Source organism: Enterobacter cloacae complex sp. HYC080_NIDB, assembly GCF_056673325.1.
In genome coordinates this window covers 916,649-1,378,021 of the sequence record NZ_CP114212.1, presented here as the reverse complement: position 1 = coordinate 1,378,021, position 461,373 = coordinate 916,649, and the positions used below count along the sequence as shown (strand labels likewise).

410 protein-coding genes, 16 tRNA genes, 3 rRNA genes, 2 other RNA genes, 7 pseudogenes and 1 other annotated feature (2 of these 439 only partly in view) are annotated in these 461,373 nt (G+C 55.7%); of the genes and pseudogenes, 169 read left to right on the top strand and 269 right to left on the bottom strand.

Annotated features, from left to right (window positions below):
- Nucleotides 1-349, top strand: the 3' portion of a protein-coding gene (locus O1723_RS06575; protein ID WP_014884659.1) for a GNAT family N-acetyltransferase. 161 nt of this gene lie to the left of the window's left edge; only the last 349 of its 510 coding nucleotides appear in the window; its start codon lies beyond the left edge, outside the window; its stop codon occupies nucleotides 347-349.
- A gap of 504 nt (nucleotides 350-853) precedes the next feature.
- Here the strand turns inward: O1723_RS06575 and hisP are convergent.
- From hisP to pdxB, 15 genes are all read right to left on the bottom strand, one after another.
- The gene (gene hisP / locus O1723_RS06570) at nucleotides 854-1,627 is read right to left on the bottom strand and encodes a histidine ABC transporter ATP-binding protein HisP (protein ID WP_014884660.1); all 774 of its coding nucleotides are present in this window, start codon (nucleotides 1,625-1,627) and stop codon (nucleotides 854-856) included.
- An 8-nt stretch (nucleotides 1,628-1,635) separates the two neighbouring features.
- A complete protein-coding gene (locus O1723_RS06565) occupies nucleotides 1,636-2,352 on the bottom strand; it encodes an ABC transporter permease (protein ID WP_008502590.1) in 717 nt (238 codons plus the stop codon).
- Nucleotides 2,349-3,035, bottom strand: a complete 687-nt coding sequence (locus tag O1723_RS06560; protein WP_014884661.1) for a histidine ABC transporter permease HisQ — start codon at nucleotides 3,033-3,035, stop codon at nucleotides 2,349-2,351. The genes O1723_RS06565 and O1723_RS06560 overlap by 4 nt, the downstream gene beginning before the upstream one ends.
- Before the next feature lie 88 nt (nucleotides 3,036-3,123).
- Complete coding sequence (hisJ, locus tag O1723_RS06555) at nucleotides 3,124-3,906, bottom strand: histidine ABC transporter substrate-binding protein HisJ (RefSeq protein WP_008502592.1); 783 nt, start codon at nucleotides 3,904-3,906, stop codon at nucleotides 3,124-3,126.
- A gap of 226 nt (nucleotides 3,907-4,132) precedes the next feature.
- On the bottom strand, nucleotides 4,133-4,915 hold the full coding sequence (argT, locus tag O1723_RS06550; RefSeq protein WP_014884662.1) for a lysine/arginine/ornithine ABC transporter substrate-binding protein ArgT: 783 nt from the start codon (nucleotides 4,913-4,915) through the stop codon (nucleotides 4,133-4,135).
- Between the two features lie 290 nt (nucleotides 4,916-5,205).
- Nucleotides 5,206-5,775 carry a UbiX family flavin prenyltransferase gene (locus O1723_RS06545; RefSeq protein WP_014884663.1) on the bottom strand — a complete coding sequence of 190 codons (570 nt, stop codon included), beginning with the start codon at nucleotides 5,773-5,775 and terminating at the stop codon, nucleotides 5,206-5,208.
- 89 nt (nucleotides 5,776-5,864) lie between these two features.
- Entirely contained in the window at nucleotides 5,865-7,382 is a 1,518-nt protein-coding gene (gene purF / locus O1723_RS06540) for an amidophosphoribosyltransferase (protein ID WP_014884664.1), read from the bottom strand.
- A gap of 33 nt (nucleotides 7,383-7,415) precedes the next feature.
- Nucleotides 7,416-7,904, bottom strand: a complete 489-nt coding sequence (cvpA, locus tag O1723_RS06535; protein ID WP_000262116.1) for a colicin V production protein — start codon at nucleotides 7,902-7,904, stop codon at nucleotides 7,416-7,418.
- 219 nt (nucleotides 7,905-8,123) lie between these two features.
- Nucleotides 8,124-8,810 carry a cell division protein DedD gene (gene dedD, locus O1723_RS06530; RefSeq protein ID WP_014884665.1) on the bottom strand — a complete coding sequence of 229 codons (687 nt, stop codon included), beginning with the start codon at nucleotides 8,808-8,810 and terminating at the stop codon, nucleotides 8,124-8,126.
- Nucleotides 8,800-10,068, bottom strand: a complete 1,269-nt coding sequence (gene folC / locus O1723_RS06525) for a bifunctional tetrahydrofolate synthase/dihydrofolate synthase (RefSeq protein ID WP_014884666.1) — start codon at nucleotides 10,066-10,068, stop codon at nucleotides 8,800-8,802. The genes dedD and folC overlap by 11 nt, the downstream gene beginning before the upstream one ends.
- Before the next feature lie 70 nt (nucleotides 10,069-10,138).
- Entirely contained in the window at nucleotides 10,139-11,044 is a 906-nt protein-coding gene (gene accD / locus O1723_RS06520) for an acetyl-CoA carboxylase, carboxyltransferase subunit beta (protein WP_014884667.1), read from the bottom strand.
- Nucleotides 11,045-11,198: 154 nt separating this feature from the next.
- A complete protein-coding gene (locus O1723_RS06515) occupies nucleotides 11,199-11,858 on the bottom strand; it encodes a DedA family protein (protein WP_014884668.1) in 660 nt (219 codons plus the stop codon).
- A 28-nt stretch (nucleotides 11,859-11,886) separates the two neighbouring features.
- The gene (gene truA / locus O1723_RS06510; RefSeq protein WP_014884669.1) at nucleotides 11,887-12,699 is read right to left on the bottom strand and encodes a tRNA pseudouridine(38-40) synthase TruA; all 813 of its coding nucleotides are present in this window, start codon (nucleotides 12,697-12,699) and stop codon (nucleotides 11,887-11,889) included.
- Nucleotides 12,699-13,712, bottom strand: coding sequence for an aspartate-semialdehyde dehydrogenase (locus O1723_RS06505; protein ID WP_023330985.1), 1,014 nt, complete (start codon nucleotides 13,710-13,712; stop codon nucleotides 12,699-12,701). The genes truA and O1723_RS06505 overlap by 1 nt, the downstream gene beginning before the upstream one ends.
- A gap of 67 nt (nucleotides 13,713-13,779) precedes the next feature.
- The gene (pdxB, locus tag O1723_RS06500; protein ID WP_014884671.1) at nucleotides 13,780-14,916 is read right to left on the bottom strand and encodes a 4-phosphoerythronate dehydrogenase PdxB; all 1,137 of its coding nucleotides are present in this window, start codon (nucleotides 14,914-14,916) and stop codon (nucleotides 13,780-13,782) included.
- 113 nt (nucleotides 14,917-15,029) lie between these two features.
- On the opposite strand from pdxB, the gene flk reads away from it, so the two are divergent.
- A complete protein-coding gene (flk, locus tag O1723_RS06495) occupies nucleotides 15,030-16,034 on the top strand; it encodes a flagella biosynthesis regulator Flk (protein ID WP_014884672.1) in 1,005 nt (334 codons plus the stop codon).
- Nucleotides 16,035-16,118: 84 nt separating this feature from the next.
- On the opposite strand, the gene O1723_RS06490 is transcribed toward flk, so the two are convergent.
- Both O1723_RS06490 and fabB read right to left on the bottom strand, forming a co-directional pair.
- The gene (locus tag O1723_RS06490; protein WP_014884673.1) at nucleotides 16,119-17,297 is read right to left on the bottom strand and encodes an MFS transporter; all 1,179 of its coding nucleotides are present in this window, start codon (nucleotides 17,295-17,297) and stop codon (nucleotides 16,119-16,121) included.
- A gap of 68 nt (nucleotides 17,298-17,365) precedes the next feature.
- Nucleotides 17,366-18,583, bottom strand: a complete 1,218-nt coding sequence (fabB, locus tag O1723_RS06485; protein ID WP_014884674.1) for a beta-ketoacyl-ACP synthase I — start codon at nucleotides 18,581-18,583, stop codon at nucleotides 17,366-17,368.
- Nucleotides 18,584-18,741: 158 nt separating this feature from the next.
- Between fabB and mnmC the strand changes: the two genes are divergently transcribed.
- Nucleotides 18,742-20,739, top strand: coding sequence for a bifunctional tRNA (5-methylaminomethyl-2-thiouridine)(34)-methyltransferase MnmC2/FAD-dependent 5-carboxymethylaminomethyl-2-thiouridine(34) oxidoreductase MnmC1 (gene mnmC, locus O1723_RS06480; RefSeq protein ID WP_014884675.1), 1,998 nt, complete (start codon nucleotides 18,742-18,744; stop codon nucleotides 20,737-20,739).
- A gap of 85 nt (nucleotides 20,740-20,824) precedes the next feature.
- Here mnmC and O1723_RS06475 read toward each other — a convergent pair whose 3' ends face one another.
- Genes O1723_RS06475 through prmB form a run of 6 tightly spaced genes read right to left on the bottom strand, consistent with a single transcriptional unit; the run spans nucleotide 20,825 to nucleotide 25,373 of the window.
- Nucleotides 20,825-21,100, bottom strand: coding sequence for a YfcL family protein (locus O1723_RS06475; RefSeq protein ID WP_014884676.1), 276 nt, complete (start codon nucleotides 21,098-21,100; stop codon nucleotides 20,825-20,827).
- Between the two features lie 13 nt (nucleotides 21,101-21,113).
- Nucleotides 21,114-21,659 (bottom strand): elongation factor P hydroxylase, encoded by a 546-nt coding sequence (locus O1723_RS06470; RefSeq protein WP_014884677.1) that lies wholly within the window; start codon nucleotides 21,657-21,659, stop codon nucleotides 21,114-21,116.
- A complete protein-coding gene (locus tag O1723_RS06465; RefSeq protein ID WP_014884678.1) occupies nucleotides 21,659-22,468 on the bottom strand; it encodes a sulfite exporter TauE/SafE family protein in 810 nt (269 codons plus the stop codon). The genes O1723_RS06470 and O1723_RS06465 overlap by 1 nt, the downstream gene beginning before the upstream one ends.
- Nucleotides 22,468-23,292, bottom strand: a complete 825-nt coding sequence (gene mepA / locus O1723_RS06460) for a penicillin-insensitive murein endopeptidase (RefSeq protein ID WP_014884679.1) — start codon at nucleotides 23,290-23,292, stop codon at nucleotides 22,468-22,470. The genes O1723_RS06465 and mepA overlap by 1 nt, the downstream gene beginning before the upstream one ends.
- Before the next feature lie 2 nt (nucleotides 23,293-23,294).
- Nucleotides 23,295-24,380 carry a chorismate synthase gene (aroC, locus tag O1723_RS06455; RefSeq protein ID WP_014884680.1) on the bottom strand — a complete coding sequence of 362 codons (1,086 nt, stop codon included), beginning with the start codon at nucleotides 24,378-24,380 and terminating at the stop codon, nucleotides 23,295-23,297.
- A gap of 60 nt (nucleotides 24,381-24,440) precedes the next feature.
- Entirely contained in the window at nucleotides 24,441-25,373 is a 933-nt protein-coding gene (prmB, locus tag O1723_RS06450) for a 50S ribosomal protein L3 N(5)-glutamine methyltransferase (protein WP_014884681.1), read from the bottom strand.
- 145 nt (nucleotides 25,374-25,518) lie between these two features.
- Here prmB and smrB point away from each other — a divergent pair, with 145 nt between their 5' ends.
- On the top strand, nucleotides 25,519-26,070 hold the full coding sequence (gene smrB / locus O1723_RS06445; RefSeq protein ID WP_014884682.1) for an endonuclease SmrB: 552 nt from the start codon (nucleotides 25,519-25,521) through the stop codon (nucleotides 26,068-26,070).
- A gap of 47 nt (nucleotides 26,071-26,117) precedes the next feature.
- Here the strand turns inward: smrB and sixA are convergent, their stop codons facing one another.
- The 4 genes from sixA to O1723_RS06425 all read right to left on the bottom strand — a co-directional run bounded on the left by sixA (nucleotide 26,118) and on the right by O1723_RS06425 (nucleotide 30,792).
- Nucleotides 26,118-26,603, bottom strand: a complete 486-nt coding sequence (gene sixA / locus O1723_RS06440; RefSeq protein ID WP_014884683.1) for a phosphohistidine phosphatase SixA — start codon at nucleotides 26,601-26,603, stop codon at nucleotides 26,118-26,120.
- A gap of 209 nt (nucleotides 26,604-26,812) precedes the next feature.
- On the bottom strand, nucleotides 26,813-28,960 hold the full coding sequence (gene fadJ, locus O1723_RS06435; protein WP_023337570.1) for a fatty acid oxidation complex subunit alpha FadJ: 2,148 nt from the start codon (nucleotides 28,958-28,960) through the stop codon (nucleotides 26,813-26,815).
- Nucleotides 28,960-30,270, bottom strand: coding sequence for an acetyl-CoA C-acyltransferase FadI (gene fadI, locus O1723_RS06430; RefSeq protein WP_023337571.1), 1,311 nt, complete (start codon nucleotides 30,268-30,270; stop codon nucleotides 28,960-28,962). The genes fadJ and fadI overlap by 1 nt, the downstream gene beginning before the upstream one ends.
- Before the next feature lie 237 nt (nucleotides 30,271-30,507).
- On the bottom strand, nucleotides 30,508-30,792 hold the full coding sequence (locus O1723_RS06425) for a YfcZ/YiiS family protein (protein WP_014884686.1): 285 nt from the start codon (nucleotides 30,790-30,792) through the stop codon (nucleotides 30,508-30,510).
- A 372-nt stretch (nucleotides 30,793-31,164) separates the two neighbouring features.
- On the opposite strand from O1723_RS06425, the gene fadL reads away from it, so the two are divergent.
- The gene (fadL, locus tag O1723_RS06420) at nucleotides 31,165-32,448 is read left to right on the top strand and encodes a long-chain fatty acid transporter FadL (protein WP_014884687.1); all 1,284 of its coding nucleotides are present in this window, start codon (nucleotides 31,165-31,167) and stop codon (nucleotides 32,446-32,448) included.
- Nucleotides 32,449-32,492: 44 nt separating this feature from the next.
- Here fadL and mlaA read toward each other — a convergent pair whose 3' ends face one another.
- Entirely contained in the window at nucleotides 32,493-33,245 is a 753-nt protein-coding gene (gene mlaA / locus O1723_RS06415; protein WP_014884688.1) for a phospholipid-binding lipoprotein MlaA, read from the bottom strand.
- A gap of 315 nt (nucleotides 33,246-33,560) precedes the next feature.
- Between mlaA and O1723_RS06410 the strand changes: the two genes are divergently transcribed.
- Entirely contained in the window at nucleotides 33,561-34,490 is a 930-nt protein-coding gene (locus O1723_RS06410) for a formate/nitrite transporter family protein (RefSeq protein WP_014884689.1), read from the top strand.
- Nucleotides 34,491-34,565: 75 nt separating this feature from the next.
- Nucleotides 34,566-34,637: transfer RNA gene (locus O1723_RS06405), tRNA-Arg, on the top strand.
- Nucleotides 34,638-34,682: 45 nt separating this feature from the next.
- Here the strand turns inward: O1723_RS06405 and O1723_RS06400 are convergent.
- The 5 genes and pseudogenes from O1723_RS06400 to tssB all read right to left on the bottom strand — a co-directional run bounded on the left by O1723_RS06400 (nucleotide 34,683) and on the right by tssB (nucleotide 37,705).
- Nucleotides 34,683-36,002, bottom strand: a complete 1,320-nt coding sequence (locus O1723_RS06400) for a VasL domain-containing protein (RefSeq protein ID WP_038421078.1) — start codon at nucleotides 36,000-36,002, stop codon at nucleotides 34,683-34,685.
- Between the two features lie 96 nt (nucleotides 36,003-36,098).
- Entirely contained in the window at nucleotides 36,099-36,569 is a 471-nt protein-coding gene (locus O1723_RS06395; RefSeq protein WP_014884691.1) for a hypothetical protein, read from the bottom strand.
- 14 nt (nucleotides 36,570-36,583) lie between these two features.
- Nucleotides 36,584-37,039, bottom strand: coding sequence for a type VI secretion system baseplate subunit TssE (gene tssE, locus O1723_RS06390; RefSeq protein WP_014884692.1), 456 nt, complete (start codon nucleotides 37,037-37,039; stop codon nucleotides 36,584-36,586).
- 1 nt (nucleotide 37,040) lies between these two features.
- Nucleotides 37,041-37,175, bottom strand: a pseudogene (locus O1723_RS06385) (type VI secretion system contractile sheath large subunit); the annotation flags it as partial.
- A gap of 32 nt (nucleotides 37,176-37,207) precedes the next feature.
- Nucleotides 37,208-37,705: a type VI secretion system contractile sheath small subunit gene (gene tssB / locus O1723_RS06380; protein WP_248190610.1), complete on the bottom strand. Its 498-nt coding sequence runs from the start codon at nucleotides 37,703-37,705 to the stop codon at nucleotides 37,208-37,210.
- A gap of 768 nt (nucleotides 37,706-38,473) precedes the next feature.
- Between tssB and lpxP the strand changes: the two genes are divergently transcribed.
- Nucleotides 38,474-39,394 (top strand): kdo(2)-lipid IV(A) palmitoleoyltransferase, encoded by a 921-nt coding sequence (lpxP, locus tag O1723_RS06375; RefSeq protein WP_086527720.1) that lies wholly within the window; start codon nucleotides 38,474-38,476, stop codon nucleotides 39,392-39,394.
- 358 nt (nucleotides 39,395-39,752) lie between these two features.
- Nucleotides 39,753-39,824 (top strand): membrane protein YpdK, encoded by a 72-nt coding sequence (gene ypdK, locus O1723_RS06370; protein WP_099458937.1) that lies wholly within the window; start codon nucleotides 39,753-39,755, stop codon nucleotides 39,822-39,824.
- A gap of 52 nt (nucleotides 39,825-39,876) precedes the next feature.
- Here ypdK and alaC read toward each other — a convergent pair whose 3' ends face one another.
- A complete protein-coding gene (alaC, locus tag O1723_RS06365; protein WP_014884716.1) occupies nucleotides 39,877-41,115 on the bottom strand; it encodes an alanine transaminase in 1,239 nt (412 codons plus the stop codon).
- Between the two features lie 387 nt (nucleotides 41,116-41,502).
- Between alaC and O1723_RS06360 the strand changes: the two genes are divergently transcribed.
- Entirely contained in the window at nucleotides 41,503-43,209 is a 1,707-nt protein-coding gene (locus tag O1723_RS06360) for a sensor histidine kinase (protein WP_014884717.1), read from the top strand.
- Between the two features lies 1 nt (nucleotide 43,210).
- Nucleotides 43,211-43,942, top strand: a complete 732-nt coding sequence (locus O1723_RS06355; RefSeq protein ID WP_014884718.1) for a LytR/AlgR family response regulator transcription factor — start codon at nucleotides 43,211-43,213, stop codon at nucleotides 43,940-43,942.
- A 31-nt stretch (nucleotides 43,943-43,973) separates the two neighbouring features.
- Here the strand turns inward: O1723_RS06355 and glk are convergent, their stop codons facing one another.
- Nucleotides 43,974-44,939 (bottom strand): glucokinase, encoded by a 966-nt coding sequence (gene glk / locus O1723_RS06350; RefSeq protein WP_014884719.1) that lies wholly within the window; start codon nucleotides 44,937-44,939, stop codon nucleotides 43,974-43,976.
- Nucleotides 44,940-45,144: 205 nt separating this feature from the next.
- Between glk and O1723_RS06345 the strand changes: the two genes are divergently transcribed.
- Nucleotides 45,145-46,380, top strand: a complete 1,236-nt coding sequence (locus O1723_RS06345; protein WP_014884720.1) for an ion channel protein — start codon at nucleotides 45,145-45,147, stop codon at nucleotides 46,378-46,380.
- Here O1723_RS06345 and ipdC read toward each other — a convergent pair whose 3' ends face one another.
- Nucleotides 46,381-48,039 (bottom strand): indolepyruvate decarboxylase, encoded by a 1,659-nt coding sequence (ipdC, locus tag O1723_RS06340; protein ID WP_014884721.1) that lies wholly within the window; start codon nucleotides 48,037-48,039, stop codon nucleotides 46,381-46,383.
- A gap of 184 nt (nucleotides 48,040-48,223) precedes the next feature.
- Here ipdC and mgrA point away from each other — a divergent pair, with 184 nt between their 5' ends.
- Both mgrA and O1723_RS06330 read left to right on the top strand, forming a co-directional pair.
- Nucleotides 48,224-49,222, top strand: coding sequence for an L-glyceraldehyde 3-phosphate reductase (mgrA, locus tag O1723_RS06335; RefSeq protein ID WP_014884722.1), 999 nt, complete (start codon nucleotides 48,224-48,226; stop codon nucleotides 49,220-49,222).
- A 127-nt stretch (nucleotides 49,223-49,349) separates the two neighbouring features.
- Nucleotides 49,350-49,700 (top strand): DUF2502 domain-containing protein, encoded by a 351-nt coding sequence (locus O1723_RS06330; protein WP_014884723.1) that lies wholly within the window; start codon nucleotides 49,350-49,352, stop codon nucleotides 49,698-49,700.
- Between the two features lie 40 nt (nucleotides 49,701-49,740).
- Here O1723_RS06330 and O1723_RS06325 read toward each other — a convergent pair whose 3' ends face one another.
- Nucleotides 49,741-50,979, bottom strand: coding sequence for an Nramp family divalent metal transporter (locus O1723_RS06325; RefSeq protein WP_014884724.1), 1,239 nt, complete (start codon nucleotides 50,977-50,979; stop codon nucleotides 49,741-49,743).
- Between the two features lie 346 nt (nucleotides 50,980-51,325).
- On the opposite strand from O1723_RS06325, the gene O1723_RS06320 reads away from it, so the two are divergent.
- Complete coding sequence (locus O1723_RS06320; RefSeq protein WP_014884725.1) at nucleotides 51,326-52,513, top strand: NupC/NupG family nucleoside CNT transporter; 1,188 nt, start codon at nucleotides 51,326-51,328, stop codon at nucleotides 52,511-52,513.
- 44 nt (nucleotides 52,514-52,557) lie between these two features.
- On the opposite strand, the gene O1723_RS06315 is transcribed toward O1723_RS06320, so the two are convergent.
- The 3 genes from O1723_RS06315 to O1723_RS06305 form a co-directional block, all read right to left on the bottom strand.
- Complete coding sequence (locus O1723_RS06315) at nucleotides 52,558-54,747, bottom strand: sensor domain-containing phosphodiesterase (protein WP_248190643.1); 2,190 nt, start codon at nucleotides 54,745-54,747, stop codon at nucleotides 52,558-52,560.
- 215 nt (nucleotides 54,748-54,962) lie between these two features.
- A tRNA-Ala gene (locus tag O1723_RS06310) sits at nucleotides 54,963-55,038 on the bottom strand.
- A gap of 41 nt (nucleotides 55,039-55,079) precedes the next feature.
- Nucleotides 55,080-55,155 (bottom strand) — tRNA-Ala (locus O1723_RS06305).
- Between the two features lie 217 nt (nucleotides 55,156-55,372).
- On the opposite strand from O1723_RS06305, the gene O1723_RS06300 reads away from it, so the two are divergent.
- Nucleotides 55,373-55,735 (top strand): YfeC-like transcriptional regulator, encoded by a 363-nt coding sequence (locus O1723_RS06300; RefSeq protein ID WP_014884727.1) that lies wholly within the window; start codon nucleotides 55,373-55,375, stop codon nucleotides 55,733-55,735.
- Nucleotide 55,736: 1 nt separating this feature from the next.
- Nucleotides 55,737-56,129: a YfeC-like transcriptional regulator gene (locus O1723_RS06295; protein WP_032629138.1), complete on the top strand. Its 393-nt coding sequence runs from the start codon at nucleotides 55,737-55,739 to the stop codon at nucleotides 56,127-56,129.
- A gap of 44 nt (nucleotides 56,130-56,173) precedes the next feature.
- Here O1723_RS06295 and gltX read toward each other — a convergent pair whose 3' ends face one another.
- Nucleotides 56,174-57,589, bottom strand: a complete 1,416-nt coding sequence (gene gltX / locus O1723_RS06290) for a glutamate--tRNA ligase (protein WP_248190611.1) — start codon at nucleotides 57,587-57,589, stop codon at nucleotides 56,174-56,176.
- 258 nt (nucleotides 57,590-57,847) lie between these two features.
- Here gltX and O1723_RS06285 point away from each other — a divergent pair.
- The 5 genes from O1723_RS06285 (at nucleotide 57,848) to O1723_RS06265 (ending at nucleotide 58,381) form a co-directional block, all read left to right on the top strand.
- A tRNA-Val gene (locus O1723_RS06285) sits at nucleotides 57,848-57,923 on the top strand.
- A gap of 41 nt (nucleotides 57,924-57,964) precedes the next feature.
- Nucleotides 57,965-58,040 (top strand) — tRNA-Val (locus tag O1723_RS06280).
- Nucleotides 58,041-58,069: 29 nt separating this feature from the next.
- Nucleotides 58,070-58,145 (top strand) — tRNA-Val (locus O1723_RS06275).
- A 4-nt stretch (nucleotides 58,146-58,149) separates the two neighbouring features.
- Nucleotides 58,150-58,225, top strand: a tRNA-Lys gene (locus tag O1723_RS06270).
- Between the two features lie 30 nt (nucleotides 58,226-58,255).
- A non-coding RNA gene (locus O1723_RS06265) (RtT sRNA) lies at nucleotides 58,256-58,381 on the top strand.
- 56 nt (nucleotides 58,382-58,437) lie between these two features.
- Here O1723_RS06265 and O1723_RS06260 read toward each other — a convergent pair.
- The 3 genes from O1723_RS06260 to xapA form a co-directional block, all read right to left on the bottom strand.
- Nucleotides 58,438-59,328 (bottom strand): LysR family transcriptional regulator, encoded by an 891-nt coding sequence (locus O1723_RS06260; protein WP_014884729.1) that lies wholly within the window; start codon nucleotides 59,326-59,328, stop codon nucleotides 58,438-58,440.
- A 67-nt stretch (nucleotides 59,329-59,395) separates the two neighbouring features.
- A complete protein-coding gene (locus O1723_RS06255; protein WP_014884730.1) occupies nucleotides 59,396-60,652 on the bottom strand; it encodes a nucleoside permease in 1,257 nt (418 codons plus the stop codon).
- A 51-nt stretch (nucleotides 60,653-60,703) separates the two neighbouring features.
- Nucleotides 60,704-61,528: a xanthosine phosphorylase gene (gene xapA / locus O1723_RS06250; RefSeq protein ID WP_014884731.1), complete on the bottom strand. Its 825-nt coding sequence runs from the start codon at nucleotides 61,526-61,528 to the stop codon at nucleotides 60,704-60,706.
- 207 nt (nucleotides 61,529-61,735) lie between these two features.
- On the opposite strand from xapA, the gene O1723_RS06245 reads away from it, so the two are divergent.
- Nucleotides 61,736-62,077, top strand: coding sequence for a FlxA-like family protein (locus O1723_RS06245; protein WP_014884732.1), 342 nt, complete (start codon nucleotides 61,736-61,738; stop codon nucleotides 62,075-62,077).
- Here the strand turns inward: O1723_RS06245 and O1723_RS06240 are convergent.
- Nucleotides 62,074-63,009 (bottom strand): LysR family transcriptional regulator, encoded by a 936-nt coding sequence (locus O1723_RS06240; protein ID WP_014884733.1) that lies wholly within the window; start codon nucleotides 63,007-63,009, stop codon nucleotides 62,074-62,076. The genes O1723_RS06245 and O1723_RS06240 overlap by 4 nt on opposite strands.
- An 89-nt stretch (nucleotides 63,010-63,098) precedes the next feature.
- Between O1723_RS06240 and O1723_RS06235 the strand changes: the two genes are divergently transcribed.
- On the top strand, nucleotides 63,099-64,094 hold the full coding sequence (locus O1723_RS06235; RefSeq protein ID WP_014884734.1) for a bile acid:sodium symporter family protein: 996 nt from the start codon (nucleotides 63,099-63,101) through the stop codon (nucleotides 64,092-64,094).
- Here the strand turns inward: O1723_RS06235 and O1723_RS06230 are convergent.
- The 3 genes from O1723_RS06230 to zipA form a co-directional block, all read right to left on the bottom strand.
- Complete coding sequence (locus O1723_RS06230) at nucleotides 64,091-64,306, bottom strand: DUF3820 family protein (RefSeq protein WP_014884735.1); 216 nt, start codon at nucleotides 64,304-64,306, stop codon at nucleotides 64,091-64,093. The genes O1723_RS06235 and O1723_RS06230 overlap by 4 nt on opposite strands.
- Nucleotide 64,307: 1 nt before the next feature.
- Nucleotides 64,308-66,323: an NAD-dependent DNA ligase LigA gene (ligA, locus tag O1723_RS06225; RefSeq protein ID WP_014884736.1), complete on the bottom strand. Its 2,016-nt coding sequence runs from the start codon at nucleotides 66,321-66,323 to the stop codon at nucleotides 64,308-64,310.
- 69 nt (nucleotides 66,324-66,392) lie between these two features.
- Nucleotides 66,393-67,376 (bottom strand): cell division protein ZipA, encoded by a 984-nt coding sequence (zipA, locus tag O1723_RS06220; protein ID WP_014884737.1) that lies wholly within the window; start codon nucleotides 67,374-67,376, stop codon nucleotides 66,393-66,395.
- A 229-nt stretch (nucleotides 67,377-67,605) separates the two neighbouring features.
- On the opposite strand from zipA, the gene cysZ reads away from it, so the two are divergent.
- The 5 genes from cysZ (at nucleotide 67,606) to crr (ending at nucleotide 72,399) form a co-directional block, all read left to right on the top strand.
- On the top strand, nucleotides 67,606-68,367 hold the full coding sequence (cysZ, locus tag O1723_RS06215; RefSeq protein ID WP_014884738.1) for a sulfate transporter CysZ: 762 nt from the start codon (nucleotides 67,606-67,608) through the stop codon (nucleotides 68,365-68,367).
- Nucleotides 68,368-68,530: 163 nt separating this feature from the next.
- Nucleotides 68,531-69,502 (top strand): cysteine synthase A, encoded by a 972-nt coding sequence (gene cysK / locus O1723_RS06210; RefSeq protein ID WP_014884739.1) that lies wholly within the window; start codon nucleotides 68,531-68,533, stop codon nucleotides 69,500-69,502.
- A gap of 317 nt (nucleotides 69,503-69,819) precedes the next feature.
- Nucleotides 69,820-70,077, top strand: a complete 258-nt coding sequence (gene ptsH, locus O1723_RS06205; RefSeq protein ID WP_000487600.1) for a phosphocarrier protein Hpr — start codon at nucleotides 69,820-69,822, stop codon at nucleotides 70,075-70,077.
- Nucleotides 70,078-70,121: 44 nt separating this feature from the next.
- Complete coding sequence (gene ptsI / locus O1723_RS06200) at nucleotides 70,122-71,849, top strand: phosphoenolpyruvate-protein phosphotransferase PtsI (protein WP_014884740.1); 1,728 nt, start codon at nucleotides 70,122-70,124, stop codon at nucleotides 71,847-71,849.
- Between the two features lie 40 nt (nucleotides 71,850-71,889).
- Nucleotides 71,890-72,399 (top strand): PTS glucose transporter subunit IIA, encoded by a 510-nt coding sequence (crr, locus tag O1723_RS06195; RefSeq protein WP_003861316.1) that lies wholly within the window; start codon nucleotides 71,890-71,892, stop codon nucleotides 72,397-72,399.
- Between the two features lie 44 nt (nucleotides 72,400-72,443).
- Here crr and pdxK read toward each other — a convergent pair whose 3' ends face one another.
- From pdxK to O1723_RS06145, 10 genes are all read right to left on the bottom strand, one after another.
- On the bottom strand, nucleotides 72,444-73,280 hold the full coding sequence (gene pdxK, locus O1723_RS06190; protein ID WP_014884741.1) for a pyridoxine/pyridoxal/pyridoxamine kinase: 837 nt from the start codon (nucleotides 73,278-73,280) through the stop codon (nucleotides 72,444-72,446).
- A 5-nt stretch (nucleotides 73,281-73,285) separates the two neighbouring features.
- A complete protein-coding gene (gene cysM / locus O1723_RS06185) occupies nucleotides 73,286-74,197 on the bottom strand; it encodes a cysteine synthase CysM (protein WP_014884742.1) in 912 nt (303 codons plus the stop codon).
- 118 nt (nucleotides 74,198-74,315) lie between these two features.
- Nucleotides 74,316-75,410, bottom strand: coding sequence for a sulfate/thiosulfate ABC transporter ATP-binding protein CysA (gene cysA / locus O1723_RS06180; protein ID WP_014884743.1), 1,095 nt, complete (start codon nucleotides 75,408-75,410; stop codon nucleotides 74,316-74,318).
- Nucleotides 75,400-76,275 carry a sulfate/thiosulfate ABC transporter permease CysW gene (gene cysW / locus O1723_RS06175; protein WP_023331041.1) on the bottom strand — a complete coding sequence of 292 codons (876 nt, stop codon included), beginning with the start codon at nucleotides 76,273-76,275 and terminating at the stop codon, nucleotides 75,400-75,402. Before cysW ends, cysA begins: the two co-directional genes overlap by 11 nt.
- Nucleotides 76,275-77,108, bottom strand: a complete 834-nt coding sequence (cysT, locus tag O1723_RS06170) for a sulfate/thiosulfate ABC transporter permease CysT (protein WP_023331042.1) — start codon at nucleotides 77,106-77,108, stop codon at nucleotides 76,275-76,277. The genes cysW and cysT overlap by 1 nt, the downstream gene beginning before the upstream one ends.
- Entirely contained in the window at nucleotides 77,108-78,121 is a 1,014-nt protein-coding gene (locus O1723_RS06165) for a sulfate ABC transporter substrate-binding protein (RefSeq protein WP_023331043.1), read from the bottom strand. The genes cysT and O1723_RS06165 overlap by 1 nt, the downstream gene beginning before the upstream one ends.
- Before the next feature lie 163 nt (nucleotides 78,122-78,284).
- The gene (locus O1723_RS06160) at nucleotides 78,285-79,184 is read right to left on the bottom strand and encodes a Dyp-type peroxidase (protein ID WP_023337580.1); all 900 of its coding nucleotides are present in this window, start codon (nucleotides 79,182-79,184) and stop codon (nucleotides 78,285-78,287) included.
- 92 nt (nucleotides 79,185-79,276) lie between these two features.
- Nucleotides 79,277-79,852 (bottom strand): RpoE-regulated lipoprotein, encoded by a 576-nt coding sequence (locus tag O1723_RS06155; RefSeq protein ID WP_014884748.1) that lies wholly within the window; start codon nucleotides 79,850-79,852, stop codon nucleotides 79,277-79,279.
- 63 nt (nucleotides 79,853-79,915) lie between these two features.
- Nucleotides 79,916-80,365, bottom strand: coding sequence for a DUF2919 domain-containing protein (locus O1723_RS06150; protein ID WP_023337581.1), 450 nt, complete (start codon nucleotides 80,363-80,365; stop codon nucleotides 79,916-79,918).
- Nucleotides 80,352-80,777 carry a GNAT family acetyltransferase gene (locus O1723_RS06145; RefSeq protein ID WP_014884750.1) on the bottom strand — a complete coding sequence of 142 codons (426 nt, stop codon included), beginning with the start codon at nucleotides 80,775-80,777 and terminating at the stop codon, nucleotides 80,352-80,354. Before O1723_RS06145 ends, O1723_RS06150 begins: the two co-directional genes overlap by 14 nt.
- Nucleotides 80,778-80,989: 212 nt before the next feature.
- On the opposite strand from O1723_RS06145, the gene amiA reads away from it, so the two are divergent.
- On the top strand, nucleotides 80,990-81,865 hold the full coding sequence (amiA, locus tag O1723_RS06140) for an N-acetylmuramoyl-L-alanine amidase AmiA (protein ID WP_014884751.1): 876 nt from the start codon (nucleotides 80,990-80,992) through the stop codon (nucleotides 81,863-81,865).
- A complete protein-coding gene (gene hemF, locus O1723_RS06135) occupies nucleotides 81,865-82,764 on the top strand; it encodes an oxygen-dependent coproporphyrinogen oxidase (protein ID WP_479983867.1) in 900 nt (299 codons plus the stop codon). The genes amiA and hemF overlap by 1 nt, the downstream gene beginning before the upstream one ends.
- 79 nt (nucleotides 82,765-82,843) lie before the next feature.
- Here hemF and maeB read toward each other — a convergent pair whose 3' ends face one another.
- Nucleotides 82,844-85,123, bottom strand: coding sequence for an NADP-dependent oxaloacetate-decarboxylating malate dehydrogenase (gene maeB, locus O1723_RS06130; RefSeq protein ID WP_014884753.1), 2,280 nt, complete (start codon nucleotides 85,121-85,123; stop codon nucleotides 82,844-82,846).
- 289 nt (nucleotides 85,124-85,412) lie between these two features.
- On the opposite strand from maeB, the gene tal reads away from it, so the two are divergent.
- Nucleotides 85,413-86,363 carry a transaldolase gene (gene tal / locus O1723_RS06125; protein ID WP_014884754.1) on the top strand — a complete coding sequence of 317 codons (951 nt, stop codon included), beginning with the start codon at nucleotides 85,413-85,415 and terminating at the stop codon, nucleotides 86,361-86,363.
- A gap of 19 nt (nucleotides 86,364-86,382) precedes the next feature.
- Nucleotides 86,383-88,371, top strand: coding sequence for a transketolase (tkt, locus tag O1723_RS06120; protein ID WP_014884755.1), 1,989 nt, complete (start codon nucleotides 86,383-86,385; stop codon nucleotides 88,369-88,371).
- A gap of 69 nt (nucleotides 88,372-88,440) precedes the next feature.
- Here tkt and O1723_RS06115 read toward each other — a convergent pair whose 3' ends face one another.
- Entirely contained in the window at nucleotides 88,441-89,484 is a 1,044-nt protein-coding gene (locus O1723_RS06115; protein ID WP_023337582.1) for a DUF1176 domain-containing protein, read from the bottom strand.
- Nucleotides 89,485-89,593: 109 nt separating this feature from the next.
- Complete coding sequence (gene nudK, locus O1723_RS06110; RefSeq protein ID WP_023337583.1) at nucleotides 89,594-90,184, bottom strand: GDP-mannose pyrophosphatase NudK; 591 nt, start codon at nucleotides 90,182-90,184, stop codon at nucleotides 89,594-89,596.
- Between the two features lie 220 nt (nucleotides 90,185-90,404).
- Between nudK and narQ the strand changes: the two genes are divergently transcribed.
- Nucleotides 90,405-92,099, top strand: a complete 1,695-nt coding sequence (narQ, locus tag O1723_RS06105; protein WP_023337584.1) for a nitrate/nitrite two-component system sensor histidine kinase NarQ — start codon at nucleotides 90,405-90,407, stop codon at nucleotides 92,097-92,099.
- 142 nt (nucleotides 92,100-92,241) lie between these two features.
- Nucleotides 92,242-95,355 (top strand): multidrug efflux RND transporter permease AcrD, encoded by a 3,114-nt coding sequence (acrD, locus tag O1723_RS06100; protein WP_479983866.1) that lies wholly within the window; start codon nucleotides 92,242-92,244, stop codon nucleotides 95,353-95,355.
- 108 nt (nucleotides 95,356-95,463) lie between these two features.
- Here acrD and ypfM read toward each other — a convergent pair whose 3' ends face one another.
- Nucleotides 95,464-95,523 (bottom strand): protein YpfM, encoded by a 60-nt coding sequence (gene ypfM / locus O1723_RS06095; RefSeq protein ID WP_015572204.1) that lies wholly within the window; start codon nucleotides 95,521-95,523, stop codon nucleotides 95,464-95,466.
- Between the two features lie 387 nt (nucleotides 95,524-95,910).
- Here ypfM and O1723_RS06090 point away from each other — a divergent pair, with 387 nt between their 5' ends.
- The 3 genes from O1723_RS06090 to O1723_RS06080 are packed head-to-tail and all read left to right on the top strand — an operon-like array spanning nucleotide 95,911 to nucleotide 97,620.
- A complete protein-coding gene (locus O1723_RS06090) occupies nucleotides 95,911-96,267 on the top strand; it encodes an ArsC family reductase (RefSeq protein ID WP_014884760.1) in 357 nt (118 codons plus the stop codon).
- Between the two features lie 3 nt (nucleotides 96,268-96,270).
- On the top strand, nucleotides 96,271-97,398 hold the full coding sequence (gene dapE, locus O1723_RS06085) for a succinyl-diaminopimelate desuccinylase (protein WP_014884761.1): 1,128 nt from the start codon (nucleotides 96,271-96,273) through the stop codon (nucleotides 97,396-97,398).
- Nucleotides 97,399-97,422: 24 nt separating this feature from the next.
- Nucleotides 97,423-97,620 (top strand): YpfN family protein, encoded by a 198-nt coding sequence (locus O1723_RS06080; protein ID WP_014171111.1) that lies wholly within the window; start codon nucleotides 97,423-97,425, stop codon nucleotides 97,618-97,620.
- A 76-nt stretch (nucleotides 97,621-97,696) separates the two neighbouring features.
- On the opposite strand, the gene ypfH is transcribed toward O1723_RS06080, so the two are convergent.
- The 6 genes from ypfH to dapA all read right to left on the bottom strand — a co-directional run bounded on the left by ypfH (nucleotide 97,697) and on the right by dapA (nucleotide 104,148).
- Entirely contained in the window at nucleotides 97,697-98,392 is a 696-nt protein-coding gene (gene ypfH, locus O1723_RS06075; protein ID WP_014884762.1) for an esterase, read from the bottom strand.
- Nucleotides 98,393-98,465: 73 nt separating this feature from the next.
- On the bottom strand, nucleotides 98,466-100,406 hold the full coding sequence (locus tag O1723_RS06070) for a tRNA(Met) cytidine acetyltransferase TmcA (RefSeq protein WP_023337585.1): 1,941 nt from the start codon (nucleotides 100,404-100,406) through the stop codon (nucleotides 98,466-98,468).
- Complete coding sequence (gene ypfJ / locus O1723_RS06065) at nucleotides 100,406-101,275, bottom strand: KPN_02809 family neutral zinc metallopeptidase (RefSeq protein WP_014884764.1); 870 nt, start codon at nucleotides 101,273-101,275, stop codon at nucleotides 100,406-100,408. The genes O1723_RS06070 and ypfJ overlap by 1 nt, the downstream gene beginning before the upstream one ends.
- 120 nt (nucleotides 101,276-101,395) lie before the next feature.
- Complete coding sequence (purC, locus tag O1723_RS06060) at nucleotides 101,396-102,109, bottom strand: phosphoribosylaminoimidazolesuccinocarboxamide synthase (protein ID WP_008501631.1); 714 nt, start codon at nucleotides 102,107-102,109, stop codon at nucleotides 101,396-101,398.
- Nucleotides 102,110-102,218: 109 nt separating this feature from the next.
- Nucleotides 102,219-103,253 carry an outer membrane protein assembly factor BamC gene (bamC, locus tag O1723_RS06055; protein ID WP_014884765.1) on the bottom strand — a complete coding sequence of 345 codons (1,035 nt, stop codon included), beginning with the start codon at nucleotides 103,251-103,253 and terminating at the stop codon, nucleotides 102,219-102,221.
- A 16-nt stretch (nucleotides 103,254-103,269) separates the two neighbouring features.
- Nucleotides 103,270-104,148, bottom strand: a complete 879-nt coding sequence (gene dapA / locus O1723_RS06050) for a 4-hydroxy-tetrahydrodipicolinate synthase (RefSeq protein ID WP_014884766.1) — start codon at nucleotides 104,146-104,148, stop codon at nucleotides 103,270-103,272.
- Between the two features lie 145 nt (nucleotides 104,149-104,293).
- On the opposite strand from dapA, the gene O1723_RS06045 reads away from it, so the two are divergent.
- Nucleotides 104,294-104,863, top strand: a complete 570-nt coding sequence (locus tag O1723_RS06045) for a glycine cleavage system transcriptional repressor (protein ID WP_014884767.1) — start codon at nucleotides 104,294-104,296, stop codon at nucleotides 104,861-104,863.
- A complete protein-coding gene (gene bcp, locus O1723_RS06040) occupies nucleotides 104,863-105,333 on the top strand; it encodes a thioredoxin-dependent thiol peroxidase (RefSeq protein WP_014884768.1) in 471 nt (156 codons plus the stop codon). The genes O1723_RS06045 and bcp overlap by 1 nt, the downstream gene beginning before the upstream one ends.
- A 95-nt stretch (nucleotides 105,334-105,428) precedes the next feature.
- Here bcp and O1723_RS06035 read toward each other — a convergent pair whose 3' ends face one another.
- Nucleotides 105,429-106,493 carry an AI-2E family transporter gene (locus O1723_RS06035; RefSeq protein ID WP_023337586.1) on the bottom strand — a complete coding sequence of 355 codons (1,065 nt, stop codon included), beginning with the start codon at nucleotides 106,491-106,493 and terminating at the stop codon, nucleotides 105,429-105,431.
- Between the two features lie 221 nt (nucleotides 106,494-106,714).
- On the opposite strand from O1723_RS06035, the gene bepA reads away from it, so the two are divergent.
- Nucleotides 106,715-108,178 carry a beta-barrel assembly-enhancing protease gene (gene bepA / locus O1723_RS06030; RefSeq protein ID WP_248190618.1) on the top strand — a complete coding sequence of 488 codons (1,464 nt, stop codon included), beginning with the start codon at nucleotides 106,715-106,717 and terminating at the stop codon, nucleotides 108,176-108,178.
- Between the two features lie 13 nt (nucleotides 108,179-108,191).
- A complete protein-coding gene (gene arsC, locus O1723_RS06025) occupies nucleotides 108,192-108,548 on the top strand; it encodes an arsenate reductase (glutaredoxin) (protein WP_023337588.1) in 357 nt (118 codons plus the stop codon).
- Here arsC and O1723_RS06020 read toward each other — a convergent pair.
- A complete protein-coding gene (locus O1723_RS06020; protein WP_023337589.1) occupies nucleotides 108,545-109,369 on the bottom strand; it encodes a transcriptional regulator in 825 nt (274 codons plus the stop codon). The genes arsC and O1723_RS06020 overlap by 4 nt on opposite strands.
- Before the next feature lie 146 nt (nucleotides 109,370-109,515).
- Here O1723_RS06020 and celB point away from each other — a divergent pair.
- From celB to O1723_RS06005, 3 genes and pseudogenes are all read left to right on the top strand, one after another.
- Nucleotides 109,516-110,834: pseudogene (gene celB / locus O1723_RS06015) on the top strand (PTS cellobiose transporter subunit IIC).
- A gap of 3 nt (nucleotides 110,835-110,837) precedes the next feature.
- Nucleotides 110,838-111,794 (top strand): glycosylasparaginase, encoded by a 957-nt coding sequence (locus tag O1723_RS06010; RefSeq protein WP_023337591.1) that lies wholly within the window; start codon nucleotides 110,838-110,840, stop codon nucleotides 111,792-111,794.
- Nucleotides 111,794-113,212, top strand: a complete 1,419-nt coding sequence (locus O1723_RS06005; protein ID WP_248190645.1) for a leucyl aminopeptidase family protein — start codon at nucleotides 111,794-111,796, stop codon at nucleotides 113,210-113,212. Before O1723_RS06010 ends, O1723_RS06005 begins: the two co-directional genes overlap by 1 nt.
- An 80-nt stretch (nucleotides 113,213-113,292) precedes the next feature.
- Here the strand turns inward: O1723_RS06005 and O1723_RS06000 are convergent, their stop codons facing one another.
- The 4 genes from O1723_RS06000 to O1723_RS05985 form a co-directional block, all read right to left on the bottom strand.
- Complete coding sequence (locus O1723_RS06000) at nucleotides 113,293-113,994, bottom strand: DnaA inactivator Hda (RefSeq protein ID WP_213014348.1); 702 nt, start codon at nucleotides 113,992-113,994, stop codon at nucleotides 113,293-113,295.
- 95 nt (nucleotides 113,995-114,089) lie between these two features.
- Nucleotides 114,090-115,379, bottom strand: a complete 1,290-nt coding sequence (uraA, locus tag O1723_RS05995; RefSeq protein WP_023337593.1) for a uracil permease — start codon at nucleotides 115,377-115,379, stop codon at nucleotides 114,090-114,092.
- A gap of 83 nt (nucleotides 115,380-115,462) precedes the next feature.
- The gene (upp, locus tag O1723_RS05990) at nucleotides 115,463-116,089 is read right to left on the bottom strand and encodes a uracil phosphoribosyltransferase (protein WP_008501641.1); all 627 of its coding nucleotides are present in this window, start codon (nucleotides 116,087-116,089) and stop codon (nucleotides 115,463-115,465) included.
- A gap of 216 nt (nucleotides 116,090-116,305) precedes the next feature.
- The gene (locus O1723_RS05985) at nucleotides 116,306-117,736 is read right to left on the bottom strand and encodes a 6-phospho-beta-glucosidase (protein WP_014884777.1); all 1,431 of its coding nucleotides are present in this window, start codon (nucleotides 117,734-117,736) and stop codon (nucleotides 116,306-116,308) included.
- 266 nt (nucleotides 117,737-118,002) lie between these two features.
- On the opposite strand from O1723_RS05985, the gene purM reads away from it, so the two are divergent.
- From purM to ppx, 4 genes are all read left to right on the top strand, one after another.
- Nucleotides 118,003-119,040, top strand: coding sequence for a phosphoribosylformylglycinamidine cyclo-ligase (gene purM, locus O1723_RS05980; RefSeq protein ID WP_023331057.1), 1,038 nt, complete (start codon nucleotides 118,003-118,005; stop codon nucleotides 119,038-119,040).
- Complete coding sequence (purN, locus tag O1723_RS05975) at nucleotides 119,037-119,678, top strand: phosphoribosylglycinamide formyltransferase (RefSeq protein ID WP_014884779.1); 642 nt, start codon at nucleotides 119,037-119,039, stop codon at nucleotides 119,676-119,678. The genes purM and purN overlap by 4 nt, the downstream gene beginning before the upstream one ends.
- Before the next feature lie 200 nt (nucleotides 119,679-119,878).
- Nucleotides 119,879-121,939, top strand: coding sequence for a polyphosphate kinase 1 (gene ppk1, locus O1723_RS05970; protein WP_014884780.1), 2,061 nt, complete (start codon nucleotides 119,879-119,881; stop codon nucleotides 121,937-121,939).
- Between the two features lie 3 nt (nucleotides 121,940-121,942).
- Nucleotides 121,943-123,481 (top strand): exopolyphosphatase, encoded by a 1,539-nt coding sequence (gene ppx, locus O1723_RS05965; RefSeq protein WP_014884781.1) that lies wholly within the window; start codon nucleotides 121,943-121,945, stop codon nucleotides 123,479-123,481.
- A 4-nt stretch (nucleotides 123,482-123,485) separates the two neighbouring features.
- Here ppx and O1723_RS05960 read toward each other — a convergent pair whose 3' ends face one another.
- Nucleotides 123,486-125,726: an EAL domain-containing protein gene (locus tag O1723_RS05960; RefSeq protein ID WP_023337594.1), complete on the bottom strand. Its 2,241-nt coding sequence runs from the start codon at nucleotides 125,724-125,726 to the stop codon at nucleotides 123,486-123,488.
- A 353-nt stretch (nucleotides 125,727-126,079) separates the two neighbouring features.
- Between O1723_RS05960 and O1723_RS05955 the strand changes: the two genes are divergently transcribed.
- A complete protein-coding gene (locus O1723_RS05955; protein WP_028014036.1) occupies nucleotides 126,080-126,268 on the top strand; it encodes a YfgG family protein in 189 nt (62 codons plus the stop codon).
- Here O1723_RS05955 and O1723_RS05950 read toward each other — a convergent pair.
- Complete coding sequence (locus O1723_RS05950; RefSeq protein WP_479983865.1) at nucleotides 126,265-127,155, bottom strand: LysR family transcriptional regulator; 891 nt, start codon at nucleotides 127,153-127,155, stop codon at nucleotides 126,265-126,267. The genes O1723_RS05955 and O1723_RS05950 overlap by 4 nt on opposite strands.
- A 95-nt stretch (nucleotides 127,156-127,250) precedes the next feature.
- Here O1723_RS05950 and O1723_RS05945 point away from each other — a divergent pair, with 95 nt between their 5' ends.
- From O1723_RS05945 to O1723_RS05935, 3 genes are read left to right on the top strand one after another with little or no spacing between them, the layout of a single operon-like run.
- The gene (locus O1723_RS05945; RefSeq protein ID WP_023337597.1) at nucleotides 127,251-128,480 is read left to right on the top strand and encodes an MFS transporter; all 1,230 of its coding nucleotides are present in this window, start codon (nucleotides 127,251-127,253) and stop codon (nucleotides 128,478-128,480) included.
- A 49-nt stretch (nucleotides 128,481-128,529) separates the two neighbouring features.
- Nucleotides 128,530-128,997, top strand: a complete 468-nt coding sequence (locus tag O1723_RS05940; RefSeq protein WP_014884786.1) for a DUF6130 family protein — start codon at nucleotides 128,530-128,532, stop codon at nucleotides 128,995-128,997.
- Nucleotides 128,998-129,008: 11 nt separating this feature from the next.
- On the top strand, nucleotides 129,009-129,752 hold the full coding sequence (locus O1723_RS05935) for an alpha/beta fold hydrolase (RefSeq protein ID WP_023337598.1): 744 nt from the start codon (nucleotides 129,009-129,011) through the stop codon (nucleotides 129,750-129,752).
- Nucleotides 129,753-129,801: 49 nt separating this feature from the next.
- Here O1723_RS05935 and iolB read toward each other — a convergent pair whose 3' ends face one another.
- The 10 genes from iolB to O1723_RS05885 all read right to left on the bottom strand — a co-directional run bounded on the left by iolB (nucleotide 129,802) and on the right by O1723_RS05885 (nucleotide 142,931).
- Nucleotides 129,802-130,626: a 5-deoxy-glucuronate isomerase gene (gene iolB, locus O1723_RS05930; RefSeq protein ID WP_023337599.1), complete on the bottom strand. Its 825-nt coding sequence runs from the start codon at nucleotides 130,624-130,626 to the stop codon at nucleotides 129,802-129,804.
- Nucleotides 130,627-130,635: 9 nt separating this feature from the next.
- Nucleotides 130,636-131,526, bottom strand: a complete 891-nt coding sequence (gene iolE / locus O1723_RS05925; RefSeq protein WP_023337600.1) for a myo-inosose-2 dehydratase — start codon at nucleotides 131,524-131,526, stop codon at nucleotides 130,636-130,638.
- Nucleotides 131,527-131,537: 11 nt separating this feature from the next.
- Complete coding sequence (locus O1723_RS05920) at nucleotides 131,538-133,442, bottom strand: bifunctional 5-dehydro-2-deoxygluconokinase/5-dehydro-2-deoxyphosphogluconate aldolase (protein ID WP_023337601.1); 1,905 nt, start codon at nucleotides 133,440-133,442, stop codon at nucleotides 131,538-131,540.
- Nucleotides 133,443-133,454: 12 nt separating this feature from the next.
- A complete protein-coding gene (locus O1723_RS05915; protein WP_248190648.1) occupies nucleotides 133,455-134,588 on the bottom strand; it encodes a Gfo/Idh/MocA family protein in 1,134 nt (377 codons plus the stop codon).
- 8 nt (nucleotides 134,589-134,596) lie between these two features.
- Nucleotides 134,597-135,625 (bottom strand): ABC transporter permease, encoded by a 1,029-nt coding sequence (locus tag O1723_RS05910; RefSeq protein WP_014884792.1) that lies wholly within the window; start codon nucleotides 135,623-135,625, stop codon nucleotides 134,597-134,599.
- A gap of 11 nt (nucleotides 135,626-135,636) precedes the next feature.
- Complete coding sequence (locus O1723_RS05905) at nucleotides 135,637-137,184, bottom strand: sugar ABC transporter ATP-binding protein (RefSeq protein ID WP_023337603.1); 1,548 nt, start codon at nucleotides 137,182-137,184, stop codon at nucleotides 135,637-135,639.
- 54 nt (nucleotides 137,185-137,238) lie between these two features.
- Nucleotides 137,239-138,168 (bottom strand): sugar ABC transporter substrate-binding protein, encoded by a 930-nt coding sequence (locus O1723_RS05900; protein WP_008502118.1) that lies wholly within the window; start codon nucleotides 138,166-138,168, stop codon nucleotides 137,239-137,241.
- 31 nt (nucleotides 138,169-138,199) lie between these two features.
- Nucleotides 138,200-139,186, bottom strand: a complete 987-nt coding sequence (gene iolG / locus O1723_RS05895; RefSeq protein ID WP_023337605.1) for an inositol 2-dehydrogenase — start codon at nucleotides 139,184-139,186, stop codon at nucleotides 138,200-138,202.
- Between the two features lie 302 nt (nucleotides 139,187-139,488).
- Nucleotides 139,489-141,414: a 3D-(3,5/4)-trihydroxycyclohexane-1,2-dione acylhydrolase (decyclizing) gene (iolD, locus tag O1723_RS05890; RefSeq protein ID WP_032665845.1), complete on the bottom strand. Its 1,926-nt coding sequence runs from the start codon at nucleotides 141,412-141,414 to the stop codon at nucleotides 139,489-139,491.
- 11 nt (nucleotides 141,415-141,425) lie between these two features.
- Nucleotides 141,426-142,931, bottom strand: coding sequence for a CoA-acylating methylmalonate-semialdehyde dehydrogenase (locus O1723_RS05885; RefSeq protein ID WP_248190623.1), 1,506 nt, complete (start codon nucleotides 142,929-142,931; stop codon nucleotides 141,426-141,428).
- A gap of 292 nt (nucleotides 142,932-143,223) precedes the next feature.
- Here O1723_RS05885 and O1723_RS05880 point away from each other — a divergent pair, with 292 nt between their 5' ends.
- From O1723_RS05880 to O1723_RS05870, 3 genes are all read left to right on the top strand, one after another.
- Complete coding sequence (locus O1723_RS05880) at nucleotides 143,224-144,054, top strand: MurR/RpiR family transcriptional regulator (RefSeq protein WP_008502123.1); 831 nt, start codon at nucleotides 143,224-143,226, stop codon at nucleotides 144,052-144,054.
- A gap of 110 nt (nucleotides 144,055-144,164) precedes the next feature.
- Nucleotides 144,165-144,377: a hypothetical protein gene (locus tag O1723_RS05875; protein ID WP_248190626.1), complete on the top strand. Its 213-nt coding sequence runs from the start codon at nucleotides 144,165-144,167 to the stop codon at nucleotides 144,375-144,377.
- A complete protein-coding gene (locus tag O1723_RS05870; protein WP_333145007.1) occupies nucleotides 144,358-144,864 on the top strand; it encodes an HNH endonuclease in 507 nt (168 codons plus the stop codon). Before O1723_RS05875 ends, O1723_RS05870 begins: the two co-directional genes overlap by 20 nt.
- Nucleotides 144,865-145,213: 349 nt before the next feature.
- Here the strand turns inward: O1723_RS05870 and guaA are convergent, their stop codons facing one another.
- Together guaA and guaB are read right to left on the bottom strand one after the other, a co-directional pair.
- Nucleotides 145,214-146,791, bottom strand: coding sequence for a glutamine-hydrolyzing GMP synthase (gene guaA, locus O1723_RS05865; RefSeq protein WP_006811514.1), 1,578 nt, complete (start codon nucleotides 146,789-146,791; stop codon nucleotides 145,214-145,216).
- 69 nt (nucleotides 146,792-146,860) lie between these two features.
- Nucleotides 146,861-148,327, bottom strand: a complete 1,467-nt coding sequence (gene guaB / locus O1723_RS05860; protein WP_014884799.1) for an IMP dehydrogenase — start codon at nucleotides 148,325-148,327, stop codon at nucleotides 146,861-146,863.
- A gap of 159 nt (nucleotides 148,328-148,486) precedes the next feature.
- Here guaB and xseA point away from each other — a divergent pair, with 159 nt between their 5' ends.
- From xseA to O1723_RS05845, 3 genes are read left to right on the top strand one after another with little or no spacing between them, the layout of a single operon-like run.
- A complete protein-coding gene (gene xseA, locus O1723_RS05855) occupies nucleotides 148,487-149,860 on the top strand; it encodes an exodeoxyribonuclease VII large subunit (protein ID WP_023331070.1) in 1,374 nt (457 codons plus the stop codon).
- A gap of 58 nt (nucleotides 149,861-149,918) precedes the next feature.
- Nucleotides 149,919-150,938: a M4 family metallopeptidase gene (locus O1723_RS05850; RefSeq protein ID WP_023337609.1), complete on the top strand. Its 1,020-nt coding sequence runs from the start codon at nucleotides 149,919-149,921 to the stop codon at nucleotides 150,936-150,938.
- Entirely contained in the window at nucleotides 150,939-151,289 is a 351-nt protein-coding gene (locus tag O1723_RS05845; RefSeq protein WP_014884802.1) for a protealysin inhibitor emfourin, read from the top strand.
- On the opposite strand, the gene O1723_RS05840 is transcribed toward O1723_RS05845, so the two are convergent.
- The 17 genes and pseudogenes from O1723_RS05840 to O1723_RS05760 all read right to left on the bottom strand — a co-directional run bounded on the left by O1723_RS05840 (nucleotide 151,286) and on the right by O1723_RS05760 (nucleotide 175,622).
- On the bottom strand, nucleotides 151,286-151,507 hold the full coding sequence (locus O1723_RS05840; RefSeq protein ID WP_023337610.1) for a zinc ribbon domain-containing protein: 222 nt from the start codon (nucleotides 151,505-151,507) through the stop codon (nucleotides 151,286-151,288). The two genes, O1723_RS05845 and O1723_RS05840, sit on opposite strands and share 4 nt — an antisense overlap.
- Before the next feature lie 50 nt (nucleotides 151,508-151,557).
- Nucleotides 151,558-152,592, bottom strand: coding sequence for a Gfo/Idh/MocA family oxidoreductase (locus O1723_RS05835; RefSeq protein ID WP_023338664.1), 1,035 nt, complete (start codon nucleotides 152,590-152,592; stop codon nucleotides 151,558-151,560).
- A gap of 58 nt (nucleotides 152,593-152,650) precedes the next feature.
- Entirely contained in the window at nucleotides 152,651-154,195 is a 1,545-nt protein-coding gene (locus O1723_RS05830) for a peptide MFS transporter (RefSeq protein ID WP_023331072.1), read from the bottom strand.
- Between the two features lie 299 nt (nucleotides 154,196-154,494).
- Nucleotides 154,495-155,967: a ribosome biogenesis GTPase Der gene (gene der / locus O1723_RS05825; protein WP_014884806.1), complete on the bottom strand. Its 1,473-nt coding sequence runs from the start codon at nucleotides 155,965-155,967 to the stop codon at nucleotides 154,495-154,497.
- Nucleotides 155,968-156,079: 112 nt separating this feature from the next.
- Nucleotides 156,080-157,258: an outer membrane protein assembly factor BamB gene (gene bamB / locus O1723_RS05820; protein ID WP_014884807.1), complete on the bottom strand. Its 1,179-nt coding sequence runs from the start codon at nucleotides 157,256-157,258 to the stop codon at nucleotides 156,080-156,082.
- A 10-nt stretch (nucleotides 157,259-157,268) separates the two neighbouring features.
- Nucleotides 157,269-157,889 (bottom strand): YfgM family protein, encoded by a 621-nt coding sequence (locus O1723_RS05815; protein ID WP_014884808.1) that lies wholly within the window; start codon nucleotides 157,887-157,889, stop codon nucleotides 157,269-157,271.
- Between the two features lie 13 nt (nucleotides 157,890-157,902).
- Nucleotides 157,903-159,177 carry a histidine--tRNA ligase gene (hisS, locus tag O1723_RS05810; protein WP_023337625.1) on the bottom strand — a complete coding sequence of 425 codons (1,275 nt, stop codon included), beginning with the start codon at nucleotides 159,175-159,177 and terminating at the stop codon, nucleotides 157,903-157,905.
- A gap of 80 nt (nucleotides 159,178-159,257) precedes the next feature.
- Nucleotides 159,258-160,376, bottom strand: coding sequence for a flavodoxin-dependent (E)-4-hydroxy-3-methylbut-2-enyl-diphosphate synthase (ispG, locus tag O1723_RS05805; RefSeq protein ID WP_038421073.1), 1,119 nt, complete (start codon nucleotides 160,374-160,376; stop codon nucleotides 159,258-159,260).
- Nucleotides 160,377-160,402: 26 nt separating this feature from the next.
- The gene (gene rodZ, locus O1723_RS05800; protein ID WP_014884811.1) at nucleotides 160,403-161,410 is read right to left on the bottom strand and encodes a cytoskeleton protein RodZ; all 1,008 of its coding nucleotides are present in this window, start codon (nucleotides 161,408-161,410) and stop codon (nucleotides 160,403-160,405) included.
- Between the two features lie 292 nt (nucleotides 161,411-161,702).
- Nucleotides 161,703-162,869, bottom strand: coding sequence for a dual-specificity RNA methyltransferase RlmN (gene rlmN, locus O1723_RS05795; protein WP_014884812.1), 1,167 nt, complete (start codon nucleotides 162,867-162,869; stop codon nucleotides 161,703-161,705).
- A gap of 169 nt (nucleotides 162,870-163,038) precedes the next feature.
- Nucleotides 163,039-163,470: a nucleoside-diphosphate kinase gene (ndk, locus tag O1723_RS05790; protein WP_003860625.1), complete on the bottom strand. Its 432-nt coding sequence runs from the start codon at nucleotides 163,468-163,470 to the stop codon at nucleotides 163,039-163,041.
- A gap of 121 nt (nucleotides 163,471-163,591) precedes the next feature.
- Nucleotides 163,592-164,467 carry a 4Fe-4S binding protein gene (locus tag O1723_RS05785; RefSeq protein ID WP_014884813.1) on the bottom strand — a complete coding sequence of 292 codons (876 nt, stop codon included), beginning with the start codon at nucleotides 164,465-164,467 and terminating at the stop codon, nucleotides 163,592-163,594.
- Nucleotides 164,467-165,255, bottom strand: a complete 789-nt coding sequence (locus O1723_RS05780; protein WP_014884814.1) for a dimethyl sulfoxide reductase anchor subunit family protein — start codon at nucleotides 165,253-165,255, stop codon at nucleotides 164,467-164,469. Before O1723_RS05780 ends, O1723_RS05785 begins: the two co-directional genes overlap by 1 nt.
- The gene (locus tag O1723_RS05775; protein ID WP_014884815.1) at nucleotides 165,248-165,877 is read right to left on the bottom strand and encodes a DMSO/selenate family reductase complex B subunit; all 630 of its coding nucleotides are present in this window, start codon (nucleotides 165,875-165,877) and stop codon (nucleotides 165,248-165,250) included. The genes O1723_RS05780 and O1723_RS05775 overlap by 8 nt, the downstream gene beginning before the upstream one ends.
- Nucleotides 165,874-168,252: pseudogene (locus O1723_RS05770) on the bottom strand (DMSO/selenate family reductase complex A subunit). The gene O1723_RS05775 and the pseudogene O1723_RS05770 overlap by 4 nt, the downstream one beginning before the upstream one ends.
- Nucleotides 168,253-168,340: 88 nt before the next feature.
- Nucleotides 168,341-170,668, bottom strand: a complete 2,328-nt coding sequence (gene pbpC / locus O1723_RS05765) for a peptidoglycan glycosyltransferase PbpC (RefSeq protein WP_014884817.1) — start codon at nucleotides 170,666-170,668, stop codon at nucleotides 168,341-168,343.
- A 1-nt stretch (nucleotide 170,669) separates the two neighbouring features.
- Complete coding sequence (locus O1723_RS05760; RefSeq protein ID WP_479983864.1) at nucleotides 170,670-175,622, bottom strand: alpha-2-macroglobulin family protein; 4,953 nt, start codon at nucleotides 175,620-175,622, stop codon at nucleotides 170,670-170,672.
- Between the two features lie 287 nt (nucleotides 175,623-175,909).
- On the opposite strand from O1723_RS05760, the gene O1723_RS05755 reads away from it, so the two are divergent.
- The 4 genes from O1723_RS05755 (at nucleotide 175,910) to O1723_RS05740 (ending at nucleotide 180,543) form a co-directional block, all read left to right on the top strand.
- Nucleotides 175,910-177,454: a PTS transporter subunit EIIC gene (locus O1723_RS05755; RefSeq protein ID WP_014884819.1), complete on the top strand. Its 1,545-nt coding sequence runs from the start codon at nucleotides 175,910-175,912 to the stop codon at nucleotides 177,452-177,454.
- 12 nt (nucleotides 177,455-177,466) lie between these two features.
- Nucleotides 177,467-178,834, top strand: coding sequence for a 6-phospho-alpha-glucosidase (locus O1723_RS05750; RefSeq protein WP_014884820.1), 1,368 nt, complete (start codon nucleotides 177,467-177,469; stop codon nucleotides 178,832-178,834).
- A 90-nt stretch (nucleotides 178,835-178,924) separates the two neighbouring features.
- The gene (gene sseA, locus O1723_RS05745; protein WP_014884821.1) at nucleotides 178,925-179,773 is read left to right on the top strand and encodes a 3-mercaptopyruvate sulfurtransferase; all 849 of its coding nucleotides are present in this window, start codon (nucleotides 178,925-178,927) and stop codon (nucleotides 179,771-179,773) included.
- Nucleotides 179,773-180,543: a MurR/RpiR family transcriptional regulator gene (locus tag O1723_RS05740; protein ID WP_014884822.1), complete on the top strand. Its 771-nt coding sequence runs from the start codon at nucleotides 179,773-179,775 to the stop codon at nucleotides 180,541-180,543. The genes sseA and O1723_RS05740 overlap by 1 nt, the downstream gene beginning before the upstream one ends.
- Nucleotides 180,544-180,559: 16 nt before the next feature.
- Here the strand turns inward: O1723_RS05740 and sseB are convergent, their stop codons facing one another.
- From sseB to trmJ, 11 genes are all read right to left on the bottom strand, one after another.
- The gene (gene sseB, locus O1723_RS05735; RefSeq protein WP_248190632.1) at nucleotides 180,560-181,336 is read right to left on the bottom strand and encodes an enhanced serine sensitivity protein SseB; all 777 of its coding nucleotides are present in this window, start codon (nucleotides 181,334-181,336) and stop codon (nucleotides 180,560-180,562) included.
- 96 nt (nucleotides 181,337-181,432) lie between these two features.
- Nucleotides 181,433-182,719, bottom strand: a complete 1,287-nt coding sequence (gene pepB, locus O1723_RS05730; protein ID WP_014884824.1) for an aminopeptidase PepB — start codon at nucleotides 182,717-182,719, stop codon at nucleotides 181,433-181,435.
- A gap of 53 nt (nucleotides 182,720-182,772) precedes the next feature.
- Nucleotides 182,773-182,973, bottom strand: a complete 201-nt coding sequence (gene iscX, locus O1723_RS05725) for a Fe-S cluster assembly protein IscX (RefSeq protein ID WP_014171178.1) — start codon at nucleotides 182,971-182,973, stop codon at nucleotides 182,773-182,775.
- 1 nt (nucleotide 182,974) lies between these two features.
- On the bottom strand, nucleotides 182,975-183,310 hold the full coding sequence (gene fdx / locus O1723_RS05720) for an ISC system 2Fe-2S type ferredoxin (protein ID WP_003860652.1): 336 nt from the start codon (nucleotides 183,308-183,310) through the stop codon (nucleotides 182,975-182,977).
- A 1-nt stretch (nucleotide 183,311) separates the two neighbouring features.
- Nucleotides 183,312-185,162 (bottom strand): Fe-S protein assembly chaperone HscA, encoded by a 1,851-nt coding sequence (gene hscA, locus O1723_RS05715; RefSeq protein ID WP_014884825.1) that lies wholly within the window; start codon nucleotides 185,160-185,162, stop codon nucleotides 183,312-183,314.
- A gap of 14 nt (nucleotides 185,163-185,176) precedes the next feature.
- Nucleotides 185,177-185,692, bottom strand: a complete 516-nt coding sequence (hscB, locus tag O1723_RS05710; protein WP_014884826.1) for a co-chaperone HscB — start codon at nucleotides 185,690-185,692, stop codon at nucleotides 185,177-185,179.
- Between the two features lie 76 nt (nucleotides 185,693-185,768).
- Nucleotides 185,769-186,092 carry an iron-sulfur cluster assembly protein IscA gene (gene iscA / locus O1723_RS05705; protein ID WP_003860659.1) on the bottom strand — a complete coding sequence of 108 codons (324 nt, stop codon included), beginning with the start codon at nucleotides 186,090-186,092 and terminating at the stop codon, nucleotides 185,769-185,771.
- Nucleotides 186,093-186,105: 13 nt separating this feature from the next.
- Nucleotides 186,106-186,492 (bottom strand): Fe-S cluster assembly scaffold IscU, encoded by a 387-nt coding sequence (iscU, locus tag O1723_RS05700; protein ID WP_003860661.1) that lies wholly within the window; start codon nucleotides 186,490-186,492, stop codon nucleotides 186,106-186,108.
- Nucleotides 186,493-186,516: 24 nt separating this feature from the next.
- Entirely contained in the window at nucleotides 186,517-187,731 is a 1,215-nt protein-coding gene (gene iscS / locus O1723_RS05695) for an IscS subfamily cysteine desulfurase (protein WP_248190633.1), read from the bottom strand.
- A 116-nt stretch (nucleotides 187,732-187,847) separates the two neighbouring features.
- On the bottom strand, nucleotides 187,848-188,339 hold the full coding sequence (iscR, locus tag O1723_RS05690) for a Fe-S cluster assembly transcriptional regulator IscR (RefSeq protein ID WP_008502158.1): 492 nt from the start codon (nucleotides 188,337-188,339) through the stop codon (nucleotides 187,848-187,850).
- 236 nt (nucleotides 188,340-188,575) lie between these two features.
- Nucleotides 188,576-189,301, bottom strand: coding sequence for a tRNA (cytosine(32)/uridine(32)-2'-O)-methyltransferase TrmJ (gene trmJ / locus O1723_RS05685; RefSeq protein ID WP_008502159.1), 726 nt, complete (start codon nucleotides 189,299-189,301; stop codon nucleotides 188,576-188,578).
- 131 nt (nucleotides 189,302-189,432) lie between these two features.
- Here trmJ and suhB point away from each other — a divergent pair, with 131 nt between their 5' ends.
- Nucleotides 189,433-190,236: an inositol-1-monophosphatase gene (suhB, locus tag O1723_RS05680; protein ID WP_003860668.1), complete on the top strand. Its 804-nt coding sequence runs from the start codon at nucleotides 189,433-189,435 to the stop codon at nucleotides 190,234-190,236.
- Between the two features lie 60 nt (nucleotides 190,237-190,296).
- Here suhB and O1723_RS05675 read toward each other — a convergent pair whose 3' ends face one another.
- Nucleotides 190,297-191,277 carry a nickel/cobalt transporter gene (locus tag O1723_RS05675; RefSeq protein WP_023337630.1) on the bottom strand — a complete coding sequence of 327 codons (981 nt, stop codon included), beginning with the start codon at nucleotides 191,275-191,277 and terminating at the stop codon, nucleotides 190,297-190,299.
- Entirely contained in the window at nucleotides 191,268-191,906 is a 639-nt protein-coding gene (locus tag O1723_RS05670) for a DUF1007 family protein (RefSeq protein ID WP_248190636.1), read from the bottom strand. Before O1723_RS05670 ends, O1723_RS05675 begins: the two co-directional genes overlap by 10 nt.
- Before the next feature lie 125 nt (nucleotides 191,907-192,031).
- Between O1723_RS05670 and csiE the strand changes: the two genes are divergently transcribed.
- Nucleotides 192,032-193,309: a stationary phase inducible protein CsiE gene (gene csiE, locus O1723_RS05665; protein ID WP_023337632.1), complete on the top strand. Its 1,278-nt coding sequence runs from the start codon at nucleotides 192,032-192,034 to the stop codon at nucleotides 193,307-193,309.
- Here csiE and O1723_RS05660 read toward each other — a convergent pair whose 3' ends face one another.
- Complete coding sequence (locus O1723_RS05660) at nucleotides 193,310-194,449, bottom strand: 3-phenylpropionate MFS transporter (protein ID WP_014884829.1); 1,140 nt, start codon at nucleotides 194,447-194,449, stop codon at nucleotides 193,310-193,312.
- 172 nt (nucleotides 194,450-194,621) lie between these two features.
- Here O1723_RS05660 and O1723_RS05655 point away from each other — a divergent pair, with 172 nt between their 5' ends.
- Nucleotides 194,622-195,044 (top strand): DoxX family protein, encoded by a 423-nt coding sequence (locus O1723_RS05655; RefSeq protein ID WP_038421337.1) that lies wholly within the window; start codon nucleotides 194,622-194,624, stop codon nucleotides 195,042-195,044.
- Between the two features lie 54 nt (nucleotides 195,045-195,098).
- Here O1723_RS05655 and glyA read toward each other — a convergent pair whose 3' ends face one another.
- Entirely contained in the window at nucleotides 195,099-196,352 is a 1,254-nt protein-coding gene (gene glyA, locus O1723_RS05650) for a serine hydroxymethyltransferase (protein ID WP_008502165.1), read from the bottom strand.
- Nucleotides 196,353-196,656: 304 nt separating this feature from the next.
- Here glyA and hmpA point away from each other — a divergent pair, with 304 nt between their 5' ends.
- Entirely contained in the window at nucleotides 196,657-197,847 is a 1,191-nt protein-coding gene (gene hmpA / locus O1723_RS05645; protein WP_014884831.1) for an NO-inducible flavohemoprotein, read from the top strand.
- An 82-nt stretch (nucleotides 197,848-197,929) separates the two neighbouring features.
- Here the strand turns inward: hmpA and glnB are convergent, their stop codons facing one another.
- From glnB to purL, 5 genes are all read right to left on the bottom strand, one after another.
- A complete protein-coding gene (glnB, locus tag O1723_RS05640) occupies nucleotides 197,930-198,268 on the bottom strand; it encodes a nitrogen regulatory protein P-II (protein WP_003860685.1) in 339 nt (112 codons plus the stop codon).
- Nucleotides 198,269-198,333: 65 nt separating this feature from the next.
- Nucleotides 198,334-199,671 carry a two-component system response regulator GlrR gene (glrR, locus tag O1723_RS05635; RefSeq protein WP_014884832.1) on the bottom strand — a complete coding sequence of 446 codons (1,338 nt, stop codon included), beginning with the start codon at nucleotides 199,669-199,671 and terminating at the stop codon, nucleotides 198,334-198,336.
- On the bottom strand, nucleotides 199,658-200,395 hold the full coding sequence (qseG, locus tag O1723_RS05630; RefSeq protein WP_023337635.1) for a two-component system QseEF-associated lipoprotein QseG: 738 nt from the start codon (nucleotides 200,393-200,395) through the stop codon (nucleotides 199,658-199,660). The genes glrR and qseG overlap by 14 nt, the downstream gene beginning before the upstream one ends.
- A gap of 1 nt (nucleotide 200,396) precedes the next feature.
- On the bottom strand, nucleotides 200,397-201,824 hold the full coding sequence (qseE, locus tag O1723_RS05625) for a two component system sensor histidine kinase QseE/GlrK (RefSeq protein WP_014884834.1): 1,428 nt from the start codon (nucleotides 201,822-201,824) through the stop codon (nucleotides 200,397-200,399).
- 531 nt (nucleotides 201,825-202,355) lie between these two features.
- A complete protein-coding gene (gene purL / locus O1723_RS05620; RefSeq protein ID WP_023337637.1) occupies nucleotides 202,356-206,243 on the bottom strand; it encodes a phosphoribosylformylglycinamidine synthase in 3,888 nt (1,295 codons plus the stop codon).
- A 268-nt stretch (nucleotides 206,244-206,511) separates the two neighbouring features.
- Here purL and mltF point away from each other — a divergent pair, with 268 nt between their 5' ends.
- Complete coding sequence (gene mltF, locus O1723_RS05615) at nucleotides 206,512-208,062, top strand: membrane-bound lytic murein transglycosylase MltF (RefSeq protein WP_014884836.1); 1,551 nt, start codon at nucleotides 206,512-206,514, stop codon at nucleotides 208,060-208,062.
- Here the strand turns inward: mltF and tadA are convergent.
- Genes tadA through murQ form a run of 4 tightly spaced genes read right to left on the bottom strand, consistent with a single transcriptional unit; the run spans nucleotide 207,950 to nucleotide 211,419 of the window.
- Nucleotides 207,950-208,489 carry a tRNA adenosine(34) deaminase TadA gene (gene tadA / locus O1723_RS05610; protein WP_014884837.1) on the bottom strand — a complete coding sequence of 180 codons (540 nt, stop codon included), beginning with the start codon at nucleotides 208,487-208,489 and terminating at the stop codon, nucleotides 207,950-207,952. The genes mltF and tadA overlap by 113 nt on opposite strands.
- Before the next feature lie 24 nt (nucleotides 208,490-208,513).
- The gene (yfhb, locus tag O1723_RS05605; RefSeq protein WP_014884838.1) at nucleotides 208,514-209,149 is read right to left on the bottom strand and encodes a phosphatidylglycerophosphatase C; all 636 of its coding nucleotides are present in this window, start codon (nucleotides 209,147-209,149) and stop codon (nucleotides 208,514-208,516) included.
- A 3-nt stretch (nucleotides 209,150-209,152) separates the two neighbouring features.
- The gene (locus O1723_RS05600) at nucleotides 209,153-210,514 is read right to left on the bottom strand and encodes a PTS transporter subunit EIIC (RefSeq protein ID WP_023337638.1); all 1,362 of its coding nucleotides are present in this window, start codon (nucleotides 210,512-210,514) and stop codon (nucleotides 209,153-209,155) included.
- Nucleotides 210,515-210,525: 11 nt separating this feature from the next.
- Nucleotides 210,526-211,419: an N-acetylmuramic acid 6-phosphate etherase gene (gene murQ, locus O1723_RS05595; protein ID WP_023337639.1), complete on the bottom strand. Its 894-nt coding sequence runs from the start codon at nucleotides 211,417-211,419 to the stop codon at nucleotides 210,526-210,528.
- A gap of 118 nt (nucleotides 211,420-211,537) precedes the next feature.
- On the opposite strand from murQ, the gene O1723_RS05590 reads away from it, so the two are divergent.
- Nucleotides 211,538-212,386 (top strand): MurR/RpiR family transcriptional regulator, encoded by an 849-nt coding sequence (locus O1723_RS05590; protein ID WP_248190637.1) that lies wholly within the window; start codon nucleotides 211,538-211,540, stop codon nucleotides 212,384-212,386.
- 56 nt (nucleotides 212,387-212,442) lie between these two features.
- Nucleotides 212,443-212,703 (top strand): YfhL family 4Fe-4S dicluster ferredoxin, encoded by a 261-nt coding sequence (locus tag O1723_RS05585; RefSeq protein WP_014884842.1) that lies wholly within the window; start codon nucleotides 212,443-212,445, stop codon nucleotides 212,701-212,703.
- On the opposite strand, the gene acpS is transcribed toward O1723_RS05585, so the two are convergent.
- From acpS to rseD, 12 genes are all read right to left on the bottom strand, one after another.
- Complete coding sequence (gene acpS, locus O1723_RS05580) at nucleotides 212,700-213,080, bottom strand: holo-ACP synthase (protein WP_014884843.1); 381 nt, start codon at nucleotides 213,078-213,080, stop codon at nucleotides 212,700-212,702. The two genes, O1723_RS05585 and acpS, sit on opposite strands and share 4 nt — an antisense overlap.
- Nucleotides 213,080-213,811, bottom strand: coding sequence for a pyridoxine 5'-phosphate synthase (gene pdxJ, locus O1723_RS05575; protein ID WP_023331095.1), 732 nt, complete (start codon nucleotides 213,809-213,811; stop codon nucleotides 213,080-213,082). Before pdxJ ends, acpS begins: the two co-directional genes overlap by 1 nt.
- 54 nt (nucleotides 213,812-213,865) lie before the next feature.
- Nucleotides 213,866-214,573 carry a DNA repair protein RecO gene (gene recO / locus O1723_RS05570; RefSeq protein ID WP_023331096.1) on the bottom strand — a complete coding sequence of 236 codons (708 nt, stop codon included), beginning with the start codon at nucleotides 214,571-214,573 and terminating at the stop codon, nucleotides 213,866-213,868.
- Between the two features lie 18 nt (nucleotides 214,574-214,591).
- Nucleotides 214,592-215,497, bottom strand: coding sequence for a GTPase Era (gene era, locus O1723_RS05565; protein ID WP_006176722.1), 906 nt, complete (start codon nucleotides 215,495-215,497; stop codon nucleotides 214,592-214,594).
- A complete protein-coding gene (rnc, locus tag O1723_RS05560; RefSeq protein ID WP_010434072.1) occupies nucleotides 215,494-216,174 on the bottom strand; it encodes a ribonuclease III in 681 nt (226 codons plus the stop codon). The genes era and rnc overlap by 4 nt, the downstream gene beginning before the upstream one ends.
- 222 nt (nucleotides 216,175-216,396) lie before the next feature.
- A complete protein-coding gene (gene lepB / locus O1723_RS05555; protein WP_023337640.1) occupies nucleotides 216,397-217,371 on the bottom strand; it encodes a signal peptidase I in 975 nt (324 codons plus the stop codon).
- 16 nt (nucleotides 217,372-217,387) lie between these two features.
- Nucleotides 217,388-219,187 carry a translation elongation factor 4 gene (gene lepA, locus O1723_RS05550; RefSeq protein ID WP_014884847.1) on the bottom strand — a complete coding sequence of 600 codons (1,800 nt, stop codon included), beginning with the start codon at nucleotides 219,185-219,187 and terminating at the stop codon, nucleotides 217,388-217,390.
- Between the two features lie 185 nt (nucleotides 219,188-219,372).
- Complete coding sequence (rseC, locus tag O1723_RS05545) at nucleotides 219,373-219,849, bottom strand: SoxR-reducing system protein RseC (RefSeq protein ID WP_014884848.1); 477 nt, start codon at nucleotides 219,847-219,849, stop codon at nucleotides 219,373-219,375.
- The gene (gene rseB, locus O1723_RS05540) at nucleotides 219,846-220,799 is read right to left on the bottom strand and encodes a sigma-E factor regulatory protein RseB (protein WP_023331097.1); all 954 of its coding nucleotides are present in this window, start codon (nucleotides 220,797-220,799) and stop codon (nucleotides 219,846-219,848) included. Before rseB ends, rseC begins: the two co-directional genes overlap by 4 nt.
- On the bottom strand, nucleotides 220,799-221,449 hold the full coding sequence (gene rseA, locus O1723_RS05535) for an anti-sigma-E factor RseA (RefSeq protein ID WP_014832926.1): 651 nt from the start codon (nucleotides 221,447-221,449) through the stop codon (nucleotides 220,799-220,801). The genes rseB and rseA overlap by 1 nt, the downstream gene beginning before the upstream one ends.
- A 31-nt stretch (nucleotides 221,450-221,480) precedes the next feature.
- On the bottom strand, nucleotides 221,481-222,056 hold the full coding sequence (gene rpoE / locus O1723_RS05530; protein ID WP_006176728.1) for an RNA polymerase sigma factor RpoE: 576 nt from the start codon (nucleotides 222,054-222,056) through the stop codon (nucleotides 221,481-221,483).
- Nucleotides 222,053-222,136: a rpoE leader peptide RseD gene (gene rseD / locus O1723_RS05525; RefSeq protein ID WP_223605340.1), complete on the bottom strand. Its 84-nt coding sequence runs from the start codon at nucleotides 222,134-222,136 to the stop codon at nucleotides 222,053-222,055. Before rseD ends, rpoE begins: the two co-directional genes overlap by 4 nt.
- A gap of 344 nt (nucleotides 222,137-222,480) precedes the next feature.
- On the opposite strand from rseD, the gene nadB reads away from it, so the two are divergent.
- A complete protein-coding gene (nadB, locus tag O1723_RS05520) occupies nucleotides 222,481-224,100 on the top strand; it encodes an L-aspartate oxidase (RefSeq protein ID WP_023337641.1) in 1,620 nt (539 codons plus the stop codon).
- Here nadB and trmN read toward each other — a convergent pair.
- Nucleotides 224,085-224,822, bottom strand: a complete 738-nt coding sequence (trmN, locus tag O1723_RS05515) for a tRNA(1)(Val) (adenine(37)-N(6))-methyltransferase TrmN (RefSeq protein ID WP_248190638.1) — start codon at nucleotides 224,820-224,822, stop codon at nucleotides 224,085-224,087. The genes nadB and trmN overlap by 16 nt on opposite strands.
- 132 nt (nucleotides 224,823-224,954) lie before the next feature.
- On the opposite strand from trmN, the gene srmB reads away from it, so the two are divergent.
- Nucleotides 224,955-226,283, top strand: coding sequence for an ATP-dependent RNA helicase SrmB (srmB, locus tag O1723_RS05510; RefSeq protein ID WP_014884852.1), 1,329 nt, complete (start codon nucleotides 224,955-224,957; stop codon nucleotides 226,281-226,283).
- A 52-nt stretch (nucleotides 226,284-226,335) separates the two neighbouring features.
- On the opposite strand, the gene grcA is transcribed toward srmB, so the two are convergent.
- Nucleotides 226,336-226,719 carry an autonomous glycyl radical cofactor GrcA gene (gene grcA / locus O1723_RS05505; RefSeq protein ID WP_014884853.1) on the bottom strand — a complete coding sequence of 128 codons (384 nt, stop codon included), beginning with the start codon at nucleotides 226,717-226,719 and terminating at the stop codon, nucleotides 226,336-226,338.
- Between the two features lie 314 nt (nucleotides 226,720-227,033).
- Here grcA and ung point away from each other — a divergent pair, with 314 nt between their 5' ends.
- Entirely contained in the window at nucleotides 227,034-227,723 is a 690-nt protein-coding gene (gene ung, locus O1723_RS05500; RefSeq protein WP_014884854.1) for a uracil-DNA glycosylase, read from the top strand.
- A gap of 40 nt (nucleotides 227,724-227,763) precedes the next feature.
- On the opposite strand, the gene O1723_RS05495 is transcribed toward ung, so the two are convergent.
- Entirely contained in the window at nucleotides 227,764-228,894 is a 1,131-nt protein-coding gene (locus tag O1723_RS05495) for a tRNA/rRNA methyltransferase (protein WP_014884855.1), read from the bottom strand.
- 204 nt (nucleotides 228,895-229,098) lie between these two features.
- Between O1723_RS05495 and trxC the strand changes: the two genes are divergently transcribed.
- From trxC to O1723_RS05470, 5 genes are all read left to right on the top strand, one after another.
- The gene (trxC, locus tag O1723_RS05490; RefSeq protein WP_014884856.1) at nucleotides 229,099-229,518 is read left to right on the top strand and encodes a thioredoxin TrxC; all 420 of its coding nucleotides are present in this window, start codon (nucleotides 229,099-229,101) and stop codon (nucleotides 229,516-229,518) included.
- Between the two features lie 69 nt (nucleotides 229,519-229,587).
- Nucleotides 229,588-230,286: a tRNA-uridine aminocarboxypropyltransferase gene (tapT, locus tag O1723_RS05485; protein WP_023337643.1), complete on the top strand. Its 699-nt coding sequence runs from the start codon at nucleotides 229,588-229,590 to the stop codon at nucleotides 230,284-230,286.
- Nucleotides 230,287-230,321: 35 nt separating this feature from the next.
- Complete coding sequence (locus tag O1723_RS05480) at nucleotides 230,322-232,985, top strand: bifunctional acetate--CoA ligase family protein/GNAT family N-acetyltransferase (protein WP_023337644.1); 2,664 nt, start codon at nucleotides 230,322-230,324, stop codon at nucleotides 232,983-232,985.
- Nucleotides 232,986-233,095: 110 nt separating this feature from the next.
- Nucleotides 233,096-234,451 (top strand): CDP-diacylglycerol--serine O-phosphatidyltransferase, encoded by a 1,356-nt coding sequence (gene pssA, locus O1723_RS05475; RefSeq protein WP_023331103.1) that lies wholly within the window; start codon nucleotides 233,096-233,098, stop codon nucleotides 234,449-234,451.
- A 45-nt stretch (nucleotides 234,452-234,496) separates the two neighbouring features.
- Complete coding sequence (locus O1723_RS05470; RefSeq protein WP_014884860.1) at nucleotides 234,497-234,820, top strand: YfiM family lipoprotein; 324 nt, start codon at nucleotides 234,497-234,499, stop codon at nucleotides 234,818-234,820.
- Here O1723_RS05470 and O1723_RS05465 read toward each other — a convergent pair.
- From O1723_RS05465 to rluD, 8 genes are all read right to left on the bottom strand, one after another.
- Complete coding sequence (locus O1723_RS05465; protein ID WP_023331104.1) at nucleotides 234,817-236,112, bottom strand: MFS transporter; 1,296 nt, start codon at nucleotides 236,110-236,112, stop codon at nucleotides 234,817-234,819. The genes O1723_RS05470 and O1723_RS05465 overlap by 4 nt on opposite strands.
- A gap of 210 nt (nucleotides 236,113-236,322) precedes the next feature.
- Nucleotides 236,323-236,438, bottom strand: a 5S ribosomal RNA gene (rrf, locus tag O1723_RS05460).
- A gap of 64 nt (nucleotides 236,439-236,502) precedes the next feature.
- A 23S ribosomal RNA gene (locus O1723_RS05455) occupies nucleotides 236,503-239,408 on the bottom strand.
- Nucleotides 239,409-239,600: 192 nt separating this feature from the next.
- Nucleotides 239,601-239,676: transfer RNA gene (locus O1723_RS05450), tRNA-Glu, on the bottom strand.
- An 85-nt stretch (nucleotides 239,677-239,761) separates the two neighbouring features.
- Nucleotides 239,762-241,301: ribosomal RNA gene (locus tag O1723_RS05445) — 16S ribosomal RNA — on the bottom strand.
- The 16S, 23S and 5S rRNA genes sit together here with 1 tRNA gene alongside, the layout of an rRNA operon.
- Before the next feature lie 429 nt (nucleotides 241,302-241,730).
- Nucleotides 241,731-244,304: an ATP-dependent chaperone ClpB gene (gene clpB, locus O1723_RS05440; protein WP_014884862.1), complete on the bottom strand. Its 2,574-nt coding sequence runs from the start codon at nucleotides 244,302-244,304 to the stop codon at nucleotides 241,731-241,733.
- 130 nt (nucleotides 244,305-244,434) lie between these two features.
- Nucleotides 244,435-245,166, bottom strand: a complete 732-nt coding sequence (yfiH, locus tag O1723_RS05435; protein WP_023337645.1) for a purine nucleoside phosphorylase YfiH — start codon at nucleotides 245,164-245,166, stop codon at nucleotides 244,435-244,437.
- Nucleotides 245,163-246,143 carry a 23S rRNA pseudouridine(1911/1915/1917) synthase RluD gene (gene rluD, locus O1723_RS05430; RefSeq protein ID WP_014884864.1) on the bottom strand — a complete coding sequence of 327 codons (981 nt, stop codon included), beginning with the start codon at nucleotides 246,141-246,143 and terminating at the stop codon, nucleotides 245,163-245,165. Before rluD ends, yfiH begins: the two co-directional genes overlap by 4 nt.
- Nucleotides 246,144-246,274: 131 nt before the next feature.
- Here rluD and bamD point away from each other — a divergent pair, with 131 nt between their 5' ends.
- The 4 genes from bamD to pheA all read left to right on the top strand — a co-directional run bounded on the left by bamD (nucleotide 246,275) and on the right by pheA (nucleotide 249,041).
- Nucleotides 246,275-247,012, top strand: a complete 738-nt coding sequence (bamD, locus tag O1723_RS05425) for an outer membrane protein assembly factor BamD (RefSeq protein ID WP_014884865.1) — start codon at nucleotides 246,275-246,277, stop codon at nucleotides 247,010-247,012.
- A 267-nt stretch (nucleotides 247,013-247,279) separates the two neighbouring features.
- A complete protein-coding gene (gene raiA, locus O1723_RS05420) occupies nucleotides 247,280-247,621 on the top strand; it encodes a ribosome-associated translation inhibitor RaiA (protein WP_014884866.1) in 342 nt (113 codons plus the stop codon).
- Between the two features lie 103 nt (nucleotides 247,622-247,724).
- Nucleotides 247,725-247,850: a sequence feature (Phe leader region), on the top strand.
- Entirely contained in the window at nucleotides 247,726-247,773 is a 48-nt protein-coding gene (gene pheL / locus O1723_RS05415) for a pheA operon leader peptide PheL (protein ID WP_100249759.1), read from the top strand. Its footprint overlaps the feature before it by 48 nt.
- A gap of 30 nt (nucleotides 247,851-247,880) precedes the next feature.
- A complete protein-coding gene (pheA, locus tag O1723_RS05410) occupies nucleotides 247,881-249,041 on the top strand; it encodes a bifunctional chorismate mutase/prephenate dehydratase (RefSeq protein WP_014884867.1) in 1,161 nt (386 codons plus the stop codon).
- Here the strand turns inward: pheA and O1723_RS05405 are convergent.
- Genes O1723_RS05405 through aroF form a run of 3 tightly spaced genes read right to left on the bottom strand, consistent with a single transcriptional unit; the run spans nucleotide 249,038 to nucleotide 252,173 of the window.
- Nucleotides 249,038-249,910 (bottom strand): SMP-30/gluconolactonase/LRE family protein, encoded by an 873-nt coding sequence (locus O1723_RS05405; RefSeq protein ID WP_014884868.1) that lies wholly within the window; start codon nucleotides 249,908-249,910, stop codon nucleotides 249,038-249,040. The genes pheA and O1723_RS05405 overlap by 4 nt on opposite strands.
- Before the next feature lie 60 nt (nucleotides 249,911-249,970).
- Nucleotides 249,971-251,092 (bottom strand): bifunctional chorismate mutase/prephenate dehydrogenase, encoded by a 1,122-nt coding sequence (tyrA, locus tag O1723_RS05400; RefSeq protein WP_023337646.1) that lies wholly within the window; start codon nucleotides 251,090-251,092, stop codon nucleotides 249,971-249,973.
- A 10-nt stretch (nucleotides 251,093-251,102) separates the two neighbouring features.
- A complete protein-coding gene (gene aroF, locus O1723_RS05395; RefSeq protein WP_014884870.1) occupies nucleotides 251,103-252,173 on the bottom strand; it encodes a 3-deoxy-7-phosphoheptulonate synthase AroF in 1,071 nt (356 codons plus the stop codon).
- A gap of 215 nt (nucleotides 252,174-252,388) precedes the next feature.
- Here aroF and O1723_RS05390 point away from each other — a divergent pair, with 215 nt between their 5' ends.
- The 4 genes from O1723_RS05390 (at nucleotide 252,389) to O1723_RS05375 (ending at nucleotide 255,164) form a co-directional block, all read left to right on the top strand.
- Nucleotides 252,389-252,763, top strand: a complete 375-nt coding sequence (locus O1723_RS05390; protein ID WP_014884871.1) for a DUF2799 domain-containing protein — start codon at nucleotides 252,389-252,391, stop codon at nucleotides 252,761-252,763.
- Between the two features lie 201 nt (nucleotides 252,764-252,964).
- A complete protein-coding gene (gene yfiR, locus O1723_RS05385) occupies nucleotides 252,965-253,453 on the top strand; it encodes a regulatory sequestration protein YfiR (RefSeq protein WP_072169712.1) in 489 nt (162 codons plus the stop codon).
- A complete protein-coding gene (dgcN, locus tag O1723_RS05380) occupies nucleotides 253,446-254,666 on the top strand; it encodes a diguanylate cyclase DgcN/YfiN (protein WP_014884873.1) in 1,221 nt (406 codons plus the stop codon). Before yfiR ends, dgcN begins: the two co-directional genes overlap by 8 nt.
- Before the next feature lie 12 nt (nucleotides 254,667-254,678).
- Nucleotides 254,679-255,164 carry an OmpA family protein gene (locus O1723_RS05375; protein ID WP_014884874.1) on the top strand — a complete coding sequence of 162 codons (486 nt, stop codon included), beginning with the start codon at nucleotides 254,679-254,681 and terminating at the stop codon, nucleotides 255,162-255,164.
- Between the two features lie 2 nt (nucleotides 255,165-255,166).
- On the opposite strand, the gene O1723_RS05370 is transcribed toward O1723_RS05375, so the two are convergent.
- The 7 genes from O1723_RS05370 to ffh form a co-directional block, all read right to left on the bottom strand.
- The gene (locus O1723_RS05370) at nucleotides 255,167-256,537 is read right to left on the bottom strand and encodes a PepSY-associated TM helix domain-containing protein (protein WP_023337650.1); all 1,371 of its coding nucleotides are present in this window, start codon (nucleotides 256,535-256,537) and stop codon (nucleotides 255,167-255,169) included.
- A gap of 38 nt (nucleotides 256,538-256,575) precedes the next feature.
- Nucleotides 256,576-256,980 carry a DUF2946 domain-containing protein gene (locus O1723_RS05365; protein WP_248190653.1) on the bottom strand — a complete coding sequence of 135 codons (405 nt, stop codon included), beginning with the start codon at nucleotides 256,978-256,980 and terminating at the stop codon, nucleotides 256,576-256,578.
- Nucleotides 256,981-257,112: 132 nt separating this feature from the next.
- Entirely contained in the window at nucleotides 257,113-257,460 is a 348-nt protein-coding gene (gene rplS, locus O1723_RS05360; RefSeq protein WP_002914145.1) for a 50S ribosomal protein L19, read from the bottom strand.
- Between the two features lie 43 nt (nucleotides 257,461-257,503).
- Complete coding sequence (gene trmD, locus O1723_RS05355) at nucleotides 257,504-258,271, bottom strand: tRNA (guanosine(37)-N1)-methyltransferase TrmD (protein ID WP_014884877.1); 768 nt, start codon at nucleotides 258,269-258,271, stop codon at nucleotides 257,504-257,506.
- Between the two features lie 31 nt (nucleotides 258,272-258,302).
- Nucleotides 258,303-258,842 (bottom strand): ribosome maturation factor RimM, encoded by a 540-nt coding sequence (rimM, locus tag O1723_RS05350; protein WP_003863136.1) that lies wholly within the window; start codon nucleotides 258,840-258,842, stop codon nucleotides 258,303-258,305.
- 15 nt (nucleotides 258,843-258,857) lie between these two features.
- Nucleotides 258,858-259,106, bottom strand: a complete 249-nt coding sequence (rpsP, locus tag O1723_RS05345; RefSeq protein ID WP_003863133.1) for a 30S ribosomal protein S16 — start codon at nucleotides 259,104-259,106, stop codon at nucleotides 258,858-258,860.
- Between the two features lie 116 nt (nucleotides 259,107-259,222).
- On the bottom strand, nucleotides 259,223-260,584 hold the full coding sequence (gene ffh, locus O1723_RS05340) for a signal recognition particle protein (RefSeq protein ID WP_014884878.1): 1,362 nt from the start codon (nucleotides 260,582-260,584) through the stop codon (nucleotides 259,223-259,225).
- Nucleotides 260,585-260,750: 166 nt separating this feature from the next.
- Between ffh and O1723_RS05335 the strand changes: the two genes are divergently transcribed.
- Complete coding sequence (locus O1723_RS05335; protein ID WP_014884879.1) at nucleotides 260,751-261,542, top strand: cytochrome C assembly family protein; 792 nt, start codon at nucleotides 260,751-260,753, stop codon at nucleotides 261,540-261,542.
- 18 nt (nucleotides 261,543-261,560) lie between these two features.
- Entirely contained in the window at nucleotides 261,561-262,847 is a 1,287-nt protein-coding gene (locus tag O1723_RS05330) for an HlyC/CorC family transporter (RefSeq protein ID WP_032629440.1), read from the top strand.
- A gap of 51 nt (nucleotides 262,848-262,898) precedes the next feature.
- On the opposite strand, the gene grpE is transcribed toward O1723_RS05330, so the two are convergent.
- Entirely contained in the window at nucleotides 262,899-263,492 is a 594-nt protein-coding gene (grpE, locus tag O1723_RS05325; protein WP_014884881.1) for a nucleotide exchange factor GrpE, read from the bottom strand.
- A gap of 122 nt (nucleotides 263,493-263,614) precedes the next feature.
- On the opposite strand from grpE, the gene nadK reads away from it, so the two are divergent.
- The 3 genes from nadK (at nucleotide 263,615) to bamE (ending at nucleotide 266,717) form a co-directional block, all read left to right on the top strand.
- Nucleotides 263,615-264,493, top strand: coding sequence for an NAD(+) kinase (gene nadK, locus O1723_RS05320; RefSeq protein WP_008502500.1), 879 nt, complete (start codon nucleotides 263,615-263,617; stop codon nucleotides 264,491-264,493).
- An 85-nt stretch (nucleotides 264,494-264,578) separates the two neighbouring features.
- Complete coding sequence (recN, locus tag O1723_RS05315) at nucleotides 264,579-266,240, top strand: DNA repair protein RecN (RefSeq protein WP_014884882.1); 1,662 nt, start codon at nucleotides 264,579-264,581, stop codon at nucleotides 266,238-266,240.
- A gap of 138 nt (nucleotides 266,241-266,378) precedes the next feature.
- On the top strand, nucleotides 266,379-266,717 hold the full coding sequence (gene bamE / locus O1723_RS05310) for an outer membrane protein assembly factor BamE (RefSeq protein WP_014884883.1): 339 nt from the start codon (nucleotides 266,379-266,381) through the stop codon (nucleotides 266,715-266,717).
- A 104-nt stretch (nucleotides 266,718-266,821) separates the two neighbouring features.
- Here the strand turns inward: bamE and O1723_RS05305 are convergent, their stop codons facing one another.
- Both O1723_RS05305 and O1723_RS05300 read right to left on the bottom strand, forming a co-directional pair.
- Nucleotides 266,822-267,109 (bottom strand): RnfH family protein, encoded by a 288-nt coding sequence (locus tag O1723_RS05305; RefSeq protein WP_014884884.1) that lies wholly within the window; start codon nucleotides 267,107-267,109, stop codon nucleotides 266,822-266,824.
- Nucleotides 267,099-267,536: a type II toxin-antitoxin system RatA family toxin gene (locus tag O1723_RS05300; RefSeq protein WP_014832955.1), complete on the bottom strand. Its 438-nt coding sequence runs from the start codon at nucleotides 267,534-267,536 to the stop codon at nucleotides 267,099-267,101. The genes O1723_RS05305 and O1723_RS05300 overlap by 11 nt, the downstream gene beginning before the upstream one ends.
- A 156-nt stretch (nucleotides 267,537-267,692) precedes the next feature.
- On the opposite strand from O1723_RS05300, the gene smpB reads away from it, so the two are divergent.
- The 5 genes and pseudogenes from smpB to O1723_RS05275 form a co-directional block, all read left to right on the top strand.
- Complete coding sequence (gene smpB, locus O1723_RS05295; protein ID WP_008502505.1) at nucleotides 267,693-268,175, top strand: SsrA-binding protein SmpB; 483 nt, start codon at nucleotides 267,693-267,695, stop codon at nucleotides 268,173-268,175.
- 89 nt (nucleotides 268,176-268,264) lie between these two features.
- Nucleotides 268,265-268,628, top strand: a transfer-messenger RNA (tmRNA) gene (ssrA, locus tag O1723_RS05290).
- Nucleotides 268,629-268,812: 184 nt separating this feature from the next.
- Nucleotides 268,813-270,012: an integrase domain-containing protein gene (locus tag O1723_RS05285; RefSeq protein ID WP_112844576.1), complete on the top strand. Its 1,200-nt coding sequence runs from the start codon at nucleotides 268,813-268,815 to the stop codon at nucleotides 270,010-270,012.
- 10 nt (nucleotides 270,013-270,022) lie between these two features.
- Nucleotides 270,023-271,465, top strand: a complete 1,443-nt coding sequence (locus O1723_RS05280; protein WP_479983863.1) for a hypothetical protein — start codon at nucleotides 270,023-270,025, stop codon at nucleotides 271,463-271,465.
- 160 nt (nucleotides 271,466-271,625) lie between these two features.
- A pseudogene (locus O1723_RS05275) lies at nucleotides 271,626-272,488 on the top strand (phage portal protein); the annotation flags it as partial.
- Between the two features lie 58 nt (nucleotides 272,489-272,546).
- On the opposite strand, the gene O1723_RS05270 reads toward O1723_RS05275, so the two are convergent.
- The 6 genes from O1723_RS05270 to O1723_RS05245 all read right to left on the bottom strand — a co-directional run bounded on the left by O1723_RS05270 (nucleotide 272,547) and on the right by O1723_RS05245 (nucleotide 276,970).
- The gene (locus tag O1723_RS05270) at nucleotides 272,547-273,176 is read right to left on the bottom strand and encodes a DUF3226 domain-containing protein (protein ID WP_112844574.1); all 630 of its coding nucleotides are present in this window, start codon (nucleotides 273,174-273,176) and stop codon (nucleotides 272,547-272,549) included.
- Entirely contained in the window at nucleotides 273,176-274,255 is a 1,080-nt protein-coding gene (locus O1723_RS05265; RefSeq protein WP_112844573.1) for an AAA family ATPase, read from the bottom strand. The genes O1723_RS05270 and O1723_RS05265 overlap by 1 nt, the downstream gene beginning before the upstream one ends.
- A 305-nt stretch (nucleotides 274,256-274,560) precedes the next feature.
- Nucleotides 274,561-275,373 (bottom strand): hypothetical protein, encoded by an 813-nt coding sequence (locus tag O1723_RS05260; protein WP_479983862.1) that lies wholly within the window; start codon nucleotides 275,371-275,373, stop codon nucleotides 274,561-274,563.
- 19 nt (nucleotides 275,374-275,392) lie between these two features.
- Nucleotides 275,393-275,665, bottom strand: coding sequence for an ogr/Delta-like zinc finger family protein (locus O1723_RS05255; RefSeq protein ID WP_249941029.1), 273 nt, complete (start codon nucleotides 275,663-275,665; stop codon nucleotides 275,393-275,395).
- Nucleotide 275,666: 1 nt separating this feature from the next.
- Complete coding sequence (locus O1723_RS05250) at nucleotides 275,667-276,221, bottom strand: phage polarity suppression protein (protein ID WP_112844569.1); 555 nt, start codon at nucleotides 276,219-276,221, stop codon at nucleotides 275,667-275,669.
- A complete protein-coding gene (locus tag O1723_RS05245; RefSeq protein WP_112844568.1) occupies nucleotides 276,218-276,970 on the bottom strand; it encodes a septation initiation protein in 753 nt (250 codons plus the stop codon). Before O1723_RS05245 ends, O1723_RS05250 begins: the two co-directional genes overlap by 4 nt.
- Before the next feature lie 904 nt (nucleotides 276,971-277,874).
- On the opposite strand from O1723_RS05245, the gene O1723_RS05240 reads away from it, so the two are divergent.
- The 7 genes from O1723_RS05240 to O1723_RS05210 all read left to right on the top strand — a co-directional run bounded on the left by O1723_RS05240 (nucleotide 277,875) and on the right by O1723_RS05210 (nucleotide 283,391).
- Nucleotides 277,875-278,135, top strand: coding sequence for a helix-turn-helix transcriptional regulator (locus O1723_RS05240; RefSeq protein ID WP_108463263.1), 261 nt, complete (start codon nucleotides 277,875-277,877; stop codon nucleotides 278,133-278,135).
- A complete protein-coding gene (locus O1723_RS05235; RefSeq protein WP_112844567.1) occupies nucleotides 278,132-278,680 on the top strand; it encodes a host cell division inhibitor Icd-like protein in 549 nt (182 codons plus the stop codon). The genes O1723_RS05240 and O1723_RS05235 overlap by 4 nt, the downstream gene beginning before the upstream one ends.
- A complete protein-coding gene (locus tag O1723_RS05230; RefSeq protein WP_021546758.1) occupies nucleotides 278,680-278,904 on the top strand; it encodes a hypothetical protein in 225 nt (74 codons plus the stop codon). The genes O1723_RS05235 and O1723_RS05230 overlap by 1 nt, the downstream gene beginning before the upstream one ends.
- Nucleotides 278,901-279,224: a DUF5375 family protein gene (locus O1723_RS05225; protein WP_023304676.1), complete on the top strand. Its 324-nt coding sequence runs from the start codon at nucleotides 278,901-278,903 to the stop codon at nucleotides 279,222-279,224. Before O1723_RS05230 ends, O1723_RS05225 begins: the two co-directional genes overlap by 4 nt.
- Nucleotides 279,225-279,238: 14 nt before the next feature.
- Nucleotides 279,239-281,572, top strand: coding sequence for a primase-helicase zinc-binding domain-containing protein (locus O1723_RS05220; RefSeq protein ID WP_221813714.1), 2,334 nt, complete (start codon nucleotides 279,239-279,241; stop codon nucleotides 281,570-281,572).
- A 797-nt stretch (nucleotides 281,573-282,369) separates the two neighbouring features.
- On the top strand, nucleotides 282,370-282,726 hold the full coding sequence (locus O1723_RS05215) for a hypothetical protein (RefSeq protein ID WP_014884928.1): 357 nt from the start codon (nucleotides 282,370-282,372) through the stop codon (nucleotides 282,724-282,726).
- A gap of 104 nt (nucleotides 282,727-282,830) precedes the next feature.
- Complete coding sequence (locus O1723_RS05210) at nucleotides 282,831-283,391, top strand: YceI family protein (protein WP_014884929.1); 561 nt, start codon at nucleotides 282,831-282,833, stop codon at nucleotides 283,389-283,391.
- Here the strand turns inward: O1723_RS05210 and O1723_RS05205 are convergent.
- From O1723_RS05205 to O1723_RS05195, 3 genes are read right to left on the bottom strand one after another with little or no spacing between them, the layout of a single operon-like run.
- Entirely contained in the window at nucleotides 283,383-284,174 is a 792-nt protein-coding gene (locus O1723_RS05205; protein ID WP_014884930.1) for an anti-sigma factor family protein, read from the bottom strand. The genes O1723_RS05210 and O1723_RS05205 overlap by 9 nt on opposite strands.
- Nucleotides 284,171-284,701, bottom strand: coding sequence for a sigma-70 family RNA polymerase sigma factor (locus tag O1723_RS05200; protein WP_014884931.1), 531 nt, complete (start codon nucleotides 284,699-284,701; stop codon nucleotides 284,171-284,173). Before O1723_RS05200 ends, O1723_RS05205 begins: the two co-directional genes overlap by 4 nt.
- Before the next feature lie 7 nt (nucleotides 284,702-284,708).
- Complete coding sequence (locus tag O1723_RS05195; protein ID WP_014884932.1) at nucleotides 284,709-285,236, bottom strand: tetratricopeptide repeat protein; 528 nt, start codon at nucleotides 285,234-285,236, stop codon at nucleotides 284,709-284,711.
- A gap of 764 nt (nucleotides 285,237-286,000) precedes the next feature.
- Between O1723_RS05195 and O1723_RS05190 the strand changes: the two genes are divergently transcribed.
- The 5 genes and pseudogenes from O1723_RS05190 (at nucleotide 286,001) to nudI (ending at nucleotide 301,669) form a co-directional block, all read left to right on the top strand.
- Nucleotides 286,001-296,107, top strand: coding sequence for a BapA/Bap/LapF family large adhesin (locus O1723_RS05190; protein WP_333144955.1), 10,107 nt, complete (start codon nucleotides 286,001-286,003; stop codon nucleotides 296,105-296,107).
- A 77-nt stretch (nucleotides 296,108-296,184) separates the two neighbouring features.
- Nucleotides 296,185-297,588 (top strand): annotated as a pseudogene (locus tag O1723_RS05185) (TolC family outer membrane protein).
- A complete protein-coding gene (locus O1723_RS05180) occupies nucleotides 297,585-299,783 on the top strand; it encodes a type I secretion system permease/ATPase (RefSeq protein ID WP_014884935.1) in 2,199 nt (732 codons plus the stop codon). Before O1723_RS05185 ends, O1723_RS05180 begins: the two are co-directional and overlap by 4 nt.
- Before the next feature lie 10 nt (nucleotides 299,784-299,793).
- Nucleotides 299,794-300,963 carry an HlyD family type I secretion periplasmic adaptor subunit gene (locus tag O1723_RS05175; protein ID WP_086527819.1) on the top strand — a complete coding sequence of 390 codons (1,170 nt, stop codon included), beginning with the start codon at nucleotides 299,794-299,796 and terminating at the stop codon, nucleotides 300,961-300,963.
- Nucleotides 300,964-301,243: 280 nt separating this feature from the next.
- Nucleotides 301,244-301,669: pseudogene (nudI, locus tag O1723_RS05170) on the top strand (nucleoside triphosphatase NudI).
- On the opposite strand, the gene O1723_RS05165 reads toward nudI, so the two are convergent.
- From O1723_RS05165 to O1723_RS05150, 4 genes are all read right to left on the bottom strand, one after another.
- A complete protein-coding gene (locus O1723_RS05165; protein ID WP_230622120.1) occupies nucleotides 301,632-301,793 on the bottom strand; it encodes a helix-turn-helix domain-containing protein in 162 nt (53 codons plus the stop codon). The pseudogene nudI and the gene O1723_RS05165 sit on opposite strands and share 38 nt — an antisense overlap.
- A 41-nt stretch (nucleotides 301,794-301,834) precedes the next feature.
- Nucleotides 301,835-302,353 carry a DUF6622 family protein gene (locus O1723_RS05160; RefSeq protein WP_014884940.1) on the bottom strand — a complete coding sequence of 173 codons (519 nt, stop codon included), beginning with the start codon at nucleotides 302,351-302,353 and terminating at the stop codon, nucleotides 301,835-301,837.
- Between the two features lie 85 nt (nucleotides 302,354-302,438).
- Complete coding sequence (locus O1723_RS05155; RefSeq protein ID WP_014884941.1) at nucleotides 302,439-303,620, bottom strand: aminotransferase-like domain-containing protein; 1,182 nt, start codon at nucleotides 303,618-303,620, stop codon at nucleotides 302,439-302,441.
- Between the two features lie 20 nt (nucleotides 303,621-303,640).
- Nucleotides 303,641-304,528 carry a LysR family transcriptional regulator gene (locus O1723_RS05150; RefSeq protein WP_248190669.1) on the bottom strand — a complete coding sequence of 296 codons (888 nt, stop codon included), beginning with the start codon at nucleotides 304,526-304,528 and terminating at the stop codon, nucleotides 303,641-303,643.
- A gap of 96 nt (nucleotides 304,529-304,624) precedes the next feature.
- On the opposite strand from O1723_RS05150, the gene O1723_RS05145 reads away from it, so the two are divergent.
- Nucleotides 304,625-305,227 carry a short chain dehydrogenase gene (locus tag O1723_RS05145; protein ID WP_014884943.1) on the top strand — a complete coding sequence of 201 codons (603 nt, stop codon included), beginning with the start codon at nucleotides 304,625-304,627 and terminating at the stop codon, nucleotides 305,225-305,227.
- On the opposite strand, the gene O1723_RS05140 is transcribed toward O1723_RS05145, so the two are convergent.
- From O1723_RS05140 to O1723_RS05110, 7 genes and pseudogenes are all read right to left on the bottom strand, one after another.
- Entirely contained in the window at nucleotides 305,221-305,955 is a 735-nt protein-coding gene (locus O1723_RS05140) for a class I SAM-dependent methyltransferase (protein ID WP_014884944.1), read from the bottom strand. The two genes, O1723_RS05145 and O1723_RS05140, sit on opposite strands and share 7 nt — an antisense overlap.
- Before the next feature lie 126 nt (nucleotides 305,956-306,081).
- Nucleotides 306,082-307,460: pseudogene (locus O1723_RS05135) on the bottom strand (amidohydrolase family protein).
- A gap of 1 nt (nucleotide 307,461) precedes the next feature.
- The gene (locus O1723_RS05130; protein WP_023331135.1) at nucleotides 307,462-308,418 is read right to left on the bottom strand and encodes a carbamate kinase family protein; all 957 of its coding nucleotides are present in this window, start codon (nucleotides 308,416-308,418) and stop codon (nucleotides 307,462-307,464) included.
- Nucleotides 308,415-309,968, bottom strand: coding sequence for a xanthine permease (locus O1723_RS05125; protein ID WP_248190671.1), 1,554 nt, complete (start codon nucleotides 309,966-309,968; stop codon nucleotides 308,415-308,417). The genes O1723_RS05130 and O1723_RS05125 overlap by 4 nt, the downstream gene beginning before the upstream one ends.
- Before the next feature lie 11 nt (nucleotides 309,969-309,979).
- Complete coding sequence (locus tag O1723_RS05120) at nucleotides 309,980-311,395, bottom strand: YlbE family protein (protein WP_014884948.1); 1,416 nt, start codon at nucleotides 311,393-311,395, stop codon at nucleotides 309,980-309,982.
- A complete protein-coding gene (gene fdrA / locus O1723_RS05115) occupies nucleotides 311,395-312,936 on the bottom strand; it encodes an acyl-CoA synthetase FdrA (RefSeq protein ID WP_023337679.1) in 1,542 nt (513 codons plus the stop codon). Before fdrA ends, O1723_RS05120 begins: the two co-directional genes overlap by 1 nt.
- Before the next feature lie 107 nt (nucleotides 312,937-313,043).
- Nucleotides 313,044-313,649, bottom strand: a complete 606-nt coding sequence (locus tag O1723_RS05110) for an ankyrin repeat domain-containing protein (RefSeq protein ID WP_023337680.1) — start codon at nucleotides 313,647-313,649, stop codon at nucleotides 313,044-313,046.
- A 320-nt stretch (nucleotides 313,650-313,969) separates the two neighbouring features.
- Here O1723_RS05110 and O1723_RS05105 point away from each other — a divergent pair, with 320 nt between their 5' ends.
- Nucleotides 313,970-314,899 carry a LysR substrate-binding domain-containing protein gene (locus tag O1723_RS05105; protein ID WP_014884951.1) on the top strand — a complete coding sequence of 310 codons (930 nt, stop codon included), beginning with the start codon at nucleotides 313,970-313,972 and terminating at the stop codon, nucleotides 314,897-314,899.
- Here O1723_RS05105 and O1723_RS05100 read toward each other — a convergent pair.
- A complete protein-coding gene (locus tag O1723_RS05100; RefSeq protein WP_014884952.1) occupies nucleotides 314,896-315,054 on the bottom strand; it encodes a YqaE/Pmp3 family membrane protein in 159 nt (52 codons plus the stop codon). The genes O1723_RS05105 and O1723_RS05100 overlap by 4 nt on opposite strands.
- Before the next feature lie 178 nt (nucleotides 315,055-315,232).
- Between O1723_RS05100 and O1723_RS05095 the strand changes: the two genes are divergently transcribed.
- The 3 genes from O1723_RS05095 (at nucleotide 315,233) to O1723_RS05085 (ending at nucleotide 316,322) form a co-directional block, all read left to right on the top strand.
- Nucleotides 315,233-315,532 carry an ArsR/SmtB family transcription factor gene (locus O1723_RS05095; RefSeq protein WP_014884953.1) on the top strand — a complete coding sequence of 100 codons (300 nt, stop codon included), beginning with the start codon at nucleotides 315,233-315,235 and terminating at the stop codon, nucleotides 315,530-315,532.
- 9 nt (nucleotides 315,533-315,541) lie between these two features.
- Nucleotides 315,542-316,063 carry a rhodanese family protein gene (locus tag O1723_RS05090; RefSeq protein WP_023337682.1) on the top strand — a complete coding sequence of 174 codons (522 nt, stop codon included), beginning with the start codon at nucleotides 315,542-315,544 and terminating at the stop codon, nucleotides 316,061-316,063.
- 79 nt (nucleotides 316,064-316,142) lie between these two features.
- Complete coding sequence (locus O1723_RS05085) at nucleotides 316,143-316,322, top strand: hypothetical protein (RefSeq protein WP_014884955.1); 180 nt, start codon at nucleotides 316,143-316,145, stop codon at nucleotides 316,320-316,322.
- Between the two features lie 38 nt (nucleotides 316,323-316,360).
- On the opposite strand, the gene stpA is transcribed toward O1723_RS05085, so the two are convergent.
- Entirely contained in the window at nucleotides 316,361-316,765 is a 405-nt protein-coding gene (stpA, locus tag O1723_RS05080) for a DNA-binding protein StpA (RefSeq protein ID WP_023337683.1), read from the bottom strand.
- Between the two features lie 495 nt (nucleotides 316,766-317,260).
- Between stpA and alaE the strand changes: the two genes are divergently transcribed.
- Entirely contained in the window at nucleotides 317,261-317,710 is a 450-nt protein-coding gene (gene alaE / locus O1723_RS05075; RefSeq protein WP_023331140.1) for an L-alanine exporter AlaE, read from the top strand.
- A 32-nt stretch (nucleotides 317,711-317,742) separates the two neighbouring features.
- Here the strand turns inward: alaE and O1723_RS05070 are convergent, their stop codons facing one another.
- Nucleotides 317,743-318,087, bottom strand: a complete 345-nt coding sequence (locus O1723_RS05070; RefSeq protein WP_006811693.1) for a DUF2002 family protein — start codon at nucleotides 318,085-318,087, stop codon at nucleotides 317,743-317,745.
- A gap of 160 nt (nucleotides 318,088-318,247) precedes the next feature.
- Between O1723_RS05070 and O1723_RS05065 the strand changes: the two genes are divergently transcribed.
- The 13 genes from O1723_RS05065 (at nucleotide 318,248) to leuA (ending at nucleotide 333,059) form a co-directional block, all read left to right on the top strand.
- The gene (locus O1723_RS05065; RefSeq protein ID WP_023308924.1) at nucleotides 318,248-318,574 is read left to right on the top strand and encodes an ElaB/YgaM/YqjD family protein; all 327 of its coding nucleotides are present in this window, start codon (nucleotides 318,248-318,250) and stop codon (nucleotides 318,572-318,574) included.
- 246 nt (nucleotides 318,575-318,820) lie between these two features.
- Nucleotides 318,821-319,060 carry a glutaredoxin-like protein NrdH gene (gene nrdH / locus O1723_RS05060; protein ID WP_014884959.1) on the top strand — a complete coding sequence of 80 codons (240 nt, stop codon included), beginning with the start codon at nucleotides 318,821-318,823 and terminating at the stop codon, nucleotides 319,058-319,060.
- Nucleotides 319,057-319,467, top strand: a complete 411-nt coding sequence (gene nrdI / locus O1723_RS05055) for a class Ib ribonucleoside-diphosphate reductase assembly flavoprotein NrdI (protein WP_023337684.1) — start codon at nucleotides 319,057-319,059, stop codon at nucleotides 319,465-319,467. Before nrdH ends, nrdI begins: the two co-directional genes overlap by 4 nt.
- The gene (nrdE, locus tag O1723_RS05050; protein WP_023337685.1) at nucleotides 319,440-321,584 is read left to right on the top strand and encodes a class 1b ribonucleoside-diphosphate reductase subunit alpha; all 2,145 of its coding nucleotides are present in this window, start codon (nucleotides 319,440-319,442) and stop codon (nucleotides 321,582-321,584) included. The genes nrdI and nrdE overlap by 28 nt, the downstream gene beginning before the upstream one ends.
- A gap of 9 nt (nucleotides 321,585-321,593) precedes the next feature.
- Complete coding sequence (gene nrdF / locus O1723_RS05045) at nucleotides 321,594-322,553, top strand: class 1b ribonucleoside-diphosphate reductase subunit beta (protein WP_014884962.1); 960 nt, start codon at nucleotides 321,594-321,596, stop codon at nucleotides 322,551-322,553.
- Nucleotides 322,554-322,886: 333 nt separating this feature from the next.
- Complete coding sequence (gene proV, locus O1723_RS05040) at nucleotides 322,887-324,098, top strand: glycine betaine/L-proline ABC transporter ATP-binding protein ProV (RefSeq protein ID WP_023337686.1); 1,212 nt, start codon at nucleotides 322,887-322,889, stop codon at nucleotides 324,096-324,098.
- A complete protein-coding gene (gene proW / locus O1723_RS05035; protein WP_014884964.1) occupies nucleotides 324,082-325,152 on the top strand; it encodes a glycine betaine/L-proline ABC transporter permease ProW in 1,071 nt (356 codons plus the stop codon). The genes proV and proW overlap by 17 nt, the downstream gene beginning before the upstream one ends.
- 9 nt (nucleotides 325,153-325,161) lie before the next feature.
- A complete protein-coding gene (gene proX / locus O1723_RS05030; protein WP_023337687.1) occupies nucleotides 325,162-326,157 on the top strand; it encodes a glycine betaine/L-proline ABC transporter substrate-binding protein ProX in 996 nt (331 codons plus the stop codon).
- Nucleotides 326,158-326,344: 187 nt separating this feature from the next.
- Nucleotides 326,345-327,529 carry an MFS transporter gene (locus tag O1723_RS05025; RefSeq protein WP_014884966.1) on the top strand — a complete coding sequence of 395 codons (1,185 nt, stop codon included), beginning with the start codon at nucleotides 326,345-326,347 and terminating at the stop codon, nucleotides 327,527-327,529.
- Between the two features lie 314 nt (nucleotides 327,530-327,843).
- On the top strand, nucleotides 327,844-328,374 hold the full coding sequence (gene mprA, locus O1723_RS05020) for a transcriptional repressor MprA (protein WP_014884967.1): 531 nt from the start codon (nucleotides 327,844-327,846) through the stop codon (nucleotides 328,372-328,374).
- Nucleotides 328,375-328,500: 126 nt separating this feature from the next.
- Nucleotides 328,501-329,673, top strand: a complete 1,173-nt coding sequence (gene emrA, locus O1723_RS05015; protein ID WP_014884968.1) for a multidrug efflux MFS transporter periplasmic adaptor subunit EmrA — start codon at nucleotides 328,501-328,503, stop codon at nucleotides 329,671-329,673.
- Nucleotides 329,674-329,689: 16 nt separating this feature from the next.
- Nucleotides 329,690-331,237, top strand: coding sequence for a multidrug efflux MFS transporter permease subunit EmrB (emrB, locus tag O1723_RS05010; RefSeq protein WP_014884969.1), 1,548 nt, complete (start codon nucleotides 329,690-329,692; stop codon nucleotides 331,235-331,237).
- A 166-nt stretch (nucleotides 331,238-331,403) separates the two neighbouring features.
- Nucleotides 331,404-333,059, top strand: coding sequence for a 2-isopropylmalate synthase (gene leuA, locus O1723_RS05005; RefSeq protein ID WP_248190674.1), 1,656 nt, complete (start codon nucleotides 331,404-331,406; stop codon nucleotides 333,057-333,059).
- Here the strand turns inward: leuA and O1723_RS05000 are convergent.
- The 19 genes from O1723_RS05000 to mltB all read right to left on the bottom strand — a co-directional run bounded on the left by O1723_RS05000 (nucleotide 333,046) and on the right by mltB (nucleotide 347,446).
- Nucleotides 333,046-333,810, bottom strand: coding sequence for an AraC family transcriptional regulator (locus O1723_RS05000; RefSeq protein WP_014884971.1), 765 nt, complete (start codon nucleotides 333,808-333,810; stop codon nucleotides 333,046-333,048). The genes leuA and O1723_RS05000 overlap by 14 nt on opposite strands.
- Before the next feature lie 53 nt (nucleotides 333,811-333,863).
- On the bottom strand, nucleotides 333,864-334,379 hold the full coding sequence (gene luxS / locus O1723_RS04995) for an S-ribosylhomocysteine lyase (RefSeq protein ID WP_014884972.1): 516 nt from the start codon (nucleotides 334,377-334,379) through the stop codon (nucleotides 333,864-333,866).
- Between the two features lie 152 nt (nucleotides 334,380-334,531).
- Nucleotides 334,532-336,076, bottom strand: a complete 1,545-nt coding sequence (gene gshA / locus O1723_RS04990; RefSeq protein ID WP_014884973.1) for a glutamate--cysteine ligase — start codon at nucleotides 336,074-336,076, stop codon at nucleotides 334,532-334,534.
- Between the two features lie 83 nt (nucleotides 336,077-336,159).
- Nucleotides 336,160-336,588, bottom strand: coding sequence for a YqaA family protein (locus O1723_RS04985; RefSeq protein WP_014884974.1), 429 nt, complete (start codon nucleotides 336,586-336,588; stop codon nucleotides 336,160-336,162).
- Nucleotides 336,585-337,151, bottom strand: a complete 567-nt coding sequence (yqaB, locus tag O1723_RS04980) for a fructose-1-phosphate/6-phosphogluconate phosphatase (RefSeq protein WP_014884975.1) — start codon at nucleotides 337,149-337,151, stop codon at nucleotides 336,585-336,587. The genes O1723_RS04985 and yqaB overlap by 4 nt, the downstream gene beginning before the upstream one ends.
- A 126-nt stretch (nucleotides 337,152-337,277) precedes the next feature.
- A tRNA-Arg gene (locus tag O1723_RS04975) sits at nucleotides 337,278-337,354 on the bottom strand.
- Nucleotides 337,355-337,383: 29 nt separating this feature from the next.
- Nucleotides 337,384-337,460 (bottom strand) — tRNA-Arg (locus tag O1723_RS04970).
- A gap of 29 nt (nucleotides 337,461-337,489) precedes the next feature.
- Nucleotides 337,490-337,566 (bottom strand) — tRNA-Arg (locus O1723_RS04965).
- A gap of 64 nt (nucleotides 337,567-337,630) precedes the next feature.
- Nucleotides 337,631-337,707, bottom strand: a tRNA-Arg gene (locus tag O1723_RS04960).
- 4 nt (nucleotides 337,708-337,711) lie between these two features.
- Nucleotides 337,712-337,804 (bottom strand) — tRNA-Ser (locus O1723_RS04955).
- A 342-nt stretch (nucleotides 337,805-338,146) separates the two neighbouring features.
- Complete coding sequence (gene csrA / locus O1723_RS04950) at nucleotides 338,147-338,332, bottom strand: carbon storage regulator CsrA (protein WP_000906486.1); 186 nt, start codon at nucleotides 338,330-338,332, stop codon at nucleotides 338,147-338,149.
- 241 nt (nucleotides 338,333-338,573) lie between these two features.
- Entirely contained in the window at nucleotides 338,574-341,201 is a 2,628-nt protein-coding gene (gene alaS, locus O1723_RS04945) for an alanine--tRNA ligase (RefSeq protein ID WP_014884976.1), read from the bottom strand.
- A 131-nt stretch (nucleotides 341,202-341,332) separates the two neighbouring features.
- Complete coding sequence (gene recX / locus O1723_RS04940) at nucleotides 341,333-341,833, bottom strand: recombination regulator RecX (protein ID WP_014884977.1); 501 nt, start codon at nucleotides 341,831-341,833, stop codon at nucleotides 341,333-341,335.
- A 68-nt stretch (nucleotides 341,834-341,901) separates the two neighbouring features.
- Nucleotides 341,902-342,960: a recombinase RecA gene (gene recA, locus O1723_RS04935; protein WP_014884978.1), complete on the bottom strand. Its 1,059-nt coding sequence runs from the start codon at nucleotides 342,958-342,960 to the stop codon at nucleotides 341,902-341,904.
- A gap of 89 nt (nucleotides 342,961-343,049) precedes the next feature.
- A complete protein-coding gene (gene pncC / locus O1723_RS04930) occupies nucleotides 343,050-343,547 on the bottom strand; it encodes a nicotinamide-nucleotide amidase (RefSeq protein ID WP_014884979.1) in 498 nt (165 codons plus the stop codon).
- Nucleotides 343,548-343,676: 129 nt separating this feature from the next.
- Nucleotides 343,677-344,555, bottom strand: coding sequence for a metal ABC transporter substrate-binding protein (locus tag O1723_RS04925; RefSeq protein WP_014884980.1), 879 nt, complete (start codon nucleotides 344,553-344,555; stop codon nucleotides 343,677-343,679).
- 14 nt (nucleotides 344,556-344,569) lie between these two features.
- Nucleotides 344,570-345,430, bottom strand: coding sequence for a metal ABC transporter permease (locus O1723_RS04920; protein WP_014884981.1), 861 nt, complete (start codon nucleotides 345,428-345,430; stop codon nucleotides 344,570-344,572).
- Complete coding sequence (locus tag O1723_RS04915) at nucleotides 345,427-346,080, bottom strand: metal ABC transporter ATP-binding protein (RefSeq protein WP_014884982.1); 654 nt, start codon at nucleotides 346,078-346,080, stop codon at nucleotides 345,427-345,429. Before O1723_RS04915 ends, O1723_RS04920 begins: the two co-directional genes overlap by 4 nt.
- 265 nt (nucleotides 346,081-346,345) lie before the next feature.
- Complete coding sequence (gene mltB, locus O1723_RS04910) at nucleotides 346,346-347,446, bottom strand: lytic murein transglycosylase B (RefSeq protein WP_014884984.1); 1,101 nt, start codon at nucleotides 347,444-347,446, stop codon at nucleotides 346,346-346,348.
- Between the two features lie 252 nt (nucleotides 347,447-347,698).
- Here mltB and srlA point away from each other — a divergent pair, with 252 nt between their 5' ends.
- The 7 genes from srlA (at nucleotide 347,699) to gutQ (ending at nucleotide 352,648) form a co-directional block, all read left to right on the top strand.
- A complete protein-coding gene (gene srlA / locus O1723_RS04905; RefSeq protein WP_014884985.1) occupies nucleotides 347,699-348,262 on the top strand; it encodes a PTS glucitol/sorbitol transporter subunit IIC in 564 nt (187 codons plus the stop codon).
- Nucleotides 348,259-349,218, top strand: coding sequence for a PTS glucitol/sorbitol transporter subunit IIB (gene srlE, locus O1723_RS04900; RefSeq protein WP_014884986.1), 960 nt, complete (start codon nucleotides 348,259-348,261; stop codon nucleotides 349,216-349,218). The genes srlA and srlE overlap by 4 nt, the downstream gene beginning before the upstream one ends.
- A 12-nt stretch (nucleotides 349,219-349,230) precedes the next feature.
- Complete coding sequence (gene srlB / locus O1723_RS04895) at nucleotides 349,231-349,593, top strand: PTS glucitol/sorbitol transporter subunit IIA (protein ID WP_014884987.1); 363 nt, start codon at nucleotides 349,231-349,233, stop codon at nucleotides 349,591-349,593.
- A 14-nt stretch (nucleotides 349,594-349,607) separates the two neighbouring features.
- On the top strand, nucleotides 349,608-350,387 hold the full coding sequence (gene srlD / locus O1723_RS04890; RefSeq protein ID WP_014884988.1) for a sorbitol-6-phosphate dehydrogenase: 780 nt from the start codon (nucleotides 349,608-349,610) through the stop codon (nucleotides 350,385-350,387).
- Between the two features lie 106 nt (nucleotides 350,388-350,493).
- Nucleotides 350,494-350,853 (top strand): transcriptional regulator GutM, encoded by a 360-nt coding sequence (gene gutM / locus O1723_RS04885; protein ID WP_014884989.1) that lies wholly within the window; start codon nucleotides 350,494-350,496, stop codon nucleotides 350,851-350,853.
- A gap of 63 nt (nucleotides 350,854-350,916) precedes the next feature.
- On the top strand, nucleotides 350,917-351,690 hold the full coding sequence (gene srlR / locus O1723_RS04880; protein WP_248190676.1) for a glucitol operon DNA-binding transcriptional repressor SrlR: 774 nt from the start codon (nucleotides 350,917-350,919) through the stop codon (nucleotides 351,688-351,690).
- A complete protein-coding gene (gutQ, locus tag O1723_RS04875; RefSeq protein ID WP_014884991.1) occupies nucleotides 351,683-352,648 on the top strand; it encodes an arabinose-5-phosphate isomerase GutQ in 966 nt (321 codons plus the stop codon). Before srlR ends, gutQ begins: the two co-directional genes overlap by 8 nt.
- On the opposite strand, the gene norR is transcribed toward gutQ, so the two are convergent.
- A complete protein-coding gene (norR, locus tag O1723_RS04870) occupies nucleotides 352,645-354,159 on the bottom strand; it encodes a nitric oxide reductase transcriptional regulator NorR (protein ID WP_014884992.1) in 1,515 nt (504 codons plus the stop codon). The two genes, gutQ and norR, sit on opposite strands and share 4 nt — an antisense overlap.
- A gap of 186 nt (nucleotides 354,160-354,345) precedes the next feature.
- Here norR and norV point away from each other — a divergent pair, with 186 nt between their 5' ends.
- Both norV and norW read left to right on the top strand, forming a co-directional pair.
- Nucleotides 354,346-355,794 (top strand): anaerobic nitric oxide reductase flavorubredoxin, encoded by a 1,449-nt coding sequence (gene norV / locus O1723_RS04865; RefSeq protein ID WP_014884993.1) that lies wholly within the window; start codon nucleotides 354,346-354,348, stop codon nucleotides 355,792-355,794.
- Nucleotides 355,791-356,924 carry an NADH:flavorubredoxin reductase NorW gene (norW, locus tag O1723_RS04860; RefSeq protein ID WP_014884994.1) on the top strand — a complete coding sequence of 378 codons (1,134 nt, stop codon included), beginning with the start codon at nucleotides 355,791-355,793 and terminating at the stop codon, nucleotides 356,922-356,924. Before norV ends, norW begins: the two co-directional genes overlap by 4 nt.
- A gap of 71 nt (nucleotides 356,925-356,995) precedes the next feature.
- On the opposite strand, the gene O1723_RS04855 is transcribed toward norW, so the two are convergent.
- From O1723_RS04855 to O1723_RS04840, 4 genes are all read right to left on the bottom strand, one after another.
- Nucleotides 356,996-358,018, bottom strand: coding sequence for a HoxN/HupN/NixA family nickel/cobalt transporter (locus O1723_RS04855; protein WP_023337689.1), 1,023 nt, complete (start codon nucleotides 358,016-358,018; stop codon nucleotides 356,996-356,998).
- 1 nt (nucleotide 358,019) lies between these two features.
- The gene (gene hypF / locus O1723_RS04850) at nucleotides 358,020-360,236 is read right to left on the bottom strand and encodes a carbamoyltransferase HypF (RefSeq protein WP_023337690.1); all 2,217 of its coding nucleotides are present in this window, start codon (nucleotides 360,234-360,236) and stop codon (nucleotides 358,020-358,022) included.
- A 6-nt stretch (nucleotides 360,237-360,242) separates the two neighbouring features.
- Nucleotides 360,243-360,788, bottom strand: coding sequence for an electron transport protein HydN (hydN, locus tag O1723_RS04845; protein WP_008499565.1), 546 nt, complete (start codon nucleotides 360,786-360,788; stop codon nucleotides 360,243-360,245).
- A 134-nt stretch (nucleotides 360,789-360,922) separates the two neighbouring features.
- Entirely contained in the window at nucleotides 360,923-361,936 is a 1,014-nt protein-coding gene (locus O1723_RS04840) for a LacI family DNA-binding transcriptional regulator (protein ID WP_023337691.1), read from the bottom strand.
- Nucleotides 361,937-362,150: 214 nt separating this feature from the next.
- Between O1723_RS04840 and ascF the strand changes: the two genes are divergently transcribed.
- Both ascF and O1723_RS04830 read left to right on the top strand, forming a co-directional pair.
- On the top strand, nucleotides 362,151-363,602 hold the full coding sequence (gene ascF / locus O1723_RS04835; RefSeq protein WP_014884997.1) for a PTS cellobiose/arbutin/salicin transporter subunit IIBC: 1,452 nt from the start codon (nucleotides 362,151-362,153) through the stop codon (nucleotides 363,600-363,602).
- A gap of 18 nt (nucleotides 363,603-363,620) precedes the next feature.
- Entirely contained in the window at nucleotides 363,621-365,045 is a 1,425-nt protein-coding gene (locus tag O1723_RS04830) for a 6-phospho-beta-glucosidase (RefSeq protein WP_014884998.1), read from the top strand.
- Nucleotides 365,046-365,132: 87 nt separating this feature from the next.
- Here O1723_RS04830 and hycI read toward each other — a convergent pair whose 3' ends face one another.
- The 9 genes from hycI to hycA all read right to left on the bottom strand — a co-directional run bounded on the left by hycI (nucleotide 365,133) and on the right by hycA (nucleotide 372,914).
- On the bottom strand, nucleotides 365,133-365,588 hold the full coding sequence (hycI, locus tag O1723_RS04825; protein WP_248190678.1) for a hydrogenase maturation peptidase HycI: 456 nt from the start codon (nucleotides 365,586-365,588) through the stop codon (nucleotides 365,133-365,135).
- Complete coding sequence (locus tag O1723_RS04820; protein ID WP_014885000.1) at nucleotides 365,581-365,991, bottom strand: formate hydrogenlyase maturation HycH family protein; 411 nt, start codon at nucleotides 365,989-365,991, stop codon at nucleotides 365,581-365,583. Before O1723_RS04820 ends, hycI begins: the two co-directional genes overlap by 8 nt.
- On the bottom strand, nucleotides 365,988-366,755 hold the full coding sequence (locus O1723_RS04815) for an NADH-quinone oxidoreductase subunit B family protein (protein WP_014885001.1): 768 nt from the start codon (nucleotides 366,753-366,755) through the stop codon (nucleotides 365,988-365,990). The genes O1723_RS04820 and O1723_RS04815 overlap by 4 nt, the downstream gene beginning before the upstream one ends.
- The gene (locus tag O1723_RS04810; RefSeq protein ID WP_014885002.1) at nucleotides 366,755-367,297 is read right to left on the bottom strand and encodes a formate hydrogenlyase complex iron-sulfur subunit; all 543 of its coding nucleotides are present in this window, start codon (nucleotides 367,295-367,297) and stop codon (nucleotides 366,755-366,757) included. Before O1723_RS04810 ends, O1723_RS04815 begins: the two co-directional genes overlap by 1 nt.
- A gap of 9 nt (nucleotides 367,298-367,306) precedes the next feature.
- Nucleotides 367,307-369,016, bottom strand: coding sequence for a hydrogenase large subunit (hycE, locus tag O1723_RS04805; protein ID WP_248190679.1), 1,710 nt, complete (start codon nucleotides 369,014-369,016; stop codon nucleotides 367,307-367,309).
- A 15-nt stretch (nucleotides 369,017-369,031) separates the two neighbouring features.
- Entirely contained in the window at nucleotides 369,032-369,955 is a 924-nt protein-coding gene (locus O1723_RS04800; protein WP_014885004.1) for a respiratory chain complex I subunit 1 family protein, read from the bottom strand.
- A gap of 1 nt (nucleotide 369,956) precedes the next feature.
- Nucleotides 369,957-371,771, bottom strand: a complete 1,815-nt coding sequence (hycC, locus tag O1723_RS04795; protein WP_014885005.1) for a formate hydrogenlyase subunit 3 — start codon at nucleotides 371,769-371,771, stop codon at nucleotides 369,957-369,959.
- The gene (locus O1723_RS04790; RefSeq protein WP_023331169.1) at nucleotides 371,768-372,376 is read right to left on the bottom strand and encodes a 4Fe-4S dicluster domain-containing protein; all 609 of its coding nucleotides are present in this window, start codon (nucleotides 372,374-372,376) and stop codon (nucleotides 371,768-371,770) included. Before O1723_RS04790 ends, hycC begins: the two co-directional genes overlap by 4 nt.
- A 73-nt stretch (nucleotides 372,377-372,449) precedes the next feature.
- On the bottom strand, nucleotides 372,450-372,914 hold the full coding sequence (gene hycA / locus O1723_RS04785) for a formate hydrogenlyase regulator HycA (RefSeq protein WP_014885007.1): 465 nt from the start codon (nucleotides 372,912-372,914) through the stop codon (nucleotides 372,450-372,452).
- A gap of 210 nt (nucleotides 372,915-373,124) precedes the next feature.
- On the opposite strand from hycA, the gene hypA reads away from it, so the two are divergent.
- The 10 genes from hypA to O1723_RS04735 all read left to right on the top strand — a co-directional run bounded on the left by hypA (nucleotide 373,125) and on the right by O1723_RS04735 (nucleotide 383,062).
- Nucleotides 373,125-373,475, top strand: a complete 351-nt coding sequence (hypA, locus tag O1723_RS04780; protein ID WP_014885008.1) for a hydrogenase maturation nickel metallochaperone HypA — start codon at nucleotides 373,125-373,127, stop codon at nucleotides 373,473-373,475.
- Nucleotides 373,476-373,478: 3 nt separating this feature from the next.
- Nucleotides 373,479-374,342, top strand: coding sequence for a hydrogenase nickel incorporation protein HypB (gene hypB / locus O1723_RS04775; protein ID WP_014885009.1), 864 nt, complete (start codon nucleotides 373,479-373,481; stop codon nucleotides 374,340-374,342).
- A complete protein-coding gene (locus O1723_RS04770; RefSeq protein WP_014885010.1) occupies nucleotides 374,333-374,605 on the top strand; it encodes a HypC/HybG/HupF family hydrogenase formation chaperone in 273 nt (90 codons plus the stop codon). The genes hypB and O1723_RS04770 overlap by 10 nt, the downstream gene beginning before the upstream one ends.
- A 3-nt stretch (nucleotides 374,606-374,608) precedes the next feature.
- Nucleotides 374,609-375,730: a hydrogenase formation protein HypD gene (gene hypD / locus O1723_RS04765; protein WP_023331172.1), complete on the top strand. Its 1,122-nt coding sequence runs from the start codon at nucleotides 374,609-374,611 to the stop codon at nucleotides 375,728-375,730.
- Complete coding sequence (gene hypE / locus O1723_RS04760) at nucleotides 375,727-376,737, top strand: hydrogenase expression/formation protein HypE (RefSeq protein ID WP_014885011.1); 1,011 nt, start codon at nucleotides 375,727-375,729, stop codon at nucleotides 376,735-376,737. The genes hypD and hypE overlap by 4 nt, the downstream gene beginning before the upstream one ends.
- Nucleotides 376,738-376,801: 64 nt before the next feature.
- Nucleotides 376,802-378,874 (top strand): formate hydrogenlyase transcriptional activator FlhA, encoded by a 2,073-nt coding sequence (gene flhA / locus O1723_RS04755; RefSeq protein WP_014885012.1) that lies wholly within the window; start codon nucleotides 376,802-376,804, stop codon nucleotides 378,872-378,874.
- 154 nt (nucleotides 378,875-379,028) lie between these two features.
- Nucleotides 379,029-380,027: a siderophore ABC transporter substrate-binding protein EitA gene (gene eitA / locus O1723_RS04750; RefSeq protein ID WP_014885013.1), complete on the top strand. Its 999-nt coding sequence runs from the start codon at nucleotides 379,029-379,031 to the stop codon at nucleotides 380,025-380,027.
- Complete coding sequence (locus tag O1723_RS04745) at nucleotides 380,027-381,064, top strand: FecCD family ABC transporter permease (protein WP_014885014.1); 1,038 nt, start codon at nucleotides 380,027-380,029, stop codon at nucleotides 381,062-381,064. Before eitA ends, O1723_RS04745 begins: the two co-directional genes overlap by 1 nt.
- Complete coding sequence (gene eitC / locus O1723_RS04740) at nucleotides 381,064-381,825, top strand: siderophore ABC transporter ATP-binding protein EitC (RefSeq protein WP_014885015.1); 762 nt, start codon at nucleotides 381,064-381,066, stop codon at nucleotides 381,823-381,825. Before O1723_RS04745 ends, eitC begins: the two co-directional genes overlap by 1 nt.
- 16 nt (nucleotides 381,826-381,841) lie before the next feature.
- On the top strand, nucleotides 381,842-383,062 hold the full coding sequence (locus tag O1723_RS04735) for an MDR family MFS transporter (RefSeq protein ID WP_014885016.1): 1,221 nt from the start codon (nucleotides 381,842-381,844) through the stop codon (nucleotides 383,060-383,062).
- 5 nt (nucleotides 383,063-383,067) lie between these two features.
- Here the strand turns inward: O1723_RS04735 and O1723_RS04730 are convergent, their stop codons facing one another.
- A complete protein-coding gene (locus tag O1723_RS04730) occupies nucleotides 383,068-383,412 on the bottom strand; it encodes a nitrous oxide-stimulated promoter family protein (RefSeq protein WP_014885017.1) in 345 nt (114 codons plus the stop codon).
- 175 nt (nucleotides 383,413-383,587) lie between these two features.
- Between O1723_RS04730 and O1723_RS04725 the strand changes: the two genes are divergently transcribed.
- Nucleotides 383,588-383,818, top strand: coding sequence for a SymE family type I addiction module toxin (locus O1723_RS04725; RefSeq protein ID WP_014885018.1), 231 nt, complete (start codon nucleotides 383,588-383,590; stop codon nucleotides 383,816-383,818).
- Between the two features lie 113 nt (nucleotides 383,819-383,931).
- A complete protein-coding gene (gene mutS, locus O1723_RS04720; RefSeq protein WP_023337695.1) occupies nucleotides 383,932-386,493 on the top strand; it encodes a DNA mismatch repair protein MutS in 2,562 nt (853 codons plus the stop codon).
- A 92-nt stretch (nucleotides 386,494-386,585) separates the two neighbouring features.
- Here the strand turns inward: mutS and O1723_RS04715 are convergent, their stop codons facing one another.
- From O1723_RS04715 to O1723_RS04705, 3 genes are read right to left on the bottom strand one after another with little or no spacing between them, the layout of a single operon-like run.
- The gene (locus O1723_RS04715) at nucleotides 386,586-386,807 is read right to left on the bottom strand and encodes a non-oxidative hydroxyarylic acid decarboxylases subunit D (protein ID WP_003862116.1); all 222 of its coding nucleotides are present in this window, start codon (nucleotides 386,805-386,807) and stop codon (nucleotides 386,586-386,588) included.
- Between the two features lie 10 nt (nucleotides 386,808-386,817).
- Entirely contained in the window at nucleotides 386,818-388,245 is a 1,428-nt protein-coding gene (locus O1723_RS04710; RefSeq protein WP_014885020.1) for a non-oxidative hydroxyarylic acid decarboxylases subunit C, read from the bottom strand.
- A complete protein-coding gene (locus tag O1723_RS04705; RefSeq protein ID WP_014885021.1) occupies nucleotides 388,235-388,837 on the bottom strand; it encodes a non-oxidative hydroxyarylic acid decarboxylases subunit B in 603 nt (200 codons plus the stop codon). Before O1723_RS04705 ends, O1723_RS04710 begins: the two co-directional genes overlap by 11 nt.
- A 172-nt stretch (nucleotides 388,838-389,009) precedes the next feature.
- Here O1723_RS04705 and O1723_RS04700 point away from each other — a divergent pair, with 172 nt between their 5' ends.
- Nucleotides 389,010-389,417 carry a MarR family winged helix-turn-helix transcriptional regulator gene (locus O1723_RS04700; protein ID WP_014885022.1) on the top strand — a complete coding sequence of 136 codons (408 nt, stop codon included), beginning with the start codon at nucleotides 389,010-389,012 and terminating at the stop codon, nucleotides 389,415-389,417.
- Here the strand turns inward: O1723_RS04700 and O1723_RS04695 are convergent.
- The gene (locus O1723_RS04695; RefSeq protein ID WP_023331182.1) at nucleotides 389,414-390,301 is read right to left on the bottom strand and encodes a LysR family transcriptional regulator; all 888 of its coding nucleotides are present in this window, start codon (nucleotides 390,299-390,301) and stop codon (nucleotides 389,414-389,416) included. The genes O1723_RS04700 and O1723_RS04695 overlap by 4 nt on opposite strands.
- Before the next feature lie 108 nt (nucleotides 390,302-390,409).
- Here O1723_RS04695 and O1723_RS04690 point away from each other — a divergent pair, with 108 nt between their 5' ends.
- Nucleotides 390,410-391,618 carry an MFS transporter gene (locus tag O1723_RS04690; protein ID WP_248190682.1) on the top strand — a complete coding sequence of 403 codons (1,209 nt, stop codon included), beginning with the start codon at nucleotides 390,410-390,412 and terminating at the stop codon, nucleotides 391,616-391,618.
- Nucleotides 391,615-391,992: a DUF4440 domain-containing protein gene (locus O1723_RS04685; RefSeq protein ID WP_014885025.1), complete on the top strand. Its 378-nt coding sequence runs from the start codon at nucleotides 391,615-391,617 to the stop codon at nucleotides 391,990-391,992. Before O1723_RS04690 ends, O1723_RS04685 begins: the two co-directional genes overlap by 4 nt.
- Nucleotides 391,993-392,044: 52 nt before the next feature.
- On the opposite strand, the gene rpoS is transcribed toward O1723_RS04685, so the two are convergent.
- The 13 genes from rpoS to cysG all read right to left on the bottom strand — a co-directional run bounded on the left by rpoS (nucleotide 392,045) and on the right by cysG (nucleotide 403,046).
- Entirely contained in the window at nucleotides 392,045-393,037 is a 993-nt protein-coding gene (rpoS, locus tag O1723_RS04680; protein ID WP_008499600.1) for an RNA polymerase sigma factor RpoS, read from the bottom strand.
- 59 nt (nucleotides 393,038-393,096) lie between these two features.
- Nucleotides 393,097-394,221, bottom strand: coding sequence for a murein hydrolase activator NlpD (gene nlpD / locus O1723_RS04675; RefSeq protein ID WP_014885026.1), 1,125 nt, complete (start codon nucleotides 394,219-394,221; stop codon nucleotides 393,097-393,099).
- 116 nt (nucleotides 394,222-394,337) lie between these two features.
- On the bottom strand, nucleotides 394,338-394,964 hold the full coding sequence (locus tag O1723_RS04670; protein ID WP_014885027.1) for a protein-L-isoaspartate(D-aspartate) O-methyltransferase: 627 nt from the start codon (nucleotides 394,962-394,964) through the stop codon (nucleotides 394,338-394,340).
- Entirely contained in the window at nucleotides 394,958-395,719 is a 762-nt protein-coding gene (surE, locus tag O1723_RS04665) for a 5'/3'-nucleotidase SurE (RefSeq protein ID WP_014885028.1), read from the bottom strand. Before surE ends, O1723_RS04670 begins: the two co-directional genes overlap by 7 nt.
- Nucleotides 395,700-396,749, bottom strand: coding sequence for a tRNA pseudouridine(13) synthase TruD (gene truD, locus O1723_RS04660; protein ID WP_014885029.1), 1,050 nt, complete (start codon nucleotides 396,747-396,749; stop codon nucleotides 395,700-395,702). Before truD ends, surE begins: the two co-directional genes overlap by 20 nt.
- Nucleotides 396,746-397,225: a 2-C-methyl-D-erythritol 2,4-cyclodiphosphate synthase gene (gene ispF, locus O1723_RS04655; protein WP_006811766.1), complete on the bottom strand. Its 480-nt coding sequence runs from the start codon at nucleotides 397,223-397,225 to the stop codon at nucleotides 396,746-396,748. The genes truD and ispF overlap by 4 nt, the downstream gene beginning before the upstream one ends.
- Entirely contained in the window at nucleotides 397,225-397,935 is a 711-nt protein-coding gene (gene ispD / locus O1723_RS04650) for a 2-C-methyl-D-erythritol 4-phosphate cytidylyltransferase (protein ID WP_014885030.1), read from the bottom strand. The genes ispF and ispD overlap by 1 nt, the downstream gene beginning before the upstream one ends.
- 19 nt (nucleotides 397,936-397,954) lie before the next feature.
- Nucleotides 397,955-398,266 (bottom strand): cell division protein FtsB, encoded by a 312-nt coding sequence (gene ftsB, locus O1723_RS04645; RefSeq protein ID WP_008499609.1) that lies wholly within the window; start codon nucleotides 398,264-398,266, stop codon nucleotides 397,955-397,957.
- A gap of 79 nt (nucleotides 398,267-398,345) precedes the next feature.
- Nucleotides 398,346-398,672 carry a DUF3561 family protein gene (locus O1723_RS04640; protein WP_014885031.1) on the bottom strand — a complete coding sequence of 109 codons (327 nt, stop codon included), beginning with the start codon at nucleotides 398,670-398,672 and terminating at the stop codon, nucleotides 398,346-398,348.
- A 58-nt stretch (nucleotides 398,673-398,730) separates the two neighbouring features.
- The gene (cysC, locus tag O1723_RS04635; RefSeq protein ID WP_014885032.1) at nucleotides 398,731-399,336 is read right to left on the bottom strand and encodes an adenylyl-sulfate kinase; all 606 of its coding nucleotides are present in this window, start codon (nucleotides 399,334-399,336) and stop codon (nucleotides 398,731-398,733) included.
- Nucleotides 399,336-400,760, bottom strand: coding sequence for a sulfate adenylyltransferase subunit CysN (cysN, locus tag O1723_RS04630; RefSeq protein ID WP_014885033.1), 1,425 nt, complete (start codon nucleotides 400,758-400,760; stop codon nucleotides 399,336-399,338). The genes cysC and cysN overlap by 1 nt, the downstream gene beginning before the upstream one ends.
- A 9-nt stretch (nucleotides 400,761-400,769) precedes the next feature.
- Entirely contained in the window at nucleotides 400,770-401,678 is a 909-nt protein-coding gene (cysD, locus tag O1723_RS04625; RefSeq protein ID WP_008499613.1) for a sulfate adenylyltransferase subunit CysD, read from the bottom strand.
- Nucleotides 401,679-401,687: 9 nt separating this feature from the next.
- The gene (cysG, locus tag O1723_RS04620; RefSeq protein ID WP_023337697.1) at nucleotides 401,688-403,046 is read right to left on the bottom strand and encodes a siroheme synthase CysG; all 1,359 of its coding nucleotides are present in this window, start codon (nucleotides 403,044-403,046) and stop codon (nucleotides 401,688-401,690) included.
- Between the two features lie 237 nt (nucleotides 403,047-403,283).
- On the opposite strand from cysG, the gene O1723_RS04615 reads away from it, so the two are divergent.
- Complete coding sequence (locus tag O1723_RS04615) at nucleotides 403,284-404,327, top strand: aminopeptidase (protein WP_014885035.1); 1,044 nt, start codon at nucleotides 403,284-403,286, stop codon at nucleotides 404,325-404,327.
- Nucleotides 404,328-404,398: 71 nt separating this feature from the next.
- Here the strand turns inward: O1723_RS04615 and cysH are convergent, their stop codons facing one another.
- Genes cysH through cysJ form a run of 3 tightly spaced genes read right to left on the bottom strand, consistent with a single transcriptional unit; the run spans nucleotide 404,399 to nucleotide 408,666 of the window.
- Nucleotides 404,399-405,133: a phosphoadenosine phosphosulfate reductase gene (gene cysH, locus O1723_RS04610; protein WP_023337698.1), complete on the bottom strand. Its 735-nt coding sequence runs from the start codon at nucleotides 405,131-405,133 to the stop codon at nucleotides 404,399-404,401.
- A gap of 15 nt (nucleotides 405,134-405,148) precedes the next feature.
- Complete coding sequence (gene cysI, locus O1723_RS04605; RefSeq protein ID WP_014885037.1) at nucleotides 405,149-406,861, bottom strand: assimilatory sulfite reductase (NADPH) hemoprotein subunit; 1,713 nt, start codon at nucleotides 406,859-406,861, stop codon at nucleotides 405,149-405,151.
- Nucleotides 406,861-408,666, bottom strand: a complete 1,806-nt coding sequence (gene cysJ / locus O1723_RS04600; protein WP_023337699.1) for an NADPH-dependent assimilatory sulfite reductase flavoprotein subunit — start codon at nucleotides 408,664-408,666, stop codon at nucleotides 406,861-406,863. Before cysJ ends, cysI begins: the two co-directional genes overlap by 1 nt.
- Nucleotides 408,667-408,972: 306 nt before the next feature.
- Between cysJ and queD the strand changes: the two genes are divergently transcribed.
- On the top strand, nucleotides 408,973-409,335 hold the full coding sequence (gene queD, locus O1723_RS04595) for a 6-carboxytetrahydropterin synthase QueD (protein WP_248190684.1): 363 nt from the start codon (nucleotides 408,973-408,975) through the stop codon (nucleotides 409,333-409,335).
- A 30-nt stretch (nucleotides 409,336-409,365) separates the two neighbouring features.
- Here the strand turns inward: queD and queE are convergent, their stop codons facing one another.
- From queE to O1723_RS04580, 3 genes are read right to left on the bottom strand one after another with little or no spacing between them, the layout of a single operon-like run.
- Nucleotides 409,366-410,037, bottom strand: coding sequence for a 7-carboxy-7-deazaguanine synthase QueE (gene queE / locus O1723_RS04590; protein WP_014885040.1), 672 nt, complete (start codon nucleotides 410,035-410,037; stop codon nucleotides 409,366-409,368).
- Between the two features lie 54 nt (nucleotides 410,038-410,091).
- A complete protein-coding gene (locus tag O1723_RS04585) occupies nucleotides 410,092-410,799 on the bottom strand; it encodes an N-acetylmannosamine-6-phosphate 2-epimerase (protein WP_023331196.1) in 708 nt (235 codons plus the stop codon).
- The gene (locus O1723_RS04580) at nucleotides 410,799-412,358 is read right to left on the bottom strand and encodes a maltose/glucose-specific PTS transporter subunit IIC (protein ID WP_014885042.1); all 1,560 of its coding nucleotides are present in this window, start codon (nucleotides 412,356-412,358) and stop codon (nucleotides 410,799-410,801) included. The genes O1723_RS04585 and O1723_RS04580 overlap by 1 nt, the downstream gene beginning before the upstream one ends.
- Before the next feature lie 165 nt (nucleotides 412,359-412,523).
- Between O1723_RS04580 and O1723_RS04575 the strand changes: the two genes are divergently transcribed.
- Nucleotides 412,524-413,348 (top strand): MurR/RpiR family transcriptional regulator, encoded by an 825-nt coding sequence (locus O1723_RS04575; RefSeq protein WP_014885043.1) that lies wholly within the window; start codon nucleotides 412,524-412,526, stop codon nucleotides 413,346-413,348.
- A 358-nt stretch (nucleotides 413,349-413,706) separates the two neighbouring features.
- Nucleotides 413,707-414,816 carry an SDR family oxidoreductase gene (locus O1723_RS04570; RefSeq protein ID WP_479983861.1) on the top strand — a complete coding sequence of 370 codons (1,110 nt, stop codon included), beginning with the start codon at nucleotides 413,707-413,709 and terminating at the stop codon, nucleotides 414,814-414,816.
- A 51-nt stretch (nucleotides 414,817-414,867) separates the two neighbouring features.
- Here the strand turns inward: O1723_RS04570 and eno are convergent, their stop codons facing one another.
- The 5 genes from eno to rlmD form a co-directional block, all read right to left on the bottom strand.
- Nucleotides 414,868-416,166, bottom strand: coding sequence for a phosphopyruvate hydratase (eno, locus tag O1723_RS04565; protein WP_014885045.1), 1,299 nt, complete (start codon nucleotides 416,164-416,166; stop codon nucleotides 414,868-414,870).
- A gap of 82 nt (nucleotides 416,167-416,248) precedes the next feature.
- Nucleotides 416,249-417,886: a glutamine hydrolyzing CTP synthase gene (pyrG, locus tag O1723_RS04560; protein WP_014885046.1), complete on the bottom strand. Its 1,638-nt coding sequence runs from the start codon at nucleotides 417,884-417,886 to the stop codon at nucleotides 416,249-416,251.
- A gap of 223 nt (nucleotides 417,887-418,109) precedes the next feature.
- A complete protein-coding gene (gene mazG / locus O1723_RS04555; RefSeq protein ID WP_014885047.1) occupies nucleotides 418,110-418,901 on the bottom strand; it encodes a nucleoside triphosphate pyrophosphohydrolase in 792 nt (263 codons plus the stop codon).
- A gap of 66 nt (nucleotides 418,902-418,967) precedes the next feature.
- Entirely contained in the window at nucleotides 418,968-421,199 is a 2,232-nt protein-coding gene (relA, locus tag O1723_RS04550; RefSeq protein ID WP_014885048.1) for a GTP diphosphokinase, read from the bottom strand.
- Between the two features lie 51 nt (nucleotides 421,200-421,250).
- Entirely contained in the window at nucleotides 421,251-422,549 is a 1,299-nt protein-coding gene (gene rlmD / locus O1723_RS04545) for a 23S rRNA (uracil(1939)-C(5))-methyltransferase RlmD (RefSeq protein WP_014885049.1), read from the bottom strand.
- 57 nt (nucleotides 422,550-422,606) lie between these two features.
- Between rlmD and barA the strand changes: the two genes are divergently transcribed.
- Nucleotides 422,607-425,366, top strand: coding sequence for a two-component sensor histidine kinase BarA (gene barA / locus O1723_RS04540; RefSeq protein WP_014885050.1), 2,760 nt, complete (start codon nucleotides 422,607-422,609; stop codon nucleotides 425,364-425,366).
- Between the two features lie 97 nt (nucleotides 425,367-425,463).
- On the opposite strand, the gene O1723_RS04535 is transcribed toward barA, so the two are convergent.
- The 8 genes from O1723_RS04535 to syd form a co-directional block, all read right to left on the bottom strand.
- Nucleotides 425,464-426,603, bottom strand: coding sequence for a glycerate kinase (locus tag O1723_RS04535; RefSeq protein ID WP_014885051.1), 1,140 nt, complete (start codon nucleotides 426,601-426,603; stop codon nucleotides 425,464-425,466).
- 77 nt (nucleotides 426,604-426,680) lie between these two features.
- Nucleotides 426,681-428,018 carry a glucarate dehydratase gene (gene gudD / locus O1723_RS04530; RefSeq protein ID WP_248190687.1) on the bottom strand — a complete coding sequence of 446 codons (1,338 nt, stop codon included), beginning with the start codon at nucleotides 428,016-428,018 and terminating at the stop codon, nucleotides 426,681-426,683.
- Between the two features lie 15 nt (nucleotides 428,019-428,033).
- Nucleotides 428,034-429,374 (bottom strand): enolase C-terminal domain-like protein, encoded by a 1,341-nt coding sequence (locus O1723_RS04525; RefSeq protein WP_023337701.1) that lies wholly within the window; start codon nucleotides 429,372-429,374, stop codon nucleotides 428,034-428,036.
- Nucleotides 429,374-430,729, bottom strand: a complete 1,356-nt coding sequence (locus O1723_RS04520) for an MFS transporter (protein WP_023331203.1) — start codon at nucleotides 430,727-430,729, stop codon at nucleotides 429,374-429,376. Before O1723_RS04520 ends, O1723_RS04525 begins: the two co-directional genes overlap by 1 nt.
- 294 nt (nucleotides 430,730-431,023) lie before the next feature.
- Entirely contained in the window at nucleotides 431,024-431,473 is a 450-nt protein-coding gene (locus O1723_RS04515) for a flavodoxin (RefSeq protein WP_023337703.1), read from the bottom strand.
- A gap of 23 nt (nucleotides 431,474-431,496) precedes the next feature.
- Nucleotides 431,497-432,273 carry a tRNA pseudouridine(65) synthase TruC gene (truC, locus tag O1723_RS04510; RefSeq protein ID WP_023337704.1) on the bottom strand — a complete coding sequence of 259 codons (777 nt, stop codon included), beginning with the start codon at nucleotides 432,271-432,273 and terminating at the stop codon, nucleotides 431,497-431,499.
- Complete coding sequence (locus tag O1723_RS04505) at nucleotides 432,270-432,599, bottom strand: YqcC family protein (protein ID WP_023337705.1); 330 nt, start codon at nucleotides 432,597-432,599, stop codon at nucleotides 432,270-432,272. The genes truC and O1723_RS04505 overlap by 4 nt, the downstream gene beginning before the upstream one ends.
- A gap of 630 nt (nucleotides 432,600-433,229) precedes the next feature.
- On the bottom strand, nucleotides 433,230-433,775 hold the full coding sequence (gene syd / locus O1723_RS04500) for a SecY-interacting protein (RefSeq protein WP_014885058.1): 546 nt from the start codon (nucleotides 433,773-433,775) through the stop codon (nucleotides 433,230-433,232).
- Between the two features lie 69 nt (nucleotides 433,776-433,844).
- On the opposite strand from syd, the gene queF reads away from it, so the two are divergent.
- The 5 genes from queF to xni all read left to right on the top strand — a co-directional run bounded on the left by queF (nucleotide 433,845) and on the right by xni (nucleotide 440,278).
- Nucleotides 433,845-434,687 carry an NADPH-dependent 7-cyano-7-deazaguanine reductase QueF gene (gene queF / locus O1723_RS04495; RefSeq protein WP_014885059.1) on the top strand — a complete coding sequence of 281 codons (843 nt, stop codon included), beginning with the start codon at nucleotides 433,845-433,847 and terminating at the stop codon, nucleotides 434,685-434,687.
- A 115-nt stretch (nucleotides 434,688-434,802) separates the two neighbouring features.
- A complete protein-coding gene (gene ppnN / locus O1723_RS04490; protein ID WP_014885060.1) occupies nucleotides 434,803-436,167 on the top strand; it encodes a nucleotide 5'-monophosphate nucleosidase PpnN in 1,365 nt (454 codons plus the stop codon).
- Between the two features lie 514 nt (nucleotides 436,168-436,681).
- Entirely contained in the window at nucleotides 436,682-437,977 is a 1,296-nt protein-coding gene (locus tag O1723_RS04485; RefSeq protein WP_014885061.1) for an HAAAP family serine/threonine permease, read from the top strand.
- A 65-nt stretch (nucleotides 437,978-438,042) separates the two neighbouring features.
- Nucleotides 438,043-439,410 (top strand): L-serine ammonia-lyase II, encoded by a 1,368-nt coding sequence (gene sdaB / locus O1723_RS04480; RefSeq protein ID WP_014885062.1) that lies wholly within the window; start codon nucleotides 438,043-438,045, stop codon nucleotides 439,408-439,410.
- A gap of 112 nt (nucleotides 439,411-439,522) precedes the next feature.
- Entirely contained in the window at nucleotides 439,523-440,278 is a 756-nt protein-coding gene (xni, locus tag O1723_RS04475) for a flap endonuclease Xni (RefSeq protein ID WP_023337708.1), read from the top strand.
- Between the two features lie 60 nt (nucleotides 440,279-440,338).
- On the opposite strand, the gene rlmM is transcribed toward xni, so the two are convergent.
- The 4 genes from rlmM to O1723_RS04455 all read right to left on the bottom strand — a co-directional run bounded on the left by rlmM (nucleotide 440,339) and on the right by O1723_RS04455 (nucleotide 443,361).
- A complete protein-coding gene (gene rlmM / locus O1723_RS04470) occupies nucleotides 440,339-441,439 on the bottom strand; it encodes a 23S rRNA (cytidine(2498)-2'-O)-methyltransferase RlmM (RefSeq protein ID WP_014885064.1) in 1,101 nt (366 codons plus the stop codon).
- Nucleotides 441,432-441,827, bottom strand: coding sequence for a DUF423 domain-containing protein (locus O1723_RS04465; RefSeq protein ID WP_014885065.1), 396 nt, complete (start codon nucleotides 441,825-441,827; stop codon nucleotides 441,432-441,434). The genes rlmM and O1723_RS04465 overlap by 8 nt, the downstream gene beginning before the upstream one ends.
- Before the next feature lie 39 nt (nucleotides 441,828-441,866).
- Entirely contained in the window at nucleotides 441,867-442,784 is a 918-nt protein-coding gene (gcvA, locus tag O1723_RS04460; protein ID WP_014885066.1) for a glycine cleavage system transcriptional regulator GcvA, read from the bottom strand.
- 349 nt (nucleotides 442,785-443,133) lie between these two features.
- Nucleotides 443,134-443,361: a YgdI/YgdR family lipoprotein gene (locus tag O1723_RS04455; protein WP_008499648.1), complete on the bottom strand. Its 228-nt coding sequence runs from the start codon at nucleotides 443,359-443,361 to the stop codon at nucleotides 443,134-443,136.
- A gap of 192 nt (nucleotides 443,362-443,553) precedes the next feature.
- On the opposite strand from O1723_RS04455, the gene csdA reads away from it, so the two are divergent.
- Together csdA and csdE are read left to right on the top strand one after the other, a co-directional pair.
- Entirely contained in the window at nucleotides 443,554-444,759 is a 1,206-nt protein-coding gene (gene csdA, locus O1723_RS04450; protein ID WP_014885067.1) for a cysteine desulfurase CsdA, read from the top strand.
- Nucleotides 444,759-445,205 (top strand): cysteine desulfurase sulfur acceptor subunit CsdE, encoded by a 447-nt coding sequence (gene csdE / locus O1723_RS04445; RefSeq protein ID WP_014885068.1) that lies wholly within the window; start codon nucleotides 444,759-444,761, stop codon nucleotides 445,203-445,205. Before csdA ends, csdE begins: the two co-directional genes overlap by 1 nt.
- On the opposite strand, the gene tcdA is transcribed toward csdE, so the two are convergent.
- Together tcdA and mltA are read right to left on the bottom strand one after the other, a co-directional pair.
- Nucleotides 445,196-446,002 (bottom strand): tRNA cyclic N6-threonylcarbamoyladenosine(37) synthase TcdA, encoded by an 807-nt coding sequence (gene tcdA, locus O1723_RS04440; protein ID WP_014885069.1) that lies wholly within the window; start codon nucleotides 446,000-446,002, stop codon nucleotides 445,196-445,198. The genes csdE and tcdA overlap by 10 nt on opposite strands.
- Nucleotides 446,003-446,079: 77 nt before the next feature.
- Entirely contained in the window at nucleotides 446,080-447,177 is a 1,098-nt protein-coding gene (gene mltA, locus O1723_RS04435) for a murein transglycosylase A (RefSeq protein ID WP_014885070.1), read from the bottom strand.
- 208 nt (nucleotides 447,178-447,385) lie between these two features.
- Between mltA and O1723_RS04430 the strand changes: the two genes are divergently transcribed.
- The 3 genes from O1723_RS04430 (at nucleotide 447,386) to O1723_RS04420 (ending at nucleotide 447,704) form a co-directional block, all read left to right on the top strand.
- Nucleotides 447,386-447,462: transfer RNA gene (locus tag O1723_RS04430), tRNA-Met, on the top strand.
- Nucleotides 447,463-447,506: 44 nt separating this feature from the next.
- Nucleotides 447,507-447,583, top strand: a tRNA-Met gene (locus tag O1723_RS04425).
- Between the two features lie 44 nt (nucleotides 447,584-447,627).
- Nucleotides 447,628-447,704: transfer RNA gene (locus tag O1723_RS04420), tRNA-Met, on the top strand.
- An 89-nt stretch (nucleotides 447,705-447,793) separates the two neighbouring features.
- On the opposite strand, the gene amiC is transcribed toward O1723_RS04420, so the two are convergent.
- On the bottom strand, nucleotides 447,794-449,047 hold the full coding sequence (amiC, locus tag O1723_RS04415; RefSeq protein ID WP_014885071.1) for an N-acetylmuramoyl-L-alanine amidase AmiC: 1,254 nt from the start codon (nucleotides 449,045-449,047) through the stop codon (nucleotides 447,794-447,796).
- Nucleotides 449,048-449,273: 226 nt separating this feature from the next.
- On the opposite strand from amiC, the gene argA reads away from it, so the two are divergent.
- On the top strand, nucleotides 449,274-450,605 hold the full coding sequence (argA, locus tag O1723_RS04410; RefSeq protein ID WP_014885072.1) for an amino-acid N-acetyltransferase: 1,332 nt from the start codon (nucleotides 449,274-449,276) through the stop codon (nucleotides 450,603-450,605).
- A 54-nt stretch (nucleotides 450,606-450,659) separates the two neighbouring features.
- Here argA and recD read toward each other — a convergent pair whose 3' ends face one another.
- The 4 genes from recD to recC all read right to left on the bottom strand — a co-directional run.
- Nucleotides 450,660-452,480 carry an exodeoxyribonuclease V subunit alpha gene (recD, locus tag O1723_RS04405; RefSeq protein ID WP_023337709.1) on the bottom strand — a complete coding sequence of 607 codons (1,821 nt, stop codon included), beginning with the start codon at nucleotides 452,478-452,480 and terminating at the stop codon, nucleotides 450,660-450,662.
- The gene (gene recB, locus O1723_RS04400; RefSeq protein ID WP_023337710.1) at nucleotides 452,477-456,019 is read right to left on the bottom strand and encodes an exodeoxyribonuclease V subunit beta; all 3,543 of its coding nucleotides are present in this window, start codon (nucleotides 456,017-456,019) and stop codon (nucleotides 452,477-452,479) included. The genes recD and recB overlap by 4 nt, the downstream gene beginning before the upstream one ends.
- Complete coding sequence (ptrA, locus tag O1723_RS04395) at nucleotides 456,016-458,898, bottom strand: pitrilysin (RefSeq protein ID WP_014885075.1); 2,883 nt, start codon at nucleotides 458,896-458,898, stop codon at nucleotides 456,016-456,018. The genes recB and ptrA overlap by 4 nt, the downstream gene beginning before the upstream one ends.
- A gap of 265 nt (nucleotides 458,899-459,163) precedes the next feature.
- A protein-coding gene (gene recC / locus O1723_RS04390) for an exodeoxyribonuclease V subunit gamma (RefSeq protein ID WP_014885076.1) crosses the window boundary here: on the bottom strand, nucleotides 459,164-461,373 show its 3' portion. 1,165 nt of this gene lie beyond the right edge of the window; 2,210 of the gene's 3,375 nt are visible here — the last part of the coding sequence; its start codon lies off the right edge, out of view — the gene reads right to left on this strand; the stop codon is at nucleotides 459,164-459,166.

Sequence of the window (461,373 nt, the reverse complement as noted above, 5' to 3'; positions counted from 1 at the left end):
CGAGCATGTTTTCGTGATCCGTTTTCGGGATGAGGAGACCCCGCTTGGCGATATTGGCCTGCAAATCAGCCCGGCGAATCATGAAGAGGCAGATATCGGCTATACGGTTGTGCCTGCTGCGCAGGGGAAAGGTATTGCCAGCGAGGCGCTGCGCGCGGTGTGTGATTACGCCTTTAACCAGACCGGCGTGAAGGCCATTAACGCGTTTGTGCTGGCGGATAACGGCGGGTCAGTGCGCGTGCTGGAGAAAGCCGGGTTTGTGCGTACGCAGGTACTGGAAAAGGCATATGAAATTAATGGGGTGCGGTATGACGACTGGCTCTATCGGCTGGAGTGTGGTGCGGTCTGAATGCCGGGCGGCACTGCGGTTTTTGTAGGCCCGGTAAGCGAAGCGCCACCGGGCGATTGGGCTGTACTGCGGTCTGATGCCCTCATCCCCGCTCCTCTCCCACAGGGCTGAGGGATCCCCAGTAATTTTTTTCCTGAAGCGATGAACGTTTCTTATGAGAAATGAATAACTTACAGCGACGCCCTGGTCCGGCTGTAAATCGCTGAGGCGTTTCCTGTAGGCCGGGGCGAGGCGCATGGATGCGCCGAGAGGGCGGGCTTTACAGGGACGTTGCCTCCGCCCGTACCCGATAAGCCGGAAGGAATAAGCCGAGGGCACCGCGAAGCGGCGATTTACCGCCGGGAGCCCGGGTCGCCAGGGTGGTGGCGACTGAGCCACCCTGGCACGTTCACCGGTCATGTCGTTACAGAGTAGCATGGTACATAAAGTGAACGGAATGACCACTACAGCCGTATGTTCCCCCTCATCCCAGCCCTCTCCCTCAAGGGAAAGGGAAAACCCCCGCTATTTCAGGGAGCCTTTCAGGAACTGCTGCAGACGCGGGCTTTGCGGATTCGCTAAGACGTCGTCCGGATGGCCCTGCTCTTCAATTTTGCCCTGATGCAGGAAGATGACGTGGTTAGAAACGTTACGGGCAAAGCCCATCTCGTGCGTCACCACCACCATCGTTTTGCCCTCTTCGGCCAGCTTCTGCATGATGCGCAGCACTTCGCCAACGAGTTCAGGATCCAGCGCTGAAGTCGGTTCATCGAACAGCAGCACTTCGGGTTCCATCGCCAGCGCGCGGGCAATGGAGACACGTTGCTGCTGACCGCCGGAGAGGTGCACCGGGTATTTCATCTGCTGACGCTCGTCGATACCCACTTTCGCCAGGTATTTCACCGCGCGCTCGCGGGCTTCCTGTTTGCTCAGGCCCAGCACCTGAATCGGCGCTTCCATCACGTTCTCCAGCACCGTCATATGGCTCCAGAGGTTGAAGTGCTGGAACACCATGGTCAGACGCGTGCGCAGCAGGCGCAGCTGATTCTTATCCGCCACCTTCAGCTGGCCGTCTTTATCGCGTATCAGATTAATATTCTGCCCGCTCACCACAATCGAGCCTTCACTCGGTTTTTCGAGGAAGTTAATGCAGCGCAGGAAGGTACTTTTACCCGAGCCGGATGAGCCGATGATACTGATTACGTCGCCTGCATTCGCCTGCAGCGACACCCCTTTCAGCACTTCATGTTCGCCGTAGCGTTTGTGCAAATCAATAACGTTTAATTTGTTCTCAGCCATCATCTTTCTCAGTGCGTCGAAGAAGGTTTTATATGCTGCAACCAGCGTTTTTCAGCCTTGCGGAACAGGCTAATCAAGACATAAGAGATAATTAAATAGAGCACCGCAGCAATGCCAAACGCGGTAAACGGCTGATAGGTCGCGGAGTTAATATCGCGCGCGATTTTGAGCAGATCCGGCACCGTCGCGGTAAAGGCAAGCGCAGTGGAGTGCAGCATCAGAATCACTTCGTTGCTGTACGCAGGCAGCGCAATACGCAGCGCCGATGGCAGAATAATGCAGCGGTAAAGTTTTACCGACGAAAAGCCATACGCCCGCGCCGCTTCAATCTCACCATAAGGCACGGAACGAATAGCCCCGGCAAAGATCTCGGTGGTATAGGCACAGGTGTTGAGCGTCAACGCCAGCACCGTACAGTTCAGGCCGCTACGGAAGAACGCATTCAGCATTTCCGTGCCTTTTACGATTTCCAGCGTGTACATGCCTGAATAGAAGACCAGCAGCTGCACGTACAGCGGCGTACCGCGAAAGACGTAGGTAAACAGCCAGATGGGGAACTGAATAAATTTATTGTTCGACACGCGGCCAATGGCGAGAAACACCGCCAGAATGCCGCCCATCACCACGGATGAAATCAGCAGCCACAGCGTGATCGCCACGCCGGTAAAGCGATAGCCATCCGTCCACAGCAGGGATTTCCAGTATTCCTGAATAATCTCAATCACAGGTCAGCCCTCTTCACACCCACGGAGTAGCGACGCTCAAGCAGAAGCAGCACACCATTGGAGACGGTCGTAAAGACCAGATAGATCACGCCACAGACCACCGCAAAGTAGAAGGGCTCCCAGGTGCTTTTACCCGCCAGCTGAGTGGCTTTGACCACATCTTCCAGACCGAGCAAAGAGACCAGCGCCGTCGCTTTGAGGATAACCTGCCAGTTGTTACCAATGCCCGGCAGTGCATAGCGCATCATGGCCGGGAACATGATCCGGCGAAACGTTTGTGAAGAGGTAAAACCAAATGCGGTTGCCGCCTCAATGTGACCTTTCGGCACGGCCATATAAGCACCGCGGAAGGTTTCGGTGAAGTAGGCACCGTAGATAAAACCGAGGGTAATAATACCGGCCACCATCGGGTCGATATCAATTTGTCCCAGTCCCATCGCATCCGTTACGCTGTTTAACGCAATCTGCAGACCATAAAAGATGAGCAGCATCAGCACCAGATCGGGTACGCCGCGAATGAGCGTGGTATAGCCTTCAAAAATGAGCGCCAGCGGTTTGTTAGCCGAAAGCTTCGCCCCTGCGCCCGCCAGACCTATCAGCACCGCCAGCACCACGGAGCTGATAGCCAGCTCAAGGGTGACAAGCGCGCCCTGTAAAATGACGCCAGAAAATCCGTACAGCATACCGCGAGCCCTGTCGTATCGTGAGTGGTGAAACCGTGTCTTTTCCCCTCCCGCATCGGGAGGGGCCGCACGTTATTTGACGGAGCGATTAGCCGCCGTACACATTGAAATCAAAGTACTTTTTCGCCAGCTTGTCATAGGTACCGTCAGCGCGCATTTCCGCAAACGCTTTGTTCAGCGCTTCGCGCAGTTCGTTGTCTTCTTTGCGCAGGCCCATACCGGTACCCACACCAAACAACTTCACATCCTTAATGGACGGACCGCCGAACTTGTAATCTTTGCCCACCGGCGTTTTCAGGAAGCCTTCGCTTGCCGCGACTTCATCCTGGAATGCCGCATCAATACGGCCGGCCGTCAGGTCTGCGTAAATATTTTCCTGGCCCTGATAGGAGACAATTTCGATCCCCTTCGGCGCCCAGTGTTCGTTACCGTAGGTTTCCTGGGTGGTGCCCTGCAGCACGCCCACGCGTTTGCCCTTCAGCGACTCAAGCGTTGGCTGAATATCAGAAGACTTTGCCACCACCAGACGTGAATCGGCCGCGTAGAGTTTGTCGGTGAAGGCAATCTCCTGCTGACGTTTTTCAGTGATGGAGAGCGAGGACATAATTACGTCGATTTTTTTTGCTTTCAGGGATGGGATCAGCGCGTCCAGCGGGTTCTCAACGTAGGTACATTGCGCTTTGATGCGTTTGCACAGCTCATTGGCCAGATCGATGTCAAAACCCACCAGCTCACCCTTTGAATTCTTCGATTCAAACGGCGCATAGGTTGGATCGGTACCAATACGGATTTTCTGCGGAATGGCTGCGAATGCCGCGGTGGCGCTGGAAAAGGCCAGCACCAGAGATAGTGACAACACGAGTTTTTTCATATTTGTCCTCAACAAACTGTCTTCATACGGGATTTTTACGACGACTGGGTGGTGCTAATGTGCCATTAATCCCCACCTTCAGGCAAAGATTAATGCCTTCGGGCCGGGATATGTTGCATTATAAATGCGTAAGTATGCACAAAGCGATCCAATATAGTGCATTTAACGCACCATACTGGATCACCCCTTCGCCTGATGCCTCTTTTCAGTGCATCACCGTCAGGTCTCAGTCACCGTAGACGTTGAAGTCGAAGTATTTCTTCGCCAGTTTGTCGTAAGTACCGTCTTTACGCAGCTCTGTAAACGCTTTGTCAAAGGCGGCTTTCAGCTCGGTATCATCCTTACGCAGGCCAATACCGGTGCCGTCACCAAAGTATTTTTTGTCTTTCACGGACGGGCCTGCAAAAGCATAGTCTTTCCCGGCTGGCTGCTTCAGGAAGCCTTCGCTCGCGGCGACTTCATCCTGGAATGCGGCATCCAGACGGCCCGCCGACAGGTCAGAGTAAATCAGATCCTGATTCTGATAGGCAACCACGTCGACCCCCTTCTCGCGCCAGTTAGCATTGGCATAACCTTCCTGCGTTGACCCCTGGAGCACGCCAACATGCTTGCCTTTCAGGGAGTCGATGGTCGGCTGGATCGGGGAGCCTTTAGCGGCAATCAGACGTGAATCAGCGGCGTAGAGCTTGTCAGAGAAGGCAATCTCCTGCTGACGTTTTTCGGTGATAGAGAGAGAAGAGATAATGGCATCGATTTTCTTGGCTTTCAGCGACGGAATTAATGCGTCAAAGTCGCTGCCCACCCATGTGCATTTTACCTGCATGCGTTTGCACATTTCATTTCCCAGATCGATATCAAACCCCACGAAATCGCCTTTCGCATCCTTGGAAGAGAATGGCGCGTAGGTTGCGTCTGTACCGATACGAACCGTCTGTGGAAGCGCTGCATAGCTACCTGCCGCCGCACTTAACCCCACCAGCAAAGACAGAGCCAGAACCGTCTTCTTCATACATTTACCCTCAAGTACCGTGATTTTATTATGTATTGTGTTGTGTGTTGTGTTGCAGGCTTCTCTTGCAGGTCTTATGCCACATTGCCGTCTGGTCAAAACTTCGACGTTAAATATGTTAATAAAACGTTGCGATATTGCCTTAATGGTGAAAGATAGCAGGTCTGCCGAACGAACCGGAGAGAGAAAAAGGGAAAAAACGAATTAAATGTCGAGGATATGATCGCCGTTGCATAATTGCCCTGAAACAGGGCAACGTCTCTTTTCATGCACAGCATGTGTGCACAGAATCAGGCTCCCTGCCAGCGGGTGAAGAGATCTTCCGGCAGGTCGATATCAAACTGATCCAGCACGCGGTTGACGGTCTGGTTGATCACATCATCCAGCGACTGCGGGCGATGATAAAACGCCGGTACCGGCGGCATGATCACGGCGCCCAGCTCGGCGGCCTGGGTCATCAGGCGCAAATGCCCCAGATGTAGCGGCGTTTCCCGCACGCAAAGCACCAGCGGGCGACGTTCCTTCAGCACGACATCCGCCGCGCGCGTCACCAGCGTGTCGGTATAGCTGTTCACAATGCCGGAGAGCGTTTTAATTGAACAGGGCAGGATCACCATGCCAGCTGTTTTAAACGAGCCTGAGGAGATGCTGGCGGCGATATCGCGCGCGTCGTGCACAACGTCGGCCAGTGCCTGAACATCACGCAGGGAGAGATCGGTTTCAAGGGAGAGGGTTTGTCGCGCCGCCTGGCTCATCACCAGATGGGTTTCGACTTCCGCTACGTCGCGCAAAACCTGCAGCAGACGTACGCCGTAAATGGCGCCACTGGCACCGCTGAGCCCAACAATGAGTCGTTTCATGATTTTCGCCCTTACTGATTTCAGGGCAGACTGTGCAGGATTTCGCGGGGAGTTGCAAGTGAGGGCGAACGCCCTCACCTGCAGAGAGATCAACCTTCGTTGTGCATCTCTAAACTTTCGAGATCGTTTTGCAGCTGAACGGCTTTCGCATCGTCGTTGCGCAGCGAATCAAGATAGTCAAGGTACTGCTGGTCGACGTCTTTCGTCACATAGACGCCGTTAAACACGGAGCATTCGAACTGTTGAATCTCCGGGTTCTCGGCGCGCACCGCGTCGATAAGATCGTTCAGATCCTGGAAAATCAGGCCATCGGCGCCGATAATCTGACGAATTTCGTCCACTTCGCGACCGTGGGCAATCAGCTCATTGGCGGTTGGCATATCGATGCCGTACACGTTCGGGAAGCGAATTTCCGGTGCGGCAGACGCCAGATACACTTTCTTCGCCCCCGCTTCGCGCGCCATCTCGATAATCTGCTCAGAGGTGGTACCACGCACGATGGAGTCATCCACCAGCAGAACGTTCTTATCACGGAATTCGGCGCGGTTGGCGTTCAGTTTACGACGTACAGACTTACGGCGCAGGTGCTGGCCCGGCATGATGAAGGTGCGGCCAACGTAGCGGTTCTTCACGAAGCCCTGACGGTAAGGTTTATCCAAAATACGGGCAATTTCCAGAGCGATATCGCAGGAGGTTTCCGGGATAGGAATAACCACGTCGATGTCGAGATCGTCCCATTCGCGAGCAATCTTCTCGCCGAGCTTCGTGCCCATATTTACGCGCGCGCTGTAGACGGAAATCTTGTCGATGAAGGAGTCCGGGCGGGCGAAATAGACGTATTCAAACAGGCACGGGTTGCTGACCGGGTTGTCGGCACACTGACGGGTAAACAGCTGGCCCTTCTCGGTGATATACACCGCTTCGCCCGGCGCAACGTCACGCAGGAATTCGAAGCCCAGGGTATCCAGCGCCACGCTCTCAGAGGCAACCATATATTCGGTACGGCCATCGCCAAGGTCGCGCTTGCCCAGCACCAGCGGACGAATGCCGTTTGGATCGCGGAAGGCAACCATACCGTGACCGATAATCATCGCCACGCAGGCGTATGCACCGCGGATCTGGCGGTTGGTCGCAGCAATGGCAGCAAAGATATTGTCTGCTTCCAGCGGGTAGTGACGGAAGTTATCCAGCTCGCTGGCGAACACGTTGAGCAGGATTTCAGAATCAGAGGTGGTGTTAATGTGGCGACGTTTCTCTTCGAACAGCTTTTTACGCAGCTCATGGGCGTTGGTCAGGTTGCCGTTATGGGCAAGGGTGATGCCATACGGTGAGTTGACGTAGAAAGGCTGTGCCTCAGAGGCGCTGGAACTGCCAGCAGTAGGATAACGAACGTGACCGATCCCCATATTACCTTGCAGACGCTGCATATGGCGGGCTTCAAACACATCGTTTACCAGGCCATTCGCCTTACGTAAACGGAAGCAGTTGTTTGCATCAATGGTGATGATACCCGCAGCATCCTGCCCACGGTGCTGAAGCACCGTTAACGCGTCATAAATCGACTGGTTTACCGGCATGAAACCGGCGATACCGACAATACCGCACATTCGTCTTTTCCTCGTTAAGCCACATCTCAGGGTTTATGCCCTGGGCAAAAAACTCGACGAGCTTTGCAGATAGTCAAAGAACCATCTGATGATGAAGCTAAACTCAGGAATGAGCTGCGATTTCTGCCAGTCTTCACTTTTGGAGAACCCGGTGAAGGTATCCAGGAAGAACAGGATGGCGGCCACAATCAGCACACCTCGCAACGCCCCGAAACAGATCCCGAGTACCCTGTCCGTTCCTGACAGACCGGTTTTCTCGACCAGCTGACCTATCACGTAATTGACGATAGCACCAACAATCAGCGTCGCGATAAACAGCACCGCGATGGCGATTCCATTTCGGACCAGTTCATCTTCAAAGCCCGTGAACCAGACAGACAGGTAAGTGTAGTAATGACTGGCAACAAAGAAAGCACAACCCCAAGTCACCAGCGATAACGCTTCACGAACAAAGCCACGGATCAGGCTAACCAGACAGGAAAAACCAATCACCGCAATGATGGCGTAATCAATCCAGACCATATGTGTCCCACGATTTAACGCCCTGTCATCCAGTTCGGGGCGAATTCTAACAGAAAAAGAAAACGTTTGCGTAGGGATTTCCTTCCCGCGCGTAAATAAAAAAGGCGCTGAAAAAATAATCAACGCCACGGTCCTTTTGACATCTCTGTGGACGTCTTCTCCCCCTCACCCCGGCCCTCTCCCTTGAGGGGCGAGGGTTAGGGTGAGGGGGAGATCTTATCAGTTCGCGCTATAGTTCATCACCACACCGCTCAGACCGGAGATCTGCTTCAGCTCACCCAGCGAGCCTTTCAGCTTATCTTTAGACGCTTCCGGCCCCACAAGGATACGGGTAATTTTACCCTGCACCGGCGTGGAAGGTGAAGTGTAAACACGATAGCCCGCGCTGCGCAGTTTACCCACGACCTCGTTAACTTTATCGGCGTTTTTCAACGCGCCCAGTTGCACAACATAGGCTTTGCCGGTCGGGGCTGCGTCTTGCTTCGCTGGCGGAGGGGTTTCTGACGCTGCAGCCAGTTGCTCTGCCGCTTTATCACGCGGTGGCTTCGGCTGCGGTTTCTCTACCGGCTTCGGTTTTTCAACAGGCTTAGGCTTCTCTACCGGTACCGGATCAATCTCGATGTTGTTATTCGCCGCCAGACGCGACGGGTCGAGCGACGGCGCAGCGGCATCGCCCGCGCGAACTTCTTCAGCCGCCCCTTCCGGCGGCTGGGCAGGCAGCGCCTGTGTCGCCGCAGGCAGCATATCCGGTTCATCACGGTCGCCCGGTTTCGGCACCAGCGGAATGGCTGCAAACTCGTCCTGATAATGCTTTTTCTGCCCGTCGAGCAGCCCGGGAAGAATAATCACCCCGAGCGCGACCAGCACAATGGTTCCTGTTAAACGGTTCTGAAACTTACTCGCCACCGGTTCTCCCCGCGTCCATCACTTCCATGACATGTGCCACCGTGTGGAAAGAGCCACACACCAGCACGGTATCTTCTGGTTTAGCATCCGCCATCGCGGCATGCCAGGCCTGAGCCACGCTACTATAGATTGCGCCTTTGCCGAGATGTTCCATCAACTGCTCGGCCGTCGCACCACGCGGCCCCTCAAGAGGAGCACAATACCAGCTATCGACCACACTCTCCATGCAGGCCAGCGTGCCACCGATATCTTTATCATGAAGCATACCGATAACCGCCAGCACGCGCCCGGTTTTTGGTAACGATTTGAGACGTCCTGCGAGGTACGCCGCTGCGTGTGGGTTGTGCGCCACGTCTAGGATCAGGCGCGGTGACTCACTCACTATCTGAAAACGTCCCGGCAGCAGCGCATTCTGAATGCCGTCGCGGATAGCCTGATCGCTGACCGCTAATCCGCTGGCGCGCAATGCCGCCAGCGCGGTTGCCGCGTTAGGCTGTGGCACCTGCGGCAGCGGCAGGTTGTCCAGCATTCCCTGCGCATCGCTAAAACGCCAGCCGTTATCCTGAACCTCATATTGCCAGTCAACGCCACGGCGCAGCAACAGAGCGCCCTTCTCCTGGGCCACGTCAGCAATAGTGTGCGGCATATCCGGCTCACCGACCACGGCGGGTTTATTCGCCCGGAAAATTCCGGCCTTCTCGCGACCAATGCTTTCACGATCCGGCCCCAGCCAGTCGATATGGTCCAGCGCGATACTGGTGACCACCGCCACGTCCGCATCCACCATATTGGTGGCATCAAGCCGCCCGCCAAGACCCACTTCCAGAATCACCACATCCAGCTGCGCCTGTTTGAACAGCCACAATGCCGAAAGCGTGCCGTACTCGAAATAGGTTAACGAGATATCGCCTCGCGCGGCTTCGATTTCCGCGAACGACGCCGTATGCGCCGATTCCGGCAGCTCGCTGTTCTGCACGCGAACCCGCTCAGTGTAACGTACCAGGTGTGGTGAGCTGTAAACGCCTACCTTGTAACCCGCCGCCATCAGGACGGATTCCAGCGTACGGCAGGTAGTACCTTTACCGTTGGTGCCTGCGACGGTGAAAACGAAAGGCGCAGGTTTCAGCACGCCCAGACGCGCGGCAACCTGGCTTACGCGCTCAAGCCCCATATCAATGGTTTTACTGTGCAGGTTTTCCAGATAAGAAAGCCACGCGGCCAGGGGCGACGTGGCTTGAGGAATGCTTTTATTTTCCATGATGCCCGGTTGTCATTAGCAGGTTATAAAGCAAAAGGGCAGCGCCATCTGGCCCTGCCCTTTTCAGTTATCAGGCCTCGGGTTCCTGATCCGGTACCACCACGCCTTCGCGCGGCTCATCCGGGTTTGGCGCGGGCAGATTCATCAGCTTCGCCAGAACGCTTGCCAGTTTCAGGCGCATTTCCGGACGGCGGACGATCATATCGATGGCGCCTTTCTCAATGAGGAACTCACTGCGCTGGAAGCCCGGCGGCAGTTTTTCACGAACGGTTTGCTCAATGACGCGAGGACCAGCGAAACCGATCAGTGCTTTTGGCTCAGCAATGTTCAGATCGCCCAGCATCGCGAAGCTTGCAGAGACGCCACCCATGGTTGGGTCGGTCAGCACGGAAATGTAAGGCAGACCGCGTTCCTGCATTTTCGCGAGCGCCGCAGAGGTTTTCGCCATCTGCATCAGAGACATCAGCGCTTCCTGCATACGTGCTCCGCCAGAGGCAGAGAAGCAGATCAGCGGGCAGTTATCTTCCAGCGCTTGCTCAACGGCACGCACAAAACGTGCACCCACGACAGAGCCCATTGAGCCACCCATAAAGGAGAACTCAAACGCCGCGGCGACAACCGGCATTTCATGCAGGGTGCCTTTCATGACGATCAGCGCGTCTTTCTCGCCAGTCTCTTTCTGTGCAGAGGCAAGACGATCTTTGTATTTTTTGGAATCGCGGAACTTCAGCACATCTTTTGGCTCAAGCTCGCTGCCCAGTTCTACCAGTGAACCTTCGTCCAGCAGGCTATGCAGGCGGTTACGCGCCGACATACGCATATGGTGGTCACACTTCGGACACACTTCAAGATTGCGTTCCAGCTCTGCACGGTACAGAACCTGGCCGCAGCTATCACACTTCGTCCATACCCCTTCAGGAATGCTCGCTTTGCGCGTTGGGGTAATGTTGCTTTTAATTCGTTCAATCCAGCTCATTGATAACCTTTCTGCCTGAACCTGGTCGTATGCCAGTTTTGCTATAAGAGGCGAATAATGCCATTTTTGCCTCCAACAGACCATGAATGTTGCACATTAAAACATAACAGCCCGAAACTTTGGATAAAAAAGTGGTCGAACCGCCAGCGTGCATTTACTTCGCTTGCTTTGCCGCCGCGCGTTTGTGACGAATAATCTCAATAACGCCAGGCAGTACGGAAAGCACAATAATCGCTACAATCAGTAACTTAAGGTTTTCCTGAACCACCGGCAAGTCGCCAAACAGGTAGCCTGCATAGGTAAACAACAGCACCCACAGCAGCGCGCCCACGACGTTATACATCGCAAAATGACGATAGGACATATGCCCCATTCCCGCCACAAACGGTGCAAATGTGCGCACAATAGGCACAAAACGCGCAAGGATAATGGTTTTTCCGCCATGACGTTCATAAAACGCATGGGTTTTATCTAAATAGCTGCGACGGAAAATTTTAGAATCAGGATTGCTGAACAAGCGCTCACCGAACACCCGGCCAATGGTATAGTTGACGGCATCCCCGATAATTGCGGCAATCACCATCAACACCACCATCAGATGCACGTTCAAATCATTGGTCGGTAGGGCCGATAACGCACCCGCAACAAACAGCAGGGAGTCCCCCGGCAGGAAGGGGGTAACGACCAGACCGGTTTCACAGAACAGAATGAGGAACAGGATGGCATAAACCCAGACGCCATACTGCGCGACCAGTTCCGCCAGGTGAACATCAATATGCAGAATGAAATCAATCAGAAAACGTATTACGTCCATATTGTCTAAGCCTTAATTGCACCTTTGTTTAGTCCGCTAAAAACAGCGGGCCCATTGGCGGTTTTGGCAGGTCAAACCGATCCGGATAGTCTACCGCAACCAGATACAGTCCTTCTGCTTTCGCCGTGGCTGCCGCAAGCGTTCTGTCCTTCGCTGCCAGCAGGTCTGCAATCCAGCTCTCCGGCTGGTGTCCGGCACCCACTTCCATCAGGCTGCCTACAATATTCCGCACCATATGATGTACAAAGGCATTGGCTTTGATATCCACCACCACATACGCGCCAAAACGGCTGACGTTTATGTGCATAACGTTACGCCACGGCGTACGGGACTGACATTGCACCGCACGAAACGACGTAAAGTCATTTTCACCAATCAGACACTGCGCCGCACGATGCATGCGTTCAGCATCGAGCGGTTCATAAAAATGCGTTACGCCCTGGCTTAGCACCGCCGGACGCAGACGCTGGTTGTAGATGACATAGCGGTAGCGACGCGCCGTCGCGCTGAAGCGCGCGTGAAAATCATCCGGCACAGCTTTCACCCAACGCACCGCAATGTCACCAGGTAAATTCGCATTTACACCCAGCGTCCAGGCGGCATCTTTGCGCACGGCAGTGGTTTCAAAGTGGACCACCTGCCCGGTACCGTGAACACCCGCATCCGTACGGCCTGCGCACAGAACGTTAATCGGCTCGTTTGCCACCTGAGAGAGCGCTTTCTCCAGCTTTTCCTGGACGCTACGCACCTCATTCTGACGCTGCCAGCCATAATATTTACTGCCATCGTACTCGATACCGAGGGCAATTTTATGAACCGGCTTTTGTTCCACTTCTGACATCAGTACAGGTACTCCTGCACCAGTTTCTCAGCAATTTTGACCGCCATCAGCGCGCCGCCAAAACGAACGTTGTCCGCAACGGACCAGAATTGAACCTGCTCCGGCATACCGTAATCGTTCCGCACGCAACCGACTGAAAGATGGGCGCTACCGGTGGCGTCACCGACCTGCGTCGGAAACTCGCTCTCTTCGGAAAGTACGATATCTTCACCGCGGCCAAACGCATCGCGCGCTTCTTCCGCCGCCAGCGGGCGCAGGGCTTCAAAACCTACCATCTGCGCGTGACCGTAGAATACCGGCGACTGCACGACGTTTGCGGAGATCATCAGCCCCTCATCCTGCAGAATTTTGCGCGCTTCGTCGACGATACGGCGCTCTTCGCGCACGGAACCTTCACGATCCGGCAGCAGTGGCAGCATGTTGAACGCCAGTTGGCGACCGAAGAAATCATCCTCATCAATCGGGATACCGTTCAGCAGCTTCGCGCTCTGCCCGGCCAGCGCATCGACGGCCTTTTTGCCATTTGCGGAGGCAGACAGCAGGCTGGTGACGGTGATACGCGACAGGCCACCGTCGTCAATCAGCGGTTTCAGCGCGGTCAGCAGCTGGCTGGTCAGACTGTTCGGTACCGCGATAATATTACGGTTACGGTAGTCAGCCAGGACATACGGGTTGACGTCCGGCACCACCAGCGGCACGTCCGGCTCCATGGCGAACAGACCGCTCAGGTCGATCACCAGGCAACCTGAATTGGTCGCCTCTTCGATGTAAGACGCCGTGGCTTCAGCACCTGCGGCGAAAAATGCCAGCTGCGCCTGGGTCCAGTCAAACGCAGCCGCATCCTGGACCATGACGGATTTACCGTTAAAGCGCAGATGCTCACCCGCGCTATCGGTACGCGCCAGCGCATAGATATCGCCCACCGGGAACTGACGCTCAGCAAGGGTTTCGAGCAGGGCTTCGCCCACGGCACCGGTGGCACCTAAAATGGCAATGTTCCAGCCTTCAGACATGGTGGTTTACTCCAGAAATAAAAAAGCGTCCCTGCCGGAGTATCCGACAGGGAGCATTAAGAAGACATTAATGCGCCGGGTGATGAACGGCGTTAAAACCCAGTTTTTTCAGCAGCGTCGCGGCCGTTGCGTCGTCGCACATCACATACAGGGACGACCACTCGCGGCGCTCAACATAGTTCTTACGCAGCTTGTCAAATTCACCCGGGATCCCCGCCACTTTACGCAGCAGCGCATCATCGCGGCGCACATCATACACCAAATGCACCAGCCTTTTCAGCGTTGCCTGATCGAGCGGGCCATGCAGGGTAATGCGGCCAAATTCAGGTGCGGGAAGTAAGGTATCCAGCGCCACCTGCTGCGGATGGCCAATAAACGCGCTGTAGGCTTCAAACACCTGCGTTGTGCCGCGGGCTTTGCCTTCAAGCGTATAGCCCGCGATATGCGCAGTGGCTACGTCCACCTTGTTAAGCAGTTCAACGTTAAGATCCGGCTCCGGCTCCCAGACGTCCAGCACAACGCGGAGGTCTTGTCCTTCATTCAGACATTTCAGCAGCGCGGCGTTGTCCACCACCGGGCCACGGCAGGCATTTATCAGAATAGTGCCAGCCTTCAGACGACGGATCAGTGCTTCATCGGCAAGATGCAGGGACGTATAGGGACCCTCTTTAAACAGCGGCGTGTGGAACGTCAGGACATCGCACTGTTCAACCAGCTCATCCAGCGAGCGGAAATCCCTTTCCTCACCGTTGTCTTTACGCGGCGGGTCGCACAGCAGCGTGCGAATACCTAACGCCTCCAGGCGCTTTTGCAGGCGTCCACCCACATTACCCACCCCGACGATCCCCACGGTGCGGTCTTTCAGCACAAAACCGTCGCGCTCGGCCAGCATCAGCAAAGAGGAGAAGACATATTCCACGACGGCAATAGCATTACAGCCGGGCGCGGCGGAAAAGCCGATCCCCGCCTGCTTCAGCCATTGGTCATCCACATGATCGGTCCCTGCCGTTGCGGTTCCGACAAACTTAATCGCTTTTCCGGCGAGCAACGACGCATTTACTTTGGTCACCGAGCGCACCATCAGCGCGTCTGCGTCATCCAGTTCGTTGACCGGGATCGGGCGACCAGGGACAGCCTTAACATTACCCAGGCGGCTAAACAGCTCACGGGCATAAGGCATATTTTCATCAACGAGGATTTTCACGTCTGAGTACCTGTTTGAGAGGAAGTAAACCTGCCAAGTGTGCCATAATCTGGCCGCCAGGCATATACGTCTGCCAGGTTTACGCTGAGTTTTGACTTTAAGGATTTTTGACGATGCAGCCCATTTCAGGTACGCCGCCACGCCCTCCGGGTGAAGGCCCTGTCACGCCAAACGTTGCCGGTGAACAACCGCTATCCACGCAACAGCGCACCGTGCTGGAGCGACTGATCACGCGCCTGATTGCGCTGACTTCGCAGCAAAACGCGGAAGTCTGGGCCGGGGTAAAGCATGATTTAGGCGTAAGGAACGACGCACCGCTGCAGTCGCGACATTTCCCTGCTGCCGAGCAAAATCTCAACCAGCGTATTACGACCGCACAGCAGAACCACACCACGCGGCAGATTGTCACGCAACTGACCGAGCTGCTCGGCCAGGGAAATAACCGTCAGGCGGTCAGCGACTTTATTCGCCAGCAGTATGGCCAGACTGCCCTGAGCCAGCTGACGCCAGACCAGCTTAAAACCGTGCTGACGCTGTTGCAGAACAATCAGCTGTCTATCCCACAGCCGCAGCTGCGGCCAGCGACCGAGCGTTCGCTGCTGCCTGCTGAGCACAACACGCTGAATCAAATGGTGACCAAACTGGCCGCCGCCACCGGCGAGTCAACAAAGCTTATCTGGCAATCCATGCTCGAACTGTCCGGCGTAAAGGCGGGCGAGTTGATCCCGGCCAAACAGTTTCCCCATCTGGTGACCTGGCTACAGGCGCGCCAGACGCTCAGCACCCAGAGCGCCCCTACCCTGCATACCGTTCAGGCTGCGCTTAAACAGCCGCTGGAACCGCACGAGTTCGAGGCGATTCGGGATTACGCCCAGCAGAACTGGCAGGCGACACCGCAAACGGTACTGACCACCGCGCAGGTGCAGGATGTGCTCAATCAGATCTTCGTGCGCCGCGCCGAGCGGGAAGGCGGCGTACCGGAGGCAAGAAACATTCAGCCGATCTACAGCCCGCTTTTTGCGCCCGTTGTGGAGACGTTCAGAACGCTTTCTGCCCGTCCGGGATTGTTGTTTATTGCGTTACTGATTGCACTGGCGATTTTCTGGCTGGTTGCTTAACACTGCCGGGTGGCGGCTTCGCCTTACCCGGCCTAAGGCCAGTGCGGTTGTAGGCCCGGTAAGCGAAGCGCCACCGGGCAAAAACTACGACCGGCGAAACGCCACCAGCGTCACCACAATACCCATCACTGCAGAAACAGCACCGGCCAGGAAGACGGACGGATAGCCAAACGAGGTGGCCAGCAGTCCGGCCAGCGGTCCGGTTACTCCGTATGAGATATCCTGAAACGCCGCATAGCCGCCGAGTGCTGTACCACGCACCTGCGGGGCCACACGCTTCACGACTTCCACGCCAAGCGCCGGGAAAATCAACGAGCAACCGCAGCCGGTGAGTGCTGCGCCAATCAGCGCGACAGAGGCGACCGGTGCGTGCCACAGCAGCAGCAGGCCAACGGTCTCTATCATCAGCGATGCCACCGCCACCTTCACGCCACCAAAGCGATCCGGCATCCAGCCGAAGAACACGCGCATCAGCACAAACGCCCCGCCAAACGCGGTGAGCGTAAATCCGGCCATCGCCCAGCCGCGGCTCATAAAGTAGAGCGAGACGAACGTGCCAATCACCGCAAAACCTACGCCCTGCAGCGCCAGGCCCAGACCCGGCTGCCAGATTTGGCCGATCACGCTCCACAGGGAAGGACGCTCCCCTTTGTGAGCGGGTACCTTACGTACCGAGCCGTTAAACGCCCACGCCAGCAGCGGCAACACCATGGTGGTGGCTGCCAGCGCCGCAAAGCCAAACTGGCTATTGATCAGCAGTCCCAGCGGTGCACCAGCGGCCAGCGCGCCATAAATAGCCATGCCGTTCCAGGACATCACTTTGCCCGAACGAGCAGGCCCCACCAGGCCCATTCCCCAGGTCAGGGTACCGGTCAGCAGCTGGCTTTCACCAAAGCCAAGGATTAAACGTCCCAGCACCAGCAGCGCAAATTTATACCCTGCGTCTACCGGCAAAAGCGCGGCTAACAGCCATGCCCCGCCCGCCAGACCACAGGCAAACATCCCCTGTAACGCCGAGCGTTTTGCACCATGCTGATCTGCCAGCCGTCCGGCGTACCCGCGGGTTAGCACCGTGGCTAAAAACTGAATGCCCACGGCAATGCCGACCATGGTGTTGCCATAGCCGAGTTCCTGATGAACGAACAGTGGGATCACCGGCAGCGGCAGGCCAACGGTCATGTAGGTCAGAAATACCGCAAAGGCGATTCGGAAAAGGGAAAGGTTACCGGAAGGGGCGCTCTTCTCTGGGATAACAGCCTTCATGCATAACTCCGTGTTGAGGCATAAAAAAAGGGAACCTTCCGGTTCCCTTCTACTATACATTCAAACGCTTATGCTTTGTACTTACGCATTACCAGCGTCGCGTTCGTGCCGCCGAAACCGAAGCTGTTAGACATGACGGTGGTCAGTGTCGCTTCCGTTGGTTTCGTCACGATGTTCAGGCCAGCAGCCTGCTCGTCCATCTCATCAATGTTGATGCTTGGGGCGATAAAGCCGTTTTCCAGCATCAGCAGAGAGTAGATCGCTTCCTGCACGCCCGCAGCACCCAGAGAGTGACCGGTCATTGCTTTGGTGGCAGAAATTGCCGGGCTGTTGTCGCCGAAGACTTCGCGGATTGCACCCAGCTCTTTCACGTCGCCTACCGGAGTAGAGGTACCGTGAGAGTTCAGGTAGTCGATTGGCGTATCAACGCCGTGCATCGCCATCTTCATGCAGCGCACCGCACCTTCACCGGATGGCGCAACCATGTCGGCGCCATCAGACGTTGCGCCGTAGCCCACGATCTCAGCGTAGATATGCGCACCACGTGCCAGCGCGTGCTCCAGCTCTTCAACCACAACCATACCGCCGCCGCCTGCGATGATGAAGCCATCACGGTGCGCGTCGTAAGTACGGGACGCTTTTTCCGGGGTTTCGTTGTACTTGGTGGACAGAGCGCCCATCGCGTCGAACTCACAGGCCATTTCCCAGCCCAGCTCTTCGCCGCCGCCAGCAAAGACGATGTCCTGTTTACCCAGCTGGATCTGCTCAACCGCGTTACCGATGCAGTGTGCGGACGTCGCACACGCGGAACTGATGGAGTAGTTCACACCGTGGATTTTGAACGGAGTGGCCAGGCATGCGGAAACCGCAGAGCCCATGGCTTTGGTGACCACGTACGGACCTACCGCTTTCAGACCACGCGGGCTACGCATTGCGTCAGCACCGAATACCTGCGCTTTAGATGAGCCGCCGGAACCAGCGATAAGACCTACGCGGGGATTGTTCTGGTAAACTTCCGCGCTCAGACCTGCATCTGCAATCGCTTCCTGCATGGAGAGATAAGCATAAATAGAGGCATCGTTCATGAAACGAACCACTTTGCGGTCAATCAAACCGGTGGTGTCCAGTTTGACGTTACCCCATACGTGGCTACGCATACCTGAATCTTTAAACTCTTCAGAGAAAGTGATCCCGGAGCGTCCTTCACGCAGAGATGCCAGGACTTCCTGCTGGTTATTACCGATGCTGGAAACAATGCCCAGGCCAGTAATCACTGCACGTTTCATTCAATACCTCTGTAAGTCGCACTATAGTAAGTTTCGAGTCGCACAATAGCGTACACTTGTACGCCGAACAAGTCCGATCAGACATTTTCTGCGGAAATTTGCACCGATGGACTCACATCGTTAAGATCGTGCCACTGCCTGTCAGACGAGTAACTTACGTGAAACAAAACGCTATACAACCCGCCAACCTCGAATTCAACGCTGAGGGTACACCTGTTTCCCGAGATTTTGATGACGTCTATTTTTCTAATGATAACGGACTCGAAGAAACTCGCTATGTTTTCCTCGACGGAAACCAGCTCAGCACCCGCTTCCCGGAGCATCCGCGGAGCCTGTTTGTGGTCGCGGAAAGCGGATTCGGCACCGGGCTCAATTTTCTGACCCTCTGGCAGGCGTTTGACCAGTTTCACGCTGCCCACCCTGAGGCTACGCTACAAAGATTACATTTCATCAGTTTCGAAAAATTCCCGCTCACCGCGCACGATCTACGCCTGGCCCATCAACGCTGGCCGGAGCTTGCCACCTGGGCTGAACAGCTTCAGGCGCAGTGGCCGCCTCACATTGGGGGGTGCCACCGTCTGATTCTGGACGGCGGACGCGTGACGCTGGATTTGTGGCTGGGCGACATCAACGACCTTACCGATAAGCTTGATGATGCGATGAATCAGACGGTGGACGCGTGGTTCCTGGACGGTTTTGCGCCTGCCAAAAACCCGGATATGTGGAGCCAGCATCTGTTTAACGCAATGGCGCGACTGGCGCGTCCGGGCGCAACGCTCGCCACCTTCACCTCAGCAGGCTTTGTTCGCCGCGGCTTGCAGGAAGCGGGCTTTACCATGCAGAAAACCAAAGGTTTTGGCCGCAAGCGCGACATGCTGGTCGGCAGGATGGAGCAGACGCTGGACATCCCCGCCAGTGCACCCTGGTTTGCGCGCAGCGCCAGCGCGTCACGGGAAGTGGCGATAGCAGGCGGAGGGATCGCCAGCGCCCTGCTGTCTCTTGCGCTTATCCAACGTGGCTGGCAGGTGACGCTTTATTGTGCTGACGATGCGCCAGCAGGTGGGGCCTCCGGCAACCGCCAGGGGGCGCTCTATCCCCTTTTAAGCGCGCACGATCCGGCACTGTTCCAGTTTTTCCCGGCGGCCTTTACCTTTGCCCGTCGCCTGTATGATGCCCTGCCGGTGACGTTCGATCATGAATGGTGCGGCGTGACGCAGCTCGGCTGGGATGAGAGAAGTCAGCAAAAAATCGCGCAGATGCTGTCCCTGGGACTGCCGGAAGACATTGCGCGGGCGGTAAGCGCGCAAGAGGCCGCCGACACCACCGGCGTTGAAACCGGCTGCGAGGGCATTCAGTATCCGCTCGGCGGCTGGCTGTGCCCGGCTGAACTGACCGCTGCGGCGATTGACCTTGCGCAGTCACGCGGGCTGACGGTCTACTATGCCCACAAGGTTGAATCGCTGTCCCGAACAGAACGCTGGAATTTGCGTTTTGCTGATGGCAAAGAGGCAAGCCATGCCAGCGTTGTGCTGGCGAACGGACATAGCATCAACCAGTTTATCCAGACAGAATCCGTGCCGGTTTATCCGGTCGGCGGCCAGGTGAGTCATATCCCTACTACGTCCGAACTGGGCAAACTGCGTCAGGTGCTGTGCTATGACGGCTATCTGACGCCACAAAATCCGTCTAATGGTCATCACTGCATCGGGGCGAGCTATCATCGTGGCGAAGCGGATATGCGCTACAGCGAGGCGGATCAACAGCAAAACCGCCAGCGCCTGATTGACTGCTTCCCGGATGCAGCGTGGGCGAAAGAGGTTGACGTCAGCGAAGGCGCGGCCCGCTGTGGCGTGCGCTGCGCAACACGCGATCATCTGCCGATGATGGGGAATGTGCCGAACTATGAGGCAACGCTTGAAGCCTATCACGACCTTGCAAACCACCAGGAAACGGCGGTAGCTGCACCGGTTTATCCCGAACTGTTTATGCTGGGTGGGCTGGGTTCGCGTGGATTGTGTTCTGCACCGCTACTGGCTGAAGCCTTAGCCGCACAAATGAGCAACGAGCCGCTACCGCTTGACAGAACAACGCTTGCGGGGCTGAACCCGAATCGATTGTGGGTGCGGAAACTGCTGAAGGGGAAGAGGGTTAAGTAGGGTGCGGACTGATCCCCTCTCCCACAGGGAGAGGGGATATTCGTAGGCCCGGTAAGCGCAGCGCCACCGGGCGAAATACGATGACTTAGCGTTTAGCCTGCTGGAACAAAGTGTCCCACATGCCCAGCACCAGAGACTGGTCGCGCGGGGACAGTTCACCCGCCTGAATCGCCTTTTCCAGGCTGCGGGTGACTTCATCATGCACTGCTTCGGCAGAATGATCGTCTCCTGCCTCCAGCTCGGCAACAGCCAGCGTCAGGTGACCACGCAGATAACCGCTGGCGAACAGCTCATCATCACTGGCGTGTTCCACCATGTCATCAATTAACGCCAGAATGCGTGATTCAAATTCTGCGATCATCTTTTTTCCTCAGTTAAAGATCTTCCGGCCAGGGGAAGCATTCCGCCGTGATCACCGGCGTGTGGTAATAATTCTGTAACGCCTCGATCAGGCGGGCCGGACGTTCCGGGATGCCTTTCTCAAGATATTCCATCACCTGTGCATGCACGCGGCGCTGGAAGACGATACGGTCTGGCTCGAAGTCGCCTTCGAGGTTGTCACAGCTGACGTTGAACGGGAAACCCGCCGCGACACAGAATAGCCATTCCAGCGCCTGCGGTTTCACTTCCACATCTTCAAACTGGCCCTGGGTTGCGGCGTCGCGTCCGTCCGGACAGTACCAGTAGCCGAAGTCCACCAGCTCGCGACGCGCTTTCCCCGCAATGCACCAGTGCGAAATTTCATGCAGCGCACTGGCGTAAAAGCCGTGCGCAAAGACGATCCGGTTGTACGGCACTTCGGCATCAGCAGGAAGATAGATCGGTTCGTCGTCGCCTTTAATCAGACGGGTATTAAAATCATCAGCAAAGCAGCCGTTAAAAATCTCAATCAGCTGTTCGTAGTTATGCGTACTGTTCATTAGTTCATCCCCAACCAGTGGAGGATCTCCTGTCCATGGCTGTCATAAAGAAGCTTTGCGCTCATGACCGCCGAAACGATGACGATCATCGGGCGAATCAGCTTCTGTCCTTTGCTTAATACCAGGCGCGAGCCCACGCGCGCGCCCAGGAACTGCCCTGCCATCATGACAAAACCGGTTGCCCAGATGACCTTGCCGCCAATGATAAACAGCAACAGGCCACCAAGGTTAGAGGTCGCATTAAGCACTTTGGCATGGGCGGTAGATTTAGCGAGGTTAAACCCGGCCAGCGTCACAAACGCCAGCGCGTAAAACGAGCCTGCGCCCGGACCAAAGAAGCCGTCGTAAAAACCGACGCAGCCCCCGGCTATCAGGGCAAACGGCAAGCCATGCAAGCGACGCTGACGGTCTTCTTCACCGAGCTTTGGCATCAGCAGGAAGTAGAGACCGATGCAGATAACCAGAATCGGCAGGATCTGGCGCAAAATATCGGACTGTACGTGCTGCACCAGCAGCGCGCCCGACGTCGAGCCGATAAAGGTCATCAGAATATTGAGCTTCTGATCGGCGAGGCTCACCACCTTGCGGCGGATAAAATAGAGTGATGCTGAAAGCGAGCCGCCGCAGGCCTGAAGTTTGTTGGTGGCCAGTGCCTGAGCGGGGCTCATGCCCGCCGCCAGCAGTGCGGGTACCGTTAACAACCCGCCGCCGCCAGCAAGCGCATCAATAAACCCGGCTAACATGGCAACAAAAAACAGCACCACCAGCAGCAGCGGGGACACCATAAACAGATCGACGAAATTATCCATTAAAGTACATGCTCATCCAGTAGCGCCTGGCAGGAAGGCGGCAACGGAGGCGGTGTCTTCTTCTCAGGCTTAGAGGTTCCAGGTTTTGCCGGTTCAAACCAGCTCTGCAGCTCCGCACCGCAGCCATCGCCTGGCGGAGGTAACGGCTGATCTTCACATTCCAGGCTGTTTGCCGGGCAACGCAAACGAACGTGCATGTGCGCACGATGCTGGAACCACGGGCGCACTTTGCGCAGCCAGTCGCGGTCAGTTCCGGCATCCAGGCAGAGCTGTTGTTTGATGGCCGGATTCACAAAGATCCGCGTGACGTCATTATCTTCTGCTGCCAGCTTGATCATGCTGGACACATCCCGCGTCCACAGGGAGGGCACCACGCGCTTACCGTCACTCGCCACCAGATCCAGCGCCTGCGGTTTCAGAAGTTGCGCGGACGTCCAGCGTGTTTTCGGTAGCTGCAGGAAGATATCGACATCCAGTCCGGTCTGGTGGCTGGCGTGCCCGCCGTTAAAGCGCCCGCCCGCAGGCATGCCCATATCGCCAATCAGCATCGTCCCCAGCCCCAGGTTATGTACCTGGTTTCCCAGTCGCTGAATAAACAGCACCAGGTCAGGGTGACCGAAGTAACGGCGCTGGTCGGTACGCATCACCTGATAAGTATCCGATTGCAGCGGAAGTGCCTGCGCGCCGACGATGCAGCCGTTCGAAAAGGCGCCGATAGACTGCGCGCTGCCCGCCACCGGATGGGTGATCTTTTGCCACGGCGTGGCGGCCAGACTGGCTCCACTGGCGAGCAGCGCCAGCAGAGCAATTGCGGTTTTTTTCATGGTTACCAGCGTGGAATGGTGGTCGTCACATCCGCATTCTGCGCGCGCTGGCGCAGGAAGTGATCCATCAGCACGATCGCCAGCATCGCTTCTGCGATCGGCACCGCACGGATCCCCACGCAAGGATCGTGACGTCCTTTGGTGATCATCTCAACTTCTTCGCCAGAGCGGTTAATCGTGTGGCCCGGCACGGTAATGCTGGAGGTTGGCTTCAGGGCAATATTCGCAACAATCTGCTGCCCGCTGCTGATCCCGCCGAGGATGCCACCCGCATGGTTGCTCTGGAAGCCCGCTTTCGTGATTTCGTCGCGGTTCTGGCTGCCGCGAAGCTGAACCACGTCAAACCCGTCGCCAATCTCTACGCCCTTCACCGCGTTGATGCTCATCAGCGCGTGCGCAATGTCAGCGTCGAGACGGTCAAACACCGGCTCGCCCCAGCCTGGCGGCACGCCGTCGGCCACCACGGTGACCTTCGCCCCAATGGAGTCACCCTCTTTTTTCAGGCCACGCATCAGCTCGTCCAGCGCATCCAGCTTGTCGGCATCGGCGCAGAAGAACGGGTTTTGCTCAACCTGGTCCCAGTCTTTAATGGCCAGCGGAATATCACCCATCTGGGTCAGACAGCCGCGAATGACGATGCCAAATTTCTGCTGCAGGTATTTTTTGGCAATGGCACCCGCCGCCACGCGCATCGCGGTTTCACGCGCGGAAGAGCGTCCGCCGCCGCGATAGTCGCGGAAACCGTACTTTTGCTCGTAGGTATAGTCAGCGTGGCCCGGACGGAATACGTCTTTAATAGCGCCGTAGTCCTGAGAACGCTGGTCGGTGTTTTCGATAAGCAGACCAATGCTGGTCCCGGTGGTGCGGCCTTCAAAGACGCCAGAGAGAATTTTGACCTGATCCGGCTCGCGACGCTGCGTGGTGTAGCGAGAGGTGCCCGGACGACGGCGGTCAAGGTCGTGCTGCAAATCAGCTTCAGTCAGTTCGATGCCGGGCGGTACGCCGTCAACGATACAACCTAAAGCCAGCCCGTGCGACTCACCAAAGGTGGTCACGCGGAATATCTGTCCAATACTATTTCCTGCCATCACGGCTCCGATGTTGTTGTTTGTGTTTGAGCGTTGTGAAACGGGCCGAAGCCCGCTGGATTAATCTTTATAGATACTGAAGTATTCGCGCGCGTCGAGTAGCTGCGCTTTGGTCAGCATAAAGACGCCGTCACCGCCGTTATCGAACTCAAGCCAGGTGAACGGCACATCCGGGTACTGCTCTATCAGATGTACCATGCTGTTGCCCACTTCACAAATCAGAACACCGTCGTCGGTCAGGTAATCCGGCGCGCAGGCCAGAATGCGACGAGTCAGCTTCAGGCCGTCAGTGCCTGACGCCAGACCCAGCTCCGGCTCATGACGGTATTCATTTGGCAGATCGGACATGTCTTCCGCGTCGACGTACGGCGGGTTAGTGACGATCAGGTCGTACTGCAGCGTCGGCAGGTCGCGGAACAGATCCGAGCGGATTGGCGTAACGTGATGGATCAGGCCGTGCTCTTCAATGTTGTGCTCGGTGACGGCCAGCGCGTCGGTAGAGATATCGACGGCGTCCACTTCCGCTTCCGGGAAGGCATAGGCGCAGGCAATCGCGATGCAGCCGCTGCCGGTGCACATATCCAGAATGTGCTGCGGCTGATGGTGGATCAGGCCTTCAAAGTGGTTGTTGATCAGCTCACCAATCGGTGAACGCGGCACCAGCACGCGCTCATCAACATAGAATTCGTGGCCGCAGAACCAGGCTTTGTTGGTCAGGTAGGCGACCGGAATGCGTTCGTTGACGCGGCGGATCACCCGTTCAACAATGCGGTGTTTTTCACTGGAGGTCAGGCGCGCGGTGCGCATGTCTTCCGGAATATCCAGCGGCAGATAAAGAGACGGCAGCACCAGCTGAACGGCCTCATCCCACGGGTTATCGGTACCATGACCGTACCAGATGTTGGCGGCGCTGAAGCGGCTAACCGACCAGCGCAACATGTCCTGTATGGTATGCAGCTCGTTTACTGCTTCATCGACAAATATTTTATCCACTCTTTCCTCCAGGGCATGCTCGCATAATTTTCGGCGGCTAGTTTGCCATGAAGACGGCGATAAATCAGCAATGACGCGTCGCGCTTGAGGTTAAAAAATGCGTTTAGTCGGGTACACTATCGGAAATACGAGATGAGAATGACGAATGAAAAAGAAAACATCGCTCAGCGAGGAGGATCAGGCTCTCTTCCGCCAGCTGATGACCGGGACGCGTAAAATCACGCAGGACACCATTGTCCATCGCCCGCAGCGTAAAAAAATCAGCGACGTTCCGGTCAAACGACTGCTGCAGGAGCAGGCGGATAACAGCCACTATTTTTCAGATGAGTTTCAACCGCTACTGAATACGCAGGGCGCGGTGAAATACGTGCGCGAGGACGTCAGCCACTTTGAACTGAAAAAATTACGTCGCGGAGATTATTCACCGGAGCTGTTTCTCGATCTGCACGGGTTAACGCAGATGCAGGCGAAACAGGAGCTGGGGGCACTGATCGCCGCCTGTCGCCGCGAACACGTGTTTTGCGCCTGCGTGATGCACGGCCATGGGAAACATATACTTAAGCAGCAAACGCCGCTGTGGCTGGCTCAGCATCCACATGTGATGGCGTTTCATCAGGCACCCAAAGAGTACGGCGGAGATGCCGCATTGCTGGTGTTGATAGAAGTTGAGGAGTGGCAACCGCCTGAGTTGCCCTGACAGCATGGCGGGAAGCACATTTGCACCCCGCCCTGTCGCACGTCACGTCAGATAGCTTTTGCCATCTTCAGGTTGCACGGACTCATTTGCCAGTTAAAGACCCCTTTGCCGGTTTCGTCGAGGGTGACGTTGGCAATGGCGGATGTGGTGAACATTGGCGGCGTTTCGCCCGGGCACAACTCAGAAACCAGATAGCCAACCAGTGGCAGGTGGGAAATGACCAGTGCGGAAGCGACACCTTCATTGCACAGTGCCTGAAGGTAGGCGCTGACAAGGCCGACATCACCGCATGGCGTCAGTTCAGGAAGAACATCGACACTGGATGGCAGGTTCATACACTCCCCTACCACGTCCAGCGTCTGTTCTGCACGCAGGAACGGACTCACCAGAACGCGTTCGATATCCACTTTTTGGCCTTTAAGCCAGGTTGCCATCAGACGAGATTCGTCGCAACCACAGACTGTTAAAGGGCGTACTGAGTCACTGGCGGCATCGAGTGCCGCGTCGCCGTGACGCATGATAAAAACTTGCATATTGCACCGCTTTTGTTAACCAGAATCACCGGCGTTGACTACCCGCGATAAATGCTCTGAGGTAGAAAACCCGATGGCCGGGCATTGTGCCTGATCCATTCGGTGAATGAAACGCTGTTTTTTACCTCAATGGCGTAAGTATAGTCAATCTCTGTTTACAAAATCGCCAAAACAGGTTCATTCACGTCGGGATTTACCCTTCTTTGACCTCAGCTTACGAGGACAGTTTCCCTTGCAGGCCAAAATGTCTGGCCCCGTTCCGCCATCTGCAATAATTCGTCACACGGTGTAAACCGCGGGCCATATTGCGTTGCCAGACGTTGCAAAATAGCCACCACTTCACCCGCGCCGAGTGTATCCATGTAACGGAACGGGCCGCCAAGGAACGGCGGGAAACCAATACCAAATACGGCGCCGATGTCGCCATCCCGTGCGCTCTTGATCACCTGCTCACCAAAGCAGCGTGCCGCTTCATTGAGCATCATCATCACACAACGTTCAGCACACTGAACGGCGGAGAGTCTCCCCTGACCTGAGGTCGGGATAAGCCCATAAACAGAAGGGTCGACCTGTTTCTTGCTTTTACGCCCTTTCGCGCCGTAAAGATAGAAACCGCGTTCATTTTTTCTGCCTTTGCGATCGTCCTTCAAAATTGCAGAAACAATATTTGCAGGCGGCGCAAAACGATCGCCATAAGCGGCTTCCAGTACAGGTATAATTTTAGTGCCGGTGTCTATTCCCACCTCATCCAAAAGTTGGATAGGACCAACGGGGAAGCCAAACTTTACCAGTGCCTCATCGACGTGCTCAATCTTCTCCCCTTCCGTCAGCAGCCGCATCGCTTCGTTGATGTACGGCGCCAGAATACGGTTGACGTAGAAGCCGGCTTTGTCCGCAACCACGATGGGGGTTTTGCCCTGTTTTTTCGCCAGCTTCACCACGGTAGCGATGGTTTGCGGGCTGGTTGTGGCGTGAGGGATCACCTCCACCAGCGGCATTTTTTCTACCGGGCTGAAAAAGTGCAGACCTATCACCTGCTCAGGACGTGCGGCTTTCGCTGCGATATCGCCGATGGGTAATGACGACGTATTCGAGGCAAAAATGGTATGCGACGCACAATGCTGTTCAACGTCCGCCACCATCTGCTGCTTGAGCGCCAGATCTTCAAATACGGCTTCAATCACCAGATCGCGGTGCGCAAAACCGCTGTAGTCCGTCGTGCCGGAGATCATCGCCAGGGTTTTATCACGCTCGCTTGCCTTGATATGGCGGCGCTTGACCTTTTGATCAAGGTTCTGCCAGCTGTACTGCAGCGCGTGGTTGATTCCCTTAGGGTTAATGTCTTTGATGCGTACCGGCAGTTTCCCTTTACTTGCGGTAACGAAAGAAATGCCGCCGCCCATCAGCCCACCCCCGAGCACGCCAATTGCACGCAGCGGAGCAGGCTCAGCCTCACTGCCCGGATCTTTTTTCACCTCTGTGCTGGCGAAGAAGATGCTGCGCAGCGCCCGTGACTGCGGCGTCATCGCCAGCTCGCCAAAGGCTTTGGCTTCAGCGGCATAGCCGCTACTGCTTCCCTGTGACAACCCGGTTTCAATCACCTCCAGGATCCGTTTCGCCGCCGGGTAGTTGCCTTTGGTTTTTTGTTCGGTCTTTTTGCCCACCATGTTGAACAGGATCGTCCTTCCCAGAGGACCCGCCAGCACACGCTCTCGCACCGGAAGAGGACGTTTTGGCTGGCGACCTTTCAGCGCCAGTTCTACAGCAGCTTCCAGTAAAATCGCGTGGGGAACGACATCGTCAACCAGACCGGCTTTCAGCGCCTGACGGGCGCGCAGCTGCTTGCCGGTGAGAATCATTTCCAGCGCGGTGCTAACCCCTACCAGGCGCGGCAGACGCTGCGTGCCACCTGAACCAGGCAGGAGACCTAATTGCACTTCCGGCAGGCCCAGAACGGTTTTCGCATCGTCAGTACAAATGCGGCTGTGGCAGGCCAGCGCCAGCTCCAGTCCACCACCCAAACAAGCACCGTGGATCGCGGCAATCACCGGGATCGGCAGCGCGTTGATCTCGGCCATCACCTGCTGCCCCTGACGCGCAAGATCTTCCGCTTCCTGCGCACTTTGCGCCCGGGCGATCATGTTAATGTCGGCCCCGGCAATAAAGTTGTCCGGCTTGGCCGAGATAAACACCAGACCGCGAATGGCCTTGTTTTCGCGGATCTGCCTGAGCATCGCGCGAACCTGAATGCCAAACTCCGCCTTCAGGGTATTCATTTTTTCGTCAGGCACATCAATGGCGATCACGGCGACGTTATCGAGGCGAACCGTCAGGTTAAATGCAGATGTCATTTCCATTATTCAGCCTCCAGAACCATTGCAGCACCCAGGCCCCCCGCCGCACAGGCGGTCACCAGGCCAAACCCGCCACCGCGGCGACGTAGCTCGTGTAATGTCTGAGTAATCATCCTCGCCCCTGTCGCCGCAAACGGATGACCATAGGCAATCGAACCACCCAGCACGTTGAATTTGCTTTGATCCACTTCACCCGTGGCATGGGCGCGCCCCAGCACATCACGTGCAAAACGCTCGCTTGCCAGCAGCTGTACGTTTGCCAGGGTTTGTGCGGCGAAGGCTTCGTGCATATCAATCAGGGTTAAATCAGCCAGCGTCAGCCCTGCGCGATCCAGCGCCAGCGGCGTGGACCAGGCCGGACCTAACAACATGTCCTGCCAGACATCAATGGCGGTGAAGGCATAGCTGCGCAAATAGCCCAGAGGGGTGATGCCCAGCTCTTTCGCGCGGGATTCGCTCATCAGGATCACGGCGGCTGCCCCATCCGTCAACGGTGTACTGTTGGCCGCAGTCACGGTGCCATGTTTACGGTCGAACGCCGGACGCAGTTTGGCGTAATCCGCCAGCGTCGAGGTACCGCGGATATTGTTGTCTTCAACCAGTGGTTCCCGATAAGGAGGCGTATAGGCGGTCATCACCTCGTCGGTGAGCTTGCCCTCTGACCAGGCTTTCGCCGCCAGCTGATGTGAACGATGCGCCAGCGCGTCCTGCTGCTCACGGGTAATGCCGTAGGTTTTCGCCATCTGTTCCGCGGTATCGCCCATGCGCAGGCCGGTAGAATATTCAGCGACAGCAGGGGGTACAGGCATCAGGTCGTGCAGACGTAAACGCGAGAAGAGTTTGAGCTTCTGACCGGTCGTGCGGGCTTTGTTTGCATCCACCAGAATACGGGCCAGCTTTTTACTGACGCCAATAGGCAGTACCGAAGAGGAATCAGCGCCTCCGGCGATCCCGGCGCGAATGGTGCCCGCCATGAGGCTTTCCGCCACGTTAGCCACCGCCTGAAAACTGGTCGCGCAGGCGCGGCTGACGCTATAGGCATCCGTATGAACGCTCATCCAGGTGCCGAGGACAATTTCTCGCGCAATATTGGGAGCTTCAGGCATCTGAACCACCTGGCCGAAAACCAGCTGTTCAATGACCTCAGGCGGAATTTCGCTGCGAGCCAGCATCTCCCCCACCACCATTTTCCCCAGATCGACAGCCGGTATGCCATGAAACGCCGTTGCCTGACGCGCAAACGGCGTACGCAAACCACTGACAATGGCAATGCGATCGCCCTGACGGGTAATAAGCGGTAATGCCTGACTCATAACACTCCCCTGTAAAAAATTGACGCAAACGTTAAGTGGTCTGACCTGATAATAGTCTTAACCATTTTTTTACATTCAGCCAATTGGGGAAACGAAAAAGTGCGAGGTAAGACACAGAGAAGAAAAAGAAAATGCCCCGAGGTAAAAGCAAAACGGTAACCCGTAGGTTACCGTTTTTTAGTGTTTGCACCCTCTCCCGTGGGAGAGGGTCGGGGTGAGGGCACCAGCCCGCAGGAATTAACGCAGGCCCAGCTGGAAAATCAGCGTTTCTGCTTCGCAGGCAAACACGAAGTCAATATCCAGCTTCACGCCGCCGTCCACCTCGGTGAAGGTAGATTTGATTTCGCACGGATCGGATTCAACATCACGCGCACGCTTGCTCAGCGCGGACAGGGTTTCTTCCGCTTCAGCGCGGTTGGTGAACACACGGCTGTAAGACGCTGTGCAATCGGAGTTGTCCATGATGGTGCCAACATCCATACAGCAGCAAACCGGGGTTTCATCAGCACTGCATTTACTCATAGCTCAATTTCCTCTGTATTCGCGCAGCGCGCGAGATAAACACGATGCTGCTATTTTACGCCCCGGCGCAGGCTCTCTCCAGCCGTTAATGGCGCAAAATCGGATAAGTGACCAATATCACACTAAAAAATGATCTAAAACAAAAACCACCCTTTTGACTGAGTCGCGATGGTCACATTTTTGCCAACCAGATCTCGTTTCATGAAACATGTTTGAAAATATTAATAAACAAACTTGCAACATCCCAGCTGGTCAGACCTATACTCTGGCCACTGGTCTGATTTGTCTGTCAAACCTCAGACCCTACACTTCGCGCTCCTGTTACGGTATGTAACAATTATTGAATAAAAATAACTCAATGAGGTTATGGTCATGAGCCAGAAAACCCTGTTCAACAAGACTGCGCTGGCAGTCGCAGTGGCAATCGTCTCCACTTCCGCCTGGTCAGCGGGCTTTCAGTTAAACGAATTTTCTTCCTCTGGCCTTGGCCGCGCGTATTCTGGGGAAGGTGCAATTGCTGATGATGCAGGTAACGCCAGCCGTAACCCTGCACTGATCATGATGTTCGATCGCCCGACCTTCTCTGCGGGTGCGGTATATATCGATCCTGATGTCAACATTTCTGGCAAGTCGCCTTACACAGGTGCGAGCCTGAAAGCGGACAATATTGCCCCGACCGCATGGGTACCCAACCTGCACTTCGTTGCACCTATTAATGAGCAATTTGGCTGGGGGGCGTCCGTCACGTCCAACTACGGCCTTGCAACTGAATTCAATAACAACTATCCGGCAGGTGAATACGGCGGTAAAACCGATCTTACGACGCTGAACCTGAACCTGAGCGGTGCTTATCGTCTGAACGACAGCTGGAGCTTTGGTCTGGGCTTTGATGCCGTCTACGCTGATGCAAAAATTGAGCGTTACTCCGGCGAGCAGACTGCCAGCCTGCCGAAAAACAGCAATAAAATTGCCAGCCTGAAAGGTGATGAGTGGGGCTATGGCTGGAACGCCGGTATCCTGTATGAGCTGGACAAAAACAACCGTTGGGGCCTGACCTATCGTTCCGAAGTGAAAATTGACTTCGACGGCGATTACAAGAGCGGCATCCTGGCGCCAGTCAACAACCTGGTTCCAGGCGCGGGTACCACCATTCCATGGGGCACCTCAAACCAGACAGTTCCAGGTTCACTGTCGCTGCATTTACCAGAAATGTGGGAAGTCTCCGGTTACAACCGCGTGGCACCACAATGGGCTATTCACTATAGCCTGGCCTACACCAGCTGGAGCCAGTTCCAGGAGCTGAAAGCAACCGGCAACAATGGTCAAACGCTGTTCTATAAGGATGAAAGCTTCCACGACGCCTATCGTATTGCGTTGGGTACCACCTACTACTACGATAAAAACTGGACTTTCCGCTCCGGTATCGCATTTGACGACAGCCCGGTTCCGGCAGACAAACGTTCCATTTCCATTCCGGATCAGGACCGCTTCTGGTTAAGTGCTGGTGCGACATATGCGTTCAACGAGAATGCGTCCATCGATGCGGGCGTATCTTATATGCACGGTCAGAAAGTGACGTTCCAGGAAGGTCCGTACGAGTTTACCTCTGAAGGTAAAGCCTGGCTGTTCGGTACGAACTTTAACTACGCGTTCTAAGCGCACTGAAATCGAAAAAGGTGAGCATCGCTCACCTTTTTTATTTATTCCGAATCGATATCTTTGAGTTCGTTTTCGATAGCCTTCGCGTTTGGATTCTCCTCCGGCTTCAGCTTGCCACCGTTGGCAATAAAATCGTGATTCTGGAAGTATGCTTCACGCACCATAATGTAAGGATCGGAAGACTGGCGCAGCAGACCGTCTGAGTCGAGCAGTTGCGCGCGGGTTTCAATCCCTTCCACCGTCCATTTACCCACCGACAGCGGCCAGGTCAGCCACGACAGGACCGGATACAACGTATCGACCATATCGCCACCATCATCACGCACGGTGAAGCTGCCATAGAACGGCAGGTGGACATACGGACCATAACCTACGCCATAATGCCCCAGGGTGCTGCCGAAGCGGTGCGGTTGTTCACGCTGCAGTTTCGGGTTCGCCATGCCTGCGACGTCAATAAAGCCGCCCATCCCCAGAATGGAGTTCAGGAAGAAGCGGGTAAAGTGCACCATCCCCTGATACGGGTTACCCTGCAGGAAGTAGTTCACCATAACCGCGGGCTCTTCGAGGTTGCTGGTAAAATTGCTTAGCCCATTACGCGCAGGCTGTGGAACATAATCGCGCCATGCCACTGCCACCGGCCGAACCACATACGGATCCAGCACGTTGTAGTTGAAGCTATACATGGAGCGGTTAAATCCTTCGAGAGGATCGGAGCGTCCCGTTTGCTCCCCGGAGCTGGCGCAGCCCACAAGCATCGTCATGCCCAGCGCAAGCGCCGACAGCCGAAGTTTCATAAATATCTCCCTGTTCAGTATGGCTATCGTTGATTGCCATCCGTAACGAAGCATCTGGCGCTCCGTCTGTAAACGTGCAAGTGATTGTAACAGCACGTTTACCGATGTCTATGAGCACAAGTACGGGCAATAAACACCGTGGCTCTGATCTCAGCATAGCCTGGCTTTTGGAATTCGTTTCGCTGGCAATTTTATAATGCCTTTGAAAGAGATGTCTCACCTTTGTTGTCATTGCCGCCAATTTAAGAGCATCCCCACAGGCATCCTGATAAAAGCCGCTACGCTTAAAAGAAAGATCAACCTCCGGGAGCCGTTATGAAAGAAGTGGGTGAAGACAAAATTGCAGAGAGCAAAGAGGATATTGAAATTGAGAGCGAGGAGAAAGCGCGCGGCGAGAAGATAGAAGTTGATGAAGATCGCCTCCCCTCCCGCGCGATGGCAATTCACGAACATATACGCCAGGATGGCGAAAAGGAGATGGAGCGCGATGCCATGGCCCTCTTCTGGTCAGCCATCGCTGCGGGACTGTCAATGGGCGCGTCACTGCTCGCAAAAGGGATATTTCATGTTCAACTTGAGGGTGTACCCGGCGGTTTTTTACTGGAGAACCTCGGCTATACCTTCGGCTTTATTATTGTCATCATGGCCCGCCAGCAGCTGTTTACTGAAAACACGGTGACTGCCGTTCTGCCAGTGATGCAAAATCCTACCCTCGGCAATTTCGGTTTATTGTTGCGTTTGTGGGGCGTGGTCCTGCTGGGTAACATTATCGGCACGGGTATCGCCGCCTGGGCGTTTGAGTATATGCCGATCTTTGATGAACCTACCCGGGATGCGTTTGTGAAAATTGGCATGGACGTGATGAAAAACACGCCGGCCGAAATGTTCGCAAACGCCATCATCTCCGGCTGGATTATCGCCACGATGGTGTGGATGTTTCCTTCCGCAGGCAGCGCCAAAATTGTGGTGATCATACTGATGACCTGGCTGATTGCCCTGGCGGACACCACGCATATTGTGGTCGGTACCGTTGAAATACTTTATCTGGTCTTTAATGGTACGCTTCACTGGACTGATTTTTTCTGGCCGTTCGCCCTTCCGACTCTGGCCGGGAATATCTGCGGCGGAACGTTTATCTTCGCGCTGTTAAGCCATGCTCAAATCCGTAACGACATGTCTAACAAACGCAAAGCTGAGCTAAAGGCGCAGGAGAATGAGGGCAATTCGGCAAAAAAAACGGGCTGAATGGTGACTCTTTGAGCAGTCAGGCGGCGATGCGCTTAACGCAAAGTGTAAATAACGCTATACTCGTGCCGCCTCGTCCCCTTAGTTAAATGGATATAACGAGCCCCTCCTAAGGGCTAGTTGCAGGTTCGATTCCTGCAGGGGACACTTTGACCTTTCTCTCTTTTTTTCAGCCAATTTCGCCCCATCAACTCATTGAGCAGAGGCGTCCTGTTTTATTTGAGCATAACGCGTTGCCAGTTGTTTTAAATGCAGCTCAAGTTGAGTCTTCTCCCCTTCAGGAAGCACATTTCCAGCAGGATACTGCGACAGTCGTCGGAGCTGTTCTTCAGCCGGTATCGATTGATTAAATGACTGCATAGCGGAAAAAACCACTGACTTCAGCTCACTGACGGTCATGTATTTCCCCTTCTGCTCATCCAGACCGTTCAGGCGGTGACTCAACTTCTCCAGCGTTGCCATCCCCTGATGCCAGCCGTTCAGTTGTTCTGTTGGTAACGCCGCGGCATTCCGTTGCTGCTGCCACTGCTGAACCAGAGGCTTAGCCTGCTCCGGCCACAACATCTCAGCCTGTTCCGTGAGTTTTCGGCTGTAAGTCATACTCCAGTCAGGAGGCAATTTATCCAGCAGGGCAAGTTGCTGCTGCGTTTGCGCGATCGCCGTTTTCGGTAACGAAGATTGCTGGCGCAGCGTTTTAAGCTGTTCTGGTGACAGAGGTACAGGCAAAGGTGACAATGAGGCTGCAAGCTGAGCCTGTAGCGGGTCAGTACGGTGAAGATACTGCCAACCCCATAGTGCAAGTGCGCTTATCACCAGCATGGTCCCCATCCCGGCGACGAAAGATTTCCACTTTTTCATCGGACCGGGTATTGCCGTCTGAACGTCAACATTCGCCGGGTACTCCGACTGTGCGACATACACCCATTTTACTGCTTCGTTCCGGGCGTTATCTTCTTCAAAAGGACTACTGGCAGAGACGGTTGCTCCTTCGCTGTTTTCCAGCCGGACAGCACTGTTGTGCATCAGGGTACGCAACGTATCCAGCTGGCTATGATGCTTAAGCTCCAGGCGCTGCAGCACCTCCCCCAGCGCGGTGAGCCGTTGCTCAGCCTGGTACAGCTGGCTGAGGTCGCTGTAATTGAGCGGGAGCGAGCGCATCCGTTGCTGCAGACGCTGACTCAGGCTGCTGAGGATTTCCATGCGGGCATGAACCGGCTGTGGCCACATCGCTCCCCACTGATGACTAATCAGCGCCTCCAGTATCGCCAGGCCTTCATTGAGCCCGAATAATCCGGCCAGCTGCGTCCGAGCCAACGTGTACCAGGCCAGCGTCTGAAGCTCCACGCCGTTCTGCTCAAACAGTGAAAGACAAAGTTTTTCGACATGCTGCCAGTTAACGTCTGGACGCGCCGGATGGGTGAGCTTACTCAGTTCATCACGCAGGGCGGTATAGTCCGGTAGCGTGCGCGGGTCGCCGCCGGTTTTGATTTTACGTGGGGTGATGTCATTCATGACCAGTCGTCCATTTGGCGTATCAGGAGTGAGTGAAGGTCGTCGTTTATGCGGCTTCGCGTGCTGCATATTCAGAGGGGGCTGCAGTACCCGCAGCTATGGCAGAAGCGCCAGAATCAGACCAAAAAATGTGCTCTCATCAAAACGCTGTCCAGAACGTGATAATGCACCCGCCGGAGTATAGGTCCAGTCGCTCACCGTACCTGACCGCATAAATAAACGCCCCAGTGACGATATGCTTCCTTTAGTGTGAAAGGCCGCTTCCACACATCCGGTCACGCCCTGACCGTACAAAAATACCGGCGTAAACGTTACAGACCGGTCGTCGTAATGCAGGACGATACCGGGAATGTCAAAAGCCCCGCCCTCCACCAGCAGGTCCGTGACCGATGCAGTGAACGACTCCACATTCAGTCCGGTACCTGTCAGCCACGCGTCCATTTGCTCCTGAAGCTGTGCCATTCGCTGGCGGAACGCTGCAATATCGGCCTGAGTTTTGCTGGTAAACGCAACCGGAACTGGCTGTCTGGCCTGTAGTTTTTTGAGGAACTGTGATTTTACTGACATGGTGTTTTCTGGCCTTACAGACGAGTTTTCGTATCGAGATATTGCTGTTGCTTAAGATGCCGCAGGAGAACCCGCCCTTCCGGCATAAACTCGGTGCCGTAGCGCACCAGGCCGATACCTTTGAGCTCAGCATCAATGGCATAACGCAGCTCGCCAGGTACGTTTTGCTCCAGCAGGACCACATCTATCCTTTTCAGGCGGGGTTCATATTTGAGCAGGACAGCCGACAGGGTGCCCATCAGTTCATGGGCGGTACCTGGCATACCCTGGAGGATTTTGGTCATATCCGGCAGGCCATAGTCGGGCAGATGCGCCAGCGTGCCGGCGCGGCAGTTGAGAACGCGCTGCATGTTATCCAGTACCGACAGAATGACCTGATTTTCCTCGCTGACCTGGCTGAGGTTCAGGCCACCGGTGAAATTCCCGGTTAGCATTTCATACAGCGACGGCGTGTTATGTCCCTGGGGCATTATCCAGGGCGCTCAATTCAGAGACGGGACTTAAGTTGATTTTCTCAAACAGGGAGGCGTAAACCCCACCCGCAGCAGGACGTTCCAGCACCATGCTTTCACCGCCAGCAATATTATTTTGTACAGACATGAGCATTCCTTGATTAATCCGTTAAAACATCGTGATGGTTAAGCTTTTGTGGGTGCCAGTGCGGATAATTCATTGCGCAATTCAGCGCTAAGCGACTGGTCAAGAACGATTTTTTCCAGCTCTTTTCGGAAAGTCTGGTTATCCAACAGGTTGGCCTTAAGATCGCGGAGTAAGTTGCGCATCGCCAGCATCGCCTTCAGCTGTGGTATCTGGGCAGCCACCTGCTCTGGCGTGAAATCTTTCATGCTCTGGAAAGTCAGCTCAATATTGTCCTCACCACCATCATCTGACAGTGTGTTTTTGACGCTCAGATTAACTTTTGGGGAATATTCGGAAAGAACACTGTCGAAATTATTTTTGGTGATATTAACTTTTTCACGCTCAGATATTGGCGCAGCATCCTGACCATTACTGAAATCACCGGCAACAAGCAGTTTTAAGGGTAATTCCATTTTCTTGCTTGCTCCGCCAGTATGCAGGTCAAGCTTCAGGTTAATACGTGCCTTAGGCACTTCATTCTGAAAACTGTCAGACATTTGATCATCCCTCTTTGTTTTGCGATGCAAACTTCACGGTATCGTTCTTGATGCGCAATATTAGAACAATGATCGACCTCAAATCAAATACACAGATCATTTATCCGCAATTAGAAAATTCTTAAGAATTTTCCTCTAAGATATTATTGCAACTTATCAGACCAACCCAGAAAAAGAAGCTACTCTTTTTCTGTAAAACAAATATTTGTATCGTAAAAGGGATTGCAGCCAGTCAGATGCTAAAAAAACAATATTGTTTTGATTTGCATCACAGCACTATATCAAAAACACAGGAGAGAACTACTTTAGACTCGATAAAAAGAAAGGTGAATAAATTATGGACTCAGGCACTTCATTCATTGGATGAATAATAAATAAGAACTTTCACAAAGAAAATTCTTATTTGTTAAACGAAGAGGTACAAAAAAAATTTGAATACGGAATCTGCCACAAAAAAATAGCGCTTTTAATCCTTCCTCTCTTGAAGAGGCTTCCTGCCCGACTCAGGTGGAAGGTGTTCTCATGACTGACTGCCTATAAAAACTGTAAAATCAACCACCTCCTTGACTGCCGCTTTTTTAATCAAAAACGAGTAATAGCACATAACGTATAACGGTGCTACATTACGCCGCCCACCCAAATCAGCAGTGGTCAGGCAACGCCGTAAAGTTCGGTAAAGCCTGAAACCATCACCTTGAAGAACGGTCTTAATGGCACGTCGTATCGCACACGCTGCGCTACCTTTACAGGCTTCACATAGGTTTTACTATCTTGTCTCAATCCAAATTTGAACGTGCGTTTTTACACCCGCGTTACTGGTTTACATGGTTTGGTCTTGGCGTACTCTGGCTGCTGGTGCAACTTCCCTACCCTGTGCTGCGTTTGCTGGGGTCGAAACTGGGCAGCGCCTCTCGCTATTTCCTGAAACGTCGCGAAGCCATCGCGCGCAAAAACATCGAGCTTTGCTTTCCTCAGTACAATGCTGAAGAGCGCGAAAAATTGATCTCTGAAAACTTTAAATCTATCGGTATGGCGCTGCTCGAAACCGGTATGGCCTGGTTCTGGTCGGATGAACGCGTCCGCAAGTGGTTTGATGTCGAAGGGCTGGACAACCTTAAACGCGCGCAGTTGCAAAAGCGCGGTGTGATGGTTGTGGGCGTTCACTTTATGTCGCTGGAGTTGGGTGGCCGGGTGATGGGTCTTTGCCAGCCAATGATGGCGACCTACAGACCACACAATAGTCCAGTAATGGAGTGGGTACAGACGCGCGGCCGCATGCGTTCCAATAAAGCGATGATCAGCCGTAATAATCTGCGTGGAATGGTCGGTGCCCTGAAGAAAGGTGAAGCCGTCTGGTTTGCCCCCGACCAGGATTATGGACGTAAAGGCAGCAGCTTTGCCCCCTTCTTTGCCGTTAAAGACGTGGCGACAACCAACGGTACCTTTGTGATTTCGCGGTTGTCAGGCGCCGCCATGCTGACCGTGACGATGGTGAGAAAAGCGGATAAATCAGGCTATCGTCTGCACATCTCTCCTGAAATGGCTAACTATCCTGAAAACGAATGCGAAGCCGCAGCGTTTATCAACAAGGTCATCGAAACTGAAATCATGCGCGCGCCAGAGCAATATCTCTGGATGCATCGCCGTTTCAAAACGCGCCCACTTGGCGAAGCCTCGCTCTATATTTAAGTCCCGCGTGACGGTTAGTTTCGATAAGAAACTAACCTTTTCAATCACCTGTAATAACCCCGTGTAACGGTTTTTCGTCGCGTCGCTCAAAGTGAATTTATTGCCTTGTGAAATCAAACTGTCGCCGTTCCACGATACCCGTAAGTGTCGGAAATTATTTAAAAAAATCCCTCTTGTCACCCCTCATTTTTAGGCGTACATTAGCGCCGTCTGGCTACAGGAAAGCACAGAATTCTGAGCTGGAGTCGGCGGCATAGCGGGAAAATTCTCATTTCCGTTTTGGCCGGATTTCAGTTCTCTATACTCAGTTGGACTCTGTTTTTAAATGCGTACCACAAGATACGCGGAGCGATGAAACGTGAAATATTTCTTTATGGGCATTTCGGTGATCGTTTTAGTCTGGGCCGGAACCTTTGCCCTGATGATCTAGTGAAGAACATGCAGTCAAAAAGACAGGAGCCATAGGCTCCTGTCTTTTTATGTCATGATGATGCGGGGTGTTCGGAGACGCTCTTTGTTGAGAGCAGGCCATCGGCCCGGAACATACTCTTGATGCCCCTCACCGCCTGACGAATACGGTCGCTATTTTCGATTAAAGCAAAGCGCACGTGGGTGTCACCGTAATCACCAAAGCCAATGCCCGGTGAAACACACACCTTCGCGTCCTGCAGCAGTTTTTTAGCAAACTCAAGCGATCCCATTGCCGCATACGGCTCCGGAATTTTCGCCCAGACGTACATGGACGCTTTCGGCATTTCCACCATCCAGCCCGCTTCATGTAACCCTTTTACCAGCACGTCGCGGCGGCGTTTATACTGGGCTGCAATGTCGTGAACGCATTGCTGATCGCCTTCAAGCGCCGCAATAGCGGCAACCTGTAGCGGCGTAAAGGTGCCGTAATCGTGATAGCTCTTGATTCGCGCCAGCGCACTCACCAGCGTTTTGTTACCTACCATAAAGCCAATACGCCAGCCCGCCATGTTGTAGCTTTTCGACAGAGTAAAGAATTCTACCGCCACGTCACGCGCCCCCGGCACCTGCATGATTGAAGGCGCTTTCCAGCCGTCATAGACGATATCCGCATACGCCAAATCATGTACCACCAGCACGTCATAACGCTTAGCCAGGGCCACAACCTTCTCAAAGAAATCGAGCTCCACGCACTGCGCCGTCGGGTTGGACGGGAAACCAAGGATCATCATCTTGGGTTTCGGATAGCTTTCGCGAATTGCGCGCTCCAGCTCGTTGAAGAAATCGACGCCTTCCACCAGCGGTACAGAACGTACCTGCGCCCCGGCTATCACCGCGCCGTAAATATGGATTGGGTAACTTGGATTGGGAACCAGTACCGTATCACCGTGATCCAGCGTGGCCAGCATCAGGTGCGCCAGCCCCTCTTTCGAGCCGATGGTCACAATGGCTTCACTTTCAGGATCGATATCAACCTGATAACGATCCTGATACCAGCGCGAGATCGCGCGGCGTAATCTGGGAATACCGCGCGAGGTTGAGTAGCCGTGCGTATCCGGACGCTGGGCAACCGTGCAGAGCTTCTCAACGATATGCGGTGGCGTTGGGCCGTCAGGGTTGCCCATGCTGAAATCAATTATGTCTTCGCCGCGCCGACGCGCAGCCATTTTCAGTTCAGCGGTGATATTGAAAACATAAGGGGGGAGACGATCGATACGCGTAAAACGGCGTTCAGGACTGAATTCAGCCATAGATTCCTCAGATTAACGTTAGCGCCCGGACCGTCCGAGCGACGCTGCCACTGATGTGACATGCTTAGAAAATAACCTGAAAAAAATCACGCTGTCGAGAGGGAAATGAAAAAAAAGAGAACCCCATGAAAACCGGAACACGGGTACGCCTTAAAGCGGAAGGAGGGGGACTCATATCGGCTTTCCGTTATCTATTGTTTAACACAATGATATCAAAACAGTTACCGGACGATGCGACAGCAGGAAAGAATCGGGAGGTATCAATCCTCATTCGATAATCCCCTTTCTAAAACAGGGTTTTTCCTCATTTGATAAACCTGACGGATAGCTGGTCAATATGCCCCAGGTTTTTTATCATGGTTCTTTCCCGTTTTCCCAGGTCTGCTCGTGCACGAAATATTCACTATGCTGCTGGCGGTTTTTGATCGCGCAGCATTAATGCTGATTTGCCTGTTCTTCCTTATTCGCATTCGCCTGTTTCGCGAGCTGTTGCATAAATCTGCTCACTCGCCGAAAGAACTGCTGGCCGTCACCGCTATCTTTTCGCTCTTTGCGCTGTTCAGCACCTGGTCCGGCGTGCCGGTAGAGGGCTCGCTGGTTAACGTGCGGATTATCGCCGTCATGTCTGGCGGAATTTTGTTTGGTCCGTGGGTAGGTGTCATCACCGGCGTGATTGCCGGAACCCATCGCTACCTGATTGATATCGGCGGCGTCACGGCGGTGCCGTGCTTTATCACCAGCATTATCGCCGGGGTACTATCCGGCTGGATCAGCCGTAAAATCCCGAAAAAGCAGCGCTGGCGCGCCGGGATCCTCGCAGGCATGGTGTGCGAAACGCTGACCATGATCCTGGTTGTCGTCTGGGCTCCCACGACCGCGCTGGGGCTGGATATCGTCTCGAAAATCGGTATCCCTATGATTCTGGGTAGCGTGTGCATCGGTTTTATCGTGCTGCTGGTGCAGAGTGTGGAAGGGGAAAAAGAGGCCAGTGCCGCTCGCCAGGCCAAGCTGGCGCTGGATATCGCCAACAAAACGCTGCCGCTTTTCCGCCACGTTAACGCGGAGTCGCTGCGTCAAGTCTGCGAGATTATTCGCCACGACATTCACGCGGATGCCGTCGCTATCACCAATATTGACCACGTGCTGGCTTACGTCGGCGTTGGCGAGCACAACTACCGCGACAATGATGACACGATAAGCCCGACCACCAGACAAGCGATTAACTACGGTAAAATCATTATTAAAAACAATGATGAAGCCCACCGAACGCCGGAGATCCACTCTATGCTGGTGATCCCGCTTTGGGAGAAAGGCGTGGTGACGGGCACGCTGAAAATTTATTACTGTCACGCGCATCAGATCACCTCAACGCTGCAGGAGATGGCGATAGGTCTGTCGCAGATCATCTCCACGCAGCTTGAGGTCTCCCGGGCGGAACAGTTACGCGAGATGGCAAATAAGGCAGAGCTGCGCGCGCTGCAGAGCAAAATCAATCCCCATTTCCTGTTTAACGCGTTAAACGCCATCTCCTCTTCGATTCGTTTGAATCCGGACACCGCGCGCCAGCTGATTTTCAACCTGTCGCGTTATCTGCGCTACAACATTGAGTTGAAGGATGACGAGCAGATCGACATCAAAAAAGAGCTGTATCAGATTAAAGACTACATCGCGATCGAGCAGGCGCGCTTTGGCGACAAACTGACGGTCATTTACGATATTGATGAAGAGGTCAACTGCGTGATCCCAAGCCTGCTGATCCAGCCGCTGGTCGAAAACGCCATTGTTCACGGTATTCAGCCCTGTAAAGGCAAAGGTGTGGTCACCATTAGCATCACCGAAAGCGGCAACCGGGTGCGTATCGCCGTGCGCGATACCGGCCACGGGATTGACCCAAAAGTCATCGAGCGTGTGGAGTCTAATGAGATGCCGGGGAATAAAATCGGGCTGCTGAATGTGCATCACAGGGTCAAGCTGCTCTACGGCGATGGGCTGCATATTCACCGTCTTGAACCCGGCACTGAAATCGCTTTTTACGTCCCGAATGAACGCTCCCCTGTTCATGCGACGGCATCACTGTTACCTCAGGGTGAGTAATATGAAAGTCATTATCGTTGAAGATGAAATTCTGGCTCAACAGGAGCTCACCTGGCTCATCAAAACCCACAGTCAGATGGAGATTGTGGGTACCTTTGACGATGGGCTGGACGTGCTGAAATTTCTGCGGCATAACCGGGTCGACGCCATTTTTCTGGATATTAATATTCCTTCGCTGGACGGCGTCTTGCTGGCGCAAAACATCAATCAGTTTGCCCACAAGCCGTTTATTGTGTTCGTTACCGCCTGGAAAGAGCATGCCGTTGAGGCCTTCGAACTGGAGGCGTTTGACTATATTCTGAAACCTTACCAGGAGTCGCGGATTGTCAGCATGCTGCAAAAGCTGGAGGCCGCATGGCAGCAACAGAGCGCTCCGGTCACCGCCAGCCCGACGGTACGGGAAAACGACACCATTAATCTGGTCAAGGATGAACGCATCATCGTGACGCCAGTGAATGATATCTACTACGCCGAAGCGCATGAAAAGATGACGTTTGTCTATACGCGGCGGGAATCGTTTGTCATGGCGATGAACATTACCGAATTCTGCGGCAAGCTGCCGTCGGCCCACTTTTTCCGCTGCCACCGTTCGTTCTGCGTGAATTTAAATAAGATCCGCGAGATCGAGCCGTGGTTTAACAATACCTATATTTTGCGTCTCAAGGATCTGGATTTTCAGGTGCCGGTGAGCCGCAGCAAGGTGAAAGAGTTCCGTCAGTTGATGCACCTGTAAAACGCCCTCTCCCGGCGGAGAGGGCTCTGTGTCAGAGGATTTGCCCGAGAACCTGACGCAGATGGGCACCCGAACCCAGCAGGCCAGGGTTATCATGCACGATAAGATAAACAGGAATATCCTGCACGTAGCTTCTGAAGCGTCCTTTATCTTCAAACCCACCGCGGAAACCTGAAGCTTTAAAGAAGTCGAGGAAGCGCGGTACGATCCCGCCCGCAATATAGACCCCACCAAAGGTGCCAAGCGTCAGCGCCAGGTTGCCGCCGAAACGTCCCATGATCACGCAGAACAGCGACAGAGCACGGCGGCAGTCGATGCAGCTGTCCGCCAGCGCTCGTTCGGTGACGTCTTTCGGCTGCAGGTTTTCCGGCAGACGACCGTCCGATTTCACAATTGCGCGGTACAGGTTCACCAGCCCGGGTCCAGACAGGACGCGCTCGGCAGAGACGTGACCGATCTCAGCACGTAACTCTTCGAGAATAATGCCCTCTTCTTCGCTGTTTGGCGCAAAGTCTACATGACCGCCCTCACCCGGCAGGCTTACCCAGCGCCGATCAACATGCACCAGATGCGAAACGCCCAGGCCGGTACCGGCACCGTAAACCGCAATCGGCTTTCCCTCGACCGGTTCAGCGCCGCCGAACTGGATCAGATGCTCTGGCTTGAGCATCGGGATCGCCATAGACACGGCGGTGAAGTCATTGATGATTTCCAGATGCGCAAAACCGAGGTTCTTTTTCATCTCTGCAATAGAGAATGCCCAGGTATGGTTGGTCATGGCGACCCAGTCGCCAGTTATCGGGCAGGCAATGGCAATGCAGCCATCCTCGACGCTCACCTGATGTTCATCCAGATAGACGCGGACAACGGCCTCAAGGCTGGGATAATCCAGCCCCGAGTAGGTTTTCGCCCGGGAAATTTCACCGCTACTTACATCGCATAATGCGAGGCGCGCGTTCGTGCCGCCCACATCACCTACCAAAGCATACTTTGTCATTCTTCTACTGCTCCGCTAAAGTCAGAATAAATCTTTGGGACACTGTAAATTCAAGGCGTGATAACAACAACGACTGGAAGGTGAATGCCCATGGATTATCGATCTTCGTCACAGAATAACTTTACCGTTTCAGCACCTTTTGCACTATTGCCATAAAGCTGATTGTGCAGAGTAACGTTATACCGTTTTGTACAAGGAAATCATCATGCTCCACCCGCGAGCCAGAACCATGCTGTTGCTGGCAATTCCGGCGCTCATCATTGGCGTGGCGTCAAGCCTGGTACTCATTGTCGTGATGAAAGTCGCGTCGGTACTGCAAGCCCTGCTATGGACGGCGCTTCCGGCGAAACTGGGGATCACCGCTGATTCTTCAGCGTGGATCATTTTGATGCTGACGTTAACCGGTATTGCGGTAGGCCTGGTGATCCGATTCAGTCCCGGCCACGCCGGACCGGACCCGGCGCTGGAGCCGCTGATTGGCGCCCCGGTTCCGCCCTCTGCGCTGCCGGGGTTGATCATCGCGTTAATTGTGGGCCTGGCGGGCGGCGTCAGCCTCGGACCAGAGCATCCCATTATGGCGGTGAATATTGGTCTGGCGGTGTTCCTGGGCTCACGCATTTTACCGCGCGTGGGTGCGCTGGACTGGACGATCCTCGCCTCCGCAGGCACCATCGGGGCGCTTTTCGGCACGCCCGTCGCTGCCGCGCTGATTTTTTCACAGACGCTTACCAGCAACAATGATGTCCCGCTCTGGGACAAACTATTTGCTCCCCTGATGGCCGCGGCGGCGGGCGCGCTAACAACCAGTCTGTTTTTCCATCCCCACTTCTCCCTCTCTCTGCCCCACTACGGAGAGATGCGAATAGCGGATATTTTCAGCGGTGCCATCGTCGTTGCAATTGCCATCGCGCTGGGGATGGTCGCGGTATGGTGTCTGCCGCGCCTGCACCGGCTGGTGCATAAACTCAAGCATCCGGTGTTGATTCTGGGCACAGGGGGATTGATCCTCGGTATTTTAGGCACCATCGGCGGGACGGTGACGCTGTTTAAAGGCCTGGACGAGATGCAGCAGCTGGCATTCAGTCAGGTATTTAGCGTTTCCGACTATCTGCTGTTTGCCGTCATCAAACTGGCGGCGCTGGTCGTCGCGGCTGCGTGCGGTTTCCGCGGTGGACGCATTTTCCCGGCGGTGTTTGTCGGCGTGGCGCTGGGGCTGATGTTGCACGAACATGTGGATGCGGTTCCGGCGGCAATTACCGTCTCCTGCTCGATTCTGGGTCTGGTTCTGGTGGTGACGCGTGACGCATGGCTGAGCCTGTTTATGGCGGCGGTTGTGGTGCCGGATTCGACGCTGTTCCCGCTGCTCTGCATCGTGATGTTGCCCGCCTGGCTCCTGCTGGCGGGCAAACCGATGATGATGGCCTGGCGAAACGATAAGTAATCAGGCGCTGTTGCGCGCTTCCAGCGCTTTGGTGAGCGCGCTCAGCAGCGGCGGTATGTCGGATTTCGGCAGCATGACCTCGATCAGCGAAAGCCGCTCGTGGTGCGCCACTTTTTCCAGCACATCCACCAGCTCGCCCGCCTCACTCACCTGCCAGCACTCGGCCTGAGGCGCGAGACTCAGCGCCTGTGGAAGGTGCGTCCAGTTCCAGAGCGCAATATCATTATACCGTTGCTCTGGTCCATGGATGGCCCTTTCGACCGTGTACCCTTCGTTGTTTAGCACCAGAATGATCGGACGTTGTTTATCACGCAACATCGACCCGAGCTCCTGAATAGTCAGCTGCGCCGCGCCATCCCCCGTCAGCACTATCACACGCCGGTTCGGGCAAGCCGTTTGTGCGCCAAACGCTGCGGCCAGCGTGTAGCCGATCGACCCCCACAGCGGCTGGACGATAAAATTCACGTCAGCCGGAAGGCGCAGGTCAATGGCGCCGAAGGCCGACGTTCCCTGATCGGCAAGGATGATGTCTCCTGGGCGAATAAACGTTTGCAACGTTTTCCAGAAATTCTCCTGGGTCAGCGCGCCCTCCGGCTGAGGGAAGCTCATTGCGCGATGGGAAGCTGGCGCAGGTTTATCATGCACATGCTGTTTACACAGTTCCACCAGCGTTTCGATTGCCTGAAGCATCGGGATGCCGGTAAACCAGACGTCACCGACGCGGGCAGCGTGAGGCTGAACTTCTATCGTTTGGGCCGGGGTTAGCTGATGGGTGAAACCGGCGGTGAGGGTATCGGTAAAACGGGTGCCGATGCACAGTACCGTATCCGCCCCTTCAATCGCCTCTTTTACCGGGCCGGCGCTTGCCGAGCCGCTGTATGTGCCGTAAAAACCGGCATGACGTTCGTCGAATATCCCTTTACCCATTAGCATCGTGGCGTGCGCCATCGGCACGTCCTTCACCCACTTCTGTAGCGCATGCTTGTGTCCATGGCGCAGAACAAGGAAATCAGCTAACAGCGCGGTGCGCTTGCTGGTTGCCAGTTTATTTTCCGCAGCATCCCGAAACGCTTTCAGGCAGGCACTGTCGGCATGGGCATGGTGAAGTGTGAGAGCGTTTACAGGAGGCGTGGCGGCTTTTTTTGCCACGTCGGCAGGTAACATCAAATAGCCGGGGCGACGCTCCCGGAGCATGGTGGTCAGAACCCGGTCGATTTCATAGCAGGCGTTTTGTTCGGTCAGGATCGCCTGAGCGACGGTAATCGGCTCGCTCATATGATAAAAATGGCGGAACTCCCCATCACCCAGCGTATGGTGCAGCAGTTCCCCTCGTTGCTGTGACGCCGTCCCCGGCGCCCCGACAATATGCAATACCGGAACGTGCTCGGCATAGCTTCCCGCGATGCCATTCATGGCACTTAACTCGCCGACACCGAATGTTGTGAGCAGCGCGGCGAAGCCCTTGCAGCGGGCATATCCATCAGCGGCATACGACGCGTTTAATTCGTTGGCACAGCCCACCCAACAGATGTCGGGGCTGTCTATTACATGGTCGAGAAACTGCAGGTTATAGTCGCCCGGCACGCCAAACAGATGATCGGCTCCACAATCAGTAAGACGGTCCAGCAGGTAATCGGCGACGCAGTATGGGGTACGCATGAACAGGTATCCTTCTAATGTTGACCTCACTTTGAGTATTAGAGAAGCGTGATGGCTGTCCAGAATCAGCGGTAAGAAGGGTATGGAAAGAATGCTTTACAAAAAAGGCTGCGCTATGCTGCTTTTTTTCACGTTAATGTAAACGCATACACTGATTTTTCTCATCTGCGCACGAGGTCATAAAATGGGTTATCAGCCGGATAAAAATCGTTACCAGACAATGCAGTATCGTCGCTGCGGTCAAAGCGGGCTCAGGTTGCCCGTCATATCGCTGGGTCTGTGGCATAACTTTGGGGACGCCACGCGTCTCGAAAACAGCCGTCAACTTTTACAGCACGCCTTCGACCTGGGTATTACGCATTTCGACCTTGCCAATAACTATGGTCCTCCACCGGGGTCGGCCGAGCGTAATTTTGGGCGTATTTTGCAGGAGGATTTTCTGCCCTGGCGCGACGAGCTGATTATCTCGACGAAAGCGGGATATACCATGTGGGAGGGCCCCTACGGCGACTGGGGATCGCGCAAATATCTGCTGGCAAGCCTGGATCAAAGCCTGAAACGCATGGGGCTGGAGTATGTCGATATCTTCTATCATCACCGTCCTGACCCGGAAACCCCGCTGACTGAAACCATGAAAGCGCTTGACCATCTGGTGCGCCAGGGAAAAGCGCTGTATGTCGGGTTATCCAACTATCCTGCAGAGCTGGCGCGAAAAGCGATTGATATCCTGAATGACCTTGGCACGCCCTGCCTGATCCACCAGCCGAAATACTCCATGTTTGAACGAGGACCGGAAGGGGGTTTACTGGCCGTGCTGCAGGAAAAAGGCGTCGGCTGTATTCCCTTCTCGCCGCTGGCGGGAGGACAGCTCACCAACCGATATCTGAACGGTATTCCCGCAGACTCCCGTGCGGCAAGTGGCAGTCAGTTCCTCAACCCGGATCAGATCACCGAAGAGAAGCTGGAAAAAGTGCGTAAGCTCAATGTCCTGGCGGAAGGCCGCGGCCAGAAGCTATCGCAGATGGCGCTGGCCTGGGTGTTGCGCCATGACGACGTGACGTCGGTGCTGATTGGGGCAAGTCAAGCGGCTCAAATTGATGACGCCGTTGGCATGCTGGAAAACCGCCATTTCTCCGCGGAAGAGCTGAACCTTATTGAAGAAATCCTGACCAGCTCAAAATAAAACCACTTTTAGCAAAAAGTGCTCTGAACCTGGAATTCGGAGTTGAGGCGATGAAACGAGGCTTTACCAACTCGTAATATTGCGTTAACAGGCCCCACAAAGGCCCCGATCGTGAAGGAGAAAGAGTATGTTCAGGTCACTGATTCTTGCAGCGGTATTACTGGCTTCCGCCCCGCTCATCGCCACTGCTGGCGAAATCACCCTGTTGCCATCAGTAAAATTACAAATTGGCGATCGTGACGACTACGGCAGATACTGGGACGGTGGCTACTGGCGCGACCGTGACTACTGGAACCGTCATTATGAATGGCGCGGTGACCGCTGGCGCAGGCACGATAATGGCCTGCATCGCGGCTGGTACAAAAACAATGCCTATGAACGCGGCTACCGCGAAGGCTGGAACGATCGTGACGACCGCCGCGGTGGCTGGGGTCACGGCCCAAAAGGACACGGTGGTCACGGCCACGGTCGTCATTAATGTAAAATGTAAAAAAGGAGCCTTTCGGCTCCTTTCTCTTTTATAACCCCAGCGCTGTGCCAATCAACAGCCATAAATTTAGCGCCACAACCACTACTACAATTGCCCATCCTGTCCGTTTCACCAGCGTCGAGTTAACCAGATCGCCCATCAGGGCTGGATTGCTGGTAAAAATCAGCAGAGGAACCAGCGCCAGTGCGATACCAAAACTCAGCAGCACCTGACTCATCACCAGAATTCGCGTGGGATCAAGCCCCATCAGAATCACAACAAACGACGGCAGCATGGTGACGGAACGACGAACCCACAGGGGAATATGGAAGCGCACAAATCCCTGCATCACCACTTGCCCTGCCAGCGTGCCCACCACCGTGGAAGAGAGACCGGCAGCCACCAGGCTCAAACCAAAAATCGTGGCAGCAGCATGGCTCAGTAACGGCTCCAGCGTGAGATACGCCTGGTCGAGATCGGCAATACCGGTATGACCGTTAAAGTGAAAAGCGGCAGCTGCGGTGGCCATCATCGCCAGGTTCACAAAACCCGCGATGGTCATGGCAATCGCCACATCCCATTTGGTTGCCGAATAACGTTCTTTACGCGTCCCACCGTGAAGATGCTGGGTCAGCGAAGAGTGCAGATAAATGACGTGTGGCATAATGGTCGCCCCAAGTACCCCGGCAGCCAGGAAGACGGCTTCCGACGTTGGCAGGCTGGGGATCACCATGCCTTTACCAAGCTGTACCAGGTTTGGCTGGGAGAATATCAGCTCGACAATATAGGCCGCCGCGACAAACAGCAGCAGACCACCAATCACCTTTTCAAGCGGCTTTTGCCCCCGACGCTGTAACATCAGGATCAGGAAAGTGGCAATCCCGGTCAGGACCGCCCCTTGCAATAGCGATACGCCCAGAATCAGCTTAAAGCCGATCGCCGCACCGATAAATTCAGCGAGATCGGTTGCCATGGCGATGATTTCAGCCTGCACCCAGTAGAGCCAGACGGCCGGACGTGGGTAGTGGTCGCGGATTTGTTCTGCCAGGTTTTTGCCCGTAGCAATCCCCAGTTTTGCTGAGAGCATTTGAATCAGCATCGCCATCAGGTTCGCCCAGACGACCACCCACAGCAACTTATAGCCGAAGCTGGCCCCGGCCTGAATATTGGTCGCAAAATTACCCGGATCGATATAGCCAATGGCAGCAATGAACGCAGGTCCCATTAATGCGAACCGCAGCTTGCGCGCCGCTCTGCCACTGCTACCCTCTACGCGACTGTTAGTCATTATCTGCCTCTGGAAATATAGCCTTTGCTATGTTTAATGCTATCAAAATGAGAATGATTATCAAGATCATTTAAGTGGTTAAACATGATTTCTCTGATAGCTAAGAACGATAGATGGGCAGGTGGTGCGACATCACAGAATGTGAAAATGCGCAGTCATTTGTGAAGCGTAGCACACAAACTTAACTTTTCACTCATTTACCTAACATAACGAAAATGTATTGTGGATCACTATTTTTGAGACTCGTCACAGGATGTAACTATAGTGTGTCCTTGATCTCGTTTTCTTTTCGCTTGTTGCATAGAATGTGCACGAAAATTAAACCTGCCTCATATTTGGAGCAAATATGGACCGCGTCCTTCATTTTGTCCTGGCACTTGTTGTCGTTACTGCACTCGCATTGCTGGTCAGCACAGACCGCAAAAAAATTCGTATTCGTTATGTTGTCCAACTGCTGGTCATTGAAGTTTTACTTGCGTGGTTCTTCCTGAACTCCAACGTAGGTCTCGGCTTCGTAAAAGGCTTCTCCGAAATGTTCGAAAAACTGCTCGGATTCGCCAACGAAGGGACCAACTTTGTCTTCGGTAAAATGAACGACGAAGGTCTGGCATTCTTCTTCCTGAAGGTGCTGTGCCCAATCGTCTTTATCTCCGCGCTCATCGGTATTCTGCAGCACATCCGTGTTCTGCCGTTCGTGATTCGTGGAATTGGTTTCCTTTTATCCAAAGTCAACGGCATGGGCAAGCTGGAGTCTTTCAACGCCGTCAGTTCCCTGATCCTCGGTCAGTCTGAGAACTTCATCGCGTATAAAGATATTCTCGGCAAAATGTCGCGTAACCGCATGTACACCATGGCGGCAACCGCAATGTCTACCGTTTCCATGTCTATCGTGGGCGCGTATATGACCATGCTGGAGCCAAAATATGTTGTCGCTGCGCTGGTTCTGAACATGTTCAGCACCTTTATCGTGCTGTCGCTGATCAACCCATACCGCGTTGACGCCAGCGAAGAGAATATCCAGATGTCCAACCTGCACGAAGGCCAGAGCTTCTTCGAAATGCTGGGCGAGTATATTCTGGCCGGTTTCAAAGTGGCGGTTATCGTTGCCGCCATGCTGATCGGCTTCATTGCGCTGATCTCTGCGCTGAACGCCCTGTTCGCCGCGGTGCTGGGTATCTCCTTCCAGGGTATTCTGGGCTACATCTTCTATCCTGTTGCCTGGGTGATGGGTGTTCCGGCTCACGAAGCGCTGCAGGTGGGCAGTATCATGGCAACCAAACTGGTTTCTAACGAATTCGTTGCGATGATGGATCTGCAGAAAATTGCCAGCACGCTTTCTCCGCGCGCGGAAGGCATCCTGTCCGTGTTCCTGGTCTCCTTCGCGAACTTCTCGTCCATCGGTATTATCGCCGGGGCGATTAAAGGCCTGAACGAAGAACAGGGTAACGTGGTTTCACGCTTTGGCCTGAAACTGGTGTACGGCTCCACTCTGGTGAGCGTTCTGTCCGCGTCCATCGCAGCGCTGGTCCTGTAACGTTTACTGCAAAACAAAAAACCGGGAGCTTGCTCCCGGTTTTTTTATGCCCGTATTTCTTCCAGCGGTTTGGGTTTACCTATCAGGTAGCCCTGCAGGTAATCCACGCCGAAGCGAAGCAACATCTCCCGCTGTGCGGGTGTTTCGACATACTCCGCCACCACACATAGCGATTTCGTCTTCGCCAGATTACACATCGACTGGACGATCATCGCATCCATGTCATCAGTACAAATGTCTTTAACAAAGCAGCCGTCAATTTTGATGATATCCGCCTGCAGACGTCTGAGACGCTCGTAGTTGGCGTACCCCGTACCAAAATCATCAATAGCAATCCGGAATCCACAATCCCGCAGTTGCTGAATATTATTGATGCTGCAACCTGAATTGGAGAAAGCCTGCTCTTCGGTGATCTCAATGACCACGGTTTGAGGGGCAACGCCGTATCGTTCAAACAGCGCACAAATCTCGGTCGCCACCTCTTTTTGCATCAGCGTGAGCGGCATCAGATTGACGGAGAAACGGGCCCCAGGCTGCGTCGCAGGATGATCTCGCAGCCACAGCAGTAATTTTTCCATAACGCACATATCAAACCGGTGGCTAAGGTTGAACTGGGCAATCAGCGGAATAAAGCGATCAGGGGTGATGATTTCGCCCTCGCTCTCCATACGCGTCAGAATTTCGTAGTAACCGCTACCGTCTGCCTTCTGGATCGGTTGCGCGTATAAATGGAACTGACCCGCCTCCAGGGCATGCTTAATCCGCGCTAACATCAGGACGCGCTCTGTTGTTTGTCCTGATGCAGCCTCCAGGCTATTCGTCAGCGCAAGTACGTTCTGTCCTGCACAAGATTGCTCAGCCAGCCAGCTTAGTTGCCCCAGCGTGTGATGCAATTTTTCACCGTTTTCGACCATCCCCCAGGAGGCACCAAACTCAATATCCAGCCCGGTGTTGTTCCAGAAAATTTTCCGGCTGTTCAACCGATCAACCATATGCTGGAGACGCTCAGCAATTTCCGGCCCCAGCAAGACCACCACCAGCTCGCTTCCGGGCAACTGGAAGAGCATCTCGTCCTTTTGCAGAAGGGGCTGCAGCGACGAGGCGATCGTGCGTTTGCAGTGGACCCGCATCAGGATCCCGTAATGGCGGCTTAAAAATTCCAGGTTATCCATGCGCAGAATGCACACTTTGGCATCCTGGTGAATCTCAAGATACTCCTCCAGCGCACGGATATTGGGCAAACCGGTCAGCGGATCGGTCAGCGCTCTGCCCTGCCATCCCCGCTTCAGCCACTCGCTACGCTGGTAAATCCGCGACATGTAAAGCAAGCAGATGGCAAACGAGATCAGCACGGACAGGATAAAGGAAAGTGAATGGCCCGACTCCACACCATTCAGGAAGTTATAGTTGTAGGTCAACAGCAGAAGCGCTGAAGCAGCCCAAAGCAGAGAGATAAGTGCATAGGTCAGGCGGCTTATCGCTAAGGTAAAGAGAATAAAAATCAGCGGCATTAAATAGCCCGCTATAACAGGGGATTCAAAAGGGCCACATAAAACAGCGAGAATGAAGCCTAGAAGCATGAGCCAGACAAATATAAACAATGAATTCTTATGGAAAAAAATGGGCTTCACGCTTCGTCGCCAGAAGGTAATGGCATAACGAGGATTAATTATCATTCTTAACGGGTAATAGAACATCATGGTAAAAATCAGCGCCGCGCCTATCAGACTTTGAATATCCACGACGTTATAAATTACCGTCCCTTCACCGAAGAAGGTGGAGATAGTTACCGGGAAATCAAACAAATAGCCCGCTAAATACATCGACATTTTAATGCCGAGTGGCACAATAAAACCGAGCCAGAATATCCGTAATCCAATGTGCTTGTTAGGAATGCAGTAGCGCCAGCGCCTGCCCAGCATGATGCGCAACAGGCCGCACGCCGCTAACAACGCAAAGGTCTGACAAAACAGCAATACTGAATATTGTAGCGGTGCTAAATTAATATAGAATAAATTAGTGACAGTAAAACCTAACAGAATGGGAAGAATTGCCCGACGACCAAATAACAGAATTACCGCCAGCATAACGCTCAGGGGTAACCACGCTAAATAAACGTCGTGACCATTCACAATCGCGCGCGGGGAGAGATAACGGGAGAAAGGAACCGCGATCAGGCATATCGCCAGGGCAATTATAAATATCTTTACATTATTGTACGTTTTTCTATTTATTAAGCTGATGCGATTATTATCCGTTCATATCATTGACCGGATGGATAATAGGTTTATTAATTGTGCGAATCAAGTTGAAGTCTATTTATGGACAGGTTTATTGATTTCGATTGAGGTCAGGTACAGGAATACCTTCTTTTTGATAACAAAATGCGGTGGTGAACGTTACAAACAGATAAAAAAAACCCTCGTCTTTTGACGAGGGTTTAAAATTTTGGTGGAGCTAAGCGGGATCGAACCGCTGACCTCTTGCATGCCATGCAAGCGCTCTCCCAGCTGAGCTATAGCCCCACATGTGACTTTACTGACCGCACTCTGTTGGGTTCAGAGTTTGGTGGAGCTAAGCGGGATCGAACCGCTGACCTCTTGCATGCCATGCAAGCGCTCTCCCAGCTGAGCTATAGCCCCATCGTAAAGCTGTCATGTTGACGGGCGGCATAATATGAATTCCGCCGCGGAGTGTCAACGGCAAATTCATTGACCGTGATTCAATCGCCGAAAATTCATGCAAATGAATTACTTTGCGAGCCTGCTCGCAGTCATGAGTTAAGCCTGTCACGTTTTCACGTTAAACGGTGCTATAAAATGAGCCGTTAATTAACCCCACGAATATTCAGGAAATTGTATGATCAAGGAACGAATGACGCCGGAAGAGTTAGCCCTGCTCACCGGCTATAGCCGACAGACCATCAATAAATGGGTACGCAAAGAGGGTTGGATAACGTCACCAAAACCAGGCGTCCAGGGGGGCAAAGCACGCCTGGTACATGTGAATGAAAAGGTGCGTGACTTTATCCGCAGCGCGCGACGGGCAACGGAGACATCCGCAATGCCTGACGGCATCAGCAATGAGCGTTCGCTTCATACCCTCCTCCTGACGCTGGCAAATGAAATGACGCCAGAAGAGCAGAAGCAGATGACATCACTGTTACTGCGGGAAGGGATTACCGGTTTGTTACAACGCCTGGGAATTCGCGACCAGAATTAATATGAAAAGATTACGTAGCAAAATGACCACGGAAGAGCTGGCGGAGAGTTTAGGCGTTGCCAGGCAAACGGTGAATCGCTGGATACGCCAGCAGGGATGGGAGACCGAAGGTCTCAATGGTGTGAAAGGCGGTCGGGCGAGGCTCATACACGTCGATGCGCGCGTGAAGGAACATATCATGCGCCTCCCGGCTATCCGAAACCGTCAGGCAGTTTACCACCTGGCAGAGACAACAGCGCCATACATTGTCCCCTCCTCTACTCTGCGACCGGATATCATTGCGACGCTGGAAAACCTGACGCCGTCTGAACAGGAACGTCTGGATGCATTCCTGAAGCGCGAAGGGTTACGCGGCTTTCTTACCCGTCTGAATCTGGCTGAATATACGGCATAAAAAAACGGCAGGTCACCCTGCCGTTCTGCCAGACTAAAATGTGATTACTGCTGGTTTTCACGTGCCGCAATAAAGTCCAGCGCTTTGTTAATACGCGCCACGCTGCGTGATTTACCAATTGCATGCACGGTCACATCCAGTGCCGGGGACTGGCCCGCACCGGTCACCGCAACACGCAGCGGCATACCGACTTTACCCATACCAACTTCCAGCTCGTCCGCCGTCGCCTGAATAGCGTGATGCACGTTCTCTGCGGTCCAGTCAGCGATCGCAGTCAGCTTGTCTCGCACCAATTCCAGCGGCTGACGCGCAACCGGGCGGAGGTGTTTCTTCGCCGCATCCGCGTCAAACTCATCAAACTCTTCATAGAAGTAGCGGCAGCTTTCAGCCATTTCTTTCAGCGTTTTGCAGCGCTCGCCGAGCAGTTTCACCAGGTCCGCCAGTTCAGGGCCTGTACGGGTATCAATATTTGCCTGCTCAATGTGCCACTGAAGGTAAGTCGCCACGTATTCTGGCGGCATGGTATTGATGTAATGATGGTTCAGCCACTGCAGCTTATCGGTATTAAATGCGCTCGCTGATTTGCTCACTGAGCTCAGAGAAAAGAGTTCGATCATCTCTTCGCGGCTGAAGATCTCCTGGTCGCCGTGGGCCCAGCCCAGACGCACCAGATAGTTCAGCAGCGCTTCCGGCAAATAACCGTCATCGCGATACTGCATAACGCTGACCGCGCCGTGACGTTTAGACAGTTTTTTCCCGTCATCGCCGTTGATCATGGAAACGTGTGCATAGACAGGCACAGGGGCGTTCAGCGCTTTCAGAATGTTGATCTGGCGCGGCGTGTTGTTGATATGGTCTTCACCACGGACAACGTGGGTAATTTCCATATCCCAGTCGTCAACCACAACGCAGAAGTTATAGGTTGGGGAACCATCGGTGCGGCGGATGATCAGATCGTCCAGCTCCTGGTTGCTGAATTCGATCGGGCCACGGATCTGGTCGTCAAAGATCACCGAGCCATCCTGCGGGTTAGCAAAACGCACCACGCACGGTTCATCAGCAGCATGCTCGCTATGGTCATAGCGGCAGCGGCCGTCATAACGCGGCTTTTCACCGTTTGCCATCTGCTCTTCACGCAGCGCATCAAGACGCTCTTTGGAGCAGTAGCATTTATACGCCGTGCCCGCGACCAGCATCTCATCAATAACTGCGTTATAGCGCTCAAAACGTTTGGTCTGGAAATACGGGCCTTCATCCCACTCCAGGTTCAGCCAGTTCATCCCATCCATAATGGCTTCAATTGCTTCCGGCGTGGAGCGCTCAAGATCGGTGTCTTCAATACGCAGCACGAACTCACCTTTGTTGTGGCGTGCAAAAAGCCAGGAATAGAGAGCAGTACGAGCACCACCGACGTGCAGATAGCCTGTCGGGCTCGGCGCGAAGCGAGTTTTGATTTTCATGAAATGGCCTTACGTTATAAAGATGCCGGCAATCGGCAAATCCCGGGGAAAAAACAATGGGCAATATTCTATCACTGTGGGGGGATTCCTCAATGTTCATCCCTTTATCATGAGCGAGTTTGCTGTTTTTGTTTAGAAATCATGCGCCACCGCCCGTTTTGCGATCGTTTTGTTTAATTTTACGACGAACGAATAAAAACTTTAGAAAATGCGTTGACTCATTTTCAACTCTCCCTATAATGCGACTCCACACAGCGGGGGTGATTAGCTCAGTTGGTAGAGCATCTCCTTTACACGGAGGGGGTCGGCGGTTCGAGCCCGTCATCACCCACCATCTACTTCGGTAGACTCGCAGTATAGATAAGTTTTGAGATTGGGCGATTAGCTCAGTTGGTAGAGCATCTCCTTTACACGGAGGGGGTCGGCGGTTCGAGCCCGTCATCGCCCACCATTCTCATCTTATCGCAGTAGTTCCGAAATGGGCGATTAGCTCAGTTGGTAGAGCATCTCCTTTACACGGAGGGGGTCGGCGGTTCGAGCCCGTCATCGCCCACCATTTCGGGTCGTTAGCTCAGTTGGTAGAGCAGTTGACTTTTAATCAATTGGTCGCAGGTTCGAATCCTGCACGACCCACCAATGTAAAAAAGCGCCCTAAAGGCGCTTTTTTGCTATTCTGCGATATGGATGATTCGAACCTGCAGCAGGTTCGGGCCGAACGCAGTGAGGCACCGGAGTCGTTTACGGCGACGGCCCGAAGGGCGAGCGAAGCGAGTCATCCTGCACGACCCACCAATGTAAAAAAAGCGCCCTAAAGGCGCTTTTTTGCTATCTGCGCATCTGCAGTTTGTCTACTTTCCTGCCGTCAACGTCTCAATCAACGTCTTCACCGCCGGCGTCACCTGTTTCTCGTTATACACGACATACAAATCTGCCGGAATACGCTCTTTCAGCGGGCGAAACACCACGCCCGGCCACTGCATTTGCGCGTAACTGTCGGCAGCGAGCGTAATCCCCATCCCCATGCTTATCATCGCCAGTACCGTTTGTGGCTCTACGGCTTCGCGTACAATCATCGGTGAAAAACCGGCCTGCTGGCAGACGCGATGTAAAAATGCCCAGTCAGAATGTGCTGACGGCATCGTGACGAAATACTCGTCCTGTAAATCAGCAAGCGCAACGGAGGGTTCCCTAACCAGCCGGTGATCTTCCGGCATCGCCACAAGATACGCCGCCTCGCGCAACCGCACGCTGGTAAACCCCGCGGTGGGTTCCGTTGCCATTCGCCAGATCCCAATATCCAGCTCCTGACGCTCAAGCAGCGCCATCTGCATGACCGGCGACTTTTCGCGAAAAACGACATCAACATTCGGATGTTCTTTCAAAAAAGTGCGCATAACCGTGCGCACCTCACTCCACATGGCGGTACCGACAATACCCAGCTCAATACGCCCTGCCTCACCCCGGCCAATTTGTTCGACGCGCGCCAGAGCCTGATTTGCGCTGGCAAGCAGCCGACGAGACTCTTCCATCAGCACTTTACCCGCATGCGTCAACGCGACGCTTCGCGAGTGGCGAATAAACAGTAACGTGCCCAGCTGGCTTTCCAGCTCTTTAATGTGCAGGCTTAATGGCGGCTGGGACATATTGAGACGGGCCGCAGCCCGTCCAAAATGCAGTTCCTCCGCCACGGCCAGAAAATAGCGCAGCAGCTTGAGGTCGGTTCGATAGACGCGTTCCATCAAAACATATCCTGGCGATAACACTTAAGCGCCTACCTTAAAGCCTTTCACCGCAGAGAGGGGAAATTTAGTGCGCAACTGTGCGCATCTCGCTGTTTTTACTGGCGTGGTGGTAGTTAAAGCTGAAATAAAACACTACGGCCAGTACCAGGGCATAGGCTGCAAACACCAGCCAGATCGTCTGCCAGTCTTTCACCCCATCCACCGAGAAATAATCAACTGCCATACCGCTCAATACCGATCCGAAATAAGCCCCAATACCGTTAACCGTCGTCATAAACAGCCCCTGTGCGCTGGCGCGAATATCGGTGCTGACCTCCTGTTCGACAAACACCGAGCCGGAAATATTGAAGAAGTCAAATGCACAGCCATAGACAATCATGGAAAGCATGAGCAGCACAAAGCCCGTTGCGGAGGGGTCGCCAAAGGCAAACAGACCAAACCGGAGCATCCAGGCCACCATGCTCATCAGCATCACGGCTTTAATACCAAACCGTCCGAGGAAGTACGGAATGGTCAGAATGAAGAACACCTCTGACATTTGCGAAACGGAGAGCAAAATGGACGGGTACCTGACGATAAAGCTATCTGCATACGCCGGATTACGGGCAAAATCATGCAGGAAGGGGCTACCGAAGGTATTGGTGATCTGCAGCACAGCACCCAGCAGCATCGCGAACAAAAAGAACACCGCCATGCGAGGCTGTTTAAAAAGAACAAAGGCATTAAGGCCCAGCTTGCTGGCCAGAGACTGGGCCGTTTTCTGCTTCGCCACGGGAATGGCCGGCAACGTCAAAGAATAGAGCGCCAGCAGCAGAGACGCGCCAGCTGCAATATAAAGCTGCACGTTGCTTAGCTCCGCCCCCATCAGGCTTATGGCCCACATTGCTGCAATAAAGCCCACGGTGCCATACACCCGTACGCGCGGAAAATGGCTTACCGTCTCCAGACCCGCCTGCTCAAGACAGGAATAGGAGATCGTATTCGACAGCGCAATGGTGGGCATAAAGGCCATCGCATTGACCAGCATGACCCAGAACATCAGGCCGGGCTCATTCACCTGCGCGGCGTAACAGAGTGCGGCGGCACAGACGAGGTGGCAAATGACGTAGGCGCGGTCTGCCCGTAGCCATTTGTCGGCGATGATTCCCACCAGCGAAGGCATCACGATCGCGGCAAGGCCTTTGGAGCTGTAGACCATGCCCACGTCGGAGCCGGTAAAGTGTAGGGTGTTGATCATGTAAGCACCGAGGGTAACCAGCCAACTCCCCCAGATAAAATATTGCATAAAGGACATCATCTTTAAGCGAGTCGTGATGTTCATAGCCCATTCCTTATAGCAGTGTGGCCCTGACGGGCCACTTTATTGTTTTACTCAGGCAATATGGCGGAGAAAGCCGCAGATAAGATTGATGAAATTCTGGCGTGAGAGCTCAGCCGCCGCGAGCGTCTGCTCATGCGACAGTTTTACCTCGCCCAGACCTTCGGCGAGGTTGGTAATTGCAGAAACGGCTACAACCTTCAGGCCACAGTGGCGTGCGGAAATCACTTCCGGCACCACGGACATGCCGACCACATCGCCGCCGATAATTTGCATCATGCGGATCTCTGCCGCCGTCTCGAAGTTCGGGCCCGGATAAGAGACAAATACCCCTTCATGCAGCGGGAAACCCTCTTTCGCCGCCACGGTTTGCAGCATCGCACGGTAATCCGCGTCGTAAGCATTGGCCAGGGAGAAAAAACGGTCGCCAAAGCGCTCATCGTTCAGCCCCACCATCGGCGTGCCAGGCATGGTATTGATATGGTCGCTCAGGGCAACCAGGCTCCCCGGCAGAACTTCCGGGCGCAATGAGCCTGCCGCATTGGTGCTAAACAGCAACTCACATCCCAGCAGTTTGAACGTGCGGATCGCATCGGTCATGATGGTCATCCCGCGCCCCTCATAGAAGTGCCCTCGCCCTTTCATACAGGCAACAGGCACCCCGGCAAGATGCCCCAGCACCAACTCGCCGGCGTGGCCGTGGACGGTGCTCACCGGGAAGCCCGGCAGCTTTTCATAACTCAGAGAAACGGCATCATCAATCTGGTCGGCGAGCGCGCCAAGGCCAGATCCGAGAATAAACGCCACGCGAGGCGTGAAGTCAGGCTTAGCCGCACGGATAATATCGGCGCAATACCACGGGTTATTTGAGAGGGTCATAGAGGCTCCTTGAGAATGAAGATCGCGATAGCATGGATCGCATGACCCTAGTCTTATATCCGGAGCCTGCGGGTGACCTCCAATACACTTTCCCGGCACCATCAATACTGTTTTTGTATCAATGTAATGTCCTGCCAGATATGGCAGTTTTGCTCAAGCTAATCCCGTCAGTGCCGATACCTCTGTTTTATAACGCGAGGAAAAAGTATGACGACTATCCAGGCTTCAGCCCCACCCATTCAAACCAGCGGCGGCGGGAGTGGGGCTTCCGGCGGGAACGATATTGCTGCGCAAATCAGCCGTATTCTCGACAAAATCCAACAGCTGACTCAGCAGTTAAAAGAGCTGGCGGACAGTTCCGGCAGTGCAGATGAAAAGAAAAAGCAGCAGGAGCTCATTCAGACCCAAATCACCGTGCTACAGGCGCAGCTCGCCGCGCTGCAGCACCAGCAGGCTGAAGAGGAGCAAAAGAAACAGGAGCAAGCGCCGGGTAAAGTGGAAGGGGTGAATAGCCCGACAGACGATCATCAGATCGATATCTATATTTAATCGTCGGATGCGTTAAACAGTGGGTCGCGTATGCGGGCCTCGGTTAATCGCTGTGCCTGGATACGCACCACTTCCCATATAGCCTGCGCCGCCCCCGAGAGGGAACGATTTTTGCGCCGTACTAACATCAGTTTTCGCTCGACAACAGGCGTTAAACGCTTCACGGCCAGTCGGCTCCCCTGCGGCAGGGGGAGCGCCAGAGCGGGCAACACGCTGATCCCAATTCCCGCTTCCACCATGGGAAACAGCGTGGCCGGATGCCCAATTTCCTGCACGATGGTGGCCTTTACGCCCTGATTAACCAGCGCGGAATCGATCAGCGGACGGCTGCCGGAGGCATAATCCTGCAAAACCAGGTTCGCGCCCTGCAGGGACTGCCAGTTGACCGCCGGCAAGGTTGCCAGCGGATCGTCATCCCGGCAGAGCAGTAAAAAAGGCTCAGAAAGCACGCTTTCGCACGCCAGGTCGCTCACCTGGCCGGGGTCGATCACAATACCAAAATCCACATCTCCCTGACGGATGCTTTCCAGCACCCACTGCTGCGGCCGGTCGTGCAACACAAAATCAATGTCCGGATAGCGGTGGTTTCCCTCCGCGATACACTGCGGGATAAGGTGTGCCGATATTGTCTGGCTGGCTGCGACCCGCACGGTGCCCGAAAGCTGCTGCCCCAGCCTTCCCACGTCTCTGAGCGTGCTGTTCAGTTCATCCAGCAGACGTTCGAGGCGCTGGGCCAGCTGCTGCCCTGCTTCGGTCAGCACCACTTCGCGTGTGGTACGGTCAAGCAACCGCACGCCGGTCTGATTTTCCAGCTCTTTCACGCTGTGGCTGACGGCTGACTGGCTGAGGCCAATCATCTCTCCTGCCCGGCTGAAGCTACGGGCATGGGCGACGGTGACAAAAATACGAAGCTGGCGTAAGGAGTAATTCATCTGTTTAATTCATGAATGAATGCAATAAATCAATTTTATTTCTCAAATGGAAAAAAGCACAATAGCGACATCTGTTTTCAGGAGTCATTATGAAACTATTTCGTATTGTTGATCCGTTTACGCTTACTCTGGTGGTCACCGTTTTACTGGCCTCGTTTTTCCCGGCCCGCGGTGGTTTCGTCCCGTTTTTTGAGGGGCTGACGACGGCCGCTATCGCGCTGCTGTTCTTTATGCACGGCGCAAAACTCTCCCGCGAAGCGATTATCGCGGGTGGTGGCCACTGGCGACTGCACCTCTGGGTGATGTGTAGCACCTTTATTCTGTTCCCCATCCTCGGGGTGCTGTTTGCGTGGTGGGCGCCGGTTAACGTCGACCCGGCACTCTACACCGGTTTTTTGTATCTCTGTATTCTGCCAGCCACCGTGCAGTCGGCCATTGCGTTTACCTCCCTCGCGGGTGGCAACGTTGCGGCCGCGGTCTGCTCCGCATCGGCATCCAGCCTGTTAGGGATTTTCGTCTCCCCGCTGCTGGTGGGCCTGCTGATGAACATGCATGGCGCGGAAGGTAACCTTGAGCAGGTGGGCAGGATCTGTCTGCAACTGCTGCTGCCGTTTGTCCTGGGCCATCTCTCGCGCCCGTGGACAGGTGCGTTTGTGACGAAGCATAAAAAGTGGATCTCCAAAACCGACCAGACCTCAATTCTGCTGGTGGTTTACTCCGCCTTCAGCGAAGCGGTCGTGAACGGGATCTGGCACAAGGTGGGCGCAGGCTCACTGCTGTTTATCGTAGTCGTCAGCATTGTCCTGCTGGCGATTGTCATTGCCGTAAACGTCTTTGTGGCACGTAAATGCGGCTTCAACAAAGCAGATGAAATTACGATTGTTTTCTGCGGTTCGAAGAAGAGCCTGGCGAACGGTATCCCGATGGCCAACATTCTGTTCCCGACCTCGGTAATTGGGATGATGGTATTGCCGCTGATGATTTTCCATCAGATCCAGCTGATGGTCTGCGCCGTGCTGGCGCGTCGCTATAAACGTCAGACGGAAAAACTGGCGCAGGAAGAGACCCGCGCCGCGAAGGCTTAAGGACGTTTCAGGGGCTGAACCAGCTGGGTCAGCCCCTCAGTTTTGATCAGTAGCGTGATAGCCATCAGCTCGCCCAGTCGCCCGGCCGGGAACTCATCCTTACGGGCAAACCACAGCAGATACTCCTCCGGCAAATCGATCAGCCTGCGGCCCTTATATTTACCGAACGGCATCTCCGTATTGGCGATCGCAACGAGCTGCTCTTTTTCCACGTTACTCTCCTAACAGACGCATCATTTCCGCTTCGTCGATAACCTCAATGCCGAGTTCCTGGGCTTTCGCCAGCTTCGAACCCGCTGCTTCCCCGGCAATCACCAGGTCGGTTTTCTTCGACACGCTGCCCGCCACTTTTGCGCCCAGCGCCACCAGACGCGCTTTCGCATCGTCGCGTGAAAGCTGGCTCAGGCTGCCGGTCAGCACCACCGTTTTACCGGCGAACGGACTGTCGATCTCTTCGGCATTAACCACCACCGGCGCGGGCCATTTGATGCCCTCTGCCAGCAGTTTGCCAATGACTTCGCGGTTGCTCTCTTCCGCAAAGAAGTTAAAAACGTGCGTGGCGACTACAATGCCGACATCCGGCACTTTCTGCAGCTCGTCGATGCTTGCCTTTTCCAGCGCCTCCAGCGTGCCAAAGTACGCCGCCAGACCTGCTGCCGTTGCTTCCCCCACTTCACGGATGCCCAGCGCGTAAAGGAAACGGGCGAAGGTGGTCTCTTTTGCGGCTTCCAGAGCGTTAACCACGTTCTGCGCCGACTTCGGCCCCATGCGATCCAGACCGGTCAGCTTGCCCGCCGTCAGTTTGAAGAGATCCGCTGGCGTATGCACATACTCTTTTTCAACCAGCTGATCGATAATCTTATCGCCCATGCCGTCGACGTCCATGGCGCGACGGGAGACGAAGTGCTTCAGTGACTCTTTACGCTGCGCGCCACAGATCAGGCCGCCCGTACAGCGCGCTACCGCCTCACCTTCAACACGCTCCACGTCAGAGCCACACACCGGGCAATGGGTCGGGAAGACCACTTCACGCGTATCATCAGGGCGTTCAGACTCAACGACGTTTACCACCTGCGGAATAACATCGCCCGCGCGACGAACCACCACTTTGTCACCAATCCGCAGGCCCAGACGTTCAATCTCATCGGCGTTATGCAGCGTGGCGTTACTCACCAGCACGCCCGCGACCTGCACAGGCTCAAGACGGGCGACCGGGGTAATGGCGCCCGTACGGCCGACCTGGAACTCCACGTCGCGAACGAAGGTCATCTGTTCCTGAGCAGGAAACTTAAACGCAACCGCCCAGCGCGGCGCACGCGCCACAAACCCGAGTTGCTCCTGAAGCGCCAGTGAGTTCACCTTAATGACAACGCCATCAATATCAAAACCGAGCGTCGGACGGTCCGCTTCCACCTTTTGGTAGAACGCGAGTACCGCTTCTGGCGAGTCACAGAGCTGTACGCGGTTACTCACCGGCAGGCCCCACGCCTTAAACTGCATCAGGCGCCCGAGGTGCGTATCCGGCAGCTCGCCTCCCTCCAGGATCCCCACGCCGTAGCAGAAGAAAGTGAGCGGTCGCTTCGCGGTGATACGCGGGTCAAGCTGGCGCAAAGAGCCTGCCGCCGCATTACGCGGGTTAGCAAATACTTTCCCGCCGGTGCGGCGCGCTTCTTCGTTGATTTTCTCGAAACCCGCCTGCGGCAGGAACACCTCGCCGCGCACTTCCAGACGCGCAGGAATATTGTCCCCCTGCAGCTTCAGCGGAATTGCGCGGATGGTGCGCACGTTGGTCGTAATGTCTTCACCCGTCGTGCCGTCGCCACGCGTGGCGGCACGCACCAGCACGCCGTTTTCGTAGAGAAGACTGACCGCCAGGCCATCAAGCTTCAGCTCGCAGCACCAGGTGAGAGCGTCGCTGCTTTTCAGACGGTCCTGCACGCGCTTGTTAAACGCGAGGAAGCTCTCTTCATCAAAGACGTTATCCAGCGACAGCATCGGCACTTCATGGCGTATCTGGCTGAACGCTCCCAGCGGCTCGGCACCGACGCGCTGGGTGGGAGAATCCGGCGTAATGAGTTCCGGGTGCTGCGCCTCCAGTTCGCGAAGTTCGCGCATCAGGCGGTCATACTCCGCATCCGGCACCTCCGGCGCGTCCATAACATGATAGAGATATTCATGATGGCGAAGCGTGGTTCGCAGGTCAGTGAGTTGTTGTTCGATTGAGTCCATATCGCACCATCAATGAGAAAAAACCCCCGACATGCGGGGGTTGAGGAGGAGTTGACGTAAACGCGATGATTACGCGTTGGCTTCCTTAACTTCGCGGATGCGGTCCTGATACTCGCGCAGTTTCTGCGGGGTCATCATTCGACGCTGATCGTCGAGCACCACACCGCCTACTTCGTCAGCGATGTGCTGAGCGGATTGCAACATCAGCTTAAAGTTTTGCAGTTCATCACCGTAAGAGGGCACCTGCATAAAGATGGTGACACCTGGGGTCACGAAATCACCGGTCATTTCCGGATCAAAAGTACCCGGGTTGACCATATTGGCCAGGCTGAACAGCGCCGGGCCGCTACCGTCAGGGCTCAGGTGGCGATGGAAAATATTCATGTCGCCAAACTTGAAGCCTGCCTGTTGAATACTGTTAAGCAGCACGTCACCGTTGAGATGGCTACCGTGATGCGCGGCCACGTTCATGATGATCACCGCTTCTTTACGCTGCGGTTTTTCAACAACCGGTTCTGGCTCTGCTACCGGTTCTGGCTCAACATGCTGTGCTGGAGCAGGCTGCGGCGCTGGCTGCACATGAACAGGCTGCTGCGGCTGTTGTACCGGCTGCGCGGGCTGTTGTTGCACAGGCTGCTGCACGGGCTGCGGTTGAACCGGCTGTGGCGCAGCAGGCTGCTGATGGACAGGCTGTTGCGGCGACTGGCGCACAGGCTCTTCTACCGGCTGCGGCGCCTGCTGGCGCGGCTGAGCAGAGGCGTACGGCGGTTGATACTGGTGCTGCGCAGGACGGGGGGCTTCATGCTCCCCATGAGCCGCGCCGGGCGCAGTATTGACCCGATGAACACGAACTTCACCCACGCCGTCATCGTCGCGACCGTCGATGTCATCTTCAATGTCATCGTCATCACGACTGGACTTCATGCGCTTCAGTGGGCGATCGCGGAACATCGAAGAACGCTCTTTACGGCTGGTCCAGAAACCATGTACCAGTAAAGCGATTATGGCGATCGCGCCAACAATGATTAATATCAGACGCAAATCCTGCATCATTATATTCTCTGTTGTTCTAACACCTTGCCACCACGGCAAACATTTACTCACTAAGAGTATTTGCCGTTTACGTCAAGTGCAAGTGTGTGCAGAGCATTCACAGCATAAAGATGAAGGAAATCGTGCTTTTTGCTGGTTTTTCGAACATTTCCGAACTGGTCATTAGTCCACAAGTGGATAATATAGGCGGCAATTCCACTGGTTGTGAAAATAGGAGTACAGCCTGGTTATGGTTTCAACATCGTCTTCTCCCCCACGCAGCGGCGTCTGGTATTTTTCTCAGGGCTGGAAACTGGTTTCACTGCCGGGTATCCGACGCTTCGTCATCCTTCCGCTGTTGATCAACATTCTTCTGATGGGCGGCGCGTTCTGGTGGCTTTTTACAAAGCTCGAGAGCTGGATCCCTGCGTTAATGAGCTATGTGCCCGGCTGGCTACAGTGGCTGAACTATCTGCTCTGGCCGGTGGCGGTTATCTCCGTGCTGCTGGTGTTCGGCTATTTCTTCTCAACCATCGCTAACTGGATAGCCGCACCGTTTAACGGCCTGCTGGCAGAACAGCTGGAGGCGCGGCTTACCGGCGCGACGCCGCCGGACACGGGCGTGCTCGGGATCATGAAAGATATCCCCCGCATCATGAAGCGCGAGTGGCAGAAATTTGCCTGGTACCTCCCCCGGGCGGTAGTGCTGCTTATCCTCTATTTTGTGCCCGGCATTGGCCAGACCGTGGCGCCGGTGCTGTGGTTCCTGTTCAGCGCCTGGATGCTCGCCATCCAGTATTGTGATTATCCGTTCGATAACCACAAAGTACCGTTTAAAGCGATGCGCAACGCCCTGCGTACCCAGAAGGTCGCCAATATGCAGTTCGGCGCGCTAACCAGCCTGTTCACGATGATTCCCTTCCTGAACCTGTTCATCATGCCGGTTGCTGTGTGCGGCGCGACGGCAATGTGGGTGGACTGCTACCGTGCTAAGCACGCGTTATGGAAATAATGCAAAAATGTGTAAAGCAGGGGTGGCTTATGCCGCCCCTTATTCCATACTGATCCCCATTATTTCCTTGCAGTATATAGATATGCGAATTCCTTACTTCCCCCTCCCTGCTTAGCAGGTATGCTGGGGCGGTATCCCAATTTCATACAGTTAAGGACAGGCCATGAGTAAGATTTATGAAGACAACTCGCTGACTATCGGTCATACGCCCCTGGTTCGACTGAACCGTATCGGTAATGGACGCATTCTGGCGAAGGTCGAATCTCGTAACCCGAGCTTCAGCGTAAAATGCCGTATCGGTGCAAACATGATTTGGGATGCTGAAAAACGTGGCGTGCTGAAGCCTGGCGTTGAACTGGTTGAACCGACCAGCGGTAACACCGGTATCGCTCTGGCCTATGTCGCTGCCGCGCGTGGCTATAAACTGACGCTGACCATGCCGGAAACCATGAGTATCGAACGCCGCAAACTGCTCAAAGCACTCGGCGCGAACCTCGTACTGACCGAAGGTGCGAAGGGCATGAAAGGTGCCATTCAGAAAGCGGAAGAGATTGTCGCCAGCGATCCGGCAAAATATCTGCTGCTGCAGCAGTTCAGCAACCCGGCTAACCCGGAAATTCACGAGAAGACCACTGGACCGGAAATCTGGGAAGATACTGACGGTCAGGTTGACGTGTTTATCTCCGGCGTCGGTACCGGCGGCACCCTGACCGGCGTGTCACGCTATATAAAAGGCACAAAAGGTAAAAAAGATCTGATCACCGTTGCGGTTGAACCCACCGACTCACCGGTTATCACCCAGGCACTGGCGGGCGAAGAGCTCAAGCCGGGTCCGCATAAAATCCAGGGTATTGGCGCGGGATTCATTCCGGGCAACCTGGATCTGAAGCTGATCGATAAAGTGGTCACCATCACTAACGAAGAAGCCATCTCTACCGCGCGTCGTCTGATGGATGAAGAAGGCATTCTCGCCGGTATCTCTTCCGGTGCGGCTGTTGCGGCAGCGCTCAAACTTCAGGAAGATGAAGCCTTTACCAATAAGAATATTGTGGTTATCCTTCCTTCCTCGGGTGAGCGTTACTTGAGCACCGCACTGTTTGCCGATCTGTTCACTGAAAAAGAGCTGCAACAGTAATGCCAGCATGTTAATAACGCGTAAAAAAGCACCTTTTCAGGTGCTTTTTTGTGGCCTGCTTCAAACTTTTGCCCCTCCTGGCATTGCTTCACCCCGTTGGGTCTGGTATTTAAACCAGCAATTATTTTGATGCGTGAAATTAATCAGTGAACGAAATAGCCTTGCTGAATCGATTTTATGATTTGGTTCAAGTCTTGCTTTCGCTGCATAATGTTTAATGACGATCGAAACGTCAGCGCTAACAATACAGGCTAAAGTTCAGTCGCCAGGCTAGACTTTAGTTCCACAACACTAAACCTATAAGTTGGGGAAATACAATGTTCCAGCAAGAAGTTACCATTACCGCTCCGAACGGTCTGCACACCCGCCCTGCTGCTCAGTTTGTTAAAGAAGCGAAAGGCTTCACTTCTGAAATCACTGTGACTTCCAACGGCAAAAGCGCCAGCGCAAAAAGCCTGTTCAAACTGCAGACTCTGGGCCTGACTCAGGGCACCGTAGTCACCATTTCTGCGGAAGGTGAAGACGAGCAGAAAGCAGTTGAGCATCTGGTAAAACTGATGGCTGAGCTCGAGTAAGTTTCCGGGTTCTTTTAAATATCAGTCACAAGTAAGGTAGGGTTATGATTTCAGGCATTTTAGCATCCCCGGGTATCGCTTTCGGCAAAGCACTGCTGCTGAAAGAAGACGAGATCGTCATCGACCGGAAAAAAATTTCTGCCGACAAGGTTGATCAGGAAGTTGAACGTTTTCTGAGCGGTCGTGCCAAGGCATCTGCGCAACTGGAAGCAATCAAAACTAAAGCTGGCGAAACTTTCGGTGAAGAAAAAGAAGCCATCTTCGAAGGGCATATCATGCTGCTCGAAGATGAGGAGCTGGAGCAGGAAATCATAGCCCTGATTAAAGATAAAGGCATGACGGCCGACGCGGCTGCGCATGAAGTTATCGAAGGTCAGGCAACTGCCCTGGAAGAACTGGATGATGAATACCTGAAAGAACGTGCGGCTGACGTACGTGACATCGGTAAGCGCCTGCTGCGCAACATCCTGGGTCTGGCCATCATCGACCTGAGCGCGATTCAGGATGAAGTGATCCTGGTTGCCGCTGACCTCACCCCGTCCGAAACCGCACAGCTGAACCTGAAAAAGGTCCTCGGTTTCATTACCGACGCGGGTGGCCGTACTTCCCACACCTCTATTATGGCCCGTTCTCTGGAACTGCCTGCCATCGTGGGTACCGGTAGCGTCACCTCTCAGGTGAAAAACGGCGACTATCTGATTCTGGATGCCGTAAACAATCTGGTTTACGTCAACCCAACAAACGAAGAGATCGAAAAACTGCGCGCGGTTCAGGAGCAAGTTGCGACTGAAAAAGCGGAACTCGCTAAGCTGAAAGATCTGCCAGCCATCACCCTGGACGGCCATCAGGTTGAAGTGTGCGCAAACATCGGTACCGTACGTGACGTTGAAGGCGCTGAGCGCAACGGTGCGGAAGGTGTGGGTCTCTATCGTACAGAATTCCTGTTCATGGATCGTGACGCGCTGCCTACTGAAGAAGAGCAGTTTGCTGCGTATAAAGCCGTAGCGGAAGCGTGTGGCTCTCAGGCGGTTATCGTCCGTACTATGGACATCGGTGGCGACAAAGAGCTGCCATACATGAACTTCCCGAAAGAAGAGAACCCGTTCCTGGGCTGGCGTGCAGTGCGTATCGCCATGGATCGCAAAGAGATCCTGCGTGACCAGGTGCGCGCAATTCTGCGTGCCTCTGCTTTCGGTAAACTGCGCATCATGTTCCCGATGATCATCTCTGTTGAAGAAGTGCGTGCACTGAAGAAAGAGATCGAAATCTACAAACAGGAACTGCGCGACGAAGGTAAAGCGTTTGACGAGTCAATCGAGATCGGCGTGATGGTGGAAACCCCAGCAGCCGCGACCATTGCGCGTCATTTAGCCAAAGAAGTTGATTTCTTTAGTATCGGCACCAATGATTTAACGCAGTACACCCTGGCAGTTGACCGTGGTAATGATATGATTTCACATCTCTACCAGCCAATGTCACCGTCCGTACTGAACTTGATCAAGCAAGTTATTGATGCTTCTCATGCAGAAGGTAAATGGACTGGCATGTGTGGTGAGCTTGCAGGCGACGAACGTGCTACACTTCTGTTGCTGGGTATGGGTCTGGACGAATTCTCTATGAGCGCCATTTCCATCCCGCGCATTAAGAAGATTATCCGTAACACGAACTTCGAAGATGCGAAGGTGTTAGCAGAGCAGGCTCTTGCTCAACCGACAACGGACGAGTTAATGACGCTGGTTAACAAGTTCATTGAAGAAAAAACAATCTGCTAATCCACGAGATGCGGCCCAAATTACTGCTTAGGAGAAGATCATGGGTTTGTTCGATAAACTGAAATCTCTGGTTTCTGATGATAAGAAAGACTCCGGAACTATTGAGATTGTTGCTCCGCTCTCCGGCGAGATCGTCAACATCGAAGACGTGCCGGATGTAGTGTTTGCTGAGAAAATCGTTGGTGATGGCATTGCTATCAAACCAACTGGCAACAAAATGGTTGCTCCAGTTGACGGCACCATCGGTAAAATTTTTGAAACCAACCATGCGTTCTCTATCGAATCTGATAGCGGTATCGAACTGTTCGTTCACTTCGGTATCGACACCGTTGAACTGAAAGGCGAAGGCTTCAAACGTATCGCGGAAGAAGGCCAGCGTGTGAAAGTTGGCGACCCGGTAATTGAATTCGATCTGCCACTGCTGGAAGAAAAAGCCAAGTCTACCCTGACGCCGGTTGTTATCTCCAACATGGACGAAATCAAAGAACTGATCAAACTGTCTGGCAGCGTCACCGTGGGTGAAACCCCGGTTATCCGCATCAAGAAGTAATTCTTGCCGTACAGAAAAATGGCGCCTTCGGGCGCCATTTTTGTTTATGCGGGAAGGATAAGCTCGTCGTACCCTTTCGACTGGGTGTACAACATCACGTCAGTCACCCGATCCCCCGCCATGCGGATAGCATCGGCAACGGTTTTCCCCTCAACGATACCACTGACCAGCTCGGAACAGAACAGATCGCCCGTCCCTTTCAGATCGGTTTCTACGCGCGGATGCGCGCTAACGGTAACGCCCTCTTTCGTCACCAGCACCACGTGGATGTTGTGCGGGTCGTCAGCGACCGGCGCGCTGGTAATCGCCACCCATTTCAGGGAATCGGAAAGCAGCCCCTGCGCTGCCGCGACGGCGCTTTCCGGCGTGCGGCACGGTTTTCCGCTTAATACTTCCAGTTCATAGACGTTTGGCGTAATGCCCTGCGCCAGCGGCAACAGGTTCTCCCGATACGCTTGCGGAATATCCGGCTTCACGTACATTCCACTGTCAATGTCGCCAATAACCGGGTCGACCAGTACCAGCAGATCAGGATGGTGCGCTTTGACCGCCTTCAGCCACTGAGCCAACAGAGCGATCTGGCTGGCGCTGCCCATATAACCGGTGGTAACCGCTTTAAGATCGCGCAGGATCTCGCGTTCTTCCAGCGCCTTCAGGTAGCCGCTGAACCACTCATCGGGGATCACGCCGCCGTAGAAAGTGTCATAGTGCGGCGTATTGCTGAACAATACCGTCGGCACGGCGGTGACGTTCAGCCTGTGGGTACGAATATTCGGAACCGCAATGCTGTTCCCCACGCTGCCATAAACCACCTGCGACTGCACTGCGACAATATCGGTTTGCTGCGCCCGGGTATTATCCCGGAATAAAATCATCTCCATGACGCTTAAATTCCCGCCCCCTGCGAATAACTCTCTTCACCAAAGACGCCGGTAGACAGATAGCGATCGCCGCGGTCGCAGATAATCGCGACCACAACGGCGCCTGGATTCACCTGCGCAACGCGCAACGCCCCCGCTACCGCGCCACCCGAGCTGACCCCGCAGAAGATGCCTTCACGCACGGCCAGCTCACGCATGGTATTCTCCGCCTCGCGCTGGTGAATATCCAGCACCTGATCCACCAGCTGCGCATTAAAAATGCCCGGCATGTATTCTGCTGGCCAGCGGCGAATCCCCGGAATGCTGCTCCCCTCTTCTGGCTGCAGGCCAACGATAGTGACGGCTTTTTCCTGCTCGCGCAGGAAACGCGACACGCCGGTGATGGTGCCGGTGGTACCCATGCTGGAGACAAAATGGGTAATACGTCCGTCGGTTTGCTGCCAGATTTCCGGGCCGGTGGTGGTGTAATGCGCGTAGGGATTATCCGGGTTGTTGAACTGATCGAGCAACTTACCTTCGCCACGCTCCGCCATTTCTAAGGCTAAATCGCGTGCGCCTTCCATCCCCTGCTCTTTAGTGACCAAAATTAGCTCGGCCCCGTAGGCGCGCATTGCGGCGCGGCGCTCCTGGCTCATGTTGTCCGGCATCAGCAGCTTCATGCGGTAGCCTTTCAATGCCGCAATCATTGCCAGTGCAATCCCGGTATTGCCGCTGGTGGCCTCAATCAACACGTCGCCGGGCTTTATCTCACCGCGTTTTTCAGCCTGAACAATCATCGACAGCGCCGCACGGTCTTTCACCGAGCCTGCCGGATTATTGCCCTCAAGTTTGACCCAGATTTCACTGCCGTTGTCTGGCCCCATGCGCTGAAGCTTGACCAGAGGAGTGTTGCCGATGGTGTGTTCGAGTGTAGTCACGATTTTTACTCAATAAAAAAGCCGGGGGGCGCGCAGCGATCCCGGCCTACAAGACTCAGTGATAACTGTAGGCCCGGTAAGCGCAGCGCCACCGGGCGATAAACATCCTAATAACCTATCAGGCTGACTCCGCCAGAGCAATATTCTCGCGCGTCTCGATGCGCTCCTTCCCGTGATAAATACGGGCATGCTGCAGGCCGACAAACAGACGCTCGCCCCGGTGCGGCGGCACATCATCACGCATGACGACGGTCAGCGGCTCGGTATACCAGCCTAGCGGCTGTACCACCAATTGGGTGTAGTGCCCTTTAGGGCTAGCTTCCAGTACCTGCACCGGCAGCGGTGAATCCAGGCTGGTGCGGCGGCTCACGTCCACTTCCCACGGACGCAGGAACAGATCGACCGGCCCCTGATGCGCGGAGGTATAGCCCAGCGGCCAGCGGTGCGCACCGACGTGGAACTGTCCACCGCGAATGGTGCCCTGCAGACGGTTCACTTCACCCATAAATTCCAGCACGAAACGGGTCGCCGGTTCACGCCAGAGCTGCTCCGGCTCGTCAACCTGCTCGATGTTGCCCTGGCTCATGACCACCACGCGGTCCGCCACTTCCATCGCCTCTTCCTGATCGTGGGTCACAAAGACGCTGGTAAACTTCAGCTCTTCATGCAGCTGACGCAGCCAGCGGCGAAGTTCTTTACGCACCTGCGCATCCAGCGCGCCGAACGGTTCGTCCAGCAGCAGAATTTGCGGCTCAACGGCCAGCGCACGTGCCAGCGCGACACGCTGTTTCTGTCCGCCAGACAGCTGCGCCGGGAAACGATCCGCCAGATGTGCCAGCTGCACCATCTCCAGCAGCTTAGTCACTTTCGCTTTGATGGTGGCGGCATCCGGGCGTTCGCGACGCGGCAGCACGGTCAGGCCAAACGCAATGTTGTCAAACACGGTCATGTGGCGGAACAGCGCATAGTGCTGGAACACAAAACCCACTTTACGATCGCGGGCATGCAGGCGGCTCACATCGGTGCCGTGAAAGCGAATGTGCCCGCTGGTCTGATGCTCAAGCCCGGCGATAATACGCAGCAGCGTGGTTTTACCCGAGCCAGACGGCCCCAGCAGCGCCACCATTTGTCCGGAAGGGATATCCAGCGAGATATCATTCAGCACCTGGGTGCGACCAAAAGACTTCTTAATATTGGCAATCTCAATGCTCATGATTTCCCTCCTGATGCTGACGTTTTTCCTGATTCTCTAAACGCCACTGCACCACACTCTTCAAAAACAGGGTCAAAATAGCCATCAGCGTCAGTAACGCTGCGGCAGTAAAGGAACCGACGGTGTTGTAGTCCTGTTCCAGTAATTCAATCTGTAACGGCAGCGACAGGGTTTCACCGCGGATGGAGCCGGAGACGACGGAAACGGCACCAAACTCACCAATCGCTCGGGCGTTGGTCAGCACCACGCCGTAAAGCAGCGCCCAGCGGATATTTGGCAGCGTCACGCGACGGAACATCTGCCAGCCTGACGCGCCCAGCAGCACCGCCGCTTCGTCTTCGTTGCTCCCCTGGCTTAACATCACCGGCACCAGTTCGCGCACCACAAACGGACACGTCACGAAGATGGTCACCAGCACCATACCCGGCCAGGCGAACATGACCTGCAGGTTATGCTCATCCAGCCAGCCGCCCAGCGGGCCGTTAGAGCCGTAAAAGAGCAGGTACACCAGACCCGCCACCACCGGCGACACGGCAAACGGAATATCCAGCAGGGTCAGCAGCAGCTGACGTCCCGGGAAGTTAAAACGCGTCACCAGCCACGCCAGCAGCGTCCCGAACACCAGGTTCACCGGCACGGTGATCAGGGCAATCAGTACGGTCAGCCAGATGGCATGGAGCATGTCCGGATTCGCCAGGTTCTCCAGCGCGGGCATCAGCCCCTTGCTGAACGCCTGAACGAAGATATACACCGTCGGCACGACGAGAATGAGGGCGGACACCAGCACGCCCACGCCAATCAGAAACCATTTACCCCAGTTGATACGGGGAGCATCGTATCGCTTCAATTGCGTAACTTCCGCCATCAGTGACCTACCACACGTCGACCAAAGCGACTTTGCAGAGTGTTAATTGAGTACAGCAGCAGCAGTGAGGCTGCGAGGATCACCGAAGCAATGGCGCTCGCCGCCGGATAATCAAACTCCTGAAGACGGATGAAAATCATCAGCGAGGTGACCTCCGTCTTCCAGGCAATGTTCCCGGCGATAAAAATCACCGCGCCGAACTCACCGAGGCTGCGGGTAAACGACAGCGCAACGCCCGCCATCAGCGCCGGGGAGAGTTCCGGCAACACGACCTTGCGGAAACTCTGCCAGCGCGAGGCCCCCAGCGTTTCCGCCGCTTCTTCATATTCCGGACCCAACTCTTCCAGCACCGGCTGCACGGTACGCACCACAAACGGGATGCTGGTAAAGGCCATCGCCACCGCGATACCAAGCCAGGTATAGGTGACTTTGATATCAAGCTTTGCCAGCCACTCACCGTACAGTCCGTTCACGGAGAAGAGCGACGCAAGGGTTAAGCCCGCAACAGCCGTCGGCAGCGCAAACGGCAGATCCATCAGTGCGTCAAGCAGCGTGCGGCCAGGGAAACGATAGCGGGTTAAGATCCACGCCATCAGCAGGCCGAACACACCGTTAAAAATGGAGGCGACAAACGCCGACAGCAGCGTCACTTTATAGGCGGCCACCACCTGCGGGTTGGTGACCACGTCCCAGTACTGCGCCCAGCTCATCTGCGCAAGTTGCATCACCAGTGCGCTGAGCGGCAACAACAGGATCAGGCAGACGAACAGCAGGCTGGTCCCCAGACTTAAGGTAAAGCCCGGCAGCACGCGTTTGGTCGAGACTGCAAACATTACTTACGCCCCGCCGCCAGCAACTTGTCTAACTCACCGCCGCTGGCAAAGTGCGTTTTCATCACCTCAGGCCAGGAGCCGAAATGATCTTCCACGCGGAACAGTGCGGTCTGCGGGAATTTATCCTTCAGTTTGTTCATCACGTCCGGGTTATTCACGCGGTAGTAGTAATCGGTAATGATGGTCTGCGCCTGCGGGCTGTACAGATAGTTGAGATAGGCTTTTGCCGCTTTCTCAGTACCGTTTGCCTTCACGTTTTTATCCACCCACGCCACCGGGAATTCGGCCAGAATGTTGGTTTTCGGGATAACCACCTCAAAGCCCTGCGCTTCATACTGTTTGCGGATGTTGTTCACTTCCGACTCAAAGCTGATCAGCACATCGCCCAGCCCACGTTCTGCGAAGGTGGTGGTTGCCCCGCGGCCGCCGGTATCAAACACTTCAACGTTTTTCAGGAACTGGGTCATGAACTGCTCGGTTTTGGCTTTATCGTTACCGTCGGCCTTGTCCGCCGCACCCCACGCCGCCAAATAGGTGTAACGCGCGTTACCGGAGGTTTTTGGGTTCGGGAAAATCAGCTTCACGTCAGAACGCACCAGGTCGCTCCAGTCGTGGATATTTTTCGGGTTACCTTTACGCACCAGGAAGCCCATGGTGGAATAGAACGGCGAGCTGTTATTCGGCAGACGGCTCTGCCAGTCAGCAGGGATAAGTTTGCCCTTGTCGTGCAGGATCTGCACGTCAGTGACCTGGTTGTAGGTCACGACATCCGCCTTCAGTCCCTGCAATATCGCCAGCGCCTGTTTGGAAGAACCGGCATGGGACTGTTTGATGGTCAGCTTATCGCCGTTATTGTCTTTCGCCCACTGCTGTTCAAACGGTGGGTTAAGGGCGGCAAACAGCTCGCGGGAGACGTCATACGAACTGTTCAGCAGCTCAGTCGCCTGCGCCTGGGCCACCAGCAATAAACCTGCCAGCGCCAGAGTTCCTTTTTTCAGTACAGTAACGGCCATTGCGCACCCTTATAAATGTGATGACTATCTTATAGTCATAATATTTATAACGAGGTCGAAAGGAGTAACGGTTTTATATACCGTTTGGTGATTTAGAAGCAGAAAAGGGAATAAGGCTGCAATCCCCCTCTCCCCTGCGGGGAGAGGGTTCGGGTGAGGGGCGTTAAAGCGCCAGCAGACGCTCAACGGACGGCGCGAAGTAGTAGCCGCCGGTTACCGGTTTGGTGAAGCGCAGCATCGCGTCGCGCTTGCCGTCAGTGTCGCCGAACATGCTCATCAACTGCTGCTCGATGTTATACAGGCGTGCGCAGTACGCGCAGAAGTAAAGACCATGGGTGCCGCTTGCGGTGCCATACGGCAGGCTCTGGCGGACAATCTTCAGCCCTTTGCCCTCTTCTTTGAGGTCAACGCGGGTCAGGTGAGAGGTCACCGGACGGTCATCGCCGTCGATCTCTTCGTTCGCCTCTTTGGTGCGACCAATCATCATCTCCTGGTCGTGCACGCTCATGCGGTTAAGCTGCTTGAGGTTATGCTCCCAGCGCTGAACGAAAACGTAACTGCCGCCCGCATCCACGCCATCTTTGATGACCGCCACGTCACGACGCGTCTCTTCACCCGCCGGGTTTTCCGTGCCGTCGACGAAGCCGCTCAGATCGCGCTCTTCTACCCAACGGAAACCGTGAACTTCTTCCTGCACCTCAATGCTGTCGCCGAACGCTGCCACCGCGGCCTGGGCAACGGAGAAGTTAACATCGTGACGCAGAGAGAGAATATGAATCAGCAGATCGTACTGGGTGGCCGGAGCCAGACCTTTACCGTAAGGGATAAAGTCTTTCAGCTCTTCCGCCCCTTCGCCGCCGCTCAGGTGACGCCAGACGTTATTGCCAAAAGCAACAACGGCGCCGAGATGGGCATCCGGGAATTTGGCCTGGAAAGTCGCCAGTTTATCAACAAACGCTTTACTGGCCGCACGCAGGGCATCCACGTCCCCTTTGACATTGGCTTCGATCCAAATCGCCGCGCGGCAATGTTCTGGCAAAATGCCACTCTGAACCTGAGACATCGCTCCTCCTGAAATAAAGATGCCACGTCAGCGTGGCATTGATGGCGGCTATTATACCCGGATTTCAGCGAGGCGGTTTGTTCAGGCGCAAATTACTGCTTCCAGACTATTTTGCTCACTTTCCAGCTTTTCAGCGTGTCGTCAGACGGCATTAATCCCTCCGGACCGCTCCAGGTACCGGTGAAGACATAGCTGATGTGCTGGCTGCCTTCCGCCTTACATTCCACCGCGACGCCCTCGTCGGAAGGCGCGCTGGTGCAGTTGCCAAAGGCTTGTTTATACAGATCGCTAAACGGCGTACCCACTTTCACACCGCTGGCGGTCGGGATTTCGTCGTCGAGCACCGCAATGCGGTTCACCGTGCCTTTATCGCCATTAATCACCAGCGCCAGTTTGTCCCCTTTTAGCGCTTCAAAGTACCGCACAATGTTGCCATTCTCGGTTTTCATGCCGCTACGCAGGCGGTAGTCACTGCTCAGGGCGTCCTGAATGGCATCCTGATCGAGCGCGGTTGATGCGGTAATTTTTCCTACGCCCTGCTCAGTCACTTCCGTGGACGCGCCAAACCAGTTCCACGGATAGGCTGCGGACCAGTTGATGGAGGAGAGCGTTGAACAGCCGGTTAATGCCAGCGGGAGAGCGCATAAAAGTAAACGCAGCGATTTCATTGAAACGTCCTTACGTGTTAAATCAACGCTTGTTGGAGTACGACTTCGGTAAAAAGTGCCGTTCTAATCTGACTCTTGCGTAAAACAGGCGCGTAGCCGGGGATTTGTCAGCAGCCACAGCAACGCCACAATATCCGCGATCACCAGCGCAATGCCGATACCCGAAAGGGGTTCACCATACCACCAGAGCACGGGTTGCCAGAACAGCAGCGCTATCTGGGCAAGGATCAGCAGCCAGCGAAGCGCGCGCCACACACGCGGGATCGCATGCCGTCGGCCGCTGCATAAAAATGCCACCACCGCCGGTACGCCCGGCAGTAAGCCAAGCCAGAAGGCATCGTGATCGGGATAGAAGAGATTCAGCAGCGTGTCGCCCTGCCCGCGCGACGCGCCAGCCATCACAAACAGCACCCAGGTTCGCGCCTGCAGCAGCAGAACGCACCAGAATAAAAAAGGCAGCCTGAGGCGGCCCTGCGCGTCATAGTCTCCCGGGTGGATCTCAGTACTCTTCATCTTCGATCAGGCGCTTACCTAAATTCAGCACGTCAGAGTGCTCATAGCCCAGACGTTCATACATGCCCAGCACCACATCGTTATCTTCCCGCACCATGATCTGAATTTTCGGGCAGCCGCGAGCAATCAGCTTCTTCTCAAGCCGGTTCAGTAACGCATTCGCGATGCCACGCCCACGGTATTCCGGATGGACCCCAAGATAATAAGCCGAGCCGCGATGGCCGTCATAGCCGCCCATGACGGTGCCGACAACCTCGCCATTCACTTCCGCGACCAGAAACAGACTGACGTCGTGATTCACCTTCCGTTCGATGTCCATCTCCGGATCGTTCCACGGACGCAGCAAATCGCAGCGCTCCCAAAGGGTGATCACCTCTTCGAAATCTTCCTGGCGAAAAACGCGTATCTCCATGGTATTAACCGCCTTTTCGGGTTCAAAAACAGTGATTATGGCGCGTACGGGACGTTTAGCCAATAACCGGGGAAAATCTCGCCAAAATTTGGCATAATGTCACTTTGTCACGTATTGAAATGAAAAGTAAAACAATTCTCAATAAGGACTGTCGTAACGGGAAACACGATACGATATAACACCAGGACCCCTTTTTTTAGTATTCAGGCCGCATGAGCACATTCAAACCATTAAAAGCACTCACATCGCGTCGTCAGGTTCTCAAAGCGGGGCTGGCGGCCTTAACGTTAACCGGTATTGCAAAGCAGGCTCAGGCGAAAGACGAGAGCACGCTCAAAACCAGTAACGGACACAGTAAACCCAAAACCAAAAAGCCCGGCGCAAAGCGTCTGGTGATGCTGGACCCGGGCCACGGCGGGATTGATACCGGCGCCATCGGTAAAAACGGGTCAAAAGAAAAACACGTCGTGCTGGCGATTGCAAAAAACGTGCGCGCAATTTTACGCAGCAACGGCATTGACGCCCGTCTGACGCGCTCTGGCGACACCTTTATCCCGCTGTATGACCGCGTGGAGATCGCCCATCAACACGGCGCGGATCTGTTTATGTCGATTCACGCTGACGGCTTTACCAACCCGTCAGCCGCGGGCGCGTCGGTGTTTGCCCTGTCCAACCGTGGGGCCAGTAGCGCCATGGCAAAATACCTCTCCGACCGTGAGAACCGGGCGGATGAAGTGGCCGGGAAGAAGGCCACGGACAAAGATCATCTGTTACAGCAGGTGCTCTTCGACCTCGTGCAGACGGACACCATCAAAAATAGCCTGACGCTCGGCTCGCATATCCTGAAACGGATTAAGCCGGTGCACCGCTTGCACAGTAAAAGCACCGAGCAGGCGGCGTTTGTGGTGCTGAAGTCACCTTCAATTCCGTCCGTACTTGTGGAAACATCTTTTATTACCAACCCGGAAGAAGAGCGACTGCTCGGCACCACGGCGTTTCGCCAGAAGATTGCTAACGCCATCGCCTCCGGCATTATCAGTTACTTCAACTGGTTCGATAACCAAAAAGCGCACGCCAGGAAACGTTAATGAAACCCAATGCTCAACTGGTCAAAACGTTCCTGCTGCAACTGCAGGATGAGATTTGCCAGAAACTGGCCGCCGCAGACGGCGGTGAATTTCAGGAGGATAACTGGCAGCGTGAGGCAGGCGGCGGTGGCCGCAGCCGCGTATTGCTAAATGGCGGCATCTTTGAACAGGCGGGGGTGAATTTTTCCCACGTTCATGGTGACGCTATGCCCGCCTCTGCGACAGCGCATCGTCCTGAGCTGGCGGGCCGAAGTTTTGAAGCGATGGGCGTTTCGCTGGTGGTGCATCCGCATAATCCGTTTGTGCCGACCAGTCACGCTAACGTACGCTTTTTCATTGCTGAAAAACCGGGGGCCGATCCGGTCTGGTGGTTCGGCGGCGGTTTCGACTTAACGCCCTACTACGGTTTCGAAGAGGACGCCGTGCATTGGCACACCACCGCGCGCGACCTTTGTCTGCCGTTTGGCGAAGACGTCTACCCGAAATTTAAAAAGTGGTGTGATGACTACTTTTACCTGAAGCACCGCGACGAGCAGCGCGGCATCGGTGGACTGTTCTTTGACGATCTCAACACGCCCGATTTTGATACCGCGTTCAGCTTTATGCGCGCGGTGGGCGAAGGCTTTACTGAGGCCTATTTGCCCATTGTCGAACGACGTAAAGATATCGACTATGGCGTGCGCGAGCGCGAATTCCAGCTTTATCGCCGCGGGCGCTACGTGGAGTTTAACCTGGTGTGGGATCGCGGGACGCTCTTCGGCCTGCAGACCGGCGGGCGCACGGAGTCGATTTTAATGTCGATGCCGCCGCTGGTACGCTGGGAATACTGTTACGAGCCAAAAGAAGGCAGCCCGGAGGCTGCCTTGAGTGAGTTTCTGAAAGTACGCGACTGGGTGTAATTGCCGGATGGCGCTGCGCTTATCCGGCCTGGTTAACCCGTAGGTCGGGTAAGCGAACGCGCCACCCGACGCACCGCCGCTACAGAGGCTGCGTCTGCGCCTCAACCACCGCCAGCGCCACCATGTTCACGATGCGGCGCACAGAGGCAATCGGCGTTAATACATGCACCGGTTTCGCCACGCCCATCAGTACCGGCCCTACGGTCACCCCTTCAGAGCTGGATACGCGCAGCAGGTTGTAGCTGATACGCGCCGCTTCCACGTTCGGCATAATCAGGATGTTTGCCGAGCCTTTCAGCGGGCTGTCCGGCATACGCTCGTTGCGGATGCTTTCCACCAGCGCGGCATCGCCGTGCATTTCTCCGTCAATCATCAGCTCCGGCGCACGCTCGCGCACCAGCTCCAGCGTCTGACGCATTTTGCACGCCGCCGCTGATTTAGACGAACCAAAGTTAGAGTGCGATAGCAGCGCCACTTTCGGCTCAATACCAAAGCGACGCACGGTTTCTGCCGCCATCACGGTGATCTCCGCCAGCTCGTCCGGGGTTGGATCGTCGTTAACGTAGGTATCGGCGATAAACGTGTTCCCGCTTGGCAGCAGCAGCGCGTTCATCGCTCCGGCGGCGTGAACCCCTTCGCGGTAGCCGAAGATCTCCTGCACCACGCTGAAATGCTCGTGGTAATCGCCGATGGTACCGCAGATCAGCGCATCCGCTTCGCCGCGATGGACCATAATCGCGCCGATCACCGTGGTATTGCTGATCACCGCCCGCTGCGCCTGCTCCTGGGTGATCCCACGACGCTTCATGATCGCGTAGTATTCGTTCCAGTACTCTTTAAAGCGCGGATCGGATTCGTTATTGACGATCTCAAAGTCCACACCCGGCTTAATCTGCAGCCCCAGTTTCTGAATGCGCATCTCGATGACGCTCGGACGACCGATCAGGATCGGCTTCGCCAGCCCGAGGCTCACCAGCTCCTGGGTGGCATGCAGCACGCGCGCCTCTTCCCCTTCCGCCAGCACCACGCGTTTTGCGTCCGCGCGGGCCTGAGAGAAAATTGGCTTCATAAACAGGTTGGTTTTGTAGACGAACTCGGTGAGTTTATCGACGTAAGCGTCGAAGTCCTGGATCGGGCGCGTTGCCACGCCGGAGTCCATTGCCGCTTTGGCCACCGCTGGCGCGATCTTCACGATCAGTCGCGGGTCAAACGGTTTAGGGATGATGTAGTCAGGCCCGAAGCTCAGATCCTGATCGCCATAGGCAGAAGCCACCACTTCGCTCTGCTCGGCATGCGCCAGCTCCGCGATGGCGTGAACCGCTGCCAGCTTCATCTCTTCGTTGATCGCCGTTGCGCCAACGTCCAGCGCGCCACGGAAGATGAACGGGAAGCAGAGCACGTTGTTCACCTGGTTCGGGTAGTCCGAACGGCCGGTACAGATAATGGCGTCTTCACGCACCGCTTTCGCCAGCGGCGGCAGAATTTCCGGTTCAGGGTTCGCCAGGGCCAGGATCATTGGCGCACGCGCCATCTTCTTCACCATCTCCTGGGTCAGCACTTTCGGGCCCGAGCAGCCGAGGAAGATGTCCGCACCGTCAATCACGTCCTCAAGCGTGCGTTTGCCGTCATCGTCCACCGCATACGCCGCTTTGGTTTCCGCCATGTTTGGCTCACGGCCTTTGTAGATCACGCCTTTGGAATCGCAAACCACGATGTTGTGTTTCTGCATCCCCAGCGCCACCAGCAGATTCATACAGGCGATGGCCGCCGCGCCCGCGCCGGAGACCACCATACGCACGTCGGAAAGATTTTTCTCGACCACGCGCAGGCCGTTCAGAATGGCGGCGGTGCTGATAATGGCCGTACCGTGCTGGTCGTCATGGAACACGGGGATGTTCATACGCTCGCGCAGCTTCTGCTCGATATAGAAACATTCCGGCGCTTTGATGTCTTCCAGGTTGATACCGCCGAAGGTTGGCTCCAGCGCGGCGACGACGTTAATGAATTTATCCGGGTCCAGCTCGTCCACTTCGATATCGAACACGTCGATACCGGCGAATTTCTTGAACAAAACGCCCTTCCCTTCCATAACCGGCTTACCCGCCAGCGCACCAATGTTGCCAAGGCCGAGTACCGCCGTACCGTTAGAGATCACCGCGACCAGGTTACCGCGCGCGGTGTACTTATAGGCCGCCAGCGGATCTTTTTCGATTTCCAGACACGGTGCCGCCACGCCCGGTGAGTAGGCAAGCGCCAGATCGCGCTGAGTCGCCAGCGGCTTGGTTGGGGAAACCTGGATTTTGCCCGGAACGGGGAACTCGTGAAAATCGAGGGCACTCTGTTTCAACTGCTCATCCATCTTATTTTTCCTTTCACGTATCGGTCAAAAGGGTGACGTTTGCGATCCTGATGCACACCCTGGTGTGCCGCCTAGTATCGCCTCAGGACAGCGCATAAACTTTGAAGGCTGCCAAACTCTCACCATCACACATTAAAAATTGTTATCAATTTATAACAGCCATGTTACCCGTCTCAAAAGCAATGCCTCCCCCGTCTGCTATGCTTTTTTGTTAAGTCCATCATGATTTTCTCAGAAGTGTGAACTAACGCACTCATCTAACTCTTTTATTTCCAAGGAGTAATGATTTATGAACCAGCTAGACGGCATCAAACAATTCACCACCGTGGTTGCGGACAGCGGCGATATCGAGTCGATTCGCCACTATCAGCCGGAGGACGCGACCACCAACCCTTCCCTGCTTCTGAAAGCGGCAGGGCTTGCCCATTTTAGCCATCTGATTGATGACGCGATTGCTTACGGCAAGAAGCGCGGCAAAACGCAGGAGCAACAGGTTGCCGAAGCCAGCGACAAACTGGCGGTTAATTTTGGTGCAGAAATTCTGAAAAGCATTCCAGGACGCGTCTCGACCGAAGTGGACGCCCGCCTCTCGTTCGATAAAGAAAAGAGTATTACGAAAGCGCGTCGTCTGGTTGAACTCTACCAGGAGCAGGGAATTGATACGTCACGCATTCTGATCAAGCTCGCGTCGACGTGGGAAGGTATCCGCGCGGCAGAGGTGCTCGAAAAAGAGGGGATCCACTGCAACCTGACGCTGCTGTTCTCGTTTGCACAGGCACGCGCCTGTGCTGAAGCGGGCGTGTTCCTCGTCTCGCCGTTTGTCGGGCGCATCTACGACTGGTATCAGGCGAAACAGCCCATGGACCCGTACGTAGTCGAGGAAGATCCGGGCGTGAAGTCAGTGCGAAATATCTACGACTACTACAAACAGCACCGCTATGAAACCATCGTGATGGGGGCCAGCTTCCGCCGTACCGAGCAGATCCTCGCCCTGGCAGGCTGCGATCGCCTGACCATCTCCCCTAACCTGCTTAAAGAATTGCAGGACAAAGAAGAGACGGTGATCCGCAAACTGGTGCCAACCTCCACCGTCCTGCCGAAACCGAAGGCCATGACCGAAGCCGAGTTCCGCTGGGAGCACAATCAGGACGCGATGGCCGTGGATAAACTGGCGGAAGGCATCCGCCTGTTCGCCGTCGACCAGCGCAAACTTGAAGACCTACTCGCCGCCAAACTTTAACCTTGCCATGGAGTGAACTATGTCCCGTAAAGAGCTCGCCAATGCCATCCGCGCCCTCAGCATGGATGCCGTGCAGAAAGCCAATTCCGGCCACCCTGGCGCCCCCATGGGCATGGCTGATATTGCCGAAGTGTTGTGGAACGACTTCCTGAAGCACAACCCCAACGATCCTGCCTGGTACGATCGTGACCGCTTTATTCTGTCTAACGGCCACGCCTCGATGCTGCTCTACAGCCTGCTGCACCTGTCCGGCTATGATCTGCCGCTTGAGGAGCTGAAGAATTTCCGCCAGCTGCATTCGAAAACCCCGGGTCACCCGGAAATCGGCTATACGCCGGGTGTCGAAACCACCACCGGACCGCTGGGTCAGGGGCTGGCCAACGCCGTCGGACTCGCGATTGCCGAACGCACGCTGGCGGCACAGTTTAACCAGCCGGACCACGAGATTGTCGATCACTACACGTATGTGTTTATGGGTGACGGTTGCCTGATGGAGGGGATTTCGCATGAAGTCTGCTCGCTGGCGGGCACGCTGGGGCTCGGCAAGCTGATCGGTTTTTACGACCACAACGGCATCTCCATTGACGGGGAAACCGAGGGCTGGTTCACCGACGACACGGCGAAACGCTTCGAAGCCTATCACTGGCACGTCGTGCATGAGATCGACGGCCACGATCCTGAAGCGGTGAAAAAAGCGATTCAGGAAGCGCAGAGCGTGAAGGACAAACCGTCCCTGATTATCTGCCGTACGGTCATCGGCTTTGGCTCACCAAACAAAGCAGGCAAAGAAGAAGCGCACGGCGCGGCGCTCGGCGAAGAAGAGGTGGCACTGACCCGACAGAAACTGGGCTGGAAATACCCGCCGTTTGAGATCCCGAAAGAGATCTACAAGGCATGGGATGCGCGCGAAACGGGTGAAAAAGCCCAGCATGCCTGGAACGAAAAATTTGCAGCCTACAAAAAAGCATATCCGGAACTGGCGGCTGAGTTTTCCCGCCGCATGAGCGGTGGACTGCCGGAAGACTGGGACGATAAAACCCAGGCACTGATTGAAAACCTGCAGTCTAACCCGGCGAAAATCGCCACCCGTAAGGCGTCGCAAAACACCCTGAATGCCATCGGCCCTATCCTGCCCGAACTGCTCGGCGGCTCGGCGGATCTGGCGCCGAGTAACCTGACCATCTGGTCGGGCTCGAAATCGCTGAAAGAGGACATCGCCGGAAACTATATCCACTACGGCGTGCGCGAGTTCGGGATGACCGCCATTGCCAACGGCATCGCCCATCACGGCGGCTTCGTGCCCTACACCGCCACCTTCCTGATGTTCGTTGAGTACGCCCGTAACGCAGCGCGCATGGCGGCGCTGATGAAGGCCCGGCAGATCATGGTCTACACCCACGACTCTATCGGGCTGGGTGAAGATGGCCCGACGCACCAGGCGGTGGAACAGCTGGCGAGCCTGCGCTTAACGCCAAACTTCAGCACATGGCGTCCGTGCGATCAGGTCGAAGCGGCAGTGGGCTGGAAGCTGGCGGTTGAGCGCCATAACGGCCCGACGGCGCTAATCCTGTCGCGTCAAAACCTGGCGCAGATTGAGCGCACCCCGGAGCAGGTGAAAAATATCGCCCGCGGCGGGTACATCCTGAAGGACAGCGGCGGCAAACCGGACGTGATCCTGATTGCCACGGGTTCTGAGGTGGAAATCACGGTGAAAGCGGCGGAGAAACTGACTGCCGAAGGTCACGCGGTGCGCGTCGTTTCCCTGCCTTCAACGGATATCTTTGATGCCCAGGACGAGGCATACCGTGAATCGGTGCTCCCCTCCAGCGTCGCGGCGCGCGTGGCGGTGGAAGCGGGAATTGCCGACTACTGGTATAAGTATGTGGGGCTGAAAGGGGCGATTGTCGGTATGCGGGGCTACGGTGAGTCCGCCCCTGCCGACAAGCTGTTCCCGTACTTCGGCTTTACCGTTGAGAACGTGGTGGAGAAGGCGTTGAGCGTGCTTTAGTGCGGTCTTCGTTGCCGGGTGGCGACTACGCCTTACCCGGCCTACAACACCATCAAATCGTAAGCCGGACTACCGCGTGATCCACAGCGTAGGCCAGGCGTCCGGCCCGTTCCAGTTATCGCAGCTTGGCTCTTCCGCATACCGCACCAGGCGGAAGCGCTGGCCGTCAAAACGCCAGCGCGTCTGGATCCCACAATCACCGATCCCACGCCCCAGTGCGAGCGTCGTCAGCTCGCGTGTTTTTTCATCGAAGCTGGCGTTCATCAGTTCCATATCGCTACTCTGACTGGACGGGGTAAACGGCAGACGCAGCCTGACGCTGAGCGCGGTGAACGGTTTTTTACGCGATACCAGCCACGCCAGATCGACCGTATTGTAAGCCCCCGCCTCGCAGCTGACGATCAGCAACGCTTTATCATCCGTTAATGCGGTGACGCGCACTTCGCGGCGGTTAGGATCCAGCGAGCACTGGCTGTTGTTCATCCGCCAGGTGCCGTAATCCAGCAGATCGTTCAGTTCAGCGTGGGAGAGTGGCGTTGGCGTGGGGTTCACCACGGCCACCTTTTTTAATGCCGGAGCTGGAGGCACGCTCAGCGGCGGGCTATCCCCTTTTTTAATCCATGCTGTTTCGCTGCCCACGCGCTTTTGCTGAGCGTCGATAAACAGCAGCGCCGCTTTCAGTCCGACCAGAGAGATCGTCTGCTTCCCTCCGCGCAGGGTCAGCCTCTGTCCTTCCTGAATCGTTTTCAGAAACGTGGTGAGGGTACCCGTATCGTCAGTCTTGAGATGCCAGGGCGTTAACTGCCAGTGCTGGGCATTGAGTTTTAAGGGAACGTCGTCGAGCAGCAGTCGGGAGGCGATGTCAGGCTCTTTTACCGGAGGAGCCGAAAGCCCGCCGAGATCGATACGCAGGCTGGCGTCCGTTTTTGCCCCAGCGCTACGGCTCAGCGTCATCACCAGCCCGCGGTGTTCACCGGTATTTCGGGCAACGCAAAAATTCTGGTTATTGCAGGTGACCTGCCAGTCAGAGAAAGACTGCTGCGCAGGTGCAGCCCACACCAGAGGTGCGGGTAGCACGCAAAAAAAGAAGAGAAGCAAAACGCAGTAGCGCATGAATGGCACAGCCCCGGAAACGAAAAGGTCAATCTGGGGCGTATCTTCGTGCCCTGGACGGGCGGGCTCAATCGGATTTATCGGATAGATTTATCTGAAATATAACTTATCACCGGACCTGCGCGGCGTTCATCACGCCGCTGGTTTGCAGATACTGCAGCAGGATCACCGCTTTACCGTCGCGTATCTCGCCGCTTTTCACCATTTCCAGCGCCTGAATGAAGGGCATTTCAAGCACTTCAATATCTTCATCCTCGACCCCGCCGCCGCGGTGAGTACGCTGAGCGTCGGTGTATTCCGCAACGAAGAAGTGGACCAGCTCGGTCACCCCGCCTGGAGACATGAAAAGCTCAAAGACTTTTTGTACCGCACCCACCTCAAAACCCGTTTCTTCTATGGCTTCTTTGCGAATACAGACTTCCGGCTCATCGTCATCAAGCAGACCGGCGCAAGTTTCAATCAGACGCCCGTCCGCGTTGCCATTGACCCATGTCGCCACCCGAAACTGACGAATCAATACCACGCTTTGCTTTTCGCGGTTATACAGCAGAATGGTAGCGCCATTGCCCCGGTCGTAGACTTCGCGTTTATGGCGAATAACGTCCCCGTTCTTACGGGTTAAATCGTAAGTGATGTTACGCAGGACAAAGTAATTTTCAGAAAGGATTTTGTCTTTGATAACGGTAATGTTCAGGGACATACGGGCTCCACGGCAAAATGAGTCTGTTTATACTACGCCGTGACGCTCGCTTTGTCGCCCGCGGGTTCAGACGGCGCGTTTCTCGCTGGATGATGTTTCCAGCTGCGCCAGGCGCAATAACCTTACTGTACGTATGAATAAAGTGTTTACTCATCACGGCGTTATCAGGCAATGTACACCTGCCCGAAACGTCTGATTATTTCTCCCAGAGAGCCGTTCTGTGACCGTTAAGCGACCCGTTTCCGGAAGCCTTGCCTGGGCTTTCTTTTCGATAATTGTTCTCTCCGTGCTGACCAGCAGCGTCGCGCTACTGACGCTTGCCAGCAGCCAGCGCGACGCTGAAGCCATCAACGTTGCGGGTTCACTGCGCATGCAGAGCTATCGTCTCGGTTACGAGATGCAGCGTAACAGCCCTTCCCTTATGGCGCATCGTGAGAACTGGCGGCAGACATTAAGCGCACCTTCCCTGCAAAATCTGAACCGCTGGTACGTTCCGGGCAATGTCAAAACGCGCTACCAGCAACTGCAGTTTGCCTGGCTGGAAATGGATAAGCACATCGCCCGCGGTGACAGCGCATGGTATGCCGCACATATTGAGGATTTTGTCGGCCGCATTGATGCCTTTGTGCTCGCCCTCCAGCATTACAGTGAACATAAAATCCAGACAGTGACCCTCCTCTCTCTGGCTGGCGCCCTCGGGATCCTGATGCTGACGCTGTTTACCCTGCGGCGTATCCGCCGCCAGGTCGTATTACCGCTGAATAATCTGGTGGCGGCCAGCGAGCGGATTGAGCGAGGAGAATTTACGACGCCTGCGCCGGATACCGCCCTACCCAACGAGCTGGGCCAACTTTCCCGCGCTTTCAACCATATGTCGGGGGAGCTACACACCCTTTATCGGTCGCTTGAAGCTTCCGTGGCGGAAAAGACACGACATTTGCACGAAGCCCACCAGCAGCTCGACATGCTGTTTAAATGCTCCCAGGCGTTGAATACGGGGCAGATAGACAGCCATTGTTTTCGGCACATATTGCAGATTGTCCATGAATACACTCAGATGAATTACCTGGAACTCCGCACCAGTGACGACTGGCGACTGTGTGAAGGGACCGCGTCGGGCAGCATCCCGATGCAAAATCTGCCGGTACTGATGCAGGACACCCTTTACGGTGAGCTGCGCTGGCAAAGCGAGACGGACAGCGTTCCCCTCCCGCTGATGAGAAGCGTGGCGACCATGCTCGGGCGCGGGCTGTACTTTAACCAGGCGCAAAAGCATTACCAGCAGCTGCTGCTGATGGAAGAACGCGCCACCATCGCCCGGGAACTGCACGATTCGCTGGCGCAGGTGCTGTCTTATCTGCGGATCCAGCTTGCCCTGCTTAAACGCGCGGTGCCAGCGGATAATGCTCCCGCGCAAACTATCATCACCGACTTCTCTCGCGAGCTGAACAACGCCTGGCAGCAGTTGCGCGAGCTGCTGACGACCTTCCGCCTGACGTTAAATCATGCGAATTTACCCGCGGCGCTGCAGGAGTCTCTCGATGCCCTGCAGAGCCAGACGCAGGCCAGGCTGCACCTCGACTGTCGTCTCTCCTCCCTGGCGCTTGACGCCCAGAAACAGGTGCATTTGTTGCAGATCGTCCGGGAAGCCGTTCTGAATGCGATTAAGCACGCCCAGGCCAGCGAAATTACCGTTAGCTGCTTAACGGCGGTGGATGGCACGCACAGCGTCAGCATTCGCGACAACGGCATCGGGATTGGCGAGGCAAGCGAACCGCCCGGACACTACGGACTGAACATTATGCGTGAGCGCGCACAACGACTCGGAGGCATGCTGCACTTTTCGCAACCGCAAAACGGCGGCACGCTGGTCTGCGTGACGTTCCCGGTACCTGCGCCGTTAACGGGTAAATAACGGTAAAGAGGCAAGCGCAGGGAAAAGCGCATGATAATTTACACTATCTCCTTTATTTCTCCACGTTTGACCTGGGCCTTACCGCTAAAGTTAGGCGGGCAATAAACAATAATGACGTGCAGCAAAACGAGGTCACTTTTACATGGCGAATTTTTTCATCGATCGCCCCATTTTTGCCTGGGTGCTTGCCATCCTGTTGTGTCTGACAGGTGTCCTGGCGATTACTTCTCTTCCTGTTGAGCAATATCCCGATCTGGCACCGCCTAATGTGCGTGTCACCGCAAACTACCCCGGCGCTTCCGCACAAACGCTGGAAAACACCGTGACGCAGGTTATCGAGCAGAACATGACGGGTCTGGATAACCTGATGTACATGTCCTCGCAAAGCAGCGCCACGGGACAAGCAACGGTTACCCTGAGCTTTAAGGCGGGCACCGACCCGGACGAAGCGGTGCAGCAGGTACAAAACCAGCTTCAGTCGGCCATGCGTAAGCTGCCCCAGGCGGTGCAGAACCAGGGCGTTACCGTACGTAAAACCGGTGATACCAACATTTTGACCATCGCGTTTGTCTCCACCGATGGCTCAATGGATAAACAGGACATTGCGGACTACGTCGCCAGTAATATTCAGGACCCGCTCAGCCGTATTAACGGCGTGGGGGATATCGACGCCTACGGCTCACAATACTCCATGCGTATCTGGCTCGATCCCAACAAGCTGAACAGCTATCAGATGACGGCCACCGACGTGACGGATGCCATCAAAGCCCAGAACGCACAAATTGCCGTGGGGCAACTGGGAGGAACGCCTTCCGTTGATAAACAAGCCCTGAACGCCACCATTAATTCGCAATCCCTGCTTCAGACACCGGACCAGTTCCGCAACATTACCCTGCGCGTGAATCAGGATGGCTCAGAAGTGCGTCTGAGCGATGTGGCGACGGTGGAAATGGGTGCTGAGAAATACGACTACCTGAGCCGATTTAACGGCAACCCGGCCTCTGGCCTTGGGATTAAGCTGGCCTCCGGCGCAAATGAAATGGCGACGGCGAAACTGGTGCTGGACCGTCTGGATGAGCTGTCGCAGTATTTCCCGCACGGGCTGGAGTATAAAGTCGCCTATGAAACCACTTCCTTCGTAAAAGCCTCGATTGAGGATGTGGTAAAGACCCTGCTGGAAGCGATTGCCCTGGTGTTCCTGGTCATGTATCTGTTCCTGCAAAACTTCCGCGCCACGCTGATCCCCACTATTGCCGTCCCCGTGGTGCTGCTGGGTACCTTTTCGGTGCTTTACGCGTTCGGGTACAGCATTAACACCCTGACGATGTTTGCCATGGTGCTGGCAATTGGCCTGCTGGTGGATGATGCCATTGTGGTGGTCGAAAACGTCGAGCGCATCATGAGCGAAGAAGGTCTTTCCCCGCGCCAGGCCACGCGAAAATCCATGGGTCAAATTCAGGGGGCGTTAGTCGGCATTGCGATGGTGTTGTCGGCGGTCTTTATCACGATGGCCTTCTTCGGCGGCACGACCGGCGCGATTTACCGCCAGTTCTCGATAACCATCGTCTCAGCAATGGTACTCTCCGTTCTGGTGGCCCTGATCCTCACCCCTGCGCTTTGCGCCACCCTCCTCAAGCCGCTGCACAAAGGGGAACATCACGGTCAGAAAGGGTTCTTCGGCTGGTTTAACCGGATGTTCAACCGCAATGCCGCCCGGTATGAATCTGCGGTCGGTAAAGTGCTGCACCGCAGCCTGCGCTGGATGATGATTTACGTTGTACTGCTGGGCGGCATGGTGTGGCTGTTTCTGCATTTGCCCACCTCGTTCCTGCCGATGGAAGACCGGGGGATGTTCATCACCTCGGTGCAGCTCCCGAGCGGCTCAACGCAGCAGCAGACGCTGAAAGTGGTCCAGAACGTAGAGCAGTACTTCTTCACCCACGAGAAAGATAACGTTGTGTCGGTCTTCTCGACCGTTGGCTCCGGCCCGGGCGGGAACGGGCAGAACGTCGCCCGTATGTTTGTCCGTCTGAAAGACTGGAATGAACGGGACACCCAAACGGGAACCTCATTTGCCATCATTGAACGTGCCACTAAAGCCTTTTCCCGTATTAAAGAGGCGCGCGTCTTTGCGAGCAGTCCGCCAGCGATCAGCGGCCTGGGGAGTTCTGCCGGGTTTGATATGGAGCTGCAGGATCACGCCGGCGCGGGCCACGATGCGCTGATGGCCGCACGCAACAAATTGTTAGCGCTGGCAGGTAATGATTCTGGCCTGACCCGCGTGCGCCACAACGGCCTGGACGACAGCCCGCAGCTTCAGGTGGATATCGACCAGCGTAAGGCGCAGGCGCTGGGCGTCTCCATCGACGATATCAACGACACCCTGCAAACGGCGTGGGGCTCGAGCTATGTGAACGACTTTATGGATCGCGGTCGCGTGAAAAAAGTGTATGTTCAGTCCGCCGCGCCGTACCGCATGCTGCCGGATGATATTAACCGCTGGTTTGTACGCAATAACAGCGGCGGGATGGTTCCCTTCTCGGCGTTTGCCACCTCGCGCTGGGAGAGCGGTTCGCCGCGTCTGGAGCGCTATAACGGTTACTCTGCGGTGGAAATCGTCGGGGAAGCCGCGCCGGGCGTAAGTACCGGCACGGCCATGGACACCATGGAAAAACTGGTGCAACAGCTGCCCGCCGGTTTTGGTCTGGAATGGACGGCCATGTCTTACCAGGAACGTCTCTCCGGCGCGCAGGCCCCCGCGCTTTATGCCCTTTCTCTACTGGTGGTGTTCCTCTGCCTTGCCGCGCTGTATGAGAGCTGGTCGGTTCCGTTCTCGGTCATGCTGGTGGTGCCGCTTGGAGTTATCGGTGCGCTGCTGGCAACCTGGATGCGCGGCCTGGAAAACGATGTTTACTTCCAGGTCGGGCTGCTGACGGTGATCGGCTTGTCGGCGAAAAACGCCATTCTGATCGTTGAGTTTGCCAACGAGATGAATGCCAAAGGCCACGAGCTGATGGCCGCCACGCTACATGCCTGCCGTCAGCGACTGCGCCCGATCCTGATGACCTCGCTGGCCTTTATTTTTGGCGTATTGCCAATGGCAACCAGCACGGGTGCAGGTTCCAGCAGCCAGCACGCGGTCGGTACCGGGGTAATGGGGGGCATGATTTCGGCCACCATCCTGGCCATTTATTTCGTGCCGCTGTTCTTTGTGCTGGTGCGTCGTCGCTTCCCGCTCAGAGAGCGGCAGGAATAACATTCAGCCATAAAAAAGGCGGCTTTATCAGCCGCCTTTTTATTGTGTGATTAATTCACACTATGATTATTTTACTTATTTAAGTGCTCTTGCAATTCTTACTGAATGTCATTTACGAAGCATGCCTTCGATAAAATCTTTCCAGTTCCCCAGTTCACGTTCAATCATAACAACCTCTCTTATTATTATGCGCATTCTACGAAAACGTATCATCATTGTGAAGACTATTTAACCAATTGCTGTGATTGTACCCCGCCACCGTTGGGGATTTATGATAAATATGAATGGAGAATCTTAAATTTTGTGTGACGGCCAGCAATATTTTGAAATAACCCTACGAACGGGTGAGCTTTATTTTACCCGCTGAGTTTGTTAGCAATTTATACCCGGTGGACATCTATGCTTAAATGATGAAAGAATATTCAGCGTACAGATGTGCGTTGAATTAAGCAGACGTGTAAATCCAGAGTATTCCTGAATGTGTTATATTCTGCTTAAGGATATATCTTCGAATTTATTGAACATTTAATGGTCATAAGGACAAAAGGATTCACCATGGTTGTGATGTACGGCATTAAAAATTGCGACACCATCAAAAAAGCCCGCCGCTGGCTGGAAGCGAACCACATCGAGTACCGCTTCCACGATTACCGTGCCGATGGGCTTGATGCAGATTTTCTGCATAACGCCATCAATGAACTAGGCTGGGAGGCACTACTTAACACTCGCGGTACCACCTGGCGTAAACTGGACGAATCCCTGCGCGCCAGCATCGTTGATGCCGACAGCGCGGCAAAACTGATGCGTGAAATGCCGGCAATTATCAAACGCCCATTGCTCTGCAAGCCAGGTCAGCCTATGCTGCTGGGTTTCAGTGAAACCCTTTATTCTGACTTTTTCGTTGAGGTGTAGTGTATGTCATGCCCGGTCATTGAGCTGACTCAACAGCTTATTCGCCGTCCTTCCCTTAGCCCGGACGACGCAGGTTGTCAGGCATTAATGATTGAGCGCCTGCGTGCCATCGGTTTTACCGTTGAACGCATGGATTTTGGCGATACTCAGAACTTCTGGGCGTGGCGCGGCCAGGGTGAAACGCTGGCGTTTGCCGGGCATACTGACGTCGTTCCCGCAGGTGACGCAGATCGCTGGATTAACCCGCCGTTTGAACCGACCATCCGCGATGGCATGCTCTTTGGCCGCGGCGCGGCAGACATGAAAGGCTCGCTGGCGGCGATGGTGGTCGCGGCTGAACGCTTTGTGGCTCAGCATCCGAACCACAAAAACCGTCTCGCGTTTTTGGTCACCTCCGACGAAGAAGCCAGTGCCCATAACGGTACCGTGAAGGTGGTTGAAGCGCTGATGGCGCGCAACGAGCGTCTCGACTACTGTCTGGTCGGCGAGCCGTCCAGTACCGAAGTGGTGGGCGATGTCGTGAAAAACGGTCGCCGTGGCTCACTGACCTGTAACCTGACCATTCACGGCGTTCAGGGACACGTTGCTTATCCACATCTGGCCGATAACCCCGTTCATCGCGCTGCGCCAATGCTGAGCGAACTGGTGGCGATTGAGTGGGATAAAGGTAACGAGTTCTTCCCCCCGACCAGCATGCAGATTGCTAACGTCAAGGCCGGGACCGGCAGCAACAACGTAATCCCGGGGGACTTCTTCGTCCAGTTCAACTTCCGCTTCAGTACCGAACTGACCGATGAGATGATCAAAGCGCGCGTTGTCGCGCTGCTGGAAAAATATCACCTGCGCTACACCGTGGACTGGTGGCTTTCCGGCCAGCCGTTCCTGACGCAGCGCGGCAAACTGGTTGATGCGGTAGTGAACGCCATCGAGCACTATAATGAAATTAAGCCACAACTGCTGACGACGGGTGGCACTTCAGACGGACGCTTTATTGCCCGTATGGGAGCTCAGGTTGTCGAACTGGGGCCGGTAAACGCAACCATTCATAAAATAAATGAGTGTGTTAATGCGGCAGATTTGCAACTGCTGGCTCGTATGTATCAACGTATTATGGAGCAACTCGTCGCCTGACGAATGCTCTGAGAGGAATAGCGAATGGATTGGCTTTCAAAGTACTGGTGGATTCTGGTGCTGGTGTTTCTGGTCGGCGTACTGCTCAACGTGATTAAAGACCTTAAGCGCGTTGACCACAAAAAGTTTCTTGCGAACAAGCCGGATCTCCCGCCACACCGCGATTTTAACGACAAGTGGGACGATGACGACGACTGGCCGAAGAAAGACCAGAAGAAGTAATTGTTAATCTCACCCCTCCCCCTAACCCTCGCCCTCGCCCCTGTGGGGAGAGGGGCTGGGATGAGGGGGAAAGTGCCTACATAAACTCAACAATATTATCGTCATTCGGCTTGCCGCCGCTGAGCGCTTCATCAAAGTAGTGCTTCGGTACGGTATAACGCAGATGATCGAGCGCGAATTGCATGCTGCGGTCGTCAATCGCATGGCCCAGATCGTCAACGATATCCAGCGTCACATCCCCACCTTCACGAATCAATGCTTCCTGAGCGGCAACCGCATGTGAAAGCTCAATGACCCGGTCTTCACCACCGTGGATCAGATGGATCGTGGTCTGCGTGGTCGCACTCGTCGGCAGCGTCGCAAAGCGGCCGTTAAACGCGATCACCCGTGAAACCAGACCCGGCTGCGCTTTCACACTTTCCAGGGACATGATAGATCCCTGCGAGAAGCCAATCAGCGCGGTCGCGTCAGCACCCACGCCGCTCTGCTGCTGCCAGTAGCGTACGATGTCGATAAACGTGGGCATGATGGCATCAATGCGCGCCTGACGGTTCTCCTCCGTCACGCCCTGAACCGGGAACCACTGTCGTCCGTTCGGACCACACGGTTCTACGCCGCCGATGCTGACAATCAATGCTTCAGGGAAAACAGGCGCAAACCAGCTACCAATCTGCCCCATATTGACGGCATTATCGCCAACACCATGAAACAGAAGCAGTAACTGTTTAGCCGGTTTGTCAGGGCTTTGAACAACAAAATGGTCGTGTTTCATGGCGGTCTCCTTAATTGATGAGCAGGATTTTACGCCTCTGCGGGGTAATGACCATGCCACTTTACTGAAGAAGTCATTGAAAAAATTGCCATTGCAAAATGTCTGCTTTCAACTGCTGGCAGCGCGAATAATCAAGGTTCTCAAGCGCTTGCGCGGTTTCTTCGCGAAGCTTTGCCAGTAACGCTTTTCGCCCGACCGCTTCGCTTCTCCCCTCGATTTTCCCGCGCAGCGCCGGAAGCGACATATCTGTGGCTAACAGCAACCGCGTCAGCGCGGCTACCGAGGTTGAAAACGCCCGGTGCGCAAAAGCAAACCCCGCCAGCTCCAGCCAGTCGTCACTATTAAGGGTAGCTTCCCAGGCATCAGTCACCGGGATCTTTTCGCCATTCCAGGCCGACAGGACGCGCATATCGCGGCATAAACGCCGATGTGCCTGCGTACACAGTTGATGCCCGGCTTCGCTCTGCGGCAGCAGCGCCATCGCCGTGTAACACCCGCTGCTGGCTTCCCGATGGCTGCCCATTCGCACCAGCACAAACCCGCACCGCTGCCAGAAACGCCACAGCTCGTCGGTATAACCAAAACTCACGGAGAGATAATCTTCACCGCTGGCGTTCAGGATCAGCCGCTGACCAATGCCTTCCCGCTGACGACGGGGATGAACCGCAATGCGGCTAATCCGTCGGCCTTTCAGCGTCGCCGCAAGAGGCGTTCCGCCGTGCGCCGCCAGCGACTGCGCCACAAGGTTCCCGCGTGGACGACGAGAGCCAGCCCACACCGCCCGGCTGAGTTCGGGGGACAATCCGCCCTCGTCCACCAGCCAGAGCGCGCCCGCAATATCAGACCCCGCAACCGCAAAGTGCTGGCCGGGGGCGTCCATCATCCGGCGTAAATCGAGCGGTGAGGTCCGGTAGTGGGCAGCACAGAGCAGTTCATAAACGCTTGCCACTCGTGCCGGGTCGCTCTCCCACTCTTGTGGCTCCAGAGACCTTACAGACACCTCACCTTCCGGTTTGTGGTCGATAAGCGCATCGTCAAACAGCAGCGTATTCGCCACGATCCGTTCAAGCGGACATCCGGCCGCCCAGCGAATGGGGGTGGATAAGGTATAACGCTGCAGCCCACTGAACCGGGCGCAGAACTTCAGCAGAAATCCCCTGCCCGTCCCTTCGTAACCCTGAACCGTAGTGGTCAGTAATACGCGGGGAAAGCGTGTCACCAGCTTCTCCAGCAGCGGGCCTGGGATGGCTGCCGCTTCATCGACAATCAGCCAGTCGGCCTGCAGTGTGGAGTCCAGCAGTGCATCGGGTGCCATAAAGTGAAAACGCTCGCCCGCGAAACGCGCGATGACATCTGCTGCGCCTTTCGCCGGGGCCGTCACCACCGCACTCCCCTGGATGCTGCCCAGCAGCATCCCCGCCAGCGCTGACTTTCCGCGTCCGCGAGGTGCCGTCACGGCAGCGATGCCCGCAGGCATGACCAAAAGCGCGTCGAGGATCGCCGCCTGCTCACGCTGCGGCTCACCGCTGGCGGGCTGCCAGGCGGGTAAATCTGGCGCAGCGGGAAGCGTCAGGGGATGATGCTGTTGCCAGACGATCGCATCCGTATCGGCGGCAAGCTTCCGGCAAAAATGGTGAACAAAGTGCGGGGTAGCGATCGGCTCTGCGCTGTCACACCAGCGCACAGAATCGCTGTCTGGCCTGTCGGCCCAGCCAGAGAACGGTGGTACTCGCAGTACGAGGAGGCTCCCGGCGCGCAACGTTCCGCTGAGTGCGGCGAAGGCGGAGACGTCAAACCCGGCATGCGCGTCAAACACAGCATGCAGGTATTCGCGTCCCAACAGTCCGCTGATGGCTTTAGACGGGTTTTCATTCAGCCACAGCCAGTCTCCCGGTAAAGCATCACGCAGGGCGGTGGCCTGGCTCAGAGTCCACGGCTCATCGCCCGTGAGCACCACCAGACGGCGGTGCCCGGTTCGCTCAAGCTCGCGTATCAGATGTGCAAACGACACCATCACATGGCTTTGCCGAAGGTATTACACTGGGCAGGATCACCGCTGTCAAAACCGCGTTTAAACCAGCTGTAACGCTGTTGCGACGTACCGTGAGTGAAGCTGTCCGGCACGACGCGTCCCTGGCTTTGCTGCTGAAGACGGTCATCGCCGATGGCCTGCGCCGCGTTTAATGCCTCTTCAAGATCGCCGGATTCCAGTACGCCCTGCTGCTGCATGCTGTGCCCCCAGACGCCTGCGAAGCAGTCCGCCTGCAGTTCCATCTTGACGGAAAGACGATTCACTTCAGCCTGAGACGCATTTTGCTGTAGCTGACGCACTTTTGGCTCAATGCCCAGCAGCTTCTGCACATGGTGCCCGACTTCATGCGCGATCACGTAGCCCTGGGCAAAATCACCGTCAGCGCCAAGCTTGCGTTTCATGTCATCGTAAAAAGAGAGATCGATATAGACGGTGCCATCTGCCGGGCAGTAGAACGGCCCCATCACAGATTGACCGGTACCACATCCGGTACGGGTTGCGCCCCGGTACATCACCAGTTTCGGCTGCTGATAGGTGCGCCCCATCTTCTCGAACTGCTGACCCCATGTATCTTCAGTGGTCGCGAGAATAACGGAGGTAAATTTGGCCGCTTCATCTTCGTTCGGGCTGATGGAGCGCGGAGACTGTGGTTGCTGTTGCAGCGGCTGACCGGTCATCAAACCGGTGAGGTCGACCCCGTAATAGCCAGCGACCAGCACCACAATCAGCAGGATGATACCGCCCTTGCCGCTGGGTAGCCGAAAGCCGGGTCCCCCCATTGAAGGACCGCCGCCGCCATCACTGCGCCTGTCTTCTACATTGTCACTTTCACGACGCCCTTGCCAGCGCATAACCACCTCGAACTATTCCATTAATAATAGCTATGATCGTAGGCGGTTAACGGCAAGATTACCATAGGAAACAAAGGTAAGACGCCAAAGGATGAAAACATCCTTTGGCAAGTGAGGGAGTTAGTCGAGCTTAACGCCTAAACGGTGAGCAACCGCTTCATAGGCTTCAATCAGGCCACCCAGGCTCTGACGGAAACGGTCTTTGTCCATTTTATCCAGGGTTTCTTTGTCCCACAGGCGGCTACCGTCCGGGGAGAACTCATCACCCAGCACCACTTCGCCTTTGAACAGACCGAACTCCAGCTTGAAGTCGACGAGGATCAGGCCCGCATCGTCAAACAGCTTTTTCAGCACGTCGTTGGCTTTGTAGGTCAGCTCTTTCATGCGCGCCAGGTTCTCTTTATTGACCCAGCCGAAGGTTTCGCAGTAGGAATCATTGACCATCGGATCGTGCATGGCATCGTTTTTCAGGAACAGGTCGAACAGCGGTGGATTCAGTTCGATACCTTCTTCAATACCCAGACGCTTCACCAGGGAGCCTGCTGCACGGTTACGAATAACGCACTCAACCGGAACCATATCCAGTTTTTTCACCAGACATTCCGTATCGGACAGCAACGCTTCCATCTGAGTCGGGATACCCGCTTCGGCCAGTTTGGTCATAATGAAGTGGTTAAACTTGTTGTTCACCATGCCTTTACGATCGAACTGCTCAATGCGCGCGCCATCCCCTGCTGACGTATCATTGCGGAACTCGAGCACCAACAGATCCGGGTTTTCCGTGCTGTATACGGTCTTCGCTTTGCCACGATACAACTCAGCTTGCTTCTGCATCTTCATTACTCCTGGTGTGATGATTTGTGTTCAAAACTGGGCATATTATGCCACGCACACGTTTGCGTGGCACGAAAATAAAAAGGGCGGGATTAACCCGCCCTCGTATTTATTTGCTGAATGCTGCCTGGAAGACAGCGACCAGCGCATCGTTCTGCGACTGGGTCAGCGTGTGACCTTTTGGATCGATAAACTGCAGACTACTGCGGTTATCAAGGTCGCCTACCTGAATCTTGTAATCACCGGAGGCAAGCTGAGGATCTTTGGCGCCCAGCTCCAGCCATGCACTGTCGGACAGTGGCTTATAGGTTGCCGTCATGCTACCGGTTGAACGGGTGCTGTCGGTCACTTTCATGCCCACTTTTTCCAGCGTCGCTGGCAGACGCTGCCAGGTCTGGTTAAACGGTGCACGCACCACCAGCATTGGCAGGCCGGTATCGTCCGCACCGCTCTGAACGTCGAAGGTGACGCCGTTACGGCTCTGCGCCGCATTTGCGGCATCAGTGGCAGTCTTATCCAGACCCGCGGCAATCACGTTCAGCATTTCAGTGCTGTAACGCTGCAGGGAGGCGGCATCCGCAACCGGTTTGCCCGCCTGCTCCAGGTTTAACAGCTTAACGTTAACCGCCTGCTGATAACCCTGTGGTTTAACGGAGACTTGATAACGTCCACGGTACTGCTGATCTTCATCCAGGCGGTTCCACTCGATCCAGTCGGTGGTTAAGGTCTGGCTGGCGTCATCGCGTTTATCAATGGTGTAGTTCTTCGCCTGAATAACGCTCACCACCTGTGGCCACAGATTGCTTCCGCGCGCGCTTTCAACCAGCAGAGACGCCGTATCACCGGTGAACTGGGTACGCGCTCCGCTGACCAGCGCCAGAGGCTGAGCGGGTGGACGAATATCAAGCGCTTTACCCACCAGGCCACTGCCATTGGTGACGGGGATATTATAATCGCCGTTCTGAATCGGCAGGATCATACCAGCCGGTGCATGAAGTTCAGCAAGCGGGGTCGCATCCAGATAGGATTCATCACCGCTCACCTGGCGCTTGTAGCGCGAGTCTGAACTACAGGCAGCGAGCAGCATAACAAGCGAAACACTCGCAACCTTCGCCAGGCGCGACTTCTGTACTGAATAAGCCATCAAATCTCCCTAAACTTTACAGCAAACCGGCATGCTTCAGCGCTGCCCTGACGATGTCGCGACCGTGGTCGGTAATCGGTGTCATTGGCAAACGCAGCGTATCGGATGCTACAAGTCCCAACTCCTTACACGCCCATTTCACGGGGATCGGATTGGGTTCGACAAATAATTTATTGTGCAGCGGCATCAGGCGCTGGTTAATGACGCGTGCCTCATCAAAGTGACCGGCTGCGGCCAGTTTGCACATTTCAGCCATATCGCGCGCCGCAACGTTTGACGTTACGGAGATCACGCCATGACCACCGAGCTGCATAAAGTCCAGCGCGGTCGCATCATCACCACTCAACAGGATAAAGTCGTCTGAAACCAGCTCTTTGATCTGATGAACGCGGCTTAAGTTCCCTGTCGCCTCTTTAATACCGATAATATTTTTTACTTCCGAGAGACGACCAACGGTTTCCGGCAGCATATCGCAGCCAGTACGGGACGGCACATTATACAGAATTTGTGGCAAGTCAGTATGTTCAGCGATGGCTTTGAAGTGCTGGAACAAACCTTCCTGGGTAGGACGGTTGTAATAAGGGGTCACCGTCAGACAGCCAACGATGCCGCTGTCATTAAAACGTTTGGTCAGGCTGATCGCTTCTGCGGTTGCATTAGCGCCTGTCCCCGCGATGACCGGAATACGTCCGTCAGCCAGCTCCAGGGTCAGCATAACCACATCGCCATGCTCTTCGTGGCTCAGCGTTGCAGATTCACCGGTAGTCCCTACCGAAACGATCGCCGAGGTTCCATTGGCGACATGGTAATCAATCAGCTTCTTCATGCTAGACCGGCAGACGTTACCTTTTTCATCCATCGGTGTTACAAGCGCGACAATACTTCCCGTGAACATGAGCCATCCTCTGTGCGAACAAGAGCCTCAATGGTACGTTTGGAACTGTAATAAAAGCAAGCGACCTGAGGCCCTCAGGCGGTTGTATGCATGTTTTTTTTATGCTTTCCTTAGGAAGACTTAACCATGCAAAGGAAGAACAGGTTTGACAACCTCATCACAACATTACCTGGTTATCACTGCGCTGGGTGCCGACAGGCCGGGTATCGTGAACACCATCACCCGTCACGTGAGCAGCTGCGGCTGTAATATCGAAGACAGCCGTCTGGCAATGCTCGGCGAAGAGTTCACGTTTATCATGCTGCTGTCCGGAACATGGAATGCCATTACCCTTATTGAATCCACCCTGCCGCTGAAAGGCGCGGAGCTGGATTTGCTGATCGTGATGAAACGCACTACCGCGCGCCCGCGCCCGGCCATGCCCGCTACCGTCTGGGTGCAGGTTGAAGTCACTGATTCCCCGCATCTGATCGAGCGTTTTACCGCGCTGTTCGACAGCCATCAGATGAACATTGCCGAGCTCGTTTCCCGCACGCAACCGGGCGACGAGAGCACCGTTCCCACGCTCTTTATTCAAATCACTGCACACAGCCCTGCCTCACAGGATGCGTCAAATATCGAGCAAGCGTTCAAAGCCCTCTGTACAGAATTAAACGCGCAGGGCAGTATAAGCGTCGTCAATTATTCGCAGCACGAACAGGATGGAGTTGAGTAATGAATCCACTGAAAGCCGGTGACATCGCACCGAAATTTAGCTTACCGGATCAAGACGGTGAGCAAGTAAATTTGACCGACTTCCAGGGACAGCGTGTTCTGGTCTATTTCTACCCGAAAGCCATGACCCCCGGCTGCACCGTACAGGCCTGCGGCTTACGCGATAACATGGACGACTTGAAAAAAGTCGGTGTGGAAGTGCTGGGTATCAGCACCGATAAACCAGAAAAGCTGTCACGATTTGCGGAAAAAGAGCTGCTGAACTTCACGCTCCTTTCCGACGAAGACCACCAGGTTTGCGAGCAGTTTGGCGTCTGGGGTGAGAAAACGTTTATGGGTAAAACCTATGACGGCATTCACCGCATCAGCTTCCTGATTGACGCTGACGGTAAAGTTGAACATGTGTTTGACGACTTCAAAACCAGTAATCACCACGACGTGGTGTTGAACTGGCTGAAAGCAAACGCCTGATCAACAGCAAAAAGGCAACGTCAGTTGCCTTTTTTAATGTTTGCTCCCTCTCCCGTGGGAGAGGGTTGGGGTGAGGGCATCAGCCCGCACAAAATCTACTTCTCTTCCACCGCCGGTACATCCGGCCAAGCGTGCACCACCGCTTTAATCAGCGTGGCCAGCGGAATCGCAAAGAATACGCCCCAGAACCCCCACAGCCCGCCGAAAATTACCACGGATAAGATAATCACCAGCGGATGCAGGTTTACCGCTTCGGAGAACAGCACCGGTACCAGCAGGTTCCCGTCAAGCCCCTGAATAATCAGGTACACCGCGAAGCAGCTCCAGAACTCCGTCCCCAGACCAAACTGGAACAGCGCGACGCCCACCACCGGAATGGTGACCACAAACGCGCCGATATACGGAATCAGGACCGAGAATCCCACCAGCACGGCCAGCAGCAGCGAGTAGTTGAGGCCGAAGATCACGAAACCAATCCAGGTTGCTACCCCCACCAACATCATCTCCAGCACCTTGCCGCGAATGTAGTTAGTGATCTGCTGGTTCATCTCTTCCCAGACCTGCCCCGCCAGCCCGCGGTTGCGCGGCAAAATACGCCGCACGGCGTTAAGCATCTGGTCTTTATCTTTGACCAGGAAGAAAACCATCAGCGGCACGAGCACGAGGTAAACGGCCAGAGTGAGCAGCCCCACCAGTGAGGCCAGCGAATATTTCACCACCGAGTCGCCCATCGTCATGATGCGGGCACGCATGTTTTCCGCCATCGCGTCGATGATACCGGCGTCCATTAACGCGGGATAACGGCGCGGCAGGGTGGCGGCGAAATCTGAGAGCTTATTCAACATGCCGGGCATGTCGCGGATCAGGTAGATCCCCTGCTGCCAGGCCACGGGCATCACCACGAAGGCCATCAACAGCAGAATGCCGACAAACAGCACCAGGACGATGCTTGCCGCCCAGCGACGAGAACAACCGATATGTTCCAGGCGCGCCGTTGGCCACTCCAGCAGATACGCCAGCACAATCGCCACCAGCAGAGGCGCGAGAAGGCCGCTGAAGAAGAACAGAATACCGAACCCGGCAACCAGAATAACCAACAAAGCAATGGCTTCCGGGTCACTGAACCGACGCCGGTACCACTGCATTAACATTTCGAGCATACAACCCTTCCCTGAATCGAATGGCGGGAGTGAGACGGTGAATTGTATCTAACTGTCACAAAAAAGACTTTCGCTTTTTGTATCCCTGTCACAATCCGCAAAAGCCTGATGAATGGGATTTTCTTCATGCTGTAACACAGCTACACTCGCAGGGCAGCAGAGATGAACGATATGGCGGTTCATCGGTCAAATTAGCACATCCAACATACAGGACAGTGGTTATGTTCAGGCAGTTGAGAAAAACACTGGTTGCAACACTGATTGCCGCAGTGACGGTCGGTCAGGTGTTGCCCGCTTTCGCTGACTCGTCCGACTCATTGCCGGACATGGGCACCACAGCAGGAAGCACGCTCTCTATCGGGCAAGAGATGCAAATGGGCGATTACTATGTTCGCCAGCTGCGCGGCAGCGCCCCGCTGATTAACGATCCTTTGCTGGTACAGTATATTAACGGGCTGGGGATGCGTCTGGTGGCGCACGCCGACTCGGTCAAAACGCCCTTCCATTTCTATTTAATCAATAACGACGAAATTAACGCCTTCGCCTTCTTTGGCGGGAACGTGGTGCTGCATTCGGCGTTATTTCGCTACTCTGACAACGAAAGCCAGCTGGCTTCGGTGATGGCGCACGAAATTTCACACGTCACCCAGCGCCACCTGGCGCGTGCAATGGAAGACCAGAAGCGCAATGCCCCGCTCACCTGGGTGGGAGCGCTGGGTTCTATTCTGCTCGCAATGGCCAGCCCACAGGCGGGGATGGCGGCACTGACCGGTACGCTGGCCGGAACGCGTCAGGGGATGATCAGCTTCACCCAGCAAAACGAACAGGAAGCGGACCGTATCGGCATTCAGGTTTTACAGCGTTCGGGCTTTGACCCGCAGGCCATGCCGACCTTCCTGGAAAAACTGCTCGATCAGGCACGTTACTCTTCCCGTCCCCCGGAAATTTTACTTACCCACCCGTTACCGGAAAGCCGTTTGTCGGATGCCCGTAACCGTGCCAACCAGATGCGCCCGGTCGTCGTGCAGTCGTCTCAGGACTTCTATATGGCGAAAGTGCGAACGCTCGGCATGTACAACTCCGGGCGTAACCAGCTGACCAGCGATCTGCTGGACACCCTGGCGAAAGGCAACGTGCGTGAAAAAAACGCCGCGCAGTATGGCCAGGCATTACAGGCGATGGAAGCCAGCAAATACGACGACGCGCGTAAAGCGCTGCAGCCCCTGCTGGCCGCAGATCCGAATAACCCGTGGTATCTCGATCTCTCGACGGATATCGATCTGGGGCAGAAGAAAACCACCGATGCGATTAACCGCCTGAAAGGGGCGAAAGACATACGCACCAACCCGGTGCTACAGCTTAACCTTGCTAACGCTTATCTACAGGGCGGTCAGCCAGCGGAGGCTGTGACCATCCTGAACCGCTATACCTTTAACAATAAAGATGACCAGAACGGCTGGGAATTGCTCGCCCAGGCCCAGGGGCAATTGGGTAACCGCGATCAGGAGCTGGCCGCGCGTGCTGAAGGCCTGGCACTGGCGGGTCGCCTCGATCAGGCGATTTCCTTGTTGAGCAGTGCCAGCTCGCAGGTCAAACTCGGCAGCCTGCAACAGGCCCGCTACGACGCGCGTATCGACCAGCTGCGTAGTCTGCAACAACGCTTTAAGCTGTACGAGAAGATGTAATCAAGGAGAAATTATGACAGACGCGGTAAAAATTTATCATAACCCTCGCTGCTCCAAGAGCCGCGACACGCTCAGCCTGCTGAAGTCTAACGGTATCGACCCTGACGTGGTGTTGTATCTCGACACACCGCCGGACGCGCAGACGCTTCGTCAGCTGCTGCACATGCTGGGAATGGGCAGCGCGCGCGAACTGATGCGCCAGAAAGAGGATCTGTATAAGTCACTGAATCTGGACGACACGTACCTCAGCGAAGACCAGCTGATTCAGGCGATGGTTGACAATCCAAAGCTGATTGAGCGACCGATTGTGGTGGCAAACGGTAAAGCACGCATCGGCCGTCCGCCGGAAGATGTCCTCGACATCCTCTAGTCCTTACGCCGCAGCGCTTCCAGAAACGCCTGCGGCGTACTTTCTCCCAGCTTTTTCTGCGTTTTACCCCGGTTATAAAACTCGCATAGCGTGATAACAACCTCTCCAGCCGGTTCATCATTCACTCGCGGAATAATATCCCGGAGCGGTAGCGCCACCTGCAGCGCATTGTGCTTGTGTGGATGAGCGTTAACAACAACGTCTTGTGCAGGTAGTGTCGGTTCAAAACCAAAAGTCTCAAGAGTTTGTACATCAGCAGGACAGGCCTCCAGCAGCGCGCGCGTCCAGGTAGTGAGCAACTGCGGCGAAAGACCCGCATAGAGCCGGGCATAACACCAGCCGCTCACCGGTTCGCGCGCCCACAGCAGGTGTTGTTCGCCCCCATCATCCATATGCAGCGACAAAGGCTGATGATACAGCAGCAGCGTATGCGGCCTGATGCCAGCTTTCAGCGCCTTTTTTCCCTGCAACGAAGCCCCTTTTTGTTTCGCGGGTGCCGGTTTGAGATAGCGACTCAGCGTTGCCCGTGAGACGGGGATGCCCAGGATATCGTTAACTATCTGCAGCAATTCATCTAATGGCGCACCTGATATGTCGCGCAGGGCATTAACCAGTGCAACCTGCTCTTGTCTCAGCGCTTTGTGTATCACTTTTGGCGTAGTGTGGTTATCCGAAACCCGATCGCGGTTGCGCCAGCGCCTGACGGTAGTGACCGAGATCCCCAGCTCAACGGCCAGTTCCCTGTCGCTTTTATCAGACTGCTGAAGGTAGCGGCGGATGCGCGGCGTGGTGGTGGCATTGGCGTGCAGTTTGATTTCCATTCCAATCCTCCTGAAACCAATCTTATGAGATTTATATTATACAAGCGATTGCTTTGTGACCGATTTCACCTTTCGCTCACCGCGCTTCACTGATAATCCACAGACATAACATAAACAACACCCCTCAATCTTGTACGGAGTTCACAATGAACAATGTTCTGGGATTTCTTGAAGCAAAACTGATGCCGCTGGCGGCGAAAACGGCCCAGCAGCGCCATCTCGGGGCCATTCGTGGTGCCTACGTTTCATTCATGCCATTTATCATCGTCGGCTCCATTCTGCTCGTCATCTCGTCGTTCCCGAATCAAACCTATCAGCAGTTTATGTCTCAGGCCTTTGGTGAGAGCTGGAGCGCGATTATCGAAATTCCTTCAATGCGGTCTTCTCCACCATGTCGCTGTTTATCAGCTTCCTGGTCGCCTTCCGCCTGGCCGAACACTATGGCGAGGACCGTATCTCCTGCGGCATCCTGGCATTGGTCGCATTTTTAATCCTGACGCCGTTTATCAAAGTGGCGGAAAACGGCGGCATTACCGTCATACCGGTAGAGTGGATTGGCAGCAAGGGGCTGTTTGTGGCGATGATCGGTTCGCTGCTGTGGACGGAACTGTTCTGCTGGCTGAAGCGCAAAAATCTGGTCATTAAAATGCCGGACGGCGTGCCGCCTGCGGTGCAGGAGTCCTTCGCAGCGCTGATCCCGGCCCTGCTGGTCATGATACTGGTGCTGGGTATCCGCATCATCTTCGAAAATACCCACTACAACACCATCCATCAGTTCATTTACGAGGTGGTCGCCACGCCGGTACGCCACTACGGCACCTCTTACTTTGGCGCGCTGATGACCGTATTCAGCATCACTATTCTGTGGTCAGTGGGGATTAACTCCGGCTCGATGATCAACGGCATCATTCGTCCGCTGTGGATGGAAAACCAGACCGATAACATCGCCGCCATTCAGGCGGGCACGACGCCGCCGCACATTATTACTGAACAGTTTTTTGACATGATCTGGATGGGGGGAGCGGGCGCCACGCTGTCGCTGGTGATTGCGATGCTGATTTTCGCCCGCAGTAAAAACATGCGCGAAGTGGCGCGCCTCGGCGCGGGGGCGTCGGTGTTTAACATTAACGAGCCGATCCTGTTTGGCCTGCCGGTGATCATGAACCCGATCATGCTTATTCCGTTCAACCTGGTGCCGCTGGTGCTGGTTACCGTGCAGTATGCGGCGATGAAAATTGGCGCGGTCGCCGTCACCACCGGGGTGTTTATCCCCTGGACGCTGCCACCGGTCATCAGCGGTTTTATCGTTACCGGGCACCTGAGCGGCAGCGTGATGCAGCTTATCAACCTGCTGATTGGCGCCATGTTGTACCTGCCTTTCATGCGTATCGTGGACAAACAGTACCGTGCTGCGGAGCTGAGCACGGTCACGCAAACTGACACCACCCTTGCAAAACAGGAGTAAAGCATGTGGGGAATTATCGCAACCTGGCGAATGGCGCTTGAAGGCGTAACGGAATCTGCATCTGCCCTGGCGGCGGGAAAACCGGTCTCAGCAGCGGTGGTGGATGCCGTCGCTGCCGTGGAAGACTTCCCGCTGTATAAATCCGTCGGCTATGGCGGGCTGCCTACCGAAAACGGCGAAGTCGAGCTGGATGCGGCGTACATGGACGGCGACTCGCTGGCGTTCGGTGCCGTAGGAAATCTGGTGGATATCGCCAATCCGGTGCGCGTGGCGCACGCGCTGAGCCGCCAGCGCTACAACAGCCTGCTGGTCGGCCAGGGCGCACGTGAATGGGCACTGAGCCAGGGCTTTGCCGACAAAACCATGCTCACGGAGCGCGCCATGCAGCACTACCGCAAGCGCTGCCGCGAGACGCTGGATAAAGGCTTAAGCCCGTACGACGGACACGATACCGTCGGCATTATCGGTCTTGATAAGCAGGGTTCCATGAGCGTCGCCACCTCCACCAGCGGCCTGTTTATGAAAAAACGCGGCCGCATTGGGGATTCCCCTATTATCGGCTCCGGCTTTTACTGCGACAGCGAAACCGGTGCCGCTACCGCCACGGGCGTCGGTGAAGATCTGATGAAAGGCTGCACCAGCTACGAAATCGTTCGCCGGATGGCGCAAGGTATGTCGCCGCAGCAGGCCGCAGATTCAGTGGTGTTCGAGCTGGAAGATAAGCTGATGTCGCGCTTCGGTCGCGCGGGCGATCTCTCCGTGGTGTGCATGAATAACAAGGGCGAGTTCGGCGCCGCGACGAATATCAAAACCTTTTCGTTTGTGGTGGCGACGGCTCGACAGCCTCTCACCGTTTATCGCACAGAGCGTCTGCGGGAAAAAACGCATTATCACGCGGTAGACGATGAATGGATGCAGGCCTATGCCGCGCGGATCCGCGCCCCGATTGAGGAGTCATGATGATTACATATCAACTCTTTACCGCACTTTCCGACGCAAAGCCGCAAAGCCATTTCATCGCCCGCACCGCCTGTGCGCATTTGCCGCAAACTGCGCTTATCGCGGAAATGCGCGAGTCCAGCGGCATCGCTGACGCCCGCTTTGGCTGCGCCCCTTTTGCCCGGATCACGCTGCTCCCCGATGCGCTCTGGCACGATAGCCTGACAGAAGGATTGCTCACGGCGCTGCGCCCGCTGCTGGCCTCACCCGTGAGTCCCGATGTGATGCTGGACGTGACAAATATCGACGACGTCGTGCTGGCGCAAGTGCTGCGTTTTCTCTTTAATCAGGCGCACCGGCTGAGCGATTTGCAGCTAAAGAAAACCGACGATGACGTCCGTATTGCGCATATCATCGCCCTCTGCCTGCCGGAACAACAGGCGAAGCTGGAGGGGGTTTTCCGCCAGCAGCAGGCTATCGCGCACGGCATGGTCGCGGCACGACGTCTGGCGGATATCCCCTCTGACCGGTGTACGCCGCAGTTTGTGGTAGAAGAGGCACTAAAGCTCTGCGCCCTCTTCCCCGCCCTGCGCTGCGAAGTGCTCAACGAAAAAGAGATTGTTGAGCACGGCCTGGGTCTACTGCACGCCGTCGGCAAAGGAGCCACCTGCCCGCCACGTCTGCTGGCGATGCATTATGATGGCACTCACGACGGCCCGGTGCGCTGCTATGTGGGAAAAGGCATCACCTTTGATACCGGCGGTCTGTGGCTGAAAGAAGGTGCGGGCATGTACACCATGAAATATGACATGTGCGGGGCGGCTAACGTGCTGGGGCTGATGCTCACCGTGGCAGAGCTGGGATTACCCGTACGCATCATGGGCGTGCTGGCACTGGCAGAAAATGCCATCGGCCCCAATGCGATGCAGCCCGGCACGGTGGCAACAGCCTGCAACGGCACCACGGTTGAAATCAACAATACCGATGCTGAAGGTCGACTGGTGCTGGCGGATGCCATCGCCTGGGCCAGCCAGCGGCATCCGCAGACGCGCTATATTATTGATATGGCGACCTTAACCGGTGCAGTCGTGAAGGCGCTGGGGTATGAGCTAAGCGGGCTAATGACGCAGGATGAACCGCTGCGCAGTGCGCTGACGCAGGCAGGGAAACAGAGTGGCGACGAAGTGTGGTCCCTGCCGCTGGATGCGCGGTTGAAAAAGCAGACCGACAGCGCCATCGCCGATCTGTGCAACACGCCAACCAACAATGCGGCGATAAGCGCCTCGGCGGCGTGGTTGCTGCATCACTTCTGCCCGCCAACCATTCCGTGGGCGCATCTGGATATCAGCGGCACGGCGCTGTGGCGTGAAGGTGGACGGAGCGTGGCATCAGGACGGCCGATTCCACTTCTGGTAGAGCATCTGTTGGAGGATCTTTAGCCGGGTGGCGGCTACGCCTTACCCGGACTACAAAGAGCACTTGTAGGCCCGGTAAGCGTAGCGCCACCGGGCGAAAACACTCAAAGCTTAAGGATATCTTTCACAAACGGAATGGTCAGCTTGCGCTGGGCGGTAATGGAAGCGCGATCGAGCTGATCGAGCGTATCGAACAGGGTGCGCATTTCCCTGTCCAGGCGCTTGAGCAGGAAACGGCCCACGTCTTCCGGCAGCTCAAAGCCACGCTGCTTTGCGCGCAGCTGTAATGCCTGAAGCTTATCTTCATCCGACAGCGGCTGGAGCTTGTAGATTTGCCCCCAGTCCAGACGTGACGCCAGATCCGGCAACCCAAGATTGAGCTGGCGCGGTGGACGATCGCCGGTGATCAGCAGTCGGGTTTTGCCCGACTCCAGAATGCGGTTATAGAGGTTAAAGATCGCCATTTCCCACGGCTCATCCCCCGCCACGCATTCGATATTATCGATGCAGACCAGGGAGAGATGTTCCATTCCCTCCAGCACGTCAGGCACGAACCAGGTACGTTTATCCAGCGGCACATAGCCTACCGCATCACCGCGCGCCGAAAGCTCCGCGCAGGCGGCATGCAACAGGTGGCTGCGCCCCGCGCCTTCGCGTGACCAGATATAGATGTATCCGCTGTGCTCCTGGCGCAGCACGTTTTGCAGTGCAGCCAGTAAAGAGGGGTTATCACCCGGCCAGAAACTCGCAAAAGTTTCATCGTCAGGGAGATAGAGTGGCAGAGAGAGCTGTGCCGGTCCGTTCAGAAGTACCTCAACCAGATCTTACGTAAAATCGGAACGGAGTTTAACACGGAACCTGCAAGGAGAGAACCGGGCGGATCGTCCACCCGGTTAAAGGATCAATGTGGCGCTTTTTCGCTTTCGTCAGCGTCCAGGACCACCTCTTCCGGGCGGATCACCGAGATCAGCTTGAAAATCAGGCTCAGGCCCACGCCGACGATGGTCGCCAGCGCCATGCCTTTCAGCTCGGCCGCACCGATGTGCACCTTCGCACCGCTCACGCCGATAATCAGAATGACCGAGGTGAGGATCAGGTTCTGCGCTTTGCTGTAATCCACTTTCGATTCAATCAGCACGCGAATCCCGGAGGCACCGATTACCCCGTACAGCAGCAGCGAGACGCCGCCCATGACCGGCACCGGGATGATCTGAATCGCTGCCGCCAGCTTACCCACGCAGGAGAGCAGAATGGCAATAATCGCCGCGCCGCCAATAACCCAGGTGCTGTAGACGCGGGTGATTGCCATCACGCCGATGTTCTCACCGTACGTGGTGTTTGGCGTGGATCCGAAGAAACCGGAGATGATGGTGGAGAAACCGTTCGCAAACATGGAGCGGTGCAGACCCGGGTCGCGGATTAAATCACGCTTCACGATGTTCGCCGTTACCACCAGGTGGCCGACGTGCTCCGCAATCACGACCAGTGCGGCGGGCAGAATGGTGAAGATAGCAAACCACTCGAAGCGCGGGGTGTAGAAGGTTGGCAGCGCGAACCAGTGCGCCTCGGCAATCGGTGTGGTATCCACCACGCCCATCACGAAGGAGAGCGCATAGCCCGCCAGCACGCCGATCAGGATCGGGATAATCGCCATAAAGCCGCGGAACAGCACGGAGCCAAACACCGTCACGCCCAGCGTCACCATCGAGATAATGATGGTTTTAGAATCCGGCGATTGCCCGTCCGCAGGCAGCAGACCGGCCATATTCGCCGCCACGCCCGCCAGTTCGAGACCGATGACGGCAACGATTGCGCCCATCGCCGCAGGGGGGAACATCACGTCCAGCCAGCCGGTACCGGCTTTCTTCACAATGAAGGAGACCAGGCAGAACAGTACGCCACACATGATAAAGCCGCCCAGCGCCACTTCATAACCCAGCGGCAGCAGCAATAGCACCGGAGAGATAAAGGCGAAGCTCGACCCGAGATACGCCGGGATTTTGCCTTTACAGATAAAGAGGTACATCAGCGTACCGATGCCGTTGAACAGCAGCACGGTAGCCGGGTTAATGTGAAACAGGATTGGCACCAGCACGGTTGCGCCAAACATGGCGAACAGGTGCTGCAAACTAAGCGGGATAGTCTGTAAAAGCGGCGGTCTTTCACTCACCCCGATAGCACGGCGCGTCATAGTGTTTTCCTCTGAGTTTTGTTGTTGGTGTTTTATTCAAAAAAAAGCCGACTATCAAAGTCGGCTTTTTTATCGTTATTCGATTATTTCGTACCAAAGATCTTATCGCCGGCATCGCCGAGCCCCGGAATGATGTATCCGTGCTCGTTAAGACCCTGGTCGATAGAGGCGGTGTACAGCTCAACGTCCGGGTGCGCTTTTTCCAGCGCCGCGATCCCTTCCGGTGCCGCAACGAGTACCAGCACCTTAATGCTGCTGCAGCCCGCTTTTTTCAGCAGGTCAATGGTGGCGATCATTGAACCGCCGGTCGCCAGCATAGGGTCAACCACCAGCGCCATACGTTCGTCGATGTTGGACACCAGCTTCTGGAAGTAAGGAACCGGCTCCAGCGTCTCTTCATTACGGTAGATACCGACCACGCTGATGCGCGCGCTTGGTACGTGCTCTAGCACGCCTTCCATCATACCCAGACCGGCACGCAGGATAGGCACGACGGTAATTTTCTTCCCTTTGATCTGCTCAACCTGCACCGGGCCGTTCCAGCCTTCGATGGTGACTTTTTCCGTTTCCAGATCAGAGGTTGCTTCGTAGGTCAGCAGGCTGCCCACTTCAGAAGCCAGTTCGCGAAAACGCTTCGTGCTGATGTCATGCTCACGCATCAGGCCCAACTTGTGTTTAACGAGTGGGTGTTTCACTTCCACAATCTTCATTCTCTTTCTCCTCTGAGGTGGCATCCGCAAAAAAATCGCGGGATTATACCGCTTTTTTCGGATTGCGCCATACCCATCTTGCTTGACATATGTCAATCAAAGACAAAAAAGCCGGAGGCTGGGCTCCGGCTTGGGTGCGGGGTTCTGCCGGGTGGCGCTAACGCTTACCCGGCCTACAAATCCCGTAGGCCCGGTAAGCGCAGCGCCACCGGGCAATTATAGCTGCTCGCCGTTGCTCGCAATCACCTGCTTATACCAGTCGAAGGACTTTTTCTTGCTGCGGTTCAGCGTGCCGTTCCCTTCATTGTCTTTATCGACAAAGATAAAGCCGTAGCGTTTTTTCATTTCACCGGTGCCGGCAGACACAAGGTCGATACAGCCCCACGGGGTGTAGCCCATCAGATCTACGCCATCTTCCACCACCGCTTTTTTCATCTCGCGGATGTGCGCAGAAAGGTAATCAATGCGGTACCGATCGTTTACCGTGCCGTCACTCTCCTGCACGTCAATCGCGCCAAAGCCGTTTTCAACAATGAACAGCGGCAACTGGTAGTGATCCCAGAACCAGTTCAGGGAGTAGCGCAGCCCAACCGGGTCAATCTGCCAGCCCCAGTCGGATTTCTGCACATACGGGTTAGAGACCAGGCTCTTGCTCTCGTCGTAATCAAGCTGCGGGTTGTCCGCCGTCGCCTTGGTGGCAAAGGACATGTAATAGCTGAAGCCGATATAATCAACGCAACCCTGGCGCAGCGCTGCTTTATCCTCATCGGTAATATCCAGCGCGAACCCGCGACGTTCAAAGTAGTTGAGCAGATGCTGCGGGTACTTACCGCGGACGTGCACGTCGGTAAACCAGTAGCGACGGTGCATCGCATTCATCGCCATCATCATATCGTCCGGCGCGCAGGTCAGCGGATAGATAGGACACATAGCAATCATGCAGCCGATCTGCAGCGACGGATTAATTTCGCGTCCCGCCTTCACCGCCAGGGCGCTGGCCACCAGCTCGTAGTGCGCGGCCTGGAACATGACCGGCTCACGGTCTTCACCCGGCGCATACTTCAACCCGGAGTTGGTGAACGGCGCAAAATCTTCGTGGAAGTTAGCCTGGTTGTTGATCTCATTGAAGGTCATCCAGTATTTCACTTTATGCTGATAGCGCTGGAAGACCACTTTTGCAAAACGAACGAAAAAGTCGATCAGCTTACGGTTGCGCCAGCCGCCGTATTCCGTCACCAGGTGGAAAGGCATCTCGAAGTGAGAAAGCGTAATAACCGGTTCGATGCCGTACTTCAGGCATTCGTCGAACAGATCGTCATAGAATTTCAGGCCAGCCTCATTAGGCTCCCGCTCATCGCCTTTCGGGAAGATACGCGTCCAGGCGATGGAGGTACGGAAACATTTGAACCCCATCTCGGCAAAGAGTCTGATGTCTTCTTTATAACGATGGTAGAAATCAATGGCTTCATGGTTAGGGTAATTCTTCCCTTCCAGCACGCCGTTGGTGATTTCACGCGGTACGCCATGCGCACCCGCCGTCATGACGTCGGCAACGCTTACGCCCTTGCCGCCCTCTTTCCAGCCGCCTTCCAGCTGATGCGCCGCAACGGCACCACCCCACAGAAAATCTGCTTTAAATCCTGACATTCGCTTTCCCTCATTCTGCGTTATTTTCTGCAAAAACAATTACAGAAACCGGTTTCAGTTCGATGATGTGCAAAGGGGTTATCCGTTGCAAGCAGATCACCGAAACCGGTTTCATTTTCGTGAACAGAGTCAAGTTTGTTGCCCCGCAATGGCCAGAGAGAAAAAAAGATCCCTCCACCGAGAATAGGCTCGCAAACGTTTGCCTGGACTGTTAGAATTGCGCCGATTTTTCTTACTAGCTATGCAATCGCGTGGGGACTTGAGCCGTGACCAACAAAACTTCTCTCAGCTACAAAGATGCCGGTGTTGATATTGACGCAGGTAATGCGCTGGTTGACCGAATCAAAGGTGTGGTGAAAAAAACCCGCCGCCCGGAAGTGATGGGGGGTCTGGGTGGATTCGGCGCACTGTGCGCGCTGCCGCAAAAATATCGTGAACCTGTTCTGGTCTCGGGAACTGACGGCGTAGGCACCAAACTGCGCCTGGCGATGGATTTAAAACGTCACGACACGATCGGTATCGATCTGGTTGCGATGTGCGTGAATGACCTGGTGGTTCAGGGTGCAGAACCCCTGTTCTTCCTCGATTACTACGCGACCGGCAAACTGGATGTGGATACCGCAGCCAGCGTCATTAACGGTATCGCCGAAGGCTGTCTGCAGTCCGGCTGCGCGCTGGTGGGCGGTGAAACCGCGGAAATGCCTGGCATGTATCACGGCGAAGATTATGACGTCGCAGGCTTCTGCGTCGGTGTAGTAGAAAAATCAGAAATTATCGACGGCAGCAAAGTGGCTGATGGTGATGTGCTGATTGCGCTGGCTTCCAGCGGCCCACACTCCAACGGCTACTCTCTGGTGCGTAAAATTCTCGAAGTCAGCGGTTGCGACCCACAAACCACTGAGCTTGAAGGTAAACCGCTGGCTGACCATCTGCTGGCCCCGACCCGCATCTACGTGAAAAACGTGCTGGAGCTTATCGAGAACGTTGACGTTCACGCCATTGCCCACCTGACCGGCGGCGGCTTCTGGGAAAACATTCCGCGCGTCCTGCCGGATAACACCCAGGCGGTGATCGACGAATCCTCATGGCAGTGGCCGGCAGTCTTTAACTGGCTGCAGACCGCAGGCAACGTGAGTTCTCACGAAATGTACCGCACCTTTAACTGCGGCGTGGGCATGGTTATCGCCCTGCCAGCAAGCGAAGCCGATAAAGCGGTTAAGCTGTTGACCGAGAAAGGTGAAAACGCGTGGAAAATCGGTACGATTAAAGCCTCCGATTCCGAAGAGCGTGTGGTCATTGAATGAAAAACATCGTGGTGCTCATTTCCGGCAACGGAAGTAATTTGCAGGCCATCATAGACGCCTGCAAACAGAAGAAAATTAACGGCACCATTCGGGCAGTATTCAGCAACAAGGCCGACGCGTTCGGCCTTGAGCGCGCGCGGCAAGAGAGCATTCCCGCGCACGCGCTGGAAGCCAGCCAGTTCGCCGGGCGTGAAGCCTTCGACCGCGAACTGGTTAACGAGATTGATGCCTATGCACCGGACGTGGTCGTACTGGCGGGCTATATGCGTATTCTGAGCCCGGCGTTTGTCGAACACTTCGCCGGGCGACTGCTGAATATCCACCCTTCCCTGCTGCCAAAATATCCCGGCCTGCACACCCACCGTCAGGTGCTGGAAAATGGCGATGAGGAGCACGGTACCTCTGTGCATTTCGTCACCGACGAACTGGACGGTGGCCCGGTGATCCTGCAGGCGAAAGTCCCGGTCTTTGATGGCGACAACGAAGACGACGTGACCGAGCGCGTGCAAACCCAGGAACACGCCATCTACCCGCTGGTGGTCAGCTGGTTTGTTGACGGGCGTCTTGAAATGCGCGACGGTGCAGCCTGGCTGGACGGCGTTAAGCTTCCGCCTCAGGGTTATGCGGCCGAAGAGTAGTTTGTTATGTCGGGTGGCGCTACGCTTACCCGACTTATTGCATTACCCGATATTGCCTCCCCCAACTCTCTAAAATCCCCAATAAAAAAAATAACTGTCATACTTTTCTGGCACTGTTGGACATATCGTGGAAATGCTCGCCATAATAAGGACGAGACGGATTTACCACGTCCTGTGATTGAACTGGAGTGTGAGCTGTAATGGGTCAGGAAAAGTTATATATCGAGAAAGAGCTAAGCTGGTTAGCATTTAACGAACGTGTACTCCAGGAAGCGGCCGACAAAAGTAACCCGCTGATCGAACGCATGCGTTTTTTGGGCATTTATTCCAACAACCTGGATGAGTTCTACAAGGTTCGCTTTGCCGAGCTGAAAAGACGGATCATCATCAGCGAAGAACAGGGCTTAAATTCTCACTCGCGTCATCTGCTGGGTAAAATCCAGTCCCGCGTGTTGAAAGCCGATCAGGAGTTTGACGGCCTGTATAACGAACTGCTGCTGGAGATGGCACGCAATCAAATCTTCCTGATTAACGAACGTCAGCTTTCCGTTAACCAACAAAACTGGCTGCGCCACTACTTCAAACATTATCTCCGCCAGCACATTACCCCGATTCTGATTAACCGCGAAACCGACCTGGTGCAGTTCCTGAAGGATGACTACACCTATCTGGCCGTGGAAATTATTCGCGGTGAGTCCATCAGCTACGCGCTGCTGGAGATCCCGTCTGACAAGGTGCCGCGCTTTGTGAACCTGCCGCCGGAAACCCCGCGCAGACGCAAGCCAATGATCCTGCTGGATAACATCCTGCGTTACTGTCTGGACGACATCTTCAAAGGCTTCTTCGACTACGATGCGCTAAACGCCTACTCGATGAAGATGACCCGTGACGCCGAATACGACCTGGTCCACGAGATGGAAGCCAGCCTGATGGAGCTGATGTCCTCCAGCCTGAAACAGCGCCTGACGGCCGAGCCGGTCCGCTTTGTTTACCAGCGCGATATGCCGGACGCCATGGTGGAGATGCTGCGCGAGAAACTGACCATTTCGCGCTATGACTCCATCGTACCCGGTGGCCGTTACCACAACTTTAAAGACTTTATTGGCTTCCCGAACGTTGGCAAAGCCAACCTGGTGAACAAGCCGCTGCCGCGCCTGCGCCATCTCTGGTTTGATAAATTCCGCAACGGGTTTGACGCCATTCGCGAACGTGACGTCCTGCTCTACTATCCGTACCACACGTTTGAACACGTGCTTGAACTGCTGCGTCAGGCCTCTTTCGACCCGAGCGTGCTGGCGATCAAAATCAACATCTACCGCGTGGCAAAAGATTCCCGCATCATCGACGCGATGATCCATGCGGCGCACAACGGCAAAAAAGTGACCGTGGTAGTAGAGCTGCAGGCACGTTTCGATGAAGAAGCCAACATTCACTGGGCGCGCCGCCTGACGGAAGCGGGTGTGCACGTCATCTTCTCCGCGCCTGGGCTGAAAATTCACGCCAAGCTGTTCCTGATCTCCCGTAAAGAGGGCGAAGACGTGGTGCGTTATGCCCACATCGGAACCGGGAACTTCAACGAGAAAACGGCGCGGATTTACACCGACTACTCGCTGCTCACCGCCGACGCCCGCATCACTAACGAAGTGCGCCGTGTGTTTAACTTTATCGAGAATCCGTACCGCCCGGTGAGCTTTGACTATCTGCTGGTCTCGCCGCAGAACTCGCGCCGCCTGCTGTACGATATGATCGATAAAGAGATCGCCAATGCCCAGAAAGGTTTGTCATCTGGCATCACGCTGAAGCTTAACAACCTGGTCGATAAAGGTCTGGTGGACCGTCTGTATGCGGCGTCCAGCTCCGGCGTGCCGGTTAACCTGCTGATCCGCGGCATGTGCTCGCTGATCCCGGAACTGGAAGGCATCAGCGACAATATTCGCGTTATCAGCATTGTTGATCGCTACCTGGAACACGATCGGGTCTATATTTTCGATAATGCGGGTGATAAACAGGTCTATCTCTCTTCGGCAGACTGGATGACGCGCAATATTGACTATCGAATTGAAGTCGCGACCCCGCTGCTGGATCCGCGCCTGAAACAGCGTATCCTCGACATTATCGAGATCCTGTTCAGCGATACGGTGAAAGCGCGCTATATCGACAAAGAACTCAGTAACCGCTATGTACCGCGCGGCAATCGTCGCAAAGTGCGGTCGCAACTGGCGATTTACGACTATATCAAATCACTCGAGCAACCCGATTAACCTATGCCGATAAATGATAAGACCCCACGCCCGCAGGAATTCGCCGCGGTCGATCTTGGCTCTAACAGTTTCCACATGGTCATCGCCCGTGAGGTGGATGGCGCGCTGCAGATCATCGGTCGTCTGAAGCAGCGCGTACACCTGGCGGATGGTCTTGATGAACGCAGCATGCTGAGCGAAGAGGCGATGGAGCGCGGCTTAAACTGCCTGTCCCTGTTTGCTGAGCGCCTGCAGGGCTTCTCGCCTTCCAGCGTTTGCATTGTGGGGACCCACACGCTGCGCCAGGCGCTGAACGCCCCGGAGTTCCTCAAGCGAGCCGAAAAAGTGATCCCCTACCCGATTGAGATCATCTCCGGTAACGAGGAAGCGCGTCTGATTTTCATGGGTGTCGAGCACACCCAGCCGGAAAAAGGGCGCAAGCTGGTTATCGACATTGGTGGGGGTTCTACGGAACTGGTGATCGGCGAAGACTTTGAGCCGCGTCTGGTGGAAAGCCGCCGTATGGGCTGCGTCAGCTTCGCGCAGATGTATTTCCCGGGCGGCGCCATCACCCGTGAAAACTTCCAGCGGGCGCGTATGGCCGCGGTCCAGAAGCTGGAAAATCTGGCCTGGCAGTACCGTATTCAGGGCTGGAACGTGGCGCTGGGCGCGTCGGGTACCATCAAGGCGGCGCATGAAGTCCTGCTGGCGATGGGTGAAAAAGACGGGTTTATCACGCCTGAACGCCTGACCCTGCTGACCGAAGAAGTGCTGAAGCATAAAAGTTTTGACGCCCTAAGCCTGCCGGGTCTTTCTGACGAACGTAAGGCGGTATTTGTACCGGGTCTGGCTATCCTCTGCGGCGTGTTTGATGCGCTTGCCATTAAGGAGCTGCGTCTCTCCGACGGTGCGCTGCGTGAAGGCGTGCTGTATGAGATGGAAGGCCGCTTCCGCCATCAGGACATTCGCAGCCGCACCGCGCAAAGCCTGGCCAACCAGTACAACATCGACCGCGAGCAGGCGAAGCGCGTGCTGGAAACAACGGTCCAGATGTACGAACAGTGGGAAGAACAGAATCCTAAGCTCGCGCACCCGCAGCTTGCCGCCCTGCTGAAATGGGCCGCGATGCTGCACGAGGTGGGGCTGAACATTAATCACAGCGGGATGCACCGCCATTCGGCCTATATTCTGCAAAACAGCGATCTGCCTGGCTTTAACCAGGAGCAGCAAACCATGATGGCGACGCTGGTGCGTTATCACCGCAAGGCCATCAAGCTCGACGATCTGCCGCGCTTCACGCTGTTCAAGAAGAAGCAGTTCCTGCCGCTCATCCAGCTGCTGCGTCTGGGCGTGCTGCTCAATAACCAGCGTCAGGCCACCACGACGCCGCCGACGCTGAAGCTGACAACCGACGATCACCACTGGACGCTGAGCTTCCCGCACGACTGGTTCAGCCAGAACGCGCTGGTCCTGCTGGATCTGGAAAAAGAGCAGCAGTACTGGGAAGCGGTCACCGGCTGGATGCTCAAAATCAAGGAAGAGAGCGCCGACGTCGCCGCATGATGACTCAGGCGTCCGTGGTGGACGCCTCAGTTTCCGCCAGTGACTCAAGCGCAACCGGCTTGCCAATCAGATAACCCTGCACATAATCGATGCCTAGCGCGTGAACCGCGCTACGTATCTCTTCGGTCTCGACATACTCCGCCACCACCAGCATCTTCTTCATGCGTGCCAGATGGCAGATAGACGCCACAATCTGATAGTCCAGACTGTTGTTGACGATATTACGGATGAAGCTGCCGTCAATCTTGAGAATGTCGGCATCCACGCTTTTCAGCCGCGCATAGCTCGCATAACCGGTACCGAAATCATCAATCGCAATGCGTACCCCCATTTTCTGCAACTGCCTGAGGATGTGTAGCGCCTGTTCCGCGTTGCAGAAGGTGCTGCACTCCGTCACTTCAAAGATCAGCTGCCACGGCTCGATGGCATAGTGGGTCAGCAGACGACTCACCTCGAGCGGGAACTGCACCCGACACACCGTTGAAGGGGCCAGATTAATGGCAAAGCGCTGGCCGGGCAGTTTCTCGCGGTGCGCTGCAAGGAAGCGCAGCGTGTGGTCCAGTACCCACAAATCCACCCGCGAAGAGAGTCCAAACTCCTGGGCAACGGGCAGGAATTGTTCAGGCGAGATTAACAGCCCGTTTGCATCGGTCATGCGCAGCAGCACTTCGTGATAGCTGTCCCCCCGCAGGCCGCGCACGGGCTGAACCAGCAGCGTGAATTCGTTGTTATCCAGCGCACGCTGCAGGCGACTCATCACCGCGACTTTATCCTTCAGGCTACGCTGCAGGTGGACGGCACCACGTTGCTGAAGGTTTTCCGGGTGGTTAGAGGAGAGCGACAGGTCAGCCACTACCCCCAGCTCGCCCAGCACCAGATAGAGGTGGTTGACGGGCGAACGTACATAGCAGTAGCTCACGCCCACCTGCGGCTGCAACGGTATGCCATCCCAGAGAAAGCGGAACTGTTTGATATGCTCGTCCAGAGTTTCAATCCGCTGCTGGTGCGATTCCGCGTTAAGGCGAATCGCCAGGTCACAGCCCGTGAGGTGATAAACCTTTTCGTTGGACTGGAGCCTGGCATTAATCCATTGCGCCAGCCGCTGTTTGTACTGAATGCGCAGCAACACGCCATAGTTACGCCCCAGAATCTCCAGCTCAGGAATACGCACTAAACAGAGCGCCGACCACGGGTTTTTCGCCAGATCGCGCGACAGCGCCCGCAGGTTAGGCATATGCATAACCGGGTCGAGTAACGCCAGCCTGCGGGCACGCTTGTTCACCGCGCGCTGCCGGGTCGCCAGCATCGACATGTAAATCACCACGAACGAAAAGACCAGGTAACTGGAAGAGGTGATCGCCAGCTGAATGTCGTATCCCTGGTTCATTGGGATATAGCGGTAAAAATAGTGGATAGACACCAGCAGTATCGGCGTCCAGATAAGCGAAATCAGCTTATAGCCAAAGCGCATCGCCCCCCAGAGCATCACCGGCATCAGCAACGACAGGGTATAGTTGGTGGTGAAAATGGAACTGTTTTCATTCATCGGGAGCAGCAGCAGCGAAATCAGCCCGCCGAGCGCAACAGCCCAAATCAGAAACTCAGCGGGCGTCACTTTTGCGTCTATCTGGCTACGGATCTGCGAGATGAGACTGTTGAGATAACGCGGATGGCGAATCAGGCGGATCAGCAGATAACATAGCGGCACGCCCGTCAGCCCGCTGACCAGCAGGGCCTGATAGTTAATCAGCGTGCGAATATTAAAAGGGTTCAGCCCCGCCAGGCTCTGACGACTCTCATATATGCCGAGATACACCGCAAACTGGAACAGCACCAGAAACAGCGTCGCAGGGCAGAAGGCCTGCCAGAACATACGCTGCGCCATCAGCCGCACATCGCCATAGGCCGTCATATTTCGTCTGGGCGCAAAAACCCGATAGCCGCCCCAGCTGAGCACTAACGGGACGATAAAATGGAACACACCGGCGACGGTTTCGAACAGCCCGACCGACGGGTAATAGCGAATAAACAGCGCCAGTACAATACCGGGCAGGGCTTCCAGACCAAAAAACATCATCAGCGAAAGCAAAAAAGAGAGCGGTAAATAATAGAGCGCCGCAATGCCGTCGCCCAGCTGCGTGAACGTATTCGCCACGCTCAGCACGGGCAGTAACCCCACCGGCAAAATAAGCGGCAATGCCCACCAGCGGTTTTTATTGTTTTTAAGAAAAGCGAAAATGTTCATAGATGCCCGGTTAAACCCCTTTTACTCCAGAGGGAAAATAAAGACAGGCATCCAACCTGACCTGACGCCGCCCCGGTGATGTGCAGGGCGAACAGTGTGGAGGAGGGATTTTAAATACCAGAGCCGGGAATCCGTTGACTTAAATCAAACTATTTTATGCAAATAAGCCTTAGATGCGTTTTTTTTGAAATAATTTTCCTCATATTATCAATATGGTAAATGCAACAATCAATTTCAATAACAATAATTAATGTAAACACTGACGGTTATTTACACATTGCGGAATTGACCCTGTCTTTCCGCTGTGCCTTAATATCCCCATCGCCCAAAAGGGCATGCCCAGGAAAAAGAGAGTGAGTCAGGCCACGCGTATGCGCAAACGACACCGTTTTAACACCCGAATGACCCGCATCATACTGCTCATCAGCTTTCTGTTTTTCTTTGGCCGCTTCGTTTACTCTTCCATTGGCGCCTGGTATCACCATCAGGACAAGATCCAGTCGCAGCAGTCCAGCCTGAACGTCGACGCCGCTGATCGCTAGCCCGCCGGATGGTTTTGCACCAGCCGAATAATTCCTGCTATCCCTTTGCTAAGGATCTTATCCTGCCGCATTACGATAGCCAGCTGTCGCTGCAGCATGGGCGTCAGCGACATCACGCACAGCCCTTCACGGTCAGCCTCATGCGCTACCGCCATTCCTGGAACGATACTGTAGCCCAGCCCCACGCGAACCATACGCTTAATCGCCTCAATGCTGCCAAGCTGCATCACCGGTGCGATCGTTAATCTGCTGGCAGCAAACCAGCCATCAATGAGCGTCCGGGTACTACTGCCTGACTCAAAGGCGATCAGCGACTGAGCATGGAGCACCTCCGGGGTTAAGTGCCTGAAAGCGTCCTGCTGCGCCTGCGAAGAAATAAAGACAAACTCCTCGTCCATCACCGGCATGACGTCCAGCGCTTTGCCGCTGACCGGCAGCGTCACCAGCCCCATATCGAGACGGTTCTCTTCGATAGCCCGGACGATGTCGAGCGTGTTACCCGTGGTCACGCCCACCCGCAGGAGCGGATAGTCACGGCGCAGTTGCTCCAGTAACGGCGGCAAAAGATGGATACAGGCCGTCGCCCCCGTGCCAAGCGTAATGGTCCCGCTAACATCGTGTCTGAACGCACCCACGGACTGGAGGGTTTCATCCACCACCTGCTGAATGCGTTCCCCGTGGGCCAGCAGGGCCTCTCCGGCGGCCGTCGCCTTAATGCCTCGCCCGGTACGTTCCACCAGGCGCGTTTGCAAAAACTGCTCCAGCTGACGTACCTGCATGCTGACAGCGGGCTGGGAAATGCCCATCAGATCCGCCGCAGCGGAAAAACTGCCGCGCTGGATCACCAGCCGGAACGTCGCGAGATAGCCCAGATTAAGCGTCGTCATTCAAAGTTTCTCTTATACCGCGCATAAGGTTGCAGACCTGTTTGCACAATACCTCGCTCGCTATGCTGGGGACAACTGCATAACGGAATGAAACAATGGAAACTCCTGCCCTGCCTCGTCGACTCGCCCTCACTGCCGGATGTCATCAACTCATCAACTGGGGGATCTCGTTTTATATGCCCGGTACCTTCGCGCTGGCGATATCAGCCGATCGGGGGTGGTCATCACCACAGATTTACCTCGGCCTGACGCTGGCAATGCTGGTGATGGCGGCGGCCTCCCCTTTCGTCGCCCACCTGCTGGAACGCTTTGGCGGCCAGAGGGTGGTGATGAGTGGCACGTTGCTCATCGCCGCAGGCTGCGCGGGTATGGCATATACCCAGACGTTATTTGGTTGGTATTGCGTCTGGCTGATCACCGGCATCGGGATGCGCCTGTCGCTGTACGATGCGCTGTTCGCCGCGCTGGTGAACCTCTACGGTCAGCAGGCGCGAAGAACAATCTCACGCGTCACGCTGGCGGGCGGGCTGGCATCCGCCGTCTTCTGGCCGCTGGGTGATGGCCTGCTCCACCTTATGAGCTGGCAAGAGGCGCTAAGGGTTTATGCCCTCTTTGGCCTGCTGAGCGCGGCGCTGATCCGCTCGCTTCCCCGGCAGCGGCTAACGGTGACGACAAAGGTCACCGCGCCAACTCTGCGCAACGAACGACGAAACGGCTGGCTTTATGCAGCCTTCATCGCCCTTTTCACCTTTGTCTCCAGCGGTACGTCTACCCATCTGCCAGAGTTTATCGCCAGCTTCGGCCTGCCGGTCACGATCGGCATCCTGTGGGGGATAGGTCAGACGGGGGCTCGCTCGCTGGAGGTGCTGGCGGGTGCCCGCTTAACGCCGTTCAAACTGACCCTTTTCACCGCCCTTGCCATGCCGCTCTGCTTTCTGATTGGGCTAAGCAGCACCCGGTTTGCCTGGTGTGCCGCCGGGTTTGTGCTGGGTTTTGGTGCCATCAACGGGCTAATGACGATAGTCAAAGCGAACCTGCCGCTGGAACTGTTTAGCGTGGAGAGCTATGCCCGCCGCACCGGTATGCTGCTTATTCCTGGCCAGCTCACAGCAGCGGCTTCACCGTTTGCCTGTGCATGGTTAAACAAAACGCTGGGGATCGCCGGAACAATGTGGGTATCAACGGGGCTGACGCTGGTGATTGCCGGGCTGGCGATAGCGATTGTGCGCCGTCCCGGCAGGCAAACTGTAACGCACTGTATCCAGCGCACCACGCAGACAAACGGGTACAAAACACCGCCTCAGGCAAATATCACCGATACATAAAAATGGTTTTCTTTCCCTGTCGTCATTCATAACCGGAGGAGAGAGACCGATGATTCGTCGATATGTACTTTTACCCGTACTCGCCCTGGCATCTGTAGCGCATGTCCAGGCCACACCGCTGGGCAACCTCAGCGCCGCCGATGTTAATGGCCCAGCCGCCGTTGCGCCGTTGGCACAGCCACAGCCGCCCGCAAAGCTGATAGTCGATCCACCGCTTGCCGGGCCGCTGAGCAAAGGCGCGGTGTTTATTCAGTACCGGGCCGAAAACCTGCGCATTGAACCTGTATTTGGGCCCGACGCGCTGAAAGTCACACCTCGCATCGGCCACATCCACGTCGTGGTAGATGACGCGCCGTGGCACTGGGCTGACGCCAGCGGAGAGCCGGTGATTCTGGTGGGTCTGCCCGCCGGTAAGCACAAGGTGACGATTATTCTGGCCGATCCGACGCATAAGCCCCTCGATCACAAAACCATCGAATTCACCGTGCCGCCCCACGCGGCGATCCACCATTTTTAAGGAGTCTGAAGATGAAAGCACTGTCTGTACTGACAGCAGGCCTGCTGGCGCTTTCGGCCAGCGCTTTTGCGGAGAATAAAACCAGCGTCGTGCTGGTACATGGCGCGTTTGCCGACGGCAGCAGCTGGAATAAGGTGATTACCCGGCTGCAAAAACACCATACCGAGGTCATCGCCGTTCAGCTCCCGCTTACGTCGCTAAAAGATGACGTTGCGGCCACCCAGCGCGCCATCGCCCGTGCTAAGGGGGACGTCGTGCTGGTCGGTCACTCCTGGGGTGGCACCGTGATTAGCGAAGCGGGCAACGATGCACGGGTTAAATCGCTGGTTTACGTGGCGGCGTTCGCGCCGGATTCCGGCCAGTCGACGGCAGAGCTGGCGAATACCTTCCCGGCCCCGCCCGGAAGTGCAGGCATCGCTAAAACGGCTGACGGCGACTTATACCTGCCGACCGAAGCCGTCAGGAAGGATTTCGCACCGGATGTGAAACCGGCTGAACAACTGACCATCGCCGCCACGCAGGGGCCAATTAAAGCCGATGCATTTGGCGAAAAGGTCACTCACGCCGCGTGGCACAATAAGCCGAGCTGGTATGTGGTGAGTGAGAATGACAGGATGATTAACCCCGCGCTTGAGCGCGCGATGGCGAAGACGATCCACGCGAAAACCACCGGGGTCGCGGCGAGTCACGTGTCGATGGTGAGCCAGCCAGAGGCCATCGCCCGAACGATTGAGCAGGCGTTAGAAGCAAGGTAAGCGTTTCACAGGCCGGCTAAGCGCAGCGCCACCCGGCAAAAAACCCGCTTCAGTGCTTGCCTGTGGCGGGATAATCCTGATTAATCCACGCGTGGTCTTTTTCCCAGGTAAACATCCATTTGCGTACCGGGCCGGCCATCACGTTGAGATAATAGCTGTCGTACCCGGCCATCGTCGCCACCGGGTGATATCCCTTCGGCACCATGACCACATCACGGTCGTAGACCGCAATGCACTCGTCCAGCGTTCTGTCGTCGGTGTAGACGCGCTGCATGCAAAACCCCTGCTGCGGATTAAGACGATGGTAGTAGGTCTCCTCCAGGTACGTCTCCTGCGGCGGGTTATCCGTGTCGTGCTTGTGGCTCGGGTAGGAACTGGTACACCCTTCGTTGGTCCAGACCTCCACTACCAGCAGGCTGTCGGCAGATTTACCTTCCGGCAGAATGTTATGCACATAGCGCTGGTTTTGCCCCTTGCCGCGCGCCTCGCCGTCGATGTCCTGCGGCGCAATCAGCCGCGTCGGGTATGTGCCTTTGCCCGGCGCAGCACAGACGGCCAGCTCCAGCGTCGTCAGCGCCGTCACCTGCACCGTCTCCTGCGGGGTGACGTACACCGCCCACGGCTTAATGCGCTCAAACGGGCTCATCCGCTCGCCAATATCGTTAAACTGCGCGGAGGGCGTTCTGATGGAGGCGCGTCCGGCGACCAGCACCAGGCAGCGCTCTTCGTTGATGGCGGGCAGCGTCAGCACCTGCCCCTCCTGCAATTCATATGCCTCAAAACCGACATATCCCCAACCCGCACTTTCCGGCGTAACGGACTGGGTGCGCCCCTCAGCATTCGGCTGTTGCCAGCGTGATAACAGACGTGACATGTCACCTCCTCAGATAAGCCCGGCGTCGTGCGCCAGGCGGCTCAGGTTGTTATACCCCAGACGGGCATAGGTCAGCGGATGGGCTACCGCCGGATCCTGCTCCGCCTCGACCACCAGCCAGCCGTGATAATCCTGCGCTTTCAGCAGCCGCATGATCGGCGGGTAATCGACGCAGCCGTCACCCGGTACGGTAAATACGCCGCTTAGCACCGCATCGAGGAAGCTGGTTTTACGGTTTTTAACGTCCGCCAGCACGTCGGCACGCACGTCTTTGCAGTGAACGTGGTTGATGCGCGACGCCCATCGCTGCGCCACCGCCAGCGGGTCGGCTCCGGCAAAGGTCAGATGGCCGGTATCCAGCAGTAACCCCACTTCCTCACCGGTGTGGGTCATCAGGTTGTCCACGTCGTCGGCGGACTCAATCACCGTGCCCATATGGTGATGGTAGGCAATCTGCACCCCCTGCTGCTGCGTATAGCGGGCAAATTCGCTGAGCTTCTCCCCGTACTCCTTCCAGCGTTCCTGCGGGAAGCGCGGGCGCAGATGCACCGGGGTCTGCTGCTCGCCGTGAATACAGCCGCTCACTTCCGCAAAGACCAGCACCTTCGCCCCCAGCTCGCGCAGCAGCATCAGGTGGGGCTGCACGGCGGCGATCTCCTCCTCCACGCTGCGCTCCAGCAGGCGGCCAGAGTACCAGCCGGAGACCAGCTGCAGGTCGTGGCGCTGTAAAATCGGGCCGAGCAGGCGCGCCTCGCGCGGGAATTTATTGCCCAGTTCGAAACCGGCAAAACCGGCCTCTTTGCCTTCGCTCAGGCAGGTCTCCAGCGACGTCTCCGCGCCGAGGGAAGGCAGATCGTCGTTCGTCCACGTCAGCGGGTTAATGCCCAGTTGTACACTCATTGTCGTCTCCATTATGCGTGTCCGCGCTCGCGCCACCAGGCGATAAGCTGCAGGTAGTTGTCCCGGATGCGTGCCACCAGCTGCGCATCGTCAATATCGTGTTTCAGCCACGCGCGGGAGGCGTCGCCAAACAGCGTGCGCCCCACGGCGAAGCCTTTAACCAGCGTCTGCCCTGCGGCGGCTTTGAAGTCGGCACGCAGCTGCTCTGCCGGGGCATCCAGACCGAGGATCACCACCCCGCGGCAGTGCGGGTCCCGACGTTCGATAATCTCGTTCAGTGCCGTCCAGCCGCTGGCTGAGAGCGGCGGCAGTTTCCACCAGTCAGGGTAAATCCCCAGGTTGTAGAAACGGGAGATGGCGCGCAGGTAGAGCGCGTCGCTGCGCGGCATGCTGGCGGGCAATATCACCTCCAGCAGCAGTTCATGCCCGGACTGGCAGCAGGCGTGGTACACCTCGGCGATTTTCTGCTCCTGCTCAAGGCGCAGGCCGTGGGCATCTTCCGGATGGAAAAAGACCAGACATTTCACCACGTGCTCCTGCGGCCAGCTGATGAGCTGGGTGCCGATGTTACCGTGCTCCATCTCCAGCGGCCGGGAGCCCGGCAGCTCGATGGGACGACCAATCCACCACCCTTCTCCGGTGATAGCGTTTAGCGCATCCTGACCAAAGGTGCCGTCGCACAGCAGACCGGCTTTACCCTCCAGCCCGGCGCGGTTTGCCGCCTCGCGGCTGGCCTGGAGGATCAGTTGCTTCAGTGCCGGAATGCGCCCGATCGACGCACCGCACTGCAGCGCCATCTCTTCCAGCTGGCTGCGATGGTCGAAAGCCATCACGCACAGCTCCGGCCATTCGCGACGGCGGGTCGTCACCCGGTGGAGATGGTTAAGACGCGGGTCAAGATCCGGGCGCGGAACACGTGCGGCGCGAGAAAGATAATCATCCAGCTCTGTTTTGCTCGGCATCGCCGGAGCGCAGCCGTGGCGAGAGACCACCAGCGCACCGCAGGCATTGGCATAGCGGCACGCCTGCTCCCAGCCTTCGTCGTTCAGGTAACCGCGCAGCAGGCCGGACATAAACGCGTCCCCTGCGCCGAGGACATTCAGCACCTCGACGCGCACGCCGGTCACCGTCAGGCCGTCGTCCAGACGAGGCGGAATGGCATCGGTATAGACCGAACAGCCCAGCGCGCCGCGTTTGCAGACCAGCGTAGCCTGACTCACGCCACGCACCTGCCCCAGCGCCTGCAGGGTATCGGTGCTGCCGCCCGCAATGTGGAACTCCTCCTCGGTACCGACAATCACGTCGAAGAGGTGCAGCACCTCCTGCAGCTCGCGGGTGACCTTATCGGCGGCGATAAAGCGCGTTTCCCCGTCACCTAAGGAGGTCAGCCCCCACAGCACCGGACGGTAGTCGATATCCAGCACCGTGCGCACGCCGTGGCGGCGGGCATAGCCCAGCGCCGTCAGCACCGCCTCGCGGGTCTGGGGATGAGAAAGGTGAGTCCCGGTGATGGCAAGACACCGTGCGGAGGCAATGTAACTTTCGTCCACATCGCTGGCGGTAATCGCCATATCCGCGCAGTTATCGCGATAAAAAATCAGAGGAAAAGTGTCCCGGTCTTTAATGCCGAGCAGCACCAGCGCCGTGAGGCGTTCTTTGTCGGTAATCAGATGGCTGGTATCGCAGCCCACCTGGTTTAACTCTTCCCGCAGGAAGCGGCCCATATGTTCATCGCCGACGCGCGCCAGCATCGACGAGCGTAACCCCTGTCGCGCGGTGCCGTACGCCACGTTGCCGGACGACCCGCCAAGATATTTGGCGAAGCTCGACACATCTTCCAGACGGGCGCCAATTTGCTGACTGTAGAGGTCTACCGCCACGCGGCCCATGCATATCACATCAAACTGCTTTTCCACGTTGAACCCTCTTCAGACAATGTCGTTCACGTTCAGCCAGCGGCCTTCCAGGTGTGAGAGTGCTATCGCGTCCAGCACGCGAGACACCTTCCAGCCCTCTTCGAAGTCCGGCCACATCGGCGCGTCGGCGGCAATCCCGTCCACCAGGTCACGCACCTCCACCGTTTTTTGATCGTTAAAGCCAATCCCATGGCCTGCACCCATGCAGAACGCACCGTAGCCCGGGTGAGCCGGGCCGACGAGCAGCGTGCGGAACCCCTGACGGTTCACCGGGTCGTCATGCAGATAGAGCTTCAGCTCGGCCATGCGCTCCTGAGTGAAACTGATGGCACCTTTCGTCCCGGTGATGACATACGACAGCCCCATCTTGCGGCCGCAGGCGACGCGGGAGGTTTCAATGACGCCCTGCGCCCCGCCCGCAAAACGCACCATCGCGTGGGCCTGATCCTCGTTTTCGACGGCAATCATCTCTGTCGAACCCGCCTTCGCCGGACGTGCCGGGACCACGATCTTCAGGTCGCCGCAGACCTGCTCGATATCTCCCACCAGGTACTGGGCCATATTGACGATATGCGCCGCGAGGTCACCCAGCGCCCCCAGGCCTGCGGTCTCTTTGAAGCAGTGCCAGTGAATGGGCGAGAGCGGGTCGGCCATATAATCTTCATTGTGAGTGCCGTAGAAGTGGATCACCTCGCCAATCTCGCCGCGCGCAATAATCTCCTTCGCCAGCTGCGCGGTCGGGTTTTTCATGTAGTTGAACCCCACCAGCGTTTTCACCCCTGCCCGCTTTGCGGCGTCGACCATTTCACGCGCGTAATGGGCGTTGAGCGCCAGCGGCTTTTCGGCGTAGACGTGTTTGCCGTGACGGATCGCCTCCAGCGCCATCTCTTTATGCAGATGGTTGGGAGAGCAAATATCCACCACGTCAATGGCCGGGTCGGCCACCAGCGCCCGCCAGTCCCCGGTGGAGCGGTTGAAGCCAAACGCCTGCGCCCGCGCTGCCGCCAGTTCCGGCGTAACTTCCGCCACCATCTCGCGCACCAGCCTGCCGCGCAGGTTGAACACCGTCGGGGCCTGGGCATAGGCGATGGCGTGCGCCTTGCCGATATACCCGGTGCCAATCAATCCAATACGAACCTCTTTCATCATGATCCTCACAGTGCGCCGCGACGGCTCTTGGCGTAGGTGTCAAACGCCACCGCCAGAACGATAATTAATCCGGTGATAATTTGCTGGTAGTAGGCTGAGACGTTCATCAGCACCAGGCCGTTAATCAGAATGCCCATGATGATGGAGCCGATAATGGTGCCGCCAATACGCCCGTAACCGCCCATCAGCGAGGTACCGCCGATCACCACCGAGGCGATGACGCGCAGCTCAAAGGAGATCCCGGCTACCGCCTCGGCGCTTCCCAGACGCGCGCTCAGAATGAAGCCCGCCAGCCCCGCCAGACAGCCAATCAGCACGTAGACGCTGACCAGCACGCGCTTGACGTTCACCCCCGCCAGGCGTGCCGCCTCCGGGTTTCCGCCAATGGCGTAGACGAAACGGCCCCAGCGGGTTTTATGCAGCGCCAGATACCCCCCGAGGGCGACGAGGGCGAATATCCAGATGGGAATGGAGATGCCGAGCAACTCCCCGCGCCCCCACCAGCGGTAACCCGGGTCGAAACCGGCAATCGGCGCGCCGTCGTTAATCACCAGCGTCAGGCCACGCCAGATGGTCATCCCGCCGAGGGTGACAATAAACGGCGGCAGGCGCAGGCGGGTGACGCCCAGACCATGCAGGAAGCCAATTGCCGTGCCCATCGCCAGACAAATCCCCAGCCCAATCAGCCAGCTCATGCCACCCCAGGCGTTCGGGTCGACGGTGGTGAAGTTGTCGCCCTTGATCACGTACGCCGCAGTCATGGCGCACACCGCCAGAATGGAGCCGACGGAAAGGTCGATCCCGGCGGTCAGGATGACGAAAGTCATCCCCACGGCCATGATCCCGTAGATGGAGACTTCGGTTAAAATGTTGAAAATATTGCGTTCAGAGAAAAAGTTGCTGTTCTGCGACTGGAAGAAGATCAGCAGCAGGATCATGAAAATCAGCACCCCGAATCGCTCGAAGAAGGCGATGGGATCGATGCGTCCGGCGCGTTTGACCGGGGCCTGCGTTTTAGAAATCATCTGCGTCATGAGAAACTCCGTTATGCCGCGTTCAGGGCGTTGTGGTTGATGGCCATCATCGTCATCAGCCGTTCTTCGTTAGCGTCGTCACCGTGGATCTCGCCGGTCACCCGCCCTTCACTGAGGGTGATGATCCGGTCAGATACCGCCATCACTTCAGGCAGATCGGAGGAGATCACGATCACCGCCACGCCCTTTTTCGCCATCTCAAACAGCACCTGGTGGACTTCCGATTTGGTGCCCACGTCGATACCGCGCGTCGGCTCATCGACAATCAGCACGCGAGGATTGAGCGCCATGCAGCGCGCGAGGATCACCTTTTGCTGGTTACCGCCGGAGAGCTTGCGCACCTCCTGCGCGCTGTTGACCATTTTGATCTGCAGCGCCTGGCGGTAGGACTCAATCAGATCGTCCTCTTTGCGGGTATTCACGAACCAGCGCCACTGCAGCAGCGAGGAGAGGCAGGAGAGCGACAGGTTGTCGCGAATCGACAGCCCCAGCACCGCCCCCTCTTTTTTACGGTCTTCCGGTACCAGCGCCACGCCCTGATCGAGGGCGTAGAGCGGGTCGCGCGGCTGGTACGGCACGCCGTCCAGCTCAAAGCTGCCGGAGGTAAAGGCATCTGCGCCGAACAGACAGCGCGCCACTTCGGTACGCCCCGCGCCCACCAGGCCAGCAATCCCTAACACTTCCCCGGCGTGGACGTGGAAGCTGATGTCGTGCAGGGCAATGCCGTGGGGATCGAGCGGCGGCTTCTCGCGGCTCAGCCCCTTCACCGCCAGGCGGACGGGTTTATCTTCATGATGCGTTTCGCTGGCCGGACGACGATTAAAGGCCACGTCGCGCCCGACCATCAGGCGGATCAGCTGCTCAACGTTGGTTTCCGCCACCGCACCGGTACCGGTGAAACGGCCGTCCTGGAAAACGGTGAAGCGGTCGCAGAGCTGGAAAACTTCATGCAGACGGTGGGTAACGTAAATAATGCTCACCCCGCGGTTTTTCAGCTCACGCACCACGCGGTGCAGGCTTTCCACCTCGCTGTCGCTCAGCGCGGCAGAAGGTTCATCCATGATAATCAGCCTGGCGTTGAGGGTCAGCGCCCGGGCAATCTCCACCATCTGCTGCTGGGCGACGCTCAGGCGGGCCACTGGCGTGGTTGGCGCAACGTTCAGCTCCAGGTAATCGAGAATGACCTGCGCCTCCTGGTTAACCGCTTTTTCGTCGACGATCAGGTTACGTTTGCGCGGTTCGCGCCCGAGAAACATGTTTTCCGCGACGGTCATATTGGGCAGCAGGTTAAATTCCTGATAGATGGTGATAATGCCCTTGTTTTGCCGCTCAACGGGGGAATCATCCACCGGCAGCATTTCGCCGTTAAACCAGATATCCCCCCGGGTTTGCGGCTGCGCGCCCGCGAGCGCCTTCAGCAGCGTGGATTTTCCCGCTCCGTTTTCCCCCAGCAGGGCATGGATCTCCCCCGCGCCGACGGTCAGCTGAGCGCTGCTCAGCGCCCAGACGCCGGAAAAACTTTTGGCCAGGTCGGTCACTTTCAGTAAGGGTTGCGACATCGGTCTGCTCCTCCTTTAGAGTGCGCCGCCGCTCGCGCGGCGGCTGCGGATACGTCAGTTACCGGCCTCACCGATACGTTCAGCCTGCTGCAGATTCTCTTTGGTGATCAGCGTCGGCGGGTAGTCGGCCCCGGTGATGGCTTTCTTCTCGCGCACGTTGGCCACCAGCTGGCTCATCGCCGTCTGCACCGCAAAGCCCGGACGCTGATCCGCCGTTACTGCCAGCCAGCCGTCGCGCACGCGGGCCAGCGCTTCCGGTACCGCATCAAAACCGGTGACCAGAATTTCGCCCGGCTTCACGCCCTGGCTCTGCAGCGCTTCAATCGCGCCCAGCGCCATATCGTCGTTAGCGGAGAGGATCACCTGCGGGCGTTTCGGCAGAGAAGGCAGAACGCTTTCCACGATGCGCATCCCTTCCGAACGCATCCAGTTTCCGGTCTGATCGGCGACGATCTTGTACTTATCCCCGCCCGCCTTCAGGCTGTCGCGGATCCCTTTGGTGCGTTCAATATTGGAGGAGGAGCCCGGCTGACCGGTCAGCAGAATAATCTCCGCCCCGTCGGGGAATTTGGTTTTCACGAAGTCGCCAATCGCCTGGCCGCCTTTGTAGTTATTAGCCCCGAAGTGCGGCACTTTTTTCTGGCTGTCGACGGAGCGGTCAAGGGTCACCACCGGCAGCTTCGCATCCTGAATTTCATCTACCGCGCTGGAGACCGCGTTTACGTCATTCGGGGAGACGATAAAGCCCTGCGCCCCACGAGTGATGGCATTTTCCAGGTCAGCCACCTGTTTCGGTGAACTGCCCTGCCCGTCCAGCACCTGAAGCTTCACGCCCATCTCTTTTGCGGCTTTCACCGCCGTGCGCTGCATGTGTACTTCAAACGGCATGGCCAGGTTTGGCGTACTGAAAACAATTTGCTCGTTTTCGGCGAGGGCAGCCCCGGACGTCATGGCGATGAGGGCGGCTACGATCAGTTTTTTCATTATTATGTCTCTCTGTGTAGGGTGGTTGTGTTTAGAGGACGATCTCGCGCTGGCTTCGCAGCGACTCCAGCGCTTTATCCGCGAGGTACAGCGCACGTTCACCATCATCACCGCTGCAGTCAGGCACCGCTTCGCCGCGCAGGACCGCAACAAAGTGTTCCCATTCCGCGGCGTAAGCGGATTTGTAGCGCTGCAGGAAGAAGTGTTCCGGCAGCGCGCTGGTGCAGCCCTGTTTGCCGTAGTGCTGCACCTGGTTTTCCAGAATATTGCCCGCGCACAGCAGCCCTTCGGAGCCGTGCAGCTCCAGGCGCTGGTCGTATCCGTAAGATGAGCGGCGGCTGTTGACGATGGTCGCCATCGCGCCGGAGGCATATTTCAGAACGATAAATGCGGTGTCGATATCCCCCGCCTCGCCAATCGCCGGATCGACCAGGTTACTGCCCTGGGCATAGACCGACACCGGCTCTTCGCCCATGATGAAGCGCGCCATATCAAAGTCGTGAATGGTCATATCGCGGAACATGCCGCCGGAGACACGCACGTACTCTGCAGGCGGCGGAGACGGGTCGCGGGAGATTATCAGCAGCGATTCCGGCTTGCCGATGCGCCCGGCCTGGGCGTCGGTTTTCACCCGGCGGAACTGCGGGTCAAAGCGGCGGTTAAAGCCGATAAACAGCGGCACGTCGTACTCTTTGACCACTTTCAGGCAGTCGCGCACGCGGGCAAGGTCGAGGTGTACCGGTTTTTCGCAAAAGATGGCTTTGCCATGGCGGGCGGCCATTTCAATCAGATCGGCATGGGTGTCGGTCGCGGAGGCAATCAGCACGGCATGAACGTTAGGGTCGGTCATCGCCTCAATCAGGCTCTGCTGGCGGGCCTGATACTGCGTGGCGAGACGGGTGGCAAATTCTTGATTCGGGTCAACCACGGACCAGAGCGTGGTCGCGCCGTGGCTGGCGATGTTAGCTGCATGTACCTGGCCAATTCGGCCAGCGCCCAGTAAAGCAATGTTAAACATAACGGCTCCCGGTGTTGGTGAATGCTGTGAACTAACGACCCTATAAATAAAACATTTATTTCATTTCTATAAATAGTGAAAATTATGTTTTTGAGTGCGAGTTAACACTTTTGAGATGAATGAGATAAATTTTGTTATCAATCTCACAACATAGGAGAACAGCCATTTCCCCCTCACCCCAGCCCTCTCCCTCAGGGAGAGGGAGTAAAAACCGCACCGATTCGGCCCCTCTCCCTGAGGGAGAGGGTTAGGGTGAGGGGAAACAAAAAAATGAAATGAAAATTTCGTTACGGCGGGAAAACTTAATACTGGCGGGCTTTTTTCACCTGCGCCTGCGTTTGCAGAGCGGCTTCACGCACGGCAGAAGACGCCGCCACCTGCGCGTCGCCGGTTCGCCACCACGAGGCGTAGTCATGGGTCATGGTCTTCGGCAGCACCTTGATGTCCAGCAGCGTCGGGCCCGGATGCGCGCGTGACGCCTCCAGCGCCGCCAGCAGGCTTTGCTCATCGTTTACCCGCCACGCGCGGCAGCCGTAGCTTTCAGCGTTTTGGGCAAAATCGACCTTCACCAGCGGCCCGTCCAGCCGTCCGGTTTCCGGGTTGCGATGGCGGTTTTCGGTACCAAAGCTCCCCATGCCGTGCCCCATCTGCAGATTGTTAATGCAGCCAAAGCTGGCGTTATCAAACAGCAGAACGGTGACCTTAATCCCCTCCTGCACCGCGGTTTGCAGCTCGGAGTGCAGCATCATGTACGAGCCATCCCCCACCATGGCGTACACCGGCTGGTCGGGTCTGGCGAGCTTCGCACCGATGGCCGCCGCAATCTCGTAGCCCATGCAGGAGTATCCGTATTCCAGGTGATAGCTGTCCGGCGTTTTCACCTGCCAGAGCCGCTGTAAATCGCCCGGCAGCGATCCGGCCGCCCCCACCACGATGGCGCTATCTTCAATATGCTGGTTGATCAGCCCCAGCACCCGCGTCTGGGTCAGGCGAGTGTTGAGCGTTTCGCCATATTCCACCAGCTGGCTATCCAGGTGCCCTGCCACTTCGGGCGCATCAGCAGGATGCCACTGGCGATCCCACAGGCGACGGCACTCGTCGCGCCACGCGGATTTCGCCTGGGCGATCGCGTCTCCCCAGCTGCTGCGATAATCGCCGAGCGACTGGGTTAAGGCCTGAAGTCCGGTTTGAGCATCAGCGATCAGTGCGGTGGCGTCCAGCTTCAGGGCGTCGAACTCCGCCACGTTCAGCAGCAGAAATTCGACGTCCGGATGGGAAAAGAGCGCCTTGGAGCCGGTGGTAAAGTCCGTAAGACGCGTGCCGATGCCAATCACTAAATCCGCCTGGGGCGCGAGCTGGTTGGCCGCCAGTCCCCCCGTCACCCCAACGCCACCCAGGTTAAGTGGGTGGTCACTTACCAGCGCCCCCTTCCCGGCCTGGGTTTCGGCAAACGGCAGCTGCAGCGTCTCGACAAATTCGCGAAACGCCTCATGCGCGCCGGAATAGCGCACGCCGCCGCCGCACACCACCAGCGGACGACGCTTGCGGGCGATCAGCGCCCGCGCCTGCGCCAGACGCTGCGGGTCAGGCGGACGACGTTCGATGTGGTGCACGCGGCGCGCGAAGAAGCTCAGGGGATAATCCCAGGCTTCCCCCTGCACGTCCTGCGGCAGGCAGAGGGTCACCGCCCCGGTATTGGCGGGGTCAGTAAGCGTTCGCATCGCGCTTAGCATGGCGCTCATCAGCTGCTCGGGACGGTTGATACGGTCCCAGTAGCGAGAGACAGGACGGAAGCAGTCGTTGGTGCTGATGCTGAGATCTTGATACTGCTCGATCTGCTGCAGCACCGGGTCCGGCTGGCGGCTGGCGTAGATATCGCCCGGCAGCAATAGCAGCGGAATGCGGTTCGCCGTAGCGGTTGCCGCCGCGGTCACCATATTGGCGGCGCCCGGCCCGACGGAGGAGGTGACGGCGAAAATGCGCTGACGGCGGTGCTGTTTGGCGAATCCCGTCGCCATATGGGCAATGCCCTGCTCGTTGCAGCCCTGCATCACCTGCAAATGGCCCGGATCTTGTTCCAGCGCCTGGCCGATGCCGAGCACGTTACCGTGCCCGAAAATAGTCGCCACGCCCTCCACGAAGGGCATTTCGTCGCCATCCACGCTGACGTATTGTTGATTAAGGAACCGGACCAGCGCCTGGGCCATAGTCATACGTTCGGTTTGCATAACGCCTCCTGTCAGCCCAGCGTTGGCATGGAGAACGCAGCGCCTGTCTCCTGCTGCATTTCCGGCCAGCGTGCGGTGATGGTTTTCATTCGGGTGTAGAAACGCACACCGTCGTTGCCGTGGACGTTGAGCGCACCAAAGATAGAGCGCTTCCAGCCACCGAAACTGTGGAATGCCATCGGCACCGGGATCGGCACATTGACCCCGACCATGCCCGCCTGCACCTCTTCGCAGAAGCGACGCGCGCAGCCGCCGTCACGGGTGAAAATTGCCGAACCATTACCATATTCATGGCGGTTAATCAGGTCCACCGCGCTGGCGTAATCTGCTACGCGCACCACAGAAAGCACCGGGCCGAAAATCTCTTCTTTATAGATGGTCATCTCCGGGGTGACGTTATCAAACAGCGTCGGCCCGACGAAGTAGCCCTGCTCGTGTCCCTGCACGCTGAAGCCGCGACCGTCAACGCGAAGGGTCGCGCCCTGCGCTTCCCCGCTGTCGATATAGCCCAGCACCTTGCTGCGGTGCGCCGAGGAGATGAGCGGCCCCATTTCGTTTTCCGGCGTCTGGTCCAGACCCGGCCCGACGCGCAGGGCGGCAATCTGTTTTTCCAGCCGGGCGCAGAGGTCATCGGCGGTTTTATCCCCCACCGCCAGCACCACCGAGAGCGCCATGCAGCGCTCCCCCGCCGCACCGAAGCCTGCACCCATAATGGCGTTGGCGGCCATCTCCATGTCGGCATCCGGCATGAGAATACAGTGATTTTTCGCGCCACCCAGTGCCTGACAGCGCTTTCCGTGGGCGGATGCGGTCTGGTAAATGTATTCGGCAATCGGCGTGGAGCCGACAAAGCTCACCGCCTGCACGCGCGGGTCGGTCAGGAGCACGTCAACGGACTCTTTGTCACCCTGCACCACGTTGAACACGCCGTCCGGCAGGCCAGCCTCTTTCAGCAGCTGCGCCAGCGCGAGCGCCAGGGAGGGATCTTTTTCTGACGGTTTCAGCACGAAGGTGTTTCCGGTCGCCAGCGCAATCGGGAACATCCACATCGGCACCATCGCCGGGAAGTTAAACGGCGTGATCCCAACGCAGACCCCGAGCGGCTGCATCAGCGAGTGGCTGTCAACGCCGGTGCCGACGTTGGCTGAGTGCTCACCTTTTTGCAGATGCGGGATACCGCAGGCAAATTCCACCACTTCCAGACCACGGGTGAGTTCGCCCACCGCGTCGGAGAAGACCTTGCCGTGCTCTTCGCTGATGAGACGGGCCAGGCGATCCATGTTCTCTTCCAGCAGCGCCTTGAAGCGGAACATCACGCGCGCGCGCTTAAGCGGAGCATGACGCGCCCACGCAGGAAACGCCTGATGCGCGGCGGCAATTGCCTGCTCCGTTTCCTGTGCCGTACTCATCACCACCTGGCGGATCTGCTTGCCAGTGGCCGGGTTGAAGATCGCCTGAACGCGCTGGCCTGAACCGGTGACACATTCGCCGTGAATAAAATTCGCTACCGTCTCCATCCTTAACCTCTCGCTGTTGATACGTGACTGTTACCTGAACACTGTGTACCGAACACTATATATGAAACAAATATTCCATTTTAAGTTGAAATAAAATAAATGATGATTATTGTGATCAAGGATGGATTTTTATGTTAACAGCCAACAATACTGACGCAGCGTGCGCTATTAAGGCATTTCGGGCGTGGGAATGACTGAAGCTTCTGTTTCATTTTTGCTGCCAGATGGATGGCCGACATTTAAAAGACGCGGTTTTGCGTTTAGAATCACAGGACTGTATTTGGGGGATAACATGACGACAGCAACCAGCCTGAACGAACTGCAGCAGCAAATCCGCGATCGCTACGATAGCCTGAGCAAGAGGCTGCAGCAGGTCTCCCGCTATGTGCTGGATAATACGAACAGCGTGGCCTTTGATACGGTTGCCGTGATTGCCGAGCGCGCCGACGTGCCGCCCTCGACGCTGATCCGCTTCGCCAACGCCTTTGACTTCACCGGCTTCAACGAAATGAAACAGCTGTTTCGCATGAACCTGGTGGAGGAGACCGCCAGCTACAGCGACCGTGCCCGGCTGTTCCGCGAAATGGAGAGCGAGGCCGTGCCCGAAACCCCGCTCGATATCCTGCAGGAGTTCGCCCGTTCAAACGCCCAGGCGCTACAGCAGCTGGCCGCCCGCGCCGAACCGGAAATGCTGGAGCGCGCGGTACAGCTGCTGGCCGACGCCGACACCATCTACATCGCCGGTCTGCGCCGCTCCTTTAGCGTCGCGGCCTACCTCACCTATGCCCTGAGCCACCTGGAGTGTCGCCCTATTCTGCTCGACGGTATGGGTGGGATGCTGCGCGAGCAGATCAGCCGCATTAAGGCGCGCGACATTGTGGTATCGATCAGCTTCTCGCCGTATGCGGAAGAGACGGTGATGGTCAGCGAAACCGCCGCCAGCGTCGGCGCGCGGCAGATTGTGATTACGGACAGCCAGATCAGCCCGCTGGCGACGTTCAGCGATCTTTGCTTTGTAGTGAAAGAGGCACAGGTGGACGCGTTTCGGTCCCAGTCGGCGACGCTGTGCCTGGTGCAGTCGCTGGTGGTGGCACTGGCTTATCGGTTGGGTGAAGGGAAGTGAGGGATAAACAAAAACTGTATGAGCAAGCGTGAGATCAGAGGGATATTATCCCCAATCGAATACTAATCAGAAATAAATATGCAGAAAGAACAATTCATATGGAGTTTAAAATGGATTCATATTTAGATATTTTGCCTAAAGGTTGTACAGCTGTTGCTGTCAAAACCAAGGGGCACAACTTTTTCATCGATCATAAGGGATTATCATCTACTGGTTGTTGGGTTGTATCAAAAGACAGGGTCGATGATTATGTAATTGTTTTTCACCAAACAAGCACCCTTAATCATATCTACATTGGTGAATTTGTCGAAAAAAAAAGCTGAAGAGTATACCGAAAGAAAAGGAAAGCAATATCCGCGCTATCGAATCTACATAAAAAATCTGAAATTAGCCTTAAAAACAAATACAAACTGGACTTCTTTTGTTGGAAAAGGCAATGGGGGCTTCGAAAGGATATATTTGAAAAACGAAGGACAGGTAAATCCTAGATATTTAGATCCCGACTCAACTGAAGCCGAAGAGGGATATAGAAAAGACTCAAGTCGAATGACAAGTGCAAGAGATAAAAAATTAGCTGAAGCACGGAAGAAAAAGGATAACTACACTTGTCAGTCATGTGAGAAACGATACTTCGTAAACAATAAATACATTATAGATTGTCACCACATAAATCCAATCAGTTTAGGAAAAAGAAAAACAATTTTAGATGACCTTATTTCGCTGTGCCCAACATGTCATCGAATTGCACATACTCGAATTCCCCCATATTCTTTGAAAGAGTTAAAAGGCTTTGTAGAAAGCTTTACTTAAATGTACGCTTTATAAAATATATTAAAAAATGACGAAATTAGTTCTAAACTTCGTATTTTTGAATTTTGACAGGAAATTTTACAGTCGTGTAGATGTTTAGCTGGTCAATTTACGGGATAATAGCACAGTCATCTCCGCGGAGCAGGACTGAGGGGCGAATACGCCCTTCAGTCCCTTTGCCAAGGCATAGCACAGAGTGAGAGCCGTTTTACAAAGAGCAGAACTCCCAAAGGAAATCAAACACTATCTCCCTATGAGGTGGTTTGAGGTGACAATAAAAAACCCTCTGTAAAAAAGAGGGTTAAATTCACTTTTACCTGTTCATGAAAACACAGGAAGAGTTATCTGCTTATTCCCATTCAATCGTAGCCGGTGGCTTACCGCTGATGTCATACACCACGCGGGAAATACCGTTCACTTCGTTGATGATGCGGTTAGACACGCGGCCTAAGAAGTCATACGGCAGGTGCGCCCAGTGCGCGGTCATGAAGTCGATGGTTTCCACCGCACGCAGGGAGACAACCCAGTCGTACTTACGGCCATCACCCATCACGCCGACAGAGCGAACCGGCAGGAACACGGTGAACGCCTGGCTTACCTTGTTGTAAAGGTCAGCTTTGTGCAGCTCTTCGATGAAGATCGCGTCTGCGCGACGCAGCAGGTCGCAGTACTCTTTCTTCACTTCACCCAGTACGCGCACGCCGAGCCCCGGGCCCGGGAACGGGTGACGGTAGAGCATGTCGTACGGCAGACCCAGTTCCAGACCGATCTTGCGTACTTCATCTTTGAACAGCTCGCGCAGCGGTTCAACCAGACCCATCTTCATCTCTTTCGGCAGGCCGCCCACGTTGTGGTGAGATTTGATGACGTGTGCTTTACCGGTTGCTGAAGCAGCTGATTCAATCACGTCAGGATAGATAGTGCCCTGTGCCAGCCATTTAACGTCTTCCAGCTTCAGCGCTTCTTCGTCGAACACTTCCACGAATACGCGGCCGATGATTTTACGCTTGGCTTCCGGATCGTTCTCGCCTTTCAGCGCGTCCAGGAAGCGCTGCTCGCCTTCCACATGAACGATGTTCAGACCGAAGTGGTCACCGAACATGTCCATCACCTGCTGGGCTTCGTTCAGACGCAGCAGACCGTTGTCCACGAAGACGCAGGTCAGGTTTTTGCCGATGGCACGGTGCAGCAGCATCGCGGTCACGGAGGAGTCGACGCCGCCGGAGAGGCCGAGGATCACTTTGTCATCACCAACCTGCTGGCGGATACGCTCCACGGCGTCGTCGATGATTTTTGCCGGGGTCCACAGCGCTTCACACTGGCAGATGTCGCGCACGAAGCGCTCCAGCATGCGCATACCCTGACGGGTGTGGGTCACTTCCGGATGGAACTGCACGCCGTAGAAGCGCTTTTCTTCGTTCGCCATGATAGCGAACGGGCAGCTTTCGGTGCTGGCAACGGTTACGAAATCAGACGGGATAGCGGTGACCTTGTCGCCGTGGCTCATCCACACGTCCAGCAGCGGTTTGCCGTCAGCGGTCAGGGAGTCTTCGATACCACGCACCAGTGCGCTGTCGGTGACGACTTCTACCTGTGCATAGCCGAACTCACGCTCGTTAGAGCCTTCTACGTGGCCGCCCAGCTGCATGGCCATGGTCTGCATACCGTAGCAGACACCGAATACCGGCACGCCTGCTTCGAACACGTACTGCGGCGCGCGCGGGCTGTTCTCTTCGGTGGTGCTTTCCGGGCCGCCGGACAGGATGATGCCGCTTGGATTGAATTCGCGAATCTGTGCTTCCGTGACATCCCACGCCCACAGTTCGCAGTAAACGCCCAGTTCACGTACGCGACGCGCCACCAGCTGAGTGTACTGAGAACCAAAATCGAGGATGAGGATGCGATGTTTATGAATGTTTTCCGTCATTGACGCTAATTCCGAGGCAAGTGAAACAGATTAAATAAATCGCCCGACACGAGGTCGGGCGAAGAAAAATCAGGAGCCCAGACGATAGTTCGGGGACTCTTTGGTGATCGTCACGTCGTGAACGTGGCTCTCCTGGATACCCGCACCGCTGATGCGTACGAATTCCGCTTTGGTACGCAGCAGGTCAATGGTACCACAGCCGGTCAGACCCATACAGGAGCGCAGGCCGCCCATCTGCTGGTGAATGATCTCTTTCAGACGGCCTTTATAAGCAACGCGGCCTTCGATACCTTCCGGCACCAGTTTGTCAGCGGCGTTATCGGTCTGGAAGTAACGGTCAGAGGAACCTTTGGACATCGCGCCCAGGGAGCCCATCCCACGATAGGATTTGTAAGAACGGCCCTGGTAGAGTTCGATTTCACCCGGGGATTCTTCGGTACCGGCCAGCATGGAGCCCACCATCACGGCAGCAGCGCCCGCGGCGATGGCTTTCGCGATGTCGCCAGAGAAGCGGATACCGCCGTCAGCGATAACCGGAATACCGGTGCCTTCCAGCGCTTCAACCGCGTCAGATACCGCGGTGATCTGCGGAACGCCCACGCCGGTGACGATACGGGTAGTACAGATAGAGCCTGGACCGATACCTACTTTCACCGCGCTGCAGCCGGCATCAGCCAGCGCACGAGCGCCTGCGCCTGTTGCCACGTTGCCGCCGATGATCTGCAGGTCCGGGTACTTAGCACGGGTGTCACGAATACGCTGCAGAACGCCTTCGGAGTGGCCGTGTGAGGAGTCGATCAGCAGGACGTCAACGCCCGCAGCCACCAGCGCATCAACACGCTCTTCGTTACCGGCACCGGCACCCACCGCTGCACCCACGCGCAGACGGCCATGCTCGTCTTTACAGGCGTTAGGTTTACGTTCTGCTTTCTGGAAATCTTTCACGGTGATCATGCCGCGCAGATGGAAGTTCGCATCCACAACCAGCGCTTTCTCAACGCGTTTTTCGTGCATTTTCGCCAGCACTACGTCGCGGGTTTCACCTTCGCGAACGGTCACCAGACGCTCTTTTGGCGTCATGTAGACGCTGACAGGCTGGTTCAGGTCAGTCACGAAGCGCACGTCACGGCCGGTGATGATGCCAACCAGCTCGTTATCTTCGGTCACAACCGGGTAACCGGCGAAGCCGTTACGTTCGGTCAGGGCTTTCACTTCGTGCAGGGTGGTGGTTGGCAGAACGGTCTGAGGGTCAGACACAATGCCGGATTCATGTTTCTTCACGCGGCGAACTTCTTCCGCCTGACGCTCGATAGACATGTTTTTATGGATAAAGCCAATGCCGCCTTCCTGTGCCAGGGCGATAGCCAGGCGCGCTTCAGTCACGGTGTCCATTGCCGCGGAGAGCATAGGAATGTTCAGACGAATGGTTTTCGTCAACTGCGTGCTGAGGTCGGCAGTATTCGGCAGAACGGTGGAATGAGCGGGAACGAGGAGGACGTCGTCAAACGTCAGTGCTTCTTTAGCGATACGTAGCATGGGCAATATCTCTGACCTGGGTGGTTAAATATTGCCGTGGCATTATACAGAGCGTAACCGATTGCATCTACACTTTTTTAAAAAAAATGCTTGCGATTGCCTCTCAGCAGGTTACTATCGACTGAATAACTTGCTGATTTAGAATTTGATCCCGCTCACATGTTATCCTCTCAATCCCCCTCAATTTATACCGTCAGCCGCCTGAATCAGACGGTGCGTTTGCTGCTTGAGCAGGAAATGGGGCAGGTCTGGATCAGCGGTGAGATCTCTAACTTCACGCAGCCCTCTTCCGGCCACTGGTACTTTACCTTAAAAGACGACACCGCCCAGGTGCGCTGCGCGATGTTCCGCAACAGCAACCGCCGCGTGACGTTTCGTCCGCAGCACGGCCAGCAGGTTCTGGTTCGCGCCAATATTACCCTGTATGAACCGCGCGGTGATTATCAAATTATCGTCGAGAGTATGCAGCCTGCGGGCGAAGGGCTGTTGCAGCAGAAGTATGAGCAGTTAAAAGCAACGCTTTCTGCCGAGGGGCTTTTCGACCAGCAGTTTAAAAAACCGCTGCCCTCTCCTGCCCACTGCGTTGGCGTTATCACCTCAAAAACCGGTGCGGCACTGCATGATATTTTACACGTCCTCAAGCGTCGCGACCCTTCCCTGCCCGTCATCATCTACCCGACCGCCGTGCAGGGCGACGATGCGCCGGGCCAGATTGTGCGCGCCATTGCGCTGGCGAATGCGCGCCAGGAGTGTGACGTACTCATCGTCGGGCGCGGTGGCGGCTCGCTGGAAGACCTGTGGAGCTTTAACGACGAGCGCGTGGCGCGGGCAATCTTTGCCAGCCTTATCCCGGTCGTGAGTGCCGTCGGGCATGAAACGGACGTGACGATAGCCGATTTTGTCGCGGATTTACGTGCGCCTACGCCTTCCGCGGCGGCAGAAGTGGTGAGTCGTAACCAGCTGGAGCTGCTGCGTCAGATCCAGAACGGCCAGCAGCGCCTTGAAATGGCGATGGACTACTTCCTCGCCAACCGTACCCGTCGCTTTACCCAGCTTCATCATCGTCTCCAGCAGCAGCACCCGCAGCTGCGCCTGGCGCGTCAGCAGACGGTGCTGGATCGTCTGCGCCAGCGCATGAATATCGCGCTGGATACTCAGCTGAAACGCGCGGTTTCGCGCCAGCAGCGCGTGACGCAGCGCCTTAACCAGCAAAATCCGCAGCCGAAAATTTACCGCGCGCAAACGCGGATTCAGCAGCTGGAGTTTCGTCTGGCGGAGACTCTCCGCGCCCGGCTGAGTACCACCCGCGAACGTTTTGGCAATGCGGTCACCCATCTTGAAGCGGTCAGCCCCCTCTCCACGCTGGCGCGCGGCTATAGCGTCACTACCGCGACGGACGGGAAAGTGCTGAAACAAACCAAACAGGTCAAAGCCGGGGATGTGCTGACCACCCGCCTGTCTGATGGCTGGGTAGAAAGCGAAGTGAAATCAATTAAACCGGTGAAAAAGACGCGTCAGCGCAAAACCGGATAATTCTTCGCCGGTTACTTACTATACTGCAGCTATTCCCTTTTTTAATAAGGAGAGCTGCATGACCCATCTTTATAGCGTTATTCCCCCTTATATTCTGCGTCGTATTATCGAAACGGGCTCCGAGCCGCAGCAGCGCTGCGCCCGTCAGACCTTAACCCACGTGCAGACGTTAATGGCCCATATGCCGGGCAAGCCCGCCGCCCCGCACGTGAATAAAGCCGGTCAGCTGGAGCGCGATATTTACGATGCGAAGCAAACCCAGGAGCTGCCGGGTACCCAGGTGCGTTATGAGGGTCAGCCGTCGAATGGCGATGTCGCGGTTGATGAAGCCTACGATTATTTAGGGGTTACCCATGATTTCTTCTGGAAAGAATATCAGCGCGATTCACTCGATAATAAAGGGCTTATTTTGACCGGGACCGTTCACTACGGCCGGGAATATCAGAACGCCTTCTGGAATGGTCAGCAGATGGTATTTGGCGACGGCGATGGGGAAATATTTAATCGCTTCACGATTGCCATTGACGTGGTGGCGCACGAGCTGAGCCACGGCGTGACCGAGACCGAGGCCGGACTGATCTATTTTGAACAGTCGGGCGCGCTAAACGAGTCTCTCTCTGACGTGTTTGGCTCGCTGGTGAAACAGTATCATCTGAAGCAAACCGCCGATAAAGCAGACTGGCTGATTGGTGAAGGGCTGCTGGCTGCAGGAATTAACGGCAAAGGGCTGCGCTCGATGTCTGAACCCGGCACCGCCTACGATGACCCGCTGCTCGGCAAAGATCCGCAGCCCGCGCACATGAAAGATTTCATTAAAACGCGCGAGGATAACGGCGGCGTGCATCTGAACTCCGGTATACCCAACCGGGCGTTTTATCTGGCCGCGACGGCGATCGGCGGTCACGCCTGGGAAAAAGCGGGTTATGCCTGGTACGACACAGTTTGCGATCGCAATCTGGCGCAGGATGCAGATTTTGAGGCCTTTGCAAAACTGACGATCGCGCACGGAGAGAAACGCTCTGGTAGCGACGTCGGAGCGGCCATAAAACAAGCCTGGGAACAGGTGGGAGTGCTGTAAATGCAGGTTCCGGAACTGACGGATGACGCCGTAGTTGAGCTGGCCCGGGAAGGCGGCGTCGCTTTTATTCCTAAGCTGAGCGGTCAGCGCACCATCGCGCTGTCCTCGCTCAATGAAGCCCAGCGCCAGCGCCTGGTGAGCATCCTGGAGCAGGCGTTTCCACGCGGCCAGCCGCCCGGGCAAGCCACGTCACCCGGCAGCGGTGACCAGCGCTATTTCCGCATCCAGATTATCTGGACCGGGCAGAATCAGGCACATTATGCCGATATCATCGTGCTGGTGCCCGAGCAGGAAGCACCCGAGTCGCTGGTCGAACTGTGGCAGAAAGGCGAAGGCTGCGTGTGTGATTAACGTTCTGCCGGAATAAACTCCACGCGCTTTTTAGAGATTAAGCCGTGGCCGTTCTGGCAGAAATAATCCACCGCGCCACAGGCTTTTAAAACCTGGAGCGGCTGATGGCACTCCGGGCAACGGGCTTCAAGCGCAATGTCTTTGTTACAGTTCTCGCAGTGCGCCACCCCATTCTGGGGCTCCAGCGTTGCCTGGCAATCCGGGCAGGTAATCCTCATGGTGACTCCTTCAAAGCATTCAGGTCTGGGGTAATTTTACCACGTTGCGTTCAGTGCGGACCACGCAACTGTTGCTGCAAGGTCAGCAGCAGCGCAACTTCCTCGATCCGACGGCGCGTGGTACGGCTCACCTCCTGCGGATCCCGCTCAAACAGACTTTTATCGCCAAGAATATGCCCCGCAAGACAGTGCTCGTAGATTGTGCCGGGGAGAGACCAGCGCTGAATATCATCCCCCTCAATGGCCTCCAGCACATCTTCCGCGCCGCGCCGGTCGTGACTGATGATGCGCCCGTCACGCAGATGCAGACGCAAGCCTTTTTGTCCGCCCGCAGGTCCTGCGTATTTGTTAAGCCAGATGTCTACCTGTACGCCGCTGATGCTTCCCTGAAGATGCGCCTCACCTTCCGCCGTGGTCAGGTCTCCCTTTGCAATAGCGCGGCCCAGACGGTCTTTAGCGGCAACGACCTGTAGCGTCATCTCGTCATGGCCCCCCAGAAAGCGCATCGTTTCACGCAGCATCGCCAGCACATGCGTACCGATATCCAGAATCACGCCATCAGGGTGACGAAGCGTTCTGGTATCCGGTTCACCGGTGGAGAAATTAAGCGCGATGGGTTCGCCGACAGCGTTATACCCGCTTGGCTCCTGCAAAAAGCCTTCGATTCTGACGACGTCAGAAAAATGATCGACCAGCGAGCGCTTCGCCGTTTCGATGCGCGCCATCCAGTGGTCGAGCGCCAGCACGCGGGATGCCGCACCGGGCGTGGCCAGCAGCGCATTAAGCTTATCTATTTGGGGAAGCGTGGCGACAATCGGTTTTTCTATCACAATCCGGGAGATCGGTGAGGCGATCGCCTGCTCAAGCACCTCAAGATGGTGCAGCGATGCGGTAGTGATAAACAGGGTATCAAGCGGGGTGGCAAGCAGTTCCGCAAGCGAGGCGCAGCGCGTCACGCCTTCAGGGTGTTTTGCCGGGAGAACATCAAACCCGAAACAACGAACCGGGCGGCCATACAGGTTACGCAATGCGGGCAGATACGCTGTCTCCACTACCGCACCAAGACCAACAAATCCTAACTGCATATTTTCACCTCACGGAATAACGTGCCGGGGCGTAACGCCAGCCCCGGCACACTGAGGTTTATGAGGCGCTAGCTGCCGGTTTCGTTTGCGCATTTTCCAGCATACGACGCACCGGAACAATGAGGACGATCAGCACCGCGGCACAAATCAACAGCGCGATGGAGCAGCGGGCGAAGAGATCCGGCAGCATGTCCAGCTGGTCGGCCTTCACGTGGCCGCCGATCAGGCCGGCCGCCAGGTTACCCAAGGCACTGGCGCAGAACCACAGACCCATCATCTGGCCGCGCATTCTTTCCGGCGCCAGCAGGGTCATGGTCGCCAGACCGATCGGGCTCAGGCACAGTTCACCCAGCGTCAGCATCAGGATACTGCCCACCAGCCAGAACGGCGACACCCCCGCCCCACCGTTGCTCAGTACATTCTGTGCCGCCAGCATCATCAGGCCAAAGCCCGCTGCCGCACACAGAATACCGATCACGAATTTGGTGATACTGCTCGGGCGGATGTTCTTCGTCGCGAGCTTCGGCCATGCCCAGCTGAACACCGGGGCCAGCAGGATGATGAACAGCGCGTTAATCGACTGGAACCAAACCGCCGGGATTTCAAAATCACCGATCATGCGGTTAGTGTAGTCGTTGGCAAACAGGTTGAACGAGGTTGGCTTCTGCTCAAACGCAGACCAGAAGAACGCCGCGGAGACCAGCAGAATAAAGCATACCAGCAGTCTGGCGCGTTCTTTACGGTTCAGGCCAGCAAAAACAAACAGATAAATAAAGTAGAGGGCAACAGACGCCGCAATCACGTAGACCAGCACGCTGGCTACCGCGACCGGGTTAATCACAATCACGCCCTGCGCAATCAGCGTCACGAGCGTTGCCACACCTGCCGCCAGCACCAGCAGCCAGATGCCCACGCCATTACGCTTCACCACCGGACTGTTCCAGGTAGAATCCAGACCGACTTCGCTGTCATAGCGTTTCATCGCCGGAACCGCAAACACGCGGAAGATAATCAGCGCCACCAGCATCCCGATGCCGCCAATACCAAAGCCCCAGTGCCAGCCGTGGGTTTTAATCAGCCAGCCGGAAATCAGCGGGGCAATGAACGAGCCCATGTTGATGCCCATATAGAACAGCGAGAAACCGCCGTCACGACGCGCATCGCCTTTTTTATACAGAGTCCCCACCATGACCGAGATACAGGTCTTGAACAGGCCAGAGCCGAGCACGATGAACATCAGGCCGATAAAGAACAGGTTGTCACCCATGATGGCCGACAGCGCAATCGACAGGTGGCCGAGCGCAATCAGAATTGAACCGTACCAGACGGCTCTCTGCTGCCCAAGCCAGTTATCCGCCAGCCAGCCCCCCGGCAGCGCGGCCAGGTACATGGTCCCGGCAAAGATACCGACAATCGCCGAGGCGTTTTCACGGGCCAGGCCCATCCCGCCGTCATAGACGGTGGCGGCCATAAACAGGATCAGTAACGGACGAATGCCGTAAAACGAGAAACGCTCCCACATCTCGGTGAAAAACAGTGAACCGAGCGGATACGGATGGCCGAAGAACGTTCGGCTCTCTTTTTGATTAACAGAGGATTGCATAATTCTCCCGAAAGGTATGTGTCGTGCTTGTAAACACCAGCAAGTACGCCGGCCAGTTACGTATCTGACCGATTTTTTACATGCGGCGAAAAGTTAGTTAACCATTTGATAACCAGAAGCTAGTTTTGTCTAGTACCGGGCCCGGGACTTTAAGACGAAAATTCGACGATTGTCTACTTTCTTAGTTTTAAACATGGTTAAAAGTGAATAGTGATTGACATCACACAGAGAAAACCGGCGGTATGATTGGGCAAAAAAAAGCCCGCAACATGCGCGGGCTTTTGTGAGTTCAGCAAAGCTTATTTGCTTTTCTTAATGTGCTTAATCAAACGCTTACGCTTACGCATCTGGTTCGGCGTCAGGGTGTTGCGCTTGTTAGCGAACGGGTTTTCCCCTTCCTTGAACTGGATGCGGATAGGCGTGCCCATCACGTCCAGCGATTTACGGAAGTAGTTCATCAGATAGCGCTTGTAGGAATCCGGCAGGTCTTTCACCTGGTTGCCGTGGATCACCACGATTGGCGGGTTATAACCCCCGGCGTGAGCATATTTCAGCTTCACGCGGCGACCGCGTACCAGCGGCGGCTGATGGTCTTCCGCAGCCATATTCATGATGCGGGTCAGCATGGCGGTGCTCTGACGGCGGGTGGAGCTGTCATAGGCTTCACGCACGGATTCGAACAGGTTACCGACGCCGCTGCCGTGCAGGGCAGAAATAAAGTGCACGCGCGCAAAGTCGATAAAGCCCAGACGGAAGTCGAGGGTCTCTTTCACCTGCTCGCGCACTTCATTGCTCAGGCCATCCCATTTGTTGACCACGATAACCAGTGAGCGCCCACTATTGAGGATAAAGCCGAGCAGAGAGAGATCCTGATCGGAGATTCCTTCACGCGCATCAATGACCAGCATAACGACGTTGGCATCTTCAATCGCCTGCAGGGTTTTGATAACGGAGAATTTTTCCACCACATCGGTGATTTTCCCGCGCTTACGTACCCCGGCGGTGTCAATGAGGACATACTCACGTTCATCGCGCTGCATCGGGATGTAGATGCTGTCGCGCGTGGTGCCAGGCATGTCGTAAACGACCACGCGCTCTTCACCCAGAATACGGTTAGTAAGTGTAGACTTACCTACGTTTGGACGCCCCACGATAGCCAGCTTGATTGGCAGATCCTGCGGATTGAAGTCATCTTCAGGCTCTTCTTCGCCCTCAACGCCCTCTTCAAACTGCGCCCAGTATTCAGCGTCTTCGTCCACCTCTTCCGGCGGGTTAACTTCATCAACCCATGGCAGCAGAACGGTTTCCAGCAGGCTGGTCACGCCGCGCCCGTGCGATGCCGCAATGGGATAGATTTCACCCAGGCCTAAAGACCAGAAGTCCGCAACGGCCTGATCGGCATCGATACCGTCAGTTTTGTTCGCCACCAGGAAAGTGGGCTTTTCACGCGAGCGCAGGTGTTTGGCGATGGCGGAGTCTGCCGGCATCAGGCCAGCGCGCGCATCCACCATAAACAGCACCACGTCCGCTTCTTCAATCGCCAGCAATGACTGTTCCGCCATGCGGGTTTCAACGCCGTCCTCTGTACCGTCAATACCACCGGTATCAATACAGATGAACTCGCGTCCTTCCACCTCTGCACGACCGTACTTACGGTCACGCGTCAGCCCCGGGAAATCCGCAACCAGCGCATCACGGGTGCGTGTTAAACGGTTAAAAAGAGTGGATTTTCCAACGTTAGGGCGCCCGACAAGCGCGACCACAGGTACCATGTTTGAAGCCTCATAAAATTCAAATAAACGTCGCATTCGCGGCGTTTTTAAAAATGTCAAAACGGCTCCTGAGTGAACAGGAGCCGTTTAGTATACTACAACCGCCGGGTAATTAACGCGTGATCGCGTACAGCGTACCGTCTTTTGCCTGAATCAGCAGTTTGCCGTCAGCCACAACCGGATCGGTCAGGAAACCAGAGCTGTCGACTTTTTGCTGTGCAACAAAGCGGCCGTTATCCGGATCAATCCAGTGCATATACCCTTCGCTGTCGCCTACCACCAGGCTACCGTTGTACAGTGCTGGCGCGGTCAGCAGACGGTGCAGCAGATCGCTTTGCGTCCACAGGGTCACGCCGCCTTCAGTGCTCAGTGCCAGCAGACGGTCGTTCTGGTCAACCATATAGATACGGTTACCGTCCACGATGAAATCATTTACAGAACCCAGTTCACGTTTCCACATGATCTGGCCGCTGCGCAGATCCAGCGCGGTGAGGTTACCGTTATAGGCCAGCGCGTAAACCACACCGTCTACGATGACCGGCGTTGTGTCGACGTCGCTCAGACGGTCAATTTCCGTTGAGCCTGTAGCCTGAGAGATACGCTGCTGCCATATCATCTGACCCTGCTGCATCAGCACGGCACTCACGCGACCGTTATCACCGCCTACAATTGCTGCACCGAATGCGGTAGCAGGCGCGGATTCACCGCGCAGAGAGAGCGCAGGCATGTCAAGGTTAACGGTCCATTTCACCAGACCGTCCGCTTCGTTCAGCGCCTGCAGCTGGCCGTTACTGGTATGAATCAGCACCAGGCCGTCGCTCACGACCGGGCGAGACAGGGATTCACCGGCCACGGTGGTTTGCCAGGCAATGGAGCCGTCGCTGGTGTTCAGGGCATAAACCTGCGCCTTTTCGCTACCCACGTAAACATGACCACCGGCAACCGTCAGGCCGCCAGACAGCAGTGCAGGTTTACGGGAGAACCAGCCATCTTTTTCCGCCAGGTTAACAGACCAGACTTCTTTTCCGTCATCAGCATTGACCGCTTTCACGGTACCTTTACGATCGGCGGCATAAACAACGCTGTCCGCAAAGGCAGGATGAAGGTTGGAATAAAAGTCACCAATACCATTACCAACGGAGACATCCCACGCGGTAGAAGGGGTAAACTGGTTTTCAACCGTCGGCAGTGGGGACATTTTTACAACGTCTTCTTCGCCACTGAACAGTGAACAACCACTCAATAACGTAACAGAAAGCAGTCCTGGCAGAAGTAATTTACGCAATTGCATCGGGTCCCTCTCAGACGGACAAATTATTTATTTTCATCTGCATCATTTCGCTCAGCGCAGGTGAAGCTTTGCTATCCACGCCAGCTTGCCACGCTTTACGCGCGCCCGCTTTGTCACCTTTGCTCAGCAGCGCTTCACCGCGCAGATCGGCAACGATGGCAGCAAAACCTTCGCCTTTAACGGTATCGAGCGTTTTCAGCGCATCGTCAGCTTTTTTCTGCTGAACCTGAATACGTGCCAGGCGCAGATTAATCACTGCTTTCAGGTTTTCATCGCTGGCAGCAGCAAGACCCTGAGTCAACTGAGCAACAGCTTTATCCAGTTCGTTCTTATCAACGTACTGCTGAGCCACTTCCAGCGCAGCCAGCGCGCCGTAGGTGTTTTTGTTGTCAGCAGCAAATTTCTCTGCCGCAACCAGCGTTTGTGGCTGATCGGCACGGATCGCACTCACGGTATTTTCATAGGTCAGAGACGCGCCGCGCGCGGTATCCGCCTGATGATTGTTCCAGTAACGCCAGCCAATCAGCGCGCCCACACCTAAAATCACCCCAACAACCAGCGCTTTGCCGTTCTCAACAAAGAAGCGTTTAATCGCGTCGACCTGATCGTGTTCGTTCTCGTAAATTTCCACGCAGTCTTTCTCCTTAGCCCAATAGAGTGCGCAAATGCGCCGCAACGCCGTCCTGCGTTACCGTTGTTTGCTCACCAGAGCGCAGGTCTTTAACTACCACTTCGCCGTTAGCCACTTCGGACTCACCCAGCACCAGTGCAATACTTGCGCCCCACTTATCGGCACGAGCAAACTGTTTTTTGAAGTTGCCGCCGCCATGATTGGTCATCAGCTTAACGCCCGGCAGCGCATCGCGCACGCGTTCGGCAAGCTGCATCGCCGCAGACTGCGTTTCCGCGCCTGAGGCCACCAGGTATATATCGACAACGGAATCTGCTTTAAATTCCGGATTAACAGCCTGAACTAACAAAACAAGTCGCTCAAGGCCCATCGCGAAGCCAACGGCAGGTGCCGCACGGCCACCCAGTTGCTCAACCAGACCGTCATAACGACCGCCGGCACACACGGTGCCTTGTGAACCGAGGCTGGTGGTCACCCACTCAAACACGGTGCGGTTGTAGTAGTCCAGGCCGCGCACCAGACGCTGGTTCACGGTGTAGGCAATGCCCGCCGCTTCAAGCAGCTTGCACAGGCCGGTAAAGTGTTCGCGAGACTCGTCGTCCAGATAGTCACCCAGTGCAGGTGCATCATTCAGCAGCGCCTGCACATCGGGGTTTTTGGAATCCAGCACGCGCAGCGGGTTGCTGTACATGCGGCGTTTGCAGTCTTCGTCCAGCTTGTCTTTATGCTGTTCCAGGAATGCAACCAGCGCATCGCGATAGTTCGCACGCGCTTCCAGAGAACCGATAGAGTTCAACTCCAGCGAAACGTGCTCAGCAATACCGAGCGCGCGCCACCAGCGGGCCGTCAGCATAATCAGTTCGGCGTCGATGTCCGGACCCTGCAGGCCAAACACTTCCACACCCAGCTGGTTGAACTGACGATAACGACCTTTCTGCGGACGTTCGTGGCGGAACATCGGGCCGATATACCACAGGCGCTGCTCCTGATTGTACAGAAGACCATGTTCGATGCCGGCGCGTACGCAGCCCGCCGTCCCTTCCGGACGCAGAGTCAGGCTGTCGCCGTTGCGGTCCTCAAAGGTGTACATCTCTTTTTCAACCACATCGGTCACTTCGCCGATCGCGCGTTTGAATAACGGGGTCTGCTCTACAATCGGCAAACGGATTTCGCTGTAACCGTAGCTGCCGAGCACCTGCTTCAGTGTGCCTTCAATGCGCTGCCAGATGGCGGTTTCGCCAGGCAGGTAATCGTTCATGCCGCGGATGGCTTGAATGTTTTTTGCCACGTTTATTCTCTTTCTATATACAAAAAAAACCCAAAGAATGGGTTCAATCATACATGGGAAGCGGCACGCTTCCCATCACGTTATTTTTCAACCTGCTGAACGCTGATACGCTGTGCCTCGTCCATCATCGCGGCTTTAGCGCGGATGCGAGCTTCGAGCTGGTCGATCATGTCACTATTATCCAGACGATCTTTACGAACGCCATCTTCATAGAGACCACTTTTCTTGTTACCGCCGGTCACGCCCAGTGTGGACACCAGCGCTTCACCCGGACCGTTCACCACGCAACCGATGATGGAGACGTCCATCGGGGTGATGATATCTTCCAGACGCTGCTCCAGGGCATTCACCGTACCGATCACATCAAATTCCTGACGCGAGCAGGTTGGGCAGGCAATGAAGTTGATCCCACGCGCACGAATACGCAGTGATTTCAGGATATCGAAACCGACCTTGATCTCTTCTACCGGATCGGCCGCCAGCGAAACGCGCAGGGTGTCACCGATCCCTTCAGAGAGCAGCAGTCCCAGACCGATCGCGGATTTGACAGAACCGCTACGCAGGCCACCCGCTTCGGTGATCCCGAGATGCAGAGGCTGATCGATCTGTTTTGCCAGCAGGCGGTACGACTCCACCGCGAGGAATACATCGGACGCTTTTACGCTAACTTTGAACTGATCGAAGTTAAGACGATCGAGATGATCGACATGGCGCATCGCGGATTCGAGCAGCGCCTGCGGCGTGGGTTCACCGTATTTTTCCTGCAGATCTTTTTCCAGCGATCCCGCGTTGACACCGATACGGATAGGGATATTTTTGTCACGGGCGCAGTCCACCACCATGCGGATGCGCTCTTCGTTACCGATGTTGCCCGGGTTAATACGCAGGCAATCAACACCGTATTCGGCCACTTTCAGCGCGATACGGTAGTCGAAGTGGATATCCGCTACCAGCGGAACGCTGACCTGTTGTTTGATCAGCTTGAACGCCTCTGCGGCATCCATGGTGGGCACGGAGACGCGAACAATGTCCGCGCCTACACGCTCTAATGCTTTGATTTGATTGACCGTTGCTTCCACGTCCGTGGTGCGCGTGTTGGTCATCGACTGAACGGCGATGGGTGCTCCATCGCCGACTGGCACATTCCCAACGTAAATCCGTTTCGATTTTCTACGTTGAATCGGAGCCTGGTTATGCATGAAAAATCTCCCGCGTTGCCCGTCTGTTACTGTGCTGCTGATTGTTCGGCATTAACGGTAAGACGTGCAACCTGGTTAGTTCTGATAAAGCGGCTCAGGTCGACAGGTTTTCCTTGATACTGGATCTGTACCGCTGCCGGAGCGCCGATTTTAAGTTTGTAAGGTGCCTGACCCGTTAGGTTTAACGTGCCATCTTTCCGCTGCAGGCCGCTAAACAGTTTTTTACCTGTCGCGTCAGTGACTTCCAGCCAGCAGTCGGCAGTGAATTTCATCACCAGCGCGTTTGGATCGGCTGCTGGTGCGGCAGTAGCCGCCGGGTCGGTAGGCAGGGATGCCGCGGTATTGTCCGTTGGCTGAGTCGCCGCAGGCGCGTTCGCCGCAGTATCAACATTCGCCTGAGAAGGGGCAACGACCGCGTTCTGATCCTGAGCCTGAGGCGCAGCGGTGTTAGCCGTGGCTGCCGGAGCCTGCGCCGCATCGGTTGCCGGAGCCGTTGTTTGCGGCTCGCTTGAGGTGGCTGCACCGTCGGTGTTCAGCGGGACGCTCTGAGCGCCACCATTCCCTGCCTGATTGAGTTCAGCAGAGGATTGATCGGCCATGGTGGTGATCTCTTCCTGCTGCGCCTTATGGTTTTGCCACCACCACGCGCCGGTCAGGCCGATCACCACAAACAGCACCAGCCAGGTAAAGCTCATCAGCCAGCCATCACGTTTTTTACGACGTTTCCCCAGGGAGAAAGTTTGCATCGGCGCCACTTTCGCTGCGCGAACCGGTGCCTGCTTCTCCATCATTGGCAGTAATTCGTTTTCGGGGATGTGCACCAGTTTTGCGTAAGAGCGGATATAACCGCGCAGAAATGTTGAAGCCAGATCGGCAGGCGCCTTATCTTCTTCAATATCGCGAACCGTGGAAACCTTCAGGCACAAGCGTTCTGCAACGGCTTGCTGGCTGAGTCCGAGTTGTTCACGGGCGTTGCGAAGACGAACGCCAGTGGAGAGTGCTTCATGTTGGTCGTGAGTGGCTTCAGTATTCATTCGCTACAACTACTGGTACGTGAAAAAAAGGGTTCAGGTGCCGGTGAGTCACAATGCCACCCGCACCGCGAAACTTCAGGTCAGTTAACCTTGAACAGACAGTATAAGACTGTCAGCCCGGAGATGACAGTACAGCCCTGCCCGAACGGCTAAACTGTTGTTACGTCGTTACATACTGCCCGAAAGTCGGATGAAACGCACCGTAATTATTGTTCAGTCTTCACGAATCTGACTGATTATTCAGTAAGATTATGCATCACGGCGCAGATAATGCGCCGTGAGTGCATAATAATCAAACAGCTTTGACCGCAATCGTCTCACCCTGCATGCGTTTACGCAGGGTACGTTTGGTTCGGTCAATGACATCGCCAGCCAGTTGTCCACACGCTGCATCAATATCATCACCACGGGTTTTACGCACGATAGTGGTGAAACCATACTCCATCAGTACCTTGGAGAAACGGTCGATACGGCTGTTTGAACTACGGCCATACGGCGCCCCCGGGAACGGGTTCCATGGGATCAGGTTGATTTTGCATGGCGTATCTTTCAGCAGCTCAGCCAGTTGATGCGCGTGCTCGGTACCGTCGTTAACGTGGTCAAGCATCACGTACTCGATGGTGACGCGGCCCTGGTTGGCGTTGGATTTCTCCAGGTAGCGGCGCACGGCAGCGAGGAAGGTTTCGATATTGTACTTTTTGTTGATCGGTACAATTTCGTCACGAATTTCATCGTTTGGTGCGTGCAGAGAGATAGCCAGCGCAACGTCAATCATGTCGCCAAGCTTATCCAGCGCAGGGACAACGCCTGACGTCGACAGCGTCACACGACGCTTGGACAGGCCGAAACCGAAGTCATCCAGCATGATTTCCATTGCCGGTACCACGTTAGTCAGGTTCAACAGCGGCTCACCCATCCCCATCATCACCACGTTGGTGATAGGACGCGTACCGGTCACTTTTGCCGCACCGACGATTTTCGCCGCACGCCAGACCTGGCCGATAATTTCAGAGACACGCAGGTTACGGTTGAACCCTTGCTGTGCGGTAGAGCAGAATTTGCACTCCAGCGCGCAGCCCACCTGGGAGGAGACACACAGCGTGGCGCGGTCTTCTTCCGGGATGTAGACGGTTTCAACGCGCTGATCGCCTACGGCAATCGCCCATTTGATGGTGCCATCGGCAGAGCGCTGCTCTTCCACCACTTCCGGGGCGCGGATTTCAGCCACTTCTTTGAGCTTGTTACGCAGCACTTTGTTGATGTCAGTCATTTCATCAAAGTTGTCGCTGCAGTAGTGGTACATCCATTTCATCACCTGATCGGCACGAAACGGTTTCTCACCCATATCTTTAAAGAACTCGCGCATCTGCTGACGGTTCAGGTCCAGCAGGTTAATTTTTCCATTTTTATTGGGAACCGCAGGAATGGCGACTTCGGAGGTATTCACTAATTCAGACATAATATTTTCCGGCCTCGTTGTTACACGTTGTGGCCCCTGGAGGGTTGAATAGAAACGCCCCGGACAGCGGTCTGCTCATCCGGGGCGTTGCATTGTACAAAGTCTGGCGCAGGGATGCCACGTTTGCACGTGGCATTTACGAAATTAATGTGTAAACGAAACCGTTAAATTAACGGGTGCGTGGACACACTTCGCCTTCTGCGAAGAAGAAGGCGATTTCGCGTGCAGCAGATTCAACGGAGTCAGAACCGTGGGTGCCGTTCTCGGTGAAGCTGTCCGCGTAGTCAGCGCGCAGGGTACCGGCCAGCGCGTTGTCCGGGTTGGTTGCACCCAGCAGATCGCGATGGCGCTGTACTGCGTTCTCGCCTTCCAGCACGGATACCACGATAGGACCGGAGGTCATGAACTCAACCAGACCGTCAAAGAATGGACGGCCTTCGTGCTCAGCGTAGAAACCGCGAGCCTGCTCAACGGTCAGGTGCAGCATTTTGGTGCCAACAATTTTGAACCCTGCTGATTCAAAGCGAGCGAAGATGCTGCCAATAACGTTTTTTGCCACCGCGTTTGGTTTGATGATGGAAAAAGTACGTTCAATAGCCATGATAACCTCTGTCAATGTTCTGTTGTTTTGCATACCTGAGTATGGTGTGGCGCGGATTATAATGAGCAATAGCGCCATTGCCTATGGTTCTGCATAACATTTTTTTAAAATGAGACGAAGATTAGCAACAGGCCGAATCGCGCATAGCGAAGTGATGGCGTGAACAGAGGGGGCAGTGCTTTTCATCCATCCTGAATGACCAGAAATGACGATGACACGTCAGGCAAACAGCCTCACAGGCAGGCGTCACGCTGCTTTTCGCGCTCTGTTCTGTCTGCGTTATGCTTATCGCGCCATGCTGACACACCGCTTCGCACCCCCCACACCCGGTACAGCGTCCGGTTTCCACCACCAGCGTGGCATTCTCAAAACGAATTGCGTTTTCAGTGCAGCTTCGCCAGCATGCCCCACACAACCTACATTTTCCGATGTCGAGAACGATATCTGACTCGCTAAATTCTGCGAATGCCCTGCGCAGCTGACGCTGGCCCGGCACGACGTTACAGCGGCGCACATCCTCCCGCGGAACATACATAAGCGCACGGCGGGCAATATTCACCTCGTTGATCGGGTCAGGCTTAAAAGCCCATACCGCTTCACCCCGTCGACGAAGCACAAGATTAAGCCGGGCAAGCGCCAGTAACCAGGCCGGGTAGTGTTCCGCTTCAATACTGATAAAACGCACACCGTGTTGCGCGTGCCATAGCAGCAGCTCATTCACCCCTGGGGCATGTTCAGTAAAAGGCCCAACGAGGGTATCGCCACGCAGAAAGCGTTTTCGCGGCGTGATGTCGGTAATGGCCTCGGTGGGACAGACGAACAGGCAATCACCGCAGCCTATACAGCGCTGTTCATCAACCGAGATGCCCATTTCAGTAAAAGAAAAAACCTGCGCGGGACAAACGTCCGCGCAGGCACTGCAGGCAGCATGGCGAAAACGGCGACGCACGCACGCATGCGTCACCTCTATCGCCGGGGATAATGACAATTCGCCCATCAGCCAATACTGAAGAAAACGAAGCGCAGCATAAGCTCACCCACGATCAACAGCGCACTGCCCAGCAGCATTGGGCCTCGCGCCGCTTTCAGACCGCCCGCGGCAAAGCACAGCATACCTGCAACCGAAACGCACCAGCTCAGCAGATGTACCGTGCGCAGTTGCTCCAGCATCTGCAACGGTGCGTGAGGGAACGTCACCACGGTGTTATCCATGGTCGCAATGTCTGCCAGCCAGACGGGCTGCATGACCAGACGCACAAGCACCAGCAGCGCGACAATGACAACCGCCGCACGCACGGAAGTTTGGCAGCGCAGCCCAACGGCCATGCAGGCAGAACCTATGATCCCCACCGAGCCGATGAACAGCACCAGAGTGTTAATGTGCTGCCAGGTCACCACCGACGTATGCATGTAGATCTGCGCCATGCAGAACACATCCACCAGCCCGACAACACCGGCCACAACCAACAGCAGCTTCCAGCCTGGTTTTTTGGCAAACATCAGCAGCGTCGCAAGGCCCAGTGCCGCAAGGTAAAGGCTGGCAAAGACGATCTCACGGCTCAGCCAGGAGCTGGAAACGTGGCGCAGCGCGTTAAGGGCGTTGAGCGGATAGCCCATGTGCAGCGCCGAGGAGAGAAGCCCCAGACTGGCCAGGACAAACGCCCCGGCAGCGGGCAGCAGCAGACGAGATTGCGATGCACGCGCCTCGCCAAACGCCAGCCAGAGGGTCACGCCTACCGATCCCTGCAGGAACAGCGTAAATATCAGCAATGGTAACTCATGCATGACGCTTCCCCTCTTTCTCTGCACCCTGATGCGCTTTGACTACCAGGTTCGGTTGTGTGATGGAAGAATCAGGCAAACCTTTCACATCGCAGACCGCGCCGTATTTCTCCCGAAGTTCATCAATGGGTCCGAATTTGATCGCTTCGAGTGGACAGGTTGCCACACAGACTGGCTGCTCCCCCTTTGCCTGGAGATCCACGCAAAAATCGCATTTCGACATCTGTCCGGTCTGCTCATTGAGCTGCGGCGCGCCGTAAGGACATGACCATGCGCAGTAGCCGCAGCCAACGCACTTGTCCGTATCGACGCGCACGATGCCGTCGCCCGGACGCTTGTGCATCGCGGTAGTCGGGCAGTTTTTGGTGCAGACCGGGTCCGCACAGTGGTTACAAGAAATAGAGAGCGTGTAAGCAAAAACGTTATTGCTGACGCCCCCCTGCCCGGTTGGAATGAAATTTCCGCCGTTGACTTCATAAACGCGGCGGAAACGACGTCCAACCTCAAGGTTATTTTTATCTTTGCACGCCACCTGACAGGCCTTGCAGCCCGAACAGCGGGAGGAGTCGATATAAAAACCCAGCTGTTTATCGCTCACCGGCGCGTAGTGTTTAAACTGACTCATGCTTTCGCTACCTCCACCAGCATGGTTTGATGAGAATTCCCTTTCGCAAGCGCGGTAATACGGGCTGAACTGAGGACGTTCGCGCAACCACCTTTATCAATACCCTGCTCGTCCGGCTGCCACCAGGCACCAGCCTGCATGGCAACGACGCCTGGAATGATGCGCGGCGTCACCTCGGCCGGGATTTCACAAATGCCGCGCGCGTTATGGATGCGCACGGTATCGCCCTGTGCAATGCCGCGCTTTTGCGCATCCTGCGGGTTAATCCACAGCTTTTGCTGCTGGGCTTCAATTAACCACGGGTTAGCATATTGGGTTGAGTTGGCACGGTTTTTCCCTTTCCAGGTAATCAGCTGAAGCGGGAAAGTTTTCGCCAGTTCATCTTCCGGGCCTTCATGAGCGGGAACGTAGTGCGATAGCGCCGGAATTTCCGGGTGATGCATGTCGTACAGACGCTTCGAGAAGATCTCAATCTTTCCGGACGGCGTCGGGAACGGATGATTTTGCGGATCGCGAATGTTGTCTTCAAAGGCAACGTACGGCGCGCTTTTGAAAAGATGCTGACGCGTTTTCTGTAGCGTCGTGAAGTCCGGCAGATTTTCCTCCGGCATCGCCAGCCGCGTCTGCTCCCAGATGTGCTCAATCCACGCTTTTTCGTCACGGCCCTCGCTGAACGCGGGTTCAATGCCGAGCTTAGCGGCAACCTCACGCAGCCAGTCGTAATCTGAACGGCGCTCAAACTCAGGCTCAATCAGCTTTTCCGACAGGATCAGATAGCTCGCGGTCCCCCAGGTTTCGCCAATATTCCAGCGCTCCATAAAGCTGGTTTCCGGCAGAAGAAGATCGGCGTATCTGGCGCTCGGCGTCATAAACAGATCGCTTGCAACAATAAATTCGATTTTCGACTCGTCTTCCAGCACGCGGGTTGCCTGATGGAGATCTGGGTTCTGGTTAGCCAGGTAATTGCCGGCCAGCGAGAACAGGATGCGGATATTGCTGTCCAGCTTGTCAGCTTCTTTCAAACCAACATCCGCCGTCACCTGAGAAGCATCGTCGGCGGCCTGCACCCAGTTCATCACCGATATTTTGGCTTTTACCGGGTTATCCGGCATTTCGGGCCCAACGGCAAATTTGCGGTTAGCGCAGCCGCCATAGCCTGCCGCCCAGCCGCCTTTTACGCCGACGTTACCCGTTAGCGTCGCCAGTAACGTTGAGCCGCGCGCGGTGCGCTCGCCGCAGTTGTGACGCTGCGGCCCCCAACCCTGGATCAGTGCAGCAGGTTTAGTATTTGCGTAGTCGCGAGCCAGCTGACGGATAGTCTGCGCAGGCACATGGGTAATTTTCTCGGCCCACTCAGGGGTTTTCGCCACGCCGTCTTTTGCCCCGCTCAGGTAAGCCATCAGGGATTCATTGGCCGGAACGCCTTCCGGCATTGATGCTTCGTCAAAGCCCAGGGTATAGCGCTGAATGAAGTCGCGATCGTGCAAGTTCTCTGTGACGATCACGTACATCATGGCATCCATCAGGGCATTATCAGTGGCAGGAAGCAGCGGGATCCACCGATCGGCAAGGGAGGAAACCGTGTCTGAATAGCGCGGATCGACAACGATAAAGCGGGTGCCGTTTTGCTTCATCTTCTGGAAGAAGTAGTTGCTGTGACCAAAAATCGTCTCCGTCGGGTTATGCCCCCAGAGGATGACCAGTTTCGTATCAAGCAGCGTGTCCAGAGAACTGCCGCTGGCAGCGGTGCCATAGGTATACGGCGTGGCTGCCGCCGTGTTGCCCATACTGACCGAGTGATAGCTTTCGAGGTAGCCGCCGGTTAAGTTGAGCAGACGACGAACCATTTTATCGCCGGAAAACGTTCCGCCAGAAACTGCGGTACCCACGTGAACATAGCGTGAAGCCGCACCGTATTTTTGCGTAATCGTTTTTAATTAATTCGCAATAAGCGTCGTGGCTTCATCCCAGGTAATACGTTCGAATTTTCCTTCGCCACGTTTACCTGTACGCTTCATTGGATATTTAAGCCGATCGGGATGATAAACAAATTTCCGATACGCTCTGCCACGAACACAGGCACGCATAACCGGCATCTGCGGATCCAATGCATTATCCGGGCGCGTGGAAATTCGGGTGACAACGCCTTCGCTGATATGAGCTCGAATATCACACTTCCCCCCGCAGTCAAACGTGCTGCAGGTTTGCACCACTTTTTCTTCCGGCGCCGCACGTGTTGCCGCGGCGTCCTGCGCCTGTACGTTGCGGGTTGTCACAACAAGCGGAAGGGCGGCGAGCGCCGATCCTGCCTGAATAAAATGACGTCGGGATATCTCGGGAATAAAACCCTCTCCCTGATTTTTATTTTTTTTCATTGCTCGTTCCTTCAAATAAAAACGCATTCTCGTTTTTTTTCAGGAACGAATGTTGATAATTATCAAGCTAACGCTTTAGGGGTAAAACTTAACGGCCCAGCTCGAAATTTACCGTCGCCGTTTGTCCTGCCTCATCCATCACAAATAACTGATAATTACCCGGCAAATATAATTGTAATGAATAATTATAATTCCGTCCTTTTAACGGTTCTCCGTTTAAAAACCACCAGCGCTCACCTTCTCCACCTGTCGTACTGACAGAAAGCGTCACATTTCCTTCACCCGGGAGTCGCTTAATCACAGCTCCCTCTCTGATTCCCGAAATCATAAGCGGTGCCGCATTGTTATTATCCAGAGGCGGACAGACTGTTGATTTCGCAGGAAGACGCGCCGCCCTTTTTTCTGCTGCTGGCAGCCACGACTCCAGCGGCAGCGGCCAGACATCGAGGATTTTCTCCGTGGCATCCGGGCAATCTGCTGAAACGCGCTTACCCGTTTTATCAAGCCAGACCGGGAAACGAATGCCGCGAATACCTTCCTGTTCCGGTAAAAGCAGCGTAGGCGGCTCACTTCCTTCCAGCAACCATGTGGAAAGGCGACGCCGACAGTTTTCACTGCCTTCCGGCAGCGACTGACCGCCAGGCCAGCAGATCACACCCTGCCCGACGCTCTCCGGACGCGGATCGCGCGGCAGGCGGGCTTCGTCTACCGTCGAGCGAGACTGAAGCAGGTTATTTACCTGATTCAGGAGCGGCACCGCGCTGGCAAAACCAAACTGCCCGGCCACGGGCGTACCGTCCGGTCGCCCGGTCCAGATGCCAATGACGTAACGGGCGTTCAGACCTATTGCCCAGGCATCACGGTAGCCGTAGCTGGTGCCGGTTTTCCACGCCAGCGGCGCAATTTGCGGTAGCGCACTGTCCGGCAGCGGCTGCGCCTCGTTGGCGAGAATACGGCGAATAATCCACGCTGAACCTGCCGATAACAGCGGGCGCTCAACAAGCGCGTCGCCAGGCTGGAAGCGCAGCCTTCCCGCCTTGCCGTGTCGGGCAAAGGCGCTATAGGCAGCGGCGATATCGGCCAGCCGCGCGCCTGCACCTCCCAAAATCAGCGACAAATTCGGTTGTGCCCCCGCAGGCAGGATCAGCGGCAGCCCGGCATTGCTCAGCATTCCGGCAAAACGCTTTGGCCCGTAGGCTTCCAGCACCTGCACCGCCGGCAGGTTGAGGGAGCGTACCAGCGCTTCACTCATGCTGACCGGCCCGTGGAAGCCGCTGTCGAAATTTCCGGGGCGATAATCACCGGTTTTTCGAGGAACGTCCTGAAGCAATGAGGCGGGATGGATCAGGCCATCATCCAGCGCCATACCGTAAATAAAGGGTTTCAGCACCGATCCCGGCGATCGGATCGCATTGACCATATCAACATGGCTAAATCGACTGTCGTCGTTAATATCCACCGAACCGACCCAGCCGCGCACTTTCATATCCGTATGATCCACGACGATCATCGCCAGCGAGCTGCGTGCCGGCAGGCGGGATTTCCAGTTCATCGCCAGCTCTTCCAGCTGTCGTTGTAGTCCGGCATCCAGCGTGGTGACAATTTTTGTGTCGCGGCTTTTGCCGAGCATCATGCGAGCAAAAAGCGGCGCCAGCTGCGGCATCTGACGGGGAGCCAGCCATACCGGCTCTTCACGGGACTCTTTTACCTGTTTTTCTGACCAGACGCCCTGGGTCATCATGCGGTCGAGCACCTTATTGCGTGCCGCTTCGGCCCGCTCCGGCCACCGGTCCGGGCGCAGACGACTCGGAGCCTGCGGTAGTACGGCCAGCAGCGCTGCATCGGAGTAGCTAAGCTGCGAAGGTGGTTTCCCCAGATAGGTCCAGCTTGCTGCCCCTACACCCTGCAGCGTGCCGCCAAACGGGGCACGGTTGAGATACAGCGTAAGAATATCGCGTTTGGAGAGATGCCACTCCAGCTGCATCGCCCGCCAGAGCTGACGGATCTTTCCACCGAAGGTGCGCGGATGCGGATCCAGCAGGCGCGCCACCTGCATGGTAAGCGTGCTTCCCCCCGAGACCACTCTCCCGGAGGTGAGATCCTGCCAGGCGGCGCGCATGACAGAGAGTGGGTTTACGCCGGGATGATCCCAGAACCAGCGATCTTCATACTGGATTAGCGCCTCAAGATAACGGGGAGAGACCTCTTCAATGGTCACCGGATAGCGCCAGATGCCCTCCGCGTCAGCAAAACGCCACAGCGGCGTGCCGTTCTCATCCACCACCACCCGGGCGGGGTTAACCTCTTTCAGAGGTAACGGCCACAGGCGGTCGGCGGCGAAAACCAGCCCCCATAAAATGAGAAGCGCTCCCGCCAGCCAGAGCCAGCGGGAGCGTATCAGACGTGCTTTCAGCATATTACGGAACAACAATCAGCGGGCCGCTGGCCGCACCCGTTGCCCGCCACTGCGGAACGTACATAGACTCCACCATCGGGACCGGCACCTGGTAAGTTCCCGGTGTGACGGCGCGCGCCAGGTAAACCAGCGTGACCGGCTGACCTTCGTTGACCGGCACAGCGGCCACAAAGCGGTCGTCGCGGAACTCCATATGCTGAATATCCGCCTGCTGCATCTGGCTCAGCAGGTTTTGCACCTCGCTGCCGCTGTCCTGCAGGCTGGCGCTGCTGCTCGCCAGGTTCTGGTTTTCCAGCTCCAGACCCGCCGGGAGAAGATCCACCACCAGCGCATCCGGCACGTTCTGGCTGGCTTTCACCTCAAGCCACACCAGTACCAGTTCACCACTCTTCAGAGATGAGAGCGATTTACTGCTGCCGTCGGTTGCCAGGATATGACGTTCAACCTGCAGCACGTTCGAGCTCGGCTGAGGCGCATATTCCGGATAACCCGTGCTGTCCAGGCGAACCCACAGTGGCGAAGTGCCGGTATTGGTCACCTGCAGCGCACCAAACTGGTCGCCGTTGACGTTTTGTACCAGCGATGTATCACCGCCTGAGGCGGTATCAGACAGCGAGGTTTTCGCCTGCCATGCACCTGACAGAGTTTGCAGCGAACGTCCGGCCAGGAAGAGGGCATTACTCTCCTGAGTAGACAGCCAGCGCTGGCTGAAAGCCTGTTCAGACAGCGCATTCAGCAACGTATTTTGCGCATCCGGCAGCAGCTTGTACTCTTCCAGCAGGGAGAGCATCAACGCGTTATCGCGCAACTGACTACCGTAATCGGCCATCCAGTTTTTGCTGTCGTTACGCGGCGTTTTGAGCGCCAGGTCCAGTGCCTGCTGGCTGCGTGGGGCATCGCCCATCAGTTTGAGCGCCATACCCAGCTGCATCAGCGGCAGCCCGGAAGCAGCCTGAGCGTGACGATCCCAGATTTCGCGCAGCGCACCCAGCGGTGCTTTTTGCTGGCGCGCCAGCACCAGAGCGGCATAAGCCTGTACGGCAAATTTGCTGGCCTGGGTGTCGTCGCTGTAGCGAATGGACATCATGCCCGGATCCTGCAGGTAGCGCAGCAGGCGGCTATTGGCGTTATTCACGGCTTCGGCAGGCACGCTGTAGCCTTGCTCGCCTGCACGCACCAGGAAGTCAGTGACATAGGCGGTTAACCAGTACTCTTCCGGGCCGTTTTTATCCCACAACGCAAAACCGCCCTCCTCGCGCTGCATCTGCAGCAGACGCGAGATCCCAATATCAATGGCAGCACGGCGCTTGTCATCCGTGTCGCCCTTAATACCAAGCGCGGTGAGCTGCGCCGCGTTGGTGTAGAGCGACGGGAACAGGCCACTCGTGGTTTGTTCCAGACAGCCATACGGATACGCCTGCAGTTCACGAATATAGCGCGCCAGGTTGAGCGGTGGTTTACCGCTCAGCAGGAGTTGCCCCTGCAGAGTGGCTGGAGAGAAACCGCTACTATGCTGCGCCGGTGCGGTCCAGGATTCACCCGGGTTCAGCATCGCTCCGGTATTGACGGTCTGTGCCGGGAATGCCGGACGTACGCCGATTTTCCAGCTTTTCTGCTGCGCTGCGAAGGTTTCTCCCGGAAGCTGCAGGCCGGTAACCTGTGCCGTCACCTCACCGTCGCCATAGCCTTCCAGCGCACGTACTGGAATAAACAGGGTGCTACGCGCGCCCGGCGGCAGCTGAACCGGCTGCGGCGGCGCGCCCTCCAGGGACAGTTTGCCTGTCGCAGTCAGGGCAACGTTCAGCGTTTGCGGCTGGTCGGTCAGGTTGGTCAGATCCAGCGTCAGGCGCGAGGTATCTCCACTCGCCAGGAAACGCGGGGTGTTCAGCTCGGTAATGACCGGTGCGGCCACCACAACCTTGCTTTCACTGCTGCCAAAATCATCTTCCGTCCAGGCCTGTGCCATCAGGCGCAGCTCGCCGTTGAAGTCTCCAATCGGCAGCGTAACGGTACCTTCCCCGTTAGCATCCAGCGTAACCGGCTGAGCCTGCTGGGCAACAATGGTGACGTGGTTCACCGGCGGTTTGCCGCCGCGCTTCAGTTCATCGCCATCACCGCCGAAGCGCAGCGCCGCCATGCGGCCCTGTCCTTCAATGACCTGGCCGTAGATATCGTAGATATCCGCGCCGTAGCGCTTCTGGCCGAAGAACGCCTGCCACGGATCTGGCGTAACGTAATCGGTAATGTTCAGCACGCCGCTGTCCACTGCCGAAACCAGCACGTTCACTTTCTGTGGAACCGCACCCTCTTTCACGCTGGCTTTCACCTTCACCGAGAGCGTCTGATTTGGCCGCATTTTCTGCGGGTTATCGAGCGCAATGTTCAGGCGACGATTTTCGTCTCCCATCGGCAGATGCAGCAGACCAACCGCGCGTTTCGGCGTGGCGGATTTCGATTTATCCCCAGGGCGCACCACCAGTGTGCTGAGATAGAGATCGTGACGTTTCCAGGCTTTATCTACCGGAATCGAGAGATCGAGCCCGTTTGCCGGTACGTCGATCTCTTTCCACCACAGCGGCCCTTCGCTGGATTCGATCATGGCATAACCCTTGCCTGCGGCGGGTGCAGCGATATGCAGCTGGATGGTATCGCCTGGCTGATAAGCGGGTTTATCCAGCTTCAGCGTCACGCGGTCAGGGCGTGCTGCCCCCGTGCCATCGCTGTTATCCTGCCAGCTGTATCCTGCCCAGAAACGCACGCTACTGACCATCTCATCAGGCGCTTTCACCTCCAGACGGTATGAGCCCCACTCCACCGGGAAAGTGACCTTGCCGGTTTCATCGGCCTTGAGGCTAAGCTCCTGTTCACCTTCAACCAGATCTTTTTGATCGAACTGAGACTGCCAGCCTTCGCTCTCAGACCAGTTCCAGAAGTAGTCGCGGCGCTCGCGGATCAGGCGCACCTGTAAGCCGGATACCGCTTTTTTCGCCCCGCTGGCATCGGCATAAACGATGTCAAAGCTGGCATTACCGTTTTCGTCAACAATGGGTTGGTTGACGGTGGTATCCGTGCGGTAGTCGTATACGGCCTTGCTGGCGAACGGAGGACGGATACCCGGCAGTTCAGCCGCCGGCCAGATGGCCTGCTCAGCGCGACGCGTCACCGGGCGACCGCCCGACTCCAGCAGGCTGGCCTGCAGGATCAGCTGTAGCGGCGAATGCACTTCTTTCCACTGGCTTTCAGTCGTAACCTGCCCGCGCCCCTGTTCGTCCAGCGTAAGCTGCACTTCATCCAGACTGCGGCTCAGGTTTTCCTCAGCGATGTCCCCAAACTGGAAGCCTGGCAGTGCAGGCACGGCCTCACGCAGTGGGCGGAGGAAAAGCTGGCCCTGCAGTGAATTCCCATTAGCCGGCGCACCGTACAGGTAATAGCCTACTACGTTAAAGTCCACGTCATCCTGCGGGGAAACCGGTGCTTTTTGACCTGTCAGATTCAGCGCCATACGCTCAGGCATGAAATCTTCCACGTGGAAATCCCACAGACGCTGCTGGTTATCACCTGTGTTCGCGCGGATATGCCACATGCCGGTCTGCGCACCGCTATCCAGCGGATAGTTAAAACGATAGAGCCCGTTTTCTGGCTTAACGACCATCGTGCGCGCCACCTGTCCATCCGGACGCAACACGTCAAGCTTCACAGGCTGGTCGGGGAGCGGCTTTCCGTCGCTGTCGCGCAGTAAGCCGTTGAGGATCACGGTTTCACCCGGGCGATAGAGATCGCGCGGACCAAACATAAAGAACTGCTTGCTGTAGCCCGGATTACCGGCGATATCAAACTCCGCCAGATCGAGCGCCGGAAGTTTGAGATCAAGCAGCGTGGTCTGGCCATCTTTGCTCGCCAGAATCAGCGCGGCCTCTTTGTCGGTTTCAAGCGTCGCATGACCGTCCGCATCGCTTTTCGCCTCGGCAAGGGTCTGCCCTTTGTCATTCAGCAGCGTGACGGTGACACCGGACTGCGCCGCACCGTTTTCCAGACTCTGGGTAAAGATGTCCAGGCGGTTGTGGTAACGGTGAGCGGATAACCCGACATCGCTCAGGGTAAAGAGGGTTGCGGCATTGCTGTAGTTGTAGTGTCCGGCCTGGTTCATGACCGCGATATAGACGCCAGACTGCTGGAGCGGCTTGATATCCTTGAGCGGCAGGAGCAGTTTTTCACGGGTATTGCGCGCCGGATTGAGATCAAAGCGACCGGTATAAACCAGTTCCGCCATCTTCAGCAGGTTGTCGGATTCCCAGTTGGTCAGGGAGTTACGGTACTCCCACTGACTGACAAAGGAAGCCAGCGATTCCGGCTTCACGCGGTAGAAATTGACGTCCACATTGTTGACGTTGAGCGCCATCACCGGCAGCCCTTCCACCACTTTGCCCGGCAGCAGCGATCCGCGGCTGGCAAAACCGACCGTCGGTTCGACATCCCGGGTGGTGATCGCTTTTTCATAATCAATGTCGAACGTTGCTTTGTTCAGCGCCTGTAAACCACGTTCGACGGTGACAACCAGATTACGGTTGGGCTCCAGATGACGCAGGCGAAGCTCTTTCAGGTTAGGCGCAAGTTCCCACGCTCCGTCAACCTTGCCACTTTTCTTATCCACGACATGCACTGTTTTCGCGAAATCCTGGTCGGGATTCAACGGAACAGAGAAGGTCAACACCAGCGTGGCGGCGCCGTCCAGCTGTACTTCAGAGGCATCCAGTAGGGTTAATGCTTTGCCCTGGCTCTGTGCCGCCAGTTTTGCCAATTTTTCTGCATCAGGCTTTTCAGCCGCTTTCGGGGTTGATGTGGTAGATGCTGCGGGAGCCGCAGTCTGAGATTTATCGTCGCTGTTGTCACAGCCGACAAGCGTAAATGTGGTAAGCAGCGCGAGAGAGATCGCGGCTAAGCGAAACGGTTTCATCCTTTGTCCCTGGCCTGAGGGGGCCTGTTGGTCGTCGTCCGGATAAGTATTATCCGCAAGTTTCGTTAATACAAAAAGTCCAATTTTAGAATCTGGAAAGCGCCTCGCAGAATCGCCATGTCCGGCGGCGTGGAGGTGGAACCGCGATCACAGAGCATAACGTCACATGTTACCTTTCACGTCATTTGTTTTTAAAACAATAAGATAGCTGGATAAAAGCATCAGGAGCCTGCTAGTTTTATGACCATGACGCACCCCGAGTGCGCGGTTCAATAAGAGAGAAAGCCATGAAACGAGCCGTGAACGCCCTACAAAATTTCGGAAAATCATTGTACGGCCCCGTACTTATCTTACCGATCGTCGGTCTGTTTATCGCCTTTGGTAACGTATTGGGTAACGGCAACCTGGCCGAGTACCTGCCGTTTCTTGGCCATCCGCTCATTCAGAGTATCGGCCAGCTGATCGCCAAATCCGCCGTGTCAGTGCTGGTCAACCTGGCGCTGGTGTTTGCCGTCGGGATCCCGATTGGGCTGGCAACGCGCGATAAAGGCTACGCGGCGCTGATTGGTCTGGTGACCTTCGTGGTGTTTATCAACGCCATGAACGTAACGTTACAGCTTCAGGGTGAGCTGGCGCCTGCCGGGCAGATGAAAGCCGCGGGTCAAAGCATGGTGCTGGGCGTTCAGGTGCTGGAGATGGGTGTTTTCGCCGGGATCCTGACCGGGGCGCTCTCCGGCTACCTTTACAACAAATATTCCGGCGTACAGTTTAACGGTGCGATGGCGATTTACTCCGGCCACTGCTTTGTCGCGATTGTGATGCTGCCCGTCTCCATGCTGCTCGGCGTGGTAATGAGCGAAATCTGGCCGTACGCTCAGCACGGGATTAGCGCGCTGGCGCTGGCCATTAAAGGCTCAGGCCCGTTCGGCGTAGCCATTTACGGTTTCCTTGAGCGCATTCTGGTACCGACTGGCCTGCATCATCTGGTTTATACCCCGTTCCTCTATACCGAACTCGGGGGGACGCAGGAGGTATGCGGCGCAACCTATCAGGGCGCGCGCAATATCTACTTCGCCGAAATGGCCTGTCCGGAGGTGAAGCAGCTCAGCAGCACCGTGGTGTGGGACGCGCGCGGCATCAGCAAAATGTTCGGCCTGCCCGCCGCCGCGCTGGCGATGTATATGACCGCAAAACCGGAACGCAAAGCTGTTGCGAAAGCCATTTTGATCCCGGCGGCGCTGACCTCGCTGCTGGTCGGCGTCACCGAGCCGATTGAGTTCTCCTTCCTGTTCGTCGCGCCGCTGCTGTTCGTGGTTCACGCGGTGCTGACCGGCATCGGCATGATGCTGTTCTCGCTATTTGGTGTTCACGCCATCGGTGCCAACGGGATCATTGATTTCATTCTCTACAACCTGCCGCTCGGCACGGAGAAATCCAACTGGCCAATGTACATCCTGGTAGGGCTGATCATGTTTTCCCTCTACTTCACGGTGTTCCGCTTCCTTATTCTGCGCTTCAACATGAAGACCCCAGGCCGTGAGGATGAGGATCAGGAGACACGTCTCTACAGCAAGCAGGAGTACCAGGCGAGGGGCAATAACGACGGGCTGGGTGAGTCCATCGTAGTGGGCCTCGGCGGCAGGGAGAATATTGAGGTTGTGGATAACTGCTATACCCGCTTACGCGTCACGGTGAAGGACGTCGACATCATCGACGAGCCGCGCCTGAAAGCGACCGGCGCGAAAGGGGTCATCAAACAAGGTAACAACGTTCAGGTGGTCTACGGGCTGCATGTCAAAAAAATGCGAGAAGCCGTTGAGACGTTTCTCTGAAAGGAGCTAAAGATGTTTACACCCCCCTTTATTCTGTCGATTGCCGGTGGCGGCAGCACCTACACGCCGGGTATTGTGAAAAGCCTGATGGTACGTCTGCATGACTTCCCGCTGGCCGAAATCCGCCTCTATGACATCGACGAGGCGCGTCAGAACACCATCGCGCCGGTGGTTGAGAAAGTGATTCGTGACCACAGTGAAAGCATCAAATTCACCGTCACCACTGACCCGGAAGTGGCGTTCAGCGGCGCACATTTCGTCTTCGCCCAGATGCGGGTCGGTCAGTATAAAATGCGCGAGCAGGATGAGAAGATCCCGCTGCGGCACGGCGTGGTCGGCCAGGAGACTTGCGGTCCCGGCGGGCTGGCGTACGGACTGCGCACGATCCTGCCGATGGTCGAGCTTATCGATCGGGTGGATCGCTACGCGCATGAAAAAGCCTGGATCGTGAACTACTCCAACCCGGCAGCGATCGTGGCGGAAGGCGTGCGCCGCCTGCGCCCGAACGCGCGGGTGCTGAACATCTGCGATATGCCCGTCGCTGCAATGCGCAATATGGGTGCCATTCTGGGCGTGGATCGCCACAAGCTGGAGGTGGACTATTTCGGCCTGAACCACTTCGGCTGGTTTACCCGCGTGCTGGTGGACGGCGAAGACAAGCTGCCCGAACTGCGCAAACATATCGCGAAGTTTGGCCTGTTGACGGAAGACGCCGCCAAAACCGATCCGCAACATTCCGATCCCTCCTGGGTGAAGACCTGGCGCAACATCAAGCCCGTCATGGATAACTTCCCGGAGTACCTGCCGAACCCGTATCTGCAGTATTACCTGATGCCAAACCAGATTGTGGAGCATCAGAACCCGGACTATACCCGCGCTAACGAAGTGATGGACGGGCGTGAGAAAAAACTCTTTGCTGCTGCGCAAGAGTACAAGCGCACCGGGATCCTGCCGGATGCCTTCCACGTGGGCGTCCACGGCGAGTTTATCGTCGACGTGGCCTGCTCGCTGGCCTTTAACCTGCGCAGCCGCCATCTGGTGATGGTGGAAAACCGCGGGGCGATTACCAACCTGCCATACGATGCGATGGTGGAAGTGCCCGCCTATATCACCTCCGAAGGACCAGAGCCTATGCGCATCGGTCGGGTGCCGCTGTTCCATCAGACCCTGCTGCAACAGCAGCTGGCATCCGAACAGCTGCTGGTGGAGGCGACCATCGAAGGCAGTTATGAGAAAGCCCTGCAGGCCTTCACCCTGAACCGCACCGTGCCGACCATGGCGCACGCGAAAGCTATTCTGGATGAGATGATCGAAGCCAACCGCGACTACTGGCCCGCACTGCAAAAGGCCTGGCAGAATGGCGAAACGGTGAAAAAATAGGGGCTTGCTCGCGAGTTGAACGTGGTTTGCTTGTCGGTGTCATAAAAAACACCGACAATCCTTTTTTACGGAAAAGAATGGAGGCATCCCATGTCCACCTCATATTTTGTCGCCGCCGACTGGCTGATTGAGCACGGCGACGACCCGGAAGTCCAGATTATTGACGCGCGGATGGCCCCAGCCGGGCAGGAACATCTTCGTGATATGCTCGCTGAATACCGTGCCGGCCATCTGCCTGATGCGGTGTTTTTTGATATTGAAGCCCTCTCCGATCACAACTCTCCCCTGCCGCACATGCTGCCGCGCCCGGAAGCCTTTTCCGTGGCGATGCGCGAGCTGGGCGTGAGCCGCGACAAGCATCTGGTTGTTTACGATGAGGGCAACCTCTTTTCCGCACCGCGCGCGTGGTGGATGTTAAAACAGTTTGGCGTAGAGAAAGTGTCAATTCTGGCAGGCGGTCTGGCGGGCTGGAAGCGTGATGACCTGCCGCTTCAGCAGGGTGATGTCACGCTGCCGGAAGGCGATTTCGATGCCACGTTTGACGCACACGTCGTCAAACGTCTGACTGACGTACTGGTCGTTAGCCACGAGAAGACGGCGCAAATTGTCGATGCCCGTCCTGCTCCTCGCTTTAATGCCGAAGCGGATGAACCGCGTCCGGGTCTGAAGCGTGGACATATTCCGGGCGCGCTGAACGTGCCGTGGGGCGATCTGGTTTTTGAAGGGGAGCTGAAAACCACCGATGAACTGCGCGCCATTTTTGACCGTGCGGGTGTGGATTTACATCGTCCGATCATTGCCAGCTGCGGTTCCGGCGTAACGGCCTGCGTGGTGATTCTGGCACTTGCCACCCTCGGGGTTAACGACGTCACTCTTTACGACGGCGCCTGGAGCGAATGGGGTGCGCGAGACGATCTGCCGGTTGAACCGGCAAAATAATGGATAACCGCCTGGCCACGCTGTTAACGCGCGGGGCGTCACTGACCCGCGCGGAGTATCGCGTCCTCGCCCACCTCACGGAGCATCCGCTGCTGGTGGGCAATATCACGGTGCGCGAGCTGGCGCAGGCGACATTTGTTTCTACCGCCACCATTATGCGGCTGTGTCAGAAGCTGGGGTTCAGCGGTTTTAGCGAGTTTATCTGGCACTGCAAGCAGCTGCTTTCTGACACGCCGCATATCGCCGTGCAGGGGCAATCGCTCCCTGAGCTGCCTGCCCTTTTTAACCAATTCATCGCCAACTATCAGCAAACTTTTCAGTGGGTCACCCAGGACAAACGCCAGCAGTTTGCCAACCTGCTGCGCCAGAAAGAGAGCTTTTTTCTCTACGGTGCCGGGTTTTCCTATCTGTTTGCCGAGTACCTGACCAAGAAATTGCAGGTGTTGGGCAAAACGGCATTTATCTCCGGGCCGGGGGACAGCCGGAACATTTTTCTCAGCAACGCCGCCCGCTATCAGGTGTTCATTGCCGTTTCACGCAGCGGCGAAACGGAGCAGGTGCTGGATAAAGCGCGAATTGCCAAAAACGTCGGGATGACCGTCGTCGCGTTTACCCGCGCCTCGGCCAATACGCTGGCGGGGATGGCGGACGTACACTTTGCCCTCTATGACGAAGCGGTACATTTCGCTGCTGAAGCAGCAGGCGTGACGTCATTTGAGTCGAATCTGGTGCTGCTGATGGATTTACTGCTGCTGGAAGCAACGGGGTGAAGTTCACCCCGCGTCATCAGATAATGCGGTTGGTTTTGAGATCGCACAGGAACCCGCCCCAGCGACGCTCATAAAACGGCGTGATGTGCTCGGTAATAAAATGGCTGATGCCCTTCTCACCTTTCGTCACCTGGCAGATATCAATCGGCTCGTCGCCCGGCAGCGTGTCGGTCGCCACGCTTCCCGCCGCCTGAATGATGTCGTCGATATCGCCATCTGCTTCAATACCGATCAGCAGCACCGGTTGCTCGTCGGCATTCTCTTTAATGGAGCAGAGGAATGCGCGCCTGACGGGCTTGAGCGTTTTGAAGAGCGTGGTCAGGGAATCAATCATCTGCGCGGGCGGCTCGGCCACTTCGGAGAGCAGCAGCGTTTCCCCCCCTTCCAGCACTTCCTGAGTGCTGAGCGGATTGCCCTCTTCACCCATCAGGTGACTGATTTCACGCGGGGTGAACTCTTTCCCGGTTGGCAGTTTGGCGTTGAGGAACAGGGTCTGGCCCAACGTCATTTCAAACAGCGTACGCACCGGCATCACCACGAATGCCTGTTCATCTTCCACGGCTTCCTGCAGCGCTTCCAGTGAGGTAAAGAACGGGATCACTGAAGAGCCGTCGTCTTTCTCCCAGTGCAGCAGATCCAGCGCGCTGTCTTCCACAACCTGCTCACCTTCCGCCGCGGTGCCTGGCACCCAGACGGTAGATTCCAGCAACGTGCGGAAAAATGCCGGACGGTGAGCGGGCTCGGTGGCCGCCTGTTCCAGCAGAGTTTCTAATTCGTTTTTGGTTTCGGACATAGTTTGGCTACTTCACAATTGCCCGGCGGCGCTACGCTTGCACGGGCCTACGGGTTTTGTAGGCCGGGTAAGCGTAGCGCCACCCGGCAAAAAAGGTTACTCAGCCGTCAGCAGGTTCGCCACGGTACGCACGCCCAGACCGGTCGCACCCGCGGACCACTGTTCTACCGCTGCTTTACGGTAGGTTGCGGAGCAGTCGATGTGCAGCCAGCCTTCGTGATAGTTCTCAACGAAGTGAGACAGGAAGCCTGCTGCGGTACTTGCCCCTGCCGGATACGCCGCGCTTGCGGTGTTATTCAGCTCGGCAAAGTTGGACGGCAGCTGGCTGCGGTGGAACTCGGCCAGCGGCAGACGCCAGAATGGTTCGTTTTCCGCCGCGGCGCTTGCCAGCAGGCGTGCGGCCAGCTCGTCATCGAAGCTGAACAGCGCATGGTAGTCGTTCCCCAGGGCGGTTTTCGCCGCACCGGTCAGGGTCGCCATGTCGATAATCAGCTCAGGTTTCTGCGCAGAGGCGTCAATCAGGCCATCAGCCAGCACCAGGCGGCCTTCGGCATCGGTGTTCATCACTTCAACATTTTTGCCGTTGCGATAGCGAATGATGTCACCCAGCTTGAAGGCATTGCCGCTGACCATGTTGTCGGCGCAGCACAGGTAAAGCTTCACGCGCTTGTTCAGGCCGCGGGTAATCGCGAACGCCAGCGCACCAGTGATGGTTGCCGCGCCGCCCATGTCGGACTTCATGGAGTCCATGAACGCGCTCTGCTTCAGGCTGTAGCCGCCGGTGTCAAAAGTAATGCCTTTGCCGACCAGGCAGGCAAAGACAGGCGCTTCTTTATCGCCGGTTGGGTTGTAATCCAGCGCCAGCAGGACCGGAGGTCGCTCAGAGCCACGGCCTACGGTGTGGATACCCATATAGTTCTGCTCGCGCAGGTCTTCACCTTTGGTAATACGGTAGGACATTTTGTCGCCCGCCACGCCGCACAGCAGGTCAACGGCGCGCTGCGCCAGCTGCTCAGGACCTAACTCTTCCGCCGGGGCGTTGATGGTGTCGCGTACCCAGTCGATGATCTGCAGGCGGCTTTCCAGCTCTTTCTGACCGGCTTCGTCGAGGTTTGCCCACTCAATTTTGCGGGTGCCTTTCGGACCTTTGTACCCCGCCCAGAATGCCCAGCTGCGGTCGGTGTCCCAGCCTTCGCCTTCCAGCGAGACATGTTTGATCCCCAGACCGTCGATTTTGCGCGCGGCGCGCTGGATCAGGCCCAAATCATCGTTGCCCGTCAGGTGCAGGGTAATACCGTCGTTATTGATGCTGTAGCTGGCTTTCTCGCCCCAGCGCGCGTCGGCAGGCTGCGTAGAGAGCGTAATCTTCATCGCTTCGGTCATTTTATTTATCCTTATTAGCAAACGGGCCGCCTGAAGGCAGCCCGTTAAGTGATTTACTCTGCTTCATCTAACCAGACTAACAGAATCGCCTCCAGAATTTTTTCATTGGATGCGTTTGGATCGTCGTCGAAATCGTCTAAATCGCAGATCCACTGGTGCATGTCGGTGAATCGTACGGTTTTCGGATCGAGATCCGGGTTCGCGTCGTAGAGCGCTTCGCCGATCTCACGGCTGTCTGTCCACTTCAGTCCCATATTAATGCTCGCGTGCGTGGTTGATAGTGTAGCGTGGGAATTCCACGACCAGATCTTCGTCGGTCACCGCGGCCTGGCAGCTTAAGCGGCTGTCTGGCTCCAGACCCCATGCTTTATCCAGCATGTCGTCTTCGTCTTCGGTGCTTTCGGCGAGCGAGTCAAAACCTTCACGCACGATGCAGTGACAGGTAGTGCAGGCACAGGATTTTTCACAGGCGTGTTCCACTTCGATACCTGCGCGCAGGGCAACATCGAGAATGGTTTCACCGGTCTTCGCTTCCAGAACAGCGCCATCCGGACAAAGGTCCGCATGAGGCAAAATAACAATCTTTGGCATATTAAACCTCGTCCACGGACTGGCCTTTCAGCGCGACGCGGACGGATTTGTCCATGCGGCGAGCGGCGAAGTCCTGGGTTTGTTTATCAACGTTTTTAATGGCTTCTTCTATTGCGTCAGCATCATTGCCCATGGCGACGACGCTTAAGTGCGCGGCAGCCTCGTCAATCACCTGACGCTCAGCGGCGCTTAACAGCGCGGCATCGGCATTGAGTGCCCCGGTCAGGCTTTCCAGCACGCGTGCGGCTTCCACTTTCTGTTCCGCCAGCATACGCGCCTTCACATCCTGCTCGGCGTAGCTCATTGAGTCCTGAATCATGGAGGCGATCTCGCCATCGGTCAGGCCGTAGGACGGCTTCACCTGGATGGATGATTCCACGCCGGTGGATTTTTCCATCGCCGTGACGCTCAGCAGGCCGTCCGCATCAACCTGGAAGGTAACGCGAATATGCGCCCCGCCCGCTGGCAATGCCGGGATACCGCGCAGCGCAAAGCGCGCCAGAGAGCGGCAGTCCTGCACCAGTTCGCGTTCGCCCTGCATGACGTGGATGGACATCGCAGTCTGGCCGTCTTTAAAGGTGGTGAACTCCTGCGCGCGCGCCACCGGAATGGTGGTGTTACGCGGGATGACTTTCTCCACCAGGCCACCCATGGTTTCTAAACCAAGGGACAGCGGGATAACGTCCAGCAGCAGCATTTCACTGTCCGGCTTGTTGCCGACCAGAATATCGGCCTGAATGGCCGCGCCCACGGCAACCACTTTGTCCGGATCGATGGCGGTCAGCGGCGTGCGGCCAAAGAACTCACCTACACGTTCGCGCACCAGCGGCACACGGGTAGAACCGCCGACCATGACCACTTCCAGCACCTCGTCAGCCTCAACGCCCGCATCTTTCAATGCGCGACGGCAGGCCAGCAGCGTGCGTTTCACCAAAGGTGCGATCAGATCGTTAAACTGGTCACGGGAGATTTCCCCCTGCCAGCCCGCCACGTTCACGGTAACCGTCTGCGCATCGCTGAGGGCAATTTTGGCGTCAATGGCGGCATCCAGCAGTTCACGCTGGACGCGCGCATCACTGCGATCGGCAATCCCCGCCTGCTCACGAATGTAATCCGCCAGCAGATGGTCGAAGTCATCGCCGCCCAGCGCGGAATCCCCGCCGGTCGCCAGCACTTCAAATACGCCACGGCTTAAGCGCAGGATGGAGATATCAAAGGTACCGCCGCCGAGGTCGTAAACGGCAATCACCCCTTCCTGACCGGAGTCGAGGCCATAGGCAATGGCCGCCGCCGTCGGTTCGTTCAGCAGGCGTAATACGTGCAGGCCTGCCAGACGGGCGGCGTCCTTGGTGCCCTGACGCTGTGCATCGTCAAAATAGGCCGGAACGGTAATCACCACGCCGTCGAGATCGCCGCCGAGCGTCGCCGTAGCACGCGCTGCCAGCGCCTTCAGGATGTCCGAAGAAACACGGATCGGGTTCAGCAGACCAGCCTCGGTCGCGATCATCGGCAGGCCGTTTTCACTGGCCTGAAGCTGATACGGCAGATGCGGGTAACGGGTCTGAATATCGGCCAGCGAACGGCCCATCATGCGCTTAACCGAGCTGATGGTGTTGGCCGGATCGCGCGCGGCGTTGGCGCGCGCGTCGTAGCCTACCGCGTGACCCTGCTGCTGGTAGTGGACCACGGAAGGCAGCAGATGGCGGCCCTGCTCGTCAGCCAGCGTTTCCGCCTGGCCGCTACGCACGGTCGCCACGAGAGAATTGGTGGTGCCCAGGTCAATACCCACCGCCAGACGACGCTGGTGCGGTGCGGCACTTAAGCCAGGCTCACTAATTTGTAATAAGGCCATAATTGCTTCCGAAATTAAAAATCGAGCAGCTTTTCTTCGAGTTGTTCAGCACTGCTTCGCAGTTTATCGAGAAAACGGAGTTTGCGCACAGTGTCTGCCGCCACGTCCCAGGTCTCGTTGTTCAGTTGCTCCACCATCTGCTGATGGCGGCTATCAAACATACCCTTCACGCGCGTGATAAAGCTTTCCAGGCGCGCTTCGTCTTTAGCCTGTTCAATCTCATCCAGCTCTTCGCGCAGCTCCAGCTGTTCCATCAGAAACGCCGTATCGCGAACGGTATGCTGTTCGCTCGCCAGATCAAAACCGTGGAGCGAGAGCAGATATTCAGCACGCGCCAGCGGATGACGCAGCGTCTGCCAGGCCTGGTTAATGGTGGCAGAGTGCGAAACTGCAGCCAACTGCTCGGCCTGCGTCCCGCTGGCGAATTTATCCGGATGGTACTGACGCTGCAAATCCTGAAAACGGACCGTCAGCGCCTGAAGATCGATCGGGTATTGAGCGGGTAGTCCGAAGAGAGTGAAGTAATCCATAACAATCTCAGGGGTAGCCTGTTAGAACAAACCCCACGCGCAGCAAAGCCACGGTGGGGTTTCGGATGACGCGCGGTTAAACGTGGAAGCTTTCGCCGCAACCACACTCGTCTTTGACGTTCGGGTTCGTGAATTTGAACCCTTCGTTCAGGCCTTCTTTGACGAAGTCCAGCTGAGTGCCGTTGAGGAATTGCAGGCTTTTGCCATCGACCACCACCTTCACGCCCTTGTCTTCAAACACGGTGTCATCAGACGCCGGCTCGTCAACAAACTCCAGTACGTAAGCCATACCAGAACAGCCGGAGGTACGTACGCCCAGTCGCAGGCCAAAGCCTTTACCACGGTTCGCCAGAAAAGAGCTTACTCGCGCGGCAGCGCTGTCGCTAAGGGTAATCGACATACTCAAACCTCAATTATTTTGCTTCACGTTTGCTTTTGTAATCCGCAATGGCGGCTTTGATCGCGTCTTCTGCCAGAATAGAACAGTGAATTTTCACTGGTGGCAGTTCGAGTTCTTCAGCAATATCCGTGTTCTTGATTGCCTGTGCTTCGTCCAGAGACTTGCCCTTCACCCATTCAGTGACCAGGGAGCTGGACGCAATGGCAGAACCGCAGCCGTAGGTCTTGAAGCGCGCGTCTTCAATGATACCTTCATTGTTGACTTTAATCTGCAACTTCATCACGTCGCCACACGCCGGTGCACCGACCATGCCGCTACCAACAGATTCGTCGCTGTTGTCAAAAGAGCCAACGTTGCGCGGGTTTTCGTAATGATCGATGACTTTTTCGCTGTATGCCATGATTGAATTCTCCTTATGTACCGATTAGTGATGTGACCATTCAATGCTGTTCAGATCCACGCCCTGCTTAAACATTTCCCACAGTGGAGAAAGGTCACGCAGACGGCCGATGGAGTTACGAACCAGCTTGATGGTGTAGTCAATCTCTTCTTCGGTAGTGAAACGACCTAAAGAGAAACGGATAGAGCTGTGTGCCAGCTCGTCAGTCATACCCAGCGCGCGCAGCACGTAGGATGGCTCCAGGCTTGCAGACGTACAGGCAGAACCGGAAGAAACGGCCAGGTCTTTGAGTGCCATGATCAGCGACTCGCCTTCAACATAGTTGAAGCTGACGTTGAGGATGTTTGGCGCGCCCTGCTCGAGATCGCCGTTCAGATACACTTCTTCCATATCCTTCACGCCGTCCCACAGACGGTTACGCAGCGTGCGCAGGCGTGCCATCTCGGTTTCCATCTCTTCTTTCGCAATGCGGTATGCTTCGCCCATGCCCACGATCTGGTGTACAGGCAGCGTACCGGAACGCATGCCGCGCTCGTGACCGCCACCGTGCATCTGTGCTTCGATGCGGATACGTGGCTTACGACGAACGTACAGCGCGCCGATCCCTTTCGGGCCATAGATTTTGTGGCCGGAGAAGGACATCAGGTCCACTTTCAGCTGGCTCAGGTCGATAGGCAGTTTACCCACGCTCTGGGTCGCATCTACGTGGTAGATAATACCGCGCGCACGGCACATTTCGCCGATGGTGGCGATGTCCTGAACGACGCCGATTTCGTTGTTGACGTGCATGATGGAGACCAGAATGGTGTCATCACGCATCGCTGCTTCGAGCTCTTTCAGGTCGATGATACCGTTGCTCTGCGGCGCCAGGTAAGTCACTTCGTACCCTTCACGCTCCAGCTGACGGCAGGTGTCCAGCACGGCTTTGTGTTCGGTTTTGCTGGTGATAATGTGCTTGCCTTTTTTCTGATAAAAGTTGGCTGCACCTTTGATCGCCAGGTTGTCGGATTCGGTCGCACCGGAGGTGAAAACAATCTCACGCGGGTCGGCACCCACCAGGTCAGCAATCTGATTACGGGCGATATCAACCGCCTCTTCAGCATGCCAGCCAAAACGGTGTGAACGGGAAGCTGGGTTACCAAAGTTTCCGTCCAGGGTCAGACACTGTATCATTTTCTCGGCAACACGCGGGTCCACCGGCGTGGTTGCGGAGTAATCGAGATAAATCGGTAATTTCATTGCTCTATAAACTCCGTACATCGCTTCAATGCAAGGAATCAGGCAACCGGCTGGATGTACGACCGAGTACGCGGGGCGCGGTGCCCCGGCCTGATTCTGAAATACTTATCGTTTTATTACGCGCGCAGTTTGACGTCGATGGCGTCCTGCGCGCGGGTGCTGCGTTGGGAATCATGGCTGTGCTGACGGCCTGATACATCCAGAACTTCCTGGTTATTCACCAGCTCACCGAGGGTGATGTTGTTCAGGAAGCCGGTCAGACGGTCGCTCAGATCGCGCCACAGCGCGTGGGTCAGGCACTTATCGCCGCCCTGGCAGCCGCCTTTACCCTGGCAACGGGTCGCGTCGACGGATTCGTCAACTGCGCTAATCACTTCACCCACTGCAATACTGCCCGCGTCTTTACCCAGCAGATAACCGCCGCCCGGGCCACGAACGCTGGAAACCAGTCCATTTTTACGCAGTCTGGAGAACAGCTGTTCCAGATAGGAGAGGGAGATCCCTTGTCGTTCAGAAATATCAGCCAACGGAACCGGGCCCGCTTCGGAGTTGAGCGCAACGTCCAGCATCGCGGTCACGGCATAACGCCCTTTAGATGTCAGTCTCATGTCTTACTTAACCTCAAACTCGCCCCTGCCCGGGGTTTTTTATTGTAAAATGGGGGTATTGCATAGCAGGGCCAAGTCTGACATTCCTGACTAAAATGGTCAACTATTTACTTGACTGTTTTAGTCAGGTATTTAACCTTCTGTGCCGTATCCTTTTGCCCGGCGGCGCTGCGCTTGCACGGGCTACGGGTTTTGTAGGTCGGGTAAGCGAAGCGCCACCCGGCGAACAGACGACACTACTCTTTATTCTTCTGCTCAATCGACGCCAGAATGCCGCGCAGGATGTTTAGCTCCTGGCTTTCCGGGCGGGCGCGGGTGAACAGACGGCGCAGCTTGTTCATCACCTGGCCTGGATGGCCTTCACGAATAAAGCCGGTCGAAAGCAGCGTCTGCTCCAGGTGACCATAGAAACGCTCCAGGTCATCCACCAGCGGGTAGGCCGTCTCTTCTTTAGGCTCTACCTCTTTCTCCTGCGTCGCCAGCCACGCCATACGCACTTCGTAGGCGATCACCTGCACTGCCATCGCCAGGTTCAGCGAGCTGTATTCCGGGTTGGCGGCAATCGCCACATGGTAGTGGCATTTCTGCAGTTCGTCGTTGGTCAGGCCAACACGCTCACGGCCAAACACCAGCGCAACCGGCGCCTGTTCTGCCTCAGAGACACTCTTCAGACCGCATTCGCGCGGGTCCAGCATCGGCCACGGCAATGTGCGGGAGCGAGCGCTGGTGCCGACTACCAGGCTGCAGCCTGCCAGCGCTTCGTCGAGGGTATCGACGATCTGCGCGTTGCCAATCACGTCGCTGGCTCCGGCGGCCAGGGCGATGGCCTGTGAGTCTGGTTTCACCAGCGGGTTAACCAGCCACAGGTTCGTTAAGCCCATGGTTTTCATAGCGCGGGCAACGGAGCCCATGTTGCCGGTGTGCGATGTTTCGACCAGCACGATTCGAATGTTTTGCAGCATAATTTTTAGTGTCTGAATTCAGCGTCTGAAGAATATTCGGGCATATTATCATAAACGAGAGACATAATCCGATCCCGCTGCTATACTCTGCGCCGATTTTCCTGTTCTTTAACATCCAGTGAGAGAGACCGATGCATCCGATGCTGACCATCGCCGTGCGCGCAGCGCGCAAGGCGGGTAATGTAATTGCCAAACACTACGAAACGCCAGACTCCGTAGAAACCAGCCAGAAAGGCAGCAATGATTTCGTGACGAATGTCGATAAAGCCGCAGAAGCGATTATTATCGAAACGATCCGCAAATCTTACCCGCAGCACACCATCATCACCGAAGAAAGCGGTGAACATGAAGGTACCGATCAGGATGTTCAATGGGTTATCGATCCACTGGATGGCACCACCAACTTCGTCAAACGCCTGCCACACTTCTCTGTGTCTATCGCCGTACGCATCAAAGGCCGTACTGAAGTCGCTGTTGTCTACGATCCAATGCGTAACGAACTGTTCACCGCTACCCGCGGTCAGGGCGCACAGCTGAATGGCTACCGTCTGCGCTGCAGCAACGCTCGCGATCTGGACGGCACCATCCTGGCGACCGGTTTCCCGTTCAAGGCGAAACAGCACGCAACCACCTACATGAATATCCTGGGCAAACTGTTCACCGAATGCGCGGACTTCCGTCGCACCGGTTCTGCTGCGCTGGATCTGGCTTACGTGGCGACCGGCCGCGTTGACGGATACTTCGAGCTGTCTCTGAAGCCATGGGATTTTGCCGCGGGCGAGCTGATCGCACGTGAAGCAGGTGCCATAGTGTGTGATTTCACCGGCGGCCATAACTATATGTCTACCGGCAACATCGTTGCCGGTAACCCACGTGTCGTTAAAGCCATGCTGGCAAACATGCGTGATGAACTGAGCGACGCGCTGAAGCGTTAATCGAGCGTATTATGCCCGGTGGCGCTACGCTTACCGGGCCTACAAAATCCCTCAGGTACGTCAGAAAGGCCGCAATCCCCTTCCCACCGGCACCGCGCTCATCCACATCGTCACCGCCGCCACCAGCAGAATCACCCCGCCCGCCAGCGCGAGCGTTGTCCATCCGACCTGTCGCCACAGCACCGGCGTTTTATTGCCGCTGAGTTTAACCGCCAGCTGACGGAAGCTGTGCACCAGCAACGCCAGCGAAGAAATCGTCAGTGACGTTCCAGCCGCCATCGCCAGCGCAGAAAGCATTCCCCAGCCAAACACGCCAATCACCTTGCTGAACAACAACACCATGATTGCCCCCGAGCACGGGCGCATCCCCATCGAGAGCACAATCATCAGCCGCGCACGCCAGTCATCACCGTTCTGTAGCTGTTCCTGCGTCGGCAGATGCTGATGTCCGCAGCCACAGTTTTCATCGTGAACGTGATGCGGCGTAAAAGTCCTGAATTGCGGTTTTTGCAGCAGCGCGCGCAGTTTTTTCAGCGCTCGCCAGCAAAGGATCAGCCCCAGCACGCCCACCAGCGCATAGCTCCCCTTTTCCAGCCAGAAGCTACTCATGTGCAGCTGCCGGGCTGGAAGCTGAAGAAGTGAAAGCACTACGACAACCAGCCCAATCGCCACGCCCCCCTGAAGCAGCGAGGAGGCCAGCGTCAGCCCGATACTCGATTTCAGCTTCGACGGATGGGTCGCAAGCCAGGTGGTGATAACGATTTTGCCATGCCCAGGCCCCAGCGCATGCAGCACCCCGTAGATAAAGCTGAACGCCAGCAGGGAACCGCCCGCTTTCGTTGGGTTCTCCGCCACCGCTTTCAGTAAACCGCTCATCTGCTGGTTCACCTCGCGCTGCCAGATGATGCTTTTCATCATCACCTGCGGCCAGGCCTGCCACAGCCAGATCGAGCCGCCAATAGCTAACAGTATAAAAAGCGCCAGCGGCCAAAGATGAAGCCAGCGGCGAGATTTGCGGGACGGAGAAGCGATCACTGACATTGTAACGTCACCTCCTGCGCGAACTGTTTACCCAACTCCATGTCCTCCGGTGGCGCATCTTCTTTATCAAGAGAGACGGCAAAGTTCAGCGTCTCTTCGCTGGGCTTCGGGGTGTGAACCGCCATTTTGCAGGTTTTCTGCAACGAGGCCGGAAGCTGTACATCGCTCTCGTCGGCGTAGTGCATGTCGACGTAGTAGGTGGGGTCAAAAGTGGAAAAAGTATATTTTTGCCCTGCCAGCGGCTGCGGGTGCGCCAGCGGAAGGACGAACGTCAGCACCGCCTGATGCCCGTCGCGTGACATACCATACTCCGTGGCTCGGTTAAGAAACTTCACCTTCTGGCCGTTATGCCAGAACTCGGTGAAGTAGTGCTGACCCAGCACGTTAGCCATCACTTCCGCCGCCAGCTTTTTCCAGATTTCATCGCCGGGCTTCGCATTTCCCGCATCATAAAGCAGGTCAGCCGAGGTGATTTCATCCATCGTCCAGCGCATCTTCAGGCCACTTAACTGCGTGCCGTCGGTGACCAGTTCGGTTTTCAGGCTGATAAAACTGTGAGGGTGCGCGCTGGTGGTGAAGGAGATAACCGCCAAAAATAACGCCATCGCACTGTGTTTAACTGTCTGCATCAATTCCTCACGTCAAAAATTCTGTGATGTTCTCCAGCAATCCTGAGTGAAAGGCCTGCCGGTGCGCTTTTCAGCCCCCATCCTTTAGCTATTCTTATCAAACATTCACACTGGATACCCGACAGATGATGACGACGCTTGAAATTCCATCTGTGCTTTCCAGTTCGCAGCGCCGTTGCCAGGTGCTTTTAATGCTTTACCTGCCCGATGCTGCCGTCACCGCACAGAGCATAATCGCAGCCAACGGCGTGGACGACGTCCTGGCACGGCAAGATATAGCCGAGACGCGCGATGAAATCCAGCGCTATCACCGGCTGGATATCGTCACGCACCACGACGGCAGCTACCGGATTGAAGGCACTGCCCTGAACCAGCGTTTATGCCTGCTGCACTGGCTGCGCAGGGCGCTCCGCCTTTGCCCGCAGTTTGTCTCGCACCAGTTTACGCCAGCGTTAAAAACCGCGCTTAAACAACACGGCATCGCGCGGCCACTTTACGACGATGCTAACCTGCGGGCGTTAATCAACTTCTGCTCGCGCAAGCTGCAGCGGCAGTTTGAGTGTCGCGACATCCAGTTCTTACAGCTCTACTTACAGTATTGCCTTATCCAGCACCACCTGGGGAATACGCCACAATTTTCCCATGCCCAGCGCAGCTGGACGCAGTCGCGGGGAGAGTATTTTACGGCGCAGGAGATCGTCCGTCACTGGAAGCGGCGCGTTCCTCAGGGCGCGCATGTGGATGAGCAGTTGTTTCTGGCGCTGCTGTTTATGATGCTCCGCACGCCCGATCCGGTGCTGGATAAGCACCAGCAGGATGAGCGTTTGCGTCGCGCCATCGTGCGCATGGTGGCCCGTTTTCGCTCGCAGACCGGGATGAACTTCAGCGACGAGCAAGGACTGACCGATCAGCTGTATATCCATCTGTCTCAGGCGCTGGACCGTTCCCTGTTTGAAATTGGCATCGACAACAGCCTGCCAGAGGAGATCCATCGTCTCTATCCCCGGCTGTTACGCACCACGAAAGAGGCGTTGTTTGAGCTGGAAGCGGAGTTTGGCCTGCGTTTTTCCGATGAAGAGATGAGCCTGGTCGCGGTGATTTTCGGCGCCTGGCTGATGCAGGAGTCCGATCTCCATGAAAAGCAGGTGGTGCTGTTGACCGGGGAAGATAAATCCTGTGAGGAGCTGATTGAACAGCAGCTGCGCGAGTTGACGCTGCTGCCGCTCAATATTCGCTATCTGACGTTGCAGGCTTTTCAGAAAGAGGGCGCGCCGCGCGAAGCCGCGCTGGTGGTCACCCCCTATCCTGTTGCCCTGCCGCTGTTCTCGCCGCCGTTGATCCACGCGGTTGAATCACTGAATGCGCAGCAGCAAGAGCATATTCGCGCGATGCTGGAGTCGTAGTTACGCGCGTGCGGCCACTTTTGGTCGAACAAACATCGCCGGTAGCGCCACCAGCGCCATTACCCAGAAGACGCCGTGCCCGAGGTGTTGATACAGGAAACCGGCAAAGACCGTCATCACCGCAATACTGCCGCCCATTGCTACCGCGGAATAGACCGACTGCAGACGAATCACATCCCCGCCCTCACGCGCAGCGATATAGCGCATCGCCGCCAGGTGACATACGGTGAAGGTGCCGCAGTGCAGAATTTGCGCCAAGATCAGCCATGGCAGATCCGTCGTCCAGCCCATAATACCCCAGCGTGCCACGCCGCAAATCGCCGAAAGCAGCAGCAGATCGCGCGCGCCAAAACGGCGGAACAGCTTTTTGCTCAGGGCGAAAATAATGACTTCGGCCACCACGCCCAGCGACCAGAGATAACCAACCGCAGAGGCAGAGTAGCCCGCCCCCTGCCAGTAGATAGCGCTGAAGCCATAGTACGCCGCATGCGCCCCCTGAAGCAGACAGACACACGCCAGAAAGCGCCAGCTCTGTGCGACCAGGCTCCGCCAGGCTGGCCAGCCCGCGCTCTCCTGATGGCGACTTTCTCCCTGCGGCATCACGGATGGACGTAACAGCATTCCCAGCAGCATCGACGCTATCCCGATGCTCAGCAGAGCCAGAATCGCACGGTAGTCGTAGAGGCTGACCAGTTTCCCCACCAGCGCGGAACCGATAACAAAAGCAATAGAGCCCCACAGGCGCACGCGGCCATAGTCCATGGTGATCTGCTTTTGCCAGGTGTTCGCCAGCGCATCCGTCAGAGGAACCAGCGGAGAGAAGAACAGGTTAAAGCCGACCATCACCACCATCAGCCAGGCAAACTGATGGCTTACCCAGAAGCAGGCGACAAAGACCAGGGTGAGCAGCGCGAGAATGCGTACAGCCTTGATCAGCAGAGAGGGATCGCTGACGCGCGGGGCAATCAGCAGGCTGCCAAGAAAACGCGCCACCAGTCCGGCCCCCAGCAGAACGCCGATGGTCTCTGGAGTCAGGCCGATTCCCTTGAGCCAGACGCTCCAGAATGGCAGAAAAATACCGTAGCTAAAGAAATAGGTGAAATAGCTGAGCGCCAGCCAGCGCGTGGAATGCAAGACCATGAATCCCTCCCGAAATGGAGGCCATAGTCTGGCGAGAATAGAAAAATTAAGCAAGTAGATAGCCTGCTATAAATTAACGAAAAATTAACATATCGTGCAGTCGTCAGGCTTATGGCAGGGAATGAAAATGTGTATTACGTTTAAATTACTCCACTTGCAGAGGTTTTCTGCCATGAACTCACTACGTTATCTCGATTTTAGTCAGTCACGCCATCTGTTGTTGTTGATTGCCCGTATCGCGCTTGTCGTCCTGTTTATTATCTTTGGTTATCCGAAACTGACGGGGTTTAGCGGCACCGTACAATATATGACCTTGCTGGGGACACCGATGCCCATGCTGGCGGCCATTATTGCGGTGGTGATGGAGGTGCCAGCCGCCATCCTGATCGTACTGGGCTTTTTCACCCGCCCTCTTGCCGTGCTGTTTGTGTTCTACACGCTGGGCACGGCGGTGATTGGTCACCATTACTGGAATATGACCGGTGACGCGGTCGTACCGAATATGATTAATTTCTACAAGAATGTCAGTATTGCGGGCGCATTTATATTGCTGGCGATTGTGGGTCCAGGCGCAATATCCCTTGACCGCCGTTAAGCCATAAAAAAAGGCCGCACGCGCGGCCTTTTAACATTCTGCAAAGCAGAAGAATTATGCGTATACCGGGAAGCGTGCGCAGATATCCAGAACTTTACCTTTGACGCGCTCGATAACCGCTTCGTCATTGATGTTGTCCAGAACGTCACACATCCAGCCAGCCAGCTCTTTCACTTCCGCTTCTTTAAAGCCGCGACGCGTCACAGCCGGAGAACCGATACGGATACCGGAAGTCACGAACGGGCTCTTCGGATCGTTTGGCACGCTGTTTTTGTTCACGGTGATGTTGGCGCGGCCCAGGGCAGCGTCAGCTTCTTTACCGGTCAGGTTCTTATCAACCAGATCCAGCAGGAACAGGTGGTTTTCAGTACCGCCAGAAACCACTTTGTAGCCACGGTTCAGGAACACTTCCACCATCGCTTTGGCGTTCTTAGCAACCTGCTGCTGATAAACCTTGAACTCTGGCTCCATCGCTTCTTTCAGCGCTACCGCTTTTGCCGCGATAACGTGCATCAGCGGGCCGCCCTGCGCGCTTGGGAACACGGCAGAGTTCAGTTTTTTGTACAGCTCTTCGTCACCGCCTTTCGCCAGGATCAGGCCACCGCGTGGACCCGCCAGGGTTTTATGGGTAGTGGTGGTCACAACGTGAGCGTGCGGAACCGGGTTCGGGTAAACGCCGGCGGCAATCAGACCCGCTACGTGCGCCATGTCGACGAACAGGTAAGCACCGATGCTGTCTGCGATTTCACGCATTTTTGCCCAGTCAACGATACCGGAGTAAGCAGAGAAGCCACCGATGATCATCTTCGGTTTATGCTCTTTAGCCTGCTTCGCCATGTCTTCGTAGTCAATTTTACCGGACTCATCGATACCGTAAGGGATGATGTTGTACAGTTTGCCGGAGAAGTTCACCGGGGAGCCGTGAGTCAGGTGGCCGCCCTGCGCCAGGTTCATACCCAGCACCGTATCGCCCGGCTGCAGCAGCGCGGTGTAAACGGCGAAGTTAGCCTGAGAGCCGGAGTGCGGCTGCACGTTCGCGTAGTCAGCGCCAAAGAGTTCTTTCGCACGGTCGATTGCCAGCTGCTCAACGATATCAACGTACTCGCAACCGCCGTAGTAGCGCTTGCCTGGATAACCTTCAGCGTATTTGTTGGTCAGCTGAGAACCCTGTGCCTGCATGACGCGCGGGCTGGTGTAGTTTTCGGAGGCGATCAGTTCGATGTGCTCTTCCTGACGTACTTTTTCCTGCTCCATAGCCTGCCACAGTTCGGCATCATAATCGGCAATGTTCATTTCACGCTTTAACATCCGCATCTCCTGACTCAGCTAACAAGTAAATTTTGGCCTGAAAAGGCAGTCCTGTTGGACGACGGGCAACAGTATAACTGAATAGTTGTGTGATAACAGGTCTTGACAAACGATTTTACGCAAACGTTTTCCTTCACGCCACGCAAGGGTTTGAGGAATAAAGCCCTCCCCTGTTTCAACGGATTTCTTTTCAGGTTTGTGATGCATATTTTTCATCTTGCAAAGAACCATTTACAACGCAGGGGTATTTTTTATAAGATGCATTTAAAATGCATCATTAAAGTCACATCAAAAGGACGCGCTCATGCTCGACGCTCAAACCATCGCTACCGTTAAAGCCACCATCCCCCTGCTGGTGGAAACCGGTCCTAAACTCACCGCCCATTTTTACGATCGCATGTTCACGCATAACCCAGAGTTGAAAGAGATTTTCAACATGAGTAACCAGCGTAATGGCGATCAGCGTGAAGCCCTGTTCAACGCCATCGCGGCCTACGCCAGCAACATTGAAAACCTGGCGGCATTACTGCCTGCGGTGGAAAAAATCGCGCAGAAGCACACCAGCTTCCAGATCAAACCCGAGCAGTACAATATTGTCGGCGGCCACCTGCTGGCAACGCTGGACGAAATGTTCAGCCCGGGCCAGGAGGTACTTGACGCCTGGGGTAAAGCCTACGGCGTGCTGGCAAACGTCTTCATCAACCGTGAAGCGCAGATCTACAGTGAAAACGCCAGCAAGAACGGCGGCTGGGAAGGCACGCGCGCCTTCCGCATCGTTGAGAAAACACCGCGCAGCGCATTGATCACCAGTTTTGAATTTGAACCGGTGGATGGTCAGCCGGTAGCGGATTATCAGCCAGGCCAATATCTCGGCGTGTGGCTGAAGCCTGAAGGTTTTCCGCATCAGGAGATCCGCCAGTATTCCCTGACCCGCAAACCCGACGGCAAAGGCTATCGCATTGCGGTGAAACGCGAGGACGGCGGCCAGGTTTCCAGCTGGCTGCATAACGAAGCCAGCGTGGGTGACGTCGTTCACCTGGCCGCACCGGCGGGTGACTTCTTCATGGCGGTAGACGCTACTACCCCGGTAACGCTGATCTCGGCTGGTGTCGGCCAAACGCCAATGCTGGCGATGCTGGATACGCTGGCGAAAGCAAACCACAGCGCACAGGTCAACTGGTTCCATGCCGCAGAGAACGGCGAGGTGCATGCCTTTGCGGACGAAGTGAAAACGCTGGGCGCGACGCTGCCCCGCTTCACCGCGCATACCTGGTATCGCCTGCCAACGGAAGCAGACCGCGCAGCCGCACGTTTTGACAGCGAAGGGTTGATGAATTTAAGCCAGCATGAAGGGGCGTTCAGCGCGCCGGATATGCAGTTCTACGTCTGCGGACCGGTGGCATTTATGCAATATGCCGCGAAGCAGCTGGTGGCGCTGGGTGTAAATAAAGACAACATTCATTACGAATGTTTCGGCCCGCATAAAGTGCTGTAATGCAAAAAGCCCCTCGAACGAGGGGCTTTTTTTCGCCGGGTGGCGGCTACGCCTTACCCGGCCTACAAAACCGTTGGCATCGTTAAATCGCGGCGTCGTCTTCTTCGCCGGTACGGATACGGATCACGCGCGCCACGTCAAAGACGAAGATTTTACCGTCGCCAATTTTGCCCGTCTGCGCCGTGCGGATGATGGTATCCACGCAGGTATCGACGATGTCATCGCTGACCACGATTTCAATTTTCACTTTCGGCAGAAAATCGACCATGTACTCTGCGCCACGATAAAGCTCGGTGTGGCCTTTCTGACGACCAAAACCTTTCACTTCCGTCACGGTCATCCCGGTGATGCCGACTTCCGCCAGCGCTTCACGCACATCATCCAGTTTGAAAGGTTTAATAATCGCATCAATCTTTTTCATGGTGGGTCCTTAAACGCTTGCCTGTAAGCTGCCTCGTAATCGATTGCTCACAGTACCATACGGCATTACTCTTTAAAATCGTTTGCTTCCAGCTCGTGGCGTGAGAGCAGCTTGTAAAACTCGGTGCGGTTGCGTCCGGCCATTCGCGCTGCGTGGGTCACGTTGCCTTTGGTGATCTGCAGCAGCTTGCGCAGATAGTTCAGCTCGAACTGGTTACGCGCTTCGGCGAACGTCGGCAAGGCCGTGTTTTCCCCTTCCAGCGCCTGCTCCACCAGCGCATCGCTGATAACGGGCGATGACGTCAACGCCACACACTGCTCAATCACGTTTACCAGCTGGCGAACGTTACCCGGCCAGCTGGCCGCCATCAGCCGTTTCATCGCATCGGTGGAAAACGCGCGGACAAATGGTTTATGGCGATCGGCCGCCTGACGCAACAGGTGATTCGCCAGCAGCGGAATATCTTCAGCACGCTCTGCCAGTGCCGGGATTTTGAGATTCACCACGTTCAGACGGTAGTAGAGGTCTTCACGAAACTCGTTGCGCGCCATCACTTTTGGTAAGTCGCGGTGGGTGGCGGAAATAATTCGTACGTTAATATCAATATCGCGGTTGCTGCCCAGCGGGCGCACTTTACGTTCCTGAAGCACGCGCAGCAGTTTGACCTGTAGCGGCGCAGGCATGTCACCAATCTCGTCGAGGAACAGCGTGCCGCCTTCCGCGGCCTGGAACAGCCCTTCCCGGCTGCTTACCGCGCCGGTGAAGGCGCCACGGGCATGACCAAACAGTTCGGACTCAAGCAATTGTTCCGGAAGCGCGCCGCAGTTAATGGCAATAAAGGCATTTTTGCTGCGCGGGCTGGCGTTGTGGATCGCCTGCGCCAGGATCTCTTTCCCGGTTCCGCTCTGGCCGTTAATCAGCACGCTGACGTCGGACTGGGCGACCATCCGCGCCTGCTCAAGCAGACGAAGCATGATCGGGCTGCGGGTCACAATGGATTCACGCCATGCGTCGTCGCCAGAGGGTGCCGCGTGCTCCAGCGCGCTGTCGATGGCTTTGTAGAGTGCGTCTTTATCTACCGGCTTGGTGAGGAAGCTGAATACGCCCTGCTGGGTTGCGGCGACGGCATCCGGAATTGACCCGTGTGCCGTCAGGATAATCACCGGCATGCCCGGCTGCTGCTTCTGGATCTCCGCGAACAGCTGCAGACCGTCCATTTCGTCCATCCGCAGATCGCTGATGACCAGATCAATTTTCTCGCGGCTAAGGACTTTCAGCCCTTCCTGTCCGCTTTCCGCAGTCACTACGCTGTAGCCTTCACTCACCAGACGCATCCCCAGCAGCTTTAACAGCCCGGGGTCGTCATCCACCAGTAAGAGATGGGCAGGTTTACGGCTCGTCATGCTTCACATCCTCTTGTTTCTGCGTGTCGCTGTCCGGTGCTGCGGATGCGCTACCAGGCTGATATTTGCGCGACGAGAGCTGTCTTTCGATATCGGTCAGGTTTTCCAGCTTGCGCGTCGTGGTATCCAGCTGAGTGCGTAAATGCTGTTGCTGTTGACGCAGCGTATCAAGTTCGCTGTCGGTGGACTGCTGGAGCTTGCTGTAGCGAGAGCGCTCTTCAGACAGCTGAAGCTGTAATGTCTGACCATCCCGCCAGAGCTGGTATACCGGTCGTACCTGTACCGGGAGTGCGATCGTAAAGGTATCCAGCCGGGTCACATTAGCCCGGCGTTCGACGGGGGTGATTTTCGCATCGGCTAGTAGAATTCCACGCTTGAAAGCGTCCTGCCAGGTATCGTCATCCAGCATCGCCGCTTTCGAACGGGCGTCCACCGGCGCAAGACGCTGGGCACAATCTATTCCGCGCAGCCAGAACAGCGGATTATTTTCGACATCATGCCCTGACAAATTCCAGATGTCGTCACAGCGGGTAGAGAGGAAATCCGCCAGCTGGTTATCCGGCCATTTATCTTCTTGTTTACCGCTTATCGCACTTTGTGGCGCATGGGAAACGCACCCTGCCAGAAATAAACAAGGTAAACCCAGGCGAAATGTGTTGCTGGAAAACACCGCACGTACGGCGCGGAAAAAGACGTGTGACATACTCACCAGACTTAGATTCATTTTATTGGTTTTTCCGGCTCAGGGGCAGTTCAATACGGAAGCAAACATCCGCACGTTCGTCCGTGGCAATGTTTAGCTCACCCTGCATGCGTCGTATGCAGTCCCGGGCGATGCTTAAGCCCAGACCACTTCCTTTTACCGCACCCTTCCGCTGATGACTCCCCTGGAAAAAGGGTTCGAAGATCATGGTTTTTTCGTCATCAGGGATCGGGGTGCCGGTGTTAGCGACGTCAATAAACACCCGGGAACCCATCGTATAACTTCGGATATAAATGTTACCGGATTCAGTACCATAGTGCACCGCATTGGAGTAAAGATTATCCAGAACGCTCATTAAAAGCATCGGTTCAGCGAGACAGGCAGGCGCACTCAACTCCACCCCGGTATGCATCATTTTAGCTCTTGCTGGCAAGCTATGGGCGGAGATCACCATATCCACCAGCGGCGCAATCTCGACCTCTTCAAGAACGACCGCCCCGTCAGCCAGCTTGCGGTTGTAATCCAGCAGTTGTTCAATCAGCTTTTGCAGGTTGCGGCTGCTGGCATCCAGAATCTCAACAATTTCTTTCTGTTCTGGCGTTAGCGGCCCTGCCACCTCATCTGCCAGCAGCTCCGTTCCTTCACGCATGCTGGCGAGCGGCGTTTTCAGTTCATGGGAAATATGGCGCAAGAACTGATGACGCTGGGATTCCAGCCACGCCAGACGCTCAGACAGCCAGATAATACGCTGACCAACGGAGCGCAGTTCGCGCGGGCCTTTAAAGGAAACCGAATCCCCGAGCGATTTCCCCTCTCCAAGACGGTTGATCATACGCTGAATGCCCTTCACCGGGCCGATGATCATACGGGTAAAGAGCAGAACCAGCCCGAGACTCACCAGGAAAAGCACCAGTGCCTGCCAGCCGAAGAACTGCCCGCGTTCGGCTATCTCCTGCTGCAGCTGCTGACCGCGAGAGAAAATGACCGTGCGGGTTGACTGCACCATCTCGGTGTTGGCGGCAGCAAACGCTTCAAGACGCGCGGCAGCGGCGGCATCCGGCCCGCTATTGTGGCATTGCAGCTGCGCAAGATCGTTCAGATCCTGACGCAATGCCTGATACAGCTTGTCGTCGGGCAACACGCCCGCATGCGCGTCCAGCATCTCGCTGTAGCGCTTGCGTTGACTCTGGTAAACCTTTTCCAGCGTCCGGTCGTCAAGCACGCAGTACTGGCGATAGCTACGCTCCATCTCCAGCGCGGCGTTGGTCATCGCTTCACTGCGTCTGGCGTCGATAAGCGTGGTGCGGTTAGTCAGTGCGGCCTGAGCGCTCAGCGCGTTAAGGCTTTGCCACGCCTGCCAGGCGAGGATCAGCAATGGCAGCAGGATTAGCAGGAAGGCCATCATCACGAGCTGTCGCAGGGAGCGGGGAAAAACGGGCCAGCGTTTCAACGCATTACTCTCTTCATGGGGTTTACGCAGAGCGTAACTGAGTCTGCCCTTCAGATACAACAAAGCCGGGTAAAAACCCGGCTTTGTTATGGAATAAGGCGGTGCCTAACTCGACGTTTCGCCCTGGCCTGATAAAGCATCGCTATGATCAGTAGTTGGACGGCAGGCACCTTTTTGTGCGTCATTCGAAGTTTATGTAGCACGTCCCGAAGGGGCTGACATAAGAAGGTGAATGAGCCACTGGTTAATATTATGCAACACCCGTGCCAGAATGCAAAACAAAACATTAACACATTGATATATAAACATTTTACCAACTTCACCTGTTCATTATCGTTTGAATGATTTCCAGGCTAAGTGTCGCTATTAAGCAACACCTTAACAGGAACCTGTTCTGCCATATATAAATCAATGAGTTAAATGTCTCCTTTTGGAGACAGTCGCAAACCGTCTTTGTCGCCATTTTGCGACACGCATAAAAAAGCCCGGTGCGCTACGCTTACCGGGCCTGGAAGGTACCTGCTTTACATCTTAACCCAACTGTTTACGCGCATTGCGGAAGATACGCATCCACGGGCTGTCCTCGCCCCAGTTTTCCGGGTGCCAGGAGTTGCTCACGGTACGGAACACGCGCTCCGGGTGCGGCATCATAATGGTTGCACGACCACTTTCGCTGGTGACTGCCGTAATACCGTTGACCGAGCCGTTCGGGTTAGCCGGATAGGTTTCGGTGACCTTGCCGAAGTTATCGACAAAGCGCAGCGCCACCAGACCTTTGCTTTCAAGCTGAGCCAGATGTGCTGCATCACGCACTTCTACCTGACCTTCACCGTGGGACACGGCGATTGGCATCTGTGATCCGACCATGCCCTGCAGCAACAGAGATGGGCTTTGTGTCACTTCCACCAGGCTGAAGCGCGCTTCAAAGCGGTCAGACTGGTTACGCACAAAGCGCGGCCAGGCTTCGCTGCCCGGGATAAGCTCGCGCAGGTTGGACATCATCTGGCAACCGTTACACACGCCCAGCGCCAGCGTTTGCGGACGGTGGAAGAAGGTTTCGAACTCGTCGCGCACGCGGCTGTTAAACAGAATGGACTTCGCCCAGCCTTCACCGGCGCCCAGTACGTCACCGTAAGAGAAACCACCGCAGGCCACCAGCGCCTGGAAATCTTCCAGACCGGTACGCCCGGCCAGCAGATCGCTCATGTGAACGTCAATGGCGTCAAAGCCCGCACGGTGGAAGGCAGCCGCCATTTCAACGTGGGAGTTAACGCCCTGCTCGCGCAGCACGGCCACCTTCGGACATGCACCCGTCGCAATGTACGGCGCGGCGATGTCTTCGTTGATGTCGAAGGAGAGTTTCACGTTCAGGCCTGGATCGCTGTCGTTAGCCTTCGCGTTATGCTCCTGATCGGCACATTCCGGGTTATCACGCAGGCGCTGCATCTGCCAGGTCGTTTCCGCCCACCACATACGCAGCGTGGTGCGGCTTTCGCTGAAGACGGCATGACCGTCAGCTTCAATGACAAAGCGGTCGCCCTGTACGGCTTTACCCAGATAATGTACGCAGTCTGCCAGACCGTGCTGCGCAAGAATGGCTTCAACCGCATCGCGGTCTACCGCACGCACCTGAATCACCGCGCCCAGCTCTTCATTGAACAGCGCTGCCAGGCGGTCTTCACCCAGAGAGGCAATATTCGCCTCCAAACCACAGTGGCCGGTGAAGGCCATCTCTGCCAGCGTGACCAGCAGGCCGCCGTCGGAGCGGTCGTGGTAGGCCAGCAGCTTACGCTGCGCCACCAGCGCCTGAATTGCATCGTAGAAGCCTTTTAACTGGGCCACGTCACGCACATCGGCCGGTGTATCACCCAGCTGACGATAAACCTGCGCCAGCGCCGTGGCACCCAGCGCGTTGTGACCTTTACCCAGGTCAATCAGCAACAGGGCGTTGTCTTCGGTCGCAAGCTGCGGCGTCACGGTGTGACGTACGTCTTCCACGCGCGCAAAGGCGGAGATGATAAGCGACAGCGGAGAAGTGATCTCGCGCTGCTCGTTGCCTTCCTGCCAGCGGGTTTTCATCGACATGGAGTCTTTGCCCACCGGAATGGTCAGCCCAAGCGCAGGACACAGCTCTTCGCCCACCGCTTTCACGGCTTCATACAGGCCCGCATCCTCGCCAGGGTGACCGGCAGCGGCCATCCAGTTAGCGGAGAGCTTGATACGTTTGATATCGCCAATCTGCGTCGCGGCAATGTTGGTCAGCGCTTCACCCACAGCCAGGCGGGCGGACGCGGCGAAGTCCAGCAGCGCCACAGGCGTGCGTTCGCCCAGGGCCATCGCTTCACCGTAGTAGCTGTCGAGACTCGCGGTGGTTACGGCACAGTTCGCGACCGGGATCTGCCACGGGCCGACCATCTGATCGCGCGAGACCATACCGGTTACGGTACGGTCGCCAATGGTGACCAGGAAGGTTTTCTCTGCCACCGCCGGCAGGTGCAGCACGCGGTTGACCGCTTCTGCAACGGTGATGCCCTGGCGATCCAGCGCTTTGCCCGCTGCTTTACGCGTTTGCACGTCGCGGGTCATCTTCGGCGTTTTACCGAGCAGAACGTCCAGCGGCAGATCGATCGGCTGGTTGTCGAAATGGGTGTCGCTCAGGGTCAGGTGCTTCTCTTCGGTCGCTTCGCCGATGACGGCATACGGCGCGCGCTCGCGGCGGCACAGCTCGTCAAACAGCGGCAGTTGATCCGCTGCAACCGCCAGAACATAACGTTCCTGGGATTCGTTACACCAGATCTCCAGCGGGCTCATGCCTGGCTCATCGCTCAGGATATCGCGCAGGTTGAAGCGGCCACCGCGACCGCCATCGCTCACCAGCTCCGGCATGGCGTTAGACAGACCGCCCGCGCCCACGTCATGGATAAAGAGAATCGGGTTCGCGTCGCCCAGCTGCCAGCAGCGGTCGATGACTTCCTGGCAGCGACGCTCCATTTCCGGGTTGTCGCGCTGAACGGAAGCAAAGTCGAGATCCGCATCAGACTGACCGGAGGTCATGGAGGATGCCGCGCCGCCGCCCAGGCCGATGTTCATCGCCGGGCCGCCCAGCACGATCAGCTTCGCGCCAACCACGATCTCGCCTTTCTGGACGTGATCGGCACGGATATTGCCGATCCCCCCCGCCAGCATGATCGGTTTGTGATAGCCACGCAGCTCTTCGCCGTTGTGACTGTCCACTTTCTCTTCATAGGTACGGAAGTAGCCGTTCAGTGCCGGACGGCCAAATTCGTTGTTGAATGCCGCACCGCCCAGTGGACCGTCGGTCATGATATCCAGCGCGGTCACAATGCGCTCTGGCTTGCCGAAATCCTCTTCCCATGGCTGCTCAAAGCCCGGGATGCGCAGGTTGGAGACGGAGAAACCAACCAGGCCCGCTTTTGGTTTCGCACCACGTCCCGTTGCACCTTCATCACGGATTTCACCGCCTGAACCGGTGGCCGCACCCGGCCACGGGGAAATTGCCGTCGGGTGGTTGTGGGTTTCCACTTTCATCAGGATATGCGCAGGCTCCTGATGGAAGTCGTAACGACCGGTAGCGTGGTCGGCAAAATAGCGCCCAACCTCGGAGCCTTCCATCACCGCGGCATTGTCTTTATAGGCAGACAGCACGTGGTCGGGGGTTTGCTCCATGGTGTTTTTGATCATTTTGAACAGCGATTTAGGCTGCTGTTCGCCGTCAATAATCCAGTCGGCGTTGAAAATTTTATGGCGGCAGTGCTCGGAGTTGGCCTGCGCGAACATGTAGAGCTCGATGTCGTTCGGGTTGCGGTTCAGCTTAACAAACGCATCCTGCAGGTAGTCGATTTCGTCTTCTGCCAGCGCCAGGCCGAGACGCAGGTTAGCGTCAATCAGCGCCTGACGGCCCTGCCCCAGCAGGTCTACGCTTTGTACCGGCGCAGGCTGATGGTGGGAGAAGAGCTTCTGTGCGTCATCAAGAGAAGCAAACACGCTTTCCATCATGCGGTCATGCAGCTCGGCGGCAACCGCCTGCCACTGCGCGTCGCTCAGGGTCGAGGCGTCAACGTAGTAGGCCACGCCGCGCTCCAGACGGTTAATCTGGCTCAGGCCGCAGTTGTGGGCAATGTCGGTGGCTTTAGAAGACCAGGGGGAGATGGTGCCCGGACGCGGCGTCGCAAGGATCAGTTTGCCGGTTGGCGTATGGCTACTCAGATTTGGGCCATACTTGAGCAGGCGTTCCAGCTGTACGCGCTCCTCTGCATTCAGGGGGGCATTCAGGTCAGCAAAATGGACATACTCAGCGTAAATATTGCTTACCGGAAGGTCGGCCGCCTGAAAACGTGCCAGCAGTTTGTTAATACGGAAGGCAGACAGTGCAGGCGAACCACGCAGAATTTCCATCATAAGTCTCTCGTCTTCGAAGCGCCGGGGCGCTTTCAGTGTGCGCAAGGGGGGAAAACGGGCGTCATTATAGAGAATCCTGAGCGCCGACGAAACCGTTTGCGTGGAAATAAAATTGGCGGAGACATTTAGCAATAGATGTGACCTGTCTCTCTAATTGGTTGCCAAGTGGCGCAAGTTTACGCAAAATGCCGCTCATTCAATGGCAAACCTGATTATCAAACATGGCTACAGCATACTGAGGCAACCGGCGTCGCAGAGAATTAACTAATTGAAAAAATTAAAGATTAATTATCTGCTCATCGGCATTGTTACGTTGCTGCTGGCAGTGGCCCTCTGGCCTTCCATCCCCTGGTTCGGTAAAGCCGAAAACCGTATCGCCGCCATTCAGGAGCGGGGGGAGCTGCGCGTCAGTACGCTCAACTCTCCGCTGATTTACAGCGACATTAACGGCAAAATTATTGGCCTTGATTATGAACTGGCGCAGCAGTTCGCCGATTATCTTGGCGTGAAGCTTAAAATTACCGTTCGCCAGAATATCAATCAGCTGTTCGACGACCTTGATAACAACGATGCCGACATACTGGCAGCCGGTCTGGTCTATAACAGTGAGCGTAGCAAAAACTATCAACCGGGCCCGACCTATTACTCCGTTTCGCAACAGCTGGTCTATCGCGTCGGGAGTCTGCGGCCACGCACGCTGGCCTCCATTAACGATCAACAGCTGACCATTGCGCCCGGCCATGTGGTGATTGAGGATCTGCGTGAGCTGAAAGAGAAGAAATACCCCGACCTGAGCTGGAAGGTTGATCCGAAACTGGGCACAACGGAGCTGCTGGAGCAGGTAAAAGATCAGAAACTGCCCTACACCATTGCCGATTCGGTTGCGATCAGTCTGTTCCAGCGCGTGCATCCTGAAATTGCCGTAGCGCTCGACGTTACCGACGAGCAGCCGGTGACCTGGTTTAGCCAGCTCGATGACGATCAGACTCTTTCTGCGGCCATGCTCGATTTCTATAACACCATCAATGAAGACGGCACGCTGGCACGCCTGGAGGAAAAATATCTCGGCCACGGTGATGATTTTGACTATGTTGACACCCGCAGCTTCCTGCGCGCGGTAGATAGCGTCCTGCCAGACCTGCAGCCATTATTCGAAAAATACGCCCAGGAGATTGACTGGAAACTGCTGGCGGCTATTTCGTATCAGGAGTCCCACTGGGACACCCAGGCCACCTCCCCGACCGGCGTGCGTGGCTTAATGATGTTAACCAAAAATACCGCGCTGAGCCTGGGCGTGAATGACCGTACCGATGCGGAACAGAGCATCAGCGGCGGGGCTCGCTATCTGCAGGATATGATGGCCAAAGTGCCGGAAACGGTGCCGGAAGAGGAACGGATCTGGTTTGCGCTGGCAGCCTACAATATGGGCTACGCGCATATGCTTGACGCGCGGGCGCTGACCGCGAAAACGAAAGGTAACCCGGACAGCTGGTCAGACGTAAAGCAACGTCTGCCGCTGCTAAGCCAGAAGCCGTGGTATAACAAGCTGACTTACGGCTACGCGCGCGGACATGAAGCCTACGCCTACGTGGAAAATATCCGTAAGTATCAGATTAGCCTGGTCGGCTATCTGCTCGAGAAAGAAAAAGAGGCGACAGAGGCAAGACAGCTGGCTGAGAGTTATCCGGTTGTGGCGCCGGACGAGCTTAATCGTCCGACAACTTCAATTCTGCCTTTTGTTGCTTTTTCTGCTGACGGCGCATTCGAAAGAAATCGCTTAATAGCGCCGAACACGCTGGTGCAAGTACCCCACCGATAGTTTTCACCTGGTGATTCATCCCTGGATGACCCAGCACGTCCAGCAGAGAACCGGCCGCACCGGTTTTTTCATCCCGCGCACCAAAGACCAGCGTACCAATCCGGCTGTGCACCATCGCCCCAGAACACATCACGCACGGCTCAAGCGTGACATACAGCGTGGTATCAAGCAGACGATAGTTTTGCAGCACCATTCCGCCCTGACGAAGGGCCATGATTTCAGCGTGCGCAGTCGGATCGTGACGGCCAATCGGGCGGTTCCACCCTTCCCCTATCACCTGGTTATTGTGGACAAGCACGGCACCCACGGGCACTTCTCCCTCGTCCCAGGCGCGCTGGGCAAGCGTAAGCGCATGGCGCATCCAGTATTCATGATCGCGTTCAGGGTTGCACAACGGTTGATACTCCAGTCTAAAAGCGGGCGGCATTATACACACCCGCTATAGATAAGACTATTCGAGTTGCTGAAGTTCGCCTGCGGGCGTGACGCGCCAGCGATGCTGGCAAAAATAGAGCAGCGGGTTGTCCTGTTTGCTGTCGCTGTAGCCGCTGTAGAGACGCAGCGGCGTGCCGATGCGTTTCTCCAGCTGCACCACTTTTTCATGCCCCAGGCAGCGCATACTCAGTACCCAGCCGCCGTAACCACGGGCAATTTGTGTGGCGATAAGATTCACACGCGGCAGCCAGGGCGTATCAAAATAAACCTGTTCAACCAGCGTCTGCGGGGAGCCCGTGATCAACCAGATGTCGGCATCGTTGGCGTCGAGGTAACTGGTGAGGCGCGCCTGTACAACCGGGAACGCGGCGACATGACCGCGAAACCAGTGCGCAAACTCCTTTTCGAGCTGTTTGAGCCGCGCTTCGCTGTGGCCAAACGTACATCCCCAGAGCAGCAGGCTCATCGGCCAGCGCGCCGCCCGGCCTTTCACCAGCAGCGCGATGCCGATCGCCGGTAACAGCGGTAAGACGAGCAGCGCATTCAGAGGCTGGCGCCGCAGCAGGTAGCGCATAAACGAACCAAACATATCCTGCTGATGCAGCGTTCCATCCAGATCGAAAAAGACAACGCGACGCTCGTGATTTGCCAAACCTTACTCCTCTGGGTCGTTGAATCCTAACAGCCAGGTAAACAGGAACCCGGCGATCACCGCTACAGAATAGCCTAACAGATAGAGCATCACTTTTCCGGTCACGATAGTTAACGCCAGCGGCAAACCGGAGAGACCAAACGTAATGACGGTAGCAACTTTCCAGTAGCTAATGAGCGCCCCGCCGACCGCGCCGCCCAGACAGGCAGCCAGGAACGGTTTACCCAGCGGCAACGTGACGCCAAAAATCAGCGGTTCGCCAATGCCGAGCAATCCAACCGGAAGCGCGCCTTTAATCACTTTTTTCAGGCGTGCGTTGCGGGTTTTCAGCAGTACGGCAATCGCCGCACCGACCTGCCCCACCCCCGCCATTGAGAGTATAGGCAGCAGCGCGTTGTAACCGTGCGCCTGCACCAGTTCGACGTGGATCGGCACCAGTCCCTGATGCAGACCGGTCAGCACCAGCGGCAGGAAGGTGCCTGACAGCACCGCCCCCACTAACAAACCGCCGCGGTCAATGGCCAGAGACGCGCCATGAGCGATGGCATCAGAGATCCATCCCCCTAATGGCTGAAGAACCACAATCGCCACACTACCGGTAATTAACGTGGTCAGCAGGGGGTTGAGGATGAGTTCAATCGAGCCGGGCAATACCGCGCGAAGTCTTTTCTCAATCCAGCACATCAGGATGACCACCAGCAGCACGGCAATCACCCCGCCGCGACCAGGCTGGAGCGCCTCGCCAAACAGCGTAATTTGCGCCAGCTGCGGGCTGGAGAGAATGCCCGCCATCACGCCCCCCATCGCCAGCGAACCGCCAAACACTTTGGCGGTATTCACCCCGACCAGAATGTTCATAATGGCAAACACCGCGCTGCCGAAGATCCCCAGAATACCCAACAGGTTCGGATACTGGGTGGCAAAGTCCCCGACGATATCCGGACGCTTGAGAATATTGATAATCCCGGTGATCAAGCCGGAAGCAATAAACGCCGGGATCAGCGGGATAAAGACATTTGCCAGCTGTCGTAGCGCGTCGCTCATGGGGGCTTTGTATTTCGCCTTCGCCTGCGCTTTGGTGCGCGCAGCATCGTCGAGCGTCACACTCGCGCCGCCGCCCATCAGCGCGCGCATGGCATCAACCACCTGCGCCGCTTTCCCCGGCCCGACGATCAGCTGGTGTTGCTGCCCCTGCTTCACGTAACCGCTGACACCGGAAAGCTTCTTCAGGCCCGGCACATCCAGCTTGTCGTCGTTATGCACCTCGACGCGCACGCGCGTCATGCAGTTTTCCAGACGCTGAATATTCTCTTCTCCGCCGATCCCTCGCAGGATATCGCTGGCGAGCGCTGCTGTTTTGTCCATACACGCCTCTGTTAGTTTTCTAATGCCGCCCGTAAGAAGCCATTATGCGCATCGAGTCTGGCTCGCGCGGCCGCCGCATCCAGCCCACTTAAGATCATCAATATGGCGGGTTTAACATCGTGATCGGTCTGTTGGAGGACCGCTTCTGCCTCTTCACGGCCTGCGCCTGTCGCCTCCATCACCATACGGCAGGCTCTGTCCACCAGCTTGACGTTAGTGGCCTGCATATCCACCATCAGGTTCTGATACACCTTGCCGAACTTCACCATCGCACCGGTGGAGATCATATTGAGCACCAGCTTTTGCGCGGTACCGGATTTCAGGCGCGTGGAGCCGGTGAGCGCTTCTGGCCCGACAACCGGGGAGATGGCGATGGCGGCCACCTGAGCGATTGGAGAGCCGGGGTTACAGGAGATGGCGACCGTCGTGCAGCCGGTCTGGTTGGCGTATTCCAGACCGCCAATGACGTACGGCGTGCGCCCGGATGCCGCCAGCCCGACGACCAGATCCTTCGCCGTCAGAGTAAGTGCCTTCAGGTCATCCTCACCCAGCTGTTTGTTATCTTCCGCCCCTTCAACGGCTTTCAGCAGTGCACCAGGCCCCCCCGCAATCAACCCGACCACCAGCCCATGCGGCACGCCAAACGTTGGCGGACATTCGGAGGCGTCCAGCACGCCGAGACGGCCGCTGGTACCGGCGCCCATATAGATAATGCGGCCACCCGCTTTGAGGGCTTCCGCCGCCGCATCGACCGCTTTCGCTACCTCAGGTAATGTCTCTTTCACTGCCTGCGCGACCAGCGTATCCTGTTGATTAAAGCGGTTAACCAGCTCCAGAGTAGAGAGCGCATCCAGATCCATGGTTTGCGGGTTACGCGTTTCAGAAACAAGTGAGCCAAGATTCATTTTTTGTACCTCAAGAATTTTTAATTCATAATAATCACACTATAATGGAATATAAAATTCATTCAGGCGAGCAAAATTCGTATTTGCGTAGACAATCACATTTCCGCCGGGAGTACTTATGAACTGTTTAATTCGCATTCGCCAGCGCTACGCCGGCTTTGCTCAAAGCGACAAAAAACTGGCGGACTTTCTGCTTTCTCAGCCTGACCGCGCCCGTCATCTCAGCTCGCAACAGCTGGCAAGCGAAGCCGGGGTAAGTCAGTCAAGCGTTGTGAAATTTGCCCAGAAGATCGGTTTTAAAGGCTTCCCTGCCCTTAAGCTGGCAATTAGCGAAGCGCTGGTGAGTAATCCCAATCCGCAATCTATGCCGGTGCATAACCAGATCCGCGGGGATGATCCAATGCGTGTGGTCGGGGAAAAGCTGATTAAAGAGAACGTCGCGGCCATGCATGCCACCCTCGACGTGAATACCGAAGAGAAGTTACTGGAAAGCGTGGCGATGCTGCGAGCGGCGCGGCGTATTATTTTAACCGGTATTGGCGCATCCGGCCTGGTGGCGCGTAATTTTGGCTGGAAGCTGACCAAAATCGGTTTTAACGCGATTGTCGAGCAGGATATGCACGCCCTGCTGGCGACCGTGCAGGCGATGGATCCTGAAGATCTGCTGCTGGCCATCTCCTATTCCGGTGAGCGCCGCGAGATTAACATGGCAACGGACGAAGTGCTGCGCGTCGGCGGCAAAATCCTCGCCATCACCGGGTTCACCCCGAATGCCCTGCAACAGCGGGCCACGCGCTGTCTGTATACCATTGCCGAAGAGCAGGCCACGCGCAGCGCGGCGATCTCGTCAACCAGTGCGCAAATGATGCTGACGGACCTGCTGTTTATGGCGCTGGTGCAGCAGGATTTAGAGCGGGTGCCAGAGCGCATTCGCCATAGTGAAGAGCTGGTAAAAAAACTGGTCTGAGTAAGGAATGAGCGTATAATGCCCGCCCTGTTTGTGATGTTTCTGAGAATTTCCTGATGGCGCTGTTAATTACCAAAAAATGCATCAATTGCGATATGTGCGAACCGGAATGCCCGAACCAGGCGATTTCGATGGGCGACAGCATTTATGAGATTAACAGCGACCGCTGCACCGAATGCGTCGGCCACTATGAAACGCCGACCTGTCAGAAAGTGTGCCCGATCCCGAATACCATCCTGAAGGATCCGGCACACGTTGAGAGTGAAGAGCAGCTGTGGGATAAGTTTGTCCTGCTGCACCACGCGGACAAACTCTAGCTTTCAATAATCACCGTTGCGCAGGCGTAGTGACGTTCGTCCGCGAGCGTCACATGCATGTGATTCACGCCCAGTTTCTCCGCAAGCTTTTGCGCCTCGCCCCATAACCGCAGGCGCGGCTTGCCCAGTTCGTCGTTAAATACTTCAAACTGATTAAACGCCAGGCCGTTACGAATGCCCGTACCGAACGCTTTGGCTGCCGCCTCTTTTACCGCAAAACGTTTTGCCAGAAAGCGCACCGGCTGCTGATGCGCTTCCCAGATGGCCCATTCGTTATCGCTGAGCACGCGTCTTGCCAGGCGCTCGCCGCTACGGGCGATCACCGCTTCTATGCGGGCTATCTCAACGATATCAGTGCCTAAGCCCAGAATGGCCATTACTGACGCGCTTCCAGCATCAGGCGTTTCATTTCTGAGACCGCCTCTTTCAGGCCGCTCATCACCGCACGACCAATAATCGCATGACCGATATTCAGCTCATGCATCTCCGGCAGGGCAGCGATAGCCTTAACGTTATGGTAGGTCAGGCCGTGTCCGGCGTTAACCTTCAGCCCCAGGCTCGCCGCGTAGGTGGCCGCTTTGGCAATACGCTCCAGCTCTTTGGCTTGCTCAGCATCGTTTTTGGCATCGGCATAGCAGCCAGTGTGAATTTCGATATACGGCGCGCCAACGTCCGCTGCGGCTTTGATCTGCGCGAAGTCGGCATCGATAAACAGGGAAACCAGGATACCGGCATCCGCCAGACGTTTGCAGGCATCGCGCATTTTATCGATCTGCCCAGCCACATCCAGACCGCCTTCGGTGGTCACTTCCTGACGCTTTTCCGGCACCAGGCAGCAGAAATGGGGTTGAGTCTCGCAGGCAATGGCCAGCATCTCTTCCGTGACCGCCATCTCCAGATTCATGCGCGTATCCAGCGTCTGACGCAGAATACGCACGTCGCGGTCGGTGATGTGGCGGCGGTCTTCACGCAGGTGAACGGTAATGCCGTCGGCGCCAGCCTGTTCGGCGATAAATGCCGCCTGAACCGGATCGGGATAAGCCGTGCCGCGTGCGTTACGCAGCGTGGCAATGTGATCAATATTGACGCCTAACAGTAATTCAGCCATGACAATCCTCGGTATTTTGGTTCATTTCCCTTCCTTCTCCGGGAGAGGGCAACGTTAACGTTTCGGCATAAACTGCCTGAATAATTCGCGGCTCTTTAAGGGCTTGCCGCCAAGATACGGCTTGAGGGCGATCCGGGTAAAGCGTTTTGCTGCGCGCAGGGTGTCCTGATCGGGAAACTCGCGCGCATAAAGCGCCCGAAGCTGGCGCCCGGTAAAGGTACTGTTATCAATCACGATACTGGCGATAAACCCTTTTTCTTCCCGATAGCGGTAGGTCATCGCGTCTTCGACTTCGTCTCCGCTTCCCGCACAATGCAGAAAATCGACGCCGTATCCCAGATGCCCCAGCAGCGCCAGTTCAAAACGTCGCAAGGCAGGTTCAGGCGTGCCGGTTGCCCCTGCGAGGGCCTGGATACAGTGCAGATAATCAAAGAAAAGTTCAGAGAAGCGAGTCTCATGTTCAAGAACCCGCGAGATGAGTTCATTGACATACAGACCGCTGTACAGGGTGATACCAGAAAGAGGAAGCGCCAGGGAGACGGCTTCAGCGCTGCGCAGGGTTTTCACTTCCCCTCGCCCACCAAAGCGGACCAGCAGCGGCGTGAAAGGCTGTAGGGCACCTTTCAGATTAGAACGTTTGGAACGTGCGCCTTTCGCAACAAGGCGCACGCGACCGGACTCTTCCGTGAAGACGTCCAGCATCAGGCTGGTTTCGCTCCAGGGACGACTATGCAGGACGAAGGCGCGCTGCCATCCTTCCATCATACTCGTCGTCTTAGGTTACTGGTCTTCGCCGTAACCGAGGCTGCGCAGAGCACGCTCATCATCGGCCCAGCCAGATTTCACTTTCACCCACAGCTCCAGGTGAACCGGCGCTTCAAACATCTCCATCATGTCTTTACGGGCTTCAATACCGATGGTTTTGATCTTGGCACCTTTGTTGCCGATCACCATCTTCTTCTGCCCCTCACGCTCAACGAGGATCAGGCCGTTAATGTCGTAGCCGCCGCGCTCGTTGGTCTGGAAACGCTCGATCTCCACCGTCACAGAGTACGGCAGTTCCGCGCCCAGGAAACGCATCAGCTTTTCACGGATGATTTCAGACGCCATAAAGCGCTGAGAACGATCGGTGATGTAGTCTTCCGGGAAGTGATGAATCGCTTCCGGAAGATGCTTACGCACGATGCCCGCGATGGTATCGACGTTCAGGCCAGTCTCTGCAGACAGCGGAACGATATCGAGGAAGTTCATCTGGCTGCCCAGCCACTGAAGATGCGGCAGCAGGTCAGCCTTTTCCTGCACGTTGTCAACTTTATTGACCGCGAGGATGACCGGCGTTTTGCCGTCACGTAGCTTGTTCAGCACCATTTCGTCGTCCGGTGTCCAGCGGGTGCCTTCCACAACGAAAATGACCAGTTCTACATCACCAATCGAGCTGCTCGCCGCTTTGTTCATCAGACGGTTAATGGCACGCTTCTCTTCCATGTGCAGGCCCGGAGTATCGACGTAGATCGCCTGATACGCGCCTTCAGTATGGATGCCGACAATGCGGTGACGCGTGGTCTGCGCCTTACGCGAGGTAATAGAAATCTTCTGCCCAAGCAGATTATTCAGCAGGGTGGATTTGCCGACGTTCGGACGTCCGACGATGGCAATAAATCCGCAATACGTTTTTTCTTCGCTCATTCCAGCTCCAGCATTTTTAACGCCTGTTCGGCGGCAGCCTGTTCAGCCTTACGACGGCTTGAACCTGTGCCCACCACCGGTTCACTCAGGCCACTGACCTGGCAATGGATGGTAAATTCCTGATCGTGCGCTTCACCACGTACCTGCACCACCAGATAAGATGGCAGCGGCAGATGACGGCCCTGCAAATATTCCTGCAGACGCGTTTTCGGATCTTTTTGTTTATCGCCCGGGCTGATTTCGTCCAGACGGCTCTGATACCAGTTGAGGATCAGCTTTTCTACGGTCTGGATATCGCTGTCCAGGAACACACCACCAATTAATGCTTCGACCGTATCGGCAAGAATCGATTCACGACGGAAGCCGCCGCTTTTCAGTTCACCCGGCCCAAGACGCAGACATTCGCCCAGTTCAAATTCGCGCGCGATTTCCGCAAGGGTATTCCCCCGAACCAGCGTGGCACGCATGCGGCTCATATCCCCCTCGTCAACACGCGGGAAACGATGATAAAGCGCATTCGCAATCACGAAACTTAAAATTGAGTCGCCTAAAAACTCAAGACGCTCATTATGCTTGCTGCTGGCACTGCGATGGGTTAATGCCTGTTGCAACAACTCCTGATGATGAAAAGTGTAGCCCAGCTTCCGTTGAAGCCGATTAATTACGATGGGGTTCATGCGATACCAATAAATGAATGCGTCAAAAATGCAGCACACGAAACCGACCTGAGAAAACCAACGCGGTTTCGTGTGCCGTGGCACCCTTGCAGGGCCAACCTTAAACTTCGGGGGAATATTCTATACACAACGACAGGGGATGTCGTTAGTTCAAAGAGATTTATCGAGGAAATAATTCACGTAGCCGCTAATTAAAGCGGCTACGCGTTCATTTATTGAGAATTAATGGATTCCGCCAATGCGATTCAGGCGTACACCGGTCGGCCATTCGCCTTCCTGTTTCTCAAAACTCATCCAGATTGCGGTGGCTTTACCGACCAAATTCGCCTCAGGCACAAATCCCCAGTAACGGCTGTCCGCAGAATTATCGCGGTTATCCCCCATCATGAAGTAATGTCCCGGCGGTACAATCCAGCTCGCCAGCTGCTGACCCGGCTGCTGATAATACATACCCACCTGATCCTGCGCGATTGGCACCGTGAGGATACGGTGAGTCACATCACCCAGCGTCTCTTTGCGCTCGACCAGACGAATACCGTTCTCTTTGGTTTCGCCTTTTGGCACCTGGAAGAACCCGCTGGTCGCTTCACCGCCGTTACGACGGGCAAAGGTCTGCACAAAATCACTCGGCTCAACGTTTGAGTAGGTGATGGGCAGTGCGTTTTCACACGCGGTGCCAGAACTACAGCCAGGCTGAACGGTAACTTCCTTGGCGACCGGATCGTAGGTCACTTTATCACCCGGCAGGCCAACCGCACGCTTGATGTAGTCCAGACGCGGATCTTCCGGGTATTTGAACACCACGATGTCGCCACGCTTCGGATGACCGGTTTCGATCAGCGTTTTCTGGTAGATAGGATCTTTAATGCCGTAGGCAAACTTCTCTACCAGAATAAAATCACCAATCAGCAGCGTTGGCATCATTGAACCGGATGGGATCTGGAACGGCTCGTAAATAAACGATCGCACCACCAGCACAATGGCCAGCACCGGGAATACCGAGGCGCCCGTTTCCAGCCAGCCCGGTTTCGGGCCGACTTTTTTCAGGGTTTTCGCATCCAGCTGGTCGCCAGTGGCTACCTGTGCGGCAGCCTGACGCTCACGGCGTTTTGGGGCGAAGATAAACTTATCCAGACACCACAGCAGACCTGTCACTAGGGTAGCAATGACCAGGATCAGGGCAAACATGTTCGCCATGCCAACTCCTTAAAGGTTATTTGCCGTCTTTACCAACATGAAGAATGGCAAGGAATGCTTCCTGTGGCAGCTCAACGTTACCGACCTGCTTCATACGCTTCTTACCTTCTTTCTGCTTCTGCAGCAGCTTTTTCTTACGACTGACGTCACCGCCGTAGCACTTCGCCAGAACGTTTTTACGCAGCTGTTTCACCGTAGAACGCGCGATAATGTGGTTACCAATGGCCGCCTGAATCGCGATGTCGAACTGCTGACGCGGGATCAGATCTTTCATTTTCTCAACCAGCTCGCGACCACGGTACGGCGCATTGTCGTTGTGGGTGATCAGGGCCAACGCATCCACACGCTCACCGTTGATCAGCACGTCCACACGCACCATGTTGGAGGCCTGGAAACGCTTGAAGTTGTAATCCAGGGACGCATAGCCACGGGAGGTAGACTTCAGGCGATCGAAGAAGTCGAGTACCACTTCCGCCATCGGGATTTCATAGGTCAGCGCCACCTGGTTACCGTGGTAGACCATGTTGGTCTGCACGCCACGCTTCTCAATACACAGCGTAATGACGTTGCCCAGGAACTCCTGTGGCAGCAGCATGTGACACTCTGCAATCGGCTCACGCAGTTCGTGGATATTGTTCAGCGGCGGCAGCTTGGACGGGCTATCGACGTAGATCACTTCTTTCGAGGTGGTTTCTACCTCATACACAACGGTCGGTGCGGTGGTGATCAGATCCAGATCGTATTCACGTTCCAGACGCTCCTGAATGATCTCCATGTGCAGCAGGCCGAGGAAGCCACAGCGGAAACCGAAGCCCAGCGCCGTTGAGCTTTCTGGCTCGTAGAACAGGGAAGCATCGTTCAGGCTCAGTTTACCGAGCGCATCACGGAAGTTTTCATAGTCATCTGAGCTGACCGGGAACAGACCCGCGTAAACCTGCGGTTTCACCTTTTTAAAACCTGGCAGCGCTTTATCTGCCGGGTTACGCGCACCGGTCAGGGTATCGCCCACTGGCGCGCCGAGGATGTCTTTAATGGCACAAACCAGCCAGCCTACTTCGCCGCATTTCAGCTCGGTACGGTCAACCTGTTTTGGCGTGAAGATACCCAGACGGTCGGCGTTGTAGACCTGTCCGGTACTCATCACCTTGATTTTGTCGCCTTTACGCATGGTGCCGTTTTTAATACGCACCAGAGAGACAACACCAAGGTAGTTATCGAACCAGGAGTCGATGATCAGCGCCTGCAGTGGGCCATCCGGGTCACCTTCCGGGGCCGGGATGTCACGCACCAGGCGTTCCAGCACATCGGTCACGCCCACACCGGTTTTCGCGGAGCAGCGCACGGCATCCGTCGCGTCAATGCCGACAATATCTTCAATCTCTTCCGCGACGCGTTCAGGGTCGGCAGCTGGCAGGTCGATTTTATTCAGAACCGGCACAACCTCGAGATCCATTTCCATCGCGGTATAGCAGTTTGCCAGGGTCTGGGCTTCAACACCCTGCCCGGCATCGACGACCAGCAGCGCACCTTCACAGGCCGCCAGCGAACGTGATACTTCATAGGAGAAGTCAACGTGGCCTGGGGTGTCGATAAAGTTCAGTTGATAGGTTTCACCATCAGCCGCTTTGTAATCCAGCGTAACGCTTTGCGCCTTAATGGTGATACCGCGTTCGCGTTCCAGGTCCATGGAGTCCAGAACCTGGGCTTCCATTTCACGATCAGACAGGCCACCGCAAATCTGGATAATACGGTCAGACAGCGTCGACTTACCGTGGTCAATGTGAGCAATGATCGAAAAGTTACGTATGTTCTTCATATAGTTAAATAATTATGCCTTACGAATTCCTGGAGGCCGCTGTTCTTAGCCTGACGTTTTTCAGTGCGAAAACGCAGCATTCTACACTACATCCTCGCTACCTGGAAATGCACTTAGAGACAGGTATAGCGTGAAGAAAGGGCGTTTTCTGTATTAGGGCGTAAAAATTGATAAAGCCCGATGGATCATCGGGCCTCAGAAGAGAGCGTCTCGACACGAAGCTGGTCTGGTGCCAACCCAACGCTGAGAATGACAGGCTGCCACTCTTCGCGCGCGGCAAGCTTCGGTGAGAGACCTTTAGCAAGCCAGAATCCCCCGATGCCCCCCAACGCGGCACCGCACATGGCGGCCACATCAGTACCAAACAGCGTCTGGAAAAGGCCGCCCATGATAAATAACCCGACCAACGGAGAGAGATAGACCAGCATAGCGGAACCGAGCAGACTGCCTTCCGCAATCCCCAGTTCAACCTTCTGCCCCGCCACCAGCGGCTGTTCACTTGGCACAGAGATAGTATGCGACGTTTGCGGCCCAAGCTTGTTCAGCACGCGGCTGCCGCACCCGGCACGGGATGCGCAGCTATTGCATGAGGCTTTGACATCGCAACTGACTCGCGCAACGCCATTTTGCCACGAGACGACGGTTGCCCACTCTTTAATCATTGCGCGGCCCTGAATTTAATGCTGTCTGAAATGCGCTTCGCCGTCTGCGGAGGTAATTCACCCACAATCGTGATCTCTGCGTTATCACGTACCGTGGTGCTCACCGTGCGACGTCCGGTACGTAGCATTTGCTCAGAGCTGTTTGCCGTTGCTCGGTTGATGTTCACCGAGAAACTGAACAAACCGTCGGAATAGAGGCGCGACTCAACGGGCGTGTCAATAGTTGGCAACTGACGACGGCTGCTGGACACTTCGCTAAAGCCTTGCGGGATCCAGGAAGGAACCCAGTTGAAGTTAACGGAATCCCCTGCCGGAACAGAAAGCAGCGGCGGCAGGCTGGCTTTGGCCAGATTCTGCATGCTGTTGCCAACCTGATTGTTCACGCTGAAGGAGATCACGCGGAACTGTTCAAGCGTTTCACCGTCGCGGTCAAGCAGGTCCACACGCATCGGCAGCTTGGTTTCCGCATCAATCCAGACGATATAGCTGTAGCGCGTGCCATCGCGAGCAACCACGCGGATCACTTCACACAGTCTGTCTGCGATGCGCGTACGCCCTACCGAAATAAAATCGTAGTAAGGGGCCAGCCGCTTGAAGTCGGTATAGATGAGTGACGGCAGAGAATCAACGATATAGTCGCCATTGAGCGTGAAAGGCTCCAGGCCGGGCTCGAAATAGCTGATTTCGTTGCCTCGCTGGACAACTTCCCGACGCGGACCATCCATCTGTAAAAGCTGGGCGAGTGGCTGATTATCAAGACGGGCATGACGATAGCGTAACGACTCGACGCCCTGCTTATTGATGCTGATAAATGCCAACTCGTAATTGAGTGACTGGCTGGCCAGATTCATTTGCTGCAACAACGCCCCGGATGAAACATCAGCCGAGGCGTTGGCAGAGAAGAACAGGCTACCCGCCATCAGAGACATGGCGAACCAAAGTTGCTTCATTACTGCGATTGCGTTCCTAAAGTTTGGTTTCCGGGCACCTGCACAGCAGCTTGCTGGGTTTGGGCCTGCTCAAACTGAAGCTGTTCAGAGTGCAGACGACGCTGCAACTCGTAATCCTGCAACATCGCATTAATGCGACGGCGCTGCTCCTGCACCTGCTGTTGCTGACCGCCGCTGGCGGAAGCATCAGCCGGTACGCCCAGGCTAACCGGGCTCGCTTTGCCCATCATCGGCAGTGTGTTAAACACTGGCGCTTCTGGCTGCTGATTAGTTTCAGACTGAGTATTATAGTGCTGGACGCCAACGATAACTGCAAGCGATACGCATGCAGCAACCCCCATTTGGGTGAGCTGGCTGGCCCACGGACGCACCTTTTGCCAGAACGGCATTTTCTGCCACTGGTGAGGTGCAGGTTGAGCTTCAGGAATCAGCGGAGTGGTCTGATGAACAGGCTCATTCTCAATGGCCGCCATCACGCGGGCAGAGATATCGAAATGGAGAACCTCGCCGGTATCGCCGCGCAGCGTGTCACGGATGAGATGGTAACTCTCCCAGGTCTCTTGCATTTCGGGAGAATGAGACAGCTCGTTGAGCAGCTCACTATCCAGCGTCTCACCATCCATTAAAGCGGAAAGTTTTTCTTTCTGCATGCCTAATACCTTTTCCAGTATCCCGCTATCGTCAACGCCTGATAAGCGGTTGAACTTTATTATCAATAGCTTCTCGCGCACGGAAGATTCGTGAACGCACCGTGCCGACCGGACAATCCATGATAGCGGCTATCTCTTCATAGCTCAGACCATCAAGCTCCCGTAACGTAATTGCCATGCGTAAATCTTCCGGGAGCGACTCGATCGTGCGAAAAACAATTTGTCTCAGTTCTTCTGACAACATTAAGTTCTCAGGGTTCGAAATTTCTTTCAGCGCACCGCCACTTTCGAAGTTTTCGGCGTCGATAGCGTCTACATCACTGGACGGCGGACGACGCCCCTGAGCAACCAGATAATTCTTTGCCGTATTAACAGCAATACGGTACAGCCAGGTATAAAAAGCACTATCTCCCCGGAAAGAATCCAGCGCGCGATAGGCCTTAATAAAAGACTCTTGCACCACATCAGGCACATCACCTGACGGTACATAGCGGGAAACCAGACTCGCCACCTTATGCTGGTAGCGCACCACCAGTAAGTTAAAGGCTTTCTGATCTCCCTTCTGGACCCGTTCAACCAGGACCTGGTCCGTTAACTGCTCGCTCATCCGAGGTAATGTCTCCCCAAACCTAAATTCCACGCGTTATCGAAACGCCACTCTAAAAACACCGCACTTTGAGCAAGCACCGAGTTAGAGTGTCCGATCGTCAATAAGTTCCGTAACGCCTTTGTTTTTGTTCATCGCGCCGCAGACTGTTCATTTTCTCTCATTATAAGTCTGTTCACGATACGCACCACTTTCTGACTAGAAACATCTTTTTTCCCGCGAGAAGAGTAACGCAACCCAGTCTTTATTTCACCACAAAATCTGACGCTAACGATCTGCTTCGCAAAATAATTTCATTCCTTTACCCGCTATTTACTCCGTCTTACGAGTTTAGCCATTGCAACAACCTTTAAAAAAAACGTGCGATAAATCGCACTCAGGTGCTATTCTGACCCAACACTGTTTAGTAAATTAAACAACAATCATGAACACAACATCTGAACTCCATTGTGATGTCCTGATCATCGGTAGCGGCGCTGCCGGTCTCTCTCTGGCGCTGCGCCTGGCCGAGCATCAAAACGTTATCGTTCTGAGCAAAGGACCGATTAGTGAAGGTTCCACATTTTATGCCCAGGGCGGCATTGCCGCCGTGTTTGACGAGACCGACAGCATAGCGTCGCACGTAGAAGATACGTTGATTGCCGGCGCCGGGATCGTGGATGCGCACGCCGCAGAGTTCGTTGCCAGCAATGCCCGCCATTGCGTTCAGTGGCTCATCGATCAGGGCGTGTTATTTGATACCCAGATTCAGCCTAACGGTGAAGAGAGCTACCACCTCACGCGCGAAGGCGGCCATAGCCACCGCCGCATCCTGCACGCAGCGGATGCCACCGGTAAAGAGGTGGAGACCACGCTGGTGGGTAAAGCGCTTAACCATCCTAATATTCGGGTTCTTGAGCGCAGTAATGCCGTTGACCTGATTATTTCCGACAAGATTGGCCTGCCTGGTCCGCGTCGCGTGGTGGGTGCATGGGTCTGGAACCGTAATAAAGAGAAGGTTGAAACCTGTCAGGCGAAGGCCGTTGTACTGGCGACGGGCGGCGCCTCAAAGGTGTATCAGTACACCACTAACCCGGACATCGCTTCCGGAGACGGTATCGCCATGGCCTGGCGCGCAGGCTGCCGCGTGGCGAATCTCGAATTTAATCAGTTTCACCCCACCGCCCTGTTCCACCCTCAGGCGCGCAACTTCCTGCTGACGGAAGCCCTGCGCGGTGAAGGCGCTTATCTGAAACGCCCTGACGGTACCCGCTTTATGCCGGACTTTGACGCGCGTGGCGAGCTCGCCCCTCGCGATATCGTTGCCCGCGCCATCGACCATGAAATGAAACGTCTGGGCGTGGACTGCATGTATCTCGATATCAGCCATAAGCCAGCCGCATTCATTCGCCAGCATTTCCCGATGATTTACGAAAAGCTGCTGAACCTGGGGATTGATTTGACCCGCGATCCGGTGCCCATTGTGCCTGCGGCCCACTATACCTGCGGGGGCGTGATGGTTGACGATCACGGGCGCACCGACGTAGAAGGTCTGTATGCTATCGGCGAGGTGAGTTATACCGGCCTTCACGGCGCGAACCGTATGGCGTCGAACTCGCTGCTTGAGTGTCTGGTGTACGGCTGGTCAGCGGCCGAAGACATCACGAAACGCATGCCTTACGCCTGCGAGACTGAGCACTTACCTGCCTGGGATGAAAGCCGCGTGGATAACCCGGACGAGCTGGTCGTGATCCAGCACAACTGGCATGAACTACGGCTGTTTATGTGGGACTACGTAGGGATTGTGCGCACCACAAAACGTCTGGAACGTGCGTTGCGCCGCATTACTATGCTGCAGCAGGAAATTGATGAATATTATGCCAATTTCCGCGTATCCAATAATCTGCTGGAGCTGCGCAATCTGGTGCAGGTTGCCGAGCTGATTGTTCGCTGTGCCATGATGCGTAAAGAGAGCCGCGGCTTGCACTACACCCTGGACTACCCGGATCAGCTTGCTGAATCCGGCCCGTCGATACTGGCTCCGCAGGTTCACATAAACAGATAAAATGCCTGGGTCAGAGCAGTGTAATCTTCGGAATAACGCTGGTCTGGCCCTCGAATCACCATACGGTCATTAAAGCATTCACCTTCTTTTGGCGAGAGCGCCAGCAGCACGCGGTGCGGCAGTCGTCCTTCCGTATCAGAAATGTCAGTTCGCAAACGTAATGTCCAGCCAATCTCCTGCGCCAGACCAATAAATGTATTACCCGTGCTTTCTGGCAACACTACGCAAAAAAAGCCCTCTTCAGAGATGAGTTTAGCCGCGCTGGTAAGCAGTGCTTTATGATCGAGTGAACCGGTATAACGCGCCTGTTCACGTTCAGGAGTACCACACTCGACACCGGGCGCGTAGTAAGGAGGGTTGCTGACGATAAGATCGTAACGCGCAGTTTGTTCAGGCGCCCAGACCAGCACATCCGCACATTGAACGCGAATCCGGGCTGCCCAGGGGGATTCGGCCGCATTTTCACTCGCCTGCCCTGCAGCCTGCGCATCGAGCTCAACGGCATCAATCGTGACATGCTCTTCCGTACGCTGGGCCAGCATCAACGCCACCAGCCCGCTGCCGGTACCGATATCAAGAATACGTTTAACACCTGCGACAGGGGCCCATGCTCCCAGTAAAATACCGTCGGTGCCGACTTTCATGGCACAGCGATCGTGGGCGACAAAAAACTGTTTAAACGTAAAACCATCGCGGCGCAACTGCGCTTTGAGTTGAGACATGTCAGGGCAACCTTCTAAGTGAAACTGGAGTAGCATAGGGGAAAGCGAAGGCACCGCAAAGCGATATCCATACAAACAGATGAAGATTACAGCCGTAACGTCTATAATCAGCGCCCCACACAGAGGTAGAACATGACTGTAACGACTTTTTCCGAACTTGAACTCGATGAAAGCCTGCTCAATGCACTTGAGAGCAAAGGCTTTACACGCCCGACCGCCATTCAGGCAGCGGCCATTCCGCCTGCGCTTGAGGGCCGCGATGTGCTCGGTTCTGCGCCAACCGGCACGGGGAAGACAGCAGCCTATTTGCTGCCTGTGTTGCAGCACCTGCTCGACTTTCCACGAAAAAAATCAGGCCCACCGCGTATTTTGATCCTGACGCCTACGCGCGAGCTGGCCATGCAGGTTGCCGATCACGCGCGTGAGCTAGCGGCTAACACCCATCTGGATATCGCCACCATCACCGGCGGCGTGGCGTATATGAACCACGCCGAAGTGTTCAGCGAAAACCAGGATATCGTTGTTGCGACGACGGGCCGTTTGCTGCAGTACATTAAAGAAGAGAACTTCGACTGCCGCGCGGTAGAAACGCTGATTCTGGATGAAGCCGACCGTATGCTGGACATGGGCTTCGCACAGGATATCGAACATATTGCGGGCGAGACGCGCTGGCGTAACCAGACGATGCTGTTCTCTGCCACCCTTGAAGGGGACGCGATTAAAGATTTCGCCGAGCGTTTGCTGGAAGATCCGGTTGAAGTCTCTGCGACGCCCTCTACGCGTGAGCGCAAGAAGATCCACCAGTGGTATTACCGTGCGGACAACCTTGAGCACAAGGTCGAATTACTGAAGCACCTGCTGAAGCAGGAAGATGCTCTGCGTACCATCGTCTTTGTGCGTAAACGCGAGCGCGTGCACGAGCTGGCAGAAATGCTGCGTAATGCGGGCATTAATAACTGCTACCTCGAAGGTGAGATGGCGCAGGTTAAGCGTACCGAAGGCATCAAACGCCTGACCGATGGCCGCGTGAACGTGCTGGTGGCGACAGACGTTGCCGCGCGAGGGATCGACATTCCGGACGTGAGCCACGTGATCAACTTCGATATGCCGCGCAGTGGTGATACCTATCTGCACCGCATTGGCCGTACCGGTCGCGCCGGACGTAAAGGTACTGCGATTTCACTGGTTGAAGCGCACGATCACCTGCTGCTGCAAAAAATTGGTCGCTATGTTGATGAGCCGCTGAAATCTCGCGTCATTGACGGCCTGCGCCCAACTACCCGCGCGCCGAGTGAAAAAATGACGGGCAAACCGTCCAAGAAAGCACTCGCAAAACGCGCTGAGAGAAAAGAGAAAGAAAAAGAGAAGCCGCGCGTTAAGCAACGCCACCGCGATACCAAAAACATTGGTAAGCGTCGTAAGCCAAGCGCTGCCGCGCAGGATACGAAAACTGAAGAGTAAGAAAAAGCCGGGGATTTCCCCGGCTTTTTTATTCCCCCCCGAAACTGGAACCTTACAGGCTTTCAGTAAAGGTACGCGCGATAACGTCGCGCTGCTGCTCTGGGGTCAGTGAGTTAAAACGAACCGCATAGCCAGACACGCGAATAGTCAGCTGTGGGTACTTTTCAGGGTGCTCAACGGCATCCATCAGCGTTTCACGACGCAGAACGTTAACGTTCAGATGCTGACCGCCTTCCACGCGCACTTCCGGTTTCACTTCCATTGGGATTTCACGATATTCGATTTCGCCCAGTTTGCTCACTGGCACGATCTCATCTTCAGTAAAACCGGCTTTTGCAACCACGCAGCGTGCTTCGTTTTTCTCGCTGTCCAGCAGCCAGAAAGAATTGAGCAGATCGTCATTTGCAGCTTTAGTAATCTGGATACCTGTAATCATGTGTTGCCTCCCTTAGGCTACATTAACTGGTGTCGGCCTCACACGGCCAATTGGTAAAACCATTGTTTCTTGTGTGTATATATATCACTCGCACCCCGGTGATTTATTGATTTAAATCAACAAAAACACCAACCACATAAAGAGTGTGGTTTGAATTTATTGTTTTAGATCAATTTCAGCACCTTACCAATTCAACTGGTTGTGTATCTTTTCAAAATAAATTTAGCTACTTAGCGTGCATTTCAGCGCGTCATTTTGCTCACTGGCTTTTAACAGGTAAGCTAGACACAGAATGAGATTCGCAGGAGAGCGAGATGACCACACCGTTGACATGGCACGATGTGCTGGCAGAAGAAAAACAACAACCCTATTTTATCAATACACTCAGCACCGTTGCAGCTGAACGTCAGTCCGGGCAGACGATCTATCCGCCGCAGAAAGATGTGTTCAACGCCTTTCGTTACACTGAGCTGAGCGATGTGAAGGTGGTCATTCTTGGCCAGGATCCGTATCACGGCCCGGGTCAGGCACACGGGCTGGCGTTCTCCGTTCGTCCGGGCGTGGCTATCCCCCCTTCTCTGCTCAATATGTATAAAGAGCTTGAGGGAACCGTTCCTGGCTTTACCCGCCCCACCCACGGTTACCTGGAAAGCTGGGCGCATCAGGGGGTACTGCTATTGAATACGGTACTCACTGTACGGGCGGGTCAGGCACATTCTCACGCCAGCCTGGGCTGGGAAACCTTTACCGATAAGGTTATTAGCCTGATCAACGAACATCGTGAAGGCGTGGTGTTTTTACTGTGGGGTTCTCACGCGCAGAAGAAAGGGGCGATTATCGACCGTCAGCGCCATCACGTTTTAAAAGCGCCGCACCCGTCTCCGCTGTCGGCACATCGCGGTTTCTTCGGCAGTAATCACTTTGTTCTGGCGAATGAATGGCTGGAAAAACGTGGCGAAACGCCTATTGACTGGATGCCAGTGTTACCGGCAGAGAGCGAGTAGGATTTGAATGTGCCGGGCCAGACCCGGCACATTGAGAGGCTTATGCCTTATTCTGACGCCACCATTCCGCCAGCAGTACGCCGGTCGCAACGGACACGTTCAGACTTTCTACATTACCTGTCCCGTCGATAGAGACGCTCAGATCAGCGCTGGAAAGCGCCGCGTCAGACAGACCGTCACGTTCCTGACCTAATACCAGCACCATTTTACGCGGCAGCGTCGCTTTAAACAGCGGCGTACCAGCATGGCTCGACGTGGTCACGATGGAATAACCCGCTTTACGGAACTGCTCAAGGGCGTCCAGCACGCTGTCGCCGGTGATCGGCTGCACATGCTCCGCTCCGCCTTCTGCAGTGCGGATCGCGGCACCGGATTCCAGCAGTGCGGCATCCTGTAACAGCACACCCTTCACGCCAAAGTGTGCGCAGCTGCGCATCATCGCGCCCAGGTTGTGCGGGTTGCCTACATCTTCCAGGGCCAGCACGCAGTCATCGGCATCCGCCTGGCTGACCCACTGCTGCACGGTGGTGCCGTTACGTTTTTTGATCAGGAAGCAGACGCCGCCGTGGTGCTCGGTACCGGACGCTTTGGTCAGCTCGGCATCATCCACCACGTGGTAGGCTTTACGGTTCGCGGCCATCCAGCGCAGTGCTTCTTTAAAGCGCGGGGTCACGCTCTGGATAAACCAGGCGCGGACGATACACTCAGGACGGCTCTGGAACAGCGCCTGGCAGGCGTTCTCGCCATACACGCGGGTCTCTTCCGCGCGCTGACGGCGCAGCACTTCCGGGTCGATAAAGCTTTTACCGCTGATACCGCCGTGATCGGCTTTCTCTGGCGTCTCATCGCCCGGGGCGCGAGAAACGGTGCGCCACGGGGAGGCGTTGTCACGCGAGAAGTCATCACGCGGACGATCGTCGCGTGGACGGTCACTACGTGGGCGGTCGGAACGCGGACGGTCATCGCGTTTGCGATCGTCACGTTTGCGGTCATCACCGCGGGTGTTTCTGTCATCGCGGGCGGGGCGACGGCCACCGTCTGCACGAGAAGACGCCGGACGCCCGCCACCTTTTCCGGTACGCGGATTTTGGGTGCGTTTATCAGAGTCATCATCACTGCGGACATACATCACTTTGACCTTGCCGCTTTTGTTTTTCATTTCGTCGTTCATGCTTTTCTCCACCAGCGCTGCGCGAAGCGCGCAGATTACCCGATGTGCCAGCGCATAGCCATAATTTCGTACAAAAGCCTGTGACTATTGTTCTCATTGAATAAAACGCATTGTTGTTTCAAACAGGCTCATTGATAATATGTAACATATTAGAAACATTATCGGCGTTCTGCCGCTGTCCCACGGCTCTATCAGAGGTTAGTTATGAATACCGTATGTGCCAACTGTCAGGCTCTTAATCGCATTCCGGACGATCGGATTGACGATGGTGCGAAATGCGGACGTTGTGGCCACGAACTGTTTGATGGCGATGTCATTAACGCGACGGGTGCTACGCTGGACAAACTCCTCAAGGACGATCTCCCGGTGGTGGTCGATTTCTGGGCACCGTGGTGCGGTCCATGCCGAAGCTTCGCGCCAATCTTTGAAGACGTGGCCGAAGAGCGCAGCGGTAAGATGCGTTTTGTTAAGGTGAATACCGAGGCGGAACGCGAGCTTAGCGCACGTTTCCGCATTCGCAGCATCCCGACCATTATGATCTTTAAAAACGGTGAAGTCGTCGACATGCTCAATGGCGCAGTACCGAAAGCGCCGTTTGACAGCTGGTTAAACGAATCACTGTAACTTTCACGGGGCACATCTTGTGCCCCGCTCCCGCCTCTGCGAAAATGGCGTTTTTCCTTCACTTCGCCCATGACCGATAACGCTGTCCTCCAGTTACGCGCCGAACGCCTTGCGCGCGCCACTCGTCCTTTTCTTGCCCGTGGCAATCGCATTCGTCGCTGCCAGCGCTGCCTGCTTCCGCTTAAAGTTTGCCTGTGCGAAACGCTGGCACCCAGTACGGCTAAAAGCCGTTTTTGTCTGGTCATGTTTGATACCGAGCCGATGAAACCCAGTAATACAGGGCGGCTGATTGCCGATATTCTGCCGGATACTGCCGCGTTTCAATGGTCCCGCACCGAGCCGCCGCAGGCCCTGCTCGATCTGGTGACAAACCCGGACTATCAGCCGATGGTCGTTTTCCCGGCCTCTTACGCAGGCGATAATCGTCAGGTGCTTTCGGCGCCACCGTCCGGTAAGCCACCGCTGTTTATTATGCTGGACGGCACATGGACCGAAGCGCGGAAAATGTTTCGCAAAAGCCCTTACCTTGACGCGCTGCCGGTCATTTCTGTCGATCTTTCCCGCGTCTCGGCTTATCGCCTGCGTGAAGCGCATGCTGACGGACAATATTGCACCGCCGAGGTGGCCATCGCGCTGCTGGATTTAGCCGGGGATACCGCAGCAGCCGGCGCCCTGAGCAACCATTTCTCTTGCTTCCGGGAACGCTATCTGGCGGGAAAAACCATTCATAAGGGCAGCATCACAGCAACAGAGTCAGAAAGCGTTTAAAATCATCAGGTCGCTTGCAATCACGGGAGACTTGCATGAGCCAGCGAGGGTTAGAAGCGCTATTACGTCCTAAATCCATTGCCGTTATTGGCGCATCCATGAAACCGGATCGGGCAGGCTATCTGATGATGCGCAACCTGCTCGCGGGAGGATTTAATGGCCCCGTCATGCCCGTCACGCCGGCTTATAAGGCCGTTCAGGGGGTGCTGGCATGGCCAGATGTGCAGAGGCTGCCTTTTGTGCCGGACCTCGCCGTGCTGTGTACGAATGCGAAACGCAATCTGGAACTGCTGGAAGCACTTGGCAAGAAAGGGTGTAAAACCTGCATTATTCTCTCGTCTCCACCTGAACAGCAACCCGAACTGCTCGCCTACGCCAGCCGCTACCAGATGCGTATCCTTGGCCCGAATAGCCTGGGCCTGCTCGCCCCCTGGCAGGGGTTGAATGCCAGTTTCTCCCCGGTACCGATCCGCAAAGGCAAACTGGCGTTTATCTCGCAGTCGGCTGCAGTATCGAACACTATCCTCGACTGGGCGCAACAGCGCGAAATGGGTTTCTCCTACTTCATTGCCCTGGGCGACAGCCTGGATATCGACGTTGATGAGCTTCTGGATTTCCTGGCTCGTGACAGCAAAACCAGCGCGATACTCCTTTATCTTGAGCATCTGAGCGACGCCCGTCGTTTTGTATCGGCTTCACGAAGTGCTTCGCGCAATAAGCCGATCCTGGTTATCAAAAGCGGTCGCAGTCCTGCTGCCCAGCGTCTCCTGCAGTCTCATTCCGGCATGGATCCCGCCTGGGATGCCGCCATCCAGCGCGCGGGGTTACTGCGGGTGCAGGATACGCACGAGCTTTTTTCCGCCGTTGAGACGCTCAGCCACATGCGCCCACTGCGTGGCGAGAAATTAATGATTGTCAGCAATGGTGCGGCCCCTGCTGCGCTTGCGCTGGATGAACTGTGGCTGCGCAACGGAAAGCTGGCAACGCTGGGTGAAGAGACGCTTCAACGCCTCAGAGAGGCGCTTCCGACAAGCGTGATGCCCGGCAATCCGCTTGATTTGCGCGATGACGCCAGCAGCGATCGCTATATTCGGGCTATCTCAATTTTGCTGGATAGTCAGGACTTCGATGCATTAATGATTATCCACTCCCCCAGCGCAGTCGCGCCGGGCAGTGAAAGTGCGCGCGCGTTAATTGAAGCTGTACGCAACCATCCGCGCGGCAAATATGTCACTCTGCTGACAAACTGGTGCGGTGAGTTTTCATCTCAGGAGGCACGACGTCTGTTCAGCGAAGCCGGTCTGCCAACCTACCGTACGCCGGAAGGGACCATCACCGCATTTATGCATATGGTGGAATATCGCCGCAATCAGAAGCAGCTACGCGAAACCCCGGCGCTACCAGGTAACCTGACGGCGAATACCGTCGACGTTCATCGACTCTTGCATCAGGCTATTGAAGAGGGCGCGACATCGCTTGATACGCATGAAGTGCAGCCCATTCTGGGCAGCTACGGGATGCAAACCCTGCCAACCTGGATCGCCAGCGACAGCGCCGAGGCAGTACATATTGCGGAGCAGATTGGCTATCCGGTCGCTCTTAAGCTGCGCTCTCCCGATATACCGCATAAATCAGATGTTCAGGGTGTCATGTTATATCTGCGTACGGCAACGGAGGTACAGCAGGCAGCCGATGCCATTTTTGATCGCGTTAAGATGGCCTGGCCGCAGGCCCGGATCCACGGACTGCTGGTACAAAGCATGGCTAACCGCGCAGGCGCTCAGGAACTACGAGTCGTGGTAGAGCACGATCCCGTCTTCGGCCCGCTTATTATGCTGGGAGAAGGTGGCGTGGAGTGGCACCCGGAGGAACAGGCTGTCGTTGCTTTACCGCCGCTGAACATGAACCTCGCGCGCTATCTGATCATTCAGGCGATTAAAAGCAAAAAGATCCGTGGCCGCAGTGCCTTGCGTCCGCTCGATATTGCCGGGTTAAGTCAATTCCTGGTGCAGGTGTCTAATCTGATCGTGGATTGTGCCGAGATCCAGCGGCTGGATATCCATCCGCTACTCGCTTCCGGCAATGAGTTTACGGCGCTGGACGTGACGCTGGATATCGCGCCCTTCGAAGGGGACAGAGAGAGCCGCCTGGCAATCCGTCCATATCCTCTGCATCTGGAGGAGTGGGTAGAGATGAAAAACGGGGAACGTGTCCTGTTCCGCCCAATTCTGCCGGAAGATGAACCCCAACTGCGGGCCTTTATCTCTCAGGTTACGAAAGAAGATCTCTACTACCGCTATTTTAGCGAAATCAACGAATTTACCCACGATGATTTAGCCAATATGACCCAGATCGACTACGATCGAGAAATGGCGTTTGTTGCCGTGCGTCGTGCAGGTCATGATGATGAGATCCTCGGCGTCACGCGAGCCATTTCTGACCCGGATAATGTCGATGCGGAGTTTGCCGTGCTGGTGCGCTCCGATCTTAAAGGCCTGGGGCTGGGTAGACGACTGCTGGAAAAACTCATCAGTTATACGCGAGATCACGGATTGTTGCGCCTGAATGGCATTACTATGCCAAACAATCGCGGTATGGTGACCCTGGCGCGAAAACTCGGATTTGACGTTGATATTCAGCTGGAGGAAGGTATTGTTGCCTTGTCCCTCGTCCTGACATCAGCAGACAAACACGAGTAACCTACTGGAAATGTTACCCACTTTGGACGGGACTGGTGGTATCATTGTCCGCTTATGTTGTTTGCATGGTACAGACAACCCTTCAATGAACAGAGAAGAAACGCACTGTGATGTTGTCAAAATTTAAGCGTAATAAACATCAACAACACCTTGCTCAACTACCGAAGATTTCTCAGTCAGTTGATGATGTAGAGTTCTTTTATGCTCCCGCTCATTTTCGGGAAACGCTTCTGGAAAAGATTGCCAGCGCCACGCGACGCATTTGCATTGTGGCCCTGTATCTTGAACAAGATGAAGGCGGTCGTGCGATCCTCAACGCACTCTATGAAGCTAAACGTCAGCGTCCGGAACTGGATGTTCGCGTACTGGTTGACTGGCATCGCGCTCAGCGTGGCCGTATCGGCGCAGCCGCTTCCAATACTAATGCGGACTGGTATTGCCGCACGGCGCAGGAAAATCCTGGCGTCGATGTCCCTGTTTATGGCGTACCCGTTAATACCCGTGAAGCACTCGGTGTCCTTCATTTTAAAGGGTTCATCATTGATGACAGCGTCCTGTACAGCGGCGCAAGCCTGAATGATGTCTACCTTCATCAGCTCGATAAATATCGCTACGACCGCTACCACCTGATTCGTAATCCACAGATGGCCGATATCATGTTCAACTGGGTTGATAAAAACCTGGTACACGGTCGTGGTGTTAATCGCCTTGACGATCCTGAGCGTCCTAAAAGCCCGGAGATCAAAAATGATGTTCGCGCTTTCCGCCAGGAGTTGCGCGATGCTGTCTACCATTTCCAGGGCGATGCGAACAACGAAGAGTTATCTGTTACCCCGCTGGTAGGGCTCGGCAAATCAAGCCTGCTGAACAAAACGATCTTCCATTTGATGCCATGCGCAGAGCAGAAACTCACCATCTGTACGCCATACTTCAACCTTCCTGCCGTGCTGGTGCGAAATATCATTCAGCTACTGCGCGACGGTAAAAAAGTGGAAATTATCGTCGGCGATAAAACAGCAAACGACTTTTTCATCCCTGAAGACCAGCCGTTCAAAATCATCGGTGCGCTGCCTTATCTTTATGAGATTAACCTGCGTCGTTTCCTGAGCCGTTTACAGTACTACGTCAACACTGACCAGCTGGTTGTGCGTCTGTGGAAAGATGAAGACAACAGTTACCACCTGAAAGGAATGTGGGTCGACGATGAGTGGATGCTGCTGACCGGTAACAACCTTAACCCACGCGCCTGGAGACTGGATCTGGAAAACGCTATTCTCATCCATGACCCGCAGCATGAGTTAGCCGCCCAGCGTGAACGTGAGCTGGAGTTGATTCGCACGCATACTACGGTGGTTAACCATTACCGCGAACTACAGAGCATTGCCGATTATCCGGTGAAAGTCCGTAAGTTGATCCGCCGTTTACGTCGTATCCGTATCGACCGACTTATCAGCCGTATTCTGTAATGTCAGAGCCCTGTCACCCGCAGGGCTTTTTTATGGAGCCCGTTGATGCGTACTTCTCTGCTACTGAGCGTCCTCTTTCTGAGTGGCTGCAGCCATATGGCCAACGATAGCTGGTCCGGACAGGATAAGGCTCAGCACTTCCTCGCCTCCGCAATGCTGTCTGCAGCCGGTAACGAATATGCACAGCATCAGGGATACAGCCGGGACCGGAGCGCAGCGATAGGATTGATGTTCTCAGTAAGCCTTGGAGCATCAAAAGAACTGTGGGATAGCCGCCCCGCGGGGAGCGGCTGGAGCTGGAAAGATTTCGCCTGGGACGTCGCCGGTGCAACCACCGGCTATGCCGTCTGGCAGATGGCGCATTATTAAAGACGAATGCCCTTCCCTTTGCGATGCAGCATCAGGGAGACAATAAAGGCTAGCGCCCCCATTACCGTCACGTACCAGAAGAATGTCGTTTCACTTCCCCATGATTTAAGCGACAACGCAACGTACTCCGCCGATCCGCCAAACAGCGCATTGGCTACCGCATATGAGAGCCCTACCCCTAGCGCTCGTACCTGTGCCGGGAACATTTCGGCTTTCAGTATTCCGCTGATCGAGGTGTAGAAACTGACAATCACCATCGCCAGCATCACCAGTGCAAATGCGGCATATGGCGAGGAGACATGCTGAAGGGCTGTCAAAATAGGGACAGTACACAGCGCTGACAGCCCACCAAAGATCAGCATTGACGTACGGCGACCAATCTTATCGGAAAGCGCACCGATAATCGGTTGTATGAGCATAAATACAAAAAGTGCCACTGTCATAACAACGCTGGCGACGTTTGCGTGCATTCCGGTGGTGTTTACCAGATACTTTTGCATATAGGTGGTGAAAGTGTAAAAACTGAGAGAGCCGCCCGCAGTGAAGCCCAGCACCATCAGGAAAGCTTTGCGGTTTCGCCATAATCCTTTGAATGTTCCCGCCTCCTTTAGCGTCCTGACCTCTTTCTGCGAGGTTTCATCTAACTGACGGCGTAACCAAAGTGCGACAATCGCCAGTGCTGCGCCCAGTGCGAAAGGAATTCGCCATCCCCATGTGTGAAGTTGTTCGTCTGTCAGGATCTGCTGCAGGATCACCACCACAAGAATCGCCAGCAATTGACCACCAATGAGCGTAACGTACTGGAATGAGGCGTAAAAACCTTTGCGGCCTTCCAGGGCAACTTCACTCATGTAGGTCGCACTGGTACCGTATTCACCGCCCACCGATAGTCCCTGGAATAAGCGAGCCAGCAAAAGCAGCGCAGGCGCCCATGTCCCGATCGATTCATACCCTGGTAAGCAGGCGATCACCAGAGATCCAAAGCACATCATACAAACCGAGATCAGCATGGAGGCCTTGCGCCCACGACGATCCGCAATACGCCCAAACAGCCAGCCCCCAATGGGTCGCATTAAGAATCCGGCGGCAAATACCCCTGCCGTTTGTAGTAGCTGTGTTGTGGTGTTGCCGGACGGGAAGAAGATATGTGCGAAGTAGAGTGAACAGAATGAGTAGACGTAGAAGTCAAACCATTCAACCAGATTCCCGGAAGAGGCGCTGACGATTGCCCATACCCTTCTTCGGGTATCACTGTTAGCCAGCGTCCCGTTTGATGTAATACTTTCTGTCATTGTGATTATGCTCCTGCCATAAACAGCGGTGTATTGAGCCAGGAGACTCAATTACCTCGTAAATGAAATGTTATAATTTTGTTATAAATAACATTGAGACAGGGATCACACATTCCATTAGCAGGGTAAGAGATTAAGAGAAAGGCCAGGGGAGAAAAACCAAAAGCAAAAAACCCCGCACCTTACGGTACGGGGTTCTTCTTATTTGATGCCTGGCAGTTCCCTACTCTCACATGGGGAGACCCCACACTACCATCGGCGCTACGGCGTTTCACTTCTGAGTTCGGCATGGGGTCAGGTGGGACCACCGCGCTAAAGCCGCCAGGCAAATTCTGTTATCTGTATCAGGCTGAAAATCGTCTCTCACCGCCAAAACACCTTCGGCGTTGTAAGGTTAAGCCTCACGGTTCATTAGTATCGGTTAGCTCAACGCATCGCTGCGCTTACACACCCGACCTATCAACGTCGTCGTCTTCAACGTTCCTTCAGGAGACTTAAAGTCTCAGGGAGAACTCATCTCGGGGCAAGTTTCGTGCTTAGATGCTTTCAGCACTTATCTCTTCCGCATTTAGCTACCGGGCAGTGCCATTGGCATGACAACCCGAACACCAGTGATGCGTCCACTCCGGTCCTCTCGTACTAGGAGCAGCCCCCCTCAATTCTCCAGCGCCCACGGCAGATAGGGACCGAACTGTCTCACGACGTTCTAAACCCAGCTCGCGTACCACTTTAAATGGCGAACAGCCATACCCTTGGGACCTACTTCAGCCCCAGGATGTGATGAGCCGACATCGAGGTGCCAAACACCGCCGTCGATATGAACTCTTGGGCGGTATCAGCCTGTTATCCCCGGAGTACCTTTTATCCGTTGAGCGATGGCCCTTCCATTCAGAACCACCGGATCACTATGACCTGCTTTCGCACCTGCTCGAGCCGTCACTCTCGCAGTCAAGCTAGCTTATGCCATTGCACTAACCTCCTGATGTCCGACCAGGATTAGCTAACCTTCGTGCTCCTCCGTTACTCTTTGGGAGGAGACCGCCCCAGTCAAACTACCCACCAGACACTGTCCGCAACCCGGATTACGGGTCTACGTTAGAACACCAGCCATTAAAGGGTGGTATTTCAAGGTCGGCTCCACGCAGACTGGCGTCCACGCTTCAAAGCCTCCCACCTATCCTACACATCAAGGACCAGTGTTCAGTGTCAAGCTATAGTAAAGGTTCACGGGGTCTTTCCGTCTTGCCGCGGGTACACTGCATCTTCACAGCGAGTTCAATTTCACTGAGTCTCGGGTGGAGACAGCCTGGCCATCATTACGCCATTCGTGCAGGTCGGAACTTACCCGACAAGGAATTTCGCTACCTTAGGACCGTTATAGTTACGGCCGCCGTTTACCGGGGCTTCGATCAAGAGCTTCGCGTTGCCGCTAACCCCATCAATTAACCTTCCGGCACCGGGCAGGCGTCACACCGTATACGTCCACTTTCGTGTTTGCACAGTGCTGTGTTTTTAATAAACAGTTGCAGCCAGCTGGTATCTTCGACTGATTTCAGCTCCACCCGCAGGGGCTTCACCTACATATCAGCGTGCCTTCTCCCGAAGTTACGGCACCATTTTGCCTAGTTCCTTCACCCGAGTTCTCTCAAGCGCCTTGGTATTCTCTACCTGACCACCTGTGTCGGTTTGGGGTACGATTTCGTGTTACCTGATGCTTAGAGGCTTTTCCTGGAAGCAGGGCATTTGTTACTTCAGCACCGTAGTGCCTCGTCATCACACCTCAGCGTTAATAAGGTACCGGATTTACCTGGAACCTCCGCCTACATGCTTAAACCGGGACAACCGTCGCCCGGCTAACATAGCCTTCTCCGTCCCCCCTTCGCAGTAACACCAAGTACAGGAATATTAACCTGTTTCCCATCGACTACGCCTTTCGGCCTCGCCTTAGGGGTCGACTCACCCTGCCCCGATTAACGTTGGACAGGAACCCTTGGTCTTCCGGCGAGCGGGCTTTTCACCCGCTTTATCGTTACTTATGTCAGCATTCGCACTTCTGATACCTCCAGCAACCCTCACAGGCCACCTTCAACGGCTTACAGAACGCTCCCCTACCCAACAACGCATAAGCGTCGCTGCCGCAGCTTCGGTGCATGGTTTAGCCCCGTTACATCTTCCGCGCAGGCCGACTCGACCAGTGAGCTATTACGCTTTCTTTAAATGATGGCTGCTTCTAAGCCAACATCCTGGCTGTCTGTGCCTTCCCACATCGTTTCCCACTTAACCATGACTTTGGGACCTTAGCTGGCGGTCTGGGTTGTTTCCCTCTTCACGACGGACGTTAGCACCCGCCGTGTGTCTCCCGTGATAACATTCTTCGGTATTCGTAGTTTGCATCGGGTTGGTAAGCCGGGATGGCCCCCTAGCCGAAACAGTGCTCTACCCCCGAAGATGAGTTCACGAGGCGCTACCTAAATAGCTTTCGGGGAGAACCAGCTATCTCCCGGTTTGATTGGCCTTTCACCCCCAGCCACAGGTCATCCGCTAATTTTTCAACATTAGTCGGTTCGGTCCTCCAGTTAGTGTTACCCAACCTTCAACCTGCCCATGGCTAGATCACCGGGTTTCGGGTCTATACCCTGCAACTTAACGCCCAGTTAAGACTCGGTTTCCCTTCGGCTCCCCTATTCGGTTAACCTTGCTACAGAATATAAGTCGCTGACCCATTATACAAAAGGTACGCAGTCACCTAACAAGTAGGCTCCCACTGCTTGTACGTACACGGTTTCAGGTTCTTTTTCACTCCCCTCGCCGGGGTTCTTTTCGCCTTTCCCTCACGGTACTGGTTCACTATCGGTCAGTCAGGAGTATTTAGCCTTGGAGGATGGTCCCCCCATATTCAGACAGGATACCACGTGTCCCGCCCTACTCTTCGAGTTCACAACCTGTGCATTTTCGTGTACGGGACTATCACCCTGTACCGTCGGACTTTCCAGACCGTTCCACTAACACACAAGCTGATTCAGACTCCGGGCTGCTCCCCGTTCGCTCGCCGCTACTGGGGGAATCTCGGTTGATTTCTTTTCCTCGGGGTACTTAGATGTTTCAGTTCCCCCGGTTCGCCTCGTTAACCTATGTATTCAGTTAACGATAGTGTGTCGAAACACACTGGGTTTCCCCATTCGGACATCGCCGGGTCAAAGGTTCATATCACCTCGCCGGCGCTTTTCGCAGATTAGCACGTCCTTCATCGCCTCTGACTGCCAGGGCATCCACCGTGTACGCTTAGTCGCTTAACCTCACAACCCGAAGATGTTTCTTTCGATTCACCATCGGTTTGCGAAAATTTGAGAGACTCGAACACACATTAACTGTGTGTCGTTTCAATTTTCAGCTTGATCCAGATTTTTAAAGAGCAAATATCTCAAACGTCACCCGAAGATGAGTTTTGAGATACGGGGGTCGGCGACTTTCACTCACGAACCAGCAAGTGGCGTCCCCTAGGGGATTCGAACCCCTGTTACCGCCGTGAAAGGGCGGTGTCCTGGGCCTCTAGACGAAGGGGACACTGAAGTCTCAATCGCAAGACGCCTTGCTATTTACTTTTCATCAGACAATCTGTGTGAGCACTACAAAGGCAGGTTCTTTAAGGTGAGGAGGTGATCCAACCGCAGGTTCCCCTACGGTTACCTTGTTACGACTTCACCCCAGTCATGAATCACAAAGTGGTAAGCGCCCTCCCGAAGGTTAAGCTACCTACTTCTTTTGCAACCCACTCCCATGGTGTGACGGGCGGTGTGTACAAGGCCCGGGAACGTATTCACCGTAGCATTCTGATCTACGATTACTAGCGATTCCGACTTCATGGAGTCGAGTTGCAGACTCCAATCCGGACTACGACGCACTTTATGAGGTCCGCTTGCTCTCGCGAGGTCGCTTCTCTTTGTATGCGCCATTGTAGCACGTGTGTAGCCCTACTCGTAAGGGCCATGATGACTTGACGTCATCCCCACCTTCCTCCAGTTTATCACTGGCAGTCTCCTTTGAGTTCCCGGCCGGACCGCTGGCAACAAAGGATAAGGGTTGCGCTCGTTGCGGGACTTAACCCAACATTTCACAACACGAGCTGACGACAGCCATGCAGCACCTGTCTCAGAGTTCCCGAAGGCACCAATCCATCTCTGGAAAGTTCTCTGGATGTCAAGAGTAGGTAAGGTTCTTCGCGTTGCATCGAATTAAACCACATGCTCCACCGCTTGTGCGGGCCCCCGTCAATTCATTTGAGTTTTAACCTTGCGGCCGTACTCCCCAGGCGGTCGACTTAACGCGTTAGCTCCGGAAGCCACGCCTCAAGGGCACAACCTCCAAGTCGACATCGTTTACGGCGTGGACTACCAGGGTATCTAATCCTGTTTGCTCCCCACGCTTTCGCACCTGAGCGTCAGTCTTTGTCCAGGGGGCCGCCTTCGCCACCGGTATTCCTCCAGATCTCTACGCATTTCACCGCTACACCTGGAATTCTACCCCCCTCTACAAGACTCTAGCCTGCCAGTTTCGAATGCAGTTCCCAGGTTGAGCCCGGGGATTTCACATCCGACTTGACAGACCGCCTGCGTGCGCTTTACGCCCAGTAATTCCGATTAACGCTTGCACCCTCCGTATTACCGCGGCTGCTGGCACGGAGTTAGCCGGTGCTTCTTCTGCGGGTAACGTCAATTGCTGCGGTTATTAACCACAACACCTTCCTCCCCGCTGAAAGTACTTTACAACCCGAAGGCCTTCTTCATACACGCGGCATGGCTGCATCAGGCTTGCGCCCATTGTGCAATATTCCCCACTGCTGCCTCCCGTAGGAGTCTGGACCGTGTCTCAGTTCCAGTGTGGCTGGTCATCCTCTCAGACCAGCTAGGGATCGTCGCCTAGGTGAGCCGTTACCCCACCTACTAGCTAATCCCATCTGGGCACATCTGATGGCAAGAGGCCCGAAGGTCCCCCTCTTTGGTCTTGCGACGTTATGCGGTATTAGCTACCGTTTCCAGTAGTTATCCCCCTCCATCAGGCAGTTTCCCAGACATTACTCACCCGTCCGCCACTCGTCACCCGAGAGCAAGCTCTCTGTGCTACCGTTCGACTTGCATGTGTTAGGCCTGCCGCCAGCGTTCAATCTGAGCCATGATCAAACTCTTCAATTTAAGTTTGATGCTCGTGAATTAAACTTCGTAATGAATTACGTATGTTCACTCAGAGACTTGGTATTCATTTTTCGTCTTGCGACGTTAAGAATCCATGTCACTTTGAGTGCCCACACAGATTGTCTGATAAATTGTTAAAGAGCAGTGCAACGCGGCTTTCGCTCACCGTTGCGAGGTGGCGTATATTACGCTTTCCTCTTTCAGAGTCAAGCGTTTATTTTGCTTTTCTCTGCTGGCCCGGCGGCTTGTGTGCCGTTGTTCCGTGTCAGTGGAGGCGCATTATAGGGAGTAATTCCGAACCTGCAAGGATAAAGTGAAAATTATTTACTGACTGCTCACTTTCCAGGCAAAACACTTCCCAGACCTCAATTCTCGCCTGGTTTTTAAACAAAAACGAGCCGCAAGCGGCTCGTTTTTGCGTTTTGTGACTTACTGCACTGCCACAATGCGATCGTCGTTGGCTTCCAGACGGATAACTTTGCCCGGAATCAGCTCCCCGGACAGGATCTGCTGCGCCAGCGGGTTTTCGATCTGCTGCTGGATAGCACGTTTCAACGGACGCGCACCATACACCGGATCATAACCGTTCTCGCTCAACAATTTCAGCGCATCGTCAGAGATGTGAATTTCATATCCACGCTCTTCCAGACGTTTGTACAGACGCTGCAGCTGGATCTGCGCAATCGACGCAATGTGTTTCTCACCCAGAGGATGGAACACCACCACTTCATCAATACGGTTGATGAACTCTGGACGGAAGCTATGGCTGACCACCCCCATCACCAGATCCTTCATATGGCCGTAGTCCAGCTCACCGAAACGTTCCTGAATCAAATCAGAACCCAGGTTCGATGTCATAATGACGACAGTATTACGGAAGTCGACCGTTCTCCCCTGCCCGTCAGTCAGACGGCCATCATCCAGCACCTGAAGCAGAATGTTGAACACATCCGGGTGCGCTTTTTCCACCTCATCCAGCAGAATGACGGAATAAGGACGGCGACGCACCGCTTCTGTCAGATAGCCACCTTCTTCATAACCGACATATCCTGGAGGCGCCCCGACCAGACGCGAGACGGAGTGTTTTTCCATAAACTCGGACATGTCGATGCGCACCATCGCATCGTCGCTATCGAACATAAAGTTAGCCAGCGCTTTGCACAGCTCGGTCTTACCGACACCGGTCGGCCCCAGGAACAGGAACGAACCAATCGGGCGATTAGGATCGGACAGCCCCGCACGGCTACGGCGGATGGCATTGGAGACGGCTTCAACCGCCTCGTCCTGACCGATCACGCGCTGATGCAGATCCTGCTCCATACGCAGCAGTTTATCGCGTTCGCTTTCCATCATGCGCGCCACCGGAATACCGGTCCAGCGAGCCAGCACTTCTGCAATTTCTGCATCCGTCACTTTATTACGTAACAGACGCATGGTTTTGCCTTCCGACTGCGTGGCGATCTCAAGCTGTTTTTCCAGCTCCGGGATTTTGCCGTACTGCAACTCGGACATTCGCGCCAGATCGCCCACACGGCGAGCCTGTTCGATGGCGATTTTCGCCTGCTCAAGTTCCGCTTTAATGGTCTGCGTGCCAGACAGTGAAGCTTTCTCGGCTTTCCACTCTTCTTCCAGCTCAGAATACTGACGCTCTTTGTCGTCCAGTTCTTCGTTGAGCATATCGAGGCGTTTCTTACTGGCTTCATCAGACTCTTTCTTCAGCGCCTGCTGTTCCAGCTTGAGCTGAATGATACGACGGTCGAGCCTGTCCAGTTCTTCCGGTTTCGAGTCAATCTGCATACGAATGCTCGACGCCGCTTCATCAATCAGGTCGATCGCTTTATCCGGCAACTGACGGTCAGCAATATAACGGTGCGAAAGCGTCGCAGCCGCCACAATCGCCGGGTCGGTGATTTGCACATGGTGATGCAGCTCATAACGTTCTTTCAGACCACGCAAAATCGCGATGGTATCTTCAACGCTTGGCTCGGCAACAAACACTTTCTGGAAACGACGTTCCAGAGCAGCATCTTTCTCAATGTACTGGCGGTACTCATCCAGCGTCGTGGCGCCAACGCAATGCAGTTCACCACGTGCCAGGGCTGGTTTCAGCATGTTCCCGGCATCCATCGCGCCGTCGGCCTTACCGGCCCCCACCATGGTGTGCAGTTCGTCAATAAACAGAATGACGTTGCCTTCCTGTTTAGCCAGGTCGTTAAGCACACCTTTCAGACGCTCTTCAAACTCACCGCGGTATTTCGCCCCGGCCACCAGCGCCCCCATATCCAGTGCCAGCACGCGGCGACCTTTCAGCCCTTCCGGCACTTCACCGTTTACGATACGCTGCGCCAGCCCTTCAACAATGGCGGTTTTACCCACACCGGGCTCACCAATCAGAACCGGGTTGTTCTTGGTACGACGCTGCAATACCTGAATCGTACGGCGGATCTCTTCGTCACGGCCGATGACCGGGTCAAGTTTGCCCTGCTCAGCACGTTCGGTCAGATCGACCGTAAATTTCTTCAAAGCCTGACGTTGGTCTTCGGCTCCCTGATCGTTCACGCTTTCACCTCCGCGCATTTTCTCAATCGCCTGAGTCACATTGGCGGTGGTTGCACCGGCAGATTTCAGCAGGTCGGTTAAGGTACCGCGTGATTCAAGCGCCGCCAGAACAAACAGCTCTGACGAAATAAAGTTGTCCCCACGTTTTTGCGCCAGCTTGTCGCAAAGGTTCAGCACGCGCACCAGATCCTGAGACGGCTGAACATCACCGCCGGTACCTTCTACCTGCGGTAAACGGCTCAGTGCCTGATCGATAGCGGTGCGTAACTGGCCAGCATTAATGCCAGCAGACGTTAATAAAGGACGTACCGATCCCCCTTCCTGATTCAGCAAGGCGCTCATTAAATGAAGAGGTTCGATGAATTGGTTGTCGTGCCCCAGCGCGAGCGACTGGGCATCGGCAAGAGCAAGCTGGAATTTATTAGTAAGACGATCCAGACGCATAACTCCTCCCATAAACAGGTCAAATTTGCTACTGGAGATTAAATGAGGTCATCCCTCAATTATTCAAGGTTAATGATCTGAATTATGTGAAAAGAAAACGGCACGTTCCGGATCGTCTTGATTCTTTAGGTTATATCAGCCAAATAAAACTTGCCATACGACCCGTAGTCTTGTCGCGGCGATAAGAGAAAAAATCACCCTTTTCGGTGAAAGTACAGCGATCTCCGCCGAAGATCTGCGTGACACCGACGCTATTCAGGCGCTGACGGGCAAGCTGGTAAATATCTGCCAGATATTTTTCACCGGAAGGCTGAAAAGCCTCAGCGGCTTGCGGATCTTTTTCCATGAATGCTTCGCGAACTTCCGGCCCCACTTCAAAAGCACGAGGGCCAATCGCCGGACCCAGCCAGGCCATGATATTGGCAGAATCATCGTTAAAGCAGGCGACGGTCTCTTCCAGCACGCCCTCACACAATCCACGCCAGCCTGCATGCGCGGCAGCCACTTCAGTACCTGCCCGGTTACAGAACAAAACCGGCAGACAATCGGCGGTCATAACGGCACAAACCGTGCCCGGAGTATTGCTGTAAGAGGCGTCTACGCGTTTAGAAGCGTAAGGTTCTCCCGTCAGCTTCAGCACCGCTTTACCATGAACCTGTTCCAGCCAGACCGGTTTCGAAGGCAGATTCCCCGCAGCAAACAGACGCCTGCGGTTCTCTTCTACATGATCCAGGTTATCGCCACAGTGTGCGCCGAGATTCAACGACTCCCACGCGCCCTGGCTGACTCCGCCAGTACGAGTTGAGCTGCAGGCGGCCACGCCTTCAGGTAGTGGCCACTCCGGGACAATCAGTTTGGTCATAACCAGTCCACATGGTCCTTATGTTCTTCGAAATCAGCACGCATGGCGTCAATCAGTTCCACCATATCCTGTGGGAGAGGCGCATGCCACTCCATCTGAATACCGGTGATGGGGTGATAGAGACGCAGCATGGTCGCGTGAAGCGCCTGACGATCGAACTTGCGCAGTACGCTGATGAACTCATCCGATGCGCCTTTTGGCGGACGCGGACGACCGCCGTATACCTGATCCCCCACCAGCGGATGGGTAATGTGGGCCATATGAACACGGATCTGGTGCGTACGACCGGTTTCCAGGCGCAGGCGCAGGCGCGTATGAATACGGAAATGCTCCATAATGCGATAGTGCGTCACCGCTGGTTTCCCCATCGGGTGCACCGACATATGAGTGCGTTTGGTCGGGTGACGGCTAATCGGTTCTTCTACCGTGCCGCCAGCGGTCATGTGGCCAATGGCTACCGCTTCGTATTCACGGGTAATTTCACGCAGCTGCAGTGATTCCACCAGACGGGTCTGAGCAGGAACGGTCTTTGCCACGACCATCAGACCGGTGGTGTCTTTATCCAGACGGTGAACGATACCCGCGCGCGGGACGTCAGCAATCGGCGGATAGTAATGGAGAAGTGCATTAAGTACCGTACCGTCAGGGTTCCCCGCCCCCGGATGAACAACCAGGTCGCGCGGCTTGTTGATTACCAGAATGTCATCATCTTCATAGACGATGTCCAGTGGGATATCCTGCGGCTCGAAGCGGATTTCCTCTTCGATTTCAGCATTGATGGCAACAGCTTCCCCACCAAACACTTTCTCTTTTGGTTTGTCCCAGATCTTGCCGTTTACCAGCACGCGCTGGTCAAGGATCCATTCTTTTATGCGTGAACGCGAATAATCAGGGAACAATTCGGCCAAAGCCTGATCTAAGCGTTGACCGAGCTGATTTTCGGAGACTGTTGCGGTGAGTTCTACTCGTTGTGCCATAAACTGCTTCTTTGTTTAACGTTGGGTTTTACGGCTTTGCCGTTTAATATAGTGTGCTATTGTAGCTGGTCTTAATCGGGAGCAGGAACAGAGTTTCTCCCGGACAAACATTTGAGGAAAGTCAAAACGTCATGACGCGCATGAAATATCTGGTGGCAGCGGCCACGTTGAGCCTGGCTTTGGTGGGCTGCTCCGGTTCGAATGAACAGGTCCCTGACAATCCGCCGAATGAAATCTATGCGACTGCACAACAAAAGTTGCAGGACGGTAACTGGAAACAGGCGATAACGCAACTGGAAGCGTTGGATAATCGCTATCCATTTGGTCCGTATTCGCAGCAGGTACAATTAGATCTTATCTACGCATACTACAAAAATGCCGACCTGCCGCTGGCTCAGGCAACTATCGATCGTTTCATGCGTCTGAATCCGACTCATCCTAACATCGATTACGTCATGTACATGCGCGGTCTGACCAACATGGCGCTGGATGACAGTGCTCTGCAGGGCTTCTTCGGCGTGGATCGTTCCGATCGTGATCCCCAGCATGCGCGTGATGCCTTCAATGACTTCTCCAAACTGGTGCGCGGCTATCCAAACAGTCAGTACGTGACCGACGCGACCAAACGTCTGGTGTTCCTGAAAGATCGCCTGGCGAAGTATGAATACTCCGTTGCGGAATACTATACCCGCCGTGGCGCATGGGTTGCCGTGGTTAACCGCGTAGAAGGTATGCTGCGTGATTACCCGGATACTCAGGCAACGCGTGACGGCCTGAAGCTGATGGAAAATGCTTACCGTCAGATGCAGATGACCACTCAGGCTGAAAAAGTGGCGAAAATTATCGCCGCTAATAGCAGCAACACCTGATAGTGCTTCAATGCAAAACGGCAGCCCGAAGGCTGCCGTTTTTGTATCCATTTCTGATATTCGCTGAAGCGCTTTATCTCAACTCATCCCGTCAACTATGACCGCAATTTTTGCCTTCCACAAGGTAAATCTCACCTCTTCCTGCCCTGCCTCACAAAAAAGATTCCCTGACAAAAACCGACAAAATAACGTGATCTAAATCACACATTTTGACATTAGGTCGGGTATGCTGGAATCACCAAGACGGAAAGACAAGAGGTAAAATTTATGACAATGAACATTACCAGTAAACAAATGGAAATTACTCCGGCAATTCGCCAGCACGTCGCAGACCGTCTCGCCAAACTGGATAAATGGCAAACTCACCTGATTAACCCGCATATCATTCTGTCTAAGGAGCCACAGGGTTTCATCGCTGACGCAACTATCAATACTCCAAACGGCCATCTGGTCGCCAGCGCAAAACATGAAGATATGTACACGGCTATTAACGATTTGATCAACAAGCTGGAACGGCAGCTCAATAAAGTGCAACACAAAGGTGAAGCCCGTCGCGCCGCATCCTCGGTGAAAGACGCCAGCTTCGCGGAAGAAGTTGAAGAAGAGTAATCCTTTAAATTGAGTGTACCGCCAACGCGCCTTCGGGCGCGTTTTTTATTGACAGGGTGAAAACAGTACAGGTACTTTAACGGTATCAATCACAGGATGATGTTATGAAACTTACGCCGTTCTTCTTCGCATTCTTTTTTACCTTCCCCTGACCGGGAGGCGTTTCGTCGTGTGAAAAAGAATGCGAAGACGAACAACAAGGCCTCCCACACCGGGGGGCCTTTTTTATTGATAACGATAAAATGAGACAGGCGACACTATGACACCGGAAAACCCGTTACTGGATCTGCGCGTAAAAATCAGCGCGCTGGATGAGAAATTACTGGCACTGCTGGCCGAACGTCGCATGCTCGCCGTTGAAGTAGGGAAAGCCAAACTGGACTCCCATCGTCCGGTACGTGATATTGACCGCGAACGCGATCTGCTGGAACGTCTGATCCAGCTCGGCAAAGTGCACCACCTCGATGCCCATTACATCACCCGGTTGTTCCAGCTCATCATTGAAGACTCCGTTCTCACTCAGCAAGCGCTGCTCCAGCAGCATCTGAACAAAACTAACCCGCATTCTGCGCGTATCGCCTTCCTCGGCCCGAAAGGCTCTTACTCTCACCTGGCCGCACGTCAGTATGCCGCTCGCCATTTCGAAGAATTTATTGAGAGCGGCTGCGCAAAATTTGCCGATATCTTTAACCAGGTCGAGACCGGCCAGGCGGATTACGCCGTCGTGCCCATTGAAAACACCAGTTCGGGTGCCATCAACGACGTTTACGATTTGCTGCAGCACACCAGCCTGTCGCTGGTTGGCGAGCTGACGATCCCTATCGATCACTGCGTGCTGGTCTCCGGCTCAACCGATCTGAGCAAGATAGAAACCGTCTACAGTCATCCCCAGCCGTTCCAGCAGTGCAGCCAGTTCCTGAACCGCTATCCGAACTGGAAAATCGAGTACACCGAAAGCACCTCCGCGGCAATGGAAAAAGTGGCGCAGGCTAACTCGCCAGCCGTCGCTGCACTCGGTAGCGAGGCGGGTGGCGCGTTGTATGGCTTACAGGTGCTGGAGCGCAACCTGGCAAACCAGACGCAAAATATTACCCGTTTCGTGGTGCTGGCGCGCAAGTCCATCAATGTGTCAGACCAGGTTCCAGCGAAAACCACGCTGCTGATGGCGACCGGACAACAGGCGGGTGCACTGGTTGAAGCCCTGCTGGTGCTGCGCAACCACAACCTGATCATGACCAAACTGGAATCGCGTCCAATTCACGGTAACCCGTGGGAGGAGATGTTTTATCTCGATATCCAGGCCAACCTGAAGTCTGCCTCCATGCAGAAGGCCCTGCGTGAACTGGGTGAGATAACCCGTTCCATGAAAGTGCTGGGCTGCTATCCGAGCGAAAACGTCGTGCCTGTCGATCCAAGCTAACGTTCGATAAAGCGACTTTTCTTCATCCCTGCCACATTTACGGGCAGGGTGAAGATGGCGCCGGAGAGCGGATACTCAGCCACCTCTTCTGCATCCATATTTTCCCGCGTGGTCGTAATGAACAGCGTTTTCATATCATCGCCGCCAAAGCAGACCATCGTCGGGCAACGTACAGGCAAGCGATACTCTTCCAGCTGCTCCCCTTGCGGTGAAAAACGTGCGATACGCCAGCCGTCAAACAGTGCGCTCCAGTAGCAGCCTTCCACATCGACTGCCGCGCCGTCCGGTATACCTTCGCCCTCTTTAAATTGACGAAAGATCTCGCGTCTGCCGGGTTCACCCTGCTCATCAATCGGAGTGCGATAGATCACCCCATTCGGCGTATCGGAGGTATACATCCACCGCTTATCCGGACTAAACGCTAAGCCGTTATGCCCGTGAATATCACACTGGATTACTTTCGGTGTCAGATCGTTGTCGATACGCATCAGCAACGCGCCGTTGTAATCCCCCGGCCCCCAGAACGTCCCCGCATAGAAACGCCCCATACTGTCGGTTCCCCCGTCATTAAAACGCGCCAGCTGTGGGTTAGAGGGGTTATCGCACACCTTACGCTGCAGGAGGCCATGCTTATCGGCAAGCCAGATGCCATTGCGCATGGCCACGATAAACCCGCCGCGTTCACGCAACGCAAAACAGCCCACTTCCTCATGGAAAGAGAGCACGGTGTGTTCTGCCGTTGGCAGATGATATCGGTGGATTTCGCCTTCCAGGATATCGGCCCAGTAGAGCGCATGCTCTTCAGCGCTCCATGTCGGACACTCAGGCAGGTGCCCGGTGTAATTCAACAGCAGCTGCGGTTCAGCCATGACAGTTCCCCAAAATGAAAAAAGCCAGCAATGCTGGCTTTCAGTATATACATCATCGGATTACTGGCGACTGTCATTTGCCTGGCGCAACAGCGTGCGGCTCTCGCTCTGGAAACGCGTGGCGTAATCACCGAACCAATGCTCCACTTTACGGAAACTGTCGATAAACGCCTGCTTGTCGCCATGCTCCAGCAGCGTAATGGCTTCGCCAAAGCGCTGATAGTAACGTTTGATCAGTGCCAGATTATTTTCGGACGACATAATAATGTCGGCGTAAAGCTGGGGATCCTGCGCAAACAGACGTCCAACCATCGCCAGTTCCAGACGATAGATCGGTGATGAGAGCGCCAGCAGCTGTTCAAGCTGCACGTTCTCTTCCGCCAGATGCAGACCGTAGGCAAAGGTCGCAAAGTGGCGCAGTGCCTGAATAAACGCCATGTTCTGATCGTGCTCGACCGCGCTGATGCGGTGCAGTCGTGCGCCCCATACCTGAATCTGTTCGAGGAACCACTGATAGGCTTCCGGCTGACGCCCGTCGCAGTAAACCACCACTTGCTTCGCCAGGCTGCCGCTGTCCGGGCCAAACATCGGGTGCAGACCCAGTACCGGACCCGTATGCGCGGCCAGCATTGCCTGCAGCGGACCATTTTTGACAGAAGCAAGGTCCACCAGGATGCAATCCTGCGGTAAAGGCGGAAGTTTTCCGATGATCTGCTCCGTCACGTGGATCGGCACGCTGACGATAACCATTCCCGCGTCTTTCATCAGTTCTGGCGCCTGGGCCCAGTCCTCTTTCTCCAGAATGCGCACCTGGTAGCCAGAAAGCGTCAGCATTTTTTCAAACAGACGCCCCATCTGCCCGCCGCCGCCGACAATCACCACCGGACGCAGGGACGGACAGAGGGTTTTGAAGCCTTTGTCGTTTTCGCTGGAATAGGATTCGCGCATTACGCGACGCAGCACATCTTCAATCAAATCCGGCGAAACACCCAGCGACTGGGCCTCTTTACGACGGGAAGCCAGCATTGAGGCTTCGCGCTCCGGAACGTAAATCGGCAGGCCGTATTTACTTTTTACTTCACCGACTTCAGCAACCAGTGCCATACGTCGCGCCAGCAGATCCAGCAGCGCCTTGTCCACTTCATCAATTTGATCGCGTAATGCGGTCAATTCAGCAACCATAGCTAACCTCTTAAGCCAGACGCGTCGCCAGCTGGCCATTTAAATCTTTATGGATCTCACGCAGCAGCGCATCGGTGGTTTCCCAGCTGATGCAGGCATCCGTCACGGAGACGCCGTGCTTCATCGCACTGCGCGGTTGTTCAGATGACTGATTACCTTCATGAATGTTGCTCTCAATCATCAGACCGATAATCGAACGGTTGCCGTCTTTGATCTGTGCGACCACGGATTCGGCAACCGCGGGCTGGCGACGATAATCTTTATTCGAATTACCATGACTGCAATCTACCATCAGTGCCGGGCGCAGTCCCGCCTGCTCCATCTCTTTTTCACACTGCGCCACATCTGCCGGGCTGTAGTTTGGCGCTTTACCGCCGCGCAGGATCACATGACCGTCCGGGTTACCCTGAGTTTGCAGGAGGCACACCTGGCCCGCCTGGTTGATACCCACAAAACGGTGCGGCATTGCGGCGGCGCGCATAGCGTTGATCGCCGTCGCCAGACTGCCATCGGTACCGTTTTTAAAACCAACCGGCATCGACAGACCAGACGCCATCTCGCGGTGGGTTTGCGATTCCGTCGTGCGCGCACCAATCGCAGACCAGCTGAACAGATCGCCCAGGTATTGCGGGCTGTTCGGATCAAGCGCTTCGGTTGCCAGCGGCAGCCCCATGCTAACCAGCTCCACCAGCAGGCGACGCGCAATCTTCAGCCCTGCTTCCACATCAAACGAGCCATCCATGTGCGGATCGTTAATCAACCCTTTCCAGCCAACGGTCGTGCGTGGCTTCTCAAAATAGACGCGCATCACCAGATAGAGGCTATCGCTGACCTCCTCCGCTAATGCTTTAAATCGATGAGCGTACTCAATGGCGGTTTCAGGATCGTGAATAGAGCAAGGACCACAGACCACCAGCAGGCGCGGATCGCGACCAGCGATAATGTCAGAAATGGTCTGGCGAGAGTGCTCAATTTGAGCCTCCTGCGCGGCACTCAGCGGGAATGCTGCTTTCAGTTGATCCGGGGTAATTAAAACCTGTTCGTCAGTAATATGTACGTTGTTCAGCGCGTCTTTTTGCATGATGGCGATCCTGTAATGCTCGTTTGCGATAGTTGTTATCCTCGATGAGGTGAAGCACACGATACCACAACAAGTAAAGATTTCAATCCAAAATCCGTAAATATTACTTTACAGATGCTAATTATTAGCAAAAAACAGCCGTTAAATACGTAAACTTTAAATTACACTCCGATTTTCTTCCGCCAGGCTATGCTGAAGAAAAAAGGAGAATCGCTATGCGCTCAATTGCTCTGGTGCTGTTGTTGCTGTTTTTATCGGGCTGCCAGATTAATCCTTACACTTTTCAGCCCCACTGGACGACTCCGGACTGGTTCAGTGCCGGAAAAGAAGACGCCATGAATGGCTTGCCGGTTAAAGATAACCAGACCCTGGCCGATAGTTTTAATGACCCTCATGTTGATCGTAGCGAATATCTCCGCGGCTACGCTGATGGTCAGAAGAAAGTATGCGAAGAGGGTTTTATTCATGCCTGGGGATTAGCGGGCAAATCTTATCCTGCCAGTTGTGATAGTGTTGAAAATGCTGTGAAACTCCGTGCGTCATGGCAAAAAGGAATGGACGAAAGTATGCGTTCCAGCAGACTTAATTAAGTCTGTGTTTATCCCCTGGAAAATAAACCACTGTAGGATTTAGCTTAGGTCAGCCGAAGGCTATTTCTGACATAATGACGGCTCAGACAAACAATGGTATTCTGCCCGCATCTCTTAAGGACATCTATTTCCGGAGCGGTACGGCGGATTCTGGTGAGAAATTCATACTTGATCTCTTTGTTCCGACTCACTCTGGTGTTAATGCTGTTTCTTATGGTGGGCCCGGCGACGGCAGGCGCGCTCACGGAGACGGATAAATCGGTACGTTCGATTGTCTCGGGGATTGTGAGCTATACGCGATGGCCGTCACTTTCCGGACAGCCCAGGCTTTGCATTTATGCCACCTCTCACTACACGCACGCGCTCAGCGGCAATGAAGGGCATACCGAGTTACCCTACACTCCCGTTATTGTCCGTAACGATCGGGAAGCCCTGGACGCGACGTGCGATGCTGTTTATTTCGGGTCTGAACCGCCGGCAAAACAACTTGAATTAATAAGTCAATATCAGGGCAGAGCATTGCTATTAATCTCAGAGCAAAATCCGGAATGTGTTATTGGCAGTGCTTTTTGCCTGATAATCGAACGTGGCCAGGTGCGGTTTTCCGTCAATCTGGATGCATTGACGCGCAGTGGTGTCAGGGTCAATCCCGATGTATTAATGCTTGCACGGAATAAGCAGCATGGATAAAGATTTCACCTCGACGCCACGTCCAACGTTTAAAAGAACGCTGAGGCGAAACAGCATGATAAGCGTCATCATCACGATGACGCTTATATGGCTGTTACTCTGTTTTGCTTCCGTCGTGACGTTAAAACAATACGCGCAAAAGAATCTCGAATTAACCGGCGCCACCATGAGCCACAGTCTTGAAGCCTCTCTGGTTTTCAACGATTCGTTGGCCGCCAACGAAACCCTCGCAGCCCTGGGTAAGCAGGGGCAGTTTGCCGTAGCAGAAGTCATTAACGTACACAAAAAGCGTTTTGCATACTGGTCCTGGAATCCGAAGGATAATAACGACACGCTGGGGGCGCTGGTCAGCCGCTGGCTTTTCCCTGTACCGATTGCACAGCCAATCATGCATAACGGTTCGATGATCGGCGAAATTCGCCTTACCGCGCGTGACAGCCTGATTAGCCACTTCATCTGGATGTCGTTTGCCGTTCTTACCGGCTGTATTCTTTTTGCCACCGTCGTCGCGATCGCCATTACCCACTCTCTGCATCACGGCATGGTCACGGCCCTGCAAAACATCACCGATGTGGTACATGACGTCCGTACAAACCGTAATTTCTCCCGACGGGTGAAAGATGGGCGCATCGAAGAGTTCCACCAGTTTGGTGAAGACTTCAACAGCCTCCTGGATGAGATGGAGGAGTGGCAGCTTAAGCTTCAGGCGAAAAATGCCCAACTATTGCGTACCGCCATGCACGATCCGCTCACCGGCCTTGCTAACCGCGCAGCGTTTCGTAACAGCATTGCGGCACTGATGAACGACCCTTCGGCGAGAATAAATTCGGCCCTGCTCTTCCTTGATGGTGATAATTTTAAGTTTATCAATGACACCTGGGGACACGCGGCAGGAGACTGCGTGCTGATTGAAGTCGCCAGCAGGATGGTGGAATTTGGCGATAAGCGCCATCAGTCCTATCGCCTTGGCGGTGACGAATTTGCCATGGTGCTGTACGGCGTTCATTCTGAGCTTGAAGTTCAACACATTTGTGCTGCGTTATCGCAGCAGTTTATCCGTCCGTTTGATCTGCATAACGGACAAAAAGCATCAATGTCACTCAGCATTGGCTTTGCTCTGGCGTGGGAAAATGCGTCCGTTGAAGCATTACTGGAAAAAGCCGACCGCAATATGTACCAGGTCAAAAACCAGCGTACAAAAACAATAAGTTAGAAAGGATATACTATGTTAAAACGATACTTCGCGCCGTTAGTCCTGGCCTCACTGGTTCTGGCAGGCTGTCAGTCGCCGCCTGAAGGTAAATTCACGCCAGAACAAATTGCAGCGATGAAGTCCTACGGTTTTAACGAACTGAACGGCGACTGGTCCCTGGGATTATCGGATACCATTCTGTTTGATAAAAATGACGCCAGACTCCGTTCCGAAAGTGAAACACAGATCCAATCCATGGCCGCTCGTCTGGCGAAAACCGGCCTGAATCACGCTCGAATGGATGGTCATACGGATAATTACGGCGAAGAAAGTTACAACGAAGCGCTGTCGTTAAAACGTGCCAATGCCGTTGCCGACGCATGGGCAAAGGGAGCGAATATCCCGCGCGAGAATCTCACCACCCGGGGATTAGGCAAAAAATACCCGATTGCGAGCAACAGTACCGCGCAAGGGCGCGCTGAAAACCGCCGGGTATCAGTGGTTATCAGCACGCCATAGGGTTATTTAGCGGATGATTCGGCGAGCGACACGCCTGTTGCCGCTCGCCAGCGTAGCCAGTCGATCAGAATAAACAGCGCCAGACTCCCCCCCATCACAGGCAAAGCCAGCCCCAGTAGCACGCTGATGATGAGCGTAACACCTCTTCCCCATCCTGACAGCGCCAGCCAGCACTGACAAAGCGTTTGTACCGGATTGACTGCCGATTGTGCCGGGCGACGCATCCACCACATCCGGTACCCCCAGATGATAAGCACGCACAGGGCAAGCCCGAAGGCAACGAGCAGCAGCTGATTCACCAGCCCGAATAAAATCCCCATATGGAAATCTACGCCCCAGCGGGTCAGTTTTGCCATTAGCGGGAAATCCTCAAATCGGGTTCTGTCCAGAACCTGCATCGTACCGGGATCAACCGCAACCGCATCCACCTGAGTTGGCCAGCTGCGATCGATTTCCGTCACGGTCCAGGCACGGTCCGCCGTTTTCGCCGGGCGGATCTCAAGCTTGCTGGCATCAATCCCCGCTTTACGCGCCGCGTTTAATACGCCATCAAATTGCGTCAGATCCATCGCCATTTCAGGCATCATCATGCCGGCATGGTGACCGCGATGCTCCGCGTGTTCGTCCATCATGGCAGGCGCACCTGAAAGCGTGGTGTTCACCTGAGGCGTAAGCCAGTTCATTTGTGCCCGGAGTTTATCGACGTTTCCGCCCGCCCACTGCGACCACGTCAGGCCGGTTGCGGAGAACAACAGCATTCCGCCCAGCAGGATCCAGCCTAATACCACATGCACACGACGACGGTTCTGGAAGCGGTTGTTAATCCGCCGTTTCGGTCGGGTATAAAACCACAGGGCAATACCGCCCAATGCGGCAACCCACATCCACGAGGCGGCCAGTTCGCTATAGAGACGCCCGATATCACCCAGCATCAAAGAGGTATGCAAATAATCAATGGTCTGGCGCAGCGGTAAAATCCCGCTAGTGCCGTACACCGTCATATCCCCCAGCACCGTCAGATTTACCGGATCGACAAAGATAGCCCGGTTTTCCGATGGCCCCAGCGTCGGGTCAGCAAACATCACGCGGGTGGTTTCGCCTTCAACCAGCCCCGGACGAACGGCGTGCAAACGCAAATCTGAACCCACGATTTTTTCCGCCACGGCAATTTGGTTCGCCAGCGGCTGCGGCTCGCCCGCGGAATCGGTGTGGAGCGCGTGCCGATAGAGGACATTTTCCAGCTGTGGCGTCGCCACATACAGCGTACCGGTTAACGCAGCGAAGAAGATAAACGGGCCAACAAACAGCCCGATGTAGAAATGGAGGCGACGCAGCAGGTTTCCCCATGCCGCGCGCGGTGTGCAGGTAGTCATACTTTTCCTTTTTAAGGCAAAAAGTTATCGATATTTTTTTAAAGGGAGAAAGCAGACTGCCGCGGCGGCGCGCGGGTATCGGGGTAAAGCCAGGGGAAAAAGTGCCAATGTCTGACCGCCTGACGCGGCGGCTTAAGGCGAAGCCGTTGCAGCACCACGCAGAGCAGGACGATCAGCGCCAGCATCATGCCAGGTACATGCGCTAACAGCACGCAGTAACCGCACGCTTCCGCATGGTCGACAGGCATCGTATGAGGCGTATCGCCATGATGCGCGTCCATCGACATCATGCTCATGTCATGATGCATGCCCGGCATGGCACTCATGGGATCTTTCTGCAAGGAGACGGAGATAAGCGGCGCTACCACGATCAGCAGGATCGCAAACAGCGCGGTCAAGGCCGCTGCGCGTTTCCAGTTGTGCTGATGCAGTACGTTGCCCACTTTCCCTCCATTCAAGAGGCAAGCATTGTAAATGATTTATGACAAAAGGGTTAATGCGAGAGGTGCGATGCGATAAAAAAAGGGCCGGCCTTTCGGCCAGCCCTTTCTAACAGGATGTCGCTTAAGCGAATCTTAGTTCAGACGCTCTTTAATACGAGCAGACTTACCAGTACGCTCACGCAGGTAGTACAGTTTAGCTTTACGTACAGCACCACGACGTTTAACAGCAATGCTGTCAACTACCGGAGAGTGAGTCTGGAAGACACGCTCAACGCCTTCGCCGTTGGAAATTTTACGAACAGTGAATGCAGAGTGCAGACCGCGGTTACGAATAGCGATAACCACGCCCTCGAATGCCTGCAGACGTTTTTTGGAACCTTCAACAACCCATACTTTCACTTCCACGGTGTCACCTGGACGGAAGGAAGGTACGTCCTGCTTCATCTGCTCTTGTTCAAGTTGCTTAATAATGTTGCTCATAATTTAATCTCTTATCCTGGGTAAACTGATATTCGGGAGCGTATTACGCCTTCCCATCATGTTCATGCTGCTGGTTCGCGTGTTCAGTTTTGAACTCGGCCAGCAACTTTGCTTGCTCTTCAGTCAGAGCCAGGTTTTCCAGAAGTTCAGGTCTTCTAAGCCAGGTTCGGCCCAGCGACTGCTTCAAACGCCAGCGACGTATCTCGGCATGGTTTCCAGACAGTAACACCGCCGGGACTTCCATCCCTTCTAACACTTCAGGACGAGTATAGTGTGGGCAGTCCAGCAACCCATCGGCAAAGGAATCTTCCGTTGCCGAAGCTTCATGGCCCAGTACACCCGGAATGAACCGGGCAACGGAGTCAATCAGCGTCATCGCTGGTAACTCACCACCGCTGAGAACGTAATCGCCGATAGACCATTCTTCGTCAATCTCGGTTTGAATTACGCGCTCATCTATCCCTTCGTAGCGACCACAGACCAGAATCAGCTTTTGATTCGTCGCCAGTTCGCTCACGCCCGCTTGATCAAGCTTGCGTCCCTGAGGTGACAGATAAATCACCTTTGCGCCTTCACCTGCCGCGGCTTTTGCTGTGTGAATGGCATCCCGCAAGGGTTGTACCATCATCAACATCCCCGGTCCGCCGCCGTAAGGACGATCGTCCACGGTACGGTGCCGGTCATGCGTGAAGTCACGAGGACTCCAGCTCTGGATGCTCAGCAGGCCATTCTTTACTGCCCGGCCAGTTACCCCGTAATCGGTAATCGCGCGGAACATTTCAGGAAACAGGCTAATTATGCCAATCCACATAGCACCGTCTTTTACCGTTTATCCGGAGAATTTAAAAACCAGGATCCCAATCTACTTCAATGGTTTGAGTAGTGAGATCGACTTTCTTGATAACCTGTCCATCGAGGAACGGGACCAACCGCTCCTTGATGCCAAATGCATCTTTCAGGTTTGCCTTAATGACGAGAACGTCATTTGACCCGGTTTCCATCATATCGATGACTTTTCCCAGGCTATAGCCTTCGGTAGTGACAACCTGGCAACCCATAAGGTCTTTCCAGTAGTAGTCGCCCTCTTCCAGCTGCGGCAACTGCGACGAATCCACGACAATTTCACAATTAGTCAGCGCATTCGCGGCATCACGATCGTCAATGCCTTTCAGCTTGATGATGATGTCCTGATTGTGGTGACGCCAGCTTTCCAGCTCGACCTCTTCCCACTTACCGGCTTTCTGGATAAACCAGGGCTGGTAATCAAAAATGCTATCAGCGTCTTCAGTGGAGGAAAACACTCTGAGCCAACCACGGATACCGTAGCAAGAACCCATTTTTCCCAATACGATCGGTTCAACAGGTGCTTTATTGCTCATCATGACCACCGTGACAGATTAAGCTGCTTTGTTTGCTGCTTTGATCAGCGTAGCAACGCGATCGGAAACAGTAGCGCCCTGGCCAACCCAGTGAGCGATACGATCCAGATCCAGACGAGTTTCTTCTTCTGCGCCAGCGGCCAGTGGGTTGAAGAAACCAACGCGCTCGATGAAGCGACCGTTGCGTGCATTACGGCTGTCAGTGACAACAACCTGGTAGAACGGACGCTTTTTAGCGCCGTGACGAGCTAAACGAATAGTTACCATAACATCCTCTTGTGTGAATAAAACAACCGGGCCCCATCGAGGAACGGAGCCCGGGTGTCATATTAAAAGCCCGAAAATTTTACTCATTTTCGGGCAAAAAGCAATCTCAAAAGCGATTATCGCCCAGGAAAGCCGGGTGGCATCATGCCTTTCATCCCGCGCATCATCTTCGCCATGCCGCCTTTCTTCATTTTCTTCATCATGCGCTGCATGTCGTCGAACTGTTTCAGAAGGCGGTTAACGTCCTGCACCTGCATGCCGCAACCGGCTGCGATACGGCGTTTGCGGGAACCTTTGATGATGTCCGGATTAGCGCGTTCTTTCAACGTCATCGAGTTGATGATCGCCTCCATACGCACCAGCACTTTGTCATCCATCTGCGCTTTCACGTTGTCTGGGATCTGCCCCATGCCCGGCAGTTTGCCCATCAGGCTGGCCATGCCGCCCATGTTTTTCATCTGTCGCAACTGCTCAAGGAAGTCGGTCAGATCGAAACCGTCGCCTTTTTTCAGCTTGCTGGCGAGTTTTTCCGCCTGCGCACGGTCAACCTTGCTCTCGATATCTTCAATCAGCGACAGCACGTCGCCCATGCCGAGGATACGGGAGGCAATACGATCCGGGTGGAACGGCTCCAGCGCTTCGGTTTTCTCGCCCACGCCAAGGAATTTAATCGGCTTACCGGTGATGTGGCGAATCGAGAGCGCCGCACCGCCGCGGGCGTCGCCGTCCACTTTGGTCAGCACCACGCCGGTTAACGGCAGCGCTTCGTTAAACGCTTTCGCGGTATTCGCCGCATCCTGACCGGTCATGGCGTCGACAACAAACAGGGTCTCTACCGGGTTGATAGAGGCATGCACCTGCTTGATCTCATCCATCATCGCTTCGTCAACGTGCAGACGACCGGCGGTATCCACCAGCAGCACGTCGTAGAATTTCAGCTTCGCCTCTTTCAACGCGGCGTTAACGATGTCGACAGGCTTCTGGGCCACGTCTGACGGGAAGAAATCCACACCAACCTGCTCGGCCAGGGTTTCCAGCTGTTTGATCGCCGCCGGGCGATAGACGTCCGCAGAGACCACCAGCACTTTCTTCTTGTGCTTCTCACGCAGGAATTTACCCAGCTTACCGACGCTGGTCGTTTTACCCGCCCCCTGCAGGCCCGCCATCAGCACCACGGCCGGTGGCTGAGCCGCCAGGTTAAGCACCTGGTTCTCTTCGCCCATCGCCGAAACCAGTTCGTTACGAACGATTTTGACGAACTCCTGACCCGGGGTCAGGCTCTTGTTAACTTCATGACCAACCGCCTTCTCTTTAACGCGGTTGATAAAATCACGAACAACCGGCAACGCGACGTCTGCTTCCAGCAGCGCCATGCGCACTTCGCGCAGCGTTTCCTTGATGTTCTCTTCAGTAAGGCGTCCGCGGCCGCTGATGTTGCGCAGCGTGCGCGACAAACGATCGGTTAAATTATCAAACATTGTCTCTCGCCTGAGTAGAAACGTTGGGCCGCATTGAGCGACACATACACAGAATTTTGCCGGAGTATAACATGAAGGCGTCTTTGTTGTTATGCAACGGTTGGAGCAGGCGTCACGTAACGTTATACTGCTTCTCTTTCTTATTAAGACAACTGTCGATGCCTATATGCCTGTTTTCGCACTGATCGCCCTTGTTGCCTACTCTGTCAGCCTCGCGCTGATCGTTCCCGGACTGCTGCAAAAAAACAGCGGCTGGCGGCGCATGGCTATTCTTTCCGCGGTGATCGCACTGATAAGCCACGCGTTTGCGCTGGAATCACGTATCATCCCCGGCGACGGCAGCGTGCAAAACCTGAGCGTCCTCAACGTCGGCTCGCTGGTCAGTTTGATGATCTGTACGGTAATGACCATCGTGGCGTCTAAAAATCGCGGCTGGCTGCTGCTACCGATTGTCTATACCTTCGCGCTGATCAATCTGGCCTTAGCCACCTTCATGCCCAATGAATTCATTACGCATCTGGAAGCGACGCCGGGGATGCTGGTGCATATCGGCCTGTCGCTGTTTGCCTACGCGACGTTGATCATCGCGGCGCTTTACGCCATGCAGCTCGCCTGGATTGACTACCAGTTGAAAAACAAAAAGCTGGCGTTTAACCATGAAATGCCGCCGTTGATGGTCATTGAGCGTAAGATGTTCCACATCACCCAGGTCGGGGTGGTGCTGCTGACGCTCACGCTCTGCACAGGCCTGTTCTACATGAAGAACCTGTTCAGCGTGGAGAATATCGATAAAGCGGTGCTCTCCATCATCGCGTGGTTTGTCTATATTGTCCTGTTATGGGGCCATTATCATGAAGGCTGGCGCGGTCGCCGCGTGGTCTGGTTCAACGTCGCGGGGGCGGGCATTCTCACCCTTGCCTATTTTGGCAGCCGCTTCATACAGCAATTTGCTGGCTAAGAAACAAAGGAGTTCCCCCTGGAACACATCTCTACCACCACGCTGATCGTTATCCTGATCGTCATGGTGGTCATCTCCGCCTATTTCTCCGGCTCGGAAACCGGCATGATGACCCTAAACCGCTACCGGTTACGTCATCGTGCCAAACAGGGTAACCGTGCCGCACGTCGCGTTGAAAAACTGCTCCGCAAGCCGGATCAACTGATAAGCCTGGTGCTCATCGGTAACAACCTCGTCAATATTCTTGCCTCTGCTCTGGGCACCATCGTCGGTATGCGCCTGTACGGCAACGCCGGGGTCGCTATCGCCACCGGCGTGCTGACGTTTGTGGTACTGGTGTTTGCTGAAGTGCTGCCTAAGACCATCGCCGCGCTTTACCCGGAGAAAGTCGCCTACCCGAGCAGCTTCCTGCTGGCGCCGCTGCAAATCCTGATGATGCCGCTGGTCTGGTTGCTGAATATGGTGACGCGCGTACTGATGCGGATGGTGGGCATCAAAGCCGATGTCACCATCAGCAGCGCGCTCAGCAAAGAGGAACTGCGCACCATCGTGCACGAATCCCGCACGCAGATTTCCCGGCGCAATCAGGACATGCTCCTGTCGGTGCTGGATCTGGAAAAAGTGAGCGTGAACGACATCATGGTGCCGCGGAACGAAATCGTCGGCATTGATATCAATGACGACTGGAAAGCCATCGTCCGCCAGCTGACGCACTCCCCGCACGGGCGCATCGTGCTCTATCGCGACTCGCTGGATGACGCCATCAGCATGCTGCGCGTGCGTGAAGCGTACCGCCTGATGACCGAGAAAAAAGAGTTCACCAAAGAGGTTATGCTGCGCGCCGCCGACGAAATTTACTATGTGCCGGAAGGAACACCGCTCAGCACGCAGCTGGTTAAATTCCAGCGCAACAAGAAAAAAGTCGGCCTGGTCGTCAATGAATACGGCGACATTCAGGGACTGGTGACGGTCGAAGATATTCTGGAAGAGATAGTCGGCGACTTTACTACGTCAATGTCGCCTTCTCTCGCGGAAGAGGTCACCCCGCAAAACGACGGTTCAGTGCTGATTGACGGGAGCGCGAACATTCGCGAACTCAATAAAGCCTTTAACTGGCATTTGCCGGAAGATGAAGCGCGTACGATTAACGGGATGATTCTGGAAGCGCTGGAGGAGATCCCGGCGGCAGGCACGCGGGTGCGCATTGAGCAGTACGATATTGATATCCTGGACGTGCAGGACAATATGATTAAGCAGGTGAAGGTTCTGCCCGTCACGCCGCTTCGGGAAAGTATTGCCGAATAAAATGTAGGCCGGGTAAGGCGAACGCCGCCACCCGGCACTACAGGTAGCAAATTACGCTTTCGCTTTCGCCACGGTCACCATCGCAGCGCGAATGGTACGGCCGTTCAGGGTATACCCTTTCTGCATCACGCCCAGCACTTTACCGGCTTCAATCTCTTCAGATTCGACCATCGCAATCGCCTGGTGGACGTTTGGATCCAGCGGAACGTTGGTATCGGCAATCACTTCCACGCCAAACTTACGCACCACGTCGAGCATGGATTTCAGCGTCAGTTCGATACCTTCGATCATCGCCGCATTGTCCGGGTTCGCTTTATCAGCCACTTCCAGGGCGCGATCGAGGCTATCAATCACCGGCAGCAGTTCGTTGACGAATTTCTCCAGCGCGAATTTATGCGCCTTCTCAACGTCCTGCTCGGTACGACGACGCAGGTTTTCCATTTCCGCCTTAATGCGCAGAACACTTTCGCGTTCGCGATTCTGTGCTTCTACCAGTTGGGCTTCCAGATTCGCAATTTTTTCATCGCGCGGGTCCACCTGCTCAGCAGATGCGTCTGGCTCTACTGCCTCAACTTCATCGTGCTGTTCCGTGATAATTTCTTCAGGGGCTTGCCCCTCAGGCGTTTTCTGTTCTTTACTACTCATGAATTTCTCCGCGTTTTTCTGCATTCATCTCGCTAACTTCGCTTATTATGGGGATCAGTTTCCTGGATTCAAGGGAACAAGAGAGATTGTCATCATTCATCAGGCACAAGGACCTCCAGAAAATGAATAATCATTTCAGGTGTATTGGGATCGTCGGGCATCCGCGTCACCCTACCGCATTGACGACACATGAAATGTTGTATCGCTGGTTGTGTAGCAAAGGCTATGAAGTGATGGTCGAGCAGCAGATTGCGCAGGAGCTGCAGCTCAAGAGCGTCAAAACCGGCACCCTGGCAGAGATTGGTCAACAGGCCGATCTCGCCGTGGTGGTGGGCGGTGACGGAAACATGCTCGGTGCCGCACGCACGCTGGCGCGCTATGATATCAAGGTTATCGGCATCAACCGAGGCAATCTCGGCTTTTTAACCGATCTCGACCCGGACAACGCGCAACAGCAACTGGCTGACGTGCTGGAAGGTCACTATATCAGCGAAAAGCGCTTCTTACTGGAAGCGCAGGTGTGCCAGCAGGACTGCCAGAAGCGCATCAGCACCGCGATTAACGAGGTCGTACTTCACCCCGGTAAAGTGGCGCATATGATTGAGTTCGAAGTCTATATCGACGAAATCTTTGCCTTCTCGCAGCGCTCTGACGGGCTGATTATCTCCACTCCAACCGGCTCAACCGCCTACTCACTTTCTGCGGGTGGCCCCATTCTGACGCCCTCGCTGGATGCCATTACCCTGGTGCCGATGTTCCCGCACACGCTCTCCGCCCGCCCGTTGGTCATCAACGGTGACAGCACGATACGTCTGCGCTTCTCGCACCGCCGTAACGACCTGGAGATCAGTTGCGACAGCCAGATTGCGCTGCCGATCCAGGAAGGTGAAGATGTCCTCATTCGCCGATGCGATTACCACCTGAACCTGATTCACCCGAAAGATTACAGCTATTTCAACACATTAAGCTCGAAGCTCGGCTGGTCAAAAAAATTGTTCTGATTTTACATCCAGGACTTTACTGTATAAAAAACCAGTTTATACTGTATGAAAACACAGTCATGGTTTTTCATACAGGAAAACAATTATGCTGGCACAACTGACCATCAGCAACTTTGCCATAGTTCGTGAGCTTGAGATCGATTTCCACAGCGGCATGACGGCGATCACCGGGGAAACCGGTGCGGGTAAATCCATTGCCATTGATGCCCTCGGCTTGTGCCTTGGCGGCCGCGCCGAGGGAGACATGGTGCGCAGGGGCGCAAACCGCGCCGACCTGTGCGCCCGCTTCTCCCTGAAAGACACGCCTGCCGCCCAGCGCTGGCTCGAACAGAACCAGCTTGAAGATGGGCGTGAGTGTTTACTTCGCCGCGTGATCAGCAGTGACGGCCGTTCCCGTGGTTTTATCAACGGCACGGCGGTCCCCCTCTCTCAGCTTCGCGAACTCGGCCAGCTGCTTATTCAGATCCACGGTCAGCACGCGCATCAGCAGTTAGTCAAACCAGAACAGCAGAAAGCATTGCTTGATGGCTATGCGGGTGAGTACGCGCTTACTCAGCTCATGGCAGAACACTACCGTCTGTGGCATCAGAGCTGCCGGGAGCTGGCTCAGCATCAGCAGCAAAGCCAGGAGCGCGCCGCGCGTGCGGAGCTGCTGGCGTACCAGCTTAAGGAGCTGAACGAATTCAATCCGCAGGCGGGTGAGTTTGAGCAAATCGACGAGGAGTACAAGCGCCTCGCCAACAGTGGCCACCTGCTCTCAACCAGCCAGAATGCGCTCAATATGCTCGCTGATGGCGAAGACGCGAACCTGCAGAGCCAGCTCTATAGCGTTCGTCAGCTGATCACCGAGCTGGCAGGCATGGACAGCAAACTTTCTGGCGTACTGGATATGCTGGAAGAGGCCGCGATTCAAATCTCAGAAGCCAGTGACGAACTGCGCCACTACTGTGAGCGTCTGGATCTCGACCCGAACCGTCTGTTTGAACTGGAACAGCGCATCTCACGTCAGATTGCCCTGGCGCGTAAGCACCATGTTACGCCGGAAGAGCTCCCGGGCTACTATCAGGCTCTGCTGGAAGAGCAGCAGCAGCTTGACGATCAGGCTGACTCGCAGGAAACCCTTTCTCTGGCGGTGAACCTGCATCATGAACAGGCGCTGGCCACAGCGCAAAAGCTGCATGAAATCCGTCAGCATTACGCTCAGGAACTCAGCCAGCACATCACCGACAGCATGCATACGCTGGCAATGCCGCACGGTGTATTCACCATTGATGTTCGCTTTGAAGAGCATCACCTGACGGCGGAAGGTGCGGATCGCATTGAGTTCCGTGTCACCACCAACCCGGGCCAACCGCTACAGGCAATCTCCAAAGTCGCCTCCGGCGGCGAGCTGTCGCGTATTGCGCTGGCGATTCAGGTTATTACCGCGCGTAAAATGGAAACCCCGGCGCTGATTTTCGATGAGGTGGATGTCGGGATCAGCGGTCCAACGGCGGCGGTTGTCGGCAAACTGCTGCGTCAGTTAGGCGAATCAACGCAGGTGATGTGCGTCACTCACCTGCCGCAGGTTGCGGGCTGTGGTCATCATCACTTTATTGTCAGCAAAGAAACCGATGGCGAAATGACGGAAACGCACATGATGCCGCTCGATAAACGTGCGCGTCTGCAGGAGCTGGCACGCCTGCTCGGCGGCAGTGAAGTCACGCGTAATACGCTCGCGAATGCGAAAGAACTGCTGGCGGCATAAACTTTTTCGGGATCTCAGGGTCATAGAGAACAACAAAAACGCCGCCAGACCGGTTTCAAAGTGGGGCAAGGTCTATTATCATCGGCATATTACATATGAGCCGCGTTCTGCTCGGGCCCGAAAAGGAATCAAATCACTATGCGTTGTAAAATGCTGACCGCTGCCGCAGCGGTTCTTCTGATGTTGACCGCAGGCTGTTCCACTCTGGAGAAAGTGGTTTACCGTCCTGACATCAACCAGGGGAACTACCTTACCCCTAACGATGTGTCCAAAATCCGTGTGGGGATGACACAACAGCAGGTCGCTTATGCACTGGGAACCCCGATGATGTCCGATCCGTTCGGCACTAACACCTGGTTCTATGTATTCCGTCAGCAGCCAGGCCACGAAGATGTGACCCAGCAGACCCTGACGCTGACTTTCAGCAGCGCCGGTGTGTTGACAAACATCGACAACAAACCTGCCCTGACCAAATAATCAGGCGTCAGAAATGCAAAAAGGTGCTCAATGAGCACCTTTTTTGTTTTCTGTTTATCCCCTCGCCCCTCTGGGGAGAGGGTTAGGGTGAGGGGTTGTAAGCACTACTTACTCGCCTTCTCGGCACGCTGGCGACGCAACTCTTTCGGGTCGGCAATCAGCGGACGATAAATCTCCACCCGATCGCCCTCTTTCAGCACATCACCCAGCTTCACCGGACGGCTGTAAATACCGACCTTATTTTTCGCCAGGTCGATATCACTGCGAAGCTCGAGGATGCCGGACGCGCGGATAGCCGCTTCTACGGTCGCGCCCTCATCCAGCGTCACGCGCTGCAAATACTGTTTCTCTGGCAGCGCGTACACCACTTCCACAGCGATCTTATGCGACACTGTAAACCTCTTTGGCGCGGGTCGTGAACGCCTGAACCATATTCGAGGCCAGCTCTTTAAAGATGCGGCCAAACGCCAGCTCAATCAGCTTATTGGTAAACTCAAAGTCCAGATGGAACTCAATACGGCAGGCGTCCGCGCTCAGTGGGGTAAACTTCCAGCCCCCCATCAGCGTTTTAAACGGACCATCGACCAGATGCATCAAAATACTCTGATTGCTGGTCAGCGTATTGCGGGTGGTGAACGTCTTGCTGATCCCCGCTTTGGAGACATCCACCGCCGCGGTCATCTGCGTCGGGCCAGACTCCAGAACGCGGCTTCCGGTACACCCCGGAATAAATTCTGGATAAGACTGAACATCGTTCACTAACTGATACATCTGTTCCGCGCTGTAAGGCACAAGCGCAGTACGGCTAATCTGAGGCATAGCATTTTCCATGGTCACACAACGGATAAATAATAACATTTATCACCTGTTAAAAAAACGCTAAGCCTCATCTCGTGCTAAGATAGCGCGTTAGACCTCACAGGACGCAATGAGGTGACTTTTTGAAATCAGATTACCGACGGCTTTACGACACTTATGACGAAGAAAAAAGCACATAAACCAGGCTCGGCGACCATTGCGCTCAACAAGCGTGCGCGCCACGAGTATTTCATTGAAGAAGAATTCGAAGCTGGCCTTGCGTTGCAGGGCTGGGAAGTAAAATCGCTGCGCGCCGGGAAAGCTAATATCGGCGACAGCTACGTGATCCTGAAAGATGGCGAAGCTTTCCTGTTCGGTGCGAACTTTACGCCGCTGACCGTCGCCTCGTCACATTACGTGTGTGACCCAACGCGCACCCGTAAGCTGCTGCTAAACAAGCGTGAGCTGGAATCTCTCTACGGACGCATCAACCGCGAAGGTTTCACCGTGGTCGCCCTGTCACTGTACTGGAAAAACGCCTGGTGCAAGGTGAAGGTTGGCGTCGCGAAGGGTAAAAAGCAGCACGACAAACGTACTGACCTGAAAGAGCGCGAGTGGCAGCTTGATAAAGCGCGCATCATGAAAAACGCAGGACGTTGATTCTGCACACTTATTGTACTATTCAATAAGTTAGCGTTCCGGGCTGGTATCCAGGAAGTGAAATCTGGTATACTCAGTTCAACACTATTGGGGCTGATTCTGGATTCGACGGGATTTGCGAAACCCAAGGTGCATGCCGAGGGGCGGTTTGCCTCGTTAAAAGCCGCAAAAAAATAGTCGCAAACGACGAAAACTACGCTTTAGCAGCTTAATAACCTGCTCTGAGCCCTCTCTCCCTAGCTTCCGCTCTTAAGACGGGGATAAAAGAGAGGTCAAACCCAAAAGAGATCGCGTGGAAGCCCTGCCTGGGGTTGAAGCGTTAAAACTAATCAGGCTAGTTCGTTAGTGGCGTGTCTGTCCGCAGCTGGCGTGCGAATGTAAAGACAAACTAAGCATGTAGTACCGAGGATGTAGAAATTTCGGACGCGGGTTCAACTCCCGCCAGCTCCACCACATTATGATCCGGATTCGTCCGGTGAAGTACAGAAAGCCCGCACGGCACAAGCCCTGCGGGCTTTTTTGTGTCTGTTATTGTCCGAGAACATCCGGCCAAATCCGGTGATTATTGGTATACGTTTAGGTATACGGTAGGATGTATACCTAAAAGCGTATACCAATTCATGAAGGAGCGGCCACAGTGGCACGGACAACACGCCCCCTGACCAACACCGAAGTTCTGCGCGCTAAAGCGTTAGAGAAGGATCTGACGCTGCATGATGGCGATGGGCTTTTCCTGATAGTGAAAACCAGCGGGAAAAAGCTCTGGCGTTTCCGCTATCAACGTCCGGCAACAAAGCAGCGGACCATGATGGGGCTCGGAGCCTTCCCCTCCCTTTCACTTGCTGATGCTCGAAGTCTAAGAGCGGATTACCTTGCTTTACTAGCCAACAAAATCGACCCACAAATTCAAGCCGAAGCCGCAGAGGAAGAGCAGCAAATCGCTCTGGAAAGTATTTTTTCAACGGTCGCCGCTAACTGGTTCAAGCTAAAAAGCAAAAGCGTTACCCCTGACTACGCAAAAGACATTTGGCGCTCACTGGAGAAAGACGTATTTCCTGCAATCGGTGAAATCCCTGTTCAGCAAATCAAAGCCCGGACACTGGTTGAAGCTCTTGAGCCAATCAAAGCTCGTGGGGCGCTTGAGACAGTACGTCGACTGGTGCAGCGCATTAACGAGATAATGATTTATGCCGTAAACACTGGCCTGATTGATGCTAATCCAGCATCAGGTGTTGGGATGGCCTTTGAGAAGCCCAAAAAACAAAACATGCCGACGCTCCGGCCAGAAGAATTACCAAAGCTGATGCGTTCTTTGGTTATGTCTAATCTGTCTGTTCCGACGCGTTGTCTTATTGAGTGGCAACTTCTGACTCTTGTGCGCCCTTCTGAAGCCTCCGGTACTCGGTGGGCAGAGATCGATCTCGATGCAAAGCTCTGGACGATTCCAGCCGAACGGATGAAAGCTAAGCGGGAACACATAGTCCCTTTATCTCCTCAGGCATTAGAGATCCTTGATGTGATGAAGCCAATCAGCGCCCATCGTGAACATGTTTTTCCGAGTCGGAATGACCCAAAACAACCAATGAATAGCCAGACGGCTAATGCCGCGTTAAAACGTATTGGTTATGGTGGAAAATTAGTTGCGCATGGTTTACGTTCTATAGCTAGTACAGCTCTCAACGAAGCTAATTTTAATTCTGATGTAATCGAGTCTGCGCTAGCACACACTGATAAGAATGAAGTTAGGAAAGCGTACAATCGGTCCATTTATTTGAAACAAAGAGTTGAGCTAATGGACTGGTGGGGTAATTTTGTCAAGATTACTAATAGATATTAAAGGATTACACATGAGCACAGTAAAATCTATCGATACCATTTCTTCATATTTTAACATATCGCCATTAATTCTTGATCAACTTGATGTTGTTGATGTTTTATTAGAAACAGATACTCTACTTTTTATTGACCCTATGCTCCTTCCTGAAAGTAAGCATAACGAAATGAGATTAAATGCTCATAATGAATATATATCCACTTTCACAAAAATCATTAAATTAATTAAGGCATCTAAGGAGCAAAAAGACAGTAACGTTGCTTGGAAGGCTGCCAAAAAATTATTTTCATTTTCCGAAATAGGATGGACATGTTTGGGTTATGGCTCATCGGCCAAAGGCTCAGGGTTCGGACCACAATTAGTAAACACCACCATGAATACTGCCTATCAAATTATCAATATGGATATCGATGACCCTGATTTATTTATGGTCATGTCGTTATTTGAAGAAGGAATTGGAGCTGATAGAATCAGTGACATGACTACAAATATTATATTTGAGTCCTTAGTGGAATTTTCAGAAAGAGTTAATAAAACACTACAAATTCCAACAAAAGAGTTCTCATTTAAGGGAAGTAAATACATCGCCCCACATAATCCTTTAACTAATACACCCCTAATACTTGTTCCTAAAGATATTGTTCGTGATTTACCTATATCCACTGACTGGAGCGGCGCAGTCAGTACAATGAAAGAAAATACAGACCTACGAGACAGGATTAATACTAATATTGGCAAACTACTCGCATCAATGACTCAAAAAGAAAAGGCTGAAGCTAAGCGCAGGGCTTTAGAGAAAAAAGAATATTTTGAAGATCTCTTAGAGTTAATAAAAGAAGTAGAAAAAGAACCTTACGATTTTAAAGCTGATAAAAATGGAGAGCTATTTTGGTCAAGGCTTGTATCTTCTTTAGATAAGAAATACCCCTTCAACCTTTCGAAATTCAATAAAAAACTAACATTAGATGAAGTTGAAGCTTTAGTTGATGAGATATTAAACCAATTCAAAGATCTAATTGAAAACAAGGGTCTGTGGAAAGAAATGTGGGCAGATGATAAAAAACCACGTAAAGAAAAAGCGGCCCAACGCTTACTTTTTGCTGTCGCATATTCATATTGCAGAGCTAATAACTTGGATATTAGCCCTGAAGCAGACTCTGGTAATGGACCTGTAGACTTCAAAGTTTCGCAAGGTTTCGCTCAGAAAGTTTTAGTAGAAGTTAAGTTATCATCAAATGGTAAATTACTTCATGGATATGAAAAACAATTAGAAATTTATAGAAATGGTGACGATACAGATCGTGCATTTTTCGTAATAGTTGATATTGGTCATTTAGGTGAAAAATATCAAAAGGTTCAACAGGCTAAAATTGCAGCAGTTAATGAAGGTTTCAGAGCCTCAAAGATCATTCATATCGACGCACAACAAAAAGATTCTGCTAGCATTCGTATCTAAATAAATAATGGCTCAACGATCAACTTCGTTGAGCCTTTGTTATTTTATGCGAGATAAATATATTTTCTAACCCAGTCTTTCTCGAATCCAAATTATATGTGTACAATGCTCTCCCCTACAACGAGATCACAGCCAGCTAAATTCATCCACCTACGAAACTGTCAGCTTTGACGGGCTCGCACGGACCTATCGCGCCGCCGTACATCACAGCTCACCCATTGCCGTGAAGCGCAACATTCTGACCAGCACTTTTATCCCACATCCGCTGCTGAGCCAGCAGGCTTTCAGCCGGTTCATGCAGGACTATCTGGTATTCGGTAACGCCTATCTTGAGAAGCGCACCAACCGCCTCGGCGGTATTTTGTCACTGATACCATCGCTGGCGAAATACACCAGGCGCGGCGTGGATCTGGAAACATACTGGTTTGTGCAACACGGCATGACCAGGCAGCCATATGAGTTCACTTAAGGCAGCATCTTTCACCTGATGGAGCCGGATTTAAACCAAGAAATCTACGGCCTACCGGAATACCTGTCCGCAATTCCTTCCACCCTGCTGAACGAATCCGCCACTCTGTTTCGCCGCAATTATTACATCAACGGCAGCTATGTAGGGTTTATCATGTCAGGACCGACGCCGCGCAGAATCACGAGGATGTGAACTATATCTGCAAGGCCATGAAAAGCGCCAAAGGGCCTGGCAACTTCCGCAACCTGTTTATGTACTCGCCAAACGGTAAAAAGGACGGCATCCAGATCATCCCACTGTCAGAGGTCGCAGCAAAGGATGAGTTTCTGAATATCAAGAACGTGAGTAGGGACGACATGATGGCTGCACACCGCGTTCCGCCGCAAATGATGGGGATCATGCCGAGTAATGTTGGGGGGTTTGGGGATGTAGAGAAGGCCAGTCGCGTCTTTGTTCGCAACGAGCTTACGCCACTGCAAAAACGATTACAGGAGCTGAACAATTGGTTAGATCTAGATATAATATTATTCAAATCATACGAACTTTATGAATAGATAATAATGATAAATTGCCGAAATATAAAATTAAAGGAGAGCCACGCTCTCCTTCTTGTCAAAGCCCCCTCAAAAAATCACGAACTTCATTAAATACATCGGAATCCAGGTTATAATAGCCCTTCTGAGCTGCTAGGCCAGCACTTGGGATAAATTTCTCCATACCTGCTAAAAAAGCATGCATATGAGCTTTATGAATATTTCTAGGATAATTAAATGCGCAGGTCTGATTAACGGGAGCTAATAAATTCTTTAAATTATCTAGATATTCACCCGATGCAATTTTAACGGGGTGATCACCTAAAGATTCCAAAATCAAACTCTCTAACATTCCTTTATCAGTAAAACCTGGCGCGATAAAGACCCCGACATTCCTGACACCGTCACTTTTAAACTGACAATGCCCATTTGGAACTGGTAATCCAACTTGACGGAGATGATGGCAAATACTATCTACAGCAGCTTGCTGACTTTCATCTGCATCCCTGATCACGCCTACAGATATTACATCTTCAAATTCACGCTCATTCATAATCAAGTCAAGTTCAGCTCGAAATTGGTCTTTTCCTTTAGATTCTAAAATTTGTATATCCGCAATCTCATACTTTGCGAGGAAAGCAGTGAAGAATTTTATTTCATCCTGACCTTCAACCAATAGCAACTTGTTTTTTATAATTTTAGATGGCATTAGCGAATATCCCAATCACGTTCAACAGATGTAAGCAGGGCGGAAGGACCATAATATTTAGGAACAACCACGCCTTCTTTATTTCTATCTAGCCTTATGTAACTAAATGAATTTTTTGAATTATCTAGTTCATTGTCTCGCATGAAATCAGAAACACCCTTTATGACATCATAACTATGTGTAGTGGCAAAAATTTGACAATTTTGTTTTTGCGCGGCAGAAAAAATTATTTCCCAAATTTTTGGCATCAAGGAATAATGTATACCATTTTCAATCTCATCAATCAAAATGATAGCATTTTTATTCGATAATATTGCAGTCAAAATAGATGTTAGTTTACTTATACCTTCCCCCATGTTTACCATGGGTATTTTTCTTTTCAATCCTACATCGACATAAATGGTTGGTTGACCACCAATTGAGAGAAGCGATACATTTCGCAATCTAGCATCGATCATCTTCAAGTATGAGACAAAAGTTTCCAGCCCATTGGTCATATCCAATTTGCTCATGAATTGTGCATCGGTAAAACTATTACCTCGTGCTGAAGCGGGAACAAAGACAACAACACGGTTAATTGTCATCACTGATTCAACTTTCATTTCAATTTGATTATTGACAATTTGAATTAATGCCTTCCCCTGAGGTTTATTATCTGAAGTGTATGTAATTTCAATCGCATTATTAATAACTGCCGCAGATGACAAAACAGAATTCATCTGAAAATTATTTTTATTTATAGCCAATCGTTGGTTTTCTGGCACAACCATAGCATATGAAGCAATGTTTTTATGACCACTATCTTCAGTTATAACTCTGAATGGTTTCTCATAATTAAAATTATTGAAATAAGGATGAAAAATATATTCTGCAGACAAATCAAATTGCTGAACTCCGCGACGTGCGAGAGGGGCAATCAAAACATCAGCAGCCATTCTATCATGATGTAAATAAATCGCTTCAAGAATAGATGTTTTACCAGTGTTATTCATACCTGCGATTAAATTAACACGTTGAAGCTTATCTAGCTCTAACCTCTCATATCCTTTAAAATTTTCTAAGACAATTTTATTTAACACACATACTCCTTAAAAATAATTCCATTATTCAAGACGATTATTTGTTAATCATAGCCTAAGGTAAAATGATAATCCATTGTTGATCTCTCATTGCGCGCGCTCGTAGCCCCGCCACGCCTGCCCGCTTTATGGAGTGGTTTTCATGCAGTTGCATGATAGGCTCTAAACTGCGCCTTATCTGGTCTGGGAAGTAAAAATGCAAGTGCATAAAGTCATGCGATTTCATGCAGTATAGACATGCACTCAGGCTACATGCATCAAAAAACCCGGCACTGGCCGGGCTTAAGTGAGCTTTTCTGTTCATGTCAGAACAGCTTTCTTTTTTTTCTGTCTTCATGTGATCCTGATACCGGTGCTGAACCGGTCAGACTCATCACGTCGTCCCGGAATCTCAACGGCAATATTTCATTCGTCCACTTCAGCATTAGATTCAGGATAAATTCACGATACAACGTATCTGAATCATTTGTCCCTTCAATAATGCCCGGTATTTGCACTGAGCTATTCCGTTCGAATTGTCTGTACTTCATCCTGAGCAGGCTGCTCAATTCGGAACCGTGGAAAATAAAAAAGTCACCTAAAAGCTCATCAATACGCTCCTCAGTGATACCATGATGGCAGTTTACATAGGCGTTTGCCTTACGCGCGGTCGCGTCAGCCAGTAGCGGCAGCAACTCTTCTTTTTCAGTAATCAGCCCAGCCAGTTCTGTGGCTGTTTCCTGTTGTTCCAGATATTCAGCCCGAAGAGCTTTCATCTCCGGCGTTACGATGCCGCCGCTCTGGTTAAGCAATTCCCTGAACTGCGCCCGATTGTTTTTGCTGGCCTGCTCAGTTTCGGTCTGATGCTGGCGCAGAGCCCCGAGGTTCTCAATGGCTGCTTCTTCGGCCTGTCTGGCCTCCACCCAGGTCTGCATTTTTTGGTAAAGGTCGATAATTCGGGATTGCCAGTCGGAGGAAAGGCTTTTCGTCAGTTTTTCCGTCTCGCGGGCTATTTCATTTGCAGGCAAATTCATGAGCCAATCCGCATCCTGAAGCGGTTTTTTTGCCCTCGCGAGGAGTGTTACTACGTGTCCGGTTGCGGCCTGAATCTGTTTTTCAGTCAATTGTTGTTCTGCCATATTGTTGTTCCTCCTCATTTTATTGTGCATGGCGGTCTTTAAGGGTACAGGCTGAACCGTAGCGGCCCAGTGTATGCGGCTGACGGACAAGAGAATCGCTCTGTGATTCAGGCTCAGGTGCTGCTGGTTTATGGGGCTTCATAATTATCATGTCCACACTTTCCAGGGCAGTAAATGTGCAGGAGCATTCAAGATTCTGGCACTGATACCATGAGCGTTTAACCGATGGAGCTTCATAGGCGCTGGTTCTGGCGTGTGCGACCGTGCCACATTCAGGACACTTCAGGGCCATATCAATACCCTCCTTTTTCATTAAGCCTGTTGAGGCGGGCCAGGAAAACTTTATGTTTTGCCGGAGTGAAAGTGGCTGCAGCATCAGCTCGCATTGATGCATCCACCGTTAATCCGGTTTCGTCGATAACGCTCTTATATGCTGCTGAAATTACAGGAGTACGGATTTCGGTTTGTCGGACTACAGCGGTGCGTAATATTTTCATTGCCGCCTCAAGCCCGTATGGTGCGCAAAGAAAAGGAGCCAGAGCGTCAGTGAGTGCATCACCATGCTCGCTCATGAAGTTTTCAATTGCGCTTGTAACACAGCTTTCCAGCACAATCTGGTGAGCATAAAGACCGTCCCGGGCGGCACAGTTAATTTGCCATTCGAGGAGTGCAAGGCGCTCACGAAGATTTTCAAGCTGGCTGGCATATGCTGCCGGTTTTTCTTCAGTATCCAGAAGAGCCGCCAAACGAAGCTGGCTGGTACTTTGCACATTACGTAGTGTCAGCCAGCTTTTTATCGCCGCGCGGTAGTTGTTGAGAGCTTCCTGAGTAATGTTTCCAGTATTCATCCCTTCTCTTCCCCTTTAACCATGTCACGCTGTTTAAGCATCCGGGAACGTGCTGCAGGACTAGGTGATTGCCTGGCATCCCGGATGGCTTTATCGTCCGCATAAATGCTGATCCCCGGCAGGGCAATATCATCCGTTGAAGATACGTTACAGGACAGTGCCGGAGTGGTGAGTTGCTCGCCGATAAATTGCTTCAGCACACTTTCAGGGTCGTTTACGGTATGAACCACGCCGATAACGGAAGAAGCGCTTCGCCCCAGAGTCATTTTCAGCAATCCAAGGATCTGAATAAGTTTCTGGCCGTGTTCCTTCATAAACTCATTCCAGAGCCACACTGCATGAGTTTCAATCAGCCGGTTATGTTCGCTGATGTAGCGGTTTGCAGCATCCGCAGTTTTCCAGGGCAGGAATTCATTTTCTGCGGAGTGAGCTTCAAGCAAATCTTCGAACTCATCAAGTGTTTCGCGTCCCAGGGCGATTTCTGCCCGCAGTTTTTTCATTCGTGGCGTCATATTCCCCTGATTCTCACGAAACAGGTTTCGCCATTCATCATTAAGCGCCTGCGTCTCCGTTTTTGTATCTTCCTGACGTTTACGGATAGTTTCAGTCATTGCAGCGGCTTCAGTTTGTTTTCGCCGTTCTTCCTGCCAGACAGCTTTTGCTGCTTTAACTTTTTCTACCGCTTCGCGAATTTTCGGTGAGAGGGAGGGTGTAATGTTTGCATCAGGGATCTGGTTAACAGTTGTCATGGCTGCTCCGGTAGTGTTTTGTTGTTGTGTCAATTGTGCCGGTGCCCATACAAGCGCACTACCGATGAGGATTGTGCCAGTGACTGAACAATGACCTTGTTCTGGCTAGCCAGAGAAAGGTGTCATGTCTGATCCTCACCCTTCCTTTAATACATACTATTCACTACTGTTCACTTTCATAAAAGAATAGTAAATACATGTAGTTAAGGAGTGTAGGGTTTAAATCAAAGTGGTCATCTACTGTTCATGACTGTTCACAGAGATAAATTTAAACTTATATTTGTTTTTTATATAAATCGCGATATTTATTTCAGTTTATTACTGGATTTTTACTCCTCACCACTATTCACACGTATTCAACACTATTCAATATACAGTATAAAATGTGTCTTATGTCTGTTTGAAAATTAAACACTTAACCTCTCTACACTCGGTTGCATTTCAGGAAAATATCCATAAAAATGAATCTGTCTGATGCTCATTAAACACATCCGGATAAATGTGGAAGGATGCGGGTAATTTAATTTTTTTAGTCATTAACTTAATTAATACATATGATGAACTGTTTTTTATGAACGTTTTTTGGCCCTTTTATTATTCCGGTACTGTCTTCATCCTTATGATGTAACGCCCGGAATGATATGGTCTGGTTCATAATTGATTTGTGATCCTGCCTGGTGTAATAGACTTTTTTATTCTTGATGCTCCTTATTATATTCCATAAAAGAATGTTTTGTTTTTGTCCGTTTCATACGGTTTTTAGCTGTTTTATTTTTTGAGAAATCAATATTTCACTCCAAATAAATAAAGCATGCGCGAGCCGCTTATATAAACATAATAAGGAGCTACCTGAATCCGGATGGAATTGCCCGGACTGTTGTAAACATATTAGAGAGGTAGCCAGATGAATAGTATTTCCGTTTCCACCCCGGCACCAGCTTCTCCGGTGCTCCCGGTTCCGGCTCAGCAGGAGCGCTTCATACGATTACCAGAAGTGATGCACCTTTGCGGGCTATCCCGTTCAACCATCTACGACCTTATCAGCCGCGATGCCTTCCCTCAGCAGATATCCCTGGGTGGAAAAAATGTGGCCTGGGTACAGTCGGAGGTCAGTGCATGGATGGCGGCGCGAATTGCTGCCCGCGAGCAAGGAGGCCATGCGTGAAACTGGCTTTGCCGTCTCATCTCCTTTTTTCTGGCTTGCGTCCTGATATCTTTTCCAGGTATAGTTTTCCTGCTGCCGCAAAATCGGCTGCCGGGCGTAGGAACCCGAGTTACTTATTGGCGACACCAGACGCGCCGTGCGTCTTTTTTTACGTCGTTGCTCAGGCACACCCATTTTTCGGGCTGCGGTGCTTATACCTTAGCCCCTTTCAGATAATGGTGGTCCGGGCGGGGCAGCCTTCGGGCTGGCCGGTTTCCAATAAGGCCGGTATTCCTACCCCCGTTCGGGTCACCACCCATGAGCGTAGGAACTCCGGTGGTGGCATTTACCGCTACTTATTGGAGGTTGCCCTTATGGCTACGATCCTCGCCCCATCACATCCTCAATTTATATTTGTTTTTGCCGCCGTTCGTCGTGCAGAACGTAAACCACGTATCAGTATGCTGCGTATCGTCGCCAGCAATGAGCATCATGCACGTCTTTCACTGGTCCATGAGTATGTGCTTTGCCTTGCTGCTCGCCTGCCTCTCCGGGAGGTGATCTAATGAATCACGCCGCAATCTCTTATGACGATATTGTCCGCCTGAAGCATCTTCGTAACGTGGGGGAGTTTGTCACCGGAATGGCTGTTCTTCAGGATTGCTACGAAAAACCTGCCGGTGCTCAATGTGAGCAACTGGTTTCACTGATTTATCTGATGACAGAGCAGCTTGATGGCGTGGTACAGCGTTGCCAGGATGACCTGATGAACATGGAGGTGGTGCAATGAAATCACGCACTCTTTCCCTTTCACTTCGGGTTGCGTTGTATCGCCGCGCGGTAGCCTGCGCATGGCTGAGTGCCTGCCATCAGCAAAACCGCCACCTGCAGCTGACTCTGGATGAAATTGAAACCGCTATTGCCCGTGAGCTTGAAGGATTTTATCTGCGACAGCACGGGCAAACAAAAGGCATGGAAATCGCCTGCGCCCTGCTTTCAGACCTGATGGAATCCGGCCCTCTAATGTCCTGTCCCGCACTCTCCCAGCTCGGAATAGCCGTAATGGATGAGTTATGCGTCCGTCACATCAAAAAGCCAGTTTTACACTGAGGGAGAACTGCATCATGTCAGGAATGAAAGTCAGTCAGGCCGTGAAGGCTGCCCGCGGTCACTGGGCTCAGATTCTGCAAGCGCTGGGCGTGAATATATTGAAAAATCGCCATCAGCCTTGTCCGGTCTGTGGCGGTAAAGATCGTTTTCGCTTCGACGATCAGGAAGGACGCGGAACATGGTTCTGCAATCAGTGCGGAGCCGGGGATGGTTTAGCGCTTGTCACCAGGGCACTGAATGTGGATATCAGTGAAGCTGCTGACAGGATACATGGAATGACACATGGCCTGTCTATAGCTAATTCCGAAGTCAGGACGTTAACCGCCGATACCGATAGCGGGAAAGATGCAGCGGCAGCACTTGCCGCGCGACTGCTGCAAGCCTCGCGTGAATCTGCCGGAAATACTTATCTTACACATAAAGGTTTCCCGGAACATATTTGCCATGAGCTGACTTCAGCTCATAAAACCGGTGGGGTGATGTTCCGCCCCGGTGATTTGATCGTCCCGCTCTATAACGCTGACGGGGAGCTGGTGAATATTCAGCTTATAAGTGGCAATGGTAGCAAGTGTTTTCTTAAAGGAGGTCAGGTTAAGGAGGCCTATCATCTGATAGAAGGGGGCGGGAGTTCAGTAAGAAGGATGTGGATTGCGGAAGGCTACGCCACGGCGCTTACCATTCATCATCTGACTGGAGAAGCCGTCATGGTGGCATTTTCGGCGGTCAACTTTCTTTCTCTGGCCAGCGTTGCCCATAACAAGTATCCGGGGTATCAGCTAATTATTGCAGCGGACCGAGATCTGAATGGTTCAGGCCAGAACAGGGCTGAAGCTGCTGCAAAAGCGTGTCAGTGTGACATTGTGCTGCCACCGGTTTTTGGTGACTGGAATGATGCGCTTGCCCATTACGGAGAGGAATCCACCCGGAAGGCAATTCTTGAGGCTTTGAAGCCACATAACGCCAGTCCTTTCGACACGATGAGTGAAGCAGAATTCACAGCGATGAGTGTCAGCGAAAAAGCTCAGAGGGTTCGGGAGCATTACAGAGATGCACTGGCGGTTGATCCGAACGGTCAGCTTTTATCCCGCTATGAGTCTGGAGCGTGGAAAGTGATTTCTCAGTCAGATTTTGCCCGAGATGTCGCAGCCCTTTTTCAACGCCTCGGTGCACCGTTTTCCTCAGGAAAAATTGCCTCACTGGTGGAAACATTAAAGTTAATCGTTCCGCAGCAGCAAAATCCGGCACGTCATCTGATCGGTTTTCGTAATGGCGTCCTCGATACGCGAACAGGGCTGTTTAGTCCGCACTGTAAAGAGAACTGGCTGCGTACCCTGTGTGAAGTCGATTTCACGCCACCGGTAAATGGGGAAACGCTTGAAACTCATGCCCCGGCATTCTGGCGCTGGCTGGACAGGGCCGCCGGGCACAAGCCAGCAAAACGCGACATTATTCTCGCAGCGCTGTTTATGGTGCTGGCGAACCGCTATGACTGGCAGCTCTTTCTGGAAGTGACTGGCCCTGGCGGAAGTGGCAAAAGTATCCTTGCTGAAATTGCAACGATGCTTGCAGGAGAGGATAACGCCACCTCAGCGACAATTGAAACTCTGGAGTCCCCACGAGAACGTGCGGCTCTGATCGGTTTTTCTCTTATTCGCCTGCCTGATCAGGAGAAGTGGAGCGGCGATGGCGCCGGGCTTAAGGCTATAACCGGTGGCGATGCAGTATCTGTGGACCCCAAATATCAGAATGCTTATTCAACACATATTCCGGCGGTTATCCTGGCCGTAAATAATAATCCTATGCGCTTCACTGATCGTAGTGGTGGTGTGTCCCGCCGGAGAGTTATTCTGCATTTTCCTGAGCAGATAGCACCGGAAGAACGCGATCCGCAGCTGAAAGATAAGATTGCACGAGAACTGGCTGTGATTGTTCGCCAGCTCATGCAGCGTTTCAGCGATCCGATGAGCGCCAGAACATTGCTTCAGTCGCAGCAGAATTCTGATGAAGCTCTCACCATCAAGCGTGACGCTGATCCTGCATTTGATTTTTGTGGCTATCTTGAGGCATTACCCGACACCAACGGCATGTTTATGGGGAACGCCAATATTGTCCCGCGCCAGCCACGTACCTACCTTTACCATGCCTATCTCGTATACATGGAGGCTAATGGCTATAAAAATACCCTCAGCCTGACAATGTTTGGCAAAGGGCTACCAGTTATGCTGAAGGAGTACGGGCTACATTATGAGAAGCGGCGAACTAATCAGGGAATGCAGACTAACCTCACTTTAAAAGAAGAGAGTAATGCAGACTGGCTACCCAAGTGCGATGAGCCAACAATAAAATAATTTGCAACTAACCCGGCTGATGCCGGGTTTTGTTTTCGCTGGCGCAAGAATGTAGAGTTATCTGTTCACTCTTCACCATACAGTTAACTTCTATTACCTTGATTTTGAATGATAAAAACCCTAAGTGAACAGTGTGAACAATTTATTTAAAAAAGATTTTTTTGTTTTTTTGAATATAAAACGACCTATTTAAGGATGATTGTTTTTAAGTTAAATAAGTATTGCACCCCGCTATTGGTATACGCTTAGGTATACCAACAAAGACTATAAAAATAAATACACAATAAAAACAACAATATACTATGCAAATTCATACTCCGCCAGCCCAAAATTCTCCATCGGTGATTATCAGAGTCATCCGATGAAGTCCTGAAAGCCCGCACGGCGCAAGCCCTGCGGGCTTTTTTGTGCCTGTTTATTGTCTACACTGCTGCATGGATTGAATCCACACAGTATCCACCGGCCAGTAGTTTATGTTGTACTACCATGGCATTGACAAGCATCAACACTCTCCTCCATCTCCTGTGGAAAATAACCTACACCCCCCAGCGCTACGGATTAGCCGCCCCACACGGAAGGAACCCCACCATGTACAGACCCATAACCGTCATACTTTTCATTCTCCTGACCCTCGCCGCCCTCGCAGAAATAGGCGTTTTATCCTTTGGATAATCCTCATGCAAAATACCCCGCGTCAGGATGCGTTGATCTCATTACAGTTTTTTCCTAAAGCCATCCCGCTTCGCCTGTGCCAGGCTGAATCACGCTCATAACCGAAAACGTTAAATGAGGATATTATGAAAAAAACAATTATCGCATTATCTGCCGTTCTGCTGGCTTCCCCAGTATTTGCTGCGACCACACATGCAACTGATGATACCGTCGCGGCAGCGAACGCAAACGCCAATGAGGCGAAGCAAAAACTGCACGAAGAGCAGAACAAAGGTGAAGAGCTGAAGCTGAAACAGCAGCATGCTGCGGAAGGTAAAAGCGAGAGCCTGGGCAGTAAAGTCAGCGAAGATTCCCAGAAAGCCTGGCATAAAACCAAAGAAGGCACCGAGAAAGGGTGGGATGCCACCAAAGAAGGCGCTGAGAAAGGCTGGAACAAAACCAAAGAAGGTGCCAGCGAGCTGGAAAAGAAAGTCACTGAGTAATCTTTACGCTCAAAAAAAGGCCGCGCTTGCGGCCTTTTTTATTTCTTCGAATACAATTAGCCCCTCAGGCGTTTACGCAGTGCGCGTTTATCGGAGAAACCACTATGTATCGCCTTTTTGCCATTCTGACCGCCCTTCTGTTATGCCCGTCCCTGTACGCCGCCCCAAAAAGCTATCTTATCGACAGCGATAACACCGCTATTCGGCTATCGTGGCATGCCTTCGGCGGCATTCTCTCCTGGGCGACGTTCAGCGGCGTGACGGGTGCCGTGACGCTCAACCCGGATAACGACGTCGACGACCATATTCACGTCACCATTCCCGTATCAACTCTGGTGGCTTCTAACAAATTGCTCACCTGGCAGCTGAAAAGCGACATGTTTTTTGAATCCGAGCGCTACCCGACCATCGAGTTCGTCAGCTCACGCGTGGTCGCCCTGAGCGCCGGGCGGTTCAGGGTATTCGGCACGCTGATCGTACGAAACATTGCCCGGCCGGTGATCCTGGAGGCCGTGTTGAAAGACCCGCATGCGCAGGCCCCCCGGCTTGATGCCACCACGGCGATCTCGCGTGCATCCTATGGAATGGATAAGTTTGCGCTGGTCGTGGACGATCGTATAGCCATTGCCATTGCAATCAAGACGAACGAGGTGCCGTCATCCTGAGATGAGGCGCTGTAGCTGCTCCGCGTTTGCCCGCAGGTGAGACGGCGGATTGCGGCCAATCAGGACAAACTGATATCCCGCATCCTGCCACCACGCCAGGTTCATGCTGTGCCGCTGCTCCTGGCGGAGCGAGGCCGTCGCCTTCTCATCGACAGGCGAGATACAGAGCGCCATTGGCCCGTAGTCGGCGTTGAGCCAGGCAATCTGCGCGATAGAGGTCGTTTCATAGCGCAGCATGCGCACCATTTTAAGCTCTGCCCCTCGCAGAATAAGCTGCGACATAGTTAGCTTCATGCCGATATCCTGCGCCGCCCGTTCGAGCCCGCGCTGCAGGACCGGCGCTGCGCTGTCCATATCCAGCAGCGTCTCGACGCTGTACAGGGACATATATTGCGCTTCGAGGTCGCGAATATGGGCGTTCTCATCCGCTGGCGCGGAAGCGGGCCGCAACAGGTAGCCCAGCCCGGAGCCGACCATCAAAAAGCTGACCGACGCGGCAATCAGCGCCCGCCTGCTGACGCCAACCGGCGTGGAGGGCCGTGGGTCAGGAAGCGCCGTCAGACGCGCCTGCATCGTCCCAAGAGGCGCATCATCCAGCAGGGAGGCAAACGCCCCGGCGTAATCCTGGCTGCTTTTCATCAGTTCGGCGGTTCGCCCGGAGAGGCGTTCGTCACTGTTTAAATGCTCTTCAAATTGCTGTGCGTCGGCGCGGCACATCTCGCCATCTATCCATGCCACGATAGCGTCGTCGTTATAGGGCGGTGCAAAACGGTGCGCGTTCAAGAACGTTTCTCCTTTACCGGAGGCAGTGCGTCGACGGACCTGGCAAGCCGAGCCCGTGCCGTGGCCAGCCGGCTCATCACGGTACCGATCGGCACTGCCAGCGTGTCCGCCGCCTCCTGGTAGGTAAAGCCTTCGACATAAACCAAAAATACCGCGTTACGCTGGGCTTCGGGCAAGGCGTTAACGCGCTGCATCACCTTCAGATAATGCAGGCGCGTCTCATCCTGTTCGCGGGTATCCGGCGCGAGGAGTTCGTCGCTGGCCACAAATCCCTGCCCCTGACGCACGTATCGCGCCCGAAGTTCAGAGATCCAGATGGAGTGCAGGATCGCGAACAGCCACCTGTCGATGCGTGTGCCCGGCGTATACTGGCTGCTTTTTTCAAGCGCACGCACGCAGGTGGACTGAACCAGCTCTTCGGCGATATCCCTGTTGCGCGACAACACCAGTCCATAGCGCCAGAGACGCGACAGGTGTGCGGCTAACTGTTGACGAACCTCACTGGTTGCGATGAGTCTTCCCTCCACGAGAAAATCAGGATTCCGGATGTCCGTTGATGGCGGCCTGCAGGTCGCGATACTCCTCGCAGGACTGGCCACAAATACCGGCAATCACCTTCAGTTGTTCTTTCGCGAGATCGGGTCGTCCTTTTACCATCCACGCTTCACCGAGATACTCCCGGGCTTTGGCATAATCCGGTGCGATAGCCAGCGCGCGCTGGTAGTAACCAATGCCTTCGTCCGTACGGCCAAGTTTGCGCGTGGCGAACCCGCGATAGTTCCACGCTTCAGCCGTATTGCTATTTTTCAGTGAATCAAGCAGATTCAGCGCCGCCTGGTACTCCCCTTTCTTCGCGAGATGGTACGCATAGTTGGTTTTGTCCTGATCGCTGAGGCTGCTGCTCTTGTCCGGCACGCATTTCTGGGTGGCGCTGTCATACACCTGTCCGGAAGGACAGTCGGGCGTTTTGCTCTCGGTACTATTATCGCCCATTGCCAGCGCCAGCGGAGACAGCAGGGAAAAAATCAGCACCGGGATCAGGCGAAACGAGGTCGTGTTCATATAAAGCTCCTGGGTTAGAAGGGAGTGACGCCAGTAAACGCCCGACCGGCGGTTTTTATTCATTCTTCCGCGATTTTTTACCGTCCAGAAAATCATGCCTGCGACGTAATCACATTGAAAATAAATCAGGTTATTTTATATCTATCTTCCCATTATTATTTTCCTGCAACCGCTAGCAGAGTTTTAACCCCCTACAAGAATATATTTTATTACACCGGTGATATAATATATCTTATATCAAAAACGTTACCCTAACTTAAACACACATTAAACACGATTAAATAATCACAATTTAAATTATATTTAAAACATCCCCCACCAATAATTACACTGCATCTTCAGGATGACTAAGTCACAACACACGAAAAATAAAAAGACATTAAAAACATAACGATAGAAAAACACATCAATAAACACCATCAATACATTAATGCCCTCTTCATTGTTTACCCCTTTATTTACGCAAGCTTAATTTGCACATTCAGAGTTTTCTGGCTATATCATTTTTATCTCCTCAAAACGAATTCCTTTATTAATTACAGGGTTTTATAAGACGCAAAACACAAATAAAACGTATTTCTTTCATATGTAATTAGATTCGCTCTGATGTTGCCACTCTGAATTCTGGCGGGCATCGTTCGCTCTAAAAAAGACGGTGAGGACTGTTTAATTAACAGTCACTCCGCCGGGGGCGCCCTTTACCTTCTACAGAGATGGCTCGTCTTGCTCGCCGTTCACGGTAACTCTGCTGGAGTCATAACGAAATGAGCCAAATCTCTGTTATATCAAAACTTACTGGCGTGGAAACTACGACGGAAGGCACACAGGTTACGCTGAGCCATTCCTCTATCGTTGAGCTTCATGTAGAGCGAGCTGATGTCTCCCATTTCGCGCGAAGTGGTAACGATCTGGTGGTGACACTGCACTCAGGGGAAGTAATAACCCTTAAAAATTTCTACGTCACGGACGCGCAGGGCGTAAGCCAGCTGGTACTCCAGGACAGCGACGGTGCGTTATGGTGGATAGAAGATCCTGCCGGGGCCGCCACGTATGAATCTATCGCGTCGACAGACGTGCTGCTAGCGGCATCCGGAAGTGATACCGGTGGCGCGGCCATCTGGCCATGGGCGCTGGGCGGTATTGTTGCCGCAGGCGGCATCGCGGCGGCGGCAAGCTCCGGTGGTGGCGGGGGGGGTGACGATGACAATAACGGTAACCCTAATCCTAATCCTGATCCCGGCACGCCAGGTGAACCTTCTACCCCGGATACAACGCCGCCGAATGCACCCTCGAGTCTTACGTTCTCGTCGGACGGGAAAACCGTCACCGGTACCGCTGAACCCGGCAGCACAATCACGCTGAAAGATGCAAACGGCAACGTTATCGGCACAGGGAAAACCGGCAGCGACGGCAACTTTACTGTTTCTCTCGGCACTCCGCTGATCAACGGTGAACATGTCACCGCAACTGCGACGGATGCGGCAGGGAATACCAGCCAGAGCGCAACGGTGACCGCGCCGGATCTCACCGCCCCCGATGCCCCAACGATTGGCAGCGTAACGGACGATGTCGGCCCTCAAACGGGGGCGCTGACTAACGGCAGCAGCACCAACGATCAGCGGCCCCAGCTCAGCGGCACCGCCGAGGCGGGCTCAACCGTGACGATCTATGACGGCGGGATCGCCATCGGCACGGCAGTCGTCTCCAGCAATGGCACCTGGACATTCACCCCGTCAGTTGATCTGAGCGAAAGTACCCACCAGATTACGGTGCGGGCAACTGACGCCGCCGGTAATACCGGCCCCGCTTCACCGGTCTTCACGCTGACCGTCGATCTCACCCCGCCGGCAACGCCGACGGCGATCGTACTGACTGACGACACGGGGACTATCAGAGGAACCATCACCTCTGGCACCGCCACCGATGCATCAAAACCGATCCTGGCGGGAACGGGCGAGCCGGGTGGAACCATTACTATTTACGATAATGGTGTGGTCGTGGGTACCACAACCGTACTGCCCAACGGCACCTGGAGCATCAGGCCAGACGGTCCGCTCCCGGACGGAGCACACTCGATAACCGTCGTGGAAACCGATGCCGCCGGAAACCAGAGTGCGGCATCAGCGCCTATCACCTTCACCGTTGACACTACCCCGCCGCTGGCCCCCGGAAACCTCGTCGTGTCAAATGATGGCGGTTCCATCAGCGGTACCGCAGAGCCGGGCAGCACGGTGACCATCCGGGATGGCAATGTCATCCTTGGCACGTCGGTGGCAGACAGTGAGGGTAACTTCACCCTGACGCTGACCCCGCCTAAGCTCAACGGCGAAACGCTGACCGCAAACGCCACCGATGCCGCAGGCAATACAGGCCCCGCAACCGCGGCGGCGGCACCGGATACGACCCCACCGCAGACCCCGGTTATCGTATCGGTGATTGATGACGTGCAGGCCACAACCGGCCCCGTGGGTCAGAATGGGCTGACCAACGACCGGGCACCGACCCTGAACGGCACGGGCGAACCCGGTTCGACCATCACGATATCCAACGGCAGCGATATCCTCGGCACGGTGAACGTCCCCTCATCCGGCCTGTGGAGCTTTACACCGCCTGTACCACTGTCTAACGGTACCTATGTGTTCACGGCGACAGCAACAGATGCTGCCGGTAACCCGAGCGGTCAATCGAACGCGTGGACGATTACCGTTGACGGTACCGCACCAGACGCCCCGGTGATTACGCAGGTCGTGGACGATGCTCCCGGGGGAACGCTTGGCTCGCTCAACCTGAATGACACCACCAACGACGCCACCCCGACGCTGAGCGGCACCGCCGAGGCAAACGCCACGGTCACAATTCGTGCTGACGGGGTGGTGATAGGTACCACCGTCGCTGATGGCCTCGGTGCATGGAGCTTTACCCCTTCCACACCACTGGGTGAGGGTCCGCATACCCTGACGGCAGTTGCAACCGACGCGGCAGGCAATACAAGCGGCGTGTCCAACAGTTGGGGGCTGATAATTGACAGCGTGGCGCCCGCTACGCCGGTCATTACTCAGGTGGTGGATGATGCCCCCGAGGGCCTCGGTGCGCTTAGCCCCAACGGCAGTACCAACGACACCACGCCAACGCTCAACGGCACGGCTGAACCGGGCTCAACGGTCACCATTCGTCTTGATGGTGCCGATCTTGTCACGGTCCCGGTCGGCAGCAACGGTACGTGGACCTATACCCCCACCGCACCGCTTGGCGAGGGACCTCATACTTTCACCGTTGTTGCCACCGATGCGGCAGGTAACACCAGCCTGCCGTCAACCGGCTTCAACATTATCGTCGATACCACGCCGCCAGTGGCCGCGACCATTGCCAGCGTGACGGATGATGTCGGCGGCGTTCAGGGGCCGCTCAGCAGCGGCGATACTACCGATGACACCCAGCCGCTGCTGCAGGGTACCGCACCGCCTGACGCGGTCGTCACCGTCTATGACGGCACAACGCTGCTCGGCACCGCCATCCTTGACGGAAGCGGCGGCTGGAGCTTTACGCCTGTTACCCCGCTCACCGACGGCCCGCATTCGCTGACGGTGCATACCACGGATGCCGCAGGCAATACCACTGTCTCCAGCCCGTTTGTGCTGACGGTGGATACCGTGGCGCCTGCCACGCCGGATATCCCGGCAATTACCGTCAATCCTGACGGAACAGAAACGCCGCTGAACCCGGGAGAAACCACCCGCGATACCACGCCGACCCTGAGCGGCACCGGTAATCCGGGCGATACGGTGACGATCTACAACGGTGGCGTCAAACTTGATGATGTCGTGGTGGACGGTACCGGGAACTGGACCTGGACGCCCGCCACACCGCTGCCTAACGGCACCTATGACATTACCCTGACCGTGACCAACATGGACGGCACGGGTAACGAAAGCGCGCCGTCACAGCCGGTAACCATCACCATTGACACCGACCCGCCAGCGACACCTGCGGCACCGGTTATTACCGACAGCGTCAGCCAGGTCACCGGCCCCGTTCCCGATGGTGGAACCACCAACGATCCGCGCCCGGTTCTGAGCGGCACCGGAACGGCGAACGACGTTATCAACATCACCGACACCGTCAATGGCATACCGACCGTTGTTGGCACCGTCACGGTAGACAGCACCGGCAACTGGAGCTGGCGTCCTGACAGCAATATTGGCGAGGGCAGCCACGTCTATACCTCCACCGCTACCGATGAAGCGGGCAACGTCTCTGCCGCGTCACCGGCGATCACCATCACCGTGGATACCGTGGCACCGGATACACCGGTAATTAGCGCCGTTGGCGGCGAGCCGAGCGGTGGCTTCATCACAGACGCCACGCCGACAGTCGGCGGCACCGGCGTGAACGGTGAGACGGTGATCGTCTACAACAACGGCGTCGAACTGGGACGCGTCGTCGTGGCGAATGGAGAATGGAATATTGACCTGCCAGCCCAAACGGACGGCCCGCTAAATATCACCGTTGCGGGCGTCGACGCGGCAGGTAACGTCAGCGCGCCCAGCCCGGTATTTACCGTGACACTCGATACCGTTGCGCCTGAGATCCCGCAGATCAATGCCGTCTCAGATAGCCAGCTCACCAACAATGTGCTCTATACCCGCGACGGTGTACCAACGCTCACCGGAACCGGTGAACCGGGATCGACCGTTGTCGTCTCGGTGGATGGCACGCCATCCGCCGTACCGGTAACTGTTCAGCCAAACGGCTCCTGGACCTGGACAGCCGACAGTACGCTGGCGGATGGACAACATACCTTTACCGTATCGGCCAGCGATCCAGCCGGTAACACCTCAGCCAGCTCTGCGCCGCTTAACGTCACGGTTGATACTCTCGACCCAACCGCCCCTGACAATCTGAACCTGGCTGCAGAAGGGACGCCACTGACCGGTACCGCCGAAGCGGGAAGCATCATTACCGTGATGAACGGTAGCACCGTCATTGGGACTGGTGTTGTCGACAGCACCGGCAACTTCTCCATCGCGGTCAGCCCGGCACCGCAGGATGGCGCAACGCTAACCGTGAGCGCCACCGATGCTTCGGGGCGCACCAGCCCTGATGCGACTTACAACGTCATCGGTACGTTGCCTAATCTTCCTGATATTCCCGTCATTACGGCAATCAACGATGATGCAGCGCCGCTCACGGGCGATGTAAAAGGCAAAACCACCAATGACATCACGCCTACGCTGACCGGTACGGCCGAAGCGGGCAGCCTGGTAACCATCTATCAGGACGGTGGCCTGACGCCGGTGGCGACAGTGACGGCCGACGGCAGCGGCAACTGGAGCTATACACCGGCCGCGCTTGGCGAAGGTCTGCACTCCTTTGAGGTAACCGCGACACTCAACGGTGCGACCAGCGGCCGCTCTCCTGCCGCCAGCGTCACCGTTGACCTCACCGCACCAGGCGCACCGACCATCGGCGCGGTGATTGACGACGTGGGTCCAGGCACCGGTCCGTTAACCAACGGCCAGACTACCAACGACAACCAGCCGACGCTGACCGGCACCGGCGCGGTGGGGGATACCATCTCCGTCTACAACAACGGGACGTTGCTGGGCAGCGTGGTGGTCGGCAATACCGGCACCTGGAGCTTCACGCCACCTTCTTCGCTGGCGGAGGGCACTCACGTTCTCACCATCCGCGAGACCGATCCGGCGGGGAACCAGAGCGCGCCTTCTGCGGGCTTCACCGTTGTAGTGGATACCGTTTCCACCACGCCGGTCATCACTAACGTAACGGATGATGTCGGCAATACCGCCACAACCGTGGTCAGCGGCACACCAACCAACGACGCCACGCCAACCCTTTCAGGCACGGCGGAAGCGAACAGCGTAGTGACGATTTTCGACGGCGGCACGCAGATTGGCGTGGTCACGGCGGACGGCACCGGCGCATGGACGTTTACGCCAGAGACCGCGCTCGCCGAAGGCTCGCATAGCTTCACCGCCCAGGCAACGGATCCGCAGGGTAACGTCAGCGCAGTCTCAGGCGCCTGGAGCGTGGTGGTTGACCTGACAGCACCGACGGTACCAACGCTGGATACGGTGAATGACAACGTCCCCGGCGGCATCACGGGCAACCTCACCAGCGGGCAGGTTACCAACGACAGCACACCAACGATCGGCGGTACCGGACAGGCGGGTAGCACCATCCACATCATGAACAACGGTACGCAGATCGGTACTGCAATCGTCGACGGAAGCGGAAACTGGTCCTTCACACCGACCACGCCGCTGGTCGACGGCAGCTACGCCCTGCGCGTGTACGCAACGGATGTCGCGGGCAACGCCTCGGCTAACTCCTCCGTCTTCACCTTTACCGTCGATACCGCAGGTCCGGTCGTGCCAGTAGTGACCAGCGTGATCGACGATATCGCACCAGTCACCGGGACGCTTACGTCAGGCAACACCACCAATGACGCGCGTCCGACCTTCAACGGCACGGGTGACGTGGGTTCTACAGTGCATGTGATCGTTGATGGTAACGAAATTGGCACCGCCGTCGTGAATGCCCAGGGTAACTGGACCTTCACCCCGGGGAGTGACCTGAGCGACGGGCCGCATGCCATCACCTTCAATGCCACCGACGCGGCAGGCAACACCGGCAGTACGACAGCGCCGTTTAACCTGACGGTAGATACTGGCGTGCCGTCTGCGCCGGTTATCTCAACCGCAGCAGACAACGTGGGCAGCGTTCAAACCCCGCTCTCTTCCGGGCAGAGTACCGACGACACCACGCCGACGCTAAACGGCACCGCGACGGCCAACGCCACGGTCACCGTTTATGAAAACGGGCAGCCGATCGGCACCGCGCTGGCAGACGGTACCGGCGCATGGAGCTTCACGCCGTCAACGCCGCTGTCCAGCGGCAGCCATACCTGGACCGCCACCGTCACCGATGCCGCGGGGAACGTCAGCCCGGCTTCGCCAGGCTTTACCCTGGTTGTCGATACCACGGCACCGAACGCGCCGGTTATCAGCCAGGCGATTGACGACGTGGGCAGCATCACCGGCCCGATCACGTCCGGGCAGACCACGGACGACACCGTACCGCGCCTTGTCGGAACCAGTGAACCGTTTGCCACGGTGAATATCTATGAGGGAACCACGCTGGTCGGGACAGGGACTGCTGACGGCACCGGTAACTGGAGTATCTTGCTCAATACCACGCTGACAACGGGCGCACACAGCTTCACCGCCCAGGCGACGGACGCGGCAGGCAACACCAGCGTGTCGTCGGCAAGCTTCAGTCTGACGATAGACACCACGCCGCCTGCGCTGCCAGTGCTCACCAGCATTCTGGACGACGTGGGCAATGCGGCAACGCCCGTTGCTAACGGCGGGTTGACCAACGATGCCCAGCCAACCCTCAGCGGGACGGCGGAAGCCGGATCGACGGTGAAAATCTTTGATAACGGCGTGCAGATTGGCAGCGTGACGGCCACCGGCGGGGCATGGAGCTTTACCCCTTCCCCGGCGCTGGGCAACGGTTCGCACAATTTAACCTTTACCGCCACCGATGCGGCGGGCAACGTCAGCGCGCCAACCGCCGGGTATGTGATTAACGTTGATACCCTTGCCCCGTCAGCGCCCGTCATTAGCTCGGTAGTTGATGATGTGGGCAGCGTCACCGGACCGATAACCGGCCCGACCAACGACACGCGCCCTACGCTGAACGGAACCGCGGAAGCGAATGCGACGGTAAGGATCTACGATGGCATCACGCTGGTGGGTACCGTCACCGCGGATGCCAGCGGCAACTGGACCCTGCCACAAACCACCACCACACTGACGCAAGGCACGCATAACTTCACGGCCACAGCCACCGATGCGGCGGGCAACACCAGCGTGGCGTCCACCGTGACGACGATTATCGTCGATACGACCGCCCCAACGGCGCCGACCGGGACCTTCAACGCCGACGGTAGCGTGCTGACCGGGAATGCCGAAGCAGGTAGCACCGTCAGTATCCGCCTTGCGGACGGCTCAACGGTAACCGCCATTGCGGGCAGTAACGGCACCTACAGCTATACCTTTACGAATAAACAGACCGAAGGCCAGACGCTGCAGATCACCGCCACCGACGCGGCGGGCAACACCTCGCTGCCCGGCTCGGCGCTCGCGCCGGTGGTGCCGCTCTCCGCCAGCAATAACGTCGAAGAGTTGGATCTCAGTACCACGGCCACCGTCACCAACAGCCAGTACAGCGACTACGGCTTCCTGCTGGTCGGCGCCGTGGGCAACGTCCTGACGCTGCTCGGGAACGACACCGCGCAGGTGAACTTCACGGTGGGCAACGGCGGGAGCGCGGATATCGTGGTGAACGCCAACGCCACGGGGGCTGTGCTCTCTCTGCTTAACACCCTTGAACTGGTGGTGCAGCACTACGTCAACGGCGCCTGGACCACCGTGGTGGATACCGGACAGCCGCAGTTTGCTGACCTGCTGACCCTCGGTGCCACCGGCGTATCGCTGAACCTGACCGGGCTGGCTGACGGCAACTACCGTGTGCTCAGCTATAACACCAACCTGCTGGCGACCGGCTCCTACACCAGCCTCGACGTGGCGGTGAAAGAGACCGGTCCGGGCACGGTCACGGGCGATACCAGCCTCAACGGGAACGTGATTCTGGATACAGACCCGACCGCTGGCAGCGACAACGCCCCGGCCGGAACCACGATCTCCGCCGTTACGAATGCGCAAGGTGTTACCACCAACATCAATGCCGACGGGACGGTGGTCCAGGGACAATACGGTACGCTGACCATTAACCGCGACGGCAGCTACTCCTACACCCTGACCGACACCAGCGCGGCAGTCATTGGCCGGACAGAGAGCTTCACCTACACCATCACCCATAACGGCGTCAGCGCCTCGGCACAGCTGGTGGTGTCGCTCGGAACGGGAACCGTCAGCAACGGCATTGTCGCCGTGGACGATACCAACGCCCTGACCTTCGACACCAGCGTGCACGAAATCAATAACGGCACCTCGTCTCAGGGCGGCTTTACCCTGGTGGGTATCAATCTCGGCAACACGCTGGGGCTTAACCTGCTGGACGATATGACCAACCCCATTATCTATAACGTGGAGGAAGGCACCACTCGCACCATGACCATCCAGGCCTCCGTGGGCGGCGTGGCGCTGGCGTCGGTGTTTGATTTGTACGTCTATAAATTTAACAACGCCACCCAGACTTTCGAGCAGGTACGCGTCGAGTCGGGCTGGCTGCGTGCCCCGCTGCTGGGCGGCACGTCATCTCAGCTAACGCTGCAATTGCCTGCCGGGGAGTACCTGTTCCTGCTGAATACCGCGTCCGGGATCACCGCCCTGACGGCCTACACGCTGAGCGTTCTGCAGGATCATGTCTACAGCGTATCGAGTATCAGCGAGACGACCACGGGCGACGTGCTGGCGAATGACCCGGTTCCAGCAGGCACGCTGGTTACCGAAGTGAACGGCGTGGCGGTCAACGGCACTGGCACCACCACCATTCAGGGGGAATACGGCACGCTGACCATTAATTCATCCGGTCAGTACACCTATACCCTGAGGAGTGGTGTCGGTGTGGACCATATCAGCACGCCGGATACCTTCGTCTATACCGTCACCGCGCCAGACGGCACGAAAGACACGGCATCGCTCAACATCACTCCAACCGCCCAGCCGATGAATGCGGTGAACGATGTTAGCGCCGTGATGGATGTAACGTCAGTACACCATACGTCAGCGTACTCCGATACCACCGTGGGTACGGCAAGCTGGACGACTGCCTTGCTCTCGTCAACCCAGGGTAGCGGCAGCGGAACTTTTGTGGTGGATCCAAACACCGCGCTGCATAACGCCTCGCTGCACTTTAACGTGGCCTCGCTGCTGTCGCTGGGCGGACTGACGGTGAACTGGACAATCAGCGACGGCTCGGGCGTGATCCGCAGCGGCTCCTTCGGCGGCATTTCGTTACTGAACGGCAGTATTGACGTTCCGCTGACCGGGCTGGATCTCAACGCCGGGACCTACACGCTGAGCTATACCGGTAGCGTACCGGGGCTGAGCGTCGGGAACATTACCATTACCCCAAGCGTCAACGGCACCACTTACTCGCTGACTGATTTTGACGCCACGGGCACTCACACCGTCAACGGCAATATCTTTGACGGCACCGACTCGGGCGGCGTGCTGGATCAGCTCCACTCGGTGGATACACGCGTCAGTATTACCGGCTACAACGGCGTGACCACCACGCTGGATCCGTACACCGGCAGCGCAACCGTCAATATCACCGGCCATTACGGCACCCTGGCGATTGCCGCTGACGGGCATTACACCTATACCCTCAACAGCGGGGTATCGCTCTCATCCATGACCTCGAAGGAGACCTTCAACTACACCCTGACCGATGCCACCGGGAAGACGGACAGCGCCTCGCTGACCATCAACATGGCGCCTCAGTTCATCAGCTCTGAACACAACGACGTCATTACCGGCACCGCCTACGGCGACACGCTGATTTACCAGGTGCTGAACAATACGGTAGGGAATGCCACGGGGGGGAACGTCAGCAGCACCGCGGGCGACCACTGGACCGGCTTCTCGCTGGCGCAGGGGGATAAAATCGACATTAGCGACCTGCTGGTGGGCTGGAACGGTAGCGCCTCCACGCTCGGGAACTACCTCCATGTCACTAATAGTAATGGTAATACCGTGATCTCCATCGACCGTGACGGTGCAGGGAGCACCTACACTAATACCACGCTCGTGACGCTTGATGGCGTTCAAACCACCTACGACGAGCTCGTTAACCAGCAACACATCATTACCACATAACAGCTGTAGTACTAACCCGGGCGCACAGCGCCCGGGGATTAATAATAAAGCTGCACTTATTTTATTAGGGACATGACATGGGAATGAAGATGCCTTACTGGTGGCTCTCGTGCTGCCTGATATCTGTGCCCGCTCTGTGCGCGAATCCGGCGGCGACCATCAATACCGGACAACTGCGCGAAACGCAGGAACTCCCCTCACTGAATGGCCGTGTCGCCCCTGCGGCTGGCAACGCCGCGCCCGGCTCATTACAGCTTGGCGAGGCCGTCAACCGTGCCGTTACCTGGCATCCGGCGATCGGTGAAGCCGTGGGCAAACTCTACGAACAGAGCGAAGAAGTCGACGTCGCCAAATCGAAATACTATCCGCAAATTAACGCGGGCATGGACAACGGGTACTCCCACGACGGCGATCAGAACGGCTTTACGCCGTCGCTGGTGCTCTCTCTTTCACAAATGCTCTACGACTTCGGCAAAGTGGCCAGCCAGGTACGAGCCGAAAATGCCGGGGTTGCCCAGCAGCAGGCCAACGTGCTGGTGAGCATCGACACCATCGCCCACGATACCGCCATCGCCATGGTGCAGGTGCAAACCTGGCAGCAGATGGTCGACACCGCCAAAGAGCAGCTCGATGCCCTCTCCTCAATAGGCACACTGACCCGTCAGCGTAACGACGAAGGGGCGACCTCGCTTTCTGACGTGGTGCAGACCGACGCACGTATTGAAGGGGCGCGCGCGTAGCTGATGCAGTATCAGGCCAGCCTCGACAGCGCCCGTGCCACGCTGATGAGCTTTCTCGGCTGGAACAGCCTGAACGCGATCAGCAATGATTTTCCGCAAAAGCTGGCCCGCAGCTGTGACATCGCCGAGCCGGACGATCGTCTGGTTCCGTCGGTCCTTGCCGCCTGGGCCCAGGCCAACGTCGCCCAGGCCAACCTCGACTACGCCGACGCGCAAATGACGCCAACCGTCTCGCTGGAGCCGGAGGTCCGTCACTATCTGAACGATCGCTACGCGGGCAGCGAAACGCGGGATCGCACGCAATATTCCGCCTGGGTGAAGGTGCAAATGCCGCTCTATCAGGGCGGCGGCCTCACCGCCCGGCGTAACGCTGCCGGACACGCGGTGGAAGCGGCGCAGTCGACCATTCAGCGTACCCGTCTTGATGTCCGCCAGAAACTGCTGGAGGCCCGCAGCCAGGTGATGAGCCTGCAAAGCACGCTGCAAATTCAGGGCCGCCAGGAGGCGCTCAGCGCCCGTACCCGCGAGCTTTACCAGCAGCAGTATCTCGATCTCGGCTCGCGCCCGCTGCTGGACGTGCTCAACGCCGAGCAGGAGGTCTATCAGGCACGCTTCACCCAGCAACAGACCCTCGGTCAGTTGCACCAGTTACAGCTCAACTGCCTCTATAACACCGGACAATTGCGTCATGCGTTCGATCTTGATAACCGCACCATCCAGACCGTGGAGATCCAGCCATGAAGCAACGCGAAATCCCGCAAGAAGAAACAATGACGGATGAGGCGCTGGCGCAGTGGGCGCAGGCGTTTGGCTTTGTTGCCACGCGCTACCGCGTCGCCTGCTCGCCCGGAGCGCTGATTGCGGGCGCCCCCTGGCTGAAAGGCAAACCGATGGTACCTGCCCTGACGCAGCTTGCCCGGGAAGCCGGGTTGACGTTCCAGTTGCTCACGGCCGATCGGCAGTCGATCAACAGCTGGCGCCTGCCGGTGGTGGTGGCGCTGAACGACGGAAAAATTGGCGTGGTCGACAGCTTCGACGGGGAAGACACGCTGGACGTCAGCTTTTTCGACGACAAGATGCATACCAACCGTCTGTCGATGAGCGCGCTGCTGCCCACCATCCGCCACGTTATTGCCCTGCGCCCGCTGGCCGCGCTGAAGGACAGCCGCGTGGATGCCTACATCTCGAAATACCGCCCGGACTGGCTCTACCGGCTGGTGATGCGCGATCTGCGCCCGTACAGCTGGGTGATGCTGGCAGCCTTGTTCATCAACCTGCTCTCCCTCTCCGGCATTGTCTTTTCCATGCAGGTGTATGACCGGGTGATCCCTGCCCAGTCCTACCCGACGCTTTACGTCCTGACCATCGGCGTGCTGATCGCCACCCTGTTTGGTTTTGTGCTGCGCGTGGCGCGCGGTCACATTATGGATCTGCTGGGCAAACGCTCGGATCTGCGGGTCTCAGACCGCGTGTTCGGCCACGCCCTGCGGCTGCGCCACAGCGCCATTCCGCGCTCCACCGGCAGCTTTATCTCCCAGCTGCGCGAGCTGGAGCAGATCCGCGAGATGGTGACCTCCTCCACCATTTCGACCATTGTCGACCTGCCCTTTTTCTTCCTGTTTGTGGTGGTACTGGCGATCATCGCGCCGCAGCTGGCGTGGATCGCCCCGGTCGCGGCGGTGATCATGGTCCTGCCCGGCCTGCTGCTGCAGAAGAAGCTGGCGGAGCTGGCGAAGCAGTCGGCGCATGAATCAACCCTGCGCAACGCGGTGCTGGTGGAGAGCGTGCAGGGGCTGGAGGACATCAAGCTAATGCAGGCGGAAAACCGCTTTTTGCAGCAGTGGAATAGCTATATCCAGATCACCGCCGAATCCGGCCTGCGCACCCGCGAACTGACGCAGAACCTGATCAGCTGGGGGATGACCATCCAGAGCCTGGTCTACGCCGCGGTGATTGTGGTCGGCGCGCCAATGGTGATCGACGGCACCCTGACCACCGGTTCGGTGGTTGCCGCGTCGATGCTGGCCTCCCGGATGATCGCGCCGATGGCGACGCTGTGCGGCGTGCTGGCCCGCTGGCAGCAGGTGAAGGCCGCCAAAGAGGGGCTGGACAGCATTATGCAGTTGCCGACCGAGAACCAGCGCGAAGAGACGCCGATCCGCCAGGACGTCCTGCGCGGACACTATCTTTTCGAACAGGCGCAGTTCCGCTATCAACCGGACGATCCGCGCATGGCGCTACGCATTAACCGTCTGGAGATCAAGCCGGGCGAGAAAGTGGCGATCCTTGGACGTAACGGCGCGGGCAAATCGACACTGCTCCAGGCCATGGCGGGCGGGATGGATCTGGCGGCAGGCGAATTGCGGCTTGATAACCTCAGCCTGCCCCATCTCGACGTGGCGGACGTGCGGCGCAACGTCGGCTTTATGACCCAGAACGCGCGGCTGTTTTACGGCACCCTGCGCGAGAACATCACCCTTGGCATGCCACGCGCCACCGACGAAGAAATTTTCGCCGCGCTGGAGTTGACCGGCGCAGCAGGCTTTGTGCAGAAACTGCCCAAAGGGCTGGACTACCCGATCATGGAAAACGGCGTGGGGCTTTCCGGCGGGCAGCGGCAGTCCATTCTGCTGGCGAGGATGCTGCTGCGCGATCCGAATATCGTGCTGATGGATGAACCTACCGCGTCGCTGGATGAGCACACTGAACGGGAGTTTATCCAGCGTCTGGGCGACTGGCTCGGCAACCGTACTTTGATTGTCGCCACCCACCGCGTGCCGGTGCTGGAGCTGGTGGAGCGCGTGGTCGTACTGAAAGAAGGGATGCTGGTGATGGACGCGCCAAAAGCGCAGGCGCTTAACAACAGCCGCATTCAGCAACAGCAGCAGCAGGCAGCAACCGGACGGGAGTGGAAAAATGAAAATCAGTCAGCGTGACGTTGCCGCAATGGACGATCTGGATAACGCGCTTGAATCCGAAAGTGGCTACACCGGCGCACGTCGAATCGTCATCTTCTCGTTGCTGATGTTTGTGGCTCTGGGCGTCTGGGCATGGTTTGGCGTGCTGGATGAGGTCTCAACCGGCTCGGGGAAAGTGATCCCCAGCTCGCGCGAACAGGTATTACAGTCGCTCGACGGCGGGATCCTCACCGAGCTGAACGTTCATGAGGGCGATCAGGTGCAGGCCGGACAGGTGCTGGCGCGGCTTGATCCGACGCGTTCCGAATCGAACGTCGGTGAAAGTGCAGCGCGCTACCGCGCGTCACTTGCTTCCAGCGCACGTCTGAATGCCGAGGTGAACGATCTCCCGCTAACGTTCCCGCCTTCGCTGGCAAAATGGCCGGATCTGATTGCCGCCGAAACGCGACTCTACAACTCCCGCCGTGCGCAGCTGGATGATACCCAACGGGAGCTGCGCGCCGCGTTAGATCTCGCCAATAAAGAGCTGGCGATCACCCAAAGGCTGGTTAAAACCGGGGCCGCCAGCCATGTGGAGGTGCTGCGCCTGCAGCGACAGAAAAGTGACCTGGAGTTGAAGCTCACCGACGTGCGCTCGCAGTATTACGTTCAGGCGCGCGAGGCGTTATCCAAGGCTAACGCGGAAGTGGATATGGTTTCCGCGGTCCTTAAAGGCCGCCAGGATTCCGTCACCCGCCTGACGGTAAAATCCCCGGTGCGCGGGATCGTGAAAAACATCAAAGTCACCACCATCGGCGGCGTGATCCCGCCCAACGGCGAGCTGATGGAGATTGTGCCGGTGGACGATCACCTGCTGATTGAAACCCGCCTCTCGCCGCGCGATATCGCCTTTATCCACCCGAACCAGGAGGCGCTGGTCAAAATCACCGCCTACGATTACGCCATCTACGGCGGTCTGCATGGGGTGGTAGAGACCATTTCACCGGACACCATCCAGGACGAAGCCAAGCCGGAAGTGTTCTATTACCGGGTGTTTATCCGCACCAGCCAGGATTACCTGGTCAATAAAGCGGGCAGGCACTTCTCGATTGTACCGGGCATGATTGCGACAGTGGACATCAAGACCGGCGAGAAAACGGTGCTGGATTATCTGATTAAGCCGTTTAACCGGGCGAAAGAGGCGCTGCGGGAGCGGTAGTCAATCGCCTTACCAGTCCTACACACTAAAGCTAAGGGGAATGCGGTTTTCTCCCTCTCCCTGTGGGAGAGGGTTGGGGTGAGGGCGTCAGACCGCAACACAGAAAAAATTCACCGCCGATAGGGCGTTAAAACGGGCGAAAGCATTCGATATCAGCGCTGAATTCTGGCTGAATCTGCAGCAAAACGCAGAAAACCAAGGAGCGAGAATCGAGCCCCCCTAACATAATCATCCCCCCAATCTGCTAAAGTAGCCCAAATTCATTTTTCAGGAAGAAATCATGCGCCAACGAACCATTGTCTGCCCCATCATCCAGAACGACGGTGCCTATCTGCTGTGTAAAATGGCCGACGATCGCGGCGTGTTTCCCGGTCAATGGGCCCTCTCCGGCGGCGGAATGGAACCGGGCTAAACCATGGAACAGGCGTTGCGCCGTGAGATCCGCGAAGAGCTGGGCGAAGCGCTGGAGATCGTCTCGGTCACGCCATGGGCTTTTCGCGATGACATCAGGGTAAAAACCTACGCCGATGGCACCACCGAGGAGATTTATATGATCTATCTGATCTTCGACTGCATGAGCGCCAACCGGGACGTCACGTTTAATGAGGAGTTTCAGGAGATCGCCTGGGTTAATCCGGAAACATTAAAAGATCTGGATCTCAACGAAGCTACCCGCATGACCTTCGCGCAAAAGGGCCTTCTTTAATCGCCCACTGCCCCGGCGTTTTATCGGTCCATGTTCTGAAAACCTCAATGAATGCGCTGACGCTGCTGTAGCCGCAGGACAGCGCAATCCACCCTACCGGCTTCCCCGCCGCCAGCCACTCCATTGCCCGCATAACGCGAGCCAGCTGCCGCCAGTTAACGAAGTTCATTCCGCCCGACGAAGTGCGGTACGATTATACACCCCAACATACCGCGCAAATTTCCCAATAAATACGCCGGCAAACACGCCCCCGGAGACGATCGCCAGCGCGCTCATGGCAGGTTGTTGCATCGTCTGAGGCGAAACCGCGCTCATCACCCCCAGCACATACTTCACGCCAAACGCCAGCATCATAAACGGCAGCGCGGTGTAGTCTGCCTGGCGGTAAAGCGTACGCGGCGCATCTGCCCGGGTGATAACCGCCCGCTTAATCAGGAGATACCCCAGCGCGGCACCGGCGAAGATCCCCGCCGTCCACAATGCGACAGTCGCAGGGGTCAACGTGCGATAGAGCACCAGATCGTAAATATCCCACACCAGAAAGATCGCCGGGATAATGGCAAGCCTCTCCAGCGTAACGGTGGCGGGCCTGCGGGCTTTGATACCACGGGAGATAAGGAAGATAAACAACACCCACACCCAGGCGGGCGTGTGCGTAACAACACCGATCAGAAATTCAAACATGGAACTCACCATGAACGATCGCGGCCCGTGCCGCCCTGAACGCGTATTGCGCATAACGGCAGGAATGCCATTATGCGCAGGTCTTTTAAAGCGATTTCTTCAGGCGCTGCACCGCCTCTTTCAGCTGCTCATCTGTTGGTGTCACAAACGACATGCGCAGCGTGGTCTGGTCCGGTTCATTGCAGTAGAAAAACTCGCCCGGGACAAATACCACGCCGTTGCTTAACGTCTTTTCCAGCCAGCGGGTGGTATTCATACCGTTGTTCATTTTCGCCCACAGGAACATGCCGCCTTTAGGCTTGTGGAACGACATCACATCACCCAGCTCCGCTTCCAGTTCGGTGGCGAAGGTCTGGTATTTCTGGCGATAAGCTTCGCGGATCATCTTAATCTGCCCGGCCAGGCGACCGGTTTTCAGGTACTCATACGTCATTAACTGCGACAGCGTGCTGGTGTGCAGATCGGTGGTTTGCTTAAGGTTCACCACCGCACGCTTCAGCCACTCCGGCACCAGCACCCAGCCTACGCGGGTGCCCGGCGCGAGTATTTTAGAGAAGGTTGAGGTGTAGACCACGTTCTCTTCGTTACCGATATCTTTGGCATGGGCAATTAACGGGCGGAAGACCTCATCGGTGTAGTTAATTTCGCTGTACGGGTCGTCTTCAATAATGACGAAATCATAGCGTTTCGATAATTCCACCAGCTGTTTACGACGCGCTTCAGAGAGCGTCACGCCGCCCGGGTTACCAAAGGTCGGGACGATATAAACCGCTTTGATGGTTTTCTTTGCCACCAGCGCCTCAAGTTCGTCGACCTTCATGCCGTCGCCGTCGGTGCCGACGGATTCAAAATTCGCCTGCGCCAGGCCGAAAACCTGCAGCGCGGCAAGATAGGTTGGACGCTCGACGACGACGGTATCGCCTGGGTTAATTAATGCACGCGCCAGCACGTCGAGAGACTGCTGCGAACCGGACGTCACCACCACGTCATCGGCTTTACAGGCAATGCCTCGTCCTTCACAGATGCGTTGGATCTCTTCCCGCAGTCCTGGAAAACCTTCGGTCAGACCATACTGAAACGCCTCGCCAAAATGTTGCGATAAGACAGCATCCGCGGCTATTTTAAGCCCTTCGTGATCGAACAAATCGGGGTTCGGAATCCCTCCGCCCAGCGAAATCACGCCAGCCATTTTGCTATGTTTTAATAATTCACGGATGGCAGATGATTGCAGGCCCTGCGCGCTGCTGGCGAGTTTGTTTGCAGACATTCTTTGATTACCTTCTTTTTTTATATTGTGCCCAATCTTAGCAGAATATGGGCGATAAATTCCGTTAGCTTCGGAAGAGGACGTAAATCCTGGCGCCACAATAAATGCACCGGCCTCGGCGCGGGGGTGAACGGCTCCAGTACCCGAATCAACCTGCTGCTTGCCAGCTCTTCCGCCACCAGCACTTCCGGTTGTAGCAACAGCCCCGCCCCTGCGCGTGCCGCCATACGCAGGCCATAGCCGTCGTTACATCTTAAGATGGCATCACGCTTCCAGCGTACTTCCCCTTCCACGCCCGGTAGCCGCCACTCGTTACGCGCGGTCCATACCGTGTGCGAAAGACACAGATGATCCACCAGATCGGCAGGCGTTTGCGGCGTACCGTGTCGCGCTAAATAGTCCGGTGCGGCGCAGATCACCATGTTGTAGGGGCACAAATATTTCGCCACCAGATCGTCATTGCGAATATCACCAATGCGAATGGCCAAATCGACCCCCTCCTCCACCAGATCGACCATTCGGTTAGTCAGATCCAGTTCGATGCGCACCTGCGGGTAACGCTGTAAAAAGGTGGCGGTGAGCGGGGCGATCACGCAGCCGCCAAACGACGTAGGCGCCGTGACGCGCAGGGTTCCGGCCGGTGTGGCACGCAGGCGTTCAACCGCGTTTTCGGCGATTGAGACCTGCTCCAGCACCCGTCTGGCTTCTTCAAAATAGACGCGGCCCGCATCCGTCAGGCTCTGACGACGCGTGTTACGCTCAAGCAGGCGGGTGCCAAGCTGGGACTCCAGCAACGCAATATACTTTCCCACCATGACCGCCGACATCTCAAGGCGGGAGGCCGCGCCGGTAAAGCTGCCGCTTTCTACCACCGCGATAAACGTCTCCATGCCGCGAAGCTTATCCATATTCCGAACCTCTGGTTAGCAATCTTCTAACTTTAGCCCAGTTTATCTGACTTTTTATTTATTAAAGAATGAAGGCTCACACATAAGGAGTCAGCTATGAAAATCGTGATTATTGGTGCCAGTGGTACGGTCGGTCAGGCAGTAACAGAAGCGCTAAGCCGCCGTCATGAGGTGATCCGCGTGGGTCGTACCCAAGGCGACTATCAGGTGGATATCACCTCGCAGGAGAGCGTGCAGGCGCTGTTCGAGAAAATTGGCCGGGTGGATGCCATTGTCTCCGCCAGCGGTGGACTCTACTTTGGCCCGCTTGCGACCATGAAAGACAGCGACTTTAATCAGGGCCTGCAGGATAAACTTCTGGGGCAGGTGCGCCTTGCGCTAACCGGCCAGCACTATCTGAACGAAGGTGGCTCTATCACCCTGATTAGCGGCATTGTGGCGCACGAGCCGATTGCCCAGGGAGTAAACGCCACCACCGTGAATGCCGCACTGGAAGGGTTTGTTCGCGCCGCAGCCTGTGAGCTGCCGCGCGGGATCCGCATTAACCTGATTAGCCCGACGGTCCTGACGGAATCCGCTGAAGCGTACGACGGTTTCTTCCCCGGCTTTGAGAGCGTCCCCGCTGCAACCGTGGCGCAGGCCTATCGCCGCAGCGTGGAAGGGGTACAGAGCGGTCGGGTGTATAAGGTTGGTTACTGAGCCTTACGGGCGGCGATCAGCACCAGCATCGGGCGCTCTGCCTCTTCGGCCAGCGCGGGCCAGGCCGCAATTTGCCCCTGCGTTGGCCCCCATTCGTTGACTTCGCTTATCGTTAATCCGGCCTTGATCAGCGCGTTGAGCGTGGTGCCCAGCGTACGGTGATACTTGATGACCCCGTCCGCCAGCCAGTTGCTGACGCGCTGGCTCTCGTCCTGATAATGATTCACGCCCCAGAACCGCTCGCCGTTGTCGTCGGTCAGCCAGCCCTGGCGGGTGGCGCAGGTGTAAATGGGGTGCTCCATCGAGAAGACCAGGCTGCCACCGGGTTTAAGCGCGCGCTGAACGTTGGCGAATAACGTATCCAGTTCCGGCAGGTAGTGCAGTGCCAGCGAGCTGTAGACCAGGTCGAGGCTGTTATCTTTGAGCGCCAGCGACTCCAGATCGCTACGCTGATAATGAATCTGTGGGTCAGCGGTAAGCTCCGCAGCCCGGGCGAGCATCTTTTCTGAGATATCAACACCCGTGATGTCAGATGCACCCAGTTCGCGCGCAGCGCGACAAAACCAGCCGTAGCCGCAGCCGAGATCGATAACCGATTTCCCGGTTAAATCCGGCAGCATGCTTTTCAGCGAAGGCCACTCCGGCGCACCGTCCAGCCCCTGCACCGAGCGCGGAAGCTGAGCGTAGCCTTCGAAAAACGCCGGGTTGTCGTAGATATTTTGTGCCATGGCAGATCCCTCTTTAAGAATGTGACTCCCAGTATAAAACATTGCCGGGTGGCGCTGCGCTTACCCGGCCTACGATTTGAGGGTTTCAGTAGGCCGGGTAAGGCGAAGCCGTCACCCGGCTCGCCTTTAGCCCACAGTACCCCAGACCAGATTTCCCTTATGGAACGTCGCGGTACGCGGTGAAATCCGCGCCACGGCTTCGGCGGAGCACGAGGCATCCACCAGCACAAAGCTGGCGTCGTCCTGCGCTTTCGGCCACACCCGTTCGCCTTTGTCGTTCAGCGGCAGAACGTCACCGGTCGCGATACCGAGCGCCCGGGAGAGCGTCTGCTCGTTCGGGCGAATGTACAGCTGCGCGTAAAGATTGGCTTTTTCCAGCATATCTCCCAGGCCGTACGGCGACCAGTGGTCGATCACGCTGTCGGTGCCGGTCATGACAAACACTCCCTTATCACGCAGCTGTTTCAGCGGCATATGGAGGGTACCAATCGGCACGGTAGAGGCGATGGTTACCTGCTGCGCCGCCATGCGGGTCGCAATCGCATCCACCTCCTGCTCGTTAAGCGTCGCCAGCGCGAAGGCGTGGCTGATAGTCAGCTTGCCCTTCAGCTCCGGCGTTTTCTCCACCGTTTCCACCATGTAATTCACCGCCGCCACGCCCGCCGGGCTGGTTTCATGCAGGTGAATATCCACCCTTTGTCGTAATCCAGCGCAATCTGGAACATCAGATCGAGGGATTTCTCCATCGCGCCGTCGACGTTCGTCGGGTCCAGCCCGCCCACGTAGTGCGCACCGGCCTGCATCGCGTCGCGCATCAGTTTTTCAGAATGGGAAAGCAGCAGTCCGTGCTGTGGAAACGCGACAATTTCACAGTCAAAGCCAGGCTGGCGGCGCGATAACACCGCCTGCAGATTTTCCAGGTTTTTCAGGCCGGAAACCGGCTCAATGTTGCAGTGGCTGCGGGCGATAGTGGAACCTTTCGACTGGATCAGGTCGATAAGTGCCTCCGCGCGTTCCTGGGTGTAGGGCTGCAGCTCCGGCAGCAGCTTCTGCTCAAGGCGGATCATGTCCTGAATCGTGGTCCCCGCCGGGCGGTTCAGGGAGCGCCACGGACCGCCGTAGAAGGTTTTATCCAGATGGATGTGCATGTCGCGCATCGCCGGGAGCATCAGTTTTTTACCCGCGTCATAGTGAGGCAGAGACGCGTCGGCGTGGCTAATGTTATCGCGCAGGGCGACGATCTTGCCGTCTTTAATCTCCAGCGTTTTCAGCTCGGTGCGAGTGCTCGTCGCCACGCTGCCGTCGAAAGTAAACCCGGCTTCGAGCAGCACGTTGTCCAGATAGTAATGCTTCGCGGTGATGTTCATCGGTTTACCGGTCTCGCAGGCGGGCGCAGCGGTATCCGCAGCATACGCGACGGAGCCGGTGGCACCAAACAGCGCGCAGGCGGTGACCATTTTGCCGCTCTGGCTGATAAATTCGCGGCGGCTTTTATTATCATTCATCTTATTTTCCTTCATTCACAATATGGGTACCGGTTTCCCCGCGCAGTGCCGCGGGCAGACAGTCCGGGGAGGTGATAATCACTCGCCTGCCGCCGTGGTGTAAAAATTCCAGCGAGGCCACGATTTTGGGCAACATGCTCCCTGCCGGGAAATGGCCTTCCTCCATGTAGCGCGTCATCTGCGCCACGTTGACGGTATCCAGCGCCTGCTGGTTCGGCTTGCCGAAGTGAATGCACACCTTCTCCACACCGGTGGTGATAACCAGCACGTCGGCGCGGATCTCCCGTGCCAGCAGCGCGGTGGAGAGATCCTTATCTATTACCGCGTCGACGCTGCGGTAGTCGCCCTGCTCCGAGCGCACGACGGGAATTCCTCCACCGCCCGCGCCGATCACCACAAAACCTTTTTGCGTCAGCGCCTTGATGGCATCTGCCTCTACGATGCGCAGCGGCTGTGGCGAGGCCACGACGCGGCGATAGCCGCGGCCTGAATCCTCGACAAAATGCCAGTCCGGGTGCGCCTGCTGCAGATCATTGCGCTGCGCCTCGCTGAAGAAAGCGCCAATCGGTTTCGTCGGGTGCGTAAAGCCGGGATCGTCTTTATCCACTTCGACCTGGGTGACGACCGTGACCGCTTTTTGCTCCCCGCGCCCCGCCAGACGGTTGTTAAGCGCCTGCTGGATCAGGTAGCCGATACCGCCCTGGGTATCCGCGACGCAGTTTGCCAGCGGCGTCAGCGGGAGCCCTTCCCGTTCGTGAGCGATTTCGGCCCGGCGCAGATCCAGCCCCACCTGGGGACCGTTGCCGTGGGTGAGTACGATGTCATAGTCGGAGGCCAGCATCTCGAGCACGGACTCTGCCACCGCTTTGACCGCCTGCGCCTGATGCTCAACCGACTGGCTGGCGTTGTCTTTGATAATGCTGTTGCCGCCGATGGCGACGACCATAAGCTCTTTCATACGTTTTCCTTCGCAACGGTACCAGTCGCAGCGCTCGCCGCTTCGCGGCTATCCAGCACATGCTTCACCACAAACATGCCGCCCATCATCAGGTAGGCCGTAACGAACATCAGCGAACTGCCTTCGGCAAAGCCCACCACCGGGGCGTGGATCACCCCAAACAGTGCCAGCAGCGCCCCACCCGCGGCCGCAACGGCCCCGCGCAGCGGCTTGTTGATGATGGCGAAGATAGCGATACAGCCCCACAGCATGCTGGCAAGCGGCGCGCCGTTGCCGAGATGCATCAACCCTTCGTAGTAAATCCCTTTGCTGTGCAGCACGTCGGTGCCGATTTTCGCTGCGCTGGTCCCTGCCGCATTCATCACGCTGTTCATCATGGTGAGCGCCCAGTTGGCGATCCACGGGAACAGGCAGATGAAGATGACGGGCACCTCCACTTTCGGCGTTTCCCGCACCACCTGGTTGGCGGTAACGACGCCGATAAACACCAGAATGGGCACGATGGCAGTCATCGGAATGATGGCGAGCATAAATGCCCCCAGCCCAAACAGCGGCACGATGAACATGGTCACCCCGGAAGCCAGCGTGTAGCCAATGCTGGCCCCCATCACTTTCCAGCCCGGGTGGCCGACGTAGACCGTGACCGGGAACGGGTTACCCATCAGGCAGCCCAGCATCGACGCCAGACCGTTCGCCAGCATCACCTTACGGGTCGGGTACTCATCCCCCGCCGCGTGGGCGCTTTCGATGTTCTCCAGGTCAAAGATATAGTTCGCCAGCCCCAGCGGCACGGCGGATGCCAGATACGGCAGCGCGTGCGGCAGCCCCTGCATAAAGCTGTCGACGTGCACTTCCGGCGGGTTAAAGCCGAAGGATGACATAGACGCCTTAATGGCTTCCGGGCTTTGCAGCCCCGAGATCCACGCTAATGCCGTACCGGCAATCAGCAACAGCAGACCGGTCGGGATTTTGGCGAAAATCGGCTTTTTGCCGAACCAGTTGATAAAAATCAGCAGCAGTACGATGAATGACACGGTCGGCGCTTCAAACGCCTGCAGCATCGGGTTCATCGCCAGCAGCAGCAGACCTAAACCGGAGAGACACGACAGCAGCACGGTGCGCGGGATCATCTTGCGGATGGTCTCCCCGAGGAACGAACCGCCCGCGAGGATCATTGCTTCCACAAAGCACCACACCAGACCGATCTGAATCGCGAAATCCGCATCCCCGGTCTGCTGGTAGACCGGCATGAGGACCAGGAAGGTCACGGTAAAAATCGACGGCGCGCTCGGGCCGGACGGCAGCGCCGTCACGTCCGTGCGCCCGGTGGCACGGGCCATCTGCAGGCCAAACCAGGCATAACAGATGCTCGCCACCAGTACCGCCAGCCCGAAGGCTGGCGCGATGCGTCCATAAACAATCTCCTTCGGGATGCCGACGACAAAAATGAGCAGCCCCATCATGGTCAGCAAATTGGTCAGGTTGTTGGTCATCAACCCGAAATAAGCCGCCCAGTCACCTCTTTTCCACTCCAGTTTCATGTTTTTCATGGATACATGCCTTATAAAACGTAGCGATCGCGGAAGGTCAACAGCGCCTTTTCAAAACAGCTGAACGGCGGGTGAACGATGCCCGCCCCAATCATGCCGATACCGGCGTCCTTGTGGGCAATGGCGGTATTAATGACCGGCAAAATGCCGCTGCCTGCCACTTTGGTGATGTCGATGGCAGTCGGGATGCCCATAAAAGAGAGCAGCGGAATGGTGACGTTCGGGTTTTCGCCGAGGGTGATTTCGCGCATCTGGCGGGAGAAGTCGATGGCTTCTTCCACCGTGCCGCCCACCAGCGCCACAATCGCCGGCGCCGTCGCCATGGCAAAACCGCCGATGCCGTAGGTTTCCGTAATTGCGCTGTCGCCGATATCCAGCCCGGAGTCTTCCGGCTTATAGCCCGCAAACATCGGGCCAATGACCTGCTGCGCCGGGCCGGTGAACCATTGCCTCGGCAGGCCGGAGACGCGCAGACCGAACTCGTAGCCGTTGCGCGCCATGGTGGTGACAACGGTGCTGTACTCAATGCCGTGGGCGGCGTCCAGCGCGGCTTTGCACATTGCCATCCACGTCGGGCCGGAGAAGTAGTCGCTGCTGGCGACAAACTCGAACACCTCACGCTGCTGCTCAACAGGATAACCCGCCTGGATCAGACCCGGCGTCAGGGCCTGGATCAGCAGCGTAGTGCCCGCGTTGTTGCGGTTGTGGCACTCGTCGCCCATGTGCAGCGCCTGGGCCAGCATCAGACGAAGATCGATTTCACCGACGATCTTCATCGCGTCGCGCAGCATCGGGCCGAGCACGTCGCGCATCCAGTTCAGGCGGTCAATCACGCTCTGGTCGTTGGCGCCCATGCGCAGGATCTTCGCCATCTGCTCGCTGAGGTTGGTGAACGAGCGGTTGCCGTAGGTTTTGTTCTCAACGATGTGCATAAACATCGACGCGGAGGTGACGCCCGCCATCGAGCCCACGCAGTCGTGCTCGTGGCACGGCGAGAAGGTGATTTCCCCTGAAGCGGCGAGCCTTGCAGCCTCCTCCAGATCCGCCGCCAGCCCCTCGAACACCAGCGCGCCGGTGACCGCCCCTTTCATCGCCCCGCACATGTTTTCCCACGAGACAGGCGGACCGGCGTGCAGGATGGTGGTGCGGGTCATGCCCGGCACGACGTTAATCGCCTGGTCATAGCCCACCAGCACCGGGTGGGACTGAATAATGCGCTCAAGCGCGATGTGGTTAGCGGCGGCAATTTTCTCCGCCAGCGATTTTTCGGCCAGTTGATCGAGCGCCTCAACGATCTGCATGTTGCCCTGCCCTGGCGGCGTCCAGTCGAGCTGGGTCACGGGAACGTGCTGTTTTTTGAGGTCGTCGCTGAACATCGCGATACCGACGTTAATCACGTTCAGCGGCTGGTTAAATAAGGTGGTCATTATGCGTTCTCCCCTTTGCAGACAAATTCGCGAGCCAGTAATCCGGTATTGGTGCTGCTGCTGGCCCAGATGACGCCCGCATCGGTCAGGAGCTGGCACTGCTGAGCAAGCTTCTGCGGATCCTGGTCGGTACCAAGCACATAACCTAAGATCGCCAGCGGACGGCTGTCGGCCTTCGCGATCGCCTGCGCCTCTTTGATCGCGTCGAGCATCACGCCAACCGGATCCTCATGCGCGCCAAACCCGAGCACAAAATCCATCACGATGACCCCCACCTGCGGATCGCGCGCCTCCTGCAGCAGGCGGCTGATGCGGTTGGTCGGGTCGATCATCGGGTGCGGTTTGCCGTTGGTGAAATCATCATCGCCAAAGTCGAGGAAGGTATGGGCCTGGCTGACGTTGATGTCGCTCAGACGCTTCGCCGGATCCGGCTGGATGTTGCTGTAGACGTCGTCGTACTTCTCCAGCGCCGCAAACATCGCTTCGTCGCACAGGGTCCCACCGCAGAAGAGCCCACGAATGTATTTTTGCTGCGGGGTCAGGCGGGCGCGCACCTCTTCAATCAGCGGCCAGTTGAGCGGGTGCAAATCCAGAGACGCTTTGTCGATGCCGGTAAGGAGTACCGCTTTCAGGGCTGCCTCTTTGGTGGCTCGGGCAAACTGCAGACCGTCTTCATCAGCGGGCGGTACGTTGCGGCCGAGGAAACACACGACGACGGGCTTGAGGCAGGCGCGGACGCGGGCGAGGACTTTTTCAGCCACCGCGGGTGCGGGTGGCTTGGAGATGAGGGCAATCACCTGGGTGCCTTCATCGGCCTCCAGCATGTCGATGGCGTCGAGCATCATCAGGCCGCCGATTTTCTCGCTGAGATCGCGCCCGCCGGTGCCAATCAGCTGCGACACACCGCCGCCGAATTCATGAATGCGCACGCTGAGTTCCTGGCTGCCGGTCCCGGAAGCGCCGACAATCCCAATCGTCCCGCGACGTACCGCGTTAGCGAAGCACAGCCCCGCGCCGTTGATAATGGCGGTGCCGCAGTCCGGCCCCATCATCAGCAGCCCTTTCTGGTGGGCCAGCTGCTTCAGCGCCAGCTCGTCATCGAGCGACACGTTATCGGAAAAGAGCATGACGTTAAGATCGTTTTCCAGCGCCTGACGTGCTTCGCGGGCGGCGAAGGTGCCGTTGACGGAGATCACCGCAAGGTTGCTGTCCGGGCGATGGGTTTTGGCGCTGGCAATCGTGGCGTAGCGCGCTTCGTGGGAGCCTGCACGCTCTTTGCGCGTAAATAACGCTTCGATGGCCGCCAGCGTTTCATCATTCGCCGCATCGCCTTTAATAACGATCATCAGATCGCCGTTTTTCGCGTTTTCTAATTCCGGCGTCAGCAGTCCAAGGTTTTTTAATACGCCTTTATTCATCTCCGTCGCCATCGCCACAAAGGCCTGTTCAACTCCCGGCAATTTATTGGCTTTAGTGGAAACGGACATTAATGAGACGGAGTCAAAATAAGTGTTCTTTTTAATCACGATTTTCGTTGGCATTATTTGCACCTGTTTTCGGATAAAAGGGGGCTGCCGTCGTGCAAAATGCACGTCGGTAAAAATGCTTTTTTATTAAGCGGCCAGCCGGAACAGGCTGACCGTCGTCTTTACGAGCCGGCCGCCAGCAGCAGGTCGGCGATCGCGTGGTAGCCTTTTTCCCGCGCCAGCTCGAGCGGGGTTTTACCGTATTTATCGGTCATGTGCGGGTTCGCGCCGTTATCCAGTAACAGCTTCACAATTTCCTGCTGTTTCTCGCCGCCGTCATTCAACACGATGGCCTCCAGCAGCGGCGTCCAGCCGACAAAGTTGGTGTGGTTGACGTTAATATCGGTTTTTGCCAACAGCTCGCGCACAATTTCAACGTGGCCTTTCTCACTGGCCGGGGTAATCCCCACGCCACCGAAGCGCGTCAGGCGATCCAGGTCCGGATTTGCCGGAAGAACGATGCGCAGTAACGTTAAATCATTGGTCAGGCAGCTAATCAGGAAGGGGTTAAAACAGGTCTGGTCCTGTTTATCAATATCCGCACCGGCTGCAATTAAAAATTCCACACAGGCATAATGCTTTTTCAGGCTGGCAATAATAATGGCGGTTCTTTTCTGGCGGTTGGTGGCGTTAATATCCACGCCTTTCTCCAGACAGGCTTTTAGCGCGTCGACGTTCCCCTCTTCTGCCGCCAGCAGAAATTCCGTCACCAGTGCAGTTGCAGACATATTCAGACTCCCTATGTTTCATTTCTGATGACCTGAGAATAGCAACAGCCTGGTGATAAAAGAATCCGCTTAAAATTCATTCATCGACAGGCAATTCATTGTTGAGTTAAATTCAACGGTTCAGCTAAAACGTGCGTCTGTGCAACCTTTTTCTTATGTTTTACCGCTTTTTAGCGCCTCAGGCTGCATTATCCTTATGGCTGAAAAAGCCTTGTACCGCGCGGCCCTGAGCAAATAGTCAGAACTGTGACCGGCTTCAAATGTGATGTAACAGCGCTGTTAAAATATGTTCAAAACTGATGGCAACCAGGAGCCGTAATATGAATTCCATCTTTACCGAAGAGAACCTGCTGGCCTTCACCACTGCGGCACGTTTTGGCAGTTTCAGCAAAGCCGCCGCCGAGCTGGGCGTGACCACCTCGGCCATCAGTTACACCATTAAACGCATGGAGACCGGGCTGGACGTGGTGCTGTTTGTGCGTAACACGCGCAGCATTGAGCTGACCGAATCTGGCTTTTACTTTTACCGCAAGGCAACCGACCTGCTGAACGACTTTCACGCCATCAAGCGCGGAATTGATACCATTTCGCAGGGCATTGAGGCGCGGGTGCGTATCTGTATCAATCAGCTTTTGTATACTCCACGCCATACTGCACGCCTGCTGCAGGTGCTGAAAAAGCAGTTTCCCACCTGCCAGATCACGGTGACCACCGAGGTGTATAACGGCGTATGGGATTCCATCATCAACAACCAGGCTAATATCGCGATTGGTGCGCCGGACACCCTGCTCGACGGCGGCGGCATTGATTACACCGAGATTGGCGCCATCCGCTGGGTATTTGCTATCGCACCGGAACATCCGCTGGCCTTTGTCCCCGAGCCGATTGCGGAGAGCCAGCTGCGGCTATATCCCAACATCATGGTGGAAGATACCGCGCACACCATTAATAAGAAGGTCGGCTGGCTGCTGCACGGGCAGGAGGCGATTCTGGTGCCGGATTTCAACACCAAGTGCCAGTGTCAGATTCTGGGAGAAGGGATTGGCTTTTTGCCGGAATACATGGCCCGCGAGGCGGTAGAAGACGGGCTACTGGTCACCCGACGCATCAACAATCCGCGTCAGGATTCCCGCATGCTGCTTGCCACACAACATGCGGCGACCGGCCAGGTCACTCGCTGGATCAAACAACAGTTTGGTCCAGCGGGCGTGCTGACGAACATCTATAGCGATTTACTCTGGCGGGCTTAGCTTTTGGTTTGTACCCAAAACGCGTGGATAAGACCGGGAATGTAACCCAGCAAGGTCAAAAGAATATTCAGGATAAACGCCCAGCCAAACCCCTTACCGAGCAGCACGCCCAGCGGAGGAAGAATAATCGTAAAGACAATACGCCAAAAACCCATAAGCACTCCGTACAAGCTAACCAGTTGAAAATAAATAAGAGTATGACTCTAAGCGTAGCCAGTTTATCGGCTTCTGCCATCCAGACCCGTCCCATTTACCCTCTTTTACGCTTTTGGCAGTGGTGTAACGCACCGTAATAGTTTAGAATTTACTTAATTAAGGAAATGCTAAACTAAAATGACTGAACTTGAACAACTCCAGGCCAGCGCTGAGCAGGCCGCCGCCCTGTTGAAAGCGATGAGTAATCCACGTCGGCTGCTGATCCTCTGCACATTATGCGGAGCTCCCGGCACCCGTGCGGGCGACCTGGCGCGTGCCACCGGGCTGAGCCCTTCCGCCACGTCGCAGCATCTGGCGCGTATGCGTGAGGAAGGGCTTATCGACAGCACCCGTGAGGCGCAGCGCATTCTTTATTTCATTAAAAACGATGCGGTGCTTCAGCTCATCAGCACCCTGAAAACCCTTTATTGTCCGTAAGGAGTCGCCATGTCACTTCCGCTGATTACACCGCAACAGGCCAAAGCCCGCGTAGCCGAGGGCGCCAGACTCATAGATATTCGTGATACCGACGAATATGCCCGCGAGCATATTTCCGGGGCAGAGTCAGTACCGCTAGCCACCTTACCCGGCGGACTTAACGCACGGGCGGGTGAAATAGTGCTTTTTCACTGTCAGTCCGGTGCCAGGACGTCCGGGAATGCTGACCGCCTGGCCCAGGCGGCGTCACCCGCTCAGGCATTTGTGGTCGAGGGGGGCATTCAGGGCTGGAAGCAGGCCGGGCTGCTGACCGTTGAAAATAAATCCCAGCCTCTCCCGCTGATGCGTCAGGTGCAAATCGCGGCCGGGCTGTTGATTCTCTGCGGCGTGGTGCTGGGCTATAGCGTCTCCAGCGGCTTTTTCCTGCTCAGCGGTTTTGTGGGCGCCGGGCTGCTGTTCGCCGGTGTAACGGGATTTTGCGGTATGGCGAGACTGCTCAAGGTGATGCCATGGAACCGGCGTACCTCATAAGCAGTAATCTGTGAAAGTCACTGTACCCGGCGTCATACGTGGGCTAAGGTGAAGATCGCTTAAACGATGAGGAGGTAATATGTTTTCTGTCGGTGATTATGTGCAACCGCGTAAAGGCGGCCCGAAGCTTAAAGTGCTCGAAGTGAATGGTGAAAGCGTTGTGGCGGTTCAGGCCAGTAATGAACAAGGCGAAAAATATACCCTGAAAGCGGCCGATCTGGCGCCGTATAGTGAAGAAGGTGATTTCGGCGTCTGCTGAACAAACAACCGGGCGGCGATTACCGCCCGGCTCACGCATTAGATCAGAAAATCATCCAGCGTTTTACCCTCTGCCAGCGCGCTGGCAATAGGCTTCGGCGTGCGGCCCTGGCCGGTCCACGTTTTCTCTTCACCGTTCTGATCAATAAAGCGATATTTCGCTTCACGCGGTTTACGCTTTTTAGTCGGTTTACCCGTCTGCGCCAGCTCGGAACCCAGCAGATCGGTCGGTGAAATACCATCGGCTTTCATCAGCTCCAGCAGGGCATTAATTTTCTCCTGCTGCTCAGCACGCTGCTGCTCTAATTCAGCCAGCTCACTGCGTTTCTCTTCAGTAACGACCCTGACCTTTTCCAGCATTTCCTCAAGAACGTCCAGGGATAATTCACGCGCCATCGCGCGCAGGGTTCGGATATTATTAAGATTCTGTAACGTCAAAGACATATTATTTGAAAACCTTTTCTTTGGGGTAAATAGATAAATCACCCACAGAATAATTCATTTCGGCCAGAATATCTACCCAAGGGTCCGCAGGGGCATCAGTGTAAATATATTTAAATATTAACGTTAATAATAACGCAGGATGCCGGCGAGCCTGGTGCGAATCTAATCACCATATCAATATAAATGGTCAACTTTAATTCAAATTACAGCATACTGCGCCGCCATCCAGACAAGGATGACTCACCCTGGCCGCCTCGAAAATCAAGTCTTTGTTTTTTATGAAAAAGCACCTTAACAAGACAGATTATAACGAGCAGAACAAAAAACACTCAATTTTAGAGAATTTTGTGGACAAAAGGCGATTAAATAAAAATTAATCACTAGTTGTTAGTTCAAACACAGAGAGATACGCTATACACGTCAAACAAAGCAACCTAAAGCACTAATCGCCGAAGGGAAATCGTTTCCACTGTGTTCTTCTCAAGGAGTTCAGACATGTTCTCGCCGCAATCTCGCCTGCGCCACGCTGTGGCGGATACTTTTGCGATGGTTGTTTACTGTTCCGTCGTGAACATGCTGATTGAAATATTCCTCTCAGGAATGACCTTTGAGCAGTCACTTTCTTCGCGTCTGGTGGCTATCCCGGTCAACATTATTATCGCATGGCCATACGGGTTATACCGCGATGCGGTCATGCGTTTCGCTCGTCGTATCAGCCCCGCAGGCTGGGTAAAAAACCTGGCGGACGTGCTGGCTTATGTGACGTTCCAGTCTCCGGTATATGTGGCTATTCTGTTAACCGTGGGCGCAGACTGGCACCAGATCGTCGCGGCGGTCAGTTCGAATATCGTTATTTCGATGTTGATGGGCGCCGTATACGGCTATTTCCTCGACTACTGCCGCCGTCTGTTCAAAGTCAGTCAGTACAGCCAGGCGAAAGCGTGATGTGAAGCGACTGGCGAATGCCAGTCGCCAGTTTACTGTACGTCGCCAAACAGTCCCTTCAGAAACCGCTCCAGCGCCATGCGCGAACTGAAGCCATGCGGAATACCATAATGTTCATGCGTTTCTCCGCCTAAATAGAGCGGGAATTGCTGATAATGATCGCAGGTTTTAATATCCGAGGCAGGCTCAGCAAATGACAGACTTCTGTCTTTCAGCGTCGGGTGAATAATGAGAGCAGTACGTCCCATTCTGGCTTCACGATTAACATACACATAATTCTCACCGCGGCGATATCCATACGCTTTTGACGTCACCTCATCCATGGTGAATCCCTCTTTTTCAAGAACGCGTGCCACCTCGTCAGGTCGTAAATACATATCTTTTCCTCGTTATCTTTTCCTGCCCGGCAACCTTACAGTATTCAGCATTAGCAGGGCTTTCAGAATAGTCCATAAACTGCCGGATAACGCGTGACGCGCTTCAGATATTAAATTTCTGAACTAAACTGATCGGGAACGCAAATTTACGGAGGATCGTATGTTTAACAGACCGAACCGAAACGATATTAACGACGACGCGCAGGATATTCGTAATGATGTCAGCCAATTAGCGGACACGCTGGAAGAGGTGCTGAAGTCCTGGGGGTCTGACGCGAAGGACGAAGCGGATGCCGCAAAACGTAAGGCTCAGTCTCTGCTCCGTGAAACCCGCGCCAGAATGAACGGACGTTCACGCGCCACGCAGGCTGCCTGCGACATGGCAAGCTGTGCAACGACCTTCGTACGTGAAAAGCCACTGTGTACGCTGGGAACGGTCGCAGCGGTCGGCATCTTTGTCGGCGCCCTGCTCAGCCTGCGAAAATAAGTGCGGCTTCTCATCAGCCCCGGTGGCCTCAGGCGCCGGGGCTTTTCTTTGCCTTATCCTTTGAAAAACCCGTGCAGCCCGCCCTGCCCCGCTGAGCTCATCACCAGGGCAACATCAATCTGAATTTCCCATATCTTGTATGGTTGAAACTTAAGATAACTACATCTAGTATTCCCTTTAGCAAGACACACACAACCTGACGCGATGACTCGCGCCGCTCTCTCATTTTAAATGGAAATACGAATCATGAGCATTATTATTTACACTCGTAACAATTGTGTTCAGTGCCATGCCACCAAACGGGCGATGGAAAGCCGTGGAATGGTTTTTGAGATGGTGAATATCGACCAGCAGCCTGAGGCCGCTGAGACCCTGCGGGCGCAGGGATTCCGTCAGCTCCCGGTGGTCATTGCCGGTGAAACCCGGTGGTCCGGCTTTCGCCCGGACATGATTAACCGTCTAAGCGCCCAGGCCGCCAGCGCATGAGTGGGCTGGTCTACTTCTCCAGCAGCTCGGAAAACACGCTTCGCTTTATCGAGCGCGTCGGGCTGCCTGCGGTGCGTATTCCGCTTAATGAGCGGGAACGTATTCAGGTAGACGAACCTTACATTCTGGTGGTGCCCAGCTATGGCGGTGGCGGTACGGCAGGCGCCGTGCCTCGCCAGGTGATCCGCTTTCTTAACGATCCGCATAACCGCAGGCTTATCCGTGGCGTGATCGCGGCAGGCAATCGCAATTTCGGCGATGCCTTTGGCCGCGCCGGGGATGTCATCTCTCAAAAATGCGGCGTGCCGTATCTCTATCGCTTCGAACTGATGGGGACACTGCAGGACGTAGAAAATGTGCGAAAAGGAGTGAACGAATTTTGGCAACGACAACCGCAGAACGGATAATCCAGGCAACACCTGATTACCACGCATTAAACGCAATGCTTAACCTCTATGATCGGGAGGGGCGCATTCAGTTTGGCAAAGATCATGAGGCGGTGGAGGCCTTTTTCGCCGCCCACGTCCGTCCAAACAGCGTCGTTTTTGGCAGCCAGCAGGAACGCCTCGATTTTCTGGTTAAAGAGGGCTATTACGAGGAGCGCGTGTTGACCCGCTACGACCGCGCCTTCGTGGTGAAGCTTTTCGAGCGCGCGCATGCGAGCAGTTTTCGTTTCCAGACCTTCCTCGGCGCGTGGAAGTATTACACCAGCTACACCCTGAAAACCTTCGACGGTAAACGCTACCTGGAACATTTTGAAGATCGCGTCGTGATGGTGGCGCTGACCCTTGCCCAGGGCGATGAAGCGTTGGCTGAACGGCTGATGGAGGAGATCCTCGCCGGGCGCTTCCAGCCCGCCACGCCAACGTTTCTCAACTGCGGTAAGGCCCAGCGCGGCGAGCTGGTCTCCTGCTTCCTGCTGCGCATCGAAGACAATATGGAGTCGATTGGCCGTGCGGTAAACTCGGCGCTTCAGCTTTCCAAACGCGGCGGCGGCGTGGCGTTTCTGCTCTCGAACCTGCGTGAAGCGGGCGCGCCGATCAAGCGCATTGAAAACCAGTCTTCCGGCGTGATCCCGGTGATGAAGATGCTGGAAGATGCATTCTCCTACGCCAACCAGCTTGGCGCACGCCAGGGCGCCGGGGCGGTTTACCTGCACGCGCATCATCCCGATATTCTGCGTTTTCTGGATACCAAACGCGAAAATGCCGACGAAAAAATCCGTATCAAAACCCTGTCGCTGGGGGTGGTGATCCCGGATATCACCTTTAAACTGGCCAAAGAGAATGCCGAGATGGCGCTCTTTTCGCCGTATGACGTTGAGCGTATTTACGGCAAACCCTTTGGCGACGTAGCCATCAGCGAGCGCTACGAGGAGCTGGTAGCCGACGAGCGCATCCGCAAAAAAACCATCAACGCCCGCGATTTCTTCCAGACGCTGGCAGAAATCCAGTTTGAGTCTGGCTATCCGTACATCATGTACGAGGATACGGTAAACCGCGCGAACCCGATTGCCGGACGCATCAACATGAGCAACCTGTGCTCGGAGATTTTGCAGGTCAACAGCGCGTCAACATACGACGAGAACCTGGACTACGCGGCTATCGGCAAGGATATCTCCTGTAACCTCGGGTCGCTGAATATCGCCCACACCATGGATTCCCCTGACGTCGGCCGCACGGTGGAGACGGCCATTCGCGGACTGACGGCGGTATCGGACATGAGCCACATCCGCAGCGTGCCGTCTATTGAAGCGGGCAACGCCGCGTCGCACGCTATCGGCCTGGGGCAGATGAACCTTCACGGCTACCTGGCACGCGAAGGCATCGCCTACGGCAGTCCGGAAGGGCTGGATTTTACTAACCTCTATTTCTATACCATCACCTGGCATGCGCTGCACACCTCAATGATGCTGGCGCGCGAGCGCAACCAGCGGTTCGCGGGATTTGAACAGTCGCGCTACGCCAGCGGGGAATATTTTAACCAGTATCTTGAAGGTGAGTGGCAGCCGAAAACCGCAAAAGTGCGCGATCTCTTTGCCCGCGCGGGGATAACCCTGCCGACGCGCGAGATGTGGCAGCAGCTGCGTGATGACGTGATGCGCCACGGTATCTATAACCAGAACCTCCAGGCCGTGCCGCCGACCGGGTCTATCTCGTATATCAACCATGCCACGTCGAGCATTCATCCGATTGTGTCGAAAATTGAAATTCGCAAGGAAGGCAAGACCGGACGCGTTTACTACCCTGCCCCGTTTATGACCAACGACAACCTGACGCTGTATCAGGATGCGTATGAAATCGGCCCGGAAAAAATCATCGATACCTACGCCGAAGCGACAAAACACGTGGATCAGGGGCTGTCGCTGACGCTCTTCTTCCCGGATACCGCCACCACGCGGGATATCAACAAAGCGCAGATCTACGCCTGGAAGAAAGGCATCAAAACGCTTTACTACATTCGCCTGCGCCAGCTTGCGCTGGAAGGCACCGAAATCGAAGGCTGCGTGTCCTGCGCGCTGTAAGGAGAAAGGATGAAACTGTCACGCGTGAATGCCGTTAACTGGAACAAAATCCAGGACGATAAAGATCTGGAGGTATGGAACCGCCTGACCAGCAACTTCTGGCTGCCGGAAAAAGTCCCGCTCTCCAATGATATTCCGGCCTGGCAAACCCTGAGCCATGCCGAGCAACAGCTGACGATCCGCGTCTTTACCGGCCTGACGCTCCTGGACACCATCCAGAACACCGTTGGTGCCCCGGCGTTGATGGCTGACGCGCTGACACCGCATGAAGAGGCGGTGATGTCGAACATCAGCTTTATGGAGGCGGTGCACGCCCGCTCTTACAGCTCGATTTTTTCCACGCTGTGCCAGACCAAAGACGTGGATGCGGCTTACGCCTGGAGTGAAGAGAGCGCGTCATTGCAGCGCAAGGCTGCGCTGGTGCTTGAGTATTATCGGGCCGACGAGCCGCTGAAAAAGAAGGTCGCCAGCGTGTTTCTGGAATCCTTCCTCTTCTACTCTGGCTTCTGGCTGCCAATGTACTGGTCGAGCCGGGGCAAGCTCACCAACACCGCCGACCTGATTCGGCTCATCATTCGGGATGAAGCGGTGCACGGGTATTACATCGGCTATAAATACCAGAAAGGTCTGGAGAAAATCAGTACGGAAAAACGCGATGAACTAAAAGGGTTTGCGCTCGATTTGCTGATGGATCTGTACGATAACGAGCTGAGCTATACCGAAGAGCTGTACGCCGGAACGGGCTGGGAAGAAGACGTCAAAGCGTTCCTCTGCTACAACGCCAACAAGGCGCTGATGAACCTTGGTTACGAGGCGCTGTTCCCGCCGGAGATGGCGGAAGTGAACCCGGCCATTCTGGCGGCGCTGTCGCCTAATGCCGACGAAAACCACGATTTCTTCTCCGGGTCCGGTTCATCGTATGTGATGGGCAAAGCGGTGGAGACGAAAGACGAAGACTGGGATTTTTAATGAGTGAATTAACGTTCATTAATTAAATATAAATCCCTTTATTTCTACCAGAATATTTCCCTGGGAACTACACTGTAATTCCTCCGTCATATTCGCCTGAATCACACCGATTCAGGCGAAATTCCCCGATGCAGCAGCAAAAATTTAAGAAAAACTCAAATGACGCTCAGCCCTTTACTCATGGGAAATTCAGCCGTTTCGCTTACCTGAAAATCCCCACCATAAGCAAACGCAGGGTTGTCTCAGATTCTCAGTATGTTAGGGTTATGCCCGTTAACAATTTACCATGGTAATCATATTGGCATAAACAAATAACAGGACACTCTCTATTGCATGGCAATTAAATTAGAAGTGAAAAATCTTTATAAAGTATTTGGCGAGCATCCACAGCGCGCATTCAAATATATTGAAAAAGGCCTTACGAAAGAGCAAATTCTGGAAAAAACCGGGCTATCGCTTGGCGTTAAAGACGCCAGTCTGGCCATTGAAGAAGGCGAGATTTTTGTCATCATGGGGTTATCCGGTTCGGGTAAATCCACTATGGTTCGCCTTCTCAATCGCCTGATTGAACCCACCCGCGGACAGGTGCTGATTGACGGCGTAGATATCGCCAGAATATCAGACGCAGAGCTCCGCGAGGTGCGCAGAAAGAAGATTGCAATGGTGTTCCAGTCATTCGCGCTAATGCCGCATATGACGGTGCTGGATAATGCCGCTTTCGGTATGGAATTAGCGGGCGTTGCTGCGCAAGAACGTCAGGAAAAAGCGCTTGATGCGCTGCGTCAGGTTGGGCTCGAAAATTATGCTCACGCCTACCCGGATGAACTTTCCGGCGGGATGCGTCAGCGTGTGGGCTTAGCCCGCGCATTAGCCATTAATCCAGACATATTATTAATGGATGAAGCCTTCTCCGCGCTCGACCCGTTAATTCGCACCGAGATGCAGGATGAGCTGGTAAAATTACAGGCAAAACATCAGCGAACCATTGTCTTTATTTCCCATGATTTAGATGAAGCCATGCGTATTGGCGACCGAATTGCGATTATGCAAAATGGTGAGGTGGTGCAGGTCGGCACGCCGGATGAAATACTGAATAATCCGGCAAATGATTACGTGCGTACCTTCTTCCGCGGCGTGGATATTAGCCATGTGTTTAGCGCGAAAGATATTGCCCGTCGAACGCCAAACGGCATTATCCGTAAAACGCCAGGTTTCGGCCCACGCTCCGCGCTTAAGCTTCTGCAGGACGAAGACCGTGAATATGGTTATCTGGTTGAACGCGGCAATAAATTTGTCGGCATTGTCTCCATCGACTCCCTGAAAACCGCCCTTAGCGAAAATCAGGAAATCGATGCGGCGTTAATTGACGCTCCCCTTGCCGTGGACGCCGAAACGCCGCTCAGCGAGTTGCTCTCCCACGTCGGCCAGGCACCGTGTGCCGTTCCGGTCGTCGGGGAAGAACAACAGTACGTCGGCATCATCTCAAAACGCATGTTGCTGCAGGCTTTAGATCGCGAGGGAGCAAACAATGACCGATCAATCTAACCCGTGGGGCACCACTGAAGCAGCGGACAGCGCTGCGCAATCTGCCGATGCGTGGGGTTCCACGCCAGCACCTGCCGATGGCGGTGGCGCGGCGGACTGGCTCAACAGCGCACCTGCGCCTGCGCCAGAACACTTCAACATTATGGATCCGTTCCATAAAACGCTGATCCCACTCGATAGCTGGGTCACGGAGGGGATCGACTGGGTAGTAACGCATTTTCGTCCGCTCTTTCAGGGGATCCGCGTCCCGGTGGATTACATCCTCAACGGCTTCCAGCAGCTGATGCTCGGTATGCCAGCGCCGGTCGCGATCGTTTTGTTCTCGCTGATCGCCTGGCAGTTCGGTAGCGCAGGAATGGGGATCGCCACGCTGATTTCGCTGATTGCCATTGGCGCCATTGGCGCCTGGTCGCAGGCGATGATTACCCTGGCACTGGTGCTGACCGCCCTGCTCTTCTGTATTGTCATCGGCCTGCCGATGGGGATCTGGCTGGCACGTAGCCCGCGGGCGGCGAAGATCATTCGTCCGCTGCTGGATGCGATGCAGACCACACCGGCATTCGTCTATCTGGTGCCTATCGTAATGCTGTTCGGTATCGGTAACGTGCCGGGCGTGGTGGTAACCATTATCTTCGCCCTGCCGCCGATTATTCGTCTGACTATCCTGGGCATTAACCAGGTGCCGGCCGATCTGATCGAAGCGTCACGCTCGTTTGGTGCCAGCCCGCGTCAGATGCTGTTTAAGGTTCAACTCCCGCTGGCGATGCCGACCATCATGGCAGGCGTTAACCAGACGCTGATGCTGGCGCTGTCGATGGTGGTCATTGCCTCAATGATCGCCGTGGGCGGTCTGGGCCAGATGGTGCTGCGCGGTATTGGCCGTCTCGATATGGGGCTGGCAACCGTCGGCGGCGTGGGCATTGTGATCCTCGCCATTATTCTTGACCGCCTGACACAGGCTGTCGGTCGTGATTCACGCAGTCGCGGCAACCGTCGCTGGTATACCACCGGCCCTGTCGGGTTATTCACCCGCCCTTTCACGAAATCAAAATAAGGAACAACGATGCGACATAACGTACTTTTTGCCACAGCGTTTGCCACCCTTGTCTCCACCAGCACGTTTGCAGCTGACCTGCCGGGTAAAGGCATCACCGTGCAGCCGGTGCAGAGCACCATTTCGGAAGAGAGCTTCCAGACGCTCATCGTCAGCCGAGCCCTGGAAAAACTGGGCTACACGGTCAACACGCCGAGCGAAGTGGATTACAACGTGGGCTACACCTCGATTGCCTCCGGTGATGCCACCTTTACCGCGGTGAACTGGCAGCCGCTGCACGACGATATGTATGCCGCCGCCGGTGGCGACAAGAAATTCTATCGTGAAGGCACCTTCGTAACCGGTGCAGCGCAGGGTTATCTGATCGACAAGAAAACCGCCGATAAGTACCACATCACCAATATTGAACAGCTGAAAGATCCGAAGATCGCCAAACTGTTCGACACCAACGGTGACGGTAAAGCCGACATGATGGGTTGCTCACCGGGCTGGGGCTGTGAAGCGGTGATTAATCACCAGAACAAAGCCTATGACCTGGCGAAGACGGTTGATGTCAGCCACGGCAACTATTCGGCGATGATGGCCGACACCATTGCCCGCTTCAAAGAGGGTAAACCGGTGATCTACTACACCTGGACGCCGTACTGGGTGAGCGACGTGCTGAAGCCGGGTAAAGATGTGGTGTGGCTGCAAGTGCCATTCTCCTCCTTGCCGGGCGAGCAGAAGGATATCGACACCAAACTGCCGAACGGCATGAACTACGGCTTCCCGGTGAATACCATGCATATTGTGGCGAACAAAGCCTGGTCCGAGAAAAACCCGGCGGCAGCAAAATTGTTCTCGGTAATGAAACTGCCGCTGGCGGATATCAATGCTCAGAACGCCATGATGCATGCGGGCAAATCGTCTGAAGCGGATGTCAAAGGTCACGTCGACGGCTGGATCAAAGCCCACGAGCAGCAGTTTGACGGCTGGGTGAAAGAGGCGCTTGCGGCGCAGAAGTAGAGCACAAAGCCTTACCCCTCACCCTAACCCTCTCCCCAAAGGGGAGAGGGCCGGGGTGAGGGGGCACCAGACCGTACGATCCCCCTAAACCGCACAATCCATCACCCAACAATCCCCCCACCTTAACAATCATTCGCTATTATGGTTTCCGGAAAAATAATCACTTAACGAACGATTCCTGAAACTCATGACAAAAACAACTCCAGGGCTTAGCCCCGCACTTATCCTTTTAATGTCCGTGGCAACGGGTCTGGCCGTCGCCAGCAACTATTACGCGCAACCCCTTCTCGACACTATCGCCCGCGCGTTCAACCTTTCTGCCAGTTCCGCTGGCTTCATCGTGACGGCGGCACAGCTCGGCTACGCCGCCGGGTTGCTGTTCCTGGTGCCGCTTGGCGATATGTTTGAACGCCGGATGCTGATTGTTTCGATGACGCTGCTGGCGGCAGGTGGCATGCTGATCACCGCCAGCAGCCAGTCGCTGACGATGATGATCGTCGGTACCGCGCTGACAGGGCTGTTCTCCGTCGTCGCGCAAATCCTGGTACCCCTCGCCGCGACGCTGGCCTCACCGGACAAACGTGGCAAGGTAGTGGGCACCATCATGAGCGGCCTGCTGCTGGGGATTTTGCTGGCGCGTACCGTGGCAGGACTACTGGCAAGCCTCGGCGGCTGGCGCACCGTTTATTGGGTGGCGAGCGTGTTAATGGTGGTGATGGCGCTGGCGCTGTGGCGCGGCCTGCCGAAGGTGAAGCAAGAGAACCATCTTAACTATCCGCAGCTTCTGGCCTCCGTGTTCAGCCTGTTCACTCAGGATAAACTCCTGCGCACCCGCGCCCTGCTGGGATGTTTGACCTTCGCCAACTTCAGTATTCTCTGGACCTCAATGGCGTTTCTGCTCGCGGCTCCGCCGTTTAACTATTCTGAAGGCGTCATTGGTCTGTTCGGCCTGGCCGGTGCTGCGGGCGCGCTGGGCGCGCGTCCGGCGGGTGGGCTGGCCGACAAAGGCAAATCACATTTGACCACCACCGCCGGGCTGGTTTTGCTCCTGCTCTCCTGGGCGGCGATCTGGTATGGACACGTCTCGGTGCTGGCGCTGATCGTCGGTATTCTGGTACTCGACCTCACCGTACAGGGTGTCCACATTACTAATCAGACCGTGATTTATCGCGTGAAACCCGAAGCGCGTAACCGCCTCACCGCCGGATACATGACCAGCTACTTCATTGGTGGTGCTGCTGGTTCATTAATTTCAGCGTCGGCGTGGCAGCATGCTGGCTGGTCGGGCGTGTGTGGGATTGGGGCCATCGTTGCCGCGCTCAACCTTCTTGTATGGTGGCGCGGCTACCATCGCCAGGAGGCGATTCACTAAGTTTTACATTGCTTTGGGCCTCTTAGGGTATAAAGGGGCCCTGCAGTCTGTTAATGTAAACGTAATCATTTATCCCAGAAATTTTAATGTGGGTGACATATCTACAATTGGCATGAATAGTTCAGACCCCCGTCCTCACATCCTCTCTTCTACGGGTTCACACCCTACTCTTTCTGTGCTCACCGGGTCACGGACTTACCCGGCGCTTTCTGACGGTGACATTCATTTGGCGGATATAACCGCACAAATAATTCATTTACATTATTTGTCACTGTCGTTACTATATCGGCTGTAATTAATGAGGTTATGCCCAAATGGATAGTTCGTTTACGCCCATTGAACAAATGCTTAAATTCCGCGCCAGTCGCCATGAGGACTTCCCGTATCAGGAAATCCTGCTGACTCGCCTGTGCATGCACATGCAGGGTAAGCTTCTGGAAAACCGTAATAAGATGCTGAAAGCTCAAGGGATTAACGAGACGTTGTTTATGGCGTTGATTACGCTGGAGTCTCAGGAAAACCACAGTATTCAGCCTTCTGAGCTGAGCTGCGCGCTGGGCTCTTCCCGTACCAACGCAACCCGTATTGCCGATGAGCTGGAAAAGCGCGGCTGGATTGAACGCCGTGAAAGCGACAACGATCGTCGTTGCCTGCATCTGCAACTGACCGACAAAGGTCACGAATTCCTGCGTGAGGTACTGCCACCTCAGCACAATTGCCTGCACAAACTCTGGTCTGCCCTCAGCACCGCCGAGCGCGACCAGCTTGAGCACATCACGCGCAAGCTGCTCACCCGTCTGGATCAGATGGATGAAGATGGTGCCATTCTTGAGGCGCTGCGCTAACGCGACGACACGCTCAACAATCCAGATTCATAAGAAAACCGACAGGCCAGCACGTCACACTGCTGGCCTTTCTGACAACAGGTCGGCTCAGCCGATGTGAAAATAAGAAGATCGTGGAGAACAACAATGAGCGCAAATGCGGAGAGCACTAACCCGCAGCAACCGGCCAACAAGAAAGGCAAACGTAAAAGTGCCCTTCTTCTGTTGACCTTGCTCTTTATTATTATTGCCGTGGCATATGGGATCTATTGGTTTTTAGTATTGCGTCATGCTGAAGAGACAGACGACGCCTACGTGGCAGGGAACCAGGTACAGATTATGGCGCAGGTGTCGGGCAGCGTGACGAAAGTCTGGGCTGACAATACCGACTTTGTGCAAAAAGGCGATGTGTTGGTCACCCTCGATCCGACTGACGCGCAGCAGGCATTTGAGAAAGCCCAGACCGCGCTGGCCTCCAGCGTTCGTCAGACCCGCCAGCTGATGATCAACAGCAAACAGCTGCAGGCCAATATCGACGTGCAGAAAACGGCACTCGCACAGGCGCAGAGCGACCTCAACCGCCGCGTACCGCTCGGCACCGCCAACCTGATTGGCCGTGAAGAGCTGCAACACGCCCGCGATGCCGTTGCCAGCGCTCAGGCACAGCTGGATGTGGCGATTCAACAGTACAATGCCAACCAGGCAATGGTGCTGGGCACCAGCCTTGAAAACCAGCCCGCCGTGCAGCAGGCGGCGACTGAAGTGCGTAACGCATGGCTAGCCCTGCAGCGTACCAAAATCGTCAGCCCGATGACCGGCTATGTCTCCCGCCGTTCCGTTCAGCCAGGGGCGCAGATCAGCCCGACCACGCCGCTGATGGCGGTCGTTCCGGCAGACAATCTGTGGGTAGACGCTAACTTTAAAGAGACGCAACTTGCCCATATGCGTATCGGCCAGACCGCGACGGTTGTCAGCGACATCTACGGCGATGACGTGAAGTACACCGGGAAAGTGGTTGGCCTGGACATGGGTACCGGCAGCGCCTTCTCCCTGCTGCCTGCGCAGAACGCCACCGGTAACTGGATCAAAGTGGTTCAGCGTCTGCCTGTGCGTATTGAACTGGATGCAAAACAGCTGGCGGATCACCCGCTGCGTATCGGCCTCTCAACGCTTGTGACGGTTGACACCGCGAACCGCGACGGTCAGATCCTGGCAAGCCAGGTGCGTAGCAGCCCGGCTTATGAAAGTAACGCCCGTGAAATTAGCCTCGATCCGGTCAACAAGCTGATCGATGACATCGTGAAGGCAAACGCCGGTTAATCCGAAGGTGAGCGTTATGCAACAGCAAAAGCCGCAAAAACCGCTGGAAGGCGCGCAGCTGGTCATTATGACCATTGCGCTGTCGCTGGCGACATTCATGCAGGTGCTGGACTCCACCATCGCAAACGTGGCGATCCCGACCATCGCCGGTAACCTTGGCTCGTCGCTGAGCCAGGGGACCTGGGTCATTACCTCATTCGGGGTGGCAAACGCCATCTCCATTCCGATCACCGGCTGGCTGGCAAAGCGTGTCGGTGAGGTGAAGCTGTTCCTGTGGTCTACGGTGGCGTTTGTGCTGGCCTCCTGGGCATGCGGCATGTCAAACAGCCTGACGATGTTGATTTTCTTCCGCGTCATTCAGGGGATTGTCGCCGGGCCGCTGATCCCGCTTTCCCAGAGTTTGCTGCTGAGCAACTATCCCCCTGCGAAACGGTCCGTCGCGCTGGCGCTCTGGTCAATGACCGTGATCGTCGCGCCTATCTGCGGACCCATTCTCGGCGGATACATCAGCGATAACTATCACTGGGGCTGGATCTTCTTCATCAACGTACCGATTGGCGCCGTCGTGGTATTAATGACGCTGCAATCGCTGCGGGGACGAGAGACGCGCACCGAACAGCGGCGTATTGACAGCATCGGGCTGGCGCTGCTGATCCTGGGTATCGGTAGCCTACAGATCATGCTCGACCGGGGTAAAGAGCTCGACTGGTTCAACTCGCAGGAGATCGTCATCCTGACCATTGTCGCGGTGGTGTCGCTCAGCTTCCTGATTGTCTGGGAGCTGACGGACGACAACCCGATAGTCGATCTCTCGCTGTTTAAGTCGCGAAACTTCACCATCGGCTGTCTGTGTATCAGCCTCGCCTATATGCTCTACTTCGGCGCGATTGTTCTGCTGCCACAGCTGTTGCAGGAGGTGTATGGCTATACCGCAACCTGGGCGGGGCTGGCGTCTGCACCTGTTGGGGTGATCCCGGTCCTGCTGTCGCCGATCATTGGCCGCTTCGCCCATAAGCTCGACATGCGTCGTCTGGTGACGTTCAGCTTCATCATGTACGCGGTGTGCTTCTACTGGCGTGCGTATACCTTCGAGCCAGGAATGGACTTTGGCGCCTCGGCGTGGCCGCAGTTTATTCAGGGCTTCGCGGTCGCGTGCTTCTTTATGCCGCTAACCACCATCACGCTCTCCGGCTTACCCCCTGAGCGTCTGGCGGCGGCGTCGAGCCTGTCGAACTTCACCCGAACGCTGGCGGGCTCCATCGGGACGTCGATCACCACCACCCTGTGGACGAACCGTGAATCGATGCACCATGCCCAGCTGACCGAAGCGGTGAATCCGTACAACCCGAATGCCCAGCAGATGTACAGCCAGCTGCAGGGCATGGGGATGACGGAGCAGCAGGCATCCGGCTGGATTGCCCAGCAGATCACCAGCCAGGGACTGATTATCTCGGCCAACGAGATTTTCTGGATTTCGGCAGGGATCTTCATCGTCCTGCTGGGGCTGGTGTGGTTTGCCAGACCACCGTTTGGTGCCGGTGGCGGGGGCGGTGGCGCGCACTAGTCCTCTGCGGCGGTTGCCGGGTGGCGGCTACGCCTTACCCGGCCTACGATAACCGGGCCGCCATCCGTAGGCCCGGTTGTCCAAAACGCGATAGCAATTGTCATTTCCGATAAAGCAGCGCGCCTGAAATCTCGTCACGATAGTGAAAAGACAACAGGAGCGCACCATGCTGAACACACCCGCAGACAAATACACGCCTTACCCTACTCTCTCTCTGCCCGATCGCCGCTGGCCGGAGCAGCGCATCACCCGCGCGCCGCGCTGGCTCTCAACCGACTTACGCGACGGCAACCAGGCGCTGGCCGAGCCGATGGACAGCGCCCGCAAGCTGCAGTTTTGGGATCTTCTGCTGAGCTGCGGCTTTAAGGAGATTGAGGTCGCCTTTCCTTCCGCCTCACAGACGGACTTCAACTTTGTTCGCCAGCTGATTGAAGAGAACCGCATCCCGGATGACGTCACCATTCAGGTGCTCACGCAGGCGCGGGAAGATCTGATCGTCCGCACCTTTGAGTCCCTGCGCGGCGCAAAGCAGGCCACGGTACATCTTTATAACGCCACCGCCCCGCTGTTCCGTCGTCTGGTGTTTGGCATGGAGAAGGCGCAAATCGTCGAGCTGGCTACGCGCTCCACCCGCCTTATTCGTCAGCTGTGTGAAGAGAACCCGGATACCCACTGGCAGTATGAATATTCACCGGAAACCTTCTGCTTTACCGAGCCGGAGTTTGCGCTGGAAATTTGTGAGGCCGTGGCAGAGATCTGGCAGCCGTGCGATGCGCGTCCGATGATCATCAACTTACCGGCCACCGTTGAAGTCAGTACGCCAAACGTCTATGCCGATCAGATTGAATATTTCTGCCGTCACTTCAGCCGCCGCGCCGACGTCTGCATCAGCGTGCATCCGCATAACGACCGCGGCACCGGCGTCGCCAGCGCGGAGCTGGCCGTCATGGCCGGGGCTGACCGCGTCGAGGGCTGTCTGTTTGGTAACGGCGAGCGGACGGGCAACGTCTGCCTGGTGACGCTGGCGATGAACCTCTACAGCCAGGGCGTTAGCCCCGACCTGGACTTTAGCGATATGAACCGGGTGGTGGAGGTGGTGGAAACCTGCAACCAACTGCCGGTACACCCGCGCAATCCGTGGGCAGGACGGCTGGCCTATACCGCCTTCTCCGGTTCGCACCAGGACGCGATCAAAAAAGGCTTTGATGCCCGCAAGCCTGGCGAGCGCTGGGAGATGCCCTACCTGCCTGTTGACCCTCAGGATATCGGCTGCACCTATGAAGCGGTGATCCGCGTGAACAGCCAGTCAGGGAAAAGCGGTAGCGCGTGGCTTATCGAGCAAAATCATGGGCTGAAACTGCCCCGCGCCCTGCAGCAAGATTTCAGCCAGCACGTGCAGCAAGAAACCGACCGCCACGGAAAAGAGATGACGCAAAATGCACTGTGGCAGCTGTTCCGCACCCGCTACGGTCTGGTGGAAACACCGCAGTTTGCGCTGCAATCGTACCGCAGCGACAGTCAGCAGGATGGCCAGTTGCGTTTAACGGCAAGCGTCGCAACGCAGGGGGGGACGCGTCAGCTTGAGGGACACGGGAATGGCTTGCTGTCCGCTGCCGCTCATGGCCTGAGCCGCTGGATCAACGCGCCGTTTGTAATTAAGGATTATCACGAACACACGCTGGGTGAACGCAGCGACAGCCGCTCGGTGGCATACATTCGCTGTCTGTTCCAGGACGGTACCAGCCGCTGGGGCGTAGGCATTGATAGCGACGTTGCACGCGCATCGCTTCAGGCGCTCTTTAATGCGGTCAGTCGTTCTTAAAATAATCGCTGGGTGAGATACCCATCACCCGGCGGAACATGGCCGTAAAGGCGCTGTGGCTGCCGTAACCCAGATCCAGCGCCACACCTAATACCGGCTGGCCCTGCGCCAGCCGCACTAAGGCTTCCAGCAGCCGCGCCCTTCTCACCCACTCGCTGTAGCGTAATCCTGTCTGCTGCTGAAAATGACGGTTCAGCGTGCGCTCGCTCATGCCAAGCGCGCTCGCGCTCTGTTGACTGTTCCAGCTCTCTCCTGGCGACTGACGGATCTGTCGGCACAGCTGGCGTAACGGTTCACTTTCCGGCTCCGGCAGATGAAACGGCAGCACCGGCATGATGCGAAGTTCATCCAGAATGAGTTCATACACGCGCTCGTCACGGCTTCCCGGTGAGTACGATTCAGGCAGTGAGAGGGCGGAGAGGATCAGCTCGCGCAACAGGGGCGAGATCTGCACGATCTGGCACGTGGCCGGGAGATCGGCTCGCGCCAGTGGATCAATAAACAGCGTTCGCGCCGCTACGCTACCGGTGATGCGCAGGGCGTGTTGTGTCCCCGCAGGAAGCCAGACGCCGCGCCCGGGGGGTACCACCCAACAGCCAGATGCCGTTTCGACCCGCACGACGCCCGTCAGGCTGTGCAGCAGCTGCGCGCAGTCGTGCTGGTGCCATGGCTCACTGTCGCCATGAACGTAATCATGGGCAAACGGAACAAGGGGACGATGGGTAAAGGAGAACGTTGAGGTTGTGGTCATGGGCTAAACAACCCTCACCCTACCCTCTCCCGGAGGGAGAGGGAAAAGGTGCACTAGATGTGCAGTTCCTGCAGTTTTTCTTTCGGCAGGGCCAGCTCTTCGTTGCTGTTCACGCGAACATCACGCTCGATGATGTGACGAGCGATGTCCTGCGCTTCTTCCAGAGAGTGCATCTGGTAAGTCCCGCACTGGTAAACGTTCAGCTCTGGGATCTGGTTCTGCTCTTTCACCTTCAGCACGTCTTCCATGGCTGCTTTCCACGCGTCTGCAACGCGTTTCTCTTCCGGCTGACCAATCAGGCTCATGTAGAAACCGGTACGGCAGCCCATCGGAGAGATATCGATAATCTCAACGCCGTTACCATTCAGGTGGTCGCGCATAAATCCGGCGAACAGGTGCTCCAGCGTGTGAATGCCTTTCTCTGGCATCACTTCTTTGTTCGGCACGCAGAAGCGCAGATCGAAGACGGTGATTGTGTCGCCGTGCGGGGTGTGCATGGTCTTCGCCACGCGGACTGCAGGTGCTTCCATACGGGTATGGTCGACAGTAAAGCTATCTAATAACGGCATACGTCACCTCCGATAGTGATTTTTTTTAAAATAAACTGAACTCTTCTACACAATGCGCGTCTGAGTATATGAAAGACGCGCATTTGTTATCATCATCCCTGAATTCAGAGATGTATATTTTGGCCACAGCGATGTGGCCTTTTTCTTTTGGTTCAAGCCTGTTTCGCCAGAAACGCTTCAAACGACTCCGTATCCGCCGCTTCAACTTCTTTCTGACGCACCACGGACGCATCGCGTTCTGCTTCAAAATCCGCTTCGCGCAGGATCTCTAATGGCTCCTGCATCAGCATCTCACGGTATTCCGCGGAGAGTGCACGCCCGGTACCACCAATGCCCTGATCAATCATAGAACGCAGAATGCGTGCTGAGAATGTCAGTTCCGGGTTATCGAAGCACTCTACCAACTGGTCGCAGATCTGTTGGTAGGCGTCGCCGCCGTCAATGCTGTCCAGAGTCCGGGCAACACGCTTCAGGTCACGGAACAGATCTTTACCCACTTTGGTCAGCGGGAACTGTGCCGTTTCGCAGCCAATACCCAGCGTCAGACCCGGCTTACGCCCTTCCAGAATCACGCGATTCCAGTTTGTACGGGTGCAAAGCAGTTCGTCTGCACTCATTTCCGGCGCATCCGCCAGCGCACACCAGACCATAAACAGATCCAGGAAGCGAACCTGCTGCTCATCAACGCCAATCGGTGAGAACGGGTTGATATCCAGCGAACGTACTTCAATGTATTCAATGCCGCCGCGCTGTAGCGCATCCGACGGGGTTTCACCGCTGCGCGTCACGCGCTTAGGACGAATCGGCGCATACAGTTCGTTTTCAATCTGCAACACGTTGCTGTTGATTTGCAGGCGTTTGCCGTCTTTTTCGAGGCCGATTTTCGCGTACTCTTCCGACGGGGTTTTGATCGCCCGCTTCAATCCTGCCACATATTCGTGCAATTCGTTAAACGTAATACCGAGATTGCTTTGCGATTTATTGGTATAGCCCAGATCGCTCATGCGAAGAGACGTCGCGTACGGGAGATAGTACATGCCGCACTCGGTCTTTTCGAACGGCAGCGTGGTGGGTTTCCCCTGCAGGAACGAAGAGCAAATGGCAGGTGACGCGCCAAAGAGATACGGGATCACCCAGCCGAAACGGTAATAGTTGCGGATCAGACGGAAATACCCGGCTGAGATCGCTTCTTTGTCCGTTTCTCCCCCTTTCGCCTGCCAGAACGCCATCGGCAGCGAGAAATTGTAGTGCACGCCAGAGATGGTCTGCATCAATGCGCCGTAGCGATTTTTCAGACCTTCGCGATAGAGCGTTTTCAGCCGACCGATATTTGACGTGCCGTACTGCGCCAGCTCAATCTCCTGGCCCTGTTCGATATAGCACGGCATGCTGAGCGGCCACATACGCTCGTCACCAAGATTGCGCGCCGTATAGCGATGAATATCGCGCAAGATTGTCAGCATGTGATCAATATCGCCGTCCACCGGCGTGATGAACTCCAGCAGCGCTTCAGCGAAATCGGTTGTGATCCATTTATGTGTCAGCGCCGAGCCTAACGCCTTCGGGTGACCCGTCGTCGCTAAGCTACCGTCCGCGTTAACGCGCAGCGTTTCACGCTCAAGACCACGCTGAATACCCTTCAGAGCCTGAGGGTGGTTTTCCAGCCAGGCCAGCGCCTGAGATACGTCCGGGATCAAATTGACCTCCCGCCTGTCAAAGTAATGTTACTCAGCATAATTGTAATGGTTGACGATTGAAGGTCGCGTATTCATTCCACCAATTAGTGCCACCACGTCATACCCTGTAGTGTTGCCCACGCCACGAGAACATAGCGCAACGCCTTGCCAAGGCACAAAAAAAAGAGCACCGGTCCCCAGGAGATGCGCATCCATCCCGCCAGCAGACACAGTAAATCGCCTATTACAGGCATCCAGCTTAATAACAGCGTGGCAGCGCCATAGCGTTTTAGCCAGCCAACTGCCTTTTCCTGCCAGCGCGACGTTTTGCGCAGCGGAAAGAAACGTCCAAGAATAACGTTAGTCAGCCCTCCAAGGCTATTACCCATTGTTGCTATTAATACAAGTAGCCAGGGCTGACTGACGCCGGACAACAACATCGCCACCAGCACCACTTCCGAATTTCCCGGTAACAGCGTGGCGCTTAAAAAACTGCTGGCGAATAATGAGGCAAGTGACAATGCGTCACTCACAGTAAGCGCACATCCACCGCATCCATTCCGGCATCACGTGCGGCCTGGATACCAAAATCGGCATCCTCAAACACGACGCATTTTGCCGCCGGTACGCCCATTAATTCTGCGCAGAGCAGGAAGGTGTCCGGTGCTGGCTTGTGACGCTTAACATGATCGGCAGCGACGACAGCTGAAAAATAGTGGCGCAGGCCAAGATGGTTGAGCAAGGCTTCTGCAATCGCGCTCTCGCTGCCCGTGCCGACAGACATAGGGCGACGTCCGTGCCACGCTTTAACCACGTCGATAAGGGGTAAAGGTTGTACGGTGTCTAACAGTATGGCTTTAACCGCATCGGTTTTTTCGCGCGCGAGCAGGTAGGGGTCGAGATCGGCCTGATTCAGTTCAATCACGGCCTGCGCAATACGCCAGGTTGGGGATCCGTTGAGGGCTATCATCGCCTGCAGGTCGAAACGCATACCGTAGCGGCCCAGGACCTCGGTCCAGGCTTGACGATGCGTGGGTTCGGTATCCAGCAGGGTGCCATCCATATCGAAGATCAAACCGTCATACTGTGCGTACATCGTGCTCTCGCTAAACGATTAACAAAGCATTACTTTATCGTAAATGGTGGTTTTTGTCGCTGATTGCGAAGTGATAACAATGAGAGTGATTAAGAACTAAACATCGAAGGGGACGATAAGAAGAGATGGTGCATCCGGGAGGATTCGAACCTCCGACCGCTCGGTTCGTAGCCGAGTACTCTATCCAGCTGAGCTACGGATGCATCAGGGAAATGCTTTTAGAAACAGTAAATGGTGCATCCGGGAGGATTCGAACCTCCGACCGCTCGGTTCGTAGCCGAGTACTCTATCCAGCTGAGCTACGGATGCATCAGGGAACTGCTTTCAGAAATAGTAAATGGTGCATCCGGGAGGATTCGAACCTCCGACCGCTCGGTTCGTAGCCGAGTACTCTATCCAGCTGAGCTACGGATGCATCGCGATTTACTACTGTACTGCTCGATATTCATATCACTTCGAAAGCAATATGAAGTAATAGATGGTGCATCCGGGAGGATTCGAACCTCCGACCGCTCGGTTCGTAGCCGAGTACTCTATCCAGCTGAGCTACGGATGCAAAATGGCGGTGAGGCGGGGATTCGAACCCCGGATGCAGCTTTTGACCGCATACTCCCTTAGCAGGGGAGCGCCTTCAGCCTCTCGGCCACCTCACCACACAACGCCTCTTTCGAGTGCTTCGAGTAACTCGTTAAGAGCTTCTCGTCGCTGCGTGGCGCATATATTACTTTCTGGGACTTATAAGTCAAACAATTTTCCAAAAGCTTTTATCGTTTGCACAAATCACACGCAATTCGCATGTAAAACCCGCAAAGAGGGTGTTTTATAAGCGGATTTTGCATCGAACTTCTCAAAAAACGTTTGTAGAAAGGCTGGGGTTGGGGCGCGTTAAGAATAGTAGAGTGGTTAAAAAGAGAGCGGTTGAAATGAAACGGTAACGTTGAGCAGGAAAAATGACAGGAGGGTTGCGTCTCGCCCGACAGCGAGACGCGACAATATCAGTAACTGGACTGCTGGGATTTTTCAGCCTGGATACGCTGGTAGATCTCTTCACGGTGGACAGATACTTCTTTAGGAGCGTTAACACCAATACGTACCTGGTTACCCTTTACCCCTAAAACTGTCACGGTGACCTCATCCCCAATCATGAGGGTCTCACCAACTCGACGAGTCAGAATCAGCATTCTTTGCTCCTTGAAAGATTAAAAGAGTCGGGTCTCTTGTATCCCGGCATTATCCATCATATAACGCCAAAAAGTAAGCGATGACAAACACGTAAAGTGTAAGCAGTCACGGCATCACATTCTGTTAAACGTAAGTTTAGCCGATATACACAAACTCAACCTGACTTTATCGTTATCGATAGCACAGTGAACAAGACGCCATAACGTTGCCGCTATGGCGTCTGATTGTGCTTTGTAGTTATTACAGTTTCGCGCTCACCCAGCTTTCTACACTGGCCAAAGCTTGCGGAAGTGCCGCCGCATCCGTACCACCGGCTTGCGCCATGTCCGGACGACCGCCTCCCTTGCCACCCACCTGCTGGGCGACCATACCAATCAGTTCCCCTGCTTTTACGCGGTCGGTCACATCCTTAGAGACGCCCGCAATCAGAGAAACCTTACCTTCTGCCACTGTCGCCAGCACGATAACGGTAGAACCAAGCTGGTTCTTGAGATCGTCGACCATAGTACGCAGCATCTTAGGCTCAACGCCCGCCAGATCGCTGACCAGCAGTTTGACGCCCTTAATGTCTACCGCTTTGCTGGAGAGGTTTGCACTCTCCTGCGCCGCAGCCTGTTCTTTCAGCTGCTGGAGCTCTTTTTCCAGCTGACGGGTTCGCTCCAGCGCAACACGCACTTTCTCGCCCAGATTCTGGCTATCGCCTTTCAGCAGCTGCGCGATGTCGTGCAGCTGATCGCTCTGCGCATGCAGGCTGGCAATTGCGCCTTCACCGGTTACCGCTTCAATACGACGCACGCCAGCCGCCGTACCCGACTCGGAAACGATGCGGAACAGGCCGATGTCACCGGTGCGCGATGCGTGAGTACCACCGCACAGTTCGGTCGAGAAGTCGCCCATGCTCAGTACGCGAACACGTTCGTCATATTTCTCACCAAACAGCGCCATCGCACCTTTTTTCTTCGCGTCCTCGAGGTCCATGATATGGGTCTCGATCGGCAGGTTACGACGGATCTGAGCGTTCACCAGATCCTCCACCGCACGGATTTCCGACGGTTTCATCGCTTCAAAGTGCGAGAAGTCGAAACGCAGCACTTTGTCATTAACCAGAGAACCTTTCTGTGCAACATGGGTGCCCAGCACGTCGCGCAGGGCAGCGTGCATCAGGTGGGTTGCAGAGTGGTTCAGACGAATACGCGCACGGCGTGCTTCATCAACATTCGCCTGCACGCCCTCGCCCACTTTCAGCGAACCGGAAACCAGTTTGCCCTGGTGACCAATCGCCTGACCGAATTTCTGGGTGTCGCTTACGCTGAAGCTGAAACCATTGCCTTTCAGTTCGCCCTTATCGCCAACCTGGCCGCCGGACTCAGCGTAGAACGGCGTTTTGTCCAGAATGACAACCGCATCCTGACCTGCACTGATGCTGTCTACGGCTTTACCGTCAACAAACAGGGCGGTCACTTTACCGGTCAGTTCCAGTGCGTCGTAGCCTTTGAATTCAGACGCGCTATCAACGCGGATCATCGCGTTGTAGTCTGCGCCGAAACCGCTGGATTCACGCGCACGACGACGCTGTTCTTCCATCGCGGCTTCGAAGCCCACTTCGTCAACTTTGATGTTACGCTCACGGCAAACGTCCGCCGTCAGGTCAACCGGGAAGCCGTAGGTGTCGTACAGGCGGAAAGCGGTTTCGCCATCCAGCGTGTCGCCCTTCAGTTTTGCCAGTTCTTCATCCAGCAGCGCCAGACCGCGCTCCAGCGTACGGGCAAACTGCTCTTCTTCGGTTTTCAGAACCTGCTCGACCTGCGCCTGCTGGCGTTTCAGCTCGTCACCGGCTGCACCCATCACGCCAATCAGTGGCCCAACGAGTTTGTAGAAGAAGGTGTCCTTCGCGCCCAGCATGTTGCCATGACGGATCGCACGACGAATGATACGACGCAGCACGTAGCCACGGTTTTCATTCGACGGGATTACGCCGTCGGCAATCAGGAACGCACAAGAACGAATGTGGTCTGCAATCACGCGCAGCGATTTGTTGTTCAGATCGGTCGCACCGGTCACTTCCGCAACGGCTTTGATCAGGGTGCTGAACAGGTCAATTTCGTAGTTGGAGTTAACGTGTTGCAGAACGGCGGCAATACGCTCCAGGCCCATACCGGTATCAACGGACGGTTTCGGCAGCGGCTCCATGGTACCGTCTGCCTGACGGTTGAACTGCATGAAGACGATGTTCCAGATCTCAATATAGCGATCGCCGTCTTCTTCCGGGCTGCCAGGAGGTCCACCCCAGATGTGGTCGCCGTGATCGTAGAAGATCTCGGTGCACGGACCGCAAGGACCGGTATCACCCATCTGCCAGAAGTTGTCAGACGCGTATGGCGCGCCTTTGTTATCACCGATGCGAATAATGCGCTCGCGCGGGATACCGACCTCTTTTTCCCAGATTTCGTAGGCTTCGTCATCGGTTTCATAGACGGTAACCCACAGACGCTCTTTCGGCAGGTTGAACCAGTTTTCACCGGTCAGCAGTTCCCACGCATATTGAATGGCATCGTGTTTGAAATAGTCGCCGAAGCTGAAGTTACCCAGCATTTCGAAGAACGTGTGGTGACGCGCGGTGTAACCGACGTTTTCCAGGTCGTTGTGTTTACCGCCCGCACGCACGCAACGCTGTGAGGTTGTGGCGCGGGAATAATTACGCTTGTCGAGACCAAGGAACACATCCTTGAACTGGTTCATCCCGGCGTTGGTAAACAGTAAAGTCGGGTCGTTGTTCGGTACCAGGGAGCTGCTGGCAACAACCTGGTGTCCCTTACTATGGAAAAAATCGAGAAACGCCTGACGGATCTCAGCGGTGCTCTTGCTCATAATTATCCTGAAATCAAGCTAACGAAATGTCGCAGCCAGCCTGTATCGATAAACCGTTGGACAGACCAGCTACTGGAAAAAGTGGGAATAAGATAAGTTTTCTTTGGTGGGAAGTAAAATCCCGCATGCGTTCAATCCACAAAATTGCGCCAGATATCCTGAATATCTTCCATCAGAAAGCCGCGGTAGAGCAAAAAGCGCTGGATTTTGACTTTATCTGAAAAATCACGCGGCAGCGGTTCGCCGTACTTTCGAATCGCCTGCTCTTTCGCCAGTTCACACCAGTCTGTGTCGCATTCACGCATCGCTTTTTCAATCGATTCCCGGGCCACCCCTTTCTGATTCAGTTCCTGACGGATGCGTGCAGGACCGTAGCCTTTACGTCCGCGGCTGGCGAGAAAGCGGGCGGCAAAGCGTTCGTCATCGAGGTAATGATGTTCATAGCACCAGGCAACCACGCGGTCATAATCTTCGGCAGTGGCATCAATCTCTTCCGGCCCGTTTTTGCTCATGACAGGCGCTGACAGTTTTCGTCTTAGCTCCTGTTCGCTGTGGTCACGCACGGCAAGTATACGTACGGCACGGTCCAGCAAGCGCGAGTAGGCGGGTCGGCGTGTGGTCGGTTCACTCATATAAAACCTGCAGATTCAGAAATGCAAAAAGGGCCGCATCAGCAGCCCTTCATCTTTACACGAGAGACTTAAAAGTCTTCGTTGGTTTCTTCAGCATCCGCAGCATCCACCACGAAATCAGGTTTAGAGTCCTGGTTGCTCAGCAGAAGCTCACGCACCTTCTTCTCAATCTCTTTCGCCGCAGCCGGGTTCTCTTTCAGCCAGGAAATCGCATTCGCTTTACCCTGACCAATTTTGTCACCGTTATAGCTATACCAGGCGCCCGCTTTTTCAATCAGCTTCTCTTTCACGCCCAAGTCAACCAGCTCACCGAAGAAGTTAATCCCTTCGCCGTAGAGGATCTGGAATTCAGCCTGTTTGAACGGTGCGGCGATTTTGTTCTTCACAACCTTCACGCGCGTTTCGCTACCAACGACGTTTTCACCCTCTTTCACCGCGCCGATACGGCGGATATCCAGACGGACAGAGGCGTAGAATTTCAGTGCGTTACCACCGGTTGTGGTTTCCGGGTTACCGAACATCACACCAATTTTCATACGGATCTGGTTGATGAAGATCAGCAGCGTGTTGGACTGCTTCAGGTTACCTGCCAGCTTACGCATCGCCTGGCTCATCATACGTGCCGCGAGGCCCATGTGAGAGTCGCCGATTTCACCTTCGATTTCCGCTTTTGGCGTCAGTGCAGCAACGGAGTCGACCACGATAACGTCAACAGCACCAGAGCGCGCCAGCGCGTCACAAATTTCCAGCGCCTGCTCACCGGTGTCCGGCTGAGAACACAGCAGGTTGTCGATGTCCACGCCCAGTTTACGCGCATAAACAGGATCCAGCGCGTGCTCGGCATCGATAAACGCACAGGTTTTACCTTCGCGCTGTGCCGCAGCAATCACCTGCAGCGTCAGGGTGGTTTTACCGGAGGACTCTGGCCCGTAGATCTCTACGATACGGCCCATTGGCAGACCGCCCGCGCCCAGCGCGATGTCCAGAGAAAGCGAACCGGTGGAGATCGTTTCAACATCCATGGTACGGTCTTCACCCAGGCGCATGATGGAGCCTTTACCGAATTGCTTTTCGATCTGGCCCAGTGCTGCCGCCAACGCTTTCTGTTTGTTTTCGTCGATAGCCATTATTACTCCTGTCATGCCGGGAGAAGCGACTGTGCTTCACCGTGGATTTCTGTTCTGTTGGTGCAATTATACTGTATAGTCATACAGTATCAAGTGTTTTGTAGAAATTGTTGCCAGAGCGTTTTTAACGCATATTCCGTTGCCTGACGACGCACGCTTTCGCGGTCGCCGCTAAAGCACTCCCGGCGAGTGATCCCTTCACCTTTTGAGGTCGCAAAACCAAACCAGACGGTGCCTACGGGCTTCACGTCACTGCCGCCGTCCGGGCCCGCGATGCCGCTGATTGAAATCGCGTAATCTGCCCGCGCCTCTTTTAGCGCGCCAATGGCCATCTCGATCACCACCGGCTCGCTGACCGCGCCGTGCTGTTCCAGCGTGGATTCGCGCACGCCAATCATCTGTGCTTTAGCTTCGTTACTGTAGGTCACAAACCCGCGTTCAAACCAGGCGGAACTGCCGGCAATATCGGTAATCGCTTTCGCCACCCAGCCGCCGGTGCAGGATTCCGCGGTGGTAAGGGTCGCCCCGCGTTGCTTAAGCGCCAGTCCGACTATCTCGCTAAGCTCCATCAATTCATGGTCAGTCATTCTCGCTCCAGGCTTCAGAAAAACGTGCAGCACAAGATAGCACTTTCTCGTCAAATATGGGGATGCGCTTCGGGTTTTACGAGGGGGCTTCAGAAAAAAGCCGATGCGGGCGCACCGGCTATGAGGAGGTTATTTCATACTGTCAGCGAGGGTGTTCACGTTGTGGCGAAATGCTTTAACGTAGGTATCAGCAACCCCACCTTTTGCCGACAGGGCTTCCGGGTAAAGTTCGCCTCCCGGCTGCGCGCCTGTCGCCGTCGCAATTTGCTTCACCAGACGCGGATCGAGCTGGTTTTCCATAAACCAGGTTTTCACGCCATCGGCTTTGATCTGATTGATAATCTCAGCGACCTGCGCTGCGCTGGCCTCGCTCTCTGAAGAGAGCCCTTGCGGTGCCATGAAGGTGACGCCATACGCGCGGCTAAAATAGCCGAATGCGTCATGGCTGGTCAGCACGTTACGTTTTTCCTGTGGGATCTGGCTAAAGCGGGTTTTGGCCCAGCCGTCCAGTTGCGTCAGTTGCGCGATATACGGCTGGCCTGAAGCCTCCAGTGCCGCTTTATCCTCTGGATCTGCTTTCACCAGCCCGTTCAGAATATTTTGTGCATACAGCGCACCGTTCGCCGCGCTATTCCAGGCATGCGGGTCGGTCACGGTCTTTCCATCTTCCTCGAGCGTGTGCGTTTTTACTTCGGTTGAGGCCACAACCAGCTGCCCTTTGAAACCGGAGGCTTTCACAAGACGGTCGAGCCACCCTTCCAGCCCCAGACCGTTGACAACCACCACGTCAGCCTTGCTCAGCGCAGCGCTGTCTTTAGGTGACGGTTCGAAGGTATGCGGATCGCCGTCCGGCCCGACCAGCGTCGTCACGTTCACATGGTCGCCGCCCACTTCCTGCGTAATATCTCCCAGTATCGAAAAGCTGGTCACCACATTCAGCGTTTTCGCCATCACGCCGTTCGACAGCATACCCAGCACAAGCGCCATCACTAATCCTGTAAGTTTCATCGTTTCCCCTTGCCTTAAAAAAGCGCGCGCAGACTGCCAGCCAGCCTGCTTCGCGTGCCAAATAAAACAGAAATAAAGAACAACGCGCTGGCGGTCAGCACAATGGACGGTCCGGCGGGCAGACTGATTGCCCAGGACAAACTTAAGCCCAGCCACGCGCAGAAAATTCCGCTGATGCCGGCCATCAAAAGCAAACCTGGCAATGTGCGCACCCAGCAGCGTGCCGCCACCGCCGGGAGCATCATCAGCCCGACGGCCATCAGCGTGCCGAGCACCTGAAAACCGGCCACCAGGTTAAGCACCAGCAGCGCCAGAAACAGTCCGTGGAGCAGGCCGGGCAACCCGCGGGCATTGACCTGCAACCAGGCGGTATCAAAGGCTTCGGTCACCAGCCCACGATAGAAAATCGCCAGCGTTATCAGGGTGAACATGCAAACGCCCGTGACAAACAGCGCCGCATCGTTGTCCACCGCAAGAATGGAACCAAACAGCAGATGCAGCAGATCGACATTCGACCCGCGCAGCGACACCAGCGTGACGCCCAGTGCCAGTGAGCCAAGGTAAAATCCGGCAAAGCTGGCATCCTCTTTAAGCGGCGTGCGTCGGCTGACCAGGCCAGCCACCAGCGCCACGGTAATGCCGGCAATAAAACCACCGATACTCATCGCCAGCAGCGACATGCCGCTGAGCAAATACCCTACGGCGACACCGGGTAAAATGGCGTGAGAAAGGGCATCACCCATCAGGCTCATCCGGCGCAGCTGGAGGAATACGCCGAGTGCGGTGGTACTGACAGAAAGGGCCAGGCAGACCACCAGCGCACGACGCATAAAGCCGTACTCAATAAACGGCTGGAAAAAGAGATGCCAAATCATGCCACCCTCACCCGCTCGGTTTTCCAGTGGGGAATGTCAGCATCCAGCATTAATGTTTGCGGGAAGTGGCGTGCCACGCGCTCGCTGTCATGCAATACCGCAAGCAGAGTCTGGCCCTGCATATACATCTCCAGCATCAGATCCATCAGCACGTTGCAGGTCGCTTCGTCGACGCCGGTGAAAGGCTCATCGAGCATCACAAGCGGTGCCTGCTGCACTAAAACGCGGGCAAATAACATGCGCTGAAACTGCCCACCGGAGAGTTCATCAATGGTGGAAAGCGCCATCGACGCCAGCCCGACCCGCTCCAGCGCGCTGGCAATGCGTAACCGCGTTTCCCGACGAAACCCGGATAAGAGCGATATGCCCGGCCAGCAGCCCATACTCACCACGTCCTGAACGGTAAGCGGAAATTGCGCCTCGAGTGCGTGGCGCTGTGCCAGCCAGCCAATCACCGGGCGCTTACCCTGCCAGCGAAAGCTGCCGCCCACGGGAGGAATAAACCCGGCGAGCGTCTTCAGCAGCGTGGATTTTCCGCAGCCATTAGCGCCGACGATAGCCGTCATACTGCCGCGCTCGATCGTGCCTGAGAGGGGCCGCGTTACAGGCTGGCGGTCATAGCCCGAGACCAGTTCGTTCATCAGGATCATGGCAGTGCCACCGCCCAGCGCACGGCCAGCCCGATAAGAACAATAAGCACCAGCGCCAGTAAAAGCCGAACCGGAGCAGACAGAGAGAAAAGGGACGTTGACATCTCGATACCACATTAAATGTTATAACATAACAATAATGAAAGGTGATTGAGATGTAAATGGCGGGTTTGAAAAGGGAGTGTGGCGAAATGTTTCTGTAAAACGTCCCTCTCCCGTGGGAGAGGGTCAGGGTGAGGGCATCAGGCCTACCCGTCAGAGCGACTTACTGACTAAACGGTGACGCCGCCGGCACGCGGGCCTGCGAGACCGCCAGCCCCAGCTGCCACACGGCCATGGCATAATGAGTGCTGTGGTTATAGCGGGTGATGGTGTAGAAGTTCGGCATGCCGTACCAGTACTGATAACCGGTTCCCACGTCCAGACGCAGCAGGCTTACCTGGTCAACATTGCCCAGCGGCTGCGTTGGCGTTAAGCCTGCCGCCGTCAGCTGCGCGACGCTGTATTTGGTTTTAAAGCCGTTTTCCAGACCAAATGCCTCGCCGTTCGCCTGCACGGCTACCTGTCCACCTGGCGTCCAGTCGTGCGCTTTGAAGTAGTTTGCCACGCTGCCGATGGCATCCACCGGATCCCACAGGTTGATATGACCATCGCCATTGAAGTCGACGGCATATTGTTTATAGGAGGATGGCATAAACTGGCCGTAGCCCATCGCACCGGCAAACGAACCTTTCAGATCGAGCGGGTCGTCCTGCTCGTTGCGCGCCATCAGCAGGAAGGTTTCCAGCTCGGAAGAGAAATACTCCGCGCGGCGCGGGTAGTTAAAGGAGAGCGTCGCCAGCGCATCGAGGATGCGGGTTTTGCCCATTACGCGGCCCCAGCGGGTTTCCACGCCGATAATCCCGACGATGATCTCCGGCGGCACGCCGTATACCTGCCACGCGCGATTAAGGGCATCTTCATACTGATTCCAGAACACCACGCCGTTTTGCACGTTGTCCGGGGTAATAAACTGTTTGCGATAGCGCAACCATGCGCCGTTTGGCCCGGTAGGGACCTGTGCCGTCGGTGCCTGTCTGTCCATCAGGCGCAGCACGTAGTCCAGACGCTTTGCCTGGGACAAAATTTCGTGCAGCTGCTGGCGGTCAAAGCCGTGTTTGCTCACCATTTTATCAATGAACTGCTCGGCCGCCGGGTTATTCGCGAAGTCGCCACCCATCTGCATCATATTGTGCTGCGGCTCCAGCAGGAACCCTCCGGAAGGGGCGCCAGCCGTTTGCTGAACAGCTTCGGTCTTAGGTTTGCTACTGCAGGCAGACAGCAGAATAAGCGCTGGCAACAGCGCTGCATAACGACGCTTGAACATGAGACATCCATTTAACGGGTTCGATAAGAAACCAGTATGGTAAAGCATCCGTAACACCTCAAGGAAGCGGTACGCACCTCCCCAACGCAAATCCGTGCTTTTTTCCACCGGAAATCATTCATCACATCAATTAACTTTCAAAATAATCCATTTTTCTTTCATTGTGAGATCTAACTAACACTTTAAAACCTTTCAAAGTGATTATTATTAGCCCCAGTAATACAAAACAAAAAAGCCCCACAGGAGAGAAGAATGATAGAAACCATCACCCACGGCGCCGAGTGGTTCATCGGGCTGTTTCAGAAAGGCGGAGAAGTGTTCACCGGCATGGTGACCGGGATCCTGCCCCTGCTGATCAGCCTGCTGGTGATCATGAACGCGCTGATTAACTTTATCGGCCAGCATCGCATTGAACGCTTCGCTCAGCGCTGCGCCGGGAACCCGCTGTCCCGCTACCTGATTTTGCCGTTCATCGGCACCTTCGTGTTCTGCAACCCGATGACCTTAAGCCTCGGCCGCTTTATGCCAGAAAAGTACAAGCCGAGTTATTACGCCGCCGCCTCCTACAGCTGCCATTCGATGAACGGCCTGTTCCCGCACATCAACCCCGGAGAGCTGTTTGTTTACCTCGGTATCGCCAGCGGCCTTACCACCCTTGGTCTGCCGCTCGGCCCGCTGGCGGTCAGTTACCTGCTGGTTGGCCTGGTGACCAACTTCTTCCGCGGCTGGGTCACAGACCTCACCACCGCCATTTTCGAGAAAAAAATGGGTATCCAGCTTGAACAAAAAGTCCATCTTTCAGGAGCCACAGTATGAACCGGATCCGCATTGAGAAAGGCACGGGTGGCTGGGGCGGCCCGCTGGAGTTCGACGCCACCGAAGGCAAAAAGATCGTTTACATCACCGCAGGCACGCGCCCGGCGATCGTCGATAAGCTGCGTGAGCTGACCGGCTGGGAAGCCGTCGATGGCTTTAAAGAGGGTGAGCCGCCGGAAGCGGAAATCGGCGTGGCGGTGATCGACTGCGGCGGCACGCTGCGCTGCGGCATCTATCCGAAGCGACGTATTCCGACGGTGAATATCCACTCCACCGGCAAATCCGGCCCGCTGGCACAGTACATCCTTGAAGACATCTATGTGTCGGGCGTGAAAGAGGACAACATCACTCTGGTGAATGGCAGTCCCGCGCCGCAAAAAGTGGCCCCGCGAGATTACGATACCAGCAAGAAAATCACCGAGCAGAGCGACGGCCTGCTGGCGAAGGTCGGGATGGGGATGGGCTCCGCCGTGGCGGTGCTGTTCCAGTCCGGGCGCGACACCATCGACACGGTACTGAAAACCATTCTGCCGTTTATGGCGTTCGTCTCGGCGCTGATCGGCATCATCATGGCGTCCGGCCTGGGCGACTGGATTGCCCACGGCCTCGCCCCGCTCGCCAGCCACCCGCTCGGGCTGGTGACGCTGGCCCTGATCTGCTCCTTCCCGCTGCTGTCGCCGTTCCTCGGCCCGGGCGCGGTGATCGCTCAGGTCATCGGCGTACTGATTGGTGTACAGATTGGCCTCGGCAATATTCCGCCACACCTCGCCCTGCCCGCCCTGTTTGCCATTAACGCCCAGGCCGCGTGCGACTTCATCCCCGTCGGACTGTCACTGGCCGAAGCGCGCCAGGACACCGTGCGCGTAGGCGTGCCGTCCGTACTGGTCAGCCGCTTCCTGACGGGCGCGCCGACGGTGCTGATTGCCTGGTTTGTCTCCGGCTTTATCTATCAATAAGAGGTTCCTGCGATGACCGTGATTTATCAGACCACCATTACCCGCATCGGCCAGAGCGCAGCGGATGCGCTCAGCGACCAGATGCTGATTACTTTCCGCGAAGGTGCCCCGGCGGATATCGAAGAGTTTTGCTTTATTCACTGCCACGGCGAGCTTAACGGCGAGTTGAAAGCAGGAAGCCAGTTGGAGCTGGGCGAGACGCGCTATGCGGTAACCGCCGTCGGCGATGTCGCCGAGCAAAACCTGCGCGAACTGGGCCATATCACCCTGCGTTTTGACGGACAGCCGCAGGCGGAGTATCCCGGTACGGTTCACGTAGCGGGCCCGGTTCCGCAGGCTGTCACCCCAGGCTGCACGTTAAAATTTGTTGCGTAATTAAGGAGAAACACATGAGTCAGGTTGCCGTTGTCATTGGTGGAGGACAAACCTTAGGTGAGTTCCTTTGCCGTGGGCTTGCCGCAGAAGGCTACCGCGTGGCGGTCGTGGATATTCAGAGTGAAAAAGCCGCCCGCGTGGCGGACACCATCAACACCGAATTTGGTGAAGGGATGGCGTACGGGTTTGGTGCCGACGCCACCAGCGAGCAAAGCGTAATGGCGCTCGCCCGCGGCGTGGACGAGATTTTTGGACGTACCGACCTGCTGGTCTACAGCGCGGGAATTGCGAAAGCGGCGTTTATCAGCGATTTCGAACTGGGGGATTTTGACCGCTCGCTGCAGGTCAATCTGGTGGGTTATTTCCTCTGCGCCCGCGAGTTTTCCCGCCTGATGATCCGCGACGGTATTCAGGGGCGCATTATTCAGATCAACTCGAAATCCGGGAAAGTGGGCAGCAAGCACAACTCCGGCTACAGCGCGGCCAAGTTTGGCGGCGTGGGGCTGACGCAGTCTCTGGCGCTGGATCTGGCCGAATACGGCATTACCGTTCACTCGTTGATGCTGGGCAACCTGCTGAAATCGCCAATGTTCCAGTCCCTGCTGCCGCAGTACGCCACCAAGCTCGGCATCAAGGCTGAGGACGTTGAGCAGTACTACATCGACAAAGTGCCGCTGAAGCGCGGGTGCGATTATCAGGACGTGCTGAACATGCTGCTGTTTTACGCCAGCCCGAAAGCGTCGTACTGCACCGGGCAGTCGATTAACGTCACCGGCGGGCAGGTGATGTTCTGATCGAGCGGTTTTGCCCGGTGGCGCTAACGCTTACCGGGCCTACAAAAACCTTCAAACCGTAGGCCGGGTAAGGCGCAGCCGCCACCCGGCAATTAAAGGAGTCAATATGGTCACCGCACTCATCACCGTCGCCGCCCTCGCCTGGATCTGCCAGATGGCGTTTGGCGGCTGGCAGATCCATCAGTTCAACCGCGCGTTTGATGCCCTGTGTCAGAAAGGTCGCGTGGGCGTCGGGCGTTCCGGCGGACGCTTTAAACCGCGCGTGGTGGTCGCCGTTGTGTTGGATGAACACGATCGCGTATGCGATTCCCTGATCATGCGTGGCATGACGGTGTTTGCTCGTCCGACTAAAATCCAGGCAATCAACGGCATTTCACTGCAGGAATTACGGCCTGATGTGATCTTTCCCCATGATTCAGGCTGTCAGAATGCACTATCATTAGCGCTTAATCTGAAACATGGATAATTTCGTTGTGAAAGCTATAGACTTGCGAAATTATCATTTCGCAACCTAAGGAACGAAGCGCCTATGAAACCACGTCAGCGGCAGGCGGCCATTCTCGAGTATCTGCAAAAGCAGGGGAAATGCTCGGTGGAGGATCTGGCCCACTACTTTGACACCACCGGCACGACAATACGCAAGGACCTGGTATTGCTCGAAAACTCTGGCGCCGTCATCCGAACTTACGGCGGGGTGATGCTGAATAAGGACGAAGCTGACCCGCCTATCGATCACAAAACGCTGATCAATACCAACCAGAAAGCGCTTATTGCCGAGGCTGCCGTTAAATTTATTCACGATGGTGATTCCATCATCCTCGACGCAGGCAGCACCGTCCTGCAAATGATCCCCCTGCTCAGCCGCTTTAACAACATCACGGTGATGACCAACAGCCTGCATATCGTCAACGCCCTGTCGGAATTTGACAGCGAGCAGACTATCCTGATGCCCGGCGGCACCTTTCGCAAAAAATCGGCGTCGTTTCACGGTCAGCTGGCCGAGAACGCTTTCGACCACTTCAGCTTCGATAAGCTGTTTATGGGCACCGACGGCATCGATCTGAACGCAGGCGTCACGACCTTCAATGAGGTATTCAGCGTCAGTAAAGCGATGTGCAACGCCGCACGGGAAGTGATTTTGATGGCAGACTCGTCGAAGTTTGGCCGCAAAAGTCCCAACATTGTCTGTAGCCTTGAAAGCGTTGATAAGCTGATTACCGACGCGGGGATTGATCCGGCGTTCAAAAAGGCGCTGGAAGAGAAAGGTATCGACGTGATCGTAACCGGAGAGAGAGATGAGTGATTTTCTGTTAGAAACGGGCCGCCAGACGCTGATGCTGGAGCTGCAGGAAGCCAGCCGCCTGCCAGAACGTCTGGGCGAGGATTTTGTTCGCGCCGCCAACACGATTATCCACTGCGAAGGCAAAGTGATCGTGGCGGGCATCGGTAAATCCGGCCATATCGGCAAAAAAATTGCCGCGACGCTGGCGAGCACCGGCACCCCGGCCTTCTTCGTGCATCCCGCCGAGGCGCTGCATGGCGATCTGGGGATGATCGAAAGCCGCGATGTGATGCTGTTTATCTCCTACTCCGGTTCGGCCAAAGAGCTGGATCTTATTATTCCGCGCCTGCAGGAGAAATCGGTCGCTCTGCTGGCGATGACCGGCAAATCCCGCTCGCCGCTGGCGCTGGCCGCTAAAGCGACGCTGGATATTTCCGTTGAGCGTGAAGCCTGCCCGATGCACCTTGCCCCGACCTCCAGCACCGTCAACACCCTCATGATGGGTGACGCGCTGGCGATGGCGGTGATGCAGGCGCGCGGATTTAACGAAGAAGATTTTGCCCGTTCGCATCCGGCGGGCGCGCTCGGCGCGCGGCTGCTCAATAAGGTTCATCATCTGATGCGCACTGACGATGCCATTCCCCAGGTCAAGCTCGATACCAGCGTGATGGACGCGATGCTGGAACTGAGCCGCACCGGGCTGGGGCTGGTCGCGGTGTGTGACGACAACGGTAGCGTCCAGGGCGTATTCACTGACGGCGACCTGCGGCGCTGGCTGGTGGGGGGTGGCAAACTGGAAACGAAAGTGTCTGACGCGATGACCAAAGGCGGGCTGACGCTGAATGCCGACAGCCGCGCCATTGAGGCCAAAGAGGTGCTGATGAAGCGCAAAATCACCGCCGCACCGGTGGTGGATGACGCCGGCAAGCTCTGCGGTGCCATCAACCTGCAGGATTTCTACCAGGCGGGGATTATTTAACCCTTTAGCCCAAGACGCTTCGCCAGCCGGTGCAGGTTGGCGACGTCCATCTCCAGCGCCCGCGCGCACGCCGCCCAGCTGCGGTTGTTCTGCTCCAGCGCGCGGGTAATCATCTGACGCTGGAACGCTTCCGTCGCCTCGCGCAGGTTTTCATTTGCATTCTCCGGCACACGCTGAGCCACCGCCTGCACGGCGTCATCGTGCAACGCAAAATGACGCGCGTGGATCACAACCTCATCACCCGCACGCGTCGCCCGCGCCAGCACCACCGCACGGTGAATCGCATGCTCCAGCTCGCGCACGTTGCCCGGCCAGCCGTAGCTCAACAGATGCGCCCTCGCCCCCGGGCTGAGTACCACGCGGGAAAGCCCCATTCTGAGACGGTATTGCTCGCAGAAATAGCCCGCCAGCAGAACCACATCTTCTCCGCGCTCGCGCAGCGGCGGCACGGTAAGCGGGAACACGCTCAGACGGTGGAAAAGATCCGCGCGGAAATGCCCGGCCAGCACCGCTTCTCGCAGGTCGCGGTTGGTCGCCGCCAGCACGCGCACGTCCACCCGTAAGCTGCGATCATCCCCCACGCGCTGGATGTCACCGTACTGCAATACGCGCAGCAGCTTGGCCTGGAGCGAAAGCGAAAGCTCTCCAATCTCATCGAGAAACAGCGTCCCGTTATCGGCCATCTCAAACTTACCGCTGCGGTTGCTGATGGCCCCGGTAAATGCCCCTTTGACGTGACCAAACAGCTCGCTTTCCGCCACGCTCTCCGGCAATGCGGCACAGTTAAGGTATACGAGCGGGTTGGCCGCGCGTGGTGAGGCTTCATGAATTGACTTCGCCACCAGCTCTTTACCGGTGCCGGTTTCACCGAAGATCAGCACGTTCAGGTCGGACGCGGCGACAATCTCAATCTCTTTTTTAAGCTGCGCTATGCCCGGCGACAGACCGATCATCTCCGTGTGCGCCACCGGCTCAAACGCCGACGGGCTGCCGGGAAGAATATTCTGGCTTTCCAGCTGTTCTATCAGCAACGCGTTATTGAGCGCCCCGGAGGCCAGCGCGGCAATCAGCCTTAACTCTTCATCACTGAAGGTGTCGAACTGGTCCGGCGACATGCCGTCGAGGGTTAATGCGCCAATCAGGTGTTGTCCGGCAAACAGCGGCAGACCGATACAGGCGTGCACCTTCAGGCTCTCCTGCCCCGGGATCAGACCGTCGTAGGGATCCGGCAAGTCGCTGTCCGCCGGGAAACGTACCACGTCACCCGCACGGGCAATGGTTTCCAGCCGCGGATGCCCTTCAAGAGTAAACCGCCGCCCGAGAACATCTTTCGCGAGCCCGTCGATAGCCAGCGGAATAAATTGTCTCCCCTCGTAGCGCAACAGCGCCGAGGCATCGCACGCCAGCACGTGACGCAGCGTGGAGATAAGCCGCTGAAAACGGTCCTGATGACCGATACCGGTTTGCAGTTCAATGGCGATCTTCGCCAGCACATCTACGGAAAAACTCATGGCTGCCTCGCTGTCATTTTGACAATAAATAGTGTCATATTGACCGTCATCAGGATAGTCATAATGACTACTCATCACGAGGTATAGAAAAAATAATCCATTAAAATCAATAAAATAAAAGTTGGCACGCTATGTGGTATAGGCAAATCATCTTATTCAAAAACGCTGTATTACGTTGAGGTTGCTATGTCTATTCTGGTTAAAAATAACATTCATTGGGTGGGTCAACGTGACTGGGAGGTGCGTGATTTCCACGGGACGGAATACAAAACGCTGCGCGGCAGCAGCTACAACAGCTATCTTATCCGTGAAGGCAAAAACGTACTGATCGATACCGTCGATCACAAATTCAGCCGCGAGTTCGTGCAGAACCTGCGCAGCGAAATCGATCTCGGCGCAATCGACTACATCATCATCAACCACGCGGAAGAAGATCACGCCGGTGCGTTGACCGAGCTGATGTCGTACATTCCGAATACACCGATCTACTGCACCACCAACGCCATTGACTCGATCAATGGTCATCACCACCATCCGGAGTGGAATTTCCACACCGTGAAAACCGGCGACTCGCTGGATATCGGCAACGGCAAACAGCTGATCTTCGTTGAAACCCCGATGCTGCACTGGCCGGACAGCATGATGACCTACATGACCGGCGACGCGGTATTGTTCAGCAACGACGCCTTTGGCCAGCACTACTGTGACGAACGCCTGTTCAATGATGAAGTGGATCAGACCGAACTGTTTGAGCAGTGCCAGCGCTACTACGCCAACATTCTGACCCCGTTCAGCCGTCTGGTGACGCCAAAAATCACCGAGATCCTCGGCTTTAACCTGCCGGTGGACATGATTGCCACCTCCCACGGCGTGGTGTGGCGTGAAAACCCCACCCAGATCGTTGAGCTGTACCTGAAATGGGCGGCGGATTATCAGGAAGACCGCATCACGATTTTCTACGACACCATGTCCAATAACACCCGCATGATGGCGGACGCCATTGCCCAGGGCATCAACGAAGTGGATCCGAACGTAGCGGTGAAAATCTTCAACGTGGCGCGCAGCGATAAAAACGAGATCCTCACCAATGTCTTCCGCTCAAAAGGCGTGCTGGTGGGCACCTCCACGATGAACAACGTGATGATGCCGAAAATTGCTGGCCTGGTGGAAGAGATGACCGGCCTGCGTTTTCGCAACAAACGCGCCAGCGCGTTTGGCTCTCACGGCTGGAGCGGCGGCGCGGTAGATCGCCTCTCTACCCGTCTGCAGGATGCAGGTTTTGAGATGTCCCTGAGTCTGAAAGCGAAATGGCGCCCGGATATCGACGCGCTGGAAATTTGCCGTCAGCATGGCCGCGACATTGCCCGTCAGTGGGCGCTCGCACCGCTTCCTGAGGCGTCTGCAAAACCTACCGAACAGCAGGAAGCCTGTGCCTGTGCAGCTGCCGATGCTGCACACCTCGGCCCACGCATGCAGTGCAGCGTTTGCCAGTGGATATATGACCCGGAACGGGGCGAACCCCTTCAGGACGTTGCCCCGGGCACACCGTGGTGCGACGTGCCGGATACCTTCCTCTGCCCGGAATGTTCCCTCGGTAAAGACGTCTTTGACGAACTGGGTACGGAGGCAAAATGAATCACGGAATCGTCATCATCGGTTCGGGCTTCGCCGCCCGCCAGCTGGTGAAAAATATCCGCAAACAGGACGCTAACGTGCCGGTGACGGTGATCGCTGCCGACAGCATGGATGAGTACAACAAGCCTGATTTAAGCCATGTCATCAGCCAGAATCAGCGCGCCGAAGACCTCACCCGCCAGACGGCGGGGGAGTTCGCGGAACAGTTTAACCTGCGCCTGTTTCCCTACACCTGGGTTACCGATATCGACGCCGCCGCGCACGTCGTGAAGGCGAAAGATAAAATCTGGCAGTACGACAAGCTGGTGCTGGCCACAGGGGCCTCTGCCTTTGTGCCGCCCGTTGAAGGGCGAGAGCTGATGATCACCCTAAACAGCCAGCAGGAGTATCAGGCAAGCGAAACGGGGCTTCGCGATGCGCAACGCGTGATGATCGTCGGCGGTGGGCTGATTGGTACCGAGCTGGCGATGGATTTCTGCCGCGCGGGTAAAACCGTTACCCTGGTTGACCACGCGGCGAGCATTCTGTCGGCGCTGATGCCCGCAGAAGTAAGCAGCCGCTTACAGCATCGACTGACCAACATGGGCGTCCATCTGCTGCTCAAATCGCAGTTACAGAGTCTGAGCAAAACCGCAGGCGGCATTCGTGGGGCGCTCGACCGCAACCGCAGCGTTGAGGTGGATGCGGTGGTTGCCGCGACGGGTCTGCGCCCGGAAACCGCGCTGGCACATCGCGCAGGCGCCGAAACAGACCGCGGCGTAAAGGTCGACAGCTACCTGCAAACCTCACAGCCGGACATTTATGCCCTGGGCGACTGCGCGGAAATTAATGGCCGGGTGCTGCCGTTTCTGCAACCGATCCAGTTGAGCGCCATGGTCCTGGCGAAAAACCTGATCGGCGTCAGCGCGCCGCTAAAGCTTCCGCCGATGCTGGTGAAGGTGAAAACGCCGGACCTGCCGCTGCACCTTGCGGGAGAAACGCAGCGACAGGATCTGAACTGGCAAATCGCCATTGAATCACAGGGGATGGTGGCGCGCGGCATCGACGCAGATGACCAACTGCGCGCCTTTGTGGTGAGCGAAGAGAGAATGAAGGAGGCGTTTGCGCTGCTGAAATCGCTACCTGCTTAACCGTCGTATTGCCGGGTGGCGCTGCGCTTACCCGGCCTACAAAACAACAAAAAGAGAGTTGAGGCAAAAATTCAGGAGCGCACCACCAGCGCATCGTAGCCGCGCCAGCGGTAGTTGGCCATGGAGATCAGCCAGCAGGCGACAAACAGCCCGACCACCACAAATCCGGCGTTGCCGAGGTTATCGTTTACCGCGCCCACCGCATCCCAGATGCCGCCGCTAAGGGCAAATTTATCCATCAGCAGACCCAGCGCTTCCAGCCCACCAATGAACAGCGCCACCACCACGGAGGTACCGGTAATGGTCATGTTGTAGTAGAGCTTGCGCTGCGGTTTGTTAAACGCCCAGCCGTAGGCACCGACCATCAGCAAATTGTCGAGGGTATCCACCAGCGCCATACCGCTGGCGAAGAGCGCCGGGAAGATCATGATTGACCACACCGACATCCCGCTGGAGGCGCTGGCGGCAGAAATCCCCAGCACGCCAATTTCAGTGGCGGTATCAAACCCGAGACCAAACAGGAAGCCCACCAGGTACATCTGCCAGCTTTTATTGACGAGGCGGAAGGTTTTGCCAAACAGCCAGCTCATCACCCCACCCTGGGCGGGAAGCTCCACGTCGCTGCGGGCCGCATGCCCCTTTTTCAGCGCCTGGAAACTGCACCATACGCCGCGCAAAATCACCATATTCACCAGCGCCATCGCCAGCAGGAAGGTGGCGGAAACGGCGGTGCCAATCAGGCTCCCGGTCTCGTGGAACCATGCCATATTTTTCTGAAACGCCGTGGCGGTGGCGGCGATAGCGATGGAAGCCAGCACCACGATGGTGGAGTGCCCCAGCGAGAACCACGCCCCCACGCCGGACGGGCGTTTGCCCTGCTGCATCATCTTACGCGTCACGGTATCAATGGCAGCAATGTGGTCGGCATCCACCGCATGACGCAGCCCGTAACACCAGGCCAGCAGGCTTGCCGCCATCAGCGCCGTACTGCCGCTGAAGGTGTGCCATGCCCAGCCCCAGGCCAGCAGGTTTGCCATTACCAGTGCCAGCAGCAGAAGCGCGGCGCGAGGTTCATTGCGTAACAGTCGTAACATTTTAAATCCTTTGTGAACATGACCGGGCAGCGGCGACCACCGCCTGCCCGAAGGAGATCGCTCCGTCACCTGCAGGCAGGCGCGAAGGAAAAAGAAGCGTAAAGTCAGAAAGATAATGCCGCAGGCGCGCGCGCAGCAGGCGGTTATGTAACACACCGCCACTGAGGCAGATTGTTGAAAGCGATAAGCGTCGGGCATGGGATGCGGCATGCTCCGACAGCCCTCTGGCCAGCGCATCGTGAAACGCCCACGCGCGCTCGCAGGGCTCCGCCTGCCAGGCAAGCCACTGTTGCCAGAAAAGTGCAAGGTCGTCCACCGACAGCGTAACCGGGTGTTTCACACCGTTGCACCGTGCCGCCAGCGCTTCCAGCCTGCAGGCCGCTTCGCCTTCGTAGCACTGCGTATCGATGCCCAGCGCACAGGCAACCGCATCAAACAGGCGTCCACAGGACGAGGCCCGCGGCGCGTTGATGCCACGCTGGATCGCCGTCGCCAGTAGCGGCCAGTTCTGGCCCTGCACTGCCCGCGTCTCCGGGAACTGCTGCCAGTCAGGCACAAAGGCCAGGCAGTGGGCGAGCAAATTGCGCCACGGCTGCTTCGCTGCCAGATCGCCCCCCGGCAGCGCAACGGCAGGCAGGCCACCCAAATGTTCGCAGTCGACATAGTTCACCCGCAGGCACTCTCCGCCCCACAGCGCGCCATTCTCGCCCATGCCGATCCCGTCCAGCGTCAGGGCGATAACGTCCCCACCGCCGAGCGGCCAGCCATTTTCAGCCAGACACGCCGCCGCATGGGCATGATGATGCAGCACGGTTTCAACGGGCAGCCCCTGCTCCAGCGCCCACTGACGGGCGTGATACGCCGGATGGGCATCGCACACGACACGCGCGGGCTTAAAGGCATAAACCTGTTGCATCATTGCCAGCGCCGAACGCCACTGTGCGTCGACCCCCTCGTCACTGAGATCGCCAAAATGCGGGCTCAACACAGCCTGATTTCCGCGCACCAGGCAGAAGGTATTTTTCATCTCTGCCCCGGTAGACAATATGGCAGGGATATCGTCAAACCCGGCGGGTAACGTGATGGCATCCGGCACAAAACCGCGCGCGCGACGCAGCATCGCGCCATCCCGATCCACCACCGAATCATCCATCCGTTGCAGAATATCGCGGTTGTGCAGCAGGAAGCCGTCAGCCATGTCGCGGAGCGCATCCAGCGCTTCCTGATTCGTCATCGCAGGCGGGCGGCCGCTGAGGTTACCGGAGGTCATCACCAGCGGACGCTGGCAGTCCATCATCAGTAAATGCTGAATCGGATTCGCAGGCAGCATCACGCCGACACAATCTAGCCCCGGCGCAATGGCCTCAGGCAGCGCGGGAAGCGAGGCTTTGGGCGTCAACACAATGGGCGCAGCAGGAGAGCGTAGCAGGGTCTGCATCGCCTCCGGCAGGTCATCCGCATCGGGGATCATCACCGCCAGCGGCTTCGTCGGGCGCTGTTTGCGTGCCCGTAGCGTCGCCACCGCCTGCGGGTTAAGCGCGTCGCAGGCAAGGTGAAAGCCTCCCAGCCCCTTGATGGCGACAATACCGCCGCTTTTTAGCTTCTCCACTGCGGCGCGTAATGCCGGTTCGCGCGTGGCGACGCTTTCCCCGGCTCGCCACATCAGCGCTGGCCCGCAGTCCGGGCAGGCCACCGGCTGAGCGTGAAAACGCCGATCGGCCGGGTTGCGATACTCGGCTTCACACGGTGCGCACAGCGGGAAGTCGGCCATTGACGTGGCCGGGCGATCGTAGGGCATGGCGCGGATGATGGTGAAGCGCGGGCCGCAATGGGTACAGTTGATAAACGGGTAACGATAACGGCGCTCGCGGGGATCGCGCATCTCCGCCAGGCACGCCGGACAGGTGGCGGCATCCGGCACGATTTGCGTGTCCATCGCTCCGCTCTCGCTCTGGCGGATGGTAAAATCCGTTGGCAGAGCGGACCAGCTAAAGGGCTGCGTGTCTACGTCGTCAATCCGCGCCAGCGGTGGGCAGTCCTGGCGCAGCCTCGCGGTAAAGTCCCCCCCATTACCCGCGAGACGCACCAGGACACCCTCTCCGTCGTTACAGACGTCGCCCGTCAGCATCATCTGGTGCGCCAGCTGCCAGACAAAGGGACGAAACCCCACGCCCTGCACTTTGCCACGCACCCGAAGCTGTACGCCGTTAACGCGCATTGCGACTTAAAACAGCAGCGATGACGAGGTGTCAAAGGCTGCGCGACGGCGTTTTTCTGCGCTCATCTGCTCGAGCTTGTCGCGATCCACGCAGACCAGCGCGTGGGTCGGGCAGGCTTCCATACAGGCCGGGCCAGCTTCGCGGTGGTAGCAAAGGTCGCATTTGTTGGCCTCGGCTTTCTCCGCCCGCACGCTCAGGCCCATACCGCTGTTACGTACTACCGGACGGACAACCACTTCCATCGCGCCATACGGGCAGGCGACCACGCAGGTTTTACAGCCAATGCAGCGCTCCTGCATCACATGCACAAAGCCCTTCTCGCGTTTAATCGCCCCGTTCGGGCAGACGTTCGCGCACGGTGCGTCTTCGCACTGGCGACAAATAGCGGCGGTGGAAATATTCACGCCTTTAATGACGTGGATGCGTGGCAAAAACGTGTCGGGGGTAAGTGATGCGCAATCCTGCTCCGCCTGATGGGAAACCACGCACGCCACTTCACAGGTACGGCAACCAATGCACTTACTGGCATCGGCCATAATAAAACGGTTCATCTGCTTCTCCAGCATTACAGTTATGCGCGGAGCTATTCATAAACCGTGCCAATTATTAACCAATTGATTTTAAATGATTTTAAAAATCACAGCCGCACTGTCATCGTCACTTATGACGATGACAGCTGTCGACATCAGCAGTGGGGGCCGTCAGTCACGGAGTCGCGCAGGATAAGCTCGCCGGAGAACGTTTGCTGATATTTGAATTCACCGCCGTCGAGCATGAAAATCAGACGACTGATGGTTTCCTGGATCATCTCCGTGACCGGAATACGCACGCTGGAGAGCGAAGGCACAATGTACGGCGCTATCGCCACGTCGTCGAAGCCGATGACTGACACCGCGTCCGGCGTGGCAACGCCGCTCTCGTGCAGCTGTTTAATGGCGCCAATCGCCATGTCGTCGTTGCTCGCCACCAGCGCCGTAAAGCGTTCGCCGCGTGCGAGCAGTTCGGATACCGCCGCCGCGCCGCTGGCCGGGTTCCACTTCCCTTCGGCGATAAGCTCGTCGCGCAGGGCAATACCGTGCTGCGTCAGCGCATCTTTGTAACCAGACAGTCGCTCAACGCCGGTCGGGGAATCCAGCGAACCGGTGATAAACGCAATCTCCCGGTGCCCTTTTGCAATCAGCTGCGACACCGCGTCCTGACAGGAAGCTTTATGATCGGACCAGACGCTGTGGCTGCTGTTTTTCCGCAGGCGGCGGTTGAGCACCATAATCGGCTGCTCACACTTCTCGACGATCGCATCCAGTTCATCCACGTTCAAAAAGCGCGGGTAGATGATCACCGCGTCGCAGCGCATATCGAGCAGATACTGGATCGCCTCGCGCTCTTCATCGGCGCTGTGCTTGCCGTCCGCGAGGATCAACTGCCGCCCTTTCTCTTCCGTCATTCGTGCGGCATGAAACAGCAGTTCGCTAAAGTAGACGCCGTGATAAAGGGTGTTCGTCACCACCAGCCCCAGGGTCTGGGTACGTTTGGTCGCCAGGTTTCGCGCCAGTAAATTCGGGCGATAACCGCTCTCTTCAATGGCCTGAAAAACCCGGTCTTTGGTCTCCTGGCTGACATAGCCATTTCCCGACAGCACGCGGGATACCGTCGCTTTCGAAACGCCTGCCCGCTTCGCCACTTCAAGCATCGTGGTCATGTTGTTATTCCATCTGAATCTGATGAAGCGCAGTGTACTGCACTGCAGAAAAATTGTCGCAGCGGCGAAATCACGCTTTCGCTACCGACCAGTGATCATCATCACGAATTGAAAAAATGACCAAAAATCGATCTTGTTTCACTCAAAGAAACTCATGATGATTATGTGGAACCGGTTTCCTACATTTCACACAACGATAACAGGATCACATCCGATGGCCAAAAATTACGCTGCGCTGGCGAACGACGTTATCAGCGCGCTGGGCGGCAAAGAGAACATCGTCGCCGTCACCCACTGCATGACGCGACTGCGTTTCGTTCTGAAAGACGAAACCCTCACCGACGCCGCGCGCCTGAAAAGCATCAGCGGCGTGCTTGGCGTAGTGCGTAACGACAACCAGTGCCAGGTGATCATTGGCAACACGGTTTCTCAGGCCTACCGCGAAGTGGTAAGCCTGCTGCCCGTTGACCTGCAGCCCGCGGTGCCGGAAGGCCCGCAGAAGCTGACGTTACGCCGCATTGGCGCCGGGATCCTCGACGCGCTGATCGGCACCATGTCGCCGCTGATCCCCGCGATCATCGGCGGTTCGATGGTCAAGCTGCTGGCGATGATCCTTGAGATGACCGGCGTGCTGCCAAAGGGCGCGCCAACGCTTACCATTCTGACGGTGATTGGCGACGGGGCATTCTTCTTCCTGCCGCTGATGGTGGCCGCCTCGGCGGCAGTGAAATTCAAAACCAATATGTCGCTGGCGATCGCCATTGCGGGCGTGCTGGTGCACCCGAGCTTTATCGAGCTGATGGCGAAAGCCGCGCAGGGCGAGCATGTTGAGTTCGCCTTTATCCCGGTGACGGCGGTGAAATACACCTACACCGTTATCCCCGCGCTGGTGATGACCTGGTGCCTGTCTTACATCGAACGCTGGGTCGATCGCATTACCCCGGCGGTGACGAAAAACTTCCTCAAGCCGATGCTGATCGTCCTGATTGCCGCCCCGCTCGCCATCGTGCTGATTGGGCCGCTCGGGATCTGGATCGGGAGCGCTATCTCCGCACTGGTTTACACCATTCACGGCTATCTGGGCTGGCTCTCCGTCGCCATCATGGGCGCACTCTGGCCGCTGCTGGTCATGACGGGGATGCACCGCGTCTTTACGCCAACCATCATTCAGACCATTGCCGAAACGGGTAAAGAAGGGATGGTCATGCCGTCAGAAATCGGCGCCAACCTGTCGCTCGGCGGTTCGTCTTTAGCGGTGGCATGGAAAACCAAAAACCCGGAACTGCGCCAGACGGCGCTGGCTGCAGCGGCTTCTGCCATCATGGCGGGGATCTCTGAACCGGCACTGTACGGTGTGGCGGTACGTCTCAAGCGTCCGCTGATTGCAAGCCTGATCAGCGGCTTTATCTGCGGCGCGGTGGCTGGCATCGCGGGTCTTGCCAGCCACTCCATGGCGGCGCCGGGGCTGTTTACCAGCGTGCAATTCTTCGACCCGGCCAACCCGATGACCATCGTCTGGGTATTCGGCGTGATGGCGCTGGCAGTTGTGCTGTCGTTTGTTCTGACCCTGCTGTTAGGGTTTGAGGATATCCCGGTCGAAGACGAGGCCGAAAAAGCGCGCGCTCTGCAGACCGCGCCGGTACAGAACAACGCAGCAAAAGCATAAATTGAAAGCGAGGTAAGAATGTCTGTTTTTCCACAAGGATTTTTATGGGGCGGCGCGCTTGCCGCTAACCAGAGTGAAGGTGCTTACCGTGAAGGCGGCAAAGGACTGACGACGGTCGATATGATCCCCCACGGTGCCAATCGTCTGGCGGTGAAGCTCGGTAAGGAAAAGCGTTTTTCGCTGCGTGACGACGAGTTTTACCCGAGCCACGAGGCGATTGATTTTTACCATCGCTATAAAGAAGACATCGCCCTGATGGCGGAGATGGGCTTTACGGTATTCCGCACCTCGATTGCCTGGAGCCGCCTCTACCCGAACGGTGACGAACCGCTGCCGAACAAAGAGGGCATAGCCTTTTACCGCGCGGTATTTGAGGAGTGCAAAAAGTACAACATCGAGCCGCTGGTCACGCTCTGCCACTTCGACGTGCCGATGCACCTTGTGACGGAATACGGCTCCTGGCGCAACCGCAAGATGGTCGACTTCTTCGCCCGCTACGCCCGCACCTGCTTTGAGGCGTTTGACGGGCTGGTAAAATACTGGCTGACTTTCAACGAAATCAACATCATGCTGCACAGCCCGTTCTCCGGTGCCGGGCTGGTGTTTGAGGAAGGTGAAAACGAAGATCAGGTAAAATATCAGGCCGCGCACCACGAGCTGGTGGCGAGCGCGCTGGCAACCAAAATCGCTCACGAGGTGAACCCGGAAAATCAGGTGGGCTGCATGCTGGCGGGCGGTAACTTCTATCCGTACTCCTGCAAACCGGAAGACGTGTGGATGGCGCTGGAGAAAGACCGCGAGAACCTGTTCTTTATCGACGTGCAGGCACGCGGCCGCTATCCGGCCTACTCGGATCGCGTGTTCCGTGAGAAAGGCGTGGTCATTGTCAAAGACACCGGCGATGACGAGCTGCTGAAAAACACCGTCGATTTTGTCTCGTTCAGCTATTACGCCTCGCGCTGCGCGTCGGCGGATATGAACGCGGGCAACACCAGCGCGGCAAACATCGTGAAGTCCCTGCGTAACCCGCACATTCAGGTGAGCGAATGGGGCTGGGGCATTGACCCGCTTGGCCTGCGCATCACCATGAACATGATGTACGACCGCTACCAAAAGCCGCTGTTCCTGGTGGAAAACGGCCTGGGTGCGAAAGATGTCATTGATGAAAACGGCGAGATTAACGACGACTACCGCATCAGCTATCTGCGCGAGCATATCCGCGCGATGGGTGATGCGATTGAGGACGGCGTGCCGCTGATGGGCTACACCACCTGGGGCTGTATCGACCTGGTTTCAGCGTCTACCGGCGAAATGAGCAAACGCTACGGGTTCGTGTACGTTGACCGCGACGATGCGGGGAACGGCACGCTGGACCGGAAGCGCAAGAAATCGTTCTGGTGGTATAAGAAGGTGATTGCGAGTAACGGGGGCGATCTCGAGTAGCCTGTTGCCCTCACCCCGGCTCTCTCCCACAGGGAGAGGGAACGGGTTTGGTAGGCCGGGTAAGGCGAAGCCGCCACCCGGCACTGCTCAGAGCGGAGAAAACCCCCCGTCCCCAACCCACCCTTCAAGCCGTGAATAAACCACTTCCACCGCCTCTTTTACCGGCGGCGTCATCGGGTAATAAAACCCAACAATGTCCGGCTGAATCCCCAGGAACAGCACCTCGCCCACGTCGTCCTTGATCTGATCCACGAGGTAATTCAGCGGCATATTGTGGGTCGTCATCATAAACATCCCGGCAATGTCGTCCGGGTCAATGAGTCGGATCTCACCGGGGTTGAGCCCCATATCGGTAGCATCGACAATCAGCAGCCTCCCCGGGCGCAGCTCGCGGATGGCGACCACGTCATTTTCTGGCGCGCTACCGCCGTCAATCACCACCCAGTTACCCTGCGGATTCGCGGCGCACATCTCTGCCAGCAGCGGGCCCGCGCCGTCGTCGCCCATCATGCTGTTGCCGACACACAGTAAAACGTCAGTCACGTAATCTCCTCACCATCAGGTAGATGGCACTCTCCTGATGAATATCATGCAGCATGCCGAGCAACGTTTTGCTCCACGCCTGCTGTTCGGCGGATTGCCTGCTCAGCGCCGCATCAAAGGCGTTGGCGAGCATCGCAATGTGGTTGGCATCGATGACGATCTCACCGTACTTTGGCACGCCTTCCATTTTACGCCGCGCCGTGCTGCCCTCCTCCAGCGTGGCGATCCACGCCAGATACTCAGGCCAGGGGCAGCTCAGCGCGGCCTCCAGACAGTCAATCACCCCGAGGTGATGCCCAATCGCCAGGCTGTAATAGACCACCTGCTGCGCCGCATCCGGCGTGGCATCGTTCTCATCAATAAACTTACGGCTCAGTTGACTGAACACCACCGTTTCACTCATCGGATACGCGCCTCGTCCACAATGCTGTTCAGGTTCGCCACAATCTCATTCAGACGCGGATCGTTTTCCGCCTCCAGCCAGCGGGCTACCTGCTGCTCGCCCTGGCTCAGCAAACGCAGATAATCGTCGGCAATCTGACGACCATAACGGTAGCCCGCCAGCCTGCGCGCCGTGCGGTCGACCTTCACCCGCAGCGGCTGCACCATATCCGGATGGAGGAGCATCGCGGGCTGGTTGTCGAGCTCGCCCGGTTCACGGGCGTGGATTTTCTGCTCCAGCAGGCCAAGCGCCATCGCAAAGCCGTACAGCGTGGCGGCAGGCGTCGGCGGGCAGCCCGGAATGTAAACATCCACCGGTACGATTTTGTCGGTGCCGCCCCAGACGCAGTAGAGATCGTGGAAGATGCCGCCGCTGTTGCCGCAGGCACCGTAGGAGATGCAGATTTTCGGGTCTGGCGCAGACTGCCAGGCACGCAGCGCGGGCGAACGCATGGCACGGGTGACCGCCCCGGTAAACAGCAGAATATCCGCATGGCGCGGAGACGGCACCACTTTGATACCGAAGCGTTCAGCGTCAAACAGCGGCGACAGCGTAGCGAAGATCTCGATCTCGCAGCCGTTACAGCCGCCGCAGTCCACGCGGTAGACGTAGGCCGAACGTTTGATTTTTTTCAGCAGCGACGCCTTCATGCTGGCAATGGATTCCTCCACCGTCATTGGCACCGGCATGCCATTGTCGTCGCGCGGGCCGAGTAAGTGTTCCATCAGCTGGCCTCTCTCATATGGCGGGTGATATCAATCCGGTCGGACGGCAGCAGGCATTTCTGACGCTTGCACTCCGGGCAGGTTTCAAAACTTTCACGGTGATGTTCCGCCCGGACGTCACCGTTGTGCTGCAGCAGCGCGATGGCGTAGTCGATCTCTTTTTGCACGGCGAACGGACGCTTGCAGACGCGACAGTGACACAGCGCGAAACGCGACTGCTGGAGGAAATCGGCTTTCTTCCACACTGCCAGCTCGTACTCCTGCGACAGGCGAATGGCGACCGTCGGGCAAACTTCCTCGCAGCGGCCGCAGAAAATGCAGCGTCCAAGGTTAAACTGCCAGGCCAGTTCGCCGGTTTTGAGATCCGTTTCCACCGTCAGGGCATTCGACGGGCAGGCATTGACGCAGGCCGCGCAGCCGATGCACTGCTGCGGGTTGTGCTCCGGCTTGCCGCGAAAGTTTTTATCGACCGGCATCGGCTCCAGCGGATAACGGCTGGTCTGCGTGCCGGTTTTGATCACTTTTTTGATAAAGGTAAACATGACGAGTCCTTATTTCAGCGGCGAGTTCTTACGCTCGATGCTGTAGCGCTCAAGCTCTTTGTACGGCACCACCTGACTTTTCTTCTTGCGCACGTCCACCACGGTCATGCGGTCGGTGCAGGAGTAGCACGGGTCGAGGCTACCGATGATCAGCGGCGCATCGGAGACCGTATTGCCGCGCAGCATGTAGCGCAGCGTTGGCCAGTTGGCGTAGGTCGCCGCACGGCAGCGCCAGCGGTAGAGCTTCTGGTTGTCGCCAGTCATGCTCCAGTGGATATCGTCCCCGCGCGGCGCTTCTGCAAAGCCGAGCGCGAAGCGGTTCGGGATGTAGGTGAAGCCCTCTACCATCAGCGGACCGCCCGGCAGGTTATCGAGGCCGAAGTCGATCATGTTCAGGGCAGTGAACACCTCGTTAATGCGGACTTTCAGACGTGAGATGACGTCGCAGCCCTGCTCGCTGTGCACGGTCATGGGCAGCAGGCCGTAGCCGACGAACGGGTGATCGGCGCGGGTGTCGCGGGCGTGGCCGCTGGCGCGCACCATCGGGCCGACGTTGCTGAAGTCGCGGGCAATTTCCGGATCAAGACGGCCAATCCCTACGGTGCGCTGCTCGATGTTTGGCGTGCTGAGCAGCATATCCACCAGCTCCTGCACGTCCCGGCGCATCTGCTGCGCCAGCTGACGGGTCTGGATCATGTCATCTTTCAGCAGGTCGCGGCGGATCCCGCCGATCAGGTTCAGCCCGTAGGTTTTACGCGCCCCGGTGAGGATCTCCGCCATCTTCATCGAGGCTTCACGCACGCGGAAGAACTGCATAAACCCGGAGTCAAAACCGACGAAGTGGCAGGCCAGGCCAAGGTTTAGCAGGTGCGAGTGCAGACGTTCCACCTCCAGCAGAATGGCGCGGATCATCTGCGCACGTTCCGGCACCACGATCCCCATACCGTTTTCTACCGACGTGGTGTAAGCGGTGCTGTGGGCAAAGCCGCAGATGCCGCACACGCGGTCAGAAAGGAACGTCACTTCGTTGTAGCCCATGCGGGTTTCCGCCAGCTTTTCCATGCCGCGATGGACGTAGAAGAGGCGGTAGTCGGCGTCGATAATGTTTTCGCCGTCGACGAACAGGCGAAAATGGCCCGGTTCGTCGGAGGTGACGTGCAGCGGGCCAATCGGCACCACGTTGTTCTTTTTACTGCCCAGCTCGTTAATGAACTCGTAGGTTTCGCTGTCGGTGGTCGGCGCCGGGCGCTGGCGGTAGTCCATGCTGTCTTTACGCAGCGGATAGAGTTCATCCGGCCAGTCGTCCGGCAGTACCAGGCGGCGCTCGTCCTGCAGGCCGACCGGCACCAGGCCGTACATGTCGCGCACTTCGCGTTCGCCCCAGACGGCAGCAGGCACCCGCGGCGTAACGGACGGATATTCCGGCTTATTCGGATCGACTTCGACGCGCACGGTCAGCCAGCACTTCTCGCCCTGCTCCATCGACATCACGTAGTACACGGCGTAATTGCCGCACAGCTGGCGCTCGTCGTTACCGAACAGCACCGACAGCCAGCCGCCCTGCTGGTAGTAAAGAAACTCCACCACCTCCGGCAGGTAGTTCACCTTTATGGTGACGGTGATCTGGTCTTTGGTTTGCCAGGACTCTTCCAGCACCACGCCGGGGAAAGCCTGATGCAACGCGGCGAGATACTGCTGACCTTTCTTTTCTTCAGACATAAACACTCTCTTTAATCACGCCACCAGCAAGGAGACGAACGCTAAAAATGCAAAGCCAAAACCGGCCCAGGTGATGCGCGAGGTCGCCACAAAGCGCAGACGCGCCATGCTGTTCTCGAACAGCGCAATCACCAGCACGCCGATAAGCAGCTTGATCGCAGCAACCACGACGGCCAGCACCAGGCCGCCCGCGGAAAAGTGCGTCATCTGCCCCCACGGGAAGAAGACGCCGACAAACATCTGCAACACCACCAGCTGCTTGAGGCTGATCCCCCACTTCAGTACCGCAAAGCCGTAGCCGCTGTATTCGGTGAGTGGCCCCTCCTGTAATTCCTGCTCGGCTTCCGCGAGATCGAACGGCAGTTTGCCCATCTCAATAAACGTGGCGAACGCGCAGGCGCAGAGTGCCAGCACCAGCGGAATGGAGCGGCTTACCGGCCAGTGATAAACGGAATGGGTGATAAAGCTGATATGGGTGGAGCCTGCGACCTGCGCGGCGACCCACAGCCCCAGCAGCAGGATCGGCTCAACCAGCACACCCAGCATCGCCTCGCGGCTGGCACCGAGGCCGGTAAACGGACTCCCGGTGTCCAGACCCGCAATCGCAAAGAAGAAACGGGCGATGGCGAAGAGGTAGATAAGCGTGATCAGATCGCCGAGCGCAGGCAGCAGTGAGCCCACCGTGACGACGGGCAGCGCGGTGGCGATGGTGAGCATCACGCCAACCATCACAAACGGCGTCAGGCGAAAGACCCAGCCTGCGGCATCGGGCGCCACGCTCTGGCGAGAGAGAAGCTTGAAGAGATCGCGGTACTCCTGGAGCACGCCAGGCCCGCGACGGTTGTGCATCCGGGCGCGCACCACGCGCGTGATGCCCGAGAGCAGCGGCGCAACGGCAAACAGCACCAGCGCCTGAAGAATTGCCAGTAACAGACTCATGTCAGGCTCCTCGTGAAATCACAATGACCACCAGCACCGACAGCTCAATCAGCGCCAGACGGCGGAACAGTGCGGGCGCGGCAGCACTCTGCCAGCCCGGAACCCAACCCTGCGGGTTGAGCCAGTGGCGCAGCTTCAGCACGGCGGCGAAGTTCTCTTTTACCGGCATGGCGAAACCGTGGGCGGTGATGACCATTGACTGCTCGTGTTCGTAGCCGCAGGCCCAGGCTGCGCCGCGCGTACGGGAGGCGAGTCGATCGCGTTTAAAGAACAGCATCAGCACGAACGGCAGTAGCGGAGAGGCAATCAGCAGCAGGGCTATCATCGGTTGGGAAACGGTGGTTTGTGCCGTCTCAAGCGGCAACGGAATAGCGTTTCCGAGCAGCGGCAGCAGCCACGGCGCGGCAACCCCACCCGCGATGCAGCACAGCGCCAGCGCAACCACGCTGGTGGCCATCAATACCGGTGCACAGCAGGCATTTTCAGCCTCACGCGTGCGCGGTGCGCCAAGGAAGGTAACGCCGTAGACTTTCGCCATACACATCACCGCCAGCGCCCCGGTAATCGCCAGGCCGACCGCCAACAGCGGCCCCAGCAAACGGCCGATAAACGCATCGCTCTGACCGAGCGCGAAGAAAGACTGGTAGATCACCCACTCGCCGGCAAAACCGTTCAGTGGCGGCAGCGCGGCCATCGCCATCAGCCCCACCAGCATCGCCAGGGAAATCACCGGCATCTTTTTGCCAATGCCGCCGAGCTTTTCGATATCCCGATGACCGGTGCGGAACCAGACGCTGCCCGCGCCGAGGAACAGGGTGCTTTTAAACAGGCTGTGGTTGACGAGGTGATACAGACCACCGATAAACCCGGCGGCAATCAAGGCGGGCTGATTCAGCGCCAGACCGGTGACGCCCGCGCCAAGACCGAGCAGGATAATGCCGATATTTTCGAGCGTGTGGTACGCCAGCAAACGCTGGATGTTGTGCTCCATCAGCGCGTACAGGCCACCCACGAACGCGGTGATCATCCCGGCCAGCAGCAGCACGACACCCCACCACAGCGGCGGTTGCCCGCTGGTCAGCGTGAGTACCAAAATCCCGAACAAACCCACTTTCATCACCACCACAGAGAACAGCGCGGCGGCGGGCGCGGAGGCATTGGCATGCGCCTGCGGCACCCAGCCATGCAGCGGGATGATCCCGGCGAGCAGGCCAAAGCCCACAACGCCCAGCAGCCAGACGTCATTCCCCAGCGGATGGCCGTTGAGCGCAGAGAAATCCAGCGTGCCAAAGCGTTGCCACACCAGCCAGCTGGCCAGCGCCAGCAGCAGCGTGCCGAGGCGACCGAGAGCAAACCATAGCTTGCCGGAGGCGCTACAGCCCGTCAGGAACACGCCGCACAGGGCCATAATTTCGGCCATCACCACCAGCGCACCAAGATTGCTGGCGATAACGGTGCAGACCGCCGTCGCCATGAGCAGGTTTACCAGCAGACCATTAGCTCTGGTGTGCTGGTGGCGGTGCCAGTCGATATTGAACAGGCTGACAAACAGCCCGCACAGACCGAACGTCACCAGCCAGATGGCATTCAGCGGCGTAATCTCAACGCTGTGACGAATCAGCGGCATCACGGCCTCTGTGGATTGCCCCCCCAGCAAAACGACACCGCCTGCCGCGAGCGTCATCAGGCTGCCGAGCGCCCCGCCGATACCGGCTATCCAGCCGCTCAGGATTTTATGGAAAGAGAAGAGCAGCGCCAGCACGGCGGCGGCCGCAAAGTACGCTACGGCGCTGTTAATCATGTCTATCGCGTTCATTTCGCCCCCTCGTTAAGCGCCTGCAGAAGCGAAAGATCGCCGACGTCGGTATTAATGGTCAGCTCGCGCTTGCGTTTGCTGGTACGGGCGATATCGCGGATGTTAACCAGAATGAGCGCCTTGGTCGGACAGGTCCGCACGCAGGCCGGTCCCTGTTCATCAAAGCTGCACAGGTCACACTTCACCGCCACGGCGCGGATGCCGGGAACCCAGTCCAGTAGCGTACTTACGCGAGCCGGAGCCGGTGGCGCGGGCGGCGCTTTCGGGGAGTTGGCATTGGCCGGAATGTGCAGCGGACGGCTGCCGGAAAATTCAATGGCGCCGAACGGGCAGGCAATGCCGCACAGCTTGCAGCTGACGCACAGGCTTTCGTTCAGCTGGACCGCGCCATCAACGCGGGTGATGGCATTCACCGGACAAACACCCGCGCAGGGGGCATCTTCACAGTGGTGGCAGAGCTGCGGAGCAGACTCTTTTTCATTACGCATGACGCGAAGGCGCGGCATGGACTGCAGCCCGTGCAGGCGGTGGGTTTCCGAACACGCCGCCTCACAGGTTCGACAGCCAATACAGACCGTCGAGTCAGCAATTACAAAACGGTTCACCGGGCAATCCTCAGGTGATGGTCATTTTTGACGACGAAAAGCTGTCTTCTCGACACTTTTCGACACTCGGTTCTCAGGCAACGTTTGCGGAAGGGTTTCCGGCGATCAGCTGTTTCAGGTCGACCGGTAAGTCGTGTTCAACTGCGTGATAAAGCCCGTTGTAAACCGGCGCGATTTTCTCCAGATAGTGTTCAAGCACCTGCTGGCGATCGCGGTTGCTGACGTAGCCATCGACCATGCCGTCAGCCATCAGTTGCGCTTGCGCAATACACTGTTTTTCACCCTCTTTGTTCTCGACGTAGTACTCAATGGTGTGGCTGTTAAAGCTGTCTGCCAGGGTGACAAAGACCGTGAAGTGGCCGAAGAGGACAAAGCGCATATCGCCTTGCGCCGCACAACTCATCGCATGATGCAGACGCGCTTTTGACAGGGTGATCCCCTGAACCAGAGAGTTGCAGTAGAGGTGCCACTGCTCCTGTAGCTGCTGGTGGCGCTGCGCGATGTAATCCGCTTTTTCGCTGATTTCCCAAATAGTCATAAAAGGTATCCGGTTAATGGAGATAGCGGCTGTTAAGCAGATTCCGTGCCAGTTTTTAATCAACTGATTTTATTGATCTTTAATTTCAAAACTGCTGTCAACGCGGCGGTGTCGACGTGTCATTTCGACAGCATTGACATCGTCACGCCCTGACAAAATACAGGCTGGCACTGTTATTGCATTACCGGGGCAATTCATTGAGGAGGCGTCATGCACGAAATCACCCTCTGCCAGCGAGCGCTTGAACTTATCGAACAGCAGGCAGTGCAAAACCACGCGAAACGCGTCACCGGCGTCTGGCTGAAGATCGGGGCATTTTCCTGCGTCGAGACCAGCGCCCTGACCTTCTGTTTTGAGCTGGTATGCCGCGGCACGCTGGCGGAAGGCTGCGAGCTGCATATCGACGAGCAGCAGGCGGAGTGCTGGTGCGAGCACTGTCAGCAGTACGTCACGCTGCTCTCCTCAAAGGTTCAGCGCTGTCCGCAGTGCCAGCGTACCGGGCTGCGGATCGTGGCGGATGACGGTATGCAGATCCAACGCCTCGAAATCGAGAAGGAGTAATGTATGTGTAGTACCTGCGGTTGCGCCGAAGGCAACCTGTATATAGAAGGGGACGAACACCGCCCCCACTCCGCGTTTCGCTCCGCGCCCTTTTCCCCTGCCCCGCGTCCTGCGGCAGTTCTGACCGGCATTACCTTTGCGCCGCAACGCTCCGACGCGGGCGACCTGCACTACGGCCAGGGCGAAGCGGGCACTCATGCGCCGGGCATGAGCCAGCGGCAGATGCTGGACGTCGAGATCAACGTGCTGGACAAAAATAACCAGCTCGCGGCCCGCAATCGCGCGCGCTTTGCCGCCCGCAAACAGCTGGTGCTGAACCTGGTCTCCAGCCCGGGTTCAGGCAAAACCACGCTGTTAACCGAAACACTCAAGCGCCTGAACAAACGCGTCTCTTGCGCGGTGATCGAGGGCGATCAGCAGACCGTAAACGATGCCGCGCGCATTCGTGAAACCGGCACCCCGGCGATTCAGGTCAACACGGGCAAAGGCTGCCATCTGGATGCGCAGATGATTGCCGATGCCGCACCGCGTTTGCCACTAGAAGATAACGGCATCCTGTTTATTGAAAACGTCGGTAACCTCGTGTGCCCGGCGAGCTTTGACCTCGGCGAGCGCCACAAAGTCGCGGTGCTCTCCGTCACCGAAGGGGAAGACAAGCCGCTGAAGTACCCGCATATGTTTGCCGCCGCCTCCCTGATGTTACTGAACAAAGTCGACCTGCTGCCGTACCTGAATTTCGACGTGGAGAAATGCCTGGCGTATGCCCGCGAAGTGAATCCGGAGATTGCGATCGTGCTGGTCTCCGCCACGCGCGGCGACGGCATGGACGCATGGCTAAACTGGCTGGAGTGCGAACGATGTGCATAGGCGTACCCGGACAAATTCAGGCAATCGACGGTAACCAGGCCAGGGTGGAGGTCTGCGGTATATTGCGCGATGTGGATCTGACGCTGGTGGGCAGTACCGATGAAACCGGCGCGTCACGTCTCGGCCAGTGGGTGCTGGTCCATGTGGGCTTTGCAATGAGCGTGATTAACGAAGCGGAAGCCCGCGACACGCTGGATGCGCTGCAAAACATGTTTGACGTGGAGCCTGACGTGGGCGCCCTGCTGTACGGCGAGGAGCGGTAGCACATGCGTTACGTTGATGAATACCGCGCGCCAGAACAGGTACTGCAGCTTATCGGGCACCTGAAAACACGGGCGGCGCTGCTGAACAACACGAAAGAAAGGCCGCTGCGGATCATGGAGGTGTGCGGCGGACACACGCACGCCATCTTCAAATTTGGCCTCGACCAGCTACTGCCAGATAACATCGAGTTTATCCACGGCCCCGGCTGCCCGGTCTGCGTGTTGCCAATGGGCCGCATCGACAGCTGTATTGAAATTGCCAGCCAGCCTGACGTCATTTTCTGTACCTTTGGCGATGCGATGCGCGTGCCGGGGAAAAATGGCTCGCTGCTGCAGGCGAAAGCGCGCGGTGCGGACGTGCGGATCGTCTACTCGCCAATGGATGCCCTGACGCTGGCGAGGGATAACCCTGAGCGCAACGTCGTCTTTTTTGGGCTGGGTTTTGAAACCACTATGCCCGCGACGGCCATTACGCTGCAGCAGGCCAAAGCCCGCAACGTCACTAATTTTTTCTTTTTCTGTCAGCACATCACGCTCATTCCCACGCTGCGCAGCCTGCTGGAGGAGCCGGATAACGGTATCGACGCCTTTCTGGCGCCGGGACACGTCAGCATGGTGATTGGCACAGACGCCTACGGTTTCATCTCTGAACAGTACAATCGTCCGTTAGTGGTCGCTGGTTTCGAGCCACTTGATCTACTGCAAGGTGTGACCATGCTGGTTGAGCAGAAAATAGCGGCCCTGAGTGCGGTCGAAAACCAGTACCGCCGCGTGGTGCCCGATGCGGGGAATGAACGGGCCCAGCAGGCCATTGCCGACGTGTTTAGCGTTGAAGGAGACAGCGAGTGGCGCGGTCTGGGGCTGATTGCCGAATCCGGCGTGCGCCTCACGCCAGCCTATCGCGCGTTTGATGCAGAAACACATTTCCGCCCGCAGCCGCAGCAGGTGTGCGACGATCCCCGTTCTCGCTGTGGCGACGTGCTCACCGGTAAGTGTAAACCTCATCAATGCCCGTTATTTGGCAACACCTGTAACCCGCAAACCGCGTTTGGCGCGCTGATGGTCTCCTCCGAAGGGGCATGCGCCGCGTGGTATCAATATCGCAACCAGGAGTGTGAAGCATGAACACGGTGGAAATGGCGCACGGAAGCGGTGGGCAGGCGATGCAGCAGTTGATTAACCGGCTGTTTATGGAGGCTTTTAACAACCCCTGGCTCGCCGAGCAGGAAGACCAGGCGCGCATCGCGCTCTCGACACTCACTGCCCAGGGCGACAGGCTGGCGTTCTCCACCGACAGCTACGTCATTGACCCGCTGTTTTTCCCGGGCGGTGATATCGGCAAGCTCGCCATCTGCGGCACGGCCAACGACGTTGCCGTCAGCGGCGCCATTCCACGCTACCTCTCCTGCGGGTTTATCCTTGAAGAGGGGCTGCCGATGGAGACGCTCACGGCGGTGGTCAACAGCATGGCACAGACGGCGCGCGAGGCGGGGATCGCTGTCGTCACCGGCGATACCAAAGTGGTTCAGCGCGGCGCCGCCGACAAACTGTTTATTAACACCGCCGGGATGGGCGCGATCCCCGCCGACATCCACTGGGGCGCACAGCAACTTAGCGTGGGCGACGTTCTGCTGGTGAGCGGCACGCTGGGATGCCATGGCGCGACGATTCTTAATCTGCGCGAAGGGTTAGGGCTGGACGGCGAACTGCGTAGCGACTGTGCGGTGCTTACCCCGCTTATTCAGACGCTGCGCGCCATTCCTGGTGTGAAAGCCCTGCGCGACGCCACCCGTGGCGGCGTGAATGCCGTCGTCCACGAGTTCGCCGTAAGCTGCGGGTGCGGGATTGAACTGACCGAGCGTGGTCTGCCTGTCAAACCCGCCGTACGCGGGCTGTGCGAGCTGCTAGGGCTTGATCCCCTCAACTTTGCGAACGAAGGCAAGCTGGTGATCGGCGTTGAACGCGCAGCGGCGGAATCTGTCCTGGCCGGGCTGCGGTCGCATCCATTAGGGAAAGATGCCGCCATCATTGGGGAAGTGGTTGAGCGCAAAGGGGTGCGCCTGACCGGGCTTTACGGCGTGAAGCGCACACTGGATCTGCCGCACGCTGAACCGTTACCCCGAATTTGCTAGAACCGCGCCATAAGCGGTCAGCACTGAATGTCTCTTTTCTGCCAGTTTCAATTGGAAAGCAATAATGCCGTATACACCGATGAGCGATCTTGGACAGCAGGGCCTGTTTGATATCACGCGCACACTTTTACAGCAGCCCGATCTCAGCGCGCTAAGCGATGCTTTGACGCGACTGGTCAGGCAATCAGCCCTGGCAGACAGCGCCGCAATTGTGCTATGGCATAGCGGAACGCAACGCGCGAGCTACTACTCAACGCGTGATAATGGCAAAACGTTTGAATACGAAGATGAAACGTATCTGGCGCATGGTCCGGTGCGCCGCATTCTCTCCCGTCCGGAAGCCCTGCACTGCAATTTTGAGGAGTTCAGGATGGCGTGGCCGCGGCTTGCCGGGAGCAACCTCTATCAGCCTTTTGGCCACTACAGCATGCTGCCGCTGGCGGCGGAGGGCCATATCTTTGGCGGCTGCGAGTTCATCCGCACGACCGACCGGCCCTGGAGCGAAGCGGAGTACGAGCGTCTGCACACCTTTACCCAGATTGTGGCCGTGGTGGCAGAGCAGATCCAAAGTCGCGTCACCAATAACGTGGATTACGACCTGCTGAGCCGCGAGCGCGATAACTTCCGCATCCTGGTGGCAATCACTAACGCCGTGCTGTCACGTCTCGATATGGATGAGCTGGTCAGCGAAGTCTCAAAAGAGATCCACCACTATTTCAAAATCGACGCTATCAGTATTGCGCTGCGGGGGCATCGCAAGGGCAAGCTGAATATCTATTCCACGCACTATCTCGATGAAGCCAACCCGGCGCATGAGCAAAGTGAAGTGGATGAAGCGGGCACCCTTTCTGAACGGGTATTCAAAAGCAAAGAGATCCTCCTGCTTAACCTGAGCGAACAGGATCCGGTGGCGCCGTATGAGCGAATGCTGTTTAACACCTGGGGCAATAAGATCCAGACCCTGTGCCTGCTACCGCTGATGTCCGGCAACACCATGCTTGGCGTGCTGAAACTGGCGCAGTGTGATGAAGCCGTGTTTACCACCGCCAACCTGAAGCTGCTGCGTCAGATTGCCGAGCGTATCTCCATCGCGCTGGATAACGCCCTCGCCTATCAGGAGATCCATCGCCTGAAAGAGCGGCTGGTGGACGAGAACCTGGCCCTGACCGAGCAGCTTAATAATGTGGACAGCGAGTTTAGCGAAATCATCGGGCGCAGCGATGCGATGTACAGCGTCCTCAAGCAGGTGGAAATGGTGGCGCAGAGCGACAGCACGGTGCTGATTTTGGGTGAAACCGGCACGGGTAAAGAGCTGATTGCCAGAGCCATTCACAACCTGAGCAATCGCAACAGCCGCCGGATGGTGAAGATGAACTGCGCGGCGATGCCTGCGGGCCTGCTGGAAAGTGACCTCTTCGGCCACGAGCGCGGCGCATTTACCGGGGCCAGCAGCCAGCGCCTGGGGCGTTTTGAACTGGCCGATAAAAGCTCGCTGTTCCTCGACGAAGTGGGCGATATGCCGCTGGAGTTGCAGCCTAAACTGCTGCGCGTCTTGCAGGAGCAGGAGTTTGAACGCCTTGGCAGCAACAAGCTTATCCAGACTGACGTGCGGCTGATTGCCGCCACCAACCGCGACCTGAAAAAAATGGTCGCCGACCGCGAATTCAGAAGCGATCTCTACTATCGCCTGAACGTCTTCCCGATCTGCCTGCCCCCGCTGCGCGAACGTCCGGAAGATATCCCCCTGCTGGTAAAAGCCTTTACCGCGAAGATCGCCCGCCGAATGGGGCGAAATATCGACAGTATTCCTGCCGAAACGCTACGCACCCTCTCGTCGATGGAGTGGCCGGGTAACGTCCGCGAACTGGAAAACGTCATTGAGCGTGCGGTACTGCTCACGCGTGGCAATGTGCTGCAACTCTCCCTGCCGGAGGTTTCTCTGCCTGAAACGACCGTGACCGCAGCCGAGATCGCAAAAGAGGGAGAAGATGAATATCAGCTCATTATGCGCGTGCTGAAAGAGACGAACGGCGTGGTTGCCGGCCCGAAAGGGGCTGCCCAGCGTTTAGGCTTAAAACGCACGACCCTGCTGTCGCGCATGAAGCGCCTTGGGATTGATAAAGAGAACCTGCTGTAAGTCCGCAATCTGGCGGTGTTATTCTGGCACCGCCTTTTGTCACCCTGCGCAATTGTCCCTCATTGACACAAAATCGTTTCCTCTGTATAAAATTCCGCCTTAATAATGAGTTTCATTTGCATCAAAAAATAATTTTAATGAAGGGTAGCGTTTAATGAAAAAGGTCATCTGCGCGTTGGGCCTGGCGATTGCGTCGGTCAGTTCTGCTCTGGCAACCACATATCCTCTGATCATTGAAAACTGTGGTTATAAAGAGACCTTCACCAAAGCGCCGGAACGCGTCGTGGCCCTGGGTCAGAATACCGTCGAAATTTTGCTCCTGCTCGGCCTGCAGGATAAGGTGAAGGCCAGCGCCTTCTGGCCGACCAAAGTGCTGCCACAGCTGGCTGAACAGAACGCAAAAATCAAAACCCTGACGGTAGAAATCCCTACGCTTGAATCTATCCTTGCGCAAAATCCTGATTTTGTACCTGCCCAGCTTCCTCTGTTACTTGGGCCTGAGAGTAAGGTCGCAAAACGTGAAGATTTGGCGACCATCGGTGTGAATAGCTACGTCTCACCGGGCATGTGCGCGACCAAAAAAGCCACAGGAGATATGTACGGCAGCCGCCAGAAGCTGTGGGACATGACCTATCTCTATAAGGAGATTGAGGATTTTGCCAAAATCTTTAACGTGGAAGATCGCGGCCAGGCCGTCATTGCCGATTTCAAAAAACGTGAGGCTGACCTGCGCCAGGAGTTTGGTAAAAACAAAAAGGACCTCTCCTTTGTTTTCTGGTTCTCAAGCTCCTCTCCTTCGGCTGATGCTTACGTCGGCGGTAAAAACAGCGCCTCCGGATTTATTGCCAACGTGCTGGGCGGGCACAACGCCATTACATCTGAAACCGAATGGCCAACCGTGGGCTGGGAAAGCATTATTGCCGCTAATCCGGATGTGATTGTGGTCTCCAGTCTGGACCGTAACCGCTGGGCGCTGGATAACGCGGAAGAAAAAATCAAATTCCTGAAAAACGATCCTGCCGTCAGCCAGCTTGATGCCGTCAAAAAAGGCCATATCGTGGTGATGGACGGCCAGGCGATGAACCCAACGATTCGTACAATTTACGGTGCTGAACAGGTGGGTGAACAGCTCAGAAAACTGGGGCTGAACTGATGACAGCCGCTGTACTTCAGGCCCGCCAGGGCCTGTTCCTGACCACGTCTGCTCTGCTTGCCATTGTACTGTTGTTTCTGGTCATCGCCCTTGGCGTCAGCGTCGGTGAACTGTCCATCCCGCTGGATAACGTGTTTTATGCTATCAGCAATAAAATGGGGCTCACCGAGGTTCCGCTCAACCGCATCTATGAGAGCGTTATCTGGGACTTTCGTCTGAGCCGTGCGCTGGTTGCTGCCTGCTGTGGCGCCGGGCTAGCCATCTGCGGTGCCGTCCTGCAAAGTCTGTTGAAGAACGCGCTGGCGGAACCCTATGTTCTCGGCGTGTCTGCGGGGGCCTCAACCGGGGCGGTTTCCGTCGTGGTGCTGGGTGTGGGAACGGGAGCCGTTTCGCTCTCAGCTGGGGCCTTCGCGGGTGCCTTCGCCGCCTTTGCATTTGTCGCTTTTCTGACGAACGGCGCACGCGGCGGCAATGAACGCACTATTCTGGCAGGCGTTGCGGCTTCGCAGTTGTTCAATGCCATTACCGCCTACACCATCAGCACGTCAGCCAGCGCACAGCAGGCGCGAGATGTCATGTTCTGGCTGCTGGGCAGCTTCAGCGGCGTACGCTGGCCGGAATTCCAGCTGGTACTGGTGGTGGTCCTGCTGGGGTTAGCCGTTTGCCTCTACTATTCCCGGGCGCTGGATGCCTTTACGTTCGGTGACGACGCTGCCGCATCACTGGGGATTGCCGTTCCCTGGGTACGCCTGGCGTTATTTATCACGACCGCACTGATTACCGCGACCATCGTCAGTATGGCAGGCTCTATCGGCTTTGTGGGGCTGGTGGTTCCGCACGTCATGCGTTTCCTGTTCGGACCTTTGCATCGCACGCTGCTCATTGCCAGCGCGCTGGCCGGGGCGATCCTGATGGTGCTGGCAGACATTGCCTCACGCATGCTGATTGCGCCGCAAAGCCTGCCCGTCGGCGTAGTGACCGCACTGGTGGGCGTTCCCTTCTTTGCCGTGATTATTTACCGTTCAAGGAATAAGTGATGAGTATCTGCGCTGAAAATATTACCTGGAAGGTCGGCAAAAAGGCGATCGTCAATGACGTCTCGCTGAAGGTCTCCCGGGGGGAAACCGTCGGCCTGCTGGGCCCAAACGGCTGCGGAAAATCGTCTCTTTTGCGTATCCTCGCGGGACTGCGTCGCCCGGATGCGGGCCGCGTGACGCTGGACGGGCAGGACATCTCCCGCATCGCCAAAAAGCAGCTTGCCCGCCGGGTAGCGTTCGTTGAGCAGCACGGGATGACCGACGCCAACATGCGCGTGCGCGACGTGGTGAAACTTGGACGAATTCCGCACCACTCCGCTTTTTCCAACTGGAGCACGCACGATGACGAGACCGTCACGGCGGCACTGCAACGCGTGGATATGCTGGATAAAAGCGACCAGGGCTGGCTGAGCCTCTCCGGCGGAGAGCGCCAGCGGGTGCACATTGCCCGCGCGCTGGCCCAGACCCCAACGGAAATCCTGCTGGACGAACCGACCAACCACCTGGACATTCATCATCAGATGCAGCTAATGCAGTTGATCAGCGAATTACCGGTCACCAGCATTGTCGCTATCCACGATCTCAACCACGCCTCGATGTTCTGCGACTCGCTGATTGTGATGCAGAAGGGGCAAATTGTGGCGACGGGGACACCTCAGGACATCTTATCCGAGTCGTTGCTGTGGGATGTTTTCCGGGTCAAAACCAAAATTGAGATCTCGCCGTTCCATGGCAAAAAGCACATCCACTTTATCGTTTAGGGGCGCGTAAATCACAATGCTCCTTCGCCCAGCCGCCACGCTCTGGCCGCCCGTCTTACTGGGTAGCCAGTTTGTTTTCAACATTGGCTTTTACGCCGTCGTTCCTTTCCTGGCGATATTCCTGCGCGACGACATGCTGCTCTCCGGCGGACTGATCGGGCTGATTCTGGGCCTGCGCACCTTCTCCCAGCAGGGGATGTTTATCGTTGGTGGTGCCCTCTCGGACCGGTTTGGCGCGAAAGTGGTTATCCTCAGCGGCTGTATTGTTCGTGTTTCAGGTTATCTGCTGCTGGCCTTCGGGGAATCGCTCTCGCCGATTATTGTGGGCGCATGTCTGACGGGCATCGGCGGCGCATTATTTTCCCCTTCGATTGAGGCATTGCTGGCCAAAGCGGGCACGCACAGTGAGGCGAAAGGGACACGAAGCCGGGCGGAGTGGTTTGCACTGTTTGCAGTCTGCGGGGAACTCGGCGCGGTACTGGGCCCGGTTGCTGGCGCCCTGTTAACGGGACTTGGCTTCCGCCAGGTGGCGCTGGCGGGTGCAGGGGTCTTTATTATTGCGTTAGTGGTGCTCTACTTCTGCCTTCCTGCTTCTGGCCGCCGTTCGCAAACGCTGAAAATACAGCCCTGGTGGACAACCTTCCGCCAGCCTCGCTTCGTCGCCTTCATCATTGCCTATAGCTCATGGCTGTTAAGCTACAACCAGCTTTATCTGGCGCTGCCGGTGGAGATCCAGCGATCTGGTGGTAACGAGAAAGATCTCGGTCCGCTTTTTATGCTCGCCTCCGTGCTGATCATTACCTTACAGCTGCCGCTGGCACGCTTTGCCCGCCGCGTGGGCGCGGTGAGGATCCTGCCGGTGGGCTTTTTGCTGCTTTCTACGGCCTTTGCGAGCGTAGCGATGTTTGCAGCGACTGAACCGCCGGAGGGCTGGTTGCGGTTGCTGCCGTCGGTCTTATTTGTCACGTTACTGACGCTGGGACAAATGCTGCTGGTCCCCTCGGCAAAAGATCTCATTCCGCGGTTCGCCGAGGAATCAACGTTGGGGGCGCATTATGGCGCACTCGCCACCGCCGGAGGGATGGCGGTACTGGCGGGAAATTTGTTGTTTGGCAGTCTGCTGGATCGCGCGCTGGTGCCTTCGGCTCAGGCAATATACCCCTGGCTGCTGCTGGCCCTCTTCCCGTTGTGCAGCGCCCTGGCCCTGCAGGTAATTTGCCGCCCGCTGCGAAGCTGAACGGCTCACTTTTTCGGGCGATACTTTTCCGGTAATTCCGGCACCGGACGACGATCGTCAATCAGATGACGAACGGTCAGGACAGGATGACGCCATAACATGCGTGGCCCCGCCCAGCGCATAATCTGCTTCATCTCTTCCCGCTTTGCGGGCTGGTAGCAGTGTACCGGACACTGTTTACAGGCAGGCTTTTCTTCACCAAAAACACACTTATCCAGGCGCTTATCGGCATACGCGTTCAGCGCCTGATAATGCCCCTCTTCCCGAGACGCCTGCGGGCACTGCTTTTCAAACAACGCGATCATTTTCGCGATAGTCTCTTTTTCTCGTGATATACGTTTACCGGACATAGCGACTTACCGATTAATAAGATGCATCAATAATACTCTTTTAAACCCTGAATTTCAGTTGTTGCATTCCGTTTTCTGAAGCCTGATTCCAGCATTAATGCTACACCTCCTGAAAATCACGGGTATTTTATACAGGCATCAGGAGTGACCGTTGTCCGTATTGTCTGGAGGTTCTATGCAAGAGATCGCGACTGGCAAACCCTACCGCCATTTAAAAGTGGGATATTTCAGAAAACGTCACGAGGATCGAAAAACTAAGATACCTAAGCGTTACAGCGTACATGCGGCGTTGAGCTTAAAAGGGGACTGGCTTGAAAAGGCGGGCTTTACTACCAACGCCCAGGTCAGGGTGGGCGTGGAACATGGCAAAATTGTCATCGAGTTGATGCCGGAAGGCACCTCGTAAAGCCGCGACATTTTTCTGCGACATCGCTTTTTTTCATGCGACAATAGCAGGAACTAACGGCCACTGAGCCGCTCAAAACGGTTTCTTTTCAAAGAAATGGACATCATAACTCCATGAGCACAATCGACAATTTCGACGCACATACGCCGATGATGCAGCAGTATCTGAAGCTGAAAGCACAGCATCCGGAAATCCTGCTGTTTTACCGTATGGGCGATTTTTACGAGCTGTTTTATGACGATGCCAAACGTGCATCGCAGTTGCTCGACATTTCGCTGACCAAACGTGGCGCATCGGCAGGTGAGCCCATCCCGATGGCAGGCATCCCGCACCATGCGGTAGAGAACTACCTGGCCAAACTGGTCAATCAGGGAGAATCCGTCGCCATTTGCGAACAGATTGGCGATCCGGCGACGTCGAAGGGGCCGGTTGAACGCAAAGTCGTGCGCATCGTCACGCCAGGTACCATCAGTGATGAAGCCCTGCTTCAGGAGCGCCAGGATAACCTGCTGGCGGCGCTGTGGCAGGACGGCAAAGGGTTTGGTTATGCCACACTGGACATCAGCTCCGGGCGTTTTCGTCTGAGTGAACCCGCTGACCGTGAAACGATGGCTGCCGAATTGCAGCGCACCAACCCGGCCGAGCTGCTCTATGCCGAAGATTTCGCCGAGATGGCGCTGATTGAAGGTCGCCGAGGTTTACGCCGTCGCCCGCTGTGGGAATTCGAAATAGATACCGCGCGCCAGCAGCTGAATCTGCAGTTTGGCACCCGCGACTTGATCGGTTTTGGCGTTGAAAATGCGCCGCGCGGGTTGTGTGCAGCAGGTTGCCTGCTGCAATACGTGAAAGACACCCAACGCACCGCCCTGCCGCATATCCGTTCTATCACCATGGAGCGCCAGCAGGACAGCATCATCATGGATGCCGCCACGCGCCGCAACCTGGAGATCACGCAGAACCTGGCGGGTGGCATAGAAAATACCCTCGCGTCGGTCCTCGACAGCACGGTGACGCCGATGGGGAGCCGTATGCTGAAACGCTGGCTGCATATGCCCATTCGCGATACGAATACGCTTGTCTGCCGTCAACAGACGATTGCCGCATTGCAGGATCGTTACACCGAGCTGCAGCCCGTTCTGCGTCAGGTGGGCGATCTCGAGCGTATCCTTGCCCGTCTGGCATTGCGCACCGCGCGCCCACGCGATCTCGCACGTATGCGTCATGCTTTCCAGCAGTTACCGGAACTGCGTGCTCAGTTGAGCGACGTTGACAGCGCTCCGGTTCAGAAACTCCGTGAAACGATGGGCGAGTTTACCGAGCTTCGCGAACTGCTGGAACGCGCCATTATCGATGCGCCTCCGGTTCTGGTGCGTGACGGCGGCGTCATTGCCCCTGGCTACAACGAGGAGCTGGACGAATGGCGTGCGCTGGCCGACGGTGCAACGGATTATCTTGATAAACTGGAAATCCGCGAGCGCGAGCGTCTTGGGCTCGACACCCTGAAAGTGGGGTATAACGCGGTACACGGTTACTATATTCAGATCAGCCGCGGGCAGAGCCATCTGGCACCAATTCACTACGTCCGTCGTCAGACGTTGAAAAACGCCGAGCGCTACATTATTCCCGAGCTGAAAGAGTACGAAGACAAAGTGCTCACCTCGAAAGGTAAAGCACTGGCGCTGGAAAAACAGCTGTATGAAGAGCTGTTTGACATGCTGATGCCACACCTGGCCGATCTGCAGCTTAGCGCCAGCGCGCTGGCGGAACTGGATGTGCTGGTGAACCTGGCTGAACGCGCGGAAACGCTGAACTATACCTGTCCGACCTTTACCGACAAGCCCGGTATCCGCATCACTGAAGGCCGTCACCCGGTGGTCGAGCAGGTACTGAATGAGCCGTTCATCGCCAACCCGCTGAACCTCTCGCCGCAGCGAAGAATGCTGATCATTACCGGGCCAAACATGGGCGGTAAAAGTACCTATATGCGCCAGACCGCTTTGATTGCGCTGCTCGCCTATATCGGCAGCTACGTCCCGGCGCAACACGTTGAGATTGGCCCTATCGACCGTATCTTTACCCGCGTCGGGGCGGCAGATGATCTGGCGAGCGGTCGCTCAACCTTTATGGTGGAGATGACCGAAACGGCTAACATTCTGCACAACGCGACGGAATACAGTCTGGTGCTGATGGACGAAGTCGGACGCGGAACATCAACCTACGATGGCCTGTCGTTGGCATGGGCCTGCGCTGAAAGCCTCGCGAACAAAATCAAAGCCATGACGCTGTTCGCCACCCATTACTTCGAGCTGACGCAGCTACCGGAGAAGATGGAAGGGGTGGCTAACGTCCACCTTGATGCGCTGGAACACGGCGATACCATCGCCTTCATGCACACGGTGCAGGACGGTGCGGCGAGCAAGAGCTATGGCCTGGCCGTCGCGGCGCTGGCTGGCGTACCGAAAGAGGTAATTAAGCGCGCGCGTCAGAAACTGCGTGAGCTGGAAAGCCTGTCACCGAATGCGGCGGCGACGCAGATTGATGGCACGCAGATGTCGCTGCTGGTGCCTGCGGAAGAGACGTCACCTGCGGTGGAAGCACTGGAGAATCTCGACCCGGATTCACTGACGCCGCGTCAGGCGCTGGAGTGGATTTATCGGTTGAAGAGTCTGGTTTAGTTCTCTGCGGTCTTTATTGCCCGGTGGCGCTGCGCTTACCGGGCCTACGGGTTTTGTAGGCCGGGTAAGGCGAAGCCGCCACCCGGCTTTTTTTACAGCAGCGGTGGGATCGTCGGCACCTGCGGTGCCTCGTCAATATCCTTCTGCGTCATACGAAACGCTTCCGGATAATGTTCACGGCTGGTGCGGCGCAGCGGCTCGGTATCGCGCCAGGTATAGAGACAATGCTGGCACTGATAAACCGTCCAGACCCCCTTCACGGGTGATGTCGCCATCACTTCAATATGTTCATCGGCACAACGTGGACAAATCATCTTTTCCTCCTTATTGACGTGCTGCCAGCATCGCGGTCAGTTTTTCAGCCCAGGCTTTGGTCTCAGGCAGATCCTGTACCGGCTGGCTATAGTGGCCTCGGGTGTCCGGGGCGACAGGCGTCGTCGCATCAATAATCAGTTTGTCGGTAATACCCGCCGGGCTGGAGCCAGGGTCGAGTTCAAGCACCGACATGTTCGGCAGTTGAACCAGATCGCCTGCCGGGTTGACCTTCGATGACAGCGCCCACATCACCTGCGGGAGGTTGAACGGGTCAACATCTTCATCCACCATAATCACCATCTTCACGTAGCCCAGGCCATGCGGCGTAGTCATGGCACGCAAACCGACCGCGCGGGCAAAACCGCCGTAACGCTTTTTGGTGGAGATAATCGCCAGCAAACCGTGGGTGTACATCGCGTTCACCGCCTGCACTTCCGGGAATTCGGCTTTCAGCTGCTGGTATAACGGCACGCAGGTGGCTGGGCCCATCAGATAGTCAATTTCGGTCCACGGCATACCGAGGTACAGCGATTCGAAAATCGGTTTCGTGCGATAAGAAACTTTATCAATACGTACCACCGTCATATTACGGCCACCGGAATAGTGCCCGGTAAACTCTCCAAACGGCCCTTCGATTTCACGTTTACGACCTTCAATCACCCCTTCCAGGATCACTTCAGAGCCCCACGGTACATCGAAGCCGGTCAACGGTGCGGTGGCAATCGGGTATGGGCTTTTGCGCAGGGCACCCGCCATCTCATATTCTGACTGATCGTATTTCAGCGGCGTCGCGCCCATCAGGGTGATGATCGGATCGTTGCCGAGAGTAATTGCAATCGGCAGATCTTCCCCACGCTCTTCCGCTTTATGCAGATGCAGGGCGATATCGTGCATCGGCACCGGCTGCAGGCCGAGCTTGCGCTTACCTTTCACCTCCATGCGATAAATGCCGACGTTCTGCTTGCCGAAGTTATCCGGGTCAAGCGGATCGCGCGAAACAACGCACGCTTTGTCGAGATAAAAACCACCGTCTCCGTCATTCAGGCGAAACAGCGGCAGGATGTCGAACAGGTTGATGTCTTCACCGTCCACCGTATTCTCAGCCCAGGCCGGATTGGCGCGGCGCTCCGGTGCGATGGGGAATTTATCCCAGCGGCGGATAAACTCGTCGATCTGTTTTTTTACCGGGGTATTCGCAGGCAGCCCCATCGAAATGGCGTGGTTCTGCCAGGAGCCGATGGTGTTCATCACCACGCGGGCATCGGTAAACCCGCGAATATTGTCAAACCACAGAGCGGGCGCACCGTCGCCAATGCGACCGGTGGCGTTGGCTGCCGCCGCCAGATCCGGCTCCGCATTCACCTCTTCCTCAATTTTCAGCAGTTGCCCTTGCTCATCGAGTGCCTGCAGAAAGCTTCTCAAATCATCAAATGCCATTTTTATTCTCCTGTGAAAAATCTTTCGCCTCCCGCAGCCCATTCCAGCGGCGTGCCTTTTTATGCTCCAGACCAAACTGGTCGAGCACGCGGGTCACGATATGCTGGGTGATGTCATCGGCGGTCTGCGGATGGTTGTAATACGCAGGCATGGGCGGCACCATCGCCACGCCCATTCGGGACAGCGCCAGCATGTTCTCCAGATGGATGGTGCTGAGCGGCGTTTCGCGGGGAACCAGCACCAGCTTGCGCCCCTCTTTCAACACCACATCCGCCGCACGGCCCACCAGCCCTTCGGCGTAGCCTGCGCGGATCCCCGCCAGCGTTTTCATGCTGCAGGGAATAACGATCATGCCGTCGGTACGAAACGACCCGGAGGAGATAGTGGCGGCCTGGTCAGCCGGGCTGTGGACAACGTCAGCCAGCGCAGCAACGTCCTGCGCGGTGTAAGGCGTTTCCAGCTCGATGGTGGTTTTAGCCCACTTCGACATCACCAGATGCGTTTCCACCTCAGGCATCTCCCGCAGCGCCTGCAGCAGCGCCACGCCCAGCGGAGCCCCCGTCGCCCCCGTCATTCCCACTATCAATCTCATTCATCACCTCAATTAATTTGTTCGTGTACGAACATTATAGGTAAACTACTCCCGGATCGTTTTTCTGACAAGATCGTTCGCATACGATCACACTAATTGCTAAAAAATGCCGCGTTATCATCCCGGGCTTTAGCGGCTATCATAGGGGGAGATTTTTTCCGTCGGAGTGTTCATGGAACTAAGACAAGAGGCGTTCCACCTGTTACGTCAGCTTTTTCAACAGCATACCGCGCAGTGGCAACATGCCTTACCGGAGCTAACCAAGCCGCAGTATGCGGTTATGCGCTCTGTTGCCGAGCATCCGGGCATTGAACAGGTGGCATTGACCGAAGTGGCAGTCAGCACGAAAGCGACCCTGGCGGAAATGCTGAGCCGCATGGAGGCGCGCGGGCTGGTCAAACGCGAGCATGACCCCGCCGATAAGCGCCGCCGGTTTGTCTTCCTGACACCAGAAGGCGAAGCCCTGCTTGAAGGCAGCAAGCCGGTAAGCAATGAAGTAGATGAGGCATTTTTAGGGCGCCTGAGTCAGGCCGAACGGGAGCAGTTCTCCGCGCTTATCAAGAAAATGATGCACGATTAATTCACGCTGGCACGCATAAAATCAATAAAGGTGCGTACTTTCGCCGGCACGTGCCGGGCATCCGGATAAACCGCGTAAATGCCCTGCCGCGCGAAGGTATATTCCGGTAAAACCGGCACCAGTTTTCCCGTATCCAGCGCATCGCGCACCAGCCATTCCGGCAGTAATGCCACTCCACCTCCGGCGAGTGCAAAGGCCATAAGAGCCTGCGCACTGTCGGCAAACAGACGCGGCGCTTTTTTTATCTCCAGCGTGTCGGGCAAACCACCGGCATTTTTCACCTGCCAGCGCAGCGGCGAGGTTAAGCGCTCGTGGATAATCCAGTCCGCATGGGCAAGCTGCGCCAGCGATGCGATCGGATGAGTAACGAGCCACTCGGGTGTCGCAACGGGCAGGATCGAAAAGTGTGCGATCAATGCAGCGTGATAGCGTGAATCGGTAAGCGTTCCCAGTCGGATAGCCACATCAAAGCGCTCTGAGATAAGGTCGGCATGCAGTGACGACGAAACATGACGCACGCGAAGATCCGGGTGCTGCTGGCTGAACCTTGCCAGCATCGGCACCACGACCTGTGAGCCATACTCAGGCGTGGTCGTGATCCGCAACTCCCCGGTGAGCCCGGCATGATTCGCGCGGACATCATCCTGCAACTGTTCTGCATCCTTCAGAAGCGCGACGCTGCGTTGATGAAAAAGAGTACCCGCGTCGGTTAACGTCAGGCGGCGGGTGGATCGCAGCAACAGGGTAACGCCCAGTTCGGCTTCGAGCTGACGAATATTGAAGCTGACCACGGCTTTTGTCAGCCCCATCGCCTCAGCTGCCGCAGTGAAACTGCCGGTATCTGCCACCGCAACAAACATCTGCGTCCGCTGTAAGTTAATCATCATTACGCCTTTTACCGTCAAAATATTTTTGACAGTATATCGCGCTTTGTCTGGTTTATCCGTGCCTGGCGCGTCGATACGATACGCCTCCTCACGGGAGGAACCACCATGACCTATCGCAGCAAAGTCGCCGTTGTCTATCTGCTGGGCTTTTTTCTTGATTTGATTAACATGTTTATTGCCAGCGTTGCTTTTCCGGCAATGGCTCACGCCTTTCACGCCACGCCTTCAGCACTTGCCTGGGTCAGTAACGGGTACATTGCTGGTCTGACGCTGGTGATCCCGTTTAGCAGCGTGCTCACGCGCCGAATCGGACCGAAGCGCGTCATCCTGCTCTCGCTTTTTCTGTTCAGCGCTGCCTCTGCTGCGGCAGGCTTGTCTGCCACGCTGGAAAGCCTGATTGCCTGGCGAGTGTTGCAGGGGGTGGGAGGAGGCTTATTGATTCCCGTTGGACAGGCGTTGACCTGGCAACAGTTTAAGCCTCACGAGCGAGCCAGACTCTCCTCAGCGGTTATGCTGGTCGCACTGCTTGCCCCCGCCTGCTCCCCTGCTCTCGGAGGCGTGCTGGTGCAAACGCTAAGCTGGCGATGGATATTTTTCGCCACGCTCCCGGTTGCCATCGTGACCTTTGTTCTGGGCTGTTTGTGGCTTAAACACGAACAGCCCGCGATGAAAGCAAGCCGGCTGCTAAACCTGCCTTTACTTGCGGACCCGCTTTTGCGTTTTTCCATGCTGGTCTATGTCTGTGTACCAGGCATATTTATTGGAGTGAACGTCACGGGTATGTATTACCTTCAGAGCGAGGCCAATATGACACCCGGCGCAACGGGAATGCTGATGCTGCCGTGGTCTGTGGCATCGTTTGTCGCTATCACGGCAACGGGACGCTATTTTAACCGTATTGGTCCTCGTCCCCTTGTCGTCACAGGCTGTCTGCTCCAGGCGCTGGGCGTTCTGCTTTTACTGAGCGTCGGTCCGGCCAGCACAGCGCTGTTACCCACCCTTGCATTTGTGTTGATGGGTGCAGGGGAAAGTCTTTGCAGCAGCACGGCTCAAAGCAGCGCTTTTCTGACAACGCGCCGGGAAGATATGCCGGATGCCAGTGCGCTGTGGAATCTTAATCGTCAGTTGAGCTTTTTTGTGGGTACCCTGCTGCTGGCGCAGGTCCTGAACCTTGCGCAGGCCTGGCTACCCCCGCTCGCCGCGTGGCACGGGATGTTTATTTTTGCCGCAGGCATGACCTTACTGCCTGTACTGTACGTTTTTCGTCTTAACAATACGCAGGTGCTCACCCAGCTGCGACAGGAGAATTCATGACGCCTTTCGAACACGAGATTATCGAGCTCCACATTGCACTTGAAAACTGGCTAGGCAAAGGCGAAGGCGATTCCGACACCCTGCTCGCCCGTTTTCGGTCTGATTTTCTGATGATCCCACCCGGTGGGGTCCATATAGACTACAACGGGCTTGTTCGTTTTCTGGATAACCAGCGCGGAAGTCGTCCTGGGCTTAAGATCGTCATTGACGAATTATCGACGCGACAGAGCTGGGATGATGGCGCGGTGCTTCACTATCGGGAGACGCAAACCCGCCCGGATCACCCTATCAACGTGCGCTGGTCAACCGCAGTGCTGAATCAGGAAGATGGCAGGATCACATGGCGTCTGCTGCACGAAACGGCGCAGCCATAGCACAAAAGAAAAAGGCCCGTCTCACGACGGGCCTTTTTTGACGAAAGGTTGCTTATTCGCGGAACAGCGCTTCGATATTCAGACCTTGCCCCTGCAGGATTTCACGCAGGCGGCGCAGACCTTCAACCTGAATCTGACGAACACGTTCACGAGTCAGACCAATTTCGCGGCCAACATCTTCCAGTGTCGCAGCTTCATACCCCAGTAAACCGAAACGACGTGCCAGCACTTCACGCTGTTTGGCGTTCAGTTCGAACAGCCATTTGACGATGCTCTGTTTCATGTCATCGTCCTGCGTGGTGTCTTCCGGACCGTTGTCTTTTTCATCGGCCAGGATGTCCAGCAGCGCTTTTTCGGAGTCGCCACCCAACGGGGTGTCAACGGAGGTAATGCGCTCGTTGAGACGCAGCATACGGCTTACGTCATCAACCGGTTTATCGAGTTGTTCGGCAATTTCTTCTGCGCTTGGCTCGTGGTCCAGTTTATGGGACAACTCGCGCGCGGTACGCAGATACACGTTCAACTCTTTGACGATGTGGATCGGCAGGCGGATCGTACGGGTCTGGTTCATAATAGCCCGTTCGATGGTCTGACGAATCCACCAGGTCGCGTAGGTTGAGAAACGGAACCCGCGTTCCGGGTCAAACTTCTCAACTGCGCGGATGAGACCTAAGTTGCCCTCTTCAATCAGATCCAGCAGAGCCAGACCACGATTGCCGTAACGGCGGGCAATTTTCACGACCAGTCGCAGGTTACTTTCGATCATGCGACGACGCGAGGCAACATCACCACGCAAAGCACGACGTGCGAAATAGACTTCTTCTTCGGCCGTTAGCAGTGGGGAGTAACCAATCTCCCCAAGGTAAAGCTGAGTCGCGTCCAGTACACGCTGTGTGGCGCCCTGCGATAACAGCTCTTCTTCAGCCAAATCGTTATCACTGGGTTCCTCTTCTACTAAGGCTTTTTCGTCAAAAGCCTCTACTCCGTTCTCATCAAATTCCGCATCTTCATTTAAATCATGAACTTTCAGCGTATTCTGACTCATAAGGTGGCTCCTACCCGTGATCCCTGAACGAGACACCCTGGCTGGCATGCCCCGTCAAATTATCGCTGCGGCAAATACTGCAGCGGGTTTACGGATTTCCCCTTGTAACGAATTTCAAAATGCAAGCGTGTAGAACTGGTTCCGGTGCTACCCATGGTAGCGATTTTTTGCCCCGCCTTAACTTCTTGTTGTTCCCGGACCAGCATTGTGTCGTTATGGGCGTAGGCACTCAGGTAATCATCATTGTGTTTGATGATGATAAGATTACCGTAACCGCGCAGAGCATTACCGGCATACACAACGCGTCCGTCTGCGGTCGCGATGATAGCCTGTCCTTTACTGCCTGCGATATCGATCCCTTTGTTCCCACCCTCAGAAGTGGCGAAGTTTTCGATAATCTTGCCGTCAGTTGGCCAGCGCCAGGTAGTGATTGACGAACTGGCATTCTGACTGCTTGCAGTCGGTTCAGTAGAGCTAACCACAGGTGCCGTAACCGGTGCTGTGACAGTAGTCGCAGTCCCTTTATTATTCGGCAACATTTTGTTAGCAGTCTGATCACCTGAATCCTCAGAATACGTAATTACAGGTTGTGAAGCAACCACCGTGGTGGATTTTTGTGCAGGCTTAACGCTGTTATTTTGTGCGGTCACATCGGCCGCTGAAACCGTGTTGCCAGGCGTCAGTGGCGTACCCGTTGCGTTGCCCACCTGGAGCGTTTGCCCAACCTCCAGACCATACGGGGCCTGGACGTTGTTACGCTGTGCGAGGTCACGGAAATCGTTCCCGGTGATCCAGGCAATATAGAACAGCGTATCGCCGCGTTTCACGGTATAGGTGCTGCCGCCGGTATAGCTGCCTTTCGGAATGTTCCCATACTGACGGTTATACACTATGCGGCCATTTTGGGTCTGAACAGGCTGTTCAACTGGCTGAACCTGCATTGGCTGTGTAACAGGATGTTGCACAGGCTGAATTTGTGGTGTTTGCTGCTGCGCAGCCGTCCCCATTTTAGGTGGCGGCGTGATCAACATTCCGCTGGACGTGTTACCGGAGCCGCTGTTTCCGCCGACGGAACTGACGGGCGCAGGTGCATTGTTAGAACTTGTACAGCCAGCCAGCCAGAGCGAAACCAGTGATAATGCCGCAACACGGCTGATGGTGAATTTAGGGCTTCCCGCGCTCATTTATCCCCCAGGAATGTGTTAACTACCAGTGACTTAAAATTTACCGTGATGGCACGAATCTTTCGCGCCACACCATACGCTGAATTTGCCTTAATAACCCTGGATAAATCCGAGTCTCAGGCCAACTCCCCCTTTACCAGAGGCACAAAGCGCACGGCTTCCACGGTGTCGATAATAAACTCGCCGCCACGTCGACGAACGCGCTTCAGGAGCTGCTGCTCATCGCCGACGGGCAGAACAAGAATGCCCCCCTCATCCAGCTGCGACAACAGGGCTGCAGGAATTTCAGGCGGGGCTGCCGTCACGATGATGGCGTCGAACGGGGCGCGAGCCTGCCAACCCTGCCATCCATCACCGTGTCGTGTCGAAACATTGTGTAAATCAAGTTGTTTCAGGCGACGACGCGCCTGCCACTGTAAACCTTTAATCCGCTCAACGGAGCAGACATGGTGCACCAGATGCGCCAGGATCGCGGTCTGATAACCCGAGCCGGTGCCAATCTCCAGCACGCGCGAATTGGGCGTGAGCTCAAGCAGCTCCGTCATGCGCGCCACCATGTAAGGCTGCGAAATCGTCTGGCCTTGCCCAATAGGCAGCGCCACGTTTTCCCACGCTTTGTGTTCAAACGCCTCGTCTACAAATTTCTCACGCGGAACCTGGGCAAGCGCTTCAAGCACATGCTCGTCGCGGATCCCCTGTGCGCGAAGTTGTTCCAGAAGAGTTTGTACACGTTTGCTTACCATTGCGCGTTCACTCCTGCGCGATCCAGCCAGCCCGACACCACATCTTGCGCACTATACGCCGTTAAATCTACGTGCAGTGGCGTAACGGAAACATAGCCTTCATCCACGGCGGCAAAGTCGGTATCCGGACCCGCATCGCACTTATCGCCAGGAGGGCCAATCCAGTAAAGCGTGTTGCCGCGAGGATCCTGCTGCGGGATAACCTGATCGGCCGGATGACGGCTGCCGCACCGTGTGACGCGAATGCCTTTAATTTCATCCAGCGGGAGATCCGGCACGTTGATGTTCAGAATACGCCCGGTACGCAGCGGCTCGCGGCCGAGCGCCCGCAGGATCGAGCAGGTCACCGCGGCGGCGGTGTCGTAGTGCGTGTGGCCGTTTAACGAAACCGCCAGCGCCGGGAACCCCAGATGACGACCTTCCATTGCGGCCGCCACGGTACCAGAGTAAATCACGTCGTCGCCGAGGTTCGGCCCGGCATTAATACCGGAGACAACAATATCCGGACGCGGTCGCATCAGGGCATTCACGCCCAGAAAGACGCAGTCGGTCGGTGTGCCCATCTGAACGGCAATATCGCCATTTTCAAAGGTAAAGGTGCGAAGCGACGACTCCAGGGTCAGTGAGTTAGAGGCTCCACTGCGGTTACGATCGGGCGCCACAACCTGCACATCCGCAAATTCACGGAGGTGCTTCGCCAGGGTCTGAATGCCTGGCGCGTGGATCCCGTCATCGTTACTCAGCAATATTCGCATAATCACCCGAGGTGTTGATAAGTTCCCTGACAACGCTGGTGGCAAAGCTACCGGCCGGCAGCCAGAAGCGTAACTCGACGGTGACGTCATCCCACCAGTTCCAGCTTAGCTGCTGCGGGTAGAGCAGCATCGCGCGGCGTGCTGCTTCGACTTTTTCCCGCACCAGCAAAGATTGTAATGCCTGCGCATCGGCGACAGCCGTCTGCTCAGCGCTCAGCGCGTCGCCCTGCGTCCCCCACTCACCGGAGCCGGGTAACGCGGCGGTAATCATCAGCGATTTCGCGTCCACGCGCGACTGCACATCGGCCATTTCGTCGGCCGTTGCCACAAACCAGCTTCCGCGTCCCGTTAATTGTAGCGCATCGCCAACAACAACTTGATTCGCGTCCGGTTTTTTCAGCCTTTCGCTCACAATCTGATTAAACAACGCACTGCGGGCCGCCGACAACCAAAAACTGCGCTTATTCCTGTCGCGCACCGGCGCATCGCTTTGTGCCCAGCGCAACGCGCCCTGCAGGTTACTGCCGCCAATGCCAAAGCGCTGGGCGCCAAAGTAGTTCGGTACGCCGCGTTCATTGATGGCGTTGAGGCGTTTTTCAACGTCTGAACGGTCAGACACTTCACGCAATACCAGCGTAAACGCATTGCCTTTCAACGCCCCCAGGCGCAGTTTGCGCTTGTGACGGGCGTATTCCAGCACTTTACAGCCTTCCAGCTGAAACTGGCTTAAATCAGGCATCGTATTGCCGGGAACGCGCGCGCACAGCCACTGTTCGGTGACGGCGTGTTTATCTTTCTGTCCGGCGAAGCTCACCTCGCGGGCATGAATTTTGAGGAATTTTGCCAGCGCATCGGCCACAAACCGGGTATTGCAGCCGTTTTTAAGAATTCGTACCAGGATATGTTCGCCTTCACCGTCCGGCTCAAACCCCAAATCCTCAACCACCACGAAATCTTCAGGGCTGGCCTTCAGCATGCCAGAACCCTGCGGTTTACCGTGCAGATAAGTCAGGTTATCGAAGTCCGTCATTTGGCGGCCTTCACCAGCAGCGCCACCGCTTCACAGGCAATGCCCTCGCCGCGACCGGTAAAGCCCAGCTTCTCGGTGGTGGTGGCTTTGACGTTCACGTCGTCCATGTGACAGCCCAGATCCTCAGCAATAAACACGCGCATCTGCGGTATATGCGGCAGCATTTTCGGCGCCTGAGCGATGATCGTCACGTCGACGTTGCCCAGCGTATAGCCTTTGGCCTGAATACGGCGCCAGGCTTCGCGCAGCAGTTCGCGGCTGTCTGCCCCTTTAAACGCCGGATCGGTGTCCGGGAACAGCTTACCGATATCCCCCAGCGCAGCAGCGCCCAGCAGGGCGTCGGTCAGCGCATGCAACGCCACGTCGCCATCAGAATGCGCCAGAAGACCTTTTTCGTAAGGAATACGTACGCCGCCAATGATAATTGGGCCTTCTCCGCCAAAGGCGTGTACATCAAAACCGTGTCCAATTCGCATTATGCCTTCTCCTGATGGGTCGAACGGGTAAGATAAAATTCCGCGAGCTGTAAATCTTCCGGGCGCGTCACTTTTATATTATCAGTGCGTCCTTCAACCAGTTCGGGGTGAAAACCGCAATACTCCAGCGCGGAGGCTTCGTCCGTGATGGTCGCCCCTTCTTTAAGCGCACGCGTTAAGCAGTCGTGGAGTAATTCGCGGGGGAAAAATTGTGGCGTCAGCGCGTGCCAGAGATCGACGCGCTCAACGGTGTGGGCGATAGCCTGCTTGCCAGGCTCGGCGCGCTTCATGGTGTCACGCACCGGAGCGGCCAGGATGCCCCCCACTTTACTGGTTTCACTCAGCGCCAGCAGGCGCGCCAGATCGTCCTGATGCAGACACGGACGTGCGGCGTCGTGCACCAGCACCCACGGCGCGTCTCCGGCAGCCTGAATGCCCGCCAGCACGGAATCGGCGCGCTCGGCGCCGCCGTCAACAACGGTAATCTGTGGATGGTTTGCCAGCGGTAGCTGCGCAAAACGCGCATCGCCGGGGCTGATGACAATGATCGCTCGCGTCACCCGAGGGTGCGCCAGTAGCGCCGCCACGGCATGCTCGAGGATCGTTTTATCACCAATTGAAAGGTACTGCTTGGGACACTCTGTTTGCATGCGCCGGCCAAAACCTGCGGCCGGCACCACGGCACAGACGTCCGAAAAAGTTGCTGCCATGTCGTAATCCTGGGCCTGATTATCGATTATTTTGTGCTGAGCCCTGATTGCGTTTAGACGCATCCGGAACCAGACGATAAAAGGTTTCGCCCGGCTTAGTCATACTGAGTTCATTGCGTGCGCGTTCCTCAATCGCCTCCTGCCCGCCATTGAGGTCATCAATTTCAGCAAAGAGTTGATCGTTACGCGCCTTAAGTTTGGCGTTTGTTGCCTGCTGAGCCGCGACGTCATCGCTCACCCGGCTGTAGTCGTGCAGTCCGTTCTTACCGAACCACAACGAGTATTGCAGCCAAATCAGCAAAGCCAGCAACAGCAGCGTTAGTTTACCCATCCTGCCCCCTGAAAAAACGGCTTCATCATCCCATAACTTTCCGCTGGACTCTACTCTGGGGTTTTAATTATGCCGCAAGTTAACCCATCAGCCATAAAAATAGCAGCCCAAATATGATGACTACGGCGGCGATAGTGAACACGGCACTATACAGGAGCCTGCCATTGAACAGGGAGTGCAACGCAATGCCGACGACAACCGCGACGGGCATCAGCGCCAGGAAGAAAGGCCAGGTGTAGAGGAAGAAGAACAGCGTATTGCCGCCATACATAAGAAACGGGATGCCAAGCGCCAGCAACCAGGAGACGAAGCCAATAATGGCCCCGGGAAATGACCAGGTCGTTTCGTCGTCGGTCGCGAGCGGCTCCGACCCGGTGGTGATAATGTAGTTTTCACTGTTGCGCATAGCTAATCCTGTGACCGTGACTCATCGTTCGGAAAGACAGCTCCCGAACGATACCGACTCAGGATCTGATAATATCGTCCCGTCTGAGCAGGTCTAATAATTGGCTTACTAAATTTGTTACCAATTGTTGACCTTCCAGGTGAATCTCAGGCGATTCAGGCGCTTCGTAAACCGCGTCAATTCCGGTGAAGTTGCGCAGTTCGCCGGCACGCGCTTTTTTGTACAGCCCTTTCGGGTCGCGAGCTTCGCAGACTGCCAGCGGCGTATCGACAAACACTTCGATAAAGCGATCCTGCCCCACGCGCTCACGCACCATCTGGCGCTCAGCACGATGCGGCGAGATAAACGCCGTTAACACCACCAGCCCGGCATCCGCCATCAGGCTGGCGACTTCTCCCACCCGGCGAATATTCTCTTTGCGGTCGTCGTCGCTGAAGCCTAAATCGCTGCACAGACCATGACGGACATTATCCCCGTCCAGCAGGTAGGTGCTCACGCCCCTCTGATGCAGCGCCTCTTCCAGCGCGCCCGCTACCGTGGATTTACCGGAGCCAGACAGCCCGGTAAACCACAGCACAACCCCACGATGTCCGTGGAGTTGCTCACGCTGCGCGACGGTGACCGGATGAGGATGCCAGACGACGTTCTCATCATGTGCGGCCATTATTTGCCTCCCAGCAGATCGCGGGCGCCCCAGTGCGGGAAGTGCTTACGCACCAGCGCGTTCAGCTCCAGTTCGAAGGCGCTGAATTCAGAGGCGACGGTCGCCTGCTCGTTTGGCTCACGAACCATCCCCGCGCCAACGGTGACGTTAGTCAGACGGTCGATAAAGATCAGGCCGCCCGTTACCGGGTTCTGCTGATACGGATCCAGCACCAGCGGCTCATCGAAAGTCAGATCCACCAGGCCAATACCGTTCAGCGGCAGCTCGCTCACGTCACGCTGGGTGAGATTGTTGATGTCCACCTGGAACTGAATGCCGTCCACGCGGGCGCGCGTTTTCTTGCCCGCAATTTTGATGTCGTAGCTCTGGCCTGCGGTCAGCGGCTGTTCCGCCATCCAGACCACATCCACAGACGCGCCCTGCACTGCTGCCAGCGTTTCCTGCGCGTCGACCAGCAGATCGCCCCGGCTGATATCAATCTCGTCTTTCAGCACCAGGGTGACCGCCTCCCCTGCCCCGGCTTCCTGGAGGTCGCCGTCGAACGTCACGATGCGCGCGATTGCCGATTCTACGCCGGAGGGCAGCACTTTGACACGCTGTCCCACCTTCACGGAGCCGGAGGCAATCGTGCCGGAGAAGCCGCGGAAATCGAGATTTGGACGGTTAACGTACTGCACCGGGAAGCGCATCGGCTGGGTATCAACCACGCGCTGAATTTCAACGGTCTCCAGCACTTCCAGCAGCGTCGGGCCGCTGTACCACGGCATATTCGCACTCTGGGAGGCGACGTTATCGCCTTCCAGCGCGGAAAGCGGCACGAAACGGATATCCAGATTACCCGGCAGCTGTTCGGCAAAGGTCAGGTAACTCTGGCGGATCTCCTCAAATTTCTCTTCGCTGAAGTTCACCAGATCCATCTTGTTGACCGCCACGACCAGGTGTTTGATCCCCAACAGCGTGGAGATAAAGCTGTGACGACGGGTTTGATCCAGCACGCCTTTACGGGCGTCGATCAGCAGGATCGCCAGGTCGCAGGTCGACGCGCCGGTCGCCATATTACGGGTATACTGCTCGTGCCCCGGGGTGTCGGCGATAATAAATTTGCGCTTCTCCGTTGAGAAATAGCGATAGGCCACGTCAATGGTGATGCCCTGCTCGCGCTCCGCCTGCAAACCATCCACCAGCAGCGCCAGGTCGAGTTTTTCACCCTGGGTACCATGACGTTTGCTGTCGTTGTGCAGAGAAGAGAGCTGATCTTCGTAAATCTGGCGTGTATCGTGCAACAGGCGACCAATCAGGGTACTTTTCCCGTCATCCACGCTGCCGCAGGTCAGAAAACGCAGCAGACTTTTGTGTTGTTGCGCGTGCAGATACGCTTCCACGCCGCCTTCGTTGGCAATTTGTTGAGCAATAGTGGTGTTCATGGCGGCTCCTTAGAAATAACCCTGACGTTTCTTCAGCTCCATGGAGCCTGCCTGGTCGCGGTCAATCACGCGCCCCTGTCGCTCACTGGTGGTCGACACCAGCATCTCTTCAATGATCTCCGGCAGCGTCTGCGCGTTGGATTCCACCGCGCCGGTCAGCGGCCAGCAGCCGAGGGTACGGAAACGCACCATCTGTTTTTTGATGACTTCGCCCGGCTGCAGGTCGATGCGATCGTCGTCGATCATCATCAGCATGCCGTCGCGCTCGAGCACCGGACGCTCAGCCGCCAGATACAGCGGAACGATCTCGATATTTTCCAGATAGATGTACTGCCAGATATCCAGCTCGGTCCAGTTGGAGAGCGGGAAAACGCGGATGCTTTCGCCTTTGTTGATCTGGCCGTTGTAGTTGTGCCACAGCTCCGGGCGCTGGTTTTTCGGATCCCAGCGGTGGAAACGGTCGCGGAAAGAGTAGATACGCTCTTTAGCGCGGGACTTCTCTTCGTCACGGCGCGCGCCGCCGAAGGCGGCATCAAAGCCGTATTTGTTCAGCGCCTGCTTCAGCCCTTCGGTTTTCATGATATCCGTGTGTTTGGCGCTGCCGTGCACGAAGGGGTTAATGCCCATCGCCACCCCTTCCGGGTTTTTATGCACCAGCAGCTCGCAGCCGTAAGCTTTTGCGGTACGGTCGCGGAATTCGTACATTTCGCGGAATTTCCAGCCGGTATCGACGTGCAGCAGCGGAAACGGCAGCGTACCCGGATAAAACGCTTTACGCGCCAGATGCAGCATGACGCTGGAATCTTTACCGATGGAGTACATCATCACCGGGTTAGAAAATTCGGCTGCCACTTCGCGGATAATATGGATACTTTCCGCTTCGAGCTGCCGCAGGTGAGTAAGTCGTTTTTGGTCCATAACCGTTCCTTAAGCCAGATTCACCACAGAGGAACCAAACCCCTCTGAGTCTGTAGTATGTTGAAACCAGGCGAGCGTACTGTGCAGCTGTACCACTTCCCCCACCACGATCAGGGCGGGCATCGGGGCATCTTTCGCCAGGTCTGCAAGTTCGAGTAATGTGCCGATAGCAACATGCTGATCGACGCGGGTGCCGCGAGAAATCACGGCAACGGGCGTCGCTGCCTCGCGACCGTGCTGAATCAGCTGTTCGCTGATGTCTGCGGCTTTCATCGTGCCCATGTATATCGCCAGCGTTTGCCGGCTCTGGGCGAGATGCGACCAGTCAAACGGCGTGCTGTCGGCCTTGTAGTGCCCGGTCACAAACGTGACGCTCTGCGCATAATCGCGATGGGTCAGCGGAATACCGGCATAGGCCGTTACTGCTGATGCCGCCGTAATGCCAGGCACCACCTGGAACGGCACGCCCGCTTCGGCTGCCGCCTGCAACTCTTCTCCGCCGCGTCCGAAGATAAACGGATCGCCCCCTTTCAGACGCACCACGGTTTTGCCCGCTTTGGCGGCAGCAATCAGCATCTGATTGGTGTCGTGCTGCGGCACAGAGTGCTCGCCTGCCCGTTTGCCGACGCAGATTTGCTCCGCGTCGCGACGGATCAGCTCGCGCACGCCGTCGGTGACCAGATGGTCGTAGAACACCACGTCCGCGTCCTGCAGCACCTGCAGGCCACGCAGCGTCAGAAGCCCGGCATCGCCCGGCCCCGCGCCCACCAGAATGATCTCCCCGTTCGTACTGCCAGGGTTATCCAGTTCGTCTTCGAGAATTTTCTGCGCCGCCGTCTCATTGCCGGCCTGCATCAGGCTGGCAAAGCGGCCGCGAAACACCCGCTCCCAGAAGCGACGACGTTCCGCCACGCTGGTCAGCCGGGTCTTCAGATGGTTACGCCAGTAGCTGGCTGTCTCCGCCATGCGCCCGAGGCTTGTCGGCAGCAGTGCTTCGATTTTTTCCCGCAGCACGCGCGCCAGCACCGGAGCAGTACCGCCGGAGGAGATCGCCACCAGAAGCGGCGAACGGTCAACGATCGACGGGAAGATAAACGAGCATAACGGCTGGTCGTCCACCACGTTCACCAGACGGTAACGGGCCTGAGCGGCGTCGGAAACACGACGGTTCAGGTCGCGATCTTCGGTCGCCGCAATTACCAGCACTACGCTGTCGATTTGTGATTCGTCAAAATCCGCTTCTGCCACTACCCGCACCTGCGCCCCCGCACGTTGCAAAAACACGATTTTGCGATCGGCAATTTCACCCGTGCCAACAACCAGCACCGGTTTCTCTTTAATCGCGGCAAATAAGGGCAGATAGTCCACAGGCAACAACTCACTAACAACGAGGAATAGAGGGACTATAGGGGGCGGCTTAGACCGAATGAAATTACGAATTGGAATGAGTAGTTACTCAATGGAATAACGATGTGAAAAAGTTAATATCAAAAAGTGCTTAACACGCGAATTTTCGGGCATTTAAGAGCAATTCAAATTGTGTCTGGACGATCACAGTTTCATACTAGGCCAGTTAAAATTTTGCTCTGTTTTTAAGGACTCACTATGTTTTCCGCAACGCGCCACTGTGTTGCTGCCCTGGCGCTAGGCGTTTGCTTTATTCTTCCGGCTCAGGCAAAAAATCAACCCTATGGTGAAATCGCCACTCAGCAGGCGCGGCATATTGCCACCGTTTTCCCTGGCCGCATGACCGGTTCACCTGCGGAAATGCTCTCTGCTGACTATATTCGCCAGCAATTTGCTGATATGGGTTACCAGAGCGATATCCGGTCGTTTCACAGCCGCTATATCTATACCTCGCGCAATAAAACACAAAACTGGCACAACGTGACCGGCAGCACGGTTATTGCGGCTCACGAAGGTCGCGCGGCGGAACAGATTATTATCATGGCGCATCTCGATACTTACGCACCGCTCAGCGATGCCGACACCGATAACAACCTCGGCGGGCTGACGCTGCAGGGCATGGACGATAACGCAGCGGGTCTTGGCGTGATGCTCGAACTGGCCGAGCGAATGAAGAACATTCCGACGCAATATGGCATTCGTTTCGTTGCCACCAGCGGTGAAGAGGAGGGTAAGCTCGGCGCTGAGAATCTCCTTAAACGCATGAGCGCTGAAGAGAAGAAAAATACGCTGCTGGTAATTAACCTCGATAACCTGATTGTCGGCGATAAACTGTATTTCAACAGCGGGCAGAGTACACCGGGTAGCGTGCGTAAACTGACGCGTGACCGGGCGCTCGCCATTGCCCGCAGCCATGGGGTGTATGCCGCCAGCAACCCGGGCGGCAATCCAAATTATCCGCGAGGAACGGGCTGCTGCAACGACGGCGAAGTGTTCGATAAAGCGGGCATTCCGGTCCTGTACGTGGAAGCAACCAACTGGGCGCTGGGGAAAAAAGATGGCTACCAGCAACGGGGAAAATCGAAAGCCTTCCCGGACGGGACAAGCTGGCATAACGTGATGCTGGATAATCAGCAGCATATTGATAGCGCCCTGCCGCAGCGAATTGAACACCGCAGCCGGGACGTGGTGAAAGTGATGCTGCCGCTGGTGAAGGAGCTGGCGAAGGCGGGGAAAGGCTGAGGTTTTTAAGTATAGCGCGGCCTGATGCCCTCACCCCAACCCTCTCCCACAGGGAGAGGGCGGTTAAGGAATTACCCTTCGTGCAACCCGCACTCGCGCTTCAGCCCAAAGAATCGCGTCTCTTCTTCCGCCATTCCCGGTTCCCATTTGCGCGTGGTGTGGGTGTCTCCAACTGACAGGTAGCCCTGGTCCCACAGCGGATGGTACTTCAGCCCGTGTTTTTGCAGGTACTGGTACACCGTCCGGTTATCCCAGTCGATAATCGGCAGCACCTTAAAGACTCCGCGCTGGACTGCCAGCACCGGCAGCGTGGCACGGCTGCCGGATTGCTCACGGCGCAACCCTGCAAACCACGTCTGCGCGTTAAGCTCTTTCAGTGCCCGGTTCATCGGCTCGACTTTGTTGATCTCATTGTATTTCTCAATGCCCTCAACGCCCTGCTCCCACAGCTTGCCGTAGCGTGCTTCCTGCCAGGCCGCGCTTTCCGTCGCGCGGTAGATTTTCAGGTTCAGCCTGAGCTTGTCCGTCAGCTCGTCAATAAACTGGTAGGTTTCCGGGAACAGGTAGCCGGTGTCGGTGAGGATCACCGGAATGTCCGGACGGATCTGATTCACCAGATGCAAACTCACCGCCGCCTGAATACCAAAGCTCGACGAAAGCACATAGTCTCCCGGCAGGTTTTCCAGCGCCCAGGCCACGCGCCCTTCGGCGTCGAGCTTTTCCAGTTGGGCGTTGGTTTCTGCCAGTGCCAGAATGCGTTCGACTTTTGGCAGTTCGTTAAGGGCGTTTAGATCGAGTACGGACATAATTACCTCTCGTGGTTACTCCCAGAAATCCCTTGCGGGATCGAGCACCGGGCGAATGATGCCCGCACGCACCGTAAAGTCGCCGAAGCCTTCACCCGCTTCGCGCTCTTTCGCCCAGCGCCCGACAAGCTCATCGATGGAATCAAGGATTTCCGGCTCGGTGATGTTCTCGCGGAACATACGCGGAATACGTGTGCCGATACGGTTACCGCCCAGATGCAGGTTATAGCGACCCGGCGCTTTCCCCACCAGCCCCAGCTCGGCCAGCATCGCGCGGCCGCAGCCGTTCGGGCAGCCGGTCACTCGCATAACAATATGCTCGTCCGGAATGCCGTGTTTTTCCAGAATCGCTTCCACTTTGTCAGTAAATGACGGCAGGAAACGTTCCGCTTCGGCCATCGCCAGCGGACAGGTCGGGAACGACACGCAGGCCATAGAGTTTTCACGCTGCGGTTTGACCGCATCCATCAACCCATGATCGCGCGCCAGCGTCTCGATCTTCGCCTTCTGGCTCTCCGGCACGCCGGCAATGATCAGGTTCTGGTTAGCGGTAATGCGGAACTCGCCTTTGTGGATCTTCGCAATTTCCAGCAGACCGGTTTTCAGCGGACGGCCCGGATAATCCAGAATTCGACCATTTTCGATAAACAGCGTCAGATGCCATTTATTGTCGATACCTTTCACCCAGCCAATACGATCGCCGCGACCGGTGAATTCGTAAGGACGGACTGGCTCAAATTTGATCCCCGCGCGACGCTCCACTTCCGCTTTGAACGTCTCCACCCCCACGCGCTCGAGGGTATATTTGGTTTTCGCGTTTTTACGGTCGGTACGGTTACCCCAGTCGCGCTGGGTCGTGACCACGGCTTCCGCCACCGCCAGCGTGTGCTCCAGCGGCAGGAAGCCAAACTCGCTCGCGGTGCGGGCGTAGGTTTTCTTGTTACCGTGCTCAATGGACAGGCCCCCGCCCACCAGCAGGTTAAAGCCGACCAGCTTGCCGTTTTCGGCAATCGCCACGAAGTTCATGTCGTTGGCGTGCAGGTCAATATCGTTCTGCGGCGGGATCACGACCGTGGTTTTGAACTTACGCGGCAGATAGGTCTGGCCGAGAATCGGTTCTTCATCGGTGGTCGCGACTTTCTCCTGATCGAGCCAAATCTCTGCATAGGCGCGGGTGCGCGGCAGCAGATGCTCAGAGATCTTCTTCGCCCACTCATACGCTTCGGCATGCAGCTCAGACTCGTACGGGTTCGACGTGCAAAGCACGTTACGGTTCATGTCGTTGGCGGTAGCCAGTGCGTCCAGCCCAACGGAGTGGAGCATCTGGTGCACCGGCTTCACGTTCTTCTTCAGAATACCGTGGAACTGGAAGGTCTGACGGTTGGTCAGGCGGATGCTGCCGTAGATCGTGTTTTCGCCAGCGAATTTATCAATCGCCTGCCACTGTTTGGTGGTGATGACCCCACCCGGCAGACGGCAGCGCAGCAGCATCGCATGACGCGGCTCCAGCTTCTGTTCGGCACGCTCAGCGCGAATATCGCGGTCGTCCTGCTGGTACATACCGTGGAAACGGATTAGCAGGAAGTTGTCACCTTTAAAACCGCCGGTGAGACCGTCATTCAAATCTTCAGCAATGGTGCCGCGCAGGTAGTTGCTTTCCAGCTTCATGCGCTCGGCGTCTGTCAGTTTACCTTCGACCACCAGTGGCCCTGGATGTTTTTCGCTCATTAGTAGACATCTCGCTGATAACGGCGCTCAACGCGCAGCTCACTTAAAAATTCATCCGCCGTTTCGGCATCCATACCGCCGAATTCGGCAATCACTTCCAGCAGTGCCTGCTCAACGTCTTTCGCCATGCGATTGGCGTCGCCGCAGACATAAATGTGGGCACCGTCATTGATCCAGCGCCACAGCTCTGCGCCCTGTTCGCGCAGTTTGTCTTGTACGTAGACTTTTTCTTTCTGGTCGCGGGACCAGGCCAGATCGATGCGGGTCAGCACGCCCTCTTTGACGTAACGCTGCCACTCAACCTGGTAGAGGAAATCTTCGGTAAAGTGTGGGTTGCCGAAGAACAGCCAGTTTTTGCCTGGCGCGTCGTCCGCCGCACGTTGCTGCATAAAGGCGCGGAACGGCGCAATACCGGTGCCTGGACCAATCATGATCACCGGGGTTTCCGGGTTTGCCGGCAGACGGAAGTTGTCGTTGTGCTCGATAAAGACGCGCACTTCGCCCTCTTCTTCCACGCGGTCCGCCAGGAAACTTGATGCCCCACCCGCACGGGCGCGGCCTTCGATGTCATAACGCACCACGCCCACGGTGATATGCACTTCGCTCTCCACCTCTGCCTGAGAAGAGGCGATGGAGTAGAGGCGCGGGGTCAATGGACGCAGCAGCCCGACCACTGCATCGGCATCCAGCTGCGCCGGAGAGAAGCGCACCATATCGACAATCGGGGTCGTCGCGGCGTAATGCTGCAGTTTCGCTTTGTCGCCCACCAGCGGCAGCAGCGATTCACTGCGCGTTAAGGTGGCGTAATTTTCGACGATGTTCGGAGTGTTGACCGTCAGTTCGAAATGCCACTGCAGCGCATCAGAAAGCGACTGGGTTTTGCCGTCAACGGTGACAGGCTCATCGCCTTTCAGCCACAGCAGCTCAACCAGCTCTTTCACCAGCGCCGGATCGTTCTGATACCAGACGCCCAGCGCATCGCCAGGCTGATAACGCAGGCCAGAGTCACCGAGATCGATTTCGATATGACGCACGTCTTTTTCCGAGTCGCGGCCAGTGATTTTCTGGTTCACCGACAGGCTTGCCGCCAGCGGTGCTTCTTTCGTGTAAGGGCTGGTATGGATATCGTTGACGACGCCCGCTGAGGTCAATGCGGCCTGCGCCGGCGTCTCTTTCGGCACGCGCGCTTTCAGCACCTCAACGATGCGCGCGCGCCATTCGGCGGCGGCAGTCTGGTATTCCACATCCGCGTCGACGCGGTCCAGCAGGCGCTCTGCGCCGAGCTCCGCCAGCTTACTGTCGAAGTCTTTACCGGACTGACAGAAGAATTCATAGGAGGTATCGCCCAGACCAAACACGGCAAACGCCGTGCCATCCAGTTTTGGGGCTTTTTTCGAGAACAGAAACTTATGCAGCGCTACCGCTTCTTCAGCGGGTTCACCTTCGCCCTGGGTAGAGGCGACCACCACCAGCAGCTTTTCTGACGCGATTTGCTTAAATTTATAATCGCCGGCGTTGACCAGGTTCACGTTCAGTTTGGCGGCCAGCAGGTCGTCACGAAGCCGCTCGGCCACGCGGCGGGCATTGCCCGTCTGCGAGGCGGAAATCAGCGTAATAGCGGGAATTTCCACAGCCGTTGCCGGTGCGCCCGCGACAGCGCCAGGCTGCTGATTGAGCATTCCCCAGAAATAACCGGAGACCCAGGCAAGCTGAGTGGGAGAAAAATCAGAGGTGGCAGCCTGAAGGCGCGCCAGTTGCTCCGGGTTCAGGGGAAGCAAATTTGATGGTGGGGCCTGTGTTGTCATGCGTCGTTATGTTCCAGTAGCCAAGCGGACTTTAAGCGAATAAATCCAAACTGAAGATAAGGTTAACGGCGAGGATAATAACAATTAAAGAAGGGATGGAAATAATAAATAACCAAATGGACTAACCTGTTTTAGTTATCGTTCTTAGCGATAAAACAGGTTAGCTAAACCATTGAAAATAAATAGCAAAAAACCAAAAAAGCACCTTACCGCCATGGCTGCGCCTTCAGAGCCGTTTTAGTTAATGCTAAAAATTGTGCTTTCCGGTACTATGCGGCGGTTTTTTCCGCATTACTGAGAGCGATCATGTCCACCACACTGTTTAAAGATTTCACCTTCGAAGCCGCCCACCACCTTCCGCATGTTCCTGAAGGGCATAAATGTGGCCGTCTGCACGGGCATTCGTTTATGGTGCGTCTTGAGATCACCGGTGAAGTTGATCCGCATACCGGTTGGATCATGGATTTTGCCGAACTGAAGGCCGCGTTTAAACCGACCTACGACCGTCTGGATCACTACTATCTGAATGAGATCCCGGGCCTTGAAAACCCGACCAGCGAAGTGCTGGCAAAATGGATTTGGGATCAGATGAAGCCGATGGTACCACTGCTGAGCGCGGTGATGATCAAAGAGACCTGCACGGCAGGCTGCGTGTATCGCGGAGAGTAAAAAAATAGCCCGGCAAAACCGGGCTTTTTTTTAGGCTATATTCAGGTACTTGTGCGTCTGCATCGACAGGCGCCAGTTACGCGCGATGCAGGTTTCAATACACAGACGCGTCGCATCTTCTTTCTGGCTGATAGGCTGCAGGGCAATCACCCGCTGCTTTTCATCCGTCAGCGTCGCCAGCAGTTCGTCCAGCGCTTCGATATCGCGCACGCGCCCTACCGGGTGCTTAATCTCATCCGCGCGTTCCAGCGCCTGAGAGAGCACGTCATACCCGCCGCGCATATTCACTTTTGGCGAAACCGTCACCCAGGTAGAGTGAGAGCAGCGCACTTCGTGGGTGCCGCTGGTTTCAATCTGGCAGCTGTAGCCGTTCTTTTCGAGCAGCTCGGTCAGCGGGGTCAGATCGTGGATACAGGGTTCACCGCCGGTGATCACCACATGGCGCGCCGTCCAGCCCTGACGACCAATAATCGCCAGCAGATCTTCTGAACTGCCCGCGCCCCACTTATCGCTCTCTTTGGTTTTCGCCAGAATGCTAAACAGCGACACTTCCCGATCTGCGAGCTTATCCCACGTATGTTTGGTATCACACCAGGCACAGCCAACCGGGCATCCCTGTAAACGAATAAAGATAGCGGGAACACCGGTAAAGTAACCCTCGCCTTGCAGGGTCTGGAACATCTCGTTAATCGGGTACTGCATAGTCATCTCAGTTAAGGGGATAAACGATAAGTATCGCAGATCCCCGCCGGATGGTCATGCTCCATCGGTGCTTTGCGCGCTAATCGCCGCCATAAACCGTTCGGTAATTTGCTGTGGACGGGTGATCGCGCCGCCGACGACGACCGTGTGCGCACCCAGCGCCAGGCACCGGGCCGCGCGCTCAGGCGTATCCACGTTCCCTTCGGCAACCACGGGAACCGTCACGGCCGCCAGCACGGCCTTCAGGAACGCGCAGTCGTTCTCCGGAAGCGAATGGCCTGCCGTTTCCGCCGTATAGCCGTAAAGCGTCGTGCCGACGCAGTCAAAGCCCAGCGCCTGCGCCGTCACGGCTTCGTCCACGGTGGAAATATCCGCCATCAGCAGTACCGAGGGGTAGCGCGAGCGGATGCGCATGACCAGCGTTTCCAGGGATTCCCCACCGGGACGCTCCCTGGCCGTGGCATCAAGGGCTATGATTTCCGGAGAGACGGCCATGAGCTCATCCACCTCTTTCATCGTGGCGGTGATAAACACTTCGCTTTCCGGGTAATCCCGTTTGATGATGCCGATGACAGGCAAAGAGACCTGCTGCTTAATGGCCTCGATATCCACCACGCTGTTGGCACGAATGGCAGCGGCCCCGCCCTGCGCCGCCGCCAGCGCCATCCGCGACATAATAAACGGGCTATGCAGCGGTTCATTCTCCAGCGCCTGACAGGAGACGACCAGTTTTCCCTTCAGGTTATCCAGTACAGTTTTCATTACGATAAAATCTCTTCCACTTCGTTTTTGATAATGGTGACGTGCGGGCCATAAATGACCTGAACCCCGTTACCGCGCACGATAACGCCGCGCGCGCCGGTCGCTTTCAGCGCCGCGTCATCCACCTTGCTGCCGTCTTTGACCGTGACGCGAAGGCGCGTGGCGCAGCAGTCCACCTCGTCCAGATTGTCTTTTCCACCTAATCCGGCGATCACCGCCGCAGCACGCTCGCTTTGCGGCAGACTCACTTCATCAACCATCGCCGTCTTTTCACGGCCCGGCGTGGCGAAATCAAAACGGTTAATCAGGTAGCGGAAGGTGAAGTAGTAAAGGAAGAACCACGGCACGCCGACCAGCGGAACGAACATCCAGTTGGTTTTGGCCTCCCCCTGCAAAATACCGAACAGCACGAAGTCGATAAAACCGCCTGAGAAGGTTTGCCCGATGGTGATATGCAGCATGTGTGCAAGCATGAACGCCAGCCCGTCAAACAGCGCATGGATGACGTAAAGCACCGGCGCAATAAACAGGAAGGAGAACTCGATGGGCTCGGTAATGCCCGTCAGGAAAGAGGTTAACGCCGCAGAGAGCAGAAGCCCGGCAACGCGCTTTTTGTTCTCGGGTTTTGCCGTGTGGTACATCGCCAGACACGCGCCGAGCAGGCCAAACATCATCGTAATAAAGCGCCCGGACATGAAGCGCGACGTGCCTTCATAAAACTGACGCGTCGTCGGGTCAGCCAGCTGGGCAAAGAAGATACGCTGCGTACCCTCCACCAGATGACCATTGACGATCTCGCTGCCGCCAAGGGCCGTGGTCCAGAACGGAAGATAGAAGATGTGGTGCAACCCGAACGGGCCCAGCATGCGTAAAATGAAGCCGTACAGCAGGGTGCCCAGATAACCGGTGGCGTCTACCAGCCCGCCCAGACCAAAGATCAGTTTCTGGAAATGCGGCCAGACCACGGTCATCAGCGCGCCGACGAGTATCGCCGCCAGCGAGCTGATAATCGGGACAAAGCGCGAGCCGCCAAAGAAGCCCAGGAACTGCGGAAGGGCAATTTTATTAAACCGGTGATGCAACGCGCAGGTCACGAGACCAATCACTACGCCGCCAAATACACCCGTTTCCAGCGTCTGAATCCCCAGCGTCATCCCCTGCCCCACGGCCCCCGGGTTTTCCTGCGCCAGTTTGCCGGTGAGGATCAGCAGCGCGTTGATGGTGGCGTTCATCACCAGAAACGCCAGTAACGCCGCCAGCCCTGCCGTGCCTTTATCACTTTTTGCCAGCCCAACGGCCACCCCAACCGCAAACAGCACCGAGAGGTTCGCAAATACGATGGAACCTGCACTGCTCATGATGGTGAAAACCGCCTGCAGCCAGCCCACATCTAAAAACGGATAGGCCGTTAGCGTATTGGGATTCGACAACGCGCCGCCTATCCCAAGCAGCAGACCCGCCGCAGGCAACACGGCGATGGGCAACATAAACGATTTGCCGAAGCGCTGCGCTTTTTCAAACCATCCCCCCGAAGAGGCTCCACTGAACATTTGCATCATTTTTTCATCCCCTCATTTATTGATGAAAATTTTTACCATATAAATATTTAATAGTGAAAATTATCATCAAAAACCAGGAGACCGATCATACTTTTTCAAAATGACTGGCATCTTTCCCCCGCTTTCCGTCACACTAGTCACAGAGAAACGCATTAAGGACCTGGCATGTCGGACCATGAAAATCTGCTGCTGAAGCTCCGCCAGGAGGCTTCCGGGTACAGCCCAACACAACAAAAACTCGGCGAGTTTGTCCTCAGCGATCCCGCCCGAGTGCTCTACCTGACGATCACGGAACTGGCGCGCGAGAGTCACACCAGCGAGGCCAGCGTGACGCGTCTTTGCCGGACGCTGGGCTGCAAGGGCTATAACGAATTCAAAATGGCGCTGGCGCTGGATATTCAGCAGGGTCAGCCCGCGCGAGAGGCCGGGGATGAAATTGATAACGTGGTGGATGAGTCAATCCTGGCTCTGCAGGATACCGCCAGGCTCCTGGACCGGGCGCTGCTTGAAAAAGCCGCACTGGCACTGCATCAGGCGCACTCCGTGCAGATCTATGGCGTCGCGGCCAGCGCAATCCTCGGTGAGTATCTGCATTACAAGTTATTAAGGCTGGGTAAACCCGCACAGTTATTTAGCGACATGCACCGCGCAGCCATGAATGCGGCAACGCTCTCGGCTGAAACGCTGGTCGTGGCTATCTCCAGTTCCGGTTCTACGCGGGATTTACTTCATGTGGTGAAACTGGCCCGCAAGCGCGGCGTAAAGGTTCTGGCGCTCAGCAACACGCCACGTAGCCCGCTGGCTTCCCTGAGTGATATGCAACTGGTAGCCGCCAAGCCAGAAGGCCCGCTTAGCGCTGGCGCGCTCAATGCAAAGGTGGGTGTCATGCTGCTGGTCGAATTGCTGACCACCTCTCTTATTGCGCTGGACAACCATTACGCGGATGTTAGCCAGCAAACAGCCAGCGCTACGCTTCCTTTGCTGCTCTGAAAATATTACGCAGGCTACATAAACTAGCCTGCTTTTTACGTTACTCAATTTCCCTTAAGCAAAATTTAATTTATTTTCCAGATAAATGTTTGGTGTAACAAAATATTTTATTTATTACATTTTCAATGCTGTAACCACCCTAATCCTGAATCATAAAAATACATACAAATCATAAAGTTGAAATATAATTATTTATAAATTGAATTTTTCACCTTTCCGCAATGTCCAATATCTCCACCTGATTTCCTTTCCTTAAAATAAGCTTAAGACGCTGCCTGTTTCGGCGATTTATTATTTAAATGCCGTTTACTTTTGCGCGCCTACAATCCGCCTCATCAATCATAATGAGACGGTATTAATGAAGATGTTATTGATTACAGGCGTGACCGGTTTCCTGGGCGGTGCAGTACTTGAAAAAATCCTGACGAGCGATCAATCCGTGAAACTCCTTTTGCTTGCCCGCGCCGGCGATCCGCAAAGCGGGCTGGAGCGCGTGCAGGAGAACATGCGTAAGTTCAACGTTTCTGAGGAGAAACTGGCTTCCCTGAGCGTGGAGAATATTATCATTGGCGACCTCAGTCAGCCGGAGGCCTTTCTGAACGATCCGCGACTGAACCAGGTCACGCATGTGGTTAACTGCGCGGCTGTCGCCTCATTTGGAAACAACCCGCTTATCTGGAAGGTAAACGTCGACGATACCCTTGCGCTGGCACGCCGCATGGAACAGGTCACTGGACTGCAGCGTTTCCTGCACGTAGGCACCGCAATGTCATGCACCCCGGAGCAGGATTCACTGGTCGCGGAAAGTGCTGAATTTAGAGAAAATGCTGAACATCTGGTGGAATACACTTATTCGAAGTCAACCATTGAAAAGCTGATGCGTCAGGCGTGCCCGGACCTGCCGCTGCTTATCGCCCGCCCCTCCATCGTCGTCGGCCATACCCGTCACGGCTGCACGCCGTCGAGCAGCATCTTCTGGGTCTTTAGTATGGGCCTGATGCTGCAAAAGTTTATGTGTTCAATGGAAGACCGGATCGACGTAGTGCCGGTGGATTATTGCGCCGACGCGCTGTTAATGCTGCTCGGCAGCAACGCGCGTCCGGGTGAGGTGGTGCATATTTCTGCCGGGGAAGAAAACAGCGTTCGCTTTGCAGACATCGATCAGGCGATGGCGCAGGCGCTGGAGAAAGCGCCCGTCGGTGATAAGTATGCGCAGGTCAGCTACGAAACGCTGGTCAGAATGCGCCGCGAGCTGAAAACGATTTTTGGTCCATGCAACGAACGCCTGATGCTGAGAGCGATGCGCTTATACGGCGCCTTTGCCACGCTGAACGTGCGCTTCAGCAACGATAAGCTGCTCAGCATGGGAATGCCGAAACCCCCGCGTTTTACGGATTATATCGCCCGCTGCGTCCAGACCACCCGGGGATTGACCATCCCGGAGCAAATGGCGGTCGATTTTAAATAGCCAAAAAAATGCCAGTCTTTCGACTGGCATTTTCATTTAAGGCTTAAGCAATTATGCCTGGCCTTTGATCTCTTTACGACCGTTGTATGGTGCTTTTTCGCCCAGTGCTTCTTCGATACGAATCAGCTGGTTGTATTTAGCAACACGGTCAGAACGGCTCATAGAACCGGTTTTGATCTGGCCTGCAGCGGTACCCACTGCCAGGTCAGCAATGGTTGCATCTTCAGTTTCACCAGAACGGTGAGAGATGACAGCGGTGTAGCCAGCGTCTTTCGCCATTTTGATCGCGGCCAGGGTTTCGGTCAGAGAACCGATCTGGTTGAATTTGATCAGGATGGAGTTAACGATGCCTTTCTCGATGCCTTCTTTCAGGATCTTGGTGTTGGTTACGAACAGATCGTCACCAACCAGCTGGATTTTGTCGCCCAGTACTTTGGTCTGGTATGCGAAACCATCCCAGTCAGACTCGTCCAGACCGTCTTCGATAGAGACGATTGGGTACTGTTTGGTCAGGTCTTCCAGGAAGTGAGTGAACTCTTCGGAGGTGAACGCTTTGTTGCCTTCGCCAGCCAGAACGTATTTACCGTCTTTGTAGAATTCAGATGCCGCACAGTCCATCGCCAGGGTGATGTCTTTGCCCAGCTCGTAGCCAGCAGCTTTTACTGCTTCTGCGATAACAGCCAGAGCTTCTGCGTTAGAACCCAGGTTTGGCGCATAGCCACCTTCGTCACCTACAGCCGTGTTCATACCTTTAGCTTTCAGAACTTTAGCCAGGTTGTGGAACACTTCAGAACCCATACGTACCGCTTCTTTCAGGGATTTCGCGCCAACTGGCTGAATCATGAATTCCTGAATATCAACGTTGTTGTCTGCGTGCTCACCACCGTTGATGATGTTCATCATTGGTACAGGCATGGAGTATTTGCCTGGGGTGCCGTTCAGTTCAGCGATGTGCTCGAACAGTGGCATACCTTTAGCAGCCGCTGCTGCTTTGGCGTTCGCCAGGGAAACCGCCAGGATTGCGTTCGCACCGAAGTTAGATTTGTTTTCAGTACCGTCCAGATCGATCATGATCTTGTCGATGCCAGCCTGGTCTTTAGCGTCTTTGCCAATGATGGCCTGAGCAATAGGACCGTTTACAGCGCCAACCGCTTTCAGTACGCCTTTGCCCATGAAACGGGATTTGTCGCCATCGCGCAGTTCCAGCGCTTCGCGGGAACCCGTAGAAGCACCTGATGGAGCAGCTGCCATACCGACGAAACCACCTTCCAGATGAACTTCAGCTTCAACGGTCGGGTTACCACGGGAGTCGATGATTTCACGACCGATGACTTTAACGATTTTGGACATTAGATTTTCCTCAGTACAAGTTAAACTAAAACTCCAGACAAACAACGCGTACCAAAGGTACGCGTTGCCGTTCTAACTTTTTTTACTTCGCCTGACGCTTCTGGTACTCGCTGGCGGCTTTCACGAAGCCTGCAAACAGCGGATGCCCGTCACGCGGCGTTGAAGTAAATTCCGGGTGGAACTGGCAGGCAACAAACCATGGATGGTTTGGCACTTCAATGATCTCGACTAATTGATCATCCCCGGAGCGGCCCGCAACGCGCAGGCCCGCAGCTTCAATTTGTTTCAACAGCATGTTGTTGACTTCATAGCGGTGACGATGGCGCTCGGTGATGACCGATTCGCCATACAGCTTGCGAACCACGCTATCGTCGGACAGCTGGCAGGCCTGTGCGCCAAGACGCATTGTGCCACCCAGATCGCTCTTCTCGGTACGGACTTCGACGTTACCGTCTTCGTCGCGCCATTCCGTAATCAGCGCCACTACAGGGTACTTACAGTCTGGCACAAATTCCGTAGAGTTCGCGTTTTCCATTCCCGCTACGTTGCGCGCAAATTCGATCAGCGCAACCTGCATACCCAGGCAGATGCCGAGGTAAGGAATATTGTTTTCACGCGCGTAGCGTGCAGTGGCGATCTTGCCTTCAACACCGCGGTAGCCAAAGCCGCCAGGGATGAGAATCGCATCCAGATCTTTCAGAATTTCCACGCCACGCGTTTCAACATCCTGCGAATCAATCAGCTTGATGTTCACGGAGACGCGGTTCTTCAGACCACCGTGTTTCAGCGCTTCGATAACTGACTTATAGGCATCCGGCAGTTCAATGTACTTGCCGACCATACCGATAGTCACTTCGCCCGCCGGATTGGCTTCTTCATAGATAACCTGTTCCCATTCAGACAGGTTAGCTTCCGGACAGTTCAAGCTGAATCGTTTACAAATATAATCGTCCAGGCCCTGCGATTTCAACAGGCCCGGGATTTTATAAATGGAATCGACATCTTTCATTGAAATAACGGCTTTTTCAGGCACGTTACAGAACAATGCAATTTTCGCACGTTCGTTCGCCGGGATAGCGCGATCGGAACGGCAAACCAGGATGTCAGGCTGAATACCGATGGAGAGCAGCTCTTTAACAGAGTGCTGAGTCGGTTTGGTTTTCACTTCACCTGCAGCCGCCATGTAAGGCACCAGAGTCAGGTGCATGAACAGCGCATGCTCACGACCAATATCTACCGCCAGCTGACGAATCGCTTCGAGGAACGGCAGGGATTCGATATCCCCTACGGTACCGCCGATTTCAACCAGCACAACGTCATGCCCTTCGCCACCGGCAAGGACACGCTCTTTGATGGCGTTAGTGATGTGTGGGATAACCTGAACGGTCGCGCCCAGGTAGTCACCGCGGCGCTCTTTACGCAGAACGTCGGAGTAGATGCGGCCAGTCGTAAAGTTGTTACGACGGGTCATTTTGGTACGAATGAAACGCTCGTAGTGGCCAAGATCCAGATCGGTTTCAGCGCCGTCTTCAGTAACGAACACTTCCCCGTGTTGGGTTGGGCTCATGGTGCCAGGATCGACGTTGATGTACGGATCCAGTTTCATCATGGTCACATTGAGGCCACGGGCTTCAAGAATGGCTGCGAGGGAGGCTGCGGCAATGCCTTTACCCAGAGAGGATACGACCCCGCCGGTCACAAAAATATAGTTCGTTGTCATGCTGAACCTGAGAAGTTAGGGTGAAACGATGGAATAACCAGGACGGGAAAGTAGTATACCCGAACACGGCGAGCGCCACAAACTTTCATTCTCCGTCTCCATTCCAGGCCATGACAAACATAAGGAGTGAGAAAATAGCCCCTTTTGGGTAAATGTTTTTGACGCAAATCAAGCGCTTGTCATTTAAAAAATCACACAAATTGCGCTTGATCGCAAAATTCCGTTAGAGATCAGATTCCTGGCGTTTTACTTCCTGCCAGACTTCTTCCATCGCCTGGAGGTCAATTCCGGTCATTTCCAGGCCGCGCGAGGCGACAATCCGCTCCACTTCACGAAAACGACGTTCGAATTTCAGATTGGCTTTTTGCAATGCGGTTTCCGCTTTTACACCTAAATGGCGCGAAAGGTTGACGGTCGCAAACAACAGATCGCCCATCTCTTCCTCAAGCTTTGCTTCATCCACCACCGCCTGCTGTGCTTCGTGCATAACCTCGTCGATCTCTTCATGCACTTTATCCAGCACCGGCCCCAGAGAGTCCCAGTCAAAACCGACGGCGGAACAACGCTTTTGAATTTTATGCGCGCGCATCAGCGCAGGCAGACTCAGAGGAATATCGTCCAGCGCCGAATGCTGGGATTTTTCAGCACGCTCGGCGCTTTTTATCTGCTCCCAGCGGGCCAGTACTTCCGCGCTGTTGCCTGCGGTGGCATCGCCAAAGATATGCGGGTGACGGCGCTCAAGCTTGTCGCTGATAGCGGCGCAGATATCATCAAAGTTAAAGCGCCCTTCTTCCTGCGCCATCTGGGCGTAGAACACCACCTGGAACAGCAGGTCGCCGAGTTCACCACGCAGGTCGTCAAAATCCTCGCGAGAAATGGCGTCCAGCACCTCGTAGGTCTCTTCAAGCGTGTACGGGGCGATGGTGGAGAAAGTCTGCTCTTTGTCCCACGGGCAGCCGTTTTCCGGATCGCGCAGGCGTTTCATGATGCCGAGCAGGCGGTCGATTTGAGTCATAGTGTTTTCCATTAAAAAACAAGCCGGGTGGCGGTAAAGCCTTACCCGGCCTACAGAAGAGTGTATTTACCCGCCGTGCAGACGACGCGCGTCAATCACATCCGGCACCTGGTTCAGTTTGCCGAGCACGCGACCCAGCACCTGCAGGTTGTAGATTTCGATGGTCATATCGATGGTGGCAAGCTGCTCGCGGGTATCGCTGCGGCTGGCAACACCCAGCACGTTGACCTTCTCGTTGGCGAGAATGGTGGTGATATCGCGCAGCAGGCCGCTGCGGTCATTGGCGGTAACACGCACCACCAGCGAGTAGCCGGCGGAGTAGCTCTCCCCCCAGACCGCTTCCACGATGCGCTCCGGCGCATGGGACTGCAGCTCGGCAAGCTGGTCACAGTCGGAACGGTGGATCGAGATCCCGCGCCCCTGGGTGATAAAGCCGACGATGTCGTCGCCCGGAATTGGCTGACAGCAGCGGGCAATGTGGTGCATCAGATTGCCCACTCCCTCGACCACTACCCGGCCATTGTCTTTACTGCGCTGCTGCGGGGCGTAGGTTTTCTGCTGCAGCTGCTTCAGCGCCGCCGCGTCCTGCTCTTCCGCGCTTGGCTTATTGAACTGCGCCTGCAGGAAGTTAACCATCTGATTGAGACGAATATCGCCGCCGCCAATTGCCGCTAACAGTTCGTCAAGCTCGTTGAAGTTGTAGCGCGGCAGCAGGAATTTCTCGGCCTCTTTCAGGCTGATCCCGATATGTTCCAGTTCGTCGTCAAGGATCTGACGACCGGCAAGGATATTTTTGTCTCGATCCTGCTTGCGGAACCAGGCGTGAATTTTTGAGCGTCCGCGGCTGGTGGTGACGTACCCCAGGTTCGGATTAAGCCAGTCCCGGCTCGGGTTAGGCTGCTTCTGGGTGATGATTTCAATCTGATCGCCCATCTGCAACTGGTAAGTGAACGGGACGATGCGCCCGCCGATTTTCGCCCCGATACAGCGGTGCCCCACGTCACTGTGGATGTGGTAGGCAAAATCAAGCGGCGTTGAACCGGCTGGCAGGTCGACCACATCCCCTTTCGGGGTAAAGACGTAGACCCGGTCGTCAAAGACCTGGCTGCGGACTTCGTCGAGCATTTCGCCCGAGTCGGCCATCTCTTCCTGCCACGCAATCAGCTTGCGCAGCCAGGCGATGCGATCCTCGTGACCAGAACGCGCCCCGCCCGACGTTCCCTCTTTGTATTTCCAGTGCGCGGCAACGCCCAGCTCGGCATCTTCGTGCATCTGTTTGGTGCGGATCTGAATTTCGACCGTTTTGCCGCCAGGGCCAAGCACCACGGTGTGAATGGACTGATAACCGTTAGGTTTAGGGTTAGCCACATAGTCATCAAACTCATCCGGCAGATGGCGGAAGTGAGTGTGGACGATCCCCAGCGCGGCGTAGCAGTCCTGCAGACGTTCCGCCACGATACGCACGGCACGCACGTCAAACAGCTCGTCAAAGGCGAGGTGTTTCTTCTGCATTTTGCGCCAGATGCTGTAGATGTGCTTAGGTCGCCCGTAGACTTCGGCGCGCACGTTCTCTTCTTTCATCGCCTGGCGCAAGCCGCCGACGAACTCCTCGATATAGTGCTCGCGGTCGATGCGGCGTTCATGCAGAAGTTTGGCAATGCGCTTATATTCCGCCGGGTGCAGATAACGGAAGCAGTAATCTTCCAGCTCCCATTTGAGCTGACCGATACCTAGCCGGTTCGCCAGCGGCGCATAGATGTTTGTACACTCTTTGGCGGCCAGCACGCGCTCGTCTTCCGGCGCATCCTTCACCTCACGCAGGTGGGCAATACGCTCGGCCAGTTTGATGACCACACAGCGGAAATCATCCACCATGGCCAGCAGCATCCGGCGGACATTATCGACCTGCTCAGAGGAGACGGAATCGGTGTGCGCGGCTTTAAGCTGGCGGATAGCCGCCATATCGCGCACGCCGTGGATCAGCGCGACGACGGATTTTCCGACGCTCTCACGCAGCACGTCTTCCGTCACGACGTTCGCATCGGCGAGAGGAAACAGCAACGCGGCCTGCAGCGTTTCAATATCCATGTTCAGCATGGATAAGATTTCAACCATCTCCACGCCGCGCCACAAGAGGAGATCGGCATCCGGATGACCCTGTGTGGTGCGAAGACAGTAGGCCCAGGTTTCGGTTAAGCGTTCACACGACTGCTGGCTGGAAATTCCCAGACTTGCGATCCATTTTTGTGGGTCAAACTCCCCAGCTTTATTGAGATGTGCACTTCTTACCGCAACCATTGTCCTCTCCTTTAGGGACCAGGGCCTGTCGAAGTCGACAAGCCAAACAAATTAGATGTGCTCGAACAACACCATCGATTCCAGATGCCCAGTGTGCGGGAACATGTCCAGCATTGCCAGACGCTGAATTTGGTAACCCGCGCTGATTAATGCCTCACTGTCACGGGCAAGCGTTGCCGGGTTACAGGAAACATAGACCACACGCTTAGGGGCAAGTTTAATCACATGCGCCATGACGCCCGGGGCACCGGCGCGCGCCGGGTCGAGCAGGATTTTGTCAAATCCCTGCTGTGCCCACTGCTGTTGCGTCACATCTTCCTCAAGATTTTGATGAAAGAATGTCACATTTTGCAAGCCGTTCTGTTGTGCGTTCTCCTGCCCTTTAGCCACCAGCGCTTCAACGCCTTCCACGCCAACGACGCTTGCTGCTTTTCGCGCCAGCGGCAGCGTGAAGTTGCCCATGCCGCAGAACAGATCGAGCACCCGGTCGGTGGGCTGTATATCAAGCCACGCCAGCGCTTTCTCAACCATCTGCTGGTTTACGCCATCATTTACCTGAATGAAATCCCGCGGGCTAAACGTTAAGCGTAGCCCGTTTGACGCATACCAGGGCGCATCACCGGTAACCTGTTCAAGTATCTCGCTTTGTGGAGCAAGGAAAAGCGCCAGGTCGTGGGAATGCGAAAAGCGTTCCAGTTTTTCGCGATCTTTTTTCGATAATGGCGCGGTATGGCGCAACACCATCAGCGGGCCATTATTGGCCATGACCAGTTCGACATGCCCAAGATGGCCAACGCCGTCCAGTCCTGAGAGGCAAGTGCGCACGTGCGGAAGCAATGCTTCAAGATGGGGCACTAAAACAGGGCACTGCTTCACATCAACAATATCGCTGGAGGCCGCTTTGCGAAAACCCATCTCCAGCCGCGCCGTTTTGGGCAGATAGCTCAGACTCAGACGCGCGCGGCGACGGTAGCCCCAGGGCTCATCGGCAATAACTTCGTTCACGTCGTGCTTCAGCAGACGCGCCAGGGCGCGGCTTTTGCTTTTTTGCTGTAATTCTGTGCTCGCATGCTGTTGCTGGCAGCCTCCGCAAACGCCAAAATGCGGACAGCGTGGCGCAACGCGCGCCGGGCTATCGTTGAGGCGACGCTTCACCTGTCCGCGCGCGTACTGGCGTTTGTCTTCCGTCAGCGTAATTTCTGCTCGTTCTGTTGGCAGCAAACCTGTTATAAACAGAGTCTTACCATTGTGATGAGCCACCCCCTGACCAAACGGGTCAAGGTCTGTGGCTTCAACAGTAATGATTTGACGCGTCGTCACGCGTCGTTTTGCAGAGTAGAATTGCGCCATCGCCGAGATTTTTCTCACATAAACATAATTATCTTAATTGTCCCATAACGGAACGCCATGACCAACTACAGCCTGCGCGCGCGCATGATGATTTTGATCCTCGCCCCCACCGTTCTCATCGGTTTGCTGCTGAGTATCTTCTTTGTGGTGCACCGCTATAACGATTTGCAGCGACAGCTGGAGGATGCAGGCGCCAGCATCATCGAACCGCTCGCCGTCTCAAGCGAGTACGGGATGAACCTGCAAAACCGCGAATCCATTGGGCAGTTAATCAGCGTGCTCCACCGACGCCACTCGGACATCGTACGCGCCATTTCCGTCTACGACGAACATAACCGCCTGTTTGTCACCTCGAATTTTCATCTCGATCCGGCGGCCCTGAAAATCCCGGACGGTACACCTTTCCCGCGCCATCTCACCGTACTGCGGCGCGGCGATATCATGATCCTGCGCACGCCGATCGTGTCGGAAAGTTATTCCCCCGACGAGTCTGCGCAATCTGACGCCAAATCCAGCAATAACATGCTGGGATACGTGGCGCTGGAGCTGGATCTCAAATCAGTCCGGCTACAGCAGTACAAAGAGATTTTTATCTCTGGCGTGATGATGCTGTTCTGTATTGGTATTGCACTGATCTTCGGCTGGCGCCTGATGCGCGACGTAACGGGCCCCATCCGCAATATGGTCAATACTGTTGACCGCATCCGCCGGGGACAGCTCGACAGCCGCGTAGAAGGTTTTATGCTGGGCGAGCTGGATATGCTGAAAAACGGCATCAACTCTATGGCCATGTCGCTGGCGGCCTATCACGAAGAGATGCAGCATAACGTTGACCAGGCGACATCTGACCTGCGCGAAACGCTGGAGCAGATGGAGATCCAGAACGTTGAGCTGGATCTGGCGAAAAAGCGCGCCCAGGAAGCGGCGCGGATTAAATCTGAATTCCTTGCCAATATGTCGCACGAGCTGCGTACGCCGCTCAATGGGGTGATCGGCTTTACCCGCCTGACGCTGAAAAGCGAGCTTAACCCGACTCAGCGCGATCACCTGCACACCATTGAACGTTCGGCCAACAACCTGCTGGCGATCATTAACGACGTGCTGGACTTCTCCAAGCTGGAGGCGGGCAAGCTTATTCTGGAGAGCATACCGTTCCCACTGCGCGGTACGCTCGATGAAGTGGTCACGCTTCTCGCCCACTCGTCACACGACAAAGGCCTTGAACTGACGCTTAACATCAAAAACGACGTGCCGGATAACGTCATCGGCGATCCTCTGCGCCTTCAGCAGGTCATTACCAATCTTGTTGGCAACGCCATTAAATTCACCGAAAGCGGCAACATCGACATTCTGGTAGAAAAACGCGCGCTCAGTAACAACAAGGTACAGATTGAGGTTCAGATCCGCGATACCGGGATTGGTATTCCCGAGCGCGATCAGTCGCGTCTGTTCCAGGCGTTCCGCCAGGCGGATGCCAGTATCTCCCGTCGTCATGGCGGTACCGGTCTGGGGCTGGTGATTACGCAGAGGCTGGTAAACGAGATGGGCGGCGATATCTCTTTCCACAGCCAGCCAAACCGCGGTTCAACCTTCTGGTTCTACATTAACCTGGATCTCAATCCGAACGCGTTGACCGACGGTCCGGTGACAAGCTGCCTGAACGGTAAGCGTCTGGCCTACGTCGAGCCTAACGCGGCGGCCGCGCAGTGCACGCTGGATATTTTAAGCACTACACCTCTGGAGGTAGTCTACAGCCCTACCTTCTCGGCGCTTGCCGTTGAGCACTACGACATTCTGCTGATGGGCATTCCGGTGACGTTCACCGGCGAACTGACCATGCAGCAGGAGCGGCTGGCGAAAGCCGCGTCGATGACCGACTATCTGCTGCTGGCGCTGCCCTGTCACGCTCAGATAAACGCGGAGGAGTTGAAAAACGACGGGGCAGCCGCGTGTCTGCTTAAACCCCTCACCGCCACCCGCCTGCTGCCCGCCCTCACGGAGTATTGCCGTCTTAGCCAACATGCCCTTCCGCTGATTAACGACGAGCAAAAACTGCCGATGAGCGTGATGGCAGTTGATGACAACCCGGCAAACCTGAAGCTCATTGGCGTGTTGCTGGAAGATCAGGTTCAGCATGTGGAGTTGTGCACCAGCGGCACGCAGGCCGTTGAACAAGCCAAACAGATGCAGTTCGATTTAATTCTGATGGATATTCAGATGCCGGGCATGGATGGCATTCGGGCCTGTGAGTTGATCCACCAGCTGCCACATCAGCAGCAAACACCGGTGATTGCGGTCACCGCGCATGCGATGGCCGGTCAGAAAGAGAAGTTACTGAGCGCCGGGATGAATGATTATCTGGCGAAACCTATCGACGAAGAGAAGCTTCATAACCTGCTGTTACGCTATAAGCCGGGACATATTGGCGGAAGCTACACGGTTTCCAGCGAGCCGGTTGAGGTTACCGTCAATCAAAACGCAACCTTTGACTGGCAGCTTGCGCTGCGTCAGGCGGCAGGTAAACCCGATTTAGCCCGCGAGATGCTGCAAATGCTGGTCGCGTTTCTGCCGGAGATTCGTAATAAGGTTGAAGAACAGCTTGTGGGGGAACACCCGGATGAACTGCTGGAAGCCATCCACAAGCTTCACGGCAGCTGCGGCTATAGCGGCGTACCGCGGCTTAAAAATCTCTGCCAGCTGCTGGAGCAGCAACTGCGCGCAGGTACGCCAGAATCGGAGCTGGAACCTGAGTTTCTGGAGCTGCTGGATGAAATGGATAACGTGACGCGTGAAGCGATGAAGGTATTGGGGAGCTGAGATAAAAGCCCGGTGGCGGCTTCGCCTTACCGGGCCTACGATTGCGGGTGCGGCCTGATGCCCTCACCCCAACCCTCTCCCACGGGGAGCGGGAGAACTACATTCCCTGCCCCACTTTCAGCACCGCCGCGATATTTCTGGCGGTCATCTGTACATTCGCGCTGGCATTTTCCAGCGCATCTTCCAGCGAGCAGATGGTGTAAATCACGCTAAACACCGCATCAATGCCGTGATCGTGTACCACGCCAACATCCGCAGTCAGACTGCCCGCAATCCCGATAACGGGTTTGTTAAAGCGTTTCGCGACCTTCGCTACCCCCACCGGGACTTTGCCGTGGATCGTCTGGCTGTCGATGCGGCCTTCGCCGGTGATAACCAAATCTGCATCGGCCACCTGGTCGGCCAGGTGCAGCGCATCGGTTACAATCTCAATGCCCTGGCGCAACTGTGCGCCGCAAAAAGCGTACAGCGCCGCGCCCATTCCCCCCGCCGCACCACCGCCAGCAAGGTTTAGCACATCCATATCCAGATCCCGGGCAATAATCCGCGCATAATGAGCAAGCGCATTGTCCAGGGTGATGATCATCTCAGGCGTGGCCCCCTTTTGCGGGCCAAATACGGCTGACGCGCCATCCTTTCCAACCAGAGGATTGGTCACGTCGCAGGCGACCTCAATCCGGCACTCGGCCAGACGCGTGTCCAGGCCGCTCAGGTCGATACGCGCGAGTTTTCCCAGCTCGCCTCCGCCCTGCCCCAGCGGCTGTTCACTGGCGTCGAGCAGCTTCGCACCTAGCGCCTGCATCATCCCGGCCCCGCCGTCATTGGTGGCGCTACCGCCGATACCGATGATGATATGCTTAACGCCCGCATCCAGCGCGTGACGGATAAGTTCACCTGTGCCCCAGGAGGTTGTTTTCAGGGGATCGCGCTGCGAAGGCGCAACCAGTTCCAGACCGCTTGCCGCCGCCATTTCAATAAAGGCGCTCTGTTCGTCACCCGAAATCCCGTAAAATCCTTCCACCCGCTCGCCGAGGGGACCGGTCACCGGGACATGTACCCTTCGCCCCTGCGTTGCCGCGATCATCGCCTCAACGGTGCCTTCTCCCCCATCCGCGACCGGCAGTTTGACGTAAACCGCCTCGGGAAAGATCTCGCGAAAACCGCGCTCTATCGCTGTCGCAACCTCAAGCGCACTCAAACTTTCCTTATACGAGTCCGGTGCGATAACAATTTTCATAAGCCATCCTTACGCATAGTCGTTACGTTAAGCATACACCACGTAAAGAACCGCCAATGGGAGCGGTCCCAGTGCGTTTATCGTACCATGCACGGACGTTTATTGTCGAATGTCCAGTCGGGGATCAGATACTGCATCGCCATCGCGTCGTCCCGCGCGCCCAGACCGTGTTTCTGATAAAGCTCGTGCGCTTTCATCACCTGGTCCATATCGAGCTCAATGCCCAATCCCGGCGTTGAAGGCACCTGCACCATGCCACCTTTTATCTCAAACGGCGCTTTGGTCAGACGCTGATTCCCCTCCTGCCAGAGCCAGTGAGTGTCGATAGCGGTAATGGTGCCCGGTGCGGCGGCGGCAACGTGGGTAAACATTGCCAGCGACACGTCGAAGTGGTTATTAGAATGCGATCCCCAGGTCAGGCCAAACTCATGGCACATCTGCGCCACGCGGACCGAGCCCTGCATCGTCCAGAAGTGCGGGTCAGCCAGCGGAATATCGACGGATTGTAATGACAGGGTATGCCCCATCTGACGCCAGTCGGTGGCAATCATATTGGTCGCGGTCGGCAGCCCCGTGGCGCGACGGAATTCCGCCATCACTTCGCGGCCCGAGAAACCTTGCTCGGCCCCGCAGGGATCCTCGGCATACGCCAGCACACCTTTGAGCTGTTTACCTATTTTGATCGCTTCATCAAGCGACCATGCACCGTTTGGATCAAGCGTCACGCGCGCCTGTGGGAAACGTTTTGCCAGCGCGGAAATGGCCTCTGCCTCTTCTTCACCCGCCAGCACGCCGCCTTTCAGTTTGAAATCATTGAAGCCATATTTTTCGTATGCCGCTTCCGCCAGCCTCACCACCGCATCCGGGGTCATCGCCTCTTCATGGCGCAGCCGGTACCAGTCGCATGCTTCCTTCGTCTGGCTTTGGTACGGCAGCGGCGTCAGTGTGCGATTGCCGACAAAGAACAGATAGCCAAGCATTTCTACTTCTGAACGCTGCTGCCCCTCACCCAGCAGCGAGGCGACGTTAACGCCCAGGTGCTGGCCCAGCAAGTCCAGCATTGCGGCTTCAATCCCGGTTACCACGTGGATGGTGGTTCGCAGATCGAAGGTTTGCAGCCCCCTGCCACCCGCATCGCGGTCGGCAAAGGTGTTGCGCACGGTGTTGAGGACATTTTTGTACTCACCCAGCGTTTTGCCCACCACCAGCGGAATGGCATCCTCCAGCGTTTTACGGATCTTCTCCCCGCCCGGAATTTCACCCACACCGGTATGGCCGGCATTGTCTTTGATAATGACAATATTGCGGGTAAAGAACGGTGCATGTGCCCCGCTCAGGTTCATCAGCATGCTGTCATGACCCGCGACCGGAATGATTTGCATGGAAGTGACGACAGGGGTCGTAAAAGTACTCATCGTGTAATCCTTTTATCAGTGACGTCCAAAAACAGGGCGCTTACGGTCAAATGTCCAGCCGGGAATAAGGTATTGCATCGGGCCTGCGTCATTACGCGCACCGCCCGGTAGCTTTTTATACGCCTCATGGGCTTTGTGGACACGATCCCAGTCAAGTTCCACGCCCAGGCCCGGCGAATCGGGAACGGCAATCTTGCCATGTTTGATTTCCAGCGGATTTTTCGTCAGGCGGGCTTCGCCTTCCTGCCAAATCCAGTGGGTGTCGATAGCGGTCGGGTTTCCCGGTGCCGCGGCGCCAACGTGGGTAAACATCGCCAGCGAAATGTCGAAGTGATTGTTGGAGTGGCAGCCCCAGGTCAGTCCCCAGTCATCGCACAGCTGCGCCACACGCACCGCGCCGGAGAGCGTCCAGAAGTGCGGGTCCGCCAGCGGAATATCGACGGCGTTCAGCATCACCGCATGCCCCATTTCGCGCCAGTTAGTGGCAATCATATTGGTGGCGACCGGTAAGCCGGTGGCACGGCGGAATTCGGCCATGACTTCACGGCCAGAGAAGCCCTGCTCCGCGCCACACGGGTCTTCTGCGTAGGTCAGCACGTCTCCCAGACCTTTGCACAGGCTGATGGCTTCCTCCAGCAGCCAGGCGCCGTTAGGGTCAACGGTGATACGCGCCTCCGGGAAACGTTTTTTCAACGCCCGGGCGGTTTCAATCTCCTGCTCACCGGGCAGCACGCCACCCTTGAGCTTGAAATCTTTGAAGCCGTAGCGATCCTGAGCCGCCTCGGCCAGGCGGACCACCGCGTCGCGGGTAAGGGCTTGCTGGTGGCGCAGCTGATACCAGTCGTGGTTACCCGGTGATTGCGCCAGATAGGGGAGATCGGTTTTCGTGCGATCGCCCACGTAGAACAGATAGCCAAGCACGGTGACGGCATCACGCTGTTTGCCCGGCCCCAGCAGCTCGCAGACCGGGACATTCAGCGCCTTACCCAGTAAATCAAGCAGGGCGGCCTCCAGCGCGGCCACCGCGTTGACGCGCAGCTCAAACGTCCAGGCTCCTTTACCGAAGGTATCAAAATCTGCCGACTGATTACCCTTATGCACCCGTTGAACCACCTTGTTCAGGCGGGCAACCTCCTGGCCCACCACCTGCGGAAGTGCATCGACCAGGGTCTGGTAGATCACCTCCCCACCAGGCGCCTCACCCACGCCAGTATTTCCTGCGCTATCAGTCAACACCACGATATTGCGGGTAAACCACGCATTGTGCGCGCCGCCAATATTGAGCAGCATGCTGTCCTGCCCGGCCACGGGAATAACGTTCATTTCAGTCACGATGGGGCTTGATTGCGTTGTCATCAGCCACGCTCCACTACGGGTTTGAGTTCAATACGTTTGATATCCCCCACCAGCACCAGGTAACTCAGGACTGCCACCAGCGCATGCACGCCGACGTAGATCAGTGCACCGTTGAATGAGCCCGTCGTACCAACGATGTAGCCAATCGCGATTGGCGTAACAATCCCGGAAATGTTGCCAAACATGTTGAAAAGACCGCCGCTCAGGCCGCTGATCTCTTTTGGCGCGGTATCCGCCATCACCGCCCAGCCCAGTGCGCCAATGCCTTTGCCGAAGAAGGCCATCGCCATAAAGCCGATAACCATCCACTCGGCGCTGACGTAGTTGCAGAACACCATAGTCATGGAGAGCAGCATGCCGAGCACAATCGGCGTTTTACGCGCGATGTTCAGCGATCCGGTGCGGCGCATCAGCCAGTCGGATATCACCCCGCCGAGCACGCCACCGATAAAGCCGCAGATCGCCGGGACCGAAGCAACAAATCCCGCTTTCAGGATCGACATCCCTCGCGCCTGCACCAGATACACCGGGAACCAGGTGATGAAAAAGTAGGTTAGCGCGTTGATACAGTACTGGCCCAGATAGATGCCGATCATCATCCGCGTACCGACAAGCTGTTTGATCTGCGCCCATTTCTGGCTGAACGGGACTTTTACTTTCCCAGACTTCTGATCCATGTTGATCAGCGCGCCACCTTCCGCAATGTACTCCAGCTCTTTCTTGTTTACGCCAGGATGCTGATTCGGTTCGTGGATCACTTTCAGCCAGACGAAGCTAATGATGATCCCTAGCCCGCCCATAAAGAAGAAGACGTGCGACCAGCCCACTTCGTGCGTCAGCCAGCCCATAATGGGTGCGAAGATCACCGTGGCGAAATATTGGGCGGAGTTAAAAATCGCCACCGCCGTTCCCCTCTCCTGCGCCGGGAACCAGGCCGCGACAATACGGCTGTTCCCCGGGAAGGAAGGCGCTTCTGCCAGACCTACCAGGAAGCGCAGCGTAAAGAGCGCGACGATAATGCCAAAACCGTTGAAAACATCGACAAAGCCCTGCAAAAGGGTAAATGCAGACCAGATAAAGATGGACCAGAAATAGACACGTTTAGAGCCAAAACGGTCCAGAAGCCAGCCGCCTGGAATTTGCCCGATGACGTAGGCCCATGAGAATGCGGAGAAAACGTAACCCATGCCCACCGGATCAAGGCCGATATCTTTTGCCATTTCAGAGCCGGCAATCGACAGCGTGGCGCGGTCACCATAGTTAAAGGATGTGACGATAAACAGCATCACCACTATCCAGTAGCGGGCATTCGTGCGCTTCTCAGCGCTGCTCGCTGCGTGGCTTAATGTACTCATTGTTGCACTCCTGAAACATAGCTTTCGCCTGGTTCATTCTGTACAGCACCGGTAGGGTAATCAGAATGAGATGTGTTTTGTCGTTTTGGTACGGCCTGAAGCCGTTTTATAAGTGACCGGAAAAGTATATGAAGGAGTGACACGTTCTCTCACCGTGCAAAAACACAGTATTAAAGGGTGTGCGAGCGGTTGTTTATGGCATAAGCCCAGGCAAGTGGAAGGTGGTTCACGGAATTGAGGTTTGGTGCGGGGTGTATTGCCGGGTGGCGGCTTCGCCTGACCCGGCCTGGAAAACTATTTCAGGAGCGTAGCCCACTGCTCGACCCACGGGTTCGATTCGCTTTCCGGTTCAGGATGCTCACCGGCATCAATCAGCAGCATCTCGCCGACGCGCTGGGCGCTCTGTTCCTGCAGGAGCGCATCAAACTGCTTGCCGCCGCCGCAGAAGTTTGCGTAAGAGCTATCGCCCAGGGCAATGATGCCGTAGTGAACGTCCGGCTGATAGCCAAGCTGGTCTTTAATGCCCTGGAAAAGTGGCACGATGCTGTCCGGCAGATCGCCCTGCCCGGTAGTGGACGTCACCACCAGAATGTATTTATCTTTGTACTTTTCCCAGTCTGCCAGTTCCGGGTCTTCATAGACCGTGGCTTTATGGCCCTGGCTTGCCAGAATCGCCTCAGCCTCTTCCGCTACCAGCAGTGAGTTGCCGTACATAGTGCCGACAAAAATGCCTACTTCAGCCATGATATTTTTCCCTATGAATGCGTTTACTGTTCATCCTGGACGTTGCCAGATACAAACTCAACCCTTTCATTTTCGGGGAGTTGCCCCAGCCAGCCAAACTGTGACAGCGCCTGCATCCAGACATCGTCCAGCCCTGCACGGATATTCAGCGGTTCGCCGGTAAACGGGTGGGTCAGGCTAAGCTCGCTGGCGTGTAACATCAGTCGGTTACAGCCAAAATGCTCGGCCGCGCTGCGATTCTGGCGCAGATCGCCGTGCTTGCTGTCGCCAATAATCGGGTGGCGCAGGTGCGCAAGATGGCGTCGCAGCTGGTGTTTACGCCCGGTTTTGGGCAAAAGCTCAACCAGGCTGTAGCGCGTAGTGGGGAATTTGCTGGTTGCCACCGGCATTTCCGTGGTCGCCATGCCGCGATAATCCGTCACGGCAGGCTGCGGGCCTTTGTCATCGCGGGCAAATTTATCGGCGATTTTATCCAGCTCCTCTACCAGCGGATAGTCGATCGTGGCGGCGTCCGTCAGCCAGCCGCGCACGATCGCGTGGTAGCGTTTCTGGATCTGGTGCTGTTCGAACTGCTGAGACAGCAGACGTCCCGCCTCGCTGGAAAGCCCCATAAGCAGCACGCCGGAGGTCGGTCTGTCGAGACGATGGGCGGTAAAAACATGCTGACCAATCTGGTCGCGTACGGTCTGCATCACGACCACTTTCTCGTCGCGATCCAGCCAGCTGCGGTGCACCAGCCAGCCAGACGGTTTATTCACCGCCACCAGCCACTCGTCCTGATAGAGGATCTCAAGCGTCATGCATCTTCACCGGCAAACAGGGCATCCAGTTTTTCCAGCTCAACCAGCATGACCGCGCGCGCAGGGTGCGTCGCCTCAATGGCCATTTCATAATAGGGAGAGACCGCAAACGCCTGCGGCAGCGGATGACCGCCTTCCAGCAGCGCGTGCATGCGCGGAATTAACACCCACTGGAGCCACTCGAACGGGGCCAGGGTATCCAGACAAAATGGCTGGGTGCTGGCGAACGCTTCCGGCTGCGGCGCGGTCTCTTGCCACAGCTGATGTTGGCGCAAAAGGGCTTCGATGGCGTGCAACTGAGCACGAATGCTATCGTGTTGCGTCATGGTAACCTCAACTGAAAAAGTGAACGGCGCGCAGCATAGCATTGCGGGAGGCAGAAATAAAAAAGGGAGCACTGTAAAAACAGTGCTCCCGGTTCGTTCCGCAGCATTCCAGCTACAATTCGTGCTCCCTGCTCATCCGTGACAACTTTTCCTGATGCCCGAAGGGCTGGTCATCCGTCTACCTTTCGCATCCTGCACACATCTTCCTGACGTGCTTGTTTCATCCTGAAACGTCCTGGCCTTCCTGACCCACCGACCGTCCTGTTCGGCTCTCGTTCTCCTTCCTGGAGGTGTCCCTTACGCGTCCTGCGTTATCCCTTTGCTTCATCCTGAAGCCTTCCTGCAGCGTCATCCTGACGTGTCCTGAGTAAGAAACGCCATCATCCTGATGTTCGTTTCTCGTGTCGGCGTCCTGTCGACAGAGATAGAATCCGCTATTCCGCTTCGTCTTACAACCCACCAGGGGAGCGTTGTAAGACGTAAGAAAGCCCTATAAAAGCTGCGATAAACAGCTAATCCATTGAAAAACAGCGTGATATTAATCTTAATTAAATGAGGTAATACTGAATGTTCCAGCGATCTCTCACAAACCTTGTAAGAGATCTCTCACACGCGCTGTAGCATTATGGATTACAGAAGAGGCTCAAGTCGGGTAAGGAAATCCGCAAGTGAAGGGGCGAGGGTCTCGCGATTGCGGGTGCCGATGGTCTCTTTAATCACTTCGCCAGACAGGTTACAGACGGAAATCACATCCAGGTCACTGTCGAGCGTAGCAATAAAGAGCGTCGGAGAAAGCTTAAGGCGTTTTTGCGTGACCAGATGACCAATCAGGTTTTCCTGAACACGCTGCAGATCGTCTTCGCTCCAGGTCTGCAACAGCGTCAGCGTCAAATCACCCAAGCGAGCGGGCATATCCCCTGCAAATTGCGTGACATAAAACGCGTGAACCGCTGGTTGTACCACAATCTCCATAGCCCGTTCAACCGCATTTACATTTTGCCCGGCGTTACTCGGCTTCGGCTGCCAGATAACATAATCATCCTGAGAAGAGATAATGCACGGTGACGGTACGCCATATAATTCAGCACTTTGCGGCCACGTTCCATGCTTTTCATGCCACGCATCGCAATAGCGGGTCGTGAAGGTAGTAAGGGCATTTGCAGTTTCGATGTCCACCGATTTCTCTCTTCTTGTAAGACAGGATAAACTCAGCCCATAAGTGTACCTGTAAAGTGGCTATGAAACATGTCTTACGAAAATCATCAGGCGTTAACCGGCTTAACGCTGGGTAAATCGACCGATTACCGCGATACCTACGATGCAAGCCTGCTGCAGGGTGTGCCGCGCAGCCTGAACCGCGATCCTCTGGGATTGCACGCGGACGCGCTGCCGTTCGTGGGCGGCGATATCTGGACGCTGTATGAAATCTCCTGGCTCAACGCGCGCGGCCTGCCGCAGGTGGCGGTCGGACACGTTGAGCTGGATTACGCCAGCCAGAATCTGGTGGAATCCAAGAGCTTTAAGCTCTATCTCAACAGTTTCAACCAGACCAAATTTAATCACTGGGATGAGGTTCAGCAGACGCTGGAACGCGATTTAACCGCCTGTGCTCAGGGTCAGGTCAGCGTTTCGCTATATCGCCTGCACGAACTGGAAGGGCAGCCGATCGCCCACTTCAACGGAACCTGCATTGACGATCAGGATATCGAGGTGGAGAATTATGAATTCAGCGCCGATTACCTCGAAAACGCGGCGAGCGGCAAGGTGGTTGAAGAGACGCTGGTCAGCCATCTGCTGAAGTCCAACTGTCTGATTACCCACCAGCCGGACTGGGGTTCGGTACAGATCCAGTATCGCGGCCCGAAAATCGATCGCGAAAAGCTGCTGCGCTATCTGGTGTCGTTCCGCCATCACAACGAATTCCACGAGCAGTGCGTGGAGCGAATCTTTAGTGATATCCAGCGTTTCTGCCAGCCAGAGAAGTTGAGCGTTTACGCGCGCTATACCCGACGTGGTGGGCTGGACATTAACCCGTGGCGCACCAACACTGATTTTGTGCCAGCGACGGGTCGCCTGGTACGTCAATAATATAAATTTTTTCACAATATGCGGGCGGTATTCCGCCCGAAGTGTTGTGAAACCTCACACGCCAGGGCTATTGTAATCAAAGGGAATGACGATAATCGTCCCATAAGGAGCTCACTTGATTACACATATTAGCCCGCTTGGCTCAATGGATATGTTGTCGCAGCTGGAAGTGGACATGCTTAAACGCACGGCCAGCAGCGATTTGTATCAATTGTTTCGTAACTGTTCACTTGCCGTACTGAACTCCGGAAGCCTGACAGATAACAGTAAAGAACTGCTGTCCCGCTTCGAAAGCTTTGATATCAACGTGCTGCGCCGCGAGCGCGGCGTGAAACTGGAAGTGATCAACCCGCCAGAAGAGGCCTTTGTTGACGGGCGTATCATTCGTTCCCTTCAGGCCAACCTATTTGCCGTACTGCGTGACATCCTGTTTGTTAACGGGCAGATCCACAACGCAGGCCGTTTCCAGCATCTCGATCTGGAAAGCTCGGTCCATATTACCAACCTGGTATTCTCTATTCTGCGCAACGCACGTGCCCTGCACGTTGGCGAAGCCCCGAACATGGTGGTCTGCTGGGGCGGTCACTCGATTAACGAAACCGAATATCTCTATGCCCGCCGGGTAGGAACGCAGCTTGGCCTGCGTGAGCTGAATATCTGTACCGGCTGTGGTCCTGGGGCAATGGAAGCGCCAATGAAAGGTGCCGCGGTGGGTCATGCGCAGCAGCGTTACAAAGAGGGTCGGTTTATCGGCATGACCGAGCCGTCAATCATTGCCGCTGAGCCGCCTAACCCACTGGTGAACGAGCTGATTATCATGCCGGATATCGAGAAACGCCTGGAGGCGTTTGTCCGTATCGCGCACGGTATTATCATCTTCCCGGGCGGCGTGGGCACGGCGGAAGAGCTGCTCTATCTGCTGGGTATTCTGATGAACCCGGCCAACAAAGATCAGGTTCTGCCGCTGATCCTGACCGGGCCAAAAGAGAGCGCAGACTACTTCCGCGTGCTGGACGAGTTTATCGTGCATACGCTGGGAGAAACCGCGCGTCGTCACTACCGCATCATCATCGATGACGCGGCGGAAGTGGCGCGTCAGATGAAAAAAGCGATGCCGCTGGTGAAAGAGAATCGTCGTGATACCGGCGATGCGTACAGCTTCAACTGGTCAATTCGTATTGCGCCCGATCTACAGATCCCGTTTGAGCCTACCCATGAAAATATGGCGAACCTCAAACTCTACCCGGACCAGCCGGTGGAAGTGCTGGCTGCCGATCTGCGTCGCGCCTTCTCCGGGATTGTCGCGGGGAACGTGAAAGAGATGGGCATTCGCGCGATTGAGCAGTATGGTCCGTACAAGATCCACGGTGACCGGGAGATGATGCGTCGCATGGATGACATGCTTCAGGGCTTTGTGGCCCAACACCGTATGAAGTTGCCGGGCTCAGCCTATATTCCGTGCTACGAAATCTGCACGTAACCGTTGGTCTGTTGTCGTTAAAGCCGGGACGCCCTGTTGTGCGTCACGGCTTTTTTATTACCGAATCAATTCATAGATATCACTTATGTCTTTAACAAACTCGCCGCAAACGCAAACGATTACCTCGCATTAGCAACCGCAAATTATCAGCCTTAATCTAAATTACCCGCCAGAAAATCCTAAAAAGCCATTTCTTTACAGCAAAAGACACCTATCTCGCGGGCCGCCCTTTTAGCTTACATGTCGTTGGTGATAGCCTGCGCGCGCGTAAATTCTCTTTGATGTTTTTTTAACAGATAAATGGTCTAAAGATGCCCACTTCATAAGTGGATTATTGCATTTGGGATCAGGATCACTGATAGATTCATAACGAGAATGTATCTTTCCGCCCGCCAATAGTTACGGGCGAAAATTATTAAAAAACCGTCACTGAACGAATTTCATATTACCGTCAGGCACTTTTTCATCGGATTTGACTAGAAACCTGACAATTTGCTTCCTCCAGGAGATATAGATGGAAACCACTCAAACCAGCACCGTTGCTTCGATTGAATCCCGAAGTGGTTGGCGCAAAACGGATACCATGTGGATGCTTGGCCTTTACGGTACAGCAATCGGCGCTGGTGTACTGTTTCTTCCTATCAACGCAGGCGTCGGCGGTCTGATTCCGCTGATCATCATGGCCATCATCGCCTTCCCGATGACCTACTTCGCACACCGCGGTCTGACTCGCTTCGTGCTGTCCGGTAAAAACCCGGGCGAAGACATCACCGAAGTTGTTGAAGAACACTTCGGCGTGGGTGCAGGTAAACTGATTACCCTGCTCTACTTCTTCGCGATTTATCCCATCCTGCTGGTTTACAGCGTGGCCATCACCAACACCGTTGAAAGCTTCATGTTGCACCAGCTGCACATGACGCCACCACCGCGTGCCATCCTGTCTCTGATCCTGATTGTCGGCATGATGACCATCGTGCGCTTCGGTGAGCAGATGATTGTGAAAGCCATGAGCGTGCTGGTATTCCCGTTTGTCGCTGCACTGATGCTGCTGGCCTGCTACCTGATCCCACAGTGGAACGGTGCCGCACTGGAAACGCTGTCCCTGAGCAGCGCGTCTGCAACCGGTAACGGCCTGCTGATGACCCTGTGGCTGGCAATCCCGGTCATGGTCTTCTCCTTCAACCACTCCCCGATCATCTCCTCTTTCGCGGTGGCGAAACGTGAAGAGTACGGTAATGGCGCTGAGAAGAAGTGCTCCAGCATCCTGGCTCGCGCTCACATCATGATGGTGCTGACCGTGATGTTCTTCGTCTTCAGCTGCGTACTGAGCCTCTCCCCGGCAGACCTGGCGGCAGCGAAAGATCAGAACATCTCTATTCTGTCTTACCTGGCGAACCACTTTAACGCACCGCTGATTGCGTGGATGGCACCGATCATCGCGATGATCGCCATCACCAAATCCTTCCTGGGCCACTACCTGGGCGCACGCGAAGGCTTCAACGGTATGGTGATTAAATCTCTGCGTGGTAAAGGCAAGAGCATTGAAATCAGCAAGCTGAATAAAATCACTGCGCTGTTCATGCTGCTCACCACCTGGGCGGTAGCGACCCTGAACCCAAGCATCCTGGGTATGATTGAAACGCTGGGTGGCCCGGTCATCGCGATGATTCTGTTCCTGATGCCGATGTATGCGATTCAGAAAGTGCCAGCCATGCGTAAGTACAGCGGCCATGTGAGTAATGTCTTCGTGGTTATCATGGGTCTTATCGCTATCTCTGCGATCTTCTACTCCCTGTACACCATGTTCTGATTGTCACCCGCGCCGTCTTCGGACGGCGCACTCCTCCCTCTCTGACTGAAAGCAATGGACGCATCATGATTAGCGTATTCGATATCTTCAAAATCGGTATTGGTCCTTCCAGCTCTCACACCGTCGGACCAATGAAAGCCGGTAAGCAGTTCACGGACGACTTGATTGCACGCGGCATCTTGCATGACGTTACCCGCGTGGTTGTCGATGTTTACGGTTCCCTTTCTCTGACCGGGAAAGGCCACCATACCGATATCGCCATTATCATGGGCCTGGCGGGGAACCTGCCGGATACCGTTGATATTGATGCGATCCCTGGCTTCATCCAAGATGTGAACACCCACGGTCGTTTGCTGCTGGCGAACGGTGAGCATGAGGTTGAATTCCCGGTTGACCATTGCATGAATTTCCATGCGGACAACCTGTCGCTGCACGAAAACGGCATGCGCATTACCGCGCTGGCCGGCGACAAAGCGGTTTACAGCCAGACGTATTACTCTATCGGCGGCGGTTTTATCGTCGACGAAGACCACTTTGGTCAAACCAGTACCTCTTCTGTTGAAGTGCCGTATCCGTACAAAACGGCGGCGGATCTTCAGCGTCACTGCCAGGAGACGGGGCTTTCCCTCTCTGGTCTGATGATGAAAAACGAGCTGGCCCTTCACAGCAAAGAGGAACTTGAACAGCACTTCACCAGCGTCTGGGAAGTGATGCGCGGCGGTATTGAGCGCGGGATCACTACCGAAGGCGTTCTGCCTGGCAAGCTTCGCGTACCGCGTCGTGCGGCGGCGCTGCGCCGTATGCTGGTGAGCACCGACAAAACGACTACCGACCCCATGGCCGTCGTGGACTGGATTAACATGTTTGCCCTGGCGGTGAATGAAGAGAACGCCGCAGGGGGCCGCGTGGTCACCGCGCCGACCAACGGCGCATGCGGTATCGTTCCGGCCGTGCTGGCGTACTACGACAAGTTTATCCGTGAGGTCAACGCCAACTCTCTGGCGCGCTACCTGCTGGTCGCCAGCGCGATTGGTTCTCTGTATAAGATGAACGCGTCGATTTCCGGTGCGGAAGTGGGCTGCCAGGGTGAAGTCGGCGTGGCCTGCTCCATGGCGGCGGCGGGTCTGGCTGAACTGCTGGGCGCGAGCCCGGCTCAGGTGTGCATTGCGGCGGAAATCGGCATGGAGCATAACCTGGGTCTGACCTGTGACCCGGTTGCCGGGCAGGTACAGGTACCGTGCATCGAGCGTAACGCGATCGCCTCCGTGAAGGCGGTGAACGCGGCACGTATGGCCCTGCGCCGCACCAGCGAACCGCGCGTCTGTCTCGATAAAGTTATCGAAACCATGTACGAAACCGGCAAAGATATGAACGCCAAATACCGCGAAACCTCTCGCGGCGGCCTGGCGATGAAGATCGTGACCTGCGATTAAGCCTCTCAGGAAGCCTCGTTTTGCGAGGCTTCTTCCTGTTTTCCCTCACGCTATTCGTTTCAACCCGCTGACAGTGATACCCTTTACCCATTAGCTTTAAGGGAGATTATCTGTGGCTGTTCATTTACTTATCGTCGACGCGCTCAACCTGATTCGCCGTATCCATGCGGTACAGGGCACGCCCTGTAAGGACACTTGCCTGCACGCGCTGGAGCAGCTTATTCGCCATAGCGAACCTACCCATGCAGTAGCGGTGTTTGATGACGAAGCGCGGAACAGCGGCTGGCGACACCAGCGTCTCCCTGACTACAAGGCCGGACGCGCGCCGATGCCGGACGACCTGCATGCCGAAATGCCCGTTATTCGCGCGGCCTTTGAACAACGCGGCGTTCCATGCTGGGGCGCGCACGGCAACGAAGCGGACGATCTGGCCGCGACGCTTGCGGTCAAGGTAGCGAGTGCCGGACATCAGGCCACTATCGTTTCAACGGACAAAGGCTACTGCCAGCTTCTCTCTCCCACCATCCGCATCCGCGATTACTTCCAGAAACGCTGGCTGGACGCGCCATTTATTGCCAGCGAGTTTGGCGTCTCACCAGATCAACTGCCTGACTACTGGGGACTGGCGGGGATAAGCAGCTCGAAGGTACCGGGGGTCGCGGGCATCGGGCCGAAGAGCGCCGCCCAGCTGCTGACAGATTTTCAGAGTCTGGAGGGGATATACGCCAGGCTGGATGACGTGCCGGAAAAATGGCGCAAAAAGCTGGAGGCGCACAAAGAGATGGCGTTTATCTGTCGGGATGTGGCGACGTTACAGACGGATTTACAGCTGGACGGGAACTTGCAGCAGTTGCGGTTAGAGCGTTAAACGGTTCACGGTTTTGTTGGCCCGGCAAGCACAGCGCCACCGGGCAAAACAAAGCGCGCGCTATCGCTCGTCGCGACGCCCGCCTACTGCCGCCCACCAGCGACGAATATGTACCGTCACCTCTTCGCGATCGTGATATAGCTGACGTGCCTGGATCTCCACGTTAATACCGTGCTCATCCAGTTGCGCCTGGATGTAGGCCAGGTTCTGGGAGACCTCCTCGTAGCGCTTTTTCATCGGCAGCTTGAGGTTGAAAATGGTCTCGCGGCACCAGCCGTTCACCAGCCAGGAGGCCATCAGCGCGGCCACTTTTGCTGGCTTCTCAACCATGTCGCACACCATCCAGGAGATGTTGTTACGGGTCGGACGATAGCGGAAACCGTCTTCACGCAGCCAGGTTACCTGCCCGGTGTCCATCAGGCTTTGCGCCATTGGGCCGTTATCAACAGACGATACCCACATATTGCGTTTCACCAGCTGATAGGTCCAGCCGCCCGGGCACGCGCCAAGATCGACGGCATACATACCGTTAGCCAGACGCTCGTCCCACTCATCGGCCGGGATAAAGACGTGGAAGGCCTCTTCCAGCTTCAGGGTTGAGCGGCTCGGTGCATCCGACGGGAACTTCAGACGCGGGATCCCCATATAGAATGGCGAATTATTGTTGGTATACGAATAGCCGGCATAACAGCAGCCCGGAGCGATAAAGAAGATGTGTACTACCGGACGCTTCGGCGTTTCGTAGTTCGTCAGCACGCCCGCATCACGCAGCGCCGCGCGCAGCGGCACGGTAAATTTGCGGCAGAACTTCATCAGCTCTTTACTTTCGTTAGTATCCGCCACTTCCACGCGCAGATCGCCGCCCTTCTCCACTACGCCCTGCAGCATGCCGACAATTGGCGTGATGCGGTCTTCCGGGGGAAGGTCTTTCAACAGCTCACCCGCCACAAACATCTGACGAGCGAAGATCAACGAGCTAAACGGCAGTTCGCGCGCCAGCTTATCCGCATCTTCGGGCTGATAGCATTCAAAGACCACATAGCCCGCATTCTCTTTCACGCGGGCAAAGCCGAAGACGTCGCGCTTCGCCGCTTTATCGGTAATTTCCGCGGCGCACTCTTTCTCAAACCCCGGGCGACAATATAAAACAACTTTATTCATGAACAACGCCCTTGCGTTTCAGACGGATAGCTCCGATAAACATTAATACCCACCCCACCAGGAAGCTGACGCCGCCGACGGGTGTAACAAACGCCCACAGGCGCAGATGTGAAAGTGCCAGACAGTAGAGGCTGCCGCTGAACAGCACAGTACCCAGCGCCAGAAAAACGCTGCTCCAGTAAAACCAGATGCTGATCCGACGCTGCATCGCCACCGCCAGTCCGAAAATAGCCAGCGTATGGAACGCCTGGTATTCAAGGCCGGTCTGGATCCAGCCCATCTCGACAGCACCCAACGACTTACTCAATACATGTGCGCCAAAGGCGCCCAGTGCAACAAAAATAAAGCCACTCACCGCGGCAAAAATAAGCATGAATCGGCTGGTCATGTTTAAGTCCTGAATTAATGCGTGCCCGGCACACAAACGTTATTGTTCATACCTGAAGCGGAATTTCTCTTGCTCGCTTGCCGCCTTTGCCAGTATCCACTGCCGGAAGGCGGCTATTTTACCCAGTTCTGCCTGACTGTCATGACAAACCAGATAAAATGCATTTTTGCTGACCAGTACGTCATTAAACGGGCAAACCAGACGGCCTGCCTCAATTTCGGACTGCGCCATCACGTTGTTAGCCAACGCCACGCCCTGCCCGTGAATGGCAGCCTGTAGCACCATCGCACTGTGGCTAAAAATGGGCCCCTGCTGCACGTTTATATGACTTAGACCTAATTGACGGGTATACGTTTGCCAGTCGCGGCGAGAGGCATCATGTAAAAGCGTATGCTGCGCCAGGTCAGCGGGGGTCTTCAGCGCTTTATCGCCCGTTAACAGCAGAGGCGAGCAGACCGGCAGCAGATATTCTGCGTATAATTTCTCGACACGCAAGCCCGGCCAGTTACCTCGACCGTAAAAAATGGCGACATCCACATCATCGGCCAGCTTGTCTTCCTGACGATCCACCGCCTGGATTCGAACGTCGATCCCCGGATAAGCTGAGTTAAAGCTTGAGAGTCTTGGCACCAGCCACTGAATGGCAAAACTGGGCAATAAACTGACAGTCAGGGCACCTTTTGCACTGCGGGCCTGCAGCTTGCGCGTGGCTTCCGTGAGCTGGGAAAAAATCTCTTTAATATCCTGAAAATAGCTCTGCCCCTCTTCAGTCAACAGCAATGAACGATTGCGTCGACGAAATAGCTTAAGGCCCAGGAAATCCTCCAGAGACTTGATTTGGTGACTTACTGCGGCCTGTGTCACAAAAAGCTCATCTGCCGCACGGGTGAAGCTGAGGTGACGTGCTGCTGCATCAAAAACGCGTAATGCATTAAGGGGTGGCAATCGCTTTGACATGGTTATCTGGCTTAGATGTTAACTGAATTTAACAAATAGGAAACAACGTTTAACCTATTAGTTTTTTTTATCTGAGCCATTATAATTTGTCCGTTGAGGAACTACCAGCAAATACCTATAGTGGCGGCACTTCCTGAGCCGGAACGAAGAGCTTTTTTCGGAATGCGTGTTCTGAAGGGCTTTTGGCTTACGGTTGTGATGTTGTGTTGTTGTGTTTGCAATTGGTCTGCGATTCAGACCACGGTAGCAACGCTACCAATTTTTCACTTCCTGTACATTTACCCTGTCTGTCCATAGTGATTAATGTAGCACCGCCAACTTGCGGTGCTTTTTTTTCGCCTGCGATCGGTTAATGCTCGATCTCTTTCATCTCTTTCACGTCCGTGCGGTTGATCTGCTGCTTGTTCCCGTTCGCATCTTTATACGAAATCATCCCGGTATCGTTATCGGTTGTCGGTTTCCCTTCCGAAACGATGGAACGACCATCGTTGGTATGCATCACGTAGTTGTTACCAGAACAGGCGCTCAGGGCAAAAGTAAACGCACAGGCAGAAATGATTGCAGCTGTCTTATTCATGATTATTCTCCTTTAGCAATTAATGCTATTCAAACCTCGATTTATAACAGGCTAAAACATCCGCCTAACACTATTTAGCATAACCTGCTTTTGCGAGGTCGCCAGGATAAGCAGACGAATCTGATAGATATCAACCTCCTTGCCCTGCCGCTGAAATTGCGCGACGATCGCGTTATTGATATGAGGAGTCCCATGAACGCTTTCAGTCCTGCGCAGTTTCGCGCACAGTTCCCGGCGCTGGCCGATGCCGGTGTTTACCTTGATAGCGCCGCCACCGCTTTGAAGCCCCAGGCGGTGATTGACGCGACGCAGCAGTTCTACAGCCTGAGCGCCGGGAACGTGCATCGCAGTCAGTTTGCCGAAGCGCAGCGCTTAACCGCGCGCTACGAAGCCGCACGCGATCAGGTTGCACGCCTGATCAATGCTGAAAGCGGAAAAAGTATCGTCTGGACGCGCGGCACGACCGAAGCCATTAATATGGTGGCTCAGTGCTATGCCCGCCCACGGCTGCAGGCAGGAGATGAAATCATCGTCAGCGAGGCGGAACACCACGCTAACCTGGTGCCGTGGCTGATGGTGGCCGAGCAAACGGGGGCTCAGATTGTCAAACTTCCGTTGGGTGCAGACTTCCTGCCTGATGTGGCACGTTTGCCCGAGCTGATTACCCCACGCAGCCGCATCCTGGCGTTGGGGCAGATGTCCAACGTCACCGGTGGCTGCCCGGATCTGGCCCGCGCTATTGAGATTGCCCATGCCAGCGGTATGGTGGTGATGGTCGACGGGGCGCAGGGGGTAGTGCATTTCCCGGCTGATGTGCAGGCGCTTGATATCGACTTCTATGCCTTCTCCGGACATAAGCTCTACGGGCCAACCGGCATTGGCGCACTCTACGGCAAGCCGGAACGGCTGACGCAAATGACGCCGTGGCTCGGGGGCGGCAAAATGATTACCGAGGTGACATTCGACGGCTTCAAAACGCAGGATGTACCTTATCGTCTGGAAGCCGGTACGCCAAACGTGGCGGGCGTGATTGGCTTAAGCGCTGCGCTGGAGTGGCTGACTGAAACAGACATTGTTCAGGCGGAGAGCTGGAGCCGCGGCCTGGCGACGCTGGCAGAAGAAGAACTTAAAAAACGCCCCGGTTTCCGCTCGTTCCGCGTACAAGACTCGAGCCTGCTCGCCTTTGATTTCGCAGGCGTTCATCATAGCGACATGGTGACGCTGCTGGCCGGGTACGGCATTGCCCTGCGGGCAGGACAGCACTGCGCCCAGCCGCTTCTGGCAGCGCTCGGCGTGAGCGGCACCCTGCGCGCCTCGTTTGCGCCGTATAATACTCAAAGCGATGTCGAGGCACTGATTAGCGCCGTTGACCGCGCCCTTGAAATACTGGTGGATTAATGACTCAAGCAGCGTTAGCCGGACATCCGTTCGGCACGGTCATCACAGAAGAGACCTTAAAACAGACCTTCGCTCCCCTCACGCAGTGGGAGGACAAATATCGTCAGCTGATCCTGCTGGGCAAGCAGCTCCCCACGCTTTCAGACGATCTTAAAGCGCAGGCGAAAGAGATCGCTGGCTGCGAGAACCGCGTCTGGCTCGGGTTTAGCGTATCCGGGGAGAAGCTTCACTTCTTCGGCGACAGCGAAGGCCGTATCGTGCGCGGGCTGCTGGCGGTTCTGTTAACCGCAGTGGAAGGGAAAAGCGCGGCAGAATTGTTAGCACATTCGCCGCTAATGTTCTTCGATGAGCTCGGGCTGCGCGCGCAGCTCAGCGCCTCACGCGGTCAGGGTCTGATCGCGCTCAGTGACGCGGTACTGGACGCAGCACGTCAGGCTCAGGCCTGACGTTCCGCCTTCGCCATCATCTTTTTCAGGGCGTGAGAAACCGCCACAAAGCCAAAGGAAGCGGTTACCATGGTGGCCGCCCCAAACCCTGAGGCGCAATCCATACGTTTGGGTCCTTCCGCCGTACTTTTCATTGCGCAGACCGACCCATCCGCCTGGGGATAGACCAGCGCTTCGGTTGAGAACACGCAGTCAACGCCCAGCTTGCCTTTGCTGTTCTTCACCACGTTAAAGTCGCTTTTCAGGCGTTCACGCAGCTTTGCCGCCAGCGGATCCTGAATGGTTTTCGCCAGGTCGGCGACCTGGATTTGCGTCGGATCGATTTGCCCGCCCGCGCCGCCCGTCGTGACCAGCGGCACCTTGTAGCGACGGCAGTAGGCGATCAGCGCCGCTTTGGGACGCACGCTGTCGATAGCGTCAATCACATAGCTGTATCCTTTACTCATGTACTCCGCGACGTTATCTGCCGTGACAAAGTCGTCGATCACCGTCACGCGACATTCCGGGTTAATGAGACGAATGCGTTCCGCCATCACTTCAGACTTCGCCAGGCCGACGTTATCACGAAGGGCATGGATTTGACGGTTGGTATTGGTGACGCAAACGTCATCCATATCAATCAGCGTGATTGCGCCAATACCGGTTCTCGCCAGCGCCTCTGCCGCCCACGACCCCACACCACCAATGCCCACGACGCAGACATGCGCATTCGCAAACAGCTGCAGGGCTTTTTCACCATAGAGACGTGCCGTGCCGCCAAAACGCTGACGCCAGGCATCGCTGATTACCACAGACATAAAACCTCAGATGTAAAAAGGGTGAGGTTCTTCCTCACCCTGAACAAGTAATCCGTATTGCGCTCAGAATACCACAATCAACCGCTGAATACGTTTCCGGTACCCGGTGCGGCCTTCAGCACCCACACGCGTCCGTAGTGGTTATACCAGCCCGCACGGTGGCCAGCATCCGGACCAATGCCCTGATAAATATCGAAGTGCTGGCCTTTAATCGCCCCGCCCACATCCAGCGCCACCATCAGACGCAGCTCATACTGACCGTTGAATTTACCGTTGTTGTCCAGCAGCGGGACTTCCGCCAGCAGCGTGGTACCCGCAGGAATAATAGAACGATCCGATGCCACCGACGCACGGCCAATCAGCGGAACGGCACTCGCCCCCTTCACCGGCGCGAAGTTTTGCGGTTTAAAGAAGACGAACGACGGGTTCTGCTCCAGCAGTTCACGCACCTCGGCTTCACTGTGCTTTTCGCCCCACTCGCGGATCGCCTGCATCGACATATCTTCCTTCTTCACTTCACCGCGGTCGATCAGCACCTTACCAATACTGCGATAGGCGTGGCCGTTTTTACCGGAATAGCTGAAGAAGTTAAGCGGCGAACCGTCGCCAAAATCGATGTAGCCACTGCCCTGAACGTCCATGATGAAGTTATCCATCAGGGAGTTGCTGTAAGCCAGAACGTAGTTTTCGCTCAGCGCACCCGCGTAGATCTCTGCACGAGAAGGCAGACGACCGCGTTTTGGCGGCATACGGTAGATAGGATACTGGAACTCACCCTGGCGCGTGTGTCGCGCCTGAATCACGGGCGTGTAATACCCTGTGAACTGGACGTTGCCGTAGTTATCCGCCCCTTCCATCTGCCAGGCGTCAATACCAAACTGGCGCATGTTGCGCGTATCACCGCCTGCTTTCAGCCAGTCCTGGACGGCGTTGTACACGCTACTCTGAGTGCCATACAGACGCGGCGACGCATTGCGGATCTGGTAAACCTGCTCGGAGAAATCGCCGGCGTTGATCGGAGCACCGACAGCATCAGGCTGATTAACTAAAGAGAAAGGCTGGGATAACTTCCCGTCTTTATACTGTTGACCGCGATCGGTCGGTTTGGAAGAGCAGGCCGCAAGAATCGCTACCATTGCGCCTGCCATCAGATACTTCGCCCAACGTCCTTTCATTATATCTCGTCTTTAAGTTGCCCATTTCCGCGTGATGAAGATAACAAACCGCCAGGGCTAATGAAATGCGTTCGCATGCCCTTTGGCAAATTTTGCGCAAAAAATAGTCCATACAGCGCCATGTCGTTCAATTTGCATACAAAATCATGATTTATGTAAAAAAGGGGTTGCATCACAAACCTATCCGAGTATAGTGCGCATCCACGGACGCGGGGTGGAGCAGCCTGGTAGCTCGTCGGGCTCATAACCCGAAGGTCGTCGGTTCAAATCCGGCCCCCGCAACCAATTAAAATTTGATGAAGTATCTTCTACGACAGTAGAAAGACGGACGCGGGGTGGAGCAGCCTGGTAGCTCGTCGGGCTCATAACCCGAAGGTCGTCGGTTCAAATCCGGCCCCCGCAACCAATCAAATTTGAAGAAGTAAGTTTCTACAAGAGTAGAAAGACGGACGCGGGGTGGAGCAGCCTGGTAGCTCGTCGGGCTCATAACCCGAAGGTCGTCGGTTCAAATCCGGCCCCCGCAACCAACACTTCTAAAAACAATAAACACCCTGAAGGGTGTTTTTTTGTATCTGTCGTTTGTGAATGTGCCGGGCGTTTCACCCGGCTGAATGCGCTATCCGCGTCGCGCCAGCGTCGCCCCGTCTGAGAAATACGCCCGAATCCCCGCCAGAATCGACTCCGCCACCTCCTGCTGGAATTTTGCCGTCTTGAGCTTACGCTCCTCTTCAACGTTACTGATAAACGCCGTTTCGACCAGTATGGAGGGAATATCCGGCGCTTTAAGCACCGCAAACCCGGCCTGCTCAACGCTGTTTTTATGCAGCTTATTGATGTTACCCAGCTTGCCCAGCACCGCTTTACCAAACTTCAGGCTGTCGTTAATGGTCAGGGACTGCACCATATCGAACATCGTGTGGTCGACGTAGCGGTCACCGCTTTTGCTCACGCCACCGATCAGATCCGAGGCGTTCTGAGTGTCGGCCAGGTAACGCGCCGCGGTACTGGTCGCGCCTTTGGTTGAGAGCGCAAACACTGACGATCCACTCGGCTGACGGCTGGTAAAGGCATCTGCGTGGATCGAGACGAAGAGATCCGCACGCTGCTTCTGCGCTTTCGCCACGCGAACTTTCAGGGGGATAAAGACATCTTCATTGCGCGTCATGTAGGCGCGCATATTGCCCTCTTTATCAATCAACGCCTTCAGACGACGGGCAATTTGCAGCACCACGTCTTTCTCCCGCGTATGATATTTCCCCACCGCACCGGAGTCTTCGCCGCCGTGGCCAGGATCGAGCATGATCACAATCGGGCGATCGCGCCCCGCTTTGCCCGGCTGCGGACCACTTTGCGCAGGCGGAACCTGACGTTGCAGATCGCCTTTGTTGTAATCCTCCAGCAGGGCCAGAAGCGGATCCTGAATATCCGTTGCATTGGCTGGGTAGAGATCCATCACCAGACGCTCTTTAAACGTCGCCACAGGGGCGAGAGCGAACAGCTGCGGCTTCACGTTCTGTTTAAGCTCAAACACCATACGCACGGTTTGCGGATCAAACTGCCCGACGCGCGCCGATTTAATAAACGGATCGTCACCGCGGATCTGCGCCGCCATCCCCTTAAGCACGGAGTTAAGGTTCACGCCTTCGAGATCCACTACCACACGTTCAGGATTGCTGAGGGCAAATTGCTTATATTTCAGCACTCGATTGGATTCGACCGTCACGCGCGTGTACGTCGACGACGGCCAGACGCGCACCGCCACCACCTGACTCGTGGCGGCAAGGCCGACCTGGCTGACGCTAAGCAACCACATTGCCCCGGCCCCTTTTAACAAACGGCGGCGGCTTATTGCTGAATTGGATCCCGACATGCTTCTCCCGAGCAAGAAAACGAACTGATATACAAAAGTCCAGATTGACCGAAAACTTTAACGAATGACGCATAAACTGTCATCTATAAAAGGGTAAACAATTCGCTGCTAACGCACGGATTACTTATTCATTTCTGTGGGTCGCAGAAAATTTGCACTTGCACACGCGGCCACAATCGAATAAAAATACAGAAATTACGAATAAACATTCATTAAGGGTTGTGCCATGGTGAAGGAACGTAGAACCGAACTGGTCCAGGGATTCCGCCATTCTGTTCCCTATATCAACGCCCACCGGGGAAAAACGTTTGTCATCATGCTTGGTGGCGAAGCCATTGAACATGAAAACTTTTCAAGCATCGTCAATGACATAGGCCTGCTGCACAGTCTCGGGATCCGCCTGGTGGTGGTCTACGGCGCGCGCCCGCAGATCGATGCCAACCTGGCCGCTCACCACCACGAGCCGATTTATCACAAACATACCCGCGTCACAGATGCGAAAACCCTGGAACTGGTGAAACAGGCGGCAGGGCTGCTGCAGCTGGATATTACGGCTCGCCTGTCGATGAGTCTGAACAACACGCCGCTGCAGGGGGCGCATATCAACGTCGTGAGCGGCAACTTTATCATCGCCCAGCCCCTCGGCGTGGACGATGGCGTGGATTACTGCCACAGCGGCCGCATTCGTCGTATTGATGAAGAGGCCATTCACCGTCAGCTGGACAGCGGTGCCATCGTGCTCATGGGCCCGGTGGCGGTATCCGTGACCGGCGAAAGCTTCAACCTGACGTCAGAAGAGATTGCCACCCAGCTGGCTATCAAGCTGAAGGCGGAAAAAATGATTGGGTTTTGCTCCTCACAGGGCGTCGTTAACGATGAAGGGGTGATTGTGCCGGAACTCTTCCCGAATGAAGCCCAGGCGCGCGTGGAAGCGCTGGAGGCCGAAGGAGATTACCACTCCGGCACCGTGCGTTTTCTGCGTGGTGCGGTGAAGGCCTGCCGTAGCGGCGTGCGCCGTAGCCACCTGATCAGCTATCAGGAAGACGGGGCCTTACTGCAGGAGCTCTTCTCCCGGGATGGCATCGGCACCCAGATTGTCATGGAGAGTGCGGAGCAGATACGCCGCGCGACCATCAACGATATCGGCGGTATTCTGGAACTGATCCGTCCGCTGGAACAGCAGGGTATTCTGGTGCGTCGTTCCCGTGAACAGCTGGAGATGGAGATCGACAAATTCACCATTATTCAGCGCGATAACCTGACCATTGCCTGCGCTGCGCTCTATCCGTTCCCGGAAGAGAAGATCGGTGAAATGGCCTGTGTGGCTGTGCATCCTGACTACCGGAGCTCTTCTCGCGGAGAAATGCTGCTAGAGCGCGTGGCGGCGCAGGCGCGCCAGATGGGGTTGAGCAAGCTGTTCGTCCTGACCACGCGCAGCATTCACTGGTTCCAGGAACGCGGGTTCACGCCGGTGGATATCGATTCCCTGCCGGAAACGAAGAAAGAGATGTACAACTATCAGCGCCGTTCAAAAGTGCTGATGGCCGACCTGGGATAATACGCCACTTGCCGGGAAGCGCTGCGCTTACCCGGCCTGCATTTCGTCCCTCATTCAGAGAGACTCAAAGATTGCGCCCAGCCCGCTTCGGCGTTCCGTGCGGGTGGCGATGGCCTGCATCAGCACGCGTTCATCGGTATACAGCGACAGGCGCTGACGCGCACGCGTGATGGCGGTATAGATCAGCTCGCGGGTAACGACAGGTGAAAGCTGCGTCGGCAGGATCAGCGCCGCATGGTTAAACTCAGAGCCCTGCGATTTATGCACCGTCATCGCCCACGCAGTTTCATGCTCGGGCAAACGGCTGGGCTGGAAGGACTTCACGCTACCATCCGGCATCTGGAACCAGACGCGCAACCCCTGCCCGCGATCGAGTGCAATGCCGATATCGCCATTAAACAACCCCAGCGCACTATCGTTGCGGGAAATCATCACCGGGCGCCCTTCATACCAGCGCGAGTGCAGGGTACGGTTGATTTTACGTTTCTGCGCCAGCAGCTGTTCCAGCCTGTCATTCAGGCCGCTGACGCCAAACGGCCCCTCCCTCAACGCGCAGAGCAACTGATATTCGCCAAACGCGGCAATCACCTGCTCCGGCGGACGTTGCTGTTGTACGCCGGTGAGAAAATGTTGATACCCCAGCAGGGCATCATCCAGCATCGCCTGATACTCTTCCCCACTTTGCAGCGATTTTTTCTCAATGTCGGTAAAGGTACCGTCAAACACCGCACAGGTCGTGTGCCGGTCTCCCCGGTTCACCGCCGACGCAAGCTGCCCGATGCCGGAGTCGCTGCCGAAACGGTAGCTTTTTTGCAGCAGGCACAAGCTGTCGCGCAGCGCGCCCGCGATCGAGTGCTGTTCCGCCGCAAGGGAACACCCTGTCAGGCGGGCCAACTCCTCCGCGCGTTCCGCGGTATAACCCAGACTGGCATAGGTGCAGATATCACCCAGCACGGCCCCGGCTTCCACGGACGCTAGCTGGTCACGGTCGCCGAGGAAAATGACCCGCGCATGAGGCGGCAAAGCATCGATCAGCCGCGACATCATCGTCAGGTCAATCATCGACGCTTCATCCACCACCAGCACATCCAGGTGTAGCGGGTTACCGGCATGGTAGCGCAGACGCTGGCTACCCGGCTGCGCGCCAAGTAACCGATGCAACGTGCTGGCTTCATTGGGTAAAAGCGCAAGCTGTTCCCCTGTGAGCGGCAATTTTTGCAGGGCACCGCCTAATGACTCCGTCAGACGTGCCGCGGCTTTACCGGTGGGAGCCGCCAGACGAATACGACACTTTTGCTCACCGGATAACTGAATCAGCGCGGCAAGCAGTTTTGCCACCGTCGTTGTTTTCCCGGTGCCCGGGCCGCCCGAAATCACCGAGATCCGCCGCGTTAACGCCACGGCGGCCGCCACTTTCTGCCAGTCAGTCGCGTCGTCAGAGGTAAACAGCGTATCCAGCACTTGCCGGAGCTGCGCTTCATCGCAGGGAAGCGGGGCGTTGGTCTCGCTGAAGAAGCGCGCCACCGTCAGTTCGTTACGCCAGAGTCGGTTCAGATACAAACGCTCGCCGGTCAAAATCAGTGGCGTCCCGGTATCGGTCGCGCTGACGGCAGGCGAGCGGAGTAATATCGCCTGCCAGTCCACTGCCTCACCGAGCAGCGCGAAACACGACTGCAGCGCCGGAGGCATTTTCTCATCCACAGCCAGACGCGACAGCGGAAGGCACACATGCCCCTCGCCTGCGTCCTTACTCAGAATGGCGGCAGCGAGCATAACGGCTGGCTCCTCGCCCGCCACCATCATGGCAAACTGCACGTCCAGGTGGCGCAATAATCGTTGTTCTACCGCCTCCAGCAATAGCGCCTGCATCGTCATACCACCTCCTCTGTGCGTGCAGCAAACAGGTTATCCATTTTTTCAATCAGCTCCACGGCCGGACGGGTGCTGAAAACGCCCGACTGCGGGTCGTTAGCATCCACGCCGCGCAGGAACAGGTAAATAACGCCGCCAAAATGGTCTTCGTAACGGTAATCGGCCATGCGATGGCGCAGGTACCGGTGCAACGCCAGGGTATAGAGCTGATACTGCAGGTCGTAGCGATGCATTTGCATCGCTGAGGCCATCGCCTGTTGGGTATAGGCTTCGCTGTTCTCACCCAGCCAGTTCGATTTGTAATCCAGCAGGTAGTAGCGCCCTTCGTGGCGGAAAACCAGGTCGATGAACCCTTTTAACATCCCCTGAACCTGGCGGAAGTTGAGCGGTGGGCACCCGGCGGATAACGGATCGTACTCACGGATCAACGCGTCAAGCGCGTCGGCCCTGAGCGGGCTGGCGATGGGGAGATAAAACTCCATTTCGACCTGTTTATCTTTGGCGGTCAGCTGGCTGAGGGAAATCCCCTGTGTCGTGAGCGGCGCGTGCAAAACAGCGCGGAGCCAGTCGGTGAGAACCGGCTGCCATTGGGCGTCGTAGCCGCCGCTCTGGAGCATCTTCAGCACCCATTCTTCAGAGACCGGCTGGGTAAAATCCAGCTCTTCAAACAGGCTGTGTAAAAACGTGCCCGGCGAGGCCCCACGCGGGAACTGATGCGGCGTGAGCACCGGTTCAGCGGGCGCGCTTCCTGCGCCTGCGGCATCTACGTCCAGTTTAGGCATCAAATCCTGAGCAACGCTTTGCCCGTGCTGCTGTAAACCGGAGTAACTGGTAACGCGCCAGTCGTCGGCAATCGTGCGGGCAACCTGGCGGGCATGCAGCTCTGACGCTCTCTGTTCCGGCGTCTGCCAGCGGCTGTTGTCGGGCTGAGACGGAATATGCAGGGCAACATGCTCTGAGCAAAGAGATTCGATGCACTGGCGCAGACCGGCAGCATCTTTGGGTTCGCCTCGCTGGATAAGCCTTCCCAGCGCACTCAGATGAAAATCACTCTCGCCGCTCTTATCGCCCCGGCGACGAAACAGCGGCGCAACGCCCAGGCTGCAGTGCCAGACCGAGCGGGTCAGCGCCACATAAAGCAGACGCAGATCTTCTGCCAGACGCTCGGCTTCGGCCAGCTCAACGCTTGACTCTGCGTTGCTGAGATCGAGTACCGCTTCAAACGACTCGCGATCGTGGTAAAAAGCCTGATCCTGCACGCGGTAATTGGCGATAAAGGGCAGCCAGACCAGCGGATATTCCAGGCCTTTAGATTTGTGAATGGTGACGATTTGCACCAGGTGTTTATCACTCTCAAGGCGCATCTGCTGGCTGGACGAATTACTGTTCGGGTCGGCAATCTGCTGCGCCAGCCAGCGCACCAGGGCATGCTCGCTCTCCAGCTGTGTCCCCGCCTCCTGCAGCAATTCGCTGATATGCAGAATATCGGTCAGACGGCGCTCGCCGCCCGCGGTTGCGAGCATGTTCTCCGCAATGTGACGCTCTGCCATGAGCTCGCGCACCATCGCCATCACGCCGCGCTTTTGCCATTTTTCGCGGTAGCGAACAAACTCTTCTACCACGGCATCCCACGCGGCTTCGTCATTGTTGAGCACATCAATATCACGCGCATTCAGCCCGAGCATCGCACTCGCCAGTGCACTGCGCAGCGTACTTTCACGCTCTGGCGCCAGCACGGCCTGCAGCAGCCAAAGCATCTCCTGGGCTTCCAGCGTTTCAAAAACGCTGTCGCGGTTTGAAAGATAGACGGACGGAATATTCAGTAGCGTCAGGGCGTCGCGAATAAGCGCGGCCTCCTGGCGGCTTCGCACCAGCACCGTGATATCGGATGCTTTTACCGGCGCGGGTTTATCGCCCTTCCACAGCAGCGCATCTCCCCGCGCGCCTGCGCTGAGCCAGTCCCTAATCTGCGCCGCACAGTACTGGGCCATGGCATTTTGATAGTCGGCGACGCCACAGCCTTCGCCGTCCAGCAGCCAGAAGTGCATGGCGGGCTGCGTCTCACCGTTGAATTCGAAGCGCAACGAATCGTTTTTCGGGGCAAATTTGACCGGCAGAAACGGGATTTCCCGGAACATAAACGCCATATCCATGCGACTGAACAGCGCGTTAACGCTTTCCACCATGCCGGGAGAGGATCGCCAGTTGGTATCGAGCGTATAGTGCGCATCAACCTCACTGCGGGCTTTCATGTAGGTGAAAATATCCGCACCGCGGAAAGCGTAAATGGCCTGCTTCGGATCGCCGATTAACAGCAGTGCGGTGCCGGGCTGATGGCGCCAGATACGGCGGAAAATACGGTACTGCTGAGGGTCGGTATCCTGAAACTCGTCAATCATTGCGACCGGGAAGCGAGTACGAATCGCCTCTGCAAGCGCTTCGCCATTTTCGCTGCACAACGCCGCATCAAGGCGACTCAGCATGTCATCAAACCCCAGCTCGCCCCGCCGGCGCTTTTCGCGCGCCACGGCATCGCGAATTTCCGTCATCGCACGGGTGATCATCAGATCGTTAAGCGTCAGGGGCTCCGCCAGCAGAGTTTCAATTGCCACAAACAGGGGATGTTCAGGCACAATGCCGTCGGCTTTGGTCCGCTCAACCAGGAAACGCTGTGAGAATTTCTCCAGCGCGTCCGGAAGCTGATAACCGCGCGTCTCTTCCTTCGCCCATGCGCTGATCTTCTCGATCCATTTTCCCTGGTTGCCACGGTTGAACTTGCGTCTGTCGATCCCGGAACTCTCGATGATCGCCTCAATCTCGCCGACTGATTCATTCCATTTTTGCTTGATGTCTGCGATTCGCGCGATGATTTTTTCATGGCGTGAGGCCAGGGTTTCATCCGCTGGCGGCGGCGATTTGATGACCGGCGCTTCCCCCTGAAGATAACGATCGATGGCGCGCAGCAGTGCCTCTGGCCCTTTCCACAAGGCATGTACCGCTTCGGCGATATCGCGCGGTAACGGGTAGCAGTGGCGACGCCAGAAATCCGCACAGGCCTGATAGCGCAGCACGGATTCATCTTCAATGAGTTGTTGTTCAAACAGCATGCCGGATTCGAACGCATTCAGGCTCAGCATGCGCTGGCAAAACCCGTGAATGGTGAAGACGGACGCTTCGTCCATCTGTCGTTCCGCAAGGAGCAGCCACTGGGCGGCCTGCTGCTTATCAGCAATTTCTTCCAGAAGGCTCGCGTAGAGAGGGTTATCCGTACTCTGGCGCAGGCAGGCAATGCGCAGTTCGTGAATATTGGTACGAATACGGCCGCGCAACTCAGCGGTGGCGGCCTCGGTAAAGGTCACGACCAATAGCTCTTCAACGCTCAAAGGGCGTGGAAAAGCAGCGTTACCGCCAAGCCCTAACAGCAGGCGCAGATAGAGCGCGGCAATGGTAAACGTTTTTCCCGTTCCCGCTGAGGCTTCAATCAATCGTTCACCCTGTAGAGGTAAACGTAAGGGATCAAGGGACTCAGCGGTATCGGTCATTCTTTCTTACTCCAGGGCATTGATTGCTGCAGCGCGCTGACGCTCTTCCAGACTTTCCAGCCTTGCGGGTTCACGTACTCCGTTTTCCCGTTCTGGCTACCGGAAACCTGAGACAGAATGGTGATGCCCTGCGGCTTAATCACGGCCTGATGGAAGAAATCGGCAACCTTCTGCGGCGTCAGCTGTTTTATCTCGGCCACTACTTTATCACGCGAATCAAATTTCATATTACCGCGATCAAAATCTTTGCTCAGCTGCGACGCCTCTTCGCCCAGCGTCTGCGGCGGCTGCATTACCTGCGCAATGACGGCCTGCTGGATCTGGGAAAATTCTTCCGGCTTCATGGCCCGCAGCTTTGCTTCCACCTGCGGGAAGAACGCCTGATAGCGCTGCCAGAGATAGGCCGGTTGTTTATCGCTGCTTTGCAGCAGGAAGCCCAGCCCCCACTGACGGCCAACGTTCATCGAGAAAGCAAATACCGCGTAGCCAAGCTGCTCTTCCGTGCGCAGTTGGTTATAGAACCACGGCTGAATAATCTGCCCCAGCACCGCGCTCTGTGCGGACCCGGAGAATTCGTCATAGCCCGTGGGCACAAACACTGCAGCCAGCGCGGAATCGGTACTGCTCCCCGCTTTTTCAAAAATCACATTCTGTTTTTTCTCAACCAGCACGTCCTGATTACGACACCACTCGTCGCCTTTCGAACCCAGCTGAGTGCGGACATTCTCTGCCAGCGTTTTAGCCTGATCCTCGCTCATGTTACCGACGATAAGGAACTCAGGACGCGTGTTAGTTTTCAGCGCATCACGGTAATCCAGCACCTCTTTTAATGAGATAGATGGCAGCAATGCCCGGCGTTCTTCACGCTGGAAATACGGGATTTGCGACAGCATTTGCGCTGGCATCAGCGCCTGATCGTAGGCTTTGCCCTTTTCCGCAGAATCCATCATCTGCGCATACCAGGACTTGGCCTGCTCAAGCTGCTCTTCCGTCGGTGTATAGCTAAAATAGCCCTCCAGCAGTGCCTGGAACAGCTGAGGCAAACGCTGGGTATAGCCATTTGCATTCAGCATCAAACCATTGTTGGCATTGGTGGAGAAGCTGATCCCGCCAACGGCTGCCTGGTTGCTAAGCTGATCGAGCGCGATACCCGCGAGATAGTCATTCAGCGCGAACATCACCTGATTTTTGGCACTATTCATCGCTTTCGGATTACGCAGCACCACGCTGACATCCACCTTTGGCTCGCTCGCGAAATAACGGCTTGGGGTATACACCACGCGCAGCGTCGGCTCATCGACAATGAGCTGGGGCTGCGGATAATCCTTAGTGGTTTTGATAAGCGTAAAATCATCCGGAATGTAAGGGTTCAGTTCCGGCAACGTCAACGCAATCTCTCCAGCCTTCTTTTGCCAGGCAGCGAAGGTCTGGTCGCCGATCTTGTCTACCTGATAAGGTGCATCGACAAAGTAGGCGGTTTTGTTATGCGGTTCGTTCGGGCTGATGTACCAGATACGGGCATTCTGCGGGGTCATCATCGCCAGGCGCGCTTTTAACGCCGCCGCATCATAGCGATCGGCAATATTGACCGCATCGAGGGTGTGTTCCACCGGCACGCGGATCATGGTATCCGCCAGCCACTCCACATAATCCATGTCGCGGGTGATGGACGGGTAACGGAAATCGAGATCCAGCACATGAGCGAGTTCATCAAAATAGCGCTTATCGACGCCTTTCTCACGCAGCAAAGCGAGGTAGCTGAAGATAGCGGCAACCACTTCATCACGGTTGGCCTGCCCTTTGTCGGTCAGGGTGGCGGAAATTGCCAGCACGCCGCTGTTGCCGTTTACAACAGGATCCGAATCAGCGCGAATCCCTTCCACCAGCCCCTGTTTTTGCAGCCAGTCGGATAATGTTCCCGGACTGCGGTTACCAATCAGGTAGGTCACCAGCTCGTCGGTTTTGCTGCGAAACTGTGCGGTGTTGTTATCAATGCGGAACTCAACGCGCAGCACCTTGCGGGGCATGGCAGGAACGTAGTGGATGACGATCCCTTTTTGCGCGTCCGTGACAACCGGCACGTCAATCTTGGGCAGGTCGATATTTTTATTTGGCACCCGGCCAAACGTTTTTGCCGCCAAACCAGCCAGTTCAGGCAGCGGTTTGTTGCTGTAAATAACCGCTTTCATCAGGTTGGCTGAGTAGTATTTGTCGCGAAACGCATGCAGAGCATCAATGACCGGGCTGCCGGGTTTATCGCTGAGCGTCTCCAGATTGCCGCCCGAGAAGCGTGCACCTGGGTGCGCCGGGTTGATCGTCTCAGCGCTGACCTGCGCCATACGCATACCGTCTCGGGTACGGGCCATCGTCAGTTCGGCATTCACCGCATTGCGTTCACGATCGGCGTATTTTTTATCCAGCAGCGGCGCAGCGATAGCATCCGCAAGACGATCAACCGCCCCGTCCAGCGCGTCATTTTCGACTTCGAGATAAAAGGCCGTGCGGTAAGGTGCCGTGCTGGCATTGTGGCTGCCGCCATGCATTTTTAGAAATTCGGACAGGCTATCCGGCTGCGGATACTTCTTTGACCCCATTAACGTCATGTGTTCGAGGTAATGCGCCAGCCCCGGATGAGCCTCAGGATCTTCCAGCGATCCAATCGGCACGACCAATGCCGAGAGGGATTTCACCGCCTGCGGATCGGAAACCAGCAGCACGGTCATGCCGTTATCAAGCCGGATCGCCTGATACTGCCGGGTGTCTTTTTCGCTCTTACGGATAGTGTCCTGAACGGGTTGCCAACCGGAGTCTGCCTGAGTGAAGGGAGCCCAAAGGGCGATAAACAAAACAAACGCTTTGAACACGGTGCTGCCTGGCATTACGACCTCTTTATCACGGCTATCCCCGTCATACTTCAAGTTGCATGTGCGTTGGCTGCGTGCGTTCACCCCAGTCACTTACTTATGTAAGCTCCAGGGGATTCACACTCTTGCCGCCTTCCTGCAACTCGAATTATTTAGGGTAAACATCATTAACACACTGCGTGCTGGACACGCCAACATCTCTTTATTGGGGGTACATCAGTCCGTGATAAGAAGTGCATCATAAATGAACACCCCATACTGCGCAATTTTTATACAGCTCTCAGGACTGATTAAATTTAAACAACGGTAACAGGTAGCGCTTTGCCTCTTCCGTGATAGCCTCAAAGTACTCTGGTTCGAGCGTGCGCCATAAGCGCTGATACCAGACATCTTCCCCCTCGCCGCGCACCATCATGTTCCCTTCATAGGCCTGCATAAATTTACTGCGCGCTTTCTGCAGAGAAGCCTCATCCGTTAACATCGCATCATTCTGTGCGTCGTAACAGGCTTTTATCCACGCACCACCACTTTCAGGCAATAACAGCAGGGGTTTGTTCATTCCCTGGAGATAGCCTTCAATGTACAAAGAGAGGTAGCGAAACGCCTGCTCTGCCTCCATTGGCGGAAAGCGCCACTCACCCTCTTTGCGCACGAAAATCCGGCTTTCGCCTTTATGGCCCAACGCACTGTAGACAAGATGTTCCAGCCAGAGTTGCAATCCCTGTGAAACGCTGAGCAGTGAAGGCCGCCAGCGCAGCAGCCCATCAGGCTGAACCTGAGTGAGCCAGCCGGTGAGCTGGATGCCATTGCAGTTGAGATCGATTTCGAGACTTTGTCCGGGCTGACGGTGCTCCCTTACGCGCTCCGCCAGAGCGTTCATCTCCTGGCATTGCGCCTCCCAGACGATCTCCCCAAACGCGCCATAAGGCAGTTGTCCTGCCGCACGATAGCGGCGATAAAGCTTGTCAGCATCTTCCTCGTCAACCAGTGCATTCAGCAGTTGCAGATTTAACTGATAGCGCTCCAGCCCTTCCAGCGTAAAAGGCTCTGCATCCGGAATTTCGCTCTCTTCAGAACGGAAGTTGACCTGCAATCGCTGCTGGAAGAAGGCGCGAACAGGATGCGCCCAAAAGCGTTGAAGCTGTTCAAAAGTCAGGGTGTTAATGGGCAGCGGGTCAAGTGTCTGAATGAAATCCGTATGTGCTCTCCCCTCCTTTTTCGCCGCCGGTAGCCACTCGCGGGCATAGCTCTGCTGTTCGCTAACAACGTAGTTCATCTGGTCAAACGGCATACGGCTGTGGACACAGGTGATATGCGCCTTGACCCGCTGTTCGCTTTCATCACAGTTAAGGGCTTCATCACCCGCCAGATAGTGGCTCTGGCCGATATAATCCACTAACTCCTGCACCAGAACGGAGGGGAAGCGCTCGCTGTTATCCTGAATGGAGCGGCCGATATAGCTGATATAGAGCTTACTCTGGGCAGAGATGAGCGCTTCGAGGAAAAGATAGCGGTCATCATCACGACGACTACGGTCACCCCGCTTTGGATTTGCGCTCATTAAATCGAACCCCAGCGGCGCCAGGGCGCGAGGATAAACGCCGTCATTCATGCCGAGCAAACAGACCACCTTAAAGGGGATTGAACGCATTGGCATCAGCGTGCAGATATTGATTGGGCCCGCCAGGAAACGCTGACTGATTCGCTCCTGGTCAAGACGCTGCGTCAATTCGTCCCTCAGCAGCGACAATGGAATCGCCTCGTGATAGTGGGAATTCACGCCCTCGTCGACGATAGCCTGCCACTGCGTTTCAATGAGCGCCATCGCCGCTTCGGTGTCACTGTCTGGCAGGAAGAAATCATTGAGCAACGCCCTGCAAACCGGAAGCCACTCTTCAAGCGGACGCGGCTGCATTAACTCACGACGCCAGCGGTTAAGCTGCATCAGCAGAGACGCTAAATGCCCCACCAGTTCAGCAATCAAACCGCTGGACTCATCGTATGGCAGCACCTCATTCCACTCGCCCTGGCTGCTTTCCATGGCGTAGCCCAGCAGCATACGCGTCAGGCCAAACCGCCAGGTATGTTGCCCGGTCGGAGGAAGCTCGAACTCCTGGACGTTGTCGTCATCAATCCCCCAGCGCACGCCAGATTCATTCACCCACTGGCGAAGGTAGCGCAGCCCTTCCTCATTGATGTTGAAGCGTGCGGCCAGCACGGGAACATCCAGTAACGCCAGGACATCTTCCGAGATGAAGCGGCTATCCGGCAGTGAAAGCAGGGTAACAAAGGCCTGCAAGGCGGGATGCGACTGACGAGCGCGACGGTCAGAGATAGCGTAAGGCAAGTATCGCTCCCCTGTCGCACTGCCGAAAACAGCCTGAATAAAGGGGCTGTAGCTATCGATGTCTGCCACCATCACCACGATGTCACGCGGCGTGAGTTCGGGATCGTCCTGCAGCATCGCCAGCAACTGGTCGTGAAGCACTT

Bases quoted from the DNA above. Each gene is read 5' to 3' on its own strand.
- O1723_RS04640 (WP_014885031.1), bottom strand. From the start codon at position 398,672: ATGCGCAACAGTGAAAACTACATTATCACCACCGGGTCGGAGCCGCTC.
- bamD (WP_014884865.1), top strand. From the start codon at position 246,275: ATGACGCGCATGAAATATCTGGTGGCAGCGGCCACGTTGAGCCTGGCT.
- fdrA (WP_023337679.1), bottom strand. From the start codon at position 312,936: ATGCCAACGAAAATCGTGATTAAAAAGAACACTTATTTTGACTCCGTC.
- O1723_RS04810 (WP_014885002.1), bottom strand. From the start codon at position 367,297: ATGTTTACCTTTATCAAAAAAGTGATCAAAACCGGCACGCAGACCAGC.
- O1723_RS05835 (WP_023338664.1), bottom strand. From the start codon at position 152,592: ATGCAGTTAGGATTTGTTGGTCTTGGTGCGGTAGTGGAGACAGCGTAT.
- amiC (WP_014885071.1), bottom strand. From the start codon at position 449,047: ATGTCGGGATCCAATTCAGCAATAAGCCGCCGCCGTTTGTTAAAAGGG.
- ispG (WP_038421073.1), bottom strand. From the start codon at position 160,376: ATGCATAACCAGGCTCCGATTCAACGTAGAAAATCGAAACGGATTTAC.
- flk (WP_014884672.1), top strand. From the start codon at position 15,030: ATGCAGCCCATTTCAGGTACGCCGCCACGCCCTCCGGGTGAAGGCCCT.
- rnc (WP_010434072.1), bottom strand. From the start codon at position 216,174: ATGAACCCCATCGTAATTAATCGGCTTCAACGGAAGCTGGGCTACACT.
- murQ (WP_023337639.1), bottom strand. From the start codon at position 211,419: ATGAATCTTGGCTCACTTGTTTCTGAAACGCGTAACCCGCAAACCATG.
- O1723_RS05940 (WP_014884786.1), top strand. From the start codon at position 128,530: ATGATTCGTCGATATGTACTTTTACCCGTACTCGCCCTGGCATCTGTA.
- mgrA (WP_014884722.1), top strand. From the start codon at position 48,224: ATGGGTTATCAGCCGGATAAAAATCGTTACCAGACAATGCAGTATCGT.
- ppx (WP_014884781.1), top strand. From the start codon at position 121,943: ATGCCGATAAATGATAAGACCCCACGCCCGCAGGAATTCGCCGCGGTC.
- csdE (WP_014885068.1), top strand. From the start codon at position 444,759: ATGACTCAAGCAGCGTTAGCCGGACATCCGTTCGGCACGGTCATCACA.
- ypfJ (WP_014884764.1), bottom strand. From the start codon at position 101,275: ATGCGCTGGCAAGGGCGTCGTGAAAGTGACAATGTAGAAGACAGGCGC.
- iscR (WP_008502158.1), bottom strand. From the start codon at position 188,339: ATGAGACTGACATCTAAAGGGCGTTATGCCGTGACCGCGATGCTGGAC.
- O1723_RS05245 (WP_112844568.1), bottom strand. From the start codon at position 276,970: ATGACAACTGTTAACCAGATCCCTGATGCAAACATTACACCCTCCCTC.
- mazG (WP_014885047.1), bottom strand. From the start codon at position 418,901: ATGACTCAAATCGACCGCCTGCTCGGCATCATGAAACGCCTGCGCGAT.
- O1723_RS04840 (WP_023337691.1), bottom strand. From the start codon at position 361,936: ATGACCACGATGCTTGAAGTGGCGAAGCGGGCAGGCGTTTCGAAAGCG.
- O1723_RS06155 (WP_014884748.1), bottom strand. From the start codon at position 79,852: ATGAAATCGCTGCGTTTACTTTTATGCGCTCTCCCGCTGGCATTAACC.
- surE (WP_014885028.1), bottom strand. From the start codon at position 395,719: ATGCGAATATTGCTGAGTAACGATGACGGGATCCACGCGCCAGGCATT.
- trmN (WP_248190638.1), bottom strand. From the start codon at position 224,822: ATGTCTCAACTCAAAGCGCAGTTGCGCCGCGATGGTTTTACGTTTAAA.
- O1723_RS04925 (WP_014884980.1), bottom strand. From the start codon at position 344,555: ATGAAACTTACAGGATTAGTGATGGCGCTTGTGCTGGGTATGCTGTCG.
- nadK (WP_008502500.1), top strand. From the start codon at position 263,615: ATGAATAATCATTTCAGGTGTATTGGGATCGTCGGGCATCCGCGTCAC.
- recA (WP_014884978.1), bottom strand. From the start codon at position 342,960: ATGGCTATCGACGAAAACAAACAGAAAGCGTTGGCGGCAGCACTGGGC.
- O1723_RS04920 (WP_014884981.1), bottom strand. From the start codon at position 345,430: ATGATTTGGCATCTCTTTTTCCAGCCGTTTATTGAGTACGGCTTTATG.
- relA (WP_014885048.1), bottom strand. From the start codon at position 421,199: ATGGTTGCGGTAAGAAGTGCACATCTCAATAAAGCTGGGGAGTTTGAC.
- O1723_RS06410 (WP_014884689.1), top strand. From the start codon at position 33,561: ATGAAAGAAGTGGGTGAAGACAAAATTGCAGAGAGCAAAGAGGATATT.
- queF (WP_014885059.1), top strand. From the start codon at position 433,845: ATGTCTTACGAAAATCATCAGGCGTTAACCGGCTTAACGCTGGGTAAA.
- O1723_RS06395 (WP_014884691.1), bottom strand. From the start codon at position 36,569: ATGTCAGTAAAATCACAGTTCCTCAAAAAACTACAGGCCAGACAGCCA.
- O1723_RS04800 (WP_014885004.1), bottom strand. From the start codon at position 369,955: ATGAGTCTGTTACTGGCAATTCTTCAGGCGCTGGTGCTGTTTGCCGTT.
- amiA (WP_014884751.1), top strand. From the start codon at position 80,990: ATGAGCACATTCAAACCATTAAAAGCACTCACATCGCGTCGTCAGGTT.
- trmJ (WP_008502159.1), bottom strand. From the start codon at position 189,301: ATGCTGCAAAACATTCGAATCGTGCTGGTCGAAACATCGCACACCGGC.
- O1723_RS05085 (WP_014884955.1), top strand. From the start codon at position 316,143: ATGTTTTCTGTCGGTGATTATGTGCAACCGCGTAAAGGCGGCCCGAAG.
- trxC (WP_014884856.1), top strand. From the start codon at position 229,099: ATGAATACCGTATGTGCCAACTGTCAGGCTCTTAATCGCATTCCGGAC.
- O1723_RS06470 (WP_014884677.1), bottom strand. From the start codon at position 21,659: ATGAACAGTACGCATAACTACGAACAGCTGATTGAGATTTTTAACGGC.
- norR (WP_014884992.1), bottom strand. From the start codon at position 354,159: ATGAGTTTTTCCGTAGATGTGCTGGCGAAGATCGCCATTGAACTGCAA.
- rlmM (WP_014885064.1), bottom strand. From the start codon at position 441,439: ATGAATAAAGTTGTTTTATATTGTCGCCCGGGGTTTGAGAAAGAGTGC.
- era (WP_006176722.1), bottom strand. From the start codon at position 215,497: ATGAGCGAAGAAAAAACGTATTGCGGATTTATTGCCATCGTCGGACGT.
- O1723_RS05155 (WP_014884941.1), bottom strand. From the start codon at position 303,620: ATGTCTGCAAACAAACTCGCCAGCAGCGCGCAGGGCCTGCAATCATCT.
- mutS (WP_023337695.1), top strand. From the start codon at position 383,932: ATGAGCACAATCGACAATTTCGACGCACATACGCCGATGATGCAGCAG.
- O1723_RS05760 (WP_479983864.1), bottom strand. From the start codon at position 175,622: ATGAAACCGTTTCGCTTAGCCGCGATCTCTCTCGCGCTGCTTACCACA.
- rpoS (WP_008499600.1), bottom strand. From the start codon at position 393,037: ATGAGTCAGAATACGCTGAAAGTTCATGATTTAAATGAAGATGCGGAA.
- O1723_RS04685 (WP_014885025.1), top strand. From the start codon at position 391,615: ATGACGCCTTTCGAACACGAGATTATCGAGCTCCACATTGCACTTGAA.
- O1723_RS04730 (WP_014885017.1), bottom strand. From the start codon at position 383,412: ATGTCCGGTAAACGTATATCACGAGAAAAAGAGACTATCGCGAAAATG.
- hscB (WP_014884826.1), bottom strand. From the start codon at position 185,692: ATGGATTACTTCACTCTCTTCGGACTACCCGCTCAATACCCGATCGAT.
- hypD (WP_023331172.1), top strand. From the start codon at position 374,609: ATGCGTTACGTTGATGAATACCGCGCGCCAGAACAGGTACTGCAGCTT.
- O1723_RS06325 (WP_014884724.1), bottom strand. From the start codon at position 50,979: ATGACTAACAGTCGCGTAGAGGGTAGCAGTGGCAGAGCGGCGCGCAAG.
- ptsH (WP_000487600.1), top strand. From the start codon at position 69,820: ATGTTCCAGCAAGAAGTTACCATTACCGCTCCGAACGGTCTGCACACC.
- tssE (WP_014884692.1), bottom strand. From the start codon at position 37,039: ATGCCCCAGGGACATAACACGCCGTCGCTGTATGAAATGCTAACCGGG.
- O1723_RS06320 (WP_014884725.1), top strand. From the start codon at position 51,326: ATGGACCGCGTCCTTCATTTTGTCCTGGCACTTGTTGTCGTTACTGCA.
- queD (WP_248190684.1), top strand. From the start codon at position 408,973: ATGTCCACCACACTGTTTAAAGATTTCACCTTCGAAGCCGCCCACCAC.
- O1723_RS05125 (WP_248190671.1), bottom strand. From the start codon at position 309,968: ATGAAAAACATGAAACTGGAGTGGAAAAGAGGTGACTGGGCGGCTTAT.
- nrdI (WP_023337684.1), top strand. From the start codon at position 319,057: ATGAGTGGGCTGGTCTACTTCTCCAGCAGCTCGGAAAACACGCTTCGC.
- O1723_RS05945 (WP_023337597.1), top strand. From the start codon at position 127,251: ATGGAAACTCCTGCCCTGCCTCGTCGACTCGCCCTCACTGCCGGATGT.
- argA (WP_014885072.1), top strand. From the start codon at position 449,274: ATGGTGAAGGAACGTAGAACCGAACTGGTCCAGGGATTCCGCCATTCT.
- eitA (WP_014885013.1), top strand. From the start codon at position 379,029: ATGAAAAAGGTCATCTGCGCGTTGGGCCTGGCGATTGCGTCGGTCAGT.
- O1723_RS05780 (WP_014884814.1), bottom strand. From the start codon at position 165,255: ATGCATGAGTTACCATTGCTGATATTTACGCTGTTCCTGCAGGGATCG.
- O1723_RS05675 (WP_023337630.1), bottom strand. From the start codon at position 191,277: ATGTCAGTGATCGCTTCTCCGTCCCGCAAATCTCGCCGCTGGCTTCAT.
- O1723_RS05915 (WP_248190648.1), bottom strand. From the start codon at position 134,588: ATGAAAGAGGTTCGTATTGGATTGATTGGCACCGGGTATATCGGCAAG.
- O1723_RS05210 (WP_014884929.1), top strand. From the start codon at position 282,831: ATGTATCGCCTTTTTGCCATTCTGACCGCCCTTCTGTTATGCCCGTCC.
- iolB (WP_023337599.1), bottom strand. From the start codon at position 130,626: ATGTCACGTCTGTTATCACGCTGGCAACAGCCGAATGCTGAGGGGCGC.
- cysH (WP_023337698.1), bottom strand. From the start codon at position 405,133: ATGTCCGTACTCGATCTAAACGCCCTTAACGAACTGCCAAAAGTCGAA.
- xapA (WP_014884731.1), bottom strand. From the start codon at position 61,528: ATGACCCTCTCAAATAACCCGTGGTATTGCGCCGATATTATCCGTGCG.
- O1723_RS05390 (WP_014884871.1), top strand. From the start codon at position 252,389: ATGCGCTCAATTGCTCTGGTGCTGTTGTTGCTGTTTTTATCGGGCTGC.
- O1723_RS05935 (WP_023337598.1), top strand. From the start codon at position 129,009: ATGAAAGCACTGTCTGTACTGACAGCAGGCCTGCTGGCGCTTTCGGCC.
- O1723_RS05875 (WP_248190626.1), top strand. From the start codon at position 144,165: ATGGATTCATATTTAGATATTTTGCCTAAAGGTTGTACAGCTGTTGCT.
- pssA (WP_023331103.1), top strand. From the start codon at position 233,096: ATGTTGTCAAAATTTAAGCGTAATAAACATCAACAACACCTTGCTCAA.
- O1723_RS04505 (WP_023337705.1), bottom strand. From the start codon at position 432,599: ATGACGCAACACGATAGCATTCGTGCTCAGTTGCACGCCATCGAAGCC.
- alaC (WP_014884716.1), bottom strand. From the start codon at position 41,115: ATGGCTGAATTCAGTCCTGAACGCCGTTTTACGCGTATCGATCGTCTC.
- nrdH (WP_014884959.1), top strand. From the start codon at position 318,821: ATGAGCATTATTATTTACACTCGTAACAATTGTGTTCAGTGCCATGCC.
- ispF (WP_006811766.1), bottom strand. From the start codon at position 397,225: ATGCGAATTGGACACGGTTTTGATGTACACGCCTTTGGCGGAGAAGGC.
- O1723_RS06330 (WP_014884723.1), top strand. From the start codon at position 49,350: ATGTTCAGGTCACTGATTCTTGCAGCGGTATTACTGGCTTCCGCCCCG.
- O1723_RS05405 (WP_014884868.1), bottom strand. From the start codon at position 249,910: ATGGCTGAACCGCAGCTGCTGTTGAATTACACCGGGCACCTGCCTGAG.
- O1723_RS05655 (WP_038421337.1), top strand. From the start codon at position 194,622: ATGAACTCACTACGTTATCTCGATTTTAGTCAGTCACGCCATCTGTTG.
- hscA (WP_014884825.1), bottom strand. From the start codon at position 185,162: ATGGCCTTATTACAAATTAGTGAGCCTGGCTTAAGTGCCGCACCGCAC.
- cysT (WP_023331042.1), bottom strand. From the start codon at position 77,108: ATGTTTGCAGTCTCGACCAAACGCGTGCTGCCGGGCTTTACCTTAAGT.
- truC (WP_023337704.1), bottom strand. From the start codon at position 432,273: ATGACGCTTGAGATCCTCTATCAGGACGAGTGGCTGGTGGCGGTGAAT.
- O1723_RS04455 (WP_008499648.1), bottom strand. From the start codon at position 443,361: ATGAATAAGACAGCTGCAATCATTTCTGCCTGTGCGTTTACTTTTGCC.
- iolD (WP_032665845.1), bottom strand. From the start codon at position 141,414: ATGCAAACCGAACGTATGACTATGGCCCAGGCGCTGGTCCGGTTCCTT.
- srlE (WP_014884986.1), top strand. From the start codon at position 348,259: ATGAACCGGATCCGCATTGAGAAAGGCACGGGTGGCTGGGGCGGCCCG.
- dapA (WP_014884766.1), bottom strand. From the start codon at position 104,148: ATGTTCACGGGAAGTATTGTCGCGCTTGTAACACCGATGGATGAAAAA.
- O1723_RS06150 (WP_023337581.1), bottom strand. From the start codon at position 80,365: ATGAAGAGTACTGAGATCCACCCGGGAGACTATGACGCGCAGGGCCGC.
- O1723_RS04485 (WP_014885061.1), top strand. From the start codon at position 436,682: ATGGAAACCACTCAAACCAGCACCGTTGCTTCGATTGAATCCCGAAGT.
- uraA (WP_023337593.1), bottom strand. From the start codon at position 115,379: ATGACGCGCCGTGCTATCGGGGTGAGTGAAAGACCGCCGCTTTTACAG.
- fadI (WP_023337571.1), bottom strand. From the start codon at position 30,270: ATGAGTCAGGCATTACCGCTTATTACCCGTCAGGGCGATCGCATTGCC.
- nrdF (WP_014884962.1), top strand. From the start codon at position 321,594: ATGAAACTGTCACGCGTGAATGCCGTTAACTGGAACAAAATCCAGGAC.
- O1723_RS05195 (WP_014884932.1), bottom strand. From the start codon at position 285,236: ATGAACACGACCTCGTTTCGCCTGATCCCGGTGCTGATTTTTTCCCTG.
- srlA (WP_014884985.1), top strand. From the start codon at position 347,699: ATGATAGAAACCATCACCCACGGCGCCGAGTGGTTCATCGGGCTGTTT.
- O1723_RS05110 (WP_023337680.1), bottom strand. From the start codon at position 313,649: ATGTCTGCAACTGCACTGGTGACGGAATTTCTGCTGGCGGCAGAAGAG.
- rplS (WP_002914145.1), bottom strand. From the start codon at position 257,460: ATGAGCAACATTATTAAGCAACTTGAACAAGAGCAGATGAAGCAGGAC.
- O1723_RS05335 (WP_014884879.1), top strand. From the start codon at position 260,751: ATGCCTGTTTTCGCACTGATCGCCCTTGTTGCCTACTCTGTCAGCCTC.
- hydN (WP_008499565.1), bottom strand. From the start codon at position 360,788: ATGAACCGTTTTATTATGGCCGATGCCAGTAAGTGCATTGGTTGCCGT.
- norV (WP_014884993.1), top strand. From the start codon at position 354,346: ATGTCTATTCTGGTTAAAAATAACATTCATTGGGTGGGTCAACGTGAC.
- O1723_RS05850 (WP_023337609.1), top strand. From the start codon at position 149,919: ATGACCCATCTTTATAGCGTTATTCCCCCTTATATTCTGCGTCGTATT.
- O1723_RS04525 (WP_023337701.1), bottom strand. From the start codon at position 429,374: ATGACAACGCAATCAAGCCCCATCGTGACTGAAATGAACGTTATTCCC.
- O1723_RS05260 (WP_479983862.1), bottom strand. From the start codon at position 275,373: ATGGCAGAACAACAATTGACTGAAAAACAGATTCAGGCCGCAACCGGA.
- aroF (WP_014884870.1), bottom strand. From the start codon at position 252,173: ATGCAAAAAGACGCGCTGAACAACGTACATATTACTGACGAACAGGTT.
- trmD (WP_014884877.1), bottom strand. From the start codon at position 258,271: ATGTGGATTGGCATAATTAGCCTGTTTCCTGAAATGTTCCGCGCGATT.
- cysD (WP_008499613.1), bottom strand. From the start codon at position 401,678: ATGGACCAAAAACGACTTACTCACCTGCGGCAGCTCGAAGCGGAAAGT.
- recD (WP_023337709.1), bottom strand. From the start codon at position 452,480: ATGACGATGCAGGCGCTATTGCTGGAGGCGGTAGAACAACGATTATTG.
- O1723_RS05090 (WP_023337682.1), top strand. From the start codon at position 315,542: ATGTCACTTCCGCTGATTACACCGCAACAGGCCAAAGCCCGCGTAGCC.
- O1723_RS04535 (WP_014885051.1), bottom strand. From the start codon at position 426,603: ATGAAAATTGTTATCGCACCGGACTCGTATAAGGAAAGTTTGAGTGCG.
- nlpD (WP_014885026.1), bottom strand. From the start codon at position 394,221: ATGAGCGCGGGAAGCCCTAAATTCACCATCAGCCGTGTTGCGGCATTA.
- O1723_RS06070 (WP_023337585.1), bottom strand. From the start codon at position 100,406: ATGGTGTCGTTTGCACATCTGATACGCGAGCTTGAGCGAACCGGGCAC.
- cysJ (WP_023337699.1), bottom strand. From the start codon at position 408,666: ATGACAACACAGGCCCCACCATCAAATTTGCTTCCCCTGAACCCGGAG.
- pdxK (WP_014884741.1), bottom strand. From the start codon at position 73,280: ATGGAGATGATTTTATTCCGGGATAATACCCGGGCGCAGCAAACCGAT.
- luxS (WP_014884972.1), bottom strand. From the start codon at position 334,379: ATGCCGTTATTAGATAGCTTTACTGTCGACCATACCCGTATGGAAGCA.
- O1723_RS04855 (WP_023337689.1), bottom strand. From the start codon at position 358,018: ATGTTACGACTGTTACGCAATGAACCTCGCGCCGCGCTTCTGCTGCTG.
- yfiH (WP_023337645.1), bottom strand. From the start codon at position 245,166: ATGACCAAACTGATTGTCCCGGAGTGGCCACTACCTGAAGGCGTGGCC.
- lepB (WP_023337640.1), bottom strand. From the start codon at position 217,371: ATGGCGAACATGTTTGCCCTGATCCTGGTCATTGCTACCCTAGTGACA.
- O1723_RS04820 (WP_014885000.1), bottom strand. From the start codon at position 365,991: ATGAGTGAAACGGTGGTGTTCAGTCAACTGAGCCGTAAGTTTATTGAT.
- pheA (WP_014884867.1), top strand. From the start codon at position 247,881: ATGACACCGGAAAACCCGTTACTGGATCTGCGCGTAAAAATCAGCGCG.
- fabB (WP_014884674.1), bottom strand. From the start codon at position 18,583: ATGAAACGTGCAGTGATTACTGGCCTGGGCATTGTTTCCAGCATCGGT.
- ptrA (WP_014885075.1), bottom strand. From the start codon at position 458,898: ATGCCAGGCAGCACCGTGTTCAAAGCGTTTGTTTTGTTTATCGCCCTT.
- O1723_RS04695 (WP_023331182.1), bottom strand. From the start codon at position 390,301: ATGATTAACTTACAGCGGACGCAGATGTTTGTTGCGGTGGCAGATACC.
- cysW (WP_023331041.1), bottom strand. From the start codon at position 76,275: ATGGCGGAAGTTACGCAATTGAAGCGATACGATGCTCCCCGTATCAAC.
- rpoE (WP_006176728.1), bottom strand. From the start codon at position 222,056: ATGAGCGAGCAGTTAACGGACCAGGTCCTGGTTGAACGGGTCCAGAAG.
- ffh (WP_014884878.1), bottom strand. From the start codon at position 260,584: ATGTTTGATAATTTAACCGATCGTTTGTCGCGCACGCTGCGCAACATC.
- purN (WP_014884779.1), top strand. From the start codon at position 119,037: ATGAAAAACATCGTGGTGCTCATTTCCGGCAACGGAAGTAATTTGCAG.
- O1723_RS06560 (WP_014884661.1), bottom strand. From the start codon at position 3,035: ATGCTGTACGGATTTTCTGGCGTCATTTTACAGGGCGCGCTTGTCACC.
- hisP (WP_014884660.1), bottom strand. From the start codon at position 1,627: ATGGCTGAGAACAAATTAAACGTTATTGATTTGCACAAACGCTACGGC.
- hycC (WP_014885005.1), bottom strand. From the start codon at position 371,771: ATGAACGCGATAGACATGATTAACAGCGCCGTAGCGTACTTTGCGGCC.
- O1723_RS05180 (WP_014884935.1), top strand. From the start codon at position 297,585: ATGAAGCAACGCGAAATCCCGCAAGAAGAAACAATGACGGATGAGGCG.
- O1723_RS04770 (WP_014885010.1), top strand. From the start codon at position 374,333: ATGTGCATAGGCGTACCCGGACAAATTCAGGCAATCGACGGTAACCAG.
- grpE (WP_014884881.1), bottom strand. From the start codon at position 263,492: ATGAGTAGTAAAGAACAGAAAACGCCTGAGGGGCAAGCCCCTGAAGAA.
- yqaB (WP_014884975.1), bottom strand. From the start codon at position 337,151: ATGTACGCACAGTATGACGGTTTGATCTTCGATATGGATGGCACCCTG.
- clpB (WP_014884862.1), bottom strand. From the start codon at position 244,304: ATGCGTCTGGATCGTCTTACTAATAAATTCCAGCTTGCTCTTGCCGAT.
- O1723_RS04580 (WP_014885042.1), bottom strand. From the start codon at position 412,358: ATGATGCAAATGTTCAGTGGAGCCTCTTCGGGGGGATGGTTTGAAAAA.
- bamB (WP_014884807.1), bottom strand. From the start codon at position 157,258: ATGCAATTGCGTAAATTACTTCTGCCAGGACTGCTTTCTGTTACGTTA.
- ligA (WP_014884736.1), bottom strand. From the start codon at position 66,323: ATGGACTCAATCGAACAACAACTCACTGACCTGCGAACCACGCTTCGC.
- glk (WP_014884719.1), bottom strand. From the start codon at position 44,939: ATGACAAAGTATGCTTTGGTAGGTGATGTGGGCGGCACGAACGCGCGC.
- iscS (WP_248190633.1), bottom strand. From the start codon at position 187,731: ATGAAATTACCGATTTATCTCGATTACTCCGCAACCACGCCGGTGGAC.
- O1723_RS05910 (WP_014884792.1), bottom strand. From the start codon at position 135,625: ATGACGCAGATGATTTCTAAAACGCAGGCCCCGGTCAAACGCGCCGGA.
- O1723_RS04575 (WP_014885043.1), top strand. From the start codon at position 412,524: ATGTCGGACCATGAAAATCTGCTGCTGAAGCTCCGCCAGGAGGCTTCC.
- O1723_RS05495 (WP_014884855.1), bottom strand. From the start codon at position 228,894: ATGAACGACGAAATGAAAAACAAAAGCGGCAAGGTCAAAGTGATGTAT.
- O1723_RS05370 (WP_023337650.1), bottom strand. From the start codon at position 256,537: ATGACTACCTGCACACCGCGCGCGGCATGGGGAAACCTGCTGCGTCGC.
- mltA (WP_014885070.1), bottom strand. From the start codon at position 447,177: ATGAAAGGACGTTGGGCGAAGTATCTGATGGCAGGCGCAATGGTAGCG.
- smpB (WP_008502505.1), top strand. From the start codon at position 267,693: ATGACGAAGAAAAAAGCACATAAACCAGGCTCGGCGACCATTGCGCTC.
- gutM (WP_014884989.1), top strand. From the start codon at position 350,494: ATGGTCACCGCACTCATCACCGTCGCCGCCCTCGCCTGGATCTGCCAG.
- O1723_RS04710 (WP_014885020.1), bottom strand. From the start codon at position 388,245: ATGGCATTTGATGATTTGAGAAGCTTTCTGCAGGCACTCGATGAGCAA.
- upp (WP_008501641.1), bottom strand. From the start codon at position 116,089: ATGAAGATTGTGGAAGTGAAACACCCACTCGTTAAACACAAGTTGGGC.
- O1723_RS06005 (WP_248190645.1), top strand. From the start codon at position 111,794: ATGATTACATATCAACTCTTTACCGCACTTTCCGACGCAAAGCCGCAA.
- O1723_RS06545 (WP_014884663.1), bottom strand. From the start codon at position 5,775: ATGAAACGACTCATTGTTGGGCTCAGCGGTGCCAGTGGCGCCATTTAC.
- proV (WP_023337686.1), top strand. From the start codon at position 322,887: ATGGCAATTAAATTAGAAGTGAAAAATCTTTATAAAGTATTTGGCGAG.
- hypB (WP_014885009.1), top strand. From the start codon at position 373,479: ATGTGTAGTACCTGCGGTTGCGCCGAAGGCAACCTGTATATAGAAGGG.
- O1723_RS05000 (WP_014884971.1), bottom strand. From the start codon at position 333,810: ATGACCACAACCTCAACGTTCTCCTTTACCCATCGTCCCCTTGTTCCG.
- O1723_RS06160 (WP_023337580.1), bottom strand. From the start codon at position 79,184: ATGTCTCAGGTTCAGAGTGGCATTTTGCCAGAACATTGCCGCGCGGCG.
- rodZ (WP_014884811.1), bottom strand. From the start codon at position 161,410: ATGAATACTGAAGCCACTCACGACCAACATGAAGCACTCTCCACTGGC.
- O1723_RS05480 (WP_023337644.1), top strand. From the start codon at position 230,322: ATGAGCCAGCGAGGGTTAGAAGCGCTATTACGTCCTAAATCCATTGCC.
- tcdA (WP_014885069.1), bottom strand. From the start codon at position 446,002: ATGTCTGTGGTAATCAGCGATGCCTGGCGTCAGCGTTTTGGCGGCACG.
- acrD (WP_479983866.1), top strand. From the start codon at position 92,242: ATGGCGAATTTTTTCATCGATCGCCCCATTTTTGCCTGGGTGCTTGCC.
- recN (WP_014884882.1), top strand. From the start codon at position 264,579: ATGCTGGCACAACTGACCATCAGCAACTTTGCCATAGTTCGTGAGCTT.
- glnB (WP_003860685.1), bottom strand. From the start codon at position 198,268: ATGAAAAAGATTGATGCGATTATTAAACCTTTCAAACTGGATGATGTG.
- O1723_RS04745 (WP_014885014.1), top strand. From the start codon at position 380,027: ATGACAGCCGCTGTACTTCAGGCCCGCCAGGGCCTGTTCCTGACCACG.
- cvpA (WP_000262116.1), bottom strand. From the start codon at position 7,904: ATGGTCTGGATTGATTACGCCATCATTGCGGTGATTGGTTTTTCCTGT.
- rseA (WP_014832926.1), bottom strand. From the start codon at position 221,449: ATGCAGAAAGAAAAACTTTCCGCTTTAATGGATGGTGAGACGCTGGAT.
- O1723_RS05160 (WP_014884940.1), bottom strand. From the start codon at position 302,353: ATGTTTGAATTTCTGATCGGTGTTGTTACGCACACGCCCGCCTGGGTG.
- O1723_RS05300 (WP_014832955.1), bottom strand. From the start codon at position 267,536: ATGCCTCAGATTAGCCGTACTGCGCTTGTGCCTTACAGCGCGGAACAG.
- sseA (WP_014884821.1), top strand. From the start codon at position 178,925: ATGTCCACCTCATATTTTGTCGCCGCCGACTGGCTGATTGAGCACGGC.
- nudK (WP_023337583.1), bottom strand. From the start codon at position 90,184: ATGTCCCTGAACATTACCGTTATCAAAGACAAAATCCTTTCTGAAAAT.
- ypfH (WP_014884762.1), bottom strand. From the start codon at position 98,392: ATGAAACACGACCATTTTGTTGTTCAAAGCCCTGACAAACCGGCTAAA.
- O1723_RS04585 (WP_023331196.1), bottom strand. From the start codon at position 410,799: ATGAAAACTGTACTGGATAACCTGAAGGGAAAACTGGTCGTCTCCTGT.
- fadJ (WP_023337570.1), bottom strand. From the start codon at position 28,960: ATGGAAATGACATCTGCATTTAACCTGACGGTTCGCCTCGATAACGTC.
- hycE (WP_248190679.1), bottom strand. From the start codon at position 369,016: ATGTCTGAAGAAAAGAAAGGTCAGCAGTATCTCGCCGCGTTGCATCAG.
- O1723_RS06295 (WP_032629138.1), top strand. From the start codon at position 55,737: ATGAAAAGATTACGTAGCAAAATGACCACGGAAGAGCTGGCGGAGAGT.
- purL (WP_023337637.1), bottom strand. From the start codon at position 206,243: ATGATGGAAATTCTGCGTGGTTCGCCTGCACTGTCTGCCTTCCGTATT.
- O1723_RS06165 (WP_023331043.1), bottom strand. From the start codon at position 78,121: ATGGCCGTTACTGTACTGAAAAAAGGAACTCTGGCGCTGGCAGGTTTA.
- hemF (WP_479983867.1), top strand. From the start codon at position 81,865: ATGAAACCCAATGCTCAACTGGTCAAAACGTTCCTGCTGCAACTGCAG.
- cysA (WP_014884743.1), bottom strand. From the start codon at position 75,410: ATGAGCATTGAGATTGCCAATATTAAGAAGTCTTTTGGTCGCACCCAG.
- hypF (WP_023337690.1), bottom strand. From the start codon at position 360,236: ATGCGCGTTAACGGCGTACAGCTTCGGGTGCGTGGCAAAGTGCAGGGC.
- proX (WP_023337687.1), top strand. From the start codon at position 325,162: ATGCGACATAACGTACTTTTTGCCACAGCGTTTGCCACCCTTGTCTCC.
- rseB (WP_023331097.1), bottom strand. From the start codon at position 220,799: ATGAAGCAACTTTGGTTCGCCATGTCTCTGATGGCGGGTAGCCTGTTC.
- O1723_RS05070 (WP_006811693.1), bottom strand. From the start codon at position 318,087: ATGTATTTACGACCTGACGAGGTGGCACGCGTTCTTGAAAAAGAGGGA.
- purF (WP_014884664.1), bottom strand. From the start codon at position 7,382: ATGTGCGGTATTGTCGGTATCGCCGGTTTCATGCCGGTAAACCAGTCG.
- nadB (WP_023337641.1), top strand. From the start codon at position 222,481: ATGAACACAACATCTGAACTCCATTGTGATGTCCTGATCATCGGTAGC.
- O1723_RS05470 (WP_014884860.1), top strand. From the start codon at position 234,497: ATGCGTACTTCTCTGCTACTGAGCGTCCTCTTTCTGAGTGGCTGCAGC.
- smrB (WP_014884682.1), top strand. From the start codon at position 25,519: ATGAAAAAGAAAACATCGCTCAGCGAGGAGGATCAGGCTCTCTTCCGC.
- eno (WP_014885045.1), bottom strand. From the start codon at position 416,166: ATGTCCAAAATCGTTAAAGTCATCGGTCGTGAAATCATCGACTCCCGT.
- O1723_RS05280 (WP_479983863.1), top strand. From the start codon at position 270,023: ATGAGCACAGTAAAATCTATCGATACCATTTCTTCATATTTTAACATA.
- O1723_RS04715 (WP_003862116.1), bottom strand. From the start codon at position 386,807: ATGATTTGTCCACGTTGTGCCGATGAACATATTGAAGTGATGGCGACA.
- rimM (WP_003863136.1), bottom strand. From the start codon at position 258,842: ATGATGAGCAATAAAGCACCTGTTGAACCGATCGTATTGGGAAAAATG.
- O1723_RS05215 (WP_014884928.1), top strand. From the start codon at position 282,370: ATGAAAAAAACAATTATCGCATTATCTGCCGTTCTGCTGGCTTCCCCA.
- tal (WP_014884754.1), top strand. From the start codon at position 85,413: ATGAACCAGCTAGACGGCATCAAACAATTCACCACCGTGGTTGCGGAC.
- ascF (WP_014884997.1), top strand. From the start codon at position 362,151: ATGGCCAAAAATTACGCTGCGCTGGCGAACGACGTTATCAGCGCGCTG.
- sdaB (WP_014885062.1), top strand. From the start codon at position 438,043: ATGATTAGCGTATTCGATATCTTCAAAATCGGTATTGGTCCTTCCAGC.
- srlD (WP_014884988.1), top strand. From the start codon at position 349,608: ATGAGTCAGGTTGCCGTTGTCATTGGTGGAGGACAAACCTTAGGTGAG.
- O1723_RS05140 (WP_014884944.1), bottom strand. From the start codon at position 305,955: ATGGCACAAAATATCTACGACAACCCGGCGTTTTTCGAAGGCTACGCT.
- proW (WP_014884964.1), top strand. From the start codon at position 324,082: ATGACCGATCAATCTAACCCGTGGGGCACCACTGAAGCAGCGGACAGC.
- grcA (WP_014884853.1), bottom strand. From the start codon at position 226,719: ATGATTACAGGTATCCAGATTACTAAAGCTGCAAATGACGATCTGCTC.
- rluD (WP_014884864.1), bottom strand. From the start codon at position 246,143: ATGGCACAACGAGTAGAACTCACCGCAACAGTCTCCGAAAATCAGCTC.
- O1723_RS05025 (WP_014884966.1), top strand. From the start codon at position 326,345: ATGACAAAAACAACTCCAGGGCTTAGCCCCGCACTTATCCTTTTAATG.
- O1723_RS05840 (WP_023337610.1), bottom strand. From the start codon at position 151,507: ATGAGGATTACCTGCCCGGATTGCCAGGCAACGCTGGAGCCCCAGAAT.
- hmpA (WP_014884831.1), top strand. From the start codon at position 196,657: ATGCTCGACGCTCAAACCATCGCTACCGTTAAAGCCACCATCCCCCTG.
- srlB (WP_014884987.1), top strand. From the start codon at position 349,231: ATGACCGTGATTTATCAGACCACCATTACCCGCATCGGCCAGAGCGCA.
- hypE (WP_014885011.1), top strand. From the start codon at position 375,727: ATGAACACGGTGGAAATGGCGCACGGAAGCGGTGGGCAGGCGATGCAG.
- O1723_RS05220 (WP_221813714.1), top strand. From the start codon at position 279,239: ATGTCAGGAATGAAAGTCAGTCAGGCCGTGAAGGCTGCCCGCGGTCAC.
- bcp (WP_014884768.1), top strand. From the start codon at position 104,863: ATGAATCCACTGAAAGCCGGTGACATCGCACCGAAATTTAGCTTACCG.
- recO (WP_023331096.1), bottom strand. From the start codon at position 214,573: ATGGAAGGATGGCAGCGCGCCTTCGTCCTGCATAGTCGTCCCTGGAGC.
- cysK (WP_014884739.1), top strand. From the start codon at position 68,531: ATGAGTAAGATTTATGAAGACAACTCGCTGACTATCGGTCATACGCCC.
- O1723_RS05130 (WP_023331135.1), bottom strand. From the start codon at position 308,418: ATGAAAGAGCTTATGGTCGTCGCCATCGGCGGCAACAGCATTATCAAA.
- O1723_RS05065 (WP_023308924.1), top strand. From the start codon at position 318,248: ATGTTTAACAGACCGAACCGAAACGATATTAACGACGACGCGCAGGAT.
- pncC (WP_014884979.1), bottom strand. From the start codon at position 343,547: ATGACTGACCATGAATTGATGGAGCTTAGCGAGATAGTCGGACTGGCG.
- O1723_RS06345 (WP_014884720.1), top strand. From the start codon at position 45,145: ATGCTCCACCCGCGAGCCAGAACCATGCTGTTGCTGGCAATTCCGGCG.
- O1723_RS05775 (WP_014884815.1), bottom strand. From the start codon at position 165,877: ATGAGTCAGTTTAAACACTACGCGCCGGTGAGCGATAAACAGCTGGGT.
- O1723_RS06020 (WP_023337589.1), bottom strand. From the start codon at position 109,369: ATGGAAATCAAACTGCACGCCAATGCCACCACCACGCCGCGCATCCGC.
- O1723_RS05375 (WP_014884874.1), top strand. From the start codon at position 254,679: ATGTTAAAACGATACTTCGCGCCGTTAGTCCTGGCCTCACTGGTTCTG.
- norW (WP_014884994.1), top strand. From the start codon at position 355,791: ATGAATCACGGAATCGTCATCATCGGTTCGGGCTTCGCCGCCCGCCAG.
- O1723_RS05670 (WP_248190636.1), bottom strand. From the start codon at position 191,906: ATGCAGACAGTTAAACACAGTGCGATGGCGTTATTTTTGGCGGTTATC.
- bamE (WP_014884883.1), top strand. From the start codon at position 266,379: ATGCGTTGTAAAATGCTGACCGCTGCCGCAGCGGTTCTTCTGATGTTG.
- folC (WP_014884666.1), bottom strand. From the start codon at position 10,068: ATGGAAAATAAAAGCATTCCTCAAGCCACGTCGCCCCTGGCCGCGTGG.
- purC (WP_008501631.1), bottom strand. From the start codon at position 102,109: ATGCAGAAGCAAGCTGAGTTGTATCGTGGCAAAGCGAAGACCGTATAC.
- alaS (WP_014884976.1), bottom strand. From the start codon at position 341,201: ATGAGCAAGAGCACCGCTGAGATCCGTCAGGCGTTTCTCGATTTTTTC.
- glyA (WP_008502165.1), bottom strand. From the start codon at position 196,352: ATGTTAAAGCGTGAAATGAACATTGCCGATTATGATGCCGAACTGTGG.
- O1723_RS05590 (WP_248190637.1), top strand. From the start codon at position 211,538: ATGAACTGTTTAATTCGCATTCGCCAGCGCTACGCCGGCTTTGCTCAA.
- csiE (WP_023337632.1), top strand. From the start codon at position 192,032: ATGATGACGACGCTTGAAATTCCATCTGTGCTTTCCAGTTCGCAGCGC.
- csrA (WP_000906486.1), bottom strand. From the start codon at position 338,332: ATGCTGATTCTGACTCGTCGAGTTGGTGAGACCCTCATGATTGGGGAT.
- eitC (WP_014885015.1), top strand. From the start codon at position 381,064: ATGAGTATCTGCGCTGAAAATATTACCTGGAAGGTCGGCAAAAAGGCG.
- O1723_RS05600 (WP_023337638.1), bottom strand. From the start codon at position 210,514: ATGGACAAAACAGCAGCGCTCGCCAGCGATATCCTGCGAGGGATCGGC.
- tyrA (WP_023337646.1), bottom strand. From the start codon at position 251,092: ATGGTTGCTGAATTGACCGCATTACGCGATCAAATTGATGAAGTGGAC.
- bepA (WP_248190618.1), top strand. From the start codon at position 106,715: ATGTTCAGGCAGTTGAGAAAAACACTGGTTGCAACACTGATTGCCGCA.
- raiA (WP_014884866.1), top strand. From the start codon at position 247,280: ATGACAATGAACATTACCAGTAAACAAATGGAAATTACTCCGGCAATT.
- guaB (WP_014884799.1), bottom strand. From the start codon at position 148,327: ATGCTACGTATCGCTAAAGAAGCACTGACGTTTGACGACGTCCTCCTC.
- O1723_RS04515 (WP_023337703.1), bottom strand. From the start codon at position 431,473: ATGGCTGAAGTAGGCATTTTTGTCGGCACTATGTACGGCAACTCACTG.
- csdA (WP_014885067.1), top strand. From the start codon at position 443,554: ATGAACGCTTTCAGTCCTGCGCAGTTTCGCGCACAGTTCCCGGCGCTG.
- pepB (WP_014884824.1), bottom strand. From the start codon at position 182,719: ATGACCGAAGCGATGAAGATTACGCTCTCTACGCAGCCTGCCGACGCG.
- rpsP (WP_003863133.1), bottom strand. From the start codon at position 259,106: ATGGTAACTATTCGTTTAGCTCGTCACGGCGCTAAAAAGCGTCCGTTC.
- O1723_RS06240 (WP_014884733.1), bottom strand. From the start codon at position 63,009: ATGAATTACTCCTTACGCCAGCTTCGTATTTTTGTCACCGTCGCCCAT.
- O1723_RS05190 (WP_333144955.1), top strand. From the start codon at position 286,001: ATGAGCCAAATCTCTGTTATATCAAAACTTACTGGCGTGGAAACTACG.
- gltX (WP_248190611.1), bottom strand. From the start codon at position 57,589: ATGAAAATCAAAACTCGCTTCGCGCCGAGCCCGACAGGCTATCTGCAC.
- O1723_RS05240 (WP_108463263.1), top strand. From the start codon at position 277,875: ATGAATAGTATTTCCGTTTCCACCCCGGCACCAGCTTCTCCGGTGCTC.
- cysN (WP_014885033.1), bottom strand. From the start codon at position 400,760: ATGAACACCACTATTGCTCAACAAATTGCCAACGAAGGCGGCGTGGAA.
- O1723_RS06245 (WP_014884732.1), top strand. From the start codon at position 61,736: ATGACGACTATCCAGGCTTCAGCCCCACCCATTCAAACCAGCGGCGGC.
- O1723_RS05225 (WP_023304676.1), top strand. From the start codon at position 278,901: ATGAAATCACGCACTCTTTCCCTTTCACTTCGGGTTGCGTTGTATCGC.
- O1723_RS06465 (WP_014884678.1), bottom strand. From the start codon at position 22,468: ATGGATAATTTCGTCGATCTGTTTATGGTGTCCCCGCTGCTGCTGGTG.
- hycA (WP_014885007.1), bottom strand. From the start codon at position 372,914: ATGACTATTTGGGAAATCAGCGAAAAAGCGGATTACATCGCGCAGCGC.
- O1723_RS05950 (WP_479983865.1), bottom strand. From the start codon at position 127,155: ATGACGACGCTTAATCTGGGCTATCTCGCGACGTTCCGGCTGGTGATC.
- tadA (WP_014884837.1), bottom strand. From the start codon at position 208,489: ATGCCGCCCGCTTTTAGACTGGAGTATCAACCGTTGTGCAACCCTGAA.
- xseA (WP_023331070.1), top strand. From the start codon at position 148,487: ATGTTATCCTCTCAATCCCCCTCAATTTATACCGTCAGCCGCCTGAAT.
- sixA (WP_014884683.1), bottom strand. From the start codon at position 26,603: ATGCAAGTTTTTATCATGCGTCACGGCGACGCGGCACTCGATGCCGCC.
- O1723_RS04815 (WP_014885001.1), bottom strand. From the start codon at position 366,755: ATGGAACACTTACTCGGCCCGCGCGACGACAATGGCATGCCGGTGCCA.
- accD (WP_014884667.1), bottom strand. From the start codon at position 11,044: ATGAGCTGGATTGAACGAATTAAAAGCAACATTACCCCAACGCGCAAA.
- der (WP_014884806.1), bottom strand. From the start codon at position 155,967: ATGGTACCTGTGGTCGCGCTTGTCGGGCGCCCTAACGTTGGAAAATCC.
- O1723_RS06080 (WP_014171111.1), top strand. From the start codon at position 97,423: ATGGATTGGCTTTCAAAGTACTGGTGGATTCTGGTGCTGGTGTTTCTG.
- suhB (WP_003860668.1), top strand. From the start codon at position 189,433: ATGCATCCGATGCTGACCATCGCCGTGCGCGCAGCGCGCAAGGCGGGT.
- flhA (WP_014885012.1), top strand. From the start codon at position 376,802: ATGCCGTATACACCGATGAGCGATCTTGGACAGCAGGGCCTGTTTGAT.
- bamC (WP_014884765.1), bottom strand. From the start codon at position 103,253: ATGGCTTATTCAGTACAGAAGTCGCGCCTGGCGAAGGTTGCGAGTGTT.
- O1723_RS04705 (WP_014885021.1), bottom strand. From the start codon at position 388,837: ATGAGATTGATAGTGGGAATGACGGGGGCGACGGGGGCTCCGCTGGGC.
- iolE (WP_023337600.1), bottom strand. From the start codon at position 131,526: ATGAGTGTACAACTGGGCATTAACCCGCTGACGTGGACGAACGACGAT.
- O1723_RS05985 (WP_014884777.1), bottom strand. From the start codon at position 117,736: ATGTCAGGATTTAAAGCAGATTTTCTGTGGGGTGGTGCCGTTGCGGCG.
- O1723_RS05270 (WP_112844574.1), bottom strand. From the start codon at position 273,176: ATGCCATCTAAAATTATAAAAAACAAGTTGCTATTGGTTGAAGGTCAG.
- O1723_RS06235 (WP_014884734.1), top strand. From the start codon at position 63,099: ATGAAACTATTTCGTATTGTTGATCCGTTTACGCTTACTCTGGTGGTC.
- barA (WP_014885050.1), top strand. From the start codon at position 422,607: ATGACCAACTACAGCCTGCGCGCGCGCATGATGATTTTGATCCTCGCC.
- iolG (WP_023337605.1), bottom strand. From the start codon at position 139,186: ATGTTTAACATTGCTTTACTGGGCGCTGGCCGAATTGGCCAGGTACAT.
- O1723_RS06255 (WP_014884730.1), bottom strand. From the start codon at position 60,652: ATGAACATCACGACTCGCTTAAAGATGATGTCCTTTATGCAATATTTT.
- ptsI (WP_014884740.1), top strand. From the start codon at position 70,122: ATGATTTCAGGCATTTTAGCATCCCCGGGTATCGCTTTCGGCAAAGCA.
- iscX (WP_014171178.1), bottom strand. From the start codon at position 182,973: ATGGGACTGAAGTGGACAGACAGCCGTGAGATCGGCGAAGCGCTCTAC.
- hypA (WP_014885008.1), top strand. From the start codon at position 373,125: ATGCACGAAATCACCCTCTGCCAGCGAGCGCTTGAACTTATCGAACAG.
- O1723_RS04465 (WP_014885065.1), bottom strand. From the start codon at position 441,827: ATGACCAGCCGATTCATGCTTATTTTTGCCGCGGTGAGTGGCTTTATT.
- gudD (WP_248190687.1), bottom strand. From the start codon at position 428,018: ATGAGTACTTTTACGACCCCTGTCGTCACTTCCATGCAAATCATTCCG.
- guaA (WP_006811514.1), bottom strand. From the start codon at position 146,791: ATGACGGAAAACATTCATAAACATCGCATCCTCATCCTCGATTTTGGT.
- iscA (WP_003860659.1), bottom strand. From the start codon at position 186,092: ATGTCGATTACCCTTAGCGACAGCGCTGCCGCGCGAGTAAGCTCTTTT.
- crr (WP_003861316.1), top strand. From the start codon at position 71,890: ATGGGTTTGTTCGATAAACTGAAATCTCTGGTTTCTGATGATAAGAAA.
- O1723_RS05100 (WP_014884952.1), bottom strand. From the start codon at position 315,054: ATGGGTTTTTGGCGTATTGTCTTTACGATTATTCTTCCTCCGCTGGGC.
- maeB (WP_014884753.1), bottom strand. From the start codon at position 85,123: ATGGATGAGCAGTTGAAACAGAGTGCCCTCGATTTTCACGAGTTCCCC.
- argT (WP_014884662.1), bottom strand. From the start codon at position 4,915: ATGAAGAAGACGGTTCTGGCTCTGTCTTTGCTGGTGGGGTTAAGTGCG.
- O1723_RS05250 (WP_112844569.1), bottom strand. From the start codon at position 276,221: ATGAATACTGGAAACATTACTCAGGAAGCTCTCAACAACTACCGCGCG.
- O1723_RS04830 (WP_014884998.1), top strand. From the start codon at position 363,621: ATGTCTGTTTTTCCACAAGGATTTTTATGGGGCGGCGCGCTTGCCGCT.
- iscU (WP_003860661.1), bottom strand. From the start codon at position 186,492: ATGGCATACAGCGAAAAAGTCATCGATCATTACGAAAACCCGCGCAAC.
- rlmD (WP_014885049.1), bottom strand. From the start codon at position 422,549: ATGGCGCAATTCTACTCTGCAAAACGACGCGTGACGACGCGTCAAATC.
- mltB (WP_014884984.1), bottom strand. From the start codon at position 347,446: ATGTTCAAGCGTCGTTATGCAGCGCTGTTGCCAGCGCTTATTCTGCTG.
- O1723_RS05105 (WP_014884951.1), top strand. From the start codon at position 313,970: ATGAATTCCATCTTTACCGAAGAGAACCTGCTGGCCTTCACCACTGCG.
- rlmN (WP_014884812.1), bottom strand. From the start codon at position 162,869: ATGTCTGAATTAGTGAATACCTCCGAAGTCGCCATTCCTGCGGTTCCC.
- ispD (WP_014885030.1), bottom strand. From the start codon at position 397,935: ATGGCAGCAACTTTTTCGGACGTCTGTGCCGTGGTGCCGGCCGCAGGT.
- O1723_RS06505 (WP_023330985.1), bottom strand. From the start codon at position 13,712: ATGTCTGAAGGCTGGAACATTGCCATTTTAGGTGCCACCGGTGCCGTG.
- aroC (WP_014884680.1), bottom strand. From the start codon at position 24,380: ATGGCAGGAAATAGTATTGGACAGATATTCCGCGTGACCACCTTTGGT.
- O1723_RS05095 (WP_014884953.1), top strand. From the start codon at position 315,233: ATGACTGAACTTGAACAACTCCAGGCCAGCGCTGAGCAGGCCGCCGCC.
- O1723_RS04735 (WP_014885016.1), top strand. From the start codon at position 381,842: ATGCTCCTTCGCCCAGCCGCCACGCTCTGGCCGCCCGTCTTACTGGGT.
- stpA (WP_023337683.1), bottom strand. From the start codon at position 316,765: ATGTCTTTGACGTTACAGAATCTTAATAATATCCGAACCCTGCGCGCG.
- pyrG (WP_014885046.1), bottom strand. From the start codon at position 417,886: ATGACAACGAACTATATTTTTGTGACCGGCGGGGTCGTATCCTCTCTG.
- O1723_RS05255 (WP_249941029.1), bottom strand. From the start codon at position 275,665: ATGGCCCTGAAGTGTCCTGAATGTGGCACGGTCGCACACGCCAGAACC.
- O1723_RS05900 (WP_008502118.1), bottom strand. From the start codon at position 138,168: ATGAAAAAACTGATCGTAGCCGCCCTCATCGCCATGACGTCCGGGGCT.
- cysI (WP_014885037.1), bottom strand. From the start codon at position 406,861: ATGAGCGAAAAACATCCAGGGCCACTGGTGGTCGAAGGTAAACTGACA.
- cysC (WP_014885032.1), bottom strand. From the start codon at position 399,336: ATGGCCGCACATGATGAGAACGTCGTCTGGCATCCTCATCCGGTCACC.
- O1723_RS05175 (WP_086527819.1), top strand. From the start codon at position 299,794: ATGGACGATCTGGATAACGCGCTTGAATCCGAAAGTGGCTACACCGGC.
- O1723_RS06115 (WP_023337582.1), bottom strand. From the start codon at position 89,484: ATGCGCTACTGCGTTTTGCTTCTCTTCTTTTTTTGCGTGCTACCCGCA.
- recX (WP_014884977.1), bottom strand. From the start codon at position 341,833: ATGAGTGAACCGACCACACGCCGACCCGCCTACTCGCGCTTGCTGGAC.
- O1723_RS05845 (WP_014884802.1), top strand. From the start codon at position 150,939: ATGCAGGTTCCGGAACTGACGGATGACGCCGTAGTTGAGCTGGCCCGG.
- O1723_RS04700 (WP_014885022.1), top strand. From the start codon at position 389,010: ATGGAACTAAGACAAGAGGCGTTCCACCTGTTACGTCAGCTTTTTCAA.
- alaE (WP_023331140.1), top strand. From the start codon at position 317,261: ATGTTCTCGCCGCAATCTCGCCTGCGCCACGCTGTGGCGGATACTTTT.
- O1723_RS05750 (WP_014884820.1), top strand. From the start codon at position 177,467: ATGTTTACACCCCCCTTTATTCTGTCGATTGCCGGTGGCGGCAGCACC.
- mepA (WP_014884679.1), bottom strand. From the start codon at position 23,292: ATGAAAAAAACCGCAATTGCTCTGCTGGCGCTGCTCGCCAGTGGAGCC.
- ipdC (WP_014884721.1), bottom strand. From the start codon at position 48,039: ATGCGTACCCCATACTGCGTCGCCGATTACCTGCTGGACCGTCTTACT.
- ndk (WP_003860625.1), bottom strand. From the start codon at position 163,470: ATGGCTATTGAACGTACTTTTTCCATCATCAAACCAAACGCGGTGGCA.
- fadL (WP_014884687.1), top strand. From the start codon at position 31,165: ATGAGCCAGAAAACCCTGTTCAACAAGACTGCGCTGGCAGTCGCAGTG.
- O1723_RS05230 (WP_021546758.1), top strand. From the start codon at position 278,680: ATGAATCACGCCGCAATCTCTTATGACGATATTGTCCGCCTGAAGCAT.
- O1723_RS05740 (WP_014884822.1), top strand. From the start codon at position 179,773: ATGGATAACCGCCTGGCCACGCTGTTAACGCGCGGGGCGTCACTGACC.
- O1723_RS05785 (WP_014884813.1), bottom strand. From the start codon at position 164,467: ATGGGCGAATTGTCATTATCCCCGGCGATAGAGGTGACGCATGCGTGC.
- mlaA (WP_014884688.1), bottom strand. From the start codon at position 33,245: ATGAAACTTCGGCTGTCGGCGCTTGCGCTGGGCATGACGATGCTTGTG.
- queE (WP_014885040.1), bottom strand. From the start codon at position 410,037: ATGCAGTACCCGATTAACGAGATGTTCCAGACCCTGCAAGGCGAGGGT.
- pbpC (WP_014884817.1), bottom strand. From the start codon at position 170,668: ATGCTGAAAGCACGTCTGATACGCTCCCGCTGGCTCTGGCTGGCGGGA.
- sseB (WP_248190632.1), bottom strand. From the start codon at position 181,336: ATGTCCGAAACCAAAAACGAATTAGAAACTCTGCTGGAACAGGCGGCC.
- O1723_RS04725 (WP_014885018.1), top strand. From the start codon at position 383,588: ATGCAAGAGATCGCGACTGGCAAACCCTACCGCCATTTAAAAGTGGGA.
- O1723_RS06035 (WP_023337586.1), bottom strand. From the start codon at position 106,493: ATGCTCGAAATGTTAATGCAGTGGTACCGGCGTCGGTTCAGTGACCCG.
- fdx (WP_003860652.1), bottom strand. From the start codon at position 183,310: ATGCCAAAGATTGTTATTTTGCCTCATGCGGACCTTTGTCCGGATGGC.
- yfiR (WP_072169712.1), top strand. From the start codon at position 252,965: ATGCTGTTTCTTATGGTGGGCCCGGCGACGGCAGGCGCGCTCACGGAG.
- O1723_RS06515 (WP_014884668.1), bottom strand. From the start codon at position 11,858: ATGGACGTAATACGTTTTCTGATTGATTTCATTCTGCATATTGATGTT.
- O1723_RS06490 (WP_014884673.1), bottom strand. From the start codon at position 17,297: ATGAAGGCTGTTATCCCAGAGAAGAGCGCCCCTTCCGGTAACCTTTCC.
- O1723_RS05150 (WP_248190669.1), bottom strand. From the start codon at position 304,528: ATGGATAAGCTTCGCGGCATGGAGACGTTTATCGCGGTGGTAGAAAGC.
- glrR (WP_014884832.1), bottom strand. From the start codon at position 199,671: ATGACGAGCCGTAAACCTGCCCATCTCTTACTGGTGGATGACGACCCC.
- O1723_RS06425 (WP_014884686.1), bottom strand. From the start codon at position 30,792: ATGAGTAAATGCAGTGCTGATGAAACCCCGGTTTGCTGCTGTATGGAT.
- gutQ (WP_014884991.1), top strand. From the start codon at position 351,683: ATGAGTGATTTTCTGTTAGAAACGGGCCGCCAGACGCTGATGCTGGAG.
- mprA (WP_014884967.1), top strand. From the start codon at position 327,844: ATGGATAGTTCGTTTACGCCCATTGAACAAATGCTTAAATTCCGCGCC.
- O1723_RS06145 (WP_014884750.1), bottom strand. From the start codon at position 80,777: ATGGAGATACGCGTTTTTCGCCAGGAAGATTTCGAAGAGGTGATCACC.
- O1723_RS05145 (WP_014884943.1), top strand. From the start codon at position 304,625: ATGAAAATCGTGATTATTGGTGCCAGTGGTACGGTCGGTCAGGCAGTA.
- O1723_RS06475 (WP_014884676.1), bottom strand. From the start codon at position 21,100: ATGATCGCAGAATTTGAATCACGCATTCTGGCGTTAATTGATGACATG.
- gcvA (WP_014885066.1), bottom strand. From the start codon at position 442,784: ATGTCAAAGCGATTGCCACCCCTTAATGCATTACGCGTTTTTGATGCA.
- O1723_RS04615 (WP_014885035.1), top strand. From the start codon at position 403,284: ATGTTTTCCGCAACGCGCCACTGTGTTGCTGCCCTGGCGCTAGGCGTT.
- truD (WP_014885029.1), bottom strand. From the start codon at position 396,749: ATGACGGACTTCGATAACCTGACTTATCTGCACGGTAAACCGCAGGGT.
- O1723_RS06090 (WP_014884760.1), top strand. From the start codon at position 95,911: ATGGTTGTGATGTACGGCATTAAAAATTGCGACACCATCAAAAAAGCC.
- ung (WP_014884854.1), top strand. From the start codon at position 227,034: ATGACCACACCGTTGACATGGCACGATGTGCTGGCAGAAGAAAAACAA.
- O1723_RS04690 (WP_248190682.1), top strand. From the start codon at position 390,410: ATGACCTATCGCAGCAAAGTCGCCGTTGTCTATCTGCTGGGCTTTTTT.
- O1723_RS05165 (WP_230622120.1), bottom strand. From the start codon at position 301,793: ATGGAGTGGCTGGCGGCGGGGAAGCCGGTAGGGTGGATTGCGCTGTCC.
- O1723_RS06355 (WP_014884718.1), top strand. From the start codon at position 43,211: ATGAAAGTCATTATCGTTGAAGATGAAATTCTGGCTCAACAGGAGCTC.
- qseG (WP_023337635.1), bottom strand. From the start codon at position 200,395: ATGAATCTAAGTCTGGTGAGTATGTCACACGTCTTTTTCCGCGCCGTA.
- O1723_RS04670 (WP_014885027.1), bottom strand. From the start codon at position 394,964: ATGGTAAGCAAACGTGTACAAACTCTTCTGGAACAACTTCGCGCACAG.
- tssB (WP_248190610.1), bottom strand. From the start codon at position 37,705: ATGTCTGACAGTTTTCAGAATGAAGTGCCTAAGGCACGTATTAACCTG.
- zipA (WP_014884737.1), bottom strand. From the start codon at position 67,376: ATGATGCAGGATTTGCGTCTGATATTAATCATTGTTGGCGCGATCGCC.
- emrB (WP_014884969.1), top strand. From the start codon at position 329,690: ATGCAACAGCAAAAGCCGCAAAAACCGCTGGAAGGCGCGCAGCTGGTC.
- ftsB (WP_008499609.1), bottom strand. From the start codon at position 398,266: ATGGGTAAACTAACGCTGCTGTTGCTGGCTTTGCTGATTTGGCTGCAA.
- O1723_RS05830 (WP_023331072.1), bottom strand. From the start codon at position 154,195: ATGCAATCCTCTGTTAATCAAAAAGAGAGCCGAACGTTCTTCGGCCAT.
- tkt (WP_014884755.1), top strand. From the start codon at position 86,383: ATGTCCCGTAAAGAGCTCGCCAATGCCATCCGCGCCCTCAGCATGGAT.
- acpS (WP_014884843.1), bottom strand. From the start codon at position 213,080: ATGGCCATTCTGGGCTTAGGCACTGATATCGTTGAGATAGCCCGCATA.
- O1723_RS06010 (WP_023337591.1), top strand. From the start codon at position 110,838: ATGTGGGGAATTATCGCAACCTGGCGAATGGCGCTTGAAGGCGTAACG.
- O1723_RS05905 (WP_023337603.1), bottom strand. From the start codon at position 137,184: ATGTCGCAACCCTTACTGAAAGTGACCGACCTGGCCAAAAGTTTTTCC.
- O1723_RS04520 (WP_023331203.1), bottom strand. From the start codon at position 430,729: ATGAGTACATTAAGCCACGCAGCGAGCAGCGCTGAGAAGCGCACGAAT.
- recB (WP_023337710.1), bottom strand. From the start codon at position 456,019: ATGACCGATACCGCTGAGTCCCTTGATCCCTTACGTTTACCTCTACAG.
- arsC (WP_023337588.1), top strand. From the start codon at position 108,192: ATGACAGACGCGGTAAAAATTTATCATAACCCTCGCTGCTCCAAGAGC.
- O1723_RS04915 (WP_014884982.1), bottom strand. From the start codon at position 346,080: ATGATCCTGATGAACGAACTGGTCTCGGGCTATGACCGCCAGCCTGTA.
- pdxJ (WP_023331095.1), bottom strand. From the start codon at position 213,811: ATGGCTGAATTACTGTTAGGCGTCAATATTGATCACATTGCCACGCTG.
- O1723_RS05585 (WP_014884842.1), top strand. From the start codon at position 212,443: ATGGCGCTGTTAATTACCAAAAAATGCATCAATTGCGATATGTGCGAA.
- O1723_RS06300 (WP_014884727.1), top strand. From the start codon at position 55,373: ATGATCAAGGAACGAATGACGCCGGAAGAGTTAGCCCTGCTCACCGGC.
- leuA (WP_248190674.1), top strand. From the start codon at position 331,404: ATGCTGAACACACCCGCAGACAAATACACGCCTTACCCTACTCTCTCT.
- O1723_RS05885 (WP_248190623.1), bottom strand. From the start codon at position 142,931: ATGGAGACGGTAGCGAATTTTATTCACGGCGAATGTGTCACCGGTTCA.
- O1723_RS05120 (WP_014884948.1), bottom strand. From the start codon at position 311,395: ATGACCACCTTATTTAACCAGCCGCTGAACGTGATTAACGTCGGTATC.
- cysZ (WP_014884738.1), top strand. From the start codon at position 67,606: ATGGTTTCAACATCGTCTTCTCCCCCACGCAGCGGCGTCTGGTATTTT.
- O1723_RS05960 (WP_023337594.1), bottom strand. From the start codon at position 125,726: ATGAACATTTTCGCTTTTCTTAAAAACAATAAAAACCGCTGGTGGGCA.
- O1723_RS06260 (WP_014884729.1), bottom strand. From the start codon at position 59,328: ATGGAACGCGTCTATCGAACCGACCTCAAGCTGCTGCGCTATTTTCTG.
- ppk1 (WP_014884780.1), top strand. From the start codon at position 119,879: ATGGGTCAGGAAAAGTTATATATCGAGAAAGAGCTAAGCTGGTTAGCA.
- rseC (WP_014884848.1), bottom strand. From the start codon at position 219,849: ATGATTAAAGAGTGGGCAACCGTCGTCTCGTGGCAAAATGGCGTTGCG.
- hisJ (WP_008502592.1), bottom strand. From the start codon at position 3,906: ATGAAAAAACTCGTGTTGTCACTATCTCTGGTGCTGGCCTTTTCCAGC.
- dgcN (WP_014884873.1), top strand. From the start codon at position 253,446: ATGGATAAAGATTTCACCTCGACGCCACGTCCAACGTTTAAAAGAACG.
- dapE (WP_014884761.1), top strand. From the start codon at position 96,271: ATGTCATGCCCGGTCATTGAGCTGACTCAACAGCTTATTCGCCGTCCT.
- O1723_RS05660 (WP_014884829.1), bottom strand. From the start codon at position 194,449: ATGGTCTTGCATTCCACGCGCTGGCTGGCGCTCAGCTATTTCACCTAT.
- lepA (WP_014884847.1), bottom strand. From the start codon at position 219,187: ATGAAGAACATACGTAACTTTTCGATCATTGCTCACATTGACCACGGT.
- truA (WP_014884669.1), bottom strand. From the start codon at position 12,699: ATGTCAGAAGTGGAACAAAAGCCGGTTCATAAAATTGCCCTCGGTATC.
- emrA (WP_014884968.1), top strand. From the start codon at position 328,501: ATGAGCGCAAATGCGGAGAGCACTAACCCGCAGCAACCGGCCAACAAG.
- O1723_RS06400 (WP_038421078.1), bottom strand. From the start codon at position 36,002: ATGAATGACATCACCCCACGTAAAATCAAAACCGGCGGCGACCCGCGC.
- srmB (WP_014884852.1), top strand. From the start codon at position 224,955: ATGACTGTAACGACTTTTTCCGAACTTGAACTCGATGAAAGCCTGCTC.
- O1723_RS05755 (WP_014884819.1), top strand. From the start codon at position 175,910: ATGAAACGAGCCGTGAACGCCCTACAAAATTTCGGAAAATCATTGTAC.
- srlR (WP_248190676.1), top strand. From the start codon at position 350,917: ATGAAACCACGTCAGCGGCAGGCGGCCATTCTCGAGTATCTGCAAAAG.
- tapT (WP_023337643.1), top strand. From the start codon at position 229,588: ATGACCGATAACGCTGTCCTCCAGTTACGCGCCGAACGCCTTGCGCGC.
- O1723_RS05880 (WP_008502123.1), top strand. From the start codon at position 143,224: ATGACGACAGCAACCAGCCTGAACGAACTGCAGCAGCAAATCCGCGAT.
- O1723_RS04570 (WP_479983861.1), top strand. From the start codon at position 413,707: ATGAAGATGTTATTGATTACAGGCGTGACCGGTTTCCTGGGCGGTGCA.
- O1723_RS05465 (WP_023331104.1), bottom strand. From the start codon at position 236,112: ATGACAGAAAGTATTACATCAAACGGGACGCTGGCTAACAGTGATACC.